The 461373-nt window shown below is 69.0% G+C and carries 383 protein-coding genes, 10 tRNA genes, 21 pseudogenes and 1 other annotated feature (2 of these 415 running past the window's edge); of the genes and pseudogenes, 222 read left to right on the top strand and 192 right to left on the bottom strand.

Annotated features, from left to right (window positions below; all coding sequences use genetic code 11):
• The 10 genes and pseudogenes from BEN78_02310 to BEN78_02265 form a co-directional block, all read left to right on the top strand.
• Window positions 1–483, top strand: partial view of an alcohol dehydrogenase gene (locus tag BEN78_02310; GenBank protein ASR42399.1) — the final stretch only. 483 nt of this gene lie to the left of the window's left edge; only the last 483 of its 966 coding nucleotides appear in the window; the start codon falls outside the window, past its left edge; it ends in the stop codon at window positions 481–483.
• 91 nt (window positions 484–574) lie between these two features.
• Window positions 575–796, top strand: coding sequence for a hypothetical protein (locus BEN78_02305; protein ID ASR42398.1), 222 nt, complete (start codon window positions 575–577; stop codon window positions 794–796).
• 134 nt (window positions 797–930) lie between these two features.
• Window positions 931–3189 carry a sugar transporter gene (locus tag BEN78_02300; protein ASR42397.1) on the top strand — a complete coding sequence of 753 codons (2259 nt, stop codon included), beginning with the start codon at window positions 931–933 and terminating at the stop codon, window positions 3187–3189.
• Between the two features lie 2 nt (window positions 3190–3191).
• A complete protein-coding gene (locus BEN78_02295) occupies window positions 3192–3860 on the top strand; it encodes a hypothetical protein (GenBank protein ID ASR42396.1) in 669 nt (222 codons plus the stop codon).
• A pseudogene (locus BEN78_02290) lies at window positions 3857–4803 on the top strand (hypothetical protein). Before BEN78_02295 ends, BEN78_02290 begins: the two are co-directional and overlap by 4 nt.
• A gap of 147 nt (window positions 4804–4950) precedes the next feature.
• Window positions 4951–5913, top strand: a complete 963-nt coding sequence (locus tag BEN78_02285) for a hypothetical protein (GenBank protein ID ASR42395.1) — start codon at window positions 4951–4953, stop codon at window positions 5911–5913.
• Window positions 5914–5923: 10 nt separating this feature from the next.
• Window positions 5924–6355, top strand: a complete 432-nt coding sequence (locus BEN78_02280) for a hypothetical protein (GenBank protein ASR44856.1) — start codon at window positions 5924–5926, stop codon at window positions 6353–6355.
• A gap of 81 nt (window positions 6356–6436) precedes the next feature.
• Window positions 6437–7534: a glycine cleavage system protein T gene (gene gcvT, locus BEN78_02275; protein ID ASR44855.1), complete on the top strand. Its 1098-nt coding sequence runs from the start codon at window positions 6437–6439 to the stop codon at window positions 7532–7534.
• A 68-nt stretch (window positions 7535–7602) separates the two neighbouring features.
• Entirely contained in the window at window positions 7603–7998 is a 396-nt protein-coding gene (locus BEN78_02270; protein ASR42394.1) for a glycine cleavage system protein H, read from the top strand.
• A 1060-nt stretch (window positions 7999–9058) separates the two neighbouring features.
• Complete coding sequence (locus BEN78_02265) at window positions 9059–9586, top strand: hypothetical protein (GenBank protein ID ASR42393.1); 528 nt, start codon at window positions 9059–9061, stop codon at window positions 9584–9586.
• An 80-nt stretch (window positions 9587–9666) separates the two neighbouring features.
• Here BEN78_02265 and BEN78_02260 read toward each other — a convergent pair whose 3' ends face one another.
• The 3 genes from BEN78_02260 to BEN78_02250 form a co-directional block, all read right to left on the bottom strand.
• Entirely contained in the window at window positions 9667–10371 is a 705-nt protein-coding gene (locus BEN78_02260; GenBank protein ID ASR42392.1) for a mannose-1-phosphate guanylyltransferase, read from the bottom strand.
• A 135-nt stretch (window positions 10372–10506) separates the two neighbouring features.
• A complete protein-coding gene (locus BEN78_02255) occupies window positions 10507–11526 on the bottom strand; it encodes a sulfate transporter subunit (protein ID ASR42391.1) in 1020 nt (339 codons plus the stop codon).
• A 105-nt stretch (window positions 11527–11631) separates the two neighbouring features.
• Complete coding sequence (locus BEN78_02250) at window positions 11632–13152, bottom strand: peptidase M20 (protein ASR42390.1); 1521 nt, start codon at window positions 13150–13152, stop codon at window positions 11632–11634.
• A 209-nt stretch (window positions 13153–13361) separates the two neighbouring features.
• Between BEN78_02250 and BEN78_02245 the strand changes: the two genes are divergently transcribed.
• Window positions 13362–13715, top strand: a complete 354-nt coding sequence (locus BEN78_02245) for a hypothetical protein (GenBank protein ASR42389.1) — start codon at window positions 13362–13364, stop codon at window positions 13713–13715.
• A gap of 288 nt (window positions 13716–14003) precedes the next feature.
• Window positions 14004–14687: a hypothetical protein gene (locus tag BEN78_02240; GenBank protein ID ASR42388.1), complete on the top strand. Its 684-nt coding sequence runs from the start codon at window positions 14004–14006 to the stop codon at window positions 14685–14687.
• On the opposite strand, the gene BEN78_02235 is transcribed toward BEN78_02240, so the two are convergent.
• The 9 genes from BEN78_02235 to BEN78_02195 all read right to left on the bottom strand — a co-directional run bounded on the left by BEN78_02235 (window position 14677) and on the right by BEN78_02195 (window position 24128).
• Entirely contained in the window at window positions 14677–17121 is a 2445-nt protein-coding gene (locus BEN78_02235; GenBank protein ID ASR42387.1) for a TonB-dependent receptor, read from the bottom strand. The two genes, BEN78_02240 and BEN78_02235, sit on opposite strands and share 11 nt — an antisense overlap.
• A 144-nt stretch (window positions 17122–17265) precedes the next feature.
• Entirely contained in the window at window positions 17266–17697 is a 432-nt protein-coding gene (locus tag BEN78_02230) for a hypothetical protein (protein ID ASR42386.1), read from the bottom strand.
• A 139-nt stretch (window positions 17698–17836) separates the two neighbouring features.
• Complete coding sequence (locus BEN78_02225; GenBank protein ASR42385.1) at window positions 17837–18172, bottom strand: benzene 1,2-dioxygenase; 336 nt, start codon at window positions 18170–18172, stop codon at window positions 17837–17839.
• On the bottom strand, window positions 18169–18711 hold the full coding sequence (locus BEN78_02220; GenBank protein ID ASR42384.1) for a GNAT family N-acetyltransferase: 543 nt from the start codon (window positions 18709–18711) through the stop codon (window positions 18169–18171). The genes BEN78_02225 and BEN78_02220 overlap by 4 nt, the downstream gene beginning before the upstream one ends.
• An 83-nt stretch (window positions 18712–18794) precedes the next feature.
• The gene (locus BEN78_02215; GenBank protein ID ASR44854.1) at window positions 18795–20030 is read right to left on the bottom strand and encodes a cysteine sulfinate desulfinase; all 1236 of its coding nucleotides are present in this window, start codon (window positions 20028–20030) and stop codon (window positions 18795–18797) included.
• A gap of 41 nt (window positions 20031–20071) precedes the next feature.
• Window positions 20072–21304: a Fe-S cluster assembly protein SufD gene (locus BEN78_02210; protein ASR42383.1), complete on the bottom strand. Its 1233-nt coding sequence runs from the start codon at window positions 21302–21304 to the stop codon at window positions 20072–20074.
• The gene (locus BEN78_02205) at window positions 21304–22068 is read right to left on the bottom strand and encodes a Fe-S cluster assembly ATPase SufC (protein ASR44853.1); all 765 of its coding nucleotides are present in this window, start codon (window positions 22066–22068) and stop codon (window positions 21304–21306) included. Before BEN78_02205 ends, BEN78_02210 begins: the two co-directional genes overlap by 1 nt.
• Window positions 22069–22174: 106 nt before the next feature.
• Window positions 22175–23638 carry a Fe-S cluster assembly protein SufB gene (locus BEN78_02200; GenBank protein ID ASR42382.1) on the bottom strand — a complete coding sequence of 488 codons (1464 nt, stop codon included), beginning with the start codon at window positions 23636–23638 and terminating at the stop codon, window positions 22175–22177.
• 19 nt (window positions 23639–23657) lie between these two features.
• Window positions 23658–24128, bottom strand: a complete 471-nt coding sequence (locus BEN78_02195; protein ID ASR42381.1) for an SUF system Fe-S cluster assembly regulator — start codon at window positions 24126–24128, stop codon at window positions 23658–23660.
• 161 nt (window positions 24129–24289) lie between these two features.
• Here BEN78_02195 and BEN78_02190 point away from each other — a divergent pair, with 161 nt between their 5' ends.
• Window positions 24290–24769 (top strand): SET domain-containing protein-lysine N-methyltransferase, encoded by a 480-nt coding sequence (locus tag BEN78_02190; protein ASR44852.1) that lies wholly within the window; start codon window positions 24290–24292, stop codon window positions 24767–24769.
• A 28-nt stretch (window positions 24770–24797) separates the two neighbouring features.
• On the opposite strand, the gene BEN78_02185 is transcribed toward BEN78_02190, so the two are convergent.
• The 6 genes from BEN78_02185 to BEN78_02160 form a co-directional block, all read right to left on the bottom strand.
• Window positions 24798–25475, bottom strand: coding sequence for a hypothetical protein (locus BEN78_02185; GenBank protein ASR42380.1), 678 nt, complete (start codon window positions 25473–25475; stop codon window positions 24798–24800).
• Window positions 25465–25959: a hypothetical protein gene (locus BEN78_02180; GenBank protein ID ASR44851.1), complete on the bottom strand. Its 495-nt coding sequence runs from the start codon at window positions 25957–25959 to the stop codon at window positions 25465–25467. The genes BEN78_02185 and BEN78_02180 overlap by 11 nt, the downstream gene beginning before the upstream one ends.
• A gap of 119 nt (window positions 25960–26078) precedes the next feature.
• The gene (locus tag BEN78_02175) at window positions 26079–26528 is read right to left on the bottom strand and encodes a hypothetical protein (GenBank protein ASR42379.1); all 450 of its coding nucleotides are present in this window, start codon (window positions 26526–26528) and stop codon (window positions 26079–26081) included.
• An 80-nt stretch (window positions 26529–26608) separates the two neighbouring features.
• Window positions 26609–27211: a peptidase gene (locus tag BEN78_02170; GenBank protein ID ASR42378.1), complete on the bottom strand. Its 603-nt coding sequence runs from the start codon at window positions 27209–27211 to the stop codon at window positions 26609–26611.
• 51 nt (window positions 27212–27262) lie between these two features.
• Window positions 27263–27901: a hypothetical protein gene (locus BEN78_02165; protein ASR42377.1), complete on the bottom strand. Its 639-nt coding sequence runs from the start codon at window positions 27899–27901 to the stop codon at window positions 27263–27265.
• Window positions 27902–28097: 196 nt separating this feature from the next.
• On the bottom strand, window positions 28098–28499 hold the full coding sequence (locus BEN78_02160; GenBank protein ID ASR42376.1) for a DNA-binding protein: 402 nt from the start codon (window positions 28497–28499) through the stop codon (window positions 28098–28100).
• A 298-nt stretch (window positions 28500–28797) separates the two neighbouring features.
• On the opposite strand from BEN78_02160, the gene BEN78_02155 reads away from it, so the two are divergent.
• Window positions 28798–29232 (top strand): OsmC family peroxiredoxin, encoded by a 435-nt coding sequence (locus BEN78_02155; GenBank protein ID ASR42375.1) that lies wholly within the window; start codon window positions 28798–28800, stop codon window positions 29230–29232.
• A gap of 79 nt (window positions 29233–29311) precedes the next feature.
• Here BEN78_02155 and BEN78_02150 read toward each other — a convergent pair whose 3' ends face one another.
• Complete coding sequence (locus BEN78_02150) at window positions 29312–30193, bottom strand: phenazine biosynthesis protein PhzF family (GenBank protein ID ASR42374.1); 882 nt, start codon at window positions 30191–30193, stop codon at window positions 29312–29314.
• Between the two features lie 188 nt (window positions 30194–30381).
• Here BEN78_02150 and BEN78_02145 point away from each other — a divergent pair, with 188 nt between their 5' ends.
• The 5 genes and pseudogenes from BEN78_02145 (at window position 30382) to BEN78_02125 (ending at window position 37141) form a co-directional block, all read left to right on the top strand.
• Window positions 30382–32985 carry a diaminopimelate decarboxylase gene (locus BEN78_02145; GenBank protein ID ASR42373.1) on the top strand — a complete coding sequence of 868 codons (2604 nt, stop codon included), beginning with the start codon at window positions 30382–30384 and terminating at the stop codon, window positions 32983–32985.
• 58 nt (window positions 32986–33043) lie between these two features.
• On the top strand, window positions 33044–33475 hold the full coding sequence (locus BEN78_02140) for a hypothetical protein (protein ID ASR42372.1): 432 nt from the start codon (window positions 33044–33046) through the stop codon (window positions 33473–33475).
• On the top strand, window positions 33472–34845 hold the full coding sequence (locus BEN78_02135) for a hypothetical protein (GenBank protein ID ASR42371.1): 1374 nt from the start codon (window positions 33472–33474) through the stop codon (window positions 34843–34845). The genes BEN78_02140 and BEN78_02135 overlap by 4 nt, the downstream gene beginning before the upstream one ends.
• Window positions 34826–36291: pseudogene (locus BEN78_02130) on the top strand (UDP-N-acetylmuramoylalanine--D-glutamate ligase). The gene BEN78_02135 and the pseudogene BEN78_02130 overlap by 20 nt, the downstream one beginning before the upstream one ends.
• 67 nt (window positions 36292–36358) lie before the next feature.
• A complete protein-coding gene (locus BEN78_02125) occupies window positions 36359–37141 on the top strand; it encodes a dienelactone hydrolase (GenBank protein ASR42370.1) in 783 nt (260 codons plus the stop codon).
• 47 nt (window positions 37142–37188) lie between these two features.
• Here BEN78_02125 and BEN78_02120 read toward each other — a convergent pair whose 3' ends face one another.
• Window positions 37189–38187, bottom strand: a complete 999-nt coding sequence (locus BEN78_02120) for an octaprenyl-diphosphate synthase (GenBank protein ID ASR42369.1) — start codon at window positions 38185–38187, stop codon at window positions 37189–37191.
• A gap of 177 nt (window positions 38188–38364) precedes the next feature.
• Between BEN78_02120 and BEN78_02115 the strand changes: the two genes are divergently transcribed.
• Window positions 38365–38871 (top strand): single-stranded DNA-binding protein, encoded by a 507-nt coding sequence (locus tag BEN78_02115; protein ASR42368.1) that lies wholly within the window; start codon window positions 38365–38367, stop codon window positions 38869–38871.
• 171 nt (window positions 38872–39042) lie between these two features.
• Here BEN78_02115 and BEN78_02110 read toward each other — a convergent pair whose 3' ends face one another.
• The 3 genes from BEN78_02110 to BEN78_02100 all read right to left on the bottom strand — a co-directional run bounded on the left by BEN78_02110 (window position 39043) and on the right by BEN78_02100 (window position 41511).
• On the bottom strand, window positions 39043–39435 hold the full coding sequence (locus tag BEN78_02110) for a diacylglycerol kinase (protein ASR42367.1): 393 nt from the start codon (window positions 39433–39435) through the stop codon (window positions 39043–39045).
• 122 nt (window positions 39436–39557) lie between these two features.
• Window positions 39558–40796 carry a two-component sensor histidine kinase gene (locus tag BEN78_02105; GenBank protein ID ASR42366.1) on the bottom strand — a complete coding sequence of 413 codons (1239 nt, stop codon included), beginning with the start codon at window positions 40794–40796 and terminating at the stop codon, window positions 39558–39560.
• Window positions 40797–40815: 19 nt separating this feature from the next.
• Complete coding sequence (locus tag BEN78_02100) at window positions 40816–41511, bottom strand: two-component system response regulator (protein ID ASR42365.1); 696 nt, start codon at window positions 41509–41511, stop codon at window positions 40816–40818.
• Between the two features lie 76 nt (window positions 41512–41587).
• Between BEN78_02100 and BEN78_02095 the strand changes: the two genes are divergently transcribed.
• Window positions 41588–43255, top strand: coding sequence for a phosphoethanolamine transferase (locus tag BEN78_02095; protein ASR42364.1), 1668 nt, complete (start codon window positions 41588–41590; stop codon window positions 43253–43255).
• A gap of 34 nt (window positions 43256–43289) precedes the next feature.
• Here the strand turns inward: BEN78_02095 and BEN78_02090 are convergent, their stop codons facing one another.
• Together BEN78_02090 and BEN78_02085 are read right to left on the bottom strand one after the other, a co-directional pair.
• Window positions 43290–43562: a hypothetical protein gene (locus BEN78_02090; protein ID ASR44850.1), complete on the bottom strand. Its 273-nt coding sequence runs from the start codon at window positions 43560–43562 to the stop codon at window positions 43290–43292.
• 321 nt (window positions 43563–43883) lie between these two features.
• Complete coding sequence (locus BEN78_02085) at window positions 43884–45611, bottom strand: MFS transporter (GenBank protein ID ASR42363.1); 1728 nt, start codon at window positions 45609–45611, stop codon at window positions 43884–43886.
• A gap of 171 nt (window positions 45612–45782) precedes the next feature.
• Here BEN78_02085 and BEN78_02080 point away from each other — a divergent pair, with 171 nt between their 5' ends.
• The 3 genes from BEN78_02080 to BEN78_02070 all read left to right on the top strand — a co-directional run bounded on the left by BEN78_02080 (window position 45783) and on the right by BEN78_02070 (window position 51298).
• The gene (locus BEN78_02080) at window positions 45783–47723 is read left to right on the top strand and encodes a peptidase S9 (GenBank protein ID ASR44849.1); all 1941 of its coding nucleotides are present in this window, start codon (window positions 45783–45785) and stop codon (window positions 47721–47723) included.
• Between the two features lie 114 nt (window positions 47724–47837).
• Complete coding sequence (locus tag BEN78_02075; protein ID ASR42362.1) at window positions 47838–49931, top strand: peptidase S9; 2094 nt, start codon at window positions 47838–47840, stop codon at window positions 49929–49931.
• Between the two features lie 107 nt (window positions 49932–50038).
• Window positions 50039–51298, top strand: a complete 1260-nt coding sequence (locus tag BEN78_02070; GenBank protein ID ASR42361.1) for a hypothetical protein — start codon at window positions 50039–50041, stop codon at window positions 51296–51298.
• Between the two features lie 77 nt (window positions 51299–51375).
• On the opposite strand, the gene BEN78_02065 is transcribed toward BEN78_02070, so the two are convergent.
• The 3 genes from BEN78_02065 to BEN78_02055 form a co-directional block, all read right to left on the bottom strand.
• On the bottom strand, window positions 51376–52575 hold the full coding sequence (locus BEN78_02065) for a peptidase S33 family protein (GenBank protein ASR44848.1): 1200 nt from the start codon (window positions 52573–52575) through the stop codon (window positions 51376–51378).
• A 314-nt stretch (window positions 52576–52889) separates the two neighbouring features.
• Window positions 52890–53114 carry a hypothetical protein gene (locus tag BEN78_02060; GenBank protein ASR42360.1) on the bottom strand — a complete coding sequence of 75 codons (225 nt, stop codon included), beginning with the start codon at window positions 53112–53114 and terminating at the stop codon, window positions 52890–52892.
• Window positions 53115–53142: 28 nt separating this feature from the next.
• Window positions 53143–55236, bottom strand: a complete 2094-nt coding sequence (locus tag BEN78_02055; protein ASR42359.1) for a carbon starvation protein A — start codon at window positions 55234–55236, stop codon at window positions 53143–53145.
• Window positions 55237–55488: 252 nt separating this feature from the next.
• Between BEN78_02055 and BEN78_02050 the strand changes: the two genes are divergently transcribed.
• Window positions 55489–56133 carry an exopolysaccharide biosynthesis protein gene (locus BEN78_02050; GenBank protein ASR42358.1) on the top strand — a complete coding sequence of 215 codons (645 nt, stop codon included), beginning with the start codon at window positions 55489–55491 and terminating at the stop codon, window positions 56131–56133.
• Between the two features lie 44 nt (window positions 56134–56177).
• On the opposite strand, the gene BEN78_02045 is transcribed toward BEN78_02050, so the two are convergent.
• From BEN78_02045 to BEN78_02030, 4 genes are all read right to left on the bottom strand, one after another.
• Window positions 56178–57191: a magnesium transporter CorA gene (locus BEN78_02045; protein ASR42357.1), complete on the bottom strand. Its 1014-nt coding sequence runs from the start codon at window positions 57189–57191 to the stop codon at window positions 56178–56180.
• A 98-nt stretch (window positions 57192–57289) separates the two neighbouring features.
• The gene (locus tag BEN78_02040) at window positions 57290–59323 is read right to left on the bottom strand and encodes an alpha-glucosidase (GenBank protein ASR42356.1); all 2034 of its coding nucleotides are present in this window, start codon (window positions 59321–59323) and stop codon (window positions 57290–57292) included.
• Window positions 59324–59487: 164 nt separating this feature from the next.
• The gene (locus tag BEN78_02035; protein ASR42355.1) at window positions 59488–60714 is read right to left on the bottom strand and encodes a hypothetical protein; all 1227 of its coding nucleotides are present in this window, start codon (window positions 60712–60714) and stop codon (window positions 59488–59490) included.
• Complete coding sequence (locus BEN78_02030; GenBank protein ASR42354.1) at window positions 60701–61567, bottom strand: magnesium/cobalt efflux protein; 867 nt, start codon at window positions 61565–61567, stop codon at window positions 60701–60703. Before BEN78_02030 ends, BEN78_02035 begins: the two co-directional genes overlap by 14 nt.
• 213 nt (window positions 61568–61780) lie before the next feature.
• Between BEN78_02030 and BEN78_02025 the strand changes: the two genes are divergently transcribed.
• Window positions 61781–62281 (top strand): hypothetical protein, encoded by a 501-nt coding sequence (locus tag BEN78_02025; GenBank protein ASR44847.1) that lies wholly within the window; start codon window positions 61781–61783, stop codon window positions 62279–62281.
• A gap of 23 nt (window positions 62282–62304) precedes the next feature.
• Here BEN78_02025 and BEN78_02020 read toward each other — a convergent pair whose 3' ends face one another.
• From BEN78_02020 to BEN78_02010, 3 genes are read right to left on the bottom strand one after another with little or no spacing between them, the layout of a single operon-like run.
• Window positions 62305–62790, bottom strand: a complete 486-nt coding sequence (locus BEN78_02020; protein ID ASR42353.1) for an rRNA maturation RNase YbeY — start codon at window positions 62788–62790, stop codon at window positions 62305–62307.
• A gap of 40 nt (window positions 62791–62830) precedes the next feature.
• Entirely contained in the window at window positions 62831–63403 is a 573-nt protein-coding gene (locus BEN78_02015) for a hypothetical protein (GenBank protein ID ASR42352.1), read from the bottom strand.
• A 3-nt stretch (window positions 63404–63406) separates the two neighbouring features.
• Window positions 63407–64387, bottom strand: coding sequence for a phosphate starvation-inducible protein PhoH (locus BEN78_02010; protein ASR42351.1), 981 nt, complete (start codon window positions 64385–64387; stop codon window positions 63407–63409).
• A 100-nt stretch (window positions 64388–64487) separates the two neighbouring features.
• Here BEN78_02010 and BEN78_02005 point away from each other — a divergent pair, with 100 nt between their 5' ends.
• The 4 genes from BEN78_02005 to BEN78_01990 are packed head-to-tail and all read left to right on the top strand — an operon-like array spanning window position 64488 to window position 68168.
• Window positions 64488–65147: a TetR family transcriptional regulator gene (locus BEN78_02005; protein ASR42350.1), complete on the top strand. Its 660-nt coding sequence runs from the start codon at window positions 64488–64490 to the stop codon at window positions 65145–65147.
• Complete coding sequence (locus tag BEN78_02000; GenBank protein ASR42349.1) at window positions 65144–66091, top strand: hemolysin secretion protein D; 948 nt, start codon at window positions 65144–65146, stop codon at window positions 66089–66091. The genes BEN78_02005 and BEN78_02000 overlap by 4 nt, the downstream gene beginning before the upstream one ends.
• 29 nt (window positions 66092–66120) lie before the next feature.
• A complete protein-coding gene (locus BEN78_01995) occupies window positions 66121–67074 on the top strand; it encodes an ABC transporter ATP-binding protein (protein ID ASR44846.1) in 954 nt (317 codons plus the stop codon).
• On the top strand, window positions 67071–68168 hold the full coding sequence (locus BEN78_01990; GenBank protein ASR42348.1) for an ABC transporter: 1098 nt from the start codon (window positions 67071–67073) through the stop codon (window positions 68166–68168). The genes BEN78_01995 and BEN78_01990 overlap by 4 nt, the downstream gene beginning before the upstream one ends.
• A 41-nt stretch (window positions 68169–68209) precedes the next feature.
• Here the strand turns inward: BEN78_01990 and BEN78_01985 are convergent, their stop codons facing one another.
• Complete coding sequence (locus BEN78_01985) at window positions 68210–69598, bottom strand: tRNA (N6-isopentenyl adenosine(37)-C2)-methylthiotransferase MiaB (GenBank protein ASR44845.1); 1389 nt, start codon at window positions 69596–69598, stop codon at window positions 68210–68212.
• A 221-nt stretch (window positions 69599–69819) separates the two neighbouring features.
• On the opposite strand from BEN78_01985, the gene BEN78_01980 reads away from it, so the two are divergent.
• The 6 genes and pseudogenes from BEN78_01980 to BEN78_01955 all read left to right on the top strand — a co-directional run bounded on the left by BEN78_01980 (window position 69820) and on the right by BEN78_01955 (window position 74694).
• Window positions 69820–70710: a transglycosylase gene (locus BEN78_01980; protein ID ASR42347.1), complete on the top strand. Its 891-nt coding sequence runs from the start codon at window positions 69820–69822 to the stop codon at window positions 70708–70710.
• Between the two features lie 146 nt (window positions 70711–70856).
• Window positions 70857–71495: a ubiquinol-cytochrome c reductase iron-sulfur subunit gene (locus tag BEN78_01975; GenBank protein ASR42346.1), complete on the top strand. Its 639-nt coding sequence runs from the start codon at window positions 70857–70859 to the stop codon at window positions 71493–71495.
• Window positions 71495–72754, top strand: coding sequence for a cytochrome B (locus BEN78_01970; GenBank protein ASR42345.1), 1260 nt, complete (start codon window positions 71495–71497; stop codon window positions 72752–72754). The genes BEN78_01975 and BEN78_01970 overlap by 1 nt, the downstream gene beginning before the upstream one ends.
• Window positions 72747–73490, top strand: coding sequence for a ubiquinol cytochrome C oxidoreductase (locus BEN78_01965; protein ID ASR42344.1), 744 nt, complete (start codon window positions 72747–72749; stop codon window positions 73488–73490). Before BEN78_01970 ends, BEN78_01965 begins: the two co-directional genes overlap by 8 nt.
• 178 nt (window positions 73491–73668) lie before the next feature.
• The gene (locus tag BEN78_01960; GenBank protein ID ASR42343.1) at window positions 73669–74289 is read left to right on the top strand and encodes a stringent starvation protein A; all 621 of its coding nucleotides are present in this window, start codon (window positions 73669–73671) and stop codon (window positions 74287–74289) included.
• A gap of 75 nt (window positions 74290–74364) precedes the next feature.
• Window positions 74365–74694 (top strand): annotated as a pseudogene (locus BEN78_01955) (ClpXP protease specificity-enhancing factor).
• Window positions 74695–74928: 234 nt separating this feature from the next.
• On the opposite strand, the gene BEN78_01950 reads toward BEN78_01955, so the two are convergent.
• From BEN78_01950 to BEN78_01940, 3 genes are all read right to left on the bottom strand, one after another.
• On the bottom strand, window positions 74929–75261 hold the full coding sequence (locus BEN78_01950; GenBank protein ASR42342.1) for a hypothetical protein: 333 nt from the start codon (window positions 75259–75261) through the stop codon (window positions 74929–74931).
• 118 nt (window positions 75262–75379) lie between these two features.
• The gene (locus BEN78_01945; protein ID ASR42341.1) at window positions 75380–76258 is read right to left on the bottom strand and encodes a nicotinate-nucleotide diphosphorylase (carboxylating); all 879 of its coding nucleotides are present in this window, start codon (window positions 76256–76258) and stop codon (window positions 75380–75382) included.
• Between the two features lie 99 nt (window positions 76259–76357).
• Window positions 76358–76639, bottom strand: a complete 282-nt coding sequence (locus BEN78_01940) for a hypothetical protein (protein ID ASR42340.1) — start codon at window positions 76637–76639, stop codon at window positions 76358–76360.
• A 332-nt stretch (window positions 76640–76971) separates the two neighbouring features.
• On the opposite strand from BEN78_01940, the gene BEN78_01935 reads away from it, so the two are divergent.
• Together BEN78_01935 and BEN78_01930 are read left to right on the top strand one after the other, a co-directional pair.
• On the top strand, window positions 76972–77436 hold the full coding sequence (locus tag BEN78_01935; GenBank protein ASR44844.1) for a 5-(carboxyamino)imidazole ribonucleotide mutase: 465 nt from the start codon (window positions 76972–76974) through the stop codon (window positions 77434–77436).
• Window positions 77437–77467: 31 nt separating this feature from the next.
• Window positions 77468–78622 carry a 5-(carboxyamino)imidazole ribonucleotide synthase gene (locus BEN78_01930; protein ASR44843.1) on the top strand — a complete coding sequence of 385 codons (1155 nt, stop codon included), beginning with the start codon at window positions 77468–77470 and terminating at the stop codon, window positions 78620–78622.
• A gap of 59 nt (window positions 78623–78681) precedes the next feature.
• Here BEN78_01930 and BEN78_01925 read toward each other — a convergent pair whose 3' ends face one another.
• From BEN78_01925 to BEN78_01890, 8 genes and pseudogenes are all read right to left on the bottom strand, one after another.
• Complete coding sequence (locus BEN78_01925; protein ID ASR42339.1) at window positions 78682–79167, bottom strand: hypothetical protein; 486 nt, start codon at window positions 79165–79167, stop codon at window positions 78682–78684.
• Window positions 79164–79925 (bottom strand): heme ABC transporter ATP-binding protein, encoded by a 762-nt coding sequence (locus tag BEN78_01920; protein ASR44842.1) that lies wholly within the window; start codon window positions 79923–79925, stop codon window positions 79164–79166. The genes BEN78_01925 and BEN78_01920 overlap by 4 nt, the downstream gene beginning before the upstream one ends.
• 23 nt (window positions 79926–79948) lie before the next feature.
• The gene (locus tag BEN78_01915) at window positions 79949–81019 is read right to left on the bottom strand and encodes an ABC transporter permease (protein ASR42338.1); all 1071 of its coding nucleotides are present in this window, start codon (window positions 81017–81019) and stop codon (window positions 79949–79951) included.
• Window positions 81016–82074, bottom strand: coding sequence for a hemin ABC transporter substrate-binding protein (locus tag BEN78_01910; protein ASR42337.1), 1059 nt, complete (start codon window positions 82072–82074; stop codon window positions 81016–81018). The genes BEN78_01915 and BEN78_01910 overlap by 4 nt, the downstream gene beginning before the upstream one ends.
• A gap of 167 nt (window positions 82075–82241) precedes the next feature.
• The gene (locus tag BEN78_01905; GenBank protein ASR42336.1) at window positions 82242–83615 is read right to left on the bottom strand and encodes an ATP-binding protein; all 1374 of its coding nucleotides are present in this window, start codon (window positions 83613–83615) and stop codon (window positions 82242–82244) included.
• A gap of 151 nt (window positions 83616–83766) precedes the next feature.
• Window positions 83767–84582, bottom strand: a complete 816-nt coding sequence (locus BEN78_01900) for a hypothetical protein (protein ID ASR44841.1) — start codon at window positions 84580–84582, stop codon at window positions 83767–83769.
• Window positions 84583–84823: 241 nt separating this feature from the next.
• Window positions 84824–87055, bottom strand: coding sequence for an outer membrane receptor protein (locus BEN78_01895; GenBank protein ID ASR42335.1), 2232 nt, complete (start codon window positions 87053–87055; stop codon window positions 84824–84826).
• Window positions 87056–87184: 129 nt separating this feature from the next.
• Window positions 87185–89193 (bottom strand): annotated as a pseudogene (locus BEN78_01890) (TonB-dependent receptor).
• A gap of 310 nt (window positions 89194–89503) precedes the next feature.
• Between BEN78_01890 and BEN78_01885 the strand changes: the two are divergent.
• The 7 genes and pseudogenes from BEN78_01885 to BEN78_01855 all read left to right on the top strand — a co-directional run bounded on the left by BEN78_01885 (window position 89504) and on the right by BEN78_01855 (window position 100305).
• Window positions 89504–90714 (top strand): annotated as a pseudogene (locus tag BEN78_01885) (MFS transporter).
• Window positions 90711–91895, top strand: a complete 1185-nt coding sequence (locus BEN78_01880) for an isochorismate synthase (GenBank protein ID ASR42334.1) — start codon at window positions 90711–90713, stop codon at window positions 91893–91895. Before BEN78_01885 ends, BEN78_01880 begins: the two are co-directional and overlap by 4 nt.
• Window positions 91896–91911: 16 nt before the next feature.
• A complete protein-coding gene (entE, locus tag BEN78_01875) occupies window positions 91912–93558 on the top strand; it encodes a 2,3-dihydroxybenzoate-AMP ligase (protein ASR44840.1) in 1647 nt (548 codons plus the stop codon).
• 619 nt (window positions 93559–94177) lie between these two features.
• A complete protein-coding gene (locus BEN78_01870) occupies window positions 94178–94813 on the top strand; it encodes a hypothetical protein (protein ASR42333.1) in 636 nt (211 codons plus the stop codon).
• The gene (locus tag BEN78_01865) at window positions 94810–95055 is read left to right on the top strand and encodes a phosphopantetheine-binding protein (protein ASR42332.1); all 246 of its coding nucleotides are present in this window, start codon (window positions 94810–94812) and stop codon (window positions 95053–95055) included. Before BEN78_01870 ends, BEN78_01865 begins: the two co-directional genes overlap by 4 nt.
• A gap of 2234 nt (window positions 95056–97289) precedes the next feature.
• Window positions 97290–99448: pseudogene (locus BEN78_01860) on the top strand (non-ribosomal peptide synthetase).
• An 86-nt stretch (window positions 99449–99534) separates the two neighbouring features.
• The gene (locus BEN78_01855) at window positions 99535–100305 is read left to right on the top strand and encodes a 2,3-dihydro-2,3-dihydroxybenzoate dehydrogenase (protein ASR42331.1); all 771 of its coding nucleotides are present in this window, start codon (window positions 99535–99537) and stop codon (window positions 100303–100305) included.
• Between the two features lie 35 nt (window positions 100306–100340).
• On the opposite strand, the gene BEN78_01850 is transcribed toward BEN78_01855, so the two are convergent.
• Both BEN78_01850 and BEN78_01845 read right to left on the bottom strand, forming a co-directional pair.
• Window positions 100341–103058, bottom strand: coding sequence for an alpha-1,6-glucosidase (locus tag BEN78_01850; protein ASR44839.1), 2718 nt, complete (start codon window positions 103056–103058; stop codon window positions 100341–100343).
• A 23-nt stretch (window positions 103059–103081) separates the two neighbouring features.
• Entirely contained in the window at window positions 103082–104701 is a 1620-nt protein-coding gene (locus BEN78_01845) for an alpha-glucosidase (protein ID ASR42330.1), read from the bottom strand.
• Window positions 104702–104896: 195 nt separating this feature from the next.
• Between BEN78_01845 and BEN78_01840 the strand changes: the two genes are divergently transcribed.
• From BEN78_01840 to BEN78_01825, 4 genes are all read left to right on the top strand, one after another.
• On the top strand, window positions 104897–106375 hold the full coding sequence (locus BEN78_01840; GenBank protein ASR42329.1) for an MFS transporter: 1479 nt from the start codon (window positions 104897–104899) through the stop codon (window positions 106373–106375).
• Window positions 106376–106523: 148 nt separating this feature from the next.
• Window positions 106524–108155, top strand: coding sequence for a cyclomaltodextrin glucanotransferase (locus BEN78_01835; protein ID ASR42328.1), 1632 nt, complete (start codon window positions 106524–106526; stop codon window positions 108153–108155).
• A 121-nt stretch (window positions 108156–108276) separates the two neighbouring features.
• Window positions 108277–109689: an oxygen-independent coproporphyrinogen III oxidase gene (locus BEN78_01830; protein ID ASR42327.1), complete on the top strand. Its 1413-nt coding sequence runs from the start codon at window positions 108277–108279 to the stop codon at window positions 109687–109689.
• Between the two features lie 23 nt (window positions 109690–109712).
• Entirely contained in the window at window positions 109713–110462 is a 750-nt protein-coding gene (locus BEN78_01825) for a transcriptional regulator (protein ASR42326.1), read from the top strand.
• A 139-nt stretch (window positions 110463–110601) separates the two neighbouring features.
• Here the strand turns inward: BEN78_01825 and BEN78_01820 are convergent, their stop codons facing one another.
• The gene (locus tag BEN78_01820) at window positions 110602–111045 is read right to left on the bottom strand and encodes a hypothetical protein (protein ASR44838.1); all 444 of its coding nucleotides are present in this window, start codon (window positions 111043–111045) and stop codon (window positions 110602–110604) included.
• Window positions 111046–111355: 310 nt separating this feature from the next.
• Between BEN78_01820 and BEN78_01815 the strand changes: the two genes are divergently transcribed.
• The 4 genes from BEN78_01815 (at window position 111356) to BEN78_01800 (ending at window position 116311) form a co-directional block, all read left to right on the top strand.
• On the top strand, window positions 111356–113641 hold the full coding sequence (locus BEN78_01815) for a nitric oxide reductase large subunit (GenBank protein ID ASR42325.1): 2286 nt from the start codon (window positions 111356–111358) through the stop codon (window positions 113639–113641).
• A gap of 325 nt (window positions 113642–113966) precedes the next feature.
• Window positions 113967–114404, top strand: coding sequence for an acetyltransferase (locus BEN78_01810; GenBank protein ASR42324.1), 438 nt, complete (start codon window positions 113967–113969; stop codon window positions 114402–114404).
• 175 nt (window positions 114405–114579) lie between these two features.
• On the top strand, window positions 114580–115821 hold the full coding sequence (locus BEN78_01805) for a short-chain dehydrogenase (protein ASR42323.1): 1242 nt from the start codon (window positions 114580–114582) through the stop codon (window positions 115819–115821).
• 94 nt (window positions 115822–115915) lie between these two features.
• Entirely contained in the window at window positions 115916–116311 is a 396-nt protein-coding gene (locus tag BEN78_01800; protein ID ASR42322.1) for a hypothetical protein, read from the top strand.
• 807 nt (window positions 116312–117118) lie between these two features.
• Here BEN78_01800 and BEN78_01795 read toward each other — a convergent pair.
• Together BEN78_01795 and BEN78_01790 are read right to left on the bottom strand one after the other, a co-directional pair.
• Window positions 117119–118228, bottom strand: coding sequence for a nitrite reductase, copper-containing (locus BEN78_01795; protein ID ASR44837.1), 1110 nt, complete (start codon window positions 118226–118228; stop codon window positions 117119–117121).
• A 609-nt stretch (window positions 118229–118837) separates the two neighbouring features.
• The gene (locus tag BEN78_01790) at window positions 118838–119293 is read right to left on the bottom strand and encodes an azurin (protein ID ASR42321.1); all 456 of its coding nucleotides are present in this window, start codon (window positions 119291–119293) and stop codon (window positions 118838–118840) included.
• 163 nt (window positions 119294–119456) lie between these two features.
• Here BEN78_01790 and BEN78_01785 point away from each other — a divergent pair, with 163 nt between their 5' ends.
• Entirely contained in the window at window positions 119457–119849 is a 393-nt protein-coding gene (locus tag BEN78_01785; protein ASR42320.1) for a preprotein translocase subunit TatC, read from the top strand.
• On the opposite strand, the gene BEN78_01780 is transcribed toward BEN78_01785, so the two are convergent.
• Complete coding sequence (locus BEN78_01780; protein ID ASR42319.1) at window positions 119828–120880, bottom strand: LacI family transcriptional regulator; 1053 nt, start codon at window positions 120878–120880, stop codon at window positions 119828–119830. The two genes, BEN78_01785 and BEN78_01780, sit on opposite strands and share 22 nt — an antisense overlap.
• A 308-nt stretch (window positions 120881–121188) precedes the next feature.
• Between BEN78_01780 and BEN78_01775 the strand changes: the two genes are divergently transcribed.
• From BEN78_01775 to BEN78_01725, 11 genes and pseudogenes are all read left to right on the top strand, one after another.
• On the top strand, window positions 121189–123096 hold the full coding sequence (locus tag BEN78_01775) for a threonine--tRNA ligase (protein ASR42318.1): 1908 nt from the start codon (window positions 121189–121191) through the stop codon (window positions 123094–123096).
• 171 nt (window positions 123097–123267) lie between these two features.
• Complete coding sequence (locus tag BEN78_01770; GenBank protein ASR42317.1) at window positions 123268–123708, top strand: translation initiation factor IF-3; 441 nt, start codon at window positions 123268–123270, stop codon at window positions 123706–123708.
• Window positions 123709–124081: 373 nt separating this feature from the next.
• Window positions 124082–124279 carry a 50S ribosomal protein L35 gene (locus BEN78_01765; protein ASR42316.1) on the top strand — a complete coding sequence of 66 codons (198 nt, stop codon included), beginning with the start codon at window positions 124082–124084 and terminating at the stop codon, window positions 124277–124279.
• 13 nt (window positions 124280–124292) lie between these two features.
• Window positions 124293–124652, top strand: a complete 360-nt coding sequence (locus tag BEN78_01760) for a 50S ribosomal protein L20 (protein ASR42315.1) — start codon at window positions 124293–124295, stop codon at window positions 124650–124652.
• A 168-nt stretch (window positions 124653–124820) separates the two neighbouring features.
• A complete protein-coding gene (locus BEN78_01755) occupies window positions 124821–125831 on the top strand; it encodes a phenylalanine--tRNA ligase subunit alpha (protein ID ASR42314.1) in 1011 nt (336 codons plus the stop codon).
• A 102-nt stretch (window positions 125832–125933) separates the two neighbouring features.
• A pseudogene (locus tag BEN78_01750) lies at window positions 125934–128320 on the top strand (phenylalanine--tRNA ligase subunit beta).
• A gap of 21 nt (window positions 128321–128341) precedes the next feature.
• Window positions 128342–128659 carry an integration host factor subunit alpha gene (locus tag BEN78_01745; protein ID ASR42313.1) on the top strand — a complete coding sequence of 106 codons (318 nt, stop codon included), beginning with the start codon at window positions 128342–128344 and terminating at the stop codon, window positions 128657–128659.
• Window positions 128652–129008: a MerR family transcriptional regulator gene (locus BEN78_01740; protein ASR42312.1), complete on the top strand. Its 357-nt coding sequence runs from the start codon at window positions 128652–128654 to the stop codon at window positions 129006–129008. The genes BEN78_01745 and BEN78_01740 overlap by 8 nt, the downstream gene beginning before the upstream one ends.
• Before the next feature lie 48 nt (window positions 129009–129056).
• Window positions 129057–129133 (top strand) — tRNA-Pro (locus tag BEN78_01735).
• Between the two features lie 145 nt (window positions 129134–129278).
• A complete protein-coding gene (locus BEN78_01730) occupies window positions 129279–129470 on the top strand; it encodes a hypothetical protein (protein ASR42311.1) in 192 nt (63 codons plus the stop codon).
• Window positions 129471–130599: 1129 nt separating this feature from the next.
• Complete coding sequence (locus BEN78_01725) at window positions 130600–131628, top strand: hypothetical protein (GenBank protein ASR44836.1); 1029 nt, start codon at window positions 130600–130602, stop codon at window positions 131626–131628.
• A 54-nt stretch (window positions 131629–131682) separates the two neighbouring features.
• Here the strand turns inward: BEN78_01725 and BEN78_01720 are convergent, their stop codons facing one another.
• A complete protein-coding gene (locus BEN78_01720) occupies window positions 131683–132393 on the bottom strand; it encodes a hypothetical protein (protein ID ASR42310.1) in 711 nt (236 codons plus the stop codon).
• Between the two features lie 82 nt (window positions 132394–132475).
• Here BEN78_01720 and BEN78_01715 point away from each other — a divergent pair.
• Window positions 132476–133179: pseudogene (locus BEN78_01715) on the top strand (transcriptional regulator).
• A gap of 50 nt (window positions 133180–133229) precedes the next feature.
• Here the strand turns inward: BEN78_01715 and BEN78_01710 are convergent.
• The 4 genes from BEN78_01710 to BEN78_01695 all read right to left on the bottom strand — a co-directional run bounded on the left by BEN78_01710 (window position 133230) and on the right by BEN78_01695 (window position 138419).
• A complete protein-coding gene (locus BEN78_01710) occupies window positions 133230–135143 on the bottom strand; it encodes a 1-deoxy-D-xylulose-5-phosphate synthase (protein ID ASR42309.1) in 1914 nt (637 codons plus the stop codon).
• A 146-nt stretch (window positions 135144–135289) separates the two neighbouring features.
• On the bottom strand, window positions 135290–135958 hold the full coding sequence (locus BEN78_01705; protein ID ASR42308.1) for an HNH endonuclease: 669 nt from the start codon (window positions 135956–135958) through the stop codon (window positions 135290–135292).
• A gap of 132 nt (window positions 135959–136090) precedes the next feature.
• Window positions 136091–137881: an acyl-CoA dehydrogenase gene (locus tag BEN78_01700; GenBank protein ASR42307.1), complete on the bottom strand. Its 1791-nt coding sequence runs from the start codon at window positions 137879–137881 to the stop codon at window positions 136091–136093.
• A 64-nt stretch (window positions 137882–137945) separates the two neighbouring features.
• On the bottom strand, window positions 137946–138419 hold the full coding sequence (locus tag BEN78_01695) for a hypothetical protein (GenBank protein ID ASR42306.1): 474 nt from the start codon (window positions 138417–138419) through the stop codon (window positions 137946–137948).
• Between the two features lie 143 nt (window positions 138420–138562).
• Between BEN78_01695 and BEN78_01690 the strand changes: the two genes are divergently transcribed.
• The 5 genes from BEN78_01690 to BEN78_01670 all read left to right on the top strand — a co-directional run bounded on the left by BEN78_01690 (window position 138563) and on the right by BEN78_01670 (window position 144182).
• Window positions 138563–138638: transfer RNA gene (locus BEN78_01690), tRNA-Phe, on the top strand.
• 345 nt (window positions 138639–138983) lie between these two features.
• Window positions 138984–139382 (top strand): hypothetical protein, encoded by a 399-nt coding sequence (locus BEN78_01685; GenBank protein ASR42305.1) that lies wholly within the window; start codon window positions 138984–138986, stop codon window positions 139380–139382.
• 1176 nt (window positions 139383–140558) lie between these two features.
• Window positions 140559–140765, top strand: coding sequence for a hypothetical protein (locus BEN78_01680; GenBank protein ASR42304.1), 207 nt, complete (start codon window positions 140559–140561; stop codon window positions 140763–140765).
• A 1571-nt stretch (window positions 140766–142336) separates the two neighbouring features.
• Window positions 142337–143551: a sodium:proton exchanger gene (locus BEN78_01675; GenBank protein ID ASR42303.1), complete on the top strand. Its 1215-nt coding sequence runs from the start codon at window positions 142337–142339 to the stop codon at window positions 143549–143551.
• Window positions 143552–143690: 139 nt separating this feature from the next.
• Entirely contained in the window at window positions 143691–144182 is a 492-nt protein-coding gene (locus tag BEN78_01670; protein ID ASR42302.1) for a hypothetical protein, read from the top strand.
• Here the strand turns inward: BEN78_01670 and BEN78_01665 are convergent.
• From BEN78_01665 to BEN78_01650, 4 genes are read right to left on the bottom strand one after another with little or no spacing between them, the layout of a single operon-like run.
• A complete protein-coding gene (locus BEN78_01665; GenBank protein ID ASR42301.1) occupies window positions 144158–144433 on the bottom strand; it encodes an oxidative damage protection protein in 276 nt (91 codons plus the stop codon). The two genes, BEN78_01670 and BEN78_01665, sit on opposite strands and share 25 nt — an antisense overlap.
• A gap of 1 nt (window position 144434) precedes the next feature.
• Window positions 144435–145508, bottom strand: coding sequence for an A/G-specific adenine glycosylase (locus tag BEN78_01660; protein ASR42300.1), 1074 nt, complete (start codon window positions 145506–145508; stop codon window positions 144435–144437).
• Window positions 145505–146788 (bottom strand): hypothetical protein, encoded by a 1284-nt coding sequence (locus BEN78_01655; protein ASR42299.1) that lies wholly within the window; start codon window positions 146786–146788, stop codon window positions 145505–145507. The genes BEN78_01660 and BEN78_01655 overlap by 4 nt, the downstream gene beginning before the upstream one ends.
• Window positions 146785–148119 carry a signal recognition particle-docking protein FtsY gene (locus tag BEN78_01650; GenBank protein ASR42298.1) on the bottom strand — a complete coding sequence of 445 codons (1335 nt, stop codon included), beginning with the start codon at window positions 148117–148119 and terminating at the stop codon, window positions 146785–146787. Before BEN78_01650 ends, BEN78_01655 begins: the two co-directional genes overlap by 4 nt.
• 81 nt (window positions 148120–148200) lie before the next feature.
• On the opposite strand from BEN78_01650, the gene BEN78_01645 reads away from it, so the two are divergent.
• From BEN78_01645 to BEN78_01620, 6 genes and pseudogenes are all read left to right on the top strand, one after another.
• Entirely contained in the window at window positions 148201–148761 is a 561-nt protein-coding gene (locus tag BEN78_01645) for a 16S rRNA (guanine(966)-N(2))-methyltransferase RsmD (GenBank protein ASR42297.1), read from the top strand.
• A 73-nt stretch (window positions 148762–148834) separates the two neighbouring features.
• Window positions 148835–149329, top strand: coding sequence for a pantetheine-phosphate adenylyltransferase (locus tag BEN78_01640; protein ID ASR42296.1), 495 nt, complete (start codon window positions 148835–148837; stop codon window positions 149327–149329).
• A 40-nt stretch (window positions 149330–149369) separates the two neighbouring features.
• The gene (locus tag BEN78_01635) at window positions 149370–149927 is read left to right on the top strand and encodes a hypothetical protein (protein ID ASR42295.1); all 558 of its coding nucleotides are present in this window, start codon (window positions 149370–149372) and stop codon (window positions 149925–149927) included.
• Between the two features lie 170 nt (window positions 149928–150097).
• Window positions 150098–150352 carry a ferredoxin gene (locus BEN78_01630; protein ID ASR44835.1) on the top strand — a complete coding sequence of 85 codons (255 nt, stop codon included), beginning with the start codon at window positions 150098–150100 and terminating at the stop codon, window positions 150350–150352.
• A pseudogene (locus tag BEN78_01625) lies at window positions 150349–152112 on the top strand (gamma-glutamyltransferase). The gene BEN78_01630 and the pseudogene BEN78_01625 overlap by 4 nt, the downstream one beginning before the upstream one ends.
• Before the next feature lie 74 nt (window positions 152113–152186).
• Entirely contained in the window at window positions 152187–152591 is a 405-nt protein-coding gene (locus BEN78_01620) for a hypothetical protein (protein ASR42294.1), read from the top strand.
• 48 nt (window positions 152592–152639) lie between these two features.
• Here BEN78_01620 and BEN78_01615 read toward each other — a convergent pair whose 3' ends face one another.
• Window positions 152640–153437, bottom strand: coding sequence for a transcriptional regulator (locus BEN78_01615; protein ID ASR42293.1), 798 nt, complete (start codon window positions 153435–153437; stop codon window positions 152640–152642).
• Between the two features lie 151 nt (window positions 153438–153588).
• Between BEN78_01615 and BEN78_01610 the strand changes: the two are divergent.
• The 5 genes and pseudogenes from BEN78_01610 (at window position 153589) to BEN78_01590 (ending at window position 159230) form a co-directional block, all read left to right on the top strand.
• A pseudogene (locus tag BEN78_01610) lies at window positions 153589–155033 on the top strand (MFS transporter).
• Between the two features lie 137 nt (window positions 155034–155170).
• The gene (locus BEN78_01605; protein ASR44834.1) at window positions 155171–155710 is read left to right on the top strand and encodes a hypothetical protein; all 540 of its coding nucleotides are present in this window, start codon (window positions 155171–155173) and stop codon (window positions 155708–155710) included.
• Window positions 155711–155791: 81 nt separating this feature from the next.
• The gene (locus BEN78_01600; GenBank protein ID ASR42292.1) at window positions 155792–156160 is read left to right on the top strand and encodes a hypothetical protein; all 369 of its coding nucleotides are present in this window, start codon (window positions 155792–155794) and stop codon (window positions 156158–156160) included.
• A 183-nt stretch (window positions 156161–156343) separates the two neighbouring features.
• Window positions 156344–157846, top strand: a complete 1503-nt coding sequence (locus BEN78_01595; protein ID ASR42291.1) for a xylulokinase — start codon at window positions 156344–156346, stop codon at window positions 157844–157846.
• A gap of 49 nt (window positions 157847–157895) precedes the next feature.
• On the top strand, window positions 157896–159230 hold the full coding sequence (locus BEN78_01590; GenBank protein ASR42290.1) for a xylose isomerase: 1335 nt from the start codon (window positions 157896–157898) through the stop codon (window positions 159228–159230).
• 80 nt (window positions 159231–159310) lie between these two features.
• Here BEN78_01590 and BEN78_01585 read toward each other — a convergent pair whose 3' ends face one another.
• Window positions 159311–160372, bottom strand: coding sequence for a LacI family transcriptional regulator (locus BEN78_01585; GenBank protein ASR42289.1), 1062 nt, complete (start codon window positions 160370–160372; stop codon window positions 159311–159313).
• Between the two features lie 140 nt (window positions 160373–160512).
• Between BEN78_01585 and BEN78_01580 the strand changes: the two genes are divergently transcribed.
• The 5 genes from BEN78_01580 to BEN78_01560 all read left to right on the top strand — a co-directional run bounded on the left by BEN78_01580 (window position 160513) and on the right by BEN78_01560 (window position 169570).
• On the top strand, window positions 160513–162675 hold the full coding sequence (locus BEN78_01580; protein ID ASR42288.1) for an alpha-glucuronidase: 2163 nt from the start codon (window positions 160513–160515) through the stop codon (window positions 162673–162675).
• A gap of 411 nt (window positions 162676–163086) precedes the next feature.
• The gene (locus BEN78_01575; protein ASR44833.1) at window positions 163087–165027 is read left to right on the top strand and encodes a 9-O-acetylesterase; all 1941 of its coding nucleotides are present in this window, start codon (window positions 163087–163089) and stop codon (window positions 165025–165027) included.
• Window positions 165028–165141: 114 nt separating this feature from the next.
• Window positions 165142–166395 (top strand): bifunctional D-altronate/D-mannonate dehydratase, encoded by a 1254-nt coding sequence (locus BEN78_01570; GenBank protein ASR42287.1) that lies wholly within the window; start codon window positions 165142–165144, stop codon window positions 166393–166395.
• A gap of 50 nt (window positions 166396–166445) precedes the next feature.
• Window positions 166446–168125, top strand: a complete 1680-nt coding sequence (locus BEN78_01565) for a xylan 1,4-beta-xylosidase (protein ID ASR42286.1) — start codon at window positions 166446–166448, stop codon at window positions 168123–168125.
• Window positions 168122–169570 carry a mannitol dehydrogenase gene (locus tag BEN78_01560; GenBank protein ASR42285.1) on the top strand — a complete coding sequence of 483 codons (1449 nt, stop codon included), beginning with the start codon at window positions 168122–168124 and terminating at the stop codon, window positions 169568–169570. The genes BEN78_01565 and BEN78_01560 overlap by 4 nt, the downstream gene beginning before the upstream one ends.
• 81 nt (window positions 169571–169651) lie before the next feature.
• On the opposite strand, the gene BEN78_01555 is transcribed toward BEN78_01560, so the two are convergent.
• The gene (locus BEN78_01555) at window positions 169652–170080 is read right to left on the bottom strand and encodes a glyoxalase (GenBank protein ID ASR42284.1); all 429 of its coding nucleotides are present in this window, start codon (window positions 170078–170080) and stop codon (window positions 169652–169654) included.
• Between the two features lie 323 nt (window positions 170081–170403).
• On the opposite strand from BEN78_01555, the gene BEN78_01550 reads away from it, so the two are divergent.
• Window positions 170404–171090 (top strand): hypothetical protein, encoded by a 687-nt coding sequence (locus tag BEN78_01550; GenBank protein ID ASR42283.1) that lies wholly within the window; start codon window positions 170404–170406, stop codon window positions 171088–171090.
• Between the two features lie 103 nt (window positions 171091–171193).
• On the opposite strand, the pseudogene BEN78_01545 reads toward BEN78_01550, so the two are convergent.
• A pseudogene (locus BEN78_01545) lies at window positions 171194–174324 on the bottom strand (multidrug efflux RND transporter permease subunit).
• 10 nt (window positions 174325–174334) lie between these two features.
• Complete coding sequence (locus BEN78_01540; protein ASR44832.1) at window positions 174335–175492, bottom strand: efflux transporter periplasmic adaptor subunit; 1158 nt, start codon at window positions 175490–175492, stop codon at window positions 174335–174337.
• A gap of 134 nt (window positions 175493–175626) precedes the next feature.
• On the opposite strand from BEN78_01540, the gene BEN78_01535 reads away from it, so the two are divergent.
• The 5 genes from BEN78_01535 (at window position 175627) to BEN78_01515 (ending at window position 179083) form a co-directional block, all read left to right on the top strand.
• The gene (locus BEN78_01535) at window positions 175627–176349 is read left to right on the top strand and encodes a DNA-binding response regulator (protein ID ASR42282.1); all 723 of its coding nucleotides are present in this window, start codon (window positions 175627–175629) and stop codon (window positions 176347–176349) included.
• Window positions 176346–177470 (top strand): two-component sensor histidine kinase, encoded by a 1125-nt coding sequence (locus tag BEN78_01530; protein ASR42281.1) that lies wholly within the window; start codon window positions 176346–176348, stop codon window positions 177468–177470. Before BEN78_01535 ends, BEN78_01530 begins: the two co-directional genes overlap by 4 nt.
• Window positions 177467–177841 carry a protein CrcB gene (locus BEN78_01525; protein ASR42280.1) on the top strand — a complete coding sequence of 125 codons (375 nt, stop codon included), beginning with the start codon at window positions 177467–177469 and terminating at the stop codon, window positions 177839–177841. Before BEN78_01530 ends, BEN78_01525 begins: the two co-directional genes overlap by 4 nt.
• A gap of 67 nt (window positions 177842–177908) precedes the next feature.
• The gene (locus BEN78_01520; protein ASR42279.1) at window positions 177909–178412 is read left to right on the top strand and encodes a hypothetical protein; all 504 of its coding nucleotides are present in this window, start codon (window positions 177909–177911) and stop codon (window positions 178410–178412) included.
• On the top strand, window positions 178409–179083 hold the full coding sequence (locus tag BEN78_01515; protein ID ASR42278.1) for a hypothetical protein: 675 nt from the start codon (window positions 178409–178411) through the stop codon (window positions 179081–179083). The genes BEN78_01520 and BEN78_01515 overlap by 4 nt, the downstream gene beginning before the upstream one ends.
• 37 nt (window positions 179084–179120) lie before the next feature.
• Here BEN78_01515 and BEN78_01510 read toward each other — a convergent pair whose 3' ends face one another.
• Together BEN78_01510 and BEN78_01505 are read right to left on the bottom strand one after the other, a co-directional pair.
• Window positions 179121–180560 (bottom strand): hypothetical protein, encoded by a 1440-nt coding sequence (locus BEN78_01510; protein ID ASR42277.1) that lies wholly within the window; start codon window positions 180558–180560, stop codon window positions 179121–179123.
• Between the two features lie 77 nt (window positions 180561–180637).
• Complete coding sequence (locus BEN78_01505) at window positions 180638–181396, bottom strand: hypothetical protein (GenBank protein ID ASR44831.1); 759 nt, start codon at window positions 181394–181396, stop codon at window positions 180638–180640.
• A 136-nt stretch (window positions 181397–181532) separates the two neighbouring features.
• On the opposite strand from BEN78_01505, the gene BEN78_01500 reads away from it, so the two are divergent.
• Window positions 181533–182357, top strand: a complete 825-nt coding sequence (locus BEN78_01500; GenBank protein ID ASR42276.1) for a hypothetical protein — start codon at window positions 181533–181535, stop codon at window positions 182355–182357.
• A gap of 150 nt (window positions 182358–182507) precedes the next feature.
• Here BEN78_01500 and BEN78_01495 read toward each other — a convergent pair whose 3' ends face one another.
• Complete coding sequence (locus BEN78_01495) at window positions 182508–183263, bottom strand: 3-oxoacyl-ACP reductase (protein ID ASR42275.1); 756 nt, start codon at window positions 183261–183263, stop codon at window positions 182508–182510.
• 136 nt (window positions 183264–183399) lie between these two features.
• On the opposite strand from BEN78_01495, the gene BEN78_01490 reads away from it, so the two are divergent.
• Both BEN78_01490 and BEN78_01485 read left to right on the top strand, forming a co-directional pair.
• The gene (locus tag BEN78_01490; GenBank protein ID ASR42274.1) at window positions 183400–184287 is read left to right on the top strand and encodes an AraC family transcriptional regulator; all 888 of its coding nucleotides are present in this window, start codon (window positions 183400–183402) and stop codon (window positions 184285–184287) included.
• A 14-nt stretch (window positions 184288–184301) separates the two neighbouring features.
• Entirely contained in the window at window positions 184302–184931 is a 630-nt protein-coding gene (locus tag BEN78_01485) for an NAD-dependent dehydratase (protein ID ASR44830.1), read from the top strand.
• A 354-nt stretch (window positions 184932–185285) separates the two neighbouring features.
• Here the strand turns inward: BEN78_01485 and BEN78_01480 are convergent, their stop codons facing one another.
• On the bottom strand, window positions 185286–186317 hold the full coding sequence (locus tag BEN78_01480) for a gluconolactonase (protein ID ASR44829.1): 1032 nt from the start codon (window positions 186315–186317) through the stop codon (window positions 185286–185288).
• A 220-nt stretch (window positions 186318–186537) separates the two neighbouring features.
• On the opposite strand from BEN78_01480, the gene BEN78_01475 reads away from it, so the two are divergent.
• Complete coding sequence (locus BEN78_01475; protein ASR42273.1) at window positions 186538–187395, top strand: kinase; 858 nt, start codon at window positions 186538–186540, stop codon at window positions 187393–187395.
• A gap of 9 nt (window positions 187396–187404) precedes the next feature.
• Here BEN78_01475 and BEN78_01470 read toward each other — a convergent pair whose 3' ends face one another.
• The 7 genes from BEN78_01470 to BEN78_01440 all read right to left on the bottom strand — a co-directional run bounded on the left by BEN78_01470 (window position 187405) and on the right by BEN78_01440 (window position 196870).
• Window positions 187405–188142: an RNA-binding protein gene (locus tag BEN78_01470; GenBank protein ID ASR42272.1), complete on the bottom strand. Its 738-nt coding sequence runs from the start codon at window positions 188140–188142 to the stop codon at window positions 187405–187407.
• 121 nt (window positions 188143–188263) lie between these two features.
• Window positions 188264–188782: a hypothetical protein gene (locus BEN78_01465; GenBank protein ASR42271.1), complete on the bottom strand. Its 519-nt coding sequence runs from the start codon at window positions 188780–188782 to the stop codon at window positions 188264–188266.
• A 31-nt stretch (window positions 188783–188813) separates the two neighbouring features.
• Entirely contained in the window at window positions 188814–190019 is a 1206-nt protein-coding gene (locus BEN78_01460) for an endo-1,4-beta-xylanase (protein ID ASR42270.1), read from the bottom strand.
• A gap of 38 nt (window positions 190020–190057) precedes the next feature.
• On the bottom strand, window positions 190058–191479 hold the full coding sequence (locus tag BEN78_01455; GenBank protein ID ASR42269.1) for a glucuronate isomerase: 1422 nt from the start codon (window positions 191477–191479) through the stop codon (window positions 190058–190060).
• Window positions 191480–191575: 96 nt separating this feature from the next.
• A complete protein-coding gene (locus BEN78_01450; GenBank protein ASR44828.1) occupies window positions 191576–194473 on the bottom strand; it encodes a glycosyl hydrolase in 2898 nt (965 codons plus the stop codon).
• The gene (locus BEN78_01445; protein ID ASR44827.1) at window positions 194473–195498 is read right to left on the bottom strand and encodes a 1,4-beta-xylanase; all 1026 of its coding nucleotides are present in this window, start codon (window positions 195496–195498) and stop codon (window positions 194473–194475) included. Before BEN78_01445 ends, BEN78_01450 begins: the two co-directional genes overlap by 1 nt.
• Window positions 195499–195571: 73 nt before the next feature.
• The gene (locus tag BEN78_01440; GenBank protein ASR42268.1) at window positions 195572–196870 is read right to left on the bottom strand and encodes a hypothetical protein; all 1299 of its coding nucleotides are present in this window, start codon (window positions 196868–196870) and stop codon (window positions 195572–195574) included.
• A gap of 369 nt (window positions 196871–197239) precedes the next feature.
• On the opposite strand from BEN78_01440, the gene BEN78_01435 reads away from it, so the two are divergent.
• The 4 genes from BEN78_01435 to BEN78_01420 all read left to right on the top strand — a co-directional run bounded on the left by BEN78_01435 (window position 197240) and on the right by BEN78_01420 (window position 203638).
• The gene (locus tag BEN78_01435; protein ASR42267.1) at window positions 197240–200146 is read left to right on the top strand and encodes a TonB-dependent receptor; all 2907 of its coding nucleotides are present in this window, start codon (window positions 197240–197242) and stop codon (window positions 200144–200146) included.
• Between the two features lie 120 nt (window positions 200147–200266).
• Entirely contained in the window at window positions 200267–201754 is a 1488-nt protein-coding gene (locus BEN78_01430) for a transporter (GenBank protein ASR42266.1), read from the top strand.
• Between the two features lie 50 nt (window positions 201755–201804).
• On the top strand, window positions 201805–202809 hold the full coding sequence (locus tag BEN78_01425; protein ASR44826.1) for an alpha-N-arabinofuranosidase: 1005 nt from the start codon (window positions 201805–201807) through the stop codon (window positions 202807–202809).
• Window positions 202799–203638 (top strand): aldose epimerase, encoded by an 840-nt coding sequence (locus tag BEN78_01420; protein ID ASR42265.1) that lies wholly within the window; start codon window positions 202799–202801, stop codon window positions 203636–203638. The genes BEN78_01425 and BEN78_01420 overlap by 11 nt, the downstream gene beginning before the upstream one ends.
• Window positions 203639–203766: 128 nt before the next feature.
• Here BEN78_01420 and BEN78_01415 read toward each other — a convergent pair whose 3' ends face one another.
• The gene (locus tag BEN78_01415; GenBank protein ID ASR42264.1) at window positions 203767–203991 is read right to left on the bottom strand and encodes a hypothetical protein; all 225 of its coding nucleotides are present in this window, start codon (window positions 203989–203991) and stop codon (window positions 203767–203769) included.
• A gap of 291 nt (window positions 203992–204282) precedes the next feature.
• Between BEN78_01415 and BEN78_01410 the strand changes: the two genes are divergently transcribed.
• The gene (locus tag BEN78_01410; protein ID ASR42263.1) at window positions 204283–206460 is read left to right on the top strand and encodes a hypothetical protein; all 2178 of its coding nucleotides are present in this window, start codon (window positions 204283–204285) and stop codon (window positions 206458–206460) included.
• A gap of 242 nt (window positions 206461–206702) precedes the next feature.
• Here the strand turns inward: BEN78_01410 and BEN78_01405 are convergent, their stop codons facing one another.
• From BEN78_01405 to BEN78_01390, 4 genes are all read right to left on the bottom strand, one after another.
• On the bottom strand, window positions 206703–206960 hold the full coding sequence (locus BEN78_01405) for a hypothetical protein (protein ID ASR42262.1): 258 nt from the start codon (window positions 206958–206960) through the stop codon (window positions 206703–206705).
• Window positions 206950–209304, bottom strand: coding sequence for a CbbBc protein (locus BEN78_01400; protein ID ASR42261.1), 2355 nt, complete (start codon window positions 209302–209304; stop codon window positions 206950–206952). Before BEN78_01400 ends, BEN78_01405 begins: the two co-directional genes overlap by 11 nt.
• Window positions 209301–210134 (bottom strand): formate dehydrogenase family accessory protein FdhD, encoded by an 834-nt coding sequence (locus tag BEN78_01395; GenBank protein ID ASR44825.1) that lies wholly within the window; start codon window positions 210132–210134, stop codon window positions 209301–209303. The genes BEN78_01400 and BEN78_01395 overlap by 4 nt, the downstream gene beginning before the upstream one ends.
• Window positions 210135–210219: 85 nt before the next feature.
• On the bottom strand, window positions 210220–211902 hold the full coding sequence (locus tag BEN78_01390) for an MFS transporter (protein ASR42260.1): 1683 nt from the start codon (window positions 211900–211902) through the stop codon (window positions 210220–210222).
• A gap of 179 nt (window positions 211903–212081) precedes the next feature.
• Between BEN78_01390 and BEN78_01385 the strand changes: the two genes are divergently transcribed.
• Window positions 212082–213158, top strand: a complete 1077-nt coding sequence (locus tag BEN78_01385; protein ASR42259.1) for a hypothetical protein — start codon at window positions 212082–212084, stop codon at window positions 213156–213158.
• Window positions 213159–213282: 124 nt separating this feature from the next.
• On the opposite strand, the gene BEN78_01380 is transcribed toward BEN78_01385, so the two are convergent.
• From BEN78_01380 to BEN78_01355, 6 genes are all read right to left on the bottom strand, one after another.
• Window positions 213283–215094, bottom strand: a complete 1812-nt coding sequence (locus tag BEN78_01380) for a hypothetical protein (GenBank protein ASR42258.1) — start codon at window positions 215092–215094, stop codon at window positions 213283–213285.
• Window positions 215095–215238: 144 nt separating this feature from the next.
• On the bottom strand, window positions 215239–216420 hold the full coding sequence (locus BEN78_01375; GenBank protein ASR42257.1) for a GDSL family lipase: 1182 nt from the start codon (window positions 216418–216420) through the stop codon (window positions 215239–215241).
• Window positions 216421–216438: 18 nt separating this feature from the next.
• Window positions 216439–217194 carry an oxidoreductase gene (locus tag BEN78_01370; protein ASR42256.1) on the bottom strand — a complete coding sequence of 252 codons (756 nt, stop codon included), beginning with the start codon at window positions 217192–217194 and terminating at the stop codon, window positions 216439–216441.
• A 28-nt stretch (window positions 217195–217222) separates the two neighbouring features.
• Window positions 217223–218515: an MFS transporter gene (locus tag BEN78_01365; GenBank protein ID ASR42255.1), complete on the bottom strand. Its 1293-nt coding sequence runs from the start codon at window positions 218513–218515 to the stop codon at window positions 217223–217225.
• A complete protein-coding gene (locus BEN78_01360) occupies window positions 218512–220746 on the bottom strand; it encodes an alginate lyase (protein ID ASR42254.1) in 2235 nt (744 codons plus the stop codon). The genes BEN78_01365 and BEN78_01360 overlap by 4 nt, the downstream gene beginning before the upstream one ends.
• Window positions 220743–222923, bottom strand: coding sequence for a TonB-dependent receptor (locus BEN78_01355; GenBank protein ASR42253.1), 2181 nt, complete (start codon window positions 222921–222923; stop codon window positions 220743–220745). Before BEN78_01355 ends, BEN78_01360 begins: the two co-directional genes overlap by 4 nt.
• 318 nt (window positions 222924–223241) lie before the next feature.
• Between BEN78_01355 and BEN78_01350 the strand changes: the two genes are divergently transcribed.
• The 3 genes from BEN78_01350 (at window position 223242) to BEN78_01340 (ending at window position 228778) form a co-directional block, all read left to right on the top strand.
• Window positions 223242–226136, top strand: coding sequence for a TonB-dependent receptor (locus BEN78_01350; protein ASR42252.1), 2895 nt, complete (start codon window positions 223242–223244; stop codon window positions 226134–226136).
• Between the two features lie 60 nt (window positions 226137–226196).
• On the top strand, window positions 226197–226940 hold the full coding sequence (locus BEN78_01345; protein ID ASR44824.1) for a GntR family transcriptional regulator: 744 nt from the start codon (window positions 226197–226199) through the stop codon (window positions 226938–226940).
• A gap of 206 nt (window positions 226941–227146) precedes the next feature.
• Window positions 227147–228778, top strand: a complete 1632-nt coding sequence (locus BEN78_01340; protein ASR42251.1) for a TldD protein — start codon at window positions 227147–227149, stop codon at window positions 228776–228778.
• 55 nt (window positions 228779–228833) lie between these two features.
• On the opposite strand, the gene BEN78_01335 is transcribed toward BEN78_01340, so the two are convergent.
• The gene (locus BEN78_01335; GenBank protein ASR42250.1) at window positions 228834–229391 is read right to left on the bottom strand and encodes a hypothetical protein; all 558 of its coding nucleotides are present in this window, start codon (window positions 229389–229391) and stop codon (window positions 228834–228836) included.
• A 279-nt stretch (window positions 229392–229670) separates the two neighbouring features.
• Here BEN78_01335 and BEN78_01330 point away from each other — a divergent pair, with 279 nt between their 5' ends.
• The 9 genes and pseudogenes from BEN78_01330 to BEN78_01290 all read left to right on the top strand — a co-directional run bounded on the left by BEN78_01330 (window position 229671) and on the right by BEN78_01290 (window position 240931).
• Window positions 229671–231305, top strand: a complete 1635-nt coding sequence (locus BEN78_01330; GenBank protein ASR42249.1) for a TldD protein — start codon at window positions 229671–229673, stop codon at window positions 231303–231305.
• Between the two features lie 12 nt (window positions 231306–231317).
• Entirely contained in the window at window positions 231318–232652 is a 1335-nt protein-coding gene (locus tag BEN78_01325) for a peptidase C69 (GenBank protein ID ASR42248.1), read from the top strand.
• Between the two features lie 99 nt (window positions 232653–232751).
• Window positions 232752–233450: a twin-arginine translocation pathway signal gene (locus BEN78_01320; GenBank protein ID ASR42247.1), complete on the top strand. Its 699-nt coding sequence runs from the start codon at window positions 232752–232754 to the stop codon at window positions 233448–233450.
• Between the two features lie 25 nt (window positions 233451–233475).
• Window positions 233476–234477 (top strand): AAA family ATPase, encoded by a 1002-nt coding sequence (locus tag BEN78_01315; GenBank protein ID ASR42246.1) that lies wholly within the window; start codon window positions 233476–233478, stop codon window positions 234475–234477.
• A 34-nt stretch (window positions 234478–234511) separates the two neighbouring features.
• Window positions 234512–235414, top strand: coding sequence for a hypothetical protein (locus BEN78_01310; GenBank protein ID ASR44823.1), 903 nt, complete (start codon window positions 234512–234514; stop codon window positions 235412–235414).
• Entirely contained in the window at window positions 235411–236544 is a 1134-nt protein-coding gene (locus tag BEN78_01305) for a hypothetical protein (GenBank protein ASR42245.1), read from the top strand. The genes BEN78_01310 and BEN78_01305 overlap by 4 nt, the downstream gene beginning before the upstream one ends.
• A pseudogene (locus BEN78_01300) lies at window positions 236541–238753 on the top strand (hypothetical protein). Before BEN78_01305 ends, BEN78_01300 begins: the two are co-directional and overlap by 4 nt.
• Window positions 238750–240570, top strand: a complete 1821-nt coding sequence (locus tag BEN78_01295; protein ID ASR42244.1) for a hypothetical protein — start codon at window positions 238750–238752, stop codon at window positions 240568–240570. The pseudogene BEN78_01300 and the gene BEN78_01295 overlap by 4 nt, the downstream one beginning before the upstream one ends.
• Window positions 240571–240586: 16 nt before the next feature.
• Entirely contained in the window at window positions 240587–240931 is a 345-nt protein-coding gene (locus BEN78_01290; GenBank protein ID ASR42243.1) for an aldehyde-activating protein, read from the top strand.
• A 183-nt stretch (window positions 240932–241114) separates the two neighbouring features.
• On the opposite strand, the gene BEN78_01285 is transcribed toward BEN78_01290, so the two are convergent.
• Window positions 241115–241522, bottom strand: coding sequence for a MerR family transcriptional regulator (locus BEN78_01285; GenBank protein ASR42242.1), 408 nt, complete (start codon window positions 241520–241522; stop codon window positions 241115–241117).
• Window positions 241523–241605: 83 nt separating this feature from the next.
• On the opposite strand from BEN78_01285, the gene BEN78_01280 reads away from it, so the two are divergent.
• The gene (locus BEN78_01280; protein ID ASR42241.1) at window positions 241606–242523 is read left to right on the top strand and encodes an alpha/beta hydrolase; all 918 of its coding nucleotides are present in this window, start codon (window positions 241606–241608) and stop codon (window positions 242521–242523) included.
• A gap of 42 nt (window positions 242524–242565) precedes the next feature.
• Here the strand turns inward: BEN78_01280 and BEN78_01275 are convergent, their stop codons facing one another.
• The 4 genes and pseudogenes from BEN78_01275 to BEN78_01260 all read right to left on the bottom strand — a co-directional run bounded on the left by BEN78_01275 (window position 242566) and on the right by BEN78_01260 (window position 246192).
• Window positions 242566–242862 carry a hypothetical protein gene (locus BEN78_01275; GenBank protein ID ASR42240.1) on the bottom strand — a complete coding sequence of 99 codons (297 nt, stop codon included), beginning with the start codon at window positions 242860–242862 and terminating at the stop codon, window positions 242566–242568.
• Window positions 242863–242974: 112 nt separating this feature from the next.
• Complete coding sequence (locus BEN78_01270; GenBank protein ID ASR44822.1) at window positions 242975–244144, bottom strand: MFS transporter; 1170 nt, start codon at window positions 244142–244144, stop codon at window positions 242975–242977.
• 7 nt (window positions 244145–244151) lie between these two features.
• Window positions 244152–244940: a DeoR family transcriptional regulator gene (locus BEN78_01265; GenBank protein ID ASR42239.1), complete on the bottom strand. Its 789-nt coding sequence runs from the start codon at window positions 244938–244940 to the stop codon at window positions 244152–244154.
• Between the two features lie 279 nt (window positions 244941–245219).
• Window positions 245220–246192 (bottom strand): annotated as a pseudogene (locus BEN78_01260) (peptidylprolyl isomerase).
• Window positions 246193–246313: 121 nt separating this feature from the next.
• On the opposite strand from BEN78_01260, the gene BEN78_01255 reads away from it, so the two are divergent.
• Window positions 246314–246688, top strand: coding sequence for a PadR family transcriptional regulator (locus BEN78_01255; GenBank protein ASR42238.1), 375 nt, complete (start codon window positions 246314–246316; stop codon window positions 246686–246688).
• Entirely contained in the window at window positions 246685–247590 is a 906-nt protein-coding gene (locus tag BEN78_01250; GenBank protein ASR42237.1) for a hypothetical protein, read from the top strand. Before BEN78_01255 ends, BEN78_01250 begins: the two co-directional genes overlap by 4 nt.
• A 233-nt stretch (window positions 247591–247823) precedes the next feature.
• On the opposite strand, the gene BEN78_01245 is transcribed toward BEN78_01250, so the two are convergent.
• A complete protein-coding gene (locus BEN78_01245; protein ASR42236.1) occupies window positions 247824–248459 on the bottom strand; it encodes a hypothetical protein in 636 nt (211 codons plus the stop codon).
• Window positions 248460–248588: 129 nt separating this feature from the next.
• Window positions 248589–249092, bottom strand: coding sequence for a hypothetical protein (locus BEN78_01240; GenBank protein ID ASR44821.1), 504 nt, complete (start codon window positions 249090–249092; stop codon window positions 248589–248591).
• Between the two features lie 164 nt (window positions 249093–249256).
• On the opposite strand from BEN78_01240, the gene BEN78_01235 reads away from it, so the two are divergent.
• From BEN78_01235 to BEN78_01220, 4 genes are all read left to right on the top strand, one after another.
• Window positions 249257–249736 carry a peptidylprolyl isomerase gene (locus tag BEN78_01235; protein ID ASR42235.1) on the top strand — a complete coding sequence of 160 codons (480 nt, stop codon included), beginning with the start codon at window positions 249257–249259 and terminating at the stop codon, window positions 249734–249736.
• Window positions 249737–249814: 78 nt separating this feature from the next.
• On the top strand, window positions 249815–251044 hold the full coding sequence (locus tag BEN78_01230; GenBank protein ID ASR42234.1) for a hypothetical protein: 1230 nt from the start codon (window positions 249815–249817) through the stop codon (window positions 251042–251044).
• Window positions 251041–252288, top strand: a complete 1248-nt coding sequence (locus BEN78_01225; GenBank protein ID ASR44820.1) for an amino acid dehydrogenase — start codon at window positions 251041–251043, stop codon at window positions 252286–252288. Before BEN78_01230 ends, BEN78_01225 begins: the two co-directional genes overlap by 4 nt.
• Window positions 252285–253664 carry a glutathione-disulfide reductase gene (locus BEN78_01220; protein ASR42233.1) on the top strand — a complete coding sequence of 460 codons (1380 nt, stop codon included), beginning with the start codon at window positions 252285–252287 and terminating at the stop codon, window positions 253662–253664. Before BEN78_01225 ends, BEN78_01220 begins: the two co-directional genes overlap by 4 nt.
• Before the next feature lie 20 nt (window positions 253665–253684).
• On the opposite strand, the gene BEN78_01215 is transcribed toward BEN78_01220, so the two are convergent.
• From BEN78_01215 to BEN78_01195, 5 genes are all read right to left on the bottom strand, one after another.
• On the bottom strand, window positions 253685–254107 hold the full coding sequence (locus BEN78_01215; GenBank protein ASR44819.1) for a DNA-binding protein: 423 nt from the start codon (window positions 254105–254107) through the stop codon (window positions 253685–253687).
• A 62-nt stretch (window positions 254108–254169) separates the two neighbouring features.
• Window positions 254170–254400, bottom strand: coding sequence for a CopG family transcriptional regulator (locus BEN78_01210; GenBank protein ID ASR42232.1), 231 nt, complete (start codon window positions 254398–254400; stop codon window positions 254170–254172).
• A gap of 116 nt (window positions 254401–254516) precedes the next feature.
• Complete coding sequence (locus BEN78_01205; GenBank protein ID ASR42231.1) at window positions 254517–255215, bottom strand: Basic Secretory protein; 699 nt, start codon at window positions 255213–255215, stop codon at window positions 254517–254519.
• On the bottom strand, window positions 255212–258574 hold the full coding sequence (locus tag BEN78_01200; protein ID ASR42230.1) for an alpha-1 2-mannosidase: 3363 nt from the start codon (window positions 258572–258574) through the stop codon (window positions 255212–255214). The genes BEN78_01205 and BEN78_01200 overlap by 4 nt, the downstream gene beginning before the upstream one ends.
• A complete protein-coding gene (locus tag BEN78_01195; GenBank protein ID ASR42229.1) occupies window positions 258571–259638 on the bottom strand; it encodes a transcriptional regulator in 1068 nt (355 codons plus the stop codon). The genes BEN78_01200 and BEN78_01195 overlap by 4 nt, the downstream gene beginning before the upstream one ends.
• Before the next feature lie 517 nt (window positions 259639–260155).
• Here BEN78_01195 and BEN78_01190 point away from each other — a divergent pair.
• From BEN78_01190 to BEN78_01180, 3 genes are read left to right on the top strand one after another with little or no spacing between them, the layout of a single operon-like run.
• Entirely contained in the window at window positions 260156–262792 is a 2637-nt protein-coding gene (locus BEN78_01190; GenBank protein ID ASR44818.1) for a hypothetical protein, read from the top strand.
• Window positions 262793–262830: 38 nt separating this feature from the next.
• A complete protein-coding gene (locus tag BEN78_01185) occupies window positions 262831–263634 on the top strand; it encodes an N-formylglutamate deformylase (GenBank protein ID ASR42228.1) in 804 nt (267 codons plus the stop codon).
• A gap of 43 nt (window positions 263635–263677) precedes the next feature.
• Entirely contained in the window at window positions 263678–265087 is a 1410-nt protein-coding gene (locus BEN78_01180) for a hypothetical protein (GenBank protein ID ASR44817.1), read from the top strand.
• Between the two features lie 209 nt (window positions 265088–265296).
• On the opposite strand, the gene BEN78_01175 is transcribed toward BEN78_01180, so the two are convergent.
• Window positions 265297–267186 carry a DNA topoisomerase IV subunit B gene (locus tag BEN78_01175; GenBank protein ASR42227.1) on the bottom strand — a complete coding sequence of 630 codons (1890 nt, stop codon included), beginning with the start codon at window positions 267184–267186 and terminating at the stop codon, window positions 265297–265299.
• Between the two features lie 280 nt (window positions 267187–267466).
• Here BEN78_01175 and BEN78_01170 point away from each other — a divergent pair, with 280 nt between their 5' ends.
• The 16 genes from BEN78_01170 to BEN78_01095 all read left to right on the top strand — a co-directional run bounded on the left by BEN78_01170 (window position 267467) and on the right by BEN78_01095 (window position 281053).
• A complete protein-coding gene (locus BEN78_01170; GenBank protein ASR42226.1) occupies window positions 267467–267772 on the top strand; it encodes a hypothetical protein in 306 nt (101 codons plus the stop codon).
• Window positions 267773–267921: 149 nt separating this feature from the next.
• On the top strand, window positions 267922–269586 hold the full coding sequence (locus tag BEN78_01165) for a CTP synthase (GenBank protein ASR44816.1): 1665 nt from the start codon (window positions 267922–267924) through the stop codon (window positions 269584–269586).
• Between the two features lie 149 nt (window positions 269587–269735).
• Entirely contained in the window at window positions 269736–270020 is a 285-nt protein-coding gene (locus tag BEN78_01160; GenBank protein ID ASR42225.1) for a hypothetical protein, read from the top strand.
• Window positions 270020–270853, top strand: coding sequence for a 3-deoxy-8-phosphooctulonate synthase (locus BEN78_01155; GenBank protein ID ASR42224.1), 834 nt, complete (start codon window positions 270020–270022; stop codon window positions 270851–270853). Before BEN78_01160 ends, BEN78_01155 begins: the two co-directional genes overlap by 1 nt.
• A gap of 142 nt (window positions 270854–270995) precedes the next feature.
• A complete protein-coding gene (locus BEN78_01150; GenBank protein ID ASR42223.1) occupies window positions 270996–272282 on the top strand; it encodes a phosphopyruvate hydratase in 1287 nt (428 codons plus the stop codon).
• Between the two features lie 15 nt (window positions 272283–272297).
• The gene (locus BEN78_01145; protein ASR42222.1) at window positions 272298–272645 is read left to right on the top strand and encodes a cell division protein FtsB; all 348 of its coding nucleotides are present in this window, start codon (window positions 272298–272300) and stop codon (window positions 272643–272645) included.
• On the top strand, window positions 272645–273358 hold the full coding sequence (locus BEN78_01140; GenBank protein ASR44815.1) for a 2-C-methyl-D-erythritol 4-phosphate cytidylyltransferase: 714 nt from the start codon (window positions 272645–272647) through the stop codon (window positions 273356–273358). Before BEN78_01145 ends, BEN78_01140 begins: the two co-directional genes overlap by 1 nt.
• Window positions 273359–273449: 91 nt before the next feature.
• A complete protein-coding gene (locus BEN78_01135) occupies window positions 273450–273941 on the top strand; it encodes a 2-C-methyl-D-erythritol 2,4-cyclodiphosphate synthase (GenBank protein ASR42221.1) in 492 nt (163 codons plus the stop codon).
• A complete protein-coding gene (locus BEN78_01130) occupies window positions 273938–275026 on the top strand; it encodes a tRNA pseudouridine(13) synthase TruD (protein ASR42220.1) in 1089 nt (362 codons plus the stop codon). Before BEN78_01135 ends, BEN78_01130 begins: the two co-directional genes overlap by 4 nt.
• 51 nt (window positions 275027–275077) lie before the next feature.
• Window positions 275078–275728, top strand: coding sequence for a repressor LexA (locus BEN78_01125; GenBank protein ID ASR42219.1), 651 nt, complete (start codon window positions 275078–275080; stop codon window positions 275726–275728).
• Between the two features lie 195 nt (window positions 275729–275923).
• Window positions 275924–276958, top strand: a complete 1035-nt coding sequence (locus tag BEN78_01120; protein ASR42218.1) for a recombinase RecA — start codon at window positions 275924–275926, stop codon at window positions 276956–276958.
• A 142-nt stretch (window positions 276959–277100) separates the two neighbouring features.
• Complete coding sequence (locus BEN78_01115; GenBank protein ASR44814.1) at window positions 277101–277556, top strand: hypothetical protein; 456 nt, start codon at window positions 277101–277103, stop codon at window positions 277554–277556.
• 156 nt (window positions 277557–277712) lie between these two features.
• Entirely contained in the window at window positions 277713–280355 is a 2643-nt protein-coding gene (locus BEN78_01110; protein ID ASR42217.1) for an alanine--tRNA ligase, read from the top strand.
• 157 nt (window positions 280356–280512) lie between these two features.
• Window positions 280513–280728, top strand: coding sequence for a carbon storage regulator (locus BEN78_01105; protein ASR42216.1), 216 nt, complete (start codon window positions 280513–280515; stop codon window positions 280726–280728).
• A gap of 52 nt (window positions 280729–280780) precedes the next feature.
• A tRNA-Ser gene (locus BEN78_01100) sits at window positions 280781–280873 on the top strand.
• A 103-nt stretch (window positions 280874–280976) separates the two neighbouring features.
• Window positions 280977–281053, top strand: a tRNA-Arg gene (locus tag BEN78_01095).
• A 321-nt stretch (window positions 281054–281374) separates the two neighbouring features.
• Here the strand turns inward: BEN78_01095 and BEN78_01090 are convergent.
• Window positions 281375–282040, bottom strand: a complete 666-nt coding sequence (locus BEN78_01090; protein ASR42215.1) for a hypothetical protein — start codon at window positions 282038–282040, stop codon at window positions 281375–281377.
• 400 nt (window positions 282041–282440) lie between these two features.
• Window positions 282441–283169 carry a hypothetical protein gene (locus BEN78_01085; GenBank protein ASR42214.1) on the bottom strand — a complete coding sequence of 243 codons (729 nt, stop codon included), beginning with the start codon at window positions 283167–283169 and terminating at the stop codon, window positions 282441–282443.
• A gap of 122 nt (window positions 283170–283291) precedes the next feature.
• Here BEN78_01085 and BEN78_01080 point away from each other — a divergent pair, with 122 nt between their 5' ends.
• The 4 genes from BEN78_01080 (at window position 283292) to tldD (ending at window position 290812) form a co-directional block, all read left to right on the top strand.
• Window positions 283292–283891, top strand: coding sequence for a septum formation protein Maf (locus tag BEN78_01080; GenBank protein ID ASR42213.1), 600 nt, complete (start codon window positions 283292–283294; stop codon window positions 283889–283891).
• Between the two features lie 6 nt (window positions 283892–283897).
• Window positions 283898–285412 carry a ribonuclease G gene (locus tag BEN78_01075; GenBank protein ID ASR42212.1) on the top strand — a complete coding sequence of 505 codons (1515 nt, stop codon included), beginning with the start codon at window positions 283898–283900 and terminating at the stop codon, window positions 285410–285412.
• A 9-nt stretch (window positions 285413–285421) separates the two neighbouring features.
• Window positions 285422–289279 carry a TIGR02099 family protein gene (locus tag BEN78_01070; protein ID ASR42211.1) on the top strand — a complete coding sequence of 1286 codons (3858 nt, stop codon included), beginning with the start codon at window positions 285422–285424 and terminating at the stop codon, window positions 289277–289279.
• A gap of 69 nt (window positions 289280–289348) precedes the next feature.
• Entirely contained in the window at window positions 289349–290812 is a 1464-nt protein-coding gene (gene tldD, locus BEN78_01065; GenBank protein ASR42210.1) for a metalloprotease TldD, read from the top strand.
• A gap of 98 nt (window positions 290813–290910) precedes the next feature.
• Here the strand turns inward: tldD and BEN78_01060 are convergent, their stop codons facing one another.
• Entirely contained in the window at window positions 290911–291444 is a 534-nt protein-coding gene (locus tag BEN78_01060) for a hypothetical protein (protein ASR42209.1), read from the bottom strand.
• Between the two features lie 23 nt (window positions 291445–291467).
• Here BEN78_01060 and pmbA point away from each other — a divergent pair, with 23 nt between their 5' ends.
• The 3 genes from pmbA to BEN78_01045 all read left to right on the top strand — a co-directional run bounded on the left by pmbA (window position 291468) and on the right by BEN78_01045 (window position 293994).
• Complete coding sequence (gene pmbA / locus BEN78_01055; GenBank protein ASR42208.1) at window positions 291468–292853, top strand: metalloprotease PmbA; 1386 nt, start codon at window positions 291468–291470, stop codon at window positions 292851–292853.
• Window positions 292854–292936: 83 nt separating this feature from the next.
• Window positions 292937–293296, top strand: a complete 360-nt coding sequence (locus tag BEN78_01050) for a hypothetical protein (protein ID ASR42207.1) — start codon at window positions 292937–292939, stop codon at window positions 293294–293296.
• 254 nt (window positions 293297–293550) lie between these two features.
• Window positions 293551–293994: a hypothetical protein gene (locus tag BEN78_01045; protein ASR42206.1), complete on the top strand. Its 444-nt coding sequence runs from the start codon at window positions 293551–293553 to the stop codon at window positions 293992–293994.
• A 53-nt stretch (window positions 293995–294047) separates the two neighbouring features.
• Here BEN78_01045 and BEN78_01040 read toward each other — a convergent pair whose 3' ends face one another.
• The 4 genes from BEN78_01040 to BEN78_01025 form a co-directional block, all read right to left on the bottom strand.
• The gene (locus tag BEN78_01040) at window positions 294048–294524 is read right to left on the bottom strand and encodes a GNAT family N-acetyltransferase (protein ID ASR42205.1); all 477 of its coding nucleotides are present in this window, start codon (window positions 294522–294524) and stop codon (window positions 294048–294050) included.
• Window positions 294525–294601: 77 nt separating this feature from the next.
• Entirely contained in the window at window positions 294602–295501 is a 900-nt protein-coding gene (locus BEN78_01035) for a geranyl transferase (GenBank protein ID ASR42204.1), read from the bottom strand.
• On the bottom strand, window positions 295494–295781 hold the full coding sequence (locus tag BEN78_01030; protein ID ASR42203.1) for an exodeoxyribonuclease VII small subunit: 288 nt from the start codon (window positions 295779–295781) through the stop codon (window positions 295494–295496). The genes BEN78_01035 and BEN78_01030 overlap by 8 nt, the downstream gene beginning before the upstream one ends.
• Window positions 295782–295828: 47 nt before the next feature.
• Window positions 295829–297169, bottom strand: coding sequence for a tRNA lysidine(34) synthetase TilS (locus tag BEN78_01025; protein ASR42202.1), 1341 nt, complete (start codon window positions 297167–297169; stop codon window positions 295829–295831).
• Window positions 297170–297272: 103 nt separating this feature from the next.
• On the opposite strand from BEN78_01025, the gene BEN78_01020 reads away from it, so the two are divergent.
• Window positions 297273–298334 carry an oxidoreductase gene (locus BEN78_01020; protein ASR44813.1) on the top strand — a complete coding sequence of 354 codons (1062 nt, stop codon included), beginning with the start codon at window positions 297273–297275 and terminating at the stop codon, window positions 298332–298334.
• 57 nt (window positions 298335–298391) lie between these two features.
• Here BEN78_01020 and BEN78_01015 read toward each other — a convergent pair whose 3' ends face one another.
• From BEN78_01015 to BEN78_00945, 15 genes and pseudogenes are all read right to left on the bottom strand, one after another.
• A complete protein-coding gene (locus tag BEN78_01015) occupies window positions 298392–299351 on the bottom strand; it encodes an acetyl-CoA carboxylase carboxyltransferase subunit alpha (GenBank protein ASR42201.1) in 960 nt (319 codons plus the stop codon).
• Between the two features lie 94 nt (window positions 299352–299445).
• A complete protein-coding gene (locus tag BEN78_01010; GenBank protein ID ASR42200.1) occupies window positions 299446–300318 on the bottom strand; it encodes a hypothetical protein in 873 nt (290 codons plus the stop codon).
• 49 nt (window positions 300319–300367) lie between these two features.
• Window positions 300368–303898 carry a DNA polymerase III subunit alpha gene (locus BEN78_01005; GenBank protein ASR42199.1) on the bottom strand — a complete coding sequence of 1177 codons (3531 nt, stop codon included), beginning with the start codon at window positions 303896–303898 and terminating at the stop codon, window positions 300368–300370.
• 118 nt (window positions 303899–304016) lie between these two features.
• On the bottom strand, window positions 304017–304646 hold the full coding sequence (locus BEN78_01000; GenBank protein ASR42198.1) for a ribonuclease HII: 630 nt from the start codon (window positions 304644–304646) through the stop codon (window positions 304017–304019).
• Window positions 304643–305914: a lipid-A-disaccharide synthase gene (locus BEN78_00995; GenBank protein ID ASR42197.1), complete on the bottom strand. Its 1272-nt coding sequence runs from the start codon at window positions 305912–305914 to the stop codon at window positions 304643–304645. Before BEN78_00995 ends, BEN78_01000 begins: the two co-directional genes overlap by 4 nt.
• A gap of 43 nt (window positions 305915–305957) precedes the next feature.
• Window positions 305958–306743, bottom strand: a complete 786-nt coding sequence (locus BEN78_00990) for an acyl-[acyl-carrier-protein]--UDP-N-acetylglucosamine O-acyltransferase (protein ID ASR42196.1) — start codon at window positions 306741–306743, stop codon at window positions 305958–305960.
• Window positions 306744–306745: 2 nt separating this feature from the next.
• Complete coding sequence (locus BEN78_00985) at window positions 306746–307201, bottom strand: 3-hydroxyacyl-[acyl-carrier-protein] dehydratase FabZ (protein ID ASR42195.1); 456 nt, start codon at window positions 307199–307201, stop codon at window positions 306746–306748.
• On the bottom strand, window positions 307198–308223 hold the full coding sequence (locus BEN78_00980; protein ASR42194.1) for a UDP-3-O-(3-hydroxymyristoyl)glucosamine N-acyltransferase: 1026 nt from the start codon (window positions 308221–308223) through the stop codon (window positions 307198–307200). The genes BEN78_00985 and BEN78_00980 overlap by 4 nt, the downstream gene beginning before the upstream one ends.
• Before the next feature lie 13 nt (window positions 308224–308236).
• Window positions 308237–310756 carry an outer membrane protein assembly factor BamA gene (locus tag BEN78_00975; GenBank protein ID ASR42193.1) on the bottom strand — a complete coding sequence of 840 codons (2520 nt, stop codon included), beginning with the start codon at window positions 310754–310756 and terminating at the stop codon, window positions 308237–308239.
• A gap of 65 nt (window positions 310757–310821) precedes the next feature.
• Window positions 310822–312186 carry an RIP metalloprotease RseP gene (locus BEN78_00970; GenBank protein ID ASR42192.1) on the bottom strand — a complete coding sequence of 455 codons (1365 nt, stop codon included), beginning with the start codon at window positions 312184–312186 and terminating at the stop codon, window positions 310822–310824.
• A 9-nt stretch (window positions 312187–312195) separates the two neighbouring features.
• Window positions 312196–313374, bottom strand: coding sequence for a 1-deoxy-D-xylulose-5-phosphate reductoisomerase (locus BEN78_00965; GenBank protein ID ASR42191.1), 1179 nt, complete (start codon window positions 313372–313374; stop codon window positions 312196–312198).
• A 49-nt stretch (window positions 313375–313423) separates the two neighbouring features.
• A complete protein-coding gene (locus tag BEN78_00960) occupies window positions 313424–314263 on the bottom strand; it encodes a phosphatidate cytidylyltransferase (GenBank protein ASR42190.1) in 840 nt (279 codons plus the stop codon).
• Entirely contained in the window at window positions 314260–314973 is a 714-nt protein-coding gene (locus BEN78_00955) for a di-trans,poly-cis-decaprenylcistransferase (protein ASR42189.1), read from the bottom strand. Before BEN78_00955 ends, BEN78_00960 begins: the two co-directional genes overlap by 4 nt.
• 149 nt (window positions 314974–315122) lie before the next feature.
• Window positions 315123–315680, bottom strand: coding sequence for a ribosome recycling factor (locus tag BEN78_00950; protein ASR42188.1), 558 nt, complete (start codon window positions 315678–315680; stop codon window positions 315123–315125).
• An 89-nt stretch (window positions 315681–315769) separates the two neighbouring features.
• Window positions 315770–316494, bottom strand: a pseudogene (locus tag BEN78_00945) (UMP kinase).
• Between the two features lie 172 nt (window positions 316495–316666).
• Here BEN78_00945 and BEN78_00940 point away from each other — a divergent pair.
• Window positions 316667–317167 (top strand): DNA-binding protein, encoded by a 501-nt coding sequence (locus BEN78_00940; protein ASR42187.1) that lies wholly within the window; start codon window positions 316667–316669, stop codon window positions 317165–317167.
• A gap of 145 nt (window positions 317168–317312) precedes the next feature.
• On the opposite strand, the gene BEN78_00935 is transcribed toward BEN78_00940, so the two are convergent.
• Window positions 317313–317576, bottom strand: a complete 264-nt coding sequence (locus BEN78_00935; GenBank protein ID ASR42186.1) for a hypothetical protein — start codon at window positions 317574–317576, stop codon at window positions 317313–317315.
• 318 nt (window positions 317577–317894) lie between these two features.
• On the opposite strand from BEN78_00935, the gene BEN78_00930 reads away from it, so the two are divergent.
• From BEN78_00930 to BEN78_00900, 7 genes are all read left to right on the top strand, one after another.
• Window positions 317895–318344 carry a hypothetical protein gene (locus tag BEN78_00930; protein ASR42185.1) on the top strand — a complete coding sequence of 150 codons (450 nt, stop codon included), beginning with the start codon at window positions 317895–317897 and terminating at the stop codon, window positions 318342–318344.
• The gene (locus BEN78_00925) at window positions 318242–320746 is read left to right on the top strand and encodes a hypothetical protein (protein ASR42184.1); all 2505 of its coding nucleotides are present in this window, start codon (window positions 318242–318244) and stop codon (window positions 320744–320746) included. The genes BEN78_00930 and BEN78_00925 overlap by 103 nt, the downstream gene beginning before the upstream one ends.
• A 141-nt stretch (window positions 320747–320887) precedes the next feature.
• Window positions 320888–323287: a catalase HPII gene (locus tag BEN78_00920; protein ASR42183.1), complete on the top strand. Its 2400-nt coding sequence runs from the start codon at window positions 320888–320890 to the stop codon at window positions 323285–323287.
• A 113-nt stretch (window positions 323288–323400) separates the two neighbouring features.
• Entirely contained in the window at window positions 323401–324930 is a 1530-nt protein-coding gene (locus BEN78_00915; protein ASR42182.1) for an FAD-dependent oxidoreductase, read from the top strand.
• Window positions 324927–325484 carry a hypothetical protein gene (locus BEN78_00910; protein ASR42181.1) on the top strand — a complete coding sequence of 186 codons (558 nt, stop codon included), beginning with the start codon at window positions 324927–324929 and terminating at the stop codon, window positions 325482–325484. Before BEN78_00915 ends, BEN78_00910 begins: the two co-directional genes overlap by 4 nt.
• A 63-nt stretch (window positions 325485–325547) precedes the next feature.
• A complete protein-coding gene (locus BEN78_00905; protein ASR42180.1) occupies window positions 325548–326060 on the top strand; it encodes a hypothetical protein in 513 nt (170 codons plus the stop codon).
• A 48-nt stretch (window positions 326061–326108) separates the two neighbouring features.
• A complete protein-coding gene (locus BEN78_00900; protein ID ASR42179.1) occupies window positions 326109–326375 on the top strand; it encodes a hypothetical protein in 267 nt (88 codons plus the stop codon).
• 111 nt (window positions 326376–326486) lie between these two features.
• Here BEN78_00900 and BEN78_00895 read toward each other — a convergent pair whose 3' ends face one another.
• On the bottom strand, window positions 326487–329375 hold the full coding sequence (locus BEN78_00895) for a glycine dehydrogenase (aminomethyl-transferring) (protein ASR42178.1): 2889 nt from the start codon (window positions 329373–329375) through the stop codon (window positions 326487–326489).
• Between the two features lie 84 nt (window positions 329376–329459).
• Window positions 329460–329555: a binding site (glycine riboswitch), on the bottom strand.
• 189 nt (window positions 329556–329744) lie between these two features.
• Between BEN78_00895 and BEN78_00890 the strand changes: the two genes are divergently transcribed.
• Window positions 329745–330074 carry a hypothetical protein gene (locus tag BEN78_00890; GenBank protein ID ASR42177.1) on the top strand — a complete coding sequence of 110 codons (330 nt, stop codon included), beginning with the start codon at window positions 329745–329747 and terminating at the stop codon, window positions 330072–330074.
• On the opposite strand, the gene BEN78_00885 is transcribed toward BEN78_00890, so the two are convergent.
• Window positions 330071–330859, bottom strand: coding sequence for an outer membrane or secreted lipoprotein (locus BEN78_00885; GenBank protein ASR42176.1), 789 nt, complete (start codon window positions 330857–330859; stop codon window positions 330071–330073). The genes BEN78_00890 and BEN78_00885 overlap by 4 nt on opposite strands.
• Before the next feature lie 218 nt (window positions 330860–331077).
• Here BEN78_00885 and BEN78_00880 point away from each other — a divergent pair, with 218 nt between their 5' ends.
• Window positions 331078–332337, top strand: coding sequence for a Bcr/CflA family drug resistance efflux transporter (locus BEN78_00880; GenBank protein ASR42175.1), 1260 nt, complete (start codon window positions 331078–331080; stop codon window positions 332335–332337).
• Between the two features lie 336 nt (window positions 332338–332673).
• Here BEN78_00880 and BEN78_00875 read toward each other — a convergent pair whose 3' ends face one another.
• The 6 genes from BEN78_00875 to BEN78_00850 form a co-directional block, all read right to left on the bottom strand.
• Window positions 332674–334674 carry a peptidase M20 gene (locus tag BEN78_00875; GenBank protein ASR42174.1) on the bottom strand — a complete coding sequence of 667 codons (2001 nt, stop codon included), beginning with the start codon at window positions 334672–334674 and terminating at the stop codon, window positions 332674–332676.
• 133 nt (window positions 334675–334807) lie between these two features.
• Window positions 334808–335317 carry a hypothetical protein gene (locus BEN78_00870; GenBank protein ASR44812.1) on the bottom strand — a complete coding sequence of 170 codons (510 nt, stop codon included), beginning with the start codon at window positions 335315–335317 and terminating at the stop codon, window positions 334808–334810.
• Window positions 335318–335341: 24 nt separating this feature from the next.
• On the bottom strand, window positions 335342–335605 hold the full coding sequence (locus BEN78_00865; protein ASR44811.1) for a cell division topological specificity factor MinE: 264 nt from the start codon (window positions 335603–335605) through the stop codon (window positions 335342–335344).
• 2 nt (window positions 335606–335607) lie between these two features.
• Window positions 335608–336417 carry a septum site-determining protein MinD gene (locus BEN78_00860; protein ASR42173.1) on the bottom strand — a complete coding sequence of 270 codons (810 nt, stop codon included), beginning with the start codon at window positions 336415–336417 and terminating at the stop codon, window positions 335608–335610.
• Between the two features lie 25 nt (window positions 336418–336442).
• Entirely contained in the window at window positions 336443–337270 is an 828-nt protein-coding gene (locus BEN78_00855) for a septum site-determining protein MinC (protein ASR42172.1), read from the bottom strand.
• The gene (locus BEN78_00850) at window positions 337222–337809 is read right to left on the bottom strand and encodes a GNAT family N-acetyltransferase (GenBank protein ID ASR42171.1); all 588 of its coding nucleotides are present in this window, start codon (window positions 337807–337809) and stop codon (window positions 337222–337224) included. The genes BEN78_00855 and BEN78_00850 overlap by 49 nt, the downstream gene beginning before the upstream one ends.
• 591 nt (window positions 337810–338400) lie before the next feature.
• On the opposite strand from BEN78_00850, the gene BEN78_00845 reads away from it, so the two are divergent.
• The 4 genes from BEN78_00845 (at window position 338401) to BEN78_00830 (ending at window position 342151) form a co-directional block, all read left to right on the top strand.
• Window positions 338401–339591: a two-component sensor histidine kinase gene (locus BEN78_00845; GenBank protein ID ASR42170.1), complete on the top strand. Its 1191-nt coding sequence runs from the start codon at window positions 338401–338403 to the stop codon at window positions 339589–339591.
• 23 nt (window positions 339592–339614) lie between these two features.
• A complete protein-coding gene (locus BEN78_00840) occupies window positions 339615–340256 on the top strand; it encodes a DNA-binding response regulator (GenBank protein ID ASR42169.1) in 642 nt (213 codons plus the stop codon).
• A 242-nt stretch (window positions 340257–340498) separates the two neighbouring features.
• Window positions 340499–341668, top strand: a complete 1170-nt coding sequence (locus BEN78_00835) for a polyketide cyclase (GenBank protein ID ASR42168.1) — start codon at window positions 340499–340501, stop codon at window positions 341666–341668.
• Window positions 341669–341782: 114 nt separating this feature from the next.
• Entirely contained in the window at window positions 341783–342151 is a 369-nt protein-coding gene (locus tag BEN78_00830) for a hypothetical protein (protein ASR42167.1), read from the top strand.
• 46 nt (window positions 342152–342197) lie between these two features.
• Here BEN78_00830 and BEN78_00825 read toward each other — a convergent pair whose 3' ends face one another.
• The 5 genes from BEN78_00825 to BEN78_00805 all read right to left on the bottom strand — a co-directional run bounded on the left by BEN78_00825 (window position 342198) and on the right by BEN78_00805 (window position 345428).
• A complete protein-coding gene (locus tag BEN78_00825) occupies window positions 342198–342992 on the bottom strand; it encodes a peptidase (GenBank protein ID ASR42166.1) in 795 nt (264 codons plus the stop codon).
• Between the two features lie 56 nt (window positions 342993–343048).
• Window positions 343049–343870, bottom strand: a complete 822-nt coding sequence (locus BEN78_00820) for a hypothetical protein (GenBank protein ID ASR42165.1) — start codon at window positions 343868–343870, stop codon at window positions 343049–343051.
• Between the two features lie 165 nt (window positions 343871–344035).
• Entirely contained in the window at window positions 344036–344242 is a 207-nt protein-coding gene (locus BEN78_00815; protein ID ASR42164.1) for an Arc family DNA binding domain-containing protein, read from the bottom strand.
• A complete protein-coding gene (locus tag BEN78_00810; GenBank protein ASR42163.1) occupies window positions 344239–344577 on the bottom strand; it encodes a hypothetical protein in 339 nt (112 codons plus the stop codon). The genes BEN78_00815 and BEN78_00810 overlap by 4 nt, the downstream gene beginning before the upstream one ends.
• Window positions 344577–345428 carry a hypothetical protein gene (locus BEN78_00805; protein ID ASR42162.1) on the bottom strand — a complete coding sequence of 284 codons (852 nt, stop codon included), beginning with the start codon at window positions 345426–345428 and terminating at the stop codon, window positions 344577–344579. The genes BEN78_00810 and BEN78_00805 overlap by 1 nt, the downstream gene beginning before the upstream one ends.
• 129 nt (window positions 345429–345557) lie before the next feature.
• On the opposite strand from BEN78_00805, the gene BEN78_00800 reads away from it, so the two are divergent.
• A complete protein-coding gene (locus tag BEN78_00800) occupies window positions 345558–346178 on the top strand; it encodes a CDP-diacylglycerol--serine O-phosphatidyltransferase (protein ASR42161.1) in 621 nt (206 codons plus the stop codon).
• A gap of 156 nt (window positions 346179–346334) precedes the next feature.
• On the opposite strand, the gene BEN78_00795 is transcribed toward BEN78_00800, so the two are convergent.
• Complete coding sequence (locus BEN78_00795; GenBank protein ASR42160.1) at window positions 346335–346550, bottom strand: hypothetical protein; 216 nt, start codon at window positions 346548–346550, stop codon at window positions 346335–346337.
• 507 nt (window positions 346551–347057) lie between these two features.
• Between BEN78_00795 and BEN78_00790 the strand changes: the two genes are divergently transcribed.
• The 4 genes and pseudogenes from BEN78_00790 (at window position 347058) to BEN78_00775 (ending at window position 349344) form a co-directional block, all read left to right on the top strand.
• Complete coding sequence (locus tag BEN78_00790; GenBank protein ID ASR42159.1) at window positions 347058–347558, top strand: hypothetical protein; 501 nt, start codon at window positions 347058–347060, stop codon at window positions 347556–347558.
• A gap of 1 nt (window position 347559) precedes the next feature.
• Window positions 347560–348626: pseudogene (locus tag BEN78_00785) on the top strand (class III poly(R)-hydroxyalkanoic acid synthase subunit PhaC).
• 45 nt (window positions 348627–348671) lie between these two features.
• Window positions 348672–348875: a stress-responsive transcriptional regulator gene (locus tag BEN78_00780; protein ASR42158.1), complete on the top strand. Its 204-nt coding sequence runs from the start codon at window positions 348672–348674 to the stop codon at window positions 348873–348875.
• Window positions 348876–348879: 4 nt separating this feature from the next.
• Complete coding sequence (locus tag BEN78_00775; GenBank protein ASR42157.1) at window positions 348880–349344, top strand: hypothetical protein; 465 nt, start codon at window positions 348880–348882, stop codon at window positions 349342–349344.
• Between the two features lie 15 nt (window positions 349345–349359).
• Here the strand turns inward: BEN78_00775 and BEN78_00770 are convergent, their stop codons facing one another.
• Entirely contained in the window at window positions 349360–350130 is a 771-nt protein-coding gene (locus BEN78_00770) for a hypothetical protein (GenBank protein ID ASR42156.1), read from the bottom strand.
• A gap of 104 nt (window positions 350131–350234) precedes the next feature.
• A tRNA-Leu gene (locus BEN78_00765) sits at window positions 350235–350320 on the bottom strand.
• Between the two features lie 175 nt (window positions 350321–350495).
• Here BEN78_00765 and BEN78_00760 point away from each other — a divergent pair.
• A complete protein-coding gene (locus BEN78_00760; GenBank protein ID ASR42155.1) occupies window positions 350496–350945 on the top strand; it encodes a hypothetical protein in 450 nt (149 codons plus the stop codon).
• A 39-nt stretch (window positions 350946–350984) separates the two neighbouring features.
• On the opposite strand, the gene BEN78_00755 is transcribed toward BEN78_00760, so the two are convergent.
• From BEN78_00755 to BEN78_00705, 11 genes and pseudogenes are all read right to left on the bottom strand, one after another.
• Window positions 350985–351590: a cysteine dioxygenase gene (locus BEN78_00755; GenBank protein ID ASR42154.1), complete on the bottom strand. Its 606-nt coding sequence runs from the start codon at window positions 351588–351590 to the stop codon at window positions 350985–350987.
• Between the two features lie 49 nt (window positions 351591–351639).
• Window positions 351640–352760, bottom strand: a pseudogene (locus BEN78_00750) (homoserine O-acetyltransferase).
• Window positions 352761–352861: 101 nt separating this feature from the next.
• The gene (locus tag BEN78_00745) at window positions 352862–353884 is read right to left on the bottom strand and encodes a hypothetical protein (protein ASR42153.1); all 1023 of its coding nucleotides are present in this window, start codon (window positions 353882–353884) and stop codon (window positions 352862–352864) included.
• Window positions 353884–354327: a cytochrome C biogenesis protein gene (locus BEN78_00740; GenBank protein ID ASR42152.1), complete on the bottom strand. Its 444-nt coding sequence runs from the start codon at window positions 354325–354327 to the stop codon at window positions 353884–353886. The genes BEN78_00745 and BEN78_00740 overlap by 1 nt, the downstream gene beginning before the upstream one ends.
• Entirely contained in the window at window positions 354324–354887 is a 564-nt protein-coding gene (locus BEN78_00735; protein ASR42151.1) for a thiol:disulfide interchange protein, read from the bottom strand. The genes BEN78_00740 and BEN78_00735 overlap by 4 nt, the downstream gene beginning before the upstream one ends.
• A pseudogene (locus BEN78_00730) lies at window positions 354884–356817 on the bottom strand (c-type cytochrome biogenesis protein CcmF). The gene BEN78_00735 and the pseudogene BEN78_00730 overlap by 4 nt, the downstream one beginning before the upstream one ends.
• Before the next feature lie 36 nt (window positions 356818–356853).
• Window positions 356854–357330, bottom strand: coding sequence for a cytochrome c biogenesis protein CcmE (locus BEN78_00725; protein ID ASR42150.1), 477 nt, complete (start codon window positions 357328–357330; stop codon window positions 356854–356856).
• Window positions 357327–357500 carry a heme exporter protein CcmD gene (locus BEN78_00720; GenBank protein ID ASR42149.1) on the bottom strand — a complete coding sequence of 58 codons (174 nt, stop codon included), beginning with the start codon at window positions 357498–357500 and terminating at the stop codon, window positions 357327–357329. Before BEN78_00720 ends, BEN78_00725 begins: the two co-directional genes overlap by 4 nt.
• Window positions 357497–358255: a heme ABC transporter permease gene (locus BEN78_00715; GenBank protein ASR42148.1), complete on the bottom strand. Its 759-nt coding sequence runs from the start codon at window positions 358253–358255 to the stop codon at window positions 357497–357499. The genes BEN78_00720 and BEN78_00715 overlap by 4 nt, the downstream gene beginning before the upstream one ends.
• 105 nt (window positions 358256–358360) lie before the next feature.
• Entirely contained in the window at window positions 358361–359050 is a 690-nt protein-coding gene (locus BEN78_00710; GenBank protein ID ASR42147.1) for a heme exporter protein CcmB, read from the bottom strand.
• Entirely contained in the window at window positions 359047–359682 is a 636-nt protein-coding gene (locus BEN78_00705) for a heme ABC exporter, ATP-binding protein CcmA (GenBank protein ASR42146.1), read from the bottom strand. Before BEN78_00705 ends, BEN78_00710 begins: the two co-directional genes overlap by 4 nt.
• 212 nt (window positions 359683–359894) lie before the next feature.
• Between BEN78_00705 and BEN78_00700 the strand changes: the two genes are divergently transcribed.
• The 3 genes from BEN78_00700 (at window position 359895) to sirA (ending at window position 362510) form a co-directional block, all read left to right on the top strand.
• Window positions 359895–361040, top strand: coding sequence for an aminotransferase (locus BEN78_00700; GenBank protein ASR44810.1), 1146 nt, complete (start codon window positions 359895–359897; stop codon window positions 361038–361040).
• 145 nt (window positions 361041–361185) lie between these two features.
• A complete protein-coding gene (locus BEN78_00695; GenBank protein ASR42145.1) occupies window positions 361186–361779 on the top strand; it encodes a hypothetical protein in 594 nt (197 codons plus the stop codon).
• 83 nt (window positions 361780–361862) lie between these two features.
• Complete coding sequence (sirA, locus tag BEN78_00690; GenBank protein ASR42144.1) at window positions 361863–362510, top strand: two-component system response regulator UvrY; 648 nt, start codon at window positions 361863–361865, stop codon at window positions 362508–362510.
• A gap of 254 nt (window positions 362511–362764) precedes the next feature.
• Here the strand turns inward: sirA and BEN78_00685 are convergent, their stop codons facing one another.
• A complete protein-coding gene (locus BEN78_00685; protein ASR42143.1) occupies window positions 362765–363979 on the bottom strand; it encodes a hypothetical protein in 1215 nt (404 codons plus the stop codon).
• Window positions 363976–366054: a hypothetical protein gene (locus BEN78_00680; protein ID ASR42142.1), complete on the bottom strand. Its 2079-nt coding sequence runs from the start codon at window positions 366052–366054 to the stop codon at window positions 363976–363978. The genes BEN78_00685 and BEN78_00680 overlap by 4 nt, the downstream gene beginning before the upstream one ends.
• Before the next feature lie 400 nt (window positions 366055–366454).
• Between BEN78_00680 and BEN78_00675 the strand changes: the two are divergent.
• Window positions 366455–367416 (top strand): annotated as a pseudogene (locus tag BEN78_00675) (23S rRNA pseudouridylate synthase).
• Between the two features lie 19 nt (window positions 367417–367435).
• Here the strand turns inward: BEN78_00675 and BEN78_00670 are convergent.
• Together BEN78_00670 and BEN78_00665 are read right to left on the bottom strand one after the other, a co-directional pair.
• Complete coding sequence (locus BEN78_00670; protein ASR42141.1) at window positions 367436–367828, bottom strand: hypothetical protein; 393 nt, start codon at window positions 367826–367828, stop codon at window positions 367436–367438.
• Complete coding sequence (locus BEN78_00665; protein ASR44809.1) at window positions 367828–368169, bottom strand: 4a-hydroxytetrahydrobiopterin dehydratase; 342 nt, start codon at window positions 368167–368169, stop codon at window positions 367828–367830. The genes BEN78_00670 and BEN78_00665 overlap by 1 nt, the downstream gene beginning before the upstream one ends.
• A 99-nt stretch (window positions 368170–368268) precedes the next feature.
• On the opposite strand from BEN78_00665, the gene BEN78_00660 reads away from it, so the two are divergent.
• A complete protein-coding gene (locus BEN78_00660) occupies window positions 368269–368862 on the top strand; it encodes a Fe-S biogenesis protein NfuA (GenBank protein ASR42140.1) in 594 nt (197 codons plus the stop codon).
• A gap of 372 nt (window positions 368863–369234) precedes the next feature.
• Window positions 369235–370527, top strand: a complete 1293-nt coding sequence (locus BEN78_00655; protein ASR42139.1) for a hypothetical protein — start codon at window positions 369235–369237, stop codon at window positions 370525–370527.
• 271 nt (window positions 370528–370798) lie between these two features.
• On the opposite strand, the gene BEN78_00650 is transcribed toward BEN78_00655, so the two are convergent.
• Together BEN78_00650 and BEN78_00645 are read right to left on the bottom strand one after the other, a co-directional pair.
• Complete coding sequence (locus tag BEN78_00650) at window positions 370799–371227, bottom strand: cytochrome C biogenesis protein CcsA (GenBank protein ID ASR42138.1); 429 nt, start codon at window positions 371225–371227, stop codon at window positions 370799–370801.
• A 5-nt stretch (window positions 371228–371232) separates the two neighbouring features.
• Window positions 371233–371556 carry a cytochrome C gene (locus BEN78_00645; protein ID ASR44808.1) on the bottom strand — a complete coding sequence of 108 codons (324 nt, stop codon included), beginning with the start codon at window positions 371554–371556 and terminating at the stop codon, window positions 371233–371235.
• Between the two features lie 282 nt (window positions 371557–371838).
• On the opposite strand from BEN78_00645, the gene BEN78_00640 reads away from it, so the two are divergent.
• The 3 genes from BEN78_00640 to BEN78_00630 are packed head-to-tail and all read left to right on the top strand — an operon-like array spanning window position 371839 to window position 379549.
• Window positions 371839–372963, top strand: a complete 1125-nt coding sequence (locus tag BEN78_00640; protein ID ASR42137.1) for an efflux transporter periplasmic adaptor subunit — start codon at window positions 371839–371841, stop codon at window positions 372961–372963.
• Window positions 372963–376469, top strand: coding sequence for an acriflavin resistance protein (locus BEN78_00635; protein ID ASR42136.1), 3507 nt, complete (start codon window positions 372963–372965; stop codon window positions 376467–376469). The genes BEN78_00640 and BEN78_00635 overlap by 1 nt, the downstream gene beginning before the upstream one ends.
• A complete protein-coding gene (locus BEN78_00630) occupies window positions 376466–379549 on the top strand; it encodes an acriflavin resistance protein (GenBank protein ID ASR42135.1) in 3084 nt (1027 codons plus the stop codon). The genes BEN78_00635 and BEN78_00630 overlap by 4 nt, the downstream gene beginning before the upstream one ends.
• Before the next feature lie 76 nt (window positions 379550–379625).
• Here the strand turns inward: BEN78_00630 and BEN78_00625 are convergent, their stop codons facing one another.
• The 7 genes from BEN78_00625 to BEN78_00595 all read right to left on the bottom strand — a co-directional run bounded on the left by BEN78_00625 (window position 379626) and on the right by BEN78_00595 (window position 385418).
• Window positions 379626–380834, bottom strand: coding sequence for a conjugal transfer protein TraB (locus tag BEN78_00625; GenBank protein ID ASR42134.1), 1209 nt, complete (start codon window positions 380832–380834; stop codon window positions 379626–379628).
• A 4-nt stretch (window positions 380835–380838) separates the two neighbouring features.
• Window positions 380839–381384, bottom strand: a complete 546-nt coding sequence (locus tag BEN78_00620) for a phosphinothricin acetyltransferase (protein ID ASR42133.1) — start codon at window positions 381382–381384, stop codon at window positions 380839–380841.
• A 5-nt stretch (window positions 381385–381389) separates the two neighbouring features.
• Entirely contained in the window at window positions 381390–382292 is a 903-nt protein-coding gene (locus BEN78_00615; GenBank protein ASR44807.1) for an acyltransferase, read from the bottom strand.
• 91 nt (window positions 382293–382383) lie between these two features.
• On the bottom strand, window positions 382384–383553 hold the full coding sequence (locus BEN78_00610; GenBank protein ID ASR44806.1) for a hypothetical protein: 1170 nt from the start codon (window positions 383551–383553) through the stop codon (window positions 382384–382386).
• A gap of 120 nt (window positions 383554–383673) precedes the next feature.
• Complete coding sequence (locus BEN78_00605) at window positions 383674–384726, bottom strand: agmatine deiminase (protein ASR42132.1); 1053 nt, start codon at window positions 384724–384726, stop codon at window positions 383674–383676.
• 4 nt (window positions 384727–384730) lie between these two features.
• Entirely contained in the window at window positions 384731–385054 is a 324-nt protein-coding gene (locus tag BEN78_00600) for a hypothetical protein (GenBank protein ASR44805.1), read from the bottom strand.
• A gap of 238 nt (window positions 385055–385292) precedes the next feature.
• Window positions 385293–385418 carry a 50S ribosomal protein L36 gene (locus tag BEN78_00595; protein ID ASR42131.1) on the bottom strand — a complete coding sequence of 42 codons (126 nt, stop codon included), beginning with the start codon at window positions 385416–385418 and terminating at the stop codon, window positions 385293–385295.
• A gap of 108 nt (window positions 385419–385526) precedes the next feature.
• Here BEN78_00595 and BEN78_00590 point away from each other — a divergent pair, with 108 nt between their 5' ends.
• The 7 genes and pseudogenes from BEN78_00590 (at window position 385527) to BEN78_00560 (ending at window position 393714) form a co-directional block, all read left to right on the top strand.
• The gene (locus BEN78_00590) at window positions 385527–386207 is read left to right on the top strand and encodes a cytidylate kinase (protein ID ASR42130.1); all 681 of its coding nucleotides are present in this window, start codon (window positions 385527–385529) and stop codon (window positions 386205–386207) included.
• Window positions 386208–386472: 265 nt separating this feature from the next.
• The gene (locus BEN78_00585) at window positions 386473–388161 is read left to right on the top strand and encodes a 30S ribosomal protein S1 (GenBank protein ID ASR42129.1); all 1689 of its coding nucleotides are present in this window, start codon (window positions 386473–386475) and stop codon (window positions 388159–388161) included.
• Between the two features lie 63 nt (window positions 388162–388224).
• Window positions 388225–388527, top strand: a complete 303-nt coding sequence (locus tag BEN78_00580; GenBank protein ASR42128.1) for an integration host factor subunit beta — start codon at window positions 388225–388227, stop codon at window positions 388525–388527.
• A 179-nt stretch (window positions 388528–388706) separates the two neighbouring features.
• Window positions 388707–389885, top strand: a complete 1179-nt coding sequence (locus BEN78_00575) for a lipopolysaccharide assembly protein LapB (GenBank protein ASR42127.1) — start codon at window positions 388707–388709, stop codon at window positions 389883–389885.
• Between the two features lie 18 nt (window positions 389886–389903).
• On the top strand, window positions 389904–390890 hold the full coding sequence (locus BEN78_00570; protein ID ASR44804.1) for a hypothetical protein: 987 nt from the start codon (window positions 389904–389906) through the stop codon (window positions 390888–390890).
• 6 nt (window positions 390891–390896) lie between these two features.
• Window positions 390897–392815 (top strand): annotated as a pseudogene (locus BEN78_00565) (multidrug MFS transporter).
• Window positions 392812–393714, top strand: coding sequence for a UTP--glucose-1-phosphate uridylyltransferase (locus BEN78_00560; GenBank protein ASR42126.1), 903 nt, complete (start codon window positions 392812–392814; stop codon window positions 393712–393714). Before BEN78_00565 ends, BEN78_00560 begins: the two are co-directional and overlap by 4 nt.
• Window positions 393715–393774: 60 nt before the next feature.
• Here BEN78_00560 and BEN78_00555 read toward each other — a convergent pair whose 3' ends face one another.
• The gene (locus BEN78_00555) at window positions 393775–394791 is read right to left on the bottom strand and encodes a hypothetical protein (protein ASR42125.1); all 1017 of its coding nucleotides are present in this window, start codon (window positions 394789–394791) and stop codon (window positions 393775–393777) included.
• Window positions 394792–395309: 518 nt separating this feature from the next.
• On the opposite strand from BEN78_00555, the gene BEN78_00550 reads away from it, so the two are divergent.
• On the top strand, window positions 395310–396323 hold the full coding sequence (locus BEN78_00550) for a hypothetical protein (protein ID ASR42124.1): 1014 nt from the start codon (window positions 395310–395312) through the stop codon (window positions 396321–396323).
• Between the two features lie 298 nt (window positions 396324–396621).
• Here the strand turns inward: BEN78_00550 and BEN78_00545 are convergent, their stop codons facing one another.
• The 7 genes from BEN78_00545 to BEN78_00515 all read right to left on the bottom strand — a co-directional run bounded on the left by BEN78_00545 (window position 396622) and on the right by BEN78_00515 (window position 404012).
• A complete protein-coding gene (locus BEN78_00545; GenBank protein ASR42123.1) occupies window positions 396622–397500 on the bottom strand; it encodes a translation elongation factor Ts in 879 nt (292 codons plus the stop codon).
• 138 nt (window positions 397501–397638) lie between these two features.
• On the bottom strand, window positions 397639–398424 hold the full coding sequence (locus tag BEN78_00540; protein ASR42122.1) for a 30S ribosomal protein S2: 786 nt from the start codon (window positions 398422–398424) through the stop codon (window positions 397639–397641).
• A gap of 289 nt (window positions 398425–398713) precedes the next feature.
• A complete protein-coding gene (locus tag BEN78_00535) occupies window positions 398714–399757 on the bottom strand; it encodes a hypothetical protein (protein ASR42121.1) in 1044 nt (347 codons plus the stop codon).
• Complete coding sequence (locus BEN78_00530; GenBank protein ID ASR42120.1) at window positions 399754–402090, bottom strand: hypothetical protein; 2337 nt, start codon at window positions 402088–402090, stop codon at window positions 399754–399756. The genes BEN78_00535 and BEN78_00530 overlap by 4 nt, the downstream gene beginning before the upstream one ends.
• Window positions 402090–402863 carry a hypothetical protein gene (locus BEN78_00525; GenBank protein ASR42119.1) on the bottom strand — a complete coding sequence of 258 codons (774 nt, stop codon included), beginning with the start codon at window positions 402861–402863 and terminating at the stop codon, window positions 402090–402092. Before BEN78_00525 ends, BEN78_00530 begins: the two co-directional genes overlap by 1 nt.
• A 33-nt stretch (window positions 402864–402896) precedes the next feature.
• Window positions 402897–403448 (bottom strand): hypothetical protein, encoded by a 552-nt coding sequence (locus tag BEN78_00520; GenBank protein ASR44803.1) that lies wholly within the window; start codon window positions 403446–403448, stop codon window positions 402897–402899.
• Between the two features lie 21 nt (window positions 403449–403469).
• Complete coding sequence (locus BEN78_00515) at window positions 403470–404012, bottom strand: hypothetical protein (protein ASR42118.1); 543 nt, start codon at window positions 404010–404012, stop codon at window positions 403470–403472.
• A 331-nt stretch (window positions 404013–404343) separates the two neighbouring features.
• Between BEN78_00515 and BEN78_00510 the strand changes: the two genes are divergently transcribed.
• The 8 genes and pseudogenes from BEN78_00510 (at window position 404344) to BEN78_00475 (ending at window position 414898) form a co-directional block, all read left to right on the top strand.
• Window positions 404344–405126 (top strand): type I methionyl aminopeptidase, encoded by a 783-nt coding sequence (locus BEN78_00510; protein ID ASR42117.1) that lies wholly within the window; start codon window positions 404344–404346, stop codon window positions 405124–405126.
• 1 nt (window position 405127) lies between these two features.
• Entirely contained in the window at window positions 405128–407743 is a 2616-nt protein-coding gene (locus tag BEN78_00505; GenBank protein ASR42116.1) for a [protein-PII] uridylyltransferase, read from the top strand.
• 30 nt (window positions 407744–407773) lie between these two features.
• Window positions 407774–408607 carry a 2,3,4,5-tetrahydropyridine-2,6-dicarboxylate N-succinyltransferase gene (locus tag BEN78_00500; protein ASR42115.1) on the top strand — a complete coding sequence of 278 codons (834 nt, stop codon included), beginning with the start codon at window positions 407774–407776 and terminating at the stop codon, window positions 408605–408607.
• Window positions 408608–408662: 55 nt separating this feature from the next.
• Window positions 408663–409019: an arsenate reductase gene (locus BEN78_00495; protein ASR42114.1), complete on the top strand. Its 357-nt coding sequence runs from the start codon at window positions 408663–408665 to the stop codon at window positions 409017–409019.
• 97 nt (window positions 409020–409116) lie between these two features.
• Entirely contained in the window at window positions 409117–410259 is a 1143-nt protein-coding gene (locus tag BEN78_00490; GenBank protein ASR42113.1) for a succinyl-diaminopimelate desuccinylase, read from the top strand.
• 70 nt (window positions 410260–410329) lie between these two features.
• Complete coding sequence (locus BEN78_00485; protein ASR42112.1) at window positions 410330–410818, top strand: 7,8-dihydro-8-oxoguanine-triphosphatase; 489 nt, start codon at window positions 410330–410332, stop codon at window positions 410816–410818.
• Between the two features lie 248 nt (window positions 410819–411066).
• Window positions 411067–413549: pseudogene (locus BEN78_00480) on the top strand (hypothetical protein).
• A complete protein-coding gene (locus BEN78_00475; protein ASR42111.1) occupies window positions 413546–414898 on the top strand; it encodes a hypothetical protein in 1353 nt (450 codons plus the stop codon). The pseudogene BEN78_00480 and the gene BEN78_00475 overlap by 4 nt, the downstream one beginning before the upstream one ends.
• A gap of 3 nt (window positions 414899–414901) precedes the next feature.
• On the opposite strand, the gene BEN78_00470 is transcribed toward BEN78_00475, so the two are convergent.
• The 4 genes from BEN78_00470 to BEN78_00455 form a co-directional block, all read right to left on the bottom strand.
• Window positions 414902–415507 (bottom strand): HD family phosphohydrolase, encoded by a 606-nt coding sequence (locus BEN78_00470; protein ID ASR42110.1) that lies wholly within the window; start codon window positions 415505–415507, stop codon window positions 414902–414904.
• Window positions 415507–419034 (bottom strand): transcription-repair coupling factor, encoded by a 3528-nt coding sequence (locus tag BEN78_00465; GenBank protein ASR42109.1) that lies wholly within the window; start codon window positions 419032–419034, stop codon window positions 415507–415509. Before BEN78_00465 ends, BEN78_00470 begins: the two co-directional genes overlap by 1 nt.
• A 196-nt stretch (window positions 419035–419230) precedes the next feature.
• Window positions 419231–419818 carry an acyl-CoA synthetase gene (locus BEN78_00460; protein ASR42108.1) on the bottom strand — a complete coding sequence of 196 codons (588 nt, stop codon included), beginning with the start codon at window positions 419816–419818 and terminating at the stop codon, window positions 419231–419233.
• A 108-nt stretch (window positions 419819–419926) separates the two neighbouring features.
• Window positions 419927–420784 (bottom strand): hypothetical protein, encoded by an 858-nt coding sequence (locus BEN78_00455; GenBank protein ASR44802.1) that lies wholly within the window; start codon window positions 420782–420784, stop codon window positions 419927–419929.
• 68 nt (window positions 420785–420852) lie between these two features.
• Between BEN78_00455 and BEN78_00450 the strand changes: the two genes are divergently transcribed.
• The 3 genes from BEN78_00450 to BEN78_00440 all read left to right on the top strand — a co-directional run bounded on the left by BEN78_00450 (window position 420853) and on the right by BEN78_00440 (window position 424449).
• The gene (locus tag BEN78_00450) at window positions 420853–421533 is read left to right on the top strand and encodes a two-component system response regulator CreB (protein ID ASR42107.1); all 681 of its coding nucleotides are present in this window, start codon (window positions 420853–420855) and stop codon (window positions 421531–421533) included.
• Between the two features lie 9 nt (window positions 421534–421542).
• Entirely contained in the window at window positions 421543–422991 is a 1449-nt protein-coding gene (locus BEN78_00445; GenBank protein ID ASR42106.1) for a two-component system sensor histidine kinase CreC, read from the top strand.
• 78 nt (window positions 422992–423069) lie between these two features.
• The gene (locus BEN78_00440) at window positions 423070–424449 is read left to right on the top strand and encodes a hypothetical protein (GenBank protein ID ASR42105.1); all 1380 of its coding nucleotides are present in this window, start codon (window positions 423070–423072) and stop codon (window positions 424447–424449) included.
• 64 nt (window positions 424450–424513) lie between these two features.
• Here the strand turns inward: BEN78_00440 and BEN78_00435 are convergent, their stop codons facing one another.
• The 7 genes from BEN78_00435 to BEN78_00405 all read right to left on the bottom strand — a co-directional run bounded on the left by BEN78_00435 (window position 424514) and on the right by BEN78_00405 (window position 434138).
• Window positions 424514–425056 (bottom strand): phosphoesterase, encoded by a 543-nt coding sequence (locus BEN78_00435; GenBank protein ASR44801.1) that lies wholly within the window; start codon window positions 425054–425056, stop codon window positions 424514–424516.
• The gene (locus BEN78_00430; protein ID ASR42104.1) at window positions 425037–426281 is read right to left on the bottom strand and encodes a glycosyl transferase; all 1245 of its coding nucleotides are present in this window, start codon (window positions 426279–426281) and stop codon (window positions 425037–425039) included. The genes BEN78_00435 and BEN78_00430 overlap by 20 nt, the downstream gene beginning before the upstream one ends.
• 54 nt (window positions 426282–426335) lie before the next feature.
• Complete coding sequence (locus tag BEN78_00425) at window positions 426336–427880, bottom strand: exopolyphosphatase (protein ASR42103.1); 1545 nt, start codon at window positions 427878–427880, stop codon at window positions 426336–426338.
• Window positions 427881–428035: 155 nt separating this feature from the next.
• Window positions 428036–430081 carry an RNA degradosome polyphosphate kinase gene (locus BEN78_00420; protein ASR44800.1) on the bottom strand — a complete coding sequence of 682 codons (2046 nt, stop codon included), beginning with the start codon at window positions 430079–430081 and terminating at the stop codon, window positions 428036–428038.
• 98 nt (window positions 430082–430179) lie between these two features.
• Window positions 430180–431508 carry a phosphate regulon sensor histidine kinase PhoR gene (locus BEN78_00415; GenBank protein ID ASR42102.1) on the bottom strand — a complete coding sequence of 443 codons (1329 nt, stop codon included), beginning with the start codon at window positions 431506–431508 and terminating at the stop codon, window positions 430180–430182.
• Between the two features lie 144 nt (window positions 431509–431652).
• The gene (locus BEN78_00410) at window positions 431653–432342 is read right to left on the bottom strand and encodes a phosphate regulon transcriptional regulatory protein PhoB (protein ASR42101.1); all 690 of its coding nucleotides are present in this window, start codon (window positions 432340–432342) and stop codon (window positions 431653–431655) included.
• A 158-nt stretch (window positions 432343–432500) separates the two neighbouring features.
• Complete coding sequence (locus tag BEN78_00405) at window positions 432501–434138, bottom strand: peptidase (GenBank protein ID ASR44799.1); 1638 nt, start codon at window positions 434136–434138, stop codon at window positions 432501–432503.
• 243 nt (window positions 434139–434381) lie between these two features.
• Here BEN78_00405 and BEN78_00400 point away from each other — a divergent pair, with 243 nt between their 5' ends.
• The 3 genes from BEN78_00400 to BEN78_00390 all read left to right on the top strand — a co-directional run bounded on the left by BEN78_00400 (window position 434382) and on the right by BEN78_00390 (window position 436177).
• Complete coding sequence (locus tag BEN78_00400; GenBank protein ID ASR44798.1) at window positions 434382–434630, top strand: glutaredoxin 3; 249 nt, start codon at window positions 434382–434384, stop codon at window positions 434628–434630.
• Window positions 434627–435028 carry an alkylhydroperoxidase gene (locus tag BEN78_00395; GenBank protein ASR42100.1) on the top strand — a complete coding sequence of 134 codons (402 nt, stop codon included), beginning with the start codon at window positions 434627–434629 and terminating at the stop codon, window positions 435026–435028. The genes BEN78_00400 and BEN78_00395 overlap by 4 nt, the downstream gene beginning before the upstream one ends.
• A 141-nt stretch (window positions 435029–435169) precedes the next feature.
• Window positions 435170–436177 (top strand): isocitrate dehydrogenase, encoded by a 1008-nt coding sequence (locus tag BEN78_00390; GenBank protein ID ASR42099.1) that lies wholly within the window; start codon window positions 435170–435172, stop codon window positions 436175–436177.
• 87 nt (window positions 436178–436264) lie between these two features.
• Here BEN78_00390 and BEN78_00385 read toward each other — a convergent pair whose 3' ends face one another.
• Window positions 436265–437026, bottom strand: coding sequence for a hypothetical protein (locus BEN78_00385; protein ASR42098.1), 762 nt, complete (start codon window positions 437024–437026; stop codon window positions 436265–436267).
• A 146-nt stretch (window positions 437027–437172) separates the two neighbouring features.
• Here BEN78_00385 and BEN78_00380 point away from each other — a divergent pair.
• Both BEN78_00380 and BEN78_00375 read left to right on the top strand, forming a co-directional pair.
• A tRNA-Pro gene (locus tag BEN78_00380) sits at window positions 437173–437249 on the top strand.
• A 32-nt stretch (window positions 437250–437281) separates the two neighbouring features.
• Window positions 437282–437358: transfer RNA gene (locus tag BEN78_00375), tRNA-Arg, on the top strand.
• Between the two features lie 159 nt (window positions 437359–437517).
• Here the strand turns inward: BEN78_00375 and BEN78_00370 are convergent.
• The 3 genes from BEN78_00370 to BEN78_00360 form a co-directional block, all read right to left on the bottom strand.
• The gene (locus tag BEN78_00370; protein ID ASR42097.1) at window positions 437518–438015 is read right to left on the bottom strand and encodes a hypothetical protein; all 498 of its coding nucleotides are present in this window, start codon (window positions 438013–438015) and stop codon (window positions 437518–437520) included.
• Between the two features lie 256 nt (window positions 438016–438271).
• Window positions 438272–438565 (bottom strand): hypothetical protein, encoded by a 294-nt coding sequence (locus tag BEN78_00365; GenBank protein ID ASR42096.1) that lies wholly within the window; start codon window positions 438563–438565, stop codon window positions 438272–438274.
• A gap of 152 nt (window positions 438566–438717) precedes the next feature.
• Window positions 438718–439269, bottom strand: a complete 552-nt coding sequence (locus BEN78_00360) for a hypothetical protein (protein ID ASR42095.1) — start codon at window positions 439267–439269, stop codon at window positions 438718–438720.
• A 305-nt stretch (window positions 439270–439574) separates the two neighbouring features.
• Here BEN78_00360 and BEN78_00355 point away from each other — a divergent pair.
• From BEN78_00355 to BEN78_00325, 7 genes are all read left to right on the top strand, one after another.
• A tRNA-His gene (locus tag BEN78_00355) sits at window positions 439575–439651 on the top strand.
• Between the two features lie 75 nt (window positions 439652–439726).
• Window positions 439727–439802 (top strand) — tRNA-Lys (locus BEN78_00350).
• A gap of 507 nt (window positions 439803–440309) precedes the next feature.
• Window positions 440310–440394: transfer RNA gene (locus BEN78_00345), tRNA-Leu, on the top strand.
• A 453-nt stretch (window positions 440395–440847) separates the two neighbouring features.
• Window positions 440848–442155: a trigger factor gene (locus BEN78_00340; protein ID ASR42094.1), complete on the top strand. Its 1308-nt coding sequence runs from the start codon at window positions 440848–440850 to the stop codon at window positions 442153–442155.
• Between the two features lie 58 nt (window positions 442156–442213).
• Complete coding sequence (locus BEN78_00335; GenBank protein ASR42093.1) at window positions 442214–442840, top strand: ATP-dependent Clp endopeptidase, proteolytic subunit ClpP; 627 nt, start codon at window positions 442214–442216, stop codon at window positions 442838–442840.
• Between the two features lie 112 nt (window positions 442841–442952).
• On the top strand, window positions 442953–444242 hold the full coding sequence (locus BEN78_00330; GenBank protein ID ASR42092.1) for an ATP-dependent protease ATP-binding subunit ClpX: 1290 nt from the start codon (window positions 442953–442955) through the stop codon (window positions 444240–444242).
• A 231-nt stretch (window positions 444243–444473) separates the two neighbouring features.
• Window positions 444474–446933 (top strand): endopeptidase La, encoded by a 2460-nt coding sequence (locus BEN78_00325; protein ID ASR42091.1) that lies wholly within the window; start codon window positions 444474–444476, stop codon window positions 446931–446933.
• Window positions 446934–447059: 126 nt separating this feature from the next.
• On the opposite strand, the gene BEN78_00320 is transcribed toward BEN78_00325, so the two are convergent.
• Window positions 447060–447605, bottom strand: coding sequence for an SMR domain protein (locus tag BEN78_00320; protein ID ASR42090.1), 546 nt, complete (start codon window positions 447603–447605; stop codon window positions 447060–447062).
• A 123-nt stretch (window positions 447606–447728) separates the two neighbouring features.
• Here BEN78_00320 and BEN78_00315 point away from each other — a divergent pair, with 123 nt between their 5' ends.
• Genes BEN78_00315 through BEN78_00300 form a run of 4 tightly spaced genes read left to right on the top strand, consistent with a single transcriptional unit; the run spans window position 447729 to window position 450509 of the window.
• Window positions 447729–448511: a 5'/3'-nucleotidase SurE gene (locus tag BEN78_00315; protein ID ASR42089.1), complete on the top strand. Its 783-nt coding sequence runs from the start codon at window positions 447729–447731 to the stop codon at window positions 448509–448511.
• Window positions 448508–449203: a protein-L-isoaspartate O-methyltransferase gene (locus BEN78_00310; GenBank protein ASR42088.1), complete on the top strand. Its 696-nt coding sequence runs from the start codon at window positions 448508–448510 to the stop codon at window positions 449201–449203. Before BEN78_00315 ends, BEN78_00310 begins: the two co-directional genes overlap by 4 nt.
• On the top strand, window positions 449203–449787 hold the full coding sequence (locus BEN78_00305) for a hypothetical protein (GenBank protein ID ASR42087.1): 585 nt from the start codon (window positions 449203–449205) through the stop codon (window positions 449785–449787). The genes BEN78_00310 and BEN78_00305 overlap by 1 nt, the downstream gene beginning before the upstream one ends.
• Window positions 449721–450509 (top strand): hypothetical protein, encoded by a 789-nt coding sequence (locus BEN78_00300; protein ID ASR42086.1) that lies wholly within the window; start codon window positions 449721–449723, stop codon window positions 450507–450509. Before BEN78_00305 ends, BEN78_00300 begins: the two co-directional genes overlap by 67 nt.
• Window positions 450510–450584: 75 nt before the next feature.
• Here the strand turns inward: BEN78_00300 and BEN78_00295 are convergent, their stop codons facing one another.
• On the bottom strand, window positions 450585–450968 hold the full coding sequence (locus tag BEN78_00295) for a hypothetical protein (GenBank protein ID ASR42085.1): 384 nt from the start codon (window positions 450966–450968) through the stop codon (window positions 450585–450587).
• Between the two features lie 15 nt (window positions 450969–450983).
• A complete protein-coding gene (locus BEN78_00290; GenBank protein ASR42084.1) occupies window positions 450984–451289 on the bottom strand; it encodes an RNA-binding protein in 306 nt (101 codons plus the stop codon).
• A gap of 83 nt (window positions 451290–451372) precedes the next feature.
• Between BEN78_00290 and BEN78_00285 the strand changes: the two genes are divergently transcribed.
• The 9 genes and pseudogenes from BEN78_00285 to BEN78_00245 form a co-directional block, all read left to right on the top strand.
• Window positions 451373–451999: a 23S rRNA methyltransferase gene (locus BEN78_00285; protein ID ASR42083.1), complete on the top strand. Its 627-nt coding sequence runs from the start codon at window positions 451373–451375 to the stop codon at window positions 451997–451999.
• Window positions 452000–452113: 114 nt separating this feature from the next.
• Window positions 452114–454041, top strand: a pseudogene (gene hflB / locus BEN78_00280) (ATP-dependent metalloprotease).
• Between the two features lie 136 nt (window positions 454042–454177).
• The gene (locus BEN78_00275) at window positions 454178–455074 is read left to right on the top strand and encodes a dihydropteroate synthase (protein ID ASR42082.1); all 897 of its coding nucleotides are present in this window, start codon (window positions 454178–454180) and stop codon (window positions 455072–455074) included.
• A 121-nt stretch (window positions 455075–455195) separates the two neighbouring features.
• Entirely contained in the window at window positions 455196–456617 is a 1422-nt protein-coding gene (locus BEN78_00270; protein ASR42081.1) for an amino acid permease, read from the top strand.
• Between the two features lie 22 nt (window positions 456618–456639).
• Entirely contained in the window at window positions 456640–457626 is a 987-nt protein-coding gene (locus tag BEN78_00265; GenBank protein ID ASR44797.1) for a tRNA (adenosine(37)-N6)-dimethylallyltransferase MiaA, read from the top strand.
• Window positions 457627–457771: 145 nt separating this feature from the next.
• Window positions 457772–458050 (top strand): RNA chaperone Hfq, encoded by a 279-nt coding sequence (locus BEN78_00260; GenBank protein ID ASR42080.1) that lies wholly within the window; start codon window positions 457772–457774, stop codon window positions 458048–458050.
• A gap of 20 nt (window positions 458051–458070) precedes the next feature.
• On the top strand, window positions 458071–459393 hold the full coding sequence (locus BEN78_00255; protein ID ASR42079.1) for a GTPase HflX: 1323 nt from the start codon (window positions 458071–458073) through the stop codon (window positions 459391–459393).
• Between the two features lie 196 nt (window positions 459394–459589).
• On the top strand, window positions 459590–460750 hold the full coding sequence (locus tag BEN78_00250; protein ID ASR42078.1) for an HflK protein: 1161 nt from the start codon (window positions 459590–459592) through the stop codon (window positions 460748–460750).
• On the top strand, window positions 460747–461373 hold the 5' portion of the coding sequence (locus BEN78_00245) for an HflC protein (protein ID ASR42077.1). It continues 237 nt past the right edge of the window; the window shows 627 of its 864 coding nt (coding positions 1–627); it begins with the start codon at window positions 460747–460749; the stop codon falls past the right edge of the window. Before BEN78_00250 ends, BEN78_00245 begins: the two co-directional genes overlap by 4 nt.

Here is a 461373-nt window from a genome sequence, read left to right as displayed (position 1 = left end):
ATCCGCGAGGCCGCGCAGATCGCGCGCACGCACCACCTGCACGGGCCGACGATGGAGCAGCCCGAGTACAACCTGCTGCGGCGCGAGCGGGTCGAACTCGAGTACGCCCCGCTCTATGCCGAGCTGGGACTGGGGACCACCACATGGTCGCCGCTGGCCTCGGGCCTGTTGACCGGTAAGTACGCCGGCGGCGTGCCGGCCGACAGCCGGCTGGCCCAGCCGGAGCTGGGTTGGTTGCAGCGCGAGCTGCTGGGGAATGCGGACCGGGTGGCGCGCGCGGCGCGGTTCGTCGCGTTGGCGGCCGAGCTGGGCGTCGCGCCGGCGCCGCTGGCGATCGCCTGGTGTCTGCGCAATCCGCACGTGTCCTCGGTGCTGCTGGGCGCCAGCCGGGTGGAGCAGCTGATCGAGAACCTGCAGGCGCTTGAGTTGGCGGCGTTGCCCGACAACGGCCTGTGGGCCCGGGTGGACGCACTGGCGGACTGAAACGCGCGGCTGTCTGTGGGACCGCGCGTACGGGACTTGACTGGGAAATGAGAATCACTAGCATTGGAGGCCCGCTCCCGAGGAACCGACCATGCTTGCGCCCCAGCTCCGCGATTCCGTTCCCGCCCGCGATTCGGCCGATGGCCACAACGTGCATCGCCTGGCCCGTGCCCACGATGCCCGTGCCCCCGAGCCGATCGAGCTCGACAGCGCGCAACTGCTGCGCGGCCAGCGCGAGCTGCAGATCCGTCATGGCAACGAGATCTATCGCCTGCGCCACACCCGCAACGACAAGCTGATCCTGACCAAGTAAGCCCGCCGTCGACCGGTGCCGCCGTCCCCCAGCGGCGGGCCCCGCTCGTTCACTGATCTCTCCGGTCGCCCGCCCGCGCGTCCCTCTCCCCGCGCCTGCCAGCCAGCCGTCGCCCTCCAAGCACGAGTCTGCGCATGCGCCTCCACCCGCTTTCTGTTTCTCTGGCCCTGGGCCTGTGTCCGTTCGCCGTGCTGGCGGCCCCCGACAGCGCCATCGACGCCGCCGCGCCGGCTGCGGCCGAGTTCGATCGGATCGTCGTCACCGCCACCCGCACCGAGCGCGCGATCGTCGATGTGCCCAACACCGTCGATGTGATCGACCGCGCGCGCATGGACACCCTGCTGGTCCGCGACATCGCCGACCTGTTCCGCTACGAACCCGGTGTGACGGTCGGTCGCGATGTCGGCCGCTTCGGCTTGTCGGACATCCGCATCCGCGGCCTGGGGGGCAACCGGGTACGCATCCAGACCGACGGCATCGCGGTCTCCGATGCCTTCGCCATCGGCAGTTTCTCCAACGCCAACCGCAACTTCGTCGATCCCGACACGCTCAAGCGGGTCGAGGTCGTGCGTGGGCCGACGAGTTCGCTCTACGGCTCGGACGCGCTCGGCGGCGTGGTCTCGTTCGTTACCAAGGACCCTTCCGACTACCTGGATGACGGGCGCGACGCGTATTTCGGCTTCAAGCTCGGCACGACCACCGCCGACGAAGGCCTGTTCGCCAACGCCACCGCCGCGTTCGGCGGCGCGCGCTGGTCCGGCCTGGTGGCGGTCGGCCATCGCCAGGGCAAGGAGACCGAGACCATGGGCGAGGTGGGCGGCGAGGGCAGCGCCCGCACGCAGGCCAATCCGCAATCGGCCAATGGCCGCAGCGTGCTGGCCAAGGCGGTGTTCGCGCCCGATGCGCGGCAGCGTTTCCGGCTGACGGTCGAAGGCAACGAGGACGATGTCGAGACCGATGTGCTGACCTCGTATGGCTTCCAGACCATGACGCGCGCGACCAACACTCAGGTGCTCGGTGACGACCACCAGTCGCGCCTGCGGGTGTCGTTCGGGCACGAGATCGACGGATTGTCCTGGGTACTCGCCGACGCGGTGGACTGGCAGCTCTACCGGCAGGACAGCCACACGCGTCAGGACAGTCTGGAGGCGCGTTCTGTGCCGGCCACGCAGATGACGCCGGCGTTGCGCGACCGCCGCGAACGCAGCTTCTTCTTCGACCAGCGCACCTATGGCGCGCAGGCCAATGCGCGCAAGACGTTCGAGACCGGCACGGTTGGCCACACGCTGGCCTATGGCCTGGACGTGGAGGTCGCAGAAACCAAGCAGAAGCGCGATGGCCGGCGCACGATCCTCGATACCGGCGCGGTGACCAACGTCATCAGTCCCGACGTCTTCCCGGTCCGCGATTTCCCGATCAGCGACACCACCAAGGCTGCGCTCTACGTGCAGGACGAGATCGCGTTTGCAGACGGCGCCTTCCGCCTGGTGCCTGCAGTCCGGGTTGATCACTACCGGCTCGAGCCCAAAGTCGACACGATCTTCCGCGAGGACAACCCGACCACGCAGGTCGCCGACCTCCGCAAGACCCGGGTGTCGCCCAAGCTCGGCGCGGTCTGGCATTTCGCCGACGTCTGGTCGCTGTTCGGCGGCTACGCCGCGGGCTTCCGCGCGCCGCCGTACAACGACGTCAATATCGGCTTCACCAACTTCGCCTTCGGCTACACCGCCATCCCCAATCCGGACCTGCGTCCGGAGACCAGCGACGGGCTGGAGCTGGGCCTGCGCTTCGCCGGCCGATCGGCCTATGCCGGCCTGACCGGCTACTACAACCGATACGACGATTTCATCGAGTCCACGCGGTTCGTCGGCATCGATCCGGACAGCGGTCTGATGGTCTACCAGTCGCAGAACGTCGACGATGCGCGCATCTGGGGCGTGGAGTTCAAGGGCGGGCTGGACCTCGATGTCCTGGCGCCGGCGCTCGACGGCTGGTCACTGCGCGGCGCGGCCGCCTGGTCGCGTGGCGAGGACCGCACCACCGGCGATCCACTGGCCAGCGTCGACCCGCTGACCGCCGCGCTGGGCCTGGCCTTCGAGGGCGACACCTGGGGCGCGGAACTGGCCGCGCGCTTCGCCGGCCGTCGCGACCGCCTGCCGCCGGCCAGCACGGCGGGCGGTTACCGGGAGACGCCAGGCCACGCGGTGCTCGACCTCTACGCTCATTGGACGTTCGCGCCCGGTACGACGGTCAACCTGGGCGTGCTCAACCTCGCCGACCGCAAGTACTGGCCGGCGGGCAATGTGCCGCTGGTCGCCGCCACCTCGACGACCTTCGACCGTTACACCGCGCCAGGACGCAGCCTGGCGGTCAGCTTCGCGGTCGATTTCTGATCATGGCGCGCGCGGCGACGATCGTGCCTGCGGCGTCGACGGACGATGTCGTCGCGACGTCGCCGCCGACGCCGGCGCAACTGGCGACCCTGGGCGCGGTGTTGTGCCTGCACCGGCCCGGTGCGGCGAGTGAGCTCGGCGGCTGGTCGCGGGCGCGCCGCGTCGAGGCACATCGCGCGCTCGATGGTGACGGCATGCGCGAGCACCTGCTGTTCTTCGATGGCCAAGACGCCTGCTGCTGGCAACTGCATCTGCTGCCTGACAGCGATTTCCTGGCATGGGAGGCGCTTATCGAGCGCTACCCGCTCGCCCGCAGTGCTCCGGCCGGCCTGGCCGAGCGCCTGTGGCACGGCTTGGCGCAGCGGCTGTGGATCGGGGGGTGGCAGGCGAGCGTCCTGCGCTTCCACGCGATGACGCCTGCCTGCACGACGATCGACGGCGCCGCGATGCTGGTCGCCAGTCTGGCGGCGATCTCGCCGTTGGGTGCCGACTGCGCGCGGCAGATTGTCCGCGCCTACGGCATCGCCCCGGGCGCGGCATTCGCCGACGACGCGCCGCACCGATGCCCGGTGCCTGTCACCGATCCCACCCGCGCCGCTGGCGCGATGCCACCGCGCCGCGTCCGCGACCGCGCACGCCCGTTTCCACCTGTTTTCGGAGAACCTGCATGAATCCGCAAGCCGCCGCCCTGGCGTTCGTTCTGCTGCTGGCCCCGGCCTTCGCAGTGTCCGCCACAGCAACGCCAGCCCACGACCCCGCCGCCGATCGTGCCGCCATTCTCGCGATGCAGGGCGAGTACACGGTGCGCTTTTCGTTCGAGGAGACCGCAGTGCTGGCGCCGGGTTACGAGCGCGTCGCCGCCAAGGACAGCGGCGGCGACGAAGTCGTGATCGTGGTCGAGGACGCCCCGGCCGCATCGTGCTCCAGCACCTGCTGCTCGACGTCAAGAGCGGACACGTGGTCAAGCACTGGCGCCAGGACTGGCACTACGAGGCGCCGACGCGCTGGGAGTTCACCGCCGACCAGACCTGGCAGCAGCGCGAGGTGCCGGCCGAGCTCGTCCGCGGCGGCTGGACGCAGTGCGTCTACGAAGTCAGCGATGCGCCGCGCTATTGCGGCAGCGGGCGCTGGGTGCACGCCGGCGGCATCTCGACCTGGACCTCGGACGCGGATTGGCGCCCGCTGCCGCGCCGCGAGTACACCAAGCGCAGCGACTACAACGCACTGGGGGCGATCAACCGTCACACGATCGTGCCCGGCGGCTGGACCCACGAGCAGGACAACACCAAGACCGTGCGCGATGCGCGGGGCCGGCCGACCGCGCAATTGGTGCGTGAGTTCGGTTTCAACGATTACGTGAAGACCACAGCGATCGACTTCTCGCCTGCCTACGCCTACTGGGATGCCACCCAGGGCTACTGGGCTCGCGTGCGCGAGCGCTGGGAACGGCGCCTGGCCGCGCCTGCGGGCGTGCGCCTGAAGACGGAGATCGACGGCATGGCGCTGATCGTGCCGCTGTTCGAGCAGGCGCAGACCGTGCAGGACGGCGGTACGGTGACCGATGGCCAGATCGATGCGGTGTTCGAGGCCTGGGTGACGACCGCGACGCCGTAACGGACGCTGCGCGGCGCGCTTGGGCCCGGCTTGCAGCAGGGACGCCGCAAGCCGCTGCCGGCCGCGATGGATCGCGACCGTGCGTCACGACGGCTCGCCCTATACTCGGTCCAGCGCGGATGTCCGCGGATCGAATAGGGGAAACGCATGGGAACGGGATTGTTTCTGGCGGTGGTGCTCGCGCTCGCTGGCGTCATCGTGTTGTTCAAGACGGTGCGCATGGTGCCGCAGGGCTACGAGTGGACCGTCGAGCGCTTCGGCAAGTACACCCATTCGATGGCGCCGGGTCTGCACTTCCTGATCCCGATCGTCTATGGGGTCGGCCGCAAGATCAACATGATGGAGCAGGTGCTCGACGTGCCCAGCCAGGACGTCATCACCAAGGACAACGCGGTCGTGCGCGTGGACGGTGTGGTGTTCTTCCAGGTTCTCGACGCGGCCAAGGCGGCCTACGAGGTCTCGAATCTGGAGATCGCGACGATCGCGCTGGTGCAGACCAACATCCGCACCGTGATCGGCTCGATGGACCTCGACGAGTCGCTGAGCAACCGCGAGACGATCAACGCCCAGTTGCTCAACGTCGTCGACCACGCCACCAACCCTTGGGGCATCAAGGTCACCCGCATCGAGATCCGCGATATCCAGCCGCCGCGCGACCTGGTCGACTCGATGGCGCGTCAGATGAAGGCCGAGCGCGAACGCCGCGCGGTCATTCTTGAGGCCGAGGGCCACCGGCAGTCGGAGATCCTGCGCGCCGAGGGCGACAAGCAGGCCGCGATCCTGCAGGCCGAGGGCCAGAAGGAAGCCGCGTTCCGCGAGGCCGAGGCGCGCGAGCGTCTGGCCGAGGCTGAGGCGCGGGCGACCGAAATGGTGTCCAACGCGATCGCCAACGGCGACGTGCAGGCGATCAACTATTTCGTCGCGCAGAAGTACGTCGAAGCGTTCGAGAAGCTGGCGACGGCGCCGAACCAGAAGTTCGTGCTGATGCCGATGGAGACCAGCGGCATCATCGGCTCGATTGCCGGCATCGGCGAGCTGGCCAAGGAAGCGCTGGGCCAGAAGACCCAGGCGCGTCCGCAGGCGCCGGCACCGCAGCGCGGCGGGCTCTGACATGGACTGGCTGCGCGCGGACGTCGTCGGCTGGGCTGCGGTCGCGTTGCTGCTGATGGCGGCCGAGACCCTGGTGCCCGGCGCGTTCCTGCTGTGGATGGGATTTGCGGCCGCGGCGGTATTCGTCGTCGCCCTGCTGGTGCCGGGCCTGGCGCTGCTGCCGCAGGTCGCGCTGTTCGTCGTGCTCAGCTTCGTGTCGGTGCTGGTGTACCGCACCTGGTTCCGCAAGCGTGAGCGCCCGAGCGATCACCCCACGCTCAACCGGCGCGCGTCCCAGCACGTTGGTCGCGTTGTGCCACTCGATCAGGCGATCGTGGCTGGGCGCGGGCGGGTCAAGATCGGCGATGCCTTCTGGGTCGTCGAGGGTGCCGATCTGCCGGCCGGCACCCCGGTGCGCATCGTCGGTACCGACGGGGTGAATCTGCACGTCGAAGTCGCTTGATCTCGTTGTTCCAGGAGGCGGCCGGTGATGCCGCCGACCTGCGATAATGCCGGCTTTCCGCAGGCGAGCCGGCAGTCCAACATGACCCAGAAGACCATCCTCAACGCATCGCACCGCGCCCTGGGCGCGCGCATGGTCGACTTCGGCGGCTGGGACATGCCGCTCAACTACGGCTCCCAGATCGAGGAGCATCACCACGTCCGCCGCGATGCCGGCATGTTCGACGTCAGCCACATGACCGTGGTCGACCTGCGCGGTGCGCAGACCCGTGCGTTCCTGCGTCAGCTCGTCGCCAACTCGGTGGACAAGCTCAAGAACCCGGGCAAGGCGCTCTACACCTGCATGCTCACGCCCGAAGGCGGGATCATCGACGACCTGATCGTCTACTTCATGGCCGATGACTGGTTTCGGCTGGTCGTCAATGCCGCCACGCGCGACAAGGACCTGGCTTGGATCCAGGCGCAGGCCGCCGGGTTCGAAGTCGAGGTCAGCGAGCGTCCGGAGTTGGCGATGATCGCCGTGCAGGGACCGCAGGCGCGGGCCAAGGTCGCCGGGCTGCTCGGGCAGGTCGACGCGCTGGTGCTCGACAAGCTCGGCCGCTTCGCTGCGGCCGAACTCGAGGCCACGCCGTTCGGCGACCTGTTCGTCGCGCGCACTGGCTACACCGGCGAGGACGGCTTCGAGATCGTCGTCCACGAGCGCCATGCGGTCGCACTGTGGGAGGCGCTGCACGCCGCCGGCGTCGCGCCGGCTGGCCTCGGCGCGCGCGACACCCTGCGCCTGGAAGCCGGGCTCGCGCTCTACGGTCAGGACATGGACGAGACGGTCTCGCCCTACGAGGCCGCGCTCGGCTGGACGGTCGCGCTCGACGAAGGCCGCGCGTTCAACGGCCGTGCGCTGCTCGAACAGCACAGCACGGCCGCGCCGCGGCAGATGATCGGCCTGGTCATGGACGACAAGGGCGTGCTGCGCCACGGCCAGACGGTGACCACCGCCCAGGGGCAGGGCGAGATCCTGTCGGGGACGTTCTCGCCGACGATCGGCAAGGCGATCGCGTTCGCCCGCGTGCCGGCCGGCGAGACGGGCGAGGTGACCGTCGACATCCGCGGCCGCCAGGTGCCGGTGCGCGTGGTCGCATTCCCGTTCGTGCGCAACGGCCGGGTCGTCGACGGCATCTGATCCACCGCAAGACCCTTGGCTTACACTAGCGCCACTTTCCCGCAGTCACCTTTTCACCGGAGCCGACAATGAGCGAAATCCCTGGCGACCTGAAGTTTCTGAAGTCACACGAATGGGTCCGTGTCGAAGGCGACGGCAAGGTCACCGTCGGCATCTCGGACCATGCCCAGGGCCTGCTCGGCGACCTGGTGTACGTCGAACTGCCTGCCGTCGGCGACACCGTCGAGGCCGGCAACGGCGTCGCCGTGGTCGAGTCGGTCAAGGCGGCCTCGGACGTGTATGCCCCGGTGTCGGGCAAGATCGCGGCGGTCAACGCCTCGCTCGCCGACAAGCCCGAGACCATCAACGAAGACGCCTTCGGCGAAGGCTGGCTGTTCGTCATCGAGCTCGACGATCCCGACCAGCTCGCCGACCTGCTCTCGCCCGACGACTACGCCGAACTGCTGGAGGAGGAGGCCGACTAAGGCCGCCTCGCAATCCGTGTTCACCAAAGCGCGCCCCACGGGGCGCGCTTTTTTTTGTTGGTTCCCTGCACCACCCGGCAGGCGGCGCAATACGGGCGCTGTCAGTTCTCGTTCCCTTGGCGGTTCCGGTAACGCGTCTGCACTAGGCCAGATGCGCATGTGCGAGTGGCGACTCACGCGCCATGGCTTAGGCCCCCGACACCGGGGCGCGATGCGCACCGTCCGACTCGACGGTCGACCCTCTGTCCTCTGTCCTCTGTCCTCTGTCCTCTGTCCCCGGCCGTCAGTCGTCAGTCGTCAGTCGTTCGTCGTCCGTCGTCGGTCTCTCATCGTCGGTCGTCGTGGCGATGCCGGTCGAGGTGTCTTGTGCGAGGTGTCGCGGGGGCGAATGCGTCGCGCACTTTTCGCGCAAACCGATGCTGCGACGACGCATCGGCCGGTTCGTGTCTACATCGCGTTCACCGGCCGGTTGGCGCGGTGATGAATGTTTCACCACAGCGCACCGCGTCGCTTGCGCGTGCTCGGTGGACATCGCAATGCCGGTCGACTGTCGTGCAGAGTGCTTGTTTCAAGTACTTTCGTCGCTTCGCATGCGACGGCCGATCGCGTACGCCGACGGTCGCATCAGCAAGTGACACGCCTCGTGCGCATCACGGCCGCGGCGGACGTCGGAGATCGGGCGCAACAAAAGCATGTCCGCCTGTTGACAGTGGAAAAAACCGTGATTAGGTTTCGCGGCAACACACGCCCGCTATCAAACGAGTGAGTCGAGCCCCGACAACAACGCGCTGCACAACTCGGACCTCCGCCAGGAACATCACAAGGTGGATGCGGGCAGCATCTCCGCCGCAATTCCCCGACATCGAATCCGGCACCCCGTCGCGCGCGACGTGGGTGCCTTCGCATCACCGGGATGCTGTCGCCCATGCGACGACCTTCCGACCGAATCCGTCCCGATGCGCAGGGCGCGTCGACGGGTGCACGCGGGTCCGACTCCCGCGCGCCGTTTTGAGTACTGGGCAGCTGTACATGCAAGTCCACTGACGAGGAGAGCCATCCCATGGCCACGAAGAAAGCTGCAAAGAAGACCACCGCCAAGAAGGCGGCCAAGAAGACCGTCCGCAAATCCGCTGCCAAGAAGGCCGTGAGCAAGGCCAGCAAGGCGACGAAGAAGGTCGCCAAGGCCGCTAAGAAGGCGACCAAGAAGGTTGCGAAGAAGGCCACCAAGAAGACCGCCAAGAAGGCTGCGACCAAGAAGTCGGCCACCAAGAAGGCGACCAAGAAGTCGGCTGCGAAGAAGGCCACCAAGAAGGCCACCAAGAAGTCGGCTGCCAAGAAGACCGCCAAGAAGTCGGCCACGCGCAAGAGCGCCACCAAGAAGACCGCCACCCGCAAGGCCGCGACCAAGAAGGCCGCGACCAAGAAGACTGCGGCGAAGAAGGCGACCAAGAAGACAGCCAAGAAGGCGGCTGCTCGCAAGACCACGAAGACGGCGGCCAAGAAGGCGCCTGCCAAGCGTGCACCTGCCAAGCGTGCCAAGAAGAGCGCGCCGGTCGTCATCCCGACCATGCCGACGCCGCTGATCTGACCGACGGCCTGTTGGGCCGTCACCGCAAAACTCTTCCTCCGCATGCCCAGGCGGAGGAGGAGTTTTTTTTTGGTGCGAGCTCAGCGCGCTTGGGCGAGGGCGGCGTCGAGTGCGGCGAGCCGTTCGGGCGTGCCGACGTCGGTCCACGCGCCGCGGTGGTGCTCGCCCGAGACCGCGCCCCGCGCCATTGCCGCGCGCAGCAGCGGCGCCAGGCGGAACCGTGGCGGCGTGGCATCGGCCCCCGTCGCGTCGCCGGTGATGTCGCGCCAGCCTGCCAGCAACGCCGGGCGGTAGATCCCGATGCCGGCGAAGGTCAGCCGGTCCGGACCCGACGCGTGCACGCGGTCGCCTTCGAGCACGAAGTCGCCTTCGCTGTGGTGCGCCGGATTGTCGACCAACACCAGGTGCGCGTCGCCGTTCGGCTCGCGCGGTAGCGATGCGAGATCGTGGTCGCTCCAGATGTCGCCGTTGATCGCCAGAAACGGCGCCTCGCCCAGCAACGGTAACGCCTGCAGCATGCCTCCCCCGGTTTCCAGCGGCGGGGTGCCCTCGTGCGAATAGTGCAGTTGCAGGCCCCAGCGTTCGCCATCGCCCAGGACGGGCGCGAAGCATTCGGCCAGCCAAGAGACGTTGATGACGACCTCGCGCACGCCTGCGCTGGCAAGACGCTCCAGGTGCCAGACGATCAGCGGCTTACCGCCCACGACCAACAGCGGCTTGGGGGTGTGGTCGGTCAGCGGCCGCATGCGTTCGCCAAGGCCCGCAGCGAAGATCAGCGCCTTCATCGGGCCGCGCTCGTCGCGGGCGCGCGCATCCGTGCTGCGGTAGTGGGGAAGGAGGGAAGCAACTTGGCGGCCTGCTCGGGCAATGGGGCCAACAGCTTACCGGGGCGCCGCGATGTGGGCTCGATCACCGGACGCTCAGCGTGCGGCGCCGACCACGTGGTCGAATAGCCCGCCGGCGGCGAAGTGCACCCGCTGGGCGTGTTGCCAGCCACCGAATGCCGCATCGACCGTCACCATCGGCACGGCGCGAAAGCGCGCGCGCTGCGAGGCCGGTACCTGGCTCGGGTCGGAAGGCCGATAGTGGTGTTGCGCGGCGAGCCGTTGCCCGGTCGGCGAATACAGGTACCGCAGGTAGGCGTCTGCGCACGCGCGGGTGTCGTGTGCATCGACATTGCGGTCGATCAGCGCGACTTGCGGCTCGGCCCGGATGCTCAGGCTCGGATAGACGATCTCCAGCGCCTGGCTGGTGTGCGGATCGGCGAGCAGGCGCAGCGCCTCGCTCTCCCAGGCCAGCAGCACGTCGCCGTGACCGCCCTCGACGAACGATCGGGTCGCTCCGCGCGCGCCGGCGTCGGCAACGACGACGTGGGCGAACAGGCGCCGCATCCAGTCCAGCACCTGGGGGCCGTCGCGATACGTGCGCGAGGCCCAGGCCCACGCAGCGAGATAGTTCCAGCGCCCACCGCCGGAGGTCCGCGGGTCGGGCGTGACCACACCCACGCCGGGCCGCACCAGATCGCTCCAATCATGGATCCGTTGCGGGTTGCCCTTGCGCACGAGCAGGACGACAGTCGAGGTGTAGGGCACGCTGTCATGGGGCAGGCGCGTGCGCCAGTCCGGATCCAGCAGGCCGGCCCCGGCGAGGGCATCGATGTCCGCGGCCAGTGCCAGGGTCGCCACGTCTGCAGACAGCCCGTCGACGATCGCCCGCACCTGCTCGCCCGAGCCGCCATGGTGCATGCGGATGTCCACGGCGTCGCCGGTGCGCTGGCGCCAGTACGAGGCGAACGCACGGTTGTAGTCGACGTAGAACTCGCGGGTCGGATCGAACGACGCGTTGTGCAGGGTCGTCTCGCGCGCGGCCGCAGGGCCGCAGGCCACGGCCGACGCCAGCGTCAGGACGAGCAGGGCGATCGAGTGCGGACGAAAGCGCATACGTGTGGGAGGGAACGGACCGGGTTGCCCGACCTTAGCGCGCCGCCGGGTGGTGCGACAGTGCGCACCGCCGGGACGATGCCGCGGCATCGTCCCGGTGGACGGTCAGCAGCAGCCGTGATCGCCGTGACGCTGGCCGCTGTCGGCCGCGACCGCCGATCCCGAGGTCTCGCCGCGCTGACTGGCGTGGTGATGCTCGGCAATCACTCGGGCCACGCAGGCAGTGACTCGCTTGCCCATCTCGATGTGCAGGAACTCGTTCGGCCCGTGGGCATTGGAGTGTGGACCGAGCACGCCGGTGATCATGAACTGCGCGCCGGGGAACTTCTCGCCCAGCATGCCCATGAACGGGATCGAGCCACCTTCGCCCATGTACATCGCCGGCTTGCCGAAGAACGCCTGGCTGGCCGCCTCGATCGCCTCCGACAGCCACGGCGACATCGCCGGCGCGTTCCAGCCGGTCGCGGCCTTCTCCAGCGCCAGCGTGACTGTCGCGCCGTTGGGCGGATCCTGGGTCAGCGCCTGCTGCAGCAGCTCACCGGCCTGTTTGCCGTCGACCGTGGGCGGCAGGCGCAGCGAGAGCTTGACCGCGGTGTGCGGGCGCAGCACGTTGCCGGCCGACTGCAGCGACGGCAGCCCGTCGACGCCGGTCACCGACAGCGCCGGGCGCCAGGTGCGGTTGAGCACGAGCTCGGCGAGGTCCTCGGTGACATTGCCGTCGGCATCGACCGGGAACATCGGTCGCAGCGCGCCGGTCAGCGGGAACTTGTCGTAGATCGCGGTATCGAGCACCTCGGCGGCGCGGCGCGCCTGCTCGAGCCGCTCGGCCGGGATGTCGGCATGCAGCCCTTCGGGCAGGATCCGGCCGGTCTTCTCGTCCTCGATGCGCGACAGCAACTGGCGCAGCAGGCGGAAGCTCGAAGGCACCACGCCCGACGCGTCGCCCGAGTGCACGCCCTCGTCGAGCACCTTGACCGTCAGGTTGCCCCCGGCCAGGCCGCGCAGCGACGTGGTGCACCACAGCTGGTCGTAGTTGCCGCAGCCCGAGTCCAGGCAGACGACCAGCGACGGCTTGCCGATGCGGTCGGCGAGGTGGTCGACGTAGGCGGGCAGATCGTAGCTGCCCGATTCCTCGCAGGCCTCGATCAGCACCACGCAGCGCGCATGCGGCAGGCCCTGCTCGTGCAGCGCCAGGATGGCGGTCAGCGAGCCGTAGATCGCGTAGCCGTCGTCGGCGCCACCGCGGCCGTAGAGCTTGCCGTCGCGCAGCACCGGCTGCCAGGGGCCGAGGTCGTCATCCCAGCCGATCATCTCCGGCTGCTTGTCCAGATGCCCGTACAGCAGCACGCAATCGTCGTTGCTGCCGCCGTTGGCGGCGGGGATCTCGATGAAGATCAGCGGCGTGCGGCCTTCCAGGCGCACCACCTCCAACTGCATGCCGGGGATCGCCTGGGCGCCGGCCCAACCGGCCATCAGCTCGACGGCGCGCTCCATGTGGCCGTTGGCCACCCAGTCGGCGTCGAACATCGGCGATTTGTTCGGAATACGGATGTATTCGACAAGCTGCGGGACGATCTCGTCGTCCCATTTGGCGCCGACGAAACGGTCGGTGCGGCGGGTATCCATGGCGCGAGCTCCACTTGCGGCGTAAGCGGCCATTCTACCGCGCGGGCGTTGTAGGACTTTTCCTACACGAAATTGGGGAGTCGGCCTGCTTCGCGACGGCGGACAGGCGGATAGGCTGTGTCCATGGCGTTGGGGAGACTGGCAACACCGACAGGGATGACAGATTGCCAGTCGGGAAAGGAATCCACCCAATCGCCAAGGAGTTCGCCATGAAGCCGTTCAAAGCCCTCATCGCCGCTCTCGTCCTCTCGCTGTTGATGGCCGGTTCGGCCTTCGGCGCAGACGGGGTCGAGAAGGTCAACGTCAACACCGCCGATGCCACGACCCTCGCCCGGGTGCTGCACAACATCGGGCCGTCCAAGGCCGAGGCGATCGTGGCTTACCGGGACGAGAACGGGCCGTTCCGCAGCGCCGAGCAACTGGCCATGGTCAAGGGCATCGGTCTGCGCACGGTCGAGAACAACCGGGACCGGATCGAGCTGGGGTCGCCGATGGCGCGCCAGCAGCAGACCGCCCAGCGCGCGTCGGGGACGTCGGCCAAGGGCGCGGCGCAGCAGCGCTGAGCCACCCATCGCCCGCACCGGGGCAAGGAGCGTCGGTGCAGGTCGAGGAGCGGGATGCTCCACAGGATCTGGCAAGGACGCCGTTACATGGATGTAGCCGTCGCCCGCCCCGCATTGGATGCGTGGCGGGCGACCTCTTTTGGGGCCCGCGCCGATTGCACGGCGCGCCATCTCGGAGCCACCATCCGTCAGCCGGCGCGCCATGGCCCCGCTTATCGGCCGGGGGTGTGCTCGAGCCGGGGTCTTGTTGATCGGGGCGTGTTCTCGATCAGGCTTTAGACTCTGGCGATGCCCGACCCTGCAACCGTCCGGATCATTCCCGCCGCCACCGCGCGTTCGGTGCGCTGGCGCAATGGCCAGGGCTGGACGCGCGAATTGTTCTGCGCGCCTGCCCCCGCGGCCGCGCCTTCGGTCGACGCCGCCGCGGCGCCCTGGCCCTGGCGGATCTCGATCGCGCGGATCGACCGCGATGCGCCGTTCTCGGCGTTCCCCGGTGTCGACCGCGAACTGATGCTGCTGCGCGGCGGCCGGCTGGACCTGCAGGTCGCAGACCGCCGCATCGCGCTGGCGTCGCGGTATGCCCGGCATCGCTTTGCCGGCGAACGCGACGTGGCTGCCTGCGTGCCGGCAGGCGGCGTCGAGGTGTTCAACCTGATGTGGCGGCGCGACCTGCACCGGGCCCGGCTTTGGCACCTGCCGCTGGCCGGCGCCTTGGCATGGCGCGCCGACCCGGCGACGACCTGGATCGTCCATCTGCTGGCCGGGCATGCGCGATGCGGCAGCGGCGCGGCGCGGGCGGCGCTGGCGGCGGGCGATACGGCCGTGCTGAGCGATGCGTCAGCCTCAGGCCGGGTGTCGATCGAGGGCGAGGGCGCCTTGCTCGCGGTCTGCCTGCGCGACCGGCTGGACACAGGCCCGGACGACGCGTGCGCGCCTGCCGGGCCGGACCCGACGCCAGGGATCAGAAGCTGACGTTCACGCTCAGCCAGATGCTGCGCGCCTTGTCCTTGTTGTTGTAGTCGTCCTGGGCCGACAGCGTGTAGCTGCCGGTGTCCTCGATGAAGCTGTACTGGTAGGACGTGAAGTCGCGATCGAGCAGGTTGTTGATTCGGCCGTTGATGGTGACCGTCTCGTTGACGCGGTACGAGGCGCCGAGGTGGAGCACCTCGTAGTCCTTCCAGTACAGCTCCTGCTCGAGCACCGTGTCGAAGCCGCGGTAGCGCTTGGAGCGGGCCTCTGCGGTCAGGAACAACGTGAAGGCCTCGGTCGCGCGCCAATCGAGCGTGGCGTTGGCCATATGCCGGGCGCTGTTGCCCAGGGGCCGGCCGGCGTTGCTGCCGCTCTTCTGCTCGCTGTCGGTGAAGGTGTAGTTGGCGCGGAAGCCGAAGGCATCGCTGATCCGCCAGCGGCCGGCGAGTTCGGCGCCCTGGACCACGACCTCGTCGATGTTGACCGTCTTGGTCGAGTTCGAATAGCCCAGATCGGCATAGTCGCCGGTGCCGCTGCAGGCGATCGTCAGCGTTGGGCCGCAGTTCTCCGACCCGATCTTGTCGTCGAACTTGTTGTGGAAGATCGTCGCGTTGAAGCCGTGGCCGTCTGGGTGCTGCCAGTAGGCCGCCAGTTCGGTGCTGGTGCTGGTCTCGGGCTGCAGGTCGGGATTGCCGAACATCGGCGAGACGCCCTGGGCGCCGAAACCGGTGATGCCGTCATAGAGCTGGGTGGTCTTGGGCGTCTTGAAGCCGGTGCTCACGCCGCCTTTGACCGTCCACTGCTCGCTCAGCGTCCACACGCCGTACAGACGCGGGCTGACGTGGCTGCCGAAGACCTTGTGATCGTCGTAGCGCAGGCCGGCGGTGATCGACACCGGCTCGGCGATGGTCCAGGTGTCCTCGGCGAACAACGAGTACATGTCGTGCTTCTGCTTGGCGCCGGCAACGCCGCGCTCCATGCCGAACACGCCATCGATCAGCTCGCCGCGGATGACCTGGGCGCCGACCACGGCGACGTGCGCGCCATGCCAGTCGAAGGGCAGGTCCAGCTTGGCGTCGAGCGTGTACTGGTTGCTCTCGAGCGTGCGGTCGGGGCGCGGTAGGTAGGCCAGCAACTGCGCGTATTGGTCCGGGGCGAGATTGGCTTCCATGACCGCGAGCTTCTGCGCCTCCGACAGGTTGTTCCAGGCGGTCGCGCTGTAGCCGGTGCCCCCAGCCGAATTCGGACAATAGCCGGCGGCATTGACCGTGCCGCCCAGGCTGCCGCAGGCCGCGTTCCACAGCGACTGCAGGCTTTGGCGCTCGGCCACGGTGTAGGGCAGGGTGCGGCCTTCGTTGCGGGTCTCGACATAGCCCAGCGATACCAGGCTGTTGCCGAACGACCAGCGTCCTTCGTGCGCGATCGACCAGGTGTCGCGGGTGAATTCCTGGCTGGGCCGATAGCCGGCGCGCGGTTCGATGCGGCCGTTGTTGCCGATGCGCAGCATCGCGCCGTAGTCGTCGACGGTGCCGACCGGATACTCCTCGACGCCGTTGTCGTTGAGCCGGGTGCTGTTGTCGTACTCCTGGCGCGAGGCATCGATGTCGAGGGTCACGGTCTGCGCGTCGGTCGGTGTCCAGCTCAAGGTGATGCCGGCCGCCTTGTTGGTGTTGTCCACGGTCTTGCCGCCGCCGCCGAAGCCCAGTGCGCGGGTGTGGACCTCGCCATTGGGGTCGGTGACCGGCGCGTACACGGGATTGGAGGCCTCGCGGTCGTACCAGCTGGCGCGCGCGCTCAGGTTGAGCTTGCCCGGCACCAGCGGCCCGGTGACGAAGAGGTCGGCGGTGGTGTCGTCGCCGAACTGGTCGTCGGTCTCGAACGTGCGGCCCAGCGTGACCGAGCCGACCCAGGTGTCGAGCTCGCGCTTGGTGATGATGTTGATCACCCCGCCCATCGCGTCGGCGCCGTAGAGCGTGGACATCGGGCCGCGGATCACTTCGATGCGCTCGATCGCATCCAGCGGCGGAATATGGTTGAACTGGTTGCCGACGAAGTTGTTGGGATAGATGTCGCCGTGGTTGTTCTGGCGCCGACCGTTGATCAGGATCAGCGTGTAGTCCGCGCCCATGCCGCGCATCGAGATCGTGCCCTGGCCGGTCTTGTCGCGCGTTTCGCCGATGTCGATGCCTTCGATATCGCGCACTGCATCGAGCAGGGTCATGTAGGGGCGATGGGTCAGGTCTTCCTGGGTGATCACGCTGATGCTCGCCGGGGCGTCGGTGATCTTCTGCTCGAAGCCGGCGGCGGTGACGACGATGGTGTCGAAGTTGCGGGCGTCGTCCTGGGGCAGGACGGTGTCGGCCAGCGCGGGTGCGGACAGCAGGGCGAGCAGGCTCGCGGCCAGCGCACGGCGGCGCGGGGCGGTCGAAGGGATCATGGGAGGTCCTTGTCGGGAAATCGGAAAACGGCCGCGCGTGCGGCGTGGCGTGCCACCGGGCGGCGGCGTCGCAAGACGGAAGAATCAGGCGGTAGGACGTGCGCGTGAGCCGGCTTCGCCGGTGCGCGGTCCCACGCGGGGACGTCAGGCGCGCGGAGGCGCGTGACCTGGTGGCAATGTCAGATCCGGACGCAGCGCGTGTGGCGCGTCGGCTGCGTCGGGGGGCGGTCGATTCGCCGACGCCGGCATGGCGTCGATCAGCGCCACCTGCGGCGTCGACGCCATCGCAGGATGCTGCGGCAGGCCGGCGCCGGGCGCGGTATCACGCGTAGCGATGCGGGCCGACAGCGGCAGCGGACGGCGGAACTTCGCCTCCGGTGGCGGGTCCTGCGTGGTCGGGAGGTCGGGCAGCGCGGACGTATCGCCAAGGCCGGCCGAGCCGAGCGGCAGGTCGCCGGGCGTGATCACGAGGACGAGGGCCAGCGACAGCAACGCCGCCAGGGCCAGCCGGATGCGGCCCGATGCCGTCCACTGCGATGTAGGCCGCGTCGTCACGAACCGGGCATGCTCGAGCAAGAAAGCTGACGAGCGATTATATGAGAATGATTTTCATAAACAAGTCTTAACGCAATTCATTCTCATATGTGACATGCAGCAAGCGCGAACCAGCCGGAGGCTTCTATCGCAGCGCGTCAGCGCAACGACCGCTGGACCGTCAATCCCGGTCGTCGCGGGTCCAGACCGCGCCGTGTTCGATCTTGGTCGGGAACTTCGCGACCGGTTCGTAGGCCGGCGCGCACAGGGCGCGGCCGTCGCGCACATCGAACTTCGCGCCGTGCAGCACACATTCGATCGTCGCTTCGCCCGGATCGAAGTCGCCGCCGCCCGACAGCGCGAAGTCCTCGTGGCTGCACTGGTCCTCCAGCGCGTACAGATCGCCGTCGAGGTTGAACACCACGATCGGCACGCCGGTGACTTCATCGAAGGTAGTCCGCATCTCGCCCGGCAGCAGCTCGGCGGTCGCGCAGACGAAGGTCCAGGTCTCGCTCATCGTGCGGCTCCGAACATCTTTTCCAGCACTTCGAAGCGCAGATCGTCGCGCAACGGGATGCCGAAACGGACGTCGCCATAGGGAAATGGCTTGTGGTGGCCCGTGCGGCGATAGCCGCGGCGCTCGTACCACGCGATCAGCGCCTCGCGCACATCGATGACAGTCATGCGCATGCCCGGCAGGCGCCAGTCGTCGCGGACGATGCGCTCGCATTCGGCCAGCACTGCGTCCCCGGTGCCCCGGCGCTGCAACTGCGGGGCGACGGCGAACATGCCGAAGTAGCCGTGGCCGTCCTCGATCGCGACATGCGCGCAGGCCTGCGGCGCGCCGTCCATGCCGTCGACTACGACCACGCGGCTGTCGGGACGCACGATGTCGGCGCGCAGCACGTCCGGATCGATCCGGGCGCCGTTCAGCAGATCGGCTTCGGTGGTCCAGCCCACACGGCTGGTGTCGCCGCGGTAGGCGGACGTCACCAGTGCGACCAGCGCGGGCACGTCGTCGAGAGTGGCAAGGCGAAACACGGGAGAGGCGGGCATCGTGACGAAGCTGGCGAGGGAAGAGCGGCCATTATGGCCGTCGGCGCGCGTGGCGCCGACCAGAAGCGCCGCGACGCGGCGCGTCAGCCCAACAACCGGCGGACCTTGCGCAGCGCGGCGACGAAGGCGTCGATCTCGTCGTGGGTGTTGTAGAACGCCGGCGAGGCGCGGCAGGTGGCCGCGACCCCGTAGAACTGCAGCAACGGATGCGCGCAGTGCTGTCCCGAGCGCACGGCCACGCCCTCCAGGTCGAGTAGCGTCGCCAGGTCGTGCGCATGCGCGCCCTCGACCAGGAACGACACCACCGCGGCCTTGTCCGGTGCGGCGCCGAGGATGCGCAGGCCGTCGATCGTGCCCAGCGCTTCGGTCAGGTGCGCGAGCAGCGCGGCTTCGCGCTGTTCGATGTGGTCCATGCCGAGTCGTTCGAGGTAGTCGACCGCCGCGCCCAGACCCGCGAAGCCGGCAATGTTCGGGGTGCCGGCTTCGAAGCGCTGCGGCGGGTCGTTGTAGACCGTGCCGCCGAAGGCGACCTCCTTGATCATCTCGCCGCCGCCCAGGAACGGGGGCATCGCCTCGAGGTGCTCGCGGCGCGCCCACAGCGCTCCGGTACCCGTCGGCCCGCACATCTTGTGGCCGGTGAAAGCGTAGAAGTCGCAACCGATCGCGGCGATGTCCACCCGGCGGTGCGGCACTGCCTGCGAGCCGTCGACGACGGTCGTCACGCCGTGCCGGCGCGCCAGGCGACAGATCTCGCGTACCGGGGTGACGGTGCCCAGCACGTTGGAGACGTGGGTGACCGCAAGCAGCTTCACGTCCGGCGTCATCGCGTGGCGCAGCGCCTCGAGGTCGAGCGTGCCGTCCTCAGCGATCTCCGCCACGCGGATGGTCGCACCGGTGCGCTCGGCGACGATCTGCCAGGGCACGATGTTGGCGTGGTGCTCCATGCGCGAGACCAGGATCGTGTCGCCGGCCTTCAGCCGCGGCAGCGCCCACGAGTAGGCCACCAGGTTGATCGCGAACGTGGTGCCGCTGCACAGCACCAGTTCGTCGGCGCGCACGTTGAGGAACTGCGCCAGCTTGCGCCGCGTGCCTTCGTAGGCTTCGGTCGCTTCGGTGCCGAGCTGGTGCACGGCCCGGCTGACGTTGGCGTTGTGGCGGCGGTAGTGGCCGTCGACCGCCTCGATCACGCAGGCGGGCTTCTGGCCGGTGTTGGCGTTGTCGAAGTAGATCAGCGGCTTGCCGTGGACCTCCCGCAGCAGCAGTGGGAAGTCGGCACGTACCGACGCCCAGTCGATTTCGCCGTGACCGTCGGCGGGCACGCTGGGGCCGTCGAACGGCGGATCGAGCGGCGGCAGGGCGCTCATGCGCGCACGAGCGCGGCGAGCGCGTCGTCCAGTGCGGTTTCGGCCAGCGTGCGCAGCGTCTCGTCGGCGATCGCGGCCAGCGGTTCGCGCACGAAGGCGGCGGTGAGCAGACGCTGCGCATCGCCAGCGGGCAGGCCGCGCGAGCGCAGGTAGAACAGCGCGCCGGGATCGAGCTGGCCGACCGTGGCGCCGTGCGCGGCCTGGACCTCGTCGGCATGGATCACCAGCACCGGCTGGGTATCGATCTCGGCGGTCGCCGACAGCAGCAGATTCTTGTTCGACAGCCGCGCATCGGTGCCGTCGGCGCCGGCATCGATGGTGATGCCGCCGTGGAAGACCACCCGGCCGCGGCCATCGCCGATCCCGCGCCACAACAACCGGCAGGCGGTGTCGCGGGCGATGTGGCGGATGCCCAGGCGCGTGTCCAGGTGGCCGCGGCCGCCGGCCAGCAGCACGCCGTTGGCCGTCAGGCGCGCATCGGCACCGACCAGGCGCACGTCGAGCTCGTGGCGCGACAGCGCCGCGCCGGCCTCGACGTCGACGCGGTCGTAGATCGCGCCGGTCTGCAGCTCGGCGTCGGTGCGCAGGAACGCAGTCGCGCCGGCGTCGCGGCGCTGCAGCCGCAGATGGCGCAGGTGTGCGCGATCGGCGAGGCGCAGCGAGCACACGCCGTTGTCGAGGTGGCGATGGGTGCCCGCATCGAGATGGTGCTCGACCACGGTCAGCCGCGCGCCGGCGCCGAGCGCGATGTGGTGGCGCAGGTGCCAGGCCTGGTCGGTGTCGGCCGGCGCCCCGATGAACACCAGGTGCAACGGGGCGGTGACCTCGGTCGCGGCGTCGACGGTGATCGCAACGCCGTCGACGGCAAGGGCGGCGTTGAGCCGGGCGAACACTGCATCGGGCCGGTCCTCGATCGTCGGCAGCGCAGCGGCCTCGGTGAAGCCGATCGACAAGCCGGCGATGCCGGTGCCCGGATCCGACAGCACGGGGGCAGGGCGGCCGTTGACGAACACCAGGCGCGGCGCCGGGATGCCGGCGAGCAGCGTCGGGTCGATCGCGGTATCGCCGGGCGCGGCGAAAACGCGGCGCTCGAGCGCGCGCAGCGAGGTGTACTTCCAGGATTCGCTGCGCGGACCGGGCAGGCCGGCCGCCAGCGCGGCATCGAGTGCAGGGCGGCGCGCGGCGTCGCCGTCGAAGCCCGCGGCGAGGGAGTCGAGCAGGGCGCTCATCACGCCGCCGCCTCGGGTGCGACGCGGTCCTTGACCCACGCATAGCCCTTTTCTTCGAGTTGCAGCGCGAGCTCCGGACCGCCGCTCTGCACGATGCGGCCGTCGGCCAGCACATGCACCACGTCGGGTCGGATGTAGTCGAGCAGACGCTGGTAGTGGGTGATCACGATGAACGCGCGGTCGGGCGAGCGCAGCGCGTTGACGCCGTCGGCGACGTTCTTGAGCGCGTCGATGTCCAGACCCGAATCGGTCTCGTCGAGAATCGCCAGCTTGGGCTCGAGCACGGCCAGCTGGAAGATCTCGTTGCGCTTCTTCTCGCCGCCCGAGAAGCCCTCGTTGACGCCGCGATGCAGCAGGCGGTCGTCGAGGTGCAGCACCGCGAGTTTCTCGCGCACCAGGCGCAGGAACTGCATCGAGTCGAGCTCCTCCTGGCCACGCGCCTTGCGCTGCGCGTTGAGTGCGCTGCGCAGGAAGTAGGTGTTGTTCACGCCCGGGATCTCGACCGGGTACTGGAACGCCAGGAACACGCCGGCGGCGGCGCGCTCTTCGGGCTCGAGCGCCAGCAGGTCCTGCCCCTCGAACGTGACCGTACCCGCGGTGACGTCGTAGCCATCGCGACCGGAGAGGATGTTGCCCAGCGTGGACTTGCCGGCGCCGTTGGGGCCCATGATGGCGTGCACCTGGCCCGGCTTCACGTCGAGCGAGAGGCCCTTGAGGATGTCGCGTTCGCCGATGCGGGCGTGGAGGTTGTCGATGTTGAGCATGGGATTCGGCATTGGGGATGGGGGTACGGAAAAAGCGGGTCGAAAGGCTGGGGCGGGCTCGAGGCCCGAATCCCCCGGTCCGTCGCCCGGGAAGGGTCGCTTGGTGTCAGCCGACCGAGCCTTCCAGCGAGACTTCCAGCAGCTTCTTGGCCTCGACCGCGAACTCCATCGGCAGCTCGCGGAAAACCTGCTTGCAGAAGCCGTCGACGATCAGGCTGACCGCGTCTTCCTCGGAGATGCCGCGCGCGCGGCAGTAGAACAACTGGTCGTCGCTGATCTTGGAGGTCGTCGCCTCGTGCTCGACGGTCGCGCCGGGGTGGCGGACCTCGATGTACGGGAAGGTGTGTGCGCCGCAGTCCTTGCCGATCAGCAGCGAGTCGCACTGGGTGTAGTTGCGCGCGCCTTCCGCGCCACTGCCGACCTTGACCAGACCGCGGTAGGTGTTCTGGCCGCGGCCGGCGCTGATGCCCTTGCTGACGATCTTGCTCTTGGTGCGCTTGCCGACGTGGATCATCTTGGTGCCGGTGTCTGCCTGCTGACGATGGTGGGTCAGCGCCACGGAGTGGAACTCGCCCGAGGAGTCGTCGCCCAGCAGCACGCAGGAGGGGTACTTCCAGGTGATCGCCGAACCGGTCTCGACCTGGGTCCAGGTCACCTTGCTGCGGGCGCCGCGGCACTCGGCGCGCTTGGTCACGAAGTTGTAGATGCCACCCACGCCGTTCTCGTCGCCGGGGTACCAGTTCTGCACCGTCGAATACTTGATCTCCGCATCCTCGAGCGCGACCAGCTCCACCACCGCGGCGTGCAGCTGGTTCTCGTCGCGCATCGGCGCGGTGCAGCCTTCCAGGTACGAAACGTAGGCCTTGTCCTCGCAGACGATCAGCGTGCGCTCGAACTGGCCGGTGTGGCCGGCGTTGATGCGGAAATAGGTGCTCAGCTCCATCGGGCAGCGCACGCCCTTGGGGATGAACACGAAGCTGCCGTCGGAGAACACCGCCGAGTTGAGCGCGGCGAAGTAGTTGTCGCCGACCGGCACCACGGAGCCCAGGTACTGGCGTACCAGATCGGGGTGTTCCTGGATGGCTTCGGACATCGAGCAGAAGATCACGCCCTTCTCGGCCAGCTCCTTGCGGAACGTGGTGCCGACCGAAACCGAGTCGAACACCGCGTCGACCGCGACGCCGGCCAGCTTGGCGCGCTCGTGCAACGGCACGCCGAGCTTGTCGTAGGTATCGATCAGTTCCTTGGGCACCTCGTCGAGCGACTTGTACTTCGGCCCCTTGGGCGCGGAGTAGTAGCTGACCGCCTGCAGGTCGATCGGGGCGATCTGCAGCTTGGCCCAGTGCGGCACCGGCATGGTCAGCCAGTGGCGATAGGCGGCGACGCGCCAGTCGGTCATCCACGCAGGCTCGCCTTTCTTGCGCGACAGCGCGCGCACGACGTCCTCGTCCAGCCCGGGCGGGAAGCTGTCGGATTCGATATCGGTGACGAAGCCGGCGTCGTAGCGACGGCCGAGCTGCGCGTGGATCTCCCGGTTGGTCTCGGGGACTTCGATGATGTCGGTGGCCATGGGGGCGGCTGCCTACTGTCTATGGCTGCGCGAGGCGGGCGTCGATGCGCTTCGCCCCGGCAGGGGTGGGAAAGGAAGGGGCGCGCGGGGCGTCGTCGAGCATCTGCGCCAGCGTCACGCCGCGCAGGGCCTCGGCGACGACCTCGTTGATGCGGCGCCAGTTGCCCTGCACGCCGCACTGGTCGGAAATCCCGCATTGACTGTCGTGCAGACTGCACTCGGTCATCGCCAGCGGGCCCTCCATTGCCTCGACGATCTGCACCAGGTTGATCGCCGACGGGGCGCGTGCCAGGCGGTAGCCGCCATTGGCGCCGCGGAAACCCTCGACCAGCCCGGCCTGGGCCAGCGGTTTGAGCAGTTTGCTGACCGTCGGCGTCTCCAGGCCTGCGCGCTCGGCGAGCTCGGTCGCGCTCATCACCGTGTCCGGCCGGGCGGCGAGCACGGTCAGGACAACGGTGGCGTAATCGGTGAGCTTGGTGACCCGGAGCATGGTGAAAAAAGCTGACTGCGGAATGCGGACCAAAATTGTACTTTTTTGGCCGATCGATCACAACGTCCGGGCAGGCCGGCGTTCAGTGCCACGTGCCAGTGGCGGTGGGCGGGCGGGTCCGCGACAATGCGGCGCTTGTCCTCATCGACCCAGAGCGCACGATGCCCAAGAAGAAGACCAGGAAGATCGAGGCCCGCCGCTCGGCGATCCACGGCAACGGTGTATTTGCCACCGAAGCGATCGCCAAGGGCGAGCGCATCATCCGCTACAAAGGGTTTTTGCGCAGCCACGCCGACGTCGATGCCGAATACGGCGACCAGGAGGAAGACGGCCACACGTTCCTGTTCACGCTCAACGACGAGTACGTTATCGACGCGAACATCGAGGGCAACGTCGCGCGCTGGATCAACCACTCCTGCGATCCGAACTGCGAGGCGGTGGTCGAGGAAGACGCCAAGGACCGTCGGCACAAGGACAAGGTCTTCATCGAGGCGCTGCGCGATATCGCCCAGGGCGAGGAACTGACCTACAACTACGGCATCACCCTGGCCGAACGGCACACGCCCGCGCTCAAGAAGCTGTGGGGCTGCCGCTGCGGGGCCGCCAACTGCACCGGCACCATGCTCCAGCCCAAGCGCTGACGCAGCAGATGTGCATCCGCGCCCGCGGTCAGGGCGCGGCCACCTCGCGCAGGTCCGCAGATGCGATGTGCCAGGCGCGCTGCGTCTGGCTGGCCCCGTCGACCACCGCAGCGCGCAGGACGTAGCGGCCCTCGTAGCGTCGGATCGAACCGTCCGCCTGCTGGGCGCGCAGCGACACCGGCACTTCGATGTAGCGCGAGCCGGCGGCGCCCTCGATGGGGTCGGGCGTGCCGATGTCGACCATGACCGTGGACGTCTGCGCGAAGCCGGCCGCGAACTGCTCCGGTGTCTGCCCGCTCGCCCGCCCGCCATCCGACCACAGGGCATAGGCGCTGGTGTAGTCGAGCGCGTTGATCGCCGTGTAGTAGCTGCGGATCGCCGCCACCGCCGCCTCCGGGCTCGGCGGCGCGATGTCCGCGGTGGCGTCCGTCGCTGCCGGCAACAGGCCGGTCTCGGGATTGTCCTCGAGCGGAACGGCGGCCAGATCGGGCACCTCGGGCGCCGGGGCCCGGCCGCCCAGTGGCACATCGCCGGGGCCGGGCGCGCCCGGCATGCCGGTCACCGGATCGCCGGTCGCAACGGGTTGCGGCAGGCCGGTGGTGTCCGCACTGCCGTCCGCGGCCTTGCCGCGCTGGGTGTCGCGGTCGCCACAGGCCGCCAGCATCAGCGCGGCGCACAGCGCCAGCGCGGCGCGGTCAGCGCGCAAGGTGCACCACCACGCGGCCGTCGCCGACCGCGACCTCGCCGATGCGCTTGCCGGCCGGCAGCTTCGACAGCAGGTCGTCGTCGAGCCGGTAGATCGGCTCGCTGCGCGCATACTCGGCCAGCAGGCCGTTGACGATGCCCTGCGCGCCGCCCTTGAGCAGCGCATGGGTGCCCGGCAGATCGAATTGCAGCAATTGCGGATCCTCCAGATGCAGGCCGCGCGTGGCGGCGTCATAACGCAGGCCACTGACCAGCGCCAGGTGGCCCAGACGGTCGTCGGCGACGGCGCCGCCTACGCCCAGATCGAAATCCAGTCGCAGCCGCTGCTCGCCTTGCGGGATCGTCAATCGCGGGTTCTGCAGCGTCACCGAGACCAGGCCACCGACGCGCTCGAAGGTCCTGGGAAAGCGCGTGTCGAGCTGGCGCTGCAGTTGCGGCGCGGTGAACGCGACCTGGTCGCCGAGCCAGGCCTGGACCACCCCCAGCGAGGTGCAGGCGGTCAGCACGAGCAGCAGCGACAAGACAACGGGACGGGCGAGGGCGCGCATGCGACGGTCTCCTGGTGCAGTCCTGCGCACCCTACGTGTCGGGGGTGAATGCCGGGTTAGCGGTGACCGCGCTCGTCGGGTGCGGGCGCGAGCACGCGGCGATGCGGTTGCAGCCACGCCAGCAGCAGGCCGAGCAACTGCATCGCGATCACATCGAGCACGACCTGGCGCAGCGTCAGACTCAGCGGGAACGGCTGGCCGGCATGGGCGAGCAGATGCCAGGGCACGAACGACACCATTGCCAGCGCCAGCCCGAACCGGGCGCCATGCCAGCGCTTGCTGCGCACCGGCGGCGGCAGCCAGCGGTAGAGCCAGGTCATCGCCAGGCCGAGCGACAGATACGCCAGCAGGATCCAGCCGACATTGGCATTGGCATCCTCGCGCGGGCGGAACAGATGGGCGAGCGCCAGATAGTCGGCGCGCAGCAGCACGCCATGGACCAGAAAGCCCAACAGCAGCGCGCTGGCCGAGAGCGTCAACCCGCAGATCCAGAAACGCTTGTCCATCTCCAACTCCGATGCTGCATATCAGGCGCCGCGCGCAGGGTAACCCGGAAGTGCGGCGCGGTGCCGGGCGCGCCGGTGCGTCAACGCGTCCCGGACGCGTCGTCCGCGGCCGGGGCCGCGCGCAGCAGCGGCAGCGGGTCGAACGCGCCGTCGGCCGCGTAGATGCCGTAGTGCAGGTGCGGCGGCGTGCCGCGCGCATTGCCGGTGTCGCCGACTGTGCCCAGCATGTCGCCAGGACGCACCACGTCGCCGACCGACAGCAGCTCGGCGAAATCGTCCAGGTGCGCGTAGTAGTGCCGCTGACGTCCCGGGCCGACCACCCAGACCTGGCGACCCCCGAGGCCAGCGTCGCGGATGCCCACGACCAGGCCTTCGGTGGTGCTGCGCACCGGCGTGCCGCGCGGCGCGAAGATGTCCACGCCCTCGTGCTGCCGATCGCGCCCGCGCGGGGCACCGAAGGTGTCGGCAACGCGGCCGGCGGTGACGCCGTCGACCGGCATCGGCAGGGCTTCGGGCGCCGGCGCGGCGGCGATCCGGGCGACGGCACGCGGCTGCGCCATGAAGGGTTGATGCCAGGCCCAGTGGCCGGCGGCGGCCAGTACCGCCAGCAGCAGTACCGCACGCAAGGTGCGGCGCAATTGCGGCGTGTAGTCGCGGGGGCGGGCGGAGGAAGGCGGCGTCATTGCAGCGACGGTAACCGCGTCGCTGCGAAGGTGGGGTCGGCGCGCTGTGCGTCAACGTCCGGCGGCAGCGCGGACTTCCTGTTCGAGGTTCGCCTTGAGCTCGGGCGCGATGCCCAACTGACGCGCAAGCTCATCGAGATAGCTGCGTTCCATGAAGCTCGTCTCGTCGGCCACCAGCACGCTGGCCAGGTACATCTCCGAGGCGATCTCCGGCGAGGTCGCGGCGCGTGCGATCTCGGCCGGATCCAGCGGCTTCTCAAGTTCGGCGTGCAGCCAGGGCTGGATGTCGGCAGCGGTGTCGATGCGCCGGAACTCGGCCTCGATCACCTCGCGCTCGCGTGCGTCGAGATGGCCGTCCGCCTTGGCGGCGCCGACCAGGGCCTTGAGGATCGCCTGGCTGTGCAGATCGGCCTGCGGCGCGGGCAACCGGTCGACGGTCTGTGGCGCCGGTACGGCCGCGTCCGCCTGCTGCTTCTGGTAATCGCCATAGGCGCGGTAGGCCATCATGCCGATCGCGGCCAGGCCGCCGTAGCTGGCGAGCTTGCGGGTCTTGCGGTGTTTGCCCAGCAACAGGCCCAGCGCGCCGCCGGCGACTGCACCCTTGCCGAAGTCCGCATTGAGCAGGCTGCTGCCCGGCTTGCCGCCGCTCTGGGAGGTGAGGAGATGGTTGAGGAACCCCTGGAAACTCATGGCGGCGATCCGACGTGATGGGCGCACAGGCGCGGGCCGGCGAGCTTGCGATGCCGACCGTTCGCATCGTGTGCACGTTGCGCGACAGGGCGCATGTGCGGTGCCGGTTGCGCGGCAAGGGGATCGCGCGGTCCGGAAAACGCGATCGGGACGGCCAAGGCCGTCCCGATCGGGGCAACGCATCATCTGCCTGGGATCAGGCAGCGGCGTCCTTGAGCTTCTTGAGCGGGCGCACCTTGACCTTGACCGAGGCGGGCTTGGCGGCGAACCACTGCTCTTCCTTGGTGAAGGGGTTGATGCCCTTGCGCTTGGGCTTGGCCGGCACGCTGACCGAGGTGATCTTCAGCAGGCCCGGCAGGGTGAACGAGCCGGCGCCCTTCTTGCTGATCGAGCCGTGCACGGCGCCTTCGAGCGCGGAGAACACTGCGCGGACTTCCTTCGCGGCCAGGCCGGTGGCGTCGGCGATGTGCGCGACCAGACCCGACTTGCTCAGCGCTTCCTTGATCGGCTTGGGTGCTGCGGACTTGGTGGCGGTCTTCTTCGGCGCAGCCGCCTTCTTGGCCGGCACTTTCTTGGTGGTGGCCTTCTTCGTTGCCATGGGTCTGTGGTTCCCTCGTCAAATATGGATTGGATGATTCCTGGCCGAGCGAGCCGGCAAGCGAAATGTAGGTCATCCCTGCGCACCCGCCAATAGGAAAGCGCAAAAAAACAGCGGTTTTAGGCGGCCCGCGGCGCCGCCGATCGCGGTTGCGCCTGTCTGGCGGCTGTCCGCGTGCGCAATCGCGACCCGTTGGCGCACCCATGGCCACCTGGACGGCAGCGTGTCGCCCTAAGAACGCCCGCGTCACGTCTGCGCCGATACGCTCGCCGGCTCCTGTCCCGATGGAGAACGCGTCATGGGTATTTCCCGCCACGCCACCGCCCGCTGGAGCGGCGATCTGAAGTCTGGCAAGGGCGCTTTGTCGACGCCGCAAAGCGGCCTGTTGGACGCCGTGCGCTACGGGTTCAACAGCCGATTTGGCGAGGAAAAGGGCACCAATCCCGAAGAGCTCATCGCCGCCGCGCACGCCGGCTGCTTCACGATGGCGCTGTCGGCCAAGCTCACCGAAGCCGGGTTCGCGCCCGAGTCGATCGACACCCGCGCCGATGTCGACTTGTCGATGGATGGCGGCCCGCAGCTGAGCGCGATCCGCTTGAAGACGCGCGCCAAGGTGCCGGGCATCGACGCGGCGCAGTTCCGCGAGATCGCCGACGACGCCAAGCAGAACTGCCCGGTCTCCAAGGCGCTGTCGGCGGTGCCGCTGTCGCTGGAGGCCGAACTCGAGGGCTGATGCGCCTGACTCCTGCCGTGCCGCCGCGGCGGTGCGGCAGGGGCCTGTCGGCGTGGATGCCGGCAGGCCGATGCTTGGCTCAGCGCCAGTCGATCATGCCGTGGACCACGCTCTGGACCCGGCCGCCCGACCAGACCTCGCCATCGGCGTCCACACACAGCTCGAGCATCGCATCGTGACCGACCTCGCGGCCCTGACTGACCCGGTAGCGACGGCCTGGCCCTGGCAGTGCGTCGCGCGCTGCGAGCCAGGCGGCCAGGGTCGCGTTGGCCGCGCCTGAGGCGGCGTCCTCGAAGCACGCGGTGGCGCCGACGAACGCGCGCACCGCCAGGTCGTAATCGCTGTCGCCTGCGCTGCGCGCGAAGGCGCACACACCCATGCTGCCGGTGGCCTCGGCCAAGGCGGCGATCGCATCCCACTGCGGGGTCGCGGCGCGCAGCGCCGCTTCGTCGGCAACCTCGGCCAGCCACCAGCGTCGCCCGCCGTCCATCAGCGCCGGAGGTAGCGCGCCCGGCGGCAGCGACGCCAAGGCGGTACGCAGCCGCGGGTCCTCGCTGCTCGCGACTTCAACGACCCGTGCGCGCGGCGTGCGCACGGAGATTGTCCGGGCCGCGCCCTCGCCGACCACCGCCAGCGGCAGGCATCCGGCGATGCCCTCCTGCACCAGCACGCCGTCGCGCGGATGCGCCAGGCCGGCGTCGAGCACGACGTGCGCGGTGCCGACACTCGGGTGTCCGGCGAACGGCACTTCGCGGCGGGGCGAGAACATGCGGATGCGGTAACTGGCCGCCTCGCTAGAGGGTGGGAAGACGAACGTGGTCTCGGGCAGCCGGGTCCAGCGGGCAATGGCCTGCATCGTCTCGTCGCTCAGCCCGTCGGCATCGAGCACCACCGCCAGCGGATTGCCGGCACCGGGCCGGTCGGCAAACACGTCCACCTGGACGAAACGTCGGGAAGTCATGCGCGGGCAGGCGTCGTGCGGCGCGACAGCTTACCCAACCCGTGCCCGAAATCGAGCGGTTCGATTCCCTCCGCCTCCGCCGGCGCCTAGAATCGGCGTTCCGCCGCGCATGGCCTTGCGTCGGCGACGTGTCCACTGCAGCGCCCGCGCGGTGCTGTCTTCTCCTTCCGTCCGAGACCCCACCTCCGATGTCCTCACCTTTCGACGATCGCTGGATCGTGCTCAAGTTCGGCGGCACTTCGGTGTCGCGCCGCCACCGCTGGGACACCATCGGCCGGCTGGCGAAACGCCGGGCGCAGGAACACGATGCTCGCGTACTGGTGGTGGTGTCGGCGCTGTCGGGGGTGACCAACGAACTGACCGCGATTGCCGATGGCAACGCGGCCGACGGCACTGTCGATGCCCTGGTCGAGCGCCACCGCGCGTTCGTCGCCGAGCTCGGGCTCGATGCCGACGCGGTGCTCGGCGCTCGCCTCGCCGCGCTGGAGGCCCTGGTGCGCGATGCGCGTGCGTCCGGGCGGCCGCTGGACTGGCAGGCCGAGGTGCTGGGGCAGGGCGAACTGCTGTCCTCGACGATCGGCGCGGCGTACCTGGCCGCGCAGGGCCTGGACTTCGGTTGGTGCGATGCGCGCGACTGGCTCGACGCGGTGGCGCTGCCCAACCAGAGCGGCTGGGCCTCGCGGCTGTCGGTGAACTGCCGGCGCGAACCCGACGGCGACTGGCGCGGGCGGTTCGCGGCGCAGCCGACGCGGATGCTGTTGACCCAGGGGTTCATCGCGCGGCATGGCGACGGCGGCACCGCGATCCTGGGCCGCGGCGGCTCGGATACCTCGGCGGCGTACTTCGGGGCGTTGCTGGGTGCGCGCCGCGTGGAAATCTGGACCGACGTGCCGGGCATGTTCAGCGCCAACCCGCGCGACGTGCCCGATGCGCGCCTGCTCGCGCGGCTCGACTACGCCGAGGCGCAGGAGATCGCGACCACCGGCGCCAAGGTGCTGCACCCGCGCTCGATCAAGCCCTGCCGCGACGGCGGCGTGCCGATGGCGATCCTCGACACCGAGCGTCCGGATCTGCCGGGCACCGCGATTGACGGCAGCGCCGAGCCGGTACCCGGGGTCAAGGCGATCAGCCGGCGCAACGGCATCGTGCTGGTGTCGATGGAAGGCATCGGCATGTGGCAGCAGGTCGGCTTCCTGGCCGACGTGTTCGAGCGCTTCAAGCGTCACGGCCTGTCGGTCGATCTGATCGGCTCGTCGGAGACCAACGTCACCGTGTCGCTCGATCCGAGCGAGAACCTGGTCAGCACCGATGTGCTGGCGCGGTTGAGCGACGATCTGGCCGAGGTGTGCCGCGTCAAGGTCATCGCGCCCTGCGCGGCGATCACCCTGGTCGGGCGCGGCATGCGCTCGCTGCTGCACAAGCTCTCCGATGTCTGGGCGACGATGGGGCGCGAGCGCGTGCACCTGATTTCGCAGTCGTCCAACGACCTCAACCTGACCTTCGTCATCGATGAGGCCGATGCCGACGGCCTGCTGCCGGTGCTGCATGCCGAGCTGATCGGCAGTGGCGCGATGCCGGTCCACGACAGCGCGGTGTTCGGCCCGAGCTGGCGCGAGATCGCGCACGGCCGCCGCGAACGCCCGACGCCGTGGTGGCAGCACGCGCGTGCGCGTCTGCTCGCGATGGCAACGCCCGGGGCGCCGCGCTACATCTACCACCTGCCGACGGTGCGCGAACGGGCGCAGGCGCTGGCGGGCGTCGCCGCGGTCGACCGGCGGTTCTACGCGATCAAGGCCAACTCGCATCCGGCGGTGCTGCGCACGCTGGTCGAGGCCGGGTTCGGCCTGGAATGCGTGTCGCGCGGCGAGCTCGAGCATGTGTTCGCGACGTTGCCCGAGCTCGACCCGGCGCGTGTGCTGTTCACGCCAAGCTTCGCGCCGCGCGACGAGTACGCCGCGGCCTTCGCGCTCGGCGTCACCGTGACCCTCGACAACGTCGAGGCGCTGCAGCGCTGGCCGGACGTGTTCCGCGGTCGCGATCTGTGGCTGCGGCTCGATCTGGGGCGCGGTGATGGCCACCACGCCAAGGTCGTCACCGGCGGCGCGGCCTCGAAGTTCGGGCTGGCGCTGCCGGCCTTCGATGCCTTCGTGCACGCGGCCACCGATCTCGATGTGCGCATCACCGGGCTCCACGCCCATCTGGGCAGCGGCATCGAGACCGTTGCCCACTGGCGCGAGGTCTACGCCGAGTTGGCGGCGTTCGCCGACGCGGTGGGCACGGTCGACACCATCGATATCGGTGGCGGCTTGCCGATACCCTACCGCCCCGACGACGCCCCGTTCGACCTTGCGGCCTGGGGCGTGGGCCTGGCCAGCATCAAGGCCGAGTACCCACGCTATCGCCTGGCGATCGAGCCCGGTCGCTTCCTGGTTGCCGAGTCCGGCGTGTTGCTGGCAACGGTGACCCAGGTCGTCGACAAGCTCGGCACGCGTCGCGTGGGACTCGATGCGGGCATGCACAGCCTGATGCGGCCGGCGATGTACGACGCCTGGCATGGCATCCACAACCTGTCCCGGCTCGACGACGAGCGCCAAGTCGTCTGCGATGTCGTCGGTCCGATCTGCGAATCGAGCGACGTCTTCGGCACCCGGCGTCTGCTGCCGGCGGCGACCGCCGAGGGCGACACCGTGCTGCTCGCCGACGCCGGCGCCTACGGTTTCGTCATGGCCAACGACTACAACCTGCGCGGCCTGCCGGCTGAAGCGGTGCTGGAGGCGGACGGTGAAGCATGACGACCGTTGCCCGGCTGTCGATGATGGCGGGCGGCACGTCGCTGGGCCGGGGCCGGGCATGCCCCCGGTCCTGGAGTATGTGCTGGTCTCGGCATTGATCGCCTGCCTGCTCGCGGGCAGCGCGTTGTGGATGTTCGGTGTCGACAAGTTCGGTGTGGCAGGGTTTGCCGTGTTTGCAGTGTTCGCCGCTGCTGCGGCGGCGTTGGCTGCGGCCGGAGTTCCGCGTTGGCGGTGGTTGCCGAACACGCTCGGCTACGGTCGGGCGGGCGCCCTCTGGACTGCCTTCTTCACCGTGCTGCTTGCGTTCGTGTTGTATCCGCTGTTGCTGCTGGCCATGCGGCTCGTGATGTACCGCGATATCGATGTCGAAATTGCCGTGATCGCCGCCGGTATCGGTGCCGTGTTCGGCGGCGTGCCGGCTCTCTTTTTCGAATATTTCGCTGCCCGGCGCCTGCTGCGCCGCAGTGGCCCGGAACCTTCCAGTCGATGACCACGTTCGATAGATCCGCCATCCACAGTTTCTGCTTCGTCGACTGCGATCTCGACGCCGCGACCGGCGTGGCGCGCTTGCGCTATGCCTTCGACGAGGGCCCGGAGCTGGTCGAGACCGTGACCGTGCCCGGCGCCCCGTTCGCGCTCGAGGGCGCGCGCGCGCAGGCCGCGACCCGCGCGCTGCGCCTGCTGCACCTGCTCGCCGGCGTGAGCTATTACAAGGCCGCCGTACCGCCGCAGATCCGCATCGACGGCTATACGATCGACGCTGCCACCGCGGCCCTGCTCGAGGACGCCTATGTGCATGGGCTGGGCGAATTCGCCTACCGCAACGGGCTCGACCTGCACGGCAAGATCCGCTTCCCGGCCGACGCCGCGGCCGATGAGGTCACGGCACCGGCGCTGGATCTGCGTGCCCATGCGCTGGTCGCGATCGGCGGCGGCAAGGATTCACTCGTGTCGATCGAGGCGCTGCGCGCGCTGGACGTGGCGCAGACCGTGGCATGGATCGGCGGCTCGCAGCTGATCCGGGTCTGCGCCGAGCGCACCGGTTTGCCGACGCTCAACATCGGCCGCCAACTGGCGCCGCAGTTGTTCGAGTACAACCGTCAGGGTGCGCTCAACGGGCATATTCCGGTCACCGCGATCAACTCGGCGATCCTGGTGCTGGCGGCGGTGCTGCATGGTGTCGACCAGGTGGTGTTCTCCAATGAACGCTCGGCCAGCTACGGCAGCCTGATCCAGGCCGCCGATGGCAGCACGACCAACGAGGTCAACCACCAGTGGTCGAAGGGCTGGGCGTTCGAGCGCGCGTTCGGTGAGCACGTGCAGCGGCACGTCGCCGCCGACCTGCACTACTACTCGCTGCTGCGGCCGCTGTCGGAGCTGGCGGTCGCGCGCCAGTTCGCCAGGACCGACCGCTACGACGCGCACTTCTCCAGCTGTAACCGCAACTTCCATCTGCTCGGCGAGCGGCCGGTCAACCGCTGGTGCGGCATCTGTCCCAAATGCCATTTCGTGTTTCTCGCGCTGGCCCCGTTCATGCCCAAGCCGAGGCTGGTGGCGATCTTCGGCCGCAACCTGCTCGACGATCCGGCCCAGGTGCCCGGCTTCGATGCCCTGCTGGAGTATCGCGACCACAAGCCGTTCGAATGCGTCGGCGAGGGCCGCGAATCGCGTGCGGCGATGGCAGCGCTGGCGCAGCGCCCGGAATGGCGCGAGGACGCGGTGGTCGGCCGTTTCGCACGCGAGATCGCGCCGAGGCTCGACGCGGGCGAGCTGGACATCGCGCCGCTGCTGGTGGTCGACGAGGAGCATCGCGTGCCCGCCGCATTGTGGGAACGCCTGCGTGCGCATCTCGCCGCTTGACGCGCTCGCCGCCCAAGGCGGCCGTATTGCGCTGTGGGGCTGGGGACGCGAAGGACGGGCCGCGTATGCCGCGCTGCGCGCCGCGCGGGTCGCGGGCCCCGGCGTGTCCGAGCCGGGGCCCGGCGAGCGCCGGGCGTCGACGGCGGCGCTGCCGCTGACGGTGTTCTGCACGCCCGCCGAGGCCGACGCGGTGCGCGGGTTGGGCGATCCGGCGCTGTTGGTCGAGACCGAGGCGAGCGCCGAACGCCTGGCGCGCTTTGCCGTGGTGATCAAGTCGCCGGGCATCAGCCCGTACCGGCCCGAGGCCGTGGCCGCGGCGGCGCAGGGCACGCGGTTCATCGGCGGCACCGCGCTGTGGTTCGCGCAGCGCGCCGCACCGGGCGAGATCGCGGCCGGCACGATCTGCGTCACCGGCACCAAGGGCAAGAGCACCACGACGGCGCTGCTCGCCCACCTGCTGCGCAGCGCCGGCCGACGCACCGCGCTTGCCGGCAACATCGGCTTGCCGTTGCTGGAACTGCAGGGTGCGCAGGCCGATACCTGGGCGATCGAGCTGTCGAGCTACCAGACCGGCGATGTCGCCGCGAGCGGCGTGCGGCCGGACGTGGCGGTGGTCACCAATATTTTTCCCGAACACCTGGACTGGCACGGCAGCGAGCAGCGCTATGTCGAGGACAAGCTCGCGCTGGTGACCCGGGCCCGGCCACGGATCGCGGTGCTCAACGCCGCCGATCCGCGTCTGGCCGCGCTGACGCTGCCAGACAGCGAGGTGCGCTGGTTCGGGCGCGCCGATGGCTGGCACCTGCGCGGCGACGTGCTGTATCGCGGTGATGCCAGTGTGCTCGACACCGTCGGCCTGCCGCTGCCCGGGCGCCACAACCGCGGCAACCTGTGTGCGGTGCTGACCGCGATCGAGGCGCTCGGCATCGACGCTGCGTCGCTGGCCGCCGCGGCCGCCGATTTCGTGCCGCTGCCGCACCGGTTGCAGGCGCTGGGCACCCGCGACGGCGTGACCTGGGTCAACGATTCGATCAGCACCACCCCGCACGCGACGCTGGCGGGGCTCGACGTGTTTGCCGGCCGCCGGGTCGCGCTGCTGGTCGGCGGCCACGACCGCGGCCTGGACTGGCAGGCCTTCGCCGATGCGATGCAAGCGCACCCGCCGCACGCGATCGTGACCATGGGCGCCAACGGCCCGCGAATCCACGCGCTGCTCGCGCCGGTCGCACGCGAGCGGGGCTTCTTGCTGATCGAGACGGAGGATCTTGCTTCGGCGGTGCGGCAGGCGCGCGCTGCACTCGGCGGCGATGGGGTGCTGCTGCTCTCGCCCGGCGCCCCGAGCTTCGGTGCCTATCGCGACTACACCGCGCGCGGTCGCCATTTTGCCGAACTCGGGGCTTCGACCCCGATGCGATCACCGCGATTCCGGGCCTGGGTATTGCCTGAACCCGCGCGCCCGGACGCGCGCCGGGCGGAGTAGGCTGGACCGGTCCCCGTCGCCCGGAGCCGTCCGATGAAGCGCCTGTCCCTGCTCGTGTTGTCGCTGGTCTGCGCCACCTCCGCATTCGCCGCGCCAAAGGCCGACCCGGTCGAGTGGACACTCGACGGCGAGACCTTCGCCGGCGTGCTGGTCTACGACGATGCCGTCTCGGGCCCGCGGCCGGGGCTGGTGATGGTGCCCAACTGGAAGGGCGTCAACGACTCGGCGGTCGAGAAGGCGCGGCAGGCCGCCGGCGACCGCTACGTGGTGCTGGTTGCCGACGTTTACGGCAAGCATGTCCGGCCCACGACCGATGCCGAGGCCGGCCCAGTCGCGAAGGCTTTGCGCGACGACCGGCCGACCCTGCGCGCACGCGCGCGCAAGGCGGTGGAGGTGCTCAAGGCGCAGCCGCAGGTCGACGCAGCCCGGATCGCCGCGTTCGGCTTCTGCTTCGGCGGCACCACGGTGCTCGAACTGGCCCGCGCCGGCGACGCGCTCGCTGGCGTTGTGAGCCTGCACGGCGGCCTGTCGACGCCGTTGCCGGCCGTGGCCGATGCGGTGAAGGCGCCGGTACTGGTGCTCAACGGCGCGGCCGATCGCAGCGTGAGCGCCGACGACATTGCCGGATTCGAACGCGAGATGGACGCGGCCGGCGCCGACTGGCAGTTCGTCAATTACAGCGGCGCGGTGCATTGCTTCGCCGAGTCCGATGCCGCGAGCCCGCCGGGCTGCGTCTACGACGAACGTGCCGCCAGGCGTGCATGGCGGCAGATGGGCGATTTCTTCGCGGAGGTACTGGCGTCGTCGACCCGCTGAGGAACGCCTTCGGCGGGGCGTCGCCAACGCGCCGAAGACGGGGCTGTTTAGTACCCGCGTTCGACCGCGTAACGGGCCAGGCCGCGCAGCGCGGCCACGGCGTCGTTGTCCGGCAGGCCGTCGAGCGCGCGTTCGGCGGCGTCGGCGTACTCGACCGCGCGTGCGCGGCTGTAGGCGAGGCTGCCGGCGTCGGCGATCGCGGCGAGTACCTCGGGCAGGGCCGTGGTATCACCCTGCTCGACGATCGTGCGCAGCCGCGCGCGGCGCTCGGGCGTGGCCTGGGCCATCGCGTGGATCAGCGGCAGTGTCGCCTTGCCCTCGGCGAGGTCGTCGCCGAGGTTCTTGCCCAGCGCCGTGGCGTCGCCCGAGTAGTCGAGCACGTCGTCGGCGATCTGGAACGCGTAGCCCAGCTGCATGCCGTAGTCGTAGAGCGCCTGCTGGATGGCCGCGTCGGCGCTGGAGGCCATCGCGCCCAGGCGGGTGCCGGCGGCGAACAGCACCGCAGTCTTGCGCTCGATCACGCGCAGGTAGGCGGCCTCGTCGGTGTCGGGGTTGCGTACGTGCAGCAGCTGCAGCACCTCGCCTTCGGCGATGCGGTTGGTGGTGTCGGCGAGCAGGCGCATGACCGCCATGCTGTCGAGCTCGACCATCAGCTGGAAGCTGCGCGAGTACAGGAAATCGCCGACCAGCACGCTGGCGGCGTTGCCCCAGATCGCGTTGGCCGTGCTGCGGCCGCGGCGCAGGTCGGATTCGTCGACGACATCGTCGTGGAGCAGGGTCGAGGTGTGGATGAACTCGACGATCGCCGCAAGCTGGTGGTGGTCGCCGCACACCTCCCCGGTGGCCTGGCCAGCCAGCATCACCAGCATCGGCCGCAGCCGCTTGCCGCCCGCCGAGACGATATGCTCGGCCACCTGGTTGATCAGCAGCACATCCGACGCCAGCCGGCGCCGGATCAGCGCATCGACCTGGGCCATGTCCGCGGCGGCGAGCGACTGGATCGCCGGCAGGTCGAGCCTGGCGGCCGGGGCAGCGGCGTTGTTCATGCGGGATCCGGGACGGGCAGACCCGGAATTATAGGAGAGCCCCGACGGCGGCGGGGCGCTTTCCCGGCCCCGCGCCAGGGGGTTGCCGGATCGCGCCCCGGCGACCGGTATAATTCACTGTCCGCGCCCCCTCTTCATTCCCGGACACCCGCGCCGGCGCAATTCCAAGGACTCCTCATGGCCCGTGGCATCAACAAAGTGATCCTGGTCGGCAACCTCGGCAACGATCCCGACACCAAGTACACCCAGGGCGGCATGGCCGTGACCCGCATCAGCCTGGCCACCACCAGCGTGCGCAACGACCGCGATGGCAACAAGCAGGAGCGCACCGAATGGCACCGCGTGGTGTTCTTCGGCAAGCTCGGCGAGATCGCCGGCGAGTACCTGCGCAAGGGCAGCCAGGTCTATGTCGAAGGCGAAATCCGCTACGACAAGTACACCGGCCAGGACGGCGTGGAGAAGTACTCGACCGACATCGTCGCCAACGAGATGCAGATGCTCGGCGGTCGTGGCGAAGGCGGCGGTGGCGGTGGCGGTGGTGGTTACGACCGCGGCAGCCGGCCGCAGCGCGGCCCGGGCAACGACGGCCCGCCGCAGCGCAGCGCCCCCGCGCAGCGCCAGGCCCCCCAGCAGCAGCGCCCGGCGCCGATGGACGACTTCTCCGACGACGACATCCCGTTCTGATCGCGGGCGACATCGCCTCGTCGACGAACCCCAGCGCGCCCGTGCACGCTGGGGTTTTTGTTTGGGACAGGGGGGGCGCGGCGCCATGATCGCCCGACGGTTGCGCAGGGCGTCAGCGCTCACCGTCGGGGTCGTAATCCGACGTGCGGGACTGCGGCGCTTACGCCCTGCCTAGCCCAGCAGGATCGAGGCCCAGACCGTGCCGACCATCAGCAGCGCAATGGTCTGGGCGGCGCTGCCCATGTCCTTGGCGCGCTTGGACAGCGGGTGGCGCTCGAGCGAGATGCGATCGACCACCGCCTCGATCGCGGAGTTGAGCAGCTCGGTCAGCAGGCTGATGAAGCACACCGCCAGCATCAGTGCACGTGCGAGCGGTCCCACGTCCAGCAGGCAGGCCACGACGACGAGCGTGCCATGCAGGCCCAGCAACTGGCGGAACGCCGCCTCGCTGCGGAAGGCAGCGAGAAAGCCGTCGCGCGAGTAGAGCAAGGTGTGCGCGATCCGGCTCAGGCCGGTCTTGCCGTGTGGGTACTTGCCGGTCTCGGCGGGGCCTGGCGATGGCATCTGCAATGTCCTGCAACGTTGGATCAGGACCAGCGTGGCGCAGGCGCCGTCAGATGTTCGTCAGCCGCGTCGCCGTCTGAGGCATCGGTCCAAGCCGCGGGCGCAGGGGACAGGGCGTTCGGTCAGGCATCGGCCCGCATGTCGAGCATGAACCGGCACCCATCCTCCGAACTGTCGACCGTCATCCGCCAGTCCAGGTGCTCGACGATGCGCTGCACGATCGACAGGCCCAGGCCTTCGCCGCTCTGCCGTGCGCTCGGCTGGAAGCGCTGGAACTGCTGCGGGTCGATGCTGGGCGGCAGGCCGGGACCGGTGTCGGCAATCACCAGGGTCGCGTCGTGCAGGGCGATGCGCACCTCGCCCTCGTCGGTGTACTGGCAGGCGTTGCGCAGCAGGTTCCAGATCACGCTGCAGGCGAGTTCGGGATTGGTGTGCAGATGGATGTCCTGCGGTGCGTCCAGGACCAGGGCCACCGGCTTGCCCGCCAGCCACGGCCTGCAGCGCACCATGCATTCCTCGATCAGCGGCCGCAGCGCGACGTCGCTGCGGGTCAGGCTATGCGGATCGCGCGAGAGCAGCAGCATGCAGGCCAACTGACGCTGCATCTCCTGGGTGGTACGCACGATGCGTTCGGCACTTGCGACCAAGCGGCTGTCGGCAGGCAACTGGTGGGCGATCGTTTCCGCAGCACCCGCGATGATGGCCAGCGGCGTCCGCAGTTCGTGGCTGGCGTCGCCGACGAAGCAGCGCTCGCGCTGCAGGAACTGTTCCGCTTCATCGCTGTGCTGGGCGAATGCGCGCGCCAGGATGCCGATCTCGTCGCGCGCCTCCTGGAACGGAAAGGGCTTGTGCTTGCGCTCCACCGCTTCGGCCAGACGCGTGATCGGCGCGATGACCCGGGTCGCAGTCGCACGCCCGATCCAGAAAGCGCACAGGATGCACAGCAGGATGATCAGCAGTGCATAGATGTCGATCGCAAGTTCGAGATACGCGAAGTGCGCATCGGCTTGCTGCAGGTAGTAGCGCTCGCCGTCGCGCTCGAAGACCAGCAGGTGCCAGCCGCCCGGCCTTTCGGCGCCGTGATAGCCGGGCGGATACCAGTGCAGCGTCTCGGGCACGGTCCGAGCGTCGTAGAGCCGGGTGTCTTCGGGAAGCGTGGGGGCGATACCTTGCGCAAGGTCGGCCTCCAGCCGGTGCGCCGTGCGGGTCAGGCTGTGGGAGATCACATTCTCCCGCAGTTCGTCGTAATCGAGCTGCTCGGCCAGCACCACGAGCGTCATCGCCGCGACCATTGCAAGCACGAACGACACCGTGATGCGGGTCTTGAGCGTCATCTGGCGGAGCGCGGTGCGCATGACCATCACGTCGGGTCGTCCTCGATCAGTCCGGCATCTTGGCCGCAGGCGCAAGCAGGCGCCAGCCTACGCCGTGCACGGTCTCGATCAACGCCGGCTCGAAGCTCTTGTCGATCTGCTGCCGCAGCTCGTGGATATGGGTGCGCAAGGCGCCGCTGTCGGGTGGATCGTCGCCCCAGAGCAGGTACTCCATCTCCTGCTTGCGGACCACGGCAGGGGCGGCGCGCATCAGGCACAGCAGCAACTTGTGGGTGCTGGGCGTCAGCCCGATGGGCTGGGACTGCCGCCAGGCCTGCGGGGCGCGGGTGTCCACCTGCAGGTCTTCCCAGCGCAGCGTGCCCTGTACCTGCCGGCCTTGCGCACGGCGCACCAGCGCCTTGATGCGGGCATCGAGTTCCTTGAGCGAGAACGGCTTGATCAGGTAATCGTCCGCGCCCAGCGCGAAGCCCTGCACACGGTCGTCGACCGGGTCGCGTGCGGTCAGCATCAGCACCGGCACCGGGTTCTGGAAGTCCTCGCGCAGCCTGCGGCACAGCGTCATGCCGTCGAGCCGCGGCAGCATCAGATCCAGCAGGATGGCGTCGTAATCGTTGTGGGTGGCCATGTGCAGGCCCGTGGCGCCATCGCGGGCGTCGTCGATGACGTAGCCCAACGGCTCGAAGAAGCCGTACAGGTTGGCCACCAGCTCGGGGTTGTCCTCGATGATGAGCAGTCGGGTCATGGGGCGTGTGCTCTAACAACTTCCTGACGATGGGGTCTCAAGACTGCGCGCACCTTTTTACGGCTGGACCTCGCGCATGTCACCGCCCTCGACGCCCCTGCGGCTCAATCCCGTTCAGCTGACCTGGGTGGCAGCATTGTTCTTCGCCACCATTGGCAATGTCGTGCTTTGGCGGACCTTGTGGCTGGAGGTCGAGATCGACGGCCTGCGCAGCCTGTCGTTCTTCCTCAGTCTGCCGGTGTTCCTGTTCTGCATCATCAACCTGCTGCTGACACCGGTCGTGGCCCTGCCGTACGTCCGTAAACCCTTGTTGGCCACCCTGGTGGTGATCAGCGCCGGCTGCAGTTACTTCATGCTGCATTATAACGTGCTGATTGACCGCAGCATGGTGCAGAATTTCTTTGAGACCAATCAGGCCGAGATGGCCTCGTATTTCTCACTCCCACTGCTACTCACGATTCTTGGGCTTGGGATATTGCCTGCTGTGGTCACGATTTTCCTGCAGACCAAGCCGGTCGGCACGCCGATGCGCACGCTGCTCTGGTGGCTGGGCAATGTGCTGGTGACATCGGTCGTCCTGATTGTGGTGACGATGGCGTTCTACAAGGACTATGCGTCGTTGTTGCGCAATAACGGCCATATTCGCGACCAGTTTTTGCCGTTCAACTTCGTGCGCAATACCAACGGGTATCTCAAGCGCCGGTACAGCGCGACCTCACAGCCACTGCGCACGGTCGCCGAGGACGCCACCCGGCCAGTGCCTGTTGCAGGTGCGCGGCCGAAACTGGTGATCGCGGTCGTGGGTGAAACCGCGCGGGCGCAGAATTTCCAGCTCAACGGCTATCCGCGTCCGACCAATCCGGCGTTGTCCAAGCACTCGGACATCATCAGTTTCTCGGACGTGTGGTCCTGTGGTACCGCCACCGCGATCTCGTTACCGTGCATGTTTTCGCGCATGACGCGCCCGCAGTACGACGAGGTGCGGGCAGTGACGGAAGAAAACCTGCTCGACGTGCTGCAGCGCACCGGGGTCGAGATTCTCTGGCGCAACAACAACAACGGCGGCTGCAAGGGCGTCTGCGTGCGCGTGGCCAACGAAGACATGCCCAAAATGCAGATCGCCGAGCACTGCGTCAACAAGGACGGCACCTGCTACGACGAAGTCTTGCTGCACCAGCTCGATACGCGGATCGATGCGATGCATGGCGACGCACTGATCGTGCTGCACCAACTGGGCAGCCACGGTCCGACGTACTTCGAGCGCTATCCGGCAAAGGCGCGCGCGTTCACGCCCACCTGCGACAGCAACCAGATCCAGAAGTGCAGCAGCGAGGCGCTGACCAACACCTACGACAACACGCTGGTCTACACCGACCAGATGCTCGCCAACACCATCGATCTGTTGCAGCGCTACGCCGATCAGCGCGATGTCGCGATGATCTACCTGTCCGATCACGGCGAATCGCTGGGCGAGCGCGGTATGTACCTGCACGGCACCCCGTACATGATCGCCCCCGACGAGCAGAAGAAAGTGCCGATGCTGATGTGGTTCTCGCCTGCGTTCTCGCAGCACGCCGGGCTCGACCTCGCTTGCCTGCGCGGCCATGCTGCCAGCCGCACCTACAGTCACGACAACTTCTATCACGCCATGCTCGGCCTGTTCGATGTGCGCAGCGGCGTGTACGAGCGCGATCTGGATCTGTTCGCTGGCTGCCGTACGCCGTCGGCACGACCTGTCGGCTGACGGGCCGTAGCGAGCGGGGCAGGGGACGCGTCGGTCAGGAGGCCGCAGGTCCGGGCCGCGTGATCGCGTCACCGGTGGCCTCGAGGACGCATCCCGTCTCGTCGAGCAGCAACCGCGCGCGGCGGCCGGCGTAGTAGAACGTTGCGCGATACCGGCCGGTATCCTCGCCGATGCCGCGCTCGCACAGCACGCTGACCTTGCCGTCGGCCATCAACTGGCGGAATGCCTCGCCGGCCAGGCCCAGCCGGGCGGCAACCAGAGCGCCATCGACCTCGAGTGCCGGCTGCCGCCTGCGCGGCGCGGCGATCGTGAATGCCTCGCTCACAGCGCGAGGCCGGCCAGCGACTCCGCGTCCAGGGCGCCGAAGTCGCTGGCGGTCTGCGCGAAGCGCTCGATCAGCGCGCCACGCGAGCTGTCGTCGTCGAACTGGGGCGCAGGCATGTCATCGCCTGCGAGATCCTGATAGCCGTGCATGGGAAGCCTCCTCGCTCACGGGGCATCCTCGCCCGCCCGCGAGTGCCGCGCCTTGATCTGGATCAGACCAGGGCGCCCAGGCGGAGATGCGGGCGTGTGGCGACACGACGCGCGCGCGGGCAGCCGGTGCCGCGAGGGGGGCGGGCAGCGCCTGTCAGCGCACGCCGTGCATCCAGCGCCGCACCAGTGGCGCGAGCACGAAGTAGGCCACGCCCGAGCCGACGCCGATCCACAGCATGATCTGGAACAGTTCGCCGTACTTGGCCGCGGCCACGGCCATGTCGATCGCCTCGCCCTCGGCGACCTCGAGTGCGGTCAGCTTGCCGAACTGCGCGGCCAGCACCTCCGAGTACGCGGTCGCCAGCCAGAACGCGCCCATCATCAGGCCGACCACGCGTGCGACCGACAATTGAGTGACCGCCGACAGACCGATCGGCGACAGACACATCTCGCCGATCTCCAGCAGGAAGTACGCCAGTACCAGCCACCACACGCTTGCGAGTACGCCGTTGCCCGCCGCCTGTGCGGCCAGCAGCAGCGGCACAAACGCCAGGCCCGCGAACACCAGACCGATCGCCATCTTCGTCGGCTTGCTGGGGTTCAGGCCGCGGCGGTCCAGCCAGGGCCACAGCCAGGAGAACACGGGAGCGAGCACGACGATGAAGAACGCGCCCAGGAAGGTCAGCGAGCCGGCCGTCTGCGGCACCAGCACGACGTCGTGCACCAGGGCGACCGCGAGGGCTGCGACCATCGCGACCGCGGCCGCGCGCGCGGTGCCGGTGCGGCCGCGGTCGCTGGCGCGCAGCGCGAGCACCATCAGCAGCGGGCTCGCGCCCAGTGCGAACATCGCCCATGGCACGCCTGGCGTATAGCCGCCCGGCGTCAGGCCAAAGAGGTCCTTGGTCAGCATCCGGTCGGTGAACGTGACCCACGAGCCGTAGGTCTGCTCGTAGAGCGTGAAGAAGATCAGCACGCCGAAAATCAGCAACACGAGCGCGAGCATCTGCTCGCGCTCGACCCGGCTGCAGTGCCGGATCAGGAACCAGACGAACCAGATCACCAGCGCGGCGGCGATCAGATGCATCGCGCCGTGCACCGTCCACGTGCGCTGGATCAGCTGCCACACCACCAGCGCGCCGCCGAAGCTGCCGGCGTAGATCCACCATTCGCGACTCAGCGGTCCGAGCTTCTCGGTCAGCTTCGCAGGATCGTTGGGCTCGGCGTGACCGCCCAGATACTTCTGGCCCCACAGGAACACGACCAAGCCGGCGACCATGCCGATGCCCGCGGCGCCGAAGCCGTACTTCCAGCCGTAGGTCTCGCCGAGGAACGCGCAGACCAGGCTGGCGAACAAGGCGCCGACGTTGATGCCGGCATAGAACAGCGTGAAGCCCGAATCGCGGCGCGGGTCCTCGGGGGCGTAGAGCTTGCCGACGATCGTCGAGATGTTCGGCTTCAGAAAGCCCACACCCATGATGATCAACGCCAGCGACAGGTAGAACACCTGCAGTGCGGTTTCGTCGCGTACGACCGTACCGTCGACGATGCGCGCCTGCTCGCCTTCGAAGGCCATGCCCAGGTGGCCGAGCACCAGCAGCACGCCGCCCAGCACCACCGCCTTGCGCATGCCCAGGTAGCGGTCGGCGAGCAGGCCGCCGAGCACCGGCATGGCATAGACCAGGCCGCCGTAGGCGCCGAGCAGGTCGAAGCCGGCGTCGTCGCCGAACAGGTGGTACTTGAGGATGTACAGCAGCAACAGCGCCTTCATGCCGTAGAAGGAGAAGCGCTCCCACATCTCGGTGAAGAAGCAGACGAAGACGCCCTTGGGATGGCCGAGGAAGTCGTCGGTGCCGCTCCGGGCGGTAATGGAGGCTGCGGCCATGGGCGCGTCGTCATGGAAATGGCGGAAGCCGCGAGTATAGGCGGCATCCGCGGGCGCCTGCCGCGCGCTAGACTAAGCGACACGCGCGGGGAGCGCGTCACCGGCCGGCCCTCTTGCGGCGACCGCTTATCAAAAGGAGTCAATGGAATGGTCCGCAATGGACTGCAGTGGATGCTCGCGCTCGTCTTGGCGATCGCGTGCGCGGGCGCGTATGCGCAGGTCGATCTGGCGCCGTTCGTCGAGGACGACGGTTTCCGCGACATCAAGATCTCGCCGACCGGCGAATACTTCGCGGCAACGATGCCGCACGGGGACACCACCGCGATCGGCGTGATCCGCTGGACCGATCGCAGCATCGTCGGCAGCTACCGGTTGCCGCGCAACACCCACATCGCCGACTTCTGGTGGGCCAAGGACGATCGCCTGGTCTTTGCGTTGGCCGAGCGCTTCGGCGCGCGCGATTATCCGTCGCTGACCGGCGAGCTCTATGCAATGAACGCCGATGGGTCGCGCGCGCAGTTGCTCGTGGGTTGGCGGGTACGCGGCACGCCGACCGGGACCCGGATCCCGACCGGCGGCAAGGCCGAGATGGTCAGCGCATTTCCGATCGACCTGCTACCGGGCGATCCGCGCAACATCCTGGTGGCGGTCTCACCGTTCACCAAGGATCCGATGACCCGTGTCGATCGGCTTGATGTCTACTCCGGGCGCCGCACGACCGAAGCCACGGTGCCGGTCGCACGTGCGCGATTCAGGACCGATCACGCCGGCGAGGTGCGCTTTGCGGTCGGTGCCCAGGCCGACAATCGCTCGAAGCTGTATTACCGCACGGGGCGCGGCGAGGACTGGCGGTTGATCAATGACGAACGTGAAAGCGGGCGCCATGAGTATCCACTCGGTTTCTCCGAGGATGATCGCATCGCGTACCTGCAGGTGACCCAGCCCGAAGGTCCGGATGCGATCGTCGCCTGGGACATCGCCGCGGACACACGACGGGAGGTGCTGCGCGACGCCGTCGTCGACCCGGAGGTCATCTATCGGCCCGACACGTCGACGCCGGTCGGCGCGCGGTTCCTGGGCGCGACGCCGCGACAGGTATTCTTCGACGACAGCTCGGCCGACGCCAGGCTCGGGCGCATGTTCGAACAGGCGTTCCCGGGCCAGGCCGTACGGATCATCTCGGCCACGCGCGATGCCTCGACCAAGGTGCTGATGGCGACCAGCGATGTCGACCCGGGTAGCTTCTACACCTACGACGCGGCCACCAAAGAGGCGGCGTTCGCACTTGCGCGGCGGGCAGGCGTCGACCCGACGCAGATGGCACCGATGCGCGCAGTCTCGTTGCCGGCCCGCGACGGACTCGTGCTGCACGGCTATCTCACGCGTCCGTCGGGGCATGACAACGACCCGTTGCCGCTGGTGGTGCTGCCGCATGGTGGGCCGTTCGGCATCTTCGACGACTGGGCGTTCGATCCTGACGTGCAGGTGCTGGCGCAGGCCGGGTATGCCGTGCTGCAGATCAATTACCGCGGCTCGGGCAATTACGGTCGTAGCTTCCGCCGGGCCGGTGCGCGCGGCTGGGGCACGACGATGCAGGACGATCTGACCGATGCGACCCGCTGGGCGATCGCGCAGGGCATTGCCGATGCCGAGCGTGTCTGCCTCTACGGCGGCAGCTATGGCGGCTACGCGTCGTTGATGGGCGTGGCGCGCGAGCCGGAGTTGTATCGCTGTGCGGTCGGCTATGTCGGCGTGTACGACCTGCCGTTGATGCGGGCCGACAATCGGCGATCCGCGGCCTGGGCGGGCACCTGGACCGACGAGTGGGTCGGCGACGATACCGCGCAACTGTCGGCGCGTTCGCCCACGCGTCTGGCGACGCAGATCCGCGTGCCGGTGCTGCTGGTGGCCGGCGGCCAGGACGAGGTTGCGCCGGTCGAACACACACGCCGGATGGAGCGTGCGCTGCGGGCGGCCGATGTGCCGGTCGAGACCTTGTACGTCGCCAACGAGGGACACGGCTTCTACAAGCCGGAGAACAAGCGCGCGTTCTACACCCGGTTGCTCGCGTTCCTGTCCACCCACCTGGGCGGCGCCACCGCCAAGGAATGAATGCGGGCCTGTGCCCGGTCATGCGACGCCCCGCGCAGGCGGGGCGCCATCGGGCGCTTTGCCAGCCCGGCGGCACCGGCCTACCATGCGGACTCTTTGCCCGGAGCCCGTCCCATGCCATTGCGTCCCGCCCTGCTGTCGTTGTGCCTGCTCGCCGTATTGCCGGCTGCCGCCCAGGAGCGCGGGCTCGACGTCCGTGATCTGGTCAAGCTTGACCGGGTGTCCTCGCCGTTGCTGACCGCCGATGGCCGCCAGCTGGTCTTTGCCCAGCGCACGCTGGATTTCGATTCGGGCAAGGCGACCACGGCGCTTTACGCGCGTAACCTGGTGACCCGTGACCTGGCGCCGCCGAAGCGGATCACGCCCGATGGCTGGAACGTCAACTCGCCTGCGTTGTCGGCCGATGGTCAGACGGTCTACTTCCTCAGCAGCAAGCACGGTAGCTCACAGGTCTACGCGATGCCGCTGGGCGGCGGCGCCCCGCGCCAGTTGACCGACGTCGCAGTCGACATCGGCAGCTTCCAGGTGTCGCCCGATGGCCGTCGCGTGGCCTTCAGCGCCGACACCTTCGGTGATTGCGCGGCCGATCTGGCGTGCACCCAGCGCAAGCTCGGCGAGCAGAAGGACGCCAAGGCCAGCGGCGTGGTCTACGACCAACTGTTCGTGCGCCACTGGGACACCTGGAAGGACGGCACGATGAGCCGCCTGTTCGTCGCCGATCTGCCGGCCGCAGGTGCGCGCCCGGTCGCCACCGTGCGTGCGCTGGGTCATGCCCTGCAAGGCGATATCCCGTCCAAGCCCTTCGGCGGCGCGGAGGATTACACCTGGGCCCCGGACGGCCGCTCGGTCGTGGCCAGCGTCAAGGTCGCGGGTCGTGAGGCGCCGTGGTCGACGAACTTCGATCTCTACCGCATCGACGCCACCGGCGATGCCGCGCCGGTCAACCTGACCGCGTCGAACCCGGCCTGGGATGCCGGCCCGGTGTTCAGCGCCGATGGCCGCACGCTGTTCTACCGCGCGATGAAGCGGCCGGGCTTCGAGGCCGACCGCTACGCGCTGATGGCGCTGGATGTCGCCAGCGGTCAGGCGCGCGAGATCGCGCCGCAGTGGGACCGCTCGCCGAGCAGCCTGCAGCCGTCGGCCGATGGCCGCACGCTGTACGTCGCCGCGCAGGACACCGGCGAATACCCGCTGTTCCGCGTCGATGTCGCCACCGGCGAGGTCACCAAGCTCATCGCCGATGGTTCGATCTCCGCGTTCGCGATTGCGGGCGACACCATCGCGCTGAGCCGTAATTCGATCCGCAGTGGCGATACCCTCTACACCGGCTCGCTGCAGTCGCTGGGCGCCGATACGCAACTGCGCCAGATCACCCCGACCGCCGCCGAGCGCCTGCCCGATGTCGCCTTCGGCGACTACGAGCAGTTCTCGTTCAAGGGCGCAGGCAACGAGACCGTCTATGGCTATGTGGTCAAGCCGTGGAACTACCAGGAAGGCCAGACCTATCCGGTCGCGTTCCTGATCCACGGCGGTCCGCAGGGCAGCTTCGGCAATGGCTGGAGCTACCGCTGGAACCCGCAGACGTATGCCGGGCAGGGCTATGCGGTGGTGATGATCGACTTCCACGGCTCCACCGGCTACGGCCAGGCATTCACCGACGCGATCAGCGGCGACTGGGGCGGCAAGCCGCTTGAGGATCTGCAGAAAGGCTGGGCGGCGGCGCAGCAGAAGTACGCCTTCCTCGACGGCGACCGCGCCTGCGCGCTGGGCGCCAGCTATGGCGGCTACATGATCAACTGGATCGCCGGCAACTGGTTCGACCGCAGCGGGCAGTCGCCGTGGAAGTGCCTGGTCAATCACGATGGCGTGTTCGACACACGCTCGATGGGCTATGTGACCGAGGAACTGTGGTTCACCGAATGGGAGAACCAGGGCACGCCGTTCGACCAGCCGAAGAACTACGAGCGCTTCAATCCGGTCAATCACGTCGCCAACTGGAAGGTGCCGATGCTGGTGGTGCAGGGTGAGAAGGACTACCGCGTGCCGGTGGATCAGGGCCTGTCGACGTTCACCGCGCTGCAGCGCAAGGGCATCGAGTCCAAGCTGCTGTACTTCCCCGACGAGAACCACTGGGTGCTCAAGCCGCACAACAGCGTGCTGTGGCACGACACCGTCAACGCCTGGCTCAAGCAGCACATCGGCCAGTAAGCGTCGCGCCGCCTCGTCGTCACCGGCGGGGCCTGCGTCGCCTCGCGCCCGGCACGCTGCCGGGCGCGAGCGTGTCTTCCGACTCCGTCTTTTGAAGGTCCGACCGCATGGCGATCGAATCCGCTGCACCTTCCTCCGCGCTGATCACCAGCGACATCGTCCTGTTCGGCCTGATCGCCGCGACCCTGGGCCTGATCTTCTGGCTAGCCAGCGGCCCGACGCCGTTCTGGAAGAAATTCTTCACCTGGGTGCCGGCGCTGCTGCTGTGCTATTTCGTGCCGGCGTTCTACAACACCGTCGGGCTGATCGACGGCGAGCACAACAGCCTCTACAACCCGATCGCCAGCCGCGTGCTGCTGCCTGCGGCCCTGGTGCTGCTCACGCTGTCGATCGACCTCAAAGGCATCCTCAAGCTCGGGCCCAAACTGCTGTTTGTGTTCGTCGCCGGCACGGTCGGCATCGTGCTCGGCGCGATCGTCTCGTTCCAGATCATGGAATGGGTGCACCCGCCGGCCGTCGCCGGCGATACCTGGAAAGGCATGGCGGCGCTGGCGGGCAGTTGGATCGGCGGTGGCGCGAACATGGTCGCGATGCGCGAGGTGTACGGCGTCGATGCCACGTTGTTCGGCCAGTTCGCGGTGGTCGACGTCGCGATGGCCAGCGCCCTGATGGCGACGTTGCTGTTCCTGGCCAACCGTTCGACGCAGATCGACGCGCGTTCGGGCGCCGACACGCGCGCCATCGACGAGATGAAGGCCAAGATGGCCGCTTTCGAAGCCGCGAATGCCCGCATTCCCACGCTCACTGACCTGATGGTCATCGTCGGTATGGCCTTCGGTATCGTCGCCGCGGCGCATGCGATCGCCACGCCGCTGGCGGCCTGGTTCGGCGCCAACGTCGAAAACGCTGCGCAGTACAGCCTCGACTCGGCCTTCGTCTGGGTGATCCTGATCGCCACCGCGGCGGGGCTGAGTCTCAGCTTCACACGCGCGCGCAACCTGGAGAGCGCCGGTGCCTCGCGACTGGGCACCGTGTTCCTGTATTTCCTGATCGCCTGCATCGGCATGCAGATGGACTTCATGAAGCTGTTCGACCGGCTGGAACTGATCGCGATCGGCGCGATCTGGATGGCGGTCCACGTGCTGGTGATCTGGGGCGCGGCGCGCCTGGTCAAGGCGCCGATGTTTTACGTCGGCGTCGGCTCGATGGGCAACGTCGGCGCGGCGGCGTCGGCGCCCGTCATCGCTGCGGCGTTCCATCCCACGCTCGCGCCGGTCGGCGTACTGCTGGGTACCGTGGGCTACGCCACCGGCACCCTGATCGCCTACTTCGTCGGCCAGATCCTGCGCCTCATGGCCGGCCAATAACCGGGGTCAGAGTGCATTTTTTCTTAAAATCGGGGGTCGGCGTGCATGTCTCGAGAACTGCACTCTGACCCCGGTTTTTATGGCGTGCAGCTTGCCGGCACCGGCTGATCGCGGACGAAGGCGTTGGCTGCTGCGACGAAACAGTCGGGCGCGACCAACGGCAGCAGATGGGCGCCCCCGTCGACCGTGACGAAACGCAGCGGACCGGCGTCGGCGAGCAGCGCGGCGTGCGCTTGGGCGCCGGCATAGGGCGTGTTGGGGTCAAGGGTGCCGTGGATCACCAGCGTGCGCGGCAGGGTGGCAGGCGTGTGGCCGAACCAGGCGTCGCGCGGGTAGAGCGGCACGGACGCCTCGACCAGAAAGCCAGGGATCGCACTGGTGAACAGCGCATCGCGCGCTTCGGCCTCGACATCGGCCCGGCTCAAGTCGCGGCGTCCGTTGTTCTCGGACGCCGAGATCAGCATGACCAGCGGCAGCGAAGGTGGCGATTGCGGATGCCGGGTCAGCGGCGCGAGCGTGGTCTGCAACTCGGCGACCGCCGCCTGCAAGGGCGCGGTGTCGCCGGCGGACAGGCCGTCGATGATCGCCGGGATGCGTGCCCGCAATTCGGGGAAGTTCAGCAGCCTGCCGAGAAAGCCGCGCAGATCGCCGCCGGGCACGACGGCCTGCCAGAGCGTCGGATCCGCGGTGGCCAGCAGATGCGCATACCGTGCGCTGCCGGCCTCGCCGAGCACCGCTCGGCCGACCGTATCGACGACCGCGGTGCGATGGCCCAGATCCCACTGCGGCGCGCTTTCAGGAGGGACCAGCCCGTCGAGGATCACGCCGTCGAGCGGCCGGCCGTCGACCGGTGCAGGCGTGATCTGCAGCATGCGCAGCACCAATTGCGTTCCGTAGGACACGCCGTAGACCAGCACCTCGCCGTCGCCGTGGTGGCGGGCGATCAGGGCGGAAAGATCCTGCGCGGCCTGTGTGGTCGAGAACGCAGCGGTGCGCGCCGGATCGGCATACATGGCGCCGATGCACGGCCCCCATTCGTTCGGTGCCAGCGCATAGCCGTCGGCGCTGTCGGCCGATTCCTCGGTCGGGCACAGCCGGGTCGAGCCGCCGGTGCCGCGATGGTCGGGGATCACCAGGTCGTACTGGGAGAAGGCGCGGCGAAAGGTCGGTAAAAACGGAAGCAGCGCCGCGCCCGGCTCGCCCGGACCGCCGGCGACGAGCCAGATCTCGCCGCGCCTGCGCGCGGGATCGGCGGCCGGGAAGCGACGGACGGCCACATCGATCGTGTCCAGATCGGGCGCCTCGTGACGCAGGGGCAGCGACTGGGTCAGGCACAGGCTTCCCGCAAGCTCAGGGAACTGCGCGATGTCCGCACAGGGCGCGGACGTCGGTGCGGCGTTGGACGCGGATGCACCCAGTGGCAATGCAACGAGGCACAGAGCGACGGTCAGAAGGCGCAGGCGCATTGGCCGGTCGCTCGGATTGGTGGAGCGCGGAGCATGCACCGTCCCGGCCCGCAAACAAAGCAAAACCGGGGTCAGCGTGCATTTCGCTCACGAAATTGCACTCTGACCCCGGTTTGCAGGTTGGGTCAGCAGCAGCGGAAGCCGCTGCGTCCGCCGAAGCGGGCTTCCTGGCGTTCGCGAAAGAAGGTCTTGTAGTCCATCGGTTCGCGATCGGGATGCTTGTCGAGCATGTGGCGGACGTAGTTGTCGTAGTCGGGCACGCCGCAGCACAGCCGCGCGGTCTGCACCACTCTTCGCCACACACGTTTGTGTGTGGCGAAGTAGTCGACCGGGACCAGGGTGCCGGCCATCAGCCCAGCGCTCCGGCGACGGTCCGCATCACAGCCAGGCCTTCTGCTGGTCGGGCGAAAGCTCGACGTACGGGGTCTCGCGCGCGGTCGGCGTGGCCACGCGGCGGGCCCGTACGATCGCGCGGATCGCGAAGAACAGCGTGCTGAACACCACGAACAGGAACAGTGCCGTCAGGCCCGCGTTGACGTAGGCGTTGACGACCACCTGCTGCATCTGGCCAGCGGTCTTGGCCGCGCCCAGCAGTTCGCCGTTGGCCAGCGCGGTCTTGTAGTGGCTGGCCTGGGCGAGGAAGCCGACTGCCGGCTTGGGGTCGAACAGCTTGATCAGGCCGGCCGCTGTGGTGCAGATCAGCAGCCACACCGCAGGCACCACAGTCACCCACGCATAGCGGTCTTTCTTCATCTTGAACAGCACCACCGTGCACAGCATCAGCGCGATGCCGGCCAGCATCTGGTTGGCGATGCCGAACAGTGGCCACAAGGTGTTGATGCCGCCCAGCGGATCGACCACGCCTTGGTAGAGGAAGTAGCCCCACAGCGCCACGCAACCCGCCGTGCCCAGGGCATTGGCGCCCCAGTTGTCGGTCTTGCGCAGTACCGGCACGAAGTTGCCGAGCAGGTCCTGCAGCATGAACCGGCCAGCGCGCGTGCCCGCGTCCACCGCGGTCAGGATGAACAGCGCCTCGAACAGGATCGCGAAGTGGTACCAGAACGCCATCGCCGCCTCGCCGGTGAAGGGCAGAGCGTCGTGCAGGATCACCGCAATGCCCACCGCCAGCGTCGGCGCGCCGCCGGCGCGCGAGATGATGGTGTGCTCGCCGATCTGCTGGGCCTTGAGTTCCAGCGCCTCGGGGGTGATCACAAAGCCCATCTGGCTCACCGCCGCCGCCGCGCTGTGCACGTCGGTGCCGACGATCGCCGCGGGGCTGTTCATCGCAAAGTAGATGCCCGGATCGAGGATCGAGGCTGCGACCAGCGCCATGATCGCTACGAACGATTCCATCAGCATGCCGCCGTAGCCGATGTAACGGGCGTGGGTCTCGTTGGCGAGCAGCTTGGGCGTGGTGCCCGAAGAAATCAGCGCATGGAAGCCCGACACCGCGCCGCAGGCGATGGTGATGAACAGGAACGGGAACAGGCCGCCCTTCCAGACCGGACCGTCGCCGGTGGACGCGAACTCGGTCAACGCCGGCATCTTCAGCGAGGTGACCTCGGGGCTGGCGATGACGATGCCGATCGCCAGCGCAACGATCACGCCGATCTTGAGGAACGTCGACAGATAGTCGCGCGGCGCCAGCAGCAGCCACACCGGCAGCGTCGCGGCGACGAAGCCGTAGCCGATCAGCATCCAGGTGATCTGGGTGCCGGTGAAGGTGAACGCCGGGCCCCAGGTCGGATGGGCGCCGACCTTGCCGCCCAGCCAGATCGCGCCCAGCAGCAGCACGATGCCGACCACCGAGATCTCGCCGATCTTGCCGGGGCGGATGTAGCGCATGTACAGCCCCATGAAGATCGCGATGGGCATCGTCGCAATCACGGTGAACATGCCCCAGGGGCTCTCGGCCAGTGCCTTGACGACGATCATCGCCAGCACTGCCAGGATGATGATCATGATCATGAAGGCGCCGAACAGCGCGATCGTGCCCGCCACCTGGCCCATCTCCTCGCGCACCAGGTCGCCGAGCGAGCGGCCGTTGCGGCGGGTGGACACGAACAGGACCATGAAGTCCTGCACCGCGCCGGCCAGCACCACGCCGACGATCAGCCACAGCATGCCGGGCAGGTAGCCCATCTGCGCGGCCAGCACCGGGCCGACCAGCGGACCGGCACCCGCGATCGCGGCGAAGTGGTGGCCGAACAGCACATGCTTGTTGGTCGGCACGTAGTCCAGGCCGTCGTTGTTGACGTGCGCGGGCGTGGCGCGCCGCACATCGAGCCCCATGACGTTCTTGGCGATGTACAGGCTGTAGTAGCGGTAGGCGACCAGATAGATCGACACCGCCGCGACCACGATCCACAGCGCGCTGATCTGTTCGCCTTGACGCAGGGCGACGACGCCCATGCAGGCGGCGCCCAGCAGCGCGACCGCGCCCCAGACGACGTGGTTGACGACACCCTTCATAGCGATTCCCCGGAAAGACCGCGCACAGGGTCGCGCCGGGGGCCGGCGCGGTCAATGCGCATCGATGCCGATCGCGGCCCAAAGCCTTACGACTTTCGTATTAGACGCCGCGCGCGGCAATGTGAATGGGGCAGGGGCGGGCCCGGGCGTCCTGCTAGGATGGCGCGCCCTTCCGCTCCGGATCTGCCCTGTGTCGACGATGCCGCCGCCCGCCCTGCGCATGCTCGCCGCGCACCGACCGCGCGTCTTGCGATGAGCGCTCCGATGGAGGCCTCGGAGGCCTCGCTGCGCGAGCAGCTGCAGTCGCTGATCGCAGGCCTGCCTGACAGCGACGTGGAGGTCGGGCCGCTGGTTGACGAGCTCGGCGCGCAGGGCATGCTGCTGCTGGTGATCCTGCTGACGCTGGTGTTCCTGATCCCGGTCTCGATCCCTGGCGTTAGCACGGTGTTTGGCGCGGTCATCGTGCTGATCGGCGTGGCCCGCATGATGGGGCGCCCCTTGTGGCTGCCGTCCGCGGTGCGCCGCCGTTCGGTGCCGGCCGGCCGCATGCGCGGTGCGCTCGACACCGGCTTGAAGTGGGTGCGCCGGCTCGAGCGCATCACCCGCCCCGGCCGTCTGGCCGGCCTGACCCACGGCCGTGGGGTCGGGTTGTTCAACGACGCGGCGCTGATCCTGGGCGCGGTGCTGCTGATGGCGCCGTTCGGTTTCATTCCCTTCAGCAACACCGTACCGGGCGTGGCGCTGATGTGCCTGGCGATCGGCCTGCTGCAGCGTGACGGCACGATGGTGCTGCTGGGCCACCTGGCCAATGTACTGACGATCGTCTATTTCGCCGTGCTGATCGGCGGTGGCGGACTGGCGATCCGCGAGGCGGTCACGCGTTTCTGGCCGGCGTAGCGCCGGCTGCCCGCGGCGTCGATGGCGCTATGGAAGCGCCTGCGTCACAGCCAACCGGCGCGCTTGAACATCCGGTACAACAGGCCCATGACCACGGCGGTGCCGCCGATCAGCAGCGGGTAGGCGTAGCGTTCGTCGAGCTCGGGCATGTTGTGGAAGTTCATGCCGTACCAGCTGGTGATCAGCGTCGGTGCCGCAAGCAGCGCGGCCCAGGCGCCGAGTTTCTTGACGATCTCGCCCTGGGTCAGCGTCACCAGCGCCTGGTTGACCGCAAGCGCGGTGCCGAGCATGTCGCGCAGCGCATCGACGGTCTCGTTGATGCGGGCCGAATGGTCGAGTACGTCGCGGATGTAGGGCTTCATGTCGGACGGCACCAGCGGGCCGGTGTTGCGCATCAGTTGCGAGAGCACGTCCTGTAGCGGCGTGGCCGCGACCCGCATCCAGGTCAGTTCGCGCTTGAGTTCGTAGAGCCGGATCAGGATGCGGCGGTGGAACTGCGCACTGACGATGTGGCGTTCGAGCGCATCGAGCGTGGTGCGGAACTCTTCGACCACCGGCAGATAGTTGTCGACGATCGCATCGAGCACCGCGTACAGCGCCGCGGACGGCCCCATCGCCAGCAATGCCGGTTCGCGCTCCAGGCGGCGACGCGCCGGTGCGTACGACAGCGAGGCGCCGTGGCGCACACTCACCAGATAGCGGGGACCGAGAAACAGATGGGTCTCGCCGTAGGCGATGCGCTCGTCGACCGCCTGCGCGGTGTTGGCGACGATGAACAGCGAATCGCCATAGGCCTCGATCTTGGGCCGCTGGTGCGCCTTGCCCGCATCCTCGATCGCCAGATCGTGCAGGTCGAACTCGGCCTGCAACTGCGCCAGCACGCTCTGGTCGGGTTCGTAGAGGCCGATCCAGGCAAAACACGCCGGATCGTCGACCAGCGCCTCGCCGACATCGGCCAACGCCACCTCGCGCTTGCCGCCAGGCCCGTAGACCGCGCAGTTCACCACACTCGGCGGATTGGGCGGCGTGGCGCCGGACGTCACGGGAGAATCGCTCATCGGCGCATCCTCCGCGAAACCGGGGTCAGAGTGCAATTTCTCGCCGCATGGTGAGAAAAATGCACTCTGACCCCGGTTTTGCTTTTTGGGGTTTGGCTTTAGAGGGCGACGAACCGCACCGCCTGCCCGCCGGCCGGGGCCAGGCGAACCGACAGCGTGTCGCCGGCGCCGATCTCGCGCGACTCGATGACGATGTCGTGGGGGTCGTCGCGCCAGCCGGCGTTGTCGCCGTCGCGATAGATCTGCGCGGTGTAGCGGCGGCCAGGAGCGAGGAAGTCCAGGGGCACCTCGATCGTGCGCGCGCTGTCGTCGGTCACCGCGCCCAGGTACCAGTCGTCGCCGCCGCGCGCGCGGCGGGCGATCACCGCGTACTCGCCGACGTCGCCGGCCACCGCACGGGTGTCCTCCCAGTCCACCGGGACGTCGCGGATGAACTGGAAGGCCTCGGGACGCGCCTCGTAGTGCTCGAGCAGATCGGCCGCCATCTGCAGCGGGCTATAGATCACCACGTACAGCGCCAACTGTTTGGCCAACGTGCTGGCCATCGGCTCGCCCGACTTGGTATCCATGCCGAACACGCCAGGCGTGAAGTCCATCGGCCCGGCCAGCAGGCGGGTGTACACCAGCGTGGCCTCGTGCTCGGGCGGGTTGCCCGGATTGCCCCAGGCGTTGAACTCCATGCCGCGTGCGCCTTCGCGGGTGATCAGGTTGGGATACGTGCGGCGCAGCCCGGTGTCCTTGACCGGCTCGTGCGGATTGACCGCGATGTGACGCTTCGCGGCGGCATCGATCACGCGCTGGTGGTGGCGCACCATCGCCTGGCCTTCGTGCCAGGCGTAGCGCAGCCGGCCTTGGGCATCGCGCACCTTGGCCTGGCCAGCGTCGGCGACATAGCCGGTCTTGACCGCGTGCACGCCCAGGCGCGCGTACAGGTCGAACGCGTCGTCGAGCTGCTGTTCGTAATGGGCGGCATTGCCCGAGGTCTCGTGATGGCCGATCAGCATTACGCCCTTCTCGCGCGCATAGCGGGTGACCTCGTCGAGATCGAAGTCGGGGTAGGGGCGGGTGAAGCTGAAGGTCTCCCCGTTGCCGAACCACTCGCCATCCCAACCGACGTTCCAGCCTTCAACCAGCACGCCGCCCAGGCCGTTGGCGGCGGCGAAGTCGATGTGGCGCTTGGCGTGGGCGGTGGTCGCGCCGTGCTTGGAGCCCGAGGCCCAGGTCTTGCGGTCGAGGTGCATCTCCCACCAGATGCCGACGTACTTCATCGGCCGGATCCAAGAGACGTCGCCGAGTGCGTTGGGCGCGTTGAGGTTGAGGATCAGTCCCGACTCGACCAGGCCACCGGCGCGATCGGCGATCTGGATCGTGCGCCACGGCGTCGCGAACGGCGCGGCGACTTCGACCTTGGCCTCGCCGATGCCCGGCGTCAGTGCAGCTTTGAGCTTGCGGCCGTCGACGCGGGTCAGGTTCATGCCCGAATAGTCGACCAGCGCCGCTTCGTGGATCGACAGATGCAGGCCGTCATCGGTGCGCAGCGTGATCGGCGTCTGCGCGTCGCCGACTTGCTCGATCGGCGTGCGATGGTAGAGGTACTCCTCGCGGTTCCACTCGAAGGCCGGAATCCACCAGGCGGTCGCCGCATCGGCGACGACGAATTCGGTTAGCTCTTCGCTGATCGCCAGGCGGCGAAGTCCCGGCTGGTCGGGAAAGTCGTAGCGAAAACCGACGCCGTCGTCGAACACGCGGAACACCACGTCGAAACGGCGCTTGGCACCGCTGGTCTCGGCGAAGGTGACACGCAGTTCGTTATGGTGGTCGCGCATGTGCCGGCGCTCGCCCCACGGCAGCTCCCAGGCCTCGTCGTGGCTGCGTGTGCGCTGGTCGACGATGGCGAGGTTGCGTTCGAACTTCGGTGCGTCGGCGAACAGCATGCCCAGACGCGAATCGGCGATCACCGGCCGTCCGGCCCGGCTGATGTGGTAGCTGGCGCGGCCCTCGTTGTCGGTCGTGACCTCGACGGCGATCGTCGCGTCGGGCGAGGTGATGCGGGCGGCCGATCCGGCCGGCGGATTCGCGAGGGCCGAGAGCGGCAGCAGCAGGGCGAGACAGAGCGTGAACCGGTTCGACATGTGCGGCGCCCTCCCAAGCGCATTCGCGTGCGGTCGTCCCGATTCTGTCACGCAGGTCCGAGGCGCCGTGGCCGCATACGTATGCAGGCGTCACGCGCGGTGTCTGCAATGCAAGCAGCGCGCGCGGCCGCAACCCGCGGCCGTCCATCACCGGTGCGGCGTGCCTAGGCGAGAGCGGCCGGCTGCTTCGGACGCAGTGCCGCCAGCAGGGCGATATGCACCGGCAGCACCAGCGACAGCCAGGCCGCATTGCGCTGCGGCAGCACGGGCAGCCAGTGCAGGAACAGCGCGACGATGCCGAGAGTGGCAACCGTCGGCAGCACGATCGCGAACACCCGGCCAGGTGCGTGGCCGCGAGCGAGCCGCCAGCCACCGGGCAGCAGCAGCAGGCACAGCGGGTTGAACAGCAGCAGGTTGTGGTTGCGCCAGCCGAACACATGCTCGGTGCCCAGCCACAGCAACAGCATCACCGCACCGAGCAGCGCGCACAGTGTCCAGAAGCCGAGCGCAGTGGCGGCCAGGGCACGCGGCGCGCGGCGGCCCAGCGCCCAAGCGGCTGCGCCCAGTGCGAGGCCGGCCAGCAACCACGGCCACCACTGGCGCGCGCGCTCCGGCGGCTCGGCCGGCTGGCGGTGCGGCAGCACCTCGACTTCCTCGGCGACCAGCGGCCGGCCGTCGGCATGGTGGATGCCGCGCAGCGCTTCGGCCAGCCGCATCGGCACGAACATGTCCTGCCACAGCGCATTCGGCCGATCGGCGGCCGGGCCCAGGCCGATGTCGAAGCCCAGCCACATCCACAGCGCCGGGGACGCCAGGCGCACCGCATCGCCGCGATAGGTGTTGCCGCGTGAGCGGCCCTGCAACTGCCGGTGCAGCAATCCGCCAAGCGCGTCGTCGAGCGCGTCGCGCACGCGCGTGGAGCAGTTGTCGGTGAAGTAGTCGTAGCGGTAATGCGCGTTCTCGGGGCGCGCATTCCAGGCCAGGGCCGTCGCCAGATGCCGGGCCTGCGCCGGGTCGAGGTCCAGCCACTGGATCGACACCCCACGCCCGACTTCGCGGTAGTAGGCCAGGTCGTCGGCCAGCGGCAGCGCGGCGAGTTGGTAGCGCATATCGCCGCGCACGAAGCGGGCGACGAAATCCGGCTCCGACGGGTCGAAGAAGCCGAAGTTGTAGGACACCGGCTCCGGCGCTGCCGGGTCGTCGATCACGATCGCGTTGTGGCCGAAGCGTTCGAAGAACACTTCGCCCGGCTGCATCGTCGCCACCCCGACCCGTGGGGCGTCGCTTGCGACCTGGGCCAACGCCGGCCAGGCGATCAGCGCCAGCAGCAGCGCGAACGCCTGTCGCCAGGCGTGGGCGGCGGACGTGCGCGGCGCCTCAGTCCTGGGCATGCACGCTGACGTGCAGCGCATGCAGCCGGCGCGAGTCGGCATCGGTGACGCGGAAGGCGAACCGGCCCAGTGCCAGCTCCTCGCCGACCTCGGGCAGATGGCCGATCGCGCCGATGATCACCCCGCCGATGGTGTCGTATTCGTCGTCGTCGAAATCGGCGCCGAAGCGCTCGTTGAAGTCGGCGATCGGGGTCAGCGCGCTGACCGCGAACTGGCCATCGGCCTGGGCGGCGATCAGTGCGTTCGGATCTTCGGCGTCGTCGTGTTCGTCGTCGATCTCGCCGACGATCTCTTCGAGCACATCCTCGATCGTCACCAGCCCGGCGACGCCGCCGTACTCGTCGATGACGATCGCCATGTGGTTGCGCGAGAGCCGGAACTCGCGCAGCAGCACATTGAGCTTCTTGGATTCGGGGATCAGCACCGCCGGGCGCAGCAGCTCGTGGATCGAGCCTGGGCCGTTGTCGGCGACCACACCGCGCAGCAGGTCCTTGGCGAGCAGGATGCCGAGCACCTCGTCCTTGTCGTCGCCATGCACCGGGAAGCGCGAGTGGCCGGACTCGACCACCTGCTTCATCAGGTCCAGGAACTTGGCATCGGCCGGCAGCGCGACCATCTGCGCGCGCGGCACCATCACATCGCCGACCGTCTTGCTGGAGATGCCCAGCGCGCCTTCGAACATGCGCAGGGTGTCGGCGTCGATCAGGCCGTCGGCGTGGGTGTCACGCAGCAGCTCGACCAGGTCCTCGCGGTTGGTGGGTTCGCCGGAGATCGCCGAACTGATCCGGTCCAGCCAGCTGCGGCGCTTTTCGTGGGGCTCGGTGGCGGTTTGACTACTGTCGTCTTCTGACATTGCGTTGGTATGGGCGCCCCAGGGGGGAGGGGCGATGGTGGGGCGTGCGGGAAAGTCTAGCGCGTCCGCCGCCGCCGATGTCCAGGCGGCCGTCACGGCCGGAACTCCGGGGCCCGGCGCGGAGAATTCCGAAGCCGCGCCGCGGCGATGCCCGATCGCGGCGGTACGCGGCTGACGGCGATGCTGGCCACACATTCATTCAGGAGTACCGACATGCCTGTTGTGATCCGTCCCGTCCGCCTGGCCACCCTCGCGCTGGCCGCCGTGCTGGGCCTGCCCGGCCTGGCCAGCGCCGAGGCGCGCCTGGGCGGGCCCTATGTCGACGCCGCGACCTATGCCCGCGGCGACGATGCGCGCGTCGAGGCCTGGTACGCGATGACCTACCAGTTGCCCCGGCAGTTCGACCAGATCTGCGGCGACACCTTCTGCGAGGGCGAGTACACCAACCTCCAGCCCTTGCGCTTCGAATGCTCGGTGCACCGGGACGATGGACGGATCGGCATGTGCGTGTGGAGTTTCGCGGCCAGCGAGGAGTTCCTGGTGGCGCGCACCGGCCGGATCATCGTGCAGCCGAAGGTCTGGCACTGCCGAACACCGCTGGCGGCCGGCACCACGCTGCCGGCGATGCTCGACGCGGTGGCCGGCGGGGACGCGCTTGATGCGGTACTGCCGGGTGGGCGGTCGATCTTCGACGGGCTGGTCGATTGCCTCTGAGCGCCTGGGCAAGCGCCGGCGGCTTAGCCGGGTAACCGGTAAGGGTCGTCGATGCCGAGCGAGGCGAGGACTTCGCGCTCGAGCTGCTCCATCGCCTCGGCGTCCTTGTCGTTCTCGTGGTCCCAGCCCAGCAGGTGCAGCACGCCGTGCACGGTCAGGTGGGCGTAGTGGTCGCCCTGGCGCTTGTGCTGTTCGGCAGCCTCGCGCGCGACCACCGGCGCGCAGATCACCAGGTCGCCCAGCAAGGGCAGGCGGACGCCCTCGGGCAGCCCTTCGGGCAGCTCGGCCGGGAAGCTCAGCACGTTGGTCGCGTAGTCCTTGCCGCGGTAGTGGCGGTTGAGTGCACGGCCCTCGTCCTCGTCGACCAGGCGGATCGCCAGGTCCGCTTCGCGGATCCGGCCATCGAGCGCGGCACTCGCCCAGCGGCGGAAGCTGGCCGCCGAGGGAATGCCCTTGCGCGGCAGCGCATAGCCGACGGCGATGTCGAGATGGGGCGCGGCCTGGGTCATGGCGGGTCTCATGCAAACAGGAAAAATCAGGGGCAGGCGGTCAGGCGATCCACTCGACCAGCATCAGGAACGGGCGTTCGCCCTCGTCCAGCCGATAGAGCACGGCGCCCATGGGGCCATCACCCCGGCGGGGATTGGTCCGCGTGACCAAGACCGCATCGCGCAGGCCCGCCTCGCCGGAGCGCCACATCGCGGCGTCGCCGCGCTCGAGCATCGCGCCGATCAGATAGCGCGCGTCGCCCGGTACGTCCTCCAGCGCCGCCCGCAGGCAGCCGTATCGGTCATGTCCAGGCAGCCGGGGCGAGGCCAGCAGCTGGGCCGCGCGATTGCCGCGGATCAGGGCCAGGCGTTCGGACTCGTCGCGCCACAGCGGCGCGTCGTGGTCGGCCGCGCGGTCGTTTTCTCTCTGCGGGGGCTGCGGCCGGGCCGCGACCGCGCGCTCGAGGTCGGTCAGCGGCAGGCTCACCATGACCGATCCAGCCTCGATCGACAGGCAGGGCGCGGCGATCGCGGCCGCGGTGGCGATCCGCTGCGATGTCGGAGACGTCTGCGCCGCGGCCGCAGTGGGCAGGGCCAGCGCCAGGGCGAACGCACCGATGCGGCGCAGCGCCATCGCTCAGGCCGGTCCGGTCGCCGCGTCGCTGGCATCGCGGCGTTCGTAGGCGCCAACGATGCGCGCGACCAGCGGATGGCGCACGACATCGCGTGCTTCGAAGAACGTGAAGCTCACGCCCTCGACCTCGCGCAGCACGTCCAGCGCGTCGCGCAGGCCGGACTTCACGTGCTTGGGCAGGTCGATCTGGGTCAGGTCGCCCGTGACCACGGCCGTCGAGCCGAAGCCCAGGCGGGTCAGGAACATCTTCATCTGCTCGATCGTGGTGTTCTGCGCCTCGTCGAGGATCACGAATGCATCATTGAGCGTGCGTCCGCGCATGTAGGCCAGCGGCGCGATCTCGATGACGTTGCGTTCCAGTAGCTTGGCGACCTTCTCCACGCCGAGCATCTCGTACAGCGCGTCGTAAAGCGGGCGGAGGTACGGGTCGACCTTCTGGCTCAGATCGCCGGGCAGAAAGCCCAGCTTCTCGCCGGCCTCGACCGCCGGACGCACCAGCACCAGCCGTTGGACCTTGGATTCGTTGAGCGCCTCGACCGCCATCGCCACCGCGAGGAAGGTCTTGCCGGTGCCCGCCGGGCCGATGCCGAAATTGATGTCGTGGGTGGCGATACGGTGCAGGTAGCGAACCTGGTTGGCGCCGCGTCCGCGGACCGTACCGCGCTTGACCCGGACCGCCACTTCCTGCGGTACGACGTCGTCGTCGCGCGCCACATTGGCCTCCGAGAGCCGCATCGCCACGGCCTGGCTGTCGAGCGTCTCGGTTTCGGTCTCGTCGTAGAGCGCGCGCACGAACGCTTCGGCGCGGGCCACCACATCGCGGTCTCGGCCGGTGATGCGGAACACATGGCCGCGATTGGCGATCTCCACCCCCAGGCGCAGCTCGATCTGGCGCAGGTGGCTGTCGAAGGGGCCGGCGAGATTGGCGAGGCGCTCGGTGTCGTCCGGTTCGAGGACGAAGTCGGTTTGGGGGCTGGTCTGCATAGGGCGCGCAGGGTAGCGCATCGCCATGCAGGGCGGTGTCGCGGCCCGGGATTCAGCGCGCATTCGGACATTAATTGATCGATCAATTAATATCACACGCATGGCCCGATCCCGCACCCCCGACCCCGCCCGCACGCCAGGGCGTCCGCCCGCCGGCGACACCGACCGGCGCGGCAGCGCGCTCGATGCCGCGCTCGCCTGCTATGTGCGCCGCGGCATCGCGGCGACCTCGCTGCGCGACATCGCCACCGAGGCCGGGGTGACCCCGGCGCTGCTGCATTACTACTTCCGCGACGCTGCCGGCCTGCGCGATGCGGTGATCGCCGAACGGCTGATGCCGGTGTTCGACGAGGTCCGCGAAACCCTACTGGGCATGGCGGACGCGTCGCTGCGCACGGTGCTGGTCGCATTCGTCGACCTGCTGTGCGCACTGGTCGCACGGCACCCGTGGATGCCGGCGCTGTGGATCCGCGAGGTGGTCAGCGAAGGCGGCGACCTGCGCGATCTGCTGGTCACCCGGCTGGCGCCGGAGATCAGTGCGTTCATGGCCGCGCGCTTCGCCCAGGAGCAGCAGGCCGGCCGGCTCAATCCCGCGCTGGATCCTCGGCTGCTGATGGTCTCGCTGGTCGGGCTGACGCTGTTCCCGGCCGCCGGCACCCCGATCTGGCGGCAATTGTTCGCCAGCGACGAGCTGGGCATCGACGACATCCGCCTGCACGCGCTCGCCTTGCTCGATCGCGGCCTGGAGCTGCCCGCATGACCCGTCTCCTCCCGCTCGCCGGTCTCGCGCTCGCGGCCGTGCTGCTCGCCGGCTGCAGCCGCGAGCCGCCGCATGCGCTCGGTACCCTGGAATACGACCGCATCACGCTGCCGGCCCCCGCTGCCGAGCGCATCGCCGAGATCGCGGTGCGCGAAGGTCAGCGCGTGGAGGCCGGCGAGCGCATCCTGACCCTGGAGCGGACCCGCGGCGATGCCCAGCTCGCGGCGGCCGAAGCGGAGGTCGCGCGCCAGCGTGAGGCGCTGGAGGAATTGCGCAACGGCGCACGCCGCGAGGACATCGACCAGGCGCGGGCCAATCTCGCCGCCGCACAGGCGCAGGCGCGCGATGCGCGCGCCTATTACGAGCGGTTGCAGCCGTTGGGCGGCCGGCAACTGGTCTCGGCGGCCGATGTCGATCGCGCGCGTGCGGCTGCCGGCAATGCCCAGGCGCAGGTCGCCGGCGCCCAGGCCGCGTTGGCCGAGCTGCAGAACGGCGCCCGCCCCGAGCAGATCGCGCAGGCCCAGGCTGCGCTCGAGGCCGCGCAGGCCCAGGCACGGACGCAGTCGGTCAGCACCGGGCGGCTGGATGTCGTCGCGCCACGCGCGGCGCGGGTGGACAGCCTGCCGTACCGGCTCGGCGACGAGGCCCCGGTCGGCGCGCCGCTGGCGGTGCTGCTGGTCGGCGAGCAGCCCTATGCGCGGGTCTACGTGCCCGAGCCGTTGCGACCCGGTGTGCAGGTGGGCGATCGCGCCACCGTGCGCGTCGGCGCCGCAGGGGAGCGCGTCTACGCCGGACGCGTGCGCATGGTGCGCAGCGAGCCGACGTTCACGCCGTACTACGCGCTCAGCGGCAAGGACGCCGCGCGCCTGAGCTATCTGGCCGAGGTCGAGCTCGAAGACGCCGACGACCTGCCGGCGGGCCTGCCGCTGCGGGTGGAATTCTGACGATGGGCGACGGACCTTCGATCGGCACGATGCCATCCGCGGCAGCCAGCGATGCCGCGGTCCACGCCCGTGGCCTGGTCAAGCGCTTCGGCGAGCTGGTCGCAGTCGACCATGTCGATCTGACCGTGCCGCGCGCCAGCGTCTACGGCTTCCTCGGGCCGAACGGCTCGGGCAAGTCGACCACGATCCGCATGCTCTGCGGCCTGCTGACCCCGAGCGAGGGCGATATCGAGGTGCTCGGCCTGCGCATTCCCGACCAGGCCGACGCGTTGCGCCTGCGCATCGGTTACATGACCCAGAAGTTCTCGCTGTTCGAGGATTTGACGGTGCGCGAGAACCTGGAGTTTCTCGCGGCGGTCTACGGTCTGCCGCGTGCGCAGGCGCGCGCCCGGGTCGACGAACTGGTCGAGCTCTATCATTTCGCCGATCGCCAGGGGCAGCTCGCCGGCACCATGAGTGGCGGCCAGAAGCAGCGCCTGGCGCTGGCCGGCGCGGTGATCCACCGGCCGGAGTTGTTGTTTCTCGACGAGCCGACCAGCGCGGTCGATCCCGAGTCGCGTCGCGACTTCTGGGACAAGCTCTTCGAGCTGGCCGACAGCGGCACCACGCTGCTGGTCTCGACCCACTACATGGACGAGGCCGAGCGCTGCCATCGCATCGCGATCCTCGACCGCGGCGTGCTGGTCGCCGACGGTGCGCCGGGCGCATTGGCGGACGAACTCTCAGGCCGCAGTGTCGAGGTGCACGCCGCGCAGCCGCGGCGGGCGCAGCAGGTCCTCGCCCGTCTGCCCAACGTGCTCAGCGTCGCCCAGATCGGCAACAGCCTGCGTGTGCTCGCACGGGACGGCGCGGATGGGGACGGCGGGCTGGCCGAGGCGCTGCGCGGCGCCGGGCTCGAGGCCGAGGTCCGGCCGGCGACACCCAACCTCGAGGACGTGTTCGTCGCCGCGACCCGTCGCGACGATGCGGAAGGCGCCGCATGAACCCGCTGCGCCGGCTCTGGGCCGTGGTGATCAAGGAGCTGCGGCAGATCCGCCGTGATCGGATCAGTCTGGTGATGATCGTGATGATTCCGGTCGTCGACCTGTTGCTGTTCGGCTACGCGATCAACTACAACCCGCGCGGGCTCGATGCGGCGATCGCCGACCAGGCGGTGACCGCGACCTCGCGCGCGGCGGTGATGGATCTGCAGGCGACTGGCGTCGTCGACACCGTCGCGGTCGTCGACAGTCCGCAGCAACTGGTCGAGATGCTGCGCCGGGGCGAGATCAGCGTCGGGATCACGATCCCGCCGGATTTCGAGCGCCGCATCCTCGATGGCCGTCCGGCGATGCAAGTCATGGTCGACGGCACCGACACTGTCGTGCAGGCGGCTGCGAACCAGATCGCGCAACTGCCGCTCGAAGACCCCGGTGGACATCGGGCCGCGCGCGCGGCGCCGCAGATCGAGGTCGTGAGTTTCTACAATCCCGAGCGGCGCTCGGCGGTGAGCATCGTGCCTGGGCTGATCGGCATCATTCTCACGATGACCATGACGATGTTCACCGCGATGGCGATCGTGCGCGAACGCGAGCGCGGCAACATGGAGCTGCTGATCGCCACCCCGCTGGCGCGCGGCGAGCTGATGGTGGGCAAGGTGCTGCCGTACGCGGCGATCGGCCTGATCCAGACCACGCTGATCCTGGTGCTTGGGTTCTGGTTCTTCGACGTGCCGCTGCGCGGCAGCCTGCTCGACGTCTACCTGGCGTCGCTGCTGCTGATCTTCGCCAACCTGGCGATGGGCCTGCTGATCTCCACGCATGCGCGCACGCAGTTCCAGGCGATCCAGGTGGCGATGTTGGTATTCCTGCCGTCGATCCTGATCTCGGGCTTCATGTTCCCGTTCGCCGGCATGCCCGAGGTGGTGCAGTGGGGCGCCGAGGCGTTGCCGATGACCCAGTTCCTGCGCCTGGTGCGCGGCATCATGCTGCGCGGCGCGAGTATCTGGGAACTGTGGCCGTCGATCCTGGTGCTGTGCGCGTTTACCGCGGTCACGATGGCGCTGGCGATCGCGCGGTTCCGCAAGCGGCTCGACTGACCCGTCGCCGCGGCGCGAGAACGCGGCGGCGTCAGGCCGTACTACGCGGCCGCGACGTCCTCGTCCAGGCGTACCCGGCCGCGCAGTGAGTTGCTGAGCGCGGCGGTGATCTCGACATCGACGAATTGGCCGATCAGGCGTTTCGGGGCGGGGAAGTTCACCGAGCGCATGTTCTCGGTCTTGCCGGTCAACTCGTTCGGATCCTTGCGTGACGGACCCTCGACCAGCACGCGCTGCACGCTGCCGACCATCCGCTGCGAGATGCCGGCCGCGTACGCATTGATATGTGCCTGCAGGCGCGTGAGCCGGGCGTGCTTCTCGGCCTGGGTCACCGTGTCTTCGAGGTCGGCAGCCGGGGTTCCCGGGCGGCGCGAGTAGATGAAGGAGAACGACTGATCGAAGCCCACGTCCTCGATCAGCTTCATCGTCTTCTCGAAGTCGGCCTCGGTCTCGCCGGGGAAGCCGACGATGAAGTCCGAGGAGATCGAGATGTCCGGGCGCACGGCGCGAAGTTTCCGGATCTTCTGCTTGAACTCCAGCGCCGTGTAGCCGCGCTTCATCGCCGAGAGGATGCGATCGCTGCCGGCCTGCACCGGCAGGTGCAGGTAGTTGGCCAACTGCGGCACGTCGCGGTAAGCCTCGATCAGCGAGTCGGAGAACTCCAGCGGATGCGAGGTCGTGAAGCGGATGCGCTCGATGCCGTCGATCTGCGCGATCGTGCGGATCAGCAGGCCGAGGTCAGCCACCTCGTCGCCGCCCATCGGCCCGCGGTAGGCGTTGACGTTCTGGCCCAGCAGGTTGATCTCGCGCACGCCCTGGCCGGCCAGCCGCACGACCTCGACCAGCACGTCCTCGAACGGTCGGCTGACCTCTTCGCCGCGGGTGTAGGGCACCACGCAGAACGAGCAGTACTTCGAGCAGCCCTCCATGATCGAGACGAACGCGCTCGGGCCCTCGGCACGCGGCTCGGGCAGGCGGTCGAACTTCTCGATCTCCGGAAAGCTGATGTCCACTTGCGGCTGGCCGGTCGCACGCTTGGCGCGGATCAACTCGGGCAGGCGGTGCAGCGTCTGCGGGCCGAACACCAGGTCCACATACGGCGCGCGCTTGACGATCGCCTCGCCCTCCTGGGACGCGACGCAGCCACCGACGCCGATCAACACCGGCTTGCCCCCTTGCTTGAGGGCCTTCCAGCGGCCGAGCTGGCTGAACACCTTCTCCTGCGCTTTCTCGCGGATCGAGCAGGTATTGACCAGCACGACGTCGGCTTCTTCGACATTGTCGGTGAGCTCCAGGCCCTCGGCGGCAGCGAGCACGTCGGCCATCTTGGCCGAGTCGTACTCGTTCATCTGGCACCCGTGGGTCTGGATGTAGAGCTTGCCGCGTGCGGGCAGCACCGGGCCGGGCGCGGCTGCGCCGTCGGCGGTCAGGACGGGAAGATCGAGGGTCGGCGCGGCGGGCGCCTGGGGAGCGGGCTGGGTCATGGCGTGTCCGGGGCGACGGCGCTGAGTCCGGGCCGGATGGCGGGTGGGGCGCAGAGTGTACCGGGCGCGCCGCGCGGCCGGGTCGCCCGTTCACAATCAAGCACTTGGCAACGCCGCCCGAAGACGCGACACTCCGCCGCGTGAAACGGGGATGGGGACACATTGCGATGCTCGGTCTGCTGGCGGCCTGTCCGGTCTCCGGCAGCACGCTGTATCGCTGCGACAGCGGCGACGGCATTCCCCAGTACGTCAGCAAGCGGGTGTCGGGTGCGAGCTGTCGCGCGGTCGCCACGGCGCCGGCGGCGCCGCGCCGGGCCGCCGCCTCCAAGCCCCAGGCCGCGCCTGCGACGGCGCCTGCCGGCGTGGATCGCGGCGCGCCGGCGACCTTCATGGGCGGAACGCCGAAGCCGGCCGCTGCGGCCAGCCCGGCCTCCACACCGCCCACGGCGACCCCGGCCCGCAGCGGCGGGCAGCGGCGGCTGCAGCAGGGCCAGGTCTATTCCTATGTCCGCGACGGCGTGCGCCATTACAGCAGCACCCGGCCGGCCGGCGGTGCGCAGGTCGCCTCGGTGCGCACCATCCGCTACAGCTTCTTCGAGACCTGCTACGCCTGCGGCGCGGCGCCGGGGGTCAACTTCGGCACCGTCCGGCTCAACCGCGAGGCCTATCGCGATGAGGTTGCGCGTGCGGCCAGTGAGTTCGGCGTCGAGGAGGCGATCGTGCGCGCGATCATGCATGCCGAGTCGGCGTTCAATCCCAATGCGCTCTCGCGCGCCGGCGCGCAGGGGCTGATGCAGCTCATGCCGGCGACCGCGCGGCGCTTTGGCGTGGTCAATGCCTTCGACCCGGAGCAGAACATCCGCGGGGGCGTGGCGTACCTGGCCTGGCTGCTGCGACGCTTCGACGGCGACCTGACCCTGGCCGCGGCCGGCTACAACGCCGGCGAGGGCGCGGTCGACCGCCACAAGGGCGTGCCGCCCTACAGCGAGACCCAGCGCTATGTGCAGCGCGTGGGGACCCTGGCCGAGCGCTATCGCGGCCAGGTCGCCAGCCGCTGAGCGTGGTGCAGGTGCGACATTTCGACCCAATTGTCGCTCGATTCAGGGTTCAGCTACACTGGCACACATCGATGCGGCCGCCCGCGGAACGGGGTTGGTCCGTGGCAGCCAGCGCACAGTAGCTACCGAAGTTTTGCGGAGTACCGATGGTCGACGAAGCGGTGATCGGACCTGGCGGCGGGGATGAGCCAGTCAATGTGGGGCGGCGCCGGTTTCTGACCGCGAGCACCCTGGTCGTGGGCGCGGTGGGGGCGGGCATCACGGCCATTCCCTTCATCAAGTCCTGGAATCCCAGCGCACGTGCGCAGCTCGCCGGCGCGCCGGTGACTGTCGACATCAGCGCGCTCGAGGAAGGTCAGCGTCTGATCGCCGAGTGGCGCGGTCAGCCGATCTGGATCGTCAAGCGCTCCAAGGCGATCCTCGACGCACTGCCCACGCTCGACGACAGGCTCAAGGACCCCGAGTCCAGCAACGTCGACCAGCAGCCGGCGTATGTGCGCGAGGCGAACCCGGAACTGCGCTCGATCAAGCCCGACATCTCGGTGCTCGTCGGCCTGTGCACGCACCTGGGCTGCTCGCCGGAGATGGTCGCCGAGATCCGGCCGGCGCCGTTCGACGCCGACTGGAAGGGCGGCTACTTCTGCCCCTGCCACAAGTCGAAGTTCGACATGGCCGGCCGCGTCTATGACGGCGTGCCCGCGCCGACCAACCTCCTGGTGCCGCCGCACTACTACGCCGACGACAACACCCTCGTCATCGGCGTCGATCCGAAGGGAGCCGCGTGATGGCCAACGTCCTCGTCCGCGGCGCCAACGGCGTCTTCAACTGGGTCAACGAGCGTGCACCGGCTTTGATGCCGATGTACCGCAAGCACATGACCGAGTACTACGCGCCGAAGAACTTCAACATCTGGTACATCTTCGGCGTGCTGTCGCTGGTCGTGCTGGTCAACCAGATCCTGACCGGCATCTTCCTGACGATGCACTACAAGCCGAGCGCGGCGGAAGCCTTCGCCTCGGTCGAATACATCATGCGCGACGTGGAGTGGGGCTGGCTGATCCGCTACATGCACAGCACCGGCGCCTCGCTGTTCTTCATCGTCGTCTACATCCACATGTTCCGCGGCCTGATGTACGGCTCCTACCAGAAGCCGCGCGAGCTGGTGTGGATCTTGGGCATGCTGATCTACCTGGTGCTGATGGCCGAGGCGTTCCTGGGCTACGTGCTGCCGTGGGGCCAGATGTCGTTCTGGGGCGCGAAGGTGATCATCTCGCTGTTCGGCGCGATCCCGGTCATCGGCAACGGCCTGACCGAATGGATCATGGGCGACTACCTGCCCAGCGACGCCACCCTCAACCGCTTCTTCGCGCTGCACGTGATCGCATTGCCGCTGGTGCTGCTGCTGCTGGTCGTCCTGCACCTGGGCGCGCTGCACGAGGTGGGGTCCAACAACCCCGACGGTGTCGAGATCAAGAAGGGCCCCAAGGGCAACCGCTGGTCGAAGTCCGCACCGGCCGACGGCATCCCGTTCCACCCGTACTACTCGGTCAAGGACGGCTTCTACGTCTGCTTCTTCCTGATCATCGCGGCGTTCATCATCTTCTTCGCCCCGGCGTTCGGCGGCTGGTTCCTCGAGCACGACAACTTCACCGCGGCCAATCACCTGGTCACGCCCGAGCACATCAAGCCGGTGTGGTACTACACACCTTATTACGCGATGTTGCGCGTGGTGCCGCACAAGCTCAGTGGTGTGATCGTGATGTTCTCCGCGATCGCGGTGCTGTTCCTGATCCCGTGGCTGGACCGGTGCAAGGTCAAGTCGCACCGTTACCGTGGTCCGCTGACCAAGATCATGCTGCTGCTGTTGGCCGTGTGCTTCGTCTGGCTGGGCAAGATCGGTGCCGGCCCGGGTACCGATCCGGTCGAGACCATCGTCGGTCGCGTGCTGACCTTCCTCTACTTCGCTTTCTTCATCACGATGCCCCTGTGGACCAAGCTCGACAGGACCAAGGCCGTGCCCGATCGGGTGACGATGCATGACTAACCGACTCATTGCCCGCATCGCCGTCGCGGCGGCCGGCCTGCTGCTGTCGTTCGGCGCGCTGGCCGCGGCCGGCGGCCCGGTCCAGCATGCCGGCACGGATCTGGGCGACCGCGCCTCGCTGCAACGCGGCGCACAGGCCTACATGAACTACTGCGCGGGCTGCCACTCGCTCAAGTTCATGCGCTACTCGCGCATGGCCCAGGACCTGGGGCTGACCGAGGACGAGGTGATGAACAACCTCAACCTCACCGGCGCGGCGTTCGGCGAGCACATCATGTCGTCGATGCCGGCCGAGCACGCGGCCAAGTGGTTCGGCCAGACCCCGCCGGATCTGAGCCTGATTGCCCGCGTGCGCGGCGCCGACTGGATCTTTACCTACCTCAAGTCGTTCTATCTCGACGAGACCCGCCCGCTGGGCTGGAACAACGCGCTGTTCCCCAACGCGTCGATGCCCAACCCGCTGTGGGAGATGCAGGGCCTGCAGCGCCCGATCTACGGCGAGGCGGCCGAAGGCGCCGACCCGGTGGTCGAACACCTGGAGATCGCCACCCCGGGCACCCAGGACGCGCAGCAGTTCGACCAGACGGTCCGCGACATCACCGCGTTCCTGGAGTATGTCGGCGAGCCGGCGGCCCTCAAGCGCCAGCAGATGGGCGTCTGGGTGCTGCTGTTCCTGGTGCTGCTGACCTTCATGGCCTGGTTGCTGAAGAAGGAATACTGGCGCGACGTCCACTGACGCCTTGCGGGCCGGGTGCGTCCCACCCGGCCCGGCATCGGCCCGGTGCCATTGCCGGGCGGCTCAGGGAAATGCGAGACTCGGGCACCGCGACAATCGTCTGCGAGGTGCAGGCGGCATCGCGAGGGCTGGCGGAGCCAGTCTTACGGACAGGCCGAGAAAGGCCACGGGTGCATCCATGCGAAACGTGTTGACACTGTTTTCCTCGGTCGATGATGTGCTGTGCCATCGGGCGCGGCTGGTGCTCGCGGCCAAGGGCGTCACCTACGACATGGTCGTGGTCGACCCGCGCAACCCGTCCGAGGACCTGATCGACCTCAATCCCTACCACTCGGTGCCGACCCTGGTCGAGCGCGAGCTGGTGCTCTACGCGGCCAGCGTGGTCAGCGAGTACCTCGACGAGCGCTACCCGCATCCGCCGCTGATGCCGGTCGATCCGCTGTCGCGCGCGCGGCTGCGCCTGGCCATGCTGCGCATCGAGCACGACTGGGTGCCGCAGGTGCAGGCCATCCAGATGGGCAACAAGGCCCAGGCCGAAGCCGGCCGCAAGCGGCTCAAGGAACTGCTGACCGCCTCGGTGCCGCTGTTCAAGGCCAGCAAGTTCTTCCTCAATCCCGAAATGAGCCTGGCCGACTGCGCGATGGCGCCGATCGTCTGGCGTCTGCAGGCGCTGGAAATCCCGCTGCCCAAGGATGGCGTCAAGGCGATCGAGGACTACGGCAACCGTATCTTCCGCAGCCCCGGTTTCGTCCGCAGCCTGACCCCGCAGGAACGCGCGCTGCGCCCGCTGCCCGAGTGAGTGCGCTGCGACACCGGCCGCGTGCCGGCGCCGCATCGCTGCCCGCTGCCGTCACGAGCCGTTAGACTGTTGCGCATGACGGACCAAGCGCCTGCGATGACCAGCCACCGCCCGTACCTGCTGCGTGCGCTGTACGAGTGGATCGCCGACAACGGCATGACCCCCCACATCCTGGTCGATGCGCGCCGTGCCGGCGTGCGCGTGCCGGCGCATGCTGTGCAGGACGGGCGCGTCGTGCTCAACATCGCCGACCGGGCGGTGGCGCGGCTGGAGATGGACAACGACAGCGTGCGTTTTTCCGCGCGCTTTGGCGGCGTCAGCCAGTCGGTCGTGGTGCCGATCGCCGCGGTGCTGGCGGTCTACGCCCGCGAGACCGGGCAGGGCATGGCGCTGCCCGAGGACATCGTCGCGTCCGGCGATGCGCAGGACTCAGACGAGGCGCAGGTCGAGGATGCACCCGCAACGGCGCCTACGCGGCCGACCTTCGCGTCGGTGGACGGTGGCGCGCCCGATCGCGACGGCGACACCGATGGCCCGCCCGACGACGACACCCCCCCGAGCCGCGACGCGGGCATCTGCGGGTCATCAAGTAACACGTGAGTACGTCTGGCGCCGGTTGTGCGTCAGGCGCTGCCGGGGTCAGTCCAGCGCCGCGGCGTCGCGGCGCGTCGGTCCACTGAACGCGACCAGTCGCTCGCCGCGCAGCACCAGTTGGCCGACATGGCGCTCGATGCCGTCCTCGGAATACTCGAAGCGGAAACTGCGCTCCACGCGCAGGCGCCCACTGTCGTCGCGGCGCAGGCGCATCGCATAGGCGTGCACGCTCTGGTCGAGCCATTGCACGCCGGCGCGCTCGCAGGCCTGCCGGCCGAGCTGGCCGGCGCGCTCGGCAGCGCCCCGTGCTGCGCTCCACCATAAGAACGCGGCGAATGCGGCCAGCATCGCGAAGATCATCGTCGGGAAATCGGGCATGGACGCAATGTGGCGGCGCGCGGTGGCGCATGCAAGTCACGTGCGGGCACATGCGCCACGCAAACGGGTCGGGGCTGCGTTCGGGGCACCCGGCCTGGACAGGTCGGACCTGCTGCGGTCAGACGTCCCGTAGCTTGAGCGACAGATCGATCGCCTGCACATGCTTGGTCAGGGCACCGATCGAGACATAGTCGACGCCGTCGGCGGCGATCGAGCGCAGGGCCTCGAGGTCGACGCTGCCCGATACCTCCAGCGGGATGCGGCCCTCGAATGGCGCGGCGTGCGCGATGGCGACGGCCTCGCGCCGCATCGCCGCGTCGAAGTCGTCGATCAGGATGCGCGTGCAGCCGGCGGCGAGCGCCTCGCGCAGTTCGTCAAGCGTTTCCACCTCGACCACCAGCGGCAGGCCGGGGGCCCGGGTCTGGGCATCGGCGATCGCGGCGGCGATGCCGCCGGCAGCGCGGATGTGGTTCTCCTTGAGCATCACCGTGTCGTAGAGCCCGAGGCGGTGGTTGTCGCCGCCGCCCGTGCGCACCGCGTACTTCTGCGCCAGGCGCAGGCCCGGCAGCGTCTTGCGGGTGTCGAGCAGGCGCGTGCCGGTGCCGGCCAGCGCGGCGACATGCTGCGCGGTGGCGGTGGCCGTCGCACTCAAGGTCTGCAGGAAGTTCAGCGAAGTGCGCTCGGCGGAGACCAGTGCGCGGCTGCGTCCGGCGAGTGTGGCGAGCACGGTGCCGGCGGTGACGCGGTCGCCCTCGGCGACGTGCCAGTCGATCCGCACGTCCGGGTCGAGCGCGCGATGGCAGGCGTCGAACCACGGCCGGCCGCAGATCACCGCGTCCTGCTTGCACAGCAAGTTGGCGGTGGCCGCGCGGTCGGGCAGCAGGGCCGCGGTCACATCGCCCGTGCCCAGATCCTCGGCCAGCGCCGCCGCGACGTTGGCGGCGACTGCGTCCGGGTCTGGCGGGGCGAGGCGAGGCGGGGCTGGGCGTTGGGTCATGCGTGTCGTCCGATGGCGGGCCGGTCGTGGCGCGGGGTGTTCGGTGCGGCCGGGCCAGGGGTGGCCGGGCGCCCGATCACGCCGCTGGCGCCCCGATCATCAGGCGCGCGCGCCATCCTTCGGAAAGTCGGCGACCTGTCCGGTTGCGATGCCGTCCTCGACCAGCAGCACCGGAATGCCGTCGTCCACGCGGTAGACGCGCTTGCGGTCGTGGGTGATCAGCGCCTCGCGCAGCGGCTCGTTCTGCGCCGTGCCGTCCTCGCGCTGCAACGCGCCGGCGGCGATCGCGGCATTGAGCGCATCCAGGCCAGGGCGGTCGAGCAGCGACAGCGGCTGGCGGCTGGCGGGGCAGACGAGGATGTCGAGCAACTTGCGGTCCATGGGGCGGGGTCCGGGCGTTCACAGGAATCGCGGAAGCGTACCACCTCGCATCGCCGACGCCGGAGCACCACGCACTGTGCCTGTGGGCGGGCATCGGGGTCAGAGTGCGATTTCGCTTTGCGAAATTGCACTCTGACCCCGGTTTGCGCGCCTTGCGGGCGGCTGTCCATCCGAGATGGTGCGCCATTCCCGCATATGGACAAGAACCTCTAAAATGCCGGTTTGAGGCCGGAGCCCGCGCAATGTCAGCCAACGACCACAGCAGCACGTCCGCCAGCGCCGCGTCAGGCGACCGGGCCGCGACCGGCAGAGCGCCGGTCGTGGGCATCGTGATGGGCTCGCGCTCGGACTGGGAGACGATGCAGCACGCCGCGCAGAAACTCGAGCAGCTCGGCGTGCCGCACGAGGTCCGCGTCGTCTCCGCGCATCGCACGCCGGATGTGCTGTTCGACTACGCGGCGTCGGCGCGCACGCGCGGCCTGCGCGCGATCATTGCCGGCGCCGGCGGCGCTGCGCACCTGCCGGGCATGCTGGCCGCCAAGACCGCGGTGCCGGTGCTCGGGGTTCCGGTGCAGTCCAAGGCCTTCAACGGGCTCGATTCATTGCTGTCGATCGTGCAGATGCCGGCCGGGGTCCCGGTCGCGACGTTCGCGATCGGCAATGCCGGCGCGGCCAACGCCGCGCTGTTCGCCGCGGCGATGCTGGCCGCCGACGACGCGGCGGTCGCGCACGCGTTGGACGCCTTCCGGCAGCGGCAGACCGAAGAGGTCGCCGCCAATGACGATCCGCGTCGATGAGCGCGGTCGCAGCAACGGAGCACGCGCAGGCATGACGACGGTCGGGATTCTGGGCGGCGGCCAGTTGGCGCGCATGCTGGCCTTGGCGGGTCATCCGTTGGGACTGAATTTCCTCGTGCTCGACGGCGCCGCCGACGCCTGCGCTGGCCAATGTGCACCGCTGCTGCTGGGCGACTACGCCGATCCGGCAGCATTGGCCGATCTGGCCGCGCGGGTGGACGTGGCGACGTTCGATTTCGAGAACGTGCCCGCCGACGGCGCGCGCCGGCTCGCCGCCGACGTGCCGGTGTTTCCCAATCCCGATGCGCTGGCGCTGAGCCAGGACCGGTTGGCCGAGAAGACGCTGTTTCGCGAGCTCGGCATCCCAGTGCCGGATTTCGCCGATATCGTCACCCGCGCCGATCTCGACGCCGCGGTCGCGCGCCTGGGCATGCCCTGCATCCTCAAGACGCGGCGGTTGGGCTACGACGGCAAGGGCCAGTTCCGGATCCGCGAGACGGCCGACATCGACGCCGCCTGGGACGCGCTCGGCGCGCAGGCGCAGGCGACCGGCCTGATTCTCGAGGGCTTCGTCGCGTTCGAGCGCGAGCTCAGCGTGGTCGCGGTACGCGGGCGCGACGGCACGTTCCGCACCTGGCCGCTGACCGAGAACCGCCACGTCGATGGCGTGCTGTCGACCAGCCTGGCGCCGGCGGTTGCCGATGCGGAGACGGTGCGCACCGCGACCGCGCATGCGCGCGCGATCGCCGAGCGGCTGGACTACGTCGGCGTGTTCGCGCTGGAACTGTTCTGCCGCGGCGACGAGCTGCTCGCCAACGAGCTCGCGCCGCGTGTGCACAACTCCGGGCACTGGACGATCGAAGGCGCCGAGACCTCGCAGTTCGAGAACCACCTGCGCGCCGTGCTCGGCCTGCCGCTGGGCGAGACCGCGCCGCGTGGCGTGTCGTGCATGCTCAACTGGCTCGGTGCGATGCCCGACGCCGCCGCCGCGCTGGCCGTGCCCGGCGTGCACTGGCACGACTACGGCAAGCAGCCGCGCGAGGGCCGCAAGGTCGGCCATGCGACCGTCCGCGCCGACGATACGCAGACGCTGGCCCAGCGCCTGACGACCCTGGGCGAGGCGCTGGGCCGGCAATCGCAAGTCGCGCCGGTCGTCGCGCGGCTGGGCGCTCCCACCGCCGTGTGATCTCCGCGCTCTCGGGTACTTAGGGCGATGAGGCGGCGCGTCCGGCGCGCCGCACGCCGTCAGTCACGCGACGACGGCGCCCGCGCGCTGCGGTCGGGCCGCGCCACCGCCCAGAAACTGGCGGCCACCAGCACCCAGCACAGGCCGAGCGACAGCGGCACCACCGGTCGCTCGACGAGGGTCTGGAACAGGTAGGCGATCGCGTAGTCCCAGCCGTAGCCGAGGAAGCCGGCGATGTGGATGACTGCCCACAGCACCAGCGCCATGACGGACCACGCCACCACGTAGGACGACAGCGTGCTGCGCTCGAGCCTGCGCAGCGCCGCGTGGACCGGTAGCCCGATCAACAACATCGCGACGTAGCCGAGCGAAAGTCCAATGGCGGCGCCGAGCGCCAGCCGCTGGCCGCGGCTGAGCTCGGAAAGGATCGCGTCGGTGATCGGAAAGGACACCCGGACGTAGGCGATCGCGAAAGCGGCTGTCCACACCGGCGCGATCGCGGCGGCCGCCAACGTGCGTTTCCAGGACCCGAGGCCGCGGCTCATCTGGGATCGTCGCTGACCACCAGCGGCACGCCGCGGGTCGGGTGCTCGAGCACCAGCACCGGCTGCCGGTACACCCGCTCGATGGTCTCGCGGGTCAGCACCTCGCGCGGGCTGCCATCGGCGGCGACGCGGCCGTGCTGCAGCATGACGATGCGGTCGGCATGACCGGCGGCGAGGTTGAGGTCGTGCAGCACGACGATCACGCAGGCGCCGTCGTCGGCCAACTGACGGGCGGTCCGTAGCACCGCCTCCTGATGCTGCAGGTCGAGTGCGGCGGTGGGCTCGTCCAGGAACACCACCGGCGTGGTCTGCGCGAGGACGCGCGCGAATGCGGTACGCGAGGCTTCGCCGCCCGAGAGTGTCTGCACGTCACGGCCGGCGAGGTGGACGATATCGGCCGTCGCCATCGCCGCCTCGGCGATGCGGGTGTCCTGCGCCGGGGCCGGCGGGTGCGGCAGACGGCCCATCGCGACGACCTCGCGCACGCTGAAGGCGAAGCGCACCGCGTGGTCCTGCGGCAGCACGCTGCGCTCGCGCGCCAGCGCGCGTGCCTTCCAGTCGCGCAGCGGTGCGCCCGCGAACCGGACGTGGCCCGTTGCCGGAACCAGGTCGCCGGAGGCCACGGCCAGCAGGGTCGACTTGCCGGCGCCATTGGGGCCGACGAGCGCGGTCAGCGTGCCGCGCGCGAAGCGCAGATCGACGTCGTCGAGGATCGCGCGGCCGTCGATGCGCACGCTCGCGCGCTCGATCGCCAACACGTCCTGGACGGCATCGACCGTGCTCACGCGCCGCCCCGCTTGCGGCCGCGCAGTACCAGCCACAGGAAGAACGGCGCGCCGAGCGCGGCGGAGAACAGGCCTAGCGGGATTTCCGACGGCGGATCGAGGCTGCGTGCGGCGGTATCGGCCAGCACCACCAGCAGGCCGCCGGTCGCGCCCGACAACGGCAGCAACCAGCGATGGCCGGGGCCGGCGAGCAGGCGCACGAAATGCGGCACGACCAGACCGACGAAGCCGACCACGCCGGCGAATGCGACCGCCGAGCCGACCAGCAGCGCGCAGACCGCGACCAGCAGTGCGCGCGTGCGACGCACGTCCAGGCCGATGTGCTGGGCCTGGCGTTCGCCCAGCGCGAGCATGTCCAGCGGCGTCGCCAGGCGCGTCAGTGCGATCGCGCCGATCGCAAACGCCGGCACCGCGGCCAGCAGGTCGCCCCAGTCGGCCATCGCCAGCGAACCCATCTGCCAGAACACCAGCGACTGCAGTTCGTCGCTGCGCGCGATATAGGTGAAGAACCCGATCGCCGCCGAGCAGCCCGCGGCGATCGCGATGCCCACCAGCAGCAACGTCGCGGTGCCGCCGCCGCGATCGGGGCGGGCGAGCAGATAGATCAACGTGGTCGTCGCCGCGCCGCCGACGAATGCGGCGACCGGAATCGTCCAGGCGCCGAACACGGTGGCGCCGAGCACGATTGCCGCCACTGCGCCGAGCGCCGCGCCGTGGGTCACGCCCACGATGCCCGGGTCGGCCAGCGGGTTGCCGAACAGGCCCTGCAGGCCCGCACCGGCCATGGCCAGCGAGGCGCCGACAATGACTGCCAGCAGCGCGCGCGGCACGCGCAGGTTCCAGACCACCGAGATGTCGCGTTGGGTCAATGTGCCGGCATCGGCCAGGCCCAACTGGTGGGCGATCACGTGCATCACATCGCCCGGCGGGATCCGCAGCGGGCCGACACCGAACGACAGCACGATCACCAGCGCCAGCAGCGCGAGCATGCCGACGAACAACAGGCCGCCGGGCGGCCGCCTGACCTGGCCGGTGCGCCGCGGCGTCGCGCGGCCCTCGGCACTCATGCGCCGGGCTGGGCGTCGAGCTCGGCGGCCAGTTCGGCCAGCGCGGTCGCCAACGCCAGCGCGCCGGTGCCGCTGGCGACGCTGGTCGCCTTGAGCTGCAGGTCGGGCATCACCCAGACGCGGTTGGCGATGCCCGCCGGCGTCTGCCGCAGGGTCGGGTAGGCCTTCCACAGGCCGTCGGGTCCGCCGAACACGCGCAGGTCGTCCTCGCTGACCAGGATCACGTCCGGGTCGGCGGCGATGATGCCTTCGTTGCTCAGCTGCGAGTAGTTGGCCACGCGGGCCTCATCGCCGACGTTGATGCCGCCGGCCAGGCGGATGACTTCGGCCGCCGCCGTGTCGGCGCCACCGACAGTGGGCGCGCCCCCGCCGCCGGTGGCCGAGACATGGATCACCCGCGGGCGGCGGGTGTGGCGCGCGGCGATGCCGGCGGCCTCGTCGAGCTGGGCCTGCACGCGCGCGGCCAGGTGTTCGCCCTCATCGGCATGGCCGAATGCGGCGGCGATCTTGCGGACCTTGTCCGGCGCCGGCTGCAGTTCGTCGACGATGATCATCGCGTGGCCGGCATCGCGCAGCGGCTGGGCGAGCTTGCCGTGCCGGCGCAGGCTGTTGCCGACGAACAAGGTGCCGTCGAGGCTCAGCACGCCCTCGATGCCGGTGGTGCGGTTGAACAGGAAATGGTGCGGCGCCTTGCGCCCGGTTTCGGTGACGCTGTTGACCGGCGCGGCGAACACCTGGTCCGACAGGCCGAGCGCGTCCATGACCATGACGATGTCGTCGTTGCCGACGATCGTGCGGCTGGTGTCGGTGATGGTGACCTCGACGCCGTCGTCGGAGCGAACGGTCGCCGGCAGGTCCTGGGTCGAACGCGGCACCTGCGGAATGTCGGTGCCGGCGACGCGGCGCCAGCCGTCGGGCAGTGCCGTGTCCGCGACGTCGGTGGCGGCCTGCGGGGAGGCGGCGCCGTCGTCGCCGTTGCGGGCGCAGCCTGCGAGGGCACAGGCCAGACTGGCGGCGAGCAGGGCCGCATGGCGGATCGTGACGCGCTGGACCATCGGGCTGTCACCTTGTCGAATCGGTTGAAGACGCAGCGGCCGGACGGGGCCGGCCGCTGCGGATATGGATTTTAGCCGGTATCGCCCATCGGGCGGCCGCGCGCCGCGTGCGCTGCCCACGCCACCGAAGTGGCGCGGGCACCGGTCTCGGCACGCCGCCGGCGCGATCAGCGAGCCTTGGGCGCGATCCGGCGGATGTGGTCGCCCTTGGGGTCTTCGGCGCCGCGCGCCTTGTTCACCGAGTAGACGACGCCGTCGGCGCCCTTGCTGACGTGGTTGGGGAAGCTGCCGCCGTCGAAGTTCGCCACGACCTGGCCGTTGTCGTCGACCACGGTGATCGTGTCGGCGCCGCGATTGACGACGTAGGCCAGGCGCTGGCTCGGCTCGTAGGACACGTTCAACGCGCCGGCGCCGACGTAGACGTCATGGTCGATCGTGCCGGTCTGCGGGTCGACGATGAGCAGGTTGTCGCTGCCCTGCGACACCACCAGCAGGCGCTGGCCGACCGGATTCCAGGCCACGCCGATCGCGCTGCGGGCATTGACCAGCGGGACCACCTTGTCCACGGTGTTGTTGGCGGTATCGATGACCGCAGCTTCCGGCGTGGACATGCTCGCGGTGTAGAGCTTGCCGGTCGCGATGTCCAGATCGAGGCTGGTCGGCGCGAAGGATTCGCCGCGCACGCCGGACTCGATGACGATGTTGTCGAGCTGGGTCAGGCGCTTGGCGTCGAACACCGAGATGAAGTTCTCGCCCGATGCCGTGGCGTAGACGCGGCCACGCTGCGTGTCGACGACGACGTCGCGCGCGTGCGGTACGGCGCCGACCGGGAACTGCTTGACCAGCGACAGGTCGGACTGGCGGTAGACGGCGACCGTGTCCTGGCGGGTGTTGGTGACCCAGACGTTGCCGTTGGCATCGTCGACGCCGACGCCGTACACGGCGAAGACGCCGCCGGCCGGTGCCGCGCCGGGCGTGGCGCTCGCCACGACTTGCAGCGACTGCGGGTCGACCTTCTGCAGCGCCGACACCGTGACCGGCGGGCGGCCGACTGCGCTGGTCACGAACAGGGCGTCGTTCTTCGCGCTGTAGGCCACCTGGTACAGGCCCGGCGCGAGCTTGGCGCTGCGCACGTCGAAGCGCGCTTCACCCGACACCGGCAACTGCTGCGAGACCTTCAGCTCGAGGATCGAGGCCGCGTCCGGGCCGCTGGTGCGCACGACTACCGGGTGCACGCCGACGGCGGCATCGGCTGGAATCGCGACCCGGCCCTTGAAGGCGCCCTGGGCGTCGGCGACGAACGGCTGCGCGTTGAGGACGGTCTCGCCGCGCTGCAGCGTGACCTGCTGGCCGGGCTTGAAGCCGCTGCCGTTGAGCTCGACCTCGCTGCCCGGCAGCACGACCTGGCTGGCGGCGCGGACGTTGCCCTTGAAGTCGGTATCGGGCTGGCTGAACACCTGGGCGCCGGCGAGGCCGGTCACGGCCGAAAGTGCAAGGGCGAGGGCGGCCAGCCGCAGGCGGCGGGAAGGCGAGGTTGTCATGACGGACTCCTGGAGCGCTGAAAGAACCGGCGGAACGTGCAGCCGGAAGAAGGGAAACACGGTGGCTGGGACGTCGGACGTCGTGGCGATGGCGGACGCCGGCAAAGCCGGGGTCCGGGTCGGGCGGGGCGCGGCCTGGGCCGCGCCGGGATCATCGTGCCGGGTCCACGCCATCGGCGTGGCTCGGCGTGTCGCTGTGGTCGGCGATGCCGGCAACGGCATGGAGCGTCCACATCAGCGAGGCCCGGAACATCGGGCCGTGGGTCAGTTCGGGGAACTCACGATAGGTGACCTGCAGGCCGTCGACGCCGGACAGGCGCTCGGCGAGCCTGTGCGCCGCGTCCGGCGGCGCGGCTTCGATGCGGCGCAGGTGGACCTGCACACGCGGATCCGACAGGTCGCGGTGCGCGACCTGCCGCGTGCGCTCGCCTTCGCCCAGTCCGATCAGCACGCGCGCCCGGCGCCCGGCGTTGTTGGCCACGAACCGCTGCTCGGGTGCGCCCAAAAGCGCGCCGTCGCCCCACCACAGCGACGGACTGCCGGCAGCGTAGGTATCGAACGCGCCGGTCCGCGTGTACAGCGTGTGCAGCGCGAACAGACCGGCCAGCGAATGGCCCCACAGCGTCTGCTGCGCCGGGTCGGTCTGCACCCGGCGGGCGACCTCGGGCCGGATCGTGCGCTCGAGGGTCTCGAGCATCGCGTCGGCCCCGCCGCCGCCAACGATCGTGCCGCCGCCGCGCACCGGCCGTTCGCCTTCGAACGGGGTGTAGTCGCGCGTGCGCGCCTGCGAATCGATCCGCAGATCATTGGGGTAGCCGACGAACACCAGCGCATGCGGCACCGGTTGGGCGGCGAGTTCGGCCAGCAGTGCATCGTCGAATTCGACCAGCGCGGCATTGCCGTCGAGCATCCACAGCGCCGGATAGCCGGCGGCCGGTGCCGGCGTCTTCGGCACTGCGACGTGCACGCGCCAGGTGCGCTGGCCGTCGCGGCTGGCGATGTCGAAGCGTTCGAAGGCGTAGTGGGGCGAGGCGTGGTCGGCGACGGTCTGACCGATCGCACGCGTGGGGTCGCGCTGCTGCGCGGCCGCGGTCGACGGCACGGCCTGCAGCGCGAGCAGCAGGCCGGCGGCTGTGGCCAGCGTCGCCAGGCGGATCGGGCGGTGGGAGGTGGGGCGGCGGGTGTGCATGGGCGTGCGCATCGAGAGCTCAGAACCCGATGTTGGTGCTGACGAACCAGGCGCGTCCAGGTTCGTTATAGGTGTAGGCGCCGGCCCCCTGGATCTCGTTGGGTGTGCCGAGATTGACGCCAGAGGCGTTGCCGCGGCGGAAGATGCGCTTGTCGAGCAGGTTGTCGACGCCCAGCGTGACGCTGACCCGATCGGTGATGCGGTAGCGCCCGCTCAGGCCCACGAGTGCGTAGGGCGGCATGCGGTCGGCGGCGCTGCCGGTGACCGGGCGGCCCTGGTAGTCGAGGCGCTGCGGCACCTGCTCGCCATAGAACGTCGCCTTGGCCAACAGCGACAGGCGCGCGCTGGCGCGCCAGTCCAATGCGGTGTTGACCGTGTACTCGGGAATCGTCGACAGCGCGTCGCCGGTGCTTCGGTTCTTGGACTCGAGCATCCAGGTCACATTGGTGTTCCAGCGCAACGTGTCCGCCAGCGGCAGCTCCACGCTGCCCTCCAGGCCCTCGATCACCGCCTTGGGAATGTTGTCCCAGCGGAACACGTCGACGTTGCCGACGCGATCGATCGCGACGTGGCCGGCCTCGACCTTGTCGCGGTAGTCGTTGCGGAACCAGGTCAGGCCGGCCTGCACGCGGCCGTCGGCGAACTGCACGCCCACTTCCTTGTTGACGCTGGTCTCGGCGTCGAGTGCATCGTTGCCGACCAGGAAGCACGGACCGCCACCTCCCCAGCAGCCGATGCCCGCGCTGTAGAGCGAGTAGCCGGCGTTGCTCTGATAGAGGTTGGGCGCCTTGTAGGCGCGGGCGATGCCGGCGCGCAGCGTCCAGGATGGCAGGAACGCGAACGCGGCGCTGACCGCCGGGCTGAGGTTGCCGCCCAACTGGTCATGGTGGTCGTAGCGCAGCGTCGGGGTCACGGTCAGCGCGTCACCGATGTAGACATTGTCCTCGACGAACACCGAGGCGATGCGCGCATCGGTGCGGCCGCTCCATTGGGTCGGCGGCACCGGTACGTTCGGCTGCGGATTGCGGTCCTTCAGGCCGGAGGCGTTGTCCTCGAGTCGGCTGTCGACCCACTCGGCGCCGACCGTCAGCACGTGGTCGACGCTGTCGCCGGTCATCGTGTGGTTGACTTCGCCATGCAGGGTGAGCGTGCGCAGGTCGATGTCGCCGAACCCGCCGTCAACGATGAAGATGCCCTCGGTGCCACCGGCCAGGCCTTCGAGCAGGCGGGTGTTGCGGGTCTTCTCGACGGCGGCGTAGGCCAGTGAGCGGGTGGCCTGGCCGTATTCGCCGCGATGGCTGACGTCGAACGTCCGGCGGTAGAGCCGGTTGGTCTCCGCATCGATCCACTTGAGCACTTCGGGATTGCGGTTGGTGTTCTGGGTATCGCCGGCATAGAGATTGCCCTGGCGGCTGAACCCCGCGCCCACGTCGATCCGGTGGCCGGGCAACACGTCCCAAAGCAGCTTGGCCGCAGCGTTGCGGTTGCGCACACCCTCGCGTCCGGCAGGAAAGGTGCCGGCATTGCTGCCGCTGCGTGCCGAGGCATGATCGCGGTTGATGGCGAAGTCGTCGGATTCGGCCTTGCCGGCGCTGCCCGACAGGCGGAACGAGAGCCGATCGGTCAGGGGCCCGCTTATCTGCAGGCCGGCGCGCTGGCTGCCGCCGTCGACACCGTGGGTGGGCACCAGCCCGTAGACGCTCAGCGAGCCGCCGAACTGCGGGCCCGGCGCACGGGTGACGATGTTGACCACACCGCCGGCCGCGCCGCTGCCGTAGCGCGCAGCCGCCGGACCGCGCAGCACTTCGATGCGCTCGATCTGCTCGGGCGGCACCCAGCCGGTGTCGCCGCGCGAGTCGCGCTCGCCGCGCCAGCCGTAACGCACCGAGTTGCGGCTCGAGACGGGGATGCCGTCGACGAGGATCAGGGTGTTCTCCGGACCCATGCCGCGGATGTCGATCTGGCGGTTGTTGCCGCGCTGGCCGCTGGTCGAATTGCCGGTCAGATTGACGCCCGGCAACGTGCGCAGGAACTCGGCGATGTCGTTGCGCGGCGGCTGGCGCTCGATGTCGTCGGCAAGCACGGTGGACGCGCCCAGCGCCTGGCGTGCGATCTGCTCGGCGGTGACCCGCACGGTGTCGAGCGTCGTTGCGTCCCCCGGCGTCTGGGACAGTGCCGTGAGCGGCAGCAGCGCGGCGATGGCGCTGGTCAACAGGGCGGGACGGAGGAGCGGGCGGGAGCGAACGGGCATGGGGGATCCGAGACGGCGCAGAACGAGGCGCGTGAAGGCCTCGTTATTTTATGGTTTATGAGATTGATTCTCAATCGTGACGTCCGATGCATGGGACGAACAGGCCGCCCCATGCATGACGATGGCCGCTCAGAATCGTGCGGTGGCCCCCACGAACCACGTGCGGCCGCCGCCGTCGTAGTTGCTGCCGTCTTCCAGCGTCGATTCGTCGGTGAAGTTGCGCACGCCTGCGCGCAGCGTCAGATGGGCGTTGACGTCGAAGCCACCGACCAAGTCCCAGGTGGTGTAGGCCTTGGCGAAGGTCGGGCTGGTGGCCGAGATCAATTGCTCGCCGACATGCTGGGCGCTCAGCGACAACGCCCAGGCGTCGTCGATGCGCCAGTCCAGCGAGGTGTTGGCGGTGAGCTTGGGCACCACCAGCAGGCTGGCGCCGGTGGTGCGGTTCTTCGACTCGAGCATCCGGGTGGCATTGGTGGACCAGGTCAGGCGTTCGTGCAACGGCACGACGATGCTGGCCTCGACGCCGCGGGTGCGCGCCTCCTGCAGGTTCTGCGCGACCGTCCACCAGAACCCGTTGACATAGCTGCTGTCGAAGCCGGGCAGGGCGCTGAGCGGCATCTGCTCGATCTTGTCCTCGAAGTCGGTGTGGAAGTAGGTCGCCGCCAGCGACCAGCCATCGCGGTCGAAGCCGGCGCCGATCTCGTAGTTGGTGCTCGTCTCCGGCTCGAGGTTGGGATTGCCGGCCATGTAGCAGCCGCGGGTGCCGTCGGCGTTGGGGCGGTAGGTCGGCGAGGAGGTATCGGTAGTCCAGCCCTCGGGCGCGAGGCTGCGGCAGCCATTGCCGCCGGACTGGGTCGCCGCGCCGGCCGAGCCCTGCTTGAGGTTGGGCGCGCGGAAGCCGCGCGATACACCGCCGCGCACCGTCCAGTCGCGCGACGGATGCCAGACCGCGTAGACGCGCGGACTCAGATTGTCGTCGTAGTTCTCGGTGTTGTCCCAGCGCAGGCCCAGCGTCAGCGTGAGGTTGTCGCGCAGCGACAGATGGTCTTCGACGAACAGCGCCCAGGCGTCGGCCTCGCTCTTGGGGCTGATCCGGCCGCTGCCGGTCCAGGTCACCGGCACGGTGCCGATCGTATCGACGTTCTGCAGCTCCTCCCGCTTCCATTGGCCGCCCACGTTGAGGGCATGCGGCACGCCCCAGTCGAAGCCGGTATTGAAGACGGCATCAAACACCGTCTCCTTGGCGTGGTTGCCCACCGCACTGCCCTCGTCTTCGTAGTCGTTCTGGACCAGGGTCGCCTTCGAGGTCGAGGCGTCGCCGTAGCGGCCGTCATGGCTGAGCACGTAGCCGGTGTGCACCAGCTTCGACAGGCCGAACGCGTCGAGTGCTTGCCCACCCACGTTGCGCTGTACGCCATGCGAGGCCTCGAACCCGATGGCATGGTCGTCGTTGACGCGCCACTGGAGCAGGGCGTTGGCAGTCTCGGAGCGCGTGCCGGGCGTCCGCCCGATGCCGGTGCCGGTATCGGAGTCGCGATCGGTCAGGTTGGCGCCGACCCGAAGGCCCAGGCGCTCGGTCAGCGGGCCGCTGAACCGGGCGCCGAGCTGGACCGTGTCGCCGCGGTCCGAGGCGTCGGGCAGGCTGTAGTTATAGGTGGCGGTGCCCCCCAGGTGGGCGCGATCTTGCGGGTGATGATGTTGATCACGCCGCCCATGGCGTCGGAGCCGTACAGCGACGACATCGGGCCGCGAACCACCTCGATGCGCTCGATCATGTCCGGCGACAGCCAGTCGAGATCCTGGGCGCCCAGATTGTCGCGGTAGTTGACGCCCGACGAATTGCCCTGGCGGCGACCGTCGATGAGGATCAGCGTGTACTGCTCCGGCAGACCGCGCAGCCGGATCTTGGCCTGCGCGCCCGACAGGGCGTAGCCGCCGGTCACGCCGGGGATCGTGCTCAGCAACTGCCCGAGGCTGCCGACGGGCTTGCGTTCGATGTCCTCGCGCGTGATCACGCTGATGCTCGCCGGGGCGTCGCGGATCCACTGCTGCACGCCGGTCGCGGTGACCACGACGGTATCGAAGTCGGTCGCCGCCGGGGGCGGCGTGGTGGACTGGGCGGCAGCGGGCTGCGCCAGGACGAGCGCGACCACGGCCGCGAGCGGGGAGAAGGCGAGACGGTATGACATCGGAACTCCGAAGGGCGTCGCTACTGAATAGGCGGGTCTTTGCCTGCGCGCCGGCAGAGCGGCGCGCAGACAGGAATATGAATGATACTTGTTTGCGAACGATTCTCAACAACTCATTCGGCTATGGATCGCAAATGAGAGTTGGTATCATTTGAGCGCGTCGCGCCCCCCGCTTTTGGCGTTGCCGGCCGGCGCGAGGCGACGGATCCGTCGTCCCCGCCCCCTGTCGCCGGCCCGGCCGGTGGATCGAGAGTCGCGCATGTCCGCTGTTCCCGCCTCGCCCCCTCGCGTGCCCGGCCTGTCGGCGCTGGTGTTCACCGCGTTCGCCGGGACGATGGCGATGATGGCCTTCGTCGCCGTCGTCGGCCCGATCGTGCGGTTGCTGGGGCTGGCGGAGTGGCATGCCGGCTTGTCGGTGACCGCGGCCGGCGTGCTGTGGATGCTGTCGGCGCGCCGCTGGGGCGCGCTGAGCGACCGCATCGGACGCCGGCGCGTCCTGCTCGCAGGCCTCATCGGTTACGCCCTGGTCTATATCGCGATGGCGGTGTTCGTCGATCTGGCGTTGCGGCATCCGCCGGCAGTGCTGCTGTCGGTGCTCGCGCTGGTCGCCACGCGTGCGCTGGTCGGACTGTTCTATGCCGCGGTGCCGCCGACCGCCGCGGCGCTGGTCGCCGACGCGGTGCCGCCGGGGGGCGCGGTGCGGTGATGGCGCGGCTGGGCAGCGCCAACGCGGTCGGCATGGTGCTGGGCCCTGCTGCCGCCGGCTGGATCGCCTCCCGCAGCATCGCGCTGGCGCTGTACCTGGCGGCGGCCCTGCCGTTGTTGTCGCTGCTGGTGCTGTGGTGGCGGCTGCCCGCGGCGCCGGTCGCGTCGGCGCCGCGATCGGGCCCGCGCCCGACCATGGCGGTGGCCGATCGCCGCCTGCGCCTGCCGGTCTACGCGGTGTTTGCGGCGATGGTCTCGGTGACGATCGCGCAGGTCGTGGTCGGCTTCTTTGCGATCGACCGGCTGGATCTGTCGCCGACCGACGGCGCGCGCGCGGCCGGGATGTCGCTGACCGCGGTCGGCCTGGGCCTGATGTGTGCCCAGGCGCTGGTGATGCGATTGCGCGCGGTGCCGCCGGCGCGCTGGATCGCGATCGGCGCGCTGATCTCGGCGCTAGGCTTCACTTCGTCGGCGTTGGTGGCCGTGCAATGGCAGTTGTTGCTGGCCTACGGGGTCGCGGCCTTCGGCATGGGGTTTGTGTTTCCGTCGTTCCAGGCGCTGGCGGCCGATTCGGTCGAGGCGCACGAGCAGGGCGCGGCCGCCGGCACCATCGCTTCGGTCCAGGGCCTGGGCATGGTCGTCGGCCCGCTGCTGGGCACGCTGCTCTACCGCGTCTCGCCCAGCGCGCCGTATCTGCTGATCGGCGTCGTGCTGCTGGTGTTGTCCACCGCCGCCGCGCTGCATCCCCGCGAGGCGGCGCGATGACCGAATCGGCGTTCATGGCAGCGCCCGAGGCGATCGTCGGCGACGGCGATGCCACTGCGGCATCGACCTGGTTTCGTCTGCGCGGCCCCGCGCGGCGGATCGCCGCGGAAGGCCGGCAGACAGCGCTGCCTGCGGGGCCGACCTCGACGCTTGGCGCCCGGGTGGCGGCGTTCTTCGCCCAGGTGCGCCACGGGCCGGACGTGCTGGTCGGGGCGCTGCCGTTCGACCCCCACGGCGACGATGCGCTGTACCAGCCTGCAGGCCTGTCGACGGCCGACGATGCGGTGGCAGTTGCGGCCTGGCCGCCGCCGTTGCGCGGGCATGTGGCCGAACCGGCCGCCGATGCCTATGCGACGGCGGTCGCGCGCTGCCTCGACCGCTTGCATGCGGTGGACGCCGCCGCACCGCTGCGCAAGGTCGTACTCGCTCGTAGCCTGCGAATCGATGCCGCATCAATGATCGATCCGCTGGCGCTGGCCTCGCGCCTGGGCGCCGATGCCAGCGTGACCACGTATGTGGCACCGCTGCCGGTGGCCGCGGGCGAGGCACCGGCTTGGTTGGTCGGCGCCACACCCGAACTGCTGGTGTCGCGCCGCGGCCTGGAGGTGGTCTCGCATCCGTTGGCCGGCTCGGCGCGGCGCGCGCGCGATCCGGCCCAGGACACGTGCGCGGCGCAGGCGCTGCTGGCCTCGGCCAAGGACCACGACGAGCACCGGCATGTCGTGGAGGCGATCGTCGATACGCTCGCGCCGCTGTGTAGCAGGTTGCAGGCGCCGTCGACGCCGTCTCTGCACGCAACCGCGACGATGTGGCACCTGGGCACGCGGATCGTCGGCACGTTGAAGGATCCGTCACTGTCCTCGGCCGCGCTGGCCGGCCTGCTGCATCCCACGCCAGCGGTCTGTGGCACGCCGCGCGAGACCGCGCTGGCGGCGATCCGCGCGCTTGAGCCGGTCGATCGCGGGTTCTACGCAGGCGCGGTGGGCTGGACCGATGCCCAGGGCGATGGCGACTGGTACGTGTCCATCCGCTGCGCGCGCGTGCAGGGCCGCACGATGCGCCTGTTCGCCGGTGCAGGTATCGTGCCCGGCTCGCAGCCGGCGCTCGAGGTCGACGAGACCGCGGCCAAGTTCCGCGCGCTGCTCGATGCAGTGGACATCGACGACGTGCGCGCTGCCTGATTCGATCGAGGATGCCATGAGCGACACTTCCGCCCCGCAGCGCCTGCCGCTGCGCCAGGTCTGGCCCGACGAACGGGTCGCGCATTACCGCGCGGCCGGTTACTGGCGCGGCGAGACCTTTCCCGGCTTCCTGCGCGCGCGCGCCGCGGCGCATCCCGATGCGATCGCCGTGGTCGGCGGTGCGGTGCGCTGGACCTATGCGCAGCTGTGGGCCGAGGCCGAGCGCATCGCTGCCGGCTTGCTGGCCCAAGGCCTGGCGCCGGGCGATCGGGTGGTCGTGCAGTTGGGCAATGTGCCCGAGTTCATCGCGGTGGTCTGTGCGCTGTTCCGCGCGCAGCTGGTGCCGGTGTATGCGCTGCCGGCGCACCGGTTGACCGAGGTCGCGCATTTCGCGCGCAAGGCCGAGGCGAGCGCCTACGTCTGCGCGGAGAAGTACGAAGCCTTCGATTACCGCACGCTGGCGCGTGAGTTGCAGCGCGAGGTGCCGGCGGTGCGCCACGTATGTGTGGTCGGTGACGGTGCGGAATTCGTGTCGGTCGCCGCGCTCGACGGCGATCGTGCCGCGCTGCCGGGCGATCCCGATCCGCAATCGGTCGCGTTCCTGCAGATCTCCGGCGGCAGCACCGGGCTGTCGAAGCTGATCCCGCGCACGCACGACGATTACATCTACAGTTTCCGCGCCAGCAACGATATCTGCGGCATCGATCGCGACAGCGTGTATCTGGTCGCGCTGCCGGCTGCGCACAATTTCCCGATGAGCTCGCCGGGCTTCTTCGGCGCGCTGTACGCCGGTGCGCGCGTGGTGCTGAGCCCGGGGCCGGGCCCGGATGTGGCCTTTCCGCTGATCGCGCGCGAGCGCGTGACCTGTGTCGGTCTGGTGCCGCCGCTGGCGCTGCTGTGGGCCGATGCGGCCGGCAAGGCGGCGCACGATCTGTCGAGTCTGCGGGTGGTGCAGGTTGGCGGCGCCAAGCTGGTGCCCGAAGCGGCGCGACGGGTGATCGCGGGATTGGGCTGCACGCTGCAGCAGGTGTTCGGCATGGCCGAGGGCTTGGTCAACTACACCCGGCTCGACGATCCGCACGAGGTCGTGATCCAGACGCAGGGGCGGCCGATCAGTCCCGACGACGAGGTCTTGGTCGTCGATGATCACGGCACGCCGGTGCCGGACGGCGGTACGGGGCATCTGCTCACGCGCGGTCCGTACACGATCCGCGCGTATCACAATGATGCGGCGGCGAATGCGCGGTCGTTCACCGAGGATGGGTGGTACCGCACGGGCGATATGGTCCTGCGGACGGCCGAGGGCAATTTGGTGGTGCAGGGGCGGGCGACCGATCACATCAATCGGGCGGGCGAGAAGATTTCGGCCGAGGAGATCGAGGATCATCTGCTTGCGCATCCGCAGGTGTTCGATGCGGCGGTGGTGTCGATTCCGGACGATTTTCTTGGCGAGCGCAGTTGTGCGTTCGTGATTCCGGGTGAGGTGCGGCCGCGGCCTGCCGAGTTGAAGGCTTGGGTGCGTGGGCGGGGCTTGGCGGCATTCAAAGTGCCGGACCAGATCGTGTTCGTCGATGCGTTCGGCACGACGGCGGTGGGCAAGGTGAGCCGCCGCGAGTTGCGTGCGCAGTTGCGGGCGCGGTTTCTTGCGGAGCAGGGCGCGTGATCAGGGCGCGTATCACCGATGGTGTGCTTGGCGTGGCCGCCGGTCATCCGTTCGTTGTTGCCGCGTTAGTGGGGCATCGGCCTGCTGGCCAGCAGCCGCTTGTCCCTCGGTCAGGGCATCCTGCCCTGACTCGGGCGCGCACCCCCTCCGCTTCGCGGAGCGGTCCGGCCCGGCGCAGCACGCCGGGCGTTCGCCCGCTCGCGCGGCCTGCGCCGCGCAGGCAGAGCGGGCTCACCCCTGGCGCGCTTGGCGCGGCCACCGGCCACCAGTCCGCTGCTGGCAACGTTTCGATGGTGCCTTTGGTGAGCGCGGCACTGTCTTGCGCTTCTGCGTTGGATGGGCATCGGCCTGCTGGCCGGCAGCCGCTTGCCCCTCGGTCAGGGCATCCTGCCCTGACTCGGGCGCGCACCGTCCCTGGCGCGCTTGGCGTGGCCACCGGCCACCAGTCCACTGCTGGCAACCTTTCGATGGTGCCTTCGGATGATCGTGACTTGTGTGAGGTCGGGAAGGTCGCTCTGGCCCCATGCGAAGCCGTCTCCGAAGCAGATCGCCTGGCGTCTGCGAATGAGGCGAGTGCAGAGCGTGCAATCACGACTGCAGAAGGATTGAGCGAGTAGACATGGGGCTTCCGACGATTCCTGCATACCCGTTGCCGACGGCGGCCGAACTGCCGGCCGCGCGTGGGCCGTGGGTGCCCGAGACCGGCCGCGTCGCGTTGCTGGTGCACGACATGCAGCGCTATTTCCTGGCGGCCTACGAGGCGCAGGCGGCGCCGATCGCGCCGGCGATCGCGCACATCGCGCGGTTGCTGGCACATGCGCGCAGTCGGGGCATTCCGGTGTTCTACACCGCGCAGCGCGGCAATCAGGATCGGCGCGATCGTGGGTTGCAGGCCGATCTGTGGGGCCCGGGCATGCGCGCGACGCCCGAGCACGAGACGATCGTCGACGCGCTCGCACCGGTCGATGGCGACCATGTGCTGGTCAAGCATCGCTACAGCGCGTTCCAGCGCAGCAATCTCGAGACGATGATGCGGGCGCGCGGTCGCGACCAACTGTTGATCACCGGCGTCTACGCCCACATCGGCGTGCTTTCGACGGCGACCGAGGCGTTCCAGCGCGACATCCAGACGTTCGTCGCCGCCGATGCCCTCGCTGATTTCACCCGCGCCGACCACGATATGGCGCTGCACTGGATCGCGCGCACCTGCGGCGTTCCACTGACCACCGACCAGATTCTGGAGCTGTTGCCATGAGCGATCCCCTGACCCTGGCGCGCATGCGCGCCGACATCGCCCGGCAGTTGGGCGAGGCGCCGGAGGACATCGGCGATGACGACAATCTGATGGACCTGGGCCTGGACTCGATGCGCGTGCTCGGGTTGGTGATGAAGTGGGGCGAGTCCGGCCTGCCGCTGGAGTTCTCGCATCTGGCCGAGCACACCACGCTGGCCGGTTGGTGGCGCGTGGTGCAGGACCTGCAGCAGAAGCGCGTCTGATGGCCGAGGCGGTGGAGGCGTCCGTGGTGTCGGTGTCTGGCGATTGGCCGCTGACCCAGGCGCAGTCGGGTCTGTGGTACGCGCAGCGGTTGGCGCCGGACAATCCAGCGTTCAACACCGCGCATGCGCTGTGGATCGATGGGCCGCTGGACGTGGCCGCGTTCGTGCGCGCGGCCGAGCAAGCCGCAGCCGAGGCACCGGCGCTGTCGCTGCGCATGCGCGATACCGCCGGTGGCCCGCGGATGGGCATCGATTCCGAGCATCTGCCTCTACTGGAGGTCGTCGATCTGTCGCACGTAGACGCGCCCGAACGCGCTGCTTCGGCGGCGATGGCGCGCGATCGCGATACGCCGGTCGATCCGACGCGCGACCGGCTGGCGCTGCAGCGGTTGTACGCGCTCGGCGATCGGCGTTTCGTCTGGTACCTGCGCGTGCACCACCTGGCCACCGACGGCTACGGCATGGCGCTGCTGACCGAGCGTGTGCTGGCCCTGTACGGGGCGGCGTGCGGCGAGGCGGATGCGGGCGCGCCGTTTGCGCCGCTCGAGGGTGCGATCGCCGAGGACGCGGCCTACGCGGCCTCGGACAAATGCCGCCAGGACGCTGCCTATTGGCGCCAGACGCTGGCCGGCATGCCGGCGGTCTCCGGCCTCGACGCGGGCTTCGCGCCGGCCGCGCATGGTTGTCATCGGCTGAGCGTCGGCCTCGATGCCGAGTTGCGTGCCGACCTGCTCGCGCTTGCGCAGCGGCTCGAACAGCCCTGGCCGGACGTGCTGACCGCGCTGGCCGCCGAGTACTGCCGGCGCATGGCCGGACAGGCCGAAGCGGTGGTTGGGGTGCCGTATATGGGCCGGCTGGGCAACGCGAGCGCGCGGGTGCCGGCGATGGTCATGAACGTGCTGCCATTGCGCGTGCCGGCGATGCCCGGCACCTCGCTGGCCGACTTCGTGCAGGCGACTGCGCGCGCACTGGTGCGCGGTCGACGCCACGGCCGCTACCGCGGTGAGCAGTTGCGCCGTGATCTCGGCCTGATCGGCGGCCACCGCCGGCTGCATGGCCCGCTGGTCAACGTGCAGCCGTTCTACCGCCCGCCGCGGTTGCATGGCGCGCAGGTGCGGCTGGAGATCCTGGGCACCGGGCCGATCGACGATGTGACGATCGGCTTTCGTGGCGACGGGGCGACCGCGCTCGAGCTTGAGTTCGAAGCCAATCCGACCCTGTACAGCGCCGACGACATCGCCGCGCACGCGCAGCGGCTGCTGGCGTTTCTCGCCGCGGCCTGCACCGCCGACGGCATCGATGACATCCCATTGGCGACACCGGACGAGGCGCGGCGCGCGCTGGTGGACTTCAACACGACCGCGCACCCGCTGCCCGACACCACGCTGGCGGCATTGATCGAGGCGGCGATGACGGCGACGCCGGATGCGCCGGCACTGGCCTTCGGCGACACGACGCTGCGCTACGCCGAACTCGATCGCCGGACCCGTGCCCTGGCGCGGGCATTGCAGGCACGCGGGCTGGGCCGCGAAGGCGTCGTCGCTGTCGCGCTGCCGCGTTCGCTGGACCTCGTCATCGCCCTGGTTGCGGTGCTGCGCGCTGGCGGCGCCTACCTGCCGCTCGACCTGGCGCACCCGGACGATCGGCTCGCTCGCATTCTGCGTTCGGCGCAACCGCTCTGCGTGCTGGCCGCATGCGACACGGCGGGCCGCTGGCCCAGCGACGTGCCGCTGTTCGCGCCGGACGACTGGCCGATGGCCAGCACGACAGAAGTCGAGCCCTCCCCCGCAGGCGGGGGAGATGAGGGTTTCCGGATGCTGGCGCCGACCGCAGCGATCAAGCCCTCCCCCGCGAGCGGGGGAGGATTGGGTGGGGGCGAACGCCGCAGCGCGCCCGGCCCCCACCCGTCGCCTACGGCGCCGACCTCCCCCGCAGGCGGGGGAGGTGGGGCTTCCCGGTTGATGGCGCCGACCGCAGCGATCGAGCCCTCCCCCGCAAGCGGGGGAGGGTTGGGTGGGGGCGAACGCCGCAGCGCGCGCGGCCCCCACCCGTCGCCTACGGCGCCGACCTCCCCCGCAGGCGGAGGAGGTGGGGCTTCCCGGATGCCGGCGACGACTGCAGCGATCGGACCCTCCGCGACAGGCGGGGGAGGTGGGGCTTCGCGATTGATGGCGACGACCGCAGCGATCAAGCCCTCCCCGCGGGCGGGGGAGGGTTGGGTGGGGGCGGACGCCTCGACGCGCCGTTCGTGTCGCCCGCACAGCCGGGCGATGCGGCCTATGTGATCTATACCTCGGGCTCGACCGGCGAGCCGAAGGGCGTTGTCGTCGAGCACCGCGCGATCGTCAATCGCCTGGAATGGATGCGCACGCACTATCGTATCGATGCGTCCGATCGCATCCTGCAGAAGACGCCGGCGACCTTCGATGTCTCGGTCTGGGAGTTCTTCCTGCCATTGATCGCCGGCGCGGTACTCGATGTCGCGCCGCCGGATGCGCATCGCGATCCGGTCGCGCTGGCCCGGCTCATCCGCGAGCGCGGCATCACCACGCTGCATTTCGTGCCGTCGATGCTGGCCGCATTTCTGGCGGTGCCCGATGCCGACGGCTTGGCCGTGCGCCGCGTGTTCTGCAGCGGCGAGGCGCTGGATGCCGAGCTGCGCGATCGCTTCCACCGCAGCGTGCGTGCCGAGTTGCACAATCTCTACGGGCCGACCGAGGCCGCGGTCGATGTGAGTTTCTGGCCGGCCGGCGCCGACGACACCTCGCGCCCGGTGCCGATCGGCTTCCCGGTCTGGAATACGCAGCTGTATGTGCTCGATGCGCGCATGCGCCCGCTGCCGCCCGGCGTCGTCGGTGACCTGTACCTGGGCGGTGTGCAGCTCGCGCGCGGCTATCTCGGCCGCGACGACCTGACCGCCGAGCGGTTCATCGCCGATCCGCACCGGCGCGGCGGGCGTCTGTACCGCACCGGTGACCTCGCGCGCTGGCGCGCCGATGGCGCCGTCGAGTTCCTCGGCCGCAGCGACCACCAGGTCAAGTTGCGCGGGCTGCGTATCGAACTGGGCGAGATCGAGGCGGCGATCGTCGCCAGCGGGCAGGCCGCGCAGGCGGCGGTGATCGTCCGCGAAGACCGCGCTGGCGACCGACGCCTGGTCGGCTATCTGCAGCCGGTCGACGCCGGTGTGTTCGATGCCGAGGCGCTGCGCACGGCTGTCGCCGCGCAGGTGCCCGACTACATGGTGCCGGCCGCTTTCGTGGCGCTGGACACCTGGCCGGTCACCGCCAACGGCAAGCTCGACCGCGACGCGCTGCCGGCGCCGGCGTTCGATGTCGGGGCGTTCGTGGCGCCGCGCACGCCGACCGAGGCCGCGGTCGCCGAGTTGTTCGCGCAGGCGCTGGGCGTCGCGCGTGTCGGCGGCGATGGCGACTTCTTCGCGCTGGGCGGCGATTCGTTGTCCGCGGTGCACCTGCTGCTGGCGATCCAGCGCCAGTTCGGTCGCGATCCAGGCCTGGGCGCGCTGTTCGCGACGCCGACGGTGGCCGGCATCGCCGCGCTGCTCGATGCCGACGCCGCCACGCCCGACCACGGCCTCGGCCCGACGATCGCGCTGGCACGCGGCGACGAGGCGTCCACGCGTGCGCCCCTGTTCGTCGTGCATCCGGCCGGTGGCATCGCGTGGTGCTACCGGGAGCTGGCGCGCGCGCTGCGCCCGCGGCGCGACGTCCACGGCCTGCAATCGCCGGCGCTGGACCTGGCGCAGCCGCTGCCCGACAGCATCGATGCGTTGGCCGAGGACTATGCCCGCCGCGTCGCCGCGTTGCAGCCGACCGGCCCGCTGCACCTGCTTGGCTGGTCGGTCGGCGGCATCCTCGCCCAGGCGATGGCGGTGCGCCTGCGTGCGCTCGGCCGCGAGGTCGGCCTGCTCGCATTGCTCGATGCCTATCCCAGCGAGTGCTGGCGCGCCGAGCCCGAGCCCGACGCCGTCGATGCGCTCCGGGCGCTGCTGGCGATCGCCGGCTACGACCCGGACCGCCATCCCGAGTTGCGCAGCCGCGAAGCGATCGTCGAGTTCCTGCGCCGCGGCGACAGCGCGCTCGGCAATCTCCCGGGCCACGTGCTCGATGGCGTGGTGCGCGCGGTCGTCGACACCAATCGGCTTGTGCGGCTGCACCACCACACGCGGTACGACGGCACACTGCTGCATGTGCGTGCCGGCCTCGACCATGTCGATCGGCCGCAGCTGCAGTCGGCGTTGTGGCAGGCGCATGCGGCGCGGGTCGAGGCGGTCGAGCTGCCGTTCCGGCACGGCGAGTTGACCGGTCGCGACGCGACCGCGGCGATCGCGCCGCTGCTCGATACGCGGCTGGCGGCATTCGACCTACATCCCTGAGCGCGACGTGCGATGCGCCGGACGCGCGTTGAAGCGTCAGGCCACATCGTACGACCGCGTCCACGAACCCCATTGCGGAGACTCTCATGCAACTCACAGGATTCGAAGGCCGGATCGCGCTGGTGACCGGCGCGGCCGGCGGCATCGGCGCAGCGGTCGTGGACTTGCTGCGGGCCAGCGGCGCGACGGTGATCGCAACCGACGTGCACGCGCCCGAACTCGTCGAGACGACCGGCGTGGTACCGGCCCATGCGTTCGCGCTCGACGTGACCGATGCGGTGGCGGTCGATGCGTTCATCGCGCAGGTGGAGGCCGAGGTCGGACCGATCGACCTCGCCGCGCATGTTGCCGGCGTGCTGTCGACGACCCCGGTGCTGGAGACCAGCGATGCGGAGTGGCGGCGCACGTTCGCGGTCAATGCCGACGGCGTGTTCCACGTCGGTCGCGCGCTTGCCCGGGTCATGGCGCAACGCCGCCGCGGTGCGCTGGTCGTCGTCGGGTCCAACGCCGCAGGCATCCCGCGCCATGCGATGTCGGCCTATGCCGCGTCGAAGGCCGCGGCGACGATGTTCGTGCGCTGTCTGGGACTGGAGCTTGCGCCGCTGGGCATCCGCTGCAACCTCGTCGCACCGGGGTCCACGCGCACGCCGATGCAGACCGGGATGTGGGCCGATGCCCATGGCGAGGCCAGGGTCATCGCCGGTAGTCTGGAGACGTTCAAGAGCGGCATCCCGCTCGGCAAGCTCGCCGAGCCGGTCGACATCGCGCACGCCGCAATGTTCCTGTTGTCCGAGCAGGCCGGCCACATCGCGATGCAGGACCTGTACGTCGACGGCGGCGCGACGCTGCGCGCCTGAGTCGATCGCGCCGCGCCCTCGCGCGCGGCGCGGCGTTACCCTCCGGTCGTGGACGACCCGGACGCGTCCGTTGGCACGACGAAGACGAGCGCCGTGCGCGGCGGCACGGTGAAGCGGCCGCGCGTGGCGTCGATCCTGGCCGATTCGCGCGGGCGCGGATCGGCCGCCTCGGGCGCACGGTGCACCGGATGCAGGGTCCACGCACGCCCGGCAAGCTCGGGCGCATCGAGCGTGCGCGCCTCACTGGCGACGTTGATCGCGTAGAGCACCTCGGCAAAGCCGGCATCGGCCAGACCGCGGCCGTCCATGTGACCGGCGACGAGCTCGGGGTCGGCATCGGCGCCGGGGAAACGCAGGCGGGCCTGGACCTGTGCAGCGTCGGGCAGCCGGAACAGCGGCGTGCTGGCGCGGATGCGCAGCAGGTCCAGGCTCATGTCGCGCGTGCGCAACACATCGCCTTGGCCCGGGCGGATGCGCGTCGCATTGGCCAGCAACGGGCGCATCAGCGGCCAGTTGGCGCCGTTGTCGGGGGCCGGCGGCAAGCCGGTGCCGAAGCCGTGGACCGCGCCGGTCCAGTCGATGCGGTTGAACCAGTCGCCCGAGTCGAAGCTGTTGCGGTCCAGCGACTTGGAGCGCAGCAGTTCGACGCCGGCGTGCAGGTAGGCGATGCCTTGGCTGAAAGCGGTGGTGGCGATGGCCAGTACCTGCGCGTGCACGCGCGCCTCGACGTCGGCATCGGCCGGCAGGCGGAACACGTTGATGTCGAACAACGTCTGGTTGTCGTGGTTCTCGACGTAGTTCACGACCTCGGTGGGCTGGGTCGCAAAGCCGGCCGGTTGGCCGGCATAGTCGACCTGCGCGAGCGTGCGGCCGTCGGGCAGCCGGTAGTCGCGCAGCGTACCGGCCAGGCCGACACGGACCAGTTCGGCCTGGCGCCGCAGCAACGCCGCGTCGGCGTGGCCGTGGATCCAGCCACGGTGGGCGTGCAGGGCTGCGCCGCTGTCCGAGGGGCCACCGCCGCGCACCGCGTCGCGCGCCCGGTCACTGAAACTGCCAATGCCGGTGCCGCCCAGCGAGCGCTGCGAGGCCTGCACGAAGCGCGCGCCATCGGCGACCTCGCCGAAGTTCCAGCCTTCGCCCAGCAACGGCACCGGACGTCCAGCGGCAGCGTCCACGCGCGTCTGCAACGCGAGCATCGCCGCACGTGGCTGGTGGCCCATCAGGTCGAAGCGGAACGAATCGATGCGGTAGTGGCGCACCCACAGCTCGGCCGAATCGAGCATGAGCTTGGCCATCATCGCGTGCTCGGTCGCGGTATTGGCGCAGCAGGTCGACTGCGCGACGCGGCCGTCGGCGTCGTAGCGGTGGTAGTAGCCGGGCACGATGCGGTCGAGCACCGACTGTGGGGCCTGGCCCCAGGCGCTGGTGTGGTTGTAGACCACGTCCATGCCCACGCGCAGATCGAGCGCGTGCAGCGCCTGCACCATCTGCCGGAACTCGAGGATGCGCGCGGCCGGGTCCGTCGCGTCGCTGGCAAAACTGCCTTCGGGCGCATTGAAGTGCAGCGGGTCGTAGCCCCAGTTGAAGCAGTCCTGTGCCGCGACCGCCATCACCGCGGCCTGCTGCGCAGTGCTGTCGGGTGCTGCATCGGGCACTTTGGGCGTGACGCAGCCGACCTCCGGTACCGTGGCCAGATCGAACACCGGCAGCAGATGCACATCGGTCACGCCGTCCGCGCGCAGCCTGCGCAGGTGGCGCACGCCGTGCGAGTCGGCCTGTGCGAAGGCGGCATAGCGGCCGCGTTGGGCTGGCGGCACGCTGACGTCGTCGCGCGAGAAGTCGCGCACGTGCAACTCATAGACCACCTGGTCGGTCGCGGCGCGGAGCGAGGGCGCGGCGTGCGCGTCCCAGCCCTCGGGCTTGAGCGCGGGCGCGTCGAGGTCGAACACGACGCTGCGCCGCGAGTCGGCCGTCAGTGCGACCGAGTAAGGATCGGTGACGCGGTTGCGGACGACACCGGTGCCCGGCACGAACACGTCGACCAGCCACAGGTAGGCGTGGCCCGACAGGTCGCCAGGGACCACCGTGGCCCAACTGCCGGTCGTGGCGTCGCGCTCGAGCGTGCGAACCGCGGCGGCTGGTGCGTCGGCATCGTCGTAGAGGCACAGCGCGACCGACTGCGCTGTGGGCGCCCACAGTCGGAACGTGGTCTCGGCGGGGCGGGGCAATGCACCGAGGTCGGACAGCGTAGTCGCGGCAGCATAAAAGTCGTCGAGAGCGCCGGCGTGCTGGAGGGCGGTCGCGTCGAGCACGCGGCCATGCGTGTCTTCGTGCACCAGCAGTAGTTGGCTGCGATGCAGCATCGATAGCGTGGCGTCGTCCGCGTCGGTCTGCAGCGTGACGCCATCGCCGACGAAGCCGAAGCGCTCGGCCAGTGCCGCAGGCACCGGGGCCGCACGAACCTGGAGATCGAGTGCGCCGTCGTCGCCCTGTACGGTCGCGCCCGGCCGTACGGCCAGCGTGGCGTCCGCAGCGTAATACAGCCGGAAGCGCGTATCGGGTGCGGCGGCGGTCCCGGGCCAGCGCAGCAGATGGCGGTCGAGCCAGTGGGCGCGCGCGTGATCGGGCAGCGCGCCGGCCTGGACGGGGTGCAGCGTGCGCGCGAAGCCGGGCGCGTCGCAGTCGGCCAATGCGCCCGGGGTAGCGAGGGCGCCGCCGCAGGCCAGCAGGCCGATGGCGAGCGCTCCAGGCAGCGCGGTGAGCGACAGGCGCACCGTCAGTCCACCGCGGCGAACAGCGCCGCGTGCGGCGGCAGGCGGACGCGGCCGCCATCGAGGTTGCCGGCCCGCAGGCCATGGCCGTCTAGCACACGCAGGAGCGCGAGCTCGGCGGGCAGCGTCCAGTCGACTGTATCGCCCGACAGGTTGAACACGGCCAGCACGCGGTCGTCGCCGTCGCCGCGTACGAAGGCCAGCATCGGCGCCGGCGCATCGACGAAACGCTGGGCGCCGGCGACCAGCGCCGGCTGGCCGCGGCGCCAGTGCAGGAAGCGGCGCACGGTGGCGAGCACCGAGCCGTCGTCGCGCGATTGCGCCTCGACGCTGCGCGCGCGATGCGCGTCGGGGATCGGCAACCACGGCTGTCCGGTGGTGAAGCCGGCACCGGCGTCGGCGGTCCACGGCATCGGCGTGCGGCAGCCGTCGCGGCCCTTGAAGTTCGGCCAGAACGCGATGCCGTAGGGGTCGCGCAGTTGCTCGAACGGCACCTCGGCCTCCGGCAGCCCCAGTTCCTCGCCCTGGTACAGACAGACCGAACCGCGCAGCGCGCAGACCAGGCCGACCAGTTGCCGGGCGAAGTCGTCGCTGGGCTGGGCGCCGCCCCAGCGCGTGACCGCGCGCTGCACGTCGTGGTTGGAGATCGCCCAGCACGGCCAGCCGTCGGTCATCGCCGCTTCCAGGCGTTCGACGGTGTCGCGGATGTAGCCGGCGCTGAAGTCGTCGACCAGCAGCTCGAAGCTGTAACCCATGTGCAGGCGGCCGGCGCTGGTGTATTCGGCGGTGGTCGCCAGCGAATCCTCGGCCGAGATCTCGCCCAGTGCGGCGACATCCGCGTAGCGGTCCATCAAGGCGCGCAGCCGCTCGAGGAAGCCGATGTTCTCCGGCTGGGTGTTGTTGTACCAGTGGTACTGGAAGGCGTACGGGTTGTCGGGCGCAAAGCCGCGGCCCACGCGCAGCGCTTCGGGCTTGGCGGGGTTGTCGCGCAGTTGCGCGTCGTGGAAGCAGAAGTTGATCGAATCGAGCCGGAAGCCGTCGACGCCGCGGTCGAGCCAGAACTGCACATAGTCCAGCGTGGCCTGCTGCACCTGCGGGTTGTGGAAGTTCAGGTCGGGCTGGCTCGACAGGAAGTTGTGCAGGTAGTACTGGCAGCGCCGCGGGTCCCAACGCCAGGCCGGGCCGCCGAAGATCGACAGCCAGTTGTTGGGCGGCGTGCCATCGGGCTTGGCATCGGCCCAGACGTACCAGTCGGCCTTTGGGTTGTCGCGCGATTGCCGGCTCTCCTCGAACCAGGCATGCGCGTCGGAGGTGTGGCTGAAGACCTGGTCGATCATGACCTTCAAGCCCAGCGCGTGCGCCTTGGCCAGCAACGCATCGAAATCGGCCAGGGTGCCGAACATCGGATCGACGTCGCACTGGTCGGCAATGTCGTAGCCGTAGTCGGCCATCGGCGAACGGAAGAACGGCGAGATCCAGATCGCATCCACCCCCAGGCTGGCGACATGCTCCAGCCGGTCGATGATGCCGGGCAGGTCGCCCACACCGTCGCCGTCGCTGTCCATGAAGCTGCGCGGATAGATCTGGTAGATCACCGCGCCCCGCCACCACCTGATGTCGCTCATCGCTCTCTGCCTTCGGTCGCCTTCTGCGGCGCGGTGGGACGGTAGACGATGCCGTGTCGCCTGCGAAAGCGCACCTCCCGGGCCTGTGGCATGAATACGTATGCAGGTCGCCGCCGTCGTGAGCGCGCTCGCTACCATGGCCTGGCCTGCGCACCCTGCGTGGGCGCAGCGGACCTTGGGAGGGGCCTCGCAGCGATGGGCAACCGCAAACCGTCACTGTCGTTCTGGCAGATCTGGAACATGTGCTTCGGCTTTCTGGGCATCCAGTTCGGATTCGCCCTGCAGAACGCCAACGTCAGCCGCATCTTCCAGACGCTCGGCGCCGACATGGAGCAGGTCCCGGGCCTGTGGATCGCCGCCCCGCTGACCGGCCTGCTGGTGCAGCCGGTGATCGGCTACTTCTCCGACCGCACCTGGACGCGGCTGGGCCGCCGTCGCCCGTACTTCCTGTGGGGCGCGCTGTTCTCGACCGCCGCCTTGGCGGTGATGCCGACCTCGCCCGAGCTGTGGATCGCCGCCGGTACGCTCTGGGTGCTCGACGCGTCGCTGAACGTGTCGATGGAACCGTTCCGTGCTTTCGTCGGCGACCAGTTGGCGCCGCGCCAGCGTCCGACCGGCTATGCGATGCAGAGCTTCTTCATCGGCGTCGGCTCAGTGATCGCCAGTGCCCTGCCGTTCGTGCTCGCCAAGGCGGGCGTCGCCAATACCGCCGCGGCGGGCGAGGTGCCCGACACGGTGCGCTATGCGTTCTGGTTCGGCGGCGCGGTGCTGCTGCTGGCCGTGTTGTGGACGGTGCTGCGCACGCGCGAGTACCCGCCCGAGGTGCTGCGCACATTCGACGACGCGACGCCCGAAGGCGCGCTGCCGGCCGCCGGCGCGCCGGTGCCGCCAGCGGGTGGTGGACTCGCCTGGCTGCTGCTCGGCGTGGCCGGCATCGTCGCGGTGGCCACGCTCGGCCTGGACCGCATGCTCTACGTGCTGGCGGGCCTGCCGCTGGGCTACGGCCTGCTGCGGATGGTCGCCGCACGGCTCGCCCCGCAGCGGATGCTGGCCACGATCGCTGCCGACCTGCATGCGATGCCCACGACAATGCGCCAGTTGGCGGTCGTGCAGTTCTTCTCGTGGTTCGGCCTGTTCGCGATGTGGATCTACACCACCGCGGCCGTGGCGCAGACCCACTACGGCAGCAGCGATCCGCAGTCGGCGGCCTACAACGACGGCGCCAACTGGGTCGGCGTGCTGTTCGCCGCTTACAACGGCTTCGCCGCGCTGGCCGCGATCGTGATCCCGTGGCTGGCGCGTCGTGTGGGCCTGCGCGGCGCGCACCTGGTCAACCTGATGCTGGGTGCGCTGGGCCTGCTGTCGATCGCATTCGTCGACGATCCGCGCTGGCTGCTCGCCTCGATGGTCGGTGTCGGCTTCGCCTGGGCCTCGATCCTGTCGCTGCCCTATGCGTTGCTGTCCGACAGCCTGCCGGCCGAGAAGATGGGCGTGTACATGGGCATCTTCAATTTCTTCATCGTGATCCCGCAACTGGTCGCGGTCAGCACGCTGGGCTTTCTGCTCGGGCGCGTGTTCGATGGCGAACCGATGCGCGTGCTGATGCTCGGCGGCGCCAGCCTGGCGCTTGCGGGGCTGTGCGTGCTGCGGGTCTCGCGCCCGCGCGGCGCATGAGCCGCGCGGCGCGACCGGCCGATCTTTCCTCCCGTTCCCACGTCAGGAGCCGCGCGATGCCGCGAACGTCCCCCTTCTGCTCGCCGCGCTGCTGTGTGCCGGCTGCAGCCATGTCGCGACGCGCGATGCGCCCGGCGCATCTGAAACCATGGACCTGTACGGCACGCTCGAGCCGTTCGCCGAGCACGCGGTGTACTTCGTCGTCACCGATCGCTTCGTCAATGGCGATCCGAGCAACGACCACCGAGAGCAGGGCGGGGCGCACCGCACGTTCGACATTCCGGTCCGGTGTCCGGATGGCATCGACGGCAATATCGGCTACCTCGGCGGCGACTTCCGCGGCGTGCTCGACAACGCCGGCTACATCCGTGCCATGGGCTTTGGCGCGGTGTGGATCACGCCGATCGTCGACAATCCCGACGAAGCCTTCACCGGCGGCGACCCGATCTCGTGCAACAGCACGCTGAGCGACCACGGCAAGACCGGCTACCACGGCTACTGGGGGACGAACTTCTACTGGCTCGACGAGCACCTGCCCAGCGCCGATCTCGACTTCCGCGGCTTCACCGACGGCATGCGCGCCGCGGGCCTGAAGACCGTGCTCGACATTGTCGGCAACCACGGCTCGCCATCGTGGACGATGCCCACCGCGCAGCCCGGCTTCGGCCAGATCTTCGATGCGCAGGGCAGGCTGGTCGCCGATCACCAGAATCTACCGCCGCAGCAACTCGATCCGGCGGGCAATCCGCTGCACGCGTTCTACAGCAACGTCGGTCCGGTCGATGCCAAGACCGGTTCGATCTTCGATGGCAACCTCGCCCAGCTCAGTGATTTCGATGCCGCGAACCCCGCGGTCATGGAGTATCTCGCCGGCGCCTACCTGCAGTGGATCGACCAGGGTGCGGATGCCTTTCGGGTCGACACTATTGCCTGGATGCCGCATGCGTTCTGGCGCGAGTTCGCCGAGCGCATCCGCACCCGGCATCCAGGCTTCTTCATGTTCGGCGAGGCGTTCGAGTTCGACGCCAACCGGATCGCCGAGCACACCTGGCCCGGCAATGGCGGCATCAGCGTGCTGGATTTCCCGATGAAACAGGCGATGGACGAGGTCTTCGCCAAGGGCGCGGGCTTCGAGCGTCTGGCATCGTCGCTGCATCTGGAGGGCGGGCCGTACGCGAACCCGTACGAGCTGACGACGTTCTACGACAACCACGACATGCCGCGCATGGACGCCAGCGATGCCGGCTTCATCGACGCGCACAACTGGCTGTTCACGGCGCGCGGGATCCCGGTGATCTACTACGGCTCGGAGACCGGCTTCATGCGCGGCCGTGCCGAGCATGCCGGCAACCGTGCCTACTTCGGTCAGGCGCGCGTCGATGCGGCCGCCGCGCATCCGATCCATGCCGCACTGACCCGGGTGGCGAACCTGCGCCGCACGACCCCGGCACTGCAGCGCGGGTTGCAACTGCAGCTTGAACTCGAGGGCGACCGCGCGGCGTTCTATCGCGTACTCGATGTCGAGGGCCGTGCGCAGATTGCGCTGGTGTTGCTCAACAAGGGCGAGGCGCCGTGGCAGGCCGAAGTGACCCGCTGGCTCGAGCCGGGCACCTGGCACGACGCGCTCGACGGTGGCACGCGTGCGGTGACCGACCGGCTACAGGCCACCGTGCCCGCGCACGGGCTGCGGGTCTTCGTGCTCGACGCGGCGCCTCGCCGCGCCGACCTGCGCGCCCGCCTTCGGCAGGCGATGGACGCCCGTCTCGGCGGGCCGCGCTGATCGGGGCGTCCGGCGCGCCGCCTGCGCGTCTGCTGCTTGTTCAGACTGAATGGGCGTATCCGGTTGATCGGATTGACTTCAGTCAAGGCGGGGGCGACACACTGTCGCGGATACTGCCCGCATGGACACCATCGCTTCCGCCTTTCCGCAGGACTGGCCCTTCGATCCGGACCTGCTGCGTCGCTACGACCGGCCCGGGCCCCGTTACACCTCGTACCCGACCGCGCCGCAGTTCCTGCCCGGCTTCGGCGAGGTCGACTTGCAGGAACTCGCGCGGCGCGGCAATGACGACCCGATCCCGCGCCAGCTGTCGCTGTACGTACACGTGCCGTTCTGCCGCAGCCCCTGCTTCTACTGCGGCTGCAACCGCATCATCACCCGCGATGAGGCGCGCGGGCAGGTGTACCTGGACCGCCTGCATCGCGAGATCGCGATGGTCGCGCCGCTGTTCGATGCCGATCGCGAGGTGGTGCAACTGCACCTGGGCGGCGGCACGCCGAACTTCCTCGGCCCCGGCCAGATCGCCGAGCTGGTCGAAAGCCTCGGCGCGCACTTCCGCTTCAGCCAGGACCCGGCGCGGGATTTCTCGATCGAACTCGACCCGCGCTTCGTCACCCCCGACGACATCGGCCGCCTGGCCGAGATCGGCTTCAACCGGGCCAGTCTCGGCGTGCAGGATTTCGACCCGGTCGTGCAGGCCGCGGTCAACCGCATCCAGAGCGTCGAGCAGACGCTGGAGATCATCGAGGCCAGCCGTCGCTACGGCATGCGCTCGCTCAACGTCGATCTGATCTACGGCCTGCCCAAGCAGACGCTCGAAGGCTTCGGCCGCACGCTCGACACCGTGATGCAGGCGCGCCCCGACCGGCTGGCGATCTACGGCTATGCGCACCTGCCGGACGTGTTCCGGCCGCAGCGCCAGATCGATGCCGCCACGCTGCCGGCGCCCGAGGAGAAGCTCGCGCTGCTGGGCCTGGCGGTCGAAAAGCTGGCGGCGGCCGGCTACCGCTACGTCGGCATGGACCACTTCGCGCTGCCCGACGACGAACTGGCGCGGGCCCAGCGCGAGGGCGGGCTGCACCGCAACTTCATGGGCTACACCACGCACGCGCAGACCGATCTGGTGGGCCTGGGCGTGAGCGCGATCAGCCATGTCGGCGACAGCTTCTCGCAGAACCACCGCGGCCTGACCGAGTGGGAAGCGGCGATCGACGCCGGCACGCTGCCGATCTGGCGCGGCCTGGTGCTCGGCCACGACGACGTGCTGCGCGCCGACCTGATCCAGCGGCTGATGTGCCAGGGTGAGATCGACATCGGGGCGATCGAGCGTGCCTACGACCTCGACTTCGCGGCCTATTTCGCCGGCGAGCTGGCGGCGCTGGCGCCGCTGCAGGCCGATGCCCTGGTCGAGTGCACCCCCACCAGGATCCGGGCGACGTCGCGCGGGCGGCCGTTGCTGCGTATCATCGCGATGTGTTTCGACCGGTACCTGCAGAAGCCGAGTGAGCAGCCTCGCTATTCCCGCACGATCTGACGCCGCGCGTCCGGAGTTCGCCCATGGCCGGCCTTGAGCCGCGACCGCGGCCCAGCCCGATTGCCGACGACGGCGACGAGGTCCGCTTCTGCAGCACCTGTGCGTTCTCCTCGGCGTGTCTGGCCGAGGGCTACGACAAGACCGATCTGCGCGACCTGCATGTGCTGGTCGAGCACGTCGGCCCATTCCGTGAGGGCGACTACGTCTTCCGGGAAGGCGCGCCGTTCAACGCGATCGCCGCGGTCCGCGCCGGTACCATCAAGACCTACGTCATCGATGGCAATGGCCGCGAGCAGGTGCTGGGCTTCTTCCTGCCGGGCGAGGTGATCGGCCTGAACGCGATCCACAGCGCGCGCTACCCCTGCAACGCGGTTGCGCTGGACACCGTGATGCTGTGCCGGTTCTCGTTCCCGATGATGGCCACGCTGGCCGGGCGCATGCCGGGCCTGCAGAAGCATCTGTTCAGTCTGCTCAGTCAGGACATCGGCAAGGCTTCGCTGCTGACCGGCAACTTCAGCGCCGAGGAACGGCTGGCCGCGTTCCTGGTCACGCTCTCGCGCCGTTTCGCCGCGCGCGGCTTCTCGGCCACGCGGCTGCGGCTGATGATGCCGCGCACCGATATCGCCAACTACCTGCGCCTGGCGCCGGAGACGGTCAGCCGGGTGCTGCGGCGGATGCAGGACGACGGCGTGCTGCGCGTGGACCGCCGCGACCTGGAGATCCTGCAGCCGGTGGCGCTGGAGACGCTGGCCCATCACGTGCTGCGCGACTGACTGCTACGGCCAGCCGCATCCACAGGGTCAAGCGGCCAAGGCGCTACCGCAGGCGATATCCTGCAGTCGGCCCGCCGGTTGCGTGTGCGCCGTCGAAGTTCCCGTAGACACGCAGGCACGCAGTCATGCCGCCGGCTGCTCACCAGCTCAGGTGGAACATCAGCTTGGCGAGCAGCACGATGCCGACCATGTGCGCGAACACGCTCAGGTGCAGGCGTTTGAAGGTGGACGCCACCAGGTGGCCGCGCTTGCGCAGGCGCATCGCGAACAGGAAGTGTCCGAACACACCGAGCGCGAGCGCGATCTTGAGCGTCAACAACGTGCCGAAGCTGCTGGACAGCGGCTCGGCGAGCAGTGCGCGGTAGCGCCAGGCCATGCCCAGCCCACTGCCGTAGAGCGCCAGCAACACCCACGGCATCAACCGGCGCGCGCGCGCGCCGATCGCGACCTCGATCTGGTGCATGACGGTGCGCGGGACATGACGACGCACGCCTTCGAGAATCAGCACTTCGAAGAACACGGTGCCGACGAAGACGAAGGCCGCAAGCAGGTGCAGCACGTGGAACAGAGCGTAGTGGCGCATGCTGGGCTCGCATTCGATCGTGACGCGCAGGCCGGATCGGTCGACGTCGGGGAGGGCGCACCCGCACGTGCACGGCGCGAGTGCAGTTGCATCATCGGCAAGGCGCAGCGCTGGGCCAATGACATGGATCAACCCGGTCGCTGTCTGCGTCTTTGGGGATATCTGCAGTGGGGTCGCCGCCGCGTTTCGTGTGTCGCGGCGCGCACTTCCAGCGCGCCGTCAGGCGCATTTCACGCGTGCTTGACACAGGTCAAGGTTGCCCGGGCAGGGCTGGCCGACGATGCCGCGGACCCCGAAAGAGACCAGTGCCATGAGTTCGACACGCAAGTTATGGATAGGGCTGACCGCCCTGTTGCTCGCATCCTTCGCGGTGCTGTTATGGGTGGGCAGCGAGGTCCACCGCAAAGCCCCGCCGATGCCCGACAAGGTGGTCACTGTCGATGGCGAGGTATTGTTCACCCGCGCCGACATCGAGACCGGCCGGCAGGTGTGGCAATCGATCGGCGGACAGCAGTTGGGCTCGATCTGGGGCCATGGTGCCTATGTCGCCCCCGACTGGGGCGCGGACTGGCTGCACCGCGAAGCCGAAGCCGTGCTGGACCTGTGGGCACGCCGCGAGCATGGCGTCGACAGCTACAAGCAGCTCGACGAGCCGACCCAGGCCGCCTACGCCAAGCGCGTGCAGGCGCTGCTGCGCCGCAATACCTGGGACGAAAGCGCGGGCACCATCACCATCGAGCGCGATCGTGCCGAGGCGATGGCGCTGGTCGGCGCGCACTACATCGACCTGTTCGGCAACGAGCCGGCTACCGCGGAGTTGCGCGAAGCCTACGCGATGCGCAACGACACGGTGCCCGATGCCGCACACCGCAAGGCGATGACCGGCTTCTTCTGGTGGGCGGCCTGGTCGTCGGTGACCGAGCGTCCCGATGACGTGATCAGCTACACCGCCAACTGGCCCGCCGACGAACTGGTCGGCAACACCCCGCCGCCCAGCGCCTTCCTGTGGACGGTCTTCAGTGTGCTGTTCTTGATCGCCGGTGTCGCGCTGCTGGGCTGGCACTACGCGGTCAACCATGGCGACGAGATGGTGCCCGAGCTGCCGCGGACCGATCCGCTGGCCTCGATCCGCATCACCCCGTCGATGCGCGCGAGCGCCAAGTACTTCTGGATCGTGATTGCGTTGTTCCTGGTGCAGATCCTGCTCGGCGCAACGACCGCGCATTACCAGGTCGAGGGCCAGGAGGCCTACGGGTTCGCGCTGGCCGACATCCTGCCGTACTCGCTGACGCGCACCTGGCACACACAGCTCGCGGTGCTGTGGATCGCCACCGCCTGGCTCGGCATGGGGCTGTACATCGCGCCGGCGATCTCGGGCCATGAGCCGAAGTTCCAGCGTCTGGGCGTCAACGTGCTGTGGATCTGCCTGATCACGATCGTGGTCGGTTCGTTCACCGGCCAGTGGTTTGCGGTGATGCAGAAGATGGGTCTGGCGCACAACTTCTGGTTCGGTCACCAGGGGTGGGAATACGTCGATCTTGGCCGCTTCTGGCAGTGGTTCCTGTTCATCGGCCTGATCCTGTGGTTGACGCTGGTCGGCCGCGCGCTGTGGCCGGCGATCCGCCACGGCGGCGAATCGCGCTCGATCGTCAGCCTGCTGTTCCTGTCGGTCGTGGCGATCGGCGTGTTCTACGCTGCGGGCCTGATGTGGGGCGAGCACACGCACCTGTCGATGGTCGAGTACTGGCGTTGGTGGGTCGTGCACCTGTGGGTGGAAGGCTTCTTCGAGGTGTTCGCGGTGGCGGTGATCGCCTTCCTGTTCACCCGCCTGGGCCTGCTGCAGGTGCGCACCGCCACGATCGCGGTGCTGTTCGCCACGGTCGTGTTCATGGCTGGCGGCGTGCTGGGCACATTGCACCATCTGTACTTCGCCGGCACGCCCACCTCGGTGATCGCGCTGGGCGCGAGCTTCTCTGCGCTCGAAGTGGTGCCGCTGGCCTATGTCGGATTCGAGGCCTACCAGAGCTATCGACTGGGCCGCTCGACGCCGTGGATGCAGCGCTACAAGTGGCCGATCATGTTCTTCATCGCAGTGGCGTTCTGGAACCTCGTCGGTGCGGGCCTGTTCGGGTTCCTGATCAACCCGCCGCTGCCGCTGTACTACATGCAGGGCCTCAACCTGACGGCCAACCATGGCCACACTGCACTGTTCGGTGTCTACGGCATGCTCGGCATCGGCCTGATGCTGTTCTGCCTGCGCGGCCTGAAGCCGGGCGTGGAATGGAACGAGCGCGCGCTGAAGGTTTCGTTCTGGTCGCTCAACATCGGACTGGCAGGCATGTCGGCGTTCACGCTGCTGCCGCTGGGCATCCTGCAGCTCAACGCAGTGCTCGATCATGGCTACTGGTACGCACGCTCGGCGGAGTTCATGCAGCAGCCGCTGGTGGAGATGCTGGTGTGGATGCGCGTTCCGGCCGACACGCTCTTCAGCGTGGGCGCGCTGGCACTGGCCTGGTTCGTCCTGCGCCTGTGGATCGCGCCCAAGCAGGCGTCTGTGCCTGTGAACGCCGCAGGTATCGCCGCCGCCAAGCGCTGATTCCACTGATCTGTTGCACCGACCGGGGCCGCCACGCGGCCCCGGTTCTTTTTGGGGCCAGCGTGATCCAGTCGGCAGGGACCGCCAGCCGCATTGCGTGTCGTCGGCCCCAGAAGGTCGGCAGCGCACTCGCGGCCCAAGCGCGGGGCGGGCATCACTCCTGGATGGGCAACCGCGGCATACGGGCCCTCGACCCCGGCCACTGCATGGCGGCCGCCTCCACGTTCGGCTCTCGGCCTCGTCAGACTGTGCAGGCGCCATCACGGTTCCGGTGCGGCGAGGCCGCGGGCACACTATCGTTTCCATCCTGGCCGTGACGTTCCATATGCCCCACCTTCGTCCTGCTCGGATCGAGGAAGGCGCCGAGCTGGTCGAGCTCTGGCGCCGCTCGGTCGACGCCACCCATGATTTCCTCAGCGCACAGGACCGCCGCGCCATCGACGCCGAGGTTGCCGCCATGCTGCCGCACGCGCCGCTGCTGGTCGCCGCCGATGCCCAGGACCGGCCAGTGGGTTTCATGTTACTGGACGGTCACCATATGGACGCACTCTTCATCGATCCTGTTGCGCGCGGTACCGGTGTCGGTCGGTTGCTGGTCGAGCATGCGCTGGCCCGACATCCCGGGCTGAGTACCGACGTCAATGCACAGAATGCGCAGGCGCTCGGGTTCTATCTGCGGATGGGCTTTGTCGAGGTCGGGCGTTCGGCGCACGACGCGCAGGGGCGGCCCTATCCGTTGATCCACCTGCGCCACGGCGGCTGAGCCGCGGTCATGCCTCGCCACGTCATCACCCTGTTGCAGCGTCGTACCGTGGAATGGGGTGTTGCACGCGGCCTTGAAGCGCGGTAGTGGCCGGTGGGAGATCGCGGTCGCGTGGCCCTAGCGTCCTGCAGTTCCGGCACGCGGTTGACCCACGTCAACGACGCGGCCGTGGCGCATGGCCGAAGATGCCTGCATGAAATCACCCGCATCCCGTCCCTCGCCACAGCTGTTGGCGGCTGCTCCGCACCGGCTGATGTTCTTCATCGGTGCGGGCAATCTGCTGTTGGCCATGCTGTGGTGGGCGGCCTGGCTTGCGTCCCAACGCTGGTCGATGGGCTTCGGCATGCCGCAAGCGGCGACCTATCCGGGCTGGTTGCATGCGTTCGTGATGCAGTACCAGGTGCTGCCGAGCTTCTTCTTCGGTTTCTTGTTGACCACGTTTCCGCGCTGGATGGGCCTGCGCGAGGTGCCGCGCTGGCAGTACCTGCCGGTCGGCATCGGTCTGATGGGCGGTCAGGCGCTGTTGTTGTGCGCAGCGCTGGGGCTGGAGGTCGCATTGACGGTCGGCCTGTTCATGACCCTGGCCGGTTGGGGCGCCGGGTTGTGGCTGCTGACGCGGCTGGTGCTGGCCGAGCGCGGTCGCACCTGGCATGCCTGGTCGTGTCTGGCCGCGTTGTGGTTGGGCATGGCCGGGCTGCTGTGCTTCGCCGGGTTCGTTGTGACCGGCTCGCCATGGCTGGTGTTTGTCAGCATCAAGCTCGGGACCTTCGGCTTGCTGGCGCCGGTGTACCTCACCGTCGCGCACCGGATGTTTCCGTTCTTTGCCGGCAATGCCGTGCCCGGTTACGTCGCCTGGCGGCCGATGTGGTGGCTCGGCGCGATGTGGGGCTTGTTGATCGCCCACCTGGCGCTCGAGCTCGTACATGCCTACGCCTGGCTGTGGCTGGTTGATCTGCCGATGCTCGCTCTGGCCCTGTACACGCTCTGGCGCTGGTGGCCGCGCGGCGCCGCGCCGGGGCTGCTGAGCACCCTGTTCTTCGGGCTGTTGTGGTGGCCGGTGACGTGCGTGCTGCATGCCGCGCAGAGCTTGCTGTATCTGCAGACCGGCACGTTCCTGCTTGGCCGCGCACCGGCGCACGCCTTGTTCATCGGCCTATTCGGTAGCGTGCTGGTCGCGATGGTGACGCGCGTCACCCAGGGGCATTCCGGGCGCCCGCTGCGCATGACCGGCACGGCGTGGTGGGCATTTGTCGGCATCCAGGCCATCGCCGCGCTGCGGATCTCAGCTGAGGTGCTGCCAGACACGATGCTGTGGCTGGCGGTGTCCGCGCTCGGCTGGCTGGTCGTGCTCGGCCCGTGGGTGGCCCGAATCGGCGCCATCTATCTGTCGCCGCGCGCCGACGGCAAGCCCGGATGACGGTCGTAGAGCCGTCGGGCATGCTGCTGCTTTCATCGCTGGCCGCGTTGCGATCGTGGCGCGCTGGCCGGCCTCGTGTCGAGGGTCCGTTCCGATGATCGAGTTCTATCCCCAGATCAAGCATGCGCACATGGGACTGGCGTTGACCAGCGGCGCGCTGTTCGCGCTGCGTGGTGCGGCGCTGCTTGCCGGCATGCGCTGGCCGAAGGTGGCCGTCGTGCGTTACGTCAGCTATACGATCGATACCGCGCTGCTGACCGCAGCGATGATGCTGCTGACCATCCTGCCCGGCGCGCTTTATGCCAACGGCTGGCTGGCGACCAAGGTGGTGCTGATCGTGGTCTATGTCGTGCTGGGCATTCTGGCCTTCGGCGACAAGCGGTCGCGGCGCGCGCGGGTCATGTTCTATGTCGCCGCGTTGCTGACGTTCGGGCAGATCTATTGCATTGCCCGTGCGCATCACCCGCTGGGGCTCTTCTACCTGCTCTGAGCGAGCGCCGGTGCGGGCGAGACGCGCACGCTCGCCTTCATCCTCCAGCGCTGCGTCGTGCCGCAGTGCCGACTGCGTTTGCGACGATGCCTCATCCTCAAGGGCATCGCGTGTTCGAGCCTCGCGGTGGATCGCCGCAACGCGGCGCCAGCATCTGACGCACACCGCTCGCGCGTCTGACGAACCGGTCAGTGCGCCTGCACACCTGGCGTGTAGCGTTGGCACAGCGCGTGCGTTGGTGGTACGCGCCCGCAGCTCCATGTGCGCTGAGCGCCGGTGCGCTTAACCGGCGTCCTGTCCCGCTGCGCTCTGTGCAGTGGACGTCGGTGCCAGTGGCACCACATGGGCAATGCGCCCCGGTCTGACCCATCAGCATCCACAGCCGCGCAGCCCCGTCAAAGGTGGCGTTGAGAGCGCTGGCTTCTGATCGACCGCGTCCAGTCGGATTGGCATGCGCAGGGGGGCGGGGCGATGGGGGTCGGGCCGTGAGCAGACCGGCATCGGCTAAGTGGGCGGTCCGCCAGCACGCAGAGGCCAAGCGGCAGCGTCCGGCATCTGCTGTGGACCGCGCAGTGCGCAGTCCATCAGGCGCGCGACGCCAATCGCGACGCTTCGTGGTCGATCGACCCGGCCACGGCGTGGGTGGACGTCCTGCAGGTGCCGAATCTGACGGGTGACGGTGACCCGGCACGACACGCGGCGCATCTTCCGGCGTTGTGGAATGTGACGGTCTGTGGCACGCCGAGAACAAGAAAGACCACCCCTGCAATGCAGAGGTGGCCCAAGGCGCTGGAGAGAGCGCGTGACTTACTTGTCGGCAGGCAGCGCCAGGCTGGTGCTGGCCTTGATCGGACCGGCCGGGGACGGCGTGGTCATCAGGTCGTGGTTCCACTTGTCGCCGTCGACCTTGATGTGTGCGGCGGCACCGAGCAGGACAGCCTCGATCAGGTTGTGGTTGAGATACACATACAGGCCCGGCTGACGGAAGGTGTAGAGCGCAGCGCCCGCCGAGCCGCCGCGGATGAACCAGGTCTCCAGGTCCTTGGCCGGCGCGTTGTTGAACTTGCCTTCTTCCCAGACGTAGTCGCCATGGCCACCGATCAGATGCGGACGGCTGTCGCGGTTGGCCTGGGAGTGCACCAGTAGGACCGTTTCGCCGACCTTGCTGGTCATCGCGTGCTCGCCCGTCAGTGCGCCGACGGCGCCGTTGAACACGACATGCGAGGGTGTGAGGCTCTTCATCGTGGCCAGTGTGTCGGGCAGCGCCTCGGCATGCGAGCCATAGGTCTTGAAGTTGCCGTCGGCATCGCGCGGGACGTAGAAGTCCGTTTCACCGACATAGTAGGCGCGATCGTAGTGCAGCGGCTTGCCGTCGCCATCTTTCAGGCCGTCGCGGGGCAGCACCATCACTGTGCCCTGCATGCCCGAGACCACGTGCCAGGGTGTCATCGGACCGCCGGGGGCGCAGTGGTAGACGAACGTGCCCGGACGCGTGGCCTTCCAGCGCAGCACCACTTCCTCGCCGGGCTGGATGACCGTGAGGTCGCCGCCGCCCAGCGCGCCGGTGGCCGCATGGAAATCGATGTTGTGCACCATCGAATTTGTTGCAGGATTGACCAGCGTGAGTTCGACATAATCGCCCTCGTGCACGACCATCAACGGACCCGGCACTGAACCGCCGAAGGTCATCGCGTGCATCGTGGTGCCCTGGCCGTCGATGACGATTTCCTTTTCGACAATCGGCAGCGTGAACTGGATGACCTTGGGACCGCCCTTGGCGACCTGGTCATGGTCATGGACGAACGGCGGGCGCTTGAGTTCGACGTGCTGGCGCGGCAGGTTGGCCAGATCCGAGGCGTCGCTCAGCGTCGCGTTGACGAGGTCCTTGGCATCGACCGCCTGAGCGGGGCTGGACAGCAGAGGGGAGGCTGCGAGTGCGATCGCAGCGGCGAGCAGGCTGGTCTTCAGGACGTTCATCTGGGTGTCTCCTCTTGTTTCCGTTCGCTTGTTATTGGCGTGGAAACAATATGCGTCCGAGGATTATCTGCCGCCTTGATCGGGATCAAGAATATGTGAACAAATAATCGGTTGATTATTGTTTCAATTGAATAAATTGATTTCGATCAAAACCGATGTTGATTCAAATCAATCGATTCTCGAAATGCGATTGAACAGGAGGCTTTGGCCGATCCGGTCGCCCATGGCCGTGCGGTCCGGCCGAGAGGGCGCGACTTCCGTCGGGAGAGAAGCTGCCACTGTCCACAGCAGCGGATTGCCAGCCAACCGGCGTAAAAGAACCGGGGTCAGAGTGCGATTTCGCGAAGCGAAATTGCACTCTGACCCCGGTTTGTGGCGGGAGGCGCCCGCGTCGCGAAGCGGCCTGGTCGAGGTGGGCGACTTCCGGCTGGCAGGGCGCTGGTGTCGGAAGAGGCACGCCATTCCCGCATTGGGCGAAGTACCAAAAAAAAGCGCCACCCGAAGGTGGCGCCTGGTGTCGCGGGTCGGGCCCCGGGGCCCGGCGAACGGTCAGGGCTGGACGACCAGCTTGCCGCGCATGATCGCCGAATGGCCCGGGAAGGAGCAGAAGTAAGTGTAGTCGCCACCGGCCTTGAGCGCCGAGCCCGGCAGGGTGATCGTGGCCGTCTGGCCGCCACCGACCAGCTTGGTGTGCGCCAGTACGCGGCGATCGCCAGCCTGGACATAGTCGGCGGCTGCGCCGGCCTTGATGCCATCGCGAGCGACCGCATCGGCGTCCGGGGTCGCGGTCAGGACCACGTTGTGGCCCATGGCGGTGACCGGCAGGTTGCCGACGTGGGCGAGTTCGATCGTGACCGTGCGGCAGCTCGCCGACACCGTGGCGGTTCTCTGGTCGAACTGCATCTGGTCGTTGCCCTTCAGGCTGACCTTGCAGTTCGGGGTGGCGTGGGCCATGCCGGCGGCACCGAGGAGGGCGAGGCCGAGCAGCATCGTACGGGTGTTCATGGAGCGTCTCCGTTGGGGTCTGGTCTTCTTGCGTGGGGCCATCTTCCCCCGTTGCCGGCCACCGCGCCTTGATCTGGATCATTCCTGGCCTTTCAGGTGATCCGCCGGGATGATGCGCTTTCCTTCTGTTCATTCCGGGCGTTCGTGGCCCGGCGCACCGACCATGCCCGACCGCTCGACACCCACTCCCGGTCCCGCTTTGTGCAGTGAGGAGGACGTGGTCCGGCTGGTCCACGCCTTCTATGCGCGGGTCCGCGCGGACGCGCAGCTGGGGCCGGTGTTCGAGGCGCACGTCGAGGACTGGCCAGCCCACCTGGCGCTGCTGGTCGACTTCTGGTCGGCGATGTTGCGCGGGACCCGCCGGTTCCGCGGCGCGCCGGTGCAGCGACACATGCGGCTGGACGGGCTCAATGAGGCAATGTTCGCGCGCTGGCTGGTGCTGTTCCGCCAGACCACTGCCGAGCTGGGCAATGCGCCGATGCAGCAACTGGCCGACGAGATGGCCGAGCGGGTTGCCGCGACGTTCCTGGCCCGCTACCGCGACGCGCGCGGCTGAGCCGGCGGCAGCGCGCCGGTCGAGCCGCGCAACACCAGCCGGCCGGGAATCGTCCGGCTTTCGACCGGCGCCCCTTCGATCTGCGCGATCAGCGAGTCGACCAGCAGCGCGCCGGCCTGACGCGTGTCCTGCTGCACGGTCGACAGCCCCGGGGTCACGAACGCGGCCAGCGGGATGTCATCGAATCCGGCCACCGCGACATCGTCGGGCACCCGCAGGCCGTGCTCGTGCAGCGCCTTCATCGCGCCGATCGCGATCAGATCGCTGCCGGCGAAGATCGCGTCGAATGGCGTGCCGCGGGCGAGCAGGGCGCGGGCGGCCTCGAAGCCGGACTGCTCGCTGGTGACCGCATCGACCTGCAGGGCGGGCCCGGTGGGCAGGCCGGCCTCGGTCAACGCCGCCGCCAGGCCGCGGTGGCGCTCCTGGAACTCGGGATAGCGCGCGGAGGCGTCGCCGAGGAAGGCGATGCGCCGGCGCCCCTGCGCGAGCAGGTGCTCGGCCATCGCCCGGCCGCCCTGGAAGTTGTCGCTGCCGATCGACACCCCCGGCTGGCCCGGCAGCGCCGCGCCCCAGCGCACGAAGCGGGTGCCCTGTTCGACCAGTTGCTGCAGCCGGTCGCGCGCCTGGAGGTAGTCGCCGTAGCCGAGCAGCAGCAGACCGTCGGCCTTGTGGGAGTCCTCGTAGTCGGCGTGCCAGTCGCTAGAGAGCTGTTGGAACGAGATCAGCAGGTCGTAGCCGCGCAGCGCGCAGGCCCGGGTGATCGCGCCGAGCATCGACAGGAAGAACGGATTGATCGCGTCGTCCGCCGGTTCTTCGAAGAACAGCAGCGCCAGCGTGCCGGACTGCTGGCAGCGCAGGTTGGAGGCGTTCTTGTCGACCTTGTAGTTGAGCTCCCGGGCGATCGCGAGGATGCGCTCGCGCGTGTCCCGGCTCACCGACGGGTGGCCGCGCAATGCGCGCGAAACGGTCGGCTGGGACACGCCGGCCAGGTGCGCGATATCGAGGGAAGTGGGCTTGCCTTTGATGGTCATCGCACGCCGTCGCGGCGCTGGGGGCGACCGCATGATGCCACGGCCGCGGCGCGCAACGCCGGCCCGGCGTTCTGGGCTAGAATCGGCCCCTGGCGTCCCTCCAGCCGAACAGGTGGCCCGCGTTTGCGCCGGCCGAGCGTGCGACATGAGCACTACCCCCTTCCAGCGCTGATCGTCCCCGCGGGTCCTCCAAGGCGCCCTCGTGGCGCTTTTTTTGTGCGACACGCCGCGACCCGGGAACGACAATCGACTGCTTGCGATCGGCCCGCGTTCGCGAATCTCCACCTCCCCTCATAGCCATCACGCCCATGATCACCATCACGCTTCCCGACGGCAGCCGCCGCGAGTTCGACCACCCCGTCACGGTCATGCAGGTCGCCCAGTCGATCGGCCCGGGCCTGGCCAAGGCCACCGTCGCCGGCAAGGTCGACGGCCGCCAGGTCGACGCCTCCGATCTGATCGACCACGACGCCTCGCTGCAGATCCTCACCCCCAAGGACCCGGAGGGTGTGGAGATCATCCGCCACTCCTGCGCGCACCTGGTCGGGCACGCGGTCAAGCAGCTCTACCCCGAGGTCAAGATGGTCATCGGCCCGGTGATCGATGAAGGCTTCTATTACGACGTCTACAGCGAGCGGCCGTTCACGCCCGAGGACCTGGCGGCGATCGAGAAGCGCATGGGCGAGCTGATCGACACCGAGTACGACGTGATCAAGAAGATGACCCCGCGTGCGGAGGTCATCGAGACATTCCGAGCGCGCGGCGAGGATTACAAGCTGCGGCTGATCGACGACATGGGCCCGGACATCACCGAGATGGGGCTGTACTTCCATCAGGAATACGTCGATATGTGTCGCGGACCGCACGTGCCCAATACGCGCTTCCTCAAGGCGTTCAAGCTCACGCGCATTTCCGGCGCATACTGGCGCGGCGACTCGAAGAACGAGCAGCTCCAGCGCATCTACGGCACCGCCTGGGCCGACGCCAAGCAGCTCAAGGCCTATATCCAGCGCATCGAGGAAGCCGAGAAGCGCGACCACCGGCGCATCGGCAAGGCCCAGGACCTGTTCCACCTGCAGGAAGAAGCGCCGGGTCTGGTGTTCTGGCACCCCAAGGGCTGGGCGCTGTGGCAGGTGGTCGAGCAGTACATGCGCCAGGTCTACCGCGACAGCGGCTACGGCGAGGTGCGCTGCCCGCAGATCCTCGATGTCTCGCTGTGGCAGAAGTCCGGCCACTGGGACAACTACAAGGACAACATGTTCTTCACCGAGTCCGAGAAGCGGACCTATGCGGTGAAGCCGATGAACTGCCCCGGCCACGTGCAGGTCTTCAATCAGGGCCTGCACAGCTATCGCGACCTGCCGATCCGCTATGGCGAATTCGGCTCCTGCCATCGCAACGAGCCCTCGGGCGCGCTGCACGGCATCCTGCGCGTGCGCGGCTTCACCCAGGACGACGGCCACGTGTTCTGCACCGAGGCGCAGATCGAGTCGGAGGTGACCGCGTTCCACCAGCAGGCGCTCGCGGTCTATGCGCATTTCGGCTTCCAGGACATCCAGATCAAGATCGCGCTGCGGCCCGAGTCGCGGCTGGGCGACGACGCGACCTGGGACAAGGCCGAGGCCGCGCTGCGCAATGCGTTGTCGGCCTGCGGCGTGGCCTGGGAGGAGCTGCCGGGCGAGGGCGCGTTCTACGGCCCGAAGATCGAGTACCACCTCAAGGACGCCATCGGCCGGACCTGGCAGCTGGGCACGATGCAGGTCGACTTCATGATGCCCGGGCGCCTGGGCGCGGAGTACGTCGACGAGCAGAGCCAGCGCCGCACCCCGGTCATGCTGCACCGGGCGATCGTCGGCTCCATGGAGCGTTTCATCGGCATCCTGATCGAGCACCATGCCGGGCAGTTCCCCGCCTGGCTGGCCCCGGTGCAGGCGGTGGTGATGAACATCACCGACGCCCAGGCCGACTTCGTCGAGGCGGTGCGGAAATCCCTTGCGAATCAAGGCGTCCGGGTCGAGGCCGATTTGCGGAACGAGAAAATCGGCTATAAGATCCGCGAGCACACGCTGCAGCGGGTGCCGTATCTGCTCGTGGTCGGGGACCGCGAGAAGGAAAACGGCGCAGTCGCGGTTCGGACGCGGTCCGGGGAAGATCTGGGCACGATGCCGGTCGGCGATTTCGTTTCGCGCCTCCGCGCGGAGCCGGTGTCAGCATGAGTTCTTCACCGGCGCGGCGCCATCATCGGCCGCGCCGGTCGCCCCGTTGGCTGACGAGCCGGCGGTATGTTCCATTTCGGAGATTGCAGTATTAGCACCCCTGACAAGCAGAATCGGCGCAACCAGGATATCCGCGTACCCCGTGTGCGCGTGATCGGTTCGGACGGAGAAATGATTGGCGTGCTCTCGCGCGACGATGCATTGCGCGCCGCCGAAGAGGAGGGACTCGACCTCGTCGAGATCCAGCCCAATGCGGACCCGCCGGTCTGCAAGATCATGGACTTCGGCAAGTTCAAGTTCGAAGCCCAGAAGAAGGCCAATGAGGCCAAGAAGAAGACCAAGCAGGTCGAGATCAAGGAACTCAAGTTCCGGCCGGTCACCGACGAAGGCGACTACCAGATCAAGCTGCGCAAGATGCGGGGCTTCCTGGAAGACGGCGACAAGATCAAGGTCAACATCCGCTTCCGTGGCCGCGAGATGAGCCACCAGGAGCTGGGCCGCGAGATGGCGGCGCGGATCGAGGCCGACCTGGGCGACGATATCGTCATCGAGTCGCGGCCGCGTCTGGAAGGCCGGCAGATGGTGATGATGATCGCGCCGAAGAAGCGCTGACCGGTCGCGCCCCGGGCGCGACGCAGGATCCGGCTCGCCTGGCCCTGGACGGGGCAGGGTGAAGAGAGGCGCCGCAAGGCGCCTCTTTGCGTTGCAGCAATGCCGCCGTCTGGCCGCACGGGCCGGCGCGGTCGCGTCCGCCGGGCCTCGGCGCGCGGGCCCACCGCTGCCGAGAGGCCAAGCCGATGATTTGCAAGCCAAAGCGGCGCGCGGCATAATGCGCGGCTCCCGGCGTGTCCGGGTGGTTTGAGCGGTATCAGGACCGGCCGGAATCCCGCGGGGATCGAGGCCTGAACACCGGCATGGGCATGGATGGAAAGCGTGGCGAAGGCCACCGCCCGGTCAGTACTCGTATCCCACAAGGACTCTCGCAATGCCCAAGATCAAGACGCACCGGGGCGCTTCCAAGCGTTTCCGGAAGACGGCTTCCGGCAAGTACAAGGCCGGCCACGCCAATCGCAGCCACATCCTCACCAAGAAGGCGACGAAGCGGAAGCGCAATCTCCGCCAGACGAACCACATTCCGGCGTGCGACAGCGGTCGTCTCGACCGCATGCTGCCGTATCTCTGAGGAGGACTGAACCATGGCACGAGTCAAGCGTGGCGTCCAAGCGCGCCGCCGTCACAAGAAGGTCCTCGGCCGCGCGAAGGGCTATTACAACGCCCGTCGCAAGGTCTTCCGCGTCGCCAAGCAGGCCGTCATCAAGGCCGGCCAGTACGCCTACATCGGTCGCAAGCAGAAGAAGCGCGACTACCGTTCGCTGTGGATCACGCGTATCAACGCGGCGGCCCGTCTGAACGGCATCAGCTACAGCCGCTTCATGAACGGCCTGCTCAAGGCCGGCATCACGCTGGACCGCAAGGTCCTGGCCGATATCGCGGTGCACGATGCGACCGGCTTTACCGCGCTTGCCGAGAAGGCGAAGGGCGCGCTGGCGGCTTAAGGGCCGTCGTCTCCACCGTAAAGCGGTACTGCCGCCGGATCCATCCGGCGGCCACGTGGGGAAGGGCGCAAGTCCTTCCCCATCGTTTTTTGCGGCATCCGAATGTGCGGCGCCCCTGTGTTCGGGCGCGTCCGCGACGCGGACCTTTCATCAGTGACGGGCCTGTAGATGAGCGAAATCGAATCCCTGTCGAGCCGGGCGCTGGCCGACATCGACGCGGCGGCCACGCCCGAGGCGCTCGAAGCGCTGCGCGTGGCGCTGCTGGGCAAGAGCGGCAGCATCACCGCCCAACTCAAGGCGCTCGGCGCGCTGCCCGGCGACCAGCGCAAGGCGGCCGGTGAGGCCATCAACCGTGCGCGAGACGCGATCGGCGCGGCATTGGCCCAGCGCAAGACTGCGCTCGAGGACGCCGCGCTCGACGCGCGCCTGGCCTCGCAGACGATCGACGTGACCCTGCCCGGGCGCGACGCCGGTCGCGGCGGCGTGCATCCGATCAGCCGCACCCTCGAGCGCATCGCCGACATCTTCGGCCGTCTGGGCTACGAACTGGCCGACGGTCCGGAGATCGAGGACGACTGGCACAACTTCGAAGCGCTGAACTTCCCGCCACACCATCCGGCGCGCGCGATGCACGACACGTTCTATTTCGCGCCCGACGCGGCCGGAGTCGCGCGCCTGCTGCGCACGCACACCTCCGGCGTGCAGGTGCGCTACATGGGCGAGCACCGCCCGCCGCTGCGGATGATCGCCGCGGGCAAGGTCTACCGCTCCGACAGCGACCAGACCCACTCGCCGATGTTCCATCAGGTCGAAGGCCTGCTGGTCGACGAGCACGCGACGTTCGCCGACCTCAAGGGCACGCTCAGCGAGTTCGTGCGCGCGTTCTTCGAGCGCGATTTCGAGATGCGTTTCCGCCCCAGCTACTTCCCGTTCGTCGAGCCCGGCGCCGAGGTCGACATCGCCTGGCAGCAGGCCGACGGCAGCACCCGCTGGTTGGAGGTGCTGGGTTGCGGCATGGTGCATCCCAACGTGCTCAAGGCTGTGGGCATCGACCCGGAGCGCTATACCGGATTTGCGTTCGGCATGGGCGTGGAGCGCTTCGCCATGCTGCGCTACGGCGTCGACGACCTGCGCGCCTTCTTCGAAAACGACGTGCGGTTTCTCAGGCAGTTCGCCTGAGGGATGGGCGATGCGTGATCCGCGCAGACGGATCACGCACCCCATCGCGACACGGCGCTTCTTGAACCACGCATCACACATTACGAATCACGGAATTTCAGCATGAAATTTTCCGAAAACTGGCTTCGCCAGCACGTGCGCACCGAGGCATCGCGCGAGGACCTGGCCGCGACGCTGACTGCGATCGGCCTGGAGGTCGAGGACATCGTGCCGCTGGGCGACGCGCTCGAGGGCGTGGTCGTGGCGCGCATCGTCTCGGCCGAGAAGCACCCCGAAGCCGACCGGCTGCAGGTGTGTCAGGTCGACGTCGGCGGTGCGGCGCCGCTGCAGATCGTCTGCGGCGCGCCGAATGCGCGCCCGGGTCTGGTCGCCCCGCTGGCGACGATCGGCACGCGCGTGGGCGAGTTGACGATCCAGGCGGCCAAGCTGCGCGGCGTCGCGTCCAACGGCATGTTGTGCTCGGCCAAGGAGCTGGGGCTCGATGCGGATGCCTCGGGACTGCTCGAGCTGCCCGACGACGCACCGGTCGGTCGTCCGCTGGCCGACTATCTCGGCCTGCCGGACGCCACGATCGAGCTCAAGCTGACCCCCAACCGCGCCGACTGCTTCAGCGTGCGCGGCATCGCGTTCGATGTGGCCGCCGCCTTCGGCAGCCAGGTCGCGCCGCTGCAGGCGCCGCCCGTGGACGTCGCATCGGACGCCGCGTTGCCGGTGACGCTCGATGCCGGCAGCGACGCACCGCGGTACCTGGGCCGGGTGATCGAGGGCGTCGATGCGACGCGCCCGACCCCGGTGTGGATGGCCGAGCGCCTGCGCCGCAGCGGCATCCGCCCGGTCAGCTTCCTCGTCGATGTCACCCAGTACGTGATGCTCGAACTCGGCCAGCCGATGCACGCCTTCGACCGCGACCTGCTGACCGGTCCGGTCGGCGTGCGCCGTGCGCGCCAGGGCGAGACGCTCAAGCTGCTCGACGGCCGTGACGCGACGCTCGACCCGCAGTTCCTGGCGATCACCGACAACGACCGCGTCGTTGCGCTGGCCGGCCTGATGGGCGGCTTCGATACGCGGGTGAGCGATGCCACGCGCAACGTGTTCCTGGAATCGGCGCACTTCGCTCCCGACGCGATCATCGGCCGCAGCCGACGCCTGGGCCTGCACACCGACGCTGCGCACCGCTTCGAACGCGGCGTGGACCCCGAACTGCCGCGCACCGCACTCGAGTACGCGACACGGCTGATTCTGGACGTCGCCGGCGGCCACGCTGGCCCGGTGACGGCCGCCGAGCTCGATGCGCATCTCGCGCAGCCGCGCACGATCGCGCTGCGCCGCACACGGCTGGCGCGCGTGCTGGGGCTGACAGTCGACGACGCCGAAGTCGAGCGCATCCTGCGTGCGCTCGGGCTCGAGGTCGCCGCCGATGCCGACGGTTGGCAGGTCACCGCGCCGACGCGGCGCTTCGACCTGGCGATCGAGGAAGACCTGATCGAAGAAGTCGTGCGCATCCACGGCTACGACCGGGTGCCGACGACGCTGCCCGGGGGCGCGACGCGGATTGCCGCCCCAGCGAGACCCAGGTCGCCGAGGCCGAGCTGCGTCGCCAATTGGTGGCCCGCGATTGCTTGGAGACGGTCAACTTCGCCTTCGTCGACGCCGCGCTGCTCGCGGCCTGGCAGGCCGACGACGGCGCTGTGCCGCTGGCCAACCCGCTCAGCGCGGAACTGGGCGTCATGCGGACCGCGCTGCTGCCGGGGCTGGTCGCGACGCTGGCGCGCAACCTCGCGCGCCAACAGACGCGCGTGCGGCTGTTCGAACTCGGCAAGGTGTTCGCAAGCGTGGATCCGGCGTCGGGAACGGCGGGTGCGCCGGTCGAGACATTACGGGTCGCGGCGGCCGTCGCCGGCGATGCGCAGGCCGAGCAGTGGGGCCAACTGGCGCGGCCGGTCGATTATTTCGACCTCAAGGGCGACCTCGAGGCGCTGGCCGCGGTTGCGGGTGCGCAGCTGACGTTCAGGCGCTCGACCGCGGCGCACGGCCACCCGGGCCGCTCGGCGGATGTGCTGCGCGATGGCGTGCAGGTCGGTTGGATCGGCGAACTGCATCCGCGCCTGCTGCGTGCGCTGGACATCGACGCATCGGTCGTGGCGTTCGAACTCGATGCTGCAGCACTGCAGGCCCGCGCGCTGCCGCGTGTGGCGCCGCTCTCGCGTTTCCCCTCGGTGCGCCGCGACCTGGCGATCGTCGCCCCCGACGCCGTCGACTGGGCCGCGCTGGAGGCCACCGTCCGCGCGGCCGCCGGCTCGCTGCTGACCGGGATCCGCCTGTTCGACCGTTATGCCGGGCAGGGCGTCGAATCGGGTTTCAGGAGTCTCGCCATGGGCTTGATTCTGCAGGAAACTTCACGCACTCTGACCGATCGCGATGTCGAAACAGTGGTCGCGAACGTGGTCGAAGCGCTGGCGCGCGACCACGGCGCGAAGATCCGAGGCTGAGGTGGACAAGGGGATGCGGGCGTGGCGTTGACGAAGGCGGACATGGCCGAGAAGCTCTACGAGGAAGTCGGGCTGAACAAGCGCGAGGCCAAGGAGTTCGTCGATGCATTCTTCGACGTCCTGCGCGAAGCGCTGCAGCACGGCCGCCAGGTCAAGCTGTCGGGCTTCGGCAACTTCGACCTGCGGCGCAAGAACGAGCGTCCCGGCCGCAACCCCAAGACCGGCGAGGAGATCCCGATCTCCGCGCGCACGGTGGTCACCTTCCGCCCCGGGCAGAAGCTCAAGGAGCGAGTCGAGGCCTACACCGGCACCGTCGGCGCGGGAGCCGGTCATGCTTGATCCGGGCAGCAACCGCGAACTGCCGCCGATTCCGGCCAAGCGCTACTTCACGATCGGCGAGGTCAGCGAGCTGTGCGACGTGAAGCCGCATGTGCTGCGCTACTGGGAGACCGAGTTCCCCAGCCTGAGCCCGGTCAAGCGCCGCGGTAATCGCCGCTACTACCAGCGCCACGACGTGCTGATGGTGCGTCAGATCCGCGGCCTGCTCTACGAGCAGGGCTACACGATCGGCGGTGCGCGTCTGCGTCTGGAAGGTGCGGGTGCCAAGCAGGAATCAGCGCTCAGCAGCCAGATCGTGCGCCAGGTGCGCATGGAGCTCGAGGACGTGCTGCAACTGCTCAAGCGTTGATGCAGGCATGGGCGAAACGCTCGCCAACAGGTATACTGCCCAGCTTTCCGGGGTATAGCGCAGCCTGGTAGCGCACTTGTCTGGGGGACAAGTGGTCGTCGGTTCGAATCCGGCTACCCCGACCAATTTGGTGTTACGAATCAGCGGCTTGCAGTCAACCTGCAGGCCGCTTTTTCGTTCTGCACTCTATCGCCACCCTATCGGGCGAGCATCAAGGCGGTCTCGACATCGCTCCATGGCAGTTCGTGGCCCTCCAGATAGACGGTCGTTATGGCCCTCGCTGGCGTGCCCCCTCAGCGCTTGGAGCTGCTGCAGCGTCCATCCTTGCTCGCGCAGCAGGGTGCCGCTCAGGCTGCGGATCTCGCGGAAGTGGGCGGGTTGTCGCCGGCGATCTCGGCAGCGTCGCGGGCATCGGCGAACGCTTGGGTGATCCGCTTGGGCAGCAACTGGGTGTGGTGCTAGCGCGCCGCGATCTGCATCGCCTGCGAGGGCTGCTTCTCTGAGAGACGATGGATCAAGTTCGGGGACAACGTCGTCCCGCCACAGACTGATCAGCGCGGCTGGATGGTCGGGGCGAGCACGGTCGGCACTAAGCAAGACAAGCTCGCCAACATCCTCAAGCCACGTTTCCGAGGGGGGCATCAACACGCTGGTTATGCACAACTCAGGGCCTCGCGCCGGGACGTGGTGATTCAGTAGATTTGATAACCATTGCTTGGCAGCCGTCGTTTCTGTAGAACATGCGCCATGCGACTCCTACTACTTTCCGCCGCGATCGTCCTTCTGTCAGGGTGCGCTACAACGCCTCAGGGTCTCGAGCATGCGCAATACGCCACCTCATTCACAGCCGACCAGTCCTATCAGCTCACGCTGAAGAATATTGTCGAAGGGGATAGTGCGTGCCGGTCAGGCCCGCTTATCCCGGTTGGGCAAATCATCAACGACGTGCAGCATTACCCGGACCTTCGCGAGGCGAAGATCGTGCAGGGTGCTTCAGGCTTCGGCACGCAGATTTATCGGGTAATTTCGATCAAGGAACCATCGCCCGGTACCTCACTGGTCACTGTGTATGCGAAGCATCACGGCGATAAGATCGCAGCGCAGTACCGTCTATGGGCATCAGGTTCGAAGGATTGCACGCTGTAGCCGTTGAGAACGTCCAGTTGATCAGCGCCCACCCAGTAAGGGGCTTTTCTTAACAGCGAGTGGGCTGGTCAGGGATGGCCAGGCTGGTATGTGTCGCAGTTCATTCGACCGGCCCCGTCGACCGTGATCCCAGGAGGTGCGCCGTGCTACTCCCGTTCACACCGATCTCTTCGACTTTGACGAACTAGCCGAAGGGCTGCATTACGGCATAGTTGTAGTTAACACCACACGTCAGCCACCAAGCGCACGACGACGCAGCGCAAGTCTGAGGGCAATTGGTCGTCGGTTCGAATCCGGCTACCCCGACCAAATATTGAGGCCCGCCTTGCGCGGGTCTTTTTTTTGGCGCGCCCACCTGACTGCGGCCTGGTGGCCGGATTGTCAGAGGCTTGCCGGGCGACCCGTGCCGGCATCCAATCGCGGCTTCGGATCTGGGATGCCATCGATGCGCGAGCGAATCGTCGGAATCGTAATGGGCATGGCGCTGATCGCAGGGGCGGCCCCGGCGTGGGCGCAGGCGCCCGCTGCCGGCGCGCCGCCGCCGCCGTCCGGTGAGGCGGGCATCGTCGACATGGGGCCGGTCGTGGTCTCGGGCGTCCAGCCCGGCCCGGGGCTGTGGCAGGTGCGCCGCGGCGATCACACGCTGTATGTGCTCGGAGAGGTGTCGCCGTTGCCGCGCGATATCGACTGGAACACCGATGAGGTCGAGGCGGTCATCGCGCGTGCGCAGACTGTGATCGCCGCGCCGCAGATCGAGTTGCGTGCCGATGTCGGGCGGTTCCGAACGCTGCTGATGGTGCCGGCGCTGCTGCGGGCGCGGCGCAATCCGGATGGCAAGCAGTTGCAGGATGTCGTGCCGCCCGCGCTCTATGCGCGCTGGGCGCCGCTGAAGGCGCGATGGATCGGGCGCAGCGATCGCGTCGAGCGCTGGCGGCCGGTGTTCGCGGCCGGCGAGCTCTATGCCTCGGCGATCTCACGGATGCGCATGCGCCAGGACGGCATCATCGAGCCGGTGGTCACGCGCCTGGCGAAGGCGCATCGGGTGCCTATTGTCCGGACCGACCTCGAGATCCGGGTGGAGGACACGAAGGCGGCGCTGCGCGAGTTCGGCGGCGCGCCGCTCGACGACCTGCCCTGCTTCGAGCGCATGCTCGCGCGGATCGAGCGCGATCTGCAGCACATGGGCGAGCGCGCCAACGCCTGGGCCGTCGGCGATATCGATGCGCTGCGCGCGCTGCAGGGCGAGAACACCTACACCGTGTGCATGCGGACCTTCACCCAGGGCGCGCTGGCCAAGCGGCTTGGGGTGGAAGACGTCGACCGACGCGTCGAGGCGAAGTGGCTCGAGACGGCCGAGACCGCGCTCGCAAAGAACCAGACGACGTTCGCGGTGCTGCCGATGTCGCTTGTGCTCGGCGAGCATGGCTATCTCGCCAAGCTGGCAGCCAAGGGCTACGAGGTCCAAGCGCCGTAGCGTCATCCGCCGGCGCCCACGGCGCGGCGGACCGTGCACGCGAAGCGCGTGGGCTCAGGCCTCCACAAGCAGGGCGAAGCCGCCATAGATCATGCGCTTGCCATCGAACGGCATTTCGCCGTCCGGGCGCATCCGCGGGTCCTCCATCAGCTTCGGCCACGCCGCATTGCGCACCTCTCGGCTGGGCCATTCGATCCACGAGAACACGACCTGCTCGTCGTCCTTGCGCAGAACGGCGCGCTGGAAATCGGTGTGCTTGCCCTCGGGCACGTCATCGCCCCAGGCCTCCATCACGCGGACGGCGCCGTACTCCAGGAACGCCTCCGCGGTCTTGCGCGCCATCGCGGTGTAAGCATCGCGTGCGCGCGTCGGGACCGGCAGCACGATGCCGTCGACATAGCCGCCGCGGCCGGTACCGACGTCGACGAGGGACGCGAAGCCGCCCAGGATCATGCGCTTGCCGTCGAAGGGCATGTCCTGCATCTGTTGCATGCGCGGATCGGCCATCATCTTCTCGTGGGCTTGGTCGCGGGTCGCGCGGTCGGGATATTCCATCCAACTGAACACCACGGTTTCCTCGTCGGTTGCCTGCACCGCGCCCTGAAAGTCGTTGCATTTGCCGCGCGGCACTTCGTCGCCCCAGGCTTCCACGCAGCGGACGTCTCCATACGTCTTCAACACAGCGAATGCGTCGCGGGCATGCTGTGCGTAGGCGTTCTTGTTGGCGGTCGGCACCGCGACCACGAAACCCTGGACATAGGTCATGCGCTTTCTCCTGTTGGATGGAACGAGGCGTCGCGATGGACGTGGTTGCCGATCCTGGATCATGAAGTTATAAAAAACAACCATGAAGTTAGAAAAAGAAACTGAACCGGCGCGGGCGATGGTGGGGCGCTGGTACGACGACGCCTGCGGCGCTGCGCTTGCGCTGGAACTCGTCGGCGAGCGCTGGGCGCTGCTGGTGATCCGCGAACTGATGTTCGGCCCGCGCCGGTTTTCCGATCTCAAGGCCGACCTCACCGGGATCAGTGCGAACGTGCTGACGCAGCGGCTGGCAGGGCTGGAACGCATCGGCGTGCTGCGCAAATGCCAGTTGCCACCGCCGGCCCGGGGCAGGCCTACGAGCTGACGCCCTGGGGCTACGAGGCCGAGCCGATCTTCCAGGTGCTCGGCCGTTGGGCGGTACGTACGCCGCTGCACGACCCGACGCGACCGCTGTCGGCGGTCTCGACGATGCTGTCGCTACGGACGATGCTGCGGCCCGATCGTGCGCCGCTGACGATGACGGTGGCCTTCCGCTTTCCCGGCAATGCCTTCATCGGCCGGCTGTCTTCGGCGGGGCTGACGATCGAGCGCGGCGATGCGGACGGGGCGGACGTCGTGTTCGACACCGAGACGACCACGAAATTCGCAGGTCTGGTCTACGGCGGTCTGTCGTTCGATGAGGCCGAAGCGGCGGGCGTGTTGCGGCTTACGGGCGACCGCGGACTCGCCACGCGGTTCATCGGCTGCTTCGCACTGCCCGACAAGATTGACGCCGACGCCTCATAGCGCGAGCGCCAGGCGCAGCCGGGCGTGCAGGCCCGGCCGCGGGACGGGGCTCAGCCCGTGGCGCCGCCCGCGACCGGCGCGGCAGTTGCTGCGAGATGCGGCCAGCGCGTCAGCACTGCGGTGCGGATGCCGGCGACATCGAGTCCGGCCTCGGCCAGCAGGTCCTCGCGGCTGGCGTGGTGCTGGAACGCGTCAGGCAGGCCCAGGTGCAGCACCGGCATCGCGATGCCCTCGGCATTGAGCAGCTCGGCCACGCCCGAACCGGCGCCGCCAGCGACGACGTTGTCCTCCAGGGTCACGAAGCCGTCGTGCGAGCGCGCGAGCTCGAGCACAAGCGTGCGGTCGAGCGGGCGCACGAAGCGCATGTTGACGACCGTCAGGTCCAGTTCGGCGGCGACGGCCTCGGCGGCCGGCACGATGGCGCCGAAGGCAAGCAGGGCGATGCGGCGGCCCTGCCGGCGGATCTGCGCCTGCCCGATCGGTAGCGTCTCCAGGCCCGGGTCGATCGCCACGCCAGGGCCGGTGCCGCGTGGGTAGCGCACCGCGGCCGGGCCTTCATGGCGGAAGCCGGTGGTGAGCATGCGCCGGGCTTCGTCTTCGTCGGCGGGCGCCATGACGAGCATGTTCGGCACGCAGCGCAGAAAACTCAGGTCGAGATTGCCGGCATGCGTGGCGCCGTCGGGCCCGACGACACCGGCGCGATCGATCGCGAACAGCACGTCGAGATTCTGCACCGCGACGTCGTGCACCAACTGGTCGTAGGCGCGCTGCAGGAACGTCGAGTAGATCGCCACGACCGGTTTGGCGCCCTCGCAGGCCATGCCCGCAGCCAGCGTCACCGCGTGCTGTTCGGCGATCGCGGTATCGAAATAGCGCTCGGGGTATTCCTTGGAGAACCGCACCAGGCCCGAGCCCTCGCGCATCGCCGGGGTGATGCCCAGCAGGCGGTCGTCGACGGCGGCCATGTCGCACAGCCAGTCGCCGAACACGTCGGTGTAGGTCGGCTTCTTCGCGCCGCCCTTGGCGACCACGCCCGTGCTCGGGTCGAACGGCGAGACCGCGTGGTAGCCGATCTGGTCGCCCTCGGCGAGCTCGTAGCCCTTGCCCTTGGTCGTGATCACGTGCAGCAGCTGCGGCCCTTTGAGGCCACGCAGCGTCTTGAGCGCACCGACCAGCGCCTTCATGTCGTGGCCGTCGATCGGGCCGGTGTAATGGAAGCCCATCTCCTCGAATAGCGTGGACGGCACGAACATGCCCTTCCAGTGTTCCTCCCAGCGGCGCACGAACCGAGCCGTCGGGTTGTTTTTGTCGCCCAGCAGCTTCTTGCCGCTTTCGCGCAGGGCATTGAGCGTGCGGCTGCCGGTCATGCGGCCGAGCATCTGGGTCAGGCCGCCGACCGCTTCGCTGATCGACATGCGGTTGTCGTTGAGTACCACCAGCAGGTCGGGCTCGGGCTCCATGCCGCCGGCGTGGTTGAGTGCCTCGTAGGCCATGCCGGCGGTCATCGCGCCGTCGCCGATGACTGCGACCACGCGGCGCTCGTTGCCGGCGCGCGCGTTGGCGATGGCCATGCCCAGCGCGGCCGAAATCGAGGTGCTCGAGTGGCCGACGCCGAAGGTGTCGAACTCCGATTCCTCGCGCTTGGGGAACGGCGCCACGCCGTCCTTCTGCTTGACCGTATGGATGCTGTCGCGGCGGCCGGTGAGGATCTTGTGCGGGTACGTCTGATGGCCGACGTCCCAGACGATGCGGTCCTCGGGCGTTTCGTACAGGTAATGCAGCGCGGTGGTGAGTTCGATCACGCCCAGCCCGGCGCCGAAATGGCCCCCACTGCGGCCGACGGACTCGATCAGGTAGGTGCGCAGCTCGTCGGCGATCGCCGGCAGTTCGCTCTCGTCGAACTGGCGCAGGTCGGACGGCGCGTCGATGCGCGCAAGGCGCGGGTAGCGCGAGGAATCGATCATCCGCGCATTGTAAGGCCTGGCCCTGCCCGGGCGTCATGCCGCGGTCACGCGGCGGGTTGGCGAAGACCGCGCATGATGTATGGCGTCCCGGTTGCGAGAATGACGCGGCGCACAGGCCGCGCGCCGCAGATGCCTGTCGCTTGGCGTCAGACGACGGCGCGTGGGCCGCGGCGGGGCAGGTGGGCGCTCAAAAAGCTCATCTGGTCGGCCAGAATGTTGCGGTTGCTCAGGATCAGATGCTCGATCCAACTGGGCCGGAACGGCACCGCCAGCAGCGGCATGCCGGCCTGTTGCGGCGTACGCCCGCCCTTGCGGGAGTTGCAGGCCACGCAGGCCGAGACCACGTTCTCCCAGATGTCGAGCCCGCCCTGGGACAGCGGGGCGACATGGTCGCGCGTCAGCGACTGGCGCCCGACCTGGCGGCCGCAGTACAGGCACAGGTGATGGTCGCGGGCGAACAGCGCGGGGTTGGTCAAGGCCGGGGTCGGATCGAGCGCACTGGCGCGCGCATGGCTGCGGCCGGCGATGATCGGGTGCAGGTCCAGCCGGCTCCGGCGGCCGGTTGCGCGGCACAGCCCGCCCAGGACCGTGATGCAGGGCGCGCCGAGGGTCCAGGCGACCGCGTCACGTGCGTACAGGCACGCCGCGTCCTGCCAACTGATCCAGTTCAATGCCCGGCCATGTGCGTCGAGCGCAAGCAGGCGCACACCGGCGGTGTGGGGGCGGGGCGCGGAATCGAATGCCGATGCTTCGGCGACCGGCGCCGGATCGGAACCGGTGGGGACGAGGCGAGGACGCGCGCAGTCGGTCTCCATCGGGAATCGAGCATATACCCGAACTGTGACGGTTTGTGCAAGACGCGCGTCGAGCGGATCGCGGAGGCGCCGCAGGTCAACGGGCCGGGCGCGCCACTGGCTGTATCAGCGCAGTGGCGCGCCCGGCTTGGGTCAGCTGTCGAAGGCCTCATCGGCCAGCGACAGCAGCGGTGCCGGGCCGCTCTCGATCGCTGCGGCGTGCGCCAGCGTGCGCGGCAGCAGGCGTGCGAAGTAGAACCGCGCGGTCTCGCGCTTGCCGGCCTTGAACGTCTCCGGCCGCGACGACGCATCGGCGACGGCCACGCTGCGTGCCCACCAGTAGGCCAAGGCCACGTAGCCGGAGAAGAACAGGTAATCGTGCGCGGCGGCGCCGACTTCCTCGGGATCGGCCGCGGCGCGTTCGGCGATGGCGCGGGTGAGCGCCTGCCACTGCGCGGCCTTCTCACGCAGCGGGCCGACGAACTCCGCCAACTGGGCATTGCCCTCGTGCTCGCTGCAGAACGCCTCGATCATGCCCAGGAACACGCGCAGTCCCGCGCCCTGCAGCTGCAGCACCTTGCGGCCCACCAGGTCCAACGCCTGGATGCCGGTGGTGCCCTCGTAGAGCGTGGTGATGCGCGCGTCGCGCGCCAATTGCTCCATGCCGTGCTCGGCGATGTAGCCATGGCCACCGAAACACTGCAGCGCGTGATAGGTGCACTCGTTGCCCCACTCGGTGAGGCAGGCCTTGACGATCGGAGTCAGGAAGCCCAGCAGGTCGTCGGCCTGGCGGCGTGCGGTCTCGTCGGCGGCGCCGTGCGCCGCATCGACCAGCGAGCCGGCATGGTAGGCGAGCAGGCGGCCGCCCTCGGTCAGCGCCTTGCAGGTCAGCAGCATGCGGCGCACGTCAGGCTGCACCAGGATCGGGTCGGCCGGTTTGCTGGGCAGCTTGGGGCCGGAGAGCGCACGCGATTGCAAGCGCTCGCGGGCGTAGCGCAGCGCGTTCTCGTAAGCGCGCGTCGCCAGGCCCAGGCCCTGCACGCCGACGCCCAGGCGCGCGGTGTTCATCATGGTGAACATCGCCAGCAGGCCCTTGTGCGGTTGGCCGACCAGCCAGCCCTCGGCGCCGTCGAAGTTCATCACGCAGGTCGCCGAGCCATGGATGCCCATCTTGTGCTCGACCGCGCCGCAGCGCACCGCGTTGCGTGCGCCGAGCGTGCCGTCGCGCCCGACCTTGACCTTGGGCACGACGAACAGCGAGATGCCCTTGCTGCCGGCCGGCGCATCGGGCAGGCGCGCCAACACCAGGTGGATGATGTTGTCGGTCAGGTCGTGCTCGCCGGCGGTGATGAAGATCTTGGTGCCGGTGATCGCATAGGCGCCGTCGGCCGCAGGCTCGGCGCGCGTCTTGAGCAGGCCGAGGTCGGTGCCGCAGTGCGGCTCGGTCAAGCACATCGTGCCGGTCCAGGTGCCGGCGATCAGCGGCTTGAGGAAGACTTCCTTCTGCCACGCCTCGCCGTGGTGGTGCAGGGCATTGACCGCGCCGTGCGAGAGCAACGGGAAATTGCTCCACGCCAGGTTGGCCGCATCGATCATCTCCTCCAGGCAGATGCCCACCGTGTGCGGCATGTTCATGCCGCCGAACTCCGCCGGTGCGCTCATGCCGGTCCAGCCGCCTTGCGCGAACTGGTCGTAGGCGTCCTTGAACCCGTCGGGCGTGGTCACCGCGCCGGTGGCCTTGTCATAGCGCACGCCCTGCTCGTCGCCGATGCGATTGAGTGGCGCAAGCACGGTCTCGCACAGCCGGGCGCACTCGTCGAGCACCGCATCGACCGTCTCGCGGTTGGCGTCCTCGAAGCCCAGGGCGGCGAACAGAGACTCGACCTGCAGCACGTCGTGCAGCGCGAAGCGGATATCGGTCAGCGGGGCGTGGTAGGTGCTCATGGCGTCGGCTCTTGCAAGAGGAGGGCGGGCACGCGATGCGTGCGCGGTTGGACGTGCGCCGGGATCAGCGCAGCACGCCGGGCAGGCCCGGCACGGGGCTGAGCGCGCTGTCGCGGCGGACGGTGTAGTCGCGGGCGGCACCGCGGTCGTTGGGGGCGGCGCGCAGCGTGCCGTCGATGCGATAGGGCAGGCTGCGCCCGGCGGCCAGCGCATCGGCCGTCTGCAGCCGCGCCTGCGCGCTGGGCGCGAACGCTAGTGTGAGCACATCGGCAGACTCGGGCCCGATCGTGATCGGGGTCGAGGACGCCAGCGTGCCGGCCGCGTCGCCGCCGACCGTCAGGTCGAGCCGGATGGACTCGAAGCGCATCGGCACGCTGCTGTAGTTCTGCACCCGCAGATCCACCGACCAACTGCCATCGGCCGCGACGCTCAGCTGCTGGATGCTCGCCGCCGGCTCGGAGACGCGGCGCGGGCTGGTGGCGCAGGCGGCGACCACACAGGTCGCCAGCAGGATCGTCAGCAACTTCCACGGCTTCATCGCAGCGCTCCGTCGAGGGTGGGCCCACGATGTTAACGCGTCGCCGCGCCTGGCCGATGCCTGGCCGGGGCGCCCTCGAACAGGGACGGTCACGAAACGGTTGCCGTTCTTCGGCGCGCCCCGTATCATGCGCGTCCCGCAGTGGCCGGGTAGCTCAGTTGGTAGAGCAGGGGATTGAAAATCCCCGTGTCGGGGGTTCGATTCCCTCCCCGGCCACCATTGCGAGGCTTGAGGATCAAGGGCTTGCAGAGATGCGGGCCTTTTTCTTTTTCTGACGCGCACTCGTGGTGCCCGTTGTGTGCCTGTTCTGGCGAATCACTGTCTCTTCGTGCGGTGTCGCTGCAGCAGGTCCGAAATGAGGCATCTGAGCTGCTCTAGGAATGGGCAGTCCCGCTGGGGCGCTGAAGGGAAGCAGGAATGGCGACGTTTAGCCCTACTCGGCGGTGGGTGAGTCATGTTCAAGACGGCATCCACTATGACCTCAAGCACCTCCACCCAAGCTTCTTGAAGTTCAGTGCGCCGGAAGTGCCTGCTGAGCTGGGAAAGCCTGGGCGGCCCGCACGAGTGTTAGACGTCCGAGTGGAGTACTCGCATCACTGCTTCAGCCGATCGGTCGAAAAGGTCGCGGATTACAAGTCCGAGCATCTTTACACCTGGGCCGAGCGCCCGTCGGATCCTAGGGTCTTCTGTCTTGATCGTCATCGAGACAGCTTCATGTTGCCGGGCCTTGTCGCTAAGCTGGACGAGCGGAACGTCTATCCGACGAGGCATCACAACCACTTCGCGGTGAAGCGCGCCTCGCCCGAAGGCCATTACTCCATTTGGCTGCGCGTCGAGTGGCGCCCCCGGTTCACGCTGATGGTTATTGAGAGCGCCTACGTACGTCTCGATATGGATGAGCAGATCGCCCGATCAACGCCCACGAGCCTCATAGACGTACTCGTCAACGCACCCAAACGATAGACAACAAAAAACCCGCAACGCGGGTTCTTTGTTAACAAAGGTATTGCGGGCCGGAGTCTCTTAACCACTCTGGGTGGGACCTTGCTAAGAAGGTGGCCAGCAGCCCCTATGCACCGGGTCGGGACTGCCTGTAGCTGCTCGTGGCAACGGGGCTATCCTCCTACTAATTGACTGCTTCGTCAACAAGTGCCCAAGGCGCGTTCAGGTGGGCGAGTGACTCCTGTATGGCGAGGTAGCAAAGCTACCTCGCCATACAGGACCAATCAAGACGGTGAAGGCACCGGTCTTACGAGCCGGGGCCCTATTGAGGGACATGTGCCCTCGAATGAATAGTGCGGGCTTAGCCCTCGTTCCACTTGAGGATGTTGTGCTCCCAGCCTTCGCGGCTGGAGGCCTCATAGTCATCCTCGTCCAAATCAAAATCGTTCAAATAAAAATCGTCATCGTCTTCAATGACCATGCGCGTCCCCACAAACAAATCCACTGGCCACTAAGGCCAAAGACTTCGAACGCTCGATCGCTCACCAGTAGCTCGCATCGAGCGCTGAAGGCGATGCCATCTCAATCATTTTGGTCGATTGGATGGTGGCAGTAGTTTAGGGCGGCATGTCAAGCGTGTCAACGCGTCAACCTTGATATAACCTAGCTCCTAGGTGAGTCGGTGACTTGCTTAGGATCCCTTAGCGGGGTGTCCGAGGGTGGCTTAGCGGCTGCTCAATTGGGAGGACTGATGCCAGTCGATTTGAGGCAGATAGCGCAGGATATCGGGTCGCGCCCGCGCCTTTCGAAGACCAAGGTCATTAGGAATTCCGAATTCACGGAAGCGGGTCGACACGCGGACGTGACGTCGTAGCACCGCGACGATAAAAAAAGCCAGGACATCGACAACGGTGCCTTGGGCCGGCCTGGGGCGTCACTGCCGAGAAATCGACATGATCGACCTCAGTTTCAGGTTGAAGGTGGACCTGAACAAGATCGTCAAGCCGCTGCTTGCGCTCTTGATCCTCTTCATCCGTTGAGTTGTAAGCGGCGCGGGTAGGCTCCCGCGCCGCCCTTGCTCCAGCCTCAATGGCTTTGCTGGTGATAACTCTGCGGCAAGAGTTTGTCGCTTTTCCTGTGGATCTCAGCAGGCGAGACCGCAACACGGCACCGTGCGCACCATCGCTGGAGCCAACCATGTTCGCCCTGATCAACCCGCCCGCCGTGTTCGTCGGCTACGCCGCAATCGACCCGCCGGTCGTGCTCCTGCCCTTGGGTGCAGCACCTCTGCAGCTGGGCTTCCCATCCCCCGCCGAAGACTTCGAGGAAGACAGCCTCGACCTGAACCGTCTGCTGATCCGCAACCCGCTCGCGACCTACATCTGTAAGGCGAGCGGCTACTAGATGGCGGGGGACGTCGGGTTGCATATGCGCTCAAGCCGGCCGAGCTTGGAACGGCAGTCGGCGAGATCTGCCGCAAGATGGGGATTGCGGATGCCACGTTCTACGTGCGGCGCAAGAATTACGGCGGCTTAGGCCCGTCCGAGCTCAAGCGCTCTCGGCTTCTCGTTTCGAAGAGTCGGCGCGCACAAGCTGCATGGCGATTGCTTGCTTGGTCAGGGCGACGAGCAGGGTCGTGTTGGTCATCGGCTGGTCCTTTCGAGGGGCTCCTGGATATCTGGTCAGCCTGGAGTAAAGTGGTCGTGACCACGCACAGGGGGTGCGTGGCGAACCAAGGAGATGGGTATGGCTGACAGAGTCCGGATTGACTGCATCAATAAAAACAACCGCGAGAGCAAATACGAGCGCATCACTCACGTCGGGGGTCCCAATCACAATGGAACTCGCTGGAAACTCACTACCGACGAGGCGATCGCAGGTATCGAGAGTGGGAAGTGGAGCTTCTACACTAAGCCTGGGGCCCACGAGGTCGACGTCATCGTTGCCAAGACGGGTGGGGGTCGGAAGTACCTTCGCACGGTTGCTGACCACGACACGCCTGACAACCTTCTGAGCTTGAAGGAGTGCTGAGCTAGAGGCTCGGTTGGCGCCGGCCCCACGACGGCGCATTTTGCTCGCCATGCACGCGGCGTCGACGCGGCCACGCTGCAGGCGATGGGCAGATGGAAATCAAGGGTGATGGTGGCCGCTACACGCACCGGCGATGGTCGAGGCGATGGACAAGCTGTAGGCCGCGCTCACTCTGAAGTCGACGAAGCGAGCACGTCGGCGCAGGATTACACACGGATTGCATGAAGCAGGCTGAAAGGGATGGTGCGCTCAATCACTTAGGCGCTCACCTGGTGGGATTGAAAATCCCCGTGTCACGGGTTCGATTCCCTCCCCGGCCACCATTGCGTCACAGAAAAGCCCGCAGAAATGCGGGCTTTCTCCTTTCTGGACTTGGCCGCTCAGGACAGGTGCTGCCACAGTGCGTCAAGCACACCTGATTGCAAGCTTGGCGACTCAAGAGTTGCACATCGATACAGGGAAGCGCCTGCGCTGATGTTGAAGGCGACTCGAAGGGGGGCGCTCGACCGGATTGCTGACGCGCCTGCGCGTCTTGCACCGAGGCGTTGCGGCATTCGGTGGCGCAATTCCTTCAGGATCGGCCGATGGCGCTGCAAGATTGCGTGCCCCTCTGATTCTTCAGGGAGGCGGATAGACCCAGTATCAGCTTCACGGGCAGAAGGCGGCGCTCGTTCCGGAGCGGGGAACAAAGCGAGACGACCTGTTTTCGGACCTTCGGATCACGAGTTACCGTGGCGCAGCTGTGATTGCGCTCCTTGTAGATGCCGAACGGGAAGTGGTCTCGATCCTCGGCGTGTTCTACGGCGGTCAGGACTATGAGGGGATGTGGGTGCTCGACGGCTAACGGCGGCTGTGTCATAGCAGCCCTGCGGCCAATGACACGGCCTGAGCGTCACCCCATAATCCGCGCTTCGCTGCCGCCCGGTGGCTGAAGGACAACGCGCATGCACGCAGTGACCACCATGGAAGTGTTCCTGATCGCGATGGCGATCATCTTCTGTGTGCCGTTCCTGATCTGGCGCCTGGGGCGCACGGACTATTTCGCGCCGCTGGTCGTGGTGCAGATCCTCACCGGCATCGTGCTCGGCCCGGGCATCCTGGGGGCGGCGTTCCCGGGCTACTACACCTTCGTGTTCCGGCCGGAGGTGGTGCAGATCCTCAACGGGCTGGGCGCCTGGGCGGTGATGCTGTTCGTGTTGATCGCGGGCATCGAGCTCGATCTGAGCAAGGCCTGGGTCAACCGCCGGGAGAGTGGCATCACGGCAGGTCTGGCGCTGGGCGTGCCGCTGGTGTTCGGGGCGCTGGCGGCGTTCGGTCTGCTGCGCTTTCCAGGCTGGATCGGCGTGTCGGGCGCGGACTGGCAGTTCGTGGTCGGTGTGGGCATGGCCTGCGCGGTGACAGCGTTGCCGATCCTGATCCTGCTGATGGAGAAGCTCGACATCCTGCGCCAGCCGATCGGGCAGCGCATCCTGCGCTATGCGAGCCTCGACGACATCGCCATCTGGGGCGTGCTGGCCTTGGTGCTGCTCGACTGGGAGCGCATCGGGCGTCAGGTCGGCTTCCTGCTGGCGTTCGCAGTCGCCTGCGTGGTGTTCCGGCGCTTGATGCGGGCGATTGCCGAACGCGACCGCTGGTACGTGATGCTGATCTGGCTGGCGGTGTGCGCCTTCGGTGCCGACTGGTCGGGCCTGCACTTCATGGTCGGCGCGTTCCTGGCCGGCGTGGTGATCGATGCGGACTGGTTCGATCAGCAGGACATGGACCGGCTGCGGCACAACGTGCTGCTGGTGATGATGCCGGTGTTCTTCCTCAGCACCGGCCTGCGCACCGAATGGAGCGTCGGCGGCGCGGCGGTGTTCGTCGCCGCACTGGTGCTGCTGGTGGCGTCGGTGGCGGGCAAGCTCGCCGGTGTGCACCTGGCCGGACGCTTGCTCAAGTGGGCGCCTGGCGAGGCCTCGCTGATCGGATGGCTGCTGCAGACCAAGGCGCTGATCATGATCATTTTCGCCAACATCCTGCTCGACAAGGCCATCATCTCGAGCGCGACGTTCACCGCGTTGCTGCTGATGGCGGTGATGAGCACGATGCTCACGATCCCGATGGCCACGCCGCGCCTGCGCGCGCTGGGGATGGGCAAGTCGTCCGCCCAAGGGCGGTAGGCGAACGCGTCCAGGCCGGCGCGCCCGGATCGGTGATCAGCCGGCCACGCGCTGAACGCGTGCCGGCGCGGGCCTGGAACGCCGCGCAGGCGGGCGCATGATCGGTGACGGATACCGCGCGAGATCGAAGGAGGTCCGTATGCGCCGCCATCCCGCCCCATTCGCCGCCGTGCTGGTCGCCGCGCTGACGCTCGGTGCCTGCGCCAGCCCCGGTCTACGCGATGCAGACAAGTACGCGCTCTACGACGCGCATGCCGGCGCGCCGGTCGATCATTTCCGCTACTTGGGCCAGATCAACGGTTGGACGCCGCTGGGTGACAGCGCGCTCGCGGTCTGGACGCGGCCGGGCGAGGCCTTTCTGCTCGACCTGTCGGGGCCGTGTCAGGATCTGGCCTACACGCCGGCGATCGGGTTGACCAGCACCATGAGCCGGGTCGATGCGCGGTTCGACAAGGTACTGGTGTACAGCCGCAGTGCGATCAGCATGCCCTGCCACATCCGCCAGATCCGGCCGCTCGACGTCAAGGCGGTGCGTGCGGCCGAAAAGCACAACCGCGAGGGCGGGCCCTCGCTCGACCGGCCGTCCGATACGTCGGCGCCGGCGGCTCAGCCTTCCGATTCGGGCACGTAGCCCATCGGGCGGTCGGTCTGCCGCTCGAACAGATACTTGCGCATCTCGCCTTCGAGGAAGGCGCGGTGCTTGGGGTCGAGCGGCGAGAGCCGGTTTTCGTTGATCAGCATGGTCTGGTGCGCCAGCCAGCGCGCCCAGGCCGGCTTGCCGATGCTGGCAAAGACCTGCTTGCCCAGTTCGCCCGGCCAGGGGATGAAATCCAGGCCTTCGGTCTCGGTCTGGTCGTGGACGCAGTGCACGCGTCGGCTCATGTCAGTCCTCCAGCGCAACGCGCGGCGACAGCAGCAGCGTGCGGATCGGTGCGGGAATGCCGAGGGTCGCGAGTTCGTCGCGGGCCACCCAGCGCAGGTCGTCATTGTCGCGCACGGCGCGGCGCGGGGCGAGGCCGGTCCAGTGCAGCGGGTGCAGCTGCAGGCGGTAATGGGTGAAGCCGTGTTGCACGGTCTGCAGCCTGCGTGGCGCGTCGCGGTCGCCGGCGTCGATCACGTCTGGCGAATGCGCATCCAGCCAGGCCAGCGCGGCGTCGGCATCCTCGCCTTGCGGCAGCGACCACAGGGCCGCCCACACGCCGGTCGGCGGCCGACGGTGCAGCAGCACGCGGCCATCGCGGTCCTCGAGCAGCAGCACGGTCGCTTCGCGCTCAGGCAGTGTCTTGGTCGGTTTGGGTGTGGGCAGTTCCTCGACCCGGCCCTGGGCGAAGGCCACGCAGTCGCCGTTGACCGGGCACAGCAGACAGGCCGGCGAATGGCGCGTGCACAGGGTGGCGCCGAAATCCATCTGCGCCTGGGTGTAATCGGCCATTCGCGCCTGCGGCAGCAGTGTGTCAGCGATCGCCCACAGCGTCTTCTCGACCTTGGGCAGGCCGGGCCAACCGGAAACGCCATGGTGACGCGCGAGCACGCGCTTGACGTTGCCGTCGAGAATCGCGAAACGGTCGCCCCAGGCCTGCGACAGGATTGCCGCCGCAGTGCTGCGACCGATGCCGGGCAGTGCGAGCAGCGCGTCGAAGTCGCGCGGCAGTTCGCCGTCGTGCCGTTCGACGCAGGCCTGGGCGGCGGCCTGCAGGTTGCGCGCGCGGGCGTAGTAGCCCAGCCCCGACCACAACGCGAGGACATCGTCGCGCGGGGCGGCGGCCAACGCGCGCACGTCGGGCAGTGCGGCAACGAACCGCTCGAAGTACGGAATCACCACCCGCACCTGGGTCTGCTGCAGCATGATCTCCGACAGCCACACCCGGTACGGCGTGCGCGGATGCTGCCAAGGCAGGTCGTGGCGGCCGTGGACGTCGAACCAGGCCAACAGGCGGGCGGCGTAGGAAGCGCTCATGGCGGGCTGCCGTCGTCGACGTCGATCTCGAGGCCTTCGAGCGTCGCGCCCGGCACCTCGAGTCGATCGATCCGCAACTGTCCGCGCAGCGGTGGCACCGGCGTGCCGCTGTCGAGCGCATCGAGCCAGCGCAGTACCTCGGGCACGCGCGCGCTGCCGTCGAACCGGGCACCGGCATGGGTCACGCGCAGCGACAGTGGCGCGCCCAGTGTCGCGGGTCCGGTATAGCGGACAGAGAACGGCAGCGGGCCGTCCGTCTGTGACAGCGGGGCGGGCAACGGGGGCCAGCCCGCCGGCCAATGCGCGATGCGGCCGTCGAGTGCGATCTCCAGCACGTCGTCGTAGGCCATGCGGCCACCGGCGGAGAAGGTCGGCACGACGTCATCGGCGCGGGTCGCCAGCCCGATCGGTGCCAGCACCAGGCGTCCGTCCGCGAACGCCAGCCGGCCCTGCAGGCCGAACGCGAACGGCAGGTCGGCGCCCTCGGCGCGCCAGCGGGCGTCCATCGCCAGGCGTAGCGGCGCCAGCGTCAGTCCGGGGGCATCGGCATCGACGCGGGTCGCCTCGAGCGCGAGCCTAGTATCGAGCCGGCCCTGGTCGCTGTCGGCCGACAGCGTGCCGTGGGCCTCGATCCGGGAAAATGCAAGCGGGCGGTCGGCCTGCAGTCGCAGGCGGAACGGAACACGCAGCGCGTCGACGATCGCGGTGCCAGCGACCTGGCCGCTGACCGCGCGCTCGGCGTGCAGTGAGGGCACATCGAGTGTCAGCCCCTCGATGCGCCAGCCCTGGGCGTCGAGCCTGCCGTCGCGCACATGCAGGCCGTTGGTGAACGGGGGCAGGGCGCCGTCGCCCGGCGGTCGTGTGTCGAGCCAGTGCAGCAGCACCGGCAGCTGCAACTGCGGGCCGTCGAGTTCGACGCGGGTGATCTCCAGATCGGCCCCGCGGCTGCGGATGGTCTTCCAGGGCAGCGCCAGCAGCACGCGTCGGGCCTGCAGCATCGGCGCCTGCGTGCCCGGCACGCGCACGGTCACGTCGTGGACCACCAGTTGCGGGGTGCCGCGCAGGCGGTAGTCGACCGCGCCATCGAACTGGATCGACAGACCGAGGGCGGGCTCCAGGCGCGCGAGCGCCAGACGCAATGCACGCTCGGGCGGCAGCAGCAGCCAGATCGCGGCGATGCCGGCCGCGAGCAGGGCGGCGATGCCCACCAGCCATTTCAGCCCGCGCCGACGGCGGCGCGGCGGCACCGGCGTGGCCGGCGCCTGCCCCGAGGCGCTCACGTCCCCAGCGTCTCCGGCAGCATCGCGTCGACGAAGGCCTGGGCATCGAACACGCGCAGGTCCTCGGGGCGCTCGCCGATGCCGGCAAAGCGGATCGGGATGCCGAACTCGCGTGCCAATGCGAACAGCACGCCGCCCTTGGCGGTGCCGTCGAGCTTGGTCACGACCAGGCCGGTGACCTGGACCGCGGCATTGAACTGCCGCAACTGCGACAGCGCGTTCTGGCCGGTGGTGCCGTCGATGACCATCAGCACTTCATGCGGCGCGGTCGCATCGATCTTGCCGAGCACGCGGCGGATCTTGCCCAGTTCGCCCATCAGGCCCTGCTGGGTATGCAAGCGGCCGGCGGTGTCGGCAATGAGCACGTCGATGCCGCGCGACTTCGCAGCCTGCAGCGCGTCGAATGCAACCGCGGCCGGGTCGGCATCCTGGCCCTGGGCGACCACGGCCACGCTGTTGCGCTCGCCCCAGGCCTTGAGCTGGGCGACCGCCGCGGCGCGGAAGGTGTCGCCGGCGGCCAGCATCAGGCCGTGGCCCTCGTCCTTGAAGCGCTTGGCGAGCTTGCCGATGGTCGTGGTCTTGCCGACGCCGTTGACACCGACGGTGAGGATCACGAACGGCTTGGCGGCCGGATCGATCGTCAGCGGCCGGGCGACCGGGGTCAACATTGCGACCAGGTCGGCGCGCAGCGCCTGCAGCAGCGCATTGGCGTCGGCGAACGCGCGCGCTTTCATGCGCTTGCGCAAGGATTCGACCAGCTCGGTGCTCGCCGCCACACCGACGTCGGCGGTCAGCAGCGCGGTTTCGATCTCGTCGAGCAGATCGTCGTCGAGCTTGGGATTGCGCGAGAACAGGCCGCCGAAACTGCGCGCGAAGGTGCTGCCGCTCAGCCGCTCGCGCCAGCCTGATTTGCCGGCCGCGGCGGCGGGCTTGGTCGCGAACACGACCTCGGCCATCGCGGCGGCGGGGTCGTAGATCGCAGGGCGCGGCGGCGGTGGCGGCGTCACCGGCTCGGGTGTCGGCGCGAGGGCATCGGCGGCGGGCGAGGTGGTCGGCGCGATCGGCGTCGCGGCGGGCGTCGCGGTTGCGGCAATCGAGGTGTCAGGTGCAGGCGTCGGCGCGGCAGGCGTGGCCGGGACGGGCGCTGACGGAGCCGCAGGCACTGCCACGGGCGCTGCCGCCGGCGCGGGCGCGAGATCCGTGGAGGGCGTCGGGGCTTCGACCGGTGGCGTGGCGGTCGGCGCGCCGAACGCAGCGGCGATCTCCTCGTCGGTGAGACGGCGCCGGCCGCCCTCGGATTGGGGTTTGTCGCGCTTGAACCAGCTGACCATGCGGCCGTCGGAGCCTGGATGGGGGAGAATGGCGCGCATGGTATCACCCGCATTTTCCACGCCCCGTGCAGCGGGGCGCCGATGAAACCGTCCTCCGGCAAGGTCCGCATCGTCGGTGGCCGCTGGCGCGGCACACGGCTGGACGTGCCCGATGCGCCGGGCCTGCGTCCGACCGGCGACCGTGTGCGCGAGACCCTGTTCAACTGGCTGCAGCCGGCATTGCCGGGTGCGCGCGCGGTCGATGCGTTCGCCGGCACCGGCGCGCTCGGGTTGGAGGCGGTCTCGCGCGGGGCGCGCTCGGCCCTGTTGATCGAGCGCGACCCGGCCCTGGCCGCCGCGCTGTCGGCGGTCGCCGCCCGTCTGCCTGGCGGGGAGGCGGTCGACGTCCGTCGGGGCGACGCGTTGCCGCTGCTCGCAGCGCTGCCGGCGGCGGGCTTCGATGTCGCTTTCGTCGACCCGCCGTTCGCCGCCGACCTGTGGACGCCGGCGCTGGCTGCGCTCGATGCCGCCCTCGCGCCGCAGGCCTGGTTGTACGTCGAGTCGCCGGTGGCGCGGCCGGCGCAGGCGCCCGCCGGCTGGCGCCTGCATCGGGAACTGTCGACCCGCGAGGCGCATTGCGCGCTCTGGCGCCGGGACGGCTGAACCGCGCCCGGCGCTGCTACACTTTGCGCCCGCGCCACGCCGCACCCCTGCCTCCCGACAGCGAACGTCAGCCATGAGTGCGAGTCGCAAACGCATCGCGGTGTATCCGGGCACCTTCGACCCGATCACCAACGGCCATGTCGACCTGGTCGACCGGGCGGCACCGCTGTTCGAACGCCTGATCGTGGGCGTGGCCGAAAGCCCGGCCAAACGCCCGGCGATGTCGCTCGACGAACGCGTGTCGCTGGCGCGCGAGGCGCTGGCCCATCACGACAACATCGAGGTCATCGGCTTCGACTCGTTGCTCGCGCATTTCGTCGCCAAGGTCGAGGCCGGCGTGCTGCTGCGCGGCCTGCGCGCGGTGTCGGACTTCGAGTACGAGTTCCAGCTGGCGAGCATGAACCGGCACCTCATTCCCGAGGTCGAGACGCTGTTCCTCACGCCGGCCGAGCAGTACGGCTTCATCTCCTCCACGCTGGTGCGCGAGATCTCGCGCCTCGGCGGCGACGTGTCGGGGTTCGTGCCCGCCGCGGTCGATCGCGCACTGCGCAACCACTCGCAACGCTGACGTTGCCCATCCAAACGCAAGAGAAACAAGAGGGAATGCCATGAAGTCCATCACCCGCGCGCTGCTGATCGCCTGCCTGGTCCTGCCAGTCATCGCCTGTGGCAAGAAGGAAGAAACCCAGCAGGCGCAGGCCGCGCCGGTCGCGGCGCCGACCACCGAGGACAAGGCGGCGTGGAACGCCTATCTCAACGAGGTCGCCAGCCGCCACATGGAAGGCATCAACAACTCGCCCTACGTCTACCTGGTGCCGCCGCCGCCGGCCAACATGACCGAAGCGCCGCCGGCCGACGCCCAGGCTCCGGCCGACGGCGAGGCTTCGGACCTGTCCACCCCGGTCGACGGCAACTACGAGCGCCTGCTCGACAAGGCCAAGCTGGACGTGGCGCGCGGCATCGTGCGCGGCAACCTGCTGATCTACGCCGGGCTGAATTCGGCGCGTACCGCCGACCTGACGGTCGCCTCGTTCGCGGAAGTCGAGCCGGGCACGATGAAGGGCGTGCGCGTGCTGTTCATCGGCGAGGAAGCCGACAACGCCCGCGTCAAGGCGGCCGTCGAGCCGGCCGGCGTGGAGTACGTGTTCGTCGACACCGCCAAGTAAGCCCCAGGGCGCCGGCCTGGCCGGCGCTCTCGAGCCACACGACGCCGTCGTTGCCCGCTCGGGCACGGCGGCGTCGCTGTTTCCGGGGTGCGCGAGTGTGCCGCGCCTGCTGGGTGACCCGGTTCCAGCGATGGGACGCCGCGCGCCGCCGCACTCACTACAATGTGCGGATGTCCCTGAAGATCAATGCGCTCTGCGTCAACTGCGACGTCTGCGAGCCGGCGTGCCCGAACCAGGCGATTTCGCAGGGCGAAGAGATCTACGTGATCGATCCGGCGCGCTGCACCGAGTGCGTCGGACACTTCGACGAACCGCAGTGCGTGGTGGTGTGCCCGGTGGAGTGCATCGACCCCGATCCCGACCTTCCCGAAACCCAGGCCGAGTTGCTGGCCAAGCTCGCGCGCCTGCAGCAGGAGTCGTCATGAGCCGTTCCCGTGTCCCCGCTGCCGGCCTGCCGGCGCTGCTGCTCTCGCTATTGCTGTTGGCGGTCGCCCCGTCGTGTGCGCGCGACGTCCGTCCGCAGCCCGCACCGGTCGCAGCGCAGACGCAGGCGACGCCGCCCGGCAACGCGGTCGCTTCGGCGCATGCGCTGGCCACCGAGGCCGGCCTTCAGGTAATGCGCGAAGGCGGCAACGCGTTCGACGCCGCGATCGCGACCTCGGCCGTGCTGTCGGTGGTCGAGCCGATCTCCTCGGGCCTGGGCGGCGGCGGCTTCTTCCTGCTGCACGATGCGGCATCCGGGCGCGACGTGTTCATCGACGCGCGCGAGACCGCGCCGGCCAGCGCCCAGCCCGATCGCTATCGGACCGCGGATGGCCAGTTCGACCGCGATCGTGCCGAGAACGGCCCATGGTCGGCCGGCATTCCCGGCCTGCCGGCCGCGTTCGTGCACATCGCCGAGCGCTACGGCCGGCTGCCGCTGGCGCAGTCGCTGGCCCCGGCGATCCGGATCGCCGAAGACGGGTTCCCGGTCTATGCCCGATTCGCGCGCGGCTACCAGTCGCGGCGCGAGGTCATGGAGCGGTACCCGGGCACGCGCGCGGTGTTCCTGGCCGGCGGCCGTGCGCCGCAGGAAGGCGACCTGTTCCGCCAGCCGGAGCTGGCGCAGACGCTGTGGCTGCTTGCCGAACGCGGGTTCGACGGCTTCTATCGCGGACCGACCGGCGAGAAGCTGGTGGCCGGGGTCAATGCCGAGGGCGGGCAGTGGACCGCCGAGGACCTGGCTGGATACCGGGTCGTCGAGCGGGCGCCGATCCGCTTCCAGTACCACGACTGGACGGTGACGACCGCGCCGCCGCCGTCGTCGGGCGGCATCGCGATGGCGCAGATGCTGCAGATCCTCGAACCCTATGATCTGCCGGCGCTCGACGATGCCGCGCGCACGCATCTGGTCGTCGAGTCGATGCGTCGCGCGTTCCGCGACCGCACGTTCTACCTGGGCGATCCGGATTTTGTGAAGATCCCCGAGCGCACGCTGCTCAGCCGCGACTACGCCGCCGGGCTGCGCGCGACGATCAACCCGGACAAGGCGACGCCCAGCGACCTGCTCTCGGGCGATCCCACGCCGCTGGAGGACGAGGAGACCACACACTTCTCGATCGTCGATGCCGCCGGCAACCGCGCCGCGGTCACCCAGACAGTGAATCTGCTGTTCGGCAGCGGCCTGGTCGCGCCCGGCACCGGGGTGCTGCTCAACAACGAGATGGACGACTTCGCGCTGCAGCCCGGCGTGCCCAACGCATTCGGGGTCATGGGCTTCGATGCCAATGCGCCGCGGCCAGGCAAGCGCCCGCTGAGCTCGATGACGCCGACCTTCCTCGAGTCGCCCGACCGCGTCGCGGTGCTGGGCACGCCCGGCGGCAGCCGGATCATCACGATGGTGCTGCTGGGCGTACTCGGCTACGACGCCGGACTCGACGCCCAGGCTGTCGCGGCGCTGCCGCGCTATCACCACCAGTGGATGCCCGATGCGATCTCGGCCGAGTCCAATGCGTTCTCCGCCGACACCGCGGCGCGATTGCGCGCGATGGGCCATACGGTCGACCTACCGGGCGACCGCGCCGCGGCCGGGCGCGGTTCGAGCCACGTGTGGGGTAATCTGCAGACCGTGCTGTGGAACCGTGCCGACGGCACGCTGACCGGCGGCAGCGACCCGCGCAATCCGGTGGGCGCAGCGAAGGTCGAGCCGGCTGCAGGCAACCGTAACGCGCGTCCCGAACACGCACGCCCCCGGGGAATGGACACCATGGAGCCCACACGATGACCCCACGTATTGCGTTGTTGATCGCATCGCTGCATGTCGTGCTGTACGTCGCGCTGTCGGTGCGGGTGGCGCTGCACCGTGCCAGTGCCAAGGTCGGCATCGGCACCGGTGGCGACCCGGTGCTCGCGCGCAAGGTCCGCGTGCAGGCCAACTTCGGCGAGTACGTGCCGCTGGCCCTGCTGATGCTGGCGCTGCTCGAACTCGCCGCATTCGATCCCCGGCTGCTGTGGACCCTTGGGCTGGGGTTGTTGCTGGCGCGTGTGCTGCACGCCGTCGGGCTCGGCGGCTCGGCCGGCTATTCGATCGGCCGCTTCGGTGGCGCGATGCTGACCTTTGCGCTGCTGCTGACGATGGCCGGGCTGGGTATCTGGCGCTTCATTGCGGTGGCGACGCTGACCTAGCGCACGCGGCGTACCGCAACTTTCATCGACGCCGGGCGCGGGACCCTCTCATCCGGCCACGGGGTCGCGCCGCGCGTGCACCACCATGCGCAGATGACGTTCCTCGTCGATCGTCAGCATCGTGTGCTCGAACGGCGCCGGCACGCCGTCCACACACAGCCGGCGCTCGCCGCTGCAGGGCGCGCCGGCATCGTGGTGCGCCCACCAGGCCGCGAACTCCGGCGATACCCGACGCAGGGACTCGACCAGGGCCTGAGCGTCGACATCCTGTGCGCCGCGGGCGTAGTCGCGCCGAAAACTCGAGAGCATGGCGCGGGCCTGGACGTCCCAGTCGACGAGGCGCGTGCGCATGGCCTCATCGGCGAACAGCAGCCAGAGCAGGTTGCGCCGTTCGGGCGGATGCGCGCCGAAGCCGAACAGCGCGTCGGCCGGCGCATTGAATGCCAGCACGTCCCAGCGCAGGTTGAGCACATGCACCGCGTGCGGAGCGAGGTCGTCCATCAAGCGCCGGACCAGGGGCGGGACCTGACAGAACGTGCGCCCGGGCTCGGCCGGCGGCCGCGCATGCGCGAGCAGATACAGGTGCCGCCGCTCGGCGGCGTCGAGCTGCAGCACCCGCGCCAGGTTGTCGAGGAACGTGGACGAGACGCCGATGTCGCGCCCTTGTTCGAGCCACGTGTACCAACTCAGGCCGACCCCGGCGAGCGCGGCGACCTCTTCGCGGCGCAGGCCCGGCGTGCGCCTGCGGCCGCCGTTCTGCAGGCCGACATCGCCCGGCGACAGGCGTGCGCGGCAGGTCCGCAGGAAGCTCGACAGTTCGGGGCGGGCGCGTTGCAGGCGGGTCATCGATCAGGCACCGGTTGCTTCTAGTAACAGCATGAGCGGACAAATTGTAACTGGATGAGGGCGGCGCCAGACTCCGGCTCCCCCGTTCGGACTCTCCGTCATGCCAGATTGCCGCGCCCCTGCGTCCTCTTCTGTTGCGACCGCTGCCGATATGGCCGTGGCGGCGCCGGCCCGGCCCCCGTGGCTCGGCCTGGCCGTGCTGCTGCTCGCCGGTTTCGTCACGATCTTCGACCTGTTCGTGGTCAATGTCGCGATCCCGTCGATGCAGGCCACGCTCGATGCGAGCCTGGCGCAGGTGGGGCTGGTGGTCGCCGGTTACGAACTGGCCTTTGGTGTGCTGCTGATCGCAGGCGGCCGGCTCGGCGACCGCCATGGCCGTCGCCGCCTGTTCGTGGTCGGCATGGCGGGATTTGCGCTGGCCTCGGCGTTGTGCGGACTGGCGCCCGATGCAGGCTCGCTGATCGCCGCGCGGGTGCTGCAGGGGCTCGCGGCCGCGTTGCTGTTCCCGCAGGTCTACGCCTCGATCCGGGTGCATTTCGAGGGGCGGCCGCTCGCCGCGCGTTCGGCCTGCTCGGCATGACCCTGGGCCTGGCCGCGATCGCCGGTCAGGTACTGGGCGGCTGGTTGGTGCATGCCGACATCGGCGGCCTGGGCTGGCGCACGATCTTCCTGATCAACGTCCCGATCGGCGTGCTGGCGATCGCGATGGCACGCCTGGTGCCCGAATCGCGCGCGCCTGAGCGCCCGACCCTCGATTGGGGTGGCGTCGCCCTGGTCGGTGCTGGGCTGGGTTTGCTGCTGGTGCCGTTGCTGGAAGGGCCTGCGCACGGTTGGCCAGTCTGGATGGTGATCGCGCTGGTGGCCGGTGCCGGGTTGCTGGCGGTGTTCGCGCGACATCAGATTCGGCGTCGCCTGCATGGTCAGGACCCGTTGGTCGATATGCGCTTGCTGTGCGACCGGCAGTTCGCCGTCGGTGGCCTCCTGGTGTTGCTGGTCTACTCGACCTCAAGTTCGTTCTTCCTGTGCTTTGCGTTGCTGGTGCAGTCGGGCTTCGGGCTCGACCCGATGGCGGCCGGGCTGTTGTTCGCGCCATGCAGCCTCGGCTTCGTGCTCGCCTCGTTGTCGGCGCCGCGGCTGGTGGCCCGCTTCGGCCCAGTGGCGCTGGCGGTCGCTGCAATGGTCTACGCGGGCTCGCTGGCCTGGCTCGTCGGCCAGGTGCACAGCGCCGGCGGGGCGCTGTCGCCTGCGCACCTGGTGCCGACACTGGTCGTCGTCGGCGCCGCGCAGGGCCTGATCATGACGCCGCTGCTCAACCTCGTACTCGGCACGGTCGATGCGGCACGCGCGGGCATGGCCTCGGGCGTGATCTCGACGCTGCAGCAGGTCGGCGCGGCGTTTGGCGTGGCGATCGTCGGCATGGTATTCGGCGCGGCGCTGTCGGGCGCCGTCGGCGACGACCTGCGTGCGCATTACGCCGACGCCTTCGTTGCCGGCATGGCCTGCAACGTCGTCGCGGCGTTCGTTGCAGCGCTACTGCTGCGCCGGTTGGCGCACAGCGGCGGGCCGGGGATGAGAGCCCAGCCGCCGAGGATTTGATGCGCGGGTGGCGGCACCTGCGCACGCGTACTACTTTAGACATCGCAATCGGCGAGGGGCCGGCACATATGCCTGAATCGCGAGGTTTCGCATGTTGTCGGCGTCATGGCGATGCAGACCAGATTCGATTGGAAGCCATCGTGCGGGCGTCGCCTTGGTATATGCGCGCGCTGCGCGAGGCACGCGCTCTTGGGCTGGCGTCCTGGTGCATCGGCGCCGGGGCGATCCGCAATCTGGTTTGGGACCATCTGCATGGCCGCCGGCAGCCATCGCAGCTGGCCGATATCGACTTGGCTTACTTCGATGCTGAGGAGTCGCCCGGCGTCGAGAGGGCGCATCAGACGCTGTTGGAGGCGCGTTGCCGGGAGTTGCCTTGGGAGGTCACCAATCAGGCGCACGTCCATCTTTGGTTCGAGCGCCACTTCGGTCATGCGGTGCCGCCCTTGCGCTCTTTGGTCGATGCCGTCTCGTCGTGGCCAGAAACCGCGACTTCAGTCGGCATTGCTTTGCATGCAGATGATGCGCTGGAGATCATTGCGCCGTTCGGGCTGAACGACCTGTTCGCGATGCAGCTTAGGCGCAATCCGACCCGGGTCAGCGTGAAGACGTATCTCGCGCGTGTAGCCAGTAAGCGTTATGAAACGCGTTGGCCGCTGGCGACTATCCACAAGCCGTGAGTGGCGCATCGCTTTGAACTTCGCCGGGCGTATACGGGAGCAAAGCTAGCCTGCCGGCCGACCGCATCGGTGGAGACAGGCATGTTCAATGTGATCCGCGTGGCGCCGGATCGGATCGACGTCGAGATCGACGGGCGGTTCGACCGGGAGACGATGGCGGCGCTGATCGATGCGTTCGTCGAGGCGGCGGACGGCATCGACGGCGGCGCGATGCTCTATCGCGTGCGCGATGTCGACTTGCCGTCGTTCGGTGCGGTCGCAGTCGAATTCTCGCGGTTGCCGGCGCTGCTGCGCGCGGTGCGGCGTTTCGATCGGATCGCAGTGGTCGCCGAATCGCTGTGGATCCGCCGCCTCTCGGAACTGGAAGGGCTGCTGGTGCCGGGCGTCGAGGTCCGCGGTTTCACGCCCGAATGCGCCGGTGACGGCCAGACGTGGTTGCGCGAGCGATAAGGGCGCCACGCGTTCGGCTCGGTGATGGCGCACCGCAGCAAGCATGTTCGGCGACAAGTGGCTACAGTGCCTGCACCGCCGATTGACGCCGAGCGTGCCCATGCCGCTGCCTGCTCCAAGCCGTGCTGTTTTTTTTAGCCCCGATAATGGTAGCGCTAACTTTTTCGTGTCGAGGGCGCGCGCATGAGCCTCTTCGCCGGCCTCGATCTCGGCACGCAGAGCATCAAGCTCGTGGTCTACGACCCGGCAGCGCGGCAGGTGCTTGCGACCCAGGGCCGGGCGTTGGATCTGATCGCCGGCGATGACGGCAGCCGCGAGCAGCATCCCGCCGACTGGCTCGACGCGATCCGCGCCTGCTTTTCCGCAGTCGACCCGGCGATCCGCGCGCGTATCGCCGCGCTCGGCGTCTCGGGCCAGCAGCACGGCTTCGTGCCGCTGGATGCGGAAGGGCAGGTGCTGGCGCCGGCGAAGCTGTGGTGCGACACCAGCACCAGCGCGCAATGCGCGCCGATCATGGACGCCGTCGGCGGCGTGACAGCCTGCATCGCGCAGGCTGGCAACCCGATCCTGGCGGGCTACACCGCATCCAAGTTGCCGTGGACGAAGGCGCATCGTCCGGAGGTCTACGCAGAGTTGGCGGCGATCGCGCTGCCGCACGACTACGTCAACCTCTGGCTGACCGGCGCGCGCTGGATGGAGCACGGCGATGCCTCGGGCACCGGCTGGCTCGACGTGCGCACGCGGCGCTGGTCGCCGGCGCTGTTGCAGGCCACCGATCCCGAGCGCGACCTGTCGGCCTGCCTGCCGCCGCTGGTCGAAGCCGATGCGTTGTTCCCGATCCGGCCCGAGATCGCCGCCGAACTGGGCCTGTCGCCGCAACTGCGGGTGTCGGCCGGTGGCGGCGACAACATGATGGCGGCGATCGGCACCGGCTGCGTGGTACCGGGGCGGCTGGCGATGAGCCTGGGCACCTCGGGCACGTTGTTCGCCTACAGCGACACGCCCGTGGTGTCGGACTCGGGCGCCTGGGCCGCGTTCTGCGACTCGACCGGGGGCTGGCTGCCGCTGATCTGCACGATGAACTGCACGGTGGCAACCGAGCAGGTCGCACGGATGTTCGGCTTTGCGACGCGCGAGGGCGATGCGCATATCGACGCGACCGCGCCGGGCGCCAGCGGGCTGACCTTGCTGCCGTTCCTCAACGGCGAGCGCACGCCCGACCTGCCGTTGGGACGCGGCGTGCTGACCGGCCTGACGGCGCACAACATGGACGCCGCGCACCTGTACCGCGCGGCGATGGAAGGCGCGACCTACAGCTTGAAATACGGCTTCGACGCGTTCGTGTCGGCCGGCATGGCGTTCGATCGCATCGTGCTGACCGGCGGCGGCGCCAACAGCGCGGCCTGGCGGCAGCTGGTCGCCGACGTGTTCGCGCTGCCGGTGGATGTGCCGGTGCAGAGCGAGGGCGCGGCGTTCGGTGCGGCGCTGCAGGCGCTGTGGGCGCTCGGCCGCGCGCAGGGCGATGCGACGTCGATGGCAGCGCTGGCCGCCGCGCATGTCGCCACTGATCCCGCGCGTGCATGCACGCCCGAGCCGCGCCGCGCACCGGCCTACCGCGCCGCCTACCGGCGCTTCACCGATCACCTCGACGCAGTGCGGCCGCTGTACGCCGCGCCGGCCGCGTAGGCGTGAGCGCCTGCCGATCCGTCCTTTCCACTTCAACACGGGACCGCATATGACCACGACCCCCTTCATCGGCAGCCGGGAGTACTTCCCCGGCATCTGCCAGATCCCCTTCGAGGGCAAGGCCTCCGACAATCCGCTGGCCTTCAAGGTCTATGACGCCGGCAAGAAGATCGGCGGCAAGACGATGGCCGAGCACCTGCGTTTTGCGGTGTGCTACTGGCATACGTTCTGCAACGCCGGCGCCGATCCGTTCGGACCGGGCACGCGGCGCTTCCCCTGGGACGGCGGCGCGCCGCTGGCGGCGGCCGAGGCCAAGCTCGATGCCGCGTTCGAGTTCTTCACCAAGCTCGGCGTGCCGTACTGGTGCTTCCACGACGTCGACCTGGCGCCCGACGCCGACGACATCGGCGCGTACGAAAAGAATCTCAAGCACATGGTCGCGTTGGCCAAGGAACGCCAGGCCGCGACCGGCATGAAGTTGCTGTGGGGCACGGCGAATCTGTTTTCGCACCCCCGCTACATGAACGGTGCCTCGACCAACCCGGATTTCGCGGTGGTCGCGCGGGCGGCGGTGCAGGTCAAGGCGGCGCTGGAGGCGACCGTGGAGCTGGGTGGCGAGCACTACGTGTTCTGGGGCGGCCGCGAAGGCTATGCCAGCCTGCACAACACCGATATGCAGCGCGAGCTGGCGCATTTCGCGCGGTTCCTGACGATGGCGCGCGACTACGGACGCAGCATCGGGCTCAAGGGCAATTTCCTGATCGAGCCCAAGCCGATGGAGCCGATGAAGCACCAGTACGACTTCGATAGCGCGACCTGCGCCGGCTTTCTGAAGGCGCACGGGCTGGACAAGGATTTCAAGCTCAACATCGAGGCCAACCACGCGACGCTGTCCGGGCACACCTTCGAGCACGACCTGCAGGTGGCCTCCGACCACGGCCTGCTCGGCAGTATCGACGCCAACCGCGGCAATGCGCAGAACGGATGGGATACCGACCAGTTCCCGACCGACCTGTACGACACGGTCGGCGCGATGCTGGTGGTGCTGCGCCAGGGCGGCCTCGAAGGCGGCCTGAACTTCGACGCCAAACCGCGCCGCGAATCGACGGACATGGAAGACCTGTTCATCGCGCACATCGGCGGCATGGATGCGTTCGCGCGCGGCCTTGAAGTGGCGCATGCGCTGCTGCACGCGTCGCCGTGGGAGCAATGGCGACGCGATCGTTATGCCAGCTTCGATGGCGGCGACGGCCAGGCGTTCGAGCAGGGCCGGCTGTCACTGACCGACCTGCATGCGATCGCCGCCAAGGCGGGTGAGCCGCAGCAGCGCAGCGGCCGCCAGGAGGCCTACGAGAACCTGCTCAACCAGTACCTGCTGCGCTGAGCCCGATGCGCCATCGGCCCGCCACCGCGAACATCCTGACCGGCGCGCCCACCGGGCGCGCCGCGATCGGGCAGGGCGCGTTACTTCTTCTTCGGCGGAGCGGCGACCGAGTCGCGCGCAATCAAGCGGTGCGGCACCACCCGGTCGGTGAGCACGCGGGTGCTGGCGTCGTTGCGGCGGATGCAGCGCAGCAGCACGTCGATCGCGGTATCGGCCATCGAGGCGATCGGCTGGTGCATCGTGGTGAGCTCGGGCCAGACCGTGGTCGCGGCCGAGGTGTCGTCGAAGCCGACGACCGACAGGTCGCGCGGCACGTCGAGCCCGCGGCGATGCGCGACCGAGATCGCCGCGGCGGCCATGTCGTCGTTGCTGGCGAAGATCGCGCTCGGCGGCTTGCGATGGCCCAGCAGTTTCTCGGCCGCCTTCAGCCCCGAGCGGTAGGTGTAGTCGCCCTGGTGCACCAGCGTGGGGTCGTAGGCGATGCCGGCGTCCTCGAGCGCGGCCTGGAAGCCCTGAAAACGTCGGGTGCTCGCGCTGAGGTCGGCGCGGCCCTTGATGAAACCGATCCGGGTGTGGCCGCGTTCGATCAGGTGTTCGGTCATCTCCTTGCCGGCGCGGAAGTCGTCGATGCGCACGCAGGAGATGTCGTCGCTGAAGCGGCCCGACGCGATCGCGACGACCGGGATGCCGGCGCGCACGAACTCGGTCACCGCGGCGCGCGATTCGCACAGTGGCGGCGGCAGGATCACCGCGTCCACGCGCTTGCCCATCGCTCGGGCGGCCTTGCGCTCGGCTTCGGCGTCGAGATCGTCCCAGTAGTCGACCACCAGTTGGATCGGTGTGCGCGAGGCCACGCGCAGCAGGCCGAGCAGCAGTTCGCGCAGATAGGCACCGCTGGGGTTGGTGTAGATCAGCGCGATGCGGGTGTGCTGCGCGGCGGCGAGCGAACTGGCCGCCAGATTGGGGGTGTAGTTGAGTTCGCGCACCGCGCGCGTGACCCGCTCGCGGGTGGTGTCGCGCACCTTGCCCTGGCCATTGATGACCCGCGAGACGGTCATCGGCGAGACACCGGCCAGTGCGGCGACCTCGTCGATGGTGACGCCACGGGTCTTGCGGCGGACCGATTTTTTCGGCTTGTCCAAAAGCGTTCCTTCGTCCGGACGGCGGTGTGCAGGCCCCGTCCGCAAGGCTAAGGGAACTGGAGTGAAGCCGTCCAAGGGGAGGTGATGGGATGTCGGGGATGTTACCGCTAACTATCTGGTTCCGCGACTGGATCCGGCCGGTGTGGCCGGCGGCGGTGCTGGCGCTGGTCGCGCTCGTCGGCCCGGTGCCGGCGCAGGCCGAGGACGGATATGCCCTGTGGCTGCGCTATGCCCAGGCCGGGGCCGAGCGCAGGCCCGACGCGCCGCAGGTCTTGCAATTGGCGATCGCCGAGGCGACGCCGACCCAGCGCGCGACGCGCGACGAACTGCTGCGCGGCTTGCAGGGGCTGCAGGGGCAGGCGCCCCACGTGGCCGGCCACATCGACCGCGCCGGCGCCTTGCTGGTCGGCACGCCGCAGTCGCTGCCGGCGATCGCGCGGCTGACGCTGGACCTGGGCGACCTCGGCCAAGCCGGGTACCTGATCCGTTCGATGTCCGTGGACGGGCATCCGGCGACGGTCGTCGCGGCCAACACCGATGTCGGCGCGCTCTACGGCGCGTTCGCGTTCCTGCGCCTGATGCAGACCGACCAGCCGATCGCCGACCTTGACCTGCGTCAGGCGCCGCGGATCGAACGCCGGGTGCTCAACCATTGGGACGACCTCGACCGCCACGTCGAGCGCGGCTACGCCGGTCAGTCGATCTGGGACTGGCACCGACTGCCGGGCTGGCGCGACCCGCGCTACACCGACTACGCCCGCGCCAACGCCTCGATCGGCATCAACGGCACCGTGCTCAACAACGTCAACGCCAACGCCGACGTGCTGACGCCGATGTACCTGGAGAAGGTCGCCGCGCTGGCGGACATCTTCCGGCCGTGGGGCATTCGGGTGTACCTGTCCGCGCGCTTCAGCGCCCCGATCGAGATCGGCGGGCTTGAGACTGCCGACCCGCTGGACCCGGCAGTCCAGCGCTGGTGGCGGGCCAAGGCCGACGAGATCTATGCGGCGATCCCGGACTTCGGCGGCTTCCTGGTCAAGGCCAACTCCGAGGGCCAGCCCGGCCCGCAGGACTACGGCCGCTCGCATGCCGACGGCGCCAACCTGCTGGCCGATGCGCTGGCGCCGCACGGCGGCATCGTGATATGGCGGGCGTTCGTCTATTCCCACGACGAACCCGATGACCGCCACAAGCAGGCCTACACCGAGTTCGTGCCGCACGACGGCGCGTTCCGCGACAACGTGATCGTGCAGGTCAAGAACGGCGCGATCGATTTCCAGCCGCGTGAACCGTTCCATCCACTGTTCGGCGCGATGCCGAAGACGCCGCTGATGATGGAGTTCCAGATCACCAAGGAGTACCTCGGCTTCTCCACGCATCTGGCCTACCTCGGGCCGCTGTACGAGGAGGTGCTGCGCGCCGATACCCAGGTGCGGGGAGAGGGCTCGACCGTCGCGCGGGTGATTGACGGCTCGCTGGACCGTGATGTGCCTGGCAGAAGCGCGCTGACCGGCATCGCCGGTGTGGCCAACATCGGCAGCGACCGCAACTGGAGCGGCTCGCATTTCGACCAGGCCAACTGGTACGCCTACGGGCGTCTGGCATGGGACCCGATGCGGGCCTCGCGCGAGATCGCCGAGGAATGGACCCGCATGACGTTCGGCAACGCCCCGGGCGTGGTCGAACCGATCGTCGGCATGATGATGGGCTCGCGCGAGGCGGTGGTTGACTACACCGGTGCGCTCGGGCTGCACCATCTGATGGGCCGCGGCCACCATTACGGCCCCGGCCCGTGGGTCGAGGGTGGCCCGCGTGCGGACTGGACCTCGGTCTACTACCACCGCGCCACCCGGGAGGGCATCGGCTTCGACCGCAGCCGCCGCGGCAGCGATGCGGTCTCGCAATATGCGCCGCCAGTGGCGGATGTGTTCGACGATCCCGACCGCGTACCCGAAACGTTGCTGCTGTGGTTCCACCATGTGCCCTGGGATCGTCCGATGGCCTCGGGGCGCCCGTTGTGGGACGAGCTGGTGCAGCGCTACGACCGCGGCGTCGCCACGGTGCGCGACATGCGCAGCACCTGGGATGGACTCGCGGGCCGTCTCAATGCCGAGCGGCATGCGCAGGTGGCTGCGTTTCTCGCGATCCAGGAACAGGAGGCGCAGTGGTGGCGCGACGCCAGCATCGCGTACTTCCAGTCGATCTCCGGTCGCCCGCTTCCCGCAGGCACCGCACCGCCCGCGCACCCGCTGGCGTACTACCAGTCGCTTGAATTTCCGCACGCACCGGGAGATACCCGATGAACGGCTGCCCCCACCCAACCCTCCCCCGCAAGCGGGGGAGGGCAATCGAGCACCCCGCGCAGCACTGTGAGAGGGCCGCCGAGCACTTCGCGCAGGACCGGATGCGGGCGATCGATCGCCCCGTTCAAAGGCAGGGGCAAGTCAGCGGACACATCGCCAACGAGGGGGGCAAAGCAGTTGAGCACCCCGCGTTGCACTGTGAGAGGGCTGCCGAGCATTCCGCGCAGGAACGTCAGAGTGCCGTCACGCCTTCCGCGCAGGAGCGTGGAAGGGCAGTTGCGCCGTTCGCACAGGACTGCGGGCGCGCAATCGAGTTGCATCCAGGCCCGTCGACGCCGGCGTTCGCACACCTCCCCCGCGTGCGGGGAGGTCGGCGCCGCAGGCGCCGGGTGGGGGCGGGGCCTTGCACGCATTGGGTGCCTGCTTGTCCTGCTCGCCCTCGCACCGCTTGTCCACGCCGACACGCGCGAGGCGGCGTTGCTGCATCCGTTGATCCAGGACCACGCCGTCCTCCAGCGCGACCGCCCCGTGCGCCTGCAGGGCGAGGCGCCGGCCGGCACGGTCGTCCACCTCACGCTGGCGGACCGCCGTGCGCAGGCGCGCGCCGATGCCGACGGCCATTGGCAGGCCGAACTGCCGGCGTTGCCGGCCGGCGGTCCGCACACCTTGACCGTCCGCGCAGGCGAGACCACCCGGACCGTCCGCGACCTGCTGGTCGGCGACGTCTGGCTGTGCGCGGGCCAATCGAACATGGAGTTGCAGGTCTGGCGTTCGCTCGATGCCCGCGCCGAGATCGCAGGCGCCGATGCGCCTGACATCCGCTTGCTGACCGTGCCGCAGGTGAGCAGCCCGGTCCCCTTGGCACGCTTCACCGAGCCCGTCGCCTGGCAACCGGTCATGCCGGAGAGCGTGCGCGACTTTTCGGCCGCCTGTTACTACTTCGCCCGCGAACTGCGCAAGACCGTGGACGTGCCGATGGGGCTGATCGAGGCCGCGTGGGGCGGTTCGCGTATCCAGGCCTGGACCAGCGGCGAGGCGCTGCGTGCGGGTGGCCAGCCGGGCGAGGACCTCGATGTGCTCGCGCTCTACCACGACGACCCGATGCAGGCGGCCGCGCGCTGGGGCGAGCGCTGGGCCGCGTGGTGGTTGCAGGCGCCGGGTGTGTCCGCCGACGACCGGCCCTGGACGGATACCGTGTCCGGTGACTGGCGCGACGCTCCGCACGCGCTTGGCGCGTGGGAGCGCTGGGGCGTGCCCGAACTGGCGACGTTCGACGGCATGGTCTGGTACCGGACGTCAGTGCGTCTGACCGCCGCGCAGGCGGCGCAGGACGCCACGCTGCTGCTCGGTCCCGCCGACGAGATGGATCTGACCTGGGTCAACGGCACCGCGGTGGGCAGCAGCTACGGCGCCGGTACCCCGCGCGAGTACCCGCTGCCGCATGGCCTGCTGCGCGCGGGCGACAACAGCATCGTCGTCAACGTGCTCGACACCTACCGCGAGGGCGGCCTGGCCGGGCCGGCGTCCGTGCACCGGCTGCGGCTGGCCGACGGCGCGGTCGTGCCGCTCGACCCCGGCTGGCGTTACCGCATCGTGCCGCCGGAAACCGGCGCACCGCCGCGTGCGCCCTGGCAATCCGCGGCCGGCCTGTCGACGCTGTACAACGGGATGATCGCGCCACTGGGCGGTCCTGCGGTGCGGGGCGTGGTCTGGTACCAGGGCGAAGCGAACACAGGCGAGGCCGGCGCCTACGCAGACCAGCTGCGCGGCCTGCGCGACGACTGGCGCACGCGCTTGGGCGATCCGCGGTTGCCCTTGCTGGTGGTGCAGTTACCCAACTACGGTGCGGCGACCGAGGCGCCGGGCGAGAGCGGTTGGGCGACGCTGCGCGAAGCGCAACGCCGGGTCGCCGCCGAGCCGCACGCAGCGCTTGCGGTGACCATCGACCTGGGCGAGGCCGACGACATCCATCCGGCCAACAAGCAGGCGATCGGTCGCCGGCTCGCGCGCGCTGCACGCCACGCGGTCTACGGCGAGACGCTGACGCCGAGCGGCCCGGTGCCGCGCAGTGCGCGGCGCGAGGCCGGCGCAGTCGTGGTGACGTTCGATGCGGTCGACGGCGGCCTGGTCGCTTACGGCGCGCCAGGACCGGTCGGCTTCGAACTGTGCGGTGCGGACACCGGCAGTTGTCGCTGGGCGCAGGCCGTTCTCGAAGGCGACCGCGTGCGTCTGCACGCGCCGGACGTCGCCGCGCCGGTGCGGGTGCGCTACGCCTGGGCCGACAACCCGCTGGTCAATCTGTTCGACCGCGCTGGCCAGCCGCCGGGGCCGTTCGAGATCGAGATCCGTTGACATCCAGAGCCTTCCCCCCGCGTGCGGGGGAAGGTGCCGAAGGCGGATGGGGGCCCGTCGCAGGCGCGGCAGATGCCCTCATCCGCCACCACCATCGCATCCAGAGCCGCCCACATGTCCGTCCACACCGAACGCAGCCGTCACAGCAGCCGTCACGATCGCGAGATCGTCGAGGCACGCGTCATCGTCACCTGTCCCGGCCGCAACTTCGTCACGCTCAAGATCGTCACCCGCTCGGGCATCTACGGCCTGGGCGATGCCACGCTCAACGGCCGCGAGCTCGCGGTCGCAGCCTACCTGCAGGACCACGTGGTGCCGAATCTGATCGGCCGCGATGCCGGCCGCATCGAGGATCTATGGCAGTTCCTGTACCGCGGTGCGTATTGGCGGCGCGGGCCGGTGACGATGACCGCGATTGCCGCGGTCGATGTCGCGCTGTGGGACATCCTGGGCAAGATGGCCGGTATGCCGCTGTATCAGTTGCTCGGCGGCCGCTCGCGCGAGGGCGCGCTGGTCTATGCGCATGCCAACGGCCGCGACATTGCCGAGGCCAGCGACGAGGTCGGCATGTATCTCGAACGCGGTTTCCTCGCCGTGCGCGCCCAGTGCGGCGTGCCGGGCGTCAAGAAGGCCTACGGCATCTCCACAGCCGGAAAACCCTACGAGCCGGCCGAAAGCGAATTGCCGGCCGAGACCGTTTGGAACACGCCGCGCTACCTGGAGACGGCACCGAGGCTGTTCGAGCAGTTGCGCGCCGACCACGGCAACACGGTCGAGCTGTTGCACGACGTCCATCATCGGCTCTCGCCCATCGAAGCGGCGCGCCTGGCCCGCGATGTCGAGCCCTATCGGCTGTTCTGGCTCGAGGATGCGACCCCGGCTGAGCATCAAGCTTCGTTCGAACTGATCCGCCAGCATTCGGTCACCCCGCTCGCGGTGGGCGAGGTGTTCAACTCGATCTGGGACTGCAAGCACCTGATCGAGCGGCAGTTGATCGACTACATCCGCACGACGATCGTCCACGGCGGCGGCATCACCCACATCCGTCGGCTCGCCGATTTCGCCGGCCTGCACCAGGTGCGCACCGGCTTCCACGGCGCGACCGACCTGTCGCCGGTCACGATGGGCGCGGCGCTGCATTTCGATACCTGGGTGCCGAATTTCGGCATCCAGGAATACATGTTCCATGGCGAGGAGATCCTGGCAGTGTTCCCACACGATTACGCATTCCGCGCCGGCCGGCTGCATGTGGGCGACACGCCCGGGCACGGCGTCGACATCGACGAGGCGCTGGCCGCGAAGTACCCGTACACGCCCAAGCAACTGCCGGTCGCGCGCCTGGAAGACGGCGGGATGTGGGACTGGTGATGGGCGCGCCGACAACGGGGCCGTCCCCACGCGTCTCCCCGCATGGCTGGTTGCGCGCACTTGCGGCCGGCCTGCTGGTCGCGATCGTCGCGGCGCCGGTCGTCGCCGCGGACTGGCCCGATCCCGAGCCCGTGCTGTTCGACTGGTTCGAGTACAGCGGAAGCGACCGTGCGTTCGAGGCGCCGCCGCCGGCTGGTCAGTTCCGCAACCCGATCCTCGCCGGCTTCCATTCCGATCCGAGCATCGTCGCGGCCAACGGGAAGTTCTACCTGGTCGCGTCGACCTTCACCTACTTCCCGGGCATCCCGATCTTCGAAAGCGAGGATCTGGTGCACTGGACCCAGATCGGCAATGCGATCCATCGTCCCGACCAGCTCGACTTCGACGGCCTGGGCCTGTCGCGCGGCGTGTTCGCGCCGACGATCGAGTATCACGACGGCACGTTCTATGTGGTCAATACCGCGGTCGATGCCGGCGGCAACTTCATCGTCACCGCCACCGATCCGGCGGGGCCCTGGTCGGACCCGGTCTGGCTGCCCGGCATCGGCGGCATCGACCCGTCGCTGTTCTTCGACGACGACGGCCGTGCCTACCTCCTCAACAACGATGCGCCGGACGGCCCGGTGCGCTACGACGGCCACCGCGCCATCTGGCTGCAGGCGATCGACATCGCGACGCTGACGCCGTTCGGTCCACGCAAGGTGTTGATCGACGGCGGCGTCAAACCCGAAGACAACCCGATCTGGATCGAGGGCCCGCACCTGTACAAGGTCGACGGCTGGTACTACCTCAACAACGCCGAAGGCGGCACCGGCCCGCAACATTCGCAGGTGATTCTGCGCAGCCGCGACGTCTGGGGACCCTACACGCCGTACGAAAACAATCCGATCCTGACCCAGCGCGACCTGCCGCCCGAGCGGGCGTTGCCGGTGACCAACGCCGGCCACGCCGATCTGGTCCAGGGACCGGACGGCAGCTGGTGGGCGGTGTTCCTGGCCAGCCGCAACTACGACGTGCGCCACTACAACACCGGGCGCGAGACGTTCCTGCTGCCGGTGACCTGGACCGACGGCTGGCCGACGATCCTGCCGCCGGACACGCCGATTCCCTATGCGCTGCCCGCGCCATCGTGGATGTCACGCGAGGCCGATCAGGCGCCGATGAGCGGCAACTTCACCTGGCGCGACGAATTCGACGGGCCCGTGCTCGACCCGGCATGGATGTTCGTACGCGTGCCCAAGCGCGACTGGGCCGATCTCGCCTCCCGCTCCGGGAAGCTTGCGATCCACCCCGGACGTGACGGCCTGGACACGCTGGGCAACCCCTCGTTCCTCGCACGCCGCCAGCAGCATCTCGGCTTCGAGGCCAGCACCGCACTGGCGATACCGGCCGCAGGCATCGTGGGCGGGCTCGCCGCATTCCAGAGCGGCAATCACTGGTACCTGCTCGGTGTGCGGCGCGATGCCGACGATGGCGCCGTGGTGTTCGTCGAACGGGCGGCCGGTGTCGATCAGCCGGCACGGATCATCGCGCAGCACACCATCGCGCGGGCCGCGGATCTGCGGCTGAAGGTGGCCGGCGATGCGGGACGCATCGGGTTCGCGTGGGCCGCCGACGACGGCGACTGGCAATGGCTGCTGCGCGATGCCGACGCCACCTTGCTGAGCACCGACCATGCCGGCGGCTTCGTCGGCGTCACCCTGGGCCCGTACGCGCGCGACGAACGATGAGCCGGGGCCGACTGTCCGAGACCCTGCTCGCAACGCTGCCACCCGCGGTCGCGCGGCCGACCTTCGATCGCGCCGCGACCCGGATCGGCATCGTGCATCTGGGGGCGGGCGCCTTCCATCGTGCACACCAGGTGGTGTACTTCGACGATGCGCTGGCGCTCGACCCCAACTGGGCCGTGTGTGCGGTGTCGCTGCGCAACCCCGATGTGCGCGACGCGCTGCGTCCGCAGGACGGCTTGTACACGCTTGCGATCCTGGGGCAGACGCCACGACTGCGCGTCATCGGCGCACTGCGCGAAGTGCTATGCGCCCGCGACGAGGCCGCGGCCGTGCTCGCGCGCCTCGCCGATCCTGCCGTCCGTCTGGTCACGCTGACCGTGACCGAGAAAGGCTACTGCCTGGCCGGCGACGGCCTGGACCTCAGCCATCCCGACATCGTCCACGACCTCGCGACGCCCGACGCGCCGGTCAGTGCGATCGGCCATGTCGTCGCCGGCCTCGCGCGTCGTCGCGCAGCCGGGCTGGCACCGTACACCGTGCTCAGTTGCGACAACCTTGCCGACAATGGCGTGCGCCTGCGTCGCGCCGTGCTCGCGTTCGCCGAACGTACCGACCCGGCGCTCGCCGCGTGGATCGACGCCGAGGTCGCGTTTCCGCGCTCGATGGTCGACAGCATCACCCCGGCCACCGACGACAAGTTGCGCACCCGCGTGGCCGATGCGCTCGGCCTGGAGGATGCCTGGCCAGTCCAGCGCGAGCCCTACACGCAGTGGGTCGTGGAGGACCACTTCTGCAACGGGCGCCCGCCGCTGGAACGGGTCGGCGTGACCCTCAGCGACGACATCGCCGGCTTCGACCGCGCCAAGCTGCGCCTGCTCAACGGCCCGCACAGCGCGCTTGCCTACCTCGGCCTGCTGCTGGACATCGAAACCGTCGCCGACGCGATGCGCCATCCCGGCCTGGCCGCCTTCGTCGCGAGACTGATGCGCGAAGACATCGCGCCGACACTGACCGTCCCGGCCGCGTTGGACCTGGACGCCTACATCGACGCGATCCTGGCGCGCTTCCGCAATCCGGCCATCGCCCATCGTCTGGCCCAGATCGCCTGGGACGGCAGCCAGAAACTGCCCGTGCGCCTGCTCGGCACGATCCGCGATGCGCTGGCGGCCGGCCGATCCATCGATCGCCTGTGCCTGCCGATCGCCGCCTGGATGCATTTCGTGCGGCGGCAGGCCCACGCCGGCGTCGCGCTGGTCGACCCGATGGCCGACATCTTGGCGAATATCGGTCGAGAGGCGACCGGCGACGCGCATGCCGATGTGGCGCGGTTCCTGGCGCTGCGGGAAGTGTTCGCAGGTGTGGCAGAGGCGCCGACCATCGTCGATGCGATCGAACGGGGCTATGCAGCGCTTGCGCATGATCCGGCTGATGCCGTGGCGCGCTAGGACCGATTGCCAATAGTCGGCGATGACGCGCCCGCCGCCGATGTCGCGGTAGGCAATGCCGTAGGTCGCGCGCGGTCTAGCTCAGAACGTGACCTTGATCGAGTCTGCGCTATAGGTGGCCGGGCCGTGATAGACGACTTCGATGTTGTTGCCGTCGGGATCGAGCACGAAGGCGCCGTAATACCCCGGGTGGTAGGGGCGCTCGCCGGGCGGGCCGTTATCGGTGCCGCCCGCCGCGATGGCGGCAGTGTGGAAGGCGTCGACGGTCGCGGGATCGCGCGCTTGGAAGGCGAGGTGATGCCGACCGGTCAGCTGACCGGCGGCGGCTTGGCTGCTGGCGGTGGAGATGAACAGTTCATCGGCCCAGAAGTAGTCCGGGCCCTCGCCGGCGATCGGAATGCCGATGCTGTCGAATACCGCTTGGTAGAAGCGGCGGCTGGCGGCCAGATCGCGCACCACGAGTTGCAGGTGATCGATCAATCGGCCGCGGTGCAGTTCCATCGTTTCCATAGACACCTCGCGACAAGGCAACGGGCAGGAGAGGGCGTTGGCGAGGCGATCATGCCAGCTGCGCCATGGCTGCGCACAACTGGGTCCCGGATGTGCTGCCAGCGGCGAGTCGAGGCCCGTCCGGAGGGACGTTGTACGGCCTTGGCACACGTGCGCATCTGGCGCATTCGGCCAGACGGGAGTGCCTGCCCGCTTCCGTCTGAAGAGCACCTATGGGGCCGTGCGCGTCAGCCTCGGAGCGCGCATGCTGGCGACCGTGATCGATCGCCGCCGCCCCTGGTCAAAGTGGTTCCAGCGGTCGGCAACCACCGGCAGAGGCAGACGTGAGCAGACAACCGCATAGGCCCCCGCACGCGCATTCCCGCACGCGCTGGCGCCCGTTTCAGACGTTCACCGCCCGGCCGCGGCTGAGCCTTGCGACGGCGGTGTTCGTTGCAGCCTGTGCCGGCTGCCTGCTGGTCGGGGCCCGGTGGCCGGTTGCGCTGTTGCTGGGGTTCGACGTCGGTGCGCTGGTGTTCCTGGGTGCGGCATGGCGGTTGTTCGATACCGCCGGTCCCGAGCGCATGCGCGAGGTCGCCGTGCGTCAGGATGCGGGCCGCTGGGGCATTCTGTGGAGCGCGATCGGGCTGGTCGCGATCTTGATGGTGGCGCTGGGCACCGAACTGTCGGCGGGAAAATCCGGGGGGATCGCGTCGATTGGTATCGCGGGCAGCAGCATCGTGCTGTCCTGGTTGTTCATGAATGTCATGTTCGCGCTGCACTATGCGCATGGGTTCTATGGAGATTATGGCGACGACCATCGCGGCCTCGATTTCCCCGGCGACAAGGCCCCCGATTACTGGGATTTCGCCTACTTCGCCCTGGTGCTTGGCATGACCTTCCAGGTGTCCGATGTGCAGATCACCAGCCGCACGCTACGGCGGATCGCGCTGTTGCACAGTGTGATCGCGTTCTTCTTCAACATGTTCGTCATCGCGGTCACCGTGAACATCCTGGGCGGGCAGGCCTGAGCCCGTCGCCGACGCGAGCGCCAGCGCGGCGGCGATAGGTCGCGGGCAGGGGCGATGCCGGTAGGGCATGGGGCGCTCCGCTTCCGCTGACACCCCAGACGCGTTAGACCGGCGGCACCGCAGGCGCGGCTCGGCGCGCGCGCCAGGCGGCAATCCGCTCACGTGCGCCCAGCACCGCGACGAAGAAGACCGGCACGAAGAACACCGCCAGGACCGTGCCGCTGACCATGCCGCCGAAGACGCCGGTGCCGATCGCGCGCTGGGTCTCGGCGCTGGCGCCCGAGGCCAGCATCAGTGGCACGACGCCGAGCGCGAATGCCAGCGAGGTCATCAGGATCGGCCGAAAGCGCAGCCGCGCCGCGGTGATCGCCGCGTCGGCCAGACTCCGGCCTTCGGCATGCAGCTGGCGGGCGAACTCGACGATCAGGATCGCATTCTTGGCCGACAGCCCGATGATCGTGATCATGCCGACCTTGAAGAACACGTCGTTCGGCATGCCGCGCAGCATCACCGCCGCGACCGCGCCGAGCAGGCCCAGCGGCACCACCAGCATCACCGAAAGCGGAATCGTCCAGCTTTCGTAGAGTGCGGCCAACACCAGGAACACCACAAGGGCCGACAGCAGCACCAGCAGCGGTGCCTGGGCCGCGGCCTGCCGCTCCTGCAGCGATTGCCCGCTCCAGGCCGCGGCGTAGCCCTGCGGCAGTTGTCCGACCAGGCGCTCCATCTCGGCCATCGCCGAGCCGCTCGACGCGCCCGAAGCGGGCCTGCCCGCGATGCGGACGGCCGGGGAGCCCTGGAATCGCATCATCTGCTGCGGCGCGGCCGTCCATTGCGCGGAGACCACTTCACGCAGCGGCACCATGCCGCCCGAGGCGTTGCGCACGCGCAGGCCCAGCACATCTTCCAGGTGCAGGCGCGCGTTGGCGTCCGCCTGCAGGATCACCTGCTGCATCCTGCCGCGATTGGGGAAATCGTTGACGTAGAGCGAACCCATGGCGGCGGAGAGGGTGCTGCTGACGCTGTCGAACGACAGGCCCAGCGCCTCGGCCTTCGCACGGTCGATATGCAGCGCGATGCTGTCGCCGGGCGGCAGGCCGTCGGGGTAGACATCGGCGACCACCTTGCTGCCGGCGGCGAGCTTGAGCAGTTGAGCCTGTGCGTCGAGCAGCGCCGCCTGACCGCGTCCACCTCGATCCTGCAGCATCATCGTGAAGCCCGACGAGGTGCCGAGTTCCTCGATCGAGGGCGGCATCAGGCTCATCACCGTGCCCTCGCTCGTCGCGGCCATCGCGTCCTGCGCAAGCGCGGCCTCCCCGGCAGCGGTCGCATCGCCACGCGCGGACCAATCGGCGAGCATGGTGAAGGCCATGGCGGCATTGGGCCCGAGCCTGCGAAGCTGAATCCCTGGACGACCAGGTTGCTCTTGATCGCCGGACGCGAGGCGACATGCGCCTCGAAGGTTTTGACGACCTCCAGTGTCCGCGCCATCGTCGCGCCGGTAGGCAACTGGATCGAGGTCATGAAGTAGCCCTGGTCCTCTTCCGGCAGGAAGGAGGACGGCACATGACGCAAGCCGAGCACCAGGACGACACAGAGGGCCGCAAACACGAGCATGATGCGGCCGCTGCGCTTCACCAGCCCGGCCACCTTGCCTGCGTAGCCGGCCGATAGGCGCTCGAAGCCGCGATTGAAGGCGCCGAAAACGCCACGACGCGCGTGATGGCCCGCCGGGACCGGTCGCAGCAGCGTGGCGCACAGCGCCGGCGTCAGCGTCAGCGCCAGGAATGCCGAGACTGCGATCGAGACCGCCATCGACAGCGTGAACTGTTTGTAGATCACCCCCACCGAGCCGGCGCCGAACGCCATCGGAATGAAGACGGCGATCAGCACCAACGTGATGCCCACCACGGCGCCGGTGATTTCCTTCATGGCCTTCGAGGTCGCCTCCCGCGGCGACAGGCCTTCGCTCGCCATCAGTCGCTCGACGTTCTCGACCACGACGATGGCATCGTCGACGATGATGCCGATCGCCAGCACCATGCCGAACATGGTGAGGGTGTTGATCGAGAAGCCGGCTAGCAGCATCACGGTGAAGGTGCCCAACAGCGCGATCGGCGCCACGATCGCCGGGATCAGCGTGTAGCGGACGTTCTGCAGGAACACGTACATCACCACGAACACCAGTGCCATCGCCTCGAGCAGCGTGTGCACGACCTTTTCGATGGAGATCCGGACAAAGGGCGCGGTGTCGAACGGAATGGAGTAGGCCATCCCGGCGGGCATGGCCGGCGCGAGTTCGGCCATGCGTGCGTGGATCGCCGCCGCCGTGCGGACCGCGTTGGCACCCGGCGCAAGCTGGACGGCCGCGCTCGTCGCCGCCATTCCATTCTCGCGGTTGGCGAACGCGTAGGACTGCGCGCCCAGCTCGACCCGCGCCACGTCGGCCAGGACGACCTTGGCGCCGTCGGCGCCTGCGCGCAGTACGATGGCCGCGAACGCCTCCGCGCTGGTCAACTGGCCTTGCACGGTCAGCGGCACGGTCAGCCGCTGGCTCGCGGGGGCGGGTTCGTCGCCGATCCGGCCCGGCGCGATCTGCGCGTTCTGTTGTTCGATCGCGCGCGCAAGATCGGCCATGGTCAGGCCGAACGCAGTGAGCTTTGCCGGGTCCACCCAGATGCGCATGGCCTGCTCAGCGCCGAACAACTGGACGCGACCCACGCCGTCGATTCGACGCAACTCCTGCACGATGTTGCGTGCCAGATAGTCGTTCAGGGCGACCTCGTCGAAGCGGCCATCGGGCGAGGTCAGGCCGACAATCATCAGAAAGCCTGAGGCAGCCGATTCGACCTGCACGCCGGACTGGCGCACCGCCTGGGGCAGGCGGGGCTCCACCGACTTGAGTCGGTTCTGGACGTCGACCTGGGCCATCTCGGGATCGGTGCCCGGCTTGAAGGTCGCGGTGATCTGCGCGGTGCCGCTGGCGTCGACCGACGAGTCGAAGTAGAGCAGGTGCTTGACGCCCGACAGCTCGCGTTCGATCGGACCGACCACCGAGTCGTCGAGGGTCTGCGGGGTCGCCCCGGGATAGGTCGCATAGATGGTGACCGAGGGCGGCGCGACGGACGGGTAGCGTGCGATCGGCAGCTTCGGAATCGCCAGCAGGCCGCCCAGCACGATGAACAGCGCGATCACCCAGGCAAAGACCGGGCGGTGGATGAAGAATTGCGACATGCGAACGTCCTCAGTCGCGTCCGGGCGTGCCGGCCAGATCGGTGGCGTCGGTCGATTCGGTGCGGGCCTGTGCGATGCCGCCTTCTTGCAGGCGCTCCATGCCCTTCACGACAAGGCGCTGTCCAGGCTGCAGCCCGTCGGCGATCCGGTAGCGGCCCTCGATGCGTTCGCCGAGGGTGACGGGCAGCAGGCGTGCATGATTCGAGGCATCGAGCACCCACACGCTGGCGCGTTCCCCGGCCCTGACGATGGCCTCTTCGGGGGCAGTCAGCGCCGTGGGGTACTGGGCATCGACCATCCGTGCCTGCACAAACATGCCGGGCAACAAGGTACGCGCCGGGTTCTCGACCTCGATGCGCAGCAACACATCGCCTGTGCCGGCATCCACGCGCGTGCCCGAGAACAGCAGCCGGCCATGCAGGCCGGTCGGCTGTCCGTCTACCAGGATCTCGATATCGGAGGGGTCGCTTGCATCCAGGCGCCGGCGGAGCGCCGCGCCATGTCCCGCCGGCTGGCGGACATCCACATAGACCCGGTCGATCTGCTGGATTGTGGCCATGGGCGTGCTGTCGCCCGCGGTGACCAGCGCGCCTTCGGAGACCAGGGCCTGGTCGATGCGGCCGGGGATCGGGGCACTGACCCGCGAGAACCCCAGATCCACGAGCCGCCGCGCCAGGCTCGCTTCGGCCTGTGCGACATCGGCCTGGGCCTGGTCGCGCTGCGCGACCACGTCGTCGTACATCTGGCGGCTGACCACCTGGTCGCGTGCGAGGGTCGCCAGGCGTTCGCTGTGCACGCGCGTGCGCCTGGCTTCGGCCTGGGCACGGCGCAAGCTGGCGCGCGCGGTGTCGACATCCGCCCGGAGTGGGGCGGGGGCGATCTGGAACAGCGGCGTGCCGGCCTCGACTTCCGCGCCCTGCTCGAACAGGCGCCGTTGCACGATGCCGCCGACCTGCGGCCTGATCTCGGCCGTCCGCAGCGCGGTCACCCGTCCCGGGAGGTCCACACGGACGACCACCGGGGTCGGGGCGAGGGTCTCGACGGTGACACTAGGCGGTGGCGACGCGCCGTCGGCGTCGCGCTGCGCGCTGCACGCCACGAGCAACACGACCGACGCGGCCAACGGGAGGGTGCGTCGAAGGCAACGGAAGGGGGACATGGACCGCAACTCCTGCACGCGGGGCCGATCCGGGACGGTCGGCCGCTCGAGGCTGCGCAGTCTGGTCGGCAGGCGTTGGGATTGAGTGCCGTCTGTATGGAGATAAGATGGACGCCGCGTCCCGTTCAGTCCCCGGAAACCCGATGCCATCCCGCGGTCCCAGCGTCCCGGCCGAATCCCTCGTGCTGATCGCCGAGGACGAGCCGGACATCGGCGAGATCCTGGCGGCCTATCTGCGCCGAAGCGGCCTGCGCAGCGTGCGCGCTTTCGATGGCGCCGATGCGCTGGCCAAGCACCGGACCCACCGGCCCGATCTCGTGCTGCTCGATGTGCAGATGCCGGTGCTCGATGGCTGGCAGGTGCTCAGGGAGATCCGTCACCGCGGCCATACCCCGGTGATCATGCTCACCGCGATGGACCAGGATGTGGACAAGCTGACCGGGCTGCGGATCGGCGCGGACGACTACGTGGTCAAGCCGTTCAATCCGGCCGAGGTGGTCGCCCGCGTGGAGGCGGTGTTGCGGCGGACCCGGGTGTCGGTGGCCGATGCTGCACCGACCTTGCGGGCGGGACCGATCGAGATCGATGCCGACCGTCACGCGGTGACGCTGCATCTCGAGGACGGCCTGCACGCGATCGATCTGACCCTCACCGAGTTCAAGCTGCTCGCGCATCTGCTGCGCGCGCCCGAGCGGGTCTGCAGCCGCGCCGAACTGCTGGCAGCGTGCCTGCCGGAGGGCGACACGCTGGAGCGGACCGTGGACAGCCATGTCAGCAAGCTGCGGCGCAAGCTCGAGGCAGCCGGTCTGCAGGGCGTGCCGGAGAGCGTACGCGGCGTGGGCTATCGCGTCGGCCGGGTCGCATGACGCGCGCTTCGGGGTTGCGGTCACAGATCGCGACATCGCTGGCGGTGATGTCGCTCGGGCTGATGGTGCTCTCCTTCGTCGGGTCCTATGCCTTCTACGCATGGGCGTCGGCCTACGCGCCGGCAATGCTCTCGCAGAGCTGGGTGCCATCGGGCGCCGAGTTGGCCTGGATCGTGATGACCGTGGTCGCGGCCGTGGTCATTTCGGTCTGGGTCGCGATCCGACTCTCGCGGCGCATCCTCAACCCCTTGAATGCAGCGGCCCACGGCCTGCGCGACATCGCGCAAGGCAACCTGCACATCCGGGTCGCGCTCGATGCACGCGCCACCGGGGAGACGGCGCAACTGGCGCAGGACGTCAATGCACTGGCCGAGCGACTGCAGGACGCCATGCGGGAACAGACGTTCTGGAACGCCGCGGTCGCCCACGAACTGCGCACGCCGGTCACGATCCTGCGTGGGCGCCTGCAAGGCCTGGTCGACGGAGTGTTTGCGCCCGAGCCGGCGGTGTTCGCGGGCCTACTCAAGCAGGCCGAGAGCCTGTCGCGGCTGGTCGAGGATCTGCGCGTGCTCAGTCTGCAGGACAGTGGGCATTTCGAGATCGACTTGGTGGCGGTCGATCTCGCCCAGGAGCTGCACGGGGTCGCCGAGTCGGTCTCCGACCGCCTCGCCGCGGCCGGGTTCGACTTGCGCGTGGAGACCAGCGTGCCGCCGCGGGTGACGTGCGACCCGGCACGCATCCGGCAGGCACTCACCGCGCTGCTGGACAACGCGCTCAAGCATGCGACGCCCGGCCCGCTGCTGCTGTATGGCCGCGTCGCCGACGATGAAGCTTGCGTTGGCGTCGTGGATAGTGGCCCCGGGGTGCCGGAGGCGCTGCGGCAGCACGTGTTCGACGCGTTCCGGCGTGGCGATCCGTCACGATCGCGCGCCGGTGGCGGGTCGGGACTCGGACTTGCGGTCGTGCGGACGATCGCGATCGCGCATGGCGGCCACGCAGGGTGCCGCTCAGCCCCGGAGCGCGGCAGCGATGTCTTTCTTGCATGGCCGGTGACCGATGCGCGGCAGACGCGTGTGGACGGCAGGCTGCCGCCGCCCGCCCTTGCCGGAGACGCGCAATGATCCAGCTCATGCTGGTGTTTCTCGGCGGCGGCCTGGGCGCGGCGTTGCGTCACGGCGTCAACATGCTGGCGCTGCGTGCCGGCACGACGTTTCCCTACGGCACGCTGTGCATCAACGTCGTCGGCTCGCTGCTGATGGGGGTGGTCGTGGCCTGGTTCGCCGCGCGCAGTGGCCTGTCGCCATCGCTGCGGTTGTTCCTGATGACCGGCGTGTTGGGCGGCTTCACGACGTTCTCGGCGTTCTCGCTGGAGGCGGCGCTGCTCTATGAGCGTGGGCAACCAGGCCTGGCAGCCATCTATGTGCTGGCGTCGGTCGTCCTGTCGATCGGCGGGCTGTTCGCGGGGATGGCGCTGGTGCGGGCGGCGCTATAGGCCCCGTCAACACAATTGATATGTCGCATATGTTTGACATTCTGTAAGCCTGGCGTACGATCCCGGTATGGGCGCGATCCATGAACTCGGGCAGGCGATGCGGATGCGGCGGGCCGAAATGGGCCTGAGCCAGGCGCAGGTGGCCGCGCTGAGCGGGCTTTCCCGGCAGACTGTGAACCAATTGGAAACGGGCGCGGTGCCGGACCTCGGGCTCAACAAGGCCGAACGGCTCGCCACGCTGCTTGGATTGGCGTTGCGGGTCGATGTCGGTCGCGCAGGACCACCCCGTCCCCAGAGGATGACGCCTTTGATGCGGGCAGCGGCCACGGCGAGTGTGAGCTACAAGACGCCGATCACTGCAGCCAAGCTCAAGCGCATGCTGGTGACGGGACGGGTTGTTGAGGACTATGCCCCGCATCTGCACGCGTTTCTCGACGAGGCGCCGGTGTCGTTGCTGGCATCGGTTGCCGATCAACTGCATGACCAGGTCGGCCTCGACCGCGGTGCTGTCTGGAAGACCTATCGACGGTTGGCGCACGAAGTGAAGAGTCAGCGCGAGATCTGGGCGTGAGTGCGGTCGATCTGGAGCGCCCCGGCCTCTGGCACGATCTGTTCGTCTCTGCACTCGAGCTGATGGCCCACTTGGAACAGCAGGTCCCAGGCGCCATCTGGACGTTCGGCGGTGGCACCGTGTTGATGTTGCGTATCGCCCATCGGCAGAGCAAGGACATCGATCTCTTCGTTCCCGATCCCCAGTACCTGGGTTACGTGAATCCGCGTCTGAGCGAGGTGGCCGAGAAGGTCAGCGCCGATTACGAGGAAGCGGCCGAGTACCTGAAGCTGTTTCTGCCGGGGGGCGAAATCGATGTGGTCGTTGGCGCTTCATTGACGGCTGCGCCCTACGAGATGGCGTCGTATCGAGGCAGAGCGATCAGGGTCGAAACCTCGGCGGAGATCATCGCCAAGAAAATGTGGCATCGCGGCAACCGTGCAAAGGCGCGGGACCTGTTCGATCTGTGCGCAGTGGCCGAGGCGCAGCCGGATCAGATCGAACTGGCAGTGCCCTTCATGCGCAAGCATGGCGCGGCCTTCCTCCGAGGGCTCGGCGAGCGGCGGGATGCGCTGCGACGCGAGTTCGCGCAGATCGACACCATCGGTCCTGAGCTGGATTTCGAGCATTGCGTGGCGCAAGCGGAGGCGATGATTCGCCCGTTGCTCGCTGAGGATGTGGAACGTCCATAAGGGCGTGGTGCGCCCATCGCATGTCCGACACGACCGGTCAGTCTTTTTCGCGCGTCGCATCGCGCGGGAGCCGGCTTGCCTTCTCGTACAGCGCGTTGGCTTGCGCGTCGTCGCCCTTGGCCGCGTACGCCTCGGCAAGGCTGTCCCAGGCGTTGGCCGACATCGGGAACAGCTCGGTGTTCAGTGCGAACACGTGCAGTGCGGGATCGATGCCGAAGTTGTCGCGGACGGCATAGCCGGTGGCATTGACGGTGCGCTCGAACGCGCTGTCGTCGAGCGGGCTGGCGGCGCGGATCGTGCGCGCGCGTGCGTGCAGGTCGTCGTCTTGGCCCGTGTCGAGGGCGAGGCTGCGTAACGTCTCGGCCAGGGCTTCGGCGGGGAAGCGTTCGGGCGCCATCGCGGCCTGGATGCTGTCCACCAGTGTGCGCGACCAGACGTTGCGGGCGCTGCCGTTGGTCAGATAGATAACGGTGTCGACGTCGCCGTCCGCGGCGCCCTCGAACAGTACGCGCACGCGGACCCGCGTGCCGCCATCGTGACCGACCTGGCGGTCGACGCCGTTGTCGCCGTACTCCCATCCGGCCGCGAACCAGCCGCGCTGGCCGTCGGGCAGGGTGCGCGGCTGCCACAGGGCCTGCAGCGTCGTCCGGCCGACGAACTCGCCGGCGGTCATGGCCTGCAGGAAGCGGGCGAGATCGTCGAGCGTGGTGTAGAGCGCGGCATGACCGAGCGCGTCGTCGGGCCAGGCGAGGTCGGGGTCGGGCACGAGCCGGCCGTCCCGGCCGGTGTAGGCGGTTGCGACGCCGTGCTTGGGCAACGCGGCCGGTCCGAGCCAGGTATGGCGCAATTGCAGTGGTCGCAGAATGCGGTCTTCGACGAGTTGTGGATAGGGCTTGCCGCCGTCTGCTGCGAGCAGCGCCGACAGGACGAGGTAGTTGGTCTGCGTGTAGCGCGTGCGGGTGCCCGGTGTGAACTGGAGTGGAGTCTGCGCGAGGGCGGCGAAGACGGCGCGCGCATCCGCCGGAAGCGGCGCAGCCGGCGTGCCGTCCTGCGGGGCCTCGAAATACTCGGGCAGGCCGGAGGTGTGGTCCAGGAGGTCGCGCAGGCGGATGCGCTGCCAGTGCGCCGGCAGGCCGGGCAGGGTCGCGCCGATCGGGCCGTCCAGAGTCAGCGCGCCCTGCTCGATGCGCTGCACCGCCAGCGTGCTGGCGAACAGCTTGGCCAGCGAGTAGACAGGGAATACGGTGGTCTCGATGACCGGGGTGTGGGTGGCGATGTCGGCCTCGCCATCCGCGCCGCGGAACAGCACCTGGCCGTTGCGCGCGACCAGCACGGCCTGGCCGGCGATGCCGTAGCGCTGTCGGTTGGTTTCCAGTTGCTTGGTCATGGCATCGGCGCGCGCGTCATCGGCGGATGCGCTGCACGGGAGCAGCAGAGCCAGGAGGAGCCAGGCGGGCAGGATGTGTCTGGGGAGCATGGTGGTACGCCTCTCGCGCTGCGGATCGGCCCTCCCCAGACCCAGTGGGTCGGGGAGGTCGGCGCCAAGTGGTCAGGTCAGCGGACGAAGAAGGCGGTCCGTGCCACGCCGGCATTGTTGCTCGGTGCCATCCAGGCGCGGATCTCCAGTTCGTACAGGCCCGCGGCCTGGGTCGGCAGTTCGCCGACGAACAGCGCCTGGGTCGGGTCGAAAGCAAGTCGATGCCGAGTCGGGGGCCCGCCGTCGATGCGCAGGTAGGCATCCACTTCGGTGTCGCCCGCCCGCCAGGGGCCGTCCTCGGACATCGGGCAGCCGCACAGCAGGGTTACGCCTGCCCGCAGGGGAACGGTCTGGCCTGCTTGCACCCACTGGTAGGCGAGTGGACTGGCGAGGTCGACGATCAAGCCGGGCAGTTCCATCCGCCAGCCATCGCCCGCGGTGAGGTGATGTCCGGGCAGCAGCCACTGCGTGCTGGTCGCCGTGGTGGTGGCCTGGGGTTGGCTGAGCGGACCGGTCACGCTCAGGGTCACCTGACGCGGGCGGTCGAGGTCGAGCGAAGTGCGGAATGCGGCAGTCGCCTCGTTCGCCAGTGCAGCGCCGTGGACGTGGGCGGTGTTCATGATCGTTTGGGTGTCGCCGGTGGTCCCCGAGGTCAGCCCGCGCGCGAGGACCTCGCCGGTCTCCGCATCGGTCAGAGTCACGCGGACCGGGGCACTGTAGCCGCCCATGAACTTGGCGCCGCGTGCCATGACGCGGACCTCGACATCCGTTCTTTCGGCCAGGGCCTGGCTGAATGGAGTGACGAGGGCCGGCAGTCCACACAGGGCGGCGAGCAGGTAAAGGCGCATTGACAGGATCCTGAAGACAAAGGGGAGGACGCGGCCGGGGCGGGCCCGTGGCGCCGCTCGGACAAGCCTAGGGCGTTCTGCCAAAATGCCCCAATGACATGTCGTGACATTCGCTGACAGGCCGATGACGCGGCGCGTCGACCGGGCCGGGAGAACCACGATGCTGCGCTTCGACGCCTTCGGGCTGGACCCTGCGACCCTCCAGATCTTCCGAGGCGAACAGCCGCTCGACACCCCGCCCCAGGCCGTGGAGGTGCTGGCGTATCTGATCGAATGCCGGGACCGGGTGGTGCCCCGGCGAGAACTGCTCGACCGGTTCTGGCCGCGCGCGGGCACCGGCGGGGATGCCGCGCTCAATACCTGCATCCGGCGCATTCGCGCGCTGCTGGACGACGATGCGGACGCGCCGCGCTACATCCAGACCCGCCCGCGCGCGGGCTATCGTTTCATCGGCACCCTGGCCGGCGATGCGCAGGGCGCCGTCGCCAGCCCGCCACCGCGTCGCCACCGGCAGCTCGGGCTCGCGTCCGGCGTCCTCGCCGTCGTGGCGCTCGCGGTCGGCGGTGCAAGCTGGGGATATCGAGCGCTGGCGCTGGCACCGCCGCCTCACCGCATCGCCGTCGAGCCGGTGCAGGGCCTGTGCGAGTACGTGATGTTCCCCCAGTTCAATGCCGGACTGCGCGAAAGTCTGGTTGCACAGCTCAGCGGCAGCCTGCCGACCGGCTACCACATGGCCACCGAGGGGGCGCCTGCTGACCTGCATGCGCGCGTCAGCGTTCGACAGACGCCCCAGCAGACAGTGGCGGTCGTGACGCTGATAGACGACGCCGAGGGGCATCTGGTGTGGTCTGGCGAGTTTGCGGCCGACACCGACACAGAGGATTACGTGCCGCTGCAGCGCGCGCTGGCGGCGCAGATGGCGACAGGGTTGGTGCGAGCGCTCGAGTGAGCGATATGCGTGGAGTCAGGGCGCCCCGTCCCCCAGGGGCGCGCTTGCGTGGCCGTTGCGCCGTGGCTGGGAGCGGCCGGACCGATGCCACCAGCGTCGGTCCGCGTCGGGTCGTGACTCGCCCCGATGCGGACCGTCCGATGCTCGCCGTCAGAGCGCCTGCCCGCCCGAGACCTCGATGCGCTGACCGGTGACCCAGCGGTTGGCGTCGCCGAGCAGGCTGGCGATCATCGGGCCGATGTCGTCGGGCACGCCGACGCGGCCAAGGGCGGTGATGCCGGCGAGGTGTTCGTTGACCTGCGGGTTGTCGCGCACGACACCGCCGCCGAAATCGGTCTCGATGGCGCCGGGCGCCACGGTGTTGACGGCGATGCCGCGAGGGCCCAGTTCCTTGGCCAGGTATCGGCTCAGCACTTCGACTGCACCCTTGGCCGCCGCGTAGGCGGCGTAGCCGGGGTAGGCGAAGCGGGTCAGGCCACTGGACAGATTGACGATCCGGCCGCCATCGGCGATCAGCGGCAGCAGCGCCTGGGTCAGAAAGAACGCGCCCTTGAAGTGCACATCGACGAGGCGGTCGAACTGCGCCTGGGTGGTCTCGCCGAACGGGGCGGTGTCGCCGTGGCCGGCATTGTTGACCAGGTGGTCGACGGTCTCGCGCTGCCAGGTCTCGCGCAGCGCGGCGCGCAGGGTCTCGGCGAAGGCCGGGAAGCTGGCGGCGTCGCCGACGTCGAGTTGGAACGCGCGGGCCTTGCGGCCGAGCGCTTCGATATCGGCGACGACGGCCTGGGCGTCGGCTTCGCCGCTGCGGTAGGTCAACACGACGTCGCCGCCGGCACGCGCGACGGCGAGGGCAGTATTGCGGCCGAGGCCGCGGCTGGCACCGGTGATCAGGGTGATGCGGGACATGGGGAATCCTGGTGTGCGTGGCGGGGGAGCCACTATCGCGCCGCGTCGGCCACCGCGGTTGCCGGAAGCTCGGCGATGCTTGCCTGATCCTCCAGCCGTCTGTCCGGCGTTGGTCCGGGAAGCGTAGGCTGGCGCCATGACCGCATTGCTCGATCTGGTCCGCCGCCATGCGGACGCCCACGCACCAGGCGGCGGCATTGCCGCGACCCCGATCCCCGGACTGTCGACGGTGCACGCGCTGGCACCGAGCGGGCTGGCCCACGACATCCAGCGTCCGCTGGCCTGCCTGGTGCTGCAGGGCGCCAAGGAGGTGACGATGGGGACGCGCACGTTCGCGTTCGCCGCCGGCGACACACTGGTGATCGCGGCTGATCTGCCGACGCAGAGCCGGATCGTGCAGGCCAGCGCCGCGGCGCCGTACTGCTCGCTGGTGATGGAGATCGATCCGGCCGTGGTGGCCGATCTGGTCGCCGACATGGATGCCGCGCCGGATCCGGGCGCAGCGCCGATCGGGGTGGAGCCGACCGATGCCGAGCTCGCCGAGGCGGCGCTGCAGTTGATGCGGCTGCTCGCCCGCCCGGCGGCGCTGCCGGTGCTGCAGGCCCAGCATGTGCGCGAGATGCATTACTGGCTGTTGGCCGGGCGGCATGGGGCGGCGATCCGGCGGCTGGCATGGCCCAGTGGCAGTGCGCAGCGAGTGGCGCGTGCGGTGGCGGCATTGCGTGCCGGCTACGACCGGCCGTTGCCGGTGGAGCGGCTGGCGGCGATGTCCGACATGAGCGTGTCGGCGTTCCATGCGCATTTCCGCGCGGCGACGTCGCTCACGCCGTTGCAGTTCCAGAAGCGGCTGCGGCTGATCGAAGCGCGTCGCCGCATGCTGGCCGAGGGCGTTCCCGCGGGCATCGCCGCGCATGGTGTGGGCTATGCGAGCGTGCCGCAGTTCACCCGCGAGTACGCGCGGATGTTTGGCCAGCCACCGGTGCGCGAGATCGACGCGGCGCGACAACGGGCGCAACTGCGATGAGCACGGGCGCTGGCGTGCGGGTGTTGCTGGTCGGTGCGACGGGCCTGGTCGGGCGCCATGTGCTGGCCCAGGCCTTGGCCGACCCGCGTGTGGCGGCGGTGATCGCGCCGGTACGCGGCCACCTGCCAGCGCACCCGAAACTGCAGGCGCCGCAGGTGGACTTCGAGCGCCTGCCCGACGATGCCCCGTGGTGGCGAGTCGATGCGGTGATCTGCACGCTGGGCACGACGATCCGCAAGGCCGGTTCGCAGGCGGTCTTCTACCGGGTCGACCACGACTATCCGCTGGGGGTGGCGCGCCTGGCGCAGGCACATGGCGCGCGGGCGTTTGCGTTGAATTCGGCGCTGGGCGCCGATCCGGCGTCGCGCGTGTTCTACAACCGGGTCAAGGGCGAACTGGAACGCGACCTGTCGGCACTCGGCTTCGAGTCGCTGACCTTCGTGCGGCCTGGGCTCATCGGCGGGACGCGCGACGAATTCCGGCTGGGCGAGCGGGTGGCCGGCGTCGTGCTCGGCGCACTCGGTCCGCTGCTGCCACCGCGCTGGCGCATCAACACGGCACCGCGGATCGCGGCTGCGCTGCTGGACGCCGTGATTGACGCCTCGCCGGGTGTGCATGTCGTGGGCTCGGAACGGCTGGGCTGAGCGGCGCGTAGGCCGCACCGTGGCGTGCCCCCACCCCAGCCCTCCCCCGCAAGCGGGGGAGGGAGCACGATGCGCAGAGCCATCTTCCCGTAGGTGGGGAGGGAGCACGATGCGCAGAGCCATCTCCCCGCAGGTGGGGAGGGAGCACGCGATGCGCAGAGCCATCTCCCCGCAGGTGGGGAGGAAGCACGATGCGCAGAGCCATCTCCCCGCAGTTGGGGAGGGAGCACGTGATGCGCAGAGCCATCTCCCGCAGGTGGGGAGGGAGTACGCGATGCGCAGAGCCCTCCCCCGCTTGCGGGGGAGGGTTGGGTGGGGGCCGGCTTGTGGGGAAACGCTCGCAGCACCGCGTGCCTAGCGCGTGAACCCTGGCCCAATTGTCTGCACGCGCACGCGCGCGAGGATGTCGTCGGAGGTCATGTACAGCGTGCGGCCGTCATCGCCGAAGGTGCAGTTGGAGATCGCGCCGCCGGTCTCGATGCGGCCCAGCCGGGTGCCGTCGGGCGCGAACACCAGCACGCCGCCAGGGCCGGTCGCGAACACCGTACCGTCGGCGGCGACGGTCATGCCGTCGGGCAGCCCGGGCGCGTCATCGGCCATCAGGTCGCTGGCGTCGGCGAACACGCGGCGCCCGGACACCGTGCCGTCCGCGTCCAGCGCGTAGGCGTACCAGAGCGGGGCCTCGGGATCTGAGCTGGCGACATACAGGGTGCGTTCGTCGGGCGAGAGCGCAATGCCGTTGGGGAAGGGCACGGTGGCGTCGAGCAGATGCAGGCCACCGTCGGGCGCGATGCGGTAGACGCCGTTGAAATCGAGTGCCTTGGAGGGCGAATCGTTCATGCCCACCAGGCCGTAGGGCGGGTCGGTGAAGAACACGCTGCCGTCGCTGCGCCGGGCGATGTCGTTCGGGCTGTTCAGGCGCTTGCCGTCGAAGCGTTCGGCAAGCGGGGTCTTGCGCCGGGTCACGAGGTCCAAGCGTGCGACCAGCCGATTGCCCGAGTCGGCCAGCAGCACGCTGCCGCCGGGCTCGGCCAGCAAGCCGTTGGCGCCGGCCTCGCGCAGTTCGCCGGTGTCGGGACCGTCGTAGCCGGACGGTTCGAGGTACACCGAGACACCATCGGCCTCGGACCAGCGGTGCATGCGGTTCTCGGGCACGTCAGTGAACAGCAGATAGCCGCCGTCGGCGATCCATGTCGGCCCCTCGGACCAGGTGAAACCATCGGCGAGGCGCTCGATGCGCGCATCCGCCGCGACGACCGCATCGAAATCGGCGTGCCAGCGGGTCAATCGACCGAGCGTCGACGCCCCATCGGTGTCGGCATCGGCGGATGGCGTCGGCGCCGCGCAGGCGGCGAGCAGGGGAGGACAAGCAGCAGCGCAGGCCATCGCATCGGTGTGCGGTCTCCGATTGGGGCCTGACAGCATGCAACGTCCGGCGCGCAGTGGCGAATCGCCGATGCGCGGGCAGCCTTTCGAATGCAGCATGAAGCGAATCCTGCCCGCAGCCTGCTGCGCGCCGTCGGGCGATGGCGGCCCTGGAACGGACATGCGAAGCTTCACCGCTCGTGGCCGGTCCCCGCCGTGCCGACCACCGCACAGGACTCGTGTGAAGACCCCCCAAGGCCTGCAGGCACTGATCGACGATGGCGTGATCGACGCCGTCGTACGCCCGCTCAAGAGCGGCAAGGAAGCTGCGGTGTACGTCGTGCGCAGCGGCGACGAGGTGCGTTGCGCGAAGGTCTACAAGGACATGGCGCAGCGCAGTTTCCAGCAGCGCGTGCAATACCAGGAAGGTCGCAAGGTGCGCGGCAGCCGCGAGGCGCGCGCGATCGGCAAGGCCAGCAAGTACGGGCGCAAGCAGCAGGAAACCGCCTGGAAGAACACCGAGGTCGACGCGCTGTACCAACTGCGCGCCGCCGGCGTGCGCGTGCCCGAGCCGTTCGGCTACCTGCACGGCGTGCTGGTGATGGAACTGGTGACCGATGCCGACGGCTTCTCGGCACCCAGGCTGGGCGAAGTCGCGCTCGACGCCGAGCAGGCCCGCGACTATCACCGCGCGCTGGTGCGCGAAGTGGTGCGGATGCTGTGCTGCGGACTGATCCACGGCGACCTGTCGCCGTACAACGTGCTGGTCGATGCGCACGGGCCGGTGGTGATCGATTTCCCGCAGGTGGTCAGCGCGGCGGGCAACAACGCCGCACGCACAATGCTGCTGCGCGACGTCAACAACCTCACCGCGTACCTCGGGCGCTCGGCGCCCGAACTGCTCGATACCTGGTACGGCGAGGAGATGTGGGCGCTGTTCGAGGCCGGTGCGCTGGCCCCCGATACCGTGTTGACCGGGCGTTTCACGCCGCCGGCCGGTGCGGTGGATGTCGACGGCGTGCGCGATGCGATCGAGGACGCCCGGCAGGAAGCGCTGATCCGTCAGCAGGGCCGAGAAGCCGCGGACGCGAACGACTAGGCCGCAGCCTCAGAACTTCTCGCCGACCGGCAGGTAGCGCCAGGCGCCGGGCGGCATCGCCCCGTCCGGGCCTTTGCCCAGCGCGATGCGACCGATGCGCAGGCGGCGGATCGACACCACGTCCAGGCCGACCTGCGCGCACATCGCGCGCAACTGGCCATTGCGCACGCCCTTGATCGCAAAGCGCAGCCGGGTCTCGTTCTGCCAGCTGACCTTGCAGGCAGGCAGTGTGCGACCGTCGATCTGGATGCCGTGCGCGAGCTGGCCCAGGCCGTAAGGCCCCAGCGTGCCGGCGACCTCGACGATGTACTCGTGCTCGATCTGGTCGGCGTCCTCGGTCAGCCGGCGCCAGACCCGGCCATCCTGGGTCAGCACCATCAGCCCGCTGGCCTCGGTGTCGAGCGGCACCAAGGGCGTCAGACGATGAAAATGGCGCTGGAGCAGGCGTACACCGCTCGGGTCGTCGGCCCAGCGCGCGTCGGGCGTCGCCAGCGCGACGGCCGGTCGTGGTCCGTCGATCGCATCGATGCCGGCCGGCTTGTGCAGCAGCAGCGTGGCCGGCTCCACCGCTTCCACGCGGGCCGCCGGGTCGAGCACGACATGCTCGACGGTGACGCGATGTTGCGGCGCCTCGACCACGACGCCGTCCACCGACACCCAGCCGTTGCGGATGACCTGTTCGGCCTCGCTGCGGGACAGCGTGAACAGCTCGGCGACGCGATGGGCGAGACGGACGGGATCAGGCATGGTGGGTGTCGGGATCGGGGGCCGGGCAGTGTAGCGGCCGGCGCGCCGCGGACTAGCCTTGGCCGCGCCCGGTGTCACCGCGCCCGACGCAGCAGACACGCCCGAAGGCGACACTCGCCGTCTAGCGCGCCGCCAGCCGCATGCGCAGGTCTTCGACCTGGGCCGCGTCGAGTGCCCGCTTGGGAATCAACTGAAAATTGTTGTCGGTGAGGAACAGCACGAACAGGTCCGGGCTTTCCTGCCAGGCCACGTAGCTGCCCCATGCCACCCGGCTCTCGACACCGCCCTGGCGCGCCCGATAGCCGGCCTCGTCCCAGTGCGCGACGACCGGCTCGCGCACCAGTGCCTCGCGCCCGAAGCGCTGGCGCACGGCCAGTGGGGCGAGCAGCAGCGGCAGGCCGAACGCGAAACCCAGGATCGTCGCCGCTGCGACGAGCGCGATCCACGGCAGATCGCCGGCGAGCTCGGACCACGGAATGCCGAGGATCCGCGCAAGCCCGCTCACCACGAGCGTTCCGACCAGCCACAGCAGCGTCAGGCGCCAGCGGGTGCGCCGGTCGCGCATCGCGCGCAGCAGTTGGACGCGCGCACCGCGCCGGTGGTCGCGCTCGTCGAGCGTGAAAGTCGTGCTGCGATCCATGGCCTGCTTGGAAGGGGCTGGGCGCCCGATGCTAGCGCGTCGTCGTCTCTGGCACCGCCAGCACCGCGTCGAGCGCGGGTTTGGGCCGACGATCGCGGTCGAACAACAGTGGATAGTTGGTGCGGTTGGGCACGGGGTAGTCGTTCTTCCACGACATACCGTCGTGCACCCCCCAGACGGTGACGCGGTCGATGACGTCGCGCTTGCGATGGAACAGCGCGAACAGCTCGGCATAGCGTTGCGCGAGCTGACGCTCGACATCGGCAGGCAGACCATCGGGGTAGGGGTCGAGGTAGCGCTCGAACTCTTCCAGCTGGAACTGCGGGTGCGTCAGCCCGGTGCCGATCACCTGGCCCTCGCGCGTGAGCGGCAGCACGTCGATGTCGAGCTCGGTGATCATGACCTTGACCCCGAGCGCGGCGTAGGCGTCGATCGAGGCTTCGATGTCCTCCAGCGACGGGTAGTGCAGCCCCCAGTGTGCCTGCATGCCGACGCCGTCGATGCGGATGCCGGCATCCTGCAACATCGTCACCAGGAGCACGATGCCGGCGCGCTTGGTCGGGCGCCAGGTGTTGAAATCGTTGTAGTAGAGCTCGGCGTCGGGGGCGGCGCGCGCCGCGGCGGCGAAGGCTTCGCGCACGACGGTGTCGCCGTCGCCAAGCGCACGTGTCCAGACAGTGTCGCGATACGCACCGTCCTCGCCGACGATCTCGTTGACGACATCCCAGGCGTGCACGCGTCCCACATAGCGGCCGGCGACCGTGGCGACGTAGTCGCGCAGGCGCGATGCCATCGCGTCGGGCGCGAGCGGGGCGCCGGCGGCGTCCTGGAAGAACCAGTCGGGCGTCTGGTTGTGCCAGACCAGGGTGTGGCCGACGATGAACTGGCCGTGGCGCTGGCCGAAGTCGACGAAGGCGTCGGCCGCGGCGAAATCCCAGGTATCCGGCGCGGGATGCAGCACCTCGGCCTTCATGACGTTCTCGGCGGTGATCGCATCGAAGTGCAGCGGCACCAGGGCCTGCGAGCGCGCGTCGCGGCCGGCGACGATGTCGTCGTTGATCGCGGTGCCGATCCGGAATGCGCCGGCATAGGCGCTTTTGAGCGTGGCCGGCGGCTGCGCCTGTAGCGGTGCGGCCGTCGCGGCCTGCGCGGTGGAGGGTGGCAGGGCGAGGGCGGCGGCCGATAACACGAGCAGCGCGGTCGTCAGGCGCAGGCGGCAGGGCGTGGATACGGGCATGCGATCTCCGGCAGGTTGGCAGGACATGGCGCGACGCGTCACAGCCGATACGCCTGTTTGGGCAGGCGATAGGCGAGATCGACCGCGACCTCGGCCGCCGCGTCTTCGTCCAGACGGTGCTCGGCGACCAGTTTGGCCAGGAACGCGCAGTCCACCCGGCGGGCGACATCGTGGCGGGCCGGGATCGACAGAAACGCGCGGGTGTCGTCGTTGAAGCCGACGGTGTTGTAGAAGCCTGCGCTGCTGAGCGTCTGTTCGCGGAAGCGCCACATGCCCTCCGGAGCATCGTGGAACCACCACGCCGGGCCCAGCGACAGGCACGGCCAGTGGCCGGCCAGCGGCGCGAGCTCGCGTGCGTAGGTGCTCTCGTCGAGCGTGAACAGGATCAGCCGGAAGTCGGGTGCGTTGCCGGCGACGTCGAGCAGCGGCTTGAGCGCGCGCACGTACTCGGTGCGCAAGGGAATGTCGGCGCCCTTGTCACGGCCATAGCCCTCGAACAGGGCGCGGTTGTGGTTACGGAAGCACCCTGGATGGATCTGCATGACCAGGCCGTCGTCCAGACTCATGCGTGCCATCTCGGTCAGCATCTGTGCGCGGAACAGTTCGGCCTGTGCCGGCGTGGCTTCGCCGCGGACGACGGTTTCGAACAGGCGGCGCGCCTCGCCCAGCGGCAGGTCGGCGGTCGCACAGCTCGGGTGGCCGTGGTCGGTCGAGGTCGCCCCCATGCCGGCGAAGAACGCCCGGCGCGTGCGGTGGGCGCGCAGGTAACCGGCCCAATCGCGCACGTCCTCGCCGGTCAGTGCGCCGAAGCGCGCCAGTGCGTCGTGGAACTGTTCGTGCTCCGGGTCGATCACCGCGTCCGGGCGATAGGCGGTGATCACGCGGCCAGTCCAGCCGCTGGCACGGATCGCGGCATGATGGTCGAGCGGGTCGAGCGGAGACTCCGTGGTCGCGATGACCTCGATGCCGAAACGTTCGAACAGTGCGCGCGGCCTGAACGCCGGCGTCGCCAGCGCGTCGGTGATGGTGTCGTAGTAGAGATCAGCGGTCGCCTCGGATAGCCGCACGCGCAGGCCGAAGACCTCGAAGAAGACATGATCGAGCCACAGCGCGGACGGCGTGCCGCGGAACAGGTGGAAGCGCTCGGCGAGCAGGCGCCAGGCGGCGCGCGGGTCGACCGCTGCGCGCGAGCCGTCGGCACGCGGAATGCCGAGCGCGTCGAGGTCCACGCCCTGGCTGTGGAGCATCCGGAACACGTAGTGATCGGGCACCAGCAACAGTTCGGTCGCATTGTCGAAGGGCGCGTCGGTCGCGAACCACGCCGGATCGGTGTGGCCGTGCGGGCTGACGATCGGCAGCCCGGCGATCTGTGCGTACAGCCGACGCGCGATCGCACGCTGGGTCGGCTCCGGCGAGAACAGGCGATCGGGATGAAGGGCGAGTGGGGGATGGGCCGTCATGGAAGGTCTTCTTCGAAGGGGGGCAGCCGCGCGTCTGCGCGCGAGCGGACGTTTGAGGACTGCGTCAGTCGTCCACGTGTGGGCTCCTGGAGGAACTCAACGCGGCACACTCGCCGGCGGTCCGAGCAAGGTCGCAGGCACGCCGTCGCGGACGATCTCGATGCGCTGCACGACCACGGCCGGATCGACGCGCCACAGACGCAGCGTCTGCGCACCGGCCTCGACGCGGTGGTGCGACGTGGCGACGTACACGCTGTCGGCGACCGCACGTTGCCAGGCCAGGAAGTCCGGATGGCCGGGCGTCGGGTCCAAACGCATGGTCAGCAATTGCGGCGCGGCGGTGTCGAACGACACCGCGAGGCGCTGGCCGCCGCGATGCGCGTAGTCGAGGGTGGGCGACAGCACCACGCGGACCTCGACCTCGCCGGCGGTCTGCAGATGCACCGGATACTCCAGCCACGCGCCACCGCGGCCGGGTTCGCTGGATGCGGCGGTGACCGGCACCGTGGTCACGCCCGCGCGGCTGCGGCCCAGGTGCGGAATGGTCTCCCAGGCCAGGCCGTCGGGCGCCACGGCGCGCGTGTAGTCGCCAGCCTCGATCGCGACGACCCCGCCACTCTCGACGAAGCCTGTCATCGGCCCGGTCGATGCCGGCCGGGTCACGGGCACCACCACACGCACTTCGGTGCGGTCGCTGCCGAGCAGGTCGAGATAGGCAACCTGCGTCCCGGTGGGCACCGCCTGCCAGTCGACCTCGATGCGCAGCGGCTGGGCGTCGGTGACCTCGGCAGCGGCTGGCGTCACCTGCAGCCAGGCTGCCGATGAGGTGGCGGTGTAGCGGAACGGCGCCGCGCCCCGGTTGAACACGACGAGCTCGGGGGCGCGCGTGGCCTGGGGATCGAGCATTGGCAGCCGGGCGATCTCGGCCGGCACCGGCCAACCGCGCGGATCGCCCTCGACCGCGACGCCCATCGTGCCGCGCTCGCGCACATCGATGCGCGCCAGCGCCGGCAGCACGTTGCGGTCGGGCATCTGCCAGTGGGTGTAGCCGATGCGCGGCTGCGACATCATGTGCACCCACTTGCCGCCGGCGATGTCCTGCTCGTAGATGCGCGCAAGCTCCGCGTCGCGCGCGAACAGGCGCGTCGCCTCGTCCGCCCAGGCATTCGTCGACGCGCGGCCCTGGTCGGCGTACAGCCGGTTGCGCGCGACCGCGATGTGGAAGCGATTGAGGTTGGCGCTCGCCAGCACCGGGTAGGCGACCAACTGGTACCAGGCGTCGCGCTGCGCAGCCGGCAGAGCAGCGCCGACGCGCTCGGTCTGCGCGACCAGCGCGTCCCATTCGGCCAGCACGCGCTCGGCCTCGCCGAAATGCAGCAGGCTCCAGGTGTCGGCCGACACCAGCTCGGGCTTGCGGCGTGCGTTGTACTGTGTGTAGCGGGTCAGGATCTCGCCGATCTCGCTGGCGTGGGCAGTACCGAACTGCTGCGCGGCCCAGGCGGCGGGATAGGCCGCCAGCGCGTCGCGGGTCATCGCGTCGGGGTTCCAGGCCTGGTCGAGGAAGAAGCCGATCGGCAGCTCCATCGGTTTGATGTCGCCGACATTGACCACCCACAGCCGGTCGACGCCGTGCGCATAGGCCAGGCGCATCTGCTCCCAGACACGCTCGATCTGGGTGGTGTTGAGCCACTTGTAGTTGCGCGGCCCGCCGACGTAGTCGAAGTGGTAATAGACGCCATAGCCACCGGCGCGACGGTCGCCGGGCGCGGGCAGCCGGCGCAGGTTGCCCCAGTTGTCGTCGGCGAACAGCAGCGTGACGTCGTCGGGCACCCGCATGCCGGCATCGAAGTAGTCCTGCACTTCCTTGTACAACGCCCAGACCTGCGGAGTGTCCTGCGGCGGGCGGCCAGTGACGTTGGCGAGGATCTGCCGCTGGTCGGCGACGATGCGCTCGAGCAGCGCGATCGCCGTGCCCTCGGCCATCGGTTCGTCACCGTCGCCGCGCATGCCCAGCGTCACGACGTTCTCGTGGCCGCCCATGCGCGTGATGCCGGCGCGCCAGAAGTCGCGCAGGCGCTCGGCGTTCTTGGCGTAGTCCCAGGGCCCCGCGCCATGGCGCGACCATTCGACGTGCGCGCGCATCATCGGCTCGTGGTGGCTGGTGCCCACGACCACGCCCATCTCGTGGGCGAGCGCGGCGTTGCGCGGATCGTCGTCGTAGAACGCACGGCCCCACATCGCCGGCCACAGGAAATTGCCCTTGTGGCGCAGGATCAGGGTGAACACGCGTTCGTAGAAACGATGGTTCGGGCCGCCATAGGTCGCCTGCATCCAGCCGCCGAGCGCGGGGTCCTCGTCGTTGATGAAGATGCCGCGGTAGCGCACCGCCGGTGCGTCGACGAAGCGGCCGGGGGCGATGTGCAGCGCGGCGCGATGCGGCGCCGGCACATCGGCCCACCAGGTCCACGGCGACACCCCGATGCGGCGCGAGAGTTCGTAAAGACCGAAGATCGTGCCACGCCTGTCGGCACCCGCGATCACCAGCGCCCGATCGATGCCCGGTTCCGGGGCATCGACCACCTGTAACAGGTGGCCTTCCCAGGTGCCGGCGACGCCGGAGACGTCGAGGCCGCGCTCGCGCACGATGCGGTCGATGCGCGGGCTGTGGCCAAGCGTGCCGGCGATGATCGCCAGCGGCGTCGCGGCCTTGGGCGCATCCGTACCGGCGACCGCGGCCAAGTCGGCGCGCAGATCGCCGGCGGCGCGCAGTACGCCTGGATCGTCGGTCGCATCGACCAGCACCGGCAACGGCCGACCCTCGACGATCAGTGGCAAGGCGCCGGGCACCGCTGTCTCGCAGACTGCGGCCGGTCGCGCACAGTCGTCGGCGACTGGCGTCGGCACGGTGGCCAGCGCCGGGCAGGCCGCGGCGATCAGCAGCATGACCGCTGTGGACAGCCGCCTTCTGCGCGCTGCGCACGCGAACGACACCATCATTCCGCCTCGCCGCGCAGGTAGCGGCGCAGCCAAGTCAGCGCCGGCCGCTCGCTGCCGTCCTCGCGGACCAGATAGGCGCCTTGCGCGTCGCGCCACAGGCCGCGTCGGAACCCCCACATGGTGACGCCCTCGACTGCAGGGTGCTCCCAGAACATCGGGAAGATGCGCTGCATGTCGCGCAACTGGGTCGCGTCGTCGGGCCCGTCGATGTCGAGTTCGGTGACATAGACCGGCAGCTCGGTCGCGCCGAGCGCATCGAGGTTGCGGCGGTGCACCTCGATCGCGGTGTCGGTCGTGGTCGAGAACGCATGGCCTTGCACGCCGATCGCATCGACCAGCTCCTCGGCCTGCAGCAGCCGCACGATCTCGAGATAGCGCCGGGTGGCCTCGGGATCATTGGTCACGCTGTACTCGTTGATCATCAGCTTGGAATCGGGGAAGTGCCGGCGCGCAAGTCGGAACGATTCGAGGATCCAGTCCCAGCCGCTCTCGCCGTCGCCGCCCAGCGCTTCGATGTAGTGGCCGCCGCCTTCGTCGTCCTTGGACGGCGGGTCGTGCAGCGGCTCGTTCACGACCTCGACGAAATCGATGCCCGGATAGCGCGCGGCGACGGCGGCGAACCACTGCTCGATCTCGGCGCGCTGCTCGTCGGGCGGCAGGGTCTTGATCCACTCCGGCTGCTGGTTGCCCCACACCATCACATGCATCTGAAACGGCAGGCCGTGGTCCTTTGCGACCTGCCAGGCGGCATCGAGCTCGTCCCAGACCATCACGTCGCGTTCGGCCTCGACCTCGCCCCATTTGCCGCCGTTCTCCGGCGTGATCTTGTTCCAGTAGTCGGTGAAGCCCGGCGCCTGTGGCGGGCTGTAGGCGCCGCCGAGGAATTTGTCGTGACCGTGGGCCAGCGCCGTGGACGCGGAGGCTGAGGCCGAGGCTGAGGCCGGTTCGGCGGTCTCGGCGGCTGGCGCGGCATTCGGGCGCTCGCCGCAGGCGGCGAGGGCAAGGACGAGCGCGCCGAGCAAGGGCAGGGAAGAGGTCTTCATCGTGTCAGGCTCCCGAAATCGAACAGAACATCGCAGTGGCACCGGTGCAGACTCATGCCGCGCCGTCGTCCAGCCGTGCCGGCGCCAGCTGCGGCGCAAGCAGGTGCACGATCAGCAACGCCACCAGGTAGGCCGAGCCGGCCATCAGGAACACCGGCAGATAGCTGCCGGTGGTCTGCAGCAACCAGCCGATGAACGTGGCGATCATCATGCCGCCGACCGCGCCAGCGAAGCCGCCGATGCCCACGACCGAGGCCACTGCGTTGCGCGGAAACATGTCCGAGGTCAGCGTGAACACATTGGCCGACCAGCCCTGGTGACCTGCGGTCGCCAGTCCGATCAGCGCCACGGCCAGCCACAGATTGTCGGCCTGCGCGGCGAACACGATCGGCACCACGCACAGCGCGCAGACCAGCATCGCGCCCTTGCGTGCGCGATTGACGCTCCAGCCCAGGCGCAGGAAGCGTCCGGCCAGCCAGCCGCCGAGGATGCTGCCCACGTCGGCCAGCACGAAGATCGCCACCAGCGGCAGCCCGAGCGCGAGCAGGGTCAGGCCGTACTCGGCATTGAGGAATTTCGGCAGCCAGAACAGGAAAAACCACCAAATCGGGTCGGTGATGAACTTGGCGGCGACGAAGGCCCAGGCCTGGCGGTGGCGCAGGATGCGCCGCCACGGCACCTTGGCCGACGGTTCGGGCGGATCGCTGCGGATATGCGCCAACTCGGCGACCGACAGTGCGGGCTGCTGCTCAGGCGTGCGATAGGTCAGCAGCCACACCGCCAGCCACGTCGCGCTGAGCGCACCGGTGAACAGGAACGCCGCCTGCCAGCCCCAGGTCACTGCGATGACCGGTACCAGCAACGGGGCGACGATCGCGCCGATGTTGGACCCGGAATTGAAGATGCCGGTCGCGAACGCGCGTTCGCGCCGGGGAAACCACTCGGCCACAGTCTTGATCGCGGCCGGGAAATTGCCGGCTTCGCCCAGTCCCAGCAGGAAGCGCGCGATCATGAAGCCGGCGACGCTCGCCGCCAGCGAATGGCTCATCGCGGCGATGCTCCACACGCAGATCGCAATCGCGTAGCCGGCCTTGGTGCCGAGCCGGTCGATGACGGCGCCAGCGCACAGCAAGCCGATCGCGTAGGCGGCCTGGAACGCGGTGACGATGGCGCCGTACTGCATTTCGCTCCAACCGACCTCGTCCTGCAGAAACGGCGCAAGTACGCCCAGCACCTGGCGATCGACGTAGTTGATGGTGGTGGCGGCCAGCAACATCGCGCAGACGCGCCAACGGTACATGCCGACCTTCGCGGCCGATGAGGCGAGCGCGGCCCGATCACCGCCGCTCATCCGCATCGCTCCGCACGCTCGCTGTGAGCGACCGTCCGTGGCCGCGCGCTCCCAATCGCTGTCATCGCCTCCCTCCAGGCGTCGTCCGCGTCGCCGAGACGTGGTAGCGCTATCATTATCATAGCGAGCTTCGGAATGCGTTCTGCGCTGCACCACGCCGGAATTGCATCGCCGATGCGCGCGACATGCGTGATTTCAGCTGGATTTATGCAGTCAATCCGCGCCAGTGTATCCATGCTGCTACGCAGCGTGCGGTCGTTTTTTGATAGCGCTACCATCAATTTCGAGCGCGGCGCCGAGGCGGTTGTCAGGCCGGGCAGGGGCGAAAAACGAACACCACACCATGGCATGGGCGACGCAAAGCGCGCCATGTGCGGTCACCAGAAACGGGAGGGGAGTACGGTGTACAAGCAAGTCTCGAAGAATGCGTTGTCGCATGCGCTGGGTCTGGCGCTGCTGGGAGTGGTGGGCACGCCGGCGCTCGCGCAGGACACGGCGCCGGCGGGAGCGTCGGCCACCGATCTCGATGCGGTCGTCGTCCGCGGCTACCGGCAGAGCCTGCAGTTTGCGACCGAGGCCAAGCGCGACTCGACCGGCTTCACCGATTCGATCTTCGCCGAGGACATCGGCAAGTTCCCCGACACCAACATCGCCGAATCGTTGAGCCGCATCCCGGGCATCCAACTCAACCGCGACGTCAACGGCGAGGGGCTGAACATCGCGATCCGCGGGTTGCCCAGCAGCTTCACCAAGACCACGATCAACGGCGCCTCGGTCGCGACCGCGTCGATCGGCCTGGATGCGACCAACCAGAACCGTGAGGTCGATCTCAATATCTTCCCGACCGAGTTCTTCAACCAGCTCACCGTCTACAAGTCGCCCACCGCGCGCCTGGCCGAAGGCGGCGCCTCGGGCGTGGTCGACATGCGCAACATGCGTCCGTTCGACGTCAACGGCAGCCAGCTGACCTACTCGCTGCAGGCCGACTACAACGACATCAGCGAAAAGACCAGTCCGCGCGGCACCGTGATCGGCAGTTGGACCAACGAGGACGGGACATTCGGCGTGCTCGCCGGCGTGACCTCGCAGCGCGGCAAGATCGGTGTCGAAGGCTACGAGACCATCGGCTGGACCAATCCCAACCTGACCAATGCGCAGTGCGGCAACGGCGGCGCGCCGGCAGGCTTTCCGTCGCTGGGCAGCCCCTGCAACGTGACCGGCGGCAATGGCTGGCGCATCCCCGATGTCGTGCCGGGCAACCGCTCGACGCTGGGTGCCGGACTGGTGCCCGGCCAGGTGATCGATGCCGCGTGGCTGCGGGCTGCCAATCCCGGCCTGACCCCCGAGCAGATCGGCGAAGCGTTGATCCCGCGGCTGGGCCGGCCGGTGCACATGAGCGGCGACCGCGACCGCGACGCGTTCCTGGGCTCGGTGCAGTGGCGCCCGAACGACCGCGTCGAACTGTACATGGACGTGCTCTACACCAAGGCCAAGCGGACCAATGACCGCATCGACATCAACCTGATCGGTCGCAATGGCAACATCATTCCGCTGGACATGCAGCTCGATGGCAACAACGTCGTCACCAGCGCCACCTTCGCCAATGCGCAGTTCTTCATGGAGGCGCGGCCCTACACCGAGGACGTGCAGTACTGGCATCTGACGCCCGGAGGTACGTTCTGGTTCGGCGAGGGCCAGGACATCAAGCTCGACGTGCAGGCCAATATGAGCCGCAGCTGGATGTTCCGCGACTCGCCGACGATCGGCTTCAATTCGCCGTTTACGACCTTGCAGTACCGCAACGACGGCAACGTGCCGACCTGGGACGGCGACCTGGATCTCAACGATCCGGGCCTGGGCTGGACCTGGACCGGCGGCCGCGTCTGGGCGCAGAACGAGAAGCGCGTCACCGAAACCAGCGGCATCCGCGCCGACCTGCAACTGGGCGAGGATCGCAACAACGTGAGCTTCGGTGTGTCTTGGGACAACAACCAGCGGCGCATCGAGGGCTTTGGCGACACCGGCACCGACTGGCAGCCCTATGCGCTGTCGCAGATCAGCGACGCCCAGTTGGCGAACTACATCCTGCCCGGACCGAGCGGGTTCGTGACGGTGGATTTCGATCGCTTCATGCGCGACACCAATTACGCGCACTACCGCGACCGCGCGCCGGAGGCCGCCGGTCCCAATACCGGGGGCGCCACCGGTGGCTTCGACGAGACCACCAAGGCCGCCTATGTGATGGTCAATGGCGAGTCGGAGATCTGGAATCGCAACCTGCGTTACAACATGGGTGTGCGCTATGCGACCACCGATCAGGAGATCAGCGGTCCGGTCACCATCGGCGGGGTCCGCCAGTGGCAGACGCTGACCGGCGACTACGCCGAGTGGCTGCCGTCGTTCAGCGCCGCCTGGGACGTGGCCCAGAACGTCGTGCTGCGCACCTCGGCCTCGCGCACGATGACCCGGCCCAACCCCAGCTCCATGTTGCCGGCGACCACCTTCACCGACATCTCGGCCCAGGTCGCCACCCAGGGCAATCCCAACCTCACGCCCTACACTTCGACCAACTTCGATATCGGCGGCGAGTGGTATACGGGCGGTGAGGGCTTCGTCGGCCTGACGCTGTTCAACAAGCGCATCGAGGGCTACACCTACCAGGGCGTGACCACCAAGCCGTTCCGCGAGTTGGGTATCCCGTTCGACACGCTGGTCGACGCGCAGCAGCAGGCGATCAACTCGCGCGGCGGCCCGGACGTGGCGATGGTCAACGTCAACCAGCAGGTCAACGCCGATGCCGAACTCGAGGTCCGCGGCTGGGAGGCGATCTGGGTGCAGCCGCTGAGCGTGGTGCTCGAAGGCCTGGGCTTCATGGCCAACTACACCAAGCTCGACATCAAGGCCCTGGGCAACGATGCCAATGCGCTGGCGGGCAACGTCTATGGCGTGGCGCCGTCGATGTGGAACGCGACCGCCTACTGGGAGAACGCCGTCGCCTCGGTGCGCCTGTCCTATACCTGGTCCGAGGGCGCAGTGGGCTCGGGGCCAAACCAGCAGGGCATCCCGTTTGCGCAGATCTATGGCGAGGATCGCGGCCAGCTCGACCTGTCGGCCAGCTACACGCTCAAAGGGGTGCGTTCGGAGCCGCAGCTGACCTTCAACGTGCTCAATATCACCGGCGAGGAGCGCCGGTCGTACTTCGCCTACCCGAACGCAGTCAACGACTTTTACGACCCGGGCACCACGTTCACGGTCGGGATCCGCGGTACGTTCTGAGGCAGGGCGGGCCCTGCGCGCCGGCGTCTTCCTCCCGGACGTCGGTGCGCAGGTGCCTTGCAGGTGGCGATGCGGGCACCGCGCCGGTGCCGTCCGGGAGCAGTGGGGAACATCGATACAATGAGCAACGCATCGCAGGTCCTCTCGGTCAGGGAGAAGGTCGGCTACAGCCTCGGCGACCTCGCCGCGAACCTGATCTTCCAGACCCTGATCACGTACCTGGCGTTCTTCTACACCGACGTCTATGCGTTGCCGGCGGCGACGGCGGCAACGATCATCTTTGTCGTCGGCCTGCTGGGCGCGTTCGTGTTCACGCCGATGATCGGCCTGCTGGCCGACCGCACGCGCACGCGCTGGGGCAAGTTCCGGCCGTGGATCCTGTGGACGGCGGTGCCGTTCGGGGCGCTGGCGTTGCTGGCCTTCAGCACGCCGGAACTGGGCGAGCGCGGCAAGGTGGTCTATGCGCTGGTGACCTACACGCTGCTGGTGCTGGTCTACGGTGCCAACAACCTGCCGTATGCGGCGCTGAGCGGCGTGCTGACCGGCAACATGGCCCAGCGCAATAGCCTGTCGGCGTACCGCTTCGTCGCAGTGATGATCGCGCAGTTCGTGATCCAGGTGCTGCTGCTGCCGCTGGTGCTGATTCTGGGCGACGGCGACCGGGTGCGCGGCTTCGAGAGCGTGATGACGCTGTTTGCGATCGTCGGCACGGTGTTCTTCCTGATCACGTTTGCGACCACGCGCGAGCGCATCGTGCCGACACCGGCGCAGTCGTCAGGCGTGCGCCAGGACCTGGTCGACCTGGCCCGCAACCGTCCTTGGCAGGTGATGCTGCTGCTGACGATCTTGGTGTTCGTCGCGCTCGCCCTCAAGGGCGGCATGACCATCTACTACTTCCAGTACTACCTCGACCCCACCGCACTGGCCGGGTTCCTGGAGCGCACGGGCTTCGAACGCGCGATCGACGGGCTCAACGCGCTGCTGACCGGCGCCGGCATGGCGGGCTTTCTGTGGCCGGAGGACGCGCCGACCTCGGCCTTCAGTCTGTTCAACGCCGGCGGCATCCTCTGCATGATCCTCGGGATCGGGCTGTCGCGGCCGCTGGCCAATCGCTTCGGCAAGCGCAACGTGTTCGGCGGCGCGCTGACGGTCTCGACGCTGTTCCTGCTGGCGTTCTATCTCTATCCGCCCGATGCGATCGGTCTGGTGTTCGGCTCGCAGATCCTGCACGGCTTCTTCTACGGCATCACGATCCCGCTGCTATGGGCGATGATCGCCGATGTCGCGGACTGGTCGGAGTGGAAGAACGACCGCCGAGCGACCGCGATCATCTTCTCGGCGATGTTGTGCGGCCTGAAGGTCGGCCTGAGCATCGGCGGCGCGCTGGTCGCCGCGGTCCTGGCGCGCTACGGCTATGAGGCCGGCGCAAGTGTTCAACCGGCGGCCGCGATCGACGGCATCCGACTGGCGGTGAGCGTGTATTGCTCGCTGCCGTTCCTGGCCGGCGTGGCCCTGCTGTTCCTCTATGAGATCGACAAGCCGATGGAAACTCGGATCGAACATGAGCTCGGTGCGCGTCGTGCGCGCGCTGCTGGAGCTGCGGCATGACCGCGCCCGCCGAGGACGCATCGCCGGCCGGCGCGCCCACAGCCGATGCGATGCCCGCGCCGGACCTGCAGGCGCTCGCCGACCGGGCGATCTCGACGCCGCTGGTGACCCACATCCACACCGCCGATCCGTCGGCGCACGTGTTCGAGGGCAAGCTCTATATCTATCCCTCGCACGACATCGATGCCGGCGCCCCGTTCGACGATGAGGGCGGGCATTTCGGCATGGAGGACTACCACGTGCTGCGCCAGGACCACCCCGGCGGCGAGGCTGAGGACTGCGGCCGCGCACTGCATGTGCGCGACGTGCCGTGGGCCGCGCGACAGATGTGGGCACCCGACGCGGCCTGTCGCGATGGCCGCTATTACTTCTACTTCCCGGCCAAGTGCGATGACGGTCTGTTCCGCATCGGCGTAGCGGTCGGTGACCGGCCGGAAGGCCCGTTCGTGCCCGATCCCGAACCGATCCTCGGCACGTACTCGATCGATCCGGCGGTGTTTGCCGACGACGACGGCGAGCAGTATCTGTACTTCGGCGGGATCTGGGGCGGGCAGCTGCAGAAGTACCGCAACGACGTCTTTGATGCGGCCCACGAGGAACCGGCCGGCGCGGCGCCTGCGCTGGGGCCGCGTGTGGCGCGGCTGCGCGCCGATATGCGCGGGCTTGTCGAGCCCACGCGCGAGGTGGCGATCCTCGACGCCGACGGCCGGCCGCTGCGCGCCGACGACCACACGCGCCGTTTCTTCGAGGGGCCATGGCTGCATCGCCACGCCGGTCGCTACTACCTGTCGTACTCGACCGGCAACACGCACCTGCTGTGCTACGCGATCGGCGACAGCCCCTACGGGCCTTTTGTTCATCAGGGCGTGCTGCTCGAGCCGGTCGTGGGTTGGACAACGCAGCACTCGATCGTCGAGTTCGAGGGGCGTTGGTGGCTGTACTATCACGATGCCTTGCGCTCGGGCGGCGTGACCCACCTGCGCGACGTCAAGGTCACCGAACTGCATCACGACGCCCAGGGTCGCATCCGCACGATCGCGCCCTATGGCGGCTGAGATCGCGCGTTCGCGCACCCGCGACGATGCGTCCACGCCGCTGCCGCCGGGGCCGGTGCTGCGCATCGGCAGCGGCGCGACCGAAGTCGTCGTCGCGCCCGAAGCGGGCGGGCGCATCGCGCAGATCGTGCACGCAGGCGTCGCGCACCTGGTCGGCCCCGACGACGGCTGGCCGGCGACGATCGCCTGGGGCTGCTATCCGATGCTGCCGTGGGTCGGCCGGATTCGACGTGGCAGGTTTTGGTTCGAGGGCCGCGAATACGCGTTGCCGACGAACTTCGGCGGGCATGCGATCCACGGCGTGGGCTTCGCCTTGCCATGGCAGGTCGAGGCGCAGACGCACGATGCGATCGCGTTGTCGCTGACGCTGCCGACCGATGCGACTTGGCCGTTCGGCGGCACTGCGGCGCAGCGGATCGAGGTCGCGCCGCGGCGGGTGAGGCTGACGCTGTCGCTTGCGGCCGGCGAGCACGCGATGCCGGCAGAGATCGGCTGGCATCCTTGGTTCCGCAAACCCGAGCGTGTGGACTTCGCGCCGACGCAGGTCTATCCGCGCGACGACGACGGCATCGCGACCCGACCGCTCGCGCCTGCATCATCCGGGCCTTGGGACGACTGTTTTCCGGGTGGCGACGACATCGTGCTGTATCGCGGCGAGCAACGCTTGCGGTTGCGTTCGGACTGCGACCATCGGGTCGTGTACGACGCCGCCGCGCATGCGACTTGTGTGGAACCGCAAAGCGGACCGCCGGATGCGTTCAATCTCGCGCCACGCCGACTGGCGCCCGGCGAACGACTGACGCGCTGGTTCGAGCTGGTGTGGGAGTGATCGTGCGGACCGGCGCCGTCTGTCCGGCGTGATCGAATGCCCGCGAGTGCGGGAACACAAGGTCGCAGATAACGCGGGCCGCCACATCGCGCTGGCCATGGGCAGCGCGATGCGGCGGCCGATTCGGCTCAGTCCTCGTCGCCGAAGCTGCGGCTCGAATGCGCCGGCCGCGTCGTCGGTGCGTCGGGCACTTCGCGATCGGGTCCACCGACCGTGATCGCATCGCCGTGTGGCGGCGTGCTCCGGCCATCATCGAGCGTGCCCGACGCCGACGTGCCGGCGACGGTCTGGCGCTTCTGCCAGGCGTTGTAAGCGAAAGCCCCTGCGGCGCCGAGCGCCAACCATCTCAGCATTCCCATCGTGATCTCCGTGGTGGATTGCGAACCCTGCAAGCGTCGCGGCTGGGCCGTGAGCCGGCCGTGACCTGCGGCCGCACTGTCCACGGCTGGATCGCAACCGCTGCACTGCAGTCCGGCGCCCGCCGCAGCCCCAATGCAATGTCCGCAAGACATTGATTCGCTTGATTGTCCCCCGGTGGTCATTGTTCGCTGGCGTGTGCATACTCCAGTTCCCCCCCCGTCCGTCGGCATCCGGTTTCGTGGATCGAATTCCGGGCTAGCCCCGCTTCGCAGGAGGTGACGGAGATGAAAGCGACAAGGCAGTGGCTGTTGGCGGCGGCATTGGGCGTCTGCGCCGTGGGCGGCGTACAGGCGCAGACAGGCCCCAACCTGAGCCTGGGCGCGAGCGCCGATGGTTCGAGCAAGGGCGGCGGTACGAGCTACGGCAACGCCATCGACGGCGATGCCGGCACCTGGTGGTCGCCCAGCGGCACGACGGGCCGGATCTCGGTCAAGTGGAGCGCGGCCCGCAGCGTGGGCGCGGCGGTGATCCGAGAGCCGAGCGGCCAGCAGGGCCGCATCGGCAACTGGCGGTTGGTGAACAACGGCAACGGCCAGGTGCTGGCGACCGGCAGCGGCGCAGGCACGATCGCATTCGCGCCGGTCTCGCTCAGCAAGCTCAACTTCGAGATCCTCAGCGCCAATGGCACGCCCGCAGTGGCGGAATTCGAGACCTATGCCGGCGATGGCACCGTGAACCCGCCTGGCTCGCCCTGGACGGTCACCCTGTCGGCCACCGCGTCGGGCGCGATCGCGCAACTGGCGTGGTCGGTCGACGGCGGTACGCCGGCGCGCCAACAGATCTACCGCGATGTCGATGCCGATCCGGCAGGGCGCACGCTCATGGCCGACCATGTGGTCGGCGGCAGCTACGCCGACGCGGACCTGGCGGCGGGCACGTACTTCTACTGGGTCCGTGTGCTCGACGGCAGCGGCACCGCCTACGAGTCGGCGCCGGTCGCAGTGACGATCGCGCCGAATGGCGGCGACGGCGGAGGCGGCGGGCCGGGCACTGGAATCGCCGCGGCCTGCCGGCAACTGCTGGAGACCCCGTCGATGAACTGGCGGCAGTCACCGGTGCTGACCACCGACCAGGCGATCGTCCAGTGCCTGTCCGAGTCGTTGGGCAGCCCGGTCGGCTTCGGGCACCGCACCACCGGCGGCTATGCGCCGGCCGGCGGCAGCACCTTGGTCGTGGTGACCAAGAGTGGGGCGGTGCCGCCCGAGCAGCAGATCCTCGATGCGATCGGGACCGACACGCCGACCTGGATCGTCTTCGACAAGGTCGATTTCGCCACGCCGACCGAGATCGGTATGTACCGTAACGGCTGTGCGGACCCGAAGGTGCGCACCGCGTTGGGCAATGCCAGCATCGCCGAGTGTCGCGATCACCGGCTGTGGTGCAGTAATCGGGGCGTATCGACGGCCGCGTGCGAGGACACGTTCTTCAATGCGCGGCTCAACGATGCCAGCCTCGATGCGCTGAAGCTGCCGATGGTGCGCGCCAACACCACGATCGACGGCCGCGGCGCGAACGCGCACTTCATCTTCAGCGGCTTCAAGATCGGCGCCGACAGCAGCGGCAGTCCGACCCACAGCACGCGCAACGTGATCGTCACCAACAACCGCTTCGTCGGCGTCGGCCATACCGAAGACCACGACCTCGACCCGGACATGGTGCGCTCAACCGGCGCCTCGCATGACATCTGGATCCACCAGAACACGTTCGAGAACACCGGCGACTCGGCCTACGACGTCAAGGTCGGCGCGTACGACATCACCGTGTCGTTCAACCGGCTGCACAACGTCAAGCGCGCCGCGCTGCACGGCTCGAGCGACAGCCACACGATCGACGCGCAGATCACCAGCACCGTCCACAACAATCTATACGTGACCACCGACGACGTGTTCGGCGACAGCGCCTACAACGGCCTGCGCCGCGTGCCGCTGTTGCGGCGCGGGCAATCGCACCTGTTCAACAACGTCTTCTACGGCTACCGCAAGGACGTGCTGAGCGTGCGCGTGGGCGGGCGTCTGGCGTTCGAGGACAACCTGCTGCTCAACAACAGCGTCAATAGCAAGGGCGACGACCTCGACGACTGGATCGCGGTGCTGCTGCGTGACGTGCGCGATACGTCGGGATTGCGCGTGGCGGGCAGCGTGGTCCGTTACTCGGATGCCAACTGCCAGGCGCACGGGGTGCCTGGGGATCTGACCCGCTCGGTCGGCTCGGTGCCGGACATGCTGGCGCTCTACGATGCGCGCTCGCTCGCCCTGTTCGAGGACAACTGGCTGCCGGCCGACATGGATCTGGCGCGCTATGTGTTCGCGACGGCGGGCAAGGGCGGCTTGGCGCCGTACGTGTCGCCGGCAACGCCCGGGTTCGCCGCGATCGTCGCCGCGGCGCCGTCGGGGTGCCAATAGGCGCGCGCGTGAAAGGCCGGCCCGCGTGACCCGATCGCAGGCAGACGGTCAGCCGAGGGATTGAGGGCTGCCCGGGCGCTGGTGTCCCGGGCAGGCCCATGCCCCCACCCGGCCCGCGGGCGGGCCGACCTCCCCTGCAGCGCGGGGGAGGTGGTGCATCGCCCGCGCAGGGCGGGGAGCATCGACCGCTCGGCGAGTGAGGGGCGCCGGGTGGCGGGCGTTGCCCGCGACGCGGTGCGGTTTCAGCCGTCGTCCTGATTCAACGCTTGGCGGCCTGTGTCAGTCAGCAGGGCCAGGGTCCGCGCGCCGTCGTCGACGGTGCGGACCCAGCCCAGACCGTGGGTGCCACCGATCGTGTCCTCGCCCAGGTAGGCGAGCATGCGCAGCAGCACACTCATGCGCAGGCCAAGGCGCTTGCACAGCCGCGGCAGCGAGACCCCGTCGGGGGCGTCGGCGAGCGCGTGCAGCAGCGCTTCGAGCAGGGCGGTGTCAGCGGACAACGGCAGCGGGGATGTCGCGCTGGCGCGGGGCCGCGGCGTCGGTGTCGGGTACGTGCGGGGTCACGATCACCGGCACCGACTTCGATGTCGGCGTCCGCGATTCGTCGGCGTAGCTCGACAATGGCACCAGGGGGTTGGTCTCGGGGTAGTAGGCGGCCAGGCAGCCGCGCGGAATCGCGTACTCGACCAGCAGGAAGCGCTTGGCCTGCCGGCGCACGCCATCCTCGCTGAGGCTTTCCAGGTCCACCCAATCGCCGGCGCGCATGCCGAGCGCGGCGATGTCCTCGGCGGCGATGAACAGCACGCGGCGCTCGCCAAACACGCCGCGGTAACGGTCGTCCAGCCCATAGACGGTGGTGTTGTACTGGTCGTGCGAGCGTGTGGTCGCCAGCGTGAATACCGGCCGGTCGCCGTGCATCCGGCGTGCGCGGTGGATCGGATTGTCGGTCGGCACCCGGGCCGGCACGAAGTTGGCCTTGCCGGTCTCGGTGAGCCAGCGGCGGTCGCGCGCCGTGTTCGACAGCCGGAAGCCGCCGGGCACTCGGACCCGGGCGTTGAAGTCGTGGAAATCGTCGAAGGTGCGGGCGATCAGGTCGCGGATGCGATCGTAGTCCTCGATCAGCGCCAGCCACGGCACCCGGCTGCGTTCGCCGAGCGTGGCGTGGGCCAGGTGGGCGACGATCGCCGGCTCCGACAGCAGGGTGTCGGAGGCCGGCGGATTGATGCCCGACGACAGGTGCACCATGCTCATCGAGTCCTCAACGGTCACGCCCTGCGCGCCGCGGGCCTGGATGTCGATCTCGGTCCGGCCCAGACACGGCAGGATCAGCGCCTCGCGGCCGTGGGTGAGGTGGGTGCGGTTGAGCTTGGTGGTGACGTTGACGGTGAGCGCGCAGTTGCGCAGTCCGCGTGCGGTGGCCTCGGTGTCGGGAGTCGCGATCGCGAAGTTGCCGCCCATGCCGAAGAACACCTTCGCGCGGCCGTCGATCATCGCCTCGATCGCGCCGACGGTGTCGTAGCCGTCTTCGCGCGGCGGCTCGAAGCCGAACACGTCGCGCAGCCGATCGAGGAACGCGGCCGGCGGCTTTTCGTAGATCATCATCGTGCGGTCGCCCTGCACGTTGCTGTGGCCGCGCACCGGGCAGGCACCGGCACCGGGTCGTCCGAGGTTGCCGCGCAGCAACAGCAGGTTGGTCAGCATGTTGATCGTCGCCACCGAATGCTTGTGCTGGGTGATGCCCATGCCCCAGCACGCGATGACCCGTTCGGACTTCAGGTACAGCTCGCCGGCGCGGCGGATCTGCGCCTCGTCGAGGCCCGATTCCTCGACGATGATCTCCCAGGGTTCGGCCATCACGTCGGCGGCGAACGCGTCGAAGCCGGACGTGTGCTCGGCGATGAAAGCCTGGTCGAGCAGCGAGCCGCCGCCCTGGCCGGTGACTTCGACGTCGCGCTCGAGCACGTGCTTGATCATGCCCTTGATCGCCGCCAGATCGCCGCCGATCTTGAGCTGGAAGTAGTCCGACGAGATCTGCGTCGAGCCGTTGGTCAGCATCGCGACCTTGTCCTGCGGATCGGCGAAGCGTTCCAGGCCGCGCTCGCGCAACGGATTGAACGACGCGATCGCGCAGCCGCGCCGCGCTGCCTCGCGCAATTCGCCGAGCATGCGCGGATGGTTGGTGCCCGGGTTCTGGCCGAAGATGAAGATCGCATCGGCGAGCTCGAAGTCGTGCAGCGACACGGTGCCCTTGCCCACGCCGATCTGCTTCTTGAGCGCCGTGCCTGACGACTCGTGGCACATGTTCGAGCAGTCGGGGAAGTTATTGGTGCCGTACTCGCGCACGAACAGCTGGTAGAGGAAGGCGGCCTCGTTGGAGGTGCGCCCGGAGGTGTAGAAGATCGCCTCGTCGGGCGAGGGCAGGGCGTTGAGGTGGCGGGCGATCAGCGCGAAGGCCTCGTCCCACGTCGTGGGCACGTAATGGTCGGTGGCCGCGTCGTAGCGCATCGGCGTGGTCAGCCGGCCCTGGCCCTCGAGCCAGTGGTCGCTGTAGCCGCGCAGTTCGGCAACGCTGTAGCGCGCGAACAGGTCGGGGCCGGCGCGGAACTTGGTGGCTTCGGCCGCGACCGCCTTGGCGCCGTTCTCGCAGAACTCGAACGTCGAGGTGTGGTCGCGATCGGGCCAGGCGCAGCCGGGACAGTCGAAGCCGTCGGGCTGGTTGGCGCGCAGCAGGGTCTTGGCGCCGTCGACCGCGATGTTCTGGTCCATCAGCGCCTTGGCGACGCTCTTGAGCGCGCCCCAGCCGCCGGCGGGGGCGTCGTACTTGCGGATCGGATGCTTGCTCATGGCGTGGAACTCCTGCCGGGGCGAGGGGCTGCGGACGGCGACGGCGCCGACTCGGGCAGCAGCCGCTGCGCGTGGGTGTACACGGCGTGCCCGTCGTCGCGGGCGAAGCCGATCAAGGTGAGGTTGGCGCGCTGGGCGAGCGAGATCGCCAGCGCAGTGGGAGCGGAAATCGCGGCCATCAGGGCGATACCTGCGCTGGCGGCCTTCATCGCCATTTCGTAACTGGCGCGGCTGGTGACGACCAGAAAGCCCGCGTCCAGTGCCTGACCGGTGCCATGCAGTGCGCCGATCAGCTTGTCGAGCGCGTTGTGCCGGCCGATGTCCTCGCGCACCAGCAGCAGGGTGCCGTCGGTCGCGGCCCAGCCGGCGGCGTGGGTGGCGCCGGTCAGTGCATTGATCGATTGGCTGTCGCGCAGCTGTCGCAGTGCGCGTTGCAGGGCGTGGACCGCGATGCGGACATCGGCCGCGACCGGCGGCGGCACGCGCAGCGCGGCTTCCAGCAGCTCGCTGCCGCAGACGCCGCACCCGCTGCGCCCGCTCATGCTGCGTCGGCGTGCGGCCAGCGCTTCGGCACGCGCGTCGGGAATGCGCAGGCGGATCTCGATGCCTTCGAGGAGATGCTCGATACGCTCAATCGCGACATCGTCCGGATGTTCGACGATGCCCTCGCTCAGTGCGAAGCCGCGTGCGAAATCTTCCAGATCGGCCGGCGTGGCCATCATCACCGCGAACGGCGCATCGTTGTAGACGAACGCCACCGGCACTTCCTCGGCGATGGCGTCGTCGAGCTGGCGGCCCGCGCCGCCGCGCCAGCGTTCGACCGAACGCAGCACGGCGCCTTGGGGCAGATCGGAGTCAGGGGCCTGGGTCATGGGATGACGATAGCGGCGGGCCCGTGAGGCCCGCCGGCAACGGTCAGGAGAACAGCACCAACGCTTTTTCCAGCGTCTTCCAGATGCCGAAGGCGAGCGGAATGCCGACCGCGGCCCAGCAGAACGCGACCAGCAGCGGATTGCCGCCCGAGCCGATGCGGTCCATATCGTCCTGGGAGAGCAGCGACTTGCCACTGGCGTCGACCTTCTCGTGCGCCAGCTGCTTCTCGTGCGCCAGTTCCTCGGGCGTCATGAAGTACTTCGCGTTCACCGGGCGCACCAGCAGGTTGCACACCAGGCCCAGCGCCAGCATGCCGGCCAGGATGTACATCGTGGTGTTGTAGACCTGCGATGGCGGCATGCCCAGGCCCAGTTGGTACTCGCGCATGTAGCCGATCACCAGCGGGCCGAGGATGCCGGCCGCCGCCCATGCGGTGAGCAGCCGGCCGTGGATCGCGCCGACGTGCTGGGTGCCGAACAGATCGGCCAGGTACGCCGGCACGGTGGCGAAACCGCCGCCGTACATCGACAGGATCACGCAGAACGCGATGACGAACAGCGCGATCGAGCCGGCATTGCCCAGCGTGGGCGCAGCGGCGTACAGCGCAATGCCCAGCACGAAGAAGATCGAGTAGGTGAGCTTGCGGCCGAACTTGTCGGACATCGACGCCCAGAAGAACCGGCCGACGATGTTGGCCAGGCTCAGCATGCCGACGAAGCCGGCCGCGATTGCAGCGATCGCCGACAGTTGCTCGGCGGTGAGGTCACCGAAGCCGGCGTCGACGCCGATCAGCCGGCCGCCGAACATCTCCTGCAGCATTGGCGAGGCCAGCCCCAGCACGCCGATGCCGGCCGAGACGTTGAGGCACAGCACCGCCCACACCAGCCAGAACTGCGGAATGCCCCAGACCTTTTTCACGTGCACATGGCCCTGGGTGATCATCGCGTTGTTCGACGCGGGCGGCGGGGTCCAGCCCTTGGGCTTCCAGCCGGTCGGCGGCACCCGGTAACCGAAGGCGCCGGCCATCATGAAGGCGAAGTAGACCACCGCCATGACCAGAAAGGTCTCCTTGACGCCGACCGAGGTCGGGGTCGCGAAGTGGCGCATCAGCATGTCGGCCAGCGGGCTGCCGATCAGCGCGCCGCCACCAAAGCCCATGATCGCCATACCGGTCGCCATGCCGCGGCGATCGGGGAACCACTTGATCAGCGTCGACACCGGCGAGATATAGCCCAGGCCTAAGCCGATGCCGCCGATCACGCCTGAGCCCAGCCACAGCATCCAGATCTGATGCAGGTGAACGCCGAGTGCGGAAATCAGCAGGCCGCCGCACCAGCACAGCGCGGCCACGAAGCCGGCCTTGCGCGGACCGACGCGTTCGAGCCAGCCGCCCCAGATCGCAGCCGAGCAGCCCAGCAGTACAAAGAACAGCGTGTACATCCACTGCAGTTCGCTGATCTGCCAGTCGCAGTTGGCCGAGGTGATGCGTGCGAAGAAGCCCATCTCCGGCCCGCACGCGACCGGCGCAGTGATGCCGACAGCCATCGACAGCGGCAACCAGAACACGCTGAAGCCATAGGCCATGCCGATGCACAGGTGGATCGCCAGCGCAGCCGGCGGGACCAGCCAACGGTTGAAGCCGGCCTTGGCGATGATGCGCTCCTTCGACAGCAGGCCGCCCGAAGGTGAGGCGGCAGGAAGCGGAACTGCGGTGCTGTTGGCCATGGATCCTCCCGAATCGATCAGCCGGATGCGGCGCTGCGGCCAAATATGCTGTGATGTGCATATTGGCTGCGACAAAGTGTCGCAACGGTATCCGCATATGGACTATCCGAAAAGCGCCATTGGTCTAATAATCGGCTTTCAAGAGCCTATTTGAGCTGCCGCGCAGGAGAGGCGTCGCGATGTACAAGGTGCGTATCCAACCGCAGTGGACGCTCGAAAACAGCGACGGCGTGGGCTTGTCGTCGCAACTGGTCGACCTGCTGTTGGCCGTGCGGGCGACCGGATCGCTCGCCGCGGCTGCCCGCCAGACCGGGGTCTCCTACCGCTACGCCTGGGGACGGTTGCAGGACGCGCAGGCGGTCTTCGGTCAACCGCTGCTGCGGATGAGCCGGGGGCGGGGGGCTTCGCTGACGGCGATCGGCGAGCGTCTGGTCTGGGCCGACAGTCGGATCGCCGCGCGCCTGTCGCCGTTGCTCGACAGCTTGGCGACCGAACTGGAAGCCGAACTCGAGCGCACGGTGGGCGCGCATGCGCGGCCGCTGCGCGTGCACGCTTCGCATGGTTTCGGCGTGGAGACGCTGCGTCGTGAGATGGCGGCAGCGGACGTGGCGCTGGACCTCAAATACCGCAGCCCCGACGACGCGCTGACCGCGCTACGCACCGGCGCCTGCGACATCGCCGGCCTGCACCTGCCGATCGGCATGCTCGAGGCGCCGTTGTTCGCGCACTACCGCCCGCGCCTCGACCTCGACGCCGATCGCGTGATCCACCTGGCCGTTCGCCGGCAGGGCCTGGTGCTGGCAGCCGGCAACCCGCTGGGCATCGGCACGCTGCAGGACCTGGAGCGCCCCGACATCCGCGTGATCCACCGCCAGCCCGGCTCGGGCACGCGGCTGCTGTTCGAGACGATGCTGGCCGATCACGGCATCGCCTTCGACCGCATCCGCGCCTGCGACGTCGAGGAACTGACCCATGCCGCGGTCGCCGCGTATGTCGCCAGCGGCCTGGCCGATGTCGGCTTCGCGCTCGAGCCCCCGGCGCGGCGCTACGGGCTGGACTTCCACCCGCTGGTCACCGAGCACTACTTCTTCCTGTGCCACAACGACGTGCTCGAGTCCGGGCGCCTGCGCGGACTGCTCGCCCTGCTGCGCAGCGACAGCTTCCGCCGCGAACTCGGCCTGCTGCCCGGCTACGACCCCAGCCGCTGCGGCCAGGTGCAGACCCTGCCCGAGGCCTTCGCCGCCGCCCGCCCCTGAAAACCGGGGTCAGAGTGCAAAAAAAAATGGGGTCAATAGAAACGGGGTCAGCGTGCAATTTCCAGGGATCGCGCTGCATGTCGATCCTGCATCCGAAATTGCACTCTGACCCCGGTTTCGCGGGTTACTGGATGTCTTCGTTGAGCATCAGCTGGCGCGCGAAGCGGACCGGCGGTGCGCCCTGGGCGAGCATATCGTCGTGGTACTGCTTGAGGTTGAATGCCTCGCCGCGGGCGGCCTCGGCCGCCTTGCGTGCGTCGAAATGCTCCTGCGCGCCGACGAAGTAGGTCGCCAACTGGGTCGACGACAGCTGCGCGCGCGTCCACTTGCCCTCGGCCTCGCTCTGCTGCTGGAACGTCTGGCGCACCATCAGGTCCAGCGCCTGCTCCTTGGTCCAGTTGTCGACGTGGATGCCCTGGTCGAGGATCGCGTTGGCGACCGCGCGCGCATAGAACTTGAGTTGCATCAGTCGGAACAGCGGGTCGCTGTCGGCGTAGCCGGCGTCTGCCATCATCCGCTCGGTGTACACCGCCCAGCCTTCGGCGAACGGCCCGGAGCGGAACACAGCGCGCAGCGTCGAGGGGTGATTCACCGAATGCGCGCCTTCCAGGTAGTGGCCGGGCATCGCTTCGTGGATCGTCAGCACATGCAGCATGTGCTTGTTGTACTCGCGCAGGAACGAATCGACCTGGGCGTCATTCCAGTCTTCGGGAATCGGCGAGATCGCGTAGTAGGTATCCAGGCCCTTGTCGAGCGGGCCGGGCGAATCGCAATACGCCGCCGCGACGCCGCGCTGGAACTCGGGCATCAGGATGATCTTGACCGGGTCGTTGGGCACGGTGACCAGGTCGTGCTTGCGGACGAACTCGGTGGCCACGTCCAGCGTGTGGCGGGCGTACTCGACCACCTCGTCGCGGCCGGGGCGATCGGCATAGGCGACTTCCATCGCGGCCTCGATCGCCGCCTGGCGCTGGTCCTCGGTCGGCTGGGCCGGCGTCTCGGGCGCACCCTCGCGGCCTTCGAGCACCGTCTGCGCGACCGTGTACATTTCGTCGCGGATGCGGGCCAGCTCGGCCTCGGCACGCTGGCGGATGTCCTGGCGCGAGAGCGAGGAGTTGAGCGCGAACTTGAGCTTCTGGTCGTACATCGAAGCGCCGATGCGGAACTCGCCCTTGGCATTGGGCACCAGCGTGCCGTCGAGCCAGGTCTGGTGTTCCTCGACCGCGGCGCGCAGCGTCTCGACCGCCGCGTCCAGGCGCGCGCGGTCCTGCCCCTGCAACTGGTCGGCATTGGGCGTGATGAACGTCTCGATCAGCGCCAGGACGCCCTTGTTCTGCGCCGCGACCGTACGTGCGTGGGTCGGCGGCACCCGCGCCGGATCCAGGTTCTCGCGCGCCTGGGCGAGGATCGCCGGGATCTTCTCCATGCGCTGCGTCGCCGACTTCAGGCGCTCGGGCATCGGCGCGAACTCGCGTGCCATCAGCCCGTAGATCGCGCCCCCGGCCAGTCCGCTGTAGGTCTGCGGATCCCAGGCCCAGCTCTGCATGACCTCGGTGTCCCAAATGCCGTACTCGAGCTGGTTGCGCAGGATCAGCGCGTCCACACGGTTCTCGCGCGAAAGCTTGTCGAAGTCGATCGCGCCAAGCTCGGCCAGGTAGCGGCGATTGAAGTCCAGGCCCGCTTGCCGGCCCGCTGCCGACAGGTCGTCGACCTCGGCATCGAAGCGGTGGTCGCCGATCTGCGTGGCCGACACCGGCGACAGCGCCATCACCTCGTCGAGGTAGCGCTTCGACAGTTCGGCAAATGCCGCGTCGGCGGGCGAGGGCGCCGACGCGGCTGCGCCGTCCTGCGCGTTGGCGGGGGCGCTCGGCGCCTCCCGGTTGCAGCCGGCAAGGGCGGCGGTGAGCACGGCAACGGCGAGCAGAGAACGACGCATGCGACAACTTCCAGGCGTGGGGGACAGCCAGCAAGCATAGAGGCGCCGCCTCCGCGCTGCATGTGCCGATCGTGTCGATACGCCGCCCGCCGTCGCCCCGGGGCGGGATGCTCTCCATCCCCAAGTCACGCGATGTGGCTTGGGCTATTGCGCGGGGCATCCCAACACGGACAGGTCGATACCGTCGGCCATGCGTTGATAGCCCGCATCATTGGGGTGAAGGTGATCGCGCGTGAGAGTGTCGGGCAGGTACTCGGGGCGATGCGGGTCGCGCAGGATGGCGTCGAAATCGATCAGCCCATCAAAGCCGCTGTGACCGCTGCGCATCCAGGTATTGAGCGTGGTCCGCGTCGCCGCTGCGACCGGCTCGTAGCGATCCGAACCGCCGAACGGCGTGATGGTCGCGGCGATCGCGCGGATGCCGTTGACATGCAGGCGTTCGGCAATCTGGCGATAGCCCAGCACCATGTCGTCGGCATTGCGGCCGGCCACCGGCGGCGTGCCACCGTCGTGGCGGATGTCGTTGATGCCTTCGAACACGATCACGCGATCCAGGTTCGGCAGCGCGATCACGTCGCGGTCCAAGCGCGCCAAGGCGCTGTGACTGCGGCCGTGGTCCATGATCTTGTTGCCGCTGATGCCGGCATTGACCACCACCACCTGGTCCGGGCATGCCTGCTGCAGACGACGGGCCAGCAGCGCCGGCCAGTCGCCGTTGCTGCCGCGCGTGGCAGTGGCGCCTTCGGTGATCGAATCGCCAAGTGCGACCACCACGACCGGCTTGCTGCTGCGCTCGGCAAGGACCGCCGAGACCACGTTCTGGCGGTAGGCCAGTGGCACGTTATCGCCGACATCGGCCTGGCGGCCCTCGGCAACGCGCAGCGCGGTGCGGCGCACAGCCGGTGCTGTCGCATCGGGGAAGTACACGGTCAGCGAGACATCGCCCAGCGCCGGCACCACCATCGGCACCGGATCGCTGAGCATGGCCGCGCCGATCGGCACCACCACCTCGCTGCGACCGTCGAAGGTCACCGGGTTTGCCGGACTGGCGGTGCCGGTGAGACGAACGGACGCACCGCCGATCCTCAGGGGCGCCTCCCCCAGCTCATTGCTGATGCGGAAACGCAACGCCGTGGCCGAACTGGCCAGGCGCATGTCCTGGCGGACGGTCTGGTTGGCGAATTGTAGTGGCGCCTCCGCCGTGCCTTCCCGGCGGTCCGGTGCCGGCGAGGCGGTCCATGCCGGCACCCAGACCTGGGCATGGACGGGCAGCGCTGCGGCGCCGAAGGCAAGTGCGATCGAGAACCCAGTGATCCAGCGACGCATAGCAGCCCTCCTGGGCGGTCAGGAGAAGTAGGTGCCGCCATTGACGTCGAGGTTGGCACCAGTGATGAAGCCGGCCGCGTCCGACGCCAGATAGAGCGCGGCATCGGCGGCTTCCTCCGGGCGTCCCTGACGCCGCAGCGGGGTATTCCCGGCAACGGCGGTGCGCACTTCGGGCTTGGTGAACTCGTCATGGAAGCGGGTGGCGATCATGCCGCAGCACAGTGCGTTGACGCGGATGCCGCGTGGGCCCAGTTCCTTGGCCATCGCGCGTGAGAACGTCATCACCGCCGCCTTGGCGGTGGCGTAGATTGCCGCGCCCGGGCCACCGCCATCGCGGCCAGCTTGCGAGGCGAAGTTCACGATCGCGCCGCCTTCGGCCATGTGCGGCACCACCGCATGGGTGGTCAGGTAGACCGAGCTCATATTGAGATCCATCACCTTGTGGAAGAACGCCTCGTCGATCTCGGCCAGCGGCCGGCGCTGGACCATGCCGCCGGCCACGTTGATCAGCACGTCGATGCGCTCGCCGAACGCGGCCTGGGTGGCGGCGACCATGCCGGCCACCGCGTGGGCATCGGTGACGTCGGCGCGATGGGCGATGGCCGTGCCGCCTGCGGCCTGGACCTGCTTGAGCGTGTCCTGCGCGCTGGCCTCGTCATTGGCGTAGTTGATGCAAACCTTCGCGCCGGCTGCAGCCAGCTTGAGCGAGATGGCGCGGCCGATGTCACGGCCACCGCCGGTGACGATCGCCACCTTGTCCTTGAATTGGGTCATTGAAAGCTCCAGTGAAGCATTGGGGGAATCAGCGGGATTTGACGGGAGCGTCGAGCTTTTCGACGCGGCCGGTGATCAGCCACAGCGCGAGCAGCGAGGCCGGCACCAAGGTCGCCACCAGGATGAAGATCGGGGCATACGAGTCGCGGGTCATCGCCGGCACCAGCCAGGTGGTGATCAGCGTGCCGGCGACCGCGGCCATGCCGCCCAGGCCCGCCACCGAGCCGACCGACTTGCCGTGGAAGATGTCGCCGGGGAGGGTCTGGATGTTGCCGATGGCGATCTGAAAACCGAACAGCACGAAGGCGATCGTCAGCACGGCCCAGACCGGATCGGTCGCCACCACTGCGCCGATCAGGGCCGGGACCATGATCGCGCCGCCCAGGGTGATCGCCCATTTACGTGCGCGGTCCACACTCCAGCCCGCGGCGATCAGGCGCCCGGACAACCAGCCGCCGCCAAGGCTGCCGATCATCGCGCCGACATAGGGCACCCAGGCGAAGATGCCGATCTGTTTGATGTCGAAACCGAAGGTGTCGGCCAGATAGATCGGCAGCCAGGACACGAACAGCCACCAGATCGGATCGAGAAAGAAGCGCGAGGCGAGGATGCCCCAGGTCTGCCGGTGCCCGAGCAGCTGGCGCACGGTCGGCAGGTACTCCGGCCTGGGAGCGCCCGGTGCTTCGGCAGGCGCGTCGAGGATCAACGCGCGCTCGGCCGCGCTCACCCACGGGTGCCTGTCGGGACCTGCGCGGTAGATGATCAGCCACGGCAGCAGCCAGACGAAGCCGATCGCACCGATCAGCAGGAACGTGCCGCGCCAGCCCAGCCACAGGAACAGCACCGCGATCAGTGGGGCGGAGACGATGGCGCCGATCGAGGCGCCGGCATTGAACACGCCCTGCGCGAGCGCGCGCTCACGTGCGGGAAACCACTCGGCGTTGGCCTTGACCGCGCCCGGCCATGCGCCGGCCTCGCTGATGCCGAGCATGGCGCGCACGATGCCGAAAGACAGGATGGAGTGGGTGACCGCGTGCAGGGCGATGGAGATCGACCACACCACGATCGACAGCGCGAAGCCCAGTCGTGTGCCGATGATGTCGAACACGCGCCCGAACACGAACTGGCCGGCGGCGTAGAACAGCATGAAGATCGTCACCAGCAGCGCATAGTCCTCCTTGGTTGCGCCAACATCCTGCGAGATCTGCGGCCACATCACCGCCAGAGCGTTGCGGTCGATGTAATTGATCACCGTCGCGACCGCGATCAGGGCGACGATCAGCCAGCGCACGTAGGAACGGGTGTTGTTGGTCACCTTCATTTCGCGTCCTCGCCGATGGGCGTGTCGAAGCGTTTCCAGCCGCCCTGCCAATGCCATTGCTGACCGTCGCCGCTGACTTCGTGCGGGGTGCCCACTGCCGGGTCGTCGGCCACGCCCAGCGCGACGGTCTTGCCGCCGTCGAGATGCAGCACCAGCACGTCGGCGTCAGCGCCGCGGTGGTGAGTGATGCGGTCGATGCGGCTGTTGGCGCCGCGCACGGTCTCGGCCGTGCCGTCGTAGCAGCCGTGTGGTTCGAGCACGCCGAAGAACGTCGTGCTGGTCTGGCCATCCACGCGTTGCAGCAGCATCGGCTCGCGGCGCAGGTTGAACGAGGGATCGTTCGCGCCGCTCTCGCCAATCATCGCGCGCGAGGGTGCAGTGCTGGCGAACCGGTAGGTATAGAAGCGTCCGTCCAGCAGCCAGGTCAGGCTGCGCGCGTCGGTGCTCGGTTCGCTGCTGGCATCGATCCAGACGTGCTGATAGCCATTGGCCTTGCCCAGGACCGGGCGGGTGGTCACCGCCGACCGGGTCTGGAAGCCCACGTCCATGATGTGCCCATTGAAATGCAGGGGCAGGTCGTAGCGCGCCGGGGCATCGCCCTCCACGCGCAGCAGGTCCAGCACCACCGGCTCGCCAAGTGCCGGGTGGGACAGCAGCGCCTGGGTGCGGGTGAAGCGCACGCCTGGGTAGGCCGCGTCCATGCGTGCCGAGGCGATCTGCGTGTCGTCGGTGATGTCGAACAGCAGCGGCGTCGGCGCCAGCGCCTGGCCCGTTCTCCAGTCGCCGCCGAAATGACTCTGCTCGTTCACTACCAATGTGTTGTGCGCGATCGTCTGCCGCGCCCAGCTGCTGTTCTCGGGCAGATAGATGCCGCCTGCCTTGGCCTCGATGTTGAGGAAGCGCGCTGCGCCGTAGTCGGTGACCACGCGCTGGCCGTTGTCGTAGAACAGCCAGTTGAGCTTGTCGAAATGGCCGTGACCCATGCCCTGCTTGGTGTTCTTCATCACCAGCGTCTGGCCGTTCTCACCGCCCATGCGCAGGATCGCCAGGCCGCCTTCGGTGCCGTCGGGCCCGTCGCGAAGCAGCTGCGGCCGATAGTCGAAGGCCCTGGCTTTGCCTTCCTCCAGCGCACGGGCGACCTGGAGCCCTTCAGGCGACAGCAGGACGCGCCCCTGTCTTTCGGCGATCGAAAGCAAGTGCGCATCACCGGTCCGTGCGTAGGCGATGCCGATGCCGGCGACCAGCTCTTCGGTGTCCAGCCCTTTGTCGAGAATGGCGTCATTGATCGGGAAGAAGTAGCCGCCGTAGCTGCTTTGCACCAGCGCGTCGACGGCCTTGAGCAGGACACCGTCGCGGTATCGGAAGATGCCGCGCTGCGGATCGTTGCGCTCGATCGCATTGGCGAACAGGATGAAGGGCGCCAGTGCGTAGCGCTGGTAATAGGGGCCTTCCTCGTAGTAGCCGTCGGGCGAGAACAACTGGTCCACCTGCTTGAGGAAGCCGGCCTCGCCATCGCGCCGGCTCCCCATCAGGGCCTTCTCGACGTAGCTGTGGTCGCGCAGCACATAGCCGGTCATGCCGGTCGCGGCGACCGCCCAGGTCGCGTGGTTGTGGATCTTGTCGAAATTTTCCGGTGTGCCGGACAGGAAGTCCGCCATCGGCCGGAATACGTTGTCATCGATGGTGCTGCGATCGGCCGCGCTCAGGCTGTCGCGGATCGCGTCGTAGCCCTGCGCCGCACTGACCAGCCACACCGAATCATTGAGGGTCTGCCAGAACAGCCGGCCGGGGATCTGCCCGCGACCTTGCGGATGCGGCCCCAGGCCTGGATACAGCCTGGCGTAGGCGAGCAGCAGATCGCGCGCGAAGCTCGCGTAGGCAGGGTCGCCGGTCAGCCTGTACAGCGCACCGGCGGCCTGGATGGCCTGGTAATTGCGCTTGTGCTGTTCATGGGTGTAGCCGCCGCCCTTGTCCTGTGGCACCGGCACGTCGATGCCCGCGTCCATCATGGCCCGCACGCGCCGTTCGGCGCGCGATTGCTCCCGGGCGAACATGGGAAAGCGCGCGCCCTCTTGGCGCATCTGTGTCCACTGTGCGGCGGTCACCAGCACGGGGGCCGTCGCGTCGGAGGTGACCTGTTGCGTGGTCGTGGGGCCGGCCTGCGCGTCGGGCAGGCCGGCGGCGCTGAATGGAACCGTCAGCAGCAGGATCAGCAGCGGGGAGCGTGTCATGGCAGAGTCTCGGCAGGGGTGTCGGACTGCATCGCCGCTGTGGCGTCGTGCACGTTGCGTCGAATCTGCAGGCGAGGCCTGCCGACGCTGTGGCTGAAGCGCACGCGTCCGCTGTGCGCGAACGCGTTGTCGGCCAGGATCGCGTGCTGCACGCCGTGCAGGCGCAGGCTGGTGTCATCGGCCACGCCGACCTGCTCGAGCTGGTTGCCCTGGACGCGCAGGGTCGGGCCAAACGTGCTCTCGTCGATGCCGCCGCGATACAGATCCAGCACCGGGCCGCCGATACGCGCAAAGCGCGAGTGCAGGACATCGACCTGCTCGACGTTGTAGGTCCCCCGGTCATCGGTTTCGGCCGCCGCAGCGATCACGCTACCGGTGACGTCCTCGACTGTGACGCGGTTCAACGCGATGTGGGCAGCGAAGCTTCCCTTGCCGGTGGCGACGACATGGAAGGCACTGCCTGCCGTCAGCCCGTGGATATGGCTGTCGTCGATCTGCAGGGTGTAGTTGAATGCCTGGCCGTCCGACGGTACGCGCACCACGGCGTTGCCGGCGGCGTTCGGTGCCAGCGTGCCGTCGATGTCCAGCCGTGACAGCCGGAGTGACCCGCCGGCACGGAGTTCGAACAGGGTCGGGCGTGAGAACTGCACATGCGCATGGCCGCGACTCGGGCCGACGATGGTGAGCGGCTGGTCCAGCGCCAGTACCCGGTTGACGCGGTACAGGCCAGGCTGCAGTTGGAGCCGGTCACCGGGCTCGCTTGCGTCGATGGCGGCCGCCAAGCTGTCCTCGCCCGGCGCGACATCGTGTGCGATACCGCCGTCCAGCGCGGGGGTGGTCAGTGTCTTGGGATACCAGGCCACGCCCACGTCCTCGCGTGCGACGGGCGCCAGGTCACGCGGCGCACCGGCGTCGACGGCCGTCACCGGATACAGCAGGCCGTTGCTCGCGCGCTGCAGCGTCAGCGGCGCGCCGGTGACGCCGCCCGGAAAGCCCGGCGACACCTTCGGGCTCTGCACGTTTGCGCTGAAGGCGATCCCCGACAGATCACCCTGTGTCCGCAGCACTTCGCCGCTGCCATCGTCGATGACAAGATTGCCGGCGATGCGGCTGTTGATCGGCATCGCATCGCGCTCGTCGTCGAGCCCGGCGCCGAGAAACAGCTGGTGCACCTGCACGAAGCTGTTGCGCTCGATCACCGCATTGGCGACCTGTTCGTAACGGTTCAGCGGCGCATCACGAGTGCCCGCCATCAGGCTCAATGCGGCGGCGAAGTTGTCGCCGGCCACGCCTTCGAAGTAGTTGTCACGGACCGTCTGGTCGCGGTTGATCACCCGTACGCCGCCGGTATGCGCCTTGCCGTTACCGATGAATACATTGCGCTCGACCACGTTGCCGTGGCCATGGCGCAGCACCAGCGAGCCGCGCGACTCAAAGAAGACGTTGCCGCGGTATAGATTGCCGCCGGATTTGTTGGAGATGATCTCCACTTCGCCATCGCAGTGTTCGAACCAGTTGTTCTCCACCACTGAGTTGGAGTCGGACTGCGAATCGTGACTGGTGCCGATGCGGATGGTCTCGCCGCCGTTGGATCCCAGATTGGGGCGCGGCCCGAACCAGTTGTGGTCGATGCGGTGGCGGTTGTCCAGGCCACTGGTCGCGTTGCGCACTACGACCAGCGTGGGGCCGACATTCGTCTTGCCCACCAACTGGCTGTGGTCGAAGCGATTGTGTTGGCCATAGATCGCGACCCAATGGTCGGATTGCTGGCGGTCGGGATTGCTGTAGCCATCGATGACGATGCCGGTCACCCGGCTGTGCTCGGCCCATTCGCGAGACGAGCTCCGGAACGACACGACTTCGCCACTGGGCGCCCAGCCGTCGCGGAACACCAGGTTGGACACCTCGAGATACTTGCCGGCAAGCCGCAACTGGGATCGGCCGCTGAGGATGACCTTGCCGGGCGTCTGCGCTGTAAGTGTAATTGGTTGACCACTCTTGCCTTCCCCTCGCAGCAGAAGGTCGACATCACGCCAGATCCCGTCGGCCAGAACCACGGTGTCCCCCGGCTGCAGCGATCGTGATGCTTCGACAAAAGCGGCCTGGTCATGGACCAGATGCTCGGCACAGCGTCCGGGCAGCGCCACTGCCGCAAGTACTAGCCAGAAGCCGGACAAAAGGCCTCCCGGGACGGAGCCTCTACACGGAGTTTGAAGATTCAATGGCTTAGGTCCTTGCGGAGAAGCCGCACCCTGGGTTTCGACTGATCCTAACAGCTGACGGCGAAATTTGCAGACCTGTCTTGCATACCAGAACAGGACTTGATGGCCCGAGGTTCTCGCAATTCTATGCTGCATCTGCACATAAATTGGTATGACATATGCGCACAGGATGGTCCTGGAATTTATTAAGACCAGTTCGTTGACATTGGTCTGAAAAGAGTGAAATGTCTGCGTCGAATCCGTGTCGACGATCCATCCTGGGAGGGAGATCCGATGTTGCATGACCGCCATACCGCCTCGTCGAGAGGTCTTCATCGCACCGCGTTGCATCGCGCGTTGTCCTGCGCGCTGTGCGCGAGCGCTGGCTTGTCTGTGGCCCACGCGCAGAACGCCGACGTCCCCACGCCCGCGCCCGCGGCGCAGACCACCACGCTGGACCAAGTCCAGGTGACGGGTATCCGGGCCACCATTCAGACGTCCATCGACAAGAAGCGGGACGAGACTGTGGTCTCCGACGTACTGGCCGCCGACGACATCGGGGATCTGCCGGCGTTGTCGATCGGTGAGGCGATCGAAACCATCACCGGCGCCTCCACGCATCGCGAGAAGGGCGGCGCGTCGGAGATCTCGATCCGTGGTCTTGGCCCGTTCCTCGGCTCATCGACCTTCAATGGCCGCGAGGCCACCAACGGCAGTGGCGACCGCTCGGTGAACTTCAATCAGTTCCCGTCCGAACTGATCAACACCGTGTCGATCTACAAGACCCAACGCGCCGACTTCGTCGAAGGCGGCGTCGCCGGCACGATCAACATGGAGACGGTGAAGCCGCTGGCGTACGGCAAGCGCAACATCCAACTCGACGGTCGCGGCACCTGGCAGGCGTACGACGATCGGCTCAAGGACAACAACGGCGTGGGCTGGCGCGGCACCGCCAGTTATATCGACCAGTTCGACATGGGAGGCGCCGGCAAGCTTGGCATTTCGATCGGACTGCAGGGCCTGGAAGGCAGCAATCCCGAAGAAATGTTCTCCAGCAGTTCGACCTGGGTCGCCTGCGATGGCCGGGAAGTGGTCGGTGCCACCCGCAACTGCACCCAGGTGGACGGCAATGACGTGGCCGGCGGCGTGCCTTATTACCTTGCGCCGGGCAGTCGCATCTACCGGCAGTTTGTCGAGCACGACAAGCGCGATTCGCAGTTCGCCGCGCTGCAGTGGCGTCCCAACGATGCGGTCGAGGTGAACCTCGATTATCAGCACTCCAAACGCGACTACAGCGAAGACCGCTCGGACCTGTCGCTGTCTTCGATGATGCGCAACATCAACAACCGCGTGGTCAGCGACACCGGCGCGCTGCTGCACCATACCGGCAGCACTTCGATCGATTCGACCTCCAACTTCCTGGAGCGGGATGAGGAGTACAGCGGCGGCGGCCTGAACGTGATCTTCCGGCCGGGCCCGGCCTGGATGTTCTCCACCGACCTGTCCTACTCCAATACGCTGCGCAACCAGTACGAGCGCTCGACCCGCCTGCGTGCGGGCCGCACTGATATCCATGGAAATCCCGTGGCCGGGGTCAAGAACAACCGCTACGTCGACTACACCTACGACTACATCGGCGACGTGCCGAGTATCCATCTCGATCCGGCGTTCGACGTCAACAACTGGGACAACTTCACCGACTCGGCGCTGGTACGCCGCCGCCAGCAGACCCGCGAGCACACCATCCGAGCCGGTCGTTTCGATGTGGCATTCACCCTGGAAAGCGGCTTCTTCACTGCGATCAAAGGGGGGCTGCGTCGATCCGAAGCGACGTATACCGACTTCGACAACACCGTGGAACTGAGCACCACCAACGCCGGGGCAATCCGTGCAGCGAACCTCGCCTGCCGTCAACAGTTCCCGCAGGATGATTTCCTGGACAATGCCAGCGGCAATACCATCGACCGCTGGGCTTCGTTCGACAGCCGCTGCCTGTTCCGCGCCTTCACCGGCGTGGACGACACCGGCCCGAGCGATGATCTGCGTGATCCGGCCAACAACGATGTCACCGAGAAGACCAGCGCGCTGTATGTGATGGGCGAGTACAGCAGCGAGTGGTTCGGGCTGCCGGTGACCGGGAACTTTGGCGTGCGCTGGGTGCGGACCGATGTGCGATCGGTCGGGCTGCGAAGCGATCTGGATGTCATCGACAATCCCGACGGCACCATCACACTGCAACCCACCGGCGACTTCACCTCGCAGGTGCTCAAGTCCGCCGGCCACGAATGGCTGCCCAGCTTCAACGCCGCCTTCGAACTGCGTCCCGACCTGCTGCTGCGCGTGGGCGCCTATCGCGCGATGTCGCGGCCGGATCTGGCCGCCGAAGGCTATGGCCGCAGCTTCAACCTGCAGGACGTGGACACCGAGTTCAATAGCATCAGTGATGCCTTGCGCAGCATCAATGCGACCGGGAACCCGCGTGCCGAGCCGCTGATGTCATGGAACGGCGACGTGTCGCTGGAGTGGTACGCCAATGACGACACCCTGTTGTCGGGGGCGCTGTACTACAAGCAGTTCAATGGCGGATCGATGCCGGTGGTGGTCGACGAAACTTTCATCATCGACGGGCGGACTGTCGTCGTGCCGGTGCAGCAGCTGGCCACGAGTGACCAGACGAGCGATCTGTTCGGGGTCGAGTTCACCGCCTCCCACAGCCTCTCCTACCTGCCGGGCATCTTCTCCGGCCTGGGCGTGAAGGTCAGCTACAACTATGCCGATTCCAACTTCGAGACCGAGGATCTGCGTCTGGGCGCGTCCACCGACCCGATCAGCGGCGTGGTGACGCCGGGCATCGTCGAGCCAGCGAATATTTTCGGTCTATCCAAGCATGTGGCATCGGCCCAGCTGTACTGGGCGCTGGGCGCGCTGGACCTGCAGGCGATCTACAAGTACCGCTCCGACTATTACCAGCAGTTCGTGGGCGATCCGGCGCAGAACCGCTATGTGCGGGACACCGGGTCGCTGGATGCCCGGGCGACCTACAAGGTGAACAGAAACCTGTCCCTGTCGCTGTCTGCCAGCAACCTCACTGACGAGCCGCGGGTGTCGGACATGCCCATCCTGGGCAGCTTCCGCGAGTACACCACCTACGGACGGAGGTACTATCTGGGGCTGCGCTACCGCTTCTGAGCATCTCGCCGTGGTGGGCGCAATGACGCGTTCCAGCCCCCTGCAGCCAAGCATTCGATGATGTCCCAATCCCGCCTCTACCAGTCCGTTGCCGCAGAAATCGTCGCGCTGATCGAAAAGGGCGAGTTTCCGCCTGGGGCGCGCTTGCCTGGTGAGCGCGCCCTGGCCGAACGTCTCGGGGTCAGCCGCGTCACCGTGCGGGAGGCTGAAATCGCGTTGGAAGCGCAGGGCTTGATCACCATCAAGACGGGCTCGGGCGTGTATGTGAAAGCGCGATCGACGCAGGGGCAAGGCGCGTTGCCGGACGTCTCGGCATTCGACCTGACCGCCGCGCGCGCGGTCATCGAATCCGAGGCGGCGGCGATGGCGGCAAGTCGCATCACAAGTGCAGACATCGCCACCCTGGAGGGCCTGATCGCGGCGATGGTCGATCCGACGGCCAGCGATGAGGCCACCGGCGAGGCCGATCGCCAGTTCCACCTGGCGATCGCGCGGATCGCGGGCAATCCGGTGGTGGAGCACTGCATACAGCTGATCTGGCGCATGCGCAATGAACTGCCACGGGTGAAGCGCGTCTACGCCAACGTCTGTCACGACGACAGCGATGTCCGCAACGACGAACACACCGCGATCCTGGACGCGCTGCGGCAACGCGACCCCGCGGCCGCGCGCACGGCCATGCGCAATCACTTCCAGCGGCTGTTCGAATCGATGCTCGAGGCGACAGAGAGCGAAGCACTGGCTGAAATCCGTCGACGCATCCAGCAAGATCGCGAACGGTTCAAGGCCGCCACCGGACTCTGACCGGGGCGCAGCACGCAGCTGATGCGCCCTTGGATTGTGCTCCGGTCGGGTAAGCCTGCGGCCGGCTGCGGGTGGGGCGATCGATCGCGCGCTGCCCTTGGCCTGCTCAATGCGTCTTGACCCGGCGCGATGCCTGCGATTTGACGTGCACGTCAAGCGCACCGAAGAATCGGGGGCTGTGCGGCCATCGCCGCGGGGAGAGTGGAATGCGGCGTCGCGACTTCATGGCTTTGGGTGGGATCGGGCTGGGCAGCCTGCTCTTGCCAGGCGGGATCGGTCGGGCGATCGCGGCCGAGGAATTGGTCGGCACGCTCGACCCTGCCGTCAAGAAGCGGCTCGCCGACGTTGGCCTGCAGGCCGCGCGCGATGGCGGCGCCGGTTACTGCGATGTGCGCATCGGCCGGTATCTGCGCCAGTACGTGATGACCCGCGAGACGCAGGTGGAGAACGTCGTCAACGAGGAATCCACCGGCGTGGGCATCCGTGTGCTCGCCGACGGCGCCTGGGGCTTCGCGGCGACCAATGCGCTCGATCCCGACAGCGTCGCCGCGGCCGCGCGCCAGGCGGTGGGAATCGCGAAGGCCAATGCGCGCATCCAGGCGATGCCGGTGCAGCTGGCGTCGGTCGCGGGCGTGGGTGAAGTTGCCTGGCGTACACCGATCGCCCGCAACGGCATGGCGGTGCCGGTCGAGGACAAGGTCGCATTGCTGCTCGACGTCAATGCCGCCGCGATTGCCGCCGGTGCCGATTTCGTCGGCTCGCGGCTGTTCCTGGTCAACGAACAGAAGTACTTCGCCAGCACCGACGGCTCCTACATCGACCAGGACGTGCACCGGATCTGGGCGCCGTTCACGGTCACCGCGATCGACAAGGCCAGTGGCAAGTTCCGCACGCGCGATGGTCTGTCGGCGCCGATGGGGCTGGGCTACGAGTACCTCACGCCGGACCCCGCGCAGCGTTTCGATCTGCCCGGCGGCGTGGTCGCCTACGGCCGCGCCTACGACATGCGCGAGGACGCGGTGGCCGCCGCCCGGCAGGCCCGCGAGAAGTTGCGCGCGCCCTCGGTCCAACCCGGCCGCTACGACCTCGTGCTCGATCCGTCGAATCTGTTTCTGACCATCCACGAGAATGTCGGTCACCCGCTCGAGCTCGACCGTGTGCTCGGCTACGAGGCCAACTACGCTGGCACCAGCTTCGCCACCCTCGACAAGCGTGATGCCGGCTACCGCTGGGGCAGCGAGATCGTGAACTTCGTCGCCGACAAGACCCAGCCCGGCAGCCTGGGCGCGGTCGGGTATGACGACGAAGGCGTGCGGTGCAAGCAATGGGACCTGGTCAAGGACGGCATCCTGGTCGACTACCAGGCCACGCGCGATCAGGCGCATCTGCTGGGCAAGACCGAGTCCGATGGCTGCAGCTATGCTGACGCCTGGTCCAGCGTGCAGTTCCAGCGCATGCCCAACGTCTCGCTGTCGCCGGGCCGGTCGCCGCTGACAGTGCGCGAGATGATCGCCGGCGTCGAGCGTGGCCTCTACATCCACGGCCGTGGCTCTTACTCGATCGACCAGCAGCGCTACAACGCCCAGTTCGGCGGCCAGCTGTACTACGAGATCCGCGATGGCGAGATCGCCGGCATGGTCGAGGACGCCGCCTACCAGATCCGCACGCCGGAGTTCTGGAACGCCTGCAGCGCGATCTGCGATGCACGCGACTATCGCCTGGGCGGTTCGTTCTTCGATGGCAAGGGCCAGCCCGGCCAGGTCTCGGCGGTGTCGCACGGCGCGGCGACCGCCCGCTTCGACGGCATCAATGTGATCAACACCGCACGCTCGCTGTAGCGGCGAGCGGGGGCGTCGGGGCGATGCGGGGTCTGCATCGCCCGACGCCGGGCCGCTACAGCGACTGGCAGATCGCGAGCGCGACCTCGCCGAACGACGGCGGCGGCTGCCCGGCCATCGCATGCGCAAGCGTCTCGACATGACGGACGCGGTCGGCACCGGCGGGGTGATCGCCACTGGCGTGTTCGTCGAAGATGCCGTTCTGCCGCCAAGCCCGCACGCTGGCCAGGACCTCGGGCCAGCCGTGCCCGATCCGCGTCAACAGGTAGGCGGAAGCGAGATCGGCGATGACTTCGGTGGCGGGCCCGCTGATGCCGTGCAGGCCGATGTCGGCGAGGATGCGTTCGCTCATGCCGTGCCCGGCCTCGTGGGCGAGTGCGAACTTGATCGCGACCTCGTCGTCCAGGCCGAGCAGGCCCTGGCTGGCCTCGATGCCGTAGCCGCCGGTCGCCGGCGCCAGGTTGCCATTGGGCTGGGCGCCCGGCACTTCCATCACGACTGGCACCATCGCCTCGCCGAACACGGTTGGCCTGTTGCCGTCGTAGAACAGCTCGGCGCTCACGTCGAGCAGGGCGGCGACGGCCGCGCTCGCCTGGGTCGGGGTCAGTGGCATTGCAGTCTCTCCTGGGGTGAATGCATCCGGTCGCGGATGCGGGACGCGCAGGGTCGCCGCGGCCGCGCGCCAGCGGCATCGGTCGTGTGCCGGGTTAAGCCGGCACGATCGCCGAGTCGGCGATGCGTCCAATCCGACGCCAATGGCGGGCCTGTGCCATTCGTCACTGGACGGGGCGGGGCGCGGCATGTCATCAATCCAGACGGCGCGTAGGGGACGCGTCGCATTCATCGCCACGTCCGCGCGCGCCGCGGACCCTCGCTTTTCGGGAGAGCTGCTGTGCATAGACGCGATTTCCTCGCCCTCGCTGGTGTCGGCGCGGGCGGCCTGTTGCTGCCCGCCGTCTTCGGCAAGGTGATTGCCGCCGAGCAACTGCTGTCCACACTCGATGTGGGTTTCAAGAAACGACTGGCCGATGCCGGCCTGAATGCGGCGACCGCCGCGGGCGCGAGCTACTGCGACGTGCGTGTGGGCCGGTATCTGCGGCAGTTCGTGATGACCCGCGAGGACAAGGTCCAGAACGTGGTCAGCACCGAGTCGACCGGCGTGGGCGTGCGCGTCGTCGCTGGTGGGGCCTGGGGCTTTGCGGCGACCAACACGTTGACCGAGCAGGGCGTGGCCGAGGCCGCGCGCCAGGCGGTCGCGATCGCGCAGGCCAACGCCAAGGTGCAGACCGCGCCGGTGCAACTGGCGCCGGTCAAGGGCGTGGGCGAGGTCGCCTGGCGCACCCCGATCGCCCGCAACGGCATGGAGGTGCCGGTCAAGGACAAGGTGGACTTGTTGCTGGGCGTCAACGCCGCGGCGCTGTCGGCCGGGGCCAGCTTCGTGAATTCCACGCTGTTCCTGGTCAACGAGCAGAAGTACTTCGCCAGCACCGACGGCTCCTATATCGACCAGGACGTGCATCGGATCTGGGCGCCCATGACGGTGACCGCGATCGACAAGGCCAGCGGTAAGTTCCGCACACGCGAGGGCCTGTCGGCGCCGATGGGCATGGGCTTCGAGTACCTCGACGGGGCCGCCGCGGGCAAGGTCGTCTCGCCCAATGGCGTGGTCAACTACAGCACCTCCTACGACATGCGCGAGGATGCGATCGCCGCGGCGCGCCAGGCACAGGAGAAACTGCGCGCGCCGTCGGTCAAGCCCGGTCGCTACGATCTCGTGCTCGACCCCTCGCACACCTGGCTGACCATCCACGAATCGATCGGCCATCCGCTCGAGCTCGACCGCGTGCTCGGCTACGAGGCCAACTACGCCGGTACCAGCTTCGCCACGCTCGACAAGCGCGAGCAGCGCTTCCAGTACGGCAGCGACCAGGTGACCGTGTTCGCCGACAAGACCCAGCCCGGGAGCCTGGGCGCGGTGGCCTACGACGACGAAGGCGTGGCGACCAAGCGCTGGAACCTGATCGATGCCGGCAAGCTGGTCGATTACCAGGCCACGCGCGACCAGGCGCACATTCTGGGCAAGACCGAGTCCGACGGCTGCAGCTACGCCGACGCCTGGTCGAGCGTGCAGTTCCAGCGTATGCCCAACGTCTCGCTGGCCGCCGGCCGCACGCCGCTGAGCGTTGAGCAGATGATCGGCGATGTGGAGAACGGCATCTATATCGTCGGCGACGGCTCGTTCTCGATCGATCAGCAGCGCTACAACGCCCAGTTCGGTGGCCAACTGTTCTACGAGATCCGCAACGGCAAGATCACCGGCATGATCGAGGACGTCGCCTATCAGATCCGCACGCCGGAGTTCTGGAACGCCTGCGTGGCGGTCTGCGACGAGCGCGATTACCGCCTCGGCGGTTCGTTCTTCGACGGCAAGGGCCAGCCCAGCCAGGTCTCGGCGGTCTCGCACGGCTCGGCGACCGCACGCTTCAACGGCATCAACGTCATCAACACCGCGCGTTCGCTCGGCTAAGGAGTTCCGACCATGACCATCTTCACCGAAGCCCAGGCCCGCGAACTGCTCGAGAAGACCGTCGCGCTGTCGACCGCCGACGAGTGCACCGCCACGCTGTCGGGCTCGATCGACGGCAACATCCGCTTCGCGCTCAACAACGTGTCCACCAGCGGCATCGTCAGCAATGCCGAACTCAGCGTGCAGGTCGCCTTCGGCAAACGCGTGGGCACGGCCAGCATCAACGCCTTCGACGACGCCTCGCTGCGCAACGTGGTCAAGCGCGCCGAAGACCTCGCCCGGCTGGCGCCCGAGAACCCCGAGTTCCTGCCGGCGATCGGCAAGCAGGACTACCGCGCCAGTCCGACATTCAGCGAATCGACCGCGGCGATCACGCCCGAGTTCCGCGCGCAGGTTGCGGCCGATTCGATCGCGCCTTGCCGGGCCGAGCAACTGGTCGCCGCCGGCTTCCTCGACGATGGTCGCAGCTTCGTCGCGTTCGCCAACAGCAACGGCAACTTCGGCTACCAGCAGGCGACCAACTTCAACTACACCTGCACCGTGCGCACCGAGGACGGCCGCGGGTCGGGCTGGGTGGGGCGCAACCTCAAGGACGCCAGCGCATTCGACGCCGGCCGCGACGTGCGCGTGGCGATGCGCAAGGCCAGCGATTCGGCGCAGGCCCAGGCGCTGGAGCCGGGCAAGTACACGGTGATCCTGGAGCCGGCCGCGGCGGCCGGGCTGATCTCGTTCATGATGCGCTACTTCGATGCGCGCACCGCCGACGAGGGCCGCAGCTTCCTGTCCAAGCGTGGCGGTGGCAACAAGCTCGGCGAACAGGTCTACGACCCCCGCGTGAGCATCGTCGCCGACCCCTGGCATCCGGAGGCGCCGGTGCTGCCGTGGGATGGTGACGGTCTGCCGCGCGAGAAGATGGCGATCATCGAGAACGGCAAGGTCGCCAACCTCGACTACTCGCGCTTCTGGGCACAGCAGCAGGGCAAGCGCGCGGTCGGCCGGCCGGGCAACCTGCTGATGGCAGGTGGCGACAAGTCGACCGCCGACCTGATCGCCGGCACCGATCGCGGCATCCTGGTCACCCGTACCTGGTACATCCGCATGGTCGACCCCCAGACCGTGCTGCTGACCGGGCTGACCCGCGACGGCACGTTCTACATCGAAAACGGCGAGATCAAGTACCCGCTGAAGAACTTCCGCTTCAACGAATCGCCGGTGATCATGCTCAACAACATCGACGAACTCGGCCGGCCGGTGCGCGTGGGCGGCGACGAGTCGTCGATGGTGATGATGTTGCCGCCGATGCGCTTGCGCGATTTCACCTTCACCTCGCTGTCGGATGCGGTCTGAGGCGTCCGCATCGCGGGTGACGCCGATGTCCGGGCGGCGGCCGCCTGGGCATGACCTGCCGCAGGCGCGGCCCCGCCCGAGCTGGGGCGGGGCGGGGCGATGAAGCGGCGTCACGCGCTGCAGTGGGTGCTGGGCGCGGCGGCCGGGCTGGCCCTGCCGCCGGTGCTGGCGCAGTCGGCGCGCTACGATTTCTGGTTCACCCGGCTGCGCTACGAGTCGGGCGACTGGGACGTCGATGCGCGGATGCCATCCAATGTGATCACCTCGCTGATCGACTACACCGACCTGCGCGTCGATCCGACCGAGCATGTGGTCGCGCTGTCGGATCCGAAGATGCTCGCCGCGCCGTTCTGCTATCTCGCCGGACATCGCCTGGTCGAGTTCAGTCCGGCCGAGCGGCGCAACTTCGAGCGCTATGTGCGCAGCGGCGGTTTCGTGTTCGTCGACGACTGCAACCACGACATCGACGGCCTGTTCGCCAAGTCGTTCGAGGCGCAGATGGCCGCGATCTTCGGCGGATCGGCGATGCGCAAACTGCCGAACTCGCATGCGCTGTATCACAGCTTCTTCCGCTTCCCCGATGGCCCGCCGGCGACTGGCTTCGAGCTCAACGGCTGGGGCGACGATCTGGTGCACGATTACCTCAAGGGCATCGAGATCGATGGCCGGCTGGCGGTGCTCTACAGCAACAAGGACTACGGCTGCGAATGGGACTACGACTGGCGCAACAAGCGCTTCCTGGCGCAGGACAACACCAAGTTCGCGGTCAATATCGTGATGTACGCACTGACCGCATGACTTCCGCTTCCGCAGGACCTGCCGCATGACCGCGACCACCCCCACCGAAGCCGACCTGCAGGCGCGCTTGGCGCAGCTTGACGCGCTGCGCGATGCGATTGCGCGCGCTGTCGTCGGCCAGGCCGAAGTTGTCGAACAACTGCTGGTGGCGCTGCTCGCCGGCGGGCACGTGCTGCTCGAAGGCGTGCCGGGACTGGGCAAGACGCTGCTGGTACGCACGCTTGGCCAGGCGCTCGACCTCGACTTTCGGCGCGTGCAGTTCACGCCCGACCTGATGCCCAGCGACCTGCTGGGTACCGAATTGCTCGAGGAGGACCATGGCACCGGGCGGCGGCATTTCCGTTTCCAGGAAGGGCCGGTGTTCACCCAGTTGCTGCTGGCCGACGAACTCAACCGCACACCGCCCAAGACCCAGGCCGCGCTGCTCGAAGCAATGGCCGAGCGCACCGTCAGCCATGCCGGCGTGACCCGCGCGCTGCCGCAGCCGTTCTTCGTGCTGGCCACGCAGAACCCGATCGAGCAGGCCGGGACCTATCCGCTGCCCGAGGCGCAGCTCGACCGTTTCCTGCTGCATGTCGCGCTGGGCTATCCCGATGCCGATGAGGAGCAGGCGATTCTCGCGCGCACGACTGGCGCTGCCGAGGCCGAGGTGCCGCAGGTCATGGACGCCGCCGCGGTGCTGACCCTGCAGGCGCTGGTGCGCCAGGTGCACCTGGGTGAGGACCTGCTGGCCTGGATTGCGGCGTTGGTGCGCGCGACCCGACCGGGTGACGGGGCGCCGCAGATCGTGTGCGACTACGTGCGCTGGGGCGCCGGACCACGCGCCGGGCAGTCACTGGTGCTGGCCGCCAAAGCACGCGCGCTGCTGCATGGCCGGCTCGCGGCGACGCGCGAGGATGTCGCGGCCTTGATCGCGCCAGTGCTGCGTCACCGGCTGGTGCTGTCGTTCGCGGCCGAGGCCGGACAGATCGACGCCGATGCGGTGGTCGCCGGCCTGCTGCGCGCGCTGCCGGCACCGGACCGCTGAGCGCCGCGTGGTGGCCGCGAGCCCGGCAACGCCGATGTCGCCGGACGGCCCGTCGCCAGGCGACGGGCTGACGCCCGCGCTGCGAGCCTGTCTGGCGACATTGCGGCTGCGCCCGCGCCAGGCACGGGGGCGCGACGGCCTGGGCCAGCACGCCAGCCGCAATCGCGGCGCCGGCCTGGAGTTCGCGCAGTACCGCGCCTACGAGCCCGGCGACGAACCACGGCAGATCGACTGGAAGCTCTACGCTCGCAGCGATCGCTTCTTCGTGCGCGAGGCCGAGCGCGAGAGCCCGGTCCGGGCCTGGGTGCTGCTCGACACCACCGCATCGATGGCCCAGGCCGACGAGGCTGCGCCGCAGCGCACGCGTCTGGAGATCGCGCGCTTGCTGGCGACCTGCGTGGTGGAGATCGCACAGCGCCAGGGCGATGCCTGCGGGTTGGCGACCTGTGGCGGTGCCGGCATCGCGCTGGTCGCCCCCGGCATCGGGCCGCGGCAACGCGACCGCTTGCGCCACGCGCTGGTGCACGTCACGCCGGCCGGCGGCTGGCCCGATGCCGCGACGCTCGCGCCAGTCTGGGGCCGCATCGCGCGGGGCGATCTGGTTGTCGCGATCGGAGACTGGTTCGATGCAAGCGCGGTCGACGCGCTGCTGCAGTTGGCGCGGGCTGGGCGCGAGGTCATTGCGCTGCAGGTGCTGACCACCGACGAACGCGATTTCCCGTTCCGCGATGGGCGCCGTTTCGTCGATCCCGAGACCGGCGAGGCGCTGCTCGGAGACGGGCCGGCACTGCGCGCCGAGTACCTTGCGCGCTTCGGCGCGGCGCAACGCGCGTTGGCGGCTCGACTGGCCGGCGCTGGCATCGCGTTCGCGATGCACGTCGCCGATGCGCCGCCTGAGGGCGTGCTGCGCGCGTTGTTTGGCGAGCGCACACGATGAGCTTCGGCCTGCTCGCACCGGCTGCGCTCGCGGCGCTGGCCGCACTGTTGCTGCCGCTGCTGTTGCATCTGGCGCGCCGCGATGCCACGCGGCCCACGCCGTTCGCGGCATTGCGCTGGTTGCGCGAGCGGCCGAAGCCACACCGACGGCTGCGCTTCGATGACTGGCCACTGCTGCTGGCCCGCCTGCTGCTGCTCGCATTGCTCGCACTGTGGCTGGCATGGCCGGTGTTGCATGGCGGCGCGGCCCTGGCGCGCTGGACGGTTGTCGTGCCGGGTGTGGCGGCCGACGCGATACCGCCAGCCGATGCCGACTCGCCGGTGCGTTGGCTGGCGCCGGGCTTTCCGCAGGCGCGCGACACCGTCGCACCGACCGGTCCCGTGCCGATCGCCAGCCTGCTGCGCGAACTGGACATGATGCTTCCAGCCAGCACCGCGCTGACCGTCGTCGTGCCCGAGACCGTCGACGGGGTCGATGGCGGGCGCGTGGTCTTGTCGCGCGCCGTGGACTGGCGGCTCGTGCCGGCGTCGTCCGCGCCGGGTGCGACACCCCGCGCGCCATGGCCGCAGCTCGATGTATTCGGCATCGCCGACGGCGATCCCGCACTACGCGTGCTGGCGGCGATCGCCCACGCCTGGCGTCCCGACGATGGCGATGCGCTGCGACGCGTAACGTCCGGCGAGACGCCGCGCGCGGAGGCCACGCTCGCATGGTGGAGGGCCAGCGCACCGCCACCCGCATTGCTCGAGGCTGCGGCGGGCCGCGCGCTGTTGCTGGGCCCGGCGGCGTTGCTGCCCGAGGGCACGGACTGGCACGCCAGTGTCGATGACGCGGGTTTCGAGCGTGCGGCCTGCGGTGCGGCGACCTGTGTGCGCTGGCGCGGCACGTTCGACCCGGCGCACGACTCGGAACTGCTCGATCCCGGCTTCCCCGCACGACTGCGCGATCGTCTGCAGCCGGGGCCGGCGCCGGCGCGCATCGCCGCGGCAGACCTGGCACCCGCCAGCGGGCTGACGGCGTATCCGCCAGTGCCGCGCGACTTGCGGCCGTGGTGGGCGCTGCTGGTCGCGCTGGCATTCGCGCTCGAGCGCTGGCTGGCCGCCGCCGCGCGTCGGACGACGACCGCATGAGCGTCGTATCCGCACTGCTGCGCGTGCGCGCCGCGGCGCGTCGGCGTGCGGTCATCGGTGTCGTGCTGGTGGCGGCGCCCTTGGTGGTTGGTCTGGCCGCGCTCGCCTGGCGGATGGCCGACGGACCGGCGGCGGCCTGGGCCGTGTTGCTGGTCGCCGCGCTCGCCGCGGTCATCGGCACACGCCGGGTCCGCCGTATCGACCGCCGTTGGCTCGTGCACCGGCTCGATGCCGACCGCCGCGACATGGAGGACAGCGCCGCACTGCTGTTCGCCGACCCCGCCGCGCTTGCGCCGCTGGCGCAACTGCAACGTGCGCGGCTGGAGGCCCGACTCGCCGCGCGGCCTTGGCACCCGCCGTCGGCGCCCTGGCCGTGGCGTGCGCTGTTCTTAGCGTGGTCGGTGGGTGCACTGCTGACTGTCGCCGTGCTGGCATGGCCGACGGGCGCGGCTCCCGGGACGATCGACAGCGTGCCCGCGCGGGCCGGAGCACCGGACACGCCGGCGCTTCTGTCGCAGGCGCTGCGCATCTACGCGCCGGCCTACACGGGCCAGGCACCGCGGACGCAGGCCGAACTCGACGCGCAGGCCACGACCGGCGCGACCTTGCGTTGGACGCTGCGCTTTGCGCCGCAGCCGCAGCGCGTGGCCCTGCAGTTCCACGATGGCCGCGAACTGGCGTTCGTACGCCAAGACGAGGACTGGACGGCGACGCTGCGGCTCGACCGCTCGTCGCTGTACCGCATCGCGGTCGATGGCGACACCGACGGCATTCCCGCGCGTGCGCAACCCTGGCGGCTCGAGGCCGTGCCCGACCGCCCGCCCGAGGTGCGCGTGCGCGCGCCCGAGTCGACGCTGTCCACGTACACCCGCGGACAACGCGCCTGGGCGCTGGCGTTCGAGGCGACCGATGACTTCGGCGTCGCGGCGGACGCGCGCCTGCGCATCACCGTGACCCGCGGCAGCGGTGAGGCGATCACGTTCGAGGATCACACGCGTACGCTGCGCGGCAGCGGCGATGCGCGCGCGCGCGCATTTGCGGCGACGCTCGACCCGATCGCGCTGGGCCTGGAGGAGGGCGGCGATCTGGTCGCCCAGCTCGAGATCCGCGACAACCGCGTGCCCGCGCCACAACAGGCCCGAAGCGCCAGCCTGATCCTGCGCTGGCCGCCGCCGACGCCGCCCGATGCCGACGGACTCGAGGGCCTGGCGCGCGACGTGCTGCCGGCGTACTTCCGCAGCCAGCGCCAGATCATCCTCGATGCCGAAGCGCTGATCGCCGAGCAGCCGCGACTGGCGCACGAGACGTTCGAGACGCGCTCCGACACGCTCGGTGTCGACCAGCGCTTGCTGCGGCTGCGCTATGGACAGTTCCTGGGCGAGGAATCGGAAGGCCATGCGCGACCGCCACCGACCGCCGATGCCGACGACACGCCGCCCGCGCCGCGCAAGCCATTGCCGATCGACGATTTCGGTCAGGGCGATCCGGCCACGGACGAGGCGCCGGCGCAGGCGGCGCGCGCGCACGACGACACGCACGACGACCACGACCACGATCACGATCACACACCGGCTGAGGTCACGACGTTCGGCCGTGCCGACGACGTGCTCGCCACCTTCGGCCACACCCACGACCTGCCGGAAGCAGCGACGTTGCTCGACCCGAAGACGCGCGAATTGCTGCGCGGCGCGCTGCGCGAGATGTGGCAATCCGAGCTGCACTTGCGCCAGGCCGCGCCGCGCGAGGCGCTGGCACCGGCGAATCGTGCGCTGGTGCTGATCAAGGAGGTCCAGCAGGCCGACCGCATCTATCTGGCGCGGGTGGGCACGGCGCTGCCGCCGGTCGATTTCGCCCGGCGGCTGGGGGGGAGCGCGACGGCATCGCCCCCCGCGCGGTGCCAGGTCCGGCGACGGTCGCGCTCGACGCCCCGACGGCGGCCTGGCAGGCGCTGGCCTGGAACGAGGCCTTCGATCCGGCGGCGCTCGTCGCCTGGGCACAGACGCAGCCGCGCGCGCTCGACGACCCGCTTGCGTTGCTGGCCGCGATCGATGCGCTGCAGCGCGATCCTGCCTGCGCCGCATGCCGGCAGGCCCTGCGCGGGCAGCTGTGGCATGTCTTGCAGCGTCCGCTGCCCGCACCGCCGCGTCGCGCTGCGATCGACGCGATGGGCGCGCGCTATCTCGATGCGCTGCGGGAGGATGCGCGATGACGCCCGAGCGCTGGTTGCTCCCGCTGTTGTGTGCAGCTGCCGCGCTGTCGATCCTGCGGCTGGCGATCGCGCATCTGCGCGCACCGCGCGAGACCCGGCCCGCCGCTTGGCGCACCTGCGTGCTCGCCACGCTGACAGTGGTCTCGGCGGGATTGTTGGCGCTCACGTTGCAGCCGCCGCCGGTACCAGCCGCAGGCGGCGGGCTGGTGGTGTTGACCGCGGATTGGGACGACCTGCCGCTGCCCGCGTCGCAACCGGTCATCGCATTGCCCGAGGCCGGCGAAGGCCCGTCCGGGGCACTGCGGATGCCCGATCTGGCGACCGCATTGCGGCGTCACCCCGAGGTGCAGGCGCTGACGATCGTCGGCGCCGGGCTGACGGCGCGCGACCGCGACGCGGTCGGCGATCGTGCATTGGCGTTCGTGCCGGCGGCACTGCCTGACGGCATCGTCGCCCTTGAGGTGCCGCGCGGCGTCGCGCCGGGCGCGCGCTTCGAGGTGCGTGGCCGTGTCGCCGGCCTCGATGGCGCGCAGGTCGCATTGGTCGACCCGGCCGGCCGCATCGTCGATACCTCGGCGCTGGACGAGGCGGGCGGTTTCCGCCTGGCCGGTACCGCGCGCGGTGTCGGTGCGGACCTGTTCGTCGTGCGCGTGCGCGATGCCGACGATACCGAACTGTCCCAGGTCGAGGTGCCGGTGATGGTCGAGGCGGCGGCGCCGGTGCGCGTGCTGTTGCTCGCCGGTGCGCCGAATCCGGACCTGCGCGCGCTGCGACGTTGGGCCGAGGACACGGGCCTGCGCCTGCGCTGGCGGGTGGCCCTGGGCGGCGGCACCGGTGTCGGCGATGCGCCGGCGCTCGATGCGGCCGGCTTGGCCGAGCAGGATCTGGTGCTGCTCGAAGCGCGCGCATTCGACGGCCTGAGCGCTGGCGCGCGCACCGCGCTGCGCAGCGCGGTGGCGAATGGCCTCGGCGTGCTGGTGCATGCACCGCAGCCACCGTCGAGGGCGTTGCACGACTGGCTGCGCGGCACCGGGCTGGCGATCGACGCGGCGCCGGCTCGCACCTGGCGTCCCGACCCGGGTCCGACCGATGCGACGCGGCTGCGCGCGTGGACCGGCCCCGGCAGCGACGATGCGCCATTCGATCCGCTGCTGGCGGGCGAGGCGCCACCGGCGCTGGCCTACCGGCCTTTGGCTGGAGGACTACCGGGCAGCGAGGACAGCCCGCCGGACATGATGCGCTGGCAGGCCTGGGGCCGCGGCCGCATCGGTCTGGTGACGCTGGCCGACAGTTGGCGCCTGCCGCTGGCCGGCCGCGCCGATCTGCACGCGGCACTGTGGAGCGGCTGGGCGGGCACGCTGGCACGTGTCGGCGACCAGGCCGCAGTCGCGGTCGAGGAGCCGGCCTGGGTCGGCAAACGCGCCGCGCTGTGCGGGCTCGGTCCGAACGCGCAGGCGATCGCCCCGGACGGGCGTGCGATCTCGCTGTTGCGCGATCCGGCGGCGCGCGACTGCGCCGGTCTGTGGCCGCGCGTCGCCGGCTGGTATCGCATCGTCGATGCCGATCGGCGCTGGCCACTGCGCGCGCGCGCCAGCGACGAGGCTCCGGGCCTGTGGGCCGCGCAGCAGCGTGCCCGCACACAGGCGCTGGTGCGCGCGCCCGCGGGCGACCCTGCACCGCAGGCCACCGCGCCCGGCTCGAGCTGGCCCTGGGCGCTGGCCTGGCTGTTGGCGACCGCGGCGCTCTGGGCGCTCGGCCGTGCACGGCTGGGGCGCGTAAAGCTGAGCCCACCAGGATCGCCTAATCTTTCGGCCTGACGAAGGAGGAACGACGATGACGTATCGCGGACGCTGCCATTGCGGCAGTCTGGCATTCGAACTGGACGGCGAGATCGCTGAGGTCTACGACTGCAATTGCTCGATGTGCCGACGGCGCGGCGGTCTGCTGGCGTTCGCGCCCGCCGAGGCATTACGCGAGACCGGGACCGGCAGCGCGGGCACGTATCGCTTCAATACGCACCGGATCGACCATCATTTCTGCACCGTCTGCGGCATCGCGCCCTACAGCCGCGGCATTGCTCCCGATGGGGCGCCGATGGCCTGCGTCAACGTGCGCTGCATCGACGGATTGGACCTGGGATCACTGAAGATCGTGCAGATCGACGGCGCTCGATTCTGATCGTACGCGGTGTCCCCGTATGGCCATCGCCGCTCACGTTACGTAGCGCCCCGATCCGGGCCCGAGCGAGGCGCCGCCGGCGCTGAGCTATCGTCCCTCCAACAGGCGCGACTCCGTGGTTGCGCGGCCGTGCACGTCTGCGGCGCAGATCGGGGGCCGTGGCATCGGCGCGCTGAGCGTACGTCAGTCCCCGATGTCGGACGTCGTCGGCGGTGCCACGCCCTCGGTCAGCATCTGCCGCAGACGCGCACGTCTACGTTCGAGATCGGCGATCTGGCGTTCGATCTCAGCCAGCCGCGCCTGTTGCATGGCGGTGGTCTGCGGGCAGGCGGCGGCCCCCTCGACCAGACGCATGCAATCGGGAAACGCCCGGATCTCGGCCAGATTGAAACCGGCCGCGATGAGCCGTTGGATCTGTCGGACCTGGGTGGCCGCGATCGGCGCAAAGCGCCGGTAGCCGTTGTCGGCGCGCGTCGAGGCGAGCAGGCCGTGTGCGTCGTAGTGGCGGAGCGACCGCTGGCTGGCGCCGGTCTGGCGCGACAGCGCGCCGATGGTCAACGACGCAGCGGGCGCAGGGGCTGAAGGCGACATCGGCGCATGCTAGCAGCCAGCGCTTGACCTTGACACCGATGTGAGGCTCGACACTGGCGTGCCCCGTGTTCTGGAGACCCCGCATGTCCCGTGTCATTCGTCATTCGATGGTGCCGTCATTGCCCGCCTTGCTGCTGGCCGCGCTGCTCGCGCTCGCGGCCTGGCCGGTGTTCGCACAAGGACGCCACTACACCGTCACCGCGCCCGATGGCGTCGCAATCGCGGTCGAGGAGGCCGGCGATCCTGCCGGCCGGCCGATCGTGCTGGTACACGGCCTGCTCGGCAGCCGGTTGAACTGGGAGGCGCAGCTGCGCAGTGCCGATCTCGCCGGTTACCGGCTGATCGCCTACGACCTGCGCGGACACGGTCGCTCCGGCAAACCCGACGACGCGGCGGCATATACCGACGGCGCGCGCTGGGCCGATGAGTTGGCGGCCGTGATCGAGGCCAGCGGTGCGCAGGCGCCGGTGCTGGTCGGCTGGTCGTTGGGCGCCGCGGTCGTGACCGAGTACCTGGCGCGTCACGGCGATGCCGGTATCGCCGGCGCGGTGTATGTCGGTGGCGTGGTCGAACTGGACCCGTCGCTGCTCCAGCCGCATCCGTCGCTTTATCAAGGTATGGCGGACGACGATCTGCGCACGCATCTCGATGCCGAGCGCGCGTTCCTCGCACTGTGCTTCGCGCATCCGCCCGAGACCGTCACCTTCGAGCGTCTGCTCGCCGGTGCGGCGCTGGCCTCGGATCGGATGCAGGCGGCCGTGCCCAGCATGACCATGGATGCAGCAGGCGGCCTTGGACGCCTGCACAAGCCATTGCTGTTGCTCCACGGCGCGCGCGATGCGCTGGTCCGGCCCGAGCCATCGATCGCGCGGGCGCGAACGCTCAAGCCCGATGCGCAGACCATGATCTATGCGGACATCGGCCACGCACCGTTCGCCGAAGCGCCGGCGCGTTTCAACCAGGACCTGGTGCGGTTCGTCGAGGCGACGGCGCCCCATTAACGCCGCCGCGCGGTCGAGCGGCCGATGACCGGCCTGCGGCGCTCAGCCTTCCTCTTCTTCCTCGAATTCCACCAGGGCGTCGAGGTCGAAAGCCAGCGCCTCGACCGCCTCGCGGACCTTGCGTGCAGTGGCGGCGTTGCCGGCCTCGACCTCGATCTCGTGCATCTGCGGGCCGCTGACATCGCTCAGCCCGGCGGAACTCGAATCGGCGTCGTCCATGTGCGGCATCAGGTCGTCGATTTCCTCGACATGCTCGATGCCATCGATGCTCTGCAGGAGATTGATCACCGTGCGGGCGGTGTCGTCGCTGCCGGTCAGGCGGATGCGGAGCATGGGCATGGCGGGTCCTCTTCGTCTTCGATTGAGCGGGGAAGCGTGAGGCTGAGAGAAGCGGGGGCAAGCCTGTGTGACGAGGGCGCCATGATCGCGTTGCACGAACGGGCGGCGCGGTTCACACGCGCAGCCAGCGCATCGACAGGGCGACACCGGCCATCGCCGCAGCGACGCCGAGGAATGCGATCACCAGTCCGGTCGCCTGCGCGGCAAAGCCGATCAATGCGGGACCTGCGAGTACGCCGGCATAGCCGAGTGTGCTGATTGCCGGGATCGCCTGTGCCTCGGGCATCGTCGTCTGGCGGCCGGCCATCGAGAACATCACCGGCACCACATTGGCGCAGCCCACGCCCACCAGCGCATAGCCGGCCAGCGCGATCGCGCCATGGGGCGCCAGCGTGGCGATGCCCAGGCCCACGCAGGCGCACAACGCACCGAGCACGACCGCGCGGCGATCACCCAGGCGGCGGACGAGGCCGTCGCCACACAGCCGCGCGACCGTCATCGCCAGTGAGAACACGACAAAGCCCAGTCCCGCGCGATCGGCGTCCACACCGCGGACCTCGTGCAGGAACACCGCGCTCCAGTCGAGCATCGAGCCTTCGACCAGGAACGCCACGAAGCACAGCACACCGATGCACGCGACCACGCCGCGCGGCCACGCGAACGCGGCGGTGTCGCGCGCCACGCGTTCGCTGCGCCAATGGCGTGCCGACGGCGCATACAGCGCCAGCACGATCAACGCGACCAGGCCCGTCGCCAGCCACGGCGCCAGGCCTGCGCTGAGCAAGGCAGTCGTCCCGGCGGCGCCGACAAAACCACCGATGCTGTAGAACGCATGGAAGCCCGACATCATCGGACGTGCGCTGTCGCGTTCGACCGCGACGGCCTGCAGATTCATCGCGCAGTCCATCGCGCCGATTCCGGCACCGAATGCCGCCAGCGCAGCCGCCAGCAGCCAGGGCGTTGCGGCCATCGCGAGCATCGGCAAGGTGATGCAGATCAACAGCAGCGCGGCCACCATGACGCGCTTGCAGCCCTGCCGCGCGGCGAGCGCACCAGCGGCCGGCATCGCCAGCAGCGAGCCGGTGCCCAGGCACAGCAGCACCAGTCCGAGCGAGGCCTCGTCGAGCCCGGTCCGGGCCTTGGCGAACGGCACGATCGGCGCCCAGGCGGCGATCGCGAACCCGGGAATGAAGAACGCGGCGCGCGTCGCATGCTGCTGCGCGCGGGGGAGGAGGTGGGGACGGACATGGCGGACGACGTGGGGCGGGGAAGGGGGAAGCAGCTGGCGCTCAGGGTGGGGCGGCGACGTGCACCGCGATGCCGCGTGCGGCGAAGCGCGCGCGTTGCGCAGGCGGCGCATCGTGTTCGACGACCAGCGTGGCGATCGCTTCGAGCGCTGCGACCCGGTGCGCGGCCTGCGTGCCGAGCTTGGCGTTGGTCGCCACCACGATGGCCTCGCCGCTGGCCTCGATCATCAGGCGTTTGAAGCGGGCCTGCTCGCCGTCGACGCTCCAGATGCCGTGGTCGGCATCGATCGCGCAGGCGCCGGGAAAGCACAGGTCAGCGCGCAGGTCGCGCAGTTGCGCCATCGCCTGCGCGCCGAGCGCCGCGCCGCTGCTGGGGTCGATCCGACCGCCGATCAGCAGGACCTCGAAGCCGTCGCGGGCCATCAGTGTCTGGGCGATATCGGGGGCATTGGTCGCGACCGTCAGCGCCTCGCGTTCGGGCAATGCAGCGGCGATCGCGCTGTTCGTGGAGCCGGCGTCGAGCAGCAGCAACTGGCCGGGGCGGATCCGCGCGGCCGCCACGGCGGCGACCGCGAGCGCGCGCTTGCCCGCCGCGTGCTCGTGATGGCGTCGGGCCAACGGGGGGAAGTCGGGCGTCGGCGGCAGTGCGCCGCCGTAGACGCGTCGGCACAGACCTTGCGCGGCAAGCTCGCGCAGGTCGCGGCGGATCGAATCCTCCGACACGCTGAACTCGGTCGCCAGTTCGGTCGCCACGACCCGGCCCTCGATCGCGAGCCGGCGCAGGATCGCCTGCTGGCGCTCCTGCGGCAGGGCATCGCCGGAGGTGGTCATCGAAAACGACCGCGTGCGATGCACGGGGCTGCGTGCGCGAACGCAGCGCTCACGTCACGCGCCCAAGGCGCATCGCGGCGTCGCGACGCGGCCCGGCGAGAGTCGCGACCGTCCAACTCCCTGCACTGCGACATCAGGCACTCCCGTCACGTGAGCGTGCAAGTCTGGATCAGTCGGCGGAAACGTGCAATATCGTGCATTCGTATGCATGATTCGGCAGGTCGGTGGTTGATGCATGGCTACTTGCGGTAGACCGTCTCGTGGCCTGTCGTCGGCGACTCAGCGCTGCGCGACGGGCGTGCGGACCGGCACCGTGATGTTGCACAGGTCGATGTGGCCGGCCGGATGCAGGTACCAGGCGTCGCGGCGGTTGCGGCGCGATTCGACCACCGCATCGAACAGCGGCGTATCGGTCCGCAGCACCTCGAGCGGTGTGCGCTGCGCGGGCGGCAGTTCCGAGGCCAGGCGCACCGCGCGGATCGGCGTGCGCTGCGCCGGGTCGGTGTAGAAGCCCAGCGGGCCGGTGCCGCGCGGCAGCACGCTGAGCAGTTCCATGCCCTGCAGCACGCGGCCGACGACGGTGATGTTGCGGTCGAGCTGGCGCGGCGACTGGCCGGTCACGACATAGAGCTCGGTGCCGTTGCTCGAATCGGGCGCGGTGTCGCGGCCGGCGCCGAGCGTGCCGTAGCAGTGCGCGAGCCAGGCACGCCCCCGCGGCCGGCCTGCGCGTCGGCATCGCGCGCGGCCGGGAAGCCGGCGGCGAATCCGGTCTGGGCCGCCCAGCCGTCGCGGTCGGGCAAGGCATGGAATGCCAGCCCCGCGGCCGGGCGGTCGAACTCGGCCGGCAGGTGCGCGCGTGCGCTGCCGATCGGCTTGCCCGGGGCGCCGTCCTCGACGATGTCGCCAAACTGCACGACGAAGTTGTCCTGCGCGCGGTAGAGCGTCAGCCTGTCCCAGAAACCCTCGCGTGCCAGCGTTCGGATGTTGGCCACATGCGCGGGCGCGAAGTCGGGCGCCAGTTCGATGATCACCCGGCCGGTCTCCAGGTCGAGATACAGCGTGTCCTGGGGTCGGGCGTGCGCCAGTCCGCTGGCGTGGAGGCGTCGAGCAGGTCCTGGGTCGAGCGCGGGTCGGCCTCGCGCGTGCCTGCGACGTCGGCTGCGGGTGTGCTGGCGCAGCCCGTGATCAACAGCGCCAGTGCAGCAGCGCAGGCGGCGACGGGACGGCGCAGTCGGGACGAGGGCAGGCGCATGAGCAGAAATCCTGTGGAGTCGAGCGCCGATTGTGGCCGACCTGACGCGTCGCATGACTAGCGGCACATTCGCTATAGCGAAGTTCGCAATAGAGTCCTGCTCGACACTTGGGGGCAGGCATTGACCGGAAGCGACGAAGCGGACGACGCGGGCTTGCGCAAGTTCCAGAAGGAACTGAGCGCAGGCACGGTCTCGCTCGCGCTGCTGGCGGTGCTGGCTGGCAGTGCCGAGCCGATGTATGGCTACCAGATCGCCAAGCGGCTCGAACGGCTCGACGGCGTGCTCGCCGGCAAGCAGAGCGCGCTGTATCCGGTCCTACGCAATCTCGGCGCCGCGGGGCTGCTCGACAGCCACGTCGCGCCCTCCGATGCCGGGCCGCCGCGTCGCTACTACCGCATCACCGAGGCAGGGCGGACGACCCTGCGCCATTGGGCCGCCGCCTGGCGCGCCACCCGCGATTCTGTCGACGCCGTCCTGGAGGGGATGATCGAATGAACACCCAAGGTCTGCCGCAAAGCATCCCCGAGTACTTGGAACACCTGCGCCGCGCGCTGGCCGGCGCCGATCCGGCACTGGTGCAGGACGCGCTGTACGACGCCGAGGAGTACCTGCGCTCGGAACTGGCCGAGCATCCGGGCCGCAGCGAGGCCGAGGTGATCGCCGCGGTGGCCTCGAGCTACGGCGCGCCCGACGAGGTCGCCGACATCTACCGCGATACCGAGGTCAAGGTGCAGACCGCGCTGCGGCCGCCGGCGCCCGCGCCGCGCAGCTCGCTGGCAGGCCGCTTCTTCGGGGTCGCTGCCGATCCGCGGACCTGGTCGTCGCTGTTCTACATGCTGCTGTCGCTGGCGACGGGCATCTTCTACTTTCTGTGGGTCGTGCTGGGCCTGTCGATCTCCGGCAGCCTGGTCATCGTGCTGGTCGGGATCCCGTTGTTGATCCTGTTCCTGGGCTCGGTGCGGGTGTTGTCGCTGGTGGAGGGCCGGCTGGTCGAGGTCATGCTCGGCGAGCGCATGCCGCGCCGGCCGCTGTACGCGGCCCACGGTCGCAGCTGGACCGGGCGCATCGGCGACATGTTCACCGACGCGCGGACCTGGAGCACGCTGCTGTACATGCTGCTGATGCTGCCGCTGGGCATTGTCTACTTCACGCTGGTGGTGACACTGCTCAGCGCGTCCTTGCCGCTGATCGCCGCCCCGCTGTCGCTGCTGCCGGGCTTGAACCTGAACCTCTGGATCTCGGGCATCGACGTGCCGCGGCAAGCCCCGTTCCTGCTGCCGCTGTTGTCGGCGATCGGCGTGCTGCTGCTGTTCGGCACCCTGCACCTGTGCCGCGGCATCGGCCGTCTGCACGGCGCCATCGCCAAGCATCTGCTGGTGCGCACCGCCCAATACTGAGCCCCAAAAACCGGGGTCAGAGTCCATTTTTCGCCGGCACCGGGGCAGGCTGTGCCGGTCGATGGATCCAAATTCGACTCTGACACCGGTTTGTGGCGGGGAGGCGATCGTCGCTCCGACGCCGGGTATGCGCCGACGAAAAAAACGGGGTCAGAGACACTTTTCCGGTTCGCCGCAGTTGGGTGGCGGCGAGGGAAAAGCGACTCTGACCCCGGTTTTCGGGTTCGGGTGACTCAGACGCCGGCGACGCGGCGGGCGACCTGGAAGCGGGTGGCCCAGTAGCCGGAGTCGAGGTCGGAGACCATGACGTCCTTGCCGCTGCGCGGGGCGTGGACAAAGCGGCCTTCGCCCAGGTAGATGCCGACGTGGTCGATGCGGTTGCCGCGGCGGCCGAAGAAGACCAGATCGCCTGCGGTCAGCGAGGTGCGGTCGATGCGTTCGCCGTTCTGGGCCATTTCGCGCGAGACGCGCGGCAGTTCGATGCCCAGTGCCGTCCGGAAGACGTAGCCGACCAGGCCGCTGCAGTCGAAACCGCTGTCGGGGCTGGAGCCGCCCCAGCGGTAGGGTGTGCCGAGCAGGGTGAGCGCGCGCTTGAGCAGGGATTCGACCCGGCCGTCGGCGACCTGCACCGGCTTGTCGACTTCCATCGCGATGAGTTGGTTGATGTCGCTGGCCAGGAGCATCTGCGGCTGCTGCAGCTGGGCGGCGGGTGTGACGATCGCCTTCGCGACCGATGTGGTCTGATCGAACTGATCCGCTGAGTCGGCAGCCAGGCCAGGGCCTGCGAATGCCGGGGCGGTCGCCAGCGCAAGCAGCAGCGCGGCGGAGGTGTTGCGAAGGAGGCTGCGGGAGGCGCCAGCGCCATTCAAAGACGCGTCTGTCGTCGTCACGTGTGCTTCACATCTTCCGGACCAGCGGGGGAAGCTACCGGGTTTGTGCGAAGGAGTTGTTAAGCAAAAGTTACTGAATGCGCACAAGTGCTTGTTTGTGTTCGCTATTCAGTGAAGAACGCGTCGTGACCCCGTGTAGTTCCGGCGCCAGTAGCTGCCATCCAGATGGTCCAGGCGCACGGTGCCGCCGGTGCTCGGCGCATGCACGAAGCGGCCCTCGCCGACATAGATCCCGACGTGGGAAACGCTCCCGCCGCTGCCGAAGAACACCAGATCGCCCGGGGCCAGCCGATCGGCGTCGATCTTCGGTCCCTGGTAGGCATAGAGCTCGCGCGATGAACGCGGCAGCCGCACATCGAGCATGTCGCGGAACACGTAGTTCACCAGGCCGCTGCAGTCGAAGCCGCCCTCGGGCGTGTTGCCGCCATATCGATAAGGTGTGCCGACCAGGCTGATCGCACGCATCAGCACTGCATTGGCCGCCGCCGGGTCGGTTGGCGACACCGCATTCCAGGTGCGCTGCGGGGCCGGCGCCGAGGCGGCCGGCGCGGTCGGGCGAACGTCGCGCCCGCCGCAGCCGGCCAGCGCGAGCAGGGCGAGCGTCGTCGTCAGCACGCCAACCGCGCAGCGCCGCGCGGTTGGCGCGAACGCGTCGGAGTCGGGATAATGCGGACTTGCCTGCATGTACGTCATTCCACCTGCCAGTCCTGGCATCGTGCCGCATGTGCGCCACCGTCCTCAAGCGGCCTTGCGGCCGCGCCACCAGGGATCCCCCCATGAAGATCGAGAAAGACCGCGTCGTCCGTTTCCACTACAGCGTCGCGGAGGCTGGCCAGGCGCCGGTGGAGACGTCGCGTGATCGCGATCCGCTGGCGATCCTGTTCGGCCACGGCAACATCATCCCGGGCCTGGAAAAGGCGATGGAAGGGCGCGAGGCCGGCGAGAGCTTCAAGGCCGAGGTCACCGCCGCCGAGGCCTATGGCGAGCGCCGCGAGGGCATGACCCAGCGCGTGCCCAAGAAGCACTTTGGCGACCAGAAGCTCAGTGTCGGCCAGCAGGTGGTGCTCAACACCAGCTTTGGCCCGCGCGCGGTGACGATCGAGAAGGTCGGCATGAGCGTGGTCGATGTCGACCTGAACCATCCGATGGCCGGCAAGGATCTGACGTTCGACATTGAGATCGTCGAAGTGCGCGAGGCCTCGACCGAGGAAATCGAGCACGGCCACGTCCACGGCGACGGCGGTCACCACCACTGATCCGTCAACGGTGGGCGACGCGGGGAGGCGTCGCGCTGCCGGGCCGGATCGGTCGATCGGGGAACATGCAATGAGCGCATCGCGGCATGCCGTACTGGGCCGGTGCCCGCTGCGCAGCGGCTGGAGATCCTCGATGCCCTGCGTGGCGTCGCGCTGCTGGGCGTGTTCGCGATGAACATCGAAGGGTTCTCTCGGCCCGCGCAGGAGATGGGCGCGGGCATCCCGCCCGAGGCCACCGGCCTGGATTGGGCGGTCGCCTGGGGCGTCCACGTCTTCATCGCCGGCAAGTTCTGGACGATGTTCTCGCTGCTGTTCGGCATGGGCTTTGCGCTGATGAGGGAGCGCATTGCCGCCTCGGGGCGTCCGGTCGCGCCGGTGTTCCTGCGCCGCCAGGCGGTGCTGTTGGCCTTCGGCCTGCTGCACATCGTGCTCATGTGGTGGGGCGACATCCTGCACAGCTATGCCATCGCCGGACTGTTGCTGCTGGCAATGCGTGAGATCGCGCCTCGCTGGCAGCTCGCTGTCGGGCTGACGCTCTATACCGGGGTTGGGGCGTTCTATCTGGCGAACGCCGCGCTGCTGGCGCTGGTGCCCGATGCGATGCTGGCCGATTTTGCAGGCGCATTGGCGTCGGGGCGCGAAGCCGCCGAGCGCATCTATCCCAGCGGCAGCTTCGGCGAGATCACGCAGCGTCGTGTGTCCGACTACCTGCAACTGGGCCTGCAAAGCCAGTTGTTCCAGGTGCCGATGATTGCCGGCGTGTTCCTGGTCGGCAGTTGGTTGCTGCGCGGCGGCTGGCTGCGCGCACCTGCCCGGCATCGCGGCTTCTGGTGGCGGCTGCTGGCCTGGGCGGTGCCGCCTGCGGTGCTGTTCACGGCCCTGGGCGTGTGGCTGGGCACGTCGTTCGACAGTCCGCTCGCGCCACACGCCGCATTGTCGGCGGGCTTGATGCTACTCGGGTCGCTGCCGATGTCGCTGGCCTATGTCGCGTTGCTGGTGCTGGCCTGGACATCGGCCTCCGGGCAGCGGGCGCTGCGCATCTTCGCGCCGGCTGGCCGCATGGCCTTGACGCATTACCTCGCGCAATCGCTGGTGTGTTCGCTGTTGTTCTACGGCTACGGCGCCGGTCTTTGGGGTGAACTCGGGCGCGCGGCGCAGACCGGCCTGGTGCTGGTGGTGTTCGCGCTGCAACTCGCGATCAGTCCTGTCTGGCTGGCGCGGCATCGGCACGGGCCGGTGGAATGGCTGTGGCGCTGGGCGACCTACGGCCACCGGCCGTCTTGGCGGCGCGCGTACCAGGTGGCATGAGCCCGCGCGACGACGTGCTGATCGTCGGCGGCGGCGCGGTCGGCCTCGCCTGCGGGCTGGCGCTGGTCGAGGCCGGGCGCCGGGTGCGGGTGCTCGAGGCAGGCACCGCAGGCTGCGGCAGCTCGCACGGCAATTGCGGCACCATCACCCCCAGCCATGCCGCACCATTGGCGGCGCCAGGTGCGATCGCGCGTGCATTGCGCTGGATGTTCGCCAGCGATGCGCCGCTGCGCATCGCACCGCGTTTCGATCCCGCGCTGTGGGCTTGGCTCGCAGGGTTCGCACTGCGCTGCAACCGCCGCGACTGGCAGCACGCCACGCGCGCGCGGGCGGCGATCCTGCAGGCATCGCGCGCGGCGTTCCCGGCATGGCTCGCCGACCACGGCATCGAATGCGAGTTCGCGGCGACTGGCATCGACTACGTCTACCGCGACCGCGCGCAATTCGACGCCTTCGAGGACGAGGCGCGCATGCTGCGCGAGCTGGGTCTGACGCTGGACCAGATCGACGGCCCGCGCGCGCTGCGCGAGGAACCGGCGCTGCGCGAAGGCGTTGCCGGCGTTGTGCGTTTTCCGGGCGACGCGCGCCTGCGGCCCGATGTCTATGTCGCGGGAATGGCTGCGGCGTTCCGCGCGGCGGGCGGCACGCTGGAAGAACAGTGCGAGGTGCTGTCGGCCGAAGAGACCCGCGAGGGCGTGCATGTGGCGACCTCGCGCGGCGACTTCGTGGGCCGCGATCTATTGCTGGCTGCCGGGGCCTGGTCGCCCGGCGTCGCGCGTGGGCTGCGATTGCGGGTGCCGGTGCAGCCGGGCAAGGGCTACTCGATGACGTACGCACGTCCGGCGTCTGCGCCGCAGCGTTCGATGGTGCTGCACGAGCGCAGCGTGTTCGTGACGGTCTGGGACGCCGGCCTGCGGCTGGGCGGCACGATGGAGTTCGCCGGCTACGACCGCAGCCTCAACCGTGTGCGGATCGATGCGATCGAACAGGCGGCCGGCGAGTATCTGCATCTGCCGGCGGCGCCCCGGCGCCAGGACACGTGGACCGGCTTGCGCCCGGTGTGTGTCGACGACCTGCCGCTGATCGGTGCAGCGCCGGCGCATCGTCACATCTGGATGGCGACCGGGCATGGCATGCTCGGTATCAGCATGAGTGTCGCCACTGCCCACCTGATCCGCGATTTGATCTGCGGAACGCCGCCCGGATTCGATCCGGCCCCCTTCGCGCCGGCGAGGTTCGCATGAGCACGGCCGGCGATGCGCTGGCGTTCGACCTGATCGTCGTTGGCGGCGGCTCGGGCGGACTGGCTGCGGCGTTCCGAGCCGCCGAGTACGGCCGGCGTGTTGCACTGCTCGAGCCGGGCGACCTCGGCGGCACCTGCGTCAACGTCGGCTGTGTGCCCAAGAAGGCGATGTGGCTGGCTGCCGACCTGGGCTTGCGCATCGGCCACGCCGCGCGACTTGGATACGACTTGCCGCGCGACGGCCGTGCCGCGTTCGACTGGCCCTGCTTTTTGACCGATCGTCAGCGCTACATCCACGGGATCCATGCCAGCTATCGCCGGCGGCTCGATCGTGACGGTGTGCTGTTGCTTCCCACGCGCGGCCGGCTGGCGGGGGAGGGCGCGGTGGAGACGGCCGATGGCGCCTTGCTGCGCGCGCCGCACATCGTGCTCGCGACCGGATCGCGTCCGATCGTGCCGCAGATTCCTGGCGCGTCGCTGGGCGTGGTGTCGGACGATTTCTTCCACTGGACGCAGGCGCCGCCGCGCGTGGCGATCGTGGGTGGCGGCTACGTCGCGGTCGAGTTGGCCGGTGTGCTGCAGGCCCTGGGCAGTCAGGTGGATCTGGTCGTACGCGACGGCCGGTTGTTGCGCCAGGCCGAGCCCGAACTGGTCGCGCAGTTGCAGGACAACTACACCCAGCAGGGGATCGTGCTGCATCTGGGCATGGCCTCGCAGGCGCTGCATCGGCAGGCCGACGGGCGGATCGCGATCCAGACCGATGGCGGCCAGCGGCTCGCGGACTACGACCAGGTGCTGTTCGCGACCGGGCGGCGCCCCAACACCGACGACCTGGGCCTGGAGCGCGTCGGCATCGCGCCTGACCCCCAGGGTCATCTGCAGGTCGATGCGTTTCAGGACACGCCTGCGCCCGGCGTGCATGCGGTCGGCGATATCTGCGGCTGCGGTCCGGCGCTCACGCCGGTCGCGATCGCGGCCGCGCGCCGGTTGTGCGACCGTCTGTTCGGCGGTCGGCCCGATGCGCGCCTCGACGCGGAGAACGTGCCCAGCGCGATTTTCTCGCACCCGCCGCTGGCGATGGTCGGTCTGACCGAGGCGCAGGCGCGCGAGCGACATGGCGACGACGTGCACGTGTACACCAGCCGCTTCCGCCCCATGATCGAGGCGCTGGCCGATACCTCGCAGTGCAGCCTGTTCAAGTTGATCTGCGTGGGCGAGGCGCGGCGCGTGGTCGGCCTGCACCTGCTCGGCGACGCTGCCGACGAGATTCTGCAGGGCTTTGCCGTCGCACTGAAGATGGGCGCCACGCTGGACGACTTCCACGACACCGTCGCCATCCACCCCACCAGCGCGGAGGAAGTGGTGCTGATGCGCTGACCTGTCGCAGCTCGGCTCGCTCAGGGCAGCAGGTGCAGCGCCTGCGCGCCACCGCGGACCGCGTCGACCACCAGGCGGCGATCGAAGCTGGCCAGGCGCCCGCCCATCTGGACGGCGAGCGCCAGCAGATAGGTATCGGTGACCTGGCCCGAGGTCAGCAGCCGATCATGCGCGACGTGCTGCGCGTCGAGCAGGCTCAGCGCATCGGACCAGAACCGGTGCCCGGGATGCGCGCACAGGCCAGCCAAGACCTGCGCCGCCTCGACGACCGAGTCGGCCGGGTTCGAATAGCGCGGATTGGACAGGATCCGCAGCGCACCGTTTTGGGTGATCGGGCAGGAAGCCCAGCCTTGCGCGCCTTCACGTGCGAACCAGTCGTGGGCGCGGTCGTGGTGCGAGTGGAGGGGGTCGAGCAACGCCAGCAGCACGTTGACGTCGAGCAGATGGACGGGCGCACCCGGCGGCCAGCCGGGCGCGCGCTCCGCCACCCGATAGCGGGCCCCTGTCATGGGGCCTCGTCGCGCAGCCGGTTCACCAGCTCGAGCGTCGCCCGCTCCACGCCAGGCCGGGCCGGAAGCAGTGGAATCCCGTTGCGATAACGCGGCGGTGGCGTGGCGGGCGTCAGGCCCTTGCGGACCAAGTCGGAGACCACCTCACCGAGGCTGCGGCCCTGTGCTTGCGCCAACGCGCGGGCCGCGGCGAGCACATCGTCGTCGAGCGAAAGGGTCGTGCGCATGGTCGGCGCTCCAGAACGGACTGTATCAAGCATCGCGCATCACGCATCATTCTGCAAATCGGGCGCGTCGAGCGCGTCGCCGGGTCCCGCGTCGTCATCGGGAGCGTGCGGCGCGACTACTGGCCGTTGTGGCCGCCGGCGCGTGCCTGCGCATAGCGGGCCCAGCTCGCGTCGACCGTCTCGCCCGTCAGCGCGGCCCAGGTGTCCGGGGTGTAGGCGCCCGCTCGAAGCGCGGCATCGAGCTTGCGCACCAGGCCAGGGTGCGCCGTATCGGCCCATTTGAGGAACGCGCCGCTGACCCGGTAGCCGGTGTCGTACCGGTGGTCGTCGGCGACGGCTTCGGGCAGGGCCCAGCCACTGGCGGCGTTGTCGAGGCCGTAGCGGTCGCGGGCGTAATCGGCGATCCCCTCGGTCAGCCACACCGGCGCACCGTCGCCGTAGCCGGGATAGGCCTGGACGATGTGCATGGCCTCGTGGGTCACCAGGTCGACATCGCCAGGGCGCTCGACGAGCCAGGCCGGATTGATGGTCATCGTCGCGCGGCCCTTGTTGTCGACGAAGGCGACGCCGTCGTAGTCGGGGTCGATGATGATGTCGACAGCGTCGGCCGCTGCGGGATTGAAGTCCGCACGCTGGCGCGCGTAGGTCGAGAAGAACGTGTCGACGATGCGTTCGCGCATGCCGGTATCGAGCGCATCGGCAGCGTCGCGGTAGACAAGTGTCACGCCGTCGCGCTCGATCGTGGTCTCCGTCGCCGCCGCCGTGGTGAGCGGCAGCAGGCACAGCAGCGGAAGCAGACGGGCAAGGCGGGTCATCGGTGGGTCTCCAGCGGGACGGGGTTAAAGGGGGCGAGCAGTTCGAGTTCCGCCAACTGCAGGCGGCCGGGTGCCGAGAAGCGCACGCGATAGGTGTCGAAGTCGCCCGGCGTGTCGATGCGGAACGGGCGCGTCTGGCGCGCCCACTCGAAGGTCTGCGCCCGGCGGGTATCGATCGTGCGCCACGGGCCGTTGCCGCGACGTCCTTCGAGCGTCCAGTCGGCGTCCCGGATCGTGCGTTCGCCCGAGGTCAGCGTGTAGAAGTGCGCGCGGCCGGGCTGCGGCAGCGCGATTTCAACCGCGGTGTCGTCGCCACGCAGCCAAAGGCCGCTGGCGGCAGCGTCGTCGATCAGAACCGCTGCCTCGTCGCCGGCCACCGTGGCGCGCGCGCCCGCGACCGCCAAGTCGGCCAGCGTCGTCGGCGCCTGGCCATCGGGCGTCAGCGAGGGCGGCGCGTCTTCCGGCCGGCTGCCCCAGGTCGAGGGCTCGGGCCCCATGCGGAATTCCAGCGTGGCGCCGGCCGCGATGACCTCATGCGGGATCCACGTGCGATGCCAGGGCCGACCGTTGACGGTTAGCGATTGCACGTAGACATGGTCCGGGGCGTTGTTGATCGCGCGGACCTCCAGCGTCCGGCCTTCGCCCAGTTGCACGCGGGCGCGGTCGAACAGCGGCGAACCGATCACATACTCGGGCGCGCCCATGCGCAGTGGGTACAGGCCGAGCGAGGCGAACAGATACCAGGCCGACATCTCGCCGTTGTCCTCGTCTCCCGGATAGCCCTGGCCGATCTCGCTGCCCAGATACAGCCGCGCCAGCACCTCGCGCACAATGCGCTGGGTCTTCCACGGTTGCCCGGCATAGAGATACATCCACGGGATGTGGTGCGCCGGCTGGTTGCTGTGCGCATACATGCCCAGGCGCACGTCGCGTGCCTCGGTCATCTCGTGGATCACGCCGCCGTAGGAACCGACCAAGGTCGGGTCCGCGGTCTCTGGCGTGGCGAAGAACGCATCGAGCTTGGCCGCAAGCGCTTCGCGGCCGCCGTAGAGGGCGGCCAGGCCATTGCCGTCATGCGGCGCGGTGAACGCGAATGTCCAGCCGTTGGATTCGGTGTAGTCGTGGCCCCAGACGCGCGGGTCGTACTGCGCCGATGGCACGCGCCAAGCACCGCCGGCATCGCGGCCCTGGAAGAACCCGGCCTGCCGGTCGAACAGGTGCGCATAGGCGGCCGCGCGGTAGCGGAAGTACGCGGCCTCCTCGTCGTAGCGGCGGCGGGCCTGCGGCGTATCGGCGCGCTCGGCCAGTGCCTGCGCCATGCCGGCAATGCCGAAGTCGTTGAGCGCCCCCTCCATCGTCCACGACATGCCCTCGGGCACGCGGGTGTCGACGTAGCCGCGGAAGGTCGCCTCGGCCATGCCCTTGCGGCCGACGTGCCGGCTGGGCGGGACCACGGTCGCATTCTTGAGCGCGGCCTCGTAGGCCAGCACCGGATCGAAGTCTGTCACGCCCTTGCGCCAGGCATCGGCGAAGGCGACATCGGTGCTGGTGCCGACCATCAGGTCGGCGTAGCCGGGCGAGGACCAGCGTGCCAGCCAGCCGCCGGCGCGGTACTGCTCGAGAAAGCCATCGACGAGCGCGCCGGCGTTGTCGGAGGCAAACAGCGCGTAGGCCGGCCACGCGGTGCGGAAGGTGTCCCACAGCCCGTTGTTGATCACGATACGGCCGTCGCGCACCGGGGCGAAGGTGCGCTGCGCGTTGCCCTCGGCATTGTCGTCGGCGCTGCTCATCTGGCTGGCATAGCGCCAGTCGGGCTGCGTCGCGTTGCCGGCATTCTCTGCGCCGCTGTTGGGATACAGGAACAATCGATACAGATTGGAGTAGAGCGTCGTGCGCTGGTCGTCGCTGGCGCCTTCGACCTCGAAGCGGCCCAGCAACGCGTCCCATCGGGCCCGGGCGCGCTCCGATACGCTGGCGACGGTGTCGCCCTCGTCCATTTCCAATGCGAGGTTGTGCCAGGCCTGTTCGACCGAGATCAGCGAGGTCGCGACGTACATGCGCACGGTGTGCGCGCCGTCGACGTCGAACTTGACGTAGCCAGTCGGTCGGCCGGTGTCGAGGGCGCCGCTGGCACGCCAGGGCGTATCGAAGCGGGCGACCACGAACATGCGCGTCGCGCCGGTGGACAGGCCGCTGCGCACATCGGTGTAGCCGATCAGTGTCCCGGTCGCGGCATCGAGTTGCAGCCCGCCACGCGCATCGACGTTGTCGAAGAGCAGATTCGCATCGCCGTCGCCGGGAAAGGCGAACTCGAACACCGCCGCATGGTCGGTCGGTGCCAGGGCCGCCTCGATGCCGTTGTCGAAGCGCACCTGATACAGGTGCGGCCGTGCGATCTCGGTCTTGCGGTCGAACGCCAGCGCACGCGCTTGGCGGTCCGCTTCGGGCACGCCGCGATCGCGCGAGGGCATGAACTGGAAGGTCTGGCGGTCGCCCATCCAGGGGCTGGTCTGGTGGCTGAGCGCCAGCGCCTGCAGTCGCGGCCGGTTGGCCGCGTCGTTCTGCTCGTTCCAGCGATAGAGCCAGTTCAGCACGCCCGCATCGGTCACCGGCGTCCAGAAATTGAAGCCGTGCGGGACCGCGGTTGCCGGGAAGTTGTTGCCGCGCGAGAACCGGCCGTTGGACTGGGTGCCGCGCGTGGTCAACACCCAGTCGCTGGGATGCGCCCGCGTCTGTTGCGACACCTGCGACAGCGCGATGTCGTCGATCCAGCCACGTGCGACAGCGCCGCCAGGCGGTTGCACGTCGAGCTCGATCGCGACCACGCGCCGGCCGCGCAATCCGGTCACATCGCCCAGGCGCACCGCCTTGCGTGCCCACTGCTGCGGATACAGCGACTTCGATGCGCCCTGTGCACCGGCGCCGACCCGGACACCGTGCTGGTCGCGCGCATCGCGGGCCGACAACCGGCTGCCGTCGTCGAACAGCAGATCCAGCGAGACCCACGTCGATGCGTCCGTATTGCCGTCGACGATCTCCGGCAGCACCAGCCACGACAGTTCGGTGTCGGACGCGACGGCGACATCCACATCGAACAGCCGCTGACGACCAGGTGCGGCGGCCTCGTAGCGTAATGCCCGCAGGCCGCTGTAGCCGGCGCCCGCCCGTGCGGCATAAGGGGCTTCGGGACCGTCGCCCACGCGCACCGCGAGCGCGCCGGTCGCCTCCGTCGTGGGTCGGGGATCTCCGGTTTCGAACGAGCTGGCGAAGCCCGAGGCATCTTGCGCCTGCGTGGGGAGCACGAAGGCGGCGGCAAGCGCGCACGCCAGCAGCGTGCGCGTCGAAAGATGTCGGGTCATGCCGCGGGGTTCCGATTGCGGGTGCGAGGACGCGCCGTGCCGGCGCGTTGTCCGTCAGGCGCATGCGTGTAGGTCAGCGAACTGGCGCGCTCGACCAGATGCACCGGCGCGATCGTCGTGCGTCGCGGTGCATCGGGTGCGCGCCCGCGCTCGAGCACGATGTCCACCGCCTGGCGTCCGAGCGCGCGTGGGCCGGTGGCCAGTGTCGTCAGCGTCGGCACCTGGGCACAGGCCTCGGGCGTATCGTCGAAGCCAGTGATCGCGAAGTCGCGGCCTGGTGCGATGTTGCGCGCACGCAGGCCCATCATCAGGCCGAATGCCACACCGTCGTTGTAGGCCACCACGGCGGTCGGCGCCGGATCGCGCGCGAACAGCGCCGCGGTCGCCAGGCTCGCCGCGATCCGCGTCGGCGGGCACTCGACGATCCACTGCGGTTCGAGCGTGACGCCGGCCTTCGCCAGCGCGGCGCGGTAGCCGTCGGTGCGCTGGCGGAACGAACTCGATGTGCGGCTGCCGCCAAAGAACGCGATGCGCCGGTGGCCCTGGGCCAGCAGGTGCTCGGTCGCGAGGCGCGCACCGGTCGCGTTGTCGGCACCCAGATAGTCCCAGTCGCCGTCGGCAACCTCGCGGTTGAACAACAGCAAAGGCGTGTGCAGGCCGACGACGGGGCGCAGGTCGTCGGCGCGCGTGCCATCGGCGGGCGTCAGGATGACGCCGGCAGGGCCATGCTCGATCAGCGATGCCAGCACCGCGCGTTGGCGCTCGACCGACTCGCCGCTGCTGCCCAGCAACATCACGCAGCCGGCGCCAGCCAGTGCCTCGTCCACGCCAGCGGCAAACTCCGCGACGAAGGGGTTCGACAGGTCATTGACAACCAAGGCGACGCTGGTAGAGATCTTCCGGCGCAGATTCGCCGCGCTGCGGTTGTAGACATAGCCCTGGCGGCGGATCTCGGCTTCGACGCGTTGTCGGGTCTGGGCTGCGACCACCGGACTGCCACTGAGGACCAAGGAGACAGTCGCCGGCGACACGCCACAGGCGCGTGCGATGTCGGCCAGGGTCACCCGTCGACGCGTTTCGGATCGGGTCATGGCTGGATCGTTTTAAGAGGTGCATCGATCCTGCAGAAAATCCCTGCGCTTGGCAAACCGCATTGCAACAAGCGCTTGAAAACAGGCTTTGCCCGAGCGTGTGGTGTCACTGTCGCTTGCCGCTCTCGCGTGCCTCGAATCGCGAACATGCTTGCCGCAGTGCAGCGTGACACTGGTATTTGAAACGATTAAATCGATCGCCAGGGCGCTGCCGAGGGGGCGGCATCGTCCGGCCAAGCGTTCGCTGCGAGTGTCTTCCGGCGGCGAAGGCATTGCGACATGTGAACGATCCGGCACTGCGGTGCCACGACACGCCGGCGCGCACGCCGCGCGTGCCTCACGTCCTGATGGGAGAGATCAGATGCGCAGCCGTCCCTTGTCGATGTTGATCGCCGTGGCCCTGGTGTCGGGCACCGTGTCCGCACAGACACCTGCACCGTCGCCTACCGAGCCACCGGACGACGCCCGGCCCACAGGCCAACCCACCGACATCGATGCGATCCGGGTCACCGGATCGCTGATTCCACGGGCGCAGATCGAAGGGCCGTCGCCGGTCACCACGATCACCGCCGAGCAGATGGAGCAGCAGGGATTCACCAATCTGTTCGATGCTTTGCGCGCGCTGCCGCAGTCCAGTGGGCCCGTCCAGGACGCGCAAAGCACTGGCACCTACACGCCCGGCGCCAAGACCGTGAGCCTGTTCGGCCTGTCGCCGAGTTACACGCTCACGCTGATCAACGGCCGGCCCGTCAACAGCTACCCACTGGGCTACAACGGCAATACCAGCATTGTCGATATCGCCAACATCCCGATGGGCATGGTCGAGCGGGTCGATGTGCTGACTGGCGGGCAATCGTCGGTCTACGGCTCGGCGGCGATTGCCGGCGTGGTCAACATCGTGCTCAAGGACCGCATCGAGAGCGTGCATGCGCGCTATCGCGTCGGCGGCTACAGCGACGGCGGTGGCGAGAATCACCGGTTGCAGTTCAGCGCCGGCCATGCGTTCGCGGGCTGGGACATCAGCTACGGCTTGCAGTACGAAACGCAGAAGCCGATCTATGCCTTCGAGCGCGATGCCACCGACAGCGCGGCCGACAATCCGACCGGCCCGGTCGATCCGGCGCGCACGTTCCTGCGCCAGGATCTGACCGCCGGTGCGACGGGCTACATCGATCCCGGCGCGGCGACCTGCGCGCCGCTGTCGTATCTGTATGGCGGCAGTACCGAGTACGCGCTGCGCGACATCGACGGGGGCGGCCGCTACTGCGGCAGTCTGCGCAATGTCGGCACGGCTTCGCTGCTCAGCGAATCGGAGAGTGCCAGCGGCAGTCTGTTCCTGCGCCGTGCGCTTGGCGAGCATGCCGAGTTCTATACCGATGTATTGCTCAGCTACAGCCGGCCGACGTACACCGGCGGCAGCCCGTCGTGGAACCAGAGCTTCTACAACCAGACCACTGGTCGCTACGAGCAGTGGCAACGCATCTTCGCGCCCGAGGAAGTGGGCCTGCATGCCAAGGACCAGCGCGTCTACACCCGTAGCTACAACGTCGCGGCCGGCGTGCGCGGCACACTGGGCGACAGCGGCTTCGATTACGACGTGTATCTCAACCGTTCGGGCACCGGGGCCATCCGCAAGGCCACGGATTTCCTCGCGCGCAACGGCGTCGATGACCATTACCTGGGGCCGAAGCTGGGTGTGGACGCGGCCGGATATCCGATTTACGCCCCCGACGAGGCGACCCTGTACCGGCCGATCACGCCCGAGCAGTACGACGCCTGGAGCGCGATCAATCGCGCCAAGTCCACCGCCTGGAACCAAGGCGGCACGGCGCTGCTCACCCATGCCGAGCTGTTCACATTGCCCGCCGGCCCGGTGGGCTTCGCGGCGATCGTACAGGGGCAACGCGAGCGCTTCTCCAATCGTTCGCAATCGGCCGATGCGCGCGACCTGTTCCGCAATGCCGGTGGTGGCACGATCGCCCGTGGCGAGCGCGACCTCTACGCGGCCGGCGTCGAGTTCCAGGTGCCGGTGACCGGAAACTTCGACATCAACCTGTCGGGGCGCTACGACAAGTACGCGCTCGATGGCGGCGGCAACGGCAAGCCCACCTGGAAGGCCGGCCTGGAGTTCCGCCCGCTGGACAACCTGCTGCTGCGCGGCAGCTACGCCACCGCGTTCCGTTCGCCGGACATGTTCTACCTCTACGCATCGGAGACCAGCGGGTTCACCACCACCACCGACTATTACCGCTGCCGGCAGGCGGGCTATGGCGTCGACGACTACGAGGCCTGCCCGCAGGCCGACCAGTCCACCCGGCATCTGGGGCAGGGCAACCGTGACCTGCGCGACATCACCGCGCGGACGTTCACCTACGGCGTGGTGTGGTCGACGCCGGGCAACGCGCTGACGATGTCGCTCGACTACAACGCGATCGAGATCGAGGACGAGGTCGAACTTTTGGGCATCGCCGATATCCTGGAGCTGGAGGCCAACTGCCGGCTGGGCGTGTCGGAGAACGGGCAGACCCGCTATGACATCGATTCGCCGACCTGTCGCGACGTGATCGCCCAGGTCCAGCGGCGCCTGGACAGCGATCCGGTCGATCCCAACGGGGTCGCCGAAGTCCGTACCTATCCGATCAATCTCGCGCGCCAGCGCCAGACCGGCGTGCAGGCGGCGGCCCGCTATCGCTGGACGGCCGGCAACGTCGGCGACTTCGATATCGACCTGGGCTACTACCGCACGCTCAGCCACGACCGCCAGCCGCAGGCCGACGATCCGGTCGAGGATCTGCTGTGCTGCGCCAACTCCAACGAGCTGCAGCACCGCACCACCGCCAGCGTCGCCTGGAACCGCGGCCCGCTCGCCGCGACGTTGTGGGGCGTGCGCAATGCGCGCAGTTGGAACGCGGCCGGCCGCGCCCGCGACATCGGCCCGTGGACGACCTTCAACGGCAGTGTCTCTTACCGCTTCGGCGAGCGTTACGGCGTGCTGTTCTCGGTCAACAACATCGCCAACCGCAAGCCGCCGGTGGACCGTACCAATGGCAACTGGCCGTTCTACGACCGTGGGCTCTACAACGCCCTGGGGCGTTCGCTGCAGATGGAATGGTCGATGGATCTCTAGTGCGCGATGGCGGCGGCGCGGGGGCCCTACAATGGGCCATGGCCGATATCCTCGAACTCCATCGCGGCACCGCGCCGCTGCTGGTCAGCCTGCCGCATGACGGCACCCGGCTGCCCGACGACATCGCACAGCGCCTCACCCCCGAGGCCCGGGCCGTGCCGGATACCGACTGGCACGTGTCCCGGCTGTACGCCTTCGCGCGCGCGCTCGGTGCCTCGATCCTCGTGCCGCGCTACTCGCGCTACGTGATCGACCTCAACCGACCGGAGGACGACACGTCGCTGTATCCGGGGCAGAACACCACTGGGCTGTGTCCGCAGGTGCGCTTCGACGGCGGGCCGGTCTATCTCGACGGAGCCGCGCCGGACGCGGACGAGATCGCGGCGCGGGTCGACCGTTACTGGCGGCCCTACCATGCCGCCTTGCGCGACGAACTCGCCCGCCTGCGCGCCCGCCATCGGCGGGTGGTGCTGTGGGAGGGCCACTCGATCCGCGGCGTCTTGCCGTTCCTGTTCGACGGGCGCCTGCCCGATCTCAACCTCGGTACCGCTGCCGGCACCAGCTGCAGCCTGGCGCTTGAAGCGCGGATCTCCGGCTTGCTCGAAGGCCAGTCGGACTACGAATGGGTCGCCAACGGCCGCTTCCGCGGCGGTTACATCACCCGGCACTACGCCGCGCCCGACGACGGCATCGAGGCGGTCCAGTTGGAGATCAGCCAGCGCTGCTACATGGACGAGACCAGCTTCGGCTGGGACGCGGCGCGTGCCGCGGCGCTGCAGCCGCTCCTGCAGCGCTTGCTTCGGACCGCGATCGCCCACGCACAGGGCAGTCGGACCGGCTGACACTTGGCGGAATCGTGACGTCGAAGGCGGCATGCTGCCCGCCATGAGCCGACCCGATGTCCTGCGCCCCCACCGGCCGATGCTGTGGCTGGTCGCGGCGGCGGTGTTCATGCAGATGCTGGACACCACGATCGTCAACACCGCGCTGCCGGCCATGGCCGCCAGTCTCGACCAGTCGCCGCTGCGGATGCAGGCGGTGGTGGTGGCCTATGCGCTGACGGTCGCGGTGCTGATCCCGGCCTCGGGCTGGCTGGCCGACCGCTTCGGCACCCGGCGTGTGTTCCTGGTCGCGATCGTCGTCTTCACCTTGGGCTCGCTGGCCTGTGCGCTGTCGCAGACGCTGCATGCGCTGGTGGCCTCGCGGGTGCTGCAGGGGGTGGGCGGCGCCATGCTGCTGCCGATCGGCCGGCTCGCGGTACTGCGTGCGGTGCCGCGGACCGAGTTCCTCGCCGCGATGACCTTCGTCACCGTGCCAGGCCTGATCGGGCCGTTGATCGGGCCTTCGCTCGGTGGCTGGCTGGTCGAGGTCGCAAGCTGGCACTGGATCTTCCTGATCAACCTGCCGTTGGGCGTGGCCGGCGCGCTGGCCACGCTCCGGCTGATGCCCGACCTGCGCGCGTCGGTGTCGCGCTTCGATCTGCTTGGCTACGGCCTGCTGGCCTTCGGCATGGCGGCGGTATCGCTGTCGGTCGACGCGTTGTCGGGACACGCCGCCCGTGGCCCGGCGCTGGTCGTGCTCCTGGTCGCCGGCTTCGGCGCATTGGTCGCCTATTGGCTGCACGCTGCCCGCGCCCCGGCGCCGTTGTTCCCGCTGTCGCTGTTCCGGGTGCGGACTTTCAGTGTCGGCGTGCTCGGCAATCTGTTCGCGCGGCTGGGCAGCGGCGGCATGCCGTATCTGATCCCGTTGCTGCTGCAGGTCGGTCTGGGCGTGCCGCCGGCGCGCGCGGGCATGATGATGATCCCCGTCGCGGTCGCGGGCATGTTCTCCAAGCGCATCGTGGTGCCGCTGGTGCAGCGCTTCGGCTACCGCAAGGTGCTGGTGATCAACACCTTGTTGACCGGGCTGGCGATGGCGAGCTTCGCGCTGGTGCATCCGGGCCAGCCGCTGTGGCTGCAGATCGTCCAGCTTGCGTGCTTCGGCGCGGTCAACTCGCTGCAGTTCACCGCGATGAACACCTTGACGCTGCGCGACCTCGACGGCGAGCACGCCAGTGCCGGCAACAGCCTGCTGTCGATGGTGATGATGCTGGCGATGAGCCTCGGGGTCGCGACCGCCGGCGGCCTGCTGGCCGCTTTCGGCGAGTCGGGCGGCGGCGAGCCGGTCATCGCCGCATTCCGCTGGACGTTCATCTGCGTCGGCGCGCTCACGATGGTCTCGGCCGGGATCTTCGCCCAACTCGGCCGCACCCGGCGCATCCCGGAGCAGGCGGTCGGCCAGGCCGATCAGGGCTGAGGCCGCGCCAAAACCAGGGTCAGAGTTGAATTTCCAAAATCGGGGTCAGAGTCGATTTTTCGTCCAGCCCATCAGTGCGGCAGGGCGGCATGCATCGCGGTCAGACTTCCAAGTCGCCAGACCCCCCTTGGTCTCCAACCGCGCCACGCATCACGTTCCGGTGTGGGATGGCTTGGGACGTCGCCACGGCAGGACGGGATGAATTGCCGTCAAACCTCCAGTGTTGCCAGATCGCCCTTCGTCTCCAGCCACGCCTTCCGATCTCCGGCCCGCTTCTTCGCCAACAACATGTCGATCAGCGAGCGCGTCTCCAGGTCGTCGTCCACGGTCAGTTGCACCAGGCGCCGGGTGTCGGGATGGATCGCCGATTCGCGCAGCTGCGAGGGATTCATCTCGCCCAGGCCCTTGAAGCGGGTGACATTGACCTGCCCCTTGAGCTTTTCGCGCTCGATCTTCTCCAGCAGCAGTCGCTTCTCCTCCTCGTCGAGCGCGTAGAACACCTGCTTGCCGACGTCGACGCGGAACAGCGGCGGCATCGCGACGAACACATGGCCGGCCGCGACCAGTGCCGGGAAATGGCGCAGGAACAGCGCGCTGAGCAGCGTCGCGATGTGTAGGCCGTCGGAGTCGGCGTCGGCCAGGATCACGACCTTGCCGTAGCGCAGCCCGGCGATGTCGTCCTTGCCCGGGTCGCAGCCGATCGCGACCGCGAGGTTGTGCACTTCCTCCGAGCCGAGCACGGTGGTGCTGGCCACTTCCCAGGTGTTGAGGATCTTGCCGCGCAGCGGCAGGATCGCCTGGAAATCCTTGTCGCGCGCCTGCTTGGCGCTGCCGCCGGCCGAGTCGCCCTCGACCAGGAACAGCTCGGTGCGTGAGAGGTCCTGGCTGATGCAATCGGCCAGCTTGCCGGGCAGGGCGGGGCCCTGGGTGACCTTCTTGCGGACGATCTGCTTCTCGGTCTTCAGCCGCGCGCTCGCGCGCTCGATCGCCAATTGCGCGATTCGCTCGCCCAGTTCGACGTGCTGGTTGAGCCACAGCGAGAACGCGTCGTGGGCGGCGCCCTCGACGAAGCCGGCCGCCTGCCGCGACGACAGGCGCTCCTTGGTCTGGCCGCTGAACTGCGGGTCGGTCATCTTCAGCGACAGCACGAACGCGACGCGGTCCCAGACGTCCTCGGGCGCGAGCTTGACCCCGCGCGGCAGCAGGCTGCGGAAATCGCAGAACTCGCGCAGCGCATCGGTGAAGCCGGTACGCAGGCCGTTGACGTGGGTGCCGTGCTGCGCGGTCGGGATCAGGTTGACGTAGCTCTCCTGGACCAGTTCGCCCTCCGGTAGCCACGCGACCGCCCAGTCGACGGTCTCGGTCTCCCGGCCCAGGCCGCCGACGAACAGTTCGGGCGGCAGCAGCTCGCGCCCCTCGAGCGCGCCGCGCAGGTAATCGCGCAGACCGTCCTCGTAGTACCACTCATCGCGCTCGCCGCTGGCCTCGTCGTACAAGGTGACGCGCAGGCCGGGGCACAGCACTGCCTTGGCGCGCAGCAGGTGGCGCAAGGCACGGACGCTGAACTTCGGCGAGTCGAAGTACTTCGGGTCCGGCCAGAAGCGCACGCGCGTGCCGGTGTTCTTGCGGCCGACGCTGCCGACCACTTCCAGCGGCGTGGCGCGATCGCCATCGCGGAAGGTGATGCGGTGCTCGCTGCCCTCGCGCTTGATATGCACCTCGACCAGCGTCGAGAGCGCATTGACCACGCTGACGCCGACGCCGTGCAGGCCGCCGCTGAAGGTGTAGTTGCGGTTGTTGAACTTGCCGCCCGCGTGCAGCCGCGTGAGAATCAGCTCCACGCCCGGAATCTTCTCCTCGGGATGGATGTCCACCGGCATGCCACGGCCATCGTCGGCGACCTCGCAACTGCCATCGGCGTAGAGCCGCACTTCGATGCCGCGTGCATGCCCGGCCAGCGCTTCGTCGACCGCGTTGTCGATGACCTCCTGCGCCAGATGGTTCGGGCGCGCGGTGTCGGTGTACATGCCCGGGCGGCGTTTGACCGGGTCCAGGCCCGAGAGCACTTCGATGTCGGCGGCGTTGTAGCGGTTGTTCATGCGGTGAGGCTGCGGGGAGGTCGGCGCATGGTAAAGGAATTGCCCAGACGTCGATTCGGACTGCGAAAGACGCGCAAGCGCGCCACGACGCGATGTAAGCGTTTTCGCGTCCGTTAAGCGGGTGTGCAGCCGATGTAAGCGGCCAGTTGTTCAGTTTGAGGCCGGTCGCGCGTGGCTAGGTTGGACCCGTCGCCGCTTCCAACCGGCACGCCGCGCCCCATGGCGCACCCATCATCGAGGTATCGCAACCGGGACCTTTTCCCGCATTGGAGGCTCACCCATGAAGACCCGCACCCTGCTGTTCGCTGTCGCCGCTGTCACCGCCTTCGCCGCCCCTGCCTTCGCGCAGGATGCCCAGGACGTCCAACAGCAGGTCCGCCAGGCAGAGGTCGCGGCGCAGCAGGCCGAACAGGACGCGCAGACCGCCGAGGCCGCCGCCCAGGCCGCCGAGCAGGCGGCCGCCGAGACCTATGCATCCGATGCCATGAACGAGGCGCAGGATGTCGAGGACGAAGCGGGGGATGCAGCGAAGCTCGACACCGAGGCGTCCGAGCGCGCGGCCGACCAGGCTGACGTGCCGGCTTGACCGTCCGGCTCCCGTAGCCAGCCCGCGAACGCCCCGGCAAGCCGGGGCGTTCGTCCATCCGGGCGCCGGTGCCCAGCGCGGCGGCGCCGCAGCCTGTAGAATGGGGCTTTCCAGCGACCGCTGTTCTCATGACGCTCCCCACCAGCTCCATCACTCCGCTCGTATTCGTGACCGGCGGCGTGGTCTCTTCCCTCGGGAAGGGCATCGCCGCAGCGTCCCTGGCCGCCATCCTCGAAGCCCGCGGTCTGCGGGTGACGATGATGAAGCTCGATCCCTACATCAATGTCGATCCGGGCACGATGAGCCCGTTCCAGCACGGCGAGGTCTACGTGACCGACGATGGTGCCGAGACCGACCTGGACCTGGGCCACTACGAGCGGTTCATCAACGTCCGCCTCTCAGGCAAGAACTCGATCACCACCGGCAAGATCTACGAGAGCGTGATCCGCAAGGAGCGCCGCGGCGATTACCTGGGCGCGACGGTGCAGGTGATCCCGCACATCACCGATGCGATCAAGCGCGCGATCGACCAGGCCACCCAGGGCTTCGACGTGGCGCTGGTGGAGATCGGCGGCACCGTCGGCGACATCGAATCGCTGCCGTTCCTGGAGGCGATCCGCCAGATCCGCACCGACCGCGGCAGCGAGAAAGCGGTGTTCATGCACCTGACGCTGGTGCCGTTCATCGCCGCGGCCGGCGAGCTCAAGACCAAGCCCACCCAGCACTCGGTCAAGGAACTGCGCTCGATTGGCATCCAGCCCGACGTGCTGCTGTGCCGCAGCGAGCAGCCGCTGCCCGACGGCGAGCGGCGCAAGATCGCCTCGTTCACCAACGTCTCCGAGAAGGCGGTGATCTCGGCGGTCGACCTGGACAACATCCACAAGATCCCGATGTGGCTGCACGCCCAGGGCTTGGACCAGCTGATCGTCCAGCGCCTGGGCCTGGACGCCAAGGCGGCGCCGACCGCCGATCTGTCGGAGTGGCTGGACGTCGTCGACGCGGTCGAGCGCCCGCTCGATGAGGTCACGATCGCGGTCGTCGGCAAGTACGTCGACCACAAGGACGCCTACAAGTCGGTCGGCGAGGCGCTCAAGCACGGCGGCATCCGCCAGCGCACGCGCGTGAGCCTGAAGTGGATCGAATCGCAGGACATCGAGCGCGACGGCGCGGCCGCGTGGCTGGCCGATGTCGATGGCGTGCTCGTGCCCGGCGGCTTCGGCGATCGCGGTTTCGAAGGCAAGGTGCTGGCATCCGAGTACGCGCGCACCACCGGCCTGCCGTACTTCGGCATCTGCTACGGGATGCAGGCGGCGGTGGTCGACGTGGCGCGCAATCTCGCCGGGCTCGAGGGCGCCAACAGCACCGAGAACGACCGCCAGTCGCCGCACCCGGTGATCGGTCTGATCACCGAGTGGCGTACCCAGTCGGGCGAGGTCGAGCGTCGCAGCGAGACCAGCGATCTGGGCGGCACGATGCGCCTGGGCCTGCAGGAGCAGCGGCTCAAGCCCGGCACCCGCGCCCGCGCGCTGTACGGCAAGGACGTGGTCGGCGAACGCCATCGGCACCGCTACGAGTTCAACAACCGCTACCGCACCCAACTCGAGGATGCGGGCCTGGTGATCTCGGCCAAGTCGATGGACGACCTGCTGGTCGAAATGATCGAACTGCCCGACCATCCGTGGTTCATTGCCTGCCAGGCGCACCCCGAATTCCTGTCCACGCCACGCACCGGCCACCCGCTGTTCATCGGCTTCATCCGCGCCGCGCGCGAGAAGAAGGCCGGCGGCAAGCTGCTCAAGGAAGCGCAGGCGTGAGGCGATCGGCCTTGTTCGCAGTGGTGCTCCCCGCTGCTCTGCTGGTCGGTTGCGCAGATGACGACGTTTCAGATCCTCCCAAGTCGGATCAAGCGGCTGATGTCTCTGCTGCATCGGTCAACGAATCGGCGGCCTCCGTCAGACGCGGCGTGATCAAGGTCGAAGAAGACGGTGTCGTGCGCTGGATCATCGACGAGGCTTCGCAAAAGCCTGTCGAGGTCGCTGGAGAGGGTTTTGAGCGGATGCAAGTCCTGGCGCCGGGTCGCGGTGGATTCAGCTTTGAGGTGCCGGGTTGCCCGCGCCTTGAGTTCGAGAATCCCGGAACTGCGTGCTACGTGTTGATGGCTCCCCCGTTATTGAACGGCGAGCATTGCCCCCTTCGTGAGATCGCCACGATTTCGACGGGCGATTGCTGGCAGTTGGAGGAAAACTGATGAAACTGTGTGGCTTCGACGTCGGTCTCGACCGGCCGTTTTTCCTGATTGCCGGCCCCTGCGTGATCGAGAGCGAGCAATTGCAGCTCGATGTCGCCGGCCAGCTCAAGGAGATCACCGGCGCGCTGGGCATCCCCTTCATTTTCAAGTCCAGCTTCGACAAGGCCAACCGTACCTCCGGTACCAGCTTCCGTGGCCCGGGCATGGAGGAGGGGCTGCGGGTGTTGGCCGAGGTCAAGCGGCAGATCGGCGTGCCGGTGCTCACCGACGTCCACGAATACACGCCCATGGACGAGGTCGCCAGCGTCGTCGACGTGCTGCAGACGCCGGCCTTCCTGGTGCGCCAGACCGATTTCATCAAGAAAGTCTGCAGTGCTGGCAAGCCGGTCAACATCAAGAAGGGCCAGTTCCTCTCGCCGTGGGACATGAAGCCGGTCGTCGAGAAGGCGAAGTCCACCGGCAACGACGCGATCATGGTCTGCGAGCGCGGTGCGAGTTTCGGCTACAACAATCTGGTCTCGGACATGCGCTCGCTCGCCGTGATGCGCGACACCGGCTGCCCGGTCGTGTTCGACGCGACCCATTCGGTGCAGTTGCCCGGCGGGCAGGGCACGTCCAGCGGCGGCCAGCGCGAGTTCGTGCCGGTGCTCGCGCGGGCGGCGGTCGCGGTCGGCGTCGCGGGCGTGTTCATGGAAACCCACCCGCGTCCGGCCGAGGCGCTCAGCGACGGCCCCAATGCCTGGCCGCTGGACCGGATGCGCGCGCTGCTGGAGACCATGCTCGAGCTCGACGCGATCACCAAGCGTCACGGCCTGCTCGAAACCAAACTCTGAGCCGCCTGGCACGGGCTGGGGCGCGATCGGACGGATCCAACGGTCCTGCGCCACGTCCCGCACCGATCCGCACCATCGGCGGACCTCTGCGGCCACAATGCGTTTCCCCTGAATTTTCCGTCCAACACGACACAGCGAGCCCATGACCACAATCGCCAAGATCCACGCCCGTGAAATCCTCGATTCGCGCGGCAACCCGACCCTGGAAGCGGAAGTCACCCTGGCCGATGGCAGCTTCGGCCGCGCGATGGTGCCCTCGGGCGCGTCAACCGGCGCCCGCGAGGCCGTGGAGCTGCGCGATGGCGACCGCACCCGCTACCTGGGCAAGGGCGTGACCAAGGCGGTGGCCAACGTCAATGGCGCGATCGCCGAGGCGCTGGCCGGCTTCGACGCGACCGACCAGGCCGGGCTGGACAAGCGGCTGATCGACCTCGACGGCACCGAGAACAAGGGCCGGCTGGGCGCGAACGCGCTGCTGGGCGTGTCGCTGGCGAACGCCCACGCGCTCGCCGCCTCGAAAAAGGTGCCGCTATGGAAGCACCTGGCCGGCGACCGCGCACCGGTGCTGCCGGTGCCGATGATGAACATCATCAACGGCGGCGCGCATGCCGACAACAATGTCGACTTCCAGGAGTTCATGGTCCTGCCGGTCGGCTTTTCGAGCTTCTCCGAGTCGCTGCGCGCCGGTACCGAGATCTTCCACGCGCTCAAGTCAGTGCTCAAAGGGCACGGCCTGAGCACGGCAGTGGGCGACGAGGGGGGCTTCGCGCCGGACTTCCGCAGCAACGTCGAGGCGCTCGACACCATCCTCGAGGCGATCGGCAAGGCCGGCTACGCCGCGGGCGAGGACGTGCTGCTGGGTCTGGACGTGGCCTCGAGCGAGTTCCACGACAACGGCAAGTACCACTTGGTGGGTGAGGGCAAGCGCCTGAGCGGCGAGCAGTTCGTCGACTTCCTCGCCGACTGGGCCGCGCAGTACCCGATCGTCACGATCGAGGACGGCATGGCCGAGGACGATTGGGCGGGCTGGAAGCTGCTGACCGAGCGCATCGGTCAGAAGGTGCAACTGGTCGGCGACGATCTGTTCGTGACCAACCCGCGCATCTTCAAGGAAGGCATCGACTCGCAGACCGCGAACGCGATCCTGATCAAGGTCAACCAGATCGGCACGCTGAGCGAAACCCTCGAGGCGATCGCGATGGCCGACGCGGCCGGCTACGCGGCGATCGTCTCGCATCGCTCCGGCGAGACCGAGGACACGACGATCGCCGATATCGCGGTCGCGACCACCGCCACGCAGATCAAGACCGGCTCGCTGTGCCGCAGCGACCGCGTCGCCAAGTACAACCAGTTGCTGCGGATCGAGGAGGCGCTGGGCGGACAGGCCCGTTACGCCGGCCGCGACGCGTTCGTCTCGCTCAAGCGCTGAACCCGGGCCACCGCCATGCGTGCGATCCTCGTCGTCCTGCTGATGCTGACCGTCCTGCTGGGCTGGTTGCAGTACCGGCTGTGGTACGGCGTCGGCGGGACGACGCAGGTCGAGGAGTTGCGTGCGCGGGTCGAGGCGCAGGCCCGGCAGAACGAGGGCCTGCAGCAGCGCAACGATGCGCTGGCCGCCGAGGTCGCCGACCTGAAGTCCGGTGAAGCCGCGATCGAGGAACGCGCGCGCGGCGAGCTGGGCATGATCAAGCCCGGTGAGACCTTCTACCGGGTGGTCGACGATGCGCGGGTGGCGCCGTTGCCGGCCGAGCACACGGCGGCCCCGGACGCGCAGGAAGGAGAGGCCCGGTGATCGCCGAGCCCGCGCGCGGTGGACTGTGGGCCATCGTACCTGCCGCAGGCCGTGGCACGCGCTTCGGCGGCGACGTGCCCAAGCAGTACCTGGAAGTCGGAGGTCGCAGCGTGCTGGCGCATACGCTGGCGTGCCTGGCCAGCCACCCGGGCGTGGCCGGCATCGTGCTGGTGCTGGCCGCCAGCGACGCCGTGGACCTCGATCTGCTGAGGTCGGAGCTTGGCGACACGCCGCTGCTGCGGGCCGACGGCGGCGACAGCCGCGCCGATTCGGTGCTCGCCGGACTGCATGCGCTGCCCGACACCGTGCGCGCGGACGACTTCGTGCTCGTCCACGACGCTGCGCGACCCAATCTCGCTGCCGCCGACCTCGACACCTTGCTCGAGCGCGGGCGCACCGATCCGGTCGGCGCCATTCTTGCCGCGCCGGTGCGCGACACGCTCAAGCGGGCCGGTGACGATGGCGGTATCGATGGCACCGAGCCGCGCGAACGGCTGTGGCGCGCGTTGACCCCGCAGTTGTTCCGCCGCCTGCAACTGGGGCGTGCGCTCGAAGCCGCGCATGCCGCCGGTATCGTCGTCACCGACGAGGCGATGGCGATGGAGCGTCAGGGCGCCCGCCCGCTGTTGGTCGAGGGCCGCGACGACAACTTCAAGATCACCACCCCGGCCGATCTGGCCCGCTTCGCTTTCGAGCTCTCGCAGCGCAGTTGAGGCCGCGCCCGCGCGGCGCTGCGCGCGCTCTGCGCTTGTCTTGTCGGCGAACCATGGCAAGCTGCGGCCCCCTTCTGCGCAGGTGCCCACCATGTCCGACACGCCCCGTTTCCGCATCGGCCAGGGCTTCGACGTCCACGCGTTCGGCGACGGCGACCACGTGATGATCGGCGGCGTGCGGGTGCCGCACGTACGCGGCGTGCTCGCGCACAGCGACGGCGACGTCGCGCTGCACGCCCTGTGCGATGCGATGCTCGGCGCGCTTGCGCTGGGCGACATCGGCGTGCATTTCCCGCCCAGCGACGACCGCTGGAAGGGTGCCGACAGCCGCGCGCTGCTGCGGCATTGCAACGCGCTGCTGGGCGAACGCGGCTGGCGGGTCGGCAATGCGGATGTCACCGTGATCTGCGAGCGGCCGAAGGTCGGCCCGCACGCACAGGCGATGCGCGAGGCGATCGCCGCCGACCTCGGAATCGCGCTGGACTGCGTCAGCGTCAAGGCCACGACCAGCGAAACACTCGGCTTCACCGGACGCGGCGAGGGCATCGCCGCGCAGGCCGCCTGCCTGCTCGTCGCCGCGTGAGCGCGCCCGCGCTGCCGCGTGCCCATGGCGAGGCGGCATTGTCGGCGACGATCCGTCAGGACGCCGAGGATTTCCGGGTCTACGAGATCGATGCCTTCGCGCCCTCGGGGAGCGGCGAGCACCTGCTGCTGACGATCGAGAAGCGCGGCATGAACACCGCCTTCGTCGCGCGGCTGCTCGCGCAGTGGGCCGGCGTCGACGAGCGTGCGGTCGGCTTCGCCGGGCTCAAGGACCGCCACGCGTTGACTATCCAGCGCTTCACCGTGCAATTGCCCGGCCGCGAGGATCCCGATATCGCGGTACTGGAGGCGATGGGCGAGGGGGCCGGCCAGGGGCTGCGGGTGCTCGCGACGTCGCGGCATGCGCGCAAGCTGCCGCGTGGCGCGCTGGCCGGCAATCGCTTCGCGCTGACCCTGCGCGATGTGGCCGGCGACCGCGCGGCGATCGAGGCCCGGCTGCGCACGATCGCCGCCGACGGCGTGCCCAACTATTTCGGCGAGCAGCGCTTCGGCCATGGCGGAGGCAATGTCGACAAGGCACTGGCCTTCTTCGCCGCGCCGCGTCGCCGGCTGGGCCGCGAGCAGCGTGCGCTGTTGCTGTCCTCGGCGCGCTCGGCGCTGTTCAACCAGGTGCTGGCCGCGCGCGTGACCGCCGGTACCTGGGCGACCGGCTGCGAGGGCGAAGTGTGGATGCTCGACGGCAGCCGCAGCGTGTTCGGCCCTGAGCCGGGGAGCGAGACGCTGGCCGCGCGGGTCGCTGCGCACGATATCCATCCCACCGGGCCCCTGTGGGGCCGGGGCGAGATACGGGCGGTCGGGGCCGCCCGTGAAGTCGAGCTGGCGGCGCTGGCCGATGCGCGCGCGCTGGCGTTGCGCGAGGGGCTCGAGCGCGCCGGCCTGGCCCAGGAGCGCCGCGCGACCCGCCTGCTGCCCGGCGCGCTGGCCTGGACCTGGCAGGGTGAGGCCGGACTGCAGGTCGCGTTTGCACTGCCACCGGGTTGCTATGCCACCGCCGTGCTTGCGGAATTGGGCTTGATCGCCAACGCCGCCGTGCCGCGGCCTTCCTCGCCCGAGGCGACCGGCTGAGACGCCGGTAGGGACTTGCTCGGACGTTGGTTAGTAGTAATACTACTCATCATGGACCTGTCGCCGACCCAGCACGCGATCCTCGACATGATCGCCGACCGTATCGAGAACGAGGGCATGCCGCCTTCGCAGACCGAGATCGCCCGCGCCTTCGGATTCAGCGGCGTCCGCGCCGCGCAGTACCACCTCGATGCACTCGAGGCCGCCGGTGCCATCGAGCGCCTGCCCGGCCGCGCACGCGGCATCCGCCTGCGCGTCGCCCCACAGCAGGCGGCGGCGCTCGCGGAGGTCGTGTCTGGCGACGCGTTGCGGTTGCCGGTGCTCGGGCAGGTCGCGGCCGGCACGCCGATCGGCGCCCATGCTCCCGACGACCTGCCCACCCCGGACGACTACATCGTCCTGGACCGTGTGCTGTTCTCGCCGTCGCCCGACTACCTGCTCAAGGTCAAGGGTGATTCGATGCGCGACGAAGGCATCTTCGAGGGCGACCTGATCGGCGTGCACCGCACGCGTGACGCGCAATCGGGCCAGATTGTCGTCGCCCGGCTCGACGATGCGATCACCGTCAAGCTGCTGAAGATTGGCAAGGACCGGATCCGCCTGCTGCCGCGCAATCCCGACTACGCGCCGATCGAGGTACTGCCCGACCAGGATTTCGCGATCGAGGGCCTGTACTGCGGCCTCGTCAGGCCGAACCGGTGACGGTCGCCCGATGAGCCGGACGCCGTCCAGTGGCCGACGGGGCGTTCCCCGAGGCGCAAGCGCGGACTCCCCCGCTGATCTGCGCGCCGATGGCGGCGCAGGATCGAGATCACCGCATCGCGTCGCAGCCTGTGCGATCCAGGCCTGCGACGATGCCTCCAACTTCCCGGAACACGAATGACAAGGACCACCACGATGGACGAGAACAAGAAGCGCGCGCTCGCGGCCGCCCTGGGCCAGATCGAGAAGCAGTTCGGCAAGGGCTCGGTGATGCGCATGGGCGACGGCACCGCCGAGGCGGCCGAGGTCATCGGCACCGGCTCGCTGCAGCTCGACCTCGCGCTCGGCATCGGCGGCCTGCCCAAGGGCCGGGTGGTCGAGATCTACGGCCCCGAGTCGTCGGGCAAGACCACGCTGACGCTGCAGACGATCGCCCAGTGCCAGAAGGCCGGCGGCACCGCGGCGTTCATCGACGCCGAGCACGCGCTCGACCCCAGTTACGCCACCAAGCTCGGCGTCAATCTCGACGATCTGTTGGTGTCGCAGCCTGATACCGGCGAGCAGGCGCTGGAGATCGCCGACATGCTGGTGCGCTCCAACGCTGTCGACATGGTGGTCGTCGACTCGGTCGCCGCGCTCACGCCCAAGGCCGAGATCGAAGGCGAGATGGGCGATCAGCTGCCCGGCCTGCAGGCGCGCCTGATGAGCCAGGCGCTGCGCAAGCTCACCGGCAACATCAAGCGCAGCAACTGCATGGTGATCTTCATCAACCAGTTGCGCATGAAGATCGGCATCATGATGCCGGGCCAGAGCCCGGAAACCACCACCGGCGGCAACGCGCTGAAGTTCTACGCCTCGGTCCGCCTGGACATCCGCCGCATCGGCGCGATCAAGAAGGGCGACGAGATCATCGGCAACCAGACGCGCATCAAGGTCGTCAAGAACAAGATGGCGCCGCCGTTCAAGCAGATCGTCACCGAGATCCTCTACGGCGAGGGCATCAGCCGCGAGGGCGAGCTGATCGACATGGGCGTGGAAGCCAAGCTGGTCGACAAGGCCGGTGCCTGGTACAGCTGCGGCGACGAGCGCATCGGCCAGGGCAAGGAGAACGCGCGCCAGTACCTGAAGGACAACCCGGAAGTCGCCGCCCGGCTCGAGGCCGCGCTGCGCGAGCGGCTGATGCCGGCGGTTGTGGTGGCAGGCGATGGCGAAGACGCTGCCGACGACTGAGGCGGGGCCTGCCGAGGCCCGGTTCGCGTCCGGCATCGGGGACCATGATGGTCCCGTGCCGGACGTTGGGCGCGGCAGTGCGTTGGCGGCCGACGAGGGCGATGCGGCCGAGGTCGTACCCCCGCGTCGGCGTGGTCGACAGATGACGCCTGCGCAACGGGCGCTGTCGTTGCTGGTGCGGCGCGAGCATTCGCAGTTGGAGCTGCGGCGCAAACTGGTGGCCAAGGGCGTCGAGACCGAGGATGCGGACGCCGCGGTCGAGCGGATGACCCGCGAGGGCTGGCAGGACGATGCCCGGTTCGCGGCCAGTCTGGCCCGTTCGCGCGCGGGCAATGGCTACGGACCGCTGCGCATCGAGGCCGAACTGGCGATGCATCAGCTCGATTCGGCGCAGGTCGCGGCCGCATTCGATGCGCTGGACGAGGACGGCGAGGGCGACTGGGAGGCTCGGGCCTGCGACCTGCTGGCCCGGCGCTACGACGGGGCCGCGCTCGAGGCCGATCCGGCGCTCCGGCGCAAGGCCGTGGATTTCCTGCTCCGTCGCGGGTTCGGCGGTGAGCTCGCCTACGCGGCGGTCCGGCGCCTGCGCGAGCGCTGAATCCCCGGCGGTGCCAAGGGCGCCTGGGTGGACGGCTGGGCCAATGCGGGCGATCGGCCTGCTAATCTTGCCGTTCTTGGGCGCGAGTTCCGGACCGGCCCCGCCAACGGCGGTGATTCCCGGCCTGGGGCATGCCCGTCCCGTCACGCCAGGCACATGACCACGCACAGTTCCACGACCGCGCAGATCCGCAGCGATTTCATCGAGTTCTTCCGCAGCAAGGGCCACACCATCGTGCCGTCGGCGCCCCTGGTGCCGGGCAACGATCCCACGCTGCTGTTCACCAACTCCGGCATGGTGCAGTTCAAGGACGTGTTCCTGGGGGCGGAGAAGCGCAGCTATGTGCGTGCGGCGGACGTGCAGCGCTGCCTGCGCGCGGGCGGCAAGCACAACGATCTCGATGCGGTGGGCTATACCGCGCGTCACCACACGTTCTTCGAGATGCTCGGTAACTGGTCGTTTGGCGACTACTTCAAGAAGGATGCGATCGCCTGGGCCTGGGAGCTGCTGACCCAGGTCTGGAAGCTGCCGGCCGAACGCCTGCTGGTCACCGTCTATCACACTGACGACGAGGCCTACGCGCTGTGGCGCGACATGGTCGGCGTGCCGGAGGACCGCATCGTCCGCATCGGCGACAACAAGGGCGCGCCGTTCGCGTCGGACAACTTCTGGCAGATGGCCGACACCGGCCCCTGCGGTCCGTGTACCGAGATCTTCTACGACCATGGCGACCATATCGCCGGTGGCCCGCCGGGCTCGCCGGACGAGGACGGCGATCGCTTCATCGAGATCTGGAACCTGGTCTTCATGCAGTTCGATCGCCAGGCCGACGGCACGCTGGCGCCGCTGCCTGCGCCGTGTGTCGACACCGGCATGGGCCTGGAGCGCCTGGCGGCGATCCTGCAGGGCGTGCACAGCAACTACGAGATCGATCTGTTTCAGGCGCTGATCCGCAAGGCCGCCGAACTCACCGGCACCGCAGACCTGGAGAACAAGTCGCTGCGCGTGATCGCCGACCACATCCGCGCCTGCAGCTTCCTGATCGTCGACGGTGTGCTGCCGTCCAATGAGGGGCGTGGCTACGTGCTGCGCCGGATCATCCGCCGCGCGTTGCGCCACGGCTGGATGCTCGGCGTGCGTCAGCCGTTCTTCCACGCGATGGTGGACACGCTCGACGTGGCCATGGGCGAGGCGTATCCGGAGTTGCGCGACAAGCGCACGCTGGTCGAACGCGCATTGCGCGCCGAAGAGGAGCGCTTTGCCGAAACGCTCGATGCCGGCATGCGCATCTTCGACGAGGTCGCCGCCCGCAGCCAGGGCGCGATTCCCGGCGAGGACGCGTTCCGGCTCTACGACACCTATGGCTTCCCGCTCGACCTGACCGCCGACATCGCGCGTGAGCGCGGGCTGAAGGTCGACATGGCCGGCTTCGACGCCGCGATGCAGCGCCAGCGCGAGACCGCGCGCGCAGCAGGACGCTTCGCGTCGGGCACGGCGCTGCCGGCCGAACTGGTTGCGCAGCTCTCGCCGACCGCGTTCGTCGGCTATGACGCGACGCAGGCGGACGGCTTGGAGGTCGTTGCGCTGCTCAAGGATGGCCGCCCGGTCGATGCGATCGAGGCCGGTGACGAGGCGGTGGTGATCCTGGACCGCACGCCGTTCTATGGCGAGTCGGGCGGGCAGGTCGGCGACACCGGTGTGCTCGAGGCCGAGGGGGCGCGCTTCGAGGTCGGCGACACGCAGAAGCTTGCCGGTCAGTTCCATGGCCACCTGGGCCGGCTTGCCGGCGGCGCGCTGCGGCGCGGCGACCGTGTGCATGGCGTGGTGGATGCCGAGCGCCGCGGCACGATCGTGCTCAATCACAGTGCGACGCACCTGCTGCATGGCGCGTTGCGCGACCTGCTCGGCACGCACGTCGCGCAGAAGGGCTCGTTGGTCGCGCCCGAGCGGCTGCGCTTCGATTTCTCGCATTTCCAGCCGGTTGCGGCCGATGAACTCGCCGAGATCGAGCGCCGGGTCAACGTCGAGGTCCGGGCGAACCATCCGGTCTCGATCGAACAGATGGACATGCAGGCCGCGCTCGACGCCGGCGCAATGGCGCTGTTCGGCGAAAAGTACGGCGAGCGCGTCCGCGTGGTCACGATGGGCGAGTCGGTCGAGCTGTGCGGCGGGACTCACGTCGACCGGACGGGCCGCATCGGGCTGTTCAAGCTGGTGTCCGAAGGCGGTGTGTCGGCTGGTGTGCGCCGGATCGAGGCGCTGACCGGCCAGGCGGCACTCGACCATGTGCGCGCCGAGGAGGACCGCCTGCGGCAGGCCGCGGGACTGCTGGGCGGCACCGGTGCGGAGGTCGGCGAGCGGCTGCGTGCGCTGCTCGACCGGCAGAAGCAACTCGAGCGCGAGCTCGATGCGCTCAAGGCCAAGGCGGCCAGCGGTGCGACGGCTGACCTCGGTGCAGGTGCGGTTGATGTTGGTGGTATCAAAGTGGTGGCCGCACGCGTCGAGGGACTCGATGCGAAGGCGCTGCGCGATGCCGTCGATCGGCTCAAGCAGCAGTTGGGCGATGCGGTCATCGTGCTCGCCGGCGCCAGCGATGGGCGGGCGGCGCTGGTCGCGGGTGTGGCGGGCAGTGCGAGCGGTCGCGTCAAGGCCGGCGAACTGTTGTCGGAGATCGCAGGACGGATCGGCGGCAAGGGTGGTGGACGCCCGGATCTGGCGCAGGGCGGCGGCGAGGATGGCCCCGCATTGCGGTCGGCACTGGCCGATGTCGAGGCCTGGGTCGGGGCGCGAATCGGATAAGCGCACGCTAAACACGTTTCGGACCCGGTTGACCAGCCGCGTTCGAGACGACATCCTTCACGGTTCAATTGGTCTGTAATCGGTTCCCAAGGTCGAGAACGGTCCGAATTGCAGGCCACGCCGGTGGGGCGTTCCACGCCGGCCTCAGGAGATTTCTATGTTGATTCTGACCCGTCGCGTCGGTGAGACGTTGATGATTGGGGACTCGGTCTCGGTGACGGTACTGGGCGTGAAGGGCAATCAGGTGCGCATCGGCATCACTGCCCCCAAGGATGTCGCCGTCCACCGCGAGGAGATCTATCAGCGGATCCATCGTGGCGAAGGTGTCGATGCACAGGCCGATGTGGGCGAGGATTTGCCGCAAGCGCGGTGAGTCGGTATCCTTCGCACCGCGTCGAGCAATTGATCGCATGACGTGATGCTTCGGAGAGTTGCCCGAGAGGCCGAAGGGGCTCCCCTGCTAAGGGAGTATGGGGTCAAAAGCTCCATCGAGGGTTCGAATCCCTCACTCTCCGCCATTGCCTGGATGTTCGACGTCGGCAAAACCGACGGAAGAAAAAAATCTTCGCAAAGGCATTGACGGAATTTCGCTTTACCTGCAAAATTCCGCTCCTGTTCAAGGCGCCCGTAGCTCAGTTGGATAGAGCACCAGGCTACGAACTTGGGGGTCGGAGGTTCGAATCCTTCCGGGCGCGCCAGAACAAACAGAGAAGCCGACGAGAGATCGTCGGCTTTTTTGTTGCCTGTTGTTTCGCTCGTCGCAAAGTACTTCGCCTCCGGCGCGCGACGACGGCATGGTCGATAGGCCTGCGCGATGACACGCGACGGGCAGGACGTCCCGCGTGCGACGTCGCTGCAATTGCGGGTCTACGCATTGCATTGTTCCTCACGGGGACGCCGGCGCACATCGTGGTGCCCGGCGATGCGCGCGGCCACGTCTGCACGGTCGCGCGATGTCGCGCGCGTGCGTCTGTGCACTTGCCGGCGCACCTGACGTGCCGGTGCGCCGGCTGCGGCGCCTAGCCGCGGTCGAGGTCGAAGGCGATCGGGACGACGCCGATCGCCTCGATCGGACGACCGTCGCGCATGGCCGGCTGGAACGTCCAGTGCCGTTGCACCTGACGCAGTGCGGCCTGGTCGAGGTCGCGGTACCCGCTGCTGCGGTGCACGCGCACCGAAAGCGGACGCCCATCGGTGCCGACGTGCACTTCGAGCTGCACCACGCCGGTATGGCCGGCGCGCAACGAGGCGCGCGGATAAGTCGGCGGCGGCGCGGCCGCGTACTGCAGTTGCATGCCGCTCACGGGCGCCGTCAGTGTAGGGGGCGCCACCGCGACCTCGTCGCCGGGCGCCTGCGCCGTGACCGGGCCGGGCGTGGGGATGGCGACGGCCGCGTTGTCGATCGTGGGCGCGACCGTGACCGGTGCGGGCGGGGTGACGGCCGGTGGCAGCGGTCGCGGTGCAACGATCTCGCGGATCTCGGGCGGGCGCGGCGGCGTCGGTGGTGGCGGCGTCAGCCAACGGAACTCGAGCTGCGGCGGGGCGTCGGGCAGGGAGAGCCGGTCGCCGCCGCCGGCGGGCACCAGCAGCACCGACAACACCACGGCATTGAAGGCGAGAGTGCCGGCGATGCCGACGATCCGGACCGGGTCCGGGCGGCGGTCCGGGTTCGCGAAGCCCCGCATGTGGGGAGCGGTCTGCTGTAGCACCATGCGCCACCTCCTAACGTGCCGACCGGACGGCCGACGGAAGCGTGGCGACCCGGGCCCCGGCCGTGCCGGGCATGGTCGCCGTGTCTGTCTGCAGACTGGGCACCGATCCTGCGGGCAGGCAAGCGGACGGCGACGGGTGGTCGTTGCCGGCGGACAGGCGGTCCGATCGCGCGGCGCGCGACCGGACCTCCCGATGGGTCAGTCGCCGGGCATGCCCTCAGGCTCGCGGTCGAGACCGCCTTCGTCCGGATTGCGCTTGCGCTTGGGGTCGGACTGCCGCGCGTCCTCGTGGTCGCGCGGGTGATTTTCCGAGTAGCCCGGCGTCTGGCCGGGCTTGGGCGGGGCGGCAGGCGGCGTGTCCTTTCGGCTCATATCAGCGTCCCAGTTCGAACACGACATTGAGATTGGCGCTGAGCGAGCTCTCGCCCGGCGCGATCGGGGTGGAGGCGTCCTGCGCCACCATGCGCATCGCCATCGCTGGGCGAGGCGGGGCGAAGCCGCCGCCCTCGCTGATGCTCACGATCCGTCGCACCCGCATGCCGAGCGAATTGGCGTAGAGCTCGGCGCGCTGCTGCGCCAGCTTCAGCGCTGCGGCGCGGGCTTCGTCCTCCACCGCTTCGGCATTGTCGATCTCGAACGTCGGGCCGTTGATCTGGTTGGCGCCGTTGGCGACCAGGGCATCGAGCACCGAACCAAGCCTGCGCAGGTCGCGGACCTTCAGATTGACCGTATTGCTGGCCTGGTAACCGGTGATCGTCGGCGGCTGGTTCTCGGCGTAGTGATACTGCGGGCTGAGGTTGATGCCCGAGGTCTGCACGTCGCGCTCGGCGATGCCGGCGGCCTTGATCGCGGCGGTGAGCCGGGTCATCTGCTCGGCATTGGCGCGCATGGCGCCATTGGCGTCGGCGGCCTGCGTGACCACGCCGGTCGACAGTGTCGCGATATCGGGCACGCGGCTGGCCTCGGCCCTGGCCGAGATCGAGAGCATCGTGCCGTCGGCAGGGGCGGTGGCCGGAGGGTCCTGGGCGGTGGCGGTCATCGAAACGGTCCCAAGGGCAAGGCTGCAGGCAAGCAGCAAGGGGCGGAGCGGATTGGGGCGCATGGTGGTCTCCAAGGACGACGGAACAAGGGTCGTCACGGGGCAGTGAACGGGTCGTGAGCCTGAACGGGGTTAATGGGTGCCGCGTCGACGGCTGCGTGGCCGCTGCACGGTATCCTTGCCGGATGCTGTATCTCGCCTCGCAATCCCCGCGCCGTCGCGCCCTGCTGGCCCATTTCGGACTCCCGTTCGGGGTCGTCGATGTCGATGTCGTTGAGTGCCGCGATCCGGCCGAAGCGGCGGGCGACTACGTGCGCCGTGTCGCACGCGACAAGGCCGACGCCGGGCTGCGCACCTTGGCGACCGAGCCCGGTGCGGTCGTGCTCGGTGCCGATACCGAGGTCGTCCTTGACGGCGAGGTCTTCGGCAAGCCACGCGATGATGCCGAGGCTGCATCGATGCTGCGCAAGCTTTCGGGGCGAACCCACGAGGTGATCTCGTCGGTGGCGCTGGTCGGCGCCGATCGCCAGGCGCAGGCGACGGTGGTCACCGAGGTGACGTTCGCGCCGCTCGACGAGACGACCATTGCGGCCTATGTCGCCAGTGGCGAGCCGCGCGGCAAGGCCGGCGGCTACGCGATCCAGGGCGGTGCGGCGCTGTTTGTTACGCACCTGGCCGGCAGCTACTCGGGTGTGGTCGGCCTGCCGCTGCAGCAGACCGGCGTGCTGCTGCGCGATTTCGGGCTGGCCCCGCGGCCGTTCGTCGCTGAAGCACAGGAGGCCTGATCTCGCATGTCCGAAGAGATCCTGATCAACGTCACGCCGCGCGAGACACGCGTGGCCGTGGTCGAGAACGGCATGCTGCAGGAGCTGCACATCGAGCGCGGCTGGCGGCGCGGGGTGGTCGGCAACATCTACAAGGGCCGGGTGCAGCGGGTGATGCCCGGCATGCAGGCGGCGTTCGTCGACATCGGCCTGGAGCGCGCGGCTTTCCTGCACGCCAACGACGTGATGCGCGCACCGCAGGCCAACGGCGATGGCGACGGCGAGAGCCTGTTCCCGCCGTCCGGGCCGACGCTGCCGGTCAACGAACTGCTGCGCGACGGGCAGGAGATCGTCGTCCAGGTGGTCAAGGACCCGATCGGCAGCAAGGGCGCGCGGCTGACGACCCAGATCAGCATCCCCTCGCGCTACCTCGTGCTGCTGCCGCAGTCGCGCGCGGTCGGCGTGTCGGCGCGGATCGAGGACGAGGCCGAGCGAGTGCGGCTCAAGACGCTGGTGTCCGAGCTGGCCGCCGCCACTGGCGGCCACGGTTATATCGTGCGCACCAATGCCGAGGGCCAGAGCGCCGAAGCGCTGGCCGAGGACATCGCCTACCTGCAGCGGGCCTGGGCGCTGATCGAGCGCACGGTCGGCGAGGCGAGGGTGGGCAGCCGGGTCTACGAGGACCTGACCCTGCCGATGCGCGCAGTGCGCGACCTGATGCGCCGCGATGTCGACAAGGTCAAGGTCGACTCGCGCGACACCTACGAAAAGCTGTGCGTATTCGCCGCGCAGTACCTGCCGGCGCCCGGGCCGGCCGAGCAGGCGCGGCTGGTGGACCGGATCGAGTGCTACACCGGGTCGCGGCCGATCTTCGACCTGTACGGGGTCGAGGACGAGATCCAGCGGGCGCTCAACAAGGAGGTCGCGCTCAAGTCCGGCGGCACGCTGGTGATCGACCAGACCGAGGCGATGACCACCGTCGACGTCAACACCGGCTCGTTCCTGGGCCAGCGCAACCTCGAGGAGACGGTGTTCCGCACCAACCTGGAGGCCGCGCAGGCGGTCGCCCGGCAACTGCGGCTGCGCAATCTGGGCGGCATCATCATCATCGATTTCATCGACATGGCCGACCCCGAGCACCGCCGCCAGGTGCTGCGCACGCTCGAAAAATCGCTTGCGCGCGACCATGCCAAGACCACGGTCTACGACTTCTCGCCACTGGGCCTGGTCGAGATGACCCGCAAGCGCACGGTCGAGAGCCTGCAGCGCCAGCTCGGCGAGTCGTGCGGCGCCTGCGGCGGCCGCGGCATCGTGAAGACCGTCGAGACGGTGACCTACGAGATCTTCCGCGAGATCGTGCGCGCAGTGCGCCAGTTCGATGCCGACCGGTTGTTGGTCATCGCCTCGCCCAAGGTGGTCACCGCGATCACCGATGAAGAATCGGCCGCGGTGGTCGAGCTCGAGGAGTTCCTCGGCAAGTCGATCCGGTTCCAGTCCGACGACCAGTACCTGCAGGAGCAGTTCGACGTTGTGCTGCTCTAGGGCACGACGATGACCGCGGCGTGGGCGAAGCGCCTGCGTCGCGCGCATCTGGGCGCGTGGTACGTCGCGGCCTTGTCGGTGGTGCTGGTCGCGGTCGGCGCGGTGGCGCTGGCGCAGTTGGCGTTGCCGTGGGTCGAACGCAATCCGCGCAGCGTCGAGCGCTGGCTCAGTGAACGCGCCGGCCGGCCGGTCGCTTTCGAGACCCTGCGCACCCAGTGGAGCCGGCGCGGGCCGCTGCTGCGGGTGACCGGGCTGCGCATCGGCGAGCCAGGGACCGCGGTGCCGATCGACAGTGCCGAGATCCAGGTCGCGCCGTATTCGGGCCTGCTGCCGGGCCGCTCGCTGACTGAACTGCGGATCCAGGGGCTGGCATTGACCCTCGAACGCGACGACGACGGCGGCTGGCATGTCCGCGGCCTGCCGGGCAGTGCGACGCCCAACGACGATCCGCTGGCCGCGCTCGAAGGCCTGGGCGAGCTGCAGGTGATCGGCGCGCGGCTCACGATCGATGCGCCCTCGCTGTCGCTGCGACACACGCTGCCACGGGTCGATCTGCGGATGCAGGTCGACCGGCGCCGGGTGCGCGCCGCGGCCAAGGCCTGGGTCGAGGTCGACGGGGCGCCGCTGGATCTGCGGGTCGATCTGCTGCGCGACGACCTCACCGGCCGCGCCTACGTCGCGATGCCGCGCAACGACCTCCAGGTCTGGTCGCCGTTGCTGGCGCCCAGTGGCGCGGCGATCGGCGAGGGTCATGGCCGGGTCGCGGCCTGGCTGGAGTTGCGCGAGCGCCGGGTGGTCGCGGCCACGGCCGACATCGCGCTCGACACATTGTCGCTGCGGCGCGCCGTGCCGAGCGGGCAGGGGGGCGATGCCCAGGGCGCAGTGGCATTCGACGGCGTGCGCGCACAACTGCGCTGGGAGCACGAGGGCGCGGACTGGCGGCTCGACGCGCCGACGCTGCGCATGGTCCAGCACGGCCGCGAGCAGACGCTCGACGGGCTGGTGCTGGCCGGCGGCTCGCGCTACGCAATGCGCGCCGCACGCGTCGAGGTTGCGCCGCTGCTGGCGCTGGCCGCGCTCGGCGACGGCCTGTCGCCGTCGCTGCGCGACTGGCTGCAGGCCGCCGCGCCGCAGGCGGTCCTGGCCGATGTCGAGGTCGCCGCGTTGCCCGGCGGACCGGCCCGTGTGGCCGCGCGCATCGAGAACCTGGGATTTGCGCCAGTCGGAACCACGCCGGGCCTGCACGGGCTGACCGGCACCTTGGCCGGCGATGCCGATGGCCTGGTCTTCCGTCCCGATCCGCAGGCCCGGCCGGTGTTCGACTGGCCCAAGGGCTTCGGTGTGCCGCATCCGCTGCGGCTCGAGGGCGATATCGCCGCCTGGCGCGAGGACGGCGACTGGCGTGTCGAGACACCGGCGCTGCGGATCGAAGGCGAGGGCTATGCTGCGGACGTGCGCGGTGGCCTTGCCTTCCACGGCAATGGCACGCGCCCGCGTATCGATCTGGCGGCCGTCGTCGACCCGGCGCAGGTGCCGGTCGCCAAGAAATTCTGGGTGCGCCACGAAATGCCGGCGGCCGCGATGGACTGGCTGAACATGGCGCTGGTCGCCGGCACCGTCCGCGACGGGCGCGCGATCGTCTCCGGCGAGCTGGGCGACTGGCCCTTCGGCAGCGCCGACGGACACGATCGGCGGGGTGTGTTCGACGCACGGGCACGAATCGAGGACGCGACGATCCGCTTCCAGGACGACTGGCCGGCGCTGGAGCGCATGAGCGGGCGAGTGCGCTTCCTCAACGATGGGTTCTCGGTCGAAGACGCGCACGGCGAACTGGCCGGGGCGCCGGTGAAGACGATCGAAGCGGGCATGCGGCACTACGCGCACAGCCCGGTCGAGGTCCGTGCGACCACCCAAGCCGATGCCGGCGCGTTATTGACGTTGATGCGGCAAAGCCCGTTCCACGTCGAGCATGCCGAGACGCTCGACAACCTCGAGGTCGCTGGCCCGGCGCGCGTTGCGCTGACGCTGGCGGTGCCGCACGGCGCGCCGGTGCGGCTCGACGGCAGCGTGGCGCTGGACGGCGTGTCGGCGCGCGAAGGCCGTTTTGCGCTCGACTTCAGCGATGTGCGCGGCAGCGCACGCTTCGACCAGAACGGGTTTTCCGGCGAACGGCTGGCCGCCCGGACCGAGGGGCGCGTCGGCACGCTGGCGTTGCGCGCGGGCGAGGGCCATGTGCGCGACCGCGCCCAGGCGTTCGAGGCCGAACTCGACACCACACTCGCGGCCAGCGACTTGCTCGCACGCGCGCCCGATCTGGGCTGGTTGCGCCCGCATGTCGACGGCGCGGCGCCGTGGCAGGTGCAGGTCTCGGTGGCGCGTGCGCCTGCGCCGGGCCAGGCACCGGCGCGCCTGCTGCTGCGCTCGGATCTGGTCGGCACCGCGTTACGGCTGCCGGCGCCGCTGGCCAAGCCGGCCGGCGAAGCGTTGCGCACGACGATCGAAGCGCCGTTGCCGTTCGATGCCGGCGATATCGCGGTCGGATTCGGCGATCGGCTCGCGGTGCGCGCGCGTGCGCGCGATGCCGGGACCGGCGTGCGCCTGGCGTTCGGCAGCGCGCGCGTTGCCGAGGCGCCGCCAGTGTCGGGGATCGCGATCGGCGGACGCACTCCGGTCATTGAACTCGCCGACTGGATTGGCCTGGCGGCCGGCGGCGGCGACGGTGTGGATGCGCCGCGCCTGGTCGGCATCGATCTGACGGCACTGGATCTGCGTCTGCCCGGCGCCGGCTTCGGCCAGACCCGGATCACCGCAGTGCGTCAGGGCGCCGGCACCAGCCTGCGCTTCGATGGTGCGGCGCTGGCGGGGGGCGTGCGTGTGCCCGACGCCGACGGTGCGCCGGTGGTCGCAACGCTACAGCGCCTGCATTGGCCGATGCAGGCGCAGGCGCCGGCCGAGGAACCGCGGGCAGCGCAGCCGCCGGCGCCCTCCGGCGATGCCGACACGATCGATCCGGCGACGCTGCGGCCGATCCGGCTGGCGATCGAGGACCTGCGCGTCGGCCCGCTGCAGCTCGGCACCGCAGACGGCAGCCTGGTGCGTGTGCCCGGTGGCGTCGCGCTCGATCATCTGCGGGTGCAGTCGCCGCAGCACCGGATCGAGCTGCGCGGCCGCTGGACCGGACGCGGCACCGCTGCGCGGACAACGCTCGAGGCCGACCTGGAGAGCGACGATTTCGGCCGGCTGGCGTCCGGCCTGGGATTTGCCGGCAGTATCGTCGGCGGCCAGGGACGAGTGGACTTCGATGCCGCCTGGCCCGGTGCGCCCAATGCGTTCGCGGTCGCATCGTTGGAAGGCGCACTGCAGATGACGGTCAAGGACGGCCAACTGGTCGAGGTCGAGCCCGGGGCCGGACGTGTGCTGGGCCTGCTGAGCGTGGCCGAACTGCCACGCCGGCTGATGCTCGATTTCCGCGATTTCTTCAATCGCGGCTTCGGCTTCAGCCGGATCGCCGGCGAGATCCGCTTCGGCCAGGGCCTGGCCCGCAGCGACGGCGTGACGATCGACGGCCCCGCGGCGGAGATCCGCATCCGCGGCACCGCCGACCTGCAGGCGCGCACCCACGACCAGGACATCGAAGTGCTGCCCAAGACCGGCAACCTGCTGCCCGCTGTCGGCGCGCTGACCGCCGGTCCAGTGGGCGCGGCGGTGGGCGCGGTTGCCAATGCGGTGCTGCGGCGACCGCTGGCCGAGATGGGCGCGCGCAACTATCACGTCAGCGGCCCGTGGCAGGACCCCAAGGTCGAAGTGGTCGAGCGCCGTGACGTGCCGCCGCCCGAGGCGGCGCCGTCGCCGCCCACCGGCCCCTAGCCGGCGTCCGCGCCCCTCCAGGACGCGGCAGTGGGTTGCCATTCGTCCACCAGGCCCCACACTGCAGGGATGACCGATCTCTCCCCCGCGACCGGCGACGCGCTGGCGCTCGCGCAGTCCCGTCTGCTGTTGCCCGCCGGCCTCGACAGCGCCCATCTCGACCGTACCTTCTCCGCCTTGCTCGGCCCGGGCATCGACTTCGGCGACCTGTATTTCCAGCATGCGCGCCGCGAGAGCTGGTCGGTCGAGGACGGCATCGTCAAGAGCGGCTCGCATGCGATCGAGCAGGGCGTGGGTGTGCGCGCGATCAGCGGCGAGAAGACCGGCCTGGCGTACTCGGACGATATCGACGCGGTGGCGCTGCTCAGCGCCGCGCGTTCGGCGCGTGCGATCGCCCGCGACGGCCGCGCGCATGCCCCGCAGGCGCTGGTGCGTGCGCGTGCGCACGATCTTTATCCGTCCGGCGACCCGATCGACGCACTGGGCAGTGCGGAGAAGGTCGAGGCGTTGCGCCGGATCGACCGCTTCCTGCGTGCCGCTGATCCGCGCGTACAACAGGTGAGCGTCAGCCTGACGGGCGGCGTGGACACCATCCTGGTCGCGCGCAGCGACGGCGTGCTCGCCGGCGACGTGCGGCCGCTGGTCCGGCTCAACATCCAGGTGCTGGTCGAGCAGGATGGGCGCCGAGAGTCCGGCTATGCCGGCTACGGCGGGCGCTACAGCTATGCCGAGCTGCTCGGCGACGGACGCCCGGAGCACTTCGCGCGCGAAGCGCTGCGCCAGGCGCTGGTGAACCTCGAGGCGGTCGACGCCCCGGCCGGGGTGATGCCAGTCGTGCTCGGTGCCGGTTGGCCGGGCGTTTTGCTGCACGAGGCTGTCGGCCATGGCCTGGAAGGCGACTTCAACCGCAAGGGCACCAGCACCTACGCAGGTCGCGTCGGGCAGCGGGTGGCCGCGCCCGGGGTGACGATCGTCGACGACGGCACGCTGGCCGGTCGGCGTGGTTCGTTGAATGTCGACGACGAAGGCACGCCGACCCAGTGCACCACGCTGATCGAGGACGGCGTGCTGACCGGTTACATGCACGACACCCTCAACGCGCGCCTGAGTGGTATCGCCTCGACCGGCAACGGCCGCCGCGAGTCGTTCGCGCACCGGGTGATGCCGCGCATGACCAACACCTACATGCTGGCCGGCCGCGACGACCCGCAGGACATGATCCGGTCGGTGAAAAAGGGGCTGTACGCAGTCAACTTCGGCGGCGGCCAGGTCGACATCACCAGTGGCAAGTACGTGTTCTCGGCGACCGAGGCCTATCTGATCGAGGACGGCCGCATCACCGCGCCGGTCAAGGGCGCCACGCTGATCGGCAATGGCCCCGAGACGATGCAGCGCGTGCGCATGGTCGGCCACGACATGGCGCTCGACGACGGCGTGGGCATCTGCGGCAAGGACGGCCAGAGCGTCCCGGTCGGGGTCGGCCAGCCATCACTGCTGATCGACGGGCTCACCGTGGGTGGTACCCAAGCTTGAGCGTCGTGATGGATGGGGCGGGATGGCGGATGCCAACGCGCAGGTTCGGGCGCGCGCGGCCGGGCCGCGCAGTCGAATCGCCGGTCAGCGAGGGCGCTTCACGGCTGTTCGGTCTTCTGCGCCACCGTGTCGCGCAGCAGCCGGAACAGTTCCCGGAACGCCGCCGGCGGCTTGTTCTTGGCCCGCTCGGCCAGCGCGTTGCGCACCAGTTGGCGCAGGCGCTGGCGGTCGGCCTGCGGGTAGGCCTCCAGAAGTTCGGCCAGAGCGGCGTCGCCCTCGTCGAGCAGGCGCGTGCGCCAGCTCTCGGCGCGGTGCAGCATCGCGGTCTCGATGCGCGAGGCCTCGCCGCCGGCGTCGAGCGCGTCGCGGATCGCCTCCAGCGTCTCGTCTTCCTCCCGGCGCATCTGCTTGGCCAGAAACGCCATCTGCCGCTTGCGCGCGATGTGCGAGGTGATCCGGCGCGTTTCGGCGATGTGCGGCAGCAGCGTGTCGGGTACCGGCAGTTTCGCCAACCGCCCCTCGGGCAGCGCCACCAGCGCCTCGGCCAGCGACAACACTTCCAGCGCCTCGCGGCGCTGCTGCTTGCGGCTCGGGCCCAGGTACTCGCCGCTGTCTTCGTCTATGCCTCTCATCGCAACAGGATAAGCCATTGACCATGTCCCCATCGCAGATCGCCGACCGCGTGGCGGGCGACGACTCCCTCGCCCGGCTCGACGCACTGACCGAGCTGTCGCAGCGCCTGCTCGAGCGCTGCCGGGCCCAGGGCGCGACTCAGGCCGAAGTCGCCTGCTCGGAAGATGCCGGCCTCAACGTCGACGTGCGCATGGGCGAGGTCGAGACGGTCGAGTCCACCCAGGATCGCGGTATCGCGGTGACGGTCTACTTCGGCCGCCGCAAGGGCAGCGCGAGCACCGCGGATCTGCGCGAGGAGAGCCTGGCGGCGACCGTCGACCAGGCCTGCGCGATCGCCCGCTTCACCGAGGACGACCCCGCCGCGGGCCTGGCCGACGCCGCGCTGATGGCGCGGCCGGGTGCCGATGGCCGCTTCCCCGAGTTCGACGCCTGGCATCCCTGGACGCTCGACGCCGATCGCGCGGTCGACCTGGCGCTGGCCTGCGAAACCGCGGGGCGCGACACCGACGCACGGATCGGCAACTCCGACGGCGCCTCGGTCTCGACTGCGCGTGCGCTGCACGTCTACGCCAACAGCCACGGGTTCGTCGGCGCCGAGCGCAGCAGCCACCACAGCATCGGCTGCGCGCTGATCGCAGGCAGCGGCGAGCAGATGCAGCGCGACGGCTGGTACAGCGTGGCGCTGGCGGCCGACGACCTGGAGCCGGCAGCGGCGATCGGCCGCCGCGCCGCGCAGCGCACGCTCGCGCGTCTCGATCCGCGGCCGGTGCCGACCGGCAGCTACCCGGTGCTGTTCCAGGCCGAGGTCGCCCGGTCGCTGGTCGGGCACCTGCTCGGCGCGGTCTCGGGCGGTGCGCTGTACCGGCGTGCCAGCTTCCTGCTCGACAGCGCCGGCACCCAACTGTTTCCCGACTGGTTCTCGATCCACGAGCGGCCGTTCCTGGCGCGTGGGTTCCAGTCCGCTGCGTTCGATGCCGAAGGCGTGGCGACCCGCGAGTCGCCGCTGGTCGAGGCCGGCGTGCTGCAGCGCTACATCCTCGGCAGCTACTCCGCGCGCCGGCTCGGTCTGCAGACCACCGCCAACGCCGGTGGCGTGCACAATCTGGAGATCGCCGCCAATGCCGGCGACCTCGATGCGATGGTGCGCGGCATGGGACGCGGGCTGCTGGTGACCGAACTGATGGGGCAGGGCGTCAATGCGGTGACGGGCGACTATTCGCGCGGCGCGGCCGGGTTCTGGATCGAGGGCGGCGAGATCCGGCACGCGGTCGACGGGATCACCATCGCCGGCAATCTGAAACAGATGTTCGCCAGCATCGAAGCGGTGGGCACCGATGTCGACCCGCGTTCGCATGTCCGTACCGGCTCGATGCTGATCGGCAGGATGACGGTTGCCGGCACGGATTGACGTATGCTCGCACCGCCAGCTGCGGCGGCGATCGTCGCCCGGCCCAGCGCATCTTCTTCCACCTTGCCTATGGGGACTTTGCAATGAACGATTTCGACCCGGCACCGGCCGTGGCCGCCACCCAGGACGACCGCACGTTCGCGATGCTCACGCATCTGTCGTGCATCATCTTCGGCTTCATCGTGCCGCTGATCATGTGGCTGGTGCACAAGGACCGGCCCGAAAAGGCCTTCGTCACCGACCAGGCCAAGGAAGCGTTGAACTTCCAGATCACGCTGACCATCGGCTACGTCATCGGCATGGTGCTGACGATCATCCTGATCGGCGGCCTGATCAACCTGGTGCTGTGGATCCTGTGTGTGGTGTTCAGCATCATCGCCGCGCTCAAGGCCAAGGACGGCGTGGCCTATCGCTACCCCTTCGCGCTGCGTCTGATCAGCTGATCGGCACGCACCGCAGCCTCCCGAACCCCGGCCCTTGTGCCGGGGTTTTTCGTTCTTCGCCAGCGTGAGGGAATGCGCGCCCTTCCAAAACCGGGGTTTTTGCTTGGCGCGATCTTCCAATCTCAGGACGATCCCCGTCGTCGTATCGCCCCTGCCATCCGTTGGGTGCCATCGGTTGGGTGCCATCCGTTGGCTTGCGCCGTCGACGCGCGGCGCCATGATGGGCCTGTCCCTCGACGCTTCTGGAGACCCCCATGTACGCTTCGACGCTCCCCCAGGCCCCGCCTGCCATCGCCAGTCGGCAATGGGCCGCCGGCACGCACATCGGCGCGCTGGTGCTCGCCTTGTTGACGAGTTGGATGTCCGGCGTGGCCGGCATCGTCGTCGCCGGCACCGTCTATCTGGTCAAGCGCGACGACGATGCCTTCGTCGCCGACCATGCGCTGGAAGCGCTGAACTTCAACCTGAGTATGTTCCTCTACGCCTGCGTCCTCGGCGTGACCGGCCTCGTGCTGCTGGGCATGACGGTGCTGACGCTGGGCATCGGGGCGATCGTGGCGTTGCCGCTCGGGCTGCTGCTGGTGCTGGGCGCAGTCGCCCTCGCGGTGCTCTGGCTGGTCTGCGGCATCGTGGCGGCGGTCAAGGCCTGGAACGGCGAGACCTATCGCTATCCGCTGACGCTGCGCCTGATCGGCTGATCGCCGCGCAGCCCGCTCGGTGCCGCGTGCGGCATCGGGCGGGCTCGCGTGCATCAGCCCGTGGCGTCTCCGCTCGTTTCGATCAGGTCCAGCACCATGTCGTAGCGGTCAAGGTCGGGGCCATAGCCGTCGGGCGTGACGCGCTCGACCCGGAAGCCGAACCGCGCGTAGAAGGCGCATGTGTGCTGGCTGGTGTCCAGCACGATGCGTTCGATGCCCGGCGTGCGCCGACACCATGCGATGCGCGCCTCGAGCAGGCGTCGTCCCAGCCCCTGGCGGTGATGGTCGCGCGCGACCATGCCCCAACACAGGCTTGCGTGCCGCCCGTCATCGTTCTGGGCATGGCCGCCGCAGGCGAGCAGGCGGCCATCGCGCTCGACGACCAAGAAATGCCAGGCCGTGGCATGTCGCGACAGGAAGCGCGCGAAATCGTCGCGCTCGGCGCGGTCGAAGAACGTCGGGCAGTTGCCGTCGAACAAGGCCAGGCAGGCATCGAAGTCGGACGGGGCGTAGGGGCGAAGCGTGATCATGCGCGGCCAGCGCTCGTCTGCAGGGACATGCCGGCCAGTGGGCCGCGGGTGTGGGTTGCGCGGCTGGCCTACCCGGCTCAGTGGTCGCGTTCGATGGCCTGCCGGCCGAGTTCGGCCAGCGGTGCGGCGGCATCGCCGAACGGTGCCAGCGCCTCGCGCATGCGCGAGGCGAGCTCGGAGAGCCGCGCGCGCGAGGCGTCGGCGCCGATCAGCGCAGGGAACGTCGCCTTGTCCTGGGCCACGTCCTTGCCCGCGGTCTTGCCCAGCGTCGCGCTGTCGCCCTCGATGTCGAGCAGGTCGTCGCGGATCTGGAAGGCGAGGCCGAGTGCGGTCGCGAACTCGTCGAGCCGGGCGCGCGTCGCGGCATCGACGTCGGCGGCCAGTGCCCCGAGCGCAACCGCCGCACGCAGCAGCGCGCCGGTCTTGAGCGCGTGCAGACGTTCCAGGCCTGCGATGTCGCGCGCACCGCCGCCGCCGGTCGCGGCCAGATCGATCGCCTGGCCGCCGCACATGCCCAGCGCGCCCGATGCCGATGCCAGCCGCGCGACCATCGCCAGCCGCGTTTCGGCCGCAAGTGGCGCCTCGGCGAGCACCGAGAACGCCAAGGTCTGCAAGGCGTCGCCAGCGAGGATGGCGGTGGCTTCGTCGAAGGCGACGTGCACGGTCGGCTGGCCGCGACGCAACGCGTCGTCGTCCATCGCCGGCAGGTCGTCGTGGACCAGCGAATAGGCGTGCACGAGTTCGACCGCGACTGCCGGCGCATCGGCCTGCGCGGGCGCGGCGCCGAAGGCCGCCGCGGTGGCGTGGACCAGCAGCGGGCGCATGCGTTTGCCGCCGAGCAGCACCGCATGACGCATCGCTGCATCCAGCCGCGGTTCGCCGCCTGCGGCGGTGTCGAGTGCGCGCTGCAACGCGGTGTCGGTGCGGGTGCGCCAATCGCCGATGCGAGCGGCGATCTCGCCGACGGAATCAGGCATCGGGATCGTCGACCTGCTCGCCGCCGAACGGCTGGCTGCGCTCGGGGGCGGCCGGGTCGCTGAGCAGGCGCACGCGCTGTTCGGCGTCCTCGAGCGCCTGGCGGCAGCGGCGGTACAGGCCGACACCGCGCTCGTAGGCGCCGAGCGATTCCTCCAGGCTCAACTCGCCGCCCTCCATGCGTTCGACCAGGGCTTCGAGCTGGCCCAGGGCGTTTTCGAAGTCGGCGACCGGGGACGGATCCTGGGCGGGCGGGGCGGGCGTGGAAGCGGATTTGGCCATGCCGCGATTCTAAGCGATGACGCCTGGGCGAGGGCTGAGTGCGGCCCTCACCGCAGCGACAGATCGTCCGGTTCGTCGTGTGCTGTCGCTGCGTGCTCCCAACGCAAGCGGCGGCCGCCATCGCGCAGCCAGGCTTGGAATGCGCCGTCGAGGACGAGGTCGCCGGCCGCGAGCAATCGGCCACTGGCATCGACCAGCAGCGGTAATCGTTCGCGACGCCAGAGCGGTACCGCGCGATCCTGCAGTACGTGCTTGAGCGTATGCGAATGCGTCCGGCCGGGCAGTACGATCCGCTCGCCGCCGCGCCGGGCCCGGACCTGCCAATCCAAGGGCGCGTCCGGCGGTGGCCCGTGCAGGTGCAGCCGGTCGCCGCCGGGCAGCGTGAGCGGCGCAGTGCCGGCCCAGTCGACGGCGAAATCGCGCGGCAGCGGTGCGCGCTGCGCCCCTGCGTGCAGCAGGTCGCGCCAGCGCTGCAGTCGGCACCCCGCCCAGTCGAACTGGGGGCTGCGATCCCCGGCAGGCGCTTGCAGTGTGGCCTCGCACCAGGCGCTGCCCTGGCGCGGCAGCGGCGGCAGGCCCAGCGCCGCGATCCAGCGCCGCAGCACGCGCGCACGGCGCGCGGTCGGCAGGGTCCGCAGCCGGGCCATGTCCAGCGTTGCCGGGTCGGACGTGCGCACCTTGGCCAGGGCGGCGGTGTCTTCGTCGTCGAGCAGGGCGACCGTCGCGTGCTGCAGCGTCGCGACATCGGCCAGCACGGCGTCGGCCTGCGGCCAGCGTGTGCGCAGCAGCGGCAGGACGCGATTGCGCAGGAAGTTGCGGTCGGCGTCGTCGGCGGTATTGCTCGGATCTTCGATCCAGTGCAGTCCGTGGCGCATGGCATAGGCCAGCAGGTGCGCGCGCGGGACCGCCAGCAACGGCCGCCACAGCCAGCCTGTGCCGAAGGGCCGCAGCGGCCGCATCGCCGCCAGGCCGTCGGGACCGGCGCCGCGCAACGCGCGCAGCAGCACGGTCTCGGCTTGGTCGTCGCGGTGATGCGCGAAGACCGCGACCGCGGCCGGCGGCAGCCGGGCCTGCAGCGCGGCATGGCGGGCCGCGCGTGCCGCCGCTTCCAGACCCTCGCCGCCCGCGCGCACGACCGTCACGCGCAACACGTCGCAGGCGATGCCGAGCGCGGCACAGACGGCCTCGCAATGCGCGGCCCAGGCCTCGGCCTGCGGCTGCAGGCCGTGGTGCACATGCAGCGCGACCAAGCCGCGTGCGCCCACGCGCGCATCGTGCGCGAGCAGGTGCAGCAGGGCGGTCGAGTCGAGGCCACCGCTGAACGCCACGTGCAGCGGTCCGTCGCCGGGCGGCGCGGGCAGCGTCGGGTCTGGGAACGGCGCGGACATCCGCGCATGGTGCCACGCGACCGGAATGCAGCGATCCGACCGCGTGGTCGCGGAGGTGGGGGCGCTGGGCCTACAGTCGGCGACCCGCCTGCAGGAACCTGCAATGTCCGACTTGTTCTCTCCGCTGGCGCAACGCGCGCTGACGTTGCGTAACCGCATCGCGGTCTCGCCGATGTGCCAGTACAGCGCCGTCGACGGGATGCCCGACCACTGGCATCTGGTGCACCTGGGCAGCCGCGCGGTCGGCGGCGCCGGCCTGGTGATCGCCGAGGCCACGGCGGTACTGCCCGAAGGTCGCATCTCGCCCGACGATGTCGGTCTGTGGAACGACGCGCAGACGCAGGCCTGGGCGCCGATCGCGGCGTTCGTGCGCGCGCAGGGCGCGGTGCCGGGTGTCCAGTTGGCGCACGCCGGTCGCAAGGCGAGCACCTACGCGCCGTGGCGGGGCCATGGCGCGGTTGCGGAGGCTGATGGGGGCTGGCAGGTCGTCGCGCCCTCGGCGTCGGCCTACAGCGCGCGCTATCCCGCGCCGGTCGCACTCGATGCCGATGGCATCGGCGGCGTCGTCGCGGCATTCCGCGCGGCCGCGCAGCGTGCGCTCGCCGCCGGTTTCGAGCTGGTCGAACTCCACGCCGCCCACGGCTATCTGCTGCACCAGTTCCTCTCGCCACTGTCGAACACGCGCGACGATGCCTGGGGCGGCAGCTTCGAAGGCCGGACGCGTCTGGTGCTGGAGGTCGTCGATGCGGTGCGCGAGGTCTGGCCCGAGCGCTTGCCGCTGTGGCTTCGGCTCTCGGCGACCGACTGGGTCGAGGGCGGCTGGGACATCGAGCAGAGCGTCGCATTGGCGCGCCTGCTGGCGCCGCGCGGGGTCGACCTGCTCGACGTGTCGTCGGGCGGCCTGTCGCCCGACCAGAAGATCGAGGTCGGTCCCGACTATCAGGTGCCGTTCGCCCGCCGCATCCGCGCCGAGGCCGGCATCGCGACCGGTGCAGTCGGATTGATCACCACGCCCGAGCAGGCCGAGCGCATCGTCGCCGACGGCGACGCGGACGTGGTGCTGCTGGCGCGCGAGTTGCTGCGCGATCCCTACTTCCCCAGGCGCGCGGCCCAGGTGCTGGGCGCGGCGCTCGAACCGCCGGCGCAGTATCAGCGCGCCTGGTGACGGCGCGCGTCGTTCGGGGCGTGCGGTGCGGACGGGCGGATACCCGTCCCGCCGCGGTCACGCCGCCTCGTAGGCGCCGTAGCTGCGCAGACGCTCGTAGCGGCGCTGCAGCAGGGTCTCGACCGGCAACTGCTCGAGCTGGTCGAGCTCGTTCATCAGCACCGCCTTGAGCCGCGTCGCGGTCTGTCGAGGATTGCGGTGCGCCCCGCCGATCGGCTCGCGCACAACCTTGTCGATCAATCCCAGCTGCTTGAGCCGCTTGGCGGTCAGGCCGAGCTGTTCGGCGGCATCGCGCGCCTTGGCCGCGTCCTTCCACAGGATCGACGCGCAGCCCTCGGGCGAGATCACCGAATAGGTGCTGTATTCGAGCATCACCGTGCGGTCACCCACGCCGATCGCCAGTGCGCCGCCCGAGCCGCCTTCGCCGATGACGGTGCAGATGATCGGGATGCGCAGCTCGGCCATCTCCATCAGATTGCGCGCGATCGCTTCGGACTGGCCGCGTTCTTCGGCGCCGATGCCCGGATAGGCACCGGGCGTGTCGATGAAGGTCAGCAGCGGCAGCTTGAAGCGCTCGGCCATCTTCATCAGCCGCAGCGCCTTGCGGTAGCCCTCCGGCCGCGGCATGCCGAAGTTGCGCCGCACCTTGGTCTTGGTGTCGCGGCCCTTCTGGTGGCCGATGATCATGACGCTGCGCCCATCGATGCGGCCCAGGCCGCCGACGATCGCGGCATCGTCGCCGTAGGCGCGATCGCCGGCCAGTTCCTCGAACTCGTCGCAGAACGTGCGGATGTAGTCGTTGGTGTAGGGCCGCTGCGGGTGGCGCGCCAACTGCGAGACCTGCCACGGGGTCAGGTCGCGGAAGATGTGCGCGGTGCGCTTGCGCAGCTTGTCGCGCAACGTGGCCAGTTCGGCGTCGATGTTGACGGCCGGGCCATCGCTGGCCTGGCGCAGTTCCTGGATCTTGGCTTCCAGGTCGGCGATGGGCTGCTCGAAATCGAGGTAGTTCGGGTTCATGACGCGCCGTCGGGTGACTTGGGGGAAAGTGTAGCCGACCGGCCCCCGGCGCCCCGTACGGCGGGGTGCGTTGGGGTGGCCGGGCGGTCGGGCCTCACCGGGGCAGGACCAGCGCGCCGGCGCCCATCAGCCGCGCGTAGAGGTCGATGAAATCGTTGTAGGCCTGATTGTCGGCGGGGCTCTGGTCCACGTGCAGCATCGCGGTCGCGCCGGTGATGGCCATCATGGCCTCGTGCGAGCGCTTGCGCACCGCCTCGCAGTCGCCCGCATCATGGACCTGCAGGCGCTGCGCATACGCCTCGCGCAGCGGCGCCGAATGGGGCTCGAACGTCTGCGGCAGCGGCGGCAGCTCGGCCGGCGCGGTCTCCAGCGCCCGTGCCGGCTGCACGTAACCGTCCGGGTGCAGCCGCGCGAACTCGCCTTGACGGTCGCTGGCGTCCTCGATGTAGTCGATGAAGGCCTGCGGGGTGAACAGCTTGGTGCTGATCTTGCCGCCGTTCTCCGGAATCCGCGCCACGGTCTGTTGCTTGGGGAACGCCTCGCGGACGCCGAAGTCCCAGGTCCGGTCGATGAACAGGCCGGTGTACTGCTCGAAGGGCCCCTCGTAGACCGCATCGCCGAGTTCCACGGTGGCGATCGCCGCGCCGAAGTTGCGCAGCTTGGAGGCGTCGGCGACATAGATCTCGCGGGCCAGCACGTAGTCCGACAGGGTCGGGTTGATCAACGTGCCACGCTCGGCGCCGCAGACCGAGATCCGGACCTCGCCGGTGCGGTCGGTGCGCAGCGTGTGCGGACCGGCGTCGAGTTCCAGCGCCGCGCTCGTGCCGGCCGCCACCTCGTGGGTCTTGCCGTCGATAGTGACCTTGACCGGCGTGTCGGTGGGGTTGTCGATCTCGAAGGAGGGCGTGGAAGGGCTGCAGGCGGCGAGCAGCAACACTGCGCTCGCCGCGGCGAAGGATCGGATCATCGTCGTCTCTCTGGGACGGGGGAGGGGGTGGGCCTTCAGCCAGCCCGGTTCAGTGCGCCCATGGCTTGCTCATGTCGAGCCGGGCGACCCGCACGCCCGGCTGCGCGCGCAATGTGCCGGGTAGCTCGGCGTCGGCGCGGATGCCATGGCTGCCGTTGACCTCGAGCGTGCCGGCCGCGCCGGCGGGCAGCAGCAGGTCCAGGCGCAGCGCAGTCTTGCCGGGCCGGTGTTGCGCCAGCACCTGTTCGATCCGCGCCATCGTGCCGGGCACGCGCAGGTCCAGGCGCAGCGACAGCCGACGCGCGTGCTCGGGGCAGACCGCGTGGAAATCCCAGCAGCGCTTGACCCGCAGCGCGAAGCCACCGCTGAACTCGTCTTCGCGCAGGCCGCCCTCGACGATCAGGATGCGGTCGCGGGTCAGCAGGTGCGCGTATTCGGCGCTGGTCTCGGAGAAGAAGCCGCACTCGAGCCGGCCACGGCCGTCCTCGAGCAGCACGAAGGCCTGCGCATCGCCGCGCTTGCGCATCGACGACACCTGACCGGCGACGATGACCTGGGTCTCGGGCCTCCAGCTGTTGCCGCCGGCCTTGGCGTCGCGCGCCGCCCACAGGCTGTCGAGCTGGCCGAGGTCGGTGCCCACCAGCGCCTGCAACTCCTCGCGGTAGGGGTCGAGCGGATGGCCGCTGAGGTAATGGCCGAGCGTCTCGCGTTCGCCGTCGAGCTTCTGCCGCAGCGGCCATTCCTCGCATTCGGGCAGATCGATGTGCAGCACATCGTCGCCGCCCATGGCGCTGCCGAACATGTCGACGATGCCGGCGCTGCGGTTGCGCGCGAGCTGGTCGGTGGCCTTGATCGCCTCGGGCAGTTGCAGCATCAGCGAGGCGCGGTTGCGGCCCAGCGCGTCGAGCGCGCCGGCATTGATCAGCGCTTCGAGCGTGCGCTTGTTCAGGCGCTGCGAGTCGACCCGGCGGCAGAAGTCGAGCAGGTCGGTGTAGACCCCGCCACGCTCGCGCGCCTCGACCACGTTCTCGCAGGCGCCGCGGCCCACGCCCTTCACCGCGCCCAGGCCGTAGCGGATCGTCGTCGGGTCGATCGCCTCGAACATGTAGGCCGAGGCGTTGACGTCAGGCGGCAGCACCTCCAGGCCCATCGCCCGCGCCTCGGTCAGAAAGCCGGTGACCTTGTCGGTGTTGTCCATGTCCGAGGACAGCACCGCGGCCATGAACTCGGCCGGGTAGTGCACCTTGAGCCACGCGGTCTGGTAGGCGACCAGCGCATAGGCGGCCGAGTGCGACTTGTTGAAGCCGTACTCGGCGAACTTCTCCATCAGGTCGAAGATCGAGGTGGCGACCTTGGGGTCGACGCCGTTCGCGGCCGCGCCGGCCTCGAACTTGGCGCGCTCCTTGGCCATTTCCTCGGCCTTCTTCTTGCCCATTGCGCGGCGCAGCAGGTCCGCGCCGCCCAGCGAATAGCCGGCCAGGACCTGGGCGATCTGCATCACCTGTTCCTGGTAGACGATGACGCCGTAGGTGGGCGAGAGCACCGGCTCGAGCGAGGGGTGCGGATAGGTCACGTCCGTGCGGCCGTGCTTGCGGTCGACCCATTCCTTGTCCATCCCCGAACCCAGCGGGCCGGGACGGAACAGCGCCGCGAGCGCGATGATGTCCTCGAACGTGTCGGGTTGCGCGCGCTTGAGCAGTTCGCGCATACCGCGCGATTCGAACTGGAACACCGCGACCGTATCGCCGCGAGCGAACAGCTCGTAGGACGCGACGTCGTCGAGCGGCAGCGCGGCGATGTCGAGTGGCGCCTCGCCGGCGGCCGCGCGCCGCCGATTGATCGCCTTGACCGCCCAGTCGATGATGGTGAGCGTGCGCAGGCCCAGGAAGTCGAACTTCACCAGGCCCACCGATTCCACGTCGTCCTTGTCGAACTGGGTGACCGGGTTGCGGCCGCGGCCGCCCTCGTCGTGTTCGGCGAACAGCGGGCAGAAATCCGACAGCGGCGAGGGCGCGATGACCACGCCGCCGGCGTGCTTGCCGGCGTTGCGGGTCAGGTCCTCGAGCTGCAGCGCAAGATCCAGCAGGTCGCGGACATCGTCCTCGTCGTTGTAGCGCGCGATCAGTTCGTCCGAGCGCCAGGCATCGTCGCTGCGCGACTTCTCGGTCCGGCCCAGCGCATCCTCCAGGCCGATGCCCAGGGTCATCGGCACCAGCTTGGAGATGCCGTCGACCATGCCGTAGGGAAAGCCCAGCACGCGGCCGGTGTCGCGCACGACCGCCTTGGCGGCCATCGTGCCGTAGGTGATGATCTGGCTGACGCGGTCGCGGCCGTACTTGGCGGCAACGTAGTCGATGACCTCGTCGCGCCGGTCCATGCAGAAGTCGATGTCGAAGTCGGGCATCGACACGCGTTCGGGATTGAGGAAGCGCTCGAACAGCAGGTCGTAGGGCAGCGGGTCGAGATCGGTGATCTTCAGCGCCCAGGCCACCAGCGAGCCGGCGCCCGAACCGCGGCCCGGACCGACCGGGATGTCGTGCTCCTTGGCCCACTTGATGAAGTCCGAGACGATCAGAAAGTAGCCCGGGAACCCCATCTTGCAGATGACGTCGAGCTCGACGTCGAGCCGCTCGAAATAGCTTTCGCGGGTGTGCCCGGGCGCCAGCGGATACTTCGCCAGCCGCTCCTCCAGGCCCTCGCGCGACTGCACCCGGATCCAACTGTCGAGGGTTTCCTCGGCGGGCACCGGATAGGCGGGCAGGTAATAGGTGCCCAGGCGCAACTCGAGGTTGCAGCGCTGCGCCAGCGCCAGCGTGTTGTCGATCGCGTCGGGCGCATCGGCGAACAGCGCGGCCATCTCGTCGGCCGACTTGAAGTATTGCTCGCGGGTGTACAGCTTCGGCCGTCGCGGGTCGTCGAGCACCCGACCGGTGGCGATGCACACGCGCGCCTCGTGCGCATCGAAGCCCTCGGCATCGAGGAAGCGCACGTCGTTGCCGGCCACCACCGGCAGCGACAGATCGGACGAGACCTGCATCGCGAGCGCGTTGTGGACGGTTTCCTCGTCGAAGCCGCAGCGGGTGAGTTGCAGGAACAGCCGCTCGTCGAACACCTCGCGCCATTGCGCGTACCACTGCCGTGCCAGGTCCTCGCGGCCGCCGGTGAGCAGCCGTGCGGCCGGGCCATGGCGGCCGGCGATCGCGAACAGGCCGGCATTGCACTCGCGCAGCCAGTCGGGCCGCACCACCACGCCGTCGGTCCGGTGGCCTTCCATCCAGGCCCGCGTGAGCAGACGCGACAGCGACAGGTAGCCGTCGTGGTCGCGGCACAACAGCGTCAATGTCGAAGTCGGCTCGTCGCCTTCGGCCAGCGAGATGTCGGCGCCCATGACCGGCTTGATGCCGGCGCCTTCGGCCGCGCGATAGAACTTCACCAGCGCGAACAGATTGTTGCGGTCGGTCAGCGCGACCGACGGTTGCCCGAGCTCGGCGCAGCGTTTGACCAGCGCCTTGATCCGGATCGTCGAATCGGCGAGCGAGTATTCGCTGTGGACGTGGAGGTGGACGAAGCGCGCGGGCATTGCAGGGGCGAGGCGGCCGGAGCGTCAGGGTAGGGCCGGGGCCGGGGGCGGACAAGGCTTGACAGCCGGGCGACCGCGGCGCGGCGCGGCCGGGCGGCCGCCGCGGGGAGGTCGGCGTTCAGGCCAGCACGGGCGTGTCGAACAGATCCGCCAGTGCGGGCGCCGTGGGCGCGGGCGCAAGCAGCCGAGACACCGGCGCGAAGCTGCGCCGGTGGTGGATACACGGGCCGTGGCGCTCGAGCGCGGCGAAATGCGAGGGGGCGCTGTAGCCCTTGTGGCGATCGAAGCCGTAGGCCGGGAACTGCGCATGCAGCGCGACCATCGCGCGGTCGCGCGCGACCTTGGCCAGGATCGAGGCGGCCATGATCGCTTCCTCGCTGGCGTCGCCGCCGACGATCGCACGCGCCGGGCACGGTAGCCCGGGCGGCAGCCGATTGCCGTCGACGAGCACGCGCTCGGCGGCCGGGGCCAGCGCCTGCACCGCGCGGGTCATGCCGGCGTGCGTGGCGTGGTAGATGTTGATGCGGTCGATTTCCTCGACGCCGACGAACTCGATCCGCCAGGCCAGCGCGCGCTCGACGATCTGCGGATACAGTGCCTCGCGGCGCTTTTCGGTCAACTTCTTGGAATCGTCGAGGCCGGCGATCGGGCGCTTGGGATGCAGCACCACGGCCGCGACCACGACCGGGCCGGCCAGTGGGCCGCGCCCGGCCTCGTCGACGCCGGCCACGCGCAGGCGCCGGGTCATCGCAGCGCCCCTTGTTGAGGGGCGACCGGCAAGGCCGGCGGCGCGAGCTGCGCCACGGCCTCGGCGGCGCTCGCCGAGGCGCCCTGGCGCAACTGCAGGTGCAGGTCGCGGTACACCGGTTGCAGCGCGGCGCGGGCCGCCGGATCGTCGAACCAGTGCAGCACCGCGTCGGCCAGCCGCTCGGGCGTGCAGTCCTCTTGGATCAGTTCGGGCACGATCGTGCGGCCGGCGAGCATGTTCGGCAGCGAATAGCGGTCGACCTTCATGAGCTTCAGCAGGCGCACGACGAATGCCGTGCTCGGCGCGATGCGATAGCCCACGACCATCGGCCGCTTGGCCAGCAACGCCTCGAGGGTCGCGGTGCCCGAGGCCAGCAGCACGACGTCGGAGGCGACCATCGCGGTGCGCGCCTGACCGTCGAGGACCCGCACGTGGAGTGCGGCGAACCGCGGCTGCGCCAGCAAGGCGTCGATCGCTGCGCGGCAGGCGGCATTGGCCGCGGGCACGACGACGCGCAGTCCCGGCAGCGCGGCCGCGACGCGCGCGGCCGCGTCGAGGAACACCTCACCCAGTCGGGCGATCTCACCCAGCCGGGAGCCCGGCAGCACCGCCAGCACCGGCGCGTCGCCGTCGAGCGCAAGCGCCCGGCGCGCGGCCTCGCGGTCGGGTTCGAGCGCGAGCATCTCGGCCAGCGGATGGCCGACGAAGCGCGCATCGACGCCGTGCGCGGCGTAGATCGGCGGCTCGGTGGGGAACAGGCACAGCACTCGGTCGGCGCTGCGTCCGATCTTCGCCGCGCGGCCCTGGCGCCAGGCCCAGATCGATGGGCTGACGTAGTGCACGGTGCGGATGCCGTGCTGCTTGAGCGTGCGTTCGAGCCCGAGATTGAAGTCCGGTGCGTCGATGCCGACGAACACATCCGGCCGCCAGGCCAGCAGACGCGTGCGCAGCGCGCGGCGCAGCCGCAGCAAGCGCGGCAGATGCCGCAGCACCTCGCTCAAGCCCATGACCGCCAGTTCCGAGGCGTCGTACCAGGTCGTCATCCCGGCCGCGCGCATCGCATCGCCGCCGACGCCGACGCACTCGATATCAGGGTGGGCCGCCCGCAAGCGTTCGATCAGCCCCGCACCGAGCAGGTCGCCGGAGGCTTCGCCGGCGACCAGTGCGACGCGAAGCGTGGGCTCGGCGGCGCGCTGGGACGGCGGGGGCGTCTGGATTGGGGAGTGGGGATGCGACACGGCAGATCGAGGGCGTTCGGACCCGGGCATTGTGCCCGCTCGATGCCCGAATCCCGAAGTCCCGATCCGGGCCTCAGCGCAGCAACGGCCGCTCGCCGGCGTCGATGAACGCGAGCATCGCACGGACATCGGCGCTATCGCGCGCCCATTCCGCCAGTCGAGCGCGGGCGGCCTCGAGCGGCTCGCCCGAGACGTACAGCGCACGATAGGCACGCTTGATCGCAGCGGTGCGCTCGGCATCGAAGCCGCGGCGCTTGAGGCCCTCGGCGTTGATGCCGCGCGGGCGGCCGTAGCCGTCCTGGGCGACCATGACGAACGGCGGCACGTCGCCGTTGACGAATGCGCCCATGCCGATGAATGCGTGCGCGCCGATCCGGCAGAACTGGTGGATGCCGACGAAGCCGCTGAGGATGACGTGATCGCCGACCTCGACATGGCCAGCCAACGTGGCGTTGTTGGAAAACACGCAGTGGTTGCCGACGATGCAGTCGTGGGCGACGTGGGTGTAGGCCAGCAGCCAGTTGTCGTCGCCGATGCGGGTCACGCCGCCACCGTCGCCGGTGCCGCGGTTGATCGTGACGAACTCGCGGATGGTGTTGCGATCGCCGATGGTCAGCTCGACCCGCTCGCCGCGGAACTTCTTATCCTGCGGTTCGCCGCCGATCGCGGCATGGCCGTGGACGCGGTTGTCGTGCCCGATCATGGTCGGGCCGTGGATGCTGCAATGCGGCCCGATCACCGTGCCATCGCCGATCTCGACCTCGGGGCCGATGATCGTGAACGCCCCGACGCGCACGCCGGCGCCGAGCTTGGCGCCGGGATCGACGACGGCCGTGGCGTGGATCGCGGCCTCGGTCATCGTCAGTCCTTCACTTCCGCGCACAGGATGTCCGCGCACGCGGCCTGCTGGCCGTCGACGCGGGCGATGCCGCTGTAGAGCGTCATGTTGCGGATCTCGCGCTTGATGCTCACGTCCAGCTCCAGCCGGTCGCCAGGCACCACCATGCGCGAGAACTTCGCCGCATCGACCTTGACCAGGTACGACAGCGCGCCCTCGCTGGTGCGGCTGCGGCTGAGGTGGCTCAGGATGCCGCCGGCCTGCGCCAGCGCCTCGATCACCAGCACGCCCGGCATCACCGGATGGTCGGGGAAATGGCCCTGGAAGAAGTGCTCGTTGGCCGAGACGTTCTTGTAGCAGAGCACGCGCTTGCCCGATTCGAACTCGACGACGCGGTCGACGAGCAGGAACGGGTAACGGTGCGGCAGCAGCTTGCGGATGCCGCCGATATCGATCGGCAGCGTCAGGTCCAACGTCATTCATCCCCCTTTGCGCGCGCGCCGATGCGGCGGGCGAGCGAATCGAGCTGGCGGATCCGCACGGCATTCTTGCGCCATTCCCGAGTGGGCTGGGCGGGAATGCCGGACGAGTACTCGCCCGGCTCGGTGATCGAAGCCGACACCATCGTCATCGCGTGGACGACGACCTTGTCGCAGATTTCAAGATGGCCGGCCACGCCGACCTTGCCGGCCAGCATGCAGTAGCGGCCAATGCGGGTGCTGCCGGCGATGCCGACGCAACCGGCGATCGCGGTATGCGCGCCGATGTGGACGTTGTGCGCGACCTGGATCAGGTTGTCCAGGCGCACGTCCTCCTCGATCACGGTGTCCTCGAGGGCGCCGCAGTCGATGGTGGTGTTGGCGCCGATATCGCTGTCGTCGCCGACCACCACGCCACCGAGCTGGGGCACGTTGAGCCAGCGGCCGGCCTCCATCGCCAGGCCGAAGCCGTCGGCGCCGAGTACGGCGCCGGGATGGACGGTCACCCGCTTGCCCAGGCGGACGCGCTTGACCAGCGACACGCGCGCGACGAGCCGCGCGCCTTCGCCGACTACGCAGTCTTCGCCGATCGTGCAGCCCGGCCCGATGGTCGCGCCGGCGGCGATCACGCTACGCGCGCCGATCGTCGTCAGCGGGCCGACCGATGCGGTGGGATCGACCGACGCGGTCGCATCGACCACGGCGGACGGGTGCACGCCTGCGGGCGCGTCGGCACGCGGCGCGAACAGCGCGGCGATCTTCGCGTAGGCGACATAGGGATCGCGCGCGATCAGCGCCGTGCCGGTGAACCCTGCGACATCGGCCTCGCGCAGCACGACGATGCCGGCCGCGGTGTGCTCGAGCTGCGGCCGGTAGCGGGGATTGGACAGGAAGGCCAGCCGGTCGGGACCGGCGGCCGCCAGCGTCGCGACCCCGACGACGGCAACGTCGGGATCGCCGTGGACGGTCAGCGCGAAGCGGTCTGCGAGTGCGCGGGCGGTGAGGGGAGCATGAGCGGTCATCGGTCCGGGCGGCTCAGAACGCGCCGCCGAACGTGAACTGCAGGCGCTCGAGCTCGTCGCCGCCGCGGATCAGTTCACCCGAGCCGCCGCGCACTTCCTTCTGGCTGCGCAGCGGATAGGCGTAGCTGATCGAGATCGGACCGACCGGCGCGCGCCACATCAGCGCCACACCCGCCGAGGCGCGCAGTTCCTTGGCTTCCCAGGAATCGACGTCGCGGAACACGTTGCCGAAGTCGACGAACGCCGAGATGCGCGCGGCAGGCGACTTGATCAGCTGCGGGAAGAACATCTCGAACGAGCCGACGGTCTTCACCGCGCCGCCGATCGGCTGCAGGTAGCTGCTGGCGAACGCGGTCTCGCGCGGGCCCAGGGTGTTGTCGCGGAAGCCGCGCACCGAGCGCGCGCCACCGGCGTAGAAGTTCTCGAAGAACGGCAGGCCGGTGGCGGTGACCGTGCGCACGTAGTCGGGCGAGGTGGGCTCGCACGGCGCGCTCGGGGTCGGGTTGGGGTTGGCTTCGGTCGACGGCACGTAGCAGATGTTGCGCACGATGTCGTCGCCATAGCTGTCGCCGTAGCCGATCTCGGCGCGGGTGTTGAGCACCAGGTAGCGGTTGATCGGCCAGTACTTGGAGATCTCGTAGTTGAGCTTGAAGTACTCGGCGGTCGAGCCGGGCAGGGTGGTCTCCAGCGAGACGCGCTGCATCATGCCGCGGGTGGGCTGCAGATAGTCGTTGCGGGTATCGCGGGCCCAGGCCAGCTCGCTGCGCCAGGCGTGGAAGGTGCGCGAACCGAAGGCCTCGATGTAGTTGACGATCGATTCGGGCGAGGAGCCGCGCCAGGCGAAGATCTGGTTGCGGTCGGCGCCGAACAGCAGCGAGATCGAGTCGTTCTCGGTCAGCGGGATACCCAGGATGGCCTGGCCGGCGGCGCTGGTCGAGGAGTACTGCGCGGTGTTGAACTCGGAGTTGTCGAACTCGCGCCACCACAGGTTGTAGCCCAGCGACATGCCGCCGTCGGTGAAGTACGGATTCATGAACGAGAACGAGTAGCGCTGCAGGTAGACGTTGCGCTGCGCCTCGACCGACACACGATTGCCGCTGCCCAGGAAGTTGTTCTGCGACAGCTGCACCGACGTGGTCACGCCGGCCAGCTGCGAGTAGCCCAGGCCGAACACGAAGCTGCCCGAGGTGGTCTCGGTCATGTTGAAGACGACGTCGACCTGGTCGTTGCTGCCCGGCACCGGCTGGGTCTCGACGTTGACGCTGCCCGACTCGAAGTAGCCCAGGCGCTGCAGGCGGACCTTCGAGCGGTCGATCGCGGCCTGCGAGTACCAACTGCCCTCGAACTGGCGCATCTCGCGGCGGATCACCTCGTCGGAGGTGCGGTTGTTGCCCTTGAACTGGATGCGGCGCACCTGCACGCGCGGGCCGGGCACGACCTGCAGGTTGATCGCCACGGTGCGGTTCTCGCGGTCGACCTCGGGGATCGGGTTGACCTGCGCGAAGGCGTAGCCGATGTTGCCGAGCGTGGCGGTGATCGCGTCCGAGCTCAGCTCCAGCAGCGCGCGCGAGAACACCTGGTCCTTCTTGACGAAGACGCGGCTCTCGATCTCCTCCTTGGGCAGCACCGTGTTGCCGGTGATCTGCACGTCCGACACCTTGTAGATCTCGCCTTCGGTGATGCCGGCGGTGATGAACATGTCGGCCTTGTCGGGGCTGATCGCGACCTGGATGCTGTCTTCGCTGAAATCGATGTAGCCGCGGTCGAGGTAGAAGTTGTGCAGCTTCTCGCGGTCGCCTTCGAGCTTCTCGCGCGAGTACTGGTCGTCTCGGCGATACCAGCTGAGCCAGTTGGATTCGCCCGATTCCCAGTTGTCGGTCAACGTCTCGAGGTCGTAGACCTCGTTGCCGACGATGTTGATGTGGCGGATCTTGGCCGCCTTGCCTTCCTCGATGTTGATTGCGATGTCGACACGGTTGCGATCCAGCCGCGAGACGGTCGGGGTGATCTTGACGTTGTACTTGCCGCGGTTGTTGTATTGGCGGACCAGTTCCTGGGTCACGCGGTCGAGATCGAGGCGGTCGAAGGTCTCGCCTTCCGACAGGCCGATGTCGTTGAGGCCCTTGGTCAGGTCCTCGGTCTTGATGTCCTTGTTGCCGTTGAGCGTGAGCCGGTTGATCGCCGGACGCTCGGTCACGGTGAACACCAGGATGTCGCCCTGGCGTGCGACCTGGATGTCTTCGAAGAACCCGGTGCGGTAGAGCGCGCGGACCGCCTCGGAGATGCGGGTCTGGTTGACCGCGTCGCCGCGCTCGACCGGCAGGTACGTGAACACCGTACCCGCACCGATGCGCTGCAGGCCGTCGACACGGATGTCGCTGACGGTGAAGCTGCTGGCGGCCGGCGGCGCGAGCGGCGGCAGCGCCGCGGCGGGGGCTGCAGGTGCGTTGGCCGTCGTCTGGGCCCAGGCCGGAGCGGCGATCACCGCGGCGAGGGCGAGGGCGAGCAGGCGGCGGTCGGGGATACGCGTCATTCTTCGGGTCCGGGTAGGGGAGGGAGTCCGGCGCTGCGCGGCGGAAACCAGGTCGGGGCGGTCGTCTAGCGCACCAGTTGCAGGATGTCGTTGTAGAACGCCAGGCCCATCAGGCTGGCCAGCAGGGCCAGGCCGACGTACTGCCCGGCCACCATCGTGCGCTCGCTCACGGGGCTGCCTTTGACCAACTCGATAAGGTAATACAACAGGTGGCCCCCATCCAGCAGGGGGATCGGGAGCAGGTTCAGGATCGCCAGGCTCAGCGACAGCAGGGCGAGAATCGTCAGATACCAGGCCGGGCCCTGCTGGGCGTAGGTATTGGCGGCTCGGGCGATGGTGATCGGACCGGCGACGGTGTTCTCCAGCGCCACCCGGCCCGAGAACGCCCGACCGATCATGCCGACCAGTTGTCCGGCCAGATGGCCGACTTCGCGCACCGCGACCGGCGCGGCGGCGATCACGCCGTAGCGCTGCATCGCATCCTTCGGCGGGGGCTGCAGGTTGCGCGGGGGCGCGATGCCCAGCGCCCAGTACTGGCCGCGGCCCTCGGGCAGGTCCATGCGCCCGGGCGTGATCTCCAGCGCCAGCCGCTCGCCGTCGCGGGCGACCTCGATCATCGCCGCGCCGCCGCGCTCGCCCAACTGCTCGACCAGCGGGCCGATGTCCTCGAACGCGCGCACCGGGCTGCCGTCGATCGCGGTCACGCGATCGCCCGCGGCGAGGATGCCCCAGGCCGCGCTGTCGGGCTCGACCCGCCCCACCAGCGGCGGCACCAGCAGATGCCGCGGCAGCAGGCCGATGGCCTGGGTGAAGCGGCGCTGGTCGAAGTCGTCGGGCAGCTGGGACAGGCGCAGGTCGCGCACGACCTGACGGTTGCTGGCATCGGTGACGTGCAACGCGATGTCGCGATGGTCGAGGGCGGCCGGCAGCAGCGCCTGGTGAACTTCCGACCAGGTCGGGGTGGCCCGGTCTCCGACCTGATCGACGCGGTCGCCGGGGCGCAGGCCCGAGGCTTCGGCGATGCCGGTGCTCTGGCCCACCACCGGCGCGTAGTCGGGGCGACCGATCACGAACATCGCCCACAGCAGTAAGACGCACAGCAGCAGGTTGGCCAGCGGGCCGGCAACGACGATCGCGATGCGCTTCCACACCGAGGCCCGGTTGAAGGCCTGGGCGGCCTGGTCGGCCGGGACTGGGCTCTCGCGCTCGTCGAGCATCTTCACATAGCCGCCCAACGGCAGGATCGCGATCTGGTACACGGTGCCGTCGCGCCCGCGGCGCGACCACAGCGGGCGGCCGAAGCCGATCGAGAAGCGCAGCACCTTGACCCCGCAGCGGCGCGCGACCCAGTAATGCCCGAACTCGTGGAAGGTCACGAGCACGCCGAGGCTGACGATCAGCCACCACACCGAGCCGAGAAATTCAGACATCGCGCACGCTCAATGGACCACGCCAGAATCGATCGCCTGCCCAGCGGCCCGCCGGGCTTGCGCATCGGCATCGCGCAACACGTCCAGCGAATCGGCGGGCAGGGTGGGGAGCGCGGCGAGCACATGCTCGACCAGCGCCGGAATGGCTAGAAAACGAATCCGTCCCTGAAGAAAGGCTGAAACTGCGACTTCGTTGGCGGCGTTCAGCAGCGCCGGTGCCGTGCCGCCAGCGACCAATGCCGCACGCGCCAGCGCCAGACAGGGGAAGGTGTCGGTGTCGGGCGCCTCGAAGTCCAGCCGGCCATGCTGCAACAGGTCCAGCCCCGACACGCCTGAGGCGATCCGTTCCGGGCTGCCCAGGCCGACCGCGAGCGCGGTGCGCATGTCCGGCAATCCGAGCTGGGCGAGGGTGGAACCGTCGATGAACTCCACCAGCGAATGCACCAGGCTTTGCGGGTGCACCAGCACGTCCAGGCGCTCGGACGGCGTCGCGAACAGATGGTGAGCCTCGATCAGCTCCAGGCCCTTGTTCATCAGGGTCGCAGAGTCGACCGAGATCTTCGGTCCCATCGACCACTTGGGGTGGGCGACAGCCTGGGCCGGGGTCACCTGCGCCAGCGCTGCGCGGTTGCGGCCGCGAAACGGACCGCCGGAGGCGGTCAATACGATCCGCGCCACGCCGCTGCGATCGCCGTCTGCGGGCAGGCACTGGTGGATCGCGTTGTGCTCGCTGTCGATCGGCACGATGACCGCGCCGGCTTCGCGCGCGGCGCGCATCATCAGATCCCCGGCCAGCACCAGCGATTCTTTGTTCGCCAGCAGGACCCGCTTGCCGGCACGCAGCGCGGCGAGCGTGGAGTCGAGCCCGGCGGCGCCGACGATCGCCGCGACGACCGTATCGCAGGCTTGGGGGTCGACCGCGAGTGCATCGAGCGCGGCCATGCCGGCGTGCGCCTGCGTGCGCAGACCGGCCGCGTGCAGCCCGGAGCGCAAGGCCTCCAGAGCCGACGGGTCGGCAATCACCGCGTGGTCGGGCCGATGCGTGGCGCACAGCGCGACCAGCGCGGCCACGTTGCTGCCGGCCGCGAGCACGCTGGCGCGCAGGCGCTGCGGGTGCCGGGCGATGACGTCCAGCGCCGAGGTGCCGATCGAGCCGGTCGCGCCGAATATGGCGACGCGGCGGATCATGGGGTGTCGGCCCGGCAGGGCAGGCCGCGAAGTCGGGCGGTCATCGTGTTCAGAAGCCGAGCCAGATCTGCCCGAACGCGAACACCGGCAACGCGGCGAGCACGCTGTCGATCCGGTCGAGTACGCCGCCGTGGCCAGGGATCAGGGTGCCCGAGTCCTTGGCGCCGGCCTGGCGCTTGAGCAGGCTTTCGAACAGGTCGCCGACCACCGAGGCCAGCACCGTCAGCACTGCGACCGCGGCCACCAGCGGCAACTGGGCGAGCTGCGCGCCGGCCAGCGGCGCGAAGGCCAGTGCGACGACAAGGCCCGCGACGATGCCGCCGGCCAGCCCTTCGACGGTCTTGTTGGGGCTGATCCGCGGCGCCAGCTTGCGACGGCCGAAGCGGCGGCCGGCGAAATAGGCGCCGGTGTCGGTGGCCCAGACGATCGCCAGCGCCAGCAGCAACCAGCGGTTGCCGTGCTCGCCGCCCTCGTTGGCGTGGATCACGCACAACGCCGCCCACGCCGGGATCACCGCCAACGTCCCGGCGGCGAGCTTGAGGATCCGCCCGCGGGCGTCGGGTTCGGCGGCGAAATCGTAGCGGCGCAGCCACAGTGCCGCCGCCAGCCACCACAGCACGCCGACCATGGCCAGCATCTTGAGCAGCACCAGCGAGCCGCCGCCGGTGGCCGACCCCCAGACGATGGCGACCATCAGCAGCAGGTTGAGCAGCAGCAGCGCGGTGCGCGCGAGGGTGTCGTCGACACCCGCCAGCCGCAGCCATTCCCACAGAGCGGCGAGGAACACGATGGCCGAAACCGCCGCCATCCATGGGGTATTGAGCAGCAGCACGGCGGCGATGGCGGTCGGCGCCATCAGCAGCGCGGCGAGGATGCGCGTGCGTGTCATTCGATGCTCTCCTTGGGCGGCGCGGTCTCGGCGATCTGCTCGCCGGTCAGGCCGAATCGGCGCTCGCGCGAGCCGTAGGCGGCCAGGGCCTGTTCGAGCTCCGTCACGCCCAGTTCCGGCCATAGCGTCGGCGTGAACCACAGTTCGGTATAGGCCAGCTGCCACAGCAGGAAATTGCTGATGCGCAGGTCGCCGCCGGTGCGGATGAACAGGTCCGGTGCCGGCAAGTCGGCCAGGGCGACCCGCGCGCCGACCGCTGCCTCGTTGATGTCTTCGGGGCGCAGACGGCCCGCGGCCACATCCTGGGCCAATGCACGCGCCGCCATCGCGATGTCCTGCCGGCCGCCGTAGCTTGCCGCGACATTGAGCGAAAGCCGGGTATTGCCGGCGGTCTGCGCTTCGGCTGCGGCCATGCGCGCGCCCAGCGCCTCGCCGAAACGCGTGCGCTCGCCGATGAAGCGCAGCCGCACGCCACGGCGGTGCAGCTCGCCGACTTCGCGATCGAGCGCACCGAGGAACAGCTTCATCAGTGCGCCGACTTCGTCCTCGGGCCGTCCCCAGTTTTCGCTGGAGAACGCGAACAGGGTCAACGCCTCGATGCCGCGTTCCAGGCAGAAGTCGATGCACAGGTTGACCGTCCGCGCACCGGCGCGGTGCCCGATCGCCCGTGGCCGCCGCCGGCGCGCCGCCCAGCGGCCGTTGCCGTCCATGATGACGGCGATGTGCCTTGGGACCGGGTAATCGGGGTTGGGAAATGGGGAATCGTTCAAGAGCGGTCCGTCTGCATCGCAGCGTGCTGCGGAAGGGGGGAGCGACGCAGGACTCGGTTCCCGATTCCCGTCGTCCGATTCCCGGCTGTTCAGACCGCCATCAGTTCCTGTTCCTTGGCCTTGACCACGTCGTCGACGTCCTTGATCGCCTTGTCGGTGATCTTCTGGATCTCGTCCTCGCTGCGGCGCACGTCATCCTCGGAGACGAGCTTTTCCTTCAGCAACTCCTTGACCTGCTGGTTGGCATCGCGGCGGATGTTGCGGATCGCGACCTTGGCGTCCTCGCCCTCGCCATGGACGACCTTGGTCAGGTCGCGGCGGCGTTCCTCGGTCAGCGCCGGGATGTTGAGGCGGATCGTGGTGCCGGCGGTGTTCGGGGTCAGGCCAAGATCGGAGCCCAGGATCGCCTTCTCCACCGCGCCCACCATCTGCTTTTCCCAAGGGGTGATCGTCAGCGAGCGGGCATCGGTCACAGTGACGCTGGCGACCTGCGTCAGCGGCATGTCCGAACCGTAGTAGTTGACCTTCAGGTGGTCGACCAGGGCAGTCGAGGCGCGGCCGGTGCGGACCTTGACCAGAGCGTGGCGCAGGGCCTCGACGCTCTTGGCCATGCGGGTCTGGGTGTCTTTCTTGATGTCGTTGAGCATGCGCGCCCCCGGTCCGTGTGCTGAATCGGGGGATTATAAGCGGCCGGGACGGGCGCGGGGCGGCGGGTGCCCGGCGCCGGCCGGCAGGTTCAGCCGCGTCCCTGGACCAGCGTGCCGATCGGCTCGCCACGCAGGATCCGCAGCAGCACGCCGGGCTGGCCCATGTCGAAGATGCGCAGCGGCAGGTCGGAATCGCGGGCCAGCGCGAAGGCCGCGGTGTCCATGACCTCCAGGCCCTGGCCCAACACCTCGTCGTAGGTCAGGCGGTCGTAGCGTTTGGCGCCGGGCACCTTCTTGGGGTCGGCGTCGTAGACGCCGTCGACCTTGGTCGCCTTGAGCAGCAGGTCGGCGCCGATCTCGATCGCACGCAGCGCAGCCCCCGAGTCGGTGGTGAAGAACGGCGTGCCGACGCCGGCGGCGAAGATCCCGATCCTGCCCTTTTCCAGGTGGCGGATCGCGCGACGACGGATGTAGTCCTCGCAGACGTCGTTGATCTTGATCGCGCTCATCACCCGCACGCGTGCACCGCGCTTCTCCAGCGCGTCCTGCATCGCCAGCGCATTGATGACCGTGGCCAGCATGCCCATCTGGTCGCCGGTCACCCGGTCCATGCCGCCGGCAGCCAGTCCGGCGCCGCGGAAGATATTGCCGCCCCGATGACCAGGCCGAGTTCGGCGCCGGCCTTCTGCGCCTCGATGACCTCTTCGGCCAGCCGCCCGATCACCTTCGGGTCGATGCCGTAGTCCTCGTCCCCCATCAGCGCCTCGCCGGACAGCTTGAGCAGGACGCGGCGATAGGCGAGCGGTGAGGTCATGGCGAACTCCGGAGATTGGGGGCGCGTGAATTCTAGAAGATCGACGCCATTCGCGCTTCCCTGGTGTGTCGCATTTTTCGCGCAGGACGGGGCGAAACGGCGGGGGGTGTTCGCATGCCCTTGATCGACGGCTTGCTAATCGCAGCCCTTGTCCATCGAAAGAGAGCGTGCCATGCCGGAGAAGAAGACCACCGCCCGTGCCGCGAAAGCCAAGCGCGAGGGCAAGTCCGCCAGCACCCAGGCCGGCGAGTTCGTTCGCGAGGAGATCGAGCACGTCCGCGAGGGCAAGCATGGCGCCAAGTCCACCAAGCAGGCAATCGCGATTGGCCTGTCGAAGGCGCGGCGCGCGGGGGTCGATGCCAAACCGGGCAAAACCGCGTCCAAGGCGACCAAGAAGAAGGCGGCCCAGGACTCGGAGAAGGCCGGCACCACCAAGAAGCCGTCCGCGGCCCGCTCGCGCGGCGCCAAGCAGGCCCTCAAGACCGCAAGCAAGAAGACGTCGGCCAAAAAGGTCGCTGGCAAGAAAGCGCTGTCGGCCCAGGCCAAGAAGGCAGCGACCAAACGCACCGCAGCCGACCGCTCGGCGGCAGCGAAGAAGGCGGCCAAGACCAAGGGGGCCGCCGGTCGCAAGGCGGCCGCCAAGAAGGCCGCACGCACCCGCAAGCAGGACTGAAGGGAAGACGACCGCGCATGTCAGGCGGCCGGTCGGCGCGGTATCGAGATGGGCGTCGCGGTGCCGGAGCGAGGCGGGTGCTCGTTCGTTCCGGACGCGACGGGCCGTGCGATGCGTGGCATTGCACGGCCGCGCAAGCGCCGGCTCAGTCGGGCGTCGCGTCGCTGTCGCTGTCGGAGGCTTGGCGCTCGGCATCCGGCGACGCCGCTTCGACGGTGCCATCGGCCTTGACCCGGCGGACGAATGTCGGGCCGGTGGTCAGCGCCGGATCGTTGCCCTCGGCCGATGGGTTGTTGTCGTGCGCGTAATCGGCGCCGCGGGCGGCGATCCGATCGTTGACCGCGACATTGTCGGCCTGCTGTGGCTGGTCGGGATGGACATCGGAGCCGGCATCGGGTTTGCGCGACATGGCAGCGCTCCTCAAAGGCGGGGTTGCCATGGTGGCCAGCCGGCATGCGAGAGGGACGTGAATCGCTTGTTCGTGGGTGTCGCAGGGCGTAGCTTGTGTATCGGAGAGCGCGACAAGATGCACACGGCGTCTGTGTCCATCCTCGTATCGTGAGCGGCTGCCGCCAAGCGGTGTCCACTGCCGTCGGATGCAGTACTCAGCGCGTGGCCAGGCCACGAGGAGCCGGGAATGCCGAAGGAACAGGCCATGGAGCGTGAAGGGAGGCGCTGGAGGTCGGTCGCGACCGTGCGCGCGATCGGGCTGGCGCTTGGGTTGGCGATGAGTGTCGGTCTGATCGTGTTGTTGCTGCTCGATCGGCAGACACGCATGCGGGCCGCCGATCGCCAGAGCCTGACGATGGCGACCGGTGTGGACCGGTTGCTGCATCTGGAACTGCGCAACATCGAGCGTGCACTGGGCGGCATTGCGGCTGATGTCGGCGATGACCCGGTGCCCGTGCTGGTACAGGAGGCGATCGCCGGAGTGGTCGCGCGCCACGCCGAGATCGCATCGATCGTACTTTACGACGCGCACGGGCGCGCGCTGTCGGGCGGCCCCGATGCGCCCGCACTGCGTGTATGGCAAGGTGCCCCGCATCCGGCCCGACGGGACTACGCCTGGGCGCCTTGCAGCGCGGCGACGCCGGCTGGGAGCTGCCGCTCGTGCTGCCCGATGGCCGCGGCCGTTGGCTGGTGGCCAGGCTGCTCACCCGCGAGTTCGATGCGATGACGGCGGGTTTCGACCTCGGTCGTCACGGCAGCATCGTCATCTACACCCATGATGGCCTGGTGGTGTCGCGCTTTGGTCCCGGGCCGTCCCAGATCGGCCAGCGGGTGGTGTTGCCCGCCCCGGCCGCAGCGCATGGCGCGCGCTTCAACATCCTGCGGGTCAGTCAGCTCGACCGCATCGAACGGGCAACGGGTTTCAGCCGAACCAGTGACTACCCCTTCGTCGTCAGTGGCGGGTTGAGCGTGCGCGAGGTGCTGGCGCCATGGCGCGTCTACGTCGGGACGGCGCTGGCGCTGGTGGTGATCTACTGGATCGCACTGGCCGCGGTGTTGGCCCGGTTGCGCGCCAACGAACGGGCCCAGGCCGGTCTGCTGGCCGAGATCGAGACCCAGACTCGCTGGTTGCGCCAGGCGCAGCTGGCCTCGCAGATCGGTGTGTGGCGGCTCGAGGCCGGCGACGACCGAGTGCGCGTCACCGATGAGATGGCGGCACTGTTCGGCCTGGTGCCCGAAGGCGGCACCATTGCACTCGACGCGTTCTTCGCGCGCATGCACCCCGACGACCGTGCGCGCAGCTTCGAGCAGTTCAGCGATCTGCGCCGCAGGCGCGAGCCCTATGAGCAGGAGTTCCGGGTGGTGCTGCCCGACGGGCGCATCCGCTGGCTCAAGGGCAGTGGGGCGACCGTGTCCGACGGCGGTCGCGAGGTGATGACCGGGACGGTGATCGACATTACCGAGCGGCGTGATGCGCAAATGCGGATCGAGCGTGCGGAGATGGAGTTCCGTCAGCTGTTCGAGCGCAATCCGTTGCCGGCCTGGCTCTACGACGTGCGCACGCTGGACGTGCTCGCAGTCAACGAAGCGGCGATCGAGGTCTACGGCTACAGCCGCGAGACCTTTGTCGGCATGCGCGTGACCGACCTGCTCGCGCCCGAAGACCGCGACGCCGGTACCGAGGTGATCTTGCGCCGTGGTGAGGGGAGCAGTGAGCGGACCTGGACCCTGGTCACGCAGGGCGGGCAGCGGATCGATGCGCGCGTGCACGCCCGCGACATCGAGATGGACGAAGGGCGCGCACGGCTGGTGCTGGCCGAGGATATCGGCGCGCGGCTGGCCTACGAGCGCGAACTCGCCTGGCGCGCCAGCCACGACCCGGCGACCGGCATGCTGACGCTCACCGCGCTGGCCGAGCAGCTCGATGCGCAGTGCGCAGTGCGCCCGTGCAGCGGATTCGCGGTCGCCTATGTGCACCTACGCGATCTGGAATTGATCGCGCCCACCCTGGGACGCCGGACTGGCGAGGCGGTGCTGCGCGAAGCGGCCGGCCGTTTTGCGCGGATCGCCGAGCGCTATGGGCTTGGCGGCCACGCACCGCCCGAAACCTTTGCGATTGCCGCCTTCGATCCTGCGGACCTGCCGGCGCTGGTCGAGGAGCTGATGGCGGCCAGCCAATCGCCCGTGGAAGCCGACGGCGGCATGTTCCCGCTCGAGGCCTGGATCGGGCTGGCCGACGGGCCGTGCGAGGACGGTGGCGCCGAGCACGTCATCGCGCACGCTGCGCTCGCAGCACTGCAGGCCCGGCGCGAGCGTATCGCGGTTGTGCGCTACGGCGACGCCATGGCCACGCAGGCGGCCGAGCGCCTGGCCCTGGTGCGGCGCCTGCGCAAGGCCTTCGACCAGCGCCAGTTCGAGCTGTTCTATCAACCGATCCATCGCTTGCGCGACGGTGCAGTGGTGGCGTTCGAGGCATTGCTGCGCTGGCGTCAGGAGGACGGCAGCTTCGTGCCGCCGGCGCAGTTTGTGCCGCTGTGCGAGGAATCGGGCCTGATCGTGCCGATCGGCGCGTGGGTGATCGAAGAGGCTGCGCGCGCGAGTCGGCGGCTATCGGATGCGGGCTCGGACGTGGCGATCGCGGTGAACGTATCGGCGGTGCAGTTCGAGGCCGGGTTGCCGCTTGATGCGATCCGCGCCCTGCGCCAGTCCTATGCGCTGCGACCGGGCGTGCTACACCTCGAACTGACCGAGAGTGTGCTGCTGCGCGATCCTGACGCGGTGCGTGCGCAGATGGGCCGGTTGCGCGACGAGGGGGTCTGTCTGTCGATCGACGATTTCGGCACCGGCTTTTCGAGCATGGCGTACCTGCGCGAGTTGCCGCTCGATTCGCTGAAGATCGACCGTGCCTTCGTTCGCGACGTCGTCGACGATGCGCGCAGTGCGGCGATCTGCCGGGCACTGATCGACCTCGGGCACGGCCTGGGGCTTTCGATCATCGCCGAGGGCGTGGAAGACGCAGCGCAGCGCGACTGGTTGACGGCCCACGGTTGCGATCAGGCGCAGGGCTACCACTTCGGACGGCCGCAGCCACTGGACGCGGCGCTCGCGCTGCTCGCTCAGGCCGAGTGACCTGAGGCATTGCCGGCCCCGGGTCGCGGGTCGGCACAACTGGCGTGGTCGCTCGCGTTGCGTGACGGAGTGTGCACGGCGTCCGCACATCGGTCGCTCTAGCGTGTGGAGATTCGATCCCCGGCGTCCAGGAGCCCCCAGATGGCCAAGTCCACGAAATCCACGAAGCGGCCCGCGTCCTCGAACGCCGCCGCGCAGCAGGTGTCCGCGGCGCGCGCATCCGACAGCGCCGCGTCCAAGGCGCCCGACCGGGGGACCGGCGATCTCCAGGCCGAGCAAGCCGCCGATACCGAGTTCCTCGCCGCGCAGTTCGTTTATAACGAGAACAAGGCAGTCGAATACGGCCGCGATCAGGCCACGACGCCCCCGCGTGGACGGCAGGTGGCGCCACCGTCCGATTTGCCGACCGCCAGCACCCTGGGCGAATCCAACGCGTCGGCGAAGGTCGGCACGCGGCCGGCGCCTGGCGCCAACCCGACCGTCGAGTCGCTCGATCGCGTCCGGGTCGACGCCACCGGCCGGCGGCTGACCACCAATCAGGGCGTGCCCGTCGCCAACAACCAGGACTCGCTCAAGGCGGGCCTGCGCGGTCCGTCGCTGCTGAAAGATTTCATCCTCCGCGAAAAGATCACCCACTTCGACCACGAGCGCATTCCCGAGCGCATCGTGCACGCGCGCGGCTCGGGTGCGCACGGCTATTTCGAATGCTACGAGGCGGTGCCGTCGCTGACCTGTGCGGCGCCGTTCCAGGAAGCGGGCAAGATCACGCCGGTGTTCGTGCGGTTTTCGACCGTGGCCGGCGAGCGGGGCTCGAAGGACACCGCGCGCGACGTGCGCGGGTTCGCGGTGAAGTTCTATACCGATGAAGGCAACTGGGACTTGGTCGGCAACAATATCCCGGTGTTCTTCATCCAAGACGCGATGAAGTTCCCGGACCTGGTGCATGCGGTCAAGCCCGAGCCGCACCACGCAATGCCGCAGGCAGCGTCCGCACACGACACCTACTGGGATTTCGTCTCGCTGATGCCCGAGTCCACGCACATGCTGCTTTGGCAGATGTCAGATCGGGCGATTCCGCGCAGCTACCGCATGATGCAGGGCTTCGGCGTGCACACCTTCCGCTTCGTGACCGCCGACGGCGTGTCGTCGTTCGTGAAGTTTCACTGGACGCCGGTGCTCGGCACGCACGCGCAACTGTGGGACGAGGCAGTCAAGACCTCCGGCTGCGATCCCGACTTCCATCGCCGCGACCTGTGGGATGCGATCGAGGCGGGCGAGTATCCGGAATGGGAACTGGCGGTGCAGGTGTTCTCCGAAGAAGATGCCGAGCGCTTCTCGTTCGACGTGCTCGACGCGACCAAGCTCGTGCCCGAGGAACTGGTGCCGCTGACCCCGCTGGGACGTCTGGTGCTCAACCGCAACCCGGACAACTTCTTCGCCGAAACCGAGCAGGTGGCGTTCTGCACCGCGCACGTGATCCCGGGCATCGACTTCACCAACGATCCACTGCTTGCCGGCCGCATCCACTCCTACGTCGACACCCAGATCTCGCGGCTCGGCGGTCCGAACTTCCACGAATTGCCGATCAATGCGCCGATCGCGCCCGTCCACAACAACCAGCGCGACGGCATGCACCGGCAGGCGATACATCGCGGCAAGGTCGCCTACGAGCCCAACTCGCTCGGTGGCGGCTGTCCGTTCCAGGCCGGCAAGGCCGGCTTCGTGCCGTTTCCAGAGCCTGTCGAACAGGACGAGGTGCGCGGCAAGCCCGAGCGGTTTGCCGAGCATTTCAACCAGGCGACGCTGTTCTACAACAGCCAGACTGCGATCGAGCAGGCACACATCGTGGCCGCGTTCCGTTTCGAACTGTCGAAGGTGACTGTGCCGGCGATCCGCGAGCGGGTGGTCTCGATGCTGCGCAATGTCTCCGACGATCTTGCCGAACGGGTCGCCGCGGGCCTGGGCATGCCGTTGCCCGAGCCGATGCCGCGCGTGTTGCCTGATCCGCCGGCGCCCGAGGTCGAGGTGTCGCCGGCACTGTCGATGCTGGCGCGGCCGGGCGAGGCGGGCATCCGCACGCGCAAGATCGCGATCCTGATTGCCGAGGGCAGCGATGCCGATCAGGTCGCCGCGCTGCAGAAGACCTTGTTGGCCGAAGGCGCGGTCGGTCGGTTGGTCGGTCCGCGCGTGGGGGCGTTCACCGCCGCCGACGGCGCCAGCCTCGATGCCGACGCGTCGCTGGAGAACGAGCCGTCGGTGTTGTTCGACGGCGTCGCGATCCCGAGTGGTGAGGGTGTGCGGCAACTGACTCGCGATGGGCGTGCGGTGGAGTTCGTCAGCGACCAGTTCCGCCACTGCAAGGCGATCCTGACCGTCGGCAATGGCGCCGATCTGCTCGAAGCGGCGGGCATTCCCCTCGATGGCGAGGACGCCGCGTTGATCGTGGCGCGCGATGCCGGCAAGGCGGCGATCGGACGCTTCGTCAAGGCGCTGGCGCAGCATCGCAACTTCGATCGCGAGCGCGATCCGCCGTTGATCTGAGGTCGGTCGCGTTCCTGCGAGCACGCGCTGCCGACAACGCAGCGCGTGCTGCTGATGGACGCGGCGCCACATTCCGGCTGCTGCGCGCCGCATTTTTTGCGAAAGGAGACGGCATGAGCACTGGTATCACCCGCCCGGTCTGGTTCGACGACCTCGAGCCTTTGGCCGATGTATTCACCGAGAAGAATCCTGGCGGTGAGCAGGACGTGGTCGTGGTCGGGGCCGGGATCGCCGGTCTGACGACGGCCGTGCAACTGGCGCACGCAGGACGCGACGTGCTGATCGTCGAACGGGACGACATCGGTGCGGGCGAGACATTGCGCACCACCGCGCACCTGGCCTCGGCACTCGACGATCGCTTCTTCAATCTGGCGCGCCACCATGGCGAGGCGGGTGCGCGACTCGCGGCGGCGAGCCACGCGGCTGCGATCGACTGGATCGAGGCGAGAGTGCGTGACGGGATCGACTGCGATTTTCGACGCGTGCCCGGCTATCTGTTCCCGCACGGCAGCGATGTCTCGGACATCGAGCGCGAGTTCGATGCCGCGCGGCAGGCGGGGCTCGAGGTCGAACGACTGCCCGGTCTGGAGGCGTTGCCTGATTTGGGTGGGCCGGTATTGCGATTCGCAGGCCAGGCCCGCATCGACATCGGTCGCTACCTCCAGGGTCTGGCCGAGGAAGCGCGGGCCTCCGGTTGCCGCTTCCATCGGGCCGAAGTCGAACGTGTCGAGGGCGGCGCCCGGCCAACGCTGACGATGGACGCGCGCACGCTGCACGCGCGCGCGGTGGTCGTGGCGACCAACGTGCCGTTCCATCCCACTGGCGCCACGTTCCACAAGCAGGCGCCCTACCGAAGTTTCGTCGTCGCAGCCGAAATCGCGGCCGACGCAGTGCCCGATGGTCTGTACTGGGACGACGCCGATCCCTACCACTATGTGCGCCTGCACACGCGTCGCGACGGCTCGGCGATGCTGATCGTCGGCGGCGCCGACCACAAGACCGGGCAGGGCGACGATCCCGAGGTCTACGCCCGGTTGCAGGCGTGGGCGCGCGCGCGGTTTCCAGGGCTGGGCACGTTCACGCACGCCTGGTCGGGGCAGGTGCTCGAGCCGGCGGACGGACTGGCGTTCCTCGGTGCCGACCCGGCGAACGAAAACGTCTATCTGATCACTGGCGATTCGGGCAACGGCATCACGCACGGCACGATTGGCGGCTTGCTGATTGCCGACCTGATCCAGGGGCGCGACAACCCGTGGGTCGACCTCTACGATCCGGCACGCAAACCGATCCGCAGTGGCGGGGCCTGGATTCGGGAAAACGCCAACGCCGCGTCGCAGTTCCGCGACTGGATCAAGCCTGCGGATGTGCACTCACCCGACGCCATCGCGCGCGGGACCGGTGCGGTACTGCGCCGCGGCCTGCACCGTGTCGCAGTCTATCGAGCGGGCGACGATACGCTGCATGTGCACAACGCGCGGTGTCCGCACATGGGCTGTGTGGTGCGTTGGAGTACCGAGGAGAAGAGCTGGGACTGCCCTTGCCATGGATCGCGCTTCGAGGCGCGCACCGGTGCGATCCTCAATGGGCCGACCGACCAGCCGCTGGCACCGTGCACGCTCGATGGAGATCCTGTCGAGCGATGAACGCGGCCGTCCTTGCGTATGCCGGTTACCTGACGTGGCTGCTCGCCGGGCTTGGCGATTTCGCCTGCCATCGCCGGCAACACCTTGCGCAGACGTCTGGCGCGGCCGAATCGGCAATGCATCTGGTGCAGCTTGCACTGTTGGGCGCCGTGGTCGTGATCTGGCTCACGTTCGAGCCGTCACTGACGACGCTCGGTCTGCAGGCGGTGCTGGTCTGCGCGCATGCGGTGGCCGGCTATCTCGACACCCGTGTCGCTTACGGCCGACGTGCGATTCCGCCCGTCGAGCAGCATCTGCACAGCGTGCTCGATATGGCGCCTTGGATCGCACTGGCCGTATTGCTCGTGTCAGAAGGCAGACTGGCGCAGGAGACGGGATGGGTGACGGCACTGCGTACGTTCGACGCCGATCACCTCCGGCTCTGTGGTCTGGTCCTGCTGCCGCCATTGCTGTTGTGCGTGTTGCCTGCAAGCCTGGAGTTCTTGCACGCCATGCGGGTCGCGCGTGGCGGTGATCCGGACATTTCTTCCGCTCGCCTGCGGCGTCCCCATTGACGGCTCACGTTGGTCAGACGGTCCGGCCTGCCCAATGGACGCTCATTCAACGAGGACACAACGATGACGAAGGCGAACGAGAAACGTCTGTTGGAATGGCTGTCGGATGCGCATGCGATGGAGAGCGAAGCCGAGACCATGCTCAAGGGACAGGCGTCGCGTCTGGAGCACTATCCGCGCCTGCGGCAGCGTATCGAGCAGCATGTCGAGGAAACCCAAGGACAGGCGCGGATGCTTGAGGCGCGCATCGAGGCGCTTGGTGGATCCACATCGACCGTCAAGGACGTCATGGGCTCGGCAACCGCAGCGATGCACGCGGCCGGCAATTCGATGATGAGCGACGAAGTCGTCAAGGGCTCCGGCTTGAGTTACGCCTTCGAGCACCTCGAGATCGCCACGTACCGCGCGATCATCGCCGCTGCACGCAAGGTGGGCGATCAGCAGACCGAAGCGGTGTGCCAGGAGATCCTCGCCCAGGAAGAGGCGATGGCCGAATGGTTGGCTGCCAATCTTGACGAGACCGTGCTGACCTATCTGGATCGCGACGAAACCGAAGGCCAGACGGCGAAGCGTTGATGGCGGCCTGGCCCGGCCAACGCGTCCGCTTCGCGCAGGTCCGAGCGCATGGGCCCTGAACTCATCGGCTGGGCGGCCTCGGTGATTCTGCTGGCCACTCTGGCGCGGCAGATCGCCACGCAGCTGCGCGACGACAGCGCGCGCGGGGTGTCGAAATGGCTGTTCCTCGGCCAGATCGCCGCCTCGACCGGCTTCGTCACCTACAGCGCTTTGGTCGGCGACTGGGTGTTCATCGTCACCAACGTCTGCATCCTGATCACCGCGATCGTCGGCCAGGTCGTGACCTGGCGCAAACGGCGGCGCGCGGCCAAGTAGACCAAGTCATGTTCCGCGTCCAGATCGTGGGCGGGATGGTGGTCTTCGGTTCGGTAAAACAACGATCCCGGGCTTGGGGCCCGGGATCGTGATTGTGCAACGGGGGCGCGCTCAGGCGACGTCGGGCTCGCTGAACGCTTCGGGCGCATCTTCGGCCGCGCCGATCGGGATGCAGCTGCAGAACACGTTCTTGTCGCCGTGCACATTGTCCACGCGCGCGACCGGCGGCCAGTACTTGGTCTGGCGCAGACTTGCGAGCGGGAACGCCGCCAACTCACGCGGATAGGCATGCGTCCATTCGCTGGCGGTGACCTGCATCGCCGTGTGCGGTGCGTGCTTGAGCGGGTTGTCCTCGCGGTCGAGGCGGCCGTCCTCGATCGCACGGATCTCGTCGCGGATCTGGATCATCGCGTCGATGAACCGATCGAGCTCATGCAGCGATTCGCTCTCGGTCGGCTCGACCATCAGCGTGCCCGAGACCGGGAAGCTGAGCGTCGGTGCATGGAAGCCGAAGTCGATCAGGCGCTTGGCCACGTCCTCGGCGCTGATGCCGGTCGCGTCCTTGAGCGGGCGCAGGTCGAGGATGCACTCGTGGGCGACCAGGCCGTTGCGGCCGGTGTAGAGCGTGGGGAAATGCGGCGCCAGGCGCTTGGCGACGTAGTTGGCATTGAGCAGGGCGACCTGGGTGGCGCGGCGCAGGCCGTCGGCGCCCATCATCGCGATGTACATCCAACTGATCGGCAGGATCGAGGCCGAGCCGTGGGTGGCGGCCGAGACCATGCCGACCGTGCCGTTGTCGCCCAGCGTGCCCGGCAGATAGGGCGCAAGGTGCGACTTGACTGCGCACGGGCCCACGCCCGGCCCGCCGCCGCCGTGCGGGATGCAGAAGGTCTTGTGCAGGTTGAGATGGCTGACGTCCGAGCCCCACTTGCCGGGCTTGGCCAGCCCGACGAGCGCGTTCATGTTGGCGCCGTCGGTGTACACCTGACCGCCATGCTGGTGGACGATGTCGCAGATCGCGACCACGTCTTCCTCGAACACGCCATGCGTGGACGGGTAGGTGATCATGATCGCGGCCAGGCGGTCGGAATACTTCTCGGCCTTGGCGCGGATGTCGTCGACGTCGACGTTGCCGTCCTTGTCGCAACGGGTCACTACCACGGTCATGCCGACCATCTGCGCCGACGCCGGGTTGGTGCCGTGCGCCGATTCGGGGATCAGGCAGATGTCGCGATGGCCCTGGCCCTGCGCGCGCTGATAGGCGCGGATCGCCAGCAGGCCGGCGAACTCGCCCTGGGCGCCGGAGTTGGGCTGGAAACTGACCGCGTCGTAGCCGGTGATCTCCACCAGCATCGCCTCCAGGCCGTCGATCAACTCGGTGTAGCCGGCGGTCTGATCGGCTGGGGCCAGCGGGTGGAGGTTGGCAAACTCCGGCCAGGTGACCGGGATCATCTCGGCCGTGGCGTTGAGCTTCATCGTGCACGAGCCCAGCGGGATCATCGTGCGGTCCATCGCCAGGTCGCGGTCGGCCAGCGTGCGCATGTAGCGCAGCAGCTCGTGTTCGCTGTGGTGGGTGTTGAACACTGGGTGCTGCAGGAAGCTCGAGTTGCGGCGCAGCGCCTGCGGCAGCGCGTCGGCCGTCGCGGCGTCGAGCGCGTCGATGTCGGCCTGCGCATCGAACACCGCGGCCAGCGCCACGACGTCGTCGCGGGTCGTGGTCTCGTCGAGGCTGATGCCGACCGACGCGGCGTCGATCGCGCGCAGGTTGAAGCCGGCCGCGCGCGCCTTGGCGTGCAGCGCGTCGGCGTCGACGCCGGTCACGTGCAGCGTGTCGAAGAACGCGTCGCCGACCGAAACACCGGCCTGGCGTAGCGCGGCGGCCAGGATCGCGGTCAAGCGGTGGGTACGGCGGGCGATGCGGGTCAGGCCTTCCGGGCCGTGGTAGACGGCGTACATCGAGGCCATGACCGCCAGCAGCACCTGGGCGGTACAGATGTTGGACGTCGCCTTCTCACGGCGGATGTGCTGCTCGCGGGTCTGCAGCGTCAGCCGGTAGGCGGGGTTGCCGTCGGCATCGACCGATACGCCGATCAGGCGGCCGGGCATCGAGCGCTTGTATGCGTCGCGGCAGGCCATGTAGCCGGCATGCGGGCCGCCGAAGCCGAACGGCACGCCGAAGCGCTGCGCGCTGCCGACGACGATGTCCGCGCCCCAGGCGCCGGGCGCCTCGATCAGCGTCAGCGCCAGCAGGTCGGCCGCGACCGCGACGATACCGCCGCGTGCGTGCACCGCGTCGGCGACCGCGCGGTGGTCGTCGATGCGACCGAAGGTGTTGGGGTACTGCAGGAGCACGCCGTAGCTGGCGGACTGGGCGGCGGCGTCGGCGGGGCCGACCTCGAGCTCGATGTCCAGGCCCGCGGCGCGCGTGCGCAGTACGTCGAGCGTCTGCGGATGCACGTCGTCGGCGACGTAGAACACGTTCGACTTCGACTTGGCCGAGCGCTTGGCCAGCGTCATCGCCTCGGCCGCGGCGGTCGCTTCGTCGAGCAGCGAGGCGTTGGCGATATCCATGCCGGTCAGGTCGGCGACCATGGTCTGGAAGTTGATCAAGGCTTCCATGCGGCCCTGCGAGATCTCCGCCTGGTACGGGGTGTAGGCGGTGTACCAGGCCGGGTTCTCGAGGATGTTGCGCAGGATCACGTTCGGCGTGTGGGTGCCGTAGTAGCCCTGGCCGATGACGCTGCGCAGCACGGTGTTCTTCTTGGCGATGGCGCGGATCTTCGCCAGTGCCTCGACCTCGGTCGTCGCGGTCGGCAGCGCCAGGTCGGTGGCTGACTTGATGCTGCCCGGGACGATGGCGTCGGTCATCGCGTCGAGTGACGCATGGCCCACGACCTCGAGCATGTGGGCGATCTCGGCATCGTTCGGGCCAATATGGCGCTCGACGAAGGCCGAGGGGTGTTCGAGGTCGCGCAGGGGCGATGCGGTCATGGCGGGCATCCGGTAGGGCGGCAGGGGCGGCGGGCCGACGGATGCCGCGCCGCGCCCGGAACGGCATGCGGCGACGGAAGGCGCCGGCCTTCCTCGTGCCCCTCTGTCCTTTTGCCTGAGAGTTCGGGGGTGACGCGTCCCCATGCACCTTCGGCGCCGGATCGAACCGGTCTCTCCAGAGTTTTCCCGCCGGCAGTACGTGGGCCTGAGCGATTACGGGCGTTGCGCCTTCGGCAGCGGGGCGGACCCGCTTCTCCCACCGGTTGGTTGCAGCGCGCCGATTATACCGTGCTCCTGCGCCCGGCCGGGCGGGTCGTGACGTCGGCTGCATGACGCCGCGGCGATGCTGCGGCCCTTCTGCCGCCCGATGTTTCGACCATGTCCGCAGCGCCGACGCCGTGCACGCTTGTCCAGCTCTTCCTGCCGCTGCGCGGCGCCGACGGCCAGCCCTGGCCGCGCGCGATGCTCGATGCGGTGCGCGACGAGTTGACCGCACGCTTCGGCGGCGCCACCGCGTTCGTGCGCGCGCCGGCCGCCGGCGCCTGGGAAGACCCGGGCGGCGAAGTGCAGCGCGACGAGGTGGTGTTGGTCGAGGTCATGACCGACCGGCTCGACCGCGCCTGGTGGGCGGCCTACCGCGCCACGCTGGAGGCGCGCTTCGACCAGGACGAGGTCCTGATCCGTGCCAGCGCGGTCGAGCGGCTCTAGCGCTGCGTCCGCTCGGGGTCCGCGGCGATATCGCGGACACCCGGAATCGGGGTGGCGTCGGGGAAATGGTGCTGCAGGGTGTCGACCCCGGCCTGCGGATGGGCGAGGGCACGGAGGTCCTCGCGCGCCTGGCGCCGCTGGGCGCTGCCGATGCCGGTCCGCCGGTCGCGGTCGGCCAGCAGGGCCGGATCGACCTCGCCGTCGCGGCTGAATGACCAGGCCAGCGCAGCGGGTCCAAGTGGCAGCGCATCGCCGGGCTCGGTGCCGTGGCGCGAATGCCAGGTATGCCAGGTCTTGCCGTAGCTGTTGATCTTCTGGCGCATCAGTGCGCGCTCGGCGACTTCCGGCAGGCCAGGGGCAAGCAACTGGCCGGACAGGATCTCGCCGTTGTGCGGATGCCAGTACGCACGCTCGTCCTCAGGCAACTGCGCGAATACCCGTTCGGAGATGATGTACTCGATGCCGGTGAGGTTGGCCTGGACGGTGTCGCCGTCGAACAGGGCGCACTGCGCGAAATCCTCATTGACCTGGCGGCAGTAGTGGTGGGCCTCCATCTGCATCGACGGGTCGTCCTTCATCGGGTGGAAGCCGACGATATGGATGTCCATGTCGCGCAGCGGCGCAGTGCCTTGCAGAGCTCGCGCACCGGCTTCGAGCGTGCGCGTGGCAGCGGTCGGGGTGGCGCCGGGCGGGGCGACCGCCGGTTCGGTAGGGGTGTTGCCAGTGCAGGCAGCGAGTCCGGCGGCGAGGACCAGCGAGGCGAAGGTGCGAGATGGAGAAGACATGGCACCACCGTGGCGCGCCGGGCGTGCACGGGCGGTGGACAGCCGGCGGTCATCCTTGTGGGGCCGTGCAACGGGCGCGCGGCACGTGTGCGGGGTGGGCATGGGCATGCAGGGAACGCTGCGTCCGGCGCGCCGGTCACGGATGCGTTGCTATGCTGCGCGGCCGCTCTTGTGACCGTCCTCCCTATGCGCGCTTGTCCATGCCGGAGCGTCCGGCGATGGCCGTGACGCCATCGCCGTCGCCCCAGGTTCCGATCCGCCTGTTGACCCTGCTGCTTGCCGGGCTGGCGATGTTCGGCCCGTTCTCGATCGACACCATCTTCCCGGCGTTTCCGGCGATTGGTGCGGACCTGGGCGCGGATGCAGCGGCGATGCAGCAGACCATCTCGGTGTATCTGGTCGCCTATGCGCTGATGAGCGTCGTGCATGGGCCGCTGTCGGACGCGCTCGGGCGGCGGCGGGTGATCCTGGGCGGGCTGGCGGTGTTCGTCGTCGCCTCGATCGGCTGCGCGCTGTCGACCAGTCTCGGCGCGTTGCTGGCGTTCCGTGCGTTGCAGGGGCTGTCGGCGGGCGTGGGTCTGATCGTCGGGCGTGCGGTGATCCGCGACGTGCTGCATGGCGACGATGCGCAGCGGCTGATGAGCCAGGTGTCGATGATCTTCGGCATCGCGCCGGCGATCGCGCCGGTGATCGGTGGCTGGCTACTGGGCTGGGGCCGCTGGCCGCTGATCTTCTGGTTCCTGGTGGCGTTCTCGCTGGTGCTGCTGGCGGTGTGTTGGCGCCGACTGCCGGAGACCCATCCGGCCGAGGCCCGGATCTCGCTGGCGCCGGCGCGGTTGTTGCGTGGCTATGCGGCGATTGCCGCCAACCGGCGGTTCCAGCGCATCGCCGCGGCCGGCGCGTTCAATTTTTCGGCGCTGTTTCTGTACATCGCCTCGACGCCGGTGTTCGTCATCGATGTGCTGCGCCTCAATGAGCGCCAGTTCGGCTGGTTCTTCATCCCGATGATCACCGGCATGATGCTCGGCGCCTGGGTGTCGGGGCGGGCGGCGGGGCGGATCAGCGGGCCGCGATTGGCGAACATCGGCTTTGCCTGCAGCGGCGTGGCGATGGTCGCGAACCTTGGCTACAACTTGCTGGTCGATCAGCCGGCAGTGCCGTGGGCGGTGCTGCCGATGATGCTCAACTCGTTCGGCATCGCGCTCGTGTTCCCGATCCTCACGCTCGCCGTGCTGGACATGTATCCGCGGCAGCGTGGCTCGGCATCGTCGCTGCAGGCCTTCGTCGGCCTGGTGCTCAACGCGGTTGCCGCGGGCGTGCTCTCGCCGTTGGTCAGCCCGCATCCACGCGCGCTGGCCATCACTTCGGCCGGCTTCATGCTGCTGGGCTGGCTGTTCTGGCGCGCCGAACTGGCGCGTGGTGCGCCGCCCTCGACCCCCGCGCACGAGGCTGCCCCGATACCGACCGAACCGCTGTAGCGGGCTTTCACGGTCGAGCAGCGGAGAGAGATATGTCCTGACGCTTTTGATAAGCGCGGGATATGAGTTCCACTTCGTAGAGGCAGCGGCCTGCCAGCCGGAAGCCGCTCTTCCCTCGGCAGGACATCCTGTCCTGACTCGGGCGCGCGCCGCTCCGCGTCGCGGATCGGTCCGGCCCGGCGCAGCGCGCCGGGCGTTCGCACGCTCGCGCGGCATGCCGCGCAGACAGAGCGGGCTCACCCATGGCGCGCTCGACGCGGCCACCGGCCGTCAGTCCGCTGTCGCGGCGTCTGCCACCAGGCTTCGGCTAGGCGCAACGTCGCCGGTGTAGGCCGCTTAGCCCCGTACAGGCGTCGCGGCCGGCGCTGGCGACTGCGCGGCGGCTGGTGCGCTCCAGCCGCAGTTGCGGCCTTCGTTCTGCTGCTGGAGCCAAGTCTGCAACGGAGCGAAATACTCGAGCACCGGTGCAGCGTCCATCGTCTCGCCGCCGGTCAGTTCCTTGAGCGTCTGCTGCCAGGGCTGGCTGTTGCCCTTCTCGAGCATCGCCCAGAACTTCTCGCCGGCCGCCTTGTTGCCGTAGAAACTGCACTCGTACAGCGGACCGGTGTGACCCGACGCATCGCACAGCGCCTTGTAGAACTGGAACTGCAGCACGTGCGAGAGGAAGTAGCGCGTGTAGGGCGTGTTGCCCGGCACGTGGTACTTGGCGCCGGCATCGAAGAACGCCTCGCCGCGCGGCGTCGCCGGTGCCACGCCCTGGTACTGCGCCTTGAGCGACCACCATGCGGCGTTGTAGTTGTCCGGCGTGATCGAACCGTCGAACACGCCCCAGCGCCAGCGGTCGATCATCAGCCCGAACGGCAGGAACGACACCTTCGCCAGCGCCATGCGCATCTGCGAATTGACCAGCGATTCCTGCGACTGCTGCTGCTCGCCGACCAGGCCGATCGACTGCAGATACTTGGGCGTCATCGCCAGCACGATCGTGTCGCCGATCGCTTCGTGGAAGCCGTCGTGCGCGCCGCTCTGGAACAGCGGCGGTCGGCCGTTGTAGGCGAGGTAGTAATAGACGTGGCCGAGCTCGTGGTAGATCGTCGTGAAGTCTTCCTCGTTCGGCTTGGTGCACATCTTGGTGCGCACGTCCGGCTGGCCGTCGATCTTGCCGCCCATGTCCCAGGCGCTGGCGTGGCAGACCACGTCGCGGTCGCGCGGTTTGATGAACTGCGTCTTGGCCCAGTAGCTGTCGGGCAGCTTGGGCATGCCGAGCGAGACGTAGAAGTCCTGCGCGCGCTCGTTCATGCGTTTGGCGTTGTCGGTCTGCGCGGCGTGGGCGATGTCGGCGCGACGGTCGGAATCGATCAGCGCGTTCTCCTTGACCATCCGCTCGTTGAGCAGCACCTGGTAGTTCTTCTCCAACGCGCCGGTGATGTCGAGGTCGCCGGCGTTGGGGTAGGGCTGCAGCACGTCCCACAGGTTGCTCCAGTCCTGCTGCCACATGTTGCCCATCAGGTGGGCGGGCAGCAGCCCGCCCTCGACCGTGCCGCGACCGGGATAGCGCGCTTCCAGCCGCCCGCGCGCGTAGCAGTGCAGCTGTTCGTACAGCGGCTTGACCTGGCCCCACAGGCGATCGGTCTCGGCGGCCAGTTCGGCCGGCGGCATGTCGTAGCCCGAGCGCCAGGCCTCGCCGGCATCGGCAAAGCCCAGGTCGCGCGCGCCTTCGTTGACCAGCTCGACGAAGCGCGTGTAATCGCCGCGCATCGGCTGGGCGATCGTGTGCCAGCCCTGCCAGGCGTCGAGCTGCGCGTCGTAGTCGCGGCTGCTGCGCAGCACGTCCTCGAGCTGACCGAGCTGGCGGCAGCTGCGCGCCTCGCCTTCGCCGGTGCAGTACTGGCCGGCGCCGTAGGTGCCTTCCATCTTCGAGGCGATCTTGGTCAGTTCGGCCAGGTGTTGGGGATTGCGCGGCGGCGGCATCGAAGCGCCAAGCTTGAGCAGGTTGATGGCGCGGGCGGTCTCGGGCGACATCTGCTGGCCTTCGAACTTGCGCGATTGTTCGATCCAGCTGTTGAGCTGGGCGAGGTAGCGCTCGTTGTACTTGGCCGCCAGCAACTGGCTGTCGTCGTTGATATAGGTCGCCGACAGCCACTGCGAGGCGGTCAGTTCGGGCATCAGTGTGCGCATCTCGTCGTTCACGCGCGCGATGAACTGGTCGGCCGTCTCGCCCTCGGGCGCCGTGGATGCGGCCGGCGTCGTGGCATCGGGCGAGGCCGAGCGGTTGCAGCCGGCGAGCGTCAGGCTCGCGGCGACCGCGAGGGCGAGCAGGGCGTGGCGATGGGTCACGGCGACATCCGGTGTACAGAAGGAACCGGGAGGCTAGTGCGCCGGTTGCAGCGCCGCAAGTGAGGGCCTGCGGCCGGTGGCTGGGGGCGGCGTCCAGCGACGAGGCGATGCGGTACCGCACCCACGCCCGTATTCAGTCGGAAACGGGCGCCGGCAACAGGCTGCGCGCGATCAGCCACGCACGCGCATCTTCGGCATCGTGCTCGAACCAGGCCTGCGCCGAGCCCAGCCGGAAGGTGTAACCCCAGGCATCCATGTCGGCCATCAGGCGCGCGCTGCCCACGCCCGGCAGCGCCTGCGCGAGCACGATCTGCAGATAGCAGGTCGCGTCCTCCTCCTCGACCGAGTCGGTGGCGTCGGTGTGCACCGCCGCCCGGCGCTCGGGCGGCAGCACGATCAGATGGCAGGCCTCGTGCAACAGCGAATGCACCGGCGTGTCGTCGCGCGCATGCACGTCGCAGCCGATGATGCCGGCCTCGCTCTCGCCCCAGTAACTGCCGGGAATCGGCAGCCCCGGGGCGATGCGATGCAACTGCAGCCCGTAGCGCCGCAACAGCGCCGTCGGCGCCTCGAAGCCGATGTCGGCCAGGCACAGCACGGGCGCGGCGACCGCATGCGGCGGCACAGTGGATGTCGCCGAAATGCTGGAGGGCGAGGGCACGTCGGCTCAGGCCGGGGTGATGCGCTCGTCGGGCAGGGCGACCGAGATGTCGAGCACGTCGTTGTCGCCGTCCTTGACCAGGTCCACCTTGACCGCATCGACATCGATGCTGACGTACTTGCGGATCACTTCGAGCAATTCGCGCTGCAGCAGCGGCAGATAGTCGGGGGCGTTGCGGCTGGTCCGCTCCTGGGCCACGATGATGCGCAAGCGGTCCTTGGCAATCGTCGCGGTGTTCTTCTTGGGCTTGAGGAAATCGAACAGGGCCATCATCAACCTCCGAACAGCTTGCTGAAGAAGCCCTTCTTCTCCGTGGTGGTGAAGCGCAGCGGACGCTCCTGGCCGAGCAGTCGCGCGACCGCATCGTCGTAGGCCTGGCCGGCGATCGACTGGGCGTCGAGGATCACCGGCTCACCCTTGTTGGACGCATTGAGCACGTCGCCCGATTCGGGGATCACGCCGATGGTCTTGAGCCCCAGCACCTCTTCGACGTCGGCGATCGACAGCATCTCGCCGCTTTCCACGCGGACCGGGCTGTAACGGGTCAGCAGCAGGTGTTCCTGCACGCGCTCGCCCGACTCGGCGCGGCGGGTCTTGGACTGCAGCAGGCCGATGACGCGGTCGGAGTCGCGCACCGAGGAGACCTCGGGATTGACCACCACGATCGCGCGGTCGGCGAAGTACATCGCTAGAAACGCGCCTTTCTCGATACCGGCCGGCGAGTCGCAGATCACGAAGTCGAAGCCGTCGTCGGCGAGTTCCTTGAGCACCCGCTCCACGCCCTCCTTGGTCAGCGCGTCCTTGTCGCGGGTCTGCGAGGCGGCGAGCACATAGAGGTTGTCGAAACGCTTGTCCTTGATCAGCGCCTGCTTGAGCGAGGCCTCGCCCTGGACGACGTTGACCAGGTCGTACACCACGCGGCGCTCGCAGCCCATGATCAGGTCGAGGTTGCGCAGGCCGACGTCGAAGTCGACGACCGCGGTGCGCTTGCCCTGCCGGGCCAGCCCGCTGGCGATGCTGGCGCTGGTGGTGGTCTTGCCGACCCCGCCCTTGCCCGATGTGACTACGATGATTTCAGCCAAAACACGTCTCCTGGGTGTGCCGCCGTCACTCGAGTGCGGCGATCTTGAGTTCTTCATGCTCCAGCCAGACCTGGACGGCCTTGCCGTGGAGCTCGCGCGGAATATCTTCCAGCACCTTGTACTGCCCCGCCACGGCCACCAGTTCGGCGTGGAAACTGCGGCAGAAGATGCGGGCATTGCGGTTGCCCTGGGCGCCGGCCAGCGCGCGGCCGCGCAGTGGGCCGTAGATATGGATCGAGCCGTCGGCGATGACCTCGGCGCCGGCGCCGACCTGCGACATCACCGTCAGGTCGCGGTTGCGGGCGTAGAGCTGCTGGCCCGAGCGCACCGCCGTGGTCTGCATCAGTCCCGGTTCGGCGGCCGCCTGTGCGGGCGCCGGCGGTGGGGTAGCCGGAGCAGGCGCTGCGCGCGCCGGGGAGGGCGCGGGCACGGCGGCGGCGTCCGCGTTCTCGTACTGGGCGCGGAATTTCGACAGCAGCGGCAGGCCGAGCGCCTGCGCGAGCAGTGCGTTGTCGCTGCTGCCCCAGGCCAGCGCGACCGGCAGTGCGCCGGCCTCGCGCAGCGCATCGATCAGCGCCTGCGCGGTCGCCGGGTCCGGGGTCGCGGGCAGGCCGCCGAAGTCGAGGATCACCGCCGCCCGCTCGAACAGCTTGGGTGCGCGGGTCACGCGGCTGCGCATCTCCTCGCCCAACCGGGCGACGTCGAGCGTGCGGATGCGCAGATTGGCAATGCCGACCTGGCCGATCTTCAGTTCGCCGGCCGGTTCGAAATCGGTCGCGGGTGCGGGCGCGAGCTGGCCGGCCATCAGGCGGCCGCCCCTGCGCCGGCCGGCAGCTGCCGGGGCCTGAGCCATGCGGTGTCGGGCAGCCGGCCGCCGTAGGTGTCGCGCACCCAGGGATAGCTGCACATGTCCTTGACCAGCATCGAGGCGCGCAGGTCGGTGCCGGGCATGACGTGCTGGCCGACCTCGCGGAAGCCGAAGCCGCCATGGAACAGCCGCACCGGATCATTGTCGTGCTCGACGAAGACCTCGCAGGTGAGCAGCGGGTAGCGGACCTCGGCGTAGCTCTGCACGTCGGCGTAGAACGCCCGTCCCACACCGCCGCCACGGCGACGGCTGGCGACCACGATGCGGTCGATGTAGAAGAATTCGGGGTAGTGCGCGCCGAACCAGGCGTAGTTGCTGCTGTCGTGGCCGCTGCCTGAACCGAAGCCGATCAGAAAGCCCACCATGGCCTCGTCGCGCTCGGCGACGCGGAAGTACTCGGCGGTGTCGTACAGGCGGCGGAGGCGGGCGGCATCCAGAGGCAGGATCGACGGGCCAGCGGCGTTGTTGAGTTCGAGGATGGAATCCAGCTCGTGCGCATGCACGTCGCGGACGACGATCGACATTCCAGACTCCATTGTGTGCAAACGACTTTGGGTTGCAAAAAGCTGTGTGACTTCATCTATTGTCGCATGAGTCGGCCGTTAGGCGAACCGGGGGAGGGGGGCGTACGATAGCGCGGCTCTTGACTCATCTCGGCGACTTATGCGAAAACCACAGCGCCTCGTGTTGAGGCTCAAGAAAAGGATCTTCATTGTGCGTACTTCTGCCATCTTCTCAGTTGCTGTTCTTGCGTTTGGTGCGCTGATGTCTTCGGCCGCTAGTGCTCAGAGTGCTTCCGGTCCGTCGACTGCCAGGGGCGGTGAAGCGTCGGCCTCGGCTTTTCGTGCATTGACCTCTTCGACTAACGGTGCTCGGGGTTCTTCCAGTCAGTCTGCTCCCAAAGTCAATGTGGCGCCAGCTAATACTCCTCGGGCTATATGTGCTTCTACGGGTATGATGCCGGTCGGGAAGTGTAGGCTTAAGTGATATTTAGATTTTAATGAAAAGGCCTCACATTTGTGAGGCCTTTTTGCTTTTTTGGCGTATTTTATTTTAAATAATTTTAATTGATTTGGGGATCTTAATTGAAGGGCGTTTCTGCTTCTCCTGGTGTGATGTTGCGCTATGCGGGGCTATTTACATGGGGCGTCATTGTCATGCCGCTCATTTTTCTAGCTTACGATCGCGGCCCTTCATCTGATTTTGTTTTTAATCCGGGGGCTGATTTTTATTTTTGGGGGTTGTGGTGCGCTTGGTTGGGCTATGGAGTTTGCTATGGGTGGCTGGCTCGTTCAATTGGGCAAACTAACGTGGGAGGGAGAGAATATTTTTTGATAGTTCTGCTTAATTCTTGCGCTGGTGCAGTGAGTTTTTACAGCGGAAGTGGTTTGGGGAACATTTTGTTAATGGTGTCCGCATCTTTGCTGCCTTGGGTGATGCCGGTTGCTTTGGGGTTGGTTTTTCTCTCATTTTGCGAGGCGGCATTAATTCCGATCTATGTTTATGGCGTTGGATTGTCGCTGGGTGAGGCGATTATGCAGACGCTTCTTTATTTAGGCGTCACGGGCTTTGTCTTTTTTACTAGTTTGGCAGGTCGTCAACAGAGTCAAGGCCGGGAAGAGCAGCGCCGGCTCAACGCCGAGCTGCGCGCGACCCGTGCGCTGCTGGCCGAGAGCGTGCGCGTCAACGAGCGCACGCGCATCTCGCGCGAACTGCATGACCTGCTGGGCCACCACCTGACGGCGTTGAGCCTGAACCTGGAGATCGCCAGCCATCTGGCCAGCGGGCAGGCGCAGGAGCATGTGGGCCAGGCGCAGACGCTGGCCAAGCTGCTGCTCAGCGACGTGCGCGAGGCAGTCAGCCAGCTGCGCGACGACGATGCGATCGATATGCGCGCCACCTTGCTGCCGCTGGCCGAGAACGTGCCGAGCCTGCGGATCGACATGCAGATGCCGCAACAGTTCCTGGTCGACGACCCTGAGCGCGCGCACGTGCTGCTGCGCTGTACCCAGGAAATCATCACCAATGCCGTGCGCCATTCCGGTGCCAGTCTGCTGCGCCTGCGCTACGTGCAGGACGCCGGTGCGATCCGGCTCGATGCCCGCGACGACGGCCGCGGCGCCGATGTCGCCCGGGCCGGCAACGGCCTGACCGGCATGCGCGAGCGGCTGGCTGCCTATGGCGGCACCCTGCAGGTCGAGACCGCGCCAGGCAGCGGCTTCGTACTGCGCCTGGAATTGCCGCTGGCGGATGACGCCCGCCTGCGCGATGCTGCACCCCGCACCGCCACGTCCCCGCCGCCGTGAGCCCGCATTCGTTGGGAGGCCCCATGATCCGAGTCTGCCTGGTCGACGACCAGACCCTTGTCCGCCAGGGCATCCGCTCGCTGCTCGCGCTCGACGGCGGCATCGAGGTCGTCGGCGAGGCCGCCGATGGCCGCCAGGCGGTCGACCTGATCCCCGGCCTCAAGCCCGACGTGGTGCTGATGGACATGCGCATGCCGGCGATGTCCGGGCTCGAGGCGCTGCAGTCGCTGGCGCGCGCCGACGCGCTGCCGCCGACGATCATCCTGACCACCTTCGACGACGACCAACTGGTGCTGGCCGGCCTGAAGGCCGGCGCGAAGGGCTACCTGCTCAAAGACGTGTCGCTCGAGCAACTGGTCGGCGCGATCCGTACGGTCGCCGACGGCGGCTCGCTGGTGCAGCCGGCGGTGACCCAGCGTCTGCTGACCGGCCTGGAGCAGATGCGCAACGAGTTCGTCAGTCTCGATCGGCCCGACCCACTGACCGACCGCGAGACCGAGATCCTGCGGCTGATGGCCGGCGGCTTCTCCAACAAGGAGATCGCCAATTCGCTGGGCGTGGCCGAAGGCACGATCAAGAACCACGTCTCCAATATTCTGTCCAAACTCGGCGTGCGCGACCGCACCCGCGCCGTGCTCAAGGCCTTCGAGCTGCAACTGGTCTGAGCCGGGAGGACGCGGTTGGCCGGCGCGGTGGCCGGGGTAGCGAGGCCGCTCCGGCAGCCTCTGCACGACACCGGTGTCGTGCGCGGCCCCAGGCGGCGTCCCCGGCCGCTGTCGACCGCGATGCGAAGGCGCGATCGCGGCCGTCGATTCGCTCGCAACATCGCTCGCCCGCGGCAATACAATCTTGCTACGATTGCCGGTCTGTGCCGCCTCAGGCCGGAATTGGTCCTGGAGAACCCTGAATGACCCGTCTGCTCGAACTGCTGATCTCTTGCGTCATCGTCGCCGTGCTGTTCCTGGTGGTGGCCGTGCTGCTTCCGTCCAGCCGCACGTTGACCGAATCTGTCGAGACCAACCGTCGGCAGTCGATCGTGTTCGACACGATCAATAGCGTCCGTCGCTTCAAGGACTGGTCGCCGATTCCTCGCTACGATCCCGCCGTCCAGCTCAAGCTCTCCGGCCCGGATGCCGGCGTCGGCGCCCGCGTCGACTACGCCTCCGAGGACAAGCGCATCGGCCAGGGCCACTGGGAGATCACCGAATCCGATCCCGACAAGCGCGTGGTCTACGCGGTCGAGAATCCGCAGCGCGGCGACAACAAGAAGATGACCTTCACGTTGAAGCCGACCGGGCGCAACAACCGCAACATCGAGATCACCCAGACCTACAACGTCGATTACGGCTGGGATCTGCTCGGTCGCTTCGCCGGCCTGTACGTCAGCCGCAACGTCGGCGACGACATGAAGCTGGGCCTGGGCCAGATGGGCAACCTGCTGGCCGCCGTGCCCAACGTCGACTATCGGGTCGAGGGCAGCACGCTGTCGGATCTGGCGGCGGTCGACCGTCCGGCCGAGAACCTGCTGGTCGTCAGCGCCGGCGCGGTGGAGCGCAACAACCAGGTCATCCAGGATTCGATGAAGGCCAACCTGGAGTGGATCAACCGCACGATGGCGGCCAATGATCTGGAAGCCGCCGGTCCGCTGCGCGTCATCACCACCGAGCTGGGCCGCGAGACCTACACCTTCGATATCGCGCTGCCGGTCCGCGCCAAGGGCACCGGCCCGGCCGCGCCTGCCGCTGCGGCCGAAGGCGACAGCGAGGGTGAGGCCGATGCACAGGTTGCCGCTGCACCGGTCGAGGCCCCGGCCACCGATGCCGCCGAGCTGTCCGACCTCGAACTGCTGGGCCCGGTGAAGTATGTGTACTTGCCGCGCGGTCGCGTTGCCAAGGCCAACTACAAGGGCTTCATGGCCGAGCTGGACAACGTCCGCAACGCCGTGCGTGCCTGGGCGCTGACCCAGGGCTACGAGGTCACCGATCGTCCGTACGAGTCCTACCGCAACGGCATCGAGGCCGCGTTCACCGAGAACGGCGAGTTCGAAGTCTTCTGGACCTTGCGCCAGCAGCCGTAAGCGGCGGTCTTCGTACCGCGACACAGGATCACGCGCACGCCGCATCCATTGGATGCGGCGTGTTGCGTTGGGAAACCGGGCATCGTCACGGTGCCCCAGGACAGGGGGAGTGTCTTGCGCAGATACGAAGGGAATGCATCGGGCCTGGCGGCGGCCGGCGCGCTGTTGGCCGGGGTGGCCGTCGCACTGGCGGCCTACGCCAACCACGGGATGGAAGGCGACGCGCGTGCGGCGTTGCAGGCGGCCGCGGTGTTCGCGTTCGGTCACGGCATCGCGCTGGCAGCGTTGGCGCGAGGCCTGCGTGATCCGATGGCAAAACTGGCGTTGCTGGCGCTGCTGGCTGGCACCTTGCTGTTCGCCGGTGCGGTCGTCTCGCGCCATCTGCTCGGTGGGCCGTCGGCGTTCGCACCCTGGGGCGGTGGCCTGACGATGTTCGGCTGGCTGCTCTACGCGATCTCGGCATTGCGCACGCCGCGACGCTGAGACCACGTCACCGGGCACGCTGGCGCCGCTGACGCGCCCGGCCGCGTCAGCGGTGGCGCCAGTGCCACGGCTCGTAGACGATGCCGTGGGGATTGCCCTGCGGGTAGCTCATTGCAAAGCCGTGCTCGGCCGCGTGGCGCGTCAGCCAGGCGAACGCCGGCGTCGCCTCGAACGAGGTCTCGGCGCTGGGCTCGCCGGGCGTGCCGATGTCGAGCGCGCTGCCCGAATGGTGCTCGCTGTAGCCCGGGGCGGCGTTGACTTCGAGGATGGCGTCCACATCGAGGCCGCGGGCGCGTTTGCGCTCGAAAATGCCGAGTTGGTAGTCGTGGCTGCGGTAGCCGGAAATCGCCTCCAGCACGATGCCGTCGCCCCATGCGGCCTCGCGCATCCGCGCCCAGGCGCGGGCCGCCTTGGCCTCCAGCCACAGTGGCCTTCGATAGCGGTCGACGCCGGCGAAGGCCAGCCAGGCCGGCTCGGGCACCAGCGACAGGCCGGTGCGGGCGGCGTAGGCGTGCGCCTCGATGCCCAGGCCGTCCAGGCGCGTCTGCAACCGCGCCACCGACAGTGTGTCGGGCGGAGTGGAGGGGATCGAGGACGGCGATGTGTCGAGCAGGTCCAGCGCAGCATCGAGCCCGGCGGTGCGGCGCCAGTCGGGCAGCAGCGGCATCAGCCCCTCGGGCAGCAGCGCGGCCAGATAGCGGCCGTCGCGTTTGCGCCGCAGCACCCACGACGCGCGCGCAAGCACGCGGGCATCGCGGTTGGCACGCGCACGCAGCAGCGTGGCCGGCCACAGCTCGATGTCCGGGGTGTTGAAGAGAACGGCAGCAGGCGGTCGACGCATCGTGCGAGCTTAGCGGCCGTGCCCCGGCCGTGCACGACGCTCGCAGGCGCCGGTGCTCACAGCACCGTGTGCGGCATCAGCAGCGGCATCAGTACGTGCAGCACGAGATCGGCCGTGAAGTGGGCCACGATCGCCATCTCCAGACCGCGCTTCCAGTACAGCCAGCCGAACGCAACGCCGGCGAGCGCGTTGAGCAGCACCGTGCGCGCGATCACGCCGGCATCGAGATCCCAGACGCCGGCCGCTGCCGGCAGGTGGCCAGCACCGAACAACAGCGCCGCCCCGAGGATCGCGCTCCACGCCGCGGCGGGTGGCAAGCTGCCGTCATACCCGCGGTCGCGTCGCAGCAGCCAAGTGAAGGCCCAGGCCAGCAGGGTCATCAGAAACAGTCGCAGTTGCAGTTCCTCGACGATGCCGCCGTAGAACGAGGCGAGCAGGCCGTACATCGCGCTGCGCGCGCCGTCGATGTCCTGCATCGCGACCTTGGCTGGAGGCAGCAGCAGCGGGTCGAGCAGCGCGGACAAGGCCAGCACGACCACGGCCGCGGCAGCACCCAGGCCGGCGGCGCGCCAGGGTTGCAGCGGCGCCAGCCGCGCCTGGCCATGGCGGTTGAGCCAACGCTGCAGCAGCGGCGCACCCAGTCCGATCCGATGGCCCATGCGCAACCCGGCCCAGGCCAGCAGGGTGGCGAGCACGAACATCTGCATCGCCTGGATCGCGATCAGGGCCGGCAGCGGCACCGGCAACGCTTCGGCCCGGCCCGGGGCGAGTTGCATCAGATAGGGGAACACCGCGACCGTCGACAGCGCCGCTGCCGCAGCGAGCGCCACTGCCACACGCAGGTCCTGGCGGACGCGCGGCGCCGCGATGACATTCATGCCCGGCGCTTCATGAACAACACCATCGGTTGCCACGGCGCGGCCTGCACCACGTCGACCAGTTCCCAGCCCTGTTGACCGAGCGCCTGCAGCTCGGCTTCGACTGTTTCGGTCTTCAGACCGAACATGCCCGGCTTGATCTCCTGCACCTTGTACTGCCAGCGCTCACTCATGCGAATCTCCCTTGGATGCTGATGGGGTGCGATCGGGCTGTGGCCCGGGTGGCGGCAACCGGCCGGCCCGGCGCAGCGCATCGCGCAGGACGTACTCGATCTGCGCGTTGACGCTGCGCAGCTCATCATCGGCCCAGCGCTGCACCGCGGCCAGCACCGTGGCATCGATCCGCAGCGGATAGGCCTTGCGGGGGCTCACCCGCGCCCGCCGCGTGCGCGCCGCTTGCTGCGGGCGACGGTGTAGACGAAGGCAATCGCCAGCCCGTTGACCACGACCACCATGACCACCGCCAAGATCGACAGCCGGCGGTCGTCATCGCCCCACAGCGCGATACCGGTCGCAGTGGCCAGCGTGGCCACGCCGACCATCCGCATCAACCGCGCCAGCCGGCTGTCGAGCAAGGCCTTGTCGCGGACGGTCATGCGGCTGTGGCCGGCCAGCGGCAGCCGGCCGTCGCCCAGCCAGCGAGCGAACACGAACGCCGGCAGCGCGAAGATCGCGAACACCAGCGCGACGACATGATGGGCGGCCATCAGTACAGCGAGCCTGCGTTGACCACCGGCTGGGTGCCGCGGTCGGCGCACAGCACAACCAGCAGGTTGCTGACCATCGCCGCACGCCGCTCCTCGTCGAGCTGGACCACGCCGCTTTTCTGCAGTTCCGACAGCGCCATCTCGACCATGCCCACTGCACCGGCGACGATCCGCGTGCGCGCCGCGATCACCGCGTTGGCCTGCTGGCGCTGCAACATCGCGTGGGCGATTTCCGGGGCGTAGGCCAGGTGGCTGATCCGCGCCTCGAGCACGTCCACGCCCGCCGATGCCAGGCGCTCGTCGAGGTGTTCCTTGAGCCGGTCGGAGATCTCGACCGGGTGGCTGCGCAGCGAGATCTGCCCGTCCTCGTGCTGGTCGTAGGGATAGCTGGTCGCCATCGCGCGCAGCGCCGCTTCGGACTGGATGTGCACGAAGCTCTCGTAGTTGTCGACGTTGAACACCGCTTCGGCCGAGTCGACCACGCGCCACACGATCACCGCCGCGATCTCGATCGGGCTGCCGTCGAGCTCGTTGACCTTCAGTCGGCCGCTCTCGAAGTTGCGCACGCGCAAAGACACCTTCTTCTTGGTCAGGAAGGGGTTGTTCCAGCGCAGCCCGTTGTCCTTCGCGGTACCGACATAGCGGCCGAACAGACTCAGCACCGCGGCTTGGTTGGGCTCGACCATGTACAGGCCGAGTGCGGAGAACGCGATCAGCAGCGCGGCCACGACCGCCAGCACGGGCAGGGCGCCGCCGGTGGAGAGCATCAGCCAGCCGCACGCGGCGATCGCGACCAGTTGCAGGGCCACCACCGGGATGCCGGGGAAGGAGCGGATCGGATTCTCTTTCATGCGGCATCTCCCAGAGAGTTCTCCAAGTGATATCGATGAGATATCATTCTGTCAAGCGGCGATCACATGCGCCTGCCCGGCACCGCGGCACGATACCGATACCAATGCCCTCCCAGCCCTGGAGTCTCGATGCACCGCCCTCGCCATTTCTCGATGCTGCGCGACTTCCATCTGGCCGACTGGTTCACGCTGGCCAACGCCGTCTGCGGCACCGGCGCGGTGTTCGCGGCGATGCGGTTCCTGCAGGACGGCGGTGTGCGCGATCTGCTGATCGGGATGGCGCTGATTCCGCTGGCGTTCGTGTTCGACGCGCTCGACGGCCGCATCGCGCGCTGGCGCAAGGTCGCCTCCACGCTGGGGCGTGAGCTCGACTCGCTGGCCGACGTGATCTCGTTCGGTCTGGCGCCGGCGGCGTTGGCCTACGCCTGCGGTATGCAGGGCGGTTGGGACTGGATCGTGCTCAGCTTCTTCGTCGGCTGTGGCGTCAGCCGGTTGGCCCGCTACAACGTCACCGCCGAGACTCTGGCCGATGGCGGCGACAAGGTGAAGTTCTTCGAGGGCACGCCGATCCCCAGCAGTCTGCTGCTGGTGGTGGTGCTCGCGATCGCTGCAGCGCAGGGTCGGATCGGCGATGCGCTGTGGTTGGGCGACGTGCGGCTCGGGCCGTGGTCGCTGCACCCGCTGGTGCTGATGTTCGCGCTGTCGGGGTCGCTGATGATCAGCAAGACGCTGCGTATCCCCAAGCCTTAGGGCAGGGCGCAAGGCGGCTGGGAAGGCGTCATGTGATTGCGGCGGGCGCGACGCGGCTGTTGCTATGATCGGGCCATCGCGGCGGGAGCGAACGATGGCAAACGATGCGTGGGGCCCGGCGGAGCCGGGTGAGGAACTCGAGCAGCTCGCACGCCGCTACTGGGATGCCTGGCAGTCGGCATTGCAACGCACGATGCCCGGCGCTGCGCAGGGTGGATTTGCCGGCTTCTCCAGCGGCGCGGCCGCCCGGCCGTCCGAGCCCTGGCGGGCGATGTTCGAGGCCTGGGTGCCACCGTCGCCCAGCGGTAACGCGGGCGTGGAGGACGTGTTGCGGCGCTTCAACCGGCAGGCCGGCGACTGGTGGACGCGCATGCAGGGCATGGCCGAGGGGTTTGCCGGCCAGCGCCCGTCGCCCGAGACCGTCGCGCGGGCCTGGCGCGAGGCGCTGGGTGGCGATACGGCCAATCCGTTCGCACAGATGTTCGGCGGACTGGGCGGCACCGGCATCGAGGGCTGGGACGGCTGGCTGCGGTCGTTGCAGCCCGTGGTCGATGCGCTGCGCGGCGATGGGGGCGCTGTCGGACCCTGGGCCGCGTTCGGGCCGTCGCGCGAACACCAGGTGCGCTGGCAGGCGCTGCTCGATGCGTTCGCCGAGTATCCCAAGACGCAGCAGGCCTATCAGGGACTGCTGTTGCAGGCCTCGCAGGCCGCGTTCGCACGTTTCGAGCGCCGGCTGTCGGAGCTCGATGCCGAGGCCGTGACGATCGAGTCGCCACGGGCCTTGTTCGACCTGTGGGTCGAAGCCGCTGAAGAGGCCTATGCCGAGGTTGCATTGTCGCCGGGCTTCCGCAGCGCGTATGCGCAGATGGTCGCCGGCAGATGCGCCTGCGCCAGGCGGTGCAGCGCGAGGTCGAGCAGGCCTGCCGGTTGCTCGACCTGCCCACGCGCAGCGAACTCGACGGCGCGCATCGCAAGATCGTCGATCTGGAGCGGACCGTGCGCCGGTTGCGCGATCGTCTGGAGGAGGTCGACTCGGAGCCCGCTGCGCCAGAGCCGCGGCGCAAGGCGCGCGCGGTCCGGACCGCATCGCCGCGTCGCACTGCGCGACCGGCGCGCAACGCGGCCGTGTCGGACACACCCGCACCGGCGACCGCGTCCAGCCAAGCGCCGGCCAAGCCCACGCGGCCAAGGCGCGCGCCGAAGAAGGCAGCCGCCAAGACCGCACCCCGGCAGACGGCACGCAAGACCGGGGCGGCGCAGCGTTCGAGCGCGCAGCGTGCGCCGGCCAAGCGTGCGGCCACGGCCAAGAACTGGCCGGCGGCGATCCCGCAGGCGCCCGCACCGCTGACATCCGCCAAGCCGCGGACCCGGAAGCGCTGAGATGGCAGGACCGGTGCGGATCACGCCCGAAGGCATCGCCGAGGAGGCACTCAGGGTCCAGCGCAAGCTTCTGGCCGGCCTGACGACGCTGCGCGAAGTCGGCGACGTGGACTATGGGCCACGCCCCGGGAAGAGGTCTGGCGCGACGGCAAGGTCGTGCTGTATCGCTTCGTCGGCGCGCAGGCAGCGACCTCGCGCACGCCGCTGCTGGTCGCCTATGCGCTGGTCAACCGGCCCTACATGATCGATCTGCAGGCCGACCGCTCGATCGTCGCCGGGCTACTGGCGCGCGGGCAGGACGTCTACGTGCTGGACTGGGGCTATGCCGATCGCTCCGACCGGTTCCTCACGCTGGAGGACTACATCGAGCGCTTCCTGGGCGGCGCGGTGGATCATCTGCGCCGTCGCTCCGGTCTGCCCGCGATCAACCTGCTGGGCATCTGCCAAGGCGGGACATTCGCACTCAGCTATGCGGCGCTTCATCCCGAGCGCGTGCGCAACCTGATCACGATGGTCACGCCGGTGGACTTCCACACCGACGACAACATGCTCGCGCACTGGGCGCGGGATCTGGATGTCGACCTGTTCGTCGAGACGCTGGGCAACGTGCCGGCCGACATGATGAATGCCTGCTACTTGATGATGAAGCCGTGGCGGCTGCTGGTGCACAAATACGTGGGGCTGGTCGACATCCTCGACGATCCGAAGGCGGTCGAGGACTTCCTGCGCATGGAAAAGTGGATCTTCGATTCGCCCGACCAGGCCGGCGAGGCTTTCCGCCAGTTCGTGCGCCAGTTCTACCAGGACAACGGCTTCGTCGCCGGCAGCGTGGTGATTGGCGAACGCGCGGTGGACCTGGCGCAGGTGACGATGCCGGTGCTCAACATCTACGCCGAGCAGGACCACATGGTGCCGCCCGATGCATCGCGCGCGCTGCAGGGGCTGGTCGGCACCGAGGACTACGCCGAGCTTTCGTTCCGCGGCGGGCATATCGGCATCTACGTGTCCGGACGGGCGCAGGTGCAGGTGCCCGCGGCCATCTGCGACTGGCTTGCGCAGCGCGACTGAGTGCGCCGTCGTCCGCTGTCTTTCCCGTTCGCCAGGAGCCGATCGATGTCCACGCCCGCCCCGAGCTTGAGCCGTTCCCGCAGCGACCGCGTCCTGGCCGGCGTGTTGGGCGGCGTCGCACGCAGGTTCGACTGGAATGCCACACTGGTGCGCGCGCTCTATGTCGTGGTGTCGGTGCTCTCTGCAGCGTTTCCCGGCGTACTGGTCTACCTGCTGCTGTGGCTGCTGATGCCCGAAGGCGAGACCTGAGGCGATGCTGCGCTGGCGACGCCTGCCGACTCCGTTGCGCGCGCTGTTGCTGGCCTTGGGCGCGATCTGGACGCTGCCCAATACCGCCATCGGCCTGCTCGGCGGGTTGGCCGGCCTGCCGTTCGGCGCACGGGCCCGCTGGCGTGATGGCGACTGCGCACTGGTGTTCGATCGCTGGCCCTGGGGGCCGGGCGGGGCGATCACGTTCGGCAACACGATCCTGCATACCGGCGATTCGCTCGACCGTGCCTGCAGTACCTACGCGCATCGCGCCGCGCTGTGCGTGCAAGCGCCGATCCGCCTGGGCGATCACGAGCGCGCCCATGTCTTCCAGTACATGGTGCTCGGTCCGCTGTTCTTGCCGTTGTATCTGCTGTGCGGGGGCATCAGCGTGCGCAACCGCTTCGAACGCGCGGCCGACCGCTATGCGCTGACCGGGCATGGCTGGTGGCCGTGGCCGACGCCGTGATCCGATAGCTGCCGGTCAGCGTCCGAGCTGCACGCAGGTCTCGCCCGTCGGTACACCACCCGGCGCGAAGCGCCGCTCGGCGAACATGATGTCGTTGGCGCTGGCCAGGACCACGGTGCTGCTGCGCGTGCCGTACATCGGATCCTCGATGAACGGCGGCGACAGGCGCCTTTCCAGCGCAAGGCCGACGCCGGTGTCGGGCAATTGTGCGTCGTCGGCAGGACGCACGTCGCGCAGGCCGGCGAACAGTGGCTCCAGAGCGCCTGAAGCGCCAGACGATGCCGCGAGCCAGTCTTGCAAAGTGCGTGTGGCCGCGTTGCTCTTGGGCCAGGGCGCGTCGAATGCGCCATTGGACATCGCGTGCAGTCCCGGGGCGACCTCGGCAACCGCGAAGCGGGGATGGTTGCTGGCGAACCACAACGCGTCGCCGTCCCACAGCAGTAGGTTGAAGCGCCCGTAGCCCGCGGCGTCGTCGGCCAGCGCATGGGCGAAGCGCTCGGCCGAGGCGTCGCCGCGGACGAAGTCGCGCACCAGCCAGCCACGCGACAACCGCGCGGTCTCCGGCGCCACGCCCGCGCGGACATTGGTCACTGCTGCCAGCCGGCGGCGAGACGAGACCTGCAGCCAACTGCCACCCGACTGCAGGTCACGGCCGCCGAACACGTCCGGCGCCTCGGGATCGACACCGGCCGCCGCGGTCGCCCGCGCGTGCGCCTCGTCGCGATTGGCGATCAGCACCAGCGGCAGGTCGGGGCGAGTATTCCAGGCGATAGCGATCAGGCACATGCGCCGATGCTAGTCGAATGCGGCGCCGTGCCGCGCGTTCCGGGCTCGGGTCACCGCTGACGTGACGCCAGGACGGCGTCCAGACCCGTTGGTATGCGGCCTGCTGGTACCGGAGGCGGGACTCGAACCCGCACGCTTTTAAAGGCGGTGGATTTTGAGTCCACTGCGTCTACCATTCCGCCACTCCGGCGCGGACGGCGAGTATAGCGGATCATCCGGCAGGGAAGCGGACACCTGCGTTCGCGAAATCCGAACATCCCCTCTGGCATGCTCCGCGGGCCGGCGCGTGCCGGTGGCAGCAGGAGACGGGCATGGTGGGCAGTCGACGTGGACGCGAGCGCGGGGACCGCTTGGGGCGAGGGCTCGTGGCGGTGCCGGTCGGCATGCTGCTCCTGGCACTGGCCGCATGCGCGAGCCCGTCCGGGCGGCACGTGGGCGCCGCCGAGCCCGTTGGCGAACGAGTGCTCGATCCTGCGGTGTTGCGGGTACCGGCCCAGCCGTCCGGGCAGCTGCGTCTGGCGCAGGGCGTCTTCCGTGTGCACTTGAGCAACATCCGCTGCGTGCGTGCGCCCTGTCCCAACGGTTACATGGTGTCCGACGTCGAGGGACAGCCGGCGGCGTTGCGACCTGATGTGCCCCAACCGGTCTCGCGGCTGCCGCAGCAGGTGCGCTTCGATGCGGCCTCCGGCGGGCCGATCGAGGACGGGTTGGTCGACCGGGCGCATCAGGGCGACGGTATCGTCGTGCAGGGCCGGGCCTGGCTCGACGACGGTGGCCAGATCCTGCGCGTGGAGGTCGAGCGCCTGCTCGACTAGCGGTGTCTGCCGTCGCGGCGTACTGATCTGCGTGCGCAGCTAGTCGGCCGAATCGAACGCGTCGGTTTGCATGATCGTCTCGCGGCGCAGATACCGGTCCCCGCCCTGTGGGTCGAACAGCGCGCAGCGCAGGATCGGCGCCTGATAGATGTGCAGCGAAACCGCGACCACCGCGGGGTCGGTGTTCCGAATGATGTGGTACTCGTGCGGCGGGATCAGACTGCCGGCGCTGCCGGTCTGCGCCTGCACGGTGCTCGCCGGCCGGAAGCGGTAGCGCGCACCATCCCGCCCGAGGCATTCGTACTGCACGATCTCGAGCGTGCCGTGCCACACGCCCTCCACGCACCACAGTTCGTCGTGATCGTGCAGCGGCGTGCCCTGGCCCGGGGCCCAGGTCATCGCGACGATGCTGTAGCCGTGCTGCGGACTGCGGTAGAGCTCGCGGCGTGCGTAATGGCCGTCGACCGGCGCGTGCACGCAGGGCGGCAGACGCACCGCAGGATCGCGGATCAAGGCTTGCATCGTCTCGCGCAGTGCAGCGGTGACAGCGTGCGCGTCATCGTGGACGAGCGCGGCATCGACTGCGGCGATCAGCCGGTCGCGGCCGGGATATCGAATGTCGGGCAGTGGCGTGGTCTCGGACATGCGACCCAGTCTAGCCGCTGCGATCGGTGCGCCGTGTCGCGACACGCACTCAGGTCGCAAGTGCATCGAGGAAGCCGCGCAGCGCCGGGCCGAAGCGGGCGATGTCGACCAGGAACGCATCGTGGCCCTGCGGCGACTCGAGCGGCAGGAACTGTGCATCGACACCGCCGGCGCGCAGGCCATCGGCGATCTGGCGCTGTTGCTGCAGCGGGAACAGGATGTCGGTGTGCACGCCGATGCTCAGCGCGCGCTCGACCCGCAGCGCTGCCAGGCCGGCATCGGTATCGCCGCCGCAGTGATCGCCGATATCGAACCAGTCCATCGATCGGCTCAGGTAGAGATAGCAGTTGGGATCGAAGCGGCGCACGAAGCGGCGCGCATGGCCTTCGAGATAGCTTTCGACCTCGAACTCCAGACCGAACGGATCCTCGTCGTCGCGGCGGTCCGATTCCAGGCGCACGCGCCCGAAGCGGCCATCCCACTCGAGCGCCGAGCGATAGGTGATGACCCCGAGTTTGCGTGCCATGCGCATGCCGCTCTCGGGTAGGCCGCATCACTGTAGTCGCCGCCGTTCCACATCGGGTCGAGCCGGATCGCCTCGCGCTGCAACGAGCGGATCGCGATCGAGAACGGCAGTGCGCGCGCCGCGCCGCAGATGTTGACGTGCGTGCGCGCCAGGCCCGGGTGGCGCGCCAGCAGTGACAGCGCGGTCATGCCGCCCATCGAGTTGCCGATCACGCAGGCCAGTTGCGCGATGCCCAACGCCCGCACGACGTGCGCGGCGGCGTCGGCGACATCCTCGATCGACAGATCGGGGAACGCCAGGCGGTAGGGCGCGCCGGTGGCCGGATCGATCGAGGCCGGGCCGGTGGAACCTTTGCAACTGCCCAGCGAATTGACGCAGACCACGAACCAGCGGTCGGTATCGATCGGACGGCCGGGACCCACCATCGCCTCCCACCAGCCGGGCGATGGGTCATCGCCATGCGCGGCGGCGTGGGCGTCGGGCGACAGGCCGGTGACGATGAGGATCGCATTGCCGGCAGCGGGATCGAGCCGGCCCCAGGTCTCGTAGGCGACACGTGCGCCGTGCAGCATGCCGCCGCGCTTCATCGCGAACGGCGAGGGCAGCGCGACGAAGCGGCTGCCCGGCGGGATGAATTCGGTCATCGAATCTGGCGCCCGGAGGCGCGATGGCGGGCCGGTGGCGCGTGGCGTTGCATGATCGCGGTTCGCCCGGCGAAAAGCCATCGCCGGGCGTCCCTTCACCGCTAGGGGTGGGGGACCTCGATCACCAGCTCGATCGTGTCCGTGGTGGGCAGGCTCACGCGCACCGGCGCCGATTCCAGGTCGTCGGGGCTGCGGTCGGCGATGCCGCGGGCCGCGATCCGGGCGACGACTTCGACCTCGTCGAGTGCCGACAGCGGCTGGGTCGGCATCGGGCTGTCGCCGTCATCGAGCACGATGTCGAGCGGCAGCGCGGACAGGCGGTGGCGCTGCGCGGCCACCGGCATCGGCGGGCCGCCGGGCTGGCGGGCCATCACGAACACACTGGCCTCGGGCGGCAGTCGCGCGGCCAGGGCCGCAGCGTCGCCCGCGATGCGCACGCGCACGTGCAGTGCGCGGGCCGGGACCGCGGCCGTCGCCTCGGTGGCCGGGGCGGTCGACGCGGGCATGCCCGCAGCCTCGCGTGCGGCGGCGATCTGCTCGCGCAAAGTCGCGGCGGTCTCGCCGTCGAGCTGGGCCAGCAGCGGCTCCCAGGTCGCGACCGCAGCCGCGTCGTCGCCGGCCTGGCGCTGGGCAATGCCCAAGAACCAGCGCGCGTGCTGCTGCTCGGGGTTGCGCGCGAGCACCGTGCGCAGGATCTCGACGGCGGTCTGATCGAAGCGGCGCTGCGGATGCGCCTCGGCGCGGGCCCGGGCGTATTCGACCTGCAGTGCGTCGTCGTCGGGCAGCAGCTTGGCCGCACGCTCGATCGCATCGCGCGCCTTGCCCGGCTCCTGCATTGCCGCATAGCTGCGGCCCAGCAGCACCCAGCCCTCGGGCTGGCGCGGGTCGCGTTCCAGGTCGGCCTGCAGGCGGGTGATCGCCTCTTCCAGCGAGCCGGGCGCGCGCAGCGACTGCGGATCGAGTGCGGCGGGGGTGCCGACGATGGTGTACAGGCCGCCGACCAGCACCGGCACCAGCACGGCCACCGCCAGCGCCACGCGCGGCGCACCGGTGCGCAGGGCATGGACCAGCATGGCGACAGTCGCCAGCGTGATGCAGATCGCGATCGCAACGAAAACGGCCATTACCACTCCTGGGGTTCATCGATCGGCGGCAGCGGCTCGCGGCGACGCGCGGCCACGATCCGCCAGATCACCACGCCACCGGCGCCGAGCACGAGCAACGGGCCGAACCACAGCAGCCAGGTCGCCGGCCCGACACGCGGGCGATAGAGCACGAACTCCCCGTAGCGCGCGACCAGATGCTCGCGGATCTGCGCATCGCTCTGCCCGCGGCGCATCAGCGTGAGCACCTCACGGCGCAGGTCGTGGGCGATCTGGGCATTGGAATCGGCCAGCGACTGGTTCTGGCACATCACGCAGCGCAACTCGAGGATCAGGCTGCGGAAGCGCTTTTCCTCGGCGGCGTTTTCGAACGTCAGTGGCGCCGGATCGACGGCGGCCTGCGCGCGGACCGCAGGCGGCCAGGCCAGGCACAGGGCCAGTGCGAGCAAGAGCGCACGGATCATGGCGCCTCCAGCCGTTCGACCTGGGGCAGCAGCTGCGTGCGCAGCACCTCGGGGGTCATCGGGCCGACATACTTCCAGACGATGGTGCCGTCGCCGTCGACCAGGAAGGTTTCCGGTGCGCCGTAGATGCCCCAGTCGATCGCCGCGTGGCCCTCGTAGTCCACCAGCACCAGCCAGTACGGATTGCCGAACTGCTCGAGCCAGCGCAGCGCATCGCTGTGCTCGTCCTTCCAGTTGTAGCCGATCACGCGCACGCGCTTGGTCTTGGCGAACTCGCTGATCACCGCATGTTCCTCGCGGCAGCCTGGACACCAACTGCCCCAGACGTTGAGCAGGTAGGGTTCGCCGCGCAGCTCGGCCGCGGTCACCATCCGGCCCGGCTCATGCAGCACCGGCAGGCGGAAGTCGGGCGCGGGCTTGCCGATCAGCGGCGAGGGCAGGGCGTCGCGATTGGGGTTGCGACTGAGCCAGACGCCTGCGGCGAGCAGCACGGCGATCGCCGCGAAGACCGCCAGGGGCAACCAGCGGCCCCGGGAGCGACGGGTCGGGGACGTGCTCATGCGGACGGCTCCCTGCGCGGCGACGGCGGACGGCGGAAACGGCGATCACCGGCGACAATGAACGCCCCAGCGCCATCAGGAACGCGCCGGCCCAGATCCAGCGCACGAACGGCTTGACGTGCACACGCAGCGCCCAGGCACCGCCGCCGAGCGGCTCGCCGAGCGCGACATAGACATCGCGGGTTACCCCCGCCTGGATCGCGCTCTCGGTCATCACTTGGCCGCCGCTGACGTAGGCGCGCTTTTCGGGATGCAGCGTGGCGACCAGGCGGTCGTCGCGCAGCATGCGCACGGTGCCGCGGTCGGAAATATAGTTCGGTCCCTCGTGGTGCTCGACGCCGTCGAGCACGAACGCATCGCGGCCCATCTCCAGCGTCTGACCGGGTGCCAATGCGACTTCGCGCTGGACGTTGAGCGCCTCGACCAGCAATGCGCCAACCAGGAACACCGCGATGCCCAGGTGGCCGAGCAGCATGCCGGTCATCTCGGGCGTGAAGCGCTTGGAGCCTGTGCGCAGCCGCACCCAGACGAAGCGCAGCGTGCCGGCGGCGACCCACACCGCACCCGCGATGCCCATCGCGACCTTCCACGGGCCCTGCGGGGCGAGATAGAAACCGATCGCGCCGAGCACCAGCGCCAGCACCGCCCAGGGCGCGAGCATGCGCAGCGGGCGGCTGGCCGCGTCGTTCTGCCAGCGGGTCAGTGGCCCGAACGGCAGCAGCAGGACCAGCGGTGCCATCAGCACCAGGAACAGCAGCGAGAAGTACGGGGGACCGACCGAGATCTTGCCCAGGTCCAGCGCGTCGGCCAGCAGCGGATACAGCGTGCCCAGCAGCACCATCGCGCACGCCGCGACCAGCAGCAGGTTGTTGGCCAACAGCAGGGTTTCGCGCGAAGTCGCTGTGAACGGCTTGCCGCCACGGCCATCGGGCGCGCGCAGCGCATAGAGCAGCAGCGAGCCGCCGACGACGATGCCCAGGAACACCAGGATGAACAGGCCGCGTGCCGGGTCGGCCGCGAAGCTGTGCACGCTGGTCAGTACGCCCGAGCGCACCAGGAATGCGCCCAGCAACGACAGCGAAAATGCGGCGATCGCCAGCAGCAGCGTCCAGCCGTGGAAGCTGCCGCGCTTCTCGGTCACCGCCTGCGAATGGATCAGTGCCGCGCCGGCCAGCCACGGCATGAAACTGGCGTTCTCGACCGGATCCCAGAACCACCAGCCGCCCCAGCCCAGTTCCGCATACGCCCACCACGAGCCGAGCGCGATGCCGATGGTCAGAAACGCCCAGGCCACATTGGTCCACGGTCGCGTCCAGCGCAGCCAGCGCGCATCGATGCGACCGTCGAGCAGCGCGGCGATCGCGAATGCGAACGGCACCATGAAGCCCGAGTAGCCGATGTAGAGCATCGGCGGGTGCACGATCATTCCCGGGTCCTGCAGCAGCGGGTTGAGATCGCGGCCGTCGAGCGGCATCGGCAGGATGCGGTCGAAGGGGTTGCTGGTGAAGATCAGAAACGCCAGGAAGCCGAAGCAGATCGCGCCCATGATCCCGAGCACACGGGCCAGCACCACGTCGGGCACATCGCGCGAGCCCCAGGCCACCGCGCCGTTCCAGCACGCCAGCAGGAAGCCCCACAGCAGCAGCGAGCCTTCGTGGCCGCCCCACACCGCGGTGATCCGGTAGACCATCGGCAGCAGCAGGTTGGAGTTGTCGGTCACGTAGCGCACCGAGAAGTCCTGCACCATGAAGGCGACGGTGAGCAGCACCCAGGCGGCGAGTAGCAGGATCGCCTGCGCATAGGCGGCCGGTCGCGCGGTCGCCATCCACGGCGCGATGCCGCGCCGCGCGCCGAGCAGCGGCAGCACGGTCTGCAACAGCGAGGCGACCAGCGCCAGCAGCAGGGTGATCTGACCGAGTTCAGGCAGCATCGGTGCGCTCCGGGCGCGGCCCGCAGACCATCGCCGTCATTGCGCGGCCTCGGCCGGCGTCGCGACCCCGTGCTTGTCGTGGGCCAGGCCCATCTTGTCGGCGACCTCCTTGGGCACGTAGGTCTCGTCGTGCTTGGCCAGCACCTGCTCGGCGACGAAGACGCCGTCGGCCATGCGCCCGGTGGCGACCACGGCCTGGTTCTCGCGGAACAGGTCGGGGAGGATGCCGGTGTAGCTGACCGGCAGCTCGGCATCGCCATCGGTGACGCGGAAGTGCGCCTCCATCGAGCCGGTGGCGCGCGAGAACGATCCATCGGCGACCATGCCGCCGAGGCGGAAGCGCGCTTCGCCCGAGGCGACCGCGGGGCCGGCGGTGCCGGCCAGCACCTCGGCCGGGGTATAGAGATACGAGACGTTGCGCTGCAACGCGAAGGCGATCAGCGTGGCCGACAGCGCGCCTGCGGCGGCGAGCGCGACGACGAAGCCCAGGCGGCGTTTGCGGACGGGGTTCATCGGGTCAGCTCCGTATCAGGGGCGGGGACGACGGCGGCCTGGCGGCGCGCCTCGAGGGTGCGGACCGCACGCAGCGTCTGCGCGATGCGGATGCGCGGGGCGACGAAGTCCCACACCAGCACGGCCGCGAACACCGCGTAGGCGGCGACGACGTATTCCAGATAGCTCATGCGTGTTCTCCCGGTGCGCCGGCCATCCGCCGCACCCAGTCCTTGCCCGCTTCGCGGCGCAGGTTGTCGGCGCGCGCGCGCGCCAGCAGCGACCCGACGAACCAGAGCTTGGTCGCCACGATCATCCACAGCAATGGGCCGATCATGCTCGCGTCCATGCTCGACTGGCCGAACACGCGGATCGTCTGGCCCTGGTGCAGCGAGTCCCACCACACCACCGAGTAGCGGATGATCGGCAGCAGCGCGACGCCGACGATCGCCAGCAGCGATGCCGCGCGTGCGGCCGTGCGGCGGTCCTCGATCGACTGGTACAGGCCGATCACCCCGAGGTACAGGAACAGCAGGATCAACTGCGTGGTCAGGCGCGGATCCCAGTCCCACCAGGTGCCCCACATCGGCTTGCCCCAGATCGAGCCGGTCACCAGCGTGATCAAGGTGAAGGCCGCCCCGATCGGCGCGCAGGCCATCGCCAGGATCTCGCACAGCTTGATCCGCCAGATCAGCGCGATCGCGCCGTACAGCGCCATCAGCGCGAACACCGCCAGGCTCATCCAGGCGCTGGGCACATGGATGTAGAGGATCCGGAAGCTGTCGCCCTGCTGGTAGTCGGCCGGGACCTGGAACAGCGCGCCGTACAGGCCGACGGCCATCGTCAGCAGCGCCAGGCCATAGGCCCACGGTGCCCAGCGCCGCGCGAAGCGGTCGAAGGTCGGTGGCGAGCCGAGCTGATGGAACCAGAGGACGATGGGATTCATGCGGGCGGGCGTGCTGGCGTGAACGGGCTGGCGGGAGCGTGCGGCGTGGTCTTCGGCCGCGAGCGGAACGGTGGCGCGTCGGTGGCGGTCATTGGCTGCATGACCTCAGGTCAGCGCGATGCGGATGGCGGCGGCAGCAGCGACGGGCGCCAACACCACGGCGGCGACGAGGCCGGCGCCGAGCAGCAGCAGGCCGCCGGTCGGATCGTGGCCCTGGGCCGAGATCGCCACGCTGCCGGCTCCGAACACCAGCACCGGGACGTACAGCGGCAGTGCGAGCAGCGCCAACAGGATACCGGAACGGCGCATGCCGATGGTCAGCGCGGCGACGACCGCACCGAGCAGGCTCAGCAGCGGCGTGCCCAGCGCGAGTCCCGCCAGCAGCACCGGGAGCTGCGCGCGGGGCAGCCCGAGCAGTTCGGCCAGCAGCGGCGCGGCCAGCAGCAACGGCAAGGTCGTGGTCGCCCAATGCGACACCGTGCGCACCAGCACCAGCCAGGCCAGCGGGACCGGGGCGAGCATCCACTGCTCGAGCGAGCCGTCGTCGGCATCGCCGCGGAACAGCGTGTCGAGCGCCAGCAGTCCCGACAACAGCGCCGCGACCCACAGCACGCCCGGCGCGACCCGGGCCAGCATCGCCGCGTCGCTGCCCAGCGCCAGCGCGAACAATACGATGACGATCAGCGCGAACAGCGCCGGCTGGAACGCGTCGCCGCGCCGGCGCCACAGCAGTCGCAGATCGCGCGCGATCAGCGCCCGGGCACTGCCGGCCAGCGTCGGCAGCGGTGCGCTCATGCCGCCGCGTCCAGGCACAGCTCGCGGGTGCGCACCGGCGGCGCGGCATACGCGCCATGGGTGGTGACCAGCGCCGCGCCGCCGTCGTCGAGCTGGGCGCGGACCATGCGGTTGACCAGCTCGATGCCCTGCAGGTCGAGATTGGCGTAGGGCTCGTCGAGCAGCCACAGCGGGGCGGGCGACATCCACAGCCGCGCCAGCGACAGGCGCTTCTTCTGGCCGGCCGACATCTGCCGCACCAACAGATGCGCGTGCGCGGCCAGCCCGACGACACCGAGCGCGCGCTCGGCGGTCTGACTCGTGCGGCAGCCCTGCAGCCGCGCCAGGAACGCGAGGTTCTCGACCGCGTCCAGATCGGCTTTCAGCCCCGGCAGATGGCCCAGATAGGCCATGGTGCCGGCACGCATCGCGCGCGCGATCGGACGGCCGGCGACCTCGACTGTGCCGCTATCGGCCTCAAGCAATCCGGCGAGCACGCGCAGCAACGTGGTCTTGCCAACGCCGTTGCCACCGCGCACCAGCAGTGCCTCGCCGGCCTGCACCGCAAAGTCCAGCGGCCCGAAGACCGGACGCTCGTCACGCGAGAAGCGCAGGCCGCGGGTGGCGAGCAGGGGCGGAACGGCAGCGGGCATCGGGCAGGCGGTCGGGGCGGAAGGGCCGCGTCGGAGGTGCATTCTAGGGACTGCCGCCGCCCCCGGCATTGCGCTGGGTCAATGCCGCCGCCGATGCCCGCCCCCAAAACCGGGGTCAGAGTGCAATTTCGCCATGAAATTGCACTCTGACCCCGGTTTTGGGGCGGGCGGGCCCGTACACTCGGTGCCCTTTCACGATGGACGCAGGCCAGATGATCCGGACCAAGCTGCCCAAGGTCGGCACCACGATCTTCACCGTGATGTCGCAGTTGGCGGCCGAGCACGGCGCGGTCAATCTCGGGCAGGGCTTCCCGGATTTCGAGGTGCCCCAGCGTCTGGTCGACGCGCTCGCCGAGGCGATGCGTGCCGGCCACAACCAGTACGCGCCGATGACCGGCATCCCGGCGCTGCGCCAGGCGATCGCAGAGAAGACGGCGCGTGTCTACGGCCATTGTCCCGATCCCGAGACCGAGGTCACCGTGACCAGCGGTGCGACCGAGGCGCTGTTCAATGCGATCCACGCGGTCGTGCGCGCCGGTGAGGAAGTGATCGTGCTCGACCCGGCCTACGACAGCTACGAGCCGGCGATCGAGCTGGCAGGCGCGGTCGCGGTGCACGTGCCGCTCGATCCGGCCACCTTCGCACCGGACTGGCAACGCGTGCGCGAAGCGGTCACGCCGCGCACCCGGCTGCTGATCGTCAACAGCCCGCACAACCCATCGGGCGCGATGTTCACGGCCGACGACATGCAGGCGATCGCCGACATCATCGCCGAGACCGGCATCTACCTGCTGTCGGACGAGGTCTACGAGCACATCGTCTTCGACGGCGCACGGCACGAGTCGGCGTTGCGCTACCCGGCGCTGCGCGAGCGCGCGTTCGTGGTCTCGAGCTTCGGCAAGACCTATCACTGCACCGGCTGGAAGCTCGGCTACTGCATCGCACCGCCGGCGTTGAGTGCGGAGTTCCGCAAGGTGCATCAGTACAACGTGTTCTGCACGTTCGCGCCGGCCCAGCATGCGTTCGCGGCCATGTTGCGCGAGGAACCCGCGCACTACGAGCAACTGGGCGCGTTCTACCAGGCCAAGCGCGACGCCTTCGCCGCGCAGTTGGCGACGACCCGCCTGCGGCCGCTGCCGGTGCCCGGCGGCTACTTCCAGCTCGTCGACTACTCGGCGGTCAGTGACCTCGACGACGCGGCGTTCTGCCGCTGGCTGACGACCGACAAGGGCGTGGCGGCGATCCCGCTCTCGCCGTTCTACGCCCAGCCCCCGCAGGGCCAGCGGCTGGCACGGCTGTGCTTTGCCAAGAATCCGACCACGCTCGACGCGGCGATCGCGCGGTTGCGCACCCTGTAGCTGGTCTTCGACCCCGCGCCCGGGCCGCCGCGAGGGGCTGCGACGATCGGTCGCAACCGGGCCTTCAGCGCACAGCGCCTAGAATCATGGGGCCTGGCGCCCACGCGGCGCTGCGGTTGTCCTTCCCGAATCCTCAAACGTCCCCGTGCGATCGTTGCTGCCGCCCGTTCTTTGTCTCGCGCTCGCGCTGTCGGCCTGTGCGTCGCCGCCTGCCGGCCCGTTCCACGGCACCGACCTGTCGGGTGTGTCGTACGGGCGCAGCCTGGACCTGCAGGACACCGACGGCCACCCGCGTGGCCTGGGCGATTTCCGCGGCGACTACGTCCTGCTGTCGTTCGGCTATACCCATTGTCCCGAGGTCTGCCCGACCAGCCTGCTCAAGGCCACCCAGGTGCGCCGCGCGTTGGGCGAGGACGGCGACCGGCTGCGGATCGTGTTCGTCACCGTCGATCCCGAGCGCGACACCGGCGCGGTGCTCGAGGAATACGTGCGTGCATTCGGCGACGGCATCGTCGCCTTGCGCGGCGATGCGATGCAGACGCGGCTGGCAGCGCAGACGTTCCGCGTGACTTACCGGCAGGTGCCCACCCGGTCGTCGTATGCGATGGACCACACGATGGTGAACTACGTGATCGGGCCCGACGGCCGCCTGCAACTGGCCTTCCAGTACGATCAGCCGGTCGCACAGATGGTCGACGACCTTCGGGTCCTGATGACGCGCGAGCGCGGCACCCACTGACCTTGCGGTCGGATTTCTCCGACTTGCGGCCACCGCGACGCAACGCTTAGCCTCGTTCTGGGGAATACAACGGGACAACAAGGATGAAGATTCGTGTGTTCATGGTCGACGACCATGCATTGGTACGCACTGGCATGCGCATGATCCTCGACGGCCAAGACGATATCGAGGTCGTCGGCGAGGCCCAGAGCGGCGAGGAGGCGCTGCCGCAGATTCGCAAGCTGCAGCCCGACATCGTGCTGTGCGACCTGCACCTGCCTGGAGTCAGTGGCCTGGAGGTCACCGAGCGCATCGTGCGCGGTGGCGCACCCACACGGGTGATCGTGGTGTCGATCCTCGAAGACGGCCCGATGCCACGGCGGCTGATCGAAGCCGGCGCTTCGGGCTATGTGGGCAAGGGCGGCGATGCCGGCGAACTGGTGCGTGCGGTGCGCGATGTCGCGCGCGGCAAGCGTTATCTCGCCAGCACCATCGCGCAGAACTTGGCGCTGGCCGGCGTCGACGGCGATGGAACGCCGTTCGATGCGCTGTCGAGCCGCGAACTTGAGGTCGCGATGCTGCTGCTGCACGGGTTGCGGCAGGAAGACATCGCCAAACGCCTGAGTCTGAGTGCGAAGACCGTCAATACCCACAAATCGCGGTTGTTCGAGAAGCTGCAGATCCAGGATGCGATCGCATTGGCGCGGTTGGCGAGCCAGTACGGCATCGCGCCACCCGACATGGCGGTATAGGCGCGCCGCCGCGCCCACAGGTCCCTGCGCGCAAGCGCAGTGGCAGCTGCGGCAACGCGGAGTGCAACGGGGCTCGGTTGCCTGGTGCGGCGAGGCAGGGCAGTTGCGCTGTTCTCCCTCAGGTCCTGCGGTCGTGCGGCATCTGCGGCCGAGCATCGTGACCGGCGATCGAGTGTGGGGGCATCGCGGAGACCCAGGCCCAGGCCCGCAACCAAAAAAAAAAGCCCCGGACATGCCGGGGCTTTTCGTATGGCTCAGGCCTCGCGGCTCGGACGTGGGTCCGGAAGCGCACCCTGCTTGGCCTCGGCCTCGGCGTCGGTCGCCGAAGGCGCCCCCGTCGGGGCTGCGGACTCGGGCGCGTCAGTGCGCTCGGCGTCGGCCTCGGGCTGCGCCTCGGGCTCGACCGCATCCCTCGATTCGGGCTGGGATGGCGCTGCCGCGGCAGTAGCGACGGGCGCCGTGCCCGCTGCCGGATTTGCGTCCGTGGTCTGCGGGGCCCGGTCGCTCGTCTCGACCCGCTCGACCTCGGCGGCCTTGGCCTCGACCGCTTCAACCTGCTCGACTGCGTCGGTCGCCGGGTCTACGGGCGTTGGCGCATCGAACAGGCCCGGGGCCGTGTCGCGGCTGCTGATGTCTGCCGTCGGCCGCTCGACCGGCGACGCGGGGACGGCAGCATCGGCATCGGCCTGGGCGGTCTCGACCGCGGACGGGGTCGACAGCGTTGCGGCCGGGTCGACCGGGTCGGCGTCCTGTGCCTGTGCCGGAGCGGCCGTGTCGGCCACGCCCGCATCGACGGCCGTCTGCGGAGCTTCGGTCGTCGACAGGGACGGCGCGGCCGATGCGGGCGCCGGCGATGACGATTCGGACGCGCTGTCGCCAGGCGCCGGCGCCGCGACCTCGGCGCCGGTTGCGACCACGGCCGCAGCCGCGGCGGCGGCCGGGACCGGAGCCGGCGCTGCGGCGGGCGTGGGCACAGGTGCCGACGTCGGCGCCTGGACCGGAGCCGCCGGCAGGTCGTCGAAATCGAACTCGGGCTGGGCGCGATCGGACGGGACAATTCCGTGGTCGTCCGCGGTCTCGTCATCATCCTGCTGCGACTCGTCGCCCGCGACGCTGCCGTCGCCGGCCTTGCCACGGCGACGACGGCGGCCGCCGCGACGACCGCGACGGCGACGGCCATTGCCGGTCTCGTCATCGTCGCTGGCGGCCGGTGCCTCGTCGCTCTGGTCGTCGTCGGTCGGATCAGCAGCGACCACGGCCGGGGCGACCGGGGTCGAAGCGGCGTCCGCTGCCGAGGCGGAGACGTGCCGATCGGCCTCGGCTGGGGCCGATGCCTCGGGCTTCGGCGATGCGGCCGGTGCCGGGGCAGCCGCCGGTGCCGTAGCGACCTCCGTGCGTGCGGGGGCCGTGGCCTGGGCCGCCGGCGTCGACACTGCCGCGGCGGTGGCCGCGACGGCCGGAAGCGTCATCGAGTCGACGGCCTCGTCCTCGTCTCTCGGCGGACGCGGGCCACGCGGCGGCTTCTGCTTCTGGCGACGCTCCTGCGGGCGCTTGTCCTGGGAGGACGGCTGCTCGCGGCGCGGTTCGCGCTGCGGTGCGGCGGCCTGCTCTTCGCGTACGGGGGCCGTGGCCCCCGTCTGTGCGCCTTGCCCCCCTGGCTACCCGAACGCGACCCGCGGCGGTCGCGCCGCTGACCATTGCGGCCGTTGCCGCGTCCTTCGCCGCGCGGCTGACCGTCACGGGCCTGGCCCTGGCCGTCGGGACGCGGTGCGCGGGTGTCCTGGCGCGCCGGCTGCGGCGCAGCCGGCGCGGGAGCGGCGAACAGCGTCTTGAGCCAGCCGACGAAACCGCCGGACGACGCAGGGGCCGGCGTCGGCGCCGGGGCGGCCACGGGCGCGGGCGCCGGGGCGGGGGCCGGCTCGGGCTTGGGCTCGCGGACCGGCGCAGGCTGGGCCGGGCGGACATTGGTCACGGCCGGCGGCGGCACGTTGAGGTTGCTCTTGCTCAGCGCGATGGTCGCCACGCGACGCGGCGTGCCGCGCTGGTAGCTCGGTCGGCTGGTCTCTTCGCCGAGCTCGTTCTCGCGAATGCGCGAGACCTCGTAGTGCGGCGTGTGCAGTTGCTCGTCGGCAACGATGATGATCGGGGCGCCGTGGCGCTTCTCGATCTCGGCCAGCGCGCTGCGCTTCTCGTTGAGCAGGTAGTTGGCGATCTCCACCGGTGCCTGCACCAGCACCTGCCCGGTGTTGTCCTTCATTGCGTGCTCTTCGGCGACGCGGATGATCGACAGCGACAGCGATTCGATGCTGCGCATGCGGCCGTGGCCCTCGCAGCGCGGGCACACGATCTGGCTGGACTCGCCCAGGCTCGCGCGCAGACGCTGGCGGCTCATCTCCAGCAGCCCGAACTTGGAGATCCGGTTCTGCTGCACGCGCGCGCGGTCGTACTTGAGCGCGTTCTGCAGCCGGTTCTCGACGTCGCGCTGGTGCTTGTTGGACGACATGTCGATGAAGTCGATCACCACCAGACCGCCCAGGTCGCGCAGGCGCAGCTGGCGGGCCACTTCGTCGGCCGCCTCCAGGTTGGTGTTGAACGCGGTCTCCTCGATGTCGCCACCCTTGGTGGCGCGCGCCGAGTTGACGTCGATCGCAGTCAGCGCCTCGGTCTGGTCGATGACCAGTGCACCGCCCGAGGGCAGGCGCACGGTGCGCTCGTAGGCGCTCTCGATCTGCGACTCGATCTGGTAGCGGTTGAACAGCGGAACGTCATCGGTGTAGTGCTTGAGCTTGCGCAGGTTGTGCGGCATCACCTGCTCGACGAAGTCGCGCGCCTCGGCGTACATCTCCGGCGTGTCGACCAGGATCTCGGCGATATCGGCGCGCATGTAGTCGCGCAGCGCCCGGGTGATCAGGCGCGACTCCTGGTAGATCAGGAACGGCGAGGGCTTGCTGAGCGCGGCCTCGGCGATCGCCCGCCAGATGCTCAGCAGGTAGTCCAGGTCCCACTGCAGTTCTTCGGCGTCGCGGCCGACGCCGGCGGTGCGGATGATCACGCCCATGTCGTCGGGGATGTTCAGCGCGTCCATCGCCTTCTTCAGCTCGGCGCGGTCCTCGCCCTCGATCCGGCGCGAGACGCCGCCGGCGGTCGGCGAGTTGGGCATCAGCACCATGTAGCGGCCCGCGAGCGAGATGAACGTGGTCAGCGCGGCGCCCTTGTTGCCGCGTTCTTCCTTGTCGACCTGGACGACGACCTCCTGGCCCTCGCGCAGCAGTTCCTTGATCGAGCCCTTGTTGGGGTCGACGCCGGCCTGGAAATAGTCGCGCGAGACCTCCTTGAGCGGCAGAAAGCCGTGACGAGCGGCGCCGTACTCGACGAATGCGGCCTCAAGCGAGGGTTCGATCCGGGTGATCCGGCCCTTGTAGATGTTGGACTTCTTCTGTTCCCGCGACGGCTGTTCGATATCGATGTCGTACAGGGACTGGCCGTCGACGATGGCGACGCGCAGTTCTTCTGCCTGCGTCGCATTGATGAGCATGCGCTTCATGAATTGCGTTCCTCAACGCGCTCTCGCGCGCGGAACGTCGGGGCGTTTCGCCTGGATGAAGCCTGAAGCCGCCGCGCACGCGCAGCGACGAACCGGATTTTCCAGCGCTACGACACCACGGCGGGCCGCGGGAGCGCTCGTTGTTGTCTGGGTGTTGCGGGCCGCTGGCCGCTCGCGACCGGTCTTGGACCGGGACGGGCGCCGCGCGGGACGTGTTCAGCGCCGATGCCAGGCATCGGGCGATAAGCAGCGTTGCCGTCCAGCCGCTAACATGGCCGCCCCTGGGGCGGTGGCCGCGCACTGTCCGGAGACCTTCGGAAGGTGGGCTTTTGGCCCGTGATCTTCCAGGGAAATCAGCACCTTATATCGCGGGCCGAGTGTAGCAGATAAATAAGCGACGATGACTGACAACGATTCCGGCCCGGCCGGCGGCGGTGTGCGGCTGGTCCGGGTGACCGACGACCGCGCTGGCCAGCGCCTCGACAACTTCCTGCTGGGCCAGCTCAAGGGCGCGCCGCGGTCGATCGTCTACAAGATCGTGCGCAGCGGCCAGGTGCGGGTGAACGGCGGCCGCGCCAAGGCCGAGCGCAAGCTCGAGGCCGGCGACGAGGTCCGGATCCCCCGGTCAGGCTGGCGCCGGCCGGGGAGGCGGGCACACCCTCGCGCGGACTGCTGGCGGCGATGGAGGCGAGCATCGTGTTCGAGGATGCGCGGTTGCTGGCGATCAGCAAACCGTCGGGAATCGCCAGCCATGGCGGCAGCGGGATCAGTTTCGGGGTCATCGAGACCTTGCGTGCGCTGCGCCCGAATCAGTCGTTGGAGCTCGTGCACCGGCTCGACCGCGACACCTCGGGGCTGATGGTGCTGGCCAAGAAGCGCTCGGCACTGACTCAACTGCAGGCGCTGATGCGCGAGGACCACGGCGCGGGCATTCGCAAGCGCTATCTGGCGCTGCTGGCCGGGCGCTTGCCCTCCGGCACGATGAGCGTCGATGCGGCGTTGCACGTGGGGCTGCGCCAGGGCGGCGAGCGCCATGTCCAGGTCAACGCCGCGGGCAAGCCCTCGCTGAGCCATTTCCAAGTGCTCGAGCGCCGTGGCGGGCACTCGTACTGCGAGGTGCGGATCGAGACTGGACGCACTCACCAGATCCGCGTGCATGCCCAGCACATCGGCCATCCGGTGGCTGGCGACGACAAGTACGGCGATCTTGCGGTCAACCGGCGGCTGCGCGAGCAGATCGGGTTGCGGCGGCTGTTCCTACACGCCGCATCATTGGAATTCGCGCTCGACGATGGCGAGGCCTATGTCCTCAACGCGCCGCTGGCCGAGGATCTGCGCGAGGCGCTGGATCGGCTCGGCTGATCAGGGCGCGGGCCGGACTTCAGTCCTGCAAGGCGAACGTCTGCGGAATCCGGACATGGCCCCGCACCGGTTTGCCATTGCGCCGCGCGGGGGCGTAGCGCCAGTGTCGCGCTGCTTCCATCGCGGCGGCATCGAGCAGGGCGCTGCCGCTGCTCTTGACGATCCGCACATCCCGGAAGGCGCCATCGGCACCGACCTCGACCTGCATCTCGACCATGCCGCTGACGCCCTCGCGGACTGCCTCCACCGGATACTTGGGCGGGTGGCTACGGACACTGCGGATGTCGACCGACGCCCCCACGGTGTCGGTGTCGGCGTCGGCGGCCCCGCCGGAGCTGGCCACTTGGCTCGACACGCAGGCCGCAAGCCAGACGGCGAGGGCGGCGGCGAGGGCGATTCTGCGAACGGCCATCAGGCGACCAGCGCGTCGGCCTTGGCCGCGCAGATGAAGTCGTTCTCGCTCAGCCCGCCGACATCGTGGGTCGAGTAGCGGACCTCGACGCGGTCGTAGTGCACACCCAGATCGGGGTGGTGGTCCTCGCGGTGGGCGATGAACGCCAGTGCGTTCACGAACGCCATCGTCCGGTGGTAATCCCCGAAGCGGAACGTGCGGGTCAGTGCCCGGCCATCCTCGGCGAGGGCCCATTCCGGCAGCTGCGGCAGCAACTCGCGCACCCGCGCTTCGGGCAGGCGGTGCTCGACGCCGCGGCGGGCGATGCAGTGGGCCTGGGCGAGGGGGATCAGATCCGACATCGGCAGCTCCTTGGGCAGCGGCGGCCGTTTCCGGACGGCCATTCATGCGACAGACGGCGACCGGCATGTGCGCCGGCGCAGGCTCGCTAGAATACCCCCATGATCAATATCTCCGAATCCGCACAGACGCATTTCCGCAAGCTGATCGAGCGCGAGGCGCTTCCGGGACTGGGGGTGCGCCTAGCCGCGGTCCATGCCGGTACCACGCGCGCGGACGTGCGGCTGGAGTTCGCCGAGCCCGGCGATCTGACCGGCGACGAATGGGCGATCGACTGCGAGGGCTTCACGCTGTGGCTCGACGCGCCGAGCGTGCCCTATCTCGACGGCGCGCAGATCGACTACGAGGCCCGCGCCACAGGCGGGCAGTTGCAGATCCGTGCACCGAAGATAAAGGGCGAGGCGCCGCCGGAAGCCGCATCGCTGGTGGAACGGGTGCACTGGGTGGTCGAGAACGAGGTCAATCCGCAGCTCGCCCAGCATCGCGGTAACGTCTCGGTGCAGGAGATCACCGCCGAAGGCGTGGTGGTACTGCGCTTCGGCGGTGGCTGCCACGGCTGCGGCCTGGTCGATGTGACGCTCAAGCAGGGCATCGAGAAAACGCTGATGGAGAAGGTGCCCGGCGTTACCGCCGTGCGCGACGCGACCGATCACGACAGCGGGAGCGCGCCGTACATGCCGCGCGACGCGGCCTGATCCAGGTCAGGCAGCCGGCGGCCTGCAACGGATGTTCACCTCTGCCGACCTGATCGAGGTGCTCCGTCGCCGGCGGCGGTCGGCCGGATCGACCGAAGCGCCGGGGCGCTTTCCGCCCGGATGGGCCGACTGGTTCGCCACCCTGCGGGCCCGTAGTGGCGCGGTGACCGGCGCGGCCGCAGGGGCCATCGCCGCGGTGCTGGCCGGCAGGCCGGCCCCCCGCGGCGTCGGGGCACGCCGCCGGCCAATGCACTGGCCGCCTGGGCCAGCCTGGCCTATCCGCTATGGGAACATGATCCCCAAGACGAACGCGGCCTGCGGATCGTCTCGCTGGTAACGACACTGCTGATCCAGCTGACCTGGCTGGGCCTGTTGCTGCTGCTGATGCAGGCGCGGTTCCTGGCGGCGACCGAAGCCGCCGCCCACGGCGAAGAACATGTCGTTGAGGCGGTGTTCATCGGTGACGGCACGCCTCGCGATGCCGGTGGCGGCGCAGGCGAGGCGCCGGCTCCGCCGACGCCGACCGCTGCGGTTCCGGCGCCTGCTACAGCGCCGGCATCCGCACCGACGCCCGCGCCGACGGCGCCGCCACCGGCGCAGGATCCCGCGCCCGCACCATCGGTGGCCGATGCAGACGACGCGCCCGCGCAGGACGTGCTGCAGGTCACCGAGACGCCGCTGCCCGACAGTGCGTTCACCTTGCCGCCGCCGCGTCCGGCGGCGCCGGTGCCGGAGATCCAGGTGCGCGAGCGTCAGGTGCCCGATGCCGCGCTGCAGGCAGTCGAGGTGCCCGCCATCCGTGGGCCGCAACGCATCGACTTGGCGCCGCCTACGCCCGAGGCGCCGGCGCTGGAGGTCGAGGTCCGCGAGCGGGCGGTGGCGCAGGCGACCGAGACGGTGCGCCTGCCGACCACGACACCGCCGCAAGTCGCGGTCGAGACGCCGGCGCCGGCGGGGCGGCCCACGCCCGAAGTCGCTGCGCGCGAACGCGCGGTGCCGCTGCGCGATCCCGCGCCTGCACCCGCTGCGGAAGTCGCGGCGACCCCGGCCCCGGTCGCAACACCGGTGCCGGTTCCGCCTGGGCAAGCGCCGGGCGGCGCAGCGATGCCCGCACCGGGAGAGGGAGCGCGCGCGCCGGCCTCGACCGCTGGGCGCGGACCTGTTGCGGCATCCCCGCCGGGAGCCGCGCCATCGACCCGCGCCGCCGATGACTGGGGCGACGCCGACACCGCGCGCGACGGTGGCCGGCCCGGTCGCCCATCGGGCCTGTTCGGCGCCGATGGCCGCCCGCGCCTGGCCGACGGTGGGCGTGTGGGCGGCGGGTTGCCGCCGGGCACGATCACCGAGGATTTCGAGAAGATCGACCGCATGGGCACCTGGCTGCGGCGGCCGGCCCCGGGCTACGAGTCGACGCGCTTCGACCGCTACTGGGTGCCCAGCGAGTCGTTGCTGGAAGAATGGGTGCGGCGCAGCGTGCAGACGGTGCTGATCCCGATCCCGGGCACCAGCAAGACCATCCAGTGCAGCGTTGCGTTGCTGGCTTTCGGCGGCGGTTGCGGGATCACCGATCCGAACATGCAGGACGTCGAGACCGACGGCCGTCCGCCGCCGGACGTGCCGTGGAAGCCGGAGTTGCAGGAAGACCGCGATAGCCTGGGCAAGTGAGGCCGCGGGACGCTGCGCTTTTTCGAGGACCGAGCACGCAGCCTAACCTCGTCGCATCCGGGTGTGGGCTGCGCTTCGAGCGCCTCAGCCCAGTGATGCTGGGCTCGCTCTACGGCGCGCAGTCAGGCCAAAGGCTGAAACCCGGAGCCGAAACTAGACCCAATGAGCAGCGAGGATGGGAAGCGGATCAACGCGTTGATCCGCGCACGGGTCTCATCCAGCGAGCGGGCCTAGAGAGGGCGCACCCGGACTTGCGCGACGGCAACGACGGTTAGCGGTCGTGCACGCCGCGCAGATCGCGCAGTTGGCTGGGCTGGTCGGCAAAGTAGGCGGCGAGGTCCGCAATCTGCTGATCGCTCAATCCCGCGGCCTGCTGCGACATCAGCGCGTGCTCGCGTGTCCCGTCGCGGTAGGCCTGCAGTGCGTGGGCGATGTAGTCGCGGTATTGCCCGCCGATCTTCGGATAGGTCGGGTCGAGCGGTGCATTGCCGCCGGCGCCGTGGCAATCGATGCAGGTCTGGCCGGTGGCGGCGCTCTTGACGTTGGCCGCGCGCTCGCCTGCTTGCACCGAGCCATTGGGCAGGCCGGCCGAAGACGTGCCGCCGCTGGCATGCGCTTGTTCATCGGCAGCGGGGCCGCCGCAGGCGGCCAGCGCCAGGCAGGTCATGGCGGGGATTAACACAAAGAGGGTCCGGTTCATGCCGCTCACTGGGTCAGCTCCGAAAGAAACGCGGCGATGTCGGCGATGTCCTGGTCCGAGAAGCTCTGCGCCTGCGCCTGCATCGTCGGATGCCGGCGGGTGCCGCGCTTGTACTCATTGAGCGCATTGACCAGGTACTGGGAGGATTGACCGCCGATCCGGGGCACGTGGTAGTGCGGATACACGTTGCGGTAGCCCTCGACGCCGTGGCAGCCCTGACAGGTGTAGGTCAGGGTCCGACCGTTGGCGGCATCGCCCACCAGCGGCGCATTGGACGCGGCGGCAGCAGGGGCAGCGGCAGTCTGCGCAGGGGCGGAGGGGGACGCCATCGCGGCGAAGGTGAGGCAGGAGGCGAGCAGCAGCGGTCGCGTCATCTTGGTATCCGCAATCCTGAGTGGCTGGAACGGCTGTCGGGGGAGCGTCGGACGTGACCCGCGGGCGGTCGCTGAACCGCGGGCAACCAGTCCAGTATAGCCATGGGTGTTGCGCAAACCCAACGACTCGGCGTGGACCAGGCCTGACGCCGGAGGTCACCATGACCAATGGCGGATGGAACCCGCATGTTCGGGTGAACTACATTGCTACCACACCGTAGGGGTCATTCCATTCCAATGTCGACACTGCTCGTCCGCGCGTCCACGGGACGCATCCTCACTGGTGGCCTGTTGCTGGCGGCCGCCCTTGGCTTGAGCGCTTGCAAGGGGGGCGGGGGCGATGCCCAGGCCAAGCCCGGTGAGGCGGCGCAGGCGCCGGTGCCAGTGGAGACTGACACCGTGGCGCGGCGCAGCGTGGCGGCGAGCTACGTGGGCACCGCGTCGCTGGAGGTGCCCCGTGGCGCGGACGTGGTCGCCAAGACTTCGGGCATCGCGCTGGAGGTGCTGGTCGAGGAGGGCGATGCGGTCCGAGCCGGCCAGCCGCTGGTGCGGCTCGACCCCGACCGTGCGCGTCTGGCGGTGCTGCAGAGCCGGGCGACGATGGGCAAGCTGGAGAACAGCTACCGCCGCGCCCAGCAACTCGTCGGCCAGCAGATGATCAGCGCCAACGACCTGGACCAGATCAAGTTCGATCTCGATACCGCGCGTGCGCAGTACGAGATGGCGCAGCTGGAACTGTCCTATACGACGGTCACCGCGCCGATCGCCGGCGTGATCTCCCAGCGCATGATCCGCACCGGCAACTTCGTGCAGATCAACACGCCGATCTTCAGCATCGTCGACAACGCGCGCATCGAGGCGACGCTCAATGTTCCCGAGCGCGAGTTGCGTGTGCTCAAGCGCGGCCAGCCGGTCCGGTTGCAGGTCGATGCGTTGCCGGGCGAGTCGTTCGAGGGGGTCGTCGAGCGCGTCGCGCCGGTGGTCGAATCGCGCAGTGGCACGTTCCGCGTGGTGACCGCCTTCGCCGGCACCGATGCGCTGCGTGCGGGCATGTTCGGGCGCATCCACATCGACTACGACCAGCGCGCCGACGCGCTGGTGATCCCGCGCGCCGCGCTGCTCGACGATGGCGACCAGGCCGCAGTGTTCACCGTGCGTGACGGCAAGGCGGTGCGCGTGCCGGTGACGCTGGGTTATGTCGACGGCGATCTGATCGAAGTCCGTGACGGCCTTAAGGACGGCATGCAGGTGGTGACCGCAGGCAAGGTCGCGCTGCGCGAGGGCAGCCCGGTGCAGGTGATCGGCGCGGCCCCCGTCGCAGCTGCCAAGCCCGCCAACGACGCCAAGAGCGACGCGCAGTAATGGCCGGCGCCTCCCACGAGGGCCCCGCCGGCGACGGCCCGGCCGCGGACCCGCACGCCACTGCGCCCAGGCGCTTTGATCTGGTCGAGTTCTCCACACGCCGCCGCGTGACCGTGTGGATGGTCGCGATCAGCATGATGCTGTTCGGCCTGATCGCGCTGACCAACCTCAAGGTCAACCTGCTGCCCGATCTCAGCTATCCCACGCTGACCGTGCGCACCGAGTACACCGGCGCGGCGCCGTCGGAGATCGAGACGCTGGTCAGCGAGCCGGTCGAGGAGGCGCTGGGCGTAGTCAAGGGCGTGCGCAAGCTGCGCTCGATCTCGCGGACCGGCCAGAGCGACGTGGTGCTGGAGTTTGCCTGGGGCACCGATATGGACCAGGCGAGCCTGGAGGTGCGTGACAAGCTCGAGACTTTGCAGTTGCCGCTCGAGGTCAAGCCGCCGGTGTTGCTGCGCTTCAACCCGTCCACCGAGCCGATCCTGCGCCTCGCGCTGACCGCGGGCGACAAGGGCGATGCGGTCGACGAGCTGACCCGCATGCGTCGCTACGCCGACGACGATCTGAAGAAGAAGCTCGAACCGGTGGGCGGCGTGGCCGCGGTCAAGGTCGGCGGCGGCTTCGAGGACGAAGTGCAGGTGGAGCTGGACCTGCAGCAGATGGCGCGCATCGGCCTGCCGATCGAGAACGTGATCCAGCGCCTGCAGCAGGAGAACATCAACCTGTCGGGCGGTCGTCTCGACCAGGGCACCCAGCGCTATCTGGTGCGCACGGTCAACCAGTTCGCAAGCGTCGAGCAGATCGGCGACATGCTGGTGGCCACGCAATCAGGCGGCGACAACGCCGCGGCCAGCGCGGCGCAGCAGATGGCCGCGATCGCGGCGGCGAGCGGCTCGCAGGCGGTGCTTGCGGCGGCGGCATCGGTGCAGAGCGCCTCGGGCGCGGATGGCACGACGATCGCGGGGGGGCGTGCGATCCGCCTGCGCGACATCGCCACCGTGCGCCAGGGCTTCAAGGAGCGCGAGAGCATCATCCGGCTCGGCGGCGACGAAGCGGTGGAGCTGGCGATCTACAAGGAGGGCGATGCGAATACCGTGTCGACCGCCGATGCGATCCAGGCACGTCTGGAGGTGATCCGCAAGGATCTGCCGACCGGGATGACCCTGACCGTCGTCGACGACCAGTCCAAGTTCGTGCGGGCGGCGATCAACGACGTGCGCACCGATGCGCTGATCGGCGGCACCCTGGCGGTGCTGATCATCTTCCTGTTCCTGCGCAACGGCTGGAGCACGCTGGTGGTGAGCCTGTCGCTGCCGGTCTCGATCATCACCACGTTCTTCTTCATGGGCCAGCTGGGATTGAGCTTGAACGTGATGTCGCTCGGCGGCCTGGCGCTTGCGACCGGCCTGGTGGTCGACGATTCGATCGTCGTGCTCGAGTCGATCGCCAAGGCGCGCGAACGCGGGCTGGGCGTGCTGGAGGCTGCGATCACCGGCACGCGGGAAGTGGGCATGGCAGTGATTGCCTCCACGCTGACGATCATCGCGGTGTTCCTGCCGCTGGTGTTCGTCGAGGGCATTGCCGGCCAGTTGTTCCGCGACCAGGCGCTGACGATCGCGATCGCGGTCGGCGTGTCGCTGCTGGTGGCGATGACGCTGATCCCGATGCTGGCCTCGCTCAAGGGCCGGCCGCCGCTGGCGTTCCCGGAAGAGGCACCGCATCCGCAATGGCGACCGGAGCGCCGGTGGCAGAAGCCGTTCGCAGCAACCGGACGTGGCATCGGCGCCGGCATCCGCGGCGTGCTGTTCGGCCTGGCCTGGCTGCTCATCCGTCTGTGGCGCGGTGTCTCGCACGTGGTCGGCCGCGTGATGGGACGCGCCAGTGATATGGCGATGGCGCCCTACGAGCGCGCCGAGCGCGGCTATATGCGCGTCCTGCCGGCGGCGCTGGCGCGTCCGTGGCTGGTGCTGGGCACCGCGACCGCGGTGTTCGTGGTCAGCATGTTCGCCGTGCCACTGCTGGGCACCGATCTGATTCCGCAACTGGCGCAGGACCGGTTCGAGATGACCGCCAAGCTGCCGCCAGGCACACCGCTGCGCGAAACCGACCGCATCATGCGCGAGGTGCAGCAGGCCCATCGCGACGACGACGGCGTGGCCTTGCTGTTCGGCGTGAGCGGCAGCGGCACCCGGCTGGACGCGAATCCGACCGAGAGCGGCGAGAACATCGGCCGGCTGAGCATCGTCATGAGCGGCGGTGGCAGCCGTGAGTTCGAGGCGCAGCAGACCGACCGTCTGCGCGAGACCATGCGCCGGTATCCTGGGGTCGCGGTCGACTTCTCGCGGCCGCAGATCTTCAGCTTCTCCACGCCGCTGGAGATCGAACTGCGCGGCCAGGATCTCGAGGGGCTGGCCAAGGCCGGTCAGCGCATGGCCGAGCTGCTGCGGGCCAATCCGCACTACGCCGACGTCAAGAGCACGGTGGAGCAGGGCTTTCCCGAGATCCAGATCGTCTTCGACCAGGAGCGTGCGGGTGCCTTTGGCCTGACCACGCGACAGATCGCCGATGCGGTGGTGCGTGCGGTGCGCGGCGAAGTGGCCACACGCTACAACTTCCGCGACCGCAAGATCGACGTGCTGGTGCGTGCGCAGGAGCACGAGCGCGATTCGGTGGAGCGCATCCGCAACCTGATCGTCAATCCGGGCAGCGGCGCGGCGGTGCGGTTGGATTCGGTCGCCGACGTGATCGCGACCATCGGCCCGAGCGAGATCCATCGCGCCGACCAGGTGCGTGTGGCGGTGGTGTCGGCGAACCTGCGTGATATCGATCTGGGCGCGGCGATGGCCGAGGTACGGCAGATGGTCGCGCAGCATCCGCTCGGCCCCGAGATCGGGTTGCACATCGGTGGCCAGGGCGAAGAGCTGGCCGAGTCGATGCGCTCGCTGCTGATGGCATTTGCGCTGGCGATCTTCCTCGTCTACCTGGTGATGGCCTCGCAGTTCGAGTCGCTGCTGCATCCGTTCGTGATCCTGTTCACCATTCCGCTGGCGATGGTCGGCGCGATCGGCGCGCTGCTGCTGACCGGCAACACGATCTCGGTCGTCGCCTTCATCGGCCTGATCCTGATGGTGGGCCTGGTGGTCAAGAACGCGATCATCCTGATCGACAAGGTCAACCAGTTGCGTGAGGCCGGGGTGGCCAAGCGCGAGGCGCTGGTGGAAGGCGCGCGCTCGCGTCTGCGTCCGATCGTCATGACCACGCTGGCGACGCTGTTCGGCTTTCTGCCGTTGGCGCTGGCGTTGGGCGAGGGCGCGGAGGTGCGCTCGCCGATGGCGATCACCGTCATGGGTGGTCTGGCGGTGTCGACCGTGCTTACGCTGCTGGTGATCCCGGTGGTCTACGACCTGCTGGACCGCAAGTCCGATGCGTTCTACGCCGAGCGCGGCCGTCGCGCGCGGCTGGGCGCGGCTGCCGAGCATGATGGGACGGAGGCCGGCACGCCATGAGCATTTCCGAGCTGAGTCTGCGTCGCCCGGTCACCACCATCATGTGTTTCGTCTCGATGGTGGTGATCGGTCTGATTGCCGCGGTCCGCCTGCCGTTGGAGGCATTGCCCGATCTGACGATGCCGATCCTCTATGTGCAGATGCCCTATGCCGGCTCGACGCCGGCGGAAGCCGAGCAGAATCTGCTGCGCCCGGCCGAAGAGGCCTTGGCGACGATGGGCGGGATCAAGCGCATGCGGGGTGAGGCGAGCGCGGATGGTGCGGGCATCTTGCTGCAGTTCTCGGACTGGGATCGCGACATCGCGATCAGTGCGGCCGAGGCGCGCGAGAAGATCGACGCGATCCGCAGCGACCTGCCCGACGACTTCCGTCGCTACTTCGTCCACAAGTGGACGACCAGCGACGAGGCGGTGCTGCGCCTGCGGCTGGCCGCCAATGTCGATCTGTCGGGCAGTTACGAAATGATCGACCGGCAGCTCAAGCGCCGGCTCGAACGGGTGCCTGGCGTGGCGCGGGTGGAGATCAGCGGTGCGGCGCCGAACGAAGTCGAGATCGCGGTCCAGCCCGATCGCCTGACCGCGCACGGCATCGAACTCAACGCCCTGGCCACTCGCCTGCGTGCATTGAACTTCTCGGTTTCGGCCGGCCAGATTCTCGATGGTGGGCAGCGTCTGCGGGTGCAGCCGCTGGGCGAGATCCAGGACCTGCAGCAGTTGCGCGACCTGGTGATCGACCAGAAGGGACTGCGGCTGTCGGACATCGCCGATGTGCGCTTCAAACCGCAGCGCATGGACTACGGCCGGCGCCTCGACGGGCGCGCGGCGGTGGGGCTGGAGATCTTCAAGGAGCGCGACGCCAACCTCGTCGAGGTCGCGCGGACCGTGCTGGCCGAGGTCGAGACCGCACGCAGCGAACCGGGGCTGGAAGGCATCGACGTCAAGGTCATCCAGAACATGGGCGAGGAAGTGACGTCTTCGCTGCTGGAGCTGGTGGAGGCGGGCGCGATCGGCCTGGTGCTGTCGATCATCGTGCTGTACTTCTTCCTGCGCCACTGGCCGTCGACGCTGATGGTGACGCTGGCGATCCCGATCTGCTTCATCATCACCCTGGGCTTCATGCATTTCTTCGACGTCACGCTCAACGTGCTGTCGCTGATGGGCTTGCTGCTGGCGGTCGGCATGCTCGTCGACAATGCCGTGGTCGTGGTGGAGAGCATCTACCAGGAGCGCGAACGCATGCCCGACCAGCCCTGGCTGGCGTCGGTGTTGGGTACGCGACACGTCGCGATCGCGCTGTCGGCCGGCACGCTGTGCCACTGCATCGTGTTCGTGCCCAACATGCTGGGCGAGACCAACAACATCAGCATCTTCATGAACCAGTTGGCGATCACCATCTCGGTGTCGCTGCTGGCCTCGTGGCTGGTCGCCGTGAGCCTGATCCCGATGATGTCGGCGCGCATGAAGACGCCGCCGGCGGTCGCGCGGCCCAATGGGCTGATCCCGCGCATGCAGCGCAGCTATGCGCGCGTGCTGCGCTGGTCGCTGCAGCACCGGGGTTGGTCGGTGGCCGGCATCGCCTTGGTGGTGGGGTTGAGCCTGCTGCCGATGAGCCAGATCAAGTTCGATATGTTCGGCGACAGCGGCGGCGGCAAGGAAATCCAGCTCTACTACCAGTGGAAGGGCAGCTACAACCTGCAGCAGCGCTCCGAGGAGGTGCGTCGCTACGAGACGTTCCTCGACCAGCACCGCGAGCAGTACCGGATCCGACAGATCTATTCGTGGTTCGGCGAGGGCGGCGATTCGGGCACGATCATTACGTTCAATGACGATGTCGGCGACACCCGGGTGCTGTCGGACGCGATCAGCGAGGCGTTGCCCAAGTCTGCGCGGGCCGATGTGGGCGTGCGTGGTGGGGGTGGGGGCGGCGGTGGCGGGGCCGGTGGCAGCCAGGGCGTGCAGGTACAACTGGTCGGCGATTCGACTCAGGTACTGCGCGAGATCGCCGATGGCGTGATCCCGATTCTGGCGGCCAACCCCGCGCTGCGCGACGTGCGCGTGGACTCGGGCGATCTCAACCACGAGCTTCGGATCAGCGTCGATCGCGACCGTGCGGCCGCATTCGGATTCTCGGCCGAGCAGGTCTCGAACTTCGTCGGCCTGGCACTGCGTGGCAGCCAGTTGCGCGAGTTTCGGCGCGGCGACGACGAGGTGCCGGTGTGGGTGCGCTTCGCGGGCGCAGAGACCTACAGCGAAGCCGACATCGCGGCCTTCATGGTCCGCGCGCCCGATGGCCGCAGCGTGCCGCTGACCAGCCTGGTCGAGATGCGGGTCGAGCCGTCCTCCAGCCAGATCACCCGCAACGACCGGCAGACCTCATTGACGCTGCAGGCCAACCTCGCCGGTGGGACCACGATGCCCGACGCCCGCAAGGCGCTGGAGCAGACGCTGGACACGGTCGCGTTCCCCGCCGGCTACGGGTACAGCTTCTCGGGCAGCGGCTTCGAGGACGACGCCGCAGCAAGCCAGCAGATGCTGTTCAACCTGCTGATCGCGGTGATCATGATCTACGTGGTGATGGCGGCGGTGTTCGAATCGCTGCTGTTTCCGGCCGCGATCATGAGCTGCGTGCTGTTCTCGGTGTTTGGTGTGTTCTGGCTGTTCTGGCTCACCGGCACTGCGTTCACGGTGATGGCCTTCATCGGCATCCTGGTGCTGATGGGCGTGGTGGTGAACAACGGCATCATCATGGTCGAACACATCAACAACCTGCGCCGACGCGGCATGCCGCGCCTGGAAGCGCTGGTGGAAGGCAGCCGCGAGCGCTTGCGCCCGATCATGATGACGATGGGCACCGCGATCCTGGCGATGGTGCCGATCTCGCTCAGCGACACCGTCGTGCTCGGCGGTCTGGCCTACTCGCCGATGGCGCGTGCGGTCGCCGGCGGGTTGGCGTTCTCGACCGTGGTCAGCCTGCTGTTCCTGCCGACGATCTACGCGATTCTCGACGACCTGCGGCACGGCACGGCGCGCATGCTCCGCCGCGCACGGGGCGTACCGGCGAGCGTATCCACGGCGTCGTAGCCTCCATGGCCCGCGTCGCTCGGCGGCGCGGGCCATTCCGTCTGGTGGTCGGCGATGGACCTGCGTGTCGCGGCGGTCAGTGCAGCAGCTTGCCGAAGATCCGAAGACCGGCCACCCACACGCCGATACTCGACCCCAGGTTGGTGAACAGGAAGTTGAGGATCGTCCGCGAGACGCGGTTGCGGTACCAGCCGCGGAACGTGCCGGCATCGTCGCGCAGGGCCAGGAAGTCGCCATAGGCGGGCTTGCGCATGTGCGCCTCGATCAGCGCACTGAACAGGCCGGGCGAAACGCCCGGTGGGCGGAACGGCTTGAGTGGCGCGGCAATCGCCGCGGCCAGGATACCCAGCGGATGCGCGGCGGCGGCGATCGCGCCCAGCGCCGCGAATACGGCGGTGATCAGCACCCATTCCTCGAGCAACTGGCGGCCGACGTCGGCGCCGCCATGCCAGTAGCCCCAGCCGATCATCGCCAGGATCAGGGCCATCAGCAGGGTCGTGAACCACGGGAACCGACGCGTGCTCGGCGCCTGTTCCAGATCGGCGCGGATCTCCGATGGCGCCTGCGTATCTTCGGCAAGATGGCGCGCGATGCCGGCCAAGTGACCGGCGCCGACGACCGCCAGCACCTCGCGGGCCTGACCGACATCGCCGCGCAGGCGCGCGGCCATGTAGCGGTCGCGCTCGGCGATGATGGTCTCGTAGAGCTTGGGATCGCTGCGGGCAAAATCGCCAAAGCTCGACTCGAGCATGTCGCCCTGCTTGAGCTTCTCGATTTCGTCCTCGCCCATTTCCTCGTTGGTCAGCAGGCCCGACATCAGGCTGGTACCGAGCCGGAGCTTGCCCATCAGCCCGAGCCGTGACGAGGTGCGGCGGAAGGTCAGGCCGACATCGCGGTCGATCAGTGCGACCGGCAGGCCGCGTGCATCGGCGAGGGCGACTGCGCGCTTGAGCTCGGCACCCGGCTCGATGCCGAGTTGCTCCGCGAGTCGGCGCTGGTAGGCCGACAGCGCCAGATTGGCGGCAAACAGCGCGACCCGGCCCTTGCGGATCACGTCGACCAGATTGAGCTTGCCCAGCGCGTCGGGGTCGGTGATCGCCTGCAGGCGCTGCGGGTCGAGTTCGACCGCCACCGTGTCGAACGCGCCGCTGCCGATCGCGTCCTCGACCGCCTCCACGCTGACTTTCGAGACGTGGGCAGTGCCCAGCAGCGTGTAGCGCACACCGTCGCGCTCGACGATCGCGTGCGGCTGCGTCTGCCAGGACGGGGAGGCGGAATCGGTCATCGGGTCATTCGTCTTCGGGTGGGGTGGTGGCGCCGTCGCCCAGTGCGCGCTGCATCAAGATGGTGTCGAGCCAGCGGCCATGCTTGCGGCCCGAGCCGGGCAACACGCCGACGGTCTCAAATCCCAGGCGCCCGTGGAACCGGACCGACGGGCCGTCCTGCGGCGGGCCGATCACCGCGATCATCTGGCGGAAGCCGCGCTGCGCGCAGGACTCGATCAGCGCCTCCATCAGCCGCCGTCCGACGCCCTGGCCGTGCAGCGCCGGCACGACGTAGACCGAGCTTTCGACGGTGAAGCGATAGCCGATGCGCGCGCGGAAACTGCCGGCATAGGCATAGCCGGCAAAGCGGCCGTCGAGTTCTGCGACCAGATACGGAAAGCCGGCCTGGCGCAGCGCCGACCAGCGCCGGCGCATCTCGTCGCTGTCCGGCGCGTCGTACTCGTAGGTGGCCACGCCGTCGACGACCTCCCGCGCATAAAGCGCGGCGATCGCGTCCAGGTCGCTGTCTGTCGCGTCGCGGATCAGGACGCCGGAGGTGGGGGCGGCCACCGGCGTCAGTCGATATAGCGCTTGAGCAGATCGCCGTAGGCGTCGATCCTGCGGTCGCGAAGGAAGGGCCAGATCCGGCGCACATGCTCGCTGCGCCCCAGATCCACCTCGCAGGTCAGCAGCGTTGGATCGCCGCCGGCCTGCGCAAGGACCTCGCCCTGCGGGCCGAGCACGTGGCTGTTGCCCCAGAAGTCGATGCCGGCCGCACCCAGCGGCGAGGGCTCGTGGCCGACCCGGTTGCACGAGAGCACCGGCAGGCCATTGGCCACCGCGTGCCCGCGGTGGCTGAGGATCCAGGCATCGCGCTGGCGGGTCTTCTCGGCGTCGTCGTCGCCCGGATCCCAGCCGATCGCGGTGGGGTAGAGCAGCAGGTCCGCGCCGGCCAGCGCCATCAGGCGGGCGGCCTCGGGGTACCACTGGTCCCAGCACACCAGCAGGCCGAGCCGGCCGACCGAGGTGTCGATCGGCTTGAATCCCAGATCGCCCGGAGTGAAATAGAACTTCTCGTAGAAGCCCGGATCGTCGGGGATGTGCATCTTGCGGTACTTGCCCGCCAGGCTGCCGTCGGCGTCGAACACCACCCCGGTATTGTGATACAGGCCGGCGGCGCGGCGCTCAAACAGCGAACTGACCAGCACCACCTGGTGCTGGCGGGCGAGCGCGGACAGGCGCTCGGTGCTCGGCCCGGGGATCGGCTCGGCCAGGTCGAACGCGTCGACGTTCTCTTCCTGACAGAAGTACGCGCCGTTGTGCAGTTCCTGCAGCAGCACCAGCCGCGCGCCCTGCGCGGCCGCCTCGCGCACGCGCGCCTCGATGATCGACAGGTTGGCCTCGGCGTTGTCGGCGCCGCGATCGATGATGGCGCGTTCCTGGATCAGCGCGACGGGCAGGGTGGTCTTGCGGGTCATGGCGGCAGCGATGCGGGACTTGAAAAGGCCGACCATGCTAACGCGGATGAGCGCGTGCGCCCGCGCGCCGGCCACCGCCGTTCAGAGCGCGTCAAAGCGTGGCTGCGAGCGCGACAACGTCGGCGGTGAAGCTCGGATAGTCCAGCGCCGGCGCATGCGGGGTGTCGCGGCGCCGGATCTGCCGCACCGCGACCAAGCGCTTGTCGGGCACGACGACGATGTACTGTCCGAGGAACCCCTCGGCGGCGTAGGCCACCACCGGTCCGGTGTCCTCGTCGAACAGGTCGGCGCGCGCGATGCCGCGTTCGCTGACCTCGCGGGCGTAGATCGCCGGCCAGTCGTCGCCCAGCAGCTCGCCGAGCGCGGTCCGCAGGCCGGCGGTGCCTGCCTGCGGCTTGTCGCGCAGTTGCGCCAGAGCCTCGATCCAGCGCGGGTCGGCCCCGCGCGTGCGGGCAGCATCGATGGCCTCGGGGCGCAGGCGCAGGACCTGCCAGGCCGGAATCCGCCACCACAGCAGGCCCACGCGCGCCGAATGCGGTCCCGGCGTGAACAGCGCGGTGACGAACCCCTCGGGCAGCAGACGCTTGCCGTCCGGGGTCACGCCATCGTCGAGCAGCAGACGGCCGATCTTGGCTGCGTCGTGCGCGGTCAGCGGCAGGCCGGCCATGCCATGCGGCTGGCCCGACACGTCCCGGTACCAGGGGCCTGGCACGATGCCCAGCGGCTGGAACAGCCGCTCGTTCAGATAGACGTCCATCGGACGTCCCGCCGCCTTGCCGATCAGGCCGGCCAGCAGGTTGGTCGCCTTGTTGTTGTAGGCGAAGACCTCGCCTGGCGGCGTCGACAGTTCGGCGGCGAGCGCGAGCTGTACGGCGTCGGGGGCAGGGTAGATCTCCTCGCCGGCATTGGGCGCGTTCTGCAGGCCCGAGGTGTGGTCGAGCAGCATGCGCACGGTGATGTCGCGCTTGCGTCCCTGCGCCCATTCGGGGAAGAAGGTGTGGACGGGCGTGTCGAGCGAGTCCAACTTGTCGTCGGCCAGCAGCAGGCCGACGCCCAGCGCCACCACCGACTTGGTCGCCGACATCAGTTCGATCGGCGCGCGCGCCGGGTCGGTGGCGGTGTCGACCAGCACGCGGCCGTCGTGGACGATCAGCAGCGCATCGGATTCGGCGGCCGTGGAGGCCGCCTGCAACCGGGCCAGTGCATCGGCGGGAGTGTCCTGGCCCGGCGCGGACGCCAGCGCCGTGGCGGACAACAGCAAGGCCGCGAGGGCGGCGAGCACGGGGCGGGGCATCGAAAGCACTCCAGGCGGCGGGCCAGAGTGGCGACACGTGTAGTCACGCTCCAGTGCCGTTGGTCATGCCCGCCTGGGCGGCGGAGATCAGCCTGCGATCAGCCCCTGCGGCAACTGCATGGTGATGCAGTGCAGGCTCCCGTTCTGCCAGATCAACGGGCGGCAGGGCACCTGCACGATCTCGCGTCCCGGATACGCCCGCGCGAGCACGGCGGCGGCGGCCTCGTCGGCCGGGTCACCGTAGGCGGGCATCAGCACCGCACCGTTGAGGATCAGATAGTTCGCATAGCTGGCGGCCAGGCGACGGCCTTGGTCGAGGATCGGCCGCGCCCACGGCAGCGGGAACAGCCGATACGGCGCGCCGCTGGACGTGCGCAGTGCCGCGATCTCGTCGGCCATCGCCTGCAGTTCGGCGTGGTGCGGATCGTCCGCGTCATCGCAGGCCTGGAAGACGATCGCATCGTCCGGCGCGAACCGGGCGAGGGTGTCGATGTGCGCATCGGTGTCGTCGCCTTCGAGGTAGCCGTGGTCGAGCCACAGCACGCGGTCCTGCGCCAGCCAGTCCGCCAGTCGCGCGCTCAGTACGTCACGCGAGGTCTCAGGGTGGCGCTCGTGCAGGCAGCGCCAGGTCGTGAGCAGCGTGCCGGCCCCGTCGGTCTCGATCGCGCCGCCCTCCAGGGCGAAGTCGATCTGCCGGCGCTGGGCGCGGCCTTCGAACAGGCCGGCCGCGTGCAGATGCCCGACCAGCAGGTCGTCGCGGCTGGCTTCGAACTTGCCGCCCCAACCGGTGAAGCGGAAGTCGTTGAGGACGAACGCATCGCCGCCCGCATCGCCGCCGACGAGAGTGATCGGCCCCGAATCGCGCAGCCAGGTATCGTCGTAGGCCGCCTCGACGAAGCGTACGCGGTCCATGTCGACCCGGTTGGACGCCAGGCGCACATAGGCGTAGCTCTGGACGTCCTCGTCCGGTACGCAGATCACGACCGGCTGGAAGCGGGTGATGGCCGCGACCAGTGCGATATAGGTGTCCTCGACCTCGCCCAGGCGCTCGGCCCAGTCGGTGTCTTCGGTCGGCCAGGCGATCAGGATGGCGGACTGGGGCTCCCACTCGGCGGGGAAACGCATTGCGGTCTTGGTCATGGACTCAACGGATGGCGGGCTTGGGGCCGATCTCGGACGCGGTCGCGCGATTGGCGACCGTGTCGACGACCCGGTTGCGCTCGAAATAGACGGTGAAGGCGGGATAGACCCAGCGGTGGATCGTCGGCCATTGCCGCTTCTGTCCGCCGCGCGGTTCGAGCCGCTGGGACGGCGCGCCGAAGTCGGCCTCGACCTGAGACATTGTCATGCCGCGTGCGGGGACGGCCAACCCGGTCGGCTGGCGGCTGCGGTCGACCAGCAGGGTGTCGGCCGTGGCCGGTGCGGTGCCGAGCAGCAAGGCGGCGCCCAGTGTGGCGGCTGCGAACATCGTGACGGTGGAACGCGACATGACGGACTCCTGGCCTGCGAACGGGAAGGACGTGGCGGGGAACCCGGCCACATGGCCGCTGTGTAGCAGACCCGCGGCGACGGCGCTGCATGCGGCCGGCGCCGATACGACGAAGGGCCGCATCGCTGCGGCCCTCGCGTGCCGCGCCTGGCCCGCAGGGCTGGCGCAGAATTGCCGGAACACCACGGCGCCGGGGCGCGCGCGCTCCGCCTCGCTCTTAGCGCTGACGCGCCTTGAAGCGGGGATTGGACTTGCAGATCACGAAGACCTTGCCGCGGCGACGCACAACCTTGCAATCGCGGTGGCGGGTCTTCGCCGACTTCAGGGACGACAGGACCTTCATGACAAACCTCTGGGATGGGATACGAACGGCAAGCCGGCTATTCTAGCGGCTTATTTCCACCTGATTCAAGCGCTTGGGCCCTCGGGCGCCCTGCGCAGGAGACGCATTATGACGGCCGAGGTGCCAGTGTTGACGATCGACGGGCCCTCCGGGTCGGGCAAGGGCACGATCAGCCGGGCGGTCGCACAGCGGCTGGGCTGGCATTACCTGGACTCGGGGGCCTTGTATCGGGCGGTCGCCGTGGCGGCCGGCTGGGCCGATCTCGACCTGGGCGATGCCGGCGCGCTGGTGCGCTGCGCCTTCGATACCACGATCGCCTTCCGCGACGATGCCTTTGGCGAGCCGCGGGTGATCGTCAACGGGCACGACGCCACCGACGAGCTGCGGACCGAGACCGCAGGTGCCGCGGCTTCGGCGATTGCGGCCATTCCCGAGGTCCGTGCGGCGCTCAAGGACCGGCAGCGCGCATTCAGGACGCCGCCGGGGCTGGTCGCCGACGGGCGCGACATGGGCACGGTCATCTTTCCCGACGCGCGCTGGAAGGTGTTTCTGACCGCCAGTGCCGAGGAACGCGCCGAGCGCCGCTATAAACAGTTGAAAGGCAAGGGGGTTTCGGTGACAATGGACGGTCTGCTGCGCGAGATCCTCGCGCGTGACGCCCGCGATGCCAGCCGCACAGTGGCGCCGTTGCGGCCGGCCGAGGAGGCCGTCCGCATCGACACCACCGGCCTGGGCATCGAGGCCGTCGTGGCGCAGGTGCTGGCGCTGCTGCCGGCGCGCATGGACTGACGTTTCGGTCCCGCGCGCCTGCCGCCGCCGGCGCGTCCAGCAGTCGCGTGCCCCCGGACGGAGCGTCCGGTCGCATGCCGCAGCCGCAACACCGCGTCATCGCTCCAACGGTTCCGGCACCGCGCCCAAGGCGCAGCGCCGGGTGTTCTTCCATGCCAACACTCACGGCCCTGCAATCCCGCGACGGCCGATCAACGGGTGGACCTGACGGTACCGCGCTTCGTCGCTGGCCGGCCCGGTCCGACATCAACCAGGTATTCACCAAATGACCGAATCATTCGCAGAACTGTTCGAACAGAGCCAGACCAACCTGGCCAAGCTCAAGCCGGGCGCCATCGTCACCGGCGTCGTGGTGCAGGTCCGCACCGACGTCGTCGTGATCAACGCCGGCCTGAAGTCCGAAGGCATCGTGCCGATCGAGCAGTTCCGTAACGAGGCCGGCGAGATCGACGTGGCCGAGGGCGACACCGTCAAGGTGGCGCTGGACTCGCTCGAAAACGGCTTCGGCGAGACCGTGCTTTCGCGCGAGAAGGCCAAGCGCGCGATGGTGTGGGACGAGCTCGAGGAAGCGCTCGAGAAGAACGAGACCATCACCGGCCGCATCAGCGGCAAGGTCAAGGGCGGCTTCACCGTCGACATCAAGGATGTCCGCGCGTTCCTGCCCGGCTCGCTGGTCGACGTGCGCCCGGTCCGCGACCCGGTCTATCTCGAGGGCAAGGAACTCGAGTTCAAGCTGATCAAGCTCGATCGCAAGCGCAACAACGTCGTCGTCTCGCGCCGCGCGGTCGTCGAGAGCGAGCACTCCGAGGAGCGCGAAGCGCTGATGGAGAAGCTGGTCGAGGGTGCCGTGCTCAAGGGCGTGGTCAAGAACCTCACCGACTACGGCGCGTTTGTCGACCTGGGCGGCATCGACGGCCTGCTGCACATCACCGACATGGCCTGGAAGCGCGTGCGCCATCCGTCCGAAGTGGTGGAAGTGGGCCAGGAGCTCGAAGTGCGCGTGCTCAAGTACGACCGCGAGCGCAACCGCGTCAGCCTCGGCCTCAAGCAGCTGGGCGAGGATCCGTGGGACAACATCTCGCGCCGCTATCCGTCCAACACCCGCGTGTTCGGCAAGGTCTCCAACGTCACCGATTACGGCGCGTTCGTCGAGATCGAGCCGGGCGTCGAGGGTCTGGTGCACGTCTCGGAGATGGACTGGACCAACAAGAACGTCAACCCGTCCAAGGTCGTGCAGGTCGGCGACGAGGTCGAGGTCATGGTGCTCGACGTCGACGAAGAGCGTCGCCGTATCTCGCTGGGCATCAAGCAGGTCACCAGCAACCCGTGGGAGACCTTCGCCGCGATCCACAAGAAGGGCGACAAGGTCGACGGCCAGATCAAGTCGATCACCGACTTCGGCATCTTCATCGGTCTGGACGGCGGCATCGACGGCCTGATCCACCTGTCGGACATCGCCTGGAACTCGACCGGCGAGGACGTGGCCCGCAACTTCAAGAAGGGCGACACCCTCGAGGCTGTCGTGCTGGCGGTCGATCCGGAGCGCGAGCGCATCTCGCTGGGCGTCAAGCAGCTCGAGCAGGATCCGCTGGGCCAGTTCATGGCCAACAACCCGCGTGGCTCGAAGGTCTCGGGCACCGTGAAGGAAGTCGACGCCAAGGGTGCGGTCATCGACCTGGGCGAGGGCGTGGAAGGCTACGTGTCGGCGCGCGACATCAGCGACCAGCGCATCGACGATGCCAGCCAGCACCTGAAGGTCGGCCAGGAGATCGAGGCCAAGTACTTCGGCATGGACCGCAAGACCCGTTCGCTGCAGCTGTCGATCCGCGCCAAGGACGAGGCGGAGACCGCCGAGACCCTGGCCGAGTACAACAAGCAGGCCTCGGACGCGTCGAGCGGCACCACCAAGCTGGGCGCGCTGCTGCGCGAGCAGCTGGGCAACAAGTCGGAGTAATGCGTTCGGCGCCGGTCCGGGGGTCGTCCCCGGGCCGGCGTTTGCGCATCTGCAAGCAGAGACATGACGAAGTCGGAACTCATCGAGCTGCTGACCCAGCGGCAGGCCCACCTCAAGGGCGAGGACGTCGACCTGGCGGTCAAGGCCATGCTCGAAATGATGGGCGGCGCGTTGGCGGCGGGCGATCGCATCGAGGTCCGTGGCTTTGGCAGCTTCTCGCTGCATTTCCGTCCACCGCGGACCGGCCGCAATCCCAAGACCGGCGACGCTGTGGCGCTGCCGGGCAAGCACGTCCCGCATTTCAAGCCGGGCAAGGAACTGCGCGATCGCGTCAGCGACGTGCAACCGCTGCCCGCGGACGAGTGAGCGCGCCAAGGCGCGCCGTTTCTTTCTTCCTGGTGCCGCCGCACATGGTTGGCACCGCCGATCCCCGAGCGGTTAGGATCGACGACGGCCCGTCGACCGTCGTCGCGATGCCGTGGTCGCGTGTGTCGGCCGCGCACGCGACGTGGACGCAAGACGACCTTCCTGATGGAGCGTGATCCATGGCGTTTGTCACCGAGTGGTTCTGGTTCTTCCTTCTGCTGCCGATCGCGGCGCTCAGCGGCTGGGTGATCGGGCGACGCGGCGGCGAGCGGCACAGCGACACCCAGGTCAGCCGGCTGTCGACGACCTATTTCCGCGGTCTCAACTACCTGCTCAACGAACAGCCCGACAAGGCGATCGAACTGTTTCTGCACATCGCCGAGCTCGACAAGGACACGTTCGAGACCCAGGTCGCGCTTGGCCATCTGTTCCGTCGGCGCGGCGAGGTCGATCGTGCAATCCGCCTGCACCAGGGGCTGGTGCAGCGTCCCGATCTCAACGACCAGCAGAAGGTGCAGGCGCTGCTGGCACTGGGCGAGGACTACATGAAGTCCGGCTTGCTCGACCGCGCCGAAACGGTGTTCAGCGATCTGGCCCGCATCGACCAGCGGGCGCCGCATGCGCTGCGCCACCTGATCGGCATCTACCAGGCCGAGCGCGACTGGGCGAAGGCGATCGAGAATGCCACCCGCTACGAAGCGGCGACCGGTGAGCCGATGGGCAAGCTGATCGCGCAGTTCGAATGCGAGCTGGCCGATCGCTACCGCTCGGCCGGCAACCCCGACGAGGCGCGTGCGGCGGTCGCGCGCGCCTATGCCGCGGATTCGGGCTCTGTGCGCGCCGGGATCCTCGAGGGCCGGATCGAGATCGATGCCGGCAACGATGTCGCGGCGATCCGCGCGTTCGAGCGCGCAGCCCGCCACGATCCCGATTTCCTGCCCGAGATCCTCGGGCCGCTGCTGGCGGCCTACGAGCGGGTCGGCGACACGCCCGGCGCGCGCAACTTCCTGTCGCAGATGACCGAGCACTACCCGGGCGTGGCGCCGGTCCTCGCGCTTACCCGGCTGGTCGAACAGGAGGAGGGTGTGCATGCGGCGCGCACCTACCTGGCGCGCCAGCTCAAGGACCGGCCCTCGGTCCGCGGCGAGGCGGCGCTGATCGATCTCACGCTTGCCGACGGGGTCGACCATGCCGGCACGCTGCAGGAACTGCGGCTGATCACCGAGCAGTTGCTGGTACGCAATCCCAGCTATCGCTGCAAACAGTGCGGCTTTGGCGCGCGCAGCCATCACTGGCAGTGTCCCAGCTGCAAGGAGTGGGGCACGATCAAGCCGCTGCTGAACTACGCCGTCGTCTGAGTGCAGCCGCAGGCGCTCATCGCAGTCGCCGCCCTGGCCCTGATCTCGGCGTCGGTCGGGACCTGGCTGGCGCGTCGCTACGCCCTGTCGCGGCAGTTGGTCGACGCCCCGGGCGAGCGGCGCAGCCACGTGGTGCCAACGCCGCGTGGCGGCGGTATCGCAATCGTGGTCGTGATGCTGGGCGTACTCGCATGGACGGCCTGGCAGGCGGCCTTCCCCGGCGTGCCCCTGGCCTTGCTGGCCGGCTTGGTGCTGGTCGCCGGCATTGGTTGGGTCGACGACCACCGGCCGTTGTCGCCGTGGTCGCGGCTGGCGGTCCACGCGGTGGCCGCGGCGCTGTTGGCGGCCGCGGTGGTCCATGCTGGTCAGCCGGCGTGGTGGGGGGCGGCGGTGTTCGTGCTGGCGGTCGGCCTGATCAATGTCTGGAACTTCATGGACGGGATCGACGGCATCGCCACCAGCCAGGCGATGCTCGTCGCGCTCGCCGTTGCATGGGGGGCCGGACCCTGGGGCGGCGCCGGCGTGCTGGCGATCGCACTGCTCGCCGCCTGCGGCGGCTTTCTACCGTTCAATTGCCCCAAGGCACGGATCTTCCTTGGCGACGTCGGCAGCGGCAGCCTCGGCTTCGTGCTGGCGGGTCTGATCGCGGCGGCCTCGCTGGAGATCGGTCACCCTGCGGTCTGGGCGCTGGCTTTTCCGCTCGCGCCGTTCCTGATTGACGCGTCGTTGACACTCGTTTCACGCATGCTGCGCGGCGAACGCTGGTGGACGCCGCATGTCCAGCATGTCTACCAGCGCGCCGTGCAGGCCGGGCATCCGCATGCGAGGGTCGCCGCAGGCTATGCGGCGCTGTCGATGGTCGGGGTGCTGGCGTGCGGATTGCTCGCCGGGCACGGTCGCCCGGTTATCATCGGAGCCTTGGTCGCATGGTATTTGCTCATTGTCTCCGTCTGGTGCGCGGTTCGCGTCCGCTTGCTCGCCGGGCAACGTTGCCCTCAAGGATGAATCCCGATGCATGATGTAAGGACCCGCCTCGGTGTCCTGGGACCCCGCGTGGCGGTGGTCGTGCACGACCTGGCCATGGTGTGGCTGTGCTGGGTCGGCCTGCACCAGTTCCGGCTTTCGGTCATGGCGCTCGCGCCCGCGTTCTCGCCGGTGTCGGTCGAGGTCGCGCTGATCCTGGTCGCCCAAGGTGTGATCTTCTGGCGCGTGGGTCTGTATCGCGGTGTTTGGCGTTTCGCCAGCATTCCCGACCTGCTCAACATCGTGAAGGCGTCGGTACTGGGCCTGCTCGCGATCCTGCTGGTGCTGTTTGTCTATAACCGGCTCGATCTCGTCCCGCGCAGCGTGCTGATCGTCTACCCGTTGCTGCTGGCAGCGTTGCTGGGCATGCCCGGCTGCTGTACCGGGCCTGGAAGGACCACGGCAGCGTGCGGCTGGACCAGACCGCGACCCGGGTGCTGATCCTCGGGGCCGGTCAGGCCGGTGAGACCCTGGTGCGCGATCTGCGCCGGACCGGCGCCTACGATCCGGTCGGCTTCCTCGACGACGCGCCGAAACTGCGCGGCAGCCAGTTGCAGGGCGTGCCGGTGCTCGGCCGGGTCGAGGACGTGGAGCGGATCGCGCCGGAGACCGCCGCCAAGCTGCTGGTGATTGCGATGCCGTCGGCCGATGCCGCGGCGATGCGCCGCGTGGTCGCGGCCTGCGAACGGACGGCGCTGCCGTTCCGAACCGTGCCCCGGCTCGACGACCTGCTCGAAGGCCGCTCGCTGCCGGGCGAACTGAAGGAAGTCGCGATCGAGGATCTGCTCGGCCGCAAGCCGGTGCTGCCTGACTGGAAGGCGATCCGCGGCTGGCTCCGCGGGCGCTGCGTGCTGGTGACCGGTGCCGGTGGTTCGATCGGCTCGGAACTGTGCCGGCAGTGCGCGCGCCATGGCGCCGCGCAGATCGCGTTGGTGGAGATCGACGAACTCGCGCTGACCCGCATTGAGGCTGAGCTGCGGCGTGATTTTCCGCATATCCGGGTGACGCCAGTGCTGGGCGACTGTGGCGATCCCGCGGTGATGGCGCATGCGATGCGGCTGTCGTCGCCGGATGCGGTTTTCCATGCCGCGGCCTACAAGCAGGTGCCGGTCCTGGAGCAGCAACTGCGCGAGGGCGTGCGTAACAATGTGCTGGCCACCCGCAATGTCGCCCGTGCGGCGGTCGAACACGGCGCGAGCACGTTCGTGTTGATCTCCACCGACAAGGCAGTCGATCCGGTCAACGTCCTCGGTGCGACCAAGCGCCTGGCCGAGATGGTCTGTCAGGACCTGGCGAGCGCCGGTAGGACCGGCTTTGTGACCGTGCGCTTCGGCAATGTGCTCGACTCGGCCGGCAGCGTGGTGCCGCTGTTCCGCGAACAGATCCGGCGCGGCGGCCCGGTCACGGTCACCGATCCCGAGGTGACCCGCTACTTCATGACCATTCCCGAGGCCTGCCAGCTGATCATGCAATCGGTCGCGATCGGTGCCTCGCAGGCCGTCTACACGCTCGACATGGGCGAGCCGGTCTCGATCCGCCTGTTGGCCGAGCAGATGATCCGCCTCGGCGGCAAGCAGCCCGGCCGGGATGTCGCGATCGTCTACTCGGGCCTGCGCCCCGGCGAAAAGCTGCACGAGACCCTGTTCCACGCCGATGAGCGCTACCGGCCCACCGTGCATCCGAAGATCCTGCAGGCCGAGGCGCGTCCTGTGCATCCCGACAAGCTGGCCGCGGCGATGGCGCGTCTGGAAGATGGCGTTGCGCGCTACGACCTCGAGCAACTGGGGGCGACACTGCGCGATGCCGTGCCCGAGTTCAAGCCAGCCGCCGCCGATGCAGCGCTGCAGCGCACGAGTACCACAGCGACCATCGTCGCCTTTCCCCCACGACACGCGAGACAACCATGACGCAAAGGATTCGAAAGGCGGTGTTTCCCGTCGCCGGCCTGGGAACGCGGTTTCTGCCCGCTACCAAAACGGTGCCTAAGGAAATGCTGCCGATCGTCGATCGCCCGCTGATCCAGTACGCGGTGGACGAGGCGATCGAGGCCGGTTGCGACACACTGGTATTCGTCACCAACCGCTACAAGCACGCCATCGGCGACTACTTCGACAAGGCCTACGAGCTCGAGCATCGTCTCGAATCCTCCGGCAAGCACGAACTGCTGGAGAAAGTGCGCCGGCCGCTGCCCGACGGGGTCCGCGCGATCTTCGTGACCCAGCCCGAGGCGCGCGGACTGGGCGATGCGGTCCTGTGCGCACGCCCGGTGGTGGGCGACGAGCCATTCGCGGTGATGCTGCCCGACGACCTGTTGTGGAACCGGGGCGGAGATGGCGCGCTCAAGCAGATGGCCGATGCGCACGCGCAGACTGGTGCGAGCATGATCGCGGTCCAGGACGTACCGCCGGAGAAGACCGCCAGCTACGGCATCGTTGCCACCGATGCGTTCGAGGGTCGGCATGGTCGCATCCACTCGATGGTCGAAAAGCCCAAGCCCGAAGACGCACCGAGCACGCTGGCGGTCGTTGGCCGCTATGTGCTCGATGGACGCATCTTCGCGCTGCTCGAGCAGACCCAGCCGGGGGCGGGCGGGGAGATCCAGCTCACCGACGCCATTTCGGCCCTGCTCGCCGAAAAGCCGGTGCACGCCTACCGCTTCCGCGGGACGCGTTTCGACTGCGGCACGCATCTGGGCCTGATCGAGGCGACGATCCGTTACGCGCTCGACAACGAAGAGCTCAGCGAGCCGGCCGCGGCGCTGATGCGCGATGCGCTCGGCGAACTCGGAGTCCGCGACCTCGATTGATCGCGCAGGTCACCGGTTCGCTTGCGCCTGGCTGCGTGAGCGGGCCCGTCCCGCGCCGCGTCATGGCGCCGTGGCGCAATCCGGAAAGCGGGCGAGATACTCGCGCAGCGGTGGCATCTTCAACTCGGCGCGCAACGCGTCGACCCGTTCCGCGTCTTCCAGCGGCTGCGGCGCGCGCCGGCCCTCACGACAGGTGACCTGGGTGCCGTAGCGCTGGCGCCCATTGAGCTTGAGCATGACCCGGTCGTAGAGAAAGCCGTAGCGGGTGGGCATCGGGCCGCCGGTGTGGCGCCGCTGCATGGCGAGCAGCGCCGCGTGCTGGAGATCAGGGCGCTGGTCGGCGTGCTGGACCAGCAGCCACAGCTGGGCCTGCGCCTGCTCCGGCAGTGCGGTGGGCGCGGGCCAGCCGTCGTGACGGGCCATCAGCTGCGCCGCGAATGTGGCGTTGTCCGCGTCCATCCGGCGCACATCGTCGCCGAGCGCGAACGCGTAGTTCGCATACAGCGGATCGCCGGGCGTCATCTCGCGGCCGGGCACGCCATCGAGGGCATAGCGCAGGATCTGGTCGTTGGTGGCGCGCCGTTGCAGGTCCGCGGCCACGGTGACGGCGTCGTCGGCGTCAGGCGCCGGGGCCTGGACTTGGGACACGATCTCCACCGCGCGGCGCAGGCCCAGCACGTACGGCCAGGCTTCCCGGGCGGACGTTTCGAAGGCCGACCAGTCGTCGAATGCGGCCGCCGTCGTTTCCGCATCCAGGATCAAGCCGCACCGCCGGTCCCCGTAGCAGGCCTCGGGGAGCGCCGCGGCGTCGATGCCACGCGTGCGTAAGCTGTCGCGCAGCGCCGCGGTGCGTGCACGCCGTGCGGCCTCGGCCCATCCCAGCAGCGTGTGCCAGTGCGCGCGCTCGGTCGGATCGGGCGAGAAGCGCGGCCGGATCCAGTCCAGGCGAGTCAGATCGACCGCCTGTTCGCTGGGAACACGATCGAGCAGCTCGGGCGTCGGCGTGCTGGCCCACGCGGTCGAACCGATAGCGAGCAACAGCAGCGCGCTCAGCGCTCGGCGCGTTGCGCGGTCCATCAAGCGGAGGTCGGCCGGGCAGGGTGCCCGGCCGATGACTCAGGCATCGGCATCGTCGACGACGATGATCTGCGCCGAGACCTGGGCCGAGAGCTGGGTCCGCGAGGTCGTGCCGCCGGCGACGGCGTCGATCTCGGTGTCGGTGAGGTCACGCGCGAGCTGGCGGCTGAGCAGGCGGAAGCTGCCGGGCGCGTTGTCGGCGGGCGAGTGGGGGCGGGTCCTGGCTTCGACATGGCGACGTCTCCTTTTCGATTCGCGGCGCCGTCGACATGGCGGCGTCCTTGGTGTCTTAGTCCATGACCGTCCCCTGTGTCAAATCATTCGGAAGGGCAGGCTCGCGGTGTCGGGCGCCGACGGGCCGCTCGCATGGTGGCCGCGGTCTGAGGTAGAACACCCGCATCACCATCGACGGAACGCCCTTCATGCCTGGACATCTACGCGTGATCACCCATCCCGGAGATGTCCATGCAGGCGCCGTGGCATGGGCACTTGCCGATCGCGGAATCGCGACCCGCTGGATGTGCCTGAGCGACTTTCCGGCGCGCGCGACCCACAGCTTCGAGCTGGGCGAGGCCGCGCGCGCGACAGCGGGCAGCCTGCCCGATGCCGACTGCGACTTCGTGTGGATCCGCAGGATCGGACGCTCGCCCGGCGTGCCGGAAGGCCTGGACGCCCGCGATGCGGAGGCTTGCCGCCGGGAAAGCGAGCGCTTCTTCTGGGGAATGCTGCATGTGCTCGCGCCGCAGGCCTGGTGGGTCAACCCGCTGACGAGCTTCATGACCAGCCGGCACAACAAATTGCATCAGCTGCGTCTGGCGCAGGCCTGCGGCATGACTGTGCCCCAGACGCTGGCGAGCAACGATCCGGCGCGTATCGGCGCGTTCGTGCGCGCGCACGGCGGCCGCGTCATCGCCAAGCCGTTCTTCCCGCATCTGTGGAACACGCGCGATGGCCGTTCGTACGAATATCTGTCCTCGCTGGTGACCGAGCAGGACCTGGCCGACCCACGCGTCCTGCAGGCGTCCCCGCTGATCTACCAGCACTTCATCGACAAGGCGTTCGAGGTGCGGGTGGCGGTCTTCGGGCAGGCGGTGATCGCCGCACGGCTGGATACGCGCGGCGATCCCGATCTGGCGGTGGACTGGCGCCACGCCGCCAAACATCCGACGGTGACACCGTTCCAGTTGCCCGATGATGTGCGCGAGGGCTGCCTGCGGGTCATGGCAATGTTGGGCCTTGTGCACGGCTCCTTCGACTTCATCGTCCGGCCGGATGGCGGCTTCGTCTTTCTGGAGGTCAACGAGTCGGGGCAATGCATGTGGATGGAGGAGGATTGCCCGGACCTGCCGGTGCTCTCTGCCCTCGTGGGCCTGTTCCTGGCACGCAGACCGGATTTCTCCAACGCGGACCTGGCGCAGTTTCCCTACCGGTTCGCGGCGTTCCGGGGGAGCCCGGACTACGAGGCATTCCTACAGGGCGCGGCCCAGGACCACCTGCCGGTGTCGATGGAGGGCGTGGTGTTCCAAGAGTGAAGCGCGTGCTCCGCGGATCGGTCCGGCCCGGCCCGGTGCAGCGCGGCGGGCAGGCTCACCCCTGGCGCGCTTGACGCAGCCACCGGCCGTCAGTTCGCTGTTGCATGCGTTTGCCGCCAGCCTTCGTTAGACATGGATTCGCCCGGGGCAGCCCCCGTCAGGCGCGCTCCCGTGCTGGAGACGCCGAGATTGAGTGAGCAACAGCAGGACTCCTTGACTTGGGCAAAAAAAAAGCACGCCCGCAAGGGGCGTGCTTTTCTGTCGCCTAGCGGTCTCCAAGGACACCGCGGCGGATGGATCAGGCCAGGCCGGCCTGCTTCATCACTTCGGCAGCGTAGTCCTCAACGACCTTCTCGATGCCTTCGCCGACGGCCAAGCGCTGGAAGCGCAGCACGTCCGCGCCGGCAGCCTTGAGCGTGGCCTCGACCGTCTTGTCGGTGTCGAGCACGTAGGGCTGGCCGTAGAGCGTGACCTCGTTGACGATCTTGTTGAGCTTGCCGCTGATGATCTTCTCGAGAATGTCGGCCGGCTTGTTCTTGTCCTTGTCGGACATCTTCGCCAGCTCGATTTCCTTTTCCTTTTCGATGAACTCGGCCGGGACATCGGCGGCCTTGTTGTGCGGCGGGTTCATCGCCGCGACGTGCATCGCCAGGCCGCGCGCCAGATCGGCGTCGCCGCCCTGCAGCTCGACCAGCACGCCGATGCGGCCGCCGTGGACGTAGGCTGCCAGGTTGTGGCTGCTTTCCATCCGCACGATGCGACGGACCTGCACATTCTCGCCGACCTTGGCGATGACGGCAGCGCGCGCTTCCTCGACGGTCTCGCCCGAGGCGAGCTTCGCGGCCTTCAGCGCGTCGATATCGGCAGCGCCCGAGGTGAGGGCGGCCTGGGCGACGGCCTCGGTGAAGCGCAGGAAGTTGTCATCCTTGGCGACGAAGTCGGTCTCGGAGTTGATCTCGACCAGCACCGCGGCGCGATCGTCCTGGGTGGCAACGATGCGGCCTTCGGCGGCAACGCGGTCGGCCTTCTTGTCGGCCTTGGCCAGGCCCGACTTGCGCAGGGCTTCGGCGGCGGCGTCGATGTCGCCGGCAGTCTCGCCCAGCGCCTTCTTGCACTCCATCATGCCGGCGCCGGTGCGCTCGCGCAGTTCCTTGACCAGGGATGCGGTGATTTCCATGGATGACCTCAGTGTTCGGTGGATGCGTCGGCCGTGCGGAGCACGGCCGGTCGTTGGCGGTCGCCGCTCGCAGGCGAACGGCGATCGCGCCGGAGGCGCTGCGGCTGCGCAGCATGGCGCAGCCGCATGTCGCGGCGATTACTCGGCCGCGGCTTCCTCGGTCTTCTTGCCGCGCGGGGCGCGGGCCGGCTTGTCGCCGCCTTCTGCAAACTCTTCCTCGCGCACGGTCGCCGCGCTCGGCGCGGCCGCCTTGCCTTCGAGCACGGCGTCGGCCGCGGCGTTGGCGTACAGCTGCACGGCGCGGATCGCGTCGTCGTTGCCCGGGATCGCGTAGTCCACCAGCGCCGGATCGTAGTTGGTGTCGACAACGGCGATGACCGGAATGCCGAGCTTCTTGGCTTCCTGGATCGCGATGTTCTCGTGGCCGATGTCGATGACGAACAGTGCGTCGGGCAGACGGTTCATTTCCTTGATGCCGCCCAGCGAGGCCTCGAGCTTGTCGCGCTCGCGACGCAGGCCCAGCACTTCGTGCTTGACCAGCTTGTCGAACGTGCCGTCGGTCTCGGCCGACTCGAGTTCCTTCAGGCGCGACACCGACTGCTTGACGGTGCGGAAGTTGGTCAGCGTGCCGCCCAGCCAGCGCTGGGTCATGTACGGCATGCCGCAACGCTCGGCTTCTTCCTTGATCGCCTCGCGCGCGCTGCGCTTGGTGCCGACGAACAGGATCATGCCGCGCTTCTGGGCGATGCCCGAGATGAAGTTCATCGCGTCGTTGAACAGCGGAACCGTCTTCTCGAGGTTGATGATGTGGATCTTGCCGCGGGCGCCGAAGATGTACGGCGACATCTTGGGGTTCCAGTAGCGCGTCTGGTGGCCGAAGTGCACGCCGGCTTCCAGCATCTGGCGCATGGTGATCTGAGGCATTTGGATAATCTCGTGATGGTGGAATCGAACGAAGCCGGTGTCGTGGCAAATCCGCACGTGAGATGTGCGGGACTTGGCGATCGAATTCGTCTCTCGATTCCGGGGTTGGGCCTCCCCGTCGCCTCCGTGGCCGAACCTCTTGCGAGGCACCCCGGCACGGGTCGATGCGACAGGTGTGTATTCGCCGGTGACGCCCGGCGTTGCGTGTCGGGCCCGACCAGCGGGCACGGCAAGCTCGGGATTCTAACCCGCACCGCTACCCGGACGCAATCTGTCCGGGTCTCCGGGCTCAGAAGCGGATGTCGACCCGGAGCGTGTCGCGGTACACCCCGGGAGGCGGCGTGGCCTGGGTCGGGTCGATCAGCGCCCGGTACGTGAAGCCCTGCGCGGTCGCGCCGGTGTGGACCCCGGGATTGAGCTCGGCGCCGGCGCTCGAGCGCCGCTCGGCACCGACGCTGCCCCAGCGCTCCCCCGAGGCCGCGCCCTTGTAGAGCGCGTAGCGCAGGAACTGGGTGGGCGCGAGGTCGTCGCGCATGCGCCGCCAACCTGCGGAGAAATGCTGCCCGTCGTCGATCCCGACCGTGTATGCGGCGCCTGCGCTGCAGCGGACGGTGATCTGTTGCACCACAGGCCCGAACGCACCGGCAAGCGGTGCGCTGCCGAAGTCCAGGGGCGGGGCCGAGATCGCGCAGTCGTTCTCCAGCCGCAACACGACGTTCACCGTCACCGGGATGCCGGTGCCCCAGTCGATCGGCGTCAGCAGGCCTGGGCGGACGAAACCCGGACTCTGCGAGTAGGCGCAGACCGGCCCGAGGCCGAGCGTGCAGATCGAGAAGTACCAGCGCAGATTGACCGTGCCGGTGTAGGTGCCCGCGCGCAGGCCCGGGGTGGGGGCGGTGCGGATGTACAGCGGCAGGCTACCGCCCGGTCCGCTGAAGAGGTTGAGCAGGTTCAGCGCCGAGAAGTCGAATTCCTGGCCCTGGCCGATCTGCGGCCCGGTGCTCTGCGCCAGCACCGTGAACGGGATCGGCGGGCCGCCGCCGCTGTGGGCCAACTGGAAGGTCGAGCCTTCCAACCGCACCTTGATGTACGAGGCGCTGAGCAAGGCCAGCGCACTGCACGCCAGGCCGCCGCTGCCGGCCGCCTGGCGCGGACTCTGGGCCAATGCCAGCGTGCCGGTCGTGCCGAGGTCGGCCTGTGCGCTCGCCACCGTGCACGAACCGGTGTCCTGCGCGTGCAGGCCACCAGCCATGCACAGCGCCAGGACGAATATCAGCCGGCCCAGCAGCCGGCTGTACGAAGGCGAGGTGGCAGGCACGCGCGGGCGCATCATCGACAGGCCAGTGGGCCAATCCGTGCCAGCCCCTCCACCTCGGCGTCGAGCGCAAAGCGCGCAGTGCAGGGCGGTTCGCCGGCGGGGTGTGCGGTGAGGGTGTTGTCGGACGCCAGTCGCGACAGGTAGACCAGCCCGTCCCAGCCGACATGGGCTTGTTCACCCTGATCGCTGGTCACCGGCGTGCCCGGCGCGAGTTCGACGCCCCTGGCATCGTGCAGCGTCACCAGGGCGGCGCGGGCGCGCTCGACCGGGAAGCGCATCACAAAGCCGCTGCCGCGGCGGACCGCGACGCGCTGCTCGACGACCGGCGTGTGCACATGTGCGGGCAGTTGCAGCGGATCGATCTCGAACTTCGCCGCGTAGTGCGCGCCTGACCAGGGCACCAGCAGCCGGCCGTTGCGGTCGGTCGTGCCCACGGTCACGTTCTCGTAGCGGACCGGGATGTCCGCAAAGCCGTTGGTGTCGACCACCACGAAAGCATCGGAGATCCGGTTCGACAGGAAGGTGCCGCCATCCATGTGCACGACAGCACCGGCGGCATTGGCCCACAGCGTGTGCGCGCCGCCGCTGCCACGCAGGCCACCGCCGAGTTGGACATGGCGGCCGCGCCATAGCGTGTCGAGCTGGAGCTGATCGTCGCCGCCGGCGAAGCGGCTGTAGCCCAGCCCCAGCCCCAGGCCGCCATCGCTGGGGACCGGGCGGGTGTAGCGCAGCCGTTGTGCATCGCCGCGACCGCTGGCGTGATCGTGGGTCGCGGTGACGTTGCCGTTCCGCAGCGAGACGACGACCTGCGCGACCGCCGACCAGGTCCCAGCGTCGATGTCGCGGTTGCCCGACAGGTAGAACCCGACGTCCCGCCAAGGCGACACGCTCCACGACAGGTTGACCAGCCGGGTGCGCGAGGCGTCCGCATTCTCCAGCGCGACATGGCCCAGGCCCACGCTTCCCCAGCGCCCGAGCGCCAGGCTGCCGGCGACCACCGTCGTGCGTGGCCGGAACGGCAATGTGGCCCGTGGGTCGTAGCGTGCGAGGTCGACAAAGGCGTCGTCGCTGCGCTGGTGCTGCGCCGACAGCGTGAATCCGCGGCGTGCGTACTGGTAGCCGACATCGAACTGCGTGCCCGACCGGCCATCCGAGGTGCTGTGACTGTAGGCGGCATTGACGATGCCCAGCATGCCCAGCCGGACCACGCCGCCGGCGCCGAGCCGGACCAGATCGTCCGCCGCCTCGCCGAGCGCCTCAACCGTCAGCGCATCGGTGAGCCCGCGGCTGTAGGCCGCCGAGGCGACGACCGGGCCGTAGGCGAAGTCCTGGAGCCCATAATCGCGGCGCAGGGCGCCGACCGAGAGCGCGAAGTCGCTCAGTCCGGGCGCAAGCAGTTGGCTGCTGACGTAGAACGGCACGGCCGTGGCGACCTGTCGGCCCAGCGCATCGGTGACTACGACCACCGCCTCGCCGGCCCCATTGATGAACGGCACGTCGGTCAGCGCGAAGGGGCCGGGGTCGACGCGTTCGCGCGCGGCGAGATTGCCGTTGACATACAGGTCGACCGCGGACGGGACGCCGGCCTGGCCCGCGAACTGCGGCAGCGGATAGGTGACGATGTCGGGCCTGAGCGAGAAATCGCGCGAGAACTGCACGCCGCCGATTCTTACCGGCGAGGTCCAGGCCGGCCCGCGCGTGATCAGGTCGCCCGCTTCCCAGAGTCGCGCATGGCCCTCGTCGATCCGCTGCCAACGGGTGTCGTAGCGCACGAACGACGGGCCGCTGCCACCGTGGCGCCAAGCCCCTGACGACGACAGCGTACCGGCTTCGCCGAACAGTCGCAGATCGGTCCACAGCGAGGCGGCGGTGGACGCGTCCGCGGCCCGCGTGGCGTAGAGATCGTAGTTGAGCAGCAGCCCGCGGCCGGACTGCGACGGATGCCGGGTGAGCCCGCTGTCACTGTCGACGTGTTGCAGCGGCAGCCAGTCAACAGGCACATCGAGGCGCAGGCGCAGGTGGGCGATGTCATAGGCGACGGTCACGCCCGGCAGGCGGTCGACCGCGACCCGGCCGTCGCGATCCGGCGCGTCGACGCGCACGTGCAGGGCGCGCAGCGCAGCCGCATCGACCAGGTAATGGCCGTCGCGCAACTCGACCGGTACCACGCGCCCCGACGCCAGCCCGTTGACGACCAGTTCCAGGTGCACCACGCCCTCGCCGATGGCATCGGTTGCCTGCGGGGGCGGTGGCAGCTGGCCCGGCGGACCGGCCTGGGTCGTCAACGCCGGTGCCAGTCCTGCGTACAACAGTGCCGGCGCCAGCCGCACGGACGCCGAGCCCGGCATCAGCGATCCGACCCTGACATGCGAGGAATCGTGCGCAGGCGGCGGTGATCGTCCACATGCGCCTCAAGCGTGCCTTCGGCCTGCGCGGCATCGGTCAGGGCCCAGCGCGCGACGCTGCCGGCCAGCACATACCCCAGTTGCGCGTTCTGCAAGGGGACGTGCGCACCGCGCTGCCGGCGGAACCCCAGGCCGGTCAGGCGCGCATGGCGGTGGCCGTGGTTGTGCACCAGCAAAAAGGTCCGGCCCTCGCGTTGCTCGAGCGTCCATGCCAGTTGCGGCCCGTCGTGTGCGGCGGTCTCGCCGAGGACGAACAGCGGGATCGAGTAGCGGAACTGGAAGCGCACCCCGGCCGGCGTATCCGCCTGGGCCGTGTCCGACGCCTGGACGGGAATCTCGTCGACCACGACCCGGTAGGCGAGCTCGCGGGGCACCGGCGTTGGCGCGGTCCGGGTCAGCCGGACCAACTGCCGCTGGCCCGGCGCGATACGAGTCATCGGCGGCGATCCGACGATGTCGTGCTGGACGCGATAGTCGTCCTCGCCATCGACCTGTTGCCAGGCGAACACGCGCAGTTGCAGGTGCGCGGTGGTCCGCCCTTGGTTCTCGATCCACAGCGCGGCGGCCTGTTCGCCGGGCCGGATGGTCGGATTGACCGGCCAGATCAGCAGCGAATTGGCTGCAGGGCTCGCGGTCGCCGCCAGCGCCAGCATTGCGGCGATCAGCCAGCGGACAATGGCGCAAGTTGGGCCTTGGCGGCAGGGATGGATCGGCATGACAGGTCCTTGTCGATGGCCAGGCGCAGGGCCTCACCAGTCCAGCGTCACGGTGACGGTATCGGTGTAGGTCCCGGGCAGGGCGTCTCCAGGCAGTGCCAGCCGGCCGTGGACCGGCAATGAGACGCCGAGCAATCCGCTGCCGGGTACGGTGATCGCCTGCGCCTGATCGATCGCGATTTCCTGGGTGAATGCAGCATCGCGATACAACCGGTACGGGATGCGGCGATCGACCGAGGCATGACGCAGTTGCCGCACTCCCCCGGCCGCATGCGCGCCGCCGTCGATGCGCATGCGCATCACCACCCCGGCTGTGCAGCGCAGCGTGACGACCTGCGTGGCGCCGGCATTGGCCGTGCGCACGGCGCTCGACAGTGCACTGTCGGTACCGAAATCGAGCGTCGCCATCACGCCCGCGGCGCCGCTGCTGCCCAGGCCGTCGATCGCGCAGCCCGGAATCACCGTGGCCGAGACCGGGAAGGTGGCCTGGGTCTGGGCGCCCAATCCCCAGGGCACCAGCGTCAGCAGGCCCGCGAACAGCGCGCCGGCGACGCGAGCCCCAGCATGTGGCGTGCCGGCGTGCAGGGATGCGCGCGCCACGGCTGCTTAGAGCGTGATCACGACGCCGATGACATCGGTGTAGGTGCCCGGCAGCAGTGCGGCGCCACCGAAGGCACGCCCGTAGACGTTCACCGTCTGCGCGCTGCCGTCGGCCGGCAGTGTCAGCGCGGCACCCTCGGCGATCACCGTCGAGCGGCCGGCGTCGGAGTACAGCTCATAGCTGATGAAACGTGCGTCCGCGCCGCCCTGCAGCGCCAGGGCGCGGCTGCCGTCGCCGTCGGGTGCGGCCCCGGGATTGAGCCCGCCATCGAAGGTGATGCTCGGGGCCACGCCTTCCGAGCACCGGATCGTGATTGCGCTGCCCGCGTTCTGCACCTCGGCATCGGCCTGGTCGAAGACGGTGGTCTCGGTGCCGAAATCGAGCGTGCCCAGGGTGCCGACGCTGCCTCCGTCGGCGGTGTCGACGCCGTTGATGATGCAGCCGGCCTGCAAAGTCATGGTGGCGTCGATCTGTCCGGTGATCTCGGCCTGGGCGGTCGTACCACACAACCCAAGCAGGGCGGCGGCGGTCAATGGCATCAAGCGCATGGGACATCTCCGTCTTGTGGGATCGGAAGGACATGCGGGCGAGGAGCGACCGGCGTGCGGTCGTCGAAAGCTGGACGCTGGGGCGGCAGGGCCGCGGTGGCAATGTCGGCGTCCAATGGCGGTCTCCTGTCCGCGCTGCCCGAGGCCGTTGCGGCCCGGCAGCGTCACTGCGTATTCATCAAAAAGGCAGTGCATCCTGTGCGCAGCCATACTGAAACGCCCGTCGGTGAAGGGGCCGTGAGTCGGTTGGTGACCCGTGGCCATGGGCGTGCCATGCCGGATGCCGCGGCCCCGCGCGCGGCAGGCCGGAGCGATCTGCGATAATGGCCGGATGAGCATTCAGACCAAGACGCCCGACGAGATCGAGAAGATGCGCGTGGCCGGCCGCCTGGCCGCCGAAGTCCTGCAGATCGTCGCCCCGCACGTCAAACCCGGGGTGACCACCGACGAGCTCGACCGCATCTGCTACGAGCACATCGTCAACGTACAGGGCGCGATCCCGGCGAACGTCGGCTACAAGGGCTATCCCAAGACCACCTGCATCTCGGCCAACAATGTCATCTGCCACGGCATCCCGAGCGATGCCAAGGTGCTCAAGGACGGGGACATCATCAATATCGACGTGACCGTCATCAAGGATGGCTGGCACGGCGACACCAGCCGCATGTATTTCGTCGGCACACCGTCGGTGATGGCCAAACGGCTGGTCGAGGTGACCCGCGAGGCGATGTGGCGCGGCATCCGCGCGGTACGGCCGGGCGCCACGCTCGGCGATGTCGGCCACGCGATCCAGAAGTACGCCGAAAGCGAGCGTTTCAGCGTCGTGCGCGAGTACTGCGGCCACGGCATCGGCAAGGTCTACCACGACGAGCCGCAGGTGCTGCACTACGGCACGCCGGGCACCGGCGTCGTGCTCAAGGAAGGCATGACCTTCACGATCGAGCCGATGATCAACGAGGGCACGCGCTTCACCAAGGTGCTGCCCGACGGGTGGACGGTGGTCACCAAGGACCGCAAGCTCTCGGCGCAGTGGGAGCACACGGTCGCGGTCACCGCCGACGGCGTCGACGTGTTGACCCGGATTCCGGGCGACGACAACGACGCGTTCCTCTGACGTGGGCGAGCGCACCGCCGCCACCGCACCTGCCGCCGACGTCGGCGACGCGGCCTGGGTAGCGGAGGCGCGCGACGCGCTCGCCGCGCACGACGCGCGGCTGATCCAGGGCTTCGACGCCGGCCAGCACATCGATCGGCTGCTGGCCGCACGCGCCAACGCCGTCGACGGTTGGGTGCGCAAGGCCTGGGCGCGCTGTATTCCCGGCGAGGCGGTGCTGGCGCTGTTCGCGGTCGGGGGGTACGGCCGCGGCGAACTGTTCCCGCATTCGGACATCGACCTGCTCATCGTCGGCGAGCCGCAGGTGCAGGCCGCGCACGCACAGGCGCTGAGTCGGATGCTGGCGCTGTTGTGGGACCTGGGGCTGCCGGTCGGCCATGCGGTGCGCAGCTTTGCGGAGTGCACCGAGGCAGCCGCCGATGCGACGGTGCTGACCGCGCTGCTGGAGGCGCGTCCGCTGCTGGCCAATATCGGCGAAGTGCGCGCGCTGATGGATGCGATCGCCGACCCGAAGGTCTGGCCGGCGGCCGAGTTTTTCCACGCCAAGCGGCGCGAGCTCGAAGTCCGCCACGCGCGCTTCGGCGACACCGCCGACAACCTCGAGCCCAACATCAAGGACGGCCCCGGCGGCCTGCGCGACGTGCACAACCTGCGCTGGATGGCGCGCCGCGTCCTCGGCATCTACGGCCTGGAAGAGCTGATTGCGCTCGGCCAGCTCGGGGTCGACGAGCACGCCACGCTCGAACGCGAGCGGCGCACGCTCTCGCGGCTGCGCTTCGGGCTGCACTTGGTCGCCGGCAAGGCCGAGGAGCGGCTGCGCTTCGATTACCAGAAGGCGCTGGCCGCGCGGCTGCACCATGTCGAACAGGCCGACAACCCGCTGGTCGAGAAGATGATGCAGGAGTTCTACCGCAGTGCCGCGGTGGTACAGCGGATCAGCGAACGCCTGCTGCAGCGCTTCGAGGAACAGATCGAGGGCGAGGGCGCGCTGCGGCCGCTCGATGCCGAGTTCGGCGTGCAGCGCGGCTACCTGGTGGCGCGCGACGATGTCTGGCCCGGCGGCGACATCGCGCGGGTGTTCGATCTGTTCGCGATCTGGGCCGACCGGCAGGAGCTGCGCGGCCTGCACTCGCAGACCGCGCGCGCGCTGGCCGAATCGTTGCACGCGTTGCCGTCGTGGCGCAGCGCCTCGCCGGTGCTGCGCGAGCAGTTCATGGCCCTGCTGCGTGGGCCCACGCCGGTGCGTACGCTCGAGCGCATGGCCAGGCTCGGCGTGCTGGGCGTGTGGATTCCCGAGTTCGCCAATGTCACCGGGCGGATGCAGTTCGACCTGTTCCACGCCTACACCGTCGATCAACACACGCTGGCGGTGCTGCGCAACATCGCCAGTTTCGCCTCCGAGGCGCCGGACGAGCGGTTCTCCACCGCGCACGAAGTGTGGCCGCAGTTGCGCAAGCCCGAACTGTTGCTGCTGGCCGGCCTGTTCCACGACATCGGCAAGGGGCGCGGCGGCGACCATTCGGAACTGGGCGCGGTCGATGCGCGCGCGTTCTGCGAGGGCCATGGGCTGGGCGAGACCGACACCGCGCTGGTGGAATGGCTGGTGCGGCGCCACCTGCTGATGTCGACCAGCGCGCAGAAGCTCGACATCTCCGACCCGGCCGTGATCCACAAGTTCGCCGCCGAGGTCGCCGACCGCGAACGGCTGGATTACCTGTACCTGCTGACCTGCGCCGACATCGCCGGCACCTCGCCCAAGCTGTGGAACGCCTGGAAGGACCGGCTGCTGACCGATCTGCGCAGTGCCACGCGGCTGGCGCTGCGCCGGGGCCTCGAGCACCCGGTGGCGGCGATCGAGCGTATCGCCGAAGCGCGCGACCGCGCCCGCGGGCTGCTCTCGGCTCACGGCATCGACGATGCCCAGGCCGACGTCCTGTTCGCGCGGATTCCGCAGGAGAGTTTCCTGCGCGGGCGCGCCGACCAGGTGGTCTGGCAGGCGCTGGCGCTGCGCGACAGTGCCCAGGGCGGGCTGGTGGTGCGTGTGCGCCGGCTCGCGGCCGGGGCGCAGGCGCTGGAGGTGTTCGTGCATTCGCCCGATCGCGACGGCCTGTTCTCGGCGATCGTGATCACGCTCGACCGTCTGGGTCTGGCGATCCAGCAGGCACGTGCGCTTGACGGGCCGGGCGGCACGATCTTCGACGTCTTCCAGGTGTTGCCGATGGACACGCGCAATCCGCTGGAACTGACCGCGATCGAGCGCAAGCTCGCCACCGTGCTCGGCGGGGCGCTCGATCTGCGCCCGGCGCGTCGTGCCCAGCCGCGTCACCTGCGGCACTTCCGCGTGCCGCCACGCATCGAATTCAATCCCGGTGCCGACGGACGACACACAGTCTTCAGCCTGGTGTGCACCGACCGGCCGGGCCTGCTGGCCGATGTCGCCCATGTGCTGCGCCAGCACGGCATTCGCGTACACGATGCGCGCGTGGCGACGTTCGGCGAACGCGTCGAGGACGTGTTCCGGCTCGTCGGCGCCGACGGCCAGCCGCTCGACGAGGCGGCGCAGGAGACGCTGCGCACTGCATTGCTCGCTTCGATCGACGGTGACATGGCACGATAGCGCCCCTGTTTTTCCCCACGAAGATCCGCCATGACCCACGCGCTGCAGACATTGATCGAGGACGCGTTCGCGCGTCGCGCCGAGCTCACCGCCCAGGAGATCGGCGATGCGGTCAAACCGGCGGTCGAACAGGCGATGGCCGGCCTGGAGTCGGGCGAGCTGCGCGTCGCCCAGCCTGATGGCAACGGCGGCTGGCAGGTCAACGAGTGGCTCAAGAAGGCGGTGCTGCTGTACTTCCGCAGCAACGACATGGCGGTGATCGACGCCCAGCCCGCACCGTTTTGGGACAAGGTCGAGGCGCGCTTTGCCGGTTTCGATGAAGCGCGTTTCAAGGCCGCCGGCGTGCGCGTGGTGCCGGGCGCCGCGGTGCGCCGCGGCACTTACTTCGGCCGCGACGTGGTGCTGATGCCGAGCTTCGTCAACATCGGCGCTTACGTGGGCGAGGGCACGATGGTCGACACCTGGGCCACGGTGGGCTCGTGCGCGCAGATCGGCAAGCATGTGCATCTGTCGGGCGGCGCCGGCATTGGCGGCGTACTCGAGCCGCTGCAGGCCAGCCCGACGATCATCGAGGACCACTGCTTCATCGGCGCGCGCTCGGAGGTCGTCGAGGGTGTCGTCGTCGGTCACCACAGCGTGATTGGCATGGGCGTGTTCCTCGGCCAGTCGACGCGCATCTACGACCGCGCGACCGGCGAGATCTCCTACGGTTACGTGCCGCCGGGCAGCGTCGTGGTCTCGGGCCAGCTGCCGGCCAAGGACGGCTCGCATTCGCTGTACTGCGCGGTCATCGTCAAGCAGGTCGATGAAAAGACCCGCAGCAAGACCTCGGTCAACGAGTTGCTGCGCGGCCTGGCCGACTGAGCCGGCCGACGACCTCATGCCGGGTCGGTCCCGGCGCTTGTTCAAGGACTCTCCCATGACCACGCTCTACGGCCTGAAGAACTGCGATACCTGCAAGAAGGCGCGCAAATGGCTTGATCGCTTCGGTGTCGCGCACACGTTCGTCGACTACCGCGATGACAAGCCGACACCCGAGACGCTGGTCGCCTGGGCTGGGCAGTTGGGCGGTTTCGAGGCGATGGTCAACAAGTCCTCGACCACGTGGCGGCAGTTGCCCGACAACCGCAAGGGTGCGGCCAGTGAGGCGGAATGGAAGCTGCTGTTGCGCGAATACCCGCAGCTGATCCGGCGCCCGGTCGTGGTCACCGAGGACGGCACGGTCACCCAGGGCTTCAGCGACAACGGCTTCAAGAAGCGCTTCGGCATCGACTAAAAAGCGCTCCGGCGCAAGTCTCCCGGCGGGCGTGCTATGCCATCCTGCCGGGCCAACCCCGGTGTGTGTGCACTGATCGTGTCCCAAGCGAGCTGCCATGTCCGATGTTCTCGATCTCACCTGTGACCTGATCGCTCGCCGCTCGGTGACGCCCGACGATGCCGGCTGCCAGGCGCTGCTCGCCGGGCGCCTGGCCGAGGCGGGCTTTGCGATCGAATCGCTGCGCTTTGGCGACGTCGACAATCTCTGGGCCACGCATGGGACCGGTGGGCCGGTGCTGGTGCTGCTCGGCCATACCGACGTGGTGCCGAGCGGTCCGGTCACAGATTGGGCATCGGATCCCTTCGTGCCCGAGATCCGCGACGGCCTGCTGTACGGGCGCGGGGCGGCCGATATGAAGGGGAGCGTCGCCGCATTCGTGATCGCCGCCGAGCGCTTCGTCGCCGCGCATCCCGAGCATCCCGGTACGCTGGCGGTGCTGCTGACCTCCGACGAGGAAGGCGCGGCGATCGACGGCGTGCGCCGGGTCGCGCGCACGTTCGCCGAGCGCGGCACGCGCATCGATTGGTGCATCACCGGCGAGCCGTCGTCGACCCGGTGCCTGGGCGATCTGCTGCGCGTGGGCCGGCGCGGCAGCCTGTCGGCCACCTTGACCGTGCACGGCGTCCAGGGCCATGTGGCCTATCCGGACAAGGCGCGCAACCCGATCCACCTGCTGGCGCCGGCGCTGGCCGAACTCGTCGGCCGGCACTGGGACGAGGGTTTCGACTCGTTCCCGCCCACCAGCCTGCAGGTCAGCAACATCGCCGCCGGCACTGGCGCGACGAATGTGATCCCCGGCAGTGCGACGGTGCAGTTCAACCTGCGTTACAACCCGCATTGGGACGCGCCGCGGTTGGAGGCCGAGATCGCCGCACTGTTGGCGCGGCATGGCCTGGATTGCACGCTCGACTGGCATCGCAGCGGCGAGCCGTTCCACACCCCGGAAGGGTCACTGCGTGCGGCGGCGCGCGAGGTGCTGACGGCCTTTGCCGGCAGCGCGCCCGACGAAAGCACCGGTGGCGGCACGTCCGATGCCCGCTTCATCGCGCCGCTGGGCGCGCAATGCATCGAGATCGGTCCGGTCAACGCCAGCATCCATCAGGTCGACGAGCACGTCCGCGTCGCCGATCTCGAAGCGCTGCCGGCGCTGTATGAGACGCTGGTGGCGCGGTTGCTGCTGCCCGCCGCGCCCGGCTGAGCGCCAGCACGACAGGATCTGCGGCGGGGCTCGCTACAATGCCCGGCTTCCCGATGCAGGCCCGAGCCCGATGCCTTACACCCCGATCGTCGCCACGCTCGGCTATGTGCTGTCCCCCGATCGCCGACGGGTGCTGATGATCCATCGCAATGCGCGGCCCGGCGATCAGCACCTGGGCAAGTACAACGGTCTGGGCGGCAAGATCGAGCGCGACGAGGACGTGGTCGCCGGCATGCGCCGGGAAATCCGCGAGGAAGCAGGCATCGAGTGCGACAGCCTGCGCCTGCGCGGCACCGTCAGCTGGCCGGGCTTCGGTCGCAACGGCGAGGACTGGCTGGGCTTCGTGTTCGTCATCGACGCCTGGCATGGCACGCCGTTGACCGCCAACCCTGAAGGCACGCTGGAATGGGTCGAGGCCGATCGCGTGCTCGATCTGCCGCTTTGGGACGGCGACCGCCAGTTCCTGCCGCTGGTCTTCGACGACGATCCGCGCGCCTTCCACGGCGTGATGCCGTATCGGAACGGTGCCATGCAATCCTGGTCGTACTCGCGGGTATAGGCCGCTTTCACGCTGGTGATGACGGGCGGCGGGACGGCTGAACGGCGCGCCGTGGCCGGCGCGACATGTGCGCCTGCCGGACACGGAGGCAGGTGTATGCTCCGCGGCCTTCGTGCCCTGCGATCGCCGCGGGGCGTACGCGCGAGGTGGACATGGCGGTGTCGATGCGACGTTCGCTGCAGACGGTCAGCGCCTGGTCGATCGCGCATGCCGAGGCGCTGCGCCGCGTCGCGATTGTCGCGGGCGTGCTGGCGATCGGCGCACTGCTCGCGGTCGCCTTGCACGGCTTCTGGCACGAGTTGCGCTACGACGAGATCGTGGCCGCGATCGAGGCCACGCCGGGTCTGCGGATCGCACTGGCGATCCTCGCCACCGCGATCAGCTTCGCCGCACTGATCGGCTACGACGCGAGCGCGTTGCGTTATGTCGGTGCGCGCGTGCCCGCGCGGACGGTCGCCAAGACCGCATTCGTCGCCTACGCGCTGAGCAATACGATCGGCCTGGGTGTGTTCACCGGGGCGCGGTGCGCATGCGGCTCTACGGGGCCGCGGGCGTGGAGCCGGGCGAGGTGTCGCGCGCGATCGTCTTCAATGCATCCGCGTTCGGGCTTGGCGCCTGCGCGGTCGGCGGCGCCGGGCTGTGGTGGGATGCCGCGGCGCTCGCGCCGATGCTGCGCTTGCCGGCCTGGGCCGTGGCATCGCTGGGCGCGCTGGCGGTGGCGGCGGTGCTGGGGCTGCTCGTGTTGTGCCAGATCCGCGGGCACGTTGGCCGTCTCCGCCTGCCGAGGCCCGGCCTGGCCTGGACCCAACTGGCGCTGTCGATCGTCGACATCACGGCGGCCGCCGCGGTGCTGTGGCTGCTGTTGCCCGAAGGCGCGGTCGGATTCGCGACGTTCCTGGGCTTCTATGCCGCAGCCGTGGTGGTGGGGGTGGTCAGCCATGTGCCGGGCGGGCTGGGCGTGTTCGAGGCGGTGATGCTGGTCGCGCTCGCCGATCGCGTGCCGGCGGGCACGTTGGCCGGTGCACTGGTGCTCTATCGCCTGGTCTATTACCTGCTGCCGCTGCTGATCGCGCTGGGCGTGCTGGTCCTGCACGAGACCGGGCGGGTGGCGTCGCCGGCGCGTCGGTTCCTGGCCGGGTTGGCGCCGCGTGTGCTGGCGGCCGCAACCCTGGTGGCGGCGGTGATGCTGCTGGTCTCGGGTGTGACGCCGGCCACCGGCCGCGCGCTGCGCATGCTCGCGATGGTCCCGCTGCCGCTGATCGAGGCGGCGCATTTCCTCAGTTCGGTCATCGGCGTGTTGCTGCTGTTCGTCGCGCGCGCGTTGTTGCGGCGGCTCGACGCCGCCTGGTGGGCGGCGGTCGTGCTGGTGGCGCTGGCGCTGGTGTTCGCACTGCCCAAGGGCGTGGCGGTGACCGAGGCGGCGGTATTGGCGGCGCTGTTGCTGGCGCTGCTTGTCTCCAGGCGTCAGTTCACGCGCCGCGCCTCGCTGCTCGCGGTGCCGTTTACCGGCGGCTGGCTGGTGGCGATGGCGGTGATCTGCATCGCGGTGGTCGGCCTGCTGTTCTTCGCCTACCGCGATGTCGCCTACGCGCACCAGTTGTGGTGGCAGTTCGCGCTGTCGGGCGAGGCGCCGCGTTCGTTGCGGGCCTTGGTGGCGATGGCGGTGGTCGCGCTGGCGCTCGCGCTGCGGCAACTGGTACGTCCGGCCGCGCCGCCGCCGCCATTGCCCGATGTCGCGCAATTGGCGCAGGCGCAGGCGATCGTGCGTGCGCACGACAGCGCCGACGCGGGACTGGTGCTCACTGGCGACAAGCACCTGTTGTTCTCGCCGGCCGGCGATGCCTTCCTGATGTACGGGCGGCAAGGCCGCTCATGGATTGCGCTGTTCGATCCGGTCGGCCCGTACGAGGCCTGGCCGGACCTGGTATGGACGTTCCTGGAGCGCGCGCGCGATGCAGGGGCGCGCGGCTGTTTCTATCAGGTGGGCCCGGAGGCGTTGCCGATGTACCTCGATGCCGGCCTGCGGCTGTTCAAGCTGGGCGAGTACGCCAGCGTGCCGCTGCCCGGATTCTCGCTGCAGGGCAGGCGGAGGGGCAGTCTGCGCACCGCAGTCAACCGCGCCGAGCGTGCGGGCCTGCGGTTCGAGATCGTCGACACGCCGCAAGTGCCGGCGCTGCTGCCCGCATTGCAGCCGGTCTCCGATGCCTGGCTGGCGCAGCACCGGACCGCAGAGAAGCGGTTTTCGATCGGCGCGTTCGATCCTGCGTATCTCGCCCGGAATCCGATCGCGGTGGTGCGCGACGAGACACGGATCGTCGCGTTCGCCAGCCTGCTCCTCGCCGGCGATCCGGCGAGCGAGGCGTCGGAGGCGAGTATCGATCTGATGCGCCACCTGCCCGATGCGCCGCCCGGCACGATGGATTTCCTGTTCGCGCGCCTGCTCCAGCACCTGGCCGCCGATGGCTATCGGCGCTTCGGGCTGGGCATGGCGCCGCTATCGGGCATGGCGACCCACGCACTGGCGCCGCAGTGGCATCGCATGGGGCGGCTGTTGTTCGCGCGCGGCGAGCAGTTCTACAACTTCCGTGGGCTGCGCGCGTTCAAGGACAAGTTCGATCCGCAGTGGAGTGCGCGCTATCTCGCCTCGCCCGGCGGCATCGCGCCGCTGCTGGTGCTGGCCGATGCCGCGGCATTGATTGCGGGCGGTTACCGAGGAGTCCTGTCGAAATGAAACCTGTGGTGATGTGGGGCGTTGTGGCGGCGTTGCTGCTGGTGGGGCCTGCAGCTGCGCAGGAACGGCTGCGGCATGGGTTCTTCGAGGATGTCGTGCTGACACGGCCGGCCGGGCAGGCGACGCATACTGTGTTGTTGCTCGATACGGGCGACGACCACGCCACCGCGCAGGCCCTGGCGGCCGACGGTGCCCTGGTGGCCGAGATCGACGTGGCGCGGCTGCAGGCGGCGCTGGCGCGCGATGGCGGGGCCTGCGCGTTCCCGGATGGCGATCTGGAGAATCTCTCGCATTGGCTGCAGGGCTATGCGCGATTGCCTGACTACCGGCCGCCAGTCCTGGTGGGCCGGGGCGAGGGCGCGGCGATCGTCTATGCGATGGCCGCGCAGGCCCAGCCGGGGGTGTTTGCCGGCGCGGTCACGCGCGGCGCGTTGCCGCCGCTGGCGCTCGGCAAGCCGCCTTGCCAAGGTGAGGGCACGCTGTTCGCTGCGCACACGCCTCAGTCCGATACGGTGACGCTGCAGCCGGTGCCGGCCCTCGTCATGCCCTGGCTGGCCCTGACCAGCACGGCCGAGCTGGGCGAGCTCCAGCGCTTCGCGCGCGGCATCGATGGCGCCGCGGTGCGCGCACATGGCGATGCGCCGGCGCCGTTGCGCGCCGCCGTCCAGCGCCTGGCGCGCCTGTCGGCGCGCGCGCAGCCGGCCGCACCGCCTTCGGACGTGCGCGACCTGCCGCTGGTCGAGGTGCCGGCCCACGGGCCGGCGCAGCCGATGTTCGCGATCCTGCTCAGCGGCGACGGCGGCTGGGCCGGGCTCGACACCGAGGTCGCCGATGCGTTGGCCGCGCGCGGCATCGCGGTGGTGGGGTTCGATTCGCTGCGCTATTTCTGGTCGGCGCGCACGCCTGACGGCCTGGCCCGCGACATCGACCGCGTGGTGCGGAGCTACGCCGCGCGCTGGGGCCGGGCGCGCGTGTTGCTGATCGGCTACTCGCAGGGCGCCGATGTGTTGCCCTTCGCGGTGAACCGCCTGCCGCCGGCCACCCGCGCGATGGTCGCGCGCACAGTGTTGATCGGGCTGGGCCGGCGTGCCTCGTTCGAGTTCCATGTCGGCAACTGGCTGTCGGCGAACGATCCCGATGCGCTGGAGATCGCCCCCGAGGTGATGCGCTTGTCGGCCGATCGCGCGCTGTGCATCGAAGGCGAGGGCGACGATGACGCCACCTGCGCGACCTTGCCGCCCGGCCACGTCACGGTCCGGACCTTGCCCGGCGGCCACCATTTCGACGGCGACTATGGGCGCCTGGCGGGCACGATCCTGGACAGCGTCGGCACGGCGGCGCCGCGTTGAGCGTCAGCCCGGGCTGGTGTGCAGGACGCCGATGAAGGCGTCCACCAGGTCGGGATCGAGCCTGCGCGCGGCATCGGCCCGCAGCCGCGCCAGCGTCTGGTCGACGCCCAGGGCGCGGCGGTACGGGCGGTCGCTGGTCATCGCGTCGTAGCTGTCGACGACGGCCAGCATGCGCGCTTCGAGCGGGATCGCCTCGCCGATCAGCCCATCGGGATAGCCGCTGCCGTCGACCGCCTCGTGGTGATGGCGGATGATCCGCGCGACTTCGTGGGCATCGTCGCGACCGGTGGCGATGAACACCCGCGCGCCCCGTGCCGAGTGGGTGCGCATGATCGCCAGCCGGTCGGGGTCCAGCCGATGCGGGTGCAGCAACACGTCGTCGGGGATGCCGATCTTGCCGATGTCGTGGAAGCGTGCGGCCAGCACCAGTGCATGCCGGCGTGCGTGCGACAGGCCGAGGCGGCGGGCCAGGGCACTGGCCAGCCGCCCGACGCGGTCGCAGTGGCCATGGGTGTAGGTGTCGCGCTCGTGCAATGCCACCGTCAGCACATGCAGCGAGGCGACGAGGTCGTCGGGCGCGCGGTCGACATGCGTGGCGGTGGTGGGCATCAGCGGACGGGCGACGACGAGGACGGGGCGAGAGCGATCAACAGGCCGCGCGCGGTCTTGATCCGCGATTCGGCATCGGGCAGGTCGAGCACGACGCGCAGTTTGTCCGGCCCGTCCATACGGTAGCGCTGCGGCTGCCCCTGTACCAGTCCGATCACCGCCAGCGGGTCGACCTTGGGCTTGTCGGCGAATTGCACGCGGCCGCCGGCCTCGCCCAGGTCGAGCTTGCGGATGCCCAGTGCGGTGGCCTGCAGCTTGAGGTCGGCGACCTGGAACAGATGTTTGGCGGCGTCGGGGAGCAGGCCGAAACGGTCGATCATCTCCACCTGCAACTCGCGCAGCCGCTCGGCATCGCGGGCGCCGCTGATGCGCTTGTAGAGCATCAGCCGGGTGTGCACGTCGGGCAGGTAGTCCTCGGGAATCAGCGCCGGGACGTGCAGTTCGACCTCCGCCCCGCGCGCATCGGCCTCGTCGACGTCGGGCAGCTTGCCCTGCTTGATGCTGCGCACCGCCCGTTCGAGCAGTTCGGTGTACAGGCTGAAGCCCACCTCGGCCATTTGTCCGCTCTGGCCTTCGCCCAGCAGTTCACCGGCGCCGCGGATCTCCAGGTCGTGGGTGGACAGCGTAAAGCCGGCGCCGAGCTCGTCCATCGAGGCGATCGCCTCCAGCCGCTTGCGCGCATCGCTGGTGATGCTGCGCAGATCGGGCGTGACCAGGTAGGCGTAGGCGCGGTGATGCGATCGGCCGACGCGGCCGCGCAGCTGGTGCAGCTGCGCCAGGCCGAATTTGTCTGCGCGGTTGATGATGATCGTGTTGGCGTTGGGGATGTCGATGCCCGACTCGATGATCGTCGAGCACAGCAGCACGTTGAAGCGCTGCTTGTGGAAATCGAGCATGACCCGCTCGAGCTCGCGTTCGGGCATCTGGCCGTGGGCGATGCCGATGCGTGCGTCGGGCACCAGCTCCTGCAGCTGGCGCTGCATGCGGCCGATGCTCTCGACATCGTTGTGCAGGAAGTAGACCTGGCCGCCACGGCTGAGCTCGCGCTGGAATGCCTCCCGCAACTGGGCATCGTCCCAGGGCACGACGAAGGTCTGCACTGCCAGCCGGTGCGCAGGCGGCGTGGCGATGATCGACAGATCGCGCAGGCCGGCCATCGCCATGTTGAGCGTGCGCGGGATCGGGGTCGCGGTCAGGGTCAGCAGGTGCACATTGGCGCGCAGTGCCTTGAGCGCTTCCTTCTGGCGCACGCCAAAGCGCTGCTCTTCGTCGACGATCACCAGTCCCAGGTCCTTGAACTTCACGTCCGGCTGCAGCAGGCGGTGGGTGCCGACGATGACGTCGATCTCGCCGCGGGCGAGCTTTTCGAGCTCGGCCTTGATCTCTTTGCTGCTCTTGAAACGCGAGAGCACCTCCACGCGCAGCGGCCAGTCGGCGAAGCGGTCGGCCATCGTGCGGTAGTGCTGCTCGGCCAGCAGCGTGGTCGGCACCAGCACGGCGACCTGCTTGCCGGCGGTCGCGGCGACGAAGGCCGCGCGCACGGCGACCTCGGTCTTGCCGAAGCCGACATCGCCGCAGACGACGCGGTCCATCGGCTGGCTGCTGCCCAGGTCGCGGATCATCGCCTCGATCGCAGCGTGCTGGTCGGGCGTTTCCTCGAACGGGAACGCGGCGGCGAACGGCTCGTACATCGAGCGGTCGACCTCCAGCGCCAGTCCGGCCCGTGCTTGGCGCTTGGCCTGGATCTCCAGCAGCTCGGCGGCGACGTCGCGGACCTTGTCGGCCGCCTTCTTCTTGGCACGGGTCCAGGCCTCGCCGCCGAGCGAATGCAGCGGCGCGGTTTCGGGCGATGCGCCCGAGTAGCGGTTGACCAGATGCAGTTGCGACACCGGCACGTACAGCCGGTCGCCCTTGGCGTACTCGATGTCCAGGTACTCGCCCGGCTGTCCGCCCGCCTCGAGCACGACCAGGCCGCGGTAGCGCCCGACGCCGTGGTCCTCATGGACGATCGGCGCGCCCTCGCTGAGCTCGCCCAGGTCGCGGATGATGGTCTCGGGATCGCGCCCGGCCCGGCGTCGGCTGCGCGGCTGCGCGGCGCGCTCGGGGAACAGCTGACGTTCGGTGAGCACCGTCATCTGCGGGGCATCGAGCGCGAAGCCGTCGTCGAGCGACGCCACCGCGATCGCAAAGCGCGCAGCGTCGTCGACGAACGCGCCGAAGTCCGCCAGCACCGTGGGACGCAGGTCGGCGGCCTGCAGCACCTCGAGCAAGGCTTCGCGGCGGCCGGCCGAATCGGCCGCGATCAGCACGCGCCCGGGGTAATGGCCCAGGAAGGTCTTGAGTGCCTGTGCGGGGGCCTGGTCGCGGGCGGCCAGCGGCAGCTCGGGCGCCGGCTGCTCGCCCAGCGCTGCGGCCTGGCCGTGGCGCGGGTGCGCGGCGTCGCACAGTTCGATCCGCGCACCCTGGTTGAGGCGTTCGCGCAGCGCGTCGGGCGCCAGCCACAGCTCGGTCGGCGGCAGCAGCGGGCGCTCGATGTCATGGCGCAACTGGTCGTAGCGATGATCGATCTGCGCCTGGAACTGGTCGCTGGCCGCCGACACCCCGACATCGAGCACCGGCAGCGTGTCCGCAGGCAGGTAGTCGAACAGCGTGGCCGTACTCGGCGCGGGGGCGCCGCGCTCGGCCAGTGCGCGGCGCGGCGCATCAAAGAACAGCGGCAGGTAGTACTCGATACCGGCTGGTGCCGCACCGGCCTTGAGATCCTGGTACAGCCCGCTGCGCCGGGTGTCGATGTCGAAGCGCTCGCGCAGCGCGTCCATCGCGCGTGCCAGCGACGTCTCGTCCAGTGGCACTTCGCGGCCGGGCAGCATGCGCAGGGCGTCGATCTTCTCCAGCGACCGCTGCGATTCGGGGTCGAAGGCACGGATCGTCTCGATCGCGTCGTCGAACAGCTCGATCCGGTAAGGCTGGTCAGCGCCCATCGGGAAGACGTCGAGCAGCCCGCCACGCACGGCGAAGTCGCCCGGATCGTGGACCTGCGGGACATGGGCATAGCCCGCGCTTTCCAGGCGGCGTTTCTCGGCGTCGAGATCGAGGGTCTGGCCGACGGTCAGGTCGAAGCTGCTGCCGGCGATGTGTTTGACCGGCGCCAGTCGCTGCATCAGCGTCTGCACCGGGACCACCACGATGCCGCGGGTCAGCCCCGGCAGGCGGTGCAGCGCGGCCAGGCGCTGGGAGACGATGTCCGGATGTGGGCTGAAGCGGTCGAAGGGCAGCGTCTCCCAATCCGGGAACGGCACCACCGGCAAAGCCGGATCTTCCCCGCCGAGCGTGCGCAGATCGTGTTCGAGCTGATGGGCGCCGTGGTTGTCGCGCGCGACCAGCAGCAGCGGCCCGTGATGGGCGCGCGCGGCTTGCAGCACCGCCCAGGCCAGCGCACTGCGGCTGGCGGGCGCGCGCCACCAGGCGCGGGTATGGCCAGCGCCGGGCAACGGCGGGGCGGCGGGGGAAGCGAGGGACTTGGGCATCGGGACGTCGGGAAGCGGTACGGCGGAGAGAACGGGGGCACAACGACGACAGCGCCGGATGCCCGTCGGGCTTCCGGCGCGATCAACCTGTCAGTCTAAACGAAGCGGTCTCGCGCCCTGAGACAGGGCGCGGCGTGCGGCTGTGCGCGATGCCGCGATCGGCGGACCTGGCCAGCGCTGCTGCGCAGACCGTGGCTCAACCCAGCGGCAGATGCGGCGCCTCGGCGCCGCTGCCCTCGGGGGCGCTGCGCTTGAGATCCAGCGAGACCCGGATCATGCCCGGCGCCTCGCCGGCGGTCTGCTGGAAGCCGAGCGACCTGGCCAGCGCGCGCATCGGCTCGTTTTCTTCGAGCACATCGCCGTACAGCCGGTCCAGGCGCTTGCCTTTGGCCCAGCGCACCAGCCGCCGCATCAGATGACGCCCCAGCCCCATGCCGGCCACGTAGTGGCTGACCAGAATGTGGAACTCGGCATGCCGGGTGCCGGGCAGGATCGCGGCGCGTGCCACCGCGCCGACCAGCGCCTCGCCCGGCGTCATCGGCTCGGCGGCGACCAGCACGAACTCCGACTTGGGGTTGGGTTGGGTCAGCCGAAGCGCGGTCTCGGGCGAGAGCTCCTTCTTGGCGTACAGGAAGCGCTGGCGGACCTCGTCGGGTTCCAGCAGCGCGAAGGCCGCGCGCAGCGGGTCGGCATCGGCGGGACGGATCGGCCGGATCAACACCTGGCGGCCGTTCGCGAGACGGATTTCCTCGTGCCAGGGAGGGAGGCGGTTGCGTGCGGTCATCGAAGGTCGGGCTGGAAGGGTGGGGCCGACCATACCCAACTCCGCGATTCAGGTACCGTGAAGGCAGACTGCGAAGCGCCGCAGTCTCTGCCACATCCTGCGCGGTCCTCAGGCCGGCTCGCGCAGCCAGTGCAGGCGGGTGTCGGCGCCGGCCTCGCCCAGGGTCCGGCGCAAGGCGTCGAGCGCTGGCGCGAGCGTGTCGGCCAGCGACCAGGGCGGGTCGACCAGCAGCAGCCCGCTGCCGTTCATCCGCAGCGGCGAATCGTCGCCCCGGACCAGCAGTTCCACCACCAGGGTCGAGTGGCTCTGCAGCCGGCCGGCGTCGCGCAGGAACGGGGTGAGCGTGCGTCGCTGCTTGATCGGGTACCACAGTGCCTGGGTCGCCTGCGACCAGCGCGACAGCGCGTCGCGCATCGCGGGCAGGGCGACGTCGAACTCCGCGCGCTGGGCTTCGTAAGGCGGGTCGATCAGCACCAGGCCACGGGCGAACTTCTGCGCGCCGTGCCGCGGCGGCAGCAGCGCGCGGCAGGCCTCGTAGCCGTCACGCGCATGCACCGCCACGCGCGGGTCGCGGCCGACCGCCTGGCGCAGCGCGGCCAATGCGCCAGGCTCGATCTCGCAGCAGGCGATCCGGTCCTGCGCGCGCAGGGCATGGGCGAGCAGCCAGGGCGAGCCGGGATAGGCGTCGGCGCCATGGGCGGCGCGGCAGGCCGCGATCGCGTCCAGGTAGCGCGCGATCGCCGGCACCTCCGGCGGCGTGGCCTGCAGGCGACCGATGCCGGCCTCGGCCTCGCCGGTCCGGCGCGCAGCGTCGTCGACCAGACTGTAGAGACCAGCGCCGGCGTGGGTGTCGAGCGCGAAGCAGGGCGCCGGCTTGAGCGCCAGCGCGTCGCAGATCGCGAGCAGCACGACATGCTTGAGGACGTCGGCGTGATTGCCGGCGTGGAAGGCGTGGCGGTAGTTCATCGGCATAGGGTAGCGGCGCGCGACGGGCCACGCCGTATGCTGTGCGCGGTTTCCACCCGCGCCGTGCCATGTCCCGCATCCTGCTCGTCGAGGACGAGTCCGCCATCGCCGACACCGTCGCCTACGCGCTGCGTGCCGAGGGCCACCAGATACGACATTGTCTCGACGGCCGCACGGCGCTTGCCGCGGCGTTGGCCGAGACCTTCGATCTGGCCATCCTGGACGTCGGGCTGCCGGATGTCAGCGGCTTCGCCCTGTGCGCGGATCTGCGCCGGCACGCGCCGTTGCCGGTGATCTTCCTGACCGCCCAGGCGGCCGAAGCCGAGCGCGTGCTCGGCTTCGAGCTCGGCGCCGAGGACTATGTCGCCAAACCATTCTCGCTGCGCGAACTCGTCGCCCGCGTGCGCGTGGCGCTGCGACGTCCCGCGCCGACCACCGAAGGCCGCGAGGTCGCCCGCGCCGGTGCGTTCGAGCATGACCGCGCCGGATTGCGTATCCGCTACCACGGGCAGCCGCTCGAGCTGACGCGCTACGAGTACGGCCTGCTGGCGGCACTGCTCACACGCCCGGGCGCGGTGCTCTCGCGTGCGCAGCTGATGGATCGGGTCTGGGAGGACGCCCCCGACAGCGGCGACCGCACCGTCGATACCCACGTCAAGACGCTGCGCGCCAAGCTGCGCGCGATCACGCCCGGTGCCGACCCGCTGCGCACGCACCGGGGCCTGGGCTATTCGCTGGATGTGGACTGAGGGCGCGCCATGCGGATCGGGCTGCGGATCCTGCTGGGCTACTTTGCGATCGTCGCGATCGCCGCGCTGCTGCTGCTGCGGGTGTTCACCCAGGAGGTCAAGCCGGGTGTACGCCAGGCGATGGAGGACACACTGGCCGACACCGCCGGCGTGCTCGCCGAACTGGCGACCGACGACTTTCTGGCCGGGCGCATCGATGATGGCCGGTTCGCAGCGCGCCTCCGCGCCCTCGCCGCGCGGCGCGTCGATGCCGAGATCTGGGGCTTTCGCAAATCCGACGTTGCCTACCGGATCTACATCACCGATGCCCAGGGCATCGTGGTGTTCGATTCGAGCGGGCGCGACGTCGGTCGCGACTACTCGCGCTGGAACGATGTCTACCTGACCCTGCGCGGCCGCTACGGCGCGCGTTCCAGTCGCCTGGATCCGGACGACGACGCGAGCTCGGTCATGCACGTGGCCGCGCCCATCCGCGACGGCCACCGTATCGTCGGCGTGCTGACGGTGGCCAAGCCCAATCGCACCATCGCGCCGTTCATCGCACGCAGCCAGGCCACGATCCTGCGCTGGGGCGGCGTGCTGCTGGGCGCGGCACTGGCGATCGGCCTGCTCGCGGCCTGGTGGCTGTCGCGCCAGCTCGGCGCGCTGCGCCGCTATGCCGATGCGGTCACTGCCGGCGAGCGCGCGTCGCTGCCGCGCAGCGCCGGGGAGTTCGCAGATCTGGGCCGGGCGCTGGAGACGATGCGCGAGCGGCTCGAGGGCAAGCAGTACGTCGAGCGTTATGTGCACAGCCTGACCCACGAACTGAAGGCACCGCTGTCGGCGATCCGCGGTGCCGCCGAGCTGCTGGAGCAACCGCTGCCCGATGACGACCGCGCGCGTTTTGCAGCGAGTGTGCGCACGCAGAGCGAGCGCATGACCCAGACGATCGACAAACTGCTGGCGCTGGCGGCGGTCGAGCATCGGCAACGCATCGAGCGGCCCGAGCGCGTCCTGCTGGCCGATGTGCTCGATGCGGCAGTGGCACCGTTCGCGGCCGATCCGGGGCGCGTGCCGGTGCGGTTGACGATCGATCCGGCCTGTCGCGACGCGGTGGTCTCTGGCGATGCCTACCTGTTGCGACAGATGATCGCCAATCTGGTCGACAACGCCTGCGACTTCTCCCCGGAAGGCGCGACGGTCGAAGTCGCCGCGACGGCTTCGGAAGTCGGTGTGCGGGTGACGGTCGGCGATCGCGGGCCAGGCATTCCCGACTACGCCCGGGCACGCGTGTTCGAGCGGTTCTACTCGCTGCCCAGGCCCGGGGGCGGCAGTCGCAGCAGTGGCCTTGGCCTGGCCTTTGTCGCCGAGGTCGCGGCGCTGCACGGCGGTCGCGCCGCGCTCGACAATCGCGAAGGCGGCGGTGCGCTCGCGGTGGTCGAGTTGCCGCGAGAGAGCGCGACGCGCCCGACTTCATAGCCACTTCACACAGCCGCCATCGTGGCCCCACCTCACCGGGGCACGCTGCCGCCACGTTCCCAGATTTGGAGTGGTGCCATGCGGTTGGCGTTGAAGATCCTGATCGTGGCCGGGCTGAGCCTGGCGATTCTGTTGCCGTTATTGATGATCCGTGGCGTGATCCTCGATCGCCAGCGCTATCGCGCCGATGCGGTCGAGCGGATTGCCCGCAGCGAGGCGGGGAGCCAGACCCTGACCACGCCAGTGCTGGTCGTGCCGTATGTGGAAACGGTCGAGGTGGAAGAGAAGGACGCCAACGGGCGCTCGACCGGAACCGTGCAGCGCGAGCGTGAGAGCCGTTGGATCTTCTTTCCAAGCACCACGGACCTGACCGGCACGATGGCGCCTTACACCCGACGGCTGGGGCTGCACGAAGTGCGCATGTACGTGTTCGAAGGCCAGTTGCGGGCCGGCTTCGACGTGCACATCCCCGATGACCGCGACGCCGTCGCACCGCGCCGGATTGGCCGCCCGTACATCAGCTACGGCATCACCGATGTGCGTGGCCTGCGCGGAACGCCGCGGCTGCGGCTCGACGATGCGCAGGCCGAGTTGAAGCAGGGCGCCGGCGGCGACCTCGGCTCGGGCCTGCATACGGTGCTGGCGCCGCTTGCGAGCGGCGACCGGCTGCAACTGCGGACCACGCTGGACCTGGCGCTGTCGGGCAGCGAGACGCTGGCCGTGGTGCCGCTGGCCAGCGAGACCCGGGTCGCGGTGGATTCGCCCTGGCGCCATCCGCTGTTCAACGGCCGCTTCCTGCCGACTGCGCGCGAGGTCGGTCAGGATGGCTTCCACGCCGAGTGGGCAGTGTCCTCGCTGGCCAGCGATGCGCAGCTGCAGGTGCTCAACGGCGCCCGCGCCGAGCGCGACACCGCGGCGATGCTGCGCGAGAACGGCGAGGCCGGGATCGACGCGCTGGGTATCGCGCTGGTCGACCCGGTGGATGCCTACGTGCGCGCCGATCGCGCCAGCAAGTACGGCGTGCTGTTCGTGCTGCTGACCTTCGCCGGGTTCTTCCTGTTCGAGATGCTGCGGCAGCTGCGCATCCACCCGATCCAGTACGCAATGGTCGGGCTGGCGCTGGCGATCTTCTTCCTGCTGCTGGTCGGCCTGTCGGAGCGCATCGCATTCGGCTGGTCGTACCTGGCCGCCAGCGTCGCCTGCATCGGCCTGATCGGCGTCTACCTGTCGGCGGTGCTGCGCAGCCGCGCTTGGGGCGCCGGTTTCGCTGGAATGCTGGCCATCCTCTACGCCGCGCTCTACGGCCTGCTGATCTCGGAGGACAACGCGCTGGTGCTCGGGGCCGGTCTGCTGTTCGCGATCCTGGCGGCGATCATGCTCACGACCCGGCGTGTGGACTGGTACGCCCTGGCCGAGGCACCGGCGGCCGCCACGCCGCCGCCGCTGCCCGATCGCTGAGCGCATCACGACGCATGCGGCGCCACCGCGGGTTTCGGTCCGCGGTGGCGTCGTGTCCGAAGTCTTACAGACTCCAGAGGCCGGCGATCCACAGCGAGACGGTGCCCAGTGCGCCGCCGATCGCGGTCGCGGCGAGCACGTCGCTGGGGTAGTGCAGGCCGAGCACCACACGTGAGGCGGCGACTGCGGCCGTGAACGGCACCAGCCACCACGCCAGCACCGGGTAGTGCGCGATGGCCACGATCGAGAACGCGACCGCATGCAGGGTATGGCCGGATGGAAAGCTGAACTCGTCCAGCGGCGCGACCCAGGCGCGGATGCGCACGTCTGCGGCGAATGGGCGCGGCCGCTTGGTCCAGCGCTTCAGGCGACGGTACATCAGCAGGGCCACCGCGCCGGTGGCCGCCATGTGCGCGGCGGCGAGCGCGCCGTCGAGGCCGTCGAGTACCACCAGCGCGGTCATCAACGCATACCAGAACACACCGTCGCCGAGCCGGCTGACGGCGGCAAAACCGCGGCGGATCCACAGCCGGGTGCAGGCGCGGTTGGCGCGCAGGCACCAGCCCATGTCGTGGAGGTGCAGACGGCTACGCGGCGCGGTATGCATGGTGGTCGGCCTGTCGGACAGGAACAGAGGCGGCGCGCGCGCGCGGCGCAGCCAGCAGCGCATCGAGGTCGGCGGCGACCTGGGCCGGCGTCAGCCGTTGCATCGCCCGGCGCCCAGCGAGTGCCATCGCCGCGCGGCCGGCGTCGTCCTGGGCCAGCCGCAGCGCCGCGGCGACGAAGGCCGCGTCGCCCTGCGCGTCGTCCGCAACCCGGGCGCCGTGCAGACCGTCGACCAGGTGCTCGGAGGCCGCGCCCAGGTCGAAGGCCACCTGCGGCACCCCGCTGGCCATGGCCTCGAGCACGACATTGCCGAAGGTCTCGCTGCGGCTGGGAAACAGAAACAGGTCGGCGCTGGCGAAGTGCCGGCCGAGGGCCTCACCGCGCTGTGCGCCGGCGAACACCAGATCGGGGTGGGCGCGCGCGAGCGGTTCGCGCAGGGGGCCATCGCCGACCAGCACCATCCGCGCTTCCGGTCGCTGTTGCTGCAGCCGGCGGAAGGCGTGGATCGCCAGCGGCAGGTTCTTCTCGGCCGCGAGCCGGCCGACATGGATCACCGCCAGTCCGCCCGGCGCGAGGCCCCAGGCCGCACGCAGCGCCGGGTCGCGTCGCACCGGGTCGAACTGCGCGCAATCCACCGCACGCGGCAGCACGACCGCATGGCCGATGCGCTGGGCCTGCAGCCAGGCGGCGAGCGCCTGGGTCGCGACCACGGTGGCATCGGCACCGCCATGGAAGCGCCGCATCCACGCCAGCGCCAGTGGCGCCAGCGCGCGCAGGCCGTAGTCGGCCATGTACAGGTCGAAGCGGGTATGCAGCGCGGTGACGACCGGGATACCGAGCGCGCGCGCGGCGCGGATCGCCGAGCCGCCGAGCAGGGTCTCGGTCGCGACGTAGATCGCGTCGGGGCGTTGCGCACGCCAGGCCGCCTGCAGGCGTGTCTGGACCGGCAGCCCGACGCGCAGCGAGGGGTAGCGCGGCAGGCGCAGGCCGCGGACCCGCACCGCGGCCGACTCGCCATCGTCGTCGCTCAACGGCGCACCCGGCGGGCGGGGCCGGATCACCTCGACCGCATGGCCGCGGGCGCGCAAGCCGGCGACGTAGGTCTGCAGCGTCAGCGCCACCCCGTTGAGGTCGGGCGCGTAGGTGTCGGTGACGATCGCGTAGCGCATCGTTCGGTCCGCTGCCGTGGCTGCGGCGATGATCGCGACGCGACATGCCGGCGCCATGACCGCGCGGCGACGGAATGGTGACAGTGGCAGGCGGCCCGGCGCGCGCTGCGTCTACTCGGCGGCGAGCACCAGCTTCACGCCGAGCGCACCGATGTCCTCGGGCTCGCACTCCAGGTCCACGCGCAGCAGCGGCCGGGCCTCGAGCCAGTGCCGCGAGACCTGCAACCGCAGCGCATCGCCATAGACGCTGGCCTGCAGTTGCGGAATCTCGTCGGGCTCGTGGCTGCGGTGCAGCAGCACCGCCAACCGCAGCAACGTGGCGGTATAGCGGGCCTGGCGCAGCAGGCGGTCGGGCAGGGCGTCGAAGGCCGACTTGGGCACCTTGCGGCGGTGGCAGCGCACCAGCGCGGCCAGGAACTGCTGCTCCTGGCGCGAGAAGCCGGCGATGTCCGAATGCGCCAGCACATAGGCGCCGTGGACGTGGTACTGGCTGTGCGCGATGACCAGGCCGATCTCGTGCACGCGCGCGGCCCAGGCCAGCATGCGCAGGTCGTCGCCGTCGAGCTGCCATGGCCGCGCGACCTGGTCGAACAACCGCAACGCGGTCGCCTCCACCCGCGCCGCATGGGCGCCGTCGATGCCGTAGCGCTGGACCAGCGCCTCGATCGAGGCCTCGCGCGGATCGGCCTCACCGCGGCGGCCGAGCATGTCGTGCAGCACGCCTTCGCGCATGGCCGCCTTGCTGACGTGCATGCGCTCGATGCCCAGCACCTCGAACGCGGCCTCAAGCACCAGCACCCCGCCGGCGATGATCGGCCGGCGGTCCTCCGACAGTCCGGGCAGGTCGATCGCATCGATGTGGCCAGCCTGCAGCAGGCGGTCGCGCACGACCGGCAGCGCGTCGACGGTCACCGCGCCCTTGGTCAGCTTCATCGCCGCGCAGATCTCGCCGATCGCCTTGTTGGTGCCCGAGGCGCCGACGACTTCCTGCCAGCCGAGCGCGCGGTAGGTGCTGGCAAATTGCTGGAACTCGGCGGCGACTTCGGCCAGCGCCTCGCGCCAGCGACGCCGGGTCAACTTGCCATTGGCGAAGAAGCGCCGCGTGCTGGCGATGCAGCCTACCTGCAGGCTCTCGCGCTCGAGCGCATCGAAGCCGCTGCCGATGATGCATTCGGTCGAGCCGCCGCCGATGTCGATGACCAGCCGGCGGTGGCCCGGCTTGGGCGGCTGCGCGTGGGCGACGCCCAGATAGATCAGGCGCGCCTCCTCGCGGCCGGCGATGATCTCGATCGCATGGCCCAACGCGGTCTCGGCCGGCACCAGGAAGGCCTGCGGCGCGGCCAGCCGGCGCACGGCGTGCGTGGCCAGCGCGCGGACGTGCTGTGGCGGGATGTCGCGGATGCGTTCGCCGAAACGCGACAGGCACTGCAACGCGCGCTGGCGCACGTCCGCATCCAGACCGCCGCGCGCATCCAGGCCTTCGGCCAGACGCACGGTCTCACGCAGGCGGTCGACCACACGCAGCTGACCCAGCGTGTAGCGGGCGACGATCATGTGGAAGCTGTTGGATCCCAGGTCGATCGCAGCGAGCATGTCGCCGTCCTCGATCGGCGGCGTCAGCGCATCGGCGAGTGCGAGCGTGTCCTGTCCAGTCATCACGGTCCTGCGTGGCGCGACGCACGCGGCGCCACGTGGCGGTGGAAAGTGCGCATGGTAAAGCATGCCGCGGGCGCGCAAACCGTGACGGCGCGCGCGATGCTGCGCGTCCCCGCGCATCCCCGCGCAGCGAACGCCCGCCGATCGCCGTCGCCTCAGCCGCACAGCCGCGCGAGCAGCCAACTCTGCGCCGAGTGCGGCATCGCATCGCCCTCGGGCGCGAGCCGCACGTAACTGCCGTCCTCGCGCAGCTCCCAGGCGTTGACGTTGTCGGCCAGATAATTGTCCAGCGACTCGGTGCGCACCCGGGTCGCAACCTGCGGGTCGAGGATCGGGAAGCACGTCTCCACGCGCCGCAGCAGATTGCGTTCCAGCCAGTCGGCACTGGCGCAGAACAGTTCCGGATCGCCGTCGTTGGCGAACCAGTACACGCGATGGTGTTCCAGGAACCGTCCGACGATCGAACGCACCCGGATGTTCTCCGACACGCCGGGCACGCCTGGTCGCAATGCGCAGGCGCCGCGCACGATCAGGTCGATCTGCACCCCAGCCTGTGAGGCCGCATACAGCGCGCGCATCACCTGCGGCTCGTTGAGGGCGTTCATCTTGGCCACGATCCGCGCCGGACGGCCCTGCTCGGCGTGCCGAGTCTCGCGCTCGATCCGCGCGATGACGCCGGGCTGCAGCGTGAACGGCGATTGCAGCAGGCGCTCGAGCTCGATCGCCGGCGCCAGCCCCGAGAGCTGCTGGAAGATCAGGTGCACGTCGTTGCCGATCTGCGGGTCGGCGGTGATCAATCCGAAATCGGTGTAGGCGCGCGCTGTACCGGCGTGATAGTTGCCGGTGCCCAGGTGCACGTAACGGCGCAGCTTGCGGCCCTCGCGGCGCACGATCAGCAGCATCTTGGCGTGGGTCTTGAAGCCCACCACGCCGTAGACCACCTGCACGCCGGCTTCCTGCAGCCGGTCGGCCAGGCCCAGATTGGCCTCCTCGTCGAATCGCGCGCGCAACTCGACAACGACCGTGACGTCCTTGCCGTTGCGCGCGGCGGTGACCAGGTGCTCGACGATCGCTGAATCCTTGCCGGTGCGGTAGAGCGTCTGTTTGATCGCCAGCACGTTCGGGTCTTCGGCCGCCTGTTTGATCAGTTCGAGCACCGGCGCGAAGGAGTCGAAGGGGTGATGCAACAGCACGTCGCCATCGGCGACGGTCTCGAACATCGCGTCATTGCCCGGCAACTGGCGCTGCTGGAACGTCGGGAACTTCAGGTCCGGGCGCTGCACCAGATCGAAGATCTGACTGACGCGATTGAGGTTGACCGGCCCGTCGATGCGGTAGACCGCGTTCTCTGGCAGGTCGAAGTTCTGCAGCAGCGTGCGCACGATCACCTTCGGGCAATTGGCCGCGATCTCCAGCCGCACCGCGCGCAGATAGCCACGGCCGGCGAGCTCGTCGCGCAGCGCCAGCGCCAGGTTCTCGACCTCTTCTTCGTCGACGATCAGCTCCGAGTTGCGGGTGACCCGGAACTGGTAGGCGCCGCGCACGTCCATGCCGGGGAACAGCTCGTGCACGAACTCTGACAGCACCGCCGACAGGAACACGAAGTCGTACTCGCCGCCCGATACACGCTCGGGCAACTGGATGATCCGCGGCAGCGAGCGCGGTGCGCGGACGATCGCCAGATTGCCGATCCGGCCGAACGCGTCCTTGCCCTTGAGCACCACGACGATGTTGAGCGACTTGTTGAGGATCTTGGGAAACGGGTGCGCCGGGTCCAGCCCCAATGGCGAGAGCACCGGCATCACTTCCTCGCGGAAGTACGCCCGCAGCCAGCGCTTCTGCCGCGCCGTCCAGGTGTCGCGGCCGAGGATCCGCACCCCGGCCGTGCCCAACGCTGGGCGCAGGATCTGGTTCCAGCAGGCGTACTGCGCCTCGACCAATGCCGCGGCCCGCTCATGGATGCGCTTGAGCACCGTCGCCGGCGGCAGGCCGTCGGGCGGTAACGGCATGCCGAAGTCCTGCGCGTGGCGGACGGTTGCGGCGCGGATCTCGAAGAACTCATCGAGATTGGTGCACGAGATGCACAGGTACTTCACCCGCTCGAGCAGCGGCACCGTGTCGTCGAGCGCCTGGGCCAGCACCCGGAAATTGAAGTCGAGCTGCGACAGTTCGCGGTTGAGATAGAGCGCCGGATCGAGCAACGGATCGCCTGCGGTCTGGGGCGGCGGCGCGGCGTCGCGTCCGGCGTTGCGGGCCGGCCGGCGCGGACGCGGCGACTTGCCGGGGGCAGGGGGACGGCTCATCCGAAGGCTCCTGTGACATGGGGGTCGCGTGCGCGGACGCGCTCGGCGGCGAAATGACAGGCGAAGCGGCTGCCGCGTCCGACTTCGCTGTCGATCTCCAGGCGCGCCTGGTGCAGATGCAGCACGTGTTTGACGATCGCCAGCCCCAGCCCGGTCCCACCCGACTCGCGCGAGCGGCTGGTCGAGACCCGGTAGAAGCGCTCGGTGATGCGCGGCAGATGCGCGGCCGGAATCCCGTAGCCCGAATCGTCCACCGACAGCGCGACACCGCCGTCGCGCGTCGCGGCATAGCGGATCGCGATGCGCCCGCCCGGCGGCGTGTAGCGCACCGCGTTGCTGACCAGGTTGGAGAACGCGCTGTGCAGTTCGCGGGTCGACCCGACCAGGTCGGTATCCGATGCATCCTCGACCTCGATCGCATGCCGGCCTTGGCTGAGCATCTCCAGCTCCCGGCGCAGCGAGGCCAGCATCGAGGCCATCGACACGATCTCGTCGCCGACGCCCTCCTGCGCCTCCAGCCGCGACAGCGTGAGCAGGTCCTCGACCAGTTGGGTCATGCGCTGCGACTGGCGCTGCATCTCCTGCAGCATCGGTGCCCATTCGGGCTGCTCCTCGGGGTCGAGCATGTCCAGGTAGCCGTGGACCACGGTCAGTGGCGTGCGCAGCTCGTGCGAGACATTGGCGACGAAATCGCGACGCATCTGCTCCAGGCGCACCATGCGGGTGACGTCGCGCACCAGCAGCAGCCACAGGTCCTCGGAATAGGGAATCAGCCGCAGTTCCAGCCGGGTGCCCGACGAGAACGGCGAGGGCACGTCGAGCAATGGTTCGGCGCGCCGGCCCTGGGCCAGCCAGTGCGCCAGCGGCAGCGGCTGCAACGCCGCGCCGACCGGGCGGCCGATGTCGCGTGGCATCTGCAGGCCGAGCAGCGTGGTTGCCGCGCGGTTGACCCACTGCACGCGTTGGCTGTTGCGCTCGACCACCACCACCGCGTCGGGCAATGCCGCGGCGACCGCGCGGTAGGCGCGCAGCATTGCAATCAGGCGCCGCTTGCGGTTGCGCATGTCCTGCTGGCCGCGGTGCAGCAGCCGGTCGGTTTCCTGCCAGACCCCGTCGCCTTGCGGCGGCGGGACCCGGCTGCGCGAGGTCAGCCGCCGCAGCAGGTCGTAGAGCTTCCAGTAGTGCCAGGCGACCACGCCCAACGCGGCAAGTGCCAGCGCCATCCATGCATGGCCGACGAGGGCCCCGACAATCATCGCGGCCGCGAGCACGGCCCCGAGCTGCAACAGCGTGCGGGTCCAGGCGGCGTGGAGACGAGGAGGCATGGTGGCAAGTCTAGGCAAAGTGGGCGGACAGGTCTGCGAGGGCGAGCGCGCCGTCGCGCGCCTGCGGCGTGCGGCGCTGCTGTGTGATGGCGCCGCGGGGCAGGTCGACCGAAGCGTGGACGCACGCGCCGCGCGGGACGGACCTCACACCGACGCCGAGAACCGATAGCCGGCGCCGCGGACGGTCTGCACCATGCCGTCCAGTCCGCTCGGCTCGAGCGTCTTGCGCAGCCGGCGGATGTGCACATCGACCGTGCGCTCCTCGACATAGACGCTGCCGCCCCAGACATGGTCGAGCAACTGCGAGCGGCTGTAGACGCGCTCGGGATGGGTCATGAAGAAGTGCAGCAAGCGGTATTCGGTCGGGCCGATCTGCACCGGTTCGTTGCCGGCAAACACCCGATGCGCCGCGCCGTCGATGCGCAGCGTCCCCACCGTCACGCTGCCGTCCTCGTCGTCGTCGCGTGCCCGGCGCATCACCGCACGGATGCGCGCCAGCAGTTCGCGCGCCGAGAACGGCTTGACCACGTAGTCGTCGACGCCGGCCTCCAGCCCGCCCACGCGATCGTTCTCCTCGCCGCGCGCGGTGAGCATGATGATCGGGATGTCGCGGGTCAGCGCGTCCTTGCGCCAGCGCCGGGCCAGTTCCAGGCCGCTGGTGCCCGGCAGCATCCAGTCGAGCAGGATCAGGTCGGGCACGCGGTCGACGATCGCCGACTGGGCCTCGCGCGCGTCGCCGGCGTGCATCGGCTCGAACTCGCCCTTGCGCAGCGCGAACGCGACCATGTCGCGGATCGCCGGTTCGTCGTCGACGATGAGGATGCGCTTCTGCATGGAGCCTTCCGTAGGACCGGGGAGCCCCATTACACGACAGTTTTATGACGGACCGGTGACAGGGGCGGCCGAATGTCTGGACGCCGCAACGCCGCAGCGCAGCCGCAGCCGCAGCCGGCAGGGCCCCGTGGACGCGGTGCCTGCCCGGACCCCCCCGGTCAGCGCCGGCGCAGGTCCTCGTCGCGGACGCCCTGGCGGTGCAGTTCCAGCACCATCGGCGTGATCGCGGCGATCCGCGCGTCGATCCGCGCCCGGGCGTAGTAGTCCAGATCGTCGCGCTTCTTGAGCGTGTTGAGCTGGATCAGCGCCTGCTCCGCGCGGCCCCCCAGGAACGCCGCCTCGGCCCAGGCTTCGCCTGCCCGCACCGGGTCGCCGGCCATCTCGCTGGCGCGGGCGAACGCACGCTGGAACGCGGGGTCTTCGCTCGAGCCGTTGAGCAGCGGCCGCAGCAGCGCCTGGGCGCGGCGCCCGGACTCGGCCGAGTCGCGCTCGAGCAGCAGCGTCGCATAGCTCAGCACGACCGCCGGATTGCGCGGCATCCGCTCCACCAGCGCCTCCAGGCGCCGGTCGGCGGCCGCGGCGCGGCCTGCGCGCGCATCGGCCTCGGCCATGCCCAGCGACAGCCAGACATCGCCGGGATAGGTGTCGAGCAGGGCCGAAAGTTCGCGTGCGGCGACCTCGGCCTCGTTGGCGCGCAGGCGGGCAAAGGCCAGCCCATAGCGCTGGGCATCGGTCAGGCTGCCGCTGCGGCGCATCGCCTCGTACTCGCGGATCGCCTGCGCCGGTGTATTGGCGCTGAGCACCCGCAGCCGCTCGCGCGCCCAGCCGAACTGCACCGGATCGGTGCCGCCGGTGGCACCGGGTGGCAGGCGCAGGGCGGCCGGCAGCAACGGGTTGTCGAGTGCGCGCAGCGGCGCCTCCGGCGCGCCGTCCACCGGCACGCGCTCCACGCGCGAGCCCTGCGGCGTCGTGGTGGTGACCTGGACCGTATCGCGGGCCATGCGCTCTGCGCGGTCGCGCGCCTCGCTGATGCGGGTCGTGGTGACCGGGTGGGTCTTGAGATAGTCGGGCAACCGCTCGCGTTCGCCACCCTGATTGGTGCGCGAGACCGCCTGCATGCGTTCGAACATCGAAGCCATCGCCTCGGGGTCGTAGCCGCTGCGCGCCAGGGTGCGGATGCCGAGCCGGTCGGCCTCCGACTCGTTGGAGCGGGTGTAGTCGATCTGGCGCTGCAGGGCCAAGCCCTGGGCGCCTGCCAGCACCGCCATCGCGGCATCGTCGGAGGAACTGCTGCTGCTCTGCGAGGCCACCGCGATCGCGCCGAGCATCGCCAGCAGCATCGGCACCTGGTCGCGCTGGGCGCGCTCGACACCGCGCAGCACGTGCGATTGGGTCACGTGCGCGACCTCGTGCGCCAGCACCGCGGCCACTTCGTCCTCGCTCTCGGCCGCCAGCACCAGGCCGGCGTTCATGCCGATGTAGCCGCCAAGTGTGGCGAAGGCGTTGATGCTGCGGTCGCGCATCATGAAAAAGGTGAAAGGCTGCTGCGGCCGGTCGCTCGAGGCCGCCAGCCGCGTGCCGGTGGCGCGCAGCCAGTTCTCGACCAGGGGGTCTTCGAGCACGTAGTTGTAGTGCCGCAGCTGCGCCAGCAGCATCTGCCCGTATTCCGATTGCTTGGCGGGGCTGAGCACCGTGCCGGCCGACGAGCCGATGTCCGGCAGCCGGGTGTCCTGGGCCGGCGCACCGACCGATGCTGCGACCAGTGCCAGGGCGACCGCCGACGGCAGCAGTCGAATGCGGAAAGGAAAGCAGCGGAGTCGGATCGTGGGCATCGGCTCGAAGTCGGATGGGCGGGGCCGCGCAACCAGCATGCCGGCGGGCTCAGGCACAGGCGTGAATCCCATGTTAAGCCGGCGGCACGCCGCGGTCGCGACATCATCGCCCCGTGACCCGGCTTTGACCGACAATGGCGGAACAAGTTTCCCCGGAGACCGATCTTGACCAGCCCATCCACCGACCCGGCGGCGCCGGAGATCGTCATGTACACCAGCGCGATCTGCGGCTACTGCGCGGCCGCGAAGAACTTCCTCAAGAGCCAGGGCCTGTCGTGGCGCGAGGTGCGCGTGGACCTGGATGCCGACGAGCGCCAGCGCATGGTCGAACGTGCGCGCCGCACCAGCGTGCCGCAGATCTTCGTCGGCCAGACCCACGTCGGCGGCTACGACGACATGATGGCGTTGCACCGCCAGGGCGGCTTTTTGCCGCTGGTCGAGGGCGCGGCTTCGTGAGCAGCGCCCAGACCGAAGGCGAGGGCGACCGGCTCGCCGAGTTCACCGCGTTCCGCAAGCGCATGAACGAGCGCATCCTCGCCGAGCCCAACCAGGTGGTGCGGCGCTTCTTCGCGCTCGATACCCAGACCTACCAGGCCGGCGCGCTCGACGTGAAGACCAAGGAATTGCTGGGGCTGGTGGCCTCGCTGGTCCTGCGCTGCGACGACTGCATCAGCTACCACGTCGCCCAGTGCAAGGACGCCGGTGCGAGCCGCGAGGAACTGTTCGAGACATTCTCGGTGGGCCTGGTCGTGGGCGGCAGCATCGTCATCCCGCACTTGCGCCGGGCGGTCGATTTCCTCGACCGGCTGGAGCAGGGCGAGGCCACCGCGCCTGCCGGCCACGACCACGGCTGAGCCCGCCAGGTGCCGCGCGCGTGCGAGCCCCGGTTTGGGGCCGTCTGGGCGCATCGGGCATAATACGGCGGTTTTCTTCCTTCATTTCACCCTGGCGCCGCGCGCAGCGCGGTGTCCCCTGCGCAGGGACCTCCCCCCGACATGACGCACACGATTACGGTTATCCGCGGCGACGGTATCGGCCCGGAAATCATGGATGCCACGCTGCACGTGCTTGACGCGATGCAGCTGGGGCTCAAGTACGAGGACGCCGACGCCGGCCTGATGGCGCTCGACAAGCACGGCGAACTGCTGCCGGCCGCGACGCTCGAATCGATCCGCCGCAACGCGGTCGCGCTCAAGAGCCCGCTGACCACGCCGGTGGGCGGCGGCTTCAGCTCGATCAACGTCGAACTGCGTCGCCAGTTCGATCTCTACGCCAACGTCCGCCCGGCGACCTCGTTCCCCAACACCCGCTCGCGCTTTGCCAGCGGCGTCGACCTGATCACGATCCGCGAGAACACCGAAGGGTCTTACATCAGCGAAGGCCAGGAAGTGTCGGCCGACGGCGAGACCGCGGTGTCGATCACCCGCATCACCCGCAAGGGCTCGGAGCGCATCGTGCGCTACGCGTTCGACCTGGCGCGCAAGACCGGCCGCAAGAAGGTCACGATCGTCCACAAGGCCAACATCCTCAAGAGCACCTCGGGTCTGTTCCTGAAGGTCGCCCGCGAGGTCGCGGCCGACTATCCGGAGATCGAGGCCAACGAGATGATCGTCGACAACACCTGCATGCAGCTGGTGATGCGCCCCGAGCAGTTCGACATCATCGTGACCACGAATCTGTTCGGCGACATCATCTCCGACCTGTGCGCCGGTCTGGTCGGCGGCCTGGGCTTGGCCCCGGGTGCCAACATCGGCAAGGACGCGGCGATCTTCGAGGCCGTGCACGGCTCGGCGCCGGACATCGCCGGCAAGGGCGTGGCCAATCCCTGTGCGCTGCTGCTGGCCGCCGCGCAGATGCTCGATCACCTGGCCCTGCCCGAGCAGGCGCAGCGGCTGCGCGGCGCGATTGTCGCCACGCTCGATGCCAAGGACGGTGTGACCCCGGACCTGGGCGGCACCGGCACCACGATGGGCTTCGCGCAGGCGATCGCCTCGCGCCTCTGAGGCCTCCGGCCAGTTCACACGACAAGGGCGCCATTCGGCGCCCTTGTTGTATCCGGCGTTGCGAGGATGCGATCCCGGCGCGGCGGCTCAGTCGCGCGACTGCAGCTTCGCCAGCAGGCGCAGGAACTCGACGTACAGCCACACCAGCGTGACCATCAGGCCGAATGCGCCGTACCACTCCATGTACTTCGGCGCCCCGTGCTCGACACCGGTCTCGATGAAGTCGAAATCCAGCACCAGGTTCAGCGCTGCGATCACGACCACGAACAGGCTGAAACCGATGCCGATCAGGCCGGAGTCGTGGATCAGCGGCACCTCGATGTTGAACAGCCTCAGCACGATCGTCACCAGGTAGACCAGCGCGATGCCGCCAGTGGCGGCCGCCACACCGAGCTTGAAGTTCTCGGTCGCCTTGATCAGACCACTGCGATACACCGCCAGCAGCGCGAACAGCGTGCCGAAAGTCAGCATCACTGCCTGCATCACGATGCCCGGGAAGCGTGCCTCGAACATCGCCGAGATCGCGCCGAGAAAGCACCCCTCGACCAGTGCATACATCGGCGCGGTGACCGGCGCCCAGGTCTTCTTGAACACCGTGACCAGCGCCAGGATCAGGCCGCCGATCGCGCCGCCCCAGGCGTACAGCCCAAAGCTGGCCGTCGGCGTGCCATCCGGGCCCACGGCCTGCGTCCAGGCGAAGGCGGCCGTCAGGACGGCGAGCAGGAGCAGCAGCCCGGTCTTGTTGACCGTGCCGTTGAGCGTCATCGCCTCCCCGTCGCGGGTGACGACGCTGCCGCTGGCGAGGTCGAGGAACGTGGATTCCTGAAGCGTGGGATTGCCGCTGCGCATCGAGTAAGCCCCTGATGGTTCATGTTCGGATCGCCGGGCAGGATACACCGCGGCGCTTGGGTGGCGCGTTGACAGCGCGGCTGCGCCTTCCGACAATGCCGGGGTCCTCCGGCCTTCCGGCGGGCGATTCGACCGCTCGATTCCGGCGGGGTATAGCGCAGTCTGGTAGCGCGCCTGCTTTGGGAGCAGGATGTCGGGGGTTCGAATCCCTCTACCCCGACCACCCGGCGAGCCCGGTCGCAGCGTGTCCCGCGGGCGCCCGTAGCTCAACCGGATAGAGCACCGACCTTCTAAGTCGGGGGTTACAGGTTCGATTCCTGTCGGGCGCGCCATGAATCCATGGCTTGTGGCAGCTGCTGCCGCCCCTCCTGACAAATCTCCGGGCAATTCGGGCGCCTGATCGGACGCTTCGGTCGTCAGGCCTGCGGTGGCGCGTGCATCGAAGCACGCGCCGCATCGGGCCGGGCGTTGCGCCCGGCCCGTCTCCGCGATCAGGCGTTCTCGGCCGCAGCCTGGTTGCCGCCCTGTTCGGCCAGCAGCGTCAGCTTCTCGTCGGTGGCCTTTTCCTCGGCCAGCGTCTCCTGCAGCAGCTTGACCGCGTCGGTGTAGCCGAGCTGCTTGGCGAGCGCACACAGCGTGCCGTAGGACGCGATCTCGTAGTGCTCGACCTTCTGTGCACCACCGATCAGCGCAGCGTCGCGCAGCGGGCCCTTGTCGATCGAGTCGATGACTTCCTTGCTTTCTTCGACCAGGCCTTCCATCGCTGCGCACTTGATGCGCTTCAGGCGCGTGTCCAGCAATTCGACTACACGGTCGAGGCGCTCGATCTGCAGGTTGGTCTCTTCCAGATGCGCTTCGAACGCCGCCGCCAGCTTCGGATTGTCGGCCGCACGGGCCAGGCGCGGCAGCGCCTTCGCCATTTGGCGTTCGGCCGAATGGGTGTCCGAGAGTTCGTGGATGAACAACTCTTCGAGCGTCTTGACTGCCATTGCAATCTCTCCTTTGGGGAACGGGACGCTCTGTTTAAGGATCGCGTCGTCGGGGGTGCGTGAGGTGGCAGGCCTCGTGAGGCGCGAGGTCTGCAAAGGTGAACCGCCGATGCCAGTGCGGTGCGGCACGGTGCCGGGCGCGCACGTGCAAAGCACATGTGATGGCATGACGCCAGTTGCGTGCGTGCCCGGCGTCGCAATGCCGCGCGTCGTGATTGCGCGATTGCCGCGTACCGTGTGGTCCGCCAGGCACGCCTTAGCGCTTCGAATGGGCGTTGGGTGCAGGAGGCGTCGCTGCCGTATCTGTGGTCTGATCCTCGGCCGTGCGACGGGGGCGACGGCCATAGCCGTGCGCCTCGGCCAGCCTCAGCAACCGGCCGAACGCAGCGTCCGCAAAGGTGGCGAGTTCGGGCGTGACGAGTCGTTCGATCACCGCTTCACGCTCGTGCCAGTGCTGCCAGAACTCTTCGATCCCGGGCTTCGCCTCAAGGAGCAATACAAGTTCGCCTTCCCATGCGGCAAACAGCGTGTCGAGATTCCGATGAGGCATGTGCGACCACGGTGAAGAAGGTCCCGCAACATGGCAGTCGGGTTCGCGATCAGGCCGTGAGCATCGCGGCGACATCGCTGAATGGGCGTGACAAGTTTGCATGCGCCGCGCGAAGCGTGAGGGCACTCATGAGGCCCTCGCTGTGCATCAGCCTAGCCGCGGTCGAAGACGGACAGTGCGGCGCTCGCGCGCACGACGGGAAAATCGCAATGCCGCAGCACCGAGAGCCCATCCCGGTGACGTTGCGCGCTGCTCGCGGCGACGCAGTCCGCCACGACCGCCACATCAATCTCCAGCATGCGCGCATCCAGCGCGGTGGCGAGCACGCAGGCCTCGGTCGACACGCCGGTGACCAGGAGTCGGCGGATCCTGCGGCTTTCCAGGATGAAGTGCAGGGCCGTCTGGTGAAACGCCGAATGGCGCGGCTTGAGGATCAGCGCGTCGTCGGGCTGCGGTTCGAGGTGGTCGAGGATCGGTTCGGCTTTCGAGGCCCGTGCCAACGTGACCAGCGCTGCGAAGTCCGAGCGCCAGGCGCCGGTGTTGTCGTTGGCATACAGGCACAGGCCACCTTGTTCGTGCACGCGCCGCTTCAACCGGGCCAGCCTGGGTGCGATGTCGATCGCGGCGCGGCGCAGCGGCGCGCCACGAGGAAAGTCGAAGGTGCTGATCATGTCGAGGATGAGCAGGGCGGGCGTTGCGGTCATCGGCGGGTCTGTCCCGAAAGCATGGCGGGCCGGCGAGGGCGGCCGGTTGCGGTCTGGCGGGGTTATTGCCGCGCATGCGTGGGAGGCGTGTGAGCAGACCGACGCCTGGGCGGGCATCACGCGCATTCGTGGCGCGGCGCGCATGCGGACATCGCACACGATGCGCTGCCATTTCGGTCGGTGCCGCGCTACAATGCGCGCCCGCCGCGCGGGCCGTCTCGAAAGCATGTCGTTTGCCATGCGTTTCGGGATAGAATGCGCGGCCGCCGGGCGACTCTTGGGTCGGCAGGCGATGCGGATCTGTGGTGGCTGTAGCTCAGTTGGTTAGAGTACTGGATTGTGATTCCAGTGGTCGGGGGTTCGAATCCCCTCAGCCACCCCACCGTTTCAAGATGCGATGCCCCTGCGGTGTTGCATCGGCGCGCAAGGCGGTATTACAATGCGCGCCCGCTTCATCGGGCCGTTAGCTCAGTTGGTAGAGCAGTTGACTCTTAATCAATAGGTCCAAGGTTCGAATCCTTGACGGCCCACCAGTTACGAAAGACGCCCGGCACCGCCGGGCGTTTTTCGTTTTGGGCTTGGTCGCGGAATTCGAACCTGCGGTTCGCCTGCTGCGCAGGCCCGGCCATGCGCAGCGCGCATGGTGTTCGCCCGGGCGCGAACCAGTGGTTCGCAAGCCGCCCGGGCTCACCCTTGACGGCCCACCAGTTACGAAAGACGCCCGGCACCGCCGGGCGTTTTTTCGTTTTGGGCTTGGCCGGAGGATTCGAACCTGCGGTTCGCCTGCTGCGCAGGCCCGGCCATGCGCAGCGCGCATGGCGTTCGCCCGGGCGCGAACCAGTGGTTCGCGAGCCGCCCGGGCTCACCCTTGACGGCCCACCAGTTACGAAAGACGCCCGGCATTGCCGGGCGTTTTCGTTTTGGGCTTGGCCGGAGGATTCGAACCTGCGGTTCGCCTGCTGCGCATGGCCGGAGAAGGGTGGGATGGGCGCGGAGGCTGCGATCGACTACGATGCCGCCGTCCGCCAGGCGGGCACGAAGCGAAAGTGGCGGAATTGGTAGACGCCCTGGTTTTAGGTACCAGTGCCGCAAGGCGTGCGGGTTCGAGTCCCGCCTTTCGCACCACGCCAGGTGGAACTCAAAGCGCCGGTCCTGGCTGGCGCGCCGTCGCGCGCCCGGGTCGTGACGCCGCGGGCTGTTCGAGGCTTCCCCGATGAAGAACGCGCGCTCGCGCGTGGGGATCGTGACGCCGTGGGCTTTTGGAGAGGGCGTTGGGAGCAGGGCGCGCCGTCGCGCGCCCGCGCCGCGACCCTGCGAGCTTGGCGGCAGGGCGCAAGCACCCCTGCGGCCCTCGCGCGCTAACCCAGCGCCGCACCCGGCCCGTCCGGGCCTTGGCCGCCACCCCAGGTCGCCCGGATCACACCCCCAGCGCGCCGCCCGGTGGCGGCCAGCCCCCGAATCGGCCAAACTACGCCGTTCCGTCGCCAGCCGCGCAGGTCGCGCGCGGCTGGCCGCCGTCGGAACCAATTTCCCAACAAGTCAGAGTCGTGCGGCGCCGTCCGCAGCGCAGGAGTGGATATGCAAGTTTCGGTCGAATCGCTGGGCACCCTGGAACGCCGGATGACGTTCCGTGTGCCATCCGAACGCCTGGAGACCCAGGTCGCTGGCCGTCTGCGCGAGATCGCGCGGACCACGCGGCTCAAGGGCTTCCGGCCCGGCAAGGTGCCGGCCAAGGTCGTCGAGCAGCGGTTCGGCGAGCAGGTCCGTGCCGAGGTCCTCGACGGGCTGCTGCGCGAAGGCTTCGATCAGGGCGTGCGCGAGAACGCGCTGCGTCTGGCCGGCCAGCCGCAGATCGCGCCTTCCGAAGCCGCGGACGAGGGCGAACTGGCGTTCACTGCCACGTTCGAGGTCGTGCCCGATTTCGGCGACATCGAACTGGAGAAGCTCCAGGTCGTGCGGCACACCGCCGAGGTGGCCGAGGACGACATCGATCGCATGATCGAGAACCTGCGCCTGCAGCGCCGCAGCTGGAGCGCGGTCACGCGCGGCGCGCAGACCGGCGACGCGGTCGATGTCGAGACCTGGTCGCAGATCGGCGACGAGCGCCTGCCGGCCGAGGGCGCCGAGCGGGGCGTCACCGTGCTCGGTTCGGGTGCGATGTTCCCGCAGATCGAGGAGGCGCTGGTCGGTCTGTCGAAGGGCGAGGAAAAGACGATCGAAGTCAGCTTCCCGCAGGACTGGCGCGTGCCGCAGCTGGCCGGCAAGCAGGCCACCGTGCACGTCAAGATCGAGCAGGTCTCCGAGCAGCAGCTGCCTGAGGTCGATGCAGCGTTCATCCGCAGCTTCGGCGTCAAGAGCGGCGAGATGGACCAGTTCCGCACCGAGATCCGCAGCAACCTGGAGCGCGAGCTCAAGGGCGCGCTGATGAACCGTCTGCGCCGCGAGGTCGGCGAGCAGTTGGTCGCCGCGTTCGCGCATGTCGAACTGCCGCCCAAGCTGGTCGAGGCCGAGGCCCGGTCGCTGCTGCGCCAGACCGTCGAGCAGGCCCGTCGCAACGGCCAGAACCCGAATGTGGGTGAGGACGCGCACACCGGCTTCATGGAGCCGGCGCGCAAGCGCGTGCTGGTCGGGCTGCTGGTGGGCGAGGTTGCCCGCCGCAACGAGCTCAAGCTCGACCCCAAGCGCGTGAACGAGACCATGCGTCTGATCGCCTCGACCTACGAGGAGCCGCAGCAGGTCATTGAGATGTACCGCAACGACCCCCAGCTGATGTCGGGGCTGCAGAACCGCGTGATGGAAGAGCAGGTGATCGACTGGATCGCCGAGCGCGCCCAGCACACCGAGCAGCCGCTGTCCTTCCAGGACGCCATCGCCCCGCAGGGGTAAGCGGCGTCCGTCCGGCCGGCCCAACGGGGCCGGACGTCCCTCCGACACGGAACGATTGATGAGCATCGAAACCAAAGCCCTCAACCTGGTGCCGATGGTGGTCGAACAGACCAGCCGCGGCGAACGCGCGTACGACATCTACTCGCGCCTGTTGAAGGAGCGCGTGATCTTCCTGGTCGGCGGCATCGACGACCACATGGCCAACGTGATCGTGGCCCAGTTGCTGTTCCTCGAGGCGGAGAACCCCGAGAAGGACATCAACCTGTACATCAACTCGCCCGGTGGCGTGGTCACCGCCGGCATGGCGATCTACGACACCATGCAGTTCATCAAGCCGGACGTGAGCACGATCTGCGTCGGCCAGGCGGCCAGCATGGGCGCATTGCTGCTGGCTTCGGGCGCGGCGGGCAAGCGCTATGCGCTGCCCAACTCGCGGGTGATGATCCACCAGCCGCTGGGCGGCTTCCAGGGCCAGGCCACCGACATCGATATCCATGCCAAGGAGATCCTGTCGATGAAGCAGCGTCTGAACGAGATCATGGCTCAGCACACCGGCCAGCCGTTCGAGACGATCGCGCGCGACACCGAGCGCGACAACTTCAAGAGCGCACAGGCCGCACGCGAGTATGGCCTGGTCGACCAGGTGCTCGAGCGCCGTCCCGACGAGACGATCACCCCTGCCTGACGTTCCAAGTCATTGATTCATCAGGCATGCGAGCGCCGGGACCGCCCATGAGGGCGGTGCCGGACGCTGTGCTATTCTCGAAACGTAACCGCAATACTGATTTGGCGAAGGCATGAGCGAAGACCGTCAGGGTCGTTCCGGCGACAGCAACAAGATCCTCTACTGCTCCTTCTGCGGAAAGAGCCAGCACGAGGTGCGCAAGCTGATTGCGGGCCCCAGCGTGTTCATCTGCGATGAGTGCGTCGAGCTCTGCAACGACATCATTCGCGAGGAGCTCGAGGAGAAAGCGCAGTCGGCGCGCAGTTCGCTGCCCAAGCCGCGCGAGATCCTTGAGGTGCTCGACCAGTACGTGATCGGCCAGAAGCGTGCGAAGAAGACGCTGGCCGTGGCCGTGTACAACCATTACAAGCGCATCGAGAGCCGCAGCAAGAACGACGAGGTCGAACTGGCCAAGTCGAACATCCTGCTGATCGGTCCGACCGGTTCGGGCAAGACGCTGCTGGCCGAGACGCTGGCGCGCCTGCTCAACGTGCCGTTCACGATCGCCGATGCGACTACGCTCACCGAGGCCGGCTATGTCGGCGAGGACGTCGAGAACATCATCCAGAAGCTGCTGCAGAAGTGCGACTACGACGCCGAGAAGGCGCAGCAGGGCATCGTCTACATCGACGAGATCGACAAGATCTCGCGCAAGAGCGAGAACCCGTCGATCACCCGCGACGTGTCGGGCGAGGGCGTGCAGCAGGCGCTGCTCAAGCTCATCGAGGGCACGGTGGCCAGCGTGCCGCCCCAGGGCGGTCGCAAGCATCCGCAGCAGGAGTTTCTGCAGGTCGACACCAAGAACATCCTGTTCATCGTCGGCGGCGCGTTCGCGGGCCTGGACAAGGTGATCCAGCAGCGTTCGACCGAGGCCGGCGGCATCGGCTTCGGGGCCAAGCTCAAGAGTTCCGAGCGCAAGGCCGACACCGGCAAGGTGCTGGCCGACGTCGAGCCTGAGGATCTGATCAAGTTCGGCCTGATTCCCGAGTTCGTCGGCCGCCTGCCGGTGGTCGCCACGCTCGAGGAACTGGACGAGCCGGCCCTGATCCAGATCCTGACCGAACCCAAGAACGCGATCAGCAAGCAGTTCCGCAAGCTGTTCGAAATGGAAGGGGTCGAGCTGGAGTTCCGGCCCGACGCGCTGTCGGCGATCGCCAAGAAGGCGATCAAGCGCAAGACCGGTGCCCGCGGCCTGCGCACGATCGTCGAGTCGGTGCTGCTCGACACCATGTACGAGCTGCCGTCGCTGGAGAGCGTCAGCAAGGTCGTGGTCGACGAGTCGGTCATCGAGCACAAGTCCGAGCCGTATTTGATCTACGAGACCCCGGTCGCCGAGCAGAAGGTCGCCTCCTCGGGCGAGTGACCGCAGCCCCCGGAACGAAGCGTTCCGGGGCCCGCGCCGTTCAGCTGCGGTGCCCGCCCCAAGGCCGCCACGAAGCGCCGCGATCGGACCGATCGCGGCGCTTTCGCGTGGGACGGGGCGCCCCGCTTGCATCCGGCGCCCGCGCGCCCCATAAACGACTGGCCCCAGGCGGCCTCGTCCGGCCGCCGGGCCGGCGCCGCCGGCCGGACGCGATCTTTCAAGGAACCCCCCATGAGCTCACGCGCCACTCCCGACACTTACGATCTCCCGGTCCTGCCGTTGCGCGACGTCGTCGTGTTCCCGCACATGGTGATCCCGCTGTTTGTCGGCCGCGACAAGTCGATCCGCGCGCTCGATGTGGCGATGGAGGCCGACAAGCGCATCCTGCTGGTCGCGCAGAAGTCCGCCGACATCGACGACCCGGGCGCCGACGACCTCTACCAGGTGGGCACGCTTGCCCAGGTCCTGCAGCTGCTCAAGCTGCCCGACGGCACCATCAAGGTGCTGGTCGAGGGCACCGAGCGCGTGTCGCTGCGCGACATCCGCGAACACGAGGGCGCACTGTTGGGCACCGGCGTGCCGCTCGATGCTGTCGAGTCGCGCGAGCCGCGCGAGGTCGAGGCGATCGCGCGCTCGTTGATGGGCCTGTTCGAGCAGTACGTCAAGACCAATCGCAAGCTGCCGCCCGAGTTGCTGCAGACGCTGGCCGGCATCGACGAGCCCGGCCGCCTGGCCGACACGATCGCCGCGCATCTGGGCGTGCGCCTGGCCGACAAGCAGCGGCTGCTCGAATCGGCCGATACCGCTGACCGCCTGGAGCTGCTGGTCGGCTTCGTCGATGGCGAGATCGATGTGCAGCAGATGGAAAAGCGCATCCGCGGCCGCGTGAAGTCGCAGATGGAGAAGTCGCAGCGCGAGTACTACCTCAACGAGCAGATGAAGGCGATCCAGAAGGAGCTGGGTGAGATCGACGACGCGCCCAACGACATCGAGGAGCTCGCCCGCAAGATCGCCTCGGCCGGCATGCCCAAGCCGGTGGAGACCAAGGCCCGCGCCGAGTTCAACAAGCTCAAGCAGATGCCGCCGATGTCGGCCGAAGCCTCGGTCGTGCGCAACTATCTCGACTGGCTGCTTGGCGTGCCGTGGAAGAAGCGCAGCAAGGTCCGCAAGGATCTCAAGGCTGCCCAGGACACGCTCGACGCCGACCATTACGGCCTGGAGAAGGTCAAGGAGCGCATCCTCGAGTACCTGGCCGTGCAGACGCGCGTCAAGCAGATGAAGGGCGCGATCCTGTGCCTGGTCGGCCCGCCCGGCGTGGGCAAGACCTCGCTCGGCCAGTCGATTGCCAAGGCGACCAATCGCAAGTTCACCCGTATGGCGCTGGGCGGCGTGCGCGACGAGGCCGAGATCCGCGGCCACCGCCGGACCTATGTCGGCTCGATGCCGGGCCGCATCGTGCAGAGCCTCAACAAGGTCGGCACCAAGAATCCGCTGTTCCTGCTCGACGAGATCGACAAGATGTCGATGGACTTCCGCGGCGACCCGGCCTCGGCGCTGCTGGAAGTGCTCGATCCGGAGCAGAACCACACCTTCAACGACCATTACCTGGAGGTCGATCTCGACCTGTCGGAGGTGATGTTCGTCGCCACGTCCAACTCGCTCAACATCCCCGGCCCCTTGCTCGACCGCATGGAGGTCATCCGCATCCCGGGCTACACCGAGGACGAGAAGCTCAACATCGCCACGCGCTACCTGCTGCCCAAGCAACTCAAGGCCAATGGGCTGAAGGCGGCCGAGCTGACGATCTCCGAAGGCGCGATCCGCGACATCGTGCGCTACTACACGCGCGAGTCGGGCGTGCGTAATCTCGAGCGCGAGATCGCCAAGGTCTGCCGCAAGGTGGTCAAGGAGATCGCCCTGGCCGGTCCGGTCCAGACCAAGGGCAAGGGCGCGAAGGCGATCAAGACGGTCAAGGTCACCGAGAAGAATCTCGACAAGTACCTGGGCGTGCAGCGCTTCGATTTCGGTCGTGCCGAAGAAGACAACGAGATCGGCCTGGTCACCGGCCTGGCCTGGACCGAGGTTGGCGGCGATCTGTTGCAGATCGAGGCAACGCAGGTGCCGGGCAAGGGGCAGCTGACGCTGACCGGTCAATTGGGCGACGTGATGAAGGAATCGGCGTCGGCGGCGATGTCGGTGGTGCGCGCGCGTGCCGAGCGGCTGGGCCTGGAGCTCGACACGTTGCAGAAGCACGACATCCACGTGCACGTGCCCGACGGCGCGACGCCCAAGGACGGTCCCAGCGCCGGCATCGCGATGGCGACGACGCTGGTTTCGCTGCTCACGCGCATCCCGGTGCGTGCGGACGTGGCGATGACCGGTGAGATCACCCTGCGTGGCCGTGTGACCGCGATCGGCGGTCTGAAGGAGAAGCTGCTCGCGGCGCTGCGTGGCGGCATCAAGACCGTGATCATCCCCGAAGAGAACCGCAAGGACCTGGCCGACATTCCGAAGAACGTCACCCAGGGCATGAAGATCGTGCCGGTGAAGTACATCGACGAGGTGCTCGACCTGGCGCTGGAGCGGCCGTTGCCGCCTCCGCCCTCGGCCAAGGCCGAACCGAAGAAGGCGCGCTCGAAGGTGGTGCCCAAGAACGGCGGCGAAGGCCGGCGCACGGGCGTCAAGCACTGACGCCCGCGTAATGTCGCACCGGAAGAGGGCCGCAAGCGATTGCGGCCCTTCTTTATGGGCGTTTCCCGGCGGCCCTCAAAACCGAAAAAACCCCGGTTTCGGCGGTTTGCCGCGTCTGCCGGTCGGTCAGCGCCGCGGGCGCAGCAGCACCAGCACGGCGCCGGTACCGCCCTGCGCGCCCGGCGCACTGTGGAACGCGAGCACGTCGCCGCGCTGACGCAGCAGGCGGTCGACCAGATTCTTGATGACCGGCGCGTCGGGCGAGGAATTCATTCCCTTGCCATGCACGATGCGCACGCAGCCCACGCCGGCATCGATCGCGTCGCGCAGGAACAGCCGCAGCAACGCGGTCGCCTGCGCGGTATCGGCGTGATGCAGGTCCAGCTCTTCCTGCGCCGCGTACTCGCCGCGGCCGAGCCGGCGCAGCACGCGTGCAGGCACATCGTCGCGGCGGTACTGCATTGCATCGCCGCCCTGCAGCAGCGGGCCATCGAGCAACTGCCGGAACTCGCTGCGCGCCTCCTCGTCGTCGCGCTCGGCCATGCGCGTGGCCGGGCGCGGGCGTGGCGGCTGCGGCGGTGGCGGCGTACTGGGCAGCTCACGCACCGCCCCGATGGCGGCGCGGAACAACGCAGCATCGTCGTCGTCGGGCGCGTCGTGGTTCCGGCTCATGACGCCAGCGTAGCGCGGACGCCGGCCGTGTGCAGGGTCGCGCACTCGCGCAAGCTGGGGCGCACGGGACGCATCCGTTATCATGTCCGCTTCGCCAACCGCAGGGGGCTTTCGGAAACGTTCATGCGCGTACTGGTCAGCAATGACGACGGCGTCGACGCACCGGGCATCCGGATCCTCGCCCAGGGGCTGCGCGATGCAGGGCACGAGGTGCTGATCGTCGCCCCCGACCGTGATCGCTCCGGGGCCAGCAACTCGCTCACGCTGGACATGCCGTTGCGCGTGGTGCAGCTCGACGAAACGACCTGGCGGGTCCACGGCACGCCGACCGATTGCGTACACGTGGCGATGACCGGCCTGCTCGATCGCGAACCCGACATCGTCGTGTCGGGGATCAACAACACCGCCAACCTCGGTGACGACGTCATCTATTCGGGCACCGTCGCCGCGGCGATGGAAGGCCGCTTCTGCGGCTTGCCGGCGGTCGCGATGTCGCTGGTCACGGCCAATCATGATGGGCAGTATTACGAGACCGCTGCGCGCGCCGCGGTCGAGATCGTCGCCCGGCTCAAGGCCGATCCGCTGCCGGCCGACACGATCCTCAACGTCAACGTGCCCGATGTCGCCTGGGATGCCCTCACAGGCTTTGAGGTCACGCGGCTGGGCAACCGCCACCGCGCCGAGGGCTGTACGCCGATCGTCGACCCGCGCGGGCGGACGTTCTGGTGGATCGGTGCCGCCGGCCCGGAGCAGGATGCCGGCCCCGGTACCGATTTCCATGCCGTGCGCACGCGGCATATCTCGATCAGCCCGATTCATGTCGATCTCACCCGGTACCAGGCGCTCGAGCATGTCGCCAACTGGGTCGGCGGACTGGAGGCCGGGCTCCGGGCGACGCAGGCATGATGGCGCGCATGCGGCTGCAACCTGAGGCGTTGGGCGTGGGCATGACCTCGCAACGCGTGCGCGACCGCCTGATCGAGCGATTGCGCGACGGCGCGCACCCGGGCGGCGGGATCTCTGATGAGCGTGTGCTCAACGCGATCCGCACCGTGCCCCGGCACCTGTTCGTCGACGAGGCGTTGGCGACCCGCGCCTATGAGGACACCGCATTGCCGATCGGGCATGGTCAGACGATCTCCCAGCCCTGGGTGGTCGCGCGCATGACCGAGGCCCTGTTGGCCAACGGCATGCCGCGCAAGGTGCTGGAAGTCGGCACCGGCTCGGGCTACCAAGCGACGATCCTCGCCGCGCTCGGCATCGAGGTGCACACGGTCGAACGCATCGGCGAGCTGCTGCGCGTGGCGCGCAAGCGCTTCCGCTCGCTCGGCCTCAATGTCCGCAGCAAGCACGACGACGGTCGCATCGGCTGGCCTGAGAACGGACCGTTCGACGGCATCGTGGTCACCGCCGCGGGCCCTGCGCTGGTCGATGCGCTGACCGCGCAACTCGCCGACGGCGGCACCTTGGTCGCGCCGGTCGGCGCGGCGGGGTCGCAGCGGCTGCTGGTGCTGCACAAGCAGGCCGACGGCCGGCTCGTGCAGCAGGATGTCGCCGCGGTGGCGTTCGTGCCGTTGCTTTCGGGATACATCGACTGATGCGGTTGTTCGAGGCGCTCTACGAGCGCGTGCTGTCCTGGGCTCGGCATCGTCATGCACCGCGCTATCTCGCGTCGATGAGCGCCGCCGAGTCGGTGGTCTTCCCGATCCCGCCTGATGTCATGCTCGCGCCGATGGCGTTGGCCCAGCCCCGAAAGTGGTGGCGGTACGCCTTGCTGTGCACGCTCGGTTCGGTGGTCGGCGGCCTGCTGGGCTACGTCATCGGCCACTATGCGCTGGATCTCGTTTGGCCGTGGATCGTGCGCATGGGCTGGCAGCCGGCGTTCGAGGAGATCCAGGCGCTGTTTCTGCGCCATGGGTTTGTGTTCGTTTTCCTCGCTGCCTTCACGCCGATTCCGTACAAGGTATTCACGATTGCGTCGGGTTCGCTTGGCGTCGGGCTGTTACCGTTCATCGCCGGCTCGCTGGTGGGGCGCGGCGCGCGGTTCTTCCTCGTCGCCGGGTTGATGGCCTGGGGCGGCCCGCGTGTGGAGCCGATCCTGCGGCGCTACATCGAATGGCTAGGCTGGCTGATGGTCGGCCTGGTCGCAGTCGGACTGGTCTGGATGGAGTTTGGTCGATGAGGATCGTGGTACTGGTGTTGACGGCCTTGCTGCTCGTCGGTTGCGGCAGCAGCCGGGTGGTGCGCGAGGGCGGGGCGGCACGCACCTCGACCCCGAAGCCGGGGCAGAGTGCGGTCGTGCAGCGTGGCGACACGCTGTACCGCATCGCTTCAAACAACGGCATCAGTGTGCTGGACCTGGCGACCTGGAACAGCATCCCGCCGCCGTACACCATCTATCCCGGCCAGCGGCTGCGCCTGTATCCGGGCGGGCGTGGCGCGACCGTCGCGGCATCGTCGGGCGGCACGCGCCAGCCGGTGCAGCCGACCCAGTCGGCGCCGCAACCGCCTGCGCCGCCACCGGCGCGCAGCCCGTTCCAGTGGCAGTGGCCGACCGATGGACAGTTGATCGCGCGCTATGTTGCCAACGAACCCACCAAGCAGGGCATCGACATCGCCGGCACTGGCGGACAACCGGTGCGTGCGGCGGCCGATGGCGTCGTGGTCTATTCCGGCTCGGGCCTGGTCGGCTACGGCGAGCTGATCATCGTCAAGCACGACGAACAGTGGCTCTCGGCCTACGGCCACAACCGCACCCGCCGGGTCAATGAGGGCGAGCGCGTCCGCGCCGGTCAGCAGATCGCCGAGATGGGCCGCAGTGGCGCTGCGCGCGACATGCTGCACTTCGAGATTCGCTACAACGGCAAGCCGGTCGATCCGTTGTCGTATCTGCCGGCGCGATGAGCCGGCGTAAGGGACAGGCGTAAAGGTGTGTGATGCGTGGATGTCAGCGGTGCGCCGCCGACATCGCATCAGCGATCACGCTGCATCACTCTCGAGTACGAACGCCGCCACCACCCGCCGGCCTTCGCCGGCCAGTACATTGAAGGTGCGGGCCGCGGCGGCATTGGTCATCGCTTCCAGGCCGACGCCGCGCGACAGGCAGGCGGCCATCGTCGCAGCCGGCGGGAAGGCCTGGGCGGCGCCGGTCCCCAGCAGGATCACTTCGGGCTCGAGCGCCAGCACCGGGGCGAGGGCCTCGAGGTCGAGCGTGCGCACCGAGGTGGCCGGCCAGTCCTCGACCAGCGCGCGCGGCGCGACGATGAAGCTGCGGGTCAGCTGGCGGTCGTTGACCCGCGCGCTGCTGCCGTCCGCACCGCGCAGGACGTAGTCGAAGTCGGGCGTTTCGAGGCTGAGCTGCATCGGCGGACCGGGCGCTCAGGCCCGCGGCAGTACGATCTGGCGACGGTCGCGGCTCTGCCGGTAGAGCACCGCGACGTGGCCGATGCGCTGGACCAGCGCACTGGCCGTGCGTTCGGCCAGCTCGGCGATCATTGCGTCGCGGGCCTCGCGGTCGGCGGCCCCGACCTTCACCTTGATCAGTTCGTGATGCTCGAGCGCGGCATCGATCTCGGCGACCAGGGCATCGGTGATGCCCTTGCCGCCCACCTGCAACATGGCCTTGATGCCATGGGCCTGGCCGCGCAGAAAACGGGTCTGGGCAGCGGTCAGGACGTTACTCATGGATGAACCGGTCGCAGGAATGAAAACGGCCCGCAGGATATCATGGCCGTTCGCGTCCTCCGTTCAGCCCGACCGAGCCGGCAATGGCCTCCCGCAGCAAAAGCAGCCAGCGCTGGCTGAAAGAACATTTCTCCGATCCCTACGTGAAGAAGGCGCAGGCCGAGGGGCTGCGCTCGCGTGCCGCGTACAAGCTCGAAGAACTGGTCGAGCGCAGCCGGCTGCTCAAGCCGGGCATGGTCGTCGTCGACCTGGGCGCCGCGCCCGGCGGCTGGTCGCAGTGGGTCCGGCAGGCCTTGGGCGACAGCGGACGGGTGATCGCGCTCGATATCCTGGAGATGCCGTCGCTGGCCGGGGTCGAGTTCCTGCACGGCGATTTCCGCGAGGATTCGGTGCTGGCCGCGCTCGAGGCCGCGCTTGGCGGACAGCAGGTGGACCTTGTGTTGTCGGACATGGCCCCCAACAAAAGCGGTATCGACGCTGTCGACCAGCCACGGGCGATGCACCTGGCCGAGCTGGCGATGGCGTTCGCCGACGACCACCTGCGCACCGGTGGCACCTTCCTCATCAAGCTGTTCCAGGGCACCGATTTCGACGCCTATGTGAAAGACCTGCGGCAGCGGTACGAGAAGCTCTCGATCCGCAAGCCGGCCGCCTCCCGGCAGCGTTCGCCCGAGGTCTACGCCCTGGCCCAGGGCAAGCGGCCGCGCTGAGCGGACGCCGCTTCGGGCTTGGGATCATGAACGGCGGCACCACATGGCCGTAGTACCATCGGCCGGCGTGGCGACGGTTTTCTCGCTCCACCTAATGAAGAGTCGAACAATCACATGAACGATCTGGTCAAGAATCTGTTGCTCTGGGTGGTGGTCGCCATTGTGCTGATGGTGGTCTTCCAGAGCTTCAGCCCGCGCACCGGTGCCGCCGGCGGCCAGGACGTCCAGTACTCGCAGTTCATGGAGCAGGTGCGTCGTGACCAGATCGGCTCGGTGAAGATCGCCGAGGACGAACGCACCATCACGTTCAAGACCAAGGGCGGGCAGACCGGCACGGTGATCGCCCCGCGGCGCGACGACCGCATGATCGACGACCTGATGAACCACAACGTCGCGATCGATCAGGCGCCGCCGTCGAGTGGCATCTCGCTGGGTTACATCCTGATCCAGTTGCTGCCGGTCGCGCTGATCATCGGCTTCTGGTTCTTCATGATGCGGCAAATGCAGCAGGGCGGCGGCAAGGGCGCGATGTCCTTCGGCAAGTCGCGCGCCAAACTGCTGAGCGAGGAGCAGACCAAGGTCACCTTCGCCGACGTCGCCGGCTGCGACGAGGCCAAGGAGGAAGTGTCCGAGCTGGTCGAGTTTTTGCGCGATCCCTCCAAGTTCCAGAAACTCGGCGGCAAGATTCCGCGCGGCGTGCTGATGGTCGGCCCCCCGGCACCGGCAAGACGCTGCTCGCCAAGGCGATCGCCGGCGAGGCCAAGGTGCCGTTCTTCTCGATCTCCGGCTCCGACTTCGTCGAGATGTTCGTCGGTGTCGGCGCCTCGCGCGTGCGCGACATGTTCGAGCAGGCCAAGAAGCAGGCGCCGTGCATCATCTTCATCGACGAGATCGACGCGGTCGGCCGCCATCGCGGCGCCGGCCTGGGCGGCGGTCACGACGAGCGCGAGCAGACCCTCAACCAGTTGCTGGTCGAGATGGACGGGTTCGAGGGCGGCGAGGGCGTGATCGTGGTCGCCGCGACCAACCGGCCCGACGTGCTCGACCCGGCGCTGCTGCGTCCGGGCCGCTTTGACCGTCAGGTCGTCGTGGGCCTGCCCGACGTCAAGGGCCGCGAGCAGATCCTCAAGGTCCACATGCGCAAGGTGCCGCTGGACGAGGACGTGCAGCCGCTGGTGGTGGCCCGCGGTACCCCGGGTTTCTCCGGTGCGGATCTGGCGAACCTGGTCAACGAGGCGGCGCTGTTCGCCGCGCGCGAGAACGCCAAGGAGGTCCGCATGGACCACTTCGACCGCGCGCGCGACAAGATCCTGATGGGCGCCGAGCGCCGCTCGATGGCGATGAGCGAGGACGAGAAGACGCTCACCGCCTACCACGAGGCCGGCCACGCGATCGTCGGCCGCCTGGTGCCCGAACACGACCCGGTCTACAAGGTCACGATCATCCCGCGCGGCCGCGCGCTGGGCGTGACCATGTACTTGCCCGAGGGCGACAAGTACTCGATGAACCGCGTGGCGATCGAATCCCAGCTGTGCTCGCTGTATGGCGGGCGCGTGGCCGAGGAACTGATCTTCGGCGAGGACAAGGTCACCACCGGTGCGTCGAACGACATCGAACGCGCGACCAAGATCGCCCGCAACATGGTCACCAAGTGGGGCCTGTCGGACGTCATGGGCCCGATCGCCTACGGCGAAGAGGACGACGAGGTGTTCCTGGGCCGGTCGGTCACCCAGCACAAGAGCGTCTCCGACGACACCGCGCGCAAGATCGACGAAGTCGTGCGCGAGATCCTGGACCGGGCCTATGCCCGCACCCGCGAGATCCTGACCGGCAACATCGACAAGCTGCACGCGATGTCCAAGCTGCTGCTCGAGTACGAGACCATCGATGTGCCGCAGATCGACGCGATCATGGAAGGCCGCGATCCGCCGCCGCCGATGGGCTGGGGCAAGGCCAATCCGCCCGGCGGTGGGGGCGACGACGGCGACACCGGCGGCAAGCGGCCGCTGCAGCCGATCGGCGGGGCCGCCGAGCAGGCCTGACGCCTGCCGAATGATGTCCAGGATGTGATTCGACTGAGCGGCACCCGGGCGACCGGGTGCCGTTTTGCGTGAGGGGCGTTGCGAGGCCGGACGTCCGATAATCGACGCCCCGTCTCACCCCGAGTCCCGACGCCTCATGTTCGACACCGCTCCCCAACTCGACTGCAACGGCCGCGTCCTGCGGCTCGACCGCCCGCGGGTCATGGGCATCGTCAACGTCACCCCCGATTCGTTCTCCGACGGCGGTGCGCATGCCACGGCCGAGGCCGCGATCGCGCACGGCCTGCGGTTGGCCGAGGCGGGCGCCGACGTGCTCGACATCGGCGGCGAGTCGACCCGGCCCGGTGCCGACGAGGTGCCGGTCGACGAGGAGCTGCGGCGGGTGCTGCCGGTCATCGAGGCCTTGGCCGCGCAGACCGCGCTGCCGATCAGCATCGACACCTCCAAGCCCGAAGTCATGCGCGCCGCGGTCGAGGCCGGTGCTGGCCTGATCAACGATGTCTACGGGCTGCGTCGCGAGGGTGCGCTCCAGGCCGCCGCCGCGCTCGGCGTGCCGGTCGTGCTGATGCACATGCTGGGCGAGCCGCGCGGCATGCAGGATGCGCCCGAGTACGACGACGTGGTCGCCGAGGTGCACCGGTTCCTGGCCGAGCGCATCTTCGCTGCCGAGATGGCCGGGATCGAGCGCCGCCGGATCGTCGTCGATCCGGGCTTCGGCTTCGGCAAGACCACCGCGCACAACCTCGCGCTGCTGGCCCAGCTCGCGCGCTTGGGCGAACTCGGCGTGCCGGTGCTGGCCGGCCTGTCGCGCAAGCGCAGCATCGGAGAGTTGACCGGGCGCGAGGTGGCGTCCGAGCGCGTCGCCGGGTCGGTGGCCGCCCACCTGATCGCTGCCCAAAACGGGGCCCGGCTGCTGCGCGTGCACGATGTCGCGGCCACCGTCGACGCGCTGCGGGTCTGGCTTGCGGTGGCGGCGGTGCCGCGTCCGCGGGTGGCGGCGGCGCCGACGATCCAGTGGCCCGACGACGCCTGAGCATCGGGAGCCGCGTCGGGGCCGGCGCGCAGGCAGGTGCGGCGAGCTGTCGCAGCGCACATCGCAATGGGCCGGGGGATGCTCCACACTGTGCGCTTCGTCTTCGGGTGGGGATTTCCGCATGCAGGCCTGGTTGCGGCGCAAGAACATCGATCTGATCACCGTGCACGAGGAAGGACGCCGGCTGGTGCCCACCCTCGGCTGGCCGCACCTGGTCGCGTTGGGCATCGGCGCGATCGTAGGCACGGGCATCTACACCCTGATCGGCGTCGGCGCGAACCTCGCTGGGCCGGCAGTGCTGCTGTCGTTCCTCGTCGCCGGTGTGGTCTGCGCCTGCGCCGCGCTCGCCTACGCCGAGATGTCGACGATGATGCCGGCCGCCGGCAGTGCCTACACCTACAGCTATGCGGTGCTCGGCGAGGGCATCGCCTGGATCGTCGGCTGGAGCCTGATCCTGGAGTACTCGCTGGTCGTGAGCGCGGTGGCGGTCGGCTGGTCGGGCTCGGTGGTCGAGTTCCTGACCGGCATCGGCGTGACCGTGCCGCAGGCGATCGCGGTCGGGCCGCATGCCGGCGGCGTGGTCAATCTGCCGGCGGTGCTGATCACCTTCGCCGTTGCCGGCCTGCTGGTGGTGGGCACGAAGGAGAGCGCGACGCTCAATGCCGTGCTGGTGGTGGTCAAGGTCGTCGCGCTGGCGGTGTTCGTGGCGATCGCGCTGCCGCACTTCGACGCGGCCAATCTCGAGCCCTTCATGCCGCACGGCTTTGCCAAGAGCATGGGCGGCGACGGCGTGGAGCGTGGGGTGATGGCGGCTGCGGCCATCATCTTCTTCGCCTTCTACGGCTTCGATGCGATCTCCACTGCCGCCGAGGAAACCCGCAATCCCAAGCGCGACCTGTCGATCGGCATCATCGGCTCGATGGTCGGCTGCACGGTGATCTACCTGCTGGTCGCGCTGGCGGCGGTGGGTGCGATGCACTACACACTGTTCGCGCAGAGCCCGGCGCCGTTGGCGCTGATCATGCGCGAACTGGGGCAGGGTACCGCGTCTGGCATCGTGTCGGGCGCGGCGGTGGTCGCGCTGCCGACGGTGCTGCTGGCGTTCTTCTATGGCCAGAGCCGGGTGTTCTTCGTGATGTCGCGCGACGGCCTGCTGCCGCGCGCGCTGTCCAAGGTCGATGCCCGGCGCGGTACGCCGGTGATGATCACGCTGTTCACCGCAGTGCTGGTCGCCGCGCTCGCCGGCGTGGCCCGCCTGGACGAGATCGCCGCGCTCGCCAATGCCGGTACGCTGGCCGCCTTCACCGCGGTCGCGCTGTGCATGCTGGTGCTGCGTGTGCGCGACCCGCAGCGCCCGCGCGTGTTCCGCGCGCCGCTGGCGTGGGTGATCGGCCCGATCGCGATCCTCGGTTGCACCTACCTGTTCTGGAGCCTGCCGCAGCGCACGCAGTTGTGGTTCCTGGCCTGGAACGTGTTCGGCGTCCTGGTCTACCTGCTCTATGCGCGGCGCAACAGTGTGCTGGGCCGCGGCGGCGACGCATGAGGCCTGTGCGCATCCGCACGCGATGAACGCCGGCGACGCCCGGCCCTGGGTGATCGCGCTGATGGGCCCGACCGCCTCGGGCAAATCCGCGCTGGCGCTGGCCCTGGCCGAGCGCCTCAATGGTGAGATCGTCAGCGTCGACTCGGCGCTGGTGTATCGCGGACTGGACATCGGGGCGGCCAAGCCCGATGCCGCCGAGCGCGACCGCGTCGCGCACCACATGCTCGACCTGCGCGATCCGTGGCAGACCTATTCGGCGGCCGAGTTCGCCATCGATGCCCGCCACGCGATCGAGGACATCCTCGCCCGCGGACGGCTGCCGATCCTCGCCGGTGGCACCGGGTTGTACTTTGCCGCGCTGCTCGAAGGCCTGTCGCCGATGCCGGCCGCCGACCCGGCCGTGCGGGCGGAGATCACCGCGCAGGCCGCCGCACTTGGCTGGCCGGCGTTGCACGCCCAGCTTGCGGCGGTCGATCCGGAGGCCGCGGCGCGGATCGGACCGGGCGATCCGCAGCGCATCCAGCGGGCGCTCGAAGTGCATCGCCTGAGCGGCGTGCCGATCAGCGACTGGCAACGCCGGCCGTCCGAGGCGCCGCCGTTCCCGGCGCGTGTGCTGCAGTTGGCGATCGCGCCGCCCGAGCGTGCCGAGCTGCATGCGCGGATCGCGGCCCGTTTCGATGCGATGCTCGCCGCCGGCTTCCTCGACGAGGTCCGCGCGCTGCGTGCCTTGCCGCAACTGCGCGCCCATCCTGCGCCGCTGGAGTTGCCGGCGATCCGCGCCGTCGGCTACCGCCAGGCCTGGGAGTACCTGGACGGGCTGGGGGATGTGGCGTCGATGCGCGATCGCGCGATCGCCGCGACCCGGCAACTGGCCAAGCGCCAGTTCACCTGGCTGCGTGGGCGCAGCCAAGTGCGCTGGTTCGACCCTGGACGCGAGCGCGCCGCGCTCGATGCCGCGGTCGACCAGGCGTTGGCGGCGCGCCCGGCGGTAGGCGCAGGAGACGGCTGAACCGTGCTGCGCACCCCGACAGGCCGATCGAGACGAACCGTCCCGTACGCGCGGGGCAAGGGTTGTGTAACATCGGCGGGTCGCGTCGCGGGGAGTGGCGTCGACGGGCCAGCGCCCGACAACAATAACCAAGCTGGGGAACACGATGTCCAAGGGACAGTCCTTGCAGGATCCTTTCCTGAACGCATTGCGCCGTGAGCGCGTACCGGTCTCGATTTACCTCGTCAACGGCATCAAACTGCAGGGCACGATCGAGTCGTTCGACCAATTCGTGGTGCTGCTGCGCAACACCGTGAGCCAGATGGTCTACAAGCATGCGATCTCGACTGTGGTGCCGGCGCGCAACGTGCGCGTGGCCCCCGGTGGCGGTTTCGTCGAGTCCGCGCATGGTGCGGTCGACGATGCCGCCGAACAGCCTGAATGAATCTAGAGGTCTGACCCCGCTTGTTCGAACGCTCCCGCAAGGGTGAAAACGCGCTGCTGATCCAGCCCCACGCGCACGGCCCGGCCGACGAGGGCGTGCTCGAGGAATTTTCCGAGCTCGCGCGCTCGGCCGGTGCCCATGTCGCGATGGTGATCCCCGCGCGCATCGACCGCCCCAATGCCGCCACGCTGATCGGCAGCGGCAAGCTGGAGGAGGTCAAGGCCGCCGCCGACGCCAGCGGCGCCGACCTGATCCTGGTCAACCACCGGCTCTCGCCCGGCCAGGAGCGCAACCTCGAGCGTGCGCTCGAGCGGCGCGTGGTCGACCGCACCGGGCTGATCCTCGACATCTTCGCCCAGCGCGCGCGCAGCCACGAAGGCAAGCTGCAGGTCGAGCTGGCGCAGCTGCGCCACATGGCCACGCGCCTGGTGCGCGGCTGGACCCACCTGGAACGCCAGCGCGGTGGTTCGATCGGCCTGCGCGGTCCGGGCGAGACCCAGCTTGAGACCGACCGCCGCCTGCTGCAGAAGCGGGTCGAGCAGTTGCAGGCCAGGCTGGGCAAGGTCGAGGTGCAGCGCACCCAGATGCGCCGCGCGCGCGTGCGCAGCGAACTGCCGCGCGTCGCCCTGGTCGGCTACACCAACGCCGGCAAGTCGACGCTGTTCAATACGCTCAGCGGCGCGGACGCCTACGCGGCCGACCAGTTGTTCGCGACTTTGGATCCGACCGTGCGCCGGGTCGACCTGTCGGGCGGTGCGATCGTGCTCGCCGACACGGTCGGCTTCGTCCGCGACCTGCCGCACGAACTCGTCGCCGCCTTCCGCTCCACGTTGAGCGAGGCGCGTGAGGCCGATCTGCTGCTGCACGTCATCGACGCCGCCGATCCATTGCGCAACGAGCGCATCGCCCAGGTCGATGCGGTGCTCGGCGAGATCGGCGCCGGTGAGCTGCCGCAGTTGCTGGTGTTCAACAAGATCGACCGCATCGACGGCGCTACGCCGCGCTACGACATGGATCCGGCGGCGCTCGCCGACGATGCCGTGCGCGAGGCGGTGTGGATCTCCGCGCGCGACGGGCTCGGCCTGGACCTGCTGTCGCAGGCACTGGCGCGCCGCTTGGGCATGCGCCGCATCGTCGGTAGCGTGGCGTTGCCGCCCGAGGCGGGCCGGTTGCGTGCGCGCCTGCACGCGCTCGAGGCAGTGCGCGAGGAAGTGGCCGAGGAGGCCGGCGGTTGGCGGCTACAGGTCGATCTGGCGCATGCCGACGCCGCGCGCCTGGCCGCGCAACCCGAGGGCGCCCCATTGCGCGTGCTCTTGCCTGTCGACGACCCTGACACCATCTGATCTGGGGCCTTCGGTCGTGGGGTGTCCGCACAAGCGCCCCGATCACGTCCGTTTCCCGATCTTCCCCCGCGTTTTTCCGACATCGACGACCGTGTTTCCTGCTGGCGCCGTGGCGTCCGCAGCCCGGGAGCCGGTTAGACTATGCAATCCCCGCGCCGTCGCCGACGCAGGCTGCGCGCCCGAAATTGGAGCAGGCATGGCCTGGAACATTCCCGGCAAGAACAAGGACAACGAGTCCCCGGACCGTCGCGGGTCCGGCGGCGGTGACCGCAATCCCTGGCCGCCGCGCCGTAACGGCGGCCGCCGTGGTCGCGGTGGCGGTGCGTTCGACGGCCTGATCGACCAACTGCGCGGCCTGTTCGGTGGTGGCGGTGGCGGCAACCCGCTACGCTGGTTCGCGGTCGCGCTGGTCGTCATCGTGCTGCTCAACTGCTTCGTGCTGGTCGGCGAACAGCAGCGTGGCGTGGTGCTGCGTTTCGGCCAGGCCGCGCGCGTCATGGGCCCGGGTCCGAACTTCAAACTGCCGTGGCCGATCGAGCGCGTGACCAAGGTCGATGCGACGACGGTGCAGTCCTACAGCAATACCGTGCCGGTGCTGACCCGCGACGAGAACATCGTCGTGGTCTCGTTCAACGTGCAGTACCGGGTCGGCGATCCGATCAAGTATCTCTATGGCACCCGCAATGCGCGCGAGATGCTCGAGCAGACTGCGGTCAGCGCGGTGCGCGAGCAGATCGGCCGTGCCAATCTCGACGCTGCGCTCAATGCCCGTGGCCCGCTGTCGACCGCGGCGCAGGAATCGCTGCAGGCCTCGCTCAACAGCTACCAGACGGGCCTGGCCGTCACCGAGCTCAACCTGCAGGACGCGCGCCCGCCCGAGGAGGTCAAGCCGGCCTTCGACGAGGTCAACAGCGCCCAGCAGATGAACGAACAGCTGGTCAAGGAAGCCGGCGCCTACGCCGCCAAGATCGTGCCCGAGGCACGCGGTGAGGCCGCACGTATCCGCGCGCAGGCCGAAGGCTACAAGACCGCCGAGATCGCCCGCGCCACCGGTGACGCGACCCGCTTCTCGCTGCTGGTCGAGGAATACGCCAAGGCCCCCGACGTCACCCGCAAGCGCCTGTGGCTCGATACCGTGCAGCAGGTGCTCGCCGAGAACCGCACCGTGGTCGGCGGCGATGGCCGTCAGCTGATCTACGTCCCGATGGCCGGTGGTGGGGCCTCCTCGCAGGCCGCGCCGTCGCTGGTCCCGCCCGAGGTGCTGTCGCCGACCGTCGAGGCCACCCGTGAGGCCGCCCAGGCGCCCGCGCGGTCCTCCCAGCTGCCGCGCCCGCCGCGCGATGGAGGCTCCCGATGAGACTGAATTTCGTCATTCCGCTGCTGATCATCGTGCTGCTGGGCCTGATGGGCTCGGTGTTCGTGGTCCGCGAAGGCCAGGTCGCCCTGGTGCTCAACCTCGGCCGCGTGGCCCGCACCGATATCGGCCCGGGCCTGCACTTCAAGGTCCCATTGATCGAGTCGGCGCGGATCTTCGACCGCCGCTTCAACGCCAGCGCGTTCTCGCCCGAGCGCTCGCTGACCTCCGAGCGCAAGGACGTCAGCGTCGACTTCGTTGCGATCGTCACCATCAGCGACGCCGCCGCGTTCTATCGCGCCACCCAGGGCCGCGAGGACGACGCCAGCCTGCGCCTGGAGCCGATCATCAAGAACTCGCTGCGCAACGAGATCAACGCCAACACGCTGACCGAGCTGGTCTCGGGCAACCGCGCACAGTTCGTCGACCGCCAGTTGCCAGGCATCAACGAAGCCGCCAAGTCGCTGGGCATGCAGATCGTCGATATCCGCCTCAAGCAGATCGACCTGCCCACCGACAGCCAGGTCATCGTGCAGGTCTACGACCGTATGCGCGCCGAGCGCCGCGAGGTCGCCACCCGGCTGCGCGCCGAGGGCGAGGAGCAGGCGCGTGCGATCCGCGGTCAG

This window comes from Xanthomonas citri pv. mangiferaeindicae (genome assembly GCA_002240395.1).
Lineage (GTDB): Bacteria > Pseudomonadota > Gammaproteobacteria > Xanthomonadales > Xanthomonadaceae > Luteimonas > Luteimonas citri_A.
The sequence above is the reverse complement of the archived record's forward strand: the minus strand, read 5'-3'. Positions and strand labels throughout refer to the sequence as shown.

What these genes read in the sequence shown, in the direction of transcription:
- BEN78_02305 (ASR42398.1), top strand. Translation starts at nt 575, where the DNA reads ATGCTTGCGCCCCAGCTCCGCGATTCCGTTCCCGCCCGCGATTCGGCC.
- BEN78_02300 (ASR42397.1), top strand. Translation starts at nt 931, where the DNA reads ATGCGCCTCCACCCGCTTTCTGTTTCTCTGGCCCTGGGCCTGTGTCCG.
- BEN78_02295 (ASR42396.1), top strand. Translation starts at nt 3,192, where the DNA reads ATGGCGCGCGCGGCGACGATCGTGCCTGCGGCGTCGACGGACGATGTC.
- BEN78_02285 (ASR42395.1), top strand. Translation starts at nt 4,951, where the DNA reads ATGGGAACGGGATTGTTTCTGGCGGTGGTGCTCGCGCTCGCTGGCGTC.
- gcvT (ASR44855.1), top strand. Translation starts at nt 6,437, where the DNA reads ATGACCCAGAAGACCATCCTCAACGCATCGCACCGCGCCCTGGGCGCG.
- BEN78_02270 (ASR42394.1), top strand. Translation starts at nt 7,603, where the DNA reads ATGAGCGAAATCCCTGGCGACCTGAAGTTTCTGAAGTCACACGAATGG.
- BEN78_02265 (ASR42393.1), top strand. Translation starts at nt 9,059, where the DNA reads ATGGCCACGAAGAAAGCTGCAAAGAAGACCACCGCCAAGAAGGCGGCC.
- BEN78_02260 (ASR42392.1), bottom strand. Translation starts at nt 10,371, where the DNA reads ATGAAGGCGCTGATCTTCGCTGCGGGCCTTGGCGAACGCATGCGGCCG.
- BEN78_02255 (ASR42391.1), bottom strand. Translation starts at nt 11,526, where the DNA reads ATGCGCTTTCGTCCGCACTCGATCGCCCTGCTCGTCCTGACGCTGGCG.
- BEN78_02250 (ASR42390.1), bottom strand. Translation starts at nt 13,152, where the DNA reads ATGGATACCCGCCGCACCGACCGTTTCGTCGGCGCCAAATGGGACGAC.
- BEN78_02245 (ASR42389.1), top strand. Translation starts at nt 13,362, where the DNA reads ATGAAGCCGTTCAAAGCCCTCATCGCCGCTCTCGTCCTCTCGCTGTTG.
- BEN78_02240 (ASR42388.1), top strand. Translation starts at nt 14,004, where the DNA reads ATGCCCGACCCTGCAACCGTCCGGATCATTCCCGCCGCCACCGCGCGT.
- BEN78_02235 (ASR42387.1), bottom strand. Translation starts at nt 17,121, where the DNA reads ATGATCCCTTCGACCGCCCCGCGCCGCCGTGCGCTGGCCGCGAGCCTG.
- BEN78_02225 (ASR42385.1), bottom strand. Translation starts at nt 18,172, where the DNA reads ATGAGCGAGACCTGGACCTTCGTCTGCGCGACCGCCGAGCTGCTGCCG.
- BEN78_02220 (ASR42384.1), bottom strand. Translation starts at nt 18,711, where the DNA reads ATGCCCGCCTCTCCCGTGTTTCGCCTTGCCACTCTCGACGACGTGCCC.
- BEN78_02210 (ASR42383.1), bottom strand. Translation starts at nt 21,304, where the DNA reads ATGAGCGCCCTGCTCGACTCCCTCGCCGCGGGCTTCGACGGCGACGCC.
- BEN78_02205 (ASR44853.1), bottom strand. Translation starts at nt 22,068, where the DNA reads ATGCTCAACATCGACAACCTCCACGCCCGCATCGGCGAACGCGACATC.
- BEN78_02200 (ASR42382.1), bottom strand. Translation starts at nt 23,638, where the DNA reads ATGGCCACCGACATCATCGAAGTCCCCGAGACCAACCGGGAGATCCAC.
- BEN78_02195 (ASR42381.1), bottom strand. Translation starts at nt 24,128, where the DNA reads ATGCTCCGGGTCACCAAGCTCACCGATTACGCCACCGTTGTCCTGACC.
- BEN78_02190 (ASR44852.1), top strand. Translation starts at nt 24,290, where the DNA reads ATGCCCAAGAAGAAGACCAGGAAGATCGAGGCCCGCCGCTCGGCGATC.
- BEN78_02175 (ASR42379.1), bottom strand. Translation starts at nt 26,528, where the DNA reads ATGGACAAGCGTTTCTGGATCTGCGGGTTGACGCTCTCGGCCAGCGCG.
- BEN78_02170 (ASR42378.1), bottom strand. Translation starts at nt 27,211, where the DNA reads ATGACGCCGCCTTCCTCCGCCCGCCCCCGCGACTACACGCCGCAATTG.
- BEN78_02165 (ASR42377.1), bottom strand. Translation starts at nt 27,901, where the DNA reads ATGAGTTTCCAGGGGTTCCTCAACCATCTCCTCACCTCCCAGAGCGGC.
- BEN78_02160 (ASR42376.1), bottom strand. Translation starts at nt 28,499, where the DNA reads ATGGCAACGAAGAAGGCCACCACCAAGAAAGTGCCGGCCAAGAAGGCG.
- BEN78_02155 (ASR42375.1), top strand. Translation starts at nt 28,798, where the DNA reads ATGGGTATTTCCCGCCACGCCACCGCCCGCTGGAGCGGCGATCTGAAG.
- BEN78_02150 (ASR42374.1), bottom strand. Translation starts at nt 30,193, where the DNA reads ATGACTTCCCGACGTTTCGTCCAGGTGGACGTGTTTGCCGACCGGCCC.
- BEN78_02145 (ASR42373.1), top strand. Translation starts at nt 30,382, where the DNA reads ATGTCCTCACCTTTCGACGATCGCTGGATCGTGCTCAAGTTCGGCGGC.
- BEN78_02140 (ASR42372.1), top strand. Translation starts at nt 33,044, where the DNA reads ATGCCCCCGGTCCTGGAGTATGTGCTGGTCTCGGCATTGATCGCCTGC.
- BEN78_02135 (ASR42371.1), top strand. Translation starts at nt 33,472, where the DNA reads ATGACCACGTTCGATAGATCCGCCATCCACAGTTTCTGCTTCGTCGAC.
- BEN78_02125 (ASR42370.1), top strand. Translation starts at nt 36,359, where the DNA reads ATGAAGCGCCTGTCCCTGCTCGTGTTGTCGCTGGTCTGCGCCACCTCC.
- BEN78_02120 (ASR42369.1), bottom strand. Translation starts at nt 38,187, where the DNA reads ATGAACAACGCCGCTGCCCCGGCCGCCAGGCTCGACCTGCCGGCGATC.
- BEN78_02115 (ASR42368.1), top strand. Translation starts at nt 38,365, where the DNA reads ATGGCCCGTGGCATCAACAAAGTGATCCTGGTCGGCAACCTCGGCAAC.
- BEN78_02110 (ASR42367.1), bottom strand. Translation starts at nt 39,435, where the DNA reads ATGCCATCGCCAGGCCCCGCCGAGACCGGCAAGTACCCACACGGCAAG.
- BEN78_02105 (ASR42366.1), bottom strand. Translation starts at nt 40,796, where the DNA reads ATGGTCATGCGCACCGCGCTCCGCCAGATGACGCTCAAGACCCGCATC.
- BEN78_02100 (ASR42365.1), bottom strand. Translation starts at nt 41,511, where the DNA reads ATGACCCGACTGCTCATCATCGAGGACAACCCCGAGCTGGTGGCCAAC.
- BEN78_02095 (ASR42364.1), top strand. Translation starts at nt 41,588, where the DNA reads ATGTCACCGCCCTCGACGCCCCTGCGGCTCAATCCCGTTCAGCTGACC.
- BEN78_02085 (ASR42363.1), bottom strand. Translation starts at nt 45,611, where the DNA reads ATGGCCGCAGCCTCCATTACCGCCCGGAGCGGCACCGACGACTTCCTC.
- BEN78_02080 (ASR44849.1), top strand. Translation starts at nt 45,783, where the DNA reads ATGCTCGCGCTCGTCTTGGCGATCGCGTGCGCGGGCGCGTATGCGCAG.
- BEN78_02075 (ASR42362.1), top strand. Translation starts at nt 47,838, where the DNA reads ATGCCATTGCGTCCCGCCCTGCTGTCGTTGTGCCTGCTCGCCGTATTG.
- BEN78_02070 (ASR42361.1), top strand. Translation starts at nt 50,039, where the DNA reads ATGGCGATCGAATCCGCTGCACCTTCCTCCGCGCTGATCACCAGCGAC.
- BEN78_02060 (ASR42360.1), bottom strand. Translation starts at nt 53,114, where the DNA reads ATGGCCGGCACCCTGGTCCCGGTCGACTACTTCGCCACACACAAACGT.
- BEN78_02055 (ASR42359.1), bottom strand. Translation starts at nt 55,236, where the DNA reads ATGAAGGGTGTCGTCAACCACGTCGTCTGGGGCGCGGTCGCGCTGCTG.
- BEN78_02050 (ASR42358.1), top strand. Translation starts at nt 55,489, where the DNA reads ATGAGCGCTCCGATGGAGGCCTCGGAGGCCTCGCTGCGCGAGCAGCTG.
- BEN78_02045 (ASR42357.1), bottom strand. Translation starts at nt 57,191, where the DNA reads ATGAGCGATTCTCCCGTGACGTCCGGCGCCACGCCGCCCAATCCGCCG.
- BEN78_02040 (ASR42356.1), bottom strand. Translation starts at nt 59,323, where the DNA reads ATGTCGAACCGGTTCACGCTCTGTCTCGCCCTGCTGCTGCCGCTCTCG.
- BEN78_02035 (ASR42355.1), bottom strand. Translation starts at nt 60,714, where the DNA reads ATGCCCAGGACTGAGGCGCCGCGCACGTCCGCCGCCCACGCCTGGCGA.
- BEN78_02030 (ASR42354.1), bottom strand. Translation starts at nt 61,567, where the DNA reads ATGTCAGAAGACGACAGTAGTCAAACCGCCACCGAGCCCCACGAAAAG.
- BEN78_02025 (ASR44847.1), top strand. Translation starts at nt 61,781, where the DNA reads ATGCCTGTTGTGATCCGTCCCGTCCGCCTGGCCACCCTCGCGCTGGCC.
- BEN78_02020 (ASR42353.1), bottom strand. Translation starts at nt 62,790, where the DNA reads ATGACCCAGGCCGCGCCCCATCTCGACATCGCCGTCGGCTATGCGCTG.
- BEN78_02015 (ASR42352.1), bottom strand. Translation starts at nt 63,403, where the DNA reads ATGGCGCTGCGCCGCATCGGTGCGTTCGCCCTGGCGCTGGCCCTGCCC.
- BEN78_02010 (ASR42351.1), bottom strand. Translation starts at nt 64,387, where the DNA reads ATGCAGACCAGCCCCCAAACCGACTTCGTCCTCGAACCGGACGACACC.
- BEN78_02005 (ASR42350.1), top strand. Translation starts at nt 64,488, where the DNA reads ATGGCCCGATCCCGCACCCCCGACCCCGCCCGCACGCCAGGGCGTCCG.
- BEN78_02000 (ASR42349.1), top strand. Translation starts at nt 65,144, where the DNA reads ATGACCCGTCTCCTCCCGCTCGCCGGTCTCGCGCTCGCGGCCGTGCTG.
- BEN78_01995 (ASR44846.1), top strand. Translation starts at nt 66,121, where the DNA reads ATGCCATCCGCGGCAGCCAGCGATGCCGCGGTCCACGCCCGTGGCCTG.
- BEN78_01990 (ASR42348.1), top strand. Translation starts at nt 67,071, where the DNA reads ATGAACCCGCTGCGCCGGCTCTGGGCCGTGGTGATCAAGGAGCTGCGG.
- BEN78_01980 (ASR42347.1), top strand. Translation starts at nt 69,820, where the DNA reads ATGCTCGGTCTGCTGGCGGCCTGTCCGGTCTCCGGCAGCACGCTGTAT.
- BEN78_01975 (ASR42346.1), top strand. Translation starts at nt 70,857, where the DNA reads ATGGTCGACGAAGCGGTGATCGGACCTGGCGGCGGGGATGAGCCAGTC.
- BEN78_01970 (ASR42345.1), top strand. Translation starts at nt 71,495, where the DNA reads ATGGCCAACGTCCTCGTCCGCGGCGCCAACGGCGTCTTCAACTGGGTC.
- BEN78_01965 (ASR42344.1), top strand. Translation starts at nt 72,747, where the DNA reads ATGACTAACCGACTCATTGCCCGCATCGCCGTCGCGGCGGCCGGCCTG.
- BEN78_01960 (ASR42343.1), top strand. Translation starts at nt 73,669, where the DNA reads ATGCGAAACGTGTTGACACTGTTTTCCTCGGTCGATGATGTGCTGTGC.
- BEN78_01950 (ASR42342.1), bottom strand. Translation starts at nt 75,261, where the DNA reads ATGCCCGATTTCCCGACGATGATCTTCGCGATGCTGGCCGCATTCGCC.
- BEN78_01945 (ASR42341.1), bottom strand. Translation starts at nt 76,258, where the DNA reads ATGACCCAACGCCCAGCCCCGCCTCGCCTCGCCCCGCCAGACCCGGAC.
- BEN78_01940 (ASR42340.1), bottom strand. Translation starts at nt 76,639, where the DNA reads ATGGACCGCAAGTTGCTCGACATCCTCGTCTGCCCCGCCAGCCGCCAG.
- BEN78_01935 (ASR44844.1), top strand. Translation starts at nt 76,972, where the DNA reads ATGGGCTCGCGCTCGGACTGGGAGACGATGCAGCACGCCGCGCAGAAA.
- BEN78_01930 (ASR44843.1), top strand. Translation starts at nt 77,468, where the DNA reads ATGACGACGGTCGGGATTCTGGGCGGCGGCCAGTTGGCGCGCATGCTG.
- BEN78_01925 (ASR42339.1), bottom strand. Translation starts at nt 79,167, where the DNA reads ATGAGCCGCGGCCTCGGGTCCTGGAAACGCACGTTGGCGGCCGCCGCG.
- BEN78_01915 (ASR42338.1), bottom strand. Translation starts at nt 81,019, where the DNA reads ATGAGTGCCGAGGGCCGCGCGACGCCGCGGCGCACCGGCCAGGTCAGG.
- BEN78_01910 (ASR42337.1), bottom strand. Translation starts at nt 82,074, where the DNA reads ATGGTCCAGCGCGTCACGATCCGCCATGCGGCCCTGCTCGCCGCCAGT.
- BEN78_01905 (ASR42336.1), bottom strand. Translation starts at nt 83,615, where the DNA reads ATGACAACCTCGCCTTCCCGCCGCCTGCGGCTGGCCGCCCTCGCCCTT.
- BEN78_01895 (ASR42335.1), bottom strand. Translation starts at nt 87,055, where the DNA reads ATGCCCGTTCGCTCCCGCCCGCTCCTCCGTCCCGCCCTGTTGACCAGC.
- BEN78_01880 (ASR42334.1), top strand. Translation starts at nt 90,711, where the DNA reads ATGACCGAATCGGCGTTCATGGCAGCGCCCGAGGCGATCGTCGGCGAC.
- entE (ASR44840.1), top strand. Translation starts at nt 91,912, where the DNA reads ATGAGCGACACTTCCGCCCCGCAGCGCCTGCCGCTGCGCCAGGTCTGG.
- BEN78_01870 (ASR42333.1), top strand. Translation starts at nt 94,178, where the DNA reads ATGGGGCTTCCGACGATTCCTGCATACCCGTTGCCGACGGCGGCCGAA.
- BEN78_01865 (ASR42332.1), top strand. Translation starts at nt 94,810, where the DNA reads ATGAGCGATCCCCTGACCCTGGCGCGCATGCGCGCCGACATCGCCCGG.
- BEN78_01855 (ASR42331.1), top strand. Translation starts at nt 99,535, where the DNA reads ATGCAACTCACAGGATTCGAAGGCCGGATCGCGCTGGTGACCGGCGCG.
- BEN78_01845 (ASR42330.1), bottom strand. Translation starts at nt 104,701, where the DNA reads ATGAGCGACATCAGGTGGTGGCGGGGCGCGGTGATCTACCAGATCTAT.
- BEN78_01840 (ASR42329.1), top strand. Translation starts at nt 104,897, where the DNA reads ATGGGCAACCGCAAACCGTCACTGTCGTTCTGGCAGATCTGGAACATG.
- BEN78_01835 (ASR42328.1), top strand. Translation starts at nt 106,524, where the DNA reads ATGGACCTGTACGGCACGCTCGAGCCGTTCGCCGAGCACGCGGTGTAC.
- BEN78_01830 (ASR42327.1), top strand. Translation starts at nt 108,277, where the DNA reads ATGGACACCATCGCTTCCGCCTTTCCGCAGGACTGGCCCTTCGATCCG.
- BEN78_01825 (ASR42326.1), top strand. Translation starts at nt 109,713, where the DNA reads ATGGCCGGCCTTGAGCCGCGACCGCGGCCCAGCCCGATTGCCGACGAC.
- BEN78_01820 (ASR44838.1), bottom strand. Translation starts at nt 111,045, where the DNA reads ATGCGCCACTACGCTCTGTTCCACGTGCTGCACCTGCTTGCGGCCTTC.
- BEN78_01815 (ASR42325.1), top strand. Translation starts at nt 111,356, where the DNA reads ATGAGTTCGACACGCAAGTTATGGATAGGGCTGACCGCCCTGTTGCTC.
- BEN78_01810 (ASR42324.1), top strand. Translation starts at nt 113,967, where the DNA reads ATGCCCCACCTTCGTCCTGCTCGGATCGAGGAAGGCGCCGAGCTGGTC.
- BEN78_01805 (ASR42323.1), top strand. Translation starts at nt 114,580, where the DNA reads ATGGCCGAAGATGCCTGCATGAAATCACCCGCATCCCGTCCCTCGCCA.
- BEN78_01800 (ASR42322.1), top strand. Translation starts at nt 115,916, where the DNA reads ATGATCGAGTTCTATCCCCAGATCAAGCATGCGCACATGGGACTGGCG.
- BEN78_01790 (ASR42321.1), bottom strand. Translation starts at nt 119,293, where the DNA reads ATGAACACCCGTACGATGCTGCTCGGCCTCGCCCTCCTCGGTGCCGCC.
- BEN78_01785 (ASR42320.1), top strand. Translation starts at nt 119,457, where the DNA reads ATGCCCGACCGCTCGACACCCACTCCCGGTCCCGCTTTGTGCAGTGAG.
- BEN78_01780 (ASR42319.1), bottom strand. Translation starts at nt 120,880, where the DNA reads ATGACCATCAAAGGCAAGCCCACTTCCCTCGATATCGCGCACCTGGCC.
- BEN78_01775 (ASR42318.1), top strand. Translation starts at nt 121,189, where the DNA reads ATGATCACCATCACGCTTCCCGACGGCAGCCGCCGCGAGTTCGACCAC.
- BEN78_01770 (ASR42317.1), top strand. Translation starts at nt 123,268, where the DNA reads ATGATTGGCGTGCTCTCGCGCGACGATGCATTGCGCGCCGCCGAAGAG.
- BEN78_01765 (ASR42316.1), top strand. Translation starts at nt 124,082, where the DNA reads ATGCCCAAGATCAAGACGCACCGGGGCGCTTCCAAGCGTTTCCGGAAG.
- BEN78_01760 (ASR42315.1), top strand. Translation starts at nt 124,293, where the DNA reads ATGGCACGAGTCAAGCGTGGCGTCCAAGCGCGCCGCCGTCACAAGAAG.
- BEN78_01755 (ASR42314.1), top strand. Translation starts at nt 124,821, where the DNA reads ATGAGCGAAATCGAATCCCTGTCGAGCCGGGCGCTGGCCGACATCGAC.
- BEN78_01740 (ASR42312.1), top strand. Translation starts at nt 128,652, where the DNA reads ATGCTTGATCCGGGCAGCAACCGCGAACTGCCGCCGATTCCGGCCAAG.
- BEN78_01730 (ASR42311.1), top strand. Translation starts at nt 129,279, where the DNA reads ATGGCCCTCGCTGGCGTGCCCCCTCAGCGCTTGGAGCTGCTGCAGCGT.
- BEN78_01725 (ASR44836.1), top strand. Translation starts at nt 130,600, where the DNA reads ATGCGCGAGCGAATCGTCGGAATCGTAATGGGCATGGCGCTGATCGCA.
- BEN78_01720 (ASR42310.1), bottom strand. Translation starts at nt 132,393, where the DNA reads ATGACCTATGTCCAGGGTTTCGTGGTCGCGGTGCCGACCGCCAACAAG.
- BEN78_01710 (ASR42309.1), bottom strand. Translation starts at nt 135,143, where the DNA reads ATGATCGATTCCTCGCGCTACCCGCGCCTTGCGCGCATCGACGCGCCG.
- BEN78_01705 (ASR42308.1), bottom strand. Translation starts at nt 135,958, where the DNA reads ATGGAGACCGACTGCGCGCGTCCTCGCCTCGTCCCCACCGGTTCCGAT.
- BEN78_01700 (ASR42307.1), bottom strand. Translation starts at nt 137,881, where the DNA reads ATGAGCACCTACCACGCCCCGCTGACCGATATCCGCTTCGCGCTGCAC.
- BEN78_01695 (ASR42306.1), bottom strand. Translation starts at nt 138,419, where the DNA reads ATGAAGCCGTGGAAGTTGCTGACGATCCTGCTGGCGACCTGTGTGGTC.
- BEN78_01680 (ASR42304.1), top strand. Translation starts at nt 140,559, where the DNA reads ATGTTCGCCCTGATCAACCCGCCCGCCGTGTTCGTCGGCTACGCCGCA.
- BEN78_01675 (ASR42303.1), top strand. Translation starts at nt 142,337, where the DNA reads ATGCACGCAGTGACCACCATGGAAGTGTTCCTGATCGCGATGGCGATC.
- BEN78_01670 (ASR42302.1), top strand. Translation starts at nt 143,691, where the DNA reads ATGCGCCGCCATCCCGCCCCATTCGCCGCCGTGCTGGTCGCCGCGCTG.
- BEN78_01665 (ASR42301.1), bottom strand. Translation starts at nt 144,433, where the DNA reads ATGAGCCGACGCGTGCACTGCGTCCACGACCAGACCGAGACCGAAGGC.
- BEN78_01660 (ASR42300.1), bottom strand. Translation starts at nt 145,508, where the DNA reads ATGAGCGCTTCCTACGCCGCCCGCCTGTTGGCCTGGTTCGACGTCCAC.
- BEN78_01650 (ASR42298.1), bottom strand. Translation starts at nt 148,119, where the DNA reads ATGGTCAGCTGGTTCAAGCGCGACAAACCCCAATCCGAGGGCGGCCGG.
- BEN78_01645 (ASR42297.1), top strand. Translation starts at nt 148,201, where the DNA reads ATGAAACCGTCCTCCGGCAAGGTCCGCATCGTCGGTGGCCGCTGGCGC.
- BEN78_01640 (ASR42296.1), top strand. Translation starts at nt 148,835, where the DNA reads ATGAGTGCGAGTCGCAAACGCATCGCGGTGTATCCGGGCACCTTCGAC.
- BEN78_01635 (ASR42295.1), top strand. Translation starts at nt 149,370, where the DNA reads ATGAAGTCCATCACCCGCGCGCTGCTGATCGCCTGCCTGGTCCTGCCA.
- BEN78_01630 (ASR44835.1), top strand. Translation starts at nt 150,098, where the DNA reads ATGTCCCTGAAGATCAATGCGCTCTGCGTCAACTGCGACGTCTGCGAG.
- BEN78_01620 (ASR42294.1), top strand. Translation starts at nt 152,187, where the DNA reads ATGACCCCACGTATTGCGTTGTTGATCGCATCGCTGCATGTCGTGCTG.
- BEN78_01615 (ASR42293.1), bottom strand. Translation starts at nt 153,437, where the DNA reads ATGACCCGCCTGCAACGCGCCCGCCCCGAACTGTCGAGCTTCCTGCGG.
- BEN78_01600 (ASR42292.1), top strand. Translation starts at nt 155,792, where the DNA reads ATGTTCAATGTGATCCGCGTGGCGCCGGATCGGATCGACGTCGAGATC.
- BEN78_01595 (ASR42291.1), top strand. Translation starts at nt 156,344, where the DNA reads ATGAGCCTCTTCGCCGGCCTCGATCTCGGCACGCAGAGCATCAAGCTC.
- BEN78_01590 (ASR42290.1), top strand. Translation starts at nt 157,896, where the DNA reads ATGACCACGACCCCCTTCATCGGCAGCCGGGAGTACTTCCCCGGCATC.
- BEN78_01570 (ASR42287.1), top strand. Translation starts at nt 165,142, where the DNA reads ATGTCCGTCCACACCGAACGCAGCCGTCACAGCAGCCGTCACGATCGC.
- BEN78_01560 (ASR42285.1), top strand. Translation starts at nt 168,122, where the DNA reads ATGAGCCGGGGCCGACTGTCCGAGACCCTGCTCGCAACGCTGCCACCC.
- BEN78_01555 (ASR42284.1), bottom strand. Translation starts at nt 170,080, where the DNA reads ATGGAAACGATGGAACTGCACCGCGGCCGATTGATCGATCACCTGCAA.
- BEN78_01535 (ASR42282.1), top strand. Translation starts at nt 175,627, where the DNA reads ATGCCATCCCGCGGTCCCAGCGTCCCGGCCGAATCCCTCGTGCTGATC.
- BEN78_01530 (ASR42281.1), top strand. Translation starts at nt 176,346, where the DNA reads ATGACGCGCGCTTCGGGGTTGCGGTCACAGATCGCGACATCGCTGGCG.
- BEN78_01525 (ASR42280.1), top strand. Translation starts at nt 177,467, where the DNA reads ATGATCCAGCTCATGCTGGTGTTTCTCGGCGGCGGCCTGGGCGCGGCG.
- BEN78_01520 (ASR42279.1), top strand. Translation starts at nt 177,909, where the DNA reads ATGGGCGCGATCCATGAACTCGGGCAGGCGATGCGGATGCGGCGGGCC.
- BEN78_01510 (ASR42277.1), bottom strand. Translation starts at nt 180,560, where the DNA reads ATGCTCCCCAGACACATCCTGCCCGCCTGGCTCCTCCTGGCTCTGCTG.
- BEN78_01500 (ASR42276.1), top strand. Translation starts at nt 181,533, where the DNA reads ATGACGCGGCGCGTCGACCGGGCCGGGAGAACCACGATGCTGCGCTTC.
- BEN78_01495 (ASR42275.1), bottom strand. Translation starts at nt 183,263, where the DNA reads ATGTCCCGCATCACCCTGATCACCGGTGCCAGCCGCGGCCTCGGCCGC.
- BEN78_01490 (ASR42274.1), top strand. Translation starts at nt 183,400, where the DNA reads ATGACCGCATTGCTCGATCTGGTCCGCCGCCATGCGGACGCCCACGCA.
- BEN78_01480 (ASR44829.1), bottom strand. Translation starts at nt 186,317, where the DNA reads ATGGCCTGCGCTGCTGCTTGTCCTCCCCTGCTCGCCGCCTGCGCGGCG.
- BEN78_01470 (ASR42272.1), bottom strand. Translation starts at nt 188,142, where the DNA reads ATGCCTGATCCCGTCCGTCTCGCCCATCGCGTCGCCGAGCTGTTCACG.
- BEN78_01465 (ASR42271.1), bottom strand. Translation starts at nt 188,782, where the DNA reads ATGGATCGCAGCACGACTTTCACGCTCGACGAGCGCGACCACCGGCGC.
- BEN78_01460 (ASR42270.1), bottom strand. Translation starts at nt 190,019, where the DNA reads ATGCCCGTATCCACGCCCTGCCGCCTGCGCCTGACGACCGCGCTGCTC.
- BEN78_01455 (ASR42269.1), bottom strand. Translation starts at nt 191,479, where the DNA reads ATGACGGCCCATCCCCCACTCGCCCTTCATCCCGATCGCCTGTTCTCG.
- BEN78_01450 (ASR44828.1), bottom strand. Translation starts at nt 194,473, where the DNA reads ATGGTGTCGTTCGCGTGCGCAGCGCGCAGAAGGCGGCTGTCCACAGCG.
- BEN78_01440 (ASR42268.1), bottom strand. Translation starts at nt 196,870, where the DNA reads ATGAGCGGCGGTGATCGGGCCGCGCTCGCCTCATCGGCCGCGAAGGTC.
- BEN78_01435 (ASR42267.1), top strand. Translation starts at nt 197,240, where the DNA reads ATGTGCGGTCACCAGAAACGGGAGGGGAGTACGGTGTACAAGCAAGTC.
- BEN78_01430 (ASR42266.1), top strand. Translation starts at nt 200,267, where the DNA reads ATGAGCAACGCATCGCAGGTCCTCTCGGTCAGGGAGAAGGTCGGCTAC.
- BEN78_01425 (ASR44826.1), top strand. Translation starts at nt 201,805, where the DNA reads ATGCCCGCGCCGGACCTGCAGGCGCTCGCCGACCGGGCGATCTCGACG.
- BEN78_01420 (ASR42265.1), top strand. Translation starts at nt 202,799, where the DNA reads ATGGCGGCTGAGATCGCGCGTTCGCGCACCCGCGACGATGCGTCCACG.
- BEN78_01415 (ASR42264.1), bottom strand. Translation starts at nt 203,991, where the DNA reads ATGCTGAGATGGTTGGCGCTCGGCGCCGCAGGGGCTTTCGCTTACAAC.
- BEN78_01410 (ASR42263.1), top strand. Translation starts at nt 204,283, where the DNA reads ATGAAAGCGACAAGGCAGTGGCTGTTGGCGGCGGCATTGGGCGTCTGC.
- BEN78_01400 (ASR42261.1), bottom strand. Translation starts at nt 209,304, where the DNA reads ATGAGCAAGCATCCGATCCGCAAGTACGACGCCCCCGCCGGCGGCTGG.
- BEN78_01390 (ASR42260.1), bottom strand. Translation starts at nt 211,902, where the DNA reads ATGGCCAACAGCACCGCAGTTCCGCTTCCTGCCGCCTCACCTTCGGGC.
- BEN78_01385 (ASR42259.1), top strand. Translation starts at nt 212,082, where the DNA reads ATGTACAAGGTGCGTATCCAACCGCAGTGGACGCTCGAAAACAGCGAC.
- BEN78_01380 (ASR42258.1), bottom strand. Translation starts at nt 215,094, where the DNA reads ATGCGTCGTTCTCTGCTCGCCGTTGCCGTGCTCACCGCCGCCCTTGCC.
- BEN78_01375 (ASR42257.1), bottom strand. Translation starts at nt 216,420, where the DNA reads ATGCGTCGCTGGATCACTGGGTTCTCGATCGCACTTGCCTTCGGCGCC.
- BEN78_01370 (ASR42256.1), bottom strand. Translation starts at nt 217,194, where the DNA reads ATGACCCAATTCAAGGACAAGGTGGCGATCGTCACCGGCGGTGGCCGT.
- BEN78_01365 (ASR42255.1), bottom strand. Translation starts at nt 218,515, where the DNA reads ATGAAGGTGACCAACAACACCCGTTCCTACGTGCGCTGGCTGATCGTC.
- BEN78_01360 (ASR42254.1), bottom strand. Translation starts at nt 220,746, where the DNA reads ATGACACGCTCCCCGCTGCTGATCCTGCTGCTGACGGTTCCATTCAGC.
- BEN78_01350 (ASR42252.1), top strand. Translation starts at nt 223,242, where the DNA reads ATGTTGCATGACCGCCATACCGCCTCGTCGAGAGGTCTTCATCGCACC.
- BEN78_01345 (ASR44824.1), top strand. Translation starts at nt 226,197, where the DNA reads ATGTCCCAATCCCGCCTCTACCAGTCCGTTGCCGCAGAAATCGTCGCG.
- BEN78_01340 (ASR42251.1), top strand. Translation starts at nt 227,147, where the DNA reads ATGCGGCGTCGCGACTTCATGGCTTTGGGTGGGATCGGGCTGGGCAGC.
- BEN78_01335 (ASR42250.1), bottom strand. Translation starts at nt 229,391, where the DNA reads ATGCCACTGACCCCGACCCAGGCGAGCGCGGCCGTCGCCGCCCTGCTC.
- BEN78_01325 (ASR42248.1), top strand. Translation starts at nt 231,318, where the DNA reads ATGACCATCTTCACCGAAGCCCAGGCCCGCGAACTGCTCGAGAAGACC.
- BEN78_01320 (ASR42247.1), top strand. Translation starts at nt 232,752, where the DNA reads ATGAAGCGGCGTCACGCGCTGCAGTGGGTGCTGGGCGCGGCGGCCGGG.
- BEN78_01315 (ASR42246.1), top strand. Translation starts at nt 233,476, where the DNA reads ATGACCGCGACCACCCCCACCGAAGCCGACCTGCAGGCGCGCTTGGCG.
- BEN78_01310 (ASR44823.1), top strand. Translation starts at nt 234,512, where the DNA reads ATGTCGCCGGACGGCCCGTCGCCAGGCGACGGGCTGACGCCCGCGCTG.
- BEN78_01305 (ASR42245.1), top strand. Translation starts at nt 235,411, where the DNA reads ATGAGCTTCGGCCTGCTCGCACCGGCTGCGCTCGCGGCGCTGGCCGCA.
- BEN78_01295 (ASR42244.1), top strand. Translation starts at nt 238,750, where the DNA reads ATGACGCCCGAGCGCTGGTTGCTCCCGCTGTTGTGTGCAGCTGCCGCG.
- BEN78_01290 (ASR42243.1), top strand. Translation starts at nt 240,587, where the DNA reads ATGACGTATCGCGGACGCTGCCATTGCGGCAGTCTGGCATTCGAACTG.
- BEN78_01285 (ASR42242.1), bottom strand. Translation starts at nt 241,522, where the DNA reads ATGTCGCCTTCAGCCCCTGCGCCCGCTGCGTCGTTGACCATCGGCGCG.
- BEN78_01280 (ASR42241.1), top strand. Translation starts at nt 241,606, where the DNA reads ATGTCCCGTGTCATTCGTCATTCGATGGTGCCGTCATTGCCCGCCTTG.
- BEN78_01275 (ASR42240.1), bottom strand. Translation starts at nt 242,862, where the DNA reads ATGCCCATGCTCCGCATCCGCCTGACCGGCAGCGACGACACCGCCCGC.
- BEN78_01265 (ASR42239.1), bottom strand. Translation starts at nt 244,940, where the DNA reads ATGACCACCTCCGGCGATGCCCTGCCGCAGGAGCGCCAGCAGGCGATC.
- BEN78_01250 (ASR42237.1), top strand. Translation starts at nt 246,685, where the DNA reads ATGAACACCCAAGGTCTGCCGCAAAGCATCCCCGAGTACTTGGAACAC.
- BEN78_01235 (ASR42235.1), top strand. Translation starts at nt 249,257, where the DNA reads ATGAAGATCGAGAAAGACCGCGTCGTCCGTTTCCACTACAGCGTCGCG.
- BEN78_01225 (ASR44820.1), top strand. Translation starts at nt 251,041, where the DNA reads ATGAGCCCGCGCGACGACGTGCTGATCGTCGGCGGCGGCGCGGTCGGC.
- BEN78_01220 (ASR42233.1), top strand. Translation starts at nt 252,285, where the DNA reads ATGAGCACGGCCGGCGATGCGCTGGCGTTCGACCTGATCGTCGTTGGC.
- BEN78_01210 (ASR42232.1), bottom strand. Translation starts at nt 254,400, where the DNA reads ATGCGCACGACCCTTTCGCTCGACGACGATGTGCTCGCCGCGGCCCGC.
- BEN78_01205 (ASR42231.1), bottom strand. Translation starts at nt 255,215, where the DNA reads ATGACCCGCCTTGCCCGTCTGCTTCCGCTGCTGTGCCTGCTGCCGCTC.
- BEN78_01200 (ASR42230.1), bottom strand. Translation starts at nt 258,574, where the DNA reads ATGACCCGACATCTTTCGACGCGCACGCTGCTGGCGTGCGCGCTTGCC.
- BEN78_01185 (ASR42228.1), top strand. Translation starts at nt 262,831, where the DNA reads ATGGCCGATATCCTCGAACTCCATCGCGGCACCGCGCCGCTGCTGGTC.
- BEN78_01180 (ASR44817.1), top strand. Translation starts at nt 263,678, where the DNA reads ATGAGCCGACCCGATGTCCTGCGCCCCCACCGGCCGATGCTGTGGCTG.
- BEN78_01175 (ASR42227.1), bottom strand. Translation starts at nt 267,186, where the DNA reads ATGAACAACCGCTACAACGCCGCCGACATCGAAGTGCTCTCGGGCCTG.
- BEN78_01170 (ASR42226.1), top strand. Translation starts at nt 267,467, where the DNA reads ATGAAGACCCGCACCCTGCTGTTCGCTGTCGCCGCTGTCACCGCCTTC.
- BEN78_01155 (ASR42224.1), top strand. Translation starts at nt 270,020, where the DNA reads ATGAAACTGTGTGGCTTCGACGTCGGTCTCGACCGGCCGTTTTTCCTG.
- BEN78_01150 (ASR42223.1), top strand. Translation starts at nt 270,996, where the DNA reads ATGACCACAATCGCCAAGATCCACGCCCGTGAAATCCTCGATTCGCGC.
- BEN78_01145 (ASR42222.1), top strand. Translation starts at nt 272,298, where the DNA reads ATGCGTGCGATCCTCGTCGTCCTGCTGATGCTGACCGTCCTGCTGGGC.
- BEN78_01135 (ASR42221.1), top strand. Translation starts at nt 273,450, where the DNA reads ATGTCCGACACGCCCCGTTTCCGCATCGGCCAGGGCTTCGACGTCCAC.
- BEN78_01125 (ASR42219.1), top strand. Translation starts at nt 275,078, where the DNA reads ATGGACCTGTCGCCGACCCAGCACGCGATCCTCGACATGATCGCCGAC.
- BEN78_01120 (ASR42218.1), top strand. Translation starts at nt 275,924, where the DNA reads ATGGACGAGAACAAGAAGCGCGCGCTCGCGGCCGCCCTGGGCCAGATC.
- BEN78_01115 (ASR44814.1), top strand. Translation starts at nt 277,101, where the DNA reads ATGACGCCTGCGCAACGGGCGCTGTCGTTGCTGGTGCGGCGCGAGCAT.
- BEN78_01110 (ASR42217.1), top strand. Translation starts at nt 277,713, where the DNA reads ATGACCACGCACAGTTCCACGACCGCGCAGATCCGCAGCGATTTCATC.
- BEN78_01105 (ASR42216.1), top strand. Translation starts at nt 280,513, where the DNA reads ATGTTGATTCTGACCCGTCGCGTCGGTGAGACGTTGATGATTGGGGAC.
- BEN78_01090 (ASR42215.1), bottom strand. Translation starts at nt 282,040, where the DNA reads ATGCGGGGCTTCGCGAACCCGGACCGCCGCCCGGACCCGGTCCGGATC.
- BEN78_01085 (ASR42214.1), bottom strand. Translation starts at nt 283,169, where the DNA reads ATGCGCCCCAATCCGCTCCGCCCCTTGCTGCTTGCCTGCAGCCTTGCC.
- BEN78_01080 (ASR42213.1), top strand. Translation starts at nt 283,292, where the DNA reads ATGCTGTATCTCGCCTCGCAATCCCCGCGCCGTCGCGCCCTGCTGGCC.
- BEN78_01075 (ASR42212.1), top strand. Translation starts at nt 283,898, where the DNA reads ATGTCCGAAGAGATCCTGATCAACGTCACGCCGCGCGAGACACGCGTG.
- BEN78_01070 (ASR42211.1), top strand. Translation starts at nt 285,422, where the DNA reads ATGACCGCGGCGTGGGCGAAGCGCCTGCGTCGCGCGCATCTGGGCGCG.
- tldD (ASR42210.1), top strand. Translation starts at nt 289,349, where the DNA reads ATGACCGATCTCTCCCCCGCGACCGGCGACGCGCTGGCGCTCGCGCAG.
- BEN78_01060 (ASR42209.1), bottom strand. Translation starts at nt 291,444, where the DNA reads ATGAGAGGCATAGACGAAGACAGCGGCGAGTACCTGGGCCCGAGCCGC.
- pmbA (ASR42208.1), top strand. Translation starts at nt 291,468, where the DNA reads ATGTCCCCATCGCAGATCGCCGACCGCGTGGCGGGCGACGACTCCCTC.
- BEN78_01050 (ASR42207.1), top strand. Translation starts at nt 292,937, where the DNA reads ATGAACGATTTCGACCCGGCACCGGCCGTGGCCGCCACCCAGGACGAC.
- BEN78_01045 (ASR42206.1), top strand. Translation starts at nt 293,551, where the DNA reads ATGTACGCTTCGACGCTCCCCCAGGCCCCGCCTGCCATCGCCAGTCGG.
- BEN78_01040 (ASR42205.1), bottom strand. Translation starts at nt 294,524, where the DNA reads ATGATCACGCTTCGCCCCTACGCCCCGTCCGACTTCGATGCCTGCCTG.
- BEN78_01035 (ASR42204.1), bottom strand. Translation starts at nt 295,501, where the DNA reads ATGCCTGATTCCGTCGGCGAGATCGCCGCTCGCATCGGCGATTGGCGC.
- BEN78_01030 (ASR42203.1), bottom strand. Translation starts at nt 295,781, where the DNA reads ATGGCCAAATCCGCTTCCACGCCCGCCCCGCCCGCCCAGGATCCGTCC.
- BEN78_01025 (ASR42202.1), bottom strand. Translation starts at nt 297,169, where the DNA reads ATGTCCGCGCCGTTCCCAGACCCGACGCTGCCCGCGCCGCCCGGCGAC.
- BEN78_01020 (ASR44813.1), top strand. Translation starts at nt 297,273, where the DNA reads ATGTCCGACTTGTTCTCTCCGCTGGCGCAACGCGCGCTGACGTTGCGT.
- BEN78_01015 (ASR42201.1), bottom strand. Translation starts at nt 299,351, where the DNA reads ATGAACCCGAACTACCTCGATTTCGAGCAGCCCATCGCCGACCTGGAA.
- BEN78_01010 (ASR42200.1), bottom strand. Translation starts at nt 300,318, where the DNA reads ATGATCCGATCCTTCGCCGCGGCGAGCGCAGTGTTGCTGCTCGCCGCC.
- BEN78_01005 (ASR42199.1), bottom strand. Translation starts at nt 303,898, where the DNA reads ATGCCCGCGCGCTTCGTCCACCTCCACGTCCACAGCGAATACTCGCTC.
- BEN78_01000 (ASR42198.1), bottom strand. Translation starts at nt 304,646, where the DNA reads ATGACCCGGCGCCTGCGCGTGGCCGGCGTCGACGAGGCCGGGCGCGGC.
- BEN78_00995 (ASR42197.1), bottom strand. Translation starts at nt 305,914, where the DNA reads ATGCCCGGGTCCGAACGCCCTCGATCTGCCGTGTCGCATCCCCACTCC.
- BEN78_00990 (ASR42196.1), bottom strand. Translation starts at nt 306,743, where the DNA reads ATGACCGAGGCCGCGATCCACGCCACGGCCGTCGTCGATCCCGGCGCC.
- BEN78_00985 (ASR42195.1), bottom strand. Translation starts at nt 307,201, where the DNA reads ATGACGTTGGACCTGACGCTGCCGATCGATATCGGCGGCATCCGCAAG.
- BEN78_00980 (ASR42194.1), bottom strand. Translation starts at nt 308,223, where the DNA reads ATGACCGCTCATGCTCCCCTCACCGCCCGCGCACTCGCAGACCGCTTC.
- BEN78_00975 (ASR42193.1), bottom strand. Translation starts at nt 310,756, where the DNA reads ATGACGCGTATCCCCGACCGCCGCCTGCTCGCCCTCGCCCTCGCCGCG.
- BEN78_00970 (ASR42192.1), bottom strand. Translation starts at nt 312,186, where the DNA reads ATGTCTGAATTTCTCGGCTCGGTGTGGTGGCTGATCGTCAGCCTCGGC.
- BEN78_00965 (ASR42191.1), bottom strand. Translation starts at nt 313,374, where the DNA reads ATGATCCGCCGCGTCGCCATATTCGGCGCGACCGGCTCGATCGGCACC.
- BEN78_00960 (ASR42190.1), bottom strand. Translation starts at nt 314,263, where the DNA reads ATGACACGCACGCGCATCCTCGCCGCGCTGCTGATGGCGCCGACCGCC.
- BEN78_00955 (ASR42189.1), bottom strand. Translation starts at nt 314,973, where the DNA reads ATGGACGGCAACGGCCGCTGGGCGGCGCGCCGGCGGCGGCCACGGGCG.
- BEN78_00950 (ASR42188.1), bottom strand. Translation starts at nt 315,680, where the DNA reads ATGCTCAACGACATCAAGAAAGACACCCAGACCCGCATGGCCAAGAGC.
- BEN78_00940 (ASR42187.1), top strand. Translation starts at nt 316,667, where the DNA reads ATGCCGGAGAAGAAGACCACCGCCCGTGCCGCGAAAGCCAAGCGCGAG.
- BEN78_00935 (ASR42186.1), bottom strand. Translation starts at nt 317,576, where the DNA reads ATGTCGCGCAAACCCGATGCCGGCTCCGATGTCCATCCCGACCAGCCA.
- BEN78_00930 (ASR42185.1), top strand. Translation starts at nt 317,895, where the DNA reads ATGAGTGTCGGTCTGATCGTGTTGTTGCTGCTCGATCGGCAGACACGC.
- BEN78_00920 (ASR42183.1), top strand. Translation starts at nt 320,888, where the DNA reads ATGGCCAAGTCCACGAAATCCACGAAGCGGCCCGCGTCCTCGAACGCC.
- BEN78_00915 (ASR42182.1), top strand. Translation starts at nt 323,401, where the DNA reads ATGAGCACTGGTATCACCCGCCCGGTCTGGTTCGACGACCTCGAGCCT.
- BEN78_00910 (ASR42181.1), top strand. Translation starts at nt 324,927, where the DNA reads ATGAACGCGGCCGTCCTTGCGTATGCCGGTTACCTGACGTGGCTGCTC.
- BEN78_00905 (ASR42180.1), top strand. Translation starts at nt 325,548, where the DNA reads ATGACGAAGGCGAACGAGAAACGTCTGTTGGAATGGCTGTCGGATGCG.
- BEN78_00900 (ASR42179.1), top strand. Translation starts at nt 326,109, where the DNA reads ATGGGCCCTGAACTCATCGGCTGGGCGGCCTCGGTGATTCTGCTGGCC.
- BEN78_00895 (ASR42178.1), bottom strand. Translation starts at nt 329,375, where the DNA reads ATGCCCGCCATGACCGCATCGCCCCTGCGCGACCTCGAACACCCCTCG.
- BEN78_00890 (ASR42177.1), top strand. Translation starts at nt 329,745, where the DNA reads ATGTCCGCAGCGCCGACGCCGTGCACGCTTGTCCAGCTCTTCCTGCCG.
- BEN78_00885 (ASR42176.1), bottom strand. Translation starts at nt 330,859, where the DNA reads ATGTCTTCTCCATCTCGCACCTTCGCCTCGCTGGTCCTCGCCGCCGGA.
- BEN78_00880 (ASR42175.1), top strand. Translation starts at nt 331,078, where the DNA reads ATGGCCGTGACGCCATCGCCGTCGCCCCAGGTTCCGATCCGCCTGTTG.
- BEN78_00865 (ASR44811.1), bottom strand. Translation starts at nt 335,605, where the DNA reads ATGGCCCTGTTCGATTTCCTCAAGCCCAAGAAGAACACCGCGACGATT.
- BEN78_00855 (ASR42172.1), bottom strand. Translation starts at nt 337,270, where the DNA reads ATGGCTCAGGCCCCGGCAGCTGCCGGCCGGCGCAGGGGCGGCCGCCTG.
- BEN78_00850 (ASR42171.1), bottom strand. Translation starts at nt 337,809, where the DNA reads ATGTCGATCGTCGTCCGCGACGTGCATGCGCACGAGCTGGATTCCATC.
- BEN78_00845 (ASR42170.1), top strand. Translation starts at nt 338,401, where the DNA reads ATGTTGCGCTATGCGGGGCTATTTACATGGGGCGTCATTGTCATGCCG.
- BEN78_00840 (ASR42169.1), top strand. Translation starts at nt 339,615, where the DNA reads ATGATCCGAGTCTGCCTGGTCGACGACCAGACCCTTGTCCGCCAGGGC.
- BEN78_00835 (ASR42168.1), top strand. Translation starts at nt 340,499, where the DNA reads ATGACCCGTCTGCTCGAACTGCTGATCTCTTGCGTCATCGTCGCCGTG.
- BEN78_00825 (ASR42166.1), bottom strand. Translation starts at nt 342,992, where the DNA reads ATGCGTCGACCGCCTGCTGCCGTTCTCTTCAACACCCCGGACATCGAG.
- BEN78_00820 (ASR42165.1), bottom strand. Translation starts at nt 343,870, where the DNA reads ATGAATGTCATCGCGGCGCCGCGCGTCCGCCAGGACCTGCGTGTGGCA.
- BEN78_00810 (ASR42163.1), bottom strand. Translation starts at nt 344,577, where the DNA reads ATGGCCGCCCATCATGTCGTCGCGCTGGTGTTCGCGATCTTCGCGCTG.
- BEN78_00805 (ASR42162.1), bottom strand. Translation starts at nt 345,428, where the DNA reads ATGAAAGAGAATCCGATCCGCTCCTTCCCCGGCATCCCGGTGGTGGCC.
- BEN78_00800 (ASR42161.1), top strand. Translation starts at nt 345,558, where the DNA reads ATGCACCGCCCTCGCCATTTCTCGATGCTGCGCGACTTCCATCTGGCC.
- BEN78_00795 (ASR42160.1), bottom strand. Translation starts at nt 346,550, where the DNA reads ATGCGCGTCCACCAGTCGCCGGCCTGCCGGTTGAAGCGCCGCAACACG.
- BEN78_00790 (ASR42159.1), top strand. Translation starts at nt 347,058, where the DNA reads ATGCGCCTGCGCCAGGCGGTGCAGCGCGAGGTCGAGCAGGCCTGCCGG.
- BEN78_00780 (ASR42158.1), top strand. Translation starts at nt 348,672, where the DNA reads ATGTCCACGCCCGCCCCGAGCTTGAGCCGTTCCCGCAGCGACCGCGTC.
- BEN78_00775 (ASR42157.1), top strand. Translation starts at nt 348,880, where the DNA reads ATGCTGCGCTGGCGACGCCTGCCGACTCCGTTGCGCGCGCTGTTGCTG.
- BEN78_00770 (ASR42156.1), bottom strand. Translation starts at nt 350,130, where the DNA reads ATGTGCCTGATCGCTATCGCCTGGAATACTCGCCCCGACCTGCCGCTG.
- BEN78_00755 (ASR42154.1), bottom strand. Translation starts at nt 351,590, where the DNA reads ATGTCCGAGACCACGCCACTGCCCGACATTCGATATCCCGGCCGCGAC.
- BEN78_00745 (ASR42153.1), bottom strand. Translation starts at nt 353,884, where the DNA reads ATGGCCGTTTTCGTTGCGATCGCGATCTGCATCACGCTGGCGACTGTC.
- BEN78_00740 (ASR42152.1), bottom strand. Translation starts at nt 354,327, where the DNA reads ATGATCCGTGCGCTCTTGCTCGCACTGGCCCTGTGCCTGGCCTGGCCG.
- BEN78_00735 (ASR42151.1), bottom strand. Translation starts at nt 354,887, where the DNA reads ATGAGCACGTCCCCGACCCGTCGCTCCCGGGGCCGCTGGTTGCCCCTG.
- BEN78_00725 (ASR42150.1), bottom strand. Translation starts at nt 357,330, where the DNA reads ATGAACCCCGTCCGCAAACGCCGCCTGGGCTTCGTCGTCGCGCTCGCC.
- BEN78_00720 (ASR42149.1), bottom strand. Translation starts at nt 357,500, where the DNA reads ATGAGCTATCTGGAATACGTCGTCGCCGCCTACGCGGTGTTCGCGGCC.
- BEN78_00715 (ASR42148.1), bottom strand. Translation starts at nt 358,255, where the DNA reads ATGAATCCCATCGTCCTCTGGTTCCATCAGCTCGGCTCGCCACCGACC.
- BEN78_00710 (ASR42147.1), bottom strand. Translation starts at nt 359,050, where the DNA reads ATGAGCGCACCGCTGCCGACGCTGGCCGGCAGTGCCCGGGCGCTGATC.
- BEN78_00705 (ASR42146.1), bottom strand. Translation starts at nt 359,682, where the DNA reads ATGCCCGCTGCCGTTCCGCCCCTGCTCGCCACCCGCGGCCTGCGCTTC.
- BEN78_00700 (ASR44810.1), top strand. Translation starts at nt 359,895, where the DNA reads ATGATCCGGACCAAGCTGCCCAAGGTCGGCACCACGATCTTCACCGTG.
- sirA (ASR42144.1), top strand. Translation starts at nt 361,863, where the DNA reads ATGAAGATTCGTGTGTTCATGGTCGACGACCATGCATTGGTACGCACT.
- BEN78_00685 (ASR42143.1), bottom strand. Translation starts at nt 363,979, where the DNA reads ATGACGCTTCCGGCCGTCGCGGCCACCGCCGCGGCAGTGTCGACGCCG.
- BEN78_00680 (ASR42142.1), bottom strand. Translation starts at nt 366,054, where the DNA reads ATGAAGCGCATGCTCATCAATGCGACGCAGGCAGAAGAACTGCGCGTC.
- BEN78_00670 (ASR42141.1), bottom strand. Translation starts at nt 367,828, where the DNA reads ATGGCCGTTCGCAGAATCGCCCTCGCCGCCGCCCTCGCCGTCTGGCTT.
- BEN78_00665 (ASR44809.1), bottom strand. Translation starts at nt 368,169, where the DNA reads ATGTCGGATCTGATCCCCCTCGCCCAGGCCCACTGCATCGCCCGCCGC.
- BEN78_00660 (ASR42140.1), top strand. Translation starts at nt 368,269, where the DNA reads ATGATCAATATCTCCGAATCCGCACAGACGCATTTCCGCAAGCTGATC.
- BEN78_00650 (ASR42138.1), bottom strand. Translation starts at nt 371,227, where the DNA reads ATGAACCGGACCCTCTTTGTGTTAATCCCCGCCATGACCTGCCTGGCG.
- BEN78_00645 (ASR44808.1), bottom strand. Translation starts at nt 371,556, where the DNA reads ATGGCGTCCCCCTCCGCCCCTGCGCAGACTGCCGCTGCCCCTGCTGCC.
- BEN78_00640 (ASR42137.1), top strand. Translation starts at nt 371,839, where the DNA reads ATGTCGACACTGCTCGTCCGCGCGTCCACGGGACGCATCCTCACTGGT.
- BEN78_00635 (ASR42136.1), top strand. Translation starts at nt 372,963, where the DNA reads ATGGCCGGCGCCTCCCACGAGGGCCCCGCCGGCGACGGCCCGGCCGCG.
- BEN78_00630 (ASR42135.1), top strand. Translation starts at nt 376,466, where the DNA reads ATGAGCATTTCCGAGCTGAGTCTGCGTCGCCCGGTCACCACCATCATG.
- BEN78_00625 (ASR42134.1), bottom strand. Translation starts at nt 380,834, where the DNA reads ATGACCGATTCCGCCTCCCCGTCCTGGCAGACGCAGCCGCACGCGATC.
- BEN78_00615 (ASR44807.1), bottom strand. Translation starts at nt 382,292, where the DNA reads ATGACCCGCAAGACCACCCTGCCCGTCGCGCTGATCCAGGAACGCGCC.
- BEN78_00605 (ASR42132.1), bottom strand. Translation starts at nt 384,726, where the DNA reads ATGACCAAGACCGCAATGCGTTTCCCCGCCGAGTGGGAGCCCCAGTCC.
- BEN78_00600 (ASR44805.1), bottom strand. Translation starts at nt 385,054, where the DNA reads ATGTTCGCAGCCGCCACACTGGGCGCCGCCTTGCTGCTCGGCACCGCA.
- BEN78_00595 (ASR42131.1), bottom strand. Translation starts at nt 385,418, where the DNA reads ATGAAGGTCCTGTCGTCCCTGAAGTCGGCGAAGACCCGCCACCGCGAT.
- BEN78_00590 (ASR42130.1), top strand. Translation starts at nt 385,527, where the DNA reads ATGACGGCCGAGGTGCCAGTGTTGACGATCGACGGGCCCTCCGGGTCG.
- BEN78_00585 (ASR42129.1), top strand. Translation starts at nt 386,473, where the DNA reads ATGACCGAATCATTCGCAGAACTGTTCGAACAGAGCCAGACCAACCTG.
- BEN78_00580 (ASR42128.1), top strand. Translation starts at nt 388,225, where the DNA reads ATGACGAAGTCGGAACTCATCGAGCTGCTGACCCAGCGGCAGGCCCAC.
- BEN78_00575 (ASR42127.1), top strand. Translation starts at nt 388,707, where the DNA reads ATGGCGTTTGTCACCGAGTGGTTCTGGTTCTTCCTTCTGCTGCCGATC.
- BEN78_00560 (ASR42126.1), top strand. Translation starts at nt 392,812, where the DNA reads ATGACGCAAAGGATTCGAAAGGCGGTGTTTCCCGTCGCCGGCCTGGGA.
- BEN78_00555 (ASR42125.1), bottom strand. Translation starts at nt 394,791, where the DNA reads ATGGACCGCGCAACGCGCCGAGCGCTGAGCGCGCTGCTGTTGCTCGCT.
- BEN78_00550 (ASR42124.1), top strand. Translation starts at nt 395,310, where the DNA reads ATGTGCCTGAGCGACTTTCCGGCGCGCGCGACCCACAGCTTCGAGCTG.
- BEN78_00545 (ASR42123.1), bottom strand. Translation starts at nt 397,500, where the DNA reads ATGGAAATCACCGCATCCCTGGTCAAGGAACTGCGCGAGCGCACCGGC.
- BEN78_00540 (ASR42122.1), bottom strand. Translation starts at nt 398,424, where the DNA reads ATGCCTCAGATCACCATGCGCCAGATGCTGGAAGCCGGCGTGCACTTC.
- BEN78_00535 (ASR42121.1), bottom strand. Translation starts at nt 399,757, where the DNA reads ATGATGCGCCCGCGCGTGCCTGCCACCTCGCCTTCGTACAGCCGGCTG.
- BEN78_00530 (ASR42120.1), bottom strand. Translation starts at nt 402,090, where the DNA reads ATGCCGGGCTCGGCGTCCGTGCGGCTGGCGCCGGCACTGTTGTACGCA.
- BEN78_00525 (ASR42119.1), bottom strand. Translation starts at nt 402,863, where the DNA reads ATGCCGATCCATCCCTGCCGCCAAGGCCCAACTTGCGCCATTGTCCGC.
- BEN78_00515 (ASR42118.1), bottom strand. Translation starts at nt 404,012, where the DNA reads ATGCGCTTGATGCCATTGACCGCCGCCGCCCTGCTTGGGTTGTGTGGT.
- BEN78_00510 (ASR42117.1), top strand. Translation starts at nt 404,344, where the DNA reads ATGAGCATTCAGACCAAGACGCCCGACGAGATCGAGAAGATGCGCGTG.
- BEN78_00500 (ASR42115.1), top strand. Translation starts at nt 407,774, where the DNA reads ATGACCCACGCGCTGCAGACATTGATCGAGGACGCGTTCGCGCGTCGC.
- BEN78_00495 (ASR42114.1), top strand. Translation starts at nt 408,663, where the DNA reads ATGACCACGCTCTACGGCCTGAAGAACTGCGATACCTGCAAGAAGGCG.
- BEN78_00490 (ASR42113.1), top strand. Translation starts at nt 409,117, where the DNA reads ATGTCCGATGTTCTCGATCTCACCTGTGACCTGATCGCTCGCCGCTCG.
- BEN78_00485 (ASR42112.1), top strand. Translation starts at nt 410,330, where the DNA reads ATGCCTTACACCCCGATCGTCGCCACGCTCGGCTATGTGCTGTCCCCC.
- BEN78_00475 (ASR42111.1), top strand. Translation starts at nt 413,546, where the DNA reads ATGAAACCTGTGGTGATGTGGGGCGTTGTGGCGGCGTTGCTGCTGGTG.
- BEN78_00470 (ASR42110.1), bottom strand. Translation starts at nt 415,507, where the DNA reads ATGCCCACCACCGCCACGCATGTCGACCGCGCGCCCGACGACCTCGTC.
- BEN78_00465 (ASR42109.1), bottom strand. Translation starts at nt 419,034, where the DNA reads ATGCCCAAGTCCCTCGCTTCCCCCGCCGCCCCGCCGTTGCCCGGCGCT.
- BEN78_00460 (ASR42108.1), bottom strand. Translation starts at nt 419,818, where the DNA reads ATGACCGCACGCAACCGCCTCCCTCCCTGGCACGAGGAAATCCGTCTC.
- BEN78_00455 (ASR44802.1), bottom strand. Translation starts at nt 420,784, where the DNA reads ATGAACTACCGCCACGCCTTCCACGCCGGCAATCACGCCGACGTCCTC.
- BEN78_00450 (ASR42107.1), top strand. Translation starts at nt 420,853, where the DNA reads ATGTCCCGCATCCTGCTCGTCGAGGACGAGTCCGCCATCGCCGACACC.
- BEN78_00445 (ASR42106.1), top strand. Translation starts at nt 421,543, where the DNA reads ATGCGGATCGGGCTGCGGATCCTGCTGGGCTACTTTGCGATCGTCGCG.
- BEN78_00440 (ASR42105.1), top strand. Translation starts at nt 423,070, where the DNA reads ATGCGGTTGGCGTTGAAGATCCTGATCGTGGCCGGGCTGAGCCTGGCG.
- BEN78_00435 (ASR44801.1), bottom strand. Translation starts at nt 425,056, where the DNA reads ATGCATACCGCGCCGCGTAGCCGTCTGCACCTCCACGACATGGGCTGG.
- BEN78_00430 (ASR42104.1), bottom strand. Translation starts at nt 426,281, where the DNA reads ATGGCGCCGGCATGTCGCGTCGCGATCATCGCCGCAGCCACGGCAGCG.
- BEN78_00425 (ASR42103.1), bottom strand. Translation starts at nt 427,880, where the DNA reads ATGACTGGACAGGACACGCTCGCACTCGCCGATGCGCTGACGCCGCCG.
- BEN78_00415 (ASR42102.1), bottom strand. Translation starts at nt 431,508, where the DNA reads ATGCCTCCTCGTCTCCACGCCGCCTGGACCCGCACGCTGTTGCAGCTC.
- BEN78_00410 (ASR42101.1), bottom strand. Translation starts at nt 432,342, where the DNA reads ATGCAGAAGCGCATCCTCATCGTCGACGACGAACCGGCGATCCGCGAC.
- BEN78_00400 (ASR44798.1), top strand. Translation starts at nt 434,382, where the DNA reads ATGTACACCAGCGCGATCTGCGGCTACTGCGCGGCCGCGAAGAACTTC.
- BEN78_00390 (ASR42099.1), top strand. Translation starts at nt 435,170, where the DNA reads ATGACGCACACGATTACGGTTATCCGCGGCGACGGTATCGGCCCGGAA.
- BEN78_00385 (ASR42098.1), bottom strand. Translation starts at nt 437,026, where the DNA reads ATGCGCAGCGGCAATCCCACGCTTCAGGAATCCACGTTCCTCGACCTC.
- BEN78_00370 (ASR42097.1), bottom strand. Translation starts at nt 438,015, where the DNA reads ATGGCAGTCAAGACGCTCGAAGAGTTGTTCATCCACGAACTCTCGGAC.
- BEN78_00365 (ASR42096.1), bottom strand. Translation starts at nt 438,565, where the DNA reads ATGCCTCATCGGAATCTCGACACGCTGTTTGCCGCATGGGAAGGCGAA.
- BEN78_00360 (ASR42095.1), bottom strand. Translation starts at nt 439,269, where the DNA reads ATGACCGCAACGCCCGCCCTGCTCATCCTCGACATGATCAGCACCTTC.
- BEN78_00340 (ASR42094.1), top strand. Translation starts at nt 440,848, where the DNA reads ATGCAAGTTTCGGTCGAATCGCTGGGCACCCTGGAACGCCGGATGACG.
- BEN78_00335 (ASR42093.1), top strand. Translation starts at nt 442,214, where the DNA reads ATGAGCATCGAAACCAAAGCCCTCAACCTGGTGCCGATGGTGGTCGAA.
- BEN78_00330 (ASR42092.1), top strand. Translation starts at nt 442,953, where the DNA reads ATGAGCGAAGACCGTCAGGGTCGTTCCGGCGACAGCAACAAGATCCTC.
- BEN78_00325 (ASR42091.1), top strand. Translation starts at nt 444,474, where the DNA reads ATGAGCTCACGCGCCACTCCCGACACTTACGATCTCCCGGTCCTGCCG.
- BEN78_00320 (ASR42090.1), bottom strand. Translation starts at nt 447,605, where the DNA reads ATGAGCCGGAACCACGACGCGCCCGACGACGACGATGCTGCGTTGTTC.
- BEN78_00315 (ASR42089.1), top strand. Translation starts at nt 447,729, where the DNA reads ATGCGCGTACTGGTCAGCAATGACGACGGCGTCGACGCACCGGGCATC.
- BEN78_00310 (ASR42088.1), top strand. Translation starts at nt 448,508, where the DNA reads ATGATGGCGCGCATGCGGCTGCAACCTGAGGCGTTGGGCGTGGGCATG.
- BEN78_00305 (ASR42087.1), top strand. Translation starts at nt 449,203, where the DNA reads ATGCGGTTGTTCGAGGCGCTCTACGAGCGCGTGCTGTCCTGGGCTCGG.
- BEN78_00300 (ASR42086.1), top strand. Translation starts at nt 449,721, where the DNA reads ATGGCTAGGCTGGCTGATGGTCGGCCTGGTCGCAGTCGGACTGGTCTG.
- BEN78_00295 (ASR42085.1), bottom strand. Translation starts at nt 450,968, where the DNA reads ATGCAGCTCAGCCTCGAAACGCCCGACTTCGACTACGTCCTGCGCGGT.
- BEN78_00290 (ASR42084.1), bottom strand. Translation starts at nt 451,289, where the DNA reads ATGAGTAACGTCCTGACCGCTGCCCAGACCCGTTTTCTGCGCGGCCAG.
- BEN78_00285 (ASR42083.1), top strand. Translation starts at nt 451,373, where the DNA reads ATGGCCTCCCGCAGCAAAAGCAGCCAGCGCTGGCTGAAAGAACATTTC.
- BEN78_00275 (ASR42082.1), top strand. Translation starts at nt 454,178, where the DNA reads ATGTTCGACACCGCTCCCCAACTCGACTGCAACGGCCGCGTCCTGCGG.
- BEN78_00270 (ASR42081.1), top strand. Translation starts at nt 455,196, where the DNA reads ATGCAGGCCTGGTTGCGGCGCAAGAACATCGATCTGATCACCGTGCAC.
- BEN78_00265 (ASR44797.1), top strand. Translation starts at nt 456,640, where the DNA reads ATGAACGCCGGCGACGCCCGGCCCTGGGTGATCGCGCTGATGGGCCCG.
- BEN78_00260 (ASR42080.1), top strand. Translation starts at nt 457,772, where the DNA reads ATGTCCAAGGGACAGTCCTTGCAGGATCCTTTCCTGAACGCATTGCGC.
- BEN78_00250 (ASR42078.1), top strand. Translation starts at nt 459,590, where the DNA reads ATGGCCTGGAACATTCCCGGCAAGAACAAGGACAACGAGTCCCCGGAC.